The organism is Streptomyces sp. NBC_01089 (assembly GCF_045162975.1).
In the GTDB taxonomy this organism is placed as follows: domain Bacteria; phylum Actinomycetota; class Actinomycetes; order Streptomycetales; family Streptomycetaceae; genus Streptomyces.
The window spans coordinates 6,727,501-7,184,418 of sequence record NZ_CP108660.1 but is presented as its reverse complement, the minus strand read 5'-3'; the positions used below and the strand labels follow the sequence as shown (position 1 = coordinate 7,184,418).

The following is a 456,918-nucleotide window of genomic DNA, read 5'->3' as shown; positions in this document are numbered from 1 at the left end:
TCACCTGCGGCGCCGCGGCCTCCCGGTGCGCCGGGTCGCGTACCTCACCGACCAGCTTCTCCAGCACGTCCTCCAGTGCCACCAGACCGAGCACCTTGCCGGATCCGTCGGCGACCTGAGCCAGATGGGTGGCCGCGCGCCGCATCACGGTCAGCGCGTCGTCCAGCGGCAGCTCCGCGCGGAGCGTCGCCATCGGGCGCCAGACCTGCTGGGGGACGGCGCGTTCCCGGTCCTCCAGGTCGAGCACGTCCTTGACGTGCAGATAGCCCATGAAGGCGCCGCCGTCCGCGCAGACCGGGAATCGCGAGTACCCGGTGCGTACGGTCAGCTCCTCGATCGCCAGAGGTGTGACCGAGGGAGCGACCGTGATCAGGTCGGCGCGGGCGATCAGGACGTCCGCGATGGGCCTGCTGCCCAGCTCCAGGGCGTCCTCCAGGCGTTCCTGGGCCTCCGAGTCCAGCAGACCGGCCTGGCCCGAGTCCTCGACGAGCCGGTTGAGCTGCTCGCTGGTGAAGACCGCCTCCACCTCGTCCTTGGGCTCGACGCCGAAGAGCTTGAGCACCAGCCGGGCGCAGGCCCCGAGCGCGACGGTCACCGGGCGGCAGAGCCGGGCGAAGCCGACCAGGCCGGGGCTGAGCCAGAGCGCGGTCTTCTCGGGTGCGGCCATGGCGAGGTTCTTCGGCACCATCTCGCCGATGACGAGGTGCAGCGAGACCACGAGCGCGAGAGCGATCACGTATCCCAGCGGGTGGACCAGGCCGTCGGGCAGCCTGACGGCCTGGAAGACCGGTTCGAGCAGGTGGGCGACCGTCGGCTCGGCGACGGCGCCCAGTGTCAGCGAGCAGACGGTGATGCCGAACTGCGCGGCCGCCATCATCCGCGGCAGGTTCTCCAGGCCGTACAACACCTTGCGGGCCCGTGCGGAGCCCTCGGCGGCCAGGGGCTCGACCTGGCTGCGGCGTACGGAGACGAGCGCGAACTCGGCGCCGACGAAGAAGCCGTTGGCGAGCACCAGGGCGGCGGCGAAGAGCAGTTGGAGGAAGCTCATCGCACGCCCTCCATGACCGGCGCGTGCACATCGGCCGTACGCACCAGGCGTACCCGCTCGGCGCGGTAGCGCTCGACCCTGCGGACCGAGAGCCGCCAGCCGGGCAGTTCCGCCCGGTCGCCGGGAGCGGGGATGCGGCCCAGCAGATCGGCCACCAGGCCGGCGACGGTCTCGTACGGGCCTTCGGGGACTTCGAGCCCTATCCGCCGCAGGGTGAGGACCCGGCAGCTGCCGTCGGCCTCCCAGGCGGGGTTGCCGTCCTCGGCGGGGGCCGGTGACAGCTCGGGGCGGTCGGCGTCCGCGCCGTCGTGCTCGTCCCTGACCTCCCCGACCAGCTCCTCGATGATGTCTTCCAGGGTGACGACGCCGGCGGTGCCGCCGTACTCGTCCACCACCACGGCGATGGGCTGCTCGGTGCGCAGCCGCTCCAGGAGCTGCTGTACGGGCAGGGTCTCGGGCACGAGCAGCGGTGCGACGGCGACCCGCCCCACCGAGGTCCTGTGCCTGTCCTGCGCGGCCACGGCCAGGGCGTCCTTGAGGTGGACCATGCCGACGATCTCGTCGATGCGCTCCCGGTAGACGGGGAAGCGGGAGAGGCCGGTGGCGCGGGTGAGGTTCAGTACGTCGGCGGCCGTCGCCGACGACTGGAGTGCGCTGACCTTCACCCGTGGGGTCATGACGTGCTGGGCGGTGAGTCCGGCCAGCGACAGGGTCCGTACGAAGAGGTCGGCCGTGTCCTGCTCCAGCGTGCCGGCCCGGGCCGAGTGGCGGGCCAGCGAGACCAGTTCGCCGGGGGTGCGGGCCGAGGCCAGTTCGTCGGCGGGCTCGACGCCGAGCGCCAGGACCAGCCGGTTGGCGACGGTGTTGAGCAGGGCGATCACCGGCCGGAACGCGGTCGAGAACAGATGCTGGGGTCCGGCGACGAACCGGGCCACCTGGAGCGGCCTGGACACCGCCCAGTTCTTCGGGACCAGTTCGCCGAGCACCATCTGCACGGCGGCGGCGAGCATCATGCCGAGCACCACGCTGATCCCGGACACGGCCCCTTCGGGCAGTCCGGTGGCGCCGAGCGGTCCGTCGAGGAGCTGTGCCAGCGCGGGCTCGGCGAGCATGCCGACCACCAGCGAGGTGATGGTGATGCCGAGCTGGGTGCCGGAGAGCTGGAAGGAGAGTTCCCGCAGGGCCCGTACGACGGTGCCGGCCCGCCGGTCTCCGTCGGCGGCGGCGCGTTCGGCGTCCGGCCGCTCCACGGTGACGAGGCCGAATTCGGCCGCGACGAAGAATCCGTTGGCGAGAATCAGAAGGAATGCCGCTCCGAGGAGCAGCAGGGGAATGGTCATGCCGCCGTCTCCGGAAGAGGGGCGGCGCATGTACTACCGGATGATCCGTCCATTGCTGGAGGGAATCACTCCTCATGTCGCAGGGGTGCCCCGCGGACCACGGGGGTCACAGGGTGCGGGGCGGGGCGCACCTGGCGCCCCGCCCCAGAGTAATCAAACAGCGGCCCGATGCGTCAGGGGCTCAGCCGCCGCGGCTGTCCGGCGGGCGGGCCGCCGTCACTCCCCGGGAGTGCTCCGGCCGGTGTCGGCCGGGCCCCGTGAGTCCGCCAGCGCGCGCAGTGCGCGGGCGTCGCGGATGGCCTGAGCTTTGCCGATGCCGGGCTGGATGCCGAGGGCGGGGAGGCTGGTGCCGTCGCTGAGGTCGAGGAAGACCCAGGCGTCACCGGGGCGCAGGTTGACGTGCAGGATCTCCGGCCAGGCCAGCCGGCGCCTGGATGTGAGATTGACGACGGTGACGCCGTCCTCGTCCGCGACGACCTTGGGGCGGCTGAGCAGTGCCAGCACCCCGAAGAAGACCGCGGCGGTGAAGATGAACGAGACGCGCTCACCGGGCGTCAGGGTCTCCAGCATCAGGGAGACGACGGTGAGGACGACGAACATGACCGTCCCCACGGACAGCAGCACCACCCGGGTGCGGGTCGGCCTGAAGGTGACCGGGAGGGCGGGGAATTCGGGGGCGGTCATGTTCCGTGCGTCCTTCGTGCTGGTCAGGGATCAGAGACGGCAGGCGTGGATGGCCGTGGTCAGGATGGCGCGGGCCCCGAGCGCGTAGAGGTCGTCCATGATCCGCTGGGCCTCCTTCGCCGCGACCATGGAGCGGACGGCGACCCATCCCTCGTGGTGCAGCGGGGAGATGGTCGGCGACTCCAGGCCGGGGGTGAGGGCCACGGCCTGCTCCAGGAACTCGACCCGGCAGTCGTAGTCCATCATCACGTAGCTCCGGGCCACCAGGACGCCCTGGAGGCGGCGCAGGAACTGCTGCATCCTGGGCTCGTCGGCCGCGGCGCCGACCCGGCGGATGACGACGGCCTCGGACTGCATGATCGGCTCGCCGATCACTTCGAGTCCGGCGTTGCGCAGCGAGGTGCCGGTCTCCACGACGTCCGCGATGACCTGGGCGACACCCAGCTCGATGGCCGTCTCGACGGCGCCGTCCAGGTGGACGACGGACGCGTCGACGCCCTGGTCCGCGAGGGCCTTGGCGACGATTCCCTCGTACGAGGTGGCGATCGTCATGCCGCCGAAGTCCTCCGGGCCGTTCGCGGTGCCGGGCTTGGTGGCGTACCGGAAGGTCGAGCGGGCGAAGCCGAGCTGGAGGATCTCCTCGGCCTGGGCTCCGGAGTCCAGCAGCAGGTCGCGGCCGGTGATGCCGATGTCGAGCTTGCCGGAGCTGACGTAGATCGCGATGTCGCGCGGGCGGAGGTAGAAGAACTCGACCTGGTTCTCCGGGTCGACGAGGACGAGCTCCTTGGACTCCTTGCGCTGCTGGTAGCCGGCCTCATGGAGCATCGCCATCGCAGGCCCGGAGAGAGAACCCTTGTTGGGGACGGCGATGCGCAGCATGAGGTCGGCTTCCTTCGTGCGAGGTGGTGGATATCAGGATGTGCGGGGTGTGCGGGTGCTCAGAAGTGGATGCTCGGGGTGAGCGCTCAGGGGCGGGCGCTCGGGGGTGGCTGCTCAGAGATGGGCGTAGACGTCGTCGAGTGAGATCCCACGGGCGACCATCATCACCTGAACGTGGTACAGCAGCTGCGAGATCTCCTCGGCGGCGGCTTCCTTGCCCTCGTGCTCGGCTGCCATCCACACCTCGGCTGCCTCCTCGACGACCTTCTTGCCGATGGCATGCACGCCCTTGCCCACCAGTTCGGCGGTACGGGAGGTGGAGGGGTCGCCGTTGGCGGCCTTGAGCTGGAGCTCGGAGAAGAGCTCTTCGAAGGTTTTGTTCGCCATGATGCTGCTAAGAGTACGGGGTCCCCTTCCCCACTCAGCGCCAGGGTTCGCTGACCGTGCGCAGTGTGGTCGCGGTGGCGACGGCCGCGGTGACCGCTTCGTGCCCCTTGTCCTCGTTGGACCCTTCGAGGCCGGCCCGGTCCAGCGCCTGCTCCTCGGTGTCGCAGGTCAGCACGCCGAAGCCGATCGGGACGCCGGTCTCGACGGAGACCTGGGTGAGGCCGCCCGTGACGCCCTGGCAGACGTACTCGAAGTGCGGGGTGCCGCCCCTGATGACCACTCCGAGAGCGACGATCGCGTCGTAGCCCCGGCCCGCGAGGACCTTGGCCACCACCGGCAGTTCGAAGCTGCCCGGGACCCGCAGCAGGGTCGGTTCGTCGATGCCCAGCTCGCCCAGGGCGCGCAGCGCGCCGTCGACGAGGCCGTCCATGACCTTCTCGTGCCACTGGGCCGCGATGACGGCCACGCGCAGGTCACCGCAGTTCTTCACGGTGAGTTCGGGTGCGCCCTTGCCGCTCATGTCTGTCTCTCCCTTTTGCTTCTTACTGGTTGCCGCAGGCGGACGTGGTGTCCAGCCAGGGCAGATCGTGTCCCATCCGGTCCCGCTTGGTGCGCAGGTACCGGAGGTTGTGCTCGCCCGCCTGGACGGGCATGGCCTCCCGGCCGGTGACGTCCAGTCCGTGCCTGACCAGGGCGGCGGTCTTCTCGGGGTTGTTGGTCAGCAGCCGCAGGCTGTGCACCCCGAGGTCCGCCAGGATCTGGGCTCCGGCGCCGTAGTCGCGGGCGTCGGCGGGCAGCCCGAGTTCCAGGTTGGCGTCCAGGGTGTCTCGGCCGCGCTCCTGGAGCTCGTAGGCGCGCAGCTTGGACAGCAGTCCGATGCCGCGCCCCTCGTGGCCGCGCAGATAGACGACGACGCCGCGGCCCTCGGTGGTGATGCGCTCCATGGAGGCTTCCAGCTGGGGTCCGCAGTCGCAGCGCAGCGAGTGGAAGATGTCGCCGGTGAGGCACTCGGAGTGCACCCGTACCAGGACGTCGTCGCCGTCGCCGATCTCCCCGTGGACCAGGGCGACATGCTCGATGCCGTCGGCGATGGAGCGGTAGCCGTACGCGGTGAAATCGCCGTGCGCGGTGGGGAGGCGGACGGTCGCCTCGCGGCGGACCCTCGGTTCCGAGCTGCGGCGGTAGGCGATCAGGTCCTCGATGGAGATGATCGTGAGGCCGTGCTTGCGGGCGAACGGGACCAGTTCGGGCAGCCGCAGCATCACCCCGTCCTCGCCGGCGATCTCGACGATCGCGCCGGCCGGGCGCAGACCGGCGAGGCGGGCCAGGTCGACGGCGGCCTCGGTGTGCCCGTCGCGTACGAGCACCCCGCCGGGCTTGGCCCGCAGCGGGAAGACATGGCCGGGGCGTACGAAGTCCCCGGCGCCGGCCAGCCCGCCGGCGAGCAGCCGCAGGGTGGTCGCGCGGTCGGCGGCGGAGATGCCGGTGGTGACGCCGTGCGCCTTGCTCGCGTCGACGGAGACGGTGAAGGCCGTCTTCATGGACTCGGTGTTGTTCTCGACCATCTGCGGGAGGTCGAGCCTGGCCAGTTCGTCGCCCTCCATGGGCGCGCAGATCAGGCCACGGCACTCGCTCATCATGAACGCGACGATCTCGGGGGTCGCCTTCTCGGCCGCGATGACGAGGTCGCCCTCGTTCTCGCGGTCCTCGTCGTCGACGACCACCACGGGGCGGCCGGCCGCGATGTCGCGTACGGCCTGTTCCACGGGGTCGAGGGAGAGGTCCTCGGCGTTGTCGGTCGAGTACCAGACGGGCTCGGCAGTCATGCTGCTGCTCCTTCCAGGGCGGGCTTGACGCTCGTACGGGAGCGGAGCCACCAGTCGCGCAGGCCCCAGAGGACGAGCGCGAAATAGACCACGTAGACCAGGCCGGAGAAGGCCAGGCCGCTGTGGAAGGCGAGGGGGACGCCGACGAGGTCGACGAGCAGCCACGCGAACCAGAATTCGACGAGACCGCGTGCCTGGGCGACCATCGCGACGAGGGTGCCGACGAAGATGTAGGCGTCGGCCCACGGGCTCCAGGAGAGGGACGGGACGGCCAGGAAGAGACCGGCCACGGCGACCGTGCCGACGACGGCACCGGCCAGCAGCAGTCCGCGCTCGCGCCAACTGGCGAACCGCACCGCGATGCTGCCGTCCTGGGCCTGCTGCCTGCCCCGGGTCCAGGCCCGCCAGCCCCACAGGGCTATCCCGATGACCAGCAGCTGTTTGCCGACGCCGCCGCTGAGATGGGCGGACGAGTACGCGCCGACGAGGATGACGCCGGACAGGAACTGCGCGGGCCAGGTCAGCACCGAGCGGCGCCAGCCGAGGGCGAGCGCGATCAGGCCGATGGTGTTGCCGATCATGTCGGACCACAGGATGTGCTGGCCCAGTACGGTGAACGCCTCGGTGTTCAGCCAGGTCAGTGCGGTCACTTCAGCGGCCCTCCGGTCTCCGGTGTGGCCCGGGTGCCGTCGGCGCCGAGCAGCCGCTCGACGTACTTGGCGAGTACGTCCACTTCGAGGTTGACCGGGTCGCCCGGCTGCTTGATGCCGAGCGTGGTCAGGGCGAGGGTGGTGGGGATGAGGCTGATGGTGAAGTAGTCGGGTCCGGCGTCCACGACGGTGAGGCTGACCCCGTCGACGGTGATGGAGCCCTTCTCCACGACGTAACGGGAGAGGTCCGCCGGGAGCGCGATCTTCACGATCTCCCAGTGGTCGGACGGTTTGCGTTCGACGACCGTGCCGGTGCCGTCCACATGGCCCTGGACGAGGTGTCCGCCGAGGCGGCCGCCGAGCGCCATGGGGCGTTCGAGGTTGACCCGGGAGCCGGTGGCGAGGGCGCCGAGGCTGGAGCGGTCGAGTGTCTCGGCCATGACATCGGCGGTGAACTCGCCGCCGCCGGAGTCGACCACGGTGAGACAGACACCGTTGACGGCGATGGAGTCACCGTGCTTGGCGTCCTCGGTCACGACCGGGCCGCGCAGGCGGAAGCGGGAGGCGTCGCCGAGGTTCTCGACGGCGGTGACCTCACCCAGTTCTTCGACGATTCCGGTGAACACGGCGCTCAGCGCTCCTTCGGGGTGGCGGTGATCCGCAGATCGGGGCCGATGCGGACGGTCTCGGTGACGTCGAGTCGCAACGCGTCGGTGATGGTGGTGATTCCGGCGTCGGCGAGGGCCGCGGGGCCCGCGCCGAGGAGAACAGGGGCGAGATAGCCGATGACCCGGTCGACGGCGCCCGCGGCGACGAAGGAGCCGGCCAGCGTCGCACCGCCTTCGAGGAGTACGGAGCGGACACCGCGCGCGTGCAGCTCGGCGAGCAGGGCGTCGACGGCGATACCCGTGTCGTCGTACGGCAGCCGCACCAGGTCGGCGCTGCCGGTGGGCGGAGGTGCGGTGACGCCGTCGCCCACGACGACCAGCGTCGGGGCGGCGTCGTCCAGGACCCGGGCGTCGGGGCCGAGCGAGCGGGCGTGGGTGTCCAGCACGACCCGCAGTGGCTGGGTGGCGCCCTCGATGCCGCGGACGGCGAGGTGCGGGTCGTCGGCGCGCAGGGTTCCCGAGCCGACGAGGACCGCGTCGGACTCGGCGCGCAGCCGGTGGACGTCGGCGCGGGACTCGGCCGATGTGATCCAGCGGCTCGTCCCGTCGGCCGCGGCGGTGCGGCCGTCGAGTGTCGCCGCGTACTTCCACGTCACCCGGGGGCGGCCGAGGCGTACCGAGGTGAGCCAGGCGGCGTTGCCCGCTGCGGCCTCGTCGGCGAGTACACCGGCCGTCACCGCGATCCCGGCCGCGCGCAGGGCGTCGGCGCCGCCGGTGGCCTGTGGGGTGGGGTCTGCGACCGCGTACACCACGCGGGCCACACCGGCGTCGATGAGCGCCTGGGAGCAGGGGCCGGTGCGGCCGGTGTGGTTGCAGGGTTCGAGCGTGACGTACGCGGTGCCGCCGCGTGCTCGGTCGCCGGCCGCCGCGAGTGCGTCGACCTCGGCGTGCGGACCGCCGGCCCGCCGGTGGAAGCCCTCGCCGGCCGTCCGGCCCGACGCGTCGAGGATGACGCAGCCGACGACGGGGTTGGGGCTGGTGGATCCGAGTCCGCGCGCCGCGAGCGCGATGGCCCTGCGCATGGCGTCGAACGCCTGCGGTGATGGAGCGGCTGCGGTGGCCACCGGGTCCTCCTGCCTCTTCGGGCACGGACTCCGGGGCCTGTCGATGACGACAGAGAGCGGGAACACACGGGGACGCCGGGGCCGGAGGAGCGGCTGTGTTCCGAGGATCCAGAAGACACGCCACCGGCTACGACGTACCAATACGGCCCGCCGCGCACTGCCTCCCATCCGGACTTTCACCGTCGGTCCAGGAATTACACCTGGTCAACCGCCCGCTGGATGCGGACGGGTCGCGGACTATAACCGCCGGTTCGGAATTACACCGACCCCGGAGTGCGCTGCTGCTGGTACAGCACAAGTCTGCCACGTCCAGCCGTCGGCCATGCGGGCGACCTGATGTGGGCTGGCTCACAGACACAGCGACCGGCCGGTCACTGTCCGTGGCGCGGGCTGTGCTGCTGCCCGTGCAGCCGCCGCTGCCGGAGCCCATGCCGCCGCCGGTGCCGGAGTCCGTGCCGCCGCCCACGCTTGCGCACACCCTCAGGCGCTTGCGCGCTCTCAGCCGCCGAACAGATCGTCCTGCGCCGCGTCCCGCGCGGTGAGCAGCGCGCCGTGCAGCACGGCCGCGCCGCCCAGCTCCCCCGCCCGTACTTCGGTACGCAGCGGGGAGAGCGCGGCCAGCCGTCGCTCCACCCGGGCCGCGAGGTCCGCTCCCCCCGCGTGGCCGATCTCGCCGCCCAGCACCACACAGCCCGGGTCGACCACGGCGACGACGGCCGCGGCCCCGACCGCGATGTGGCCCGCCAACGCCTCCAGGAAGTCCTCGCCGCGCCGGCCGGCCGAAGGGGCAGCCCGTACGGCCGCGGCCGCCGCGGGCTCCTGCGGCTCCGGCTCCGCGGTGAGGTCGTACCGGTCGGCGAGTGCCCGGATCGCGGCGCTGCCGGCCAGGCCGTGGAACCCGTCACCGCAGTCGGTGGCCGACGGGAGTCCGTCGCCGGGCACCGGGAGGAAGCCGACCTCCCCCGCACCGCCCGACGCGCCCCGGCGCAGCTTCCCTTCGAGTACGAGGGCGGCTCCGACGCCGTGGCCGAGCCAGAGCAGGACGAAGGTGTCGAGGCCGCGGGCCGCACCGCTCCGCTGCTCGGCGAGCGCGGCGAGATTGGTCTCGTTCTCGACCAGGACCGTGGCGGGCAGCCGCTGCTGCAGCGCGCCGACCAGGCTGCGGTGCCAGGCGGGCAGGCCGCTGGTGTCGCGCAGTTCGCCGGTGGCCGGGTCGATGAGGCCGGGAGCGCCGATCCCGACGCTGTGCAGCCGCGCGGCACCGGCCTCGCGCACGGTGCGCTCCAGCAGGGCGGCCGCTTCCTCCACGGCGTCGGCGGGACCGGGCCCCGCACCGTGGCCGACGGGCAGGGTGGCCTCGGCCAGCACCGCGCCGACCAGGTCGGTGACGGCCACGGAGACGCTCCCGGTCCGTACATCGAGGGCCGCGAGGTGCGCCCGGTCGGCGACGATCCCGTACAGCCTGGCGTTCGGACCGCGGCGCTCAGCGCCCGCCTCGCCGACGACCCTGACCAGCCCGGCCGTCTGCAGCCGCTCGACGAGGTCGGCGACGCTCGGCCGGGAGAGACCGGTGAGCGTCTTGAGCTGTCCGGCCGTCAGCGGGCCCTGCCCCTGGAGCAGGTCGAGGGCGGTGCGGTCGTTGACGGCCCGGACGGTCATCGAGGATGCGGGCATGCCGGGATCCTTCCAGATCTATTTATCAGGCAGGTTGCCTGATAGTTTACGGCCCGGCCCCGCACCGCACCGGTACCGGGAGCCGTGGCAGGGGTAAGGACAGGACACCAGGCTCGGGAGGGCGCATGACCGGCGAGGCGGGCTTCGGCCTGCGGAGGGTGCGGCGGGCGCGGTATGCCCTGGCTGCCGTGTTCTGCGTCCATGGCGCGGTGACCGGCAGCTTCGCGACCCGTGTGCCATGGATCCAGGAGCACGCGGGGGTGAGCGCGGGTCAGCTCGGCCTCGCACTGGCTTTTCCGGCGATCGGGTCGTCGCTGCTGATGCCGGTGTCGGGTGCGATCACCCACCGGTTCGGGGCCCGCAACGCGCTGCGCGGACTGCTCGCGCTGTGGACGCTGGCGCTGGCTCTGCCTGCGTTCGCGCCGAACCTGGTCACGCTCTGCGCGGTGCTCTTCTTCTACGGGGCCGCCGCGGGCATGGCCGATGTGGCGATGAACGCGCTGGGGGTGGAGACCGAGACCAGGCTCGGCCGGTCCATCATGTCCGGGCTGCACGGCATGTGGAGCGCGGGCGCGCTGATCGGCTCGGCCGCCGGCACGCTCGCTGCCCAGCTGGGCAGCGACGCCAGGCTCCACCACTGCATCGCCGCAGCGGCCCTCACCGTGCTGGGACTCGCCGCCTGCCAGGGAGTGCTGGACCTGCGGAGCACCTCGGAGGAGACACCGCCGCCGCGCTTCGCGCTGCCGCCGAAATCCGCGCTGGTCATCGGCGCCGTCGGCTTCTGCGCGGTCTTCGCGGAGGGTGCGAGCCTCGACTGGTCGGCGGTCTTCCTGCGGGACACGCTGGACACATCGGCGGGCGTCGCGGCCGGTTCCACCACCGCCTTCTCGCTCACCATGGCGGTGGCCAGGCTCGCCGGGGACCGGGTGGTCGACCGGTTCGGCGCGGTACGGACGGTACGCAGCGGCGGGGTCCTGGCCACGCTGGGCGGGCTGCTGGTCGTGCTGGCACCCAACCCGTTGGCCGCGATGGGCGGTTTCGCGCTGATCGGGCTGGGGGTCGCGGTGGTCGTCCCGCTGGCGTTCGCGGCCGCCGGGCGGAGCGGACCCAATCCCAGCCAGGCCATCGCGGGCGTCGCGACCATCACGTACACATCGGGACTCATCGCGCCGTCGGCGATCGGCGGCATCGCCAACGCGACCTCGCTGGTGGGGTCGTTCATCCTGGTCACGGTGCTGGCGTTCGGTCTGGTGCTGGCGGCCGGTGTGCTGCGCCAGACACACCGGGTGGTGGCCGAGACCGGTGCGGCCGGCGCGGAGGCCGACGCCCCGCGGCCCTGAATGCCCGCTTCCATGCCATCGGCGCCGGCGAACCCCGTACCCGCTCCGCGCATCGCGCCACTCGTACGGGCGCACTTCAGCACGGCAGCGGCCAGCCTCCCGCCGGCTCCCCGGCCGGAGTGAATGATCGAGGCCGTCTGCCGCCGCGTGCGGCGCTCGCACCGGCCCGACCACAAGTGCCGCTGGAGGATGCCCGCATGGTCCGCTCGTTGCGTGCGGTACTGCCCTCGGTACCCGGCCCGGCGGACCACAGCGACGACGACACCGCCATTCATACGCCGTCCACCCGCAATGTCGTCTGGGCGACGGTGGCCACGACGGCGGTGGGGGTCGCCCTCGTCCTGCTGACCGGGGCCGCGGTCTTCCTTCTCGGGCTGCTGGTGTTCCTGCCGGCGTTCGCCGCGGCGCTGTGCACACCGCGCCAGACGGCACTGGTCTCCGCCTGGGTGACCGCCTTCGTCATCGTGCCGGTGTTCATCCGGTCCGAGGAGCATTTCGTCGACCGGGTGATCCTGGCGCTGTTCGCCATCGGCTTCGGCGCGCTGGCCGTCTACAGCTCCCGGATGCGCATCGCGCGCGAGGGGGCGCTGGTACGGCTGCGGTCGACCGCAGCCGCGATGCAGCGGCAGATCCTGCGGCCGCTGCCGGTGCTCACCGACGACGTTCTCGTGGACGGTGTCTACGAGCCACTGCAGCAGGACAAGCTCGTCGGGGGCGACATCTACGACGTGGCGGCCACCCCTTGGGGCACCCGGGTGCTGATCGGAGATGTCCAGGGGAAGGGGCTGCCCGCCATCGGCATGGCCATCGACATGGTGGGGGCCTTCCGCGAGGCCGCCCACCGCGAGCCGACGATGACCCTGCTCATCGACGCGCTCGAGGCGGCGGTCGTCCGCCACAACGACTACGCGGCCCAGCGCGGCGAGCCGGAACGGTTCGTCACCGCGCTCGTCCTGGGTGTGGGCGCGGGCACCGAGACCCAGGTCATCACCTGTGGCCACATCCCGCCCTACCTGGTCGAGGACGACGTCGTCACTGCCGTCGGCGCGGAGAACGAGCATGTGCCGCTCGGCCTGGCGAACCTGGTCGACGAACCGCGCACAGTGGAGTGGTTCTCGTTCCCTGCGGGGGCCACGCTGCTGCTGTGCACCGATGGTCTGACCGAGGCCCGTTCGCCCGACGGCACCTTCTACCCACTGGAGACGCGCCTTGCGGGCCGCGTCGACATCAGCGTCGGCCGGCTCATCGGTTCACTCGTCGACGACGTACGTGACTTCACCGCAGGGTCGCAGCAGGACGACTTGGCGGTCCTCACCGTCCGCCGCGCCCCGCACCAGGAGGCGTAGCGGCGGTACCCCCGGCTCGGCTCAGCCGCAGGCCACGTCCGCGATGGCGCTGAGCATGATTCCTCAGTATTGCCCCGTGCCTTCGGCTCCCCCCGATCACCGGCCGCTGCCCGGCGGTAAAGGGAGGCTCAGCGTCCGGATTAACATTGCTGTGGCCATTTCTGCCGCGAAGTGCACGAACAGCTGCCAGGCGAGACAGAGAATCAGCAGAGAACTGAACGAATGGGAGCGATCATGGGCGGCCTCGGCGTGCGCTGGACCTTGCACGGCGACGGGAGGACCCCCGCTCCGGGGGCTGTCGTACGCCCCGACGAACGGCTGACCTGGCCGCGTACCGCAGGACTCGGTGCGCAGCACGTCGTGGCGATGTTCGGCGCGTCGTTCGTGGCGCCCGTCCTGATGGGTCTCGACCCGAACCTCGCGATCATGATGTCCGGCGTCGCGACCATGATCTTCCTGCTCGCGACCCGCGGCCGGGTCCCCAGCTATCTGGGCTGTTCGCTCTCCTTCGTGGGCGTCGCGGCGACCATCCGCGCCGCCGGTGGCAGCAGCGCCACCGTCACGGGTGCGGTCTTCGTCGTCGGTGCGGTCCTCTTCGCGGCGGGTCTCGCCGTCCAGCGGTTCGGCGCGCGGATCATCCACGCGGCGATGCCGCCGGTGGTCACCGGCGCCGTCGTCATGCTGATCGGCTTCAACCTGGCACCGGTGACCGCGTCCACGTACTGGCCGCAGGACCAGTGGACGGGCCTTCTGGTAATGCTCTTCACCGGTCTTGCCGTCGTCTGTCTGCGCGGCTTCTGGTCGCGGATCGCGATCTTCCTGGGGCTGGTATTCGGATACGCCCTCTCCTGGCTCTCCGACCAGGTGTTCGGGAAGATCCACTCGGTCGACTCGGCCGGCAAGGTCACCGACCACTGGCGTCTCGACCTCTCCGGGGTGGGCCGGGCCGACTGGGTCGGACTGCCGTCCTTCCACGCCCCGAGTTTCCAGTGGTCGGCGATCCTCGTCGCGCTGCCCGTCATCATCGCGCTGATCGCCGAGAACGCCGGGCACGTCAAGGCCGTCGGAGAGATGACCGGCTCCAACCTGGACGACAAACTGGGCACCGCCATCGCGGCCGACGGTGTCGCCTCCATGCTCTCCACCGGTCTCGGCGGCCCCCCGAACACCACGTACTCCGAGAACATCGGCGTGATGGCGGCGACCCGGGTGTACTCCACCGCCGCTTACTGGGCCGCGGCCTGCTTCGCGCTGCTCTTCGGCCTCTGCCCCAAGTTCGGTGCCGTGGTGGCCGCGATCCCGGGCGGTGTGCTCGGCGGGATCACCGTGATCCTCTACGGGATGATCGGGCTGCTCGGCGCCCAGATCTGGATCAACGGCAAGGTGGATCTGCGCAATCCGCTGAATCTGGTACCGGCGGCCGCGGGCATCATCATCGGCGTCGGCGGTGTCTCACTGAAGATCACGGACAACTTCGAGCTGAGCGGGATCGCGCTCGGCACCATCGTGGTGATCACCGGCTACCACGCGCTGCGCGCCATGGCTCCGCCGCACCTCAAGTCCCAGACGCCGCTGCTGGACTCGGGCACCTCGTCGTACGAAGCGACCGAGCCCGGTACGGGACCCGAGCCGGGCGACGACGCCTGAGGGCTTCCCCTTTCGCCCGTTCTGAGGACGTACGGGCGTGATGCCGCCGTCCGGTTGCCCGCTGCTGCCAGGCTGCCCCCATGGCACAGACGGACATGGCACAGACACAACAGCGCGTGGCCCCGGCCGTCCCCGCCGGGCACTCGGTCGACGGTGTGGCGGCCAGGATGCGCGCCCTGCGGGCGTCGTGGCCGGCCACGGACGGGGTGGCGGTCTTCAACAACGTCTATCTGACGGTCACCGAGGAGGTCGGACAGCGCATCGAGGGACGGCAGTTCCCCGATCCGCGCGGCGCCACCACCCTCGATGTGGTGTTCGCCGAGCGCTATCTGGCCGCGGTCGACGCGGTGGCCGCGGGACACCGGCCGCCCGCGTGCTGGCGGCCGCTCTTCCAGTACCGCCACCATCCCGGCGTACGGCCGCTGCAGTTCGCGCTCGCGGGCATCAACGCACACATCGGTCACGATCTGGCGCTCGCCGTCACCGACTCCTGCCGTCTGCTCGGCTGTGAACCCGCCGCTCTCGAAGGCGACTTCCACCGGGTGGGCGCGATCCTGGAACGGCTGGAGGAACGGATCCGCGAGGACCTGATGCCGGGGCCCGACCTCCTGGAGATCGTCGACCCGCTCACCCATCTGATCGGCTCATGGAGTCTGGAGCGGGCCCGCGACGCCGCCTGGTCGGCCGCCCGGATTCTCTGGAGCCTGCGGGAACTACCGGCACTCGCCGAGGAGTTCACTGCGGGGATGGACGCGAATGCCGGCCTGGTCGGCCGGTATCTGCTCACTCCCCTGCACTGACCCACCCGTGACCCACCCGACGGCACCGGCGCACCCCCTGTGCCGACCACCCGTACGAAGGAGCACACCATGGCGATCCCGCTCGGTCTCGGTCTTCCCCAGATGAAGCAGTACTCCATCGGGCGCGACGTCCCGGCGGTGGCGCGGGCGGCCGATGAGACCGGTTTCGAGTCGCTGTGGGTCTTCGAGCGGATCCTCTTCCCGGAGCCGGCGACCCAGGGGCTGTACGGGGTTCCGGGGCTCCCCTGGCCCGATCAGTACCGCTCGGTGGCCGATCCGCTGGTGACCCTGACCCTGGCCGCGGCGGCGACCGGCCGGGCGCGGCTGGGCACCAGTGTGCTGGTGGCGCCACTGCATGTGCCCTTCCAGCTGGCCCGCTCCCTCGCCTCGCTCGACGCGGCGAGCGGCGGCCGGGTCGTGGCCGGGATCGGGACGGGCTGGTCGAGCGACGAGTACGCGGCGGCGGCCGTGGCCCCGTTCGAGAAGCGTGGCGCGTTCCTGGACGAACTGCTCGATGTCTTCGGGGCGGTGTGGGGCCCCGACCCGGTCGCGTACGAAGGGGAGTTCACCACGATCGCGCCCGCCGAGGTCGGCCCCAAACCGGCCCGCCCCATCCCGGTCCAGCTGCCCGCCGGCGGCCCGCGCGCGCTCCGGCGGCTGGTCGACCGGGCGGACGGCTGGATGCCGGTCGCCCTGGGCCCGGACGCCCTGGCCGATGAGTGGCGCAGGATCCAGGACCTGGCGGGCGAGCGGGGCCGCGAGCGGCCGCTGACCGTGACGGTCCGGGTCAACGCGACACACAGCGTCAAGCCGTACGAGGGCGGGGACCGCAGGCCGTTCCACGGCAGCACCGCGCAGATCGTCGAGGATCTGGCGGCCCATGCGGAGACCGGCGTGGCCACCGAGTTCCTGCTCGACCTCCAGAGCACGAAGCGCGACGCGCACGAACTGACGGACGTGGCGGCCGAGGTGTACGCGGCGGCCCGCGCGGCCGGGATCTGACCGGGCGGAAAACCTGCCGGGATCCGACCCAGCGGGACCCGTTCCCTGCGGGACCTGTCCGGGCAGAAGCCTGCGGGCGGCGGGCTTCGGCCCTCAGTCCTCGGGCAGTTCGACCGGCGCGATCTCGTCGTACAGGTCGCCCGGCCCCGGGTTGGACGCGTCGGTCGTACCGCCGAAGTGGTGCATGACGCCCCAGACCGCGTTGAGCGCGGTCTGCACGGCGCCCTCGGCCCAGCCCGCCGTCCAGGAGATGTCGTCGCCCGCGAGGAACAGCCCGCGCCGGTCCGCGGGGAGCCGGTCCTGCATGAAGTGGGTGAACAGCCGCCGCTGGTAGCGGTAGTGGCCGGGCAGGTTGGCCTTGAACGCGCCCATGAAGTAGGGCTCGTCCTCCCAGGAGACGGTCACCGGGTTGCCGATGATGTGCTTCCGGATGTCCACCTTCGGGTAGATCTCGCCGAGCGACTTCAGCATGACCTCCATCCGCTCGTGCGCGGAGAGCGGCAGCCACTTGAGGCTGTCGTCGCACCAGGTGTACGAGAGGCAGATGGTGGCGGGCTTGTCCGGGCCGTCGTCCAGCAGATAGGTGCCGCGTGTCATCCGGTCGGTGAGCGTCATCGACATGGTGTCGCGGCCGGTGGGATTCCCGTTGTCGTCCAGGGCCTCGTCGAGCCAGAACGGCCGGTCCACCGGGACGAACAGCTTGGACGACTCCATGTAGTGGGTCCGCTCCATCGCCGTCCAGTGGTCGATGGGGAAGAGCGCGTCATCGCAGTCGATCTTGGAGAGCAGCATCCAGGACTGCGCGGTGAAGACCGCGGCCGGGAAGGTGCGGATGTCCCCGGACGCGTCGGTGACGGTGATGCGGTTGCCCGCCGTGCGGTGCAGCCGGGTCACCGCCGGGCGGGGCTCCCCGCCGTGCAGCGATGCGAGGGAGGTACCGGAGGGCCAGTGGACGGTCTTCTGCGGTTCGCGTTCCCAGAGCCGCAGCGGCAGCTGCTGGGATCCCCCGACGATCCCCCGGTGGTGGTCGTCCGCCTCGGTGTAGACGACCCGGAGGATCTCCAGGATGGAGTTGGGGAAGTCGGTGTCCCAGCCGCCGGTACCGAAGCCGACCTGGCCGAAGATCTCCCGGTGCCGGAAGGAGGCGAACGCCTCGGACCCGCAGAGGAAGCCGTAGAACGTCTGGTCGTCGAGCCGCTCGACGAGCCGCGCCCAGATCTCCCGGATCCGCGGCACGTCACGTTCGCGCAGGGCGCGGTTCATGTCGGAGAAGTCCGCGCCCTCCTCCAGGCAGGTGTTCCAGGCGTGCATCACATCGCGGTAGACCTGCGGGAGGTCGTCCACGGATGTGGCGTAGTGCGACTCGCCCTTGAGGTCGACCACCGTCGAAGGGGTGCCGGGCGCCAGCGGGTTGGGGAAGGACCGGGTTTCGAGTCCCACCAGGTCGATGTAGTGCTGGAGCGCCGTGGAGGACGGCGGGAAGCGCATCGCGCCCAGCTCGGCGGTGAGCGAGGGGTCGCAGCCGTCGAAGCCCACGGTGCGCAGCCGCCCGCCGATCCGGTCCGCCTCGTAGACCACCGGCTTGAGGCCCATCTTCATCAGCTCGTACGCGGTGATGATCCCCGAGAGCCCGCCGCCGATCACGGCGACCTCGGCGCCGTGCTCGGTGGCCGGTATCTGGCCGAGCCCCGCCGGGTGAGCGAGGAAGTCGTCGTAGGCGTAGGGGAAATCCGGTCCGAACATGGTGATCGGCGGCTGACCGTCGGCGTGCTGGACAGCGGTGGTGGGCACCGTGGACGTCATGGGGTACGGGCTCCTTGCACGGAAAAGCCGCAGGAACGGCTGAGGTGAGCGGCTGAGGTGAGCGGCTGAGGCGGGCCGCAGAAGTCAGAAGTGGAGGCGGCGGGTGCGCGCGGGGCTCAGACCAGCGAGCGGTAGAGGGCCGGGCGGCGGTCGCGGAGGTACGGGTTGTTCTCGCGTGAGGCCCGCAGCAGTTCGGGGTCCGCGTCGCCGGTGACGAGCTCCGTGCCGCGTCCGGCGCGGGCTCGTACGGCGCCGTCCGGGCCGGCCAGGCAGCTGAGGCCGACGAACTCGAACTCGCCCTCGGGGCCGGTCCGGTTGACGTACGCGATGTACAGCTGGTTCTCGAAGGCCCGGACCGGCACCAGGGACTCGGCCACGAACTGGAAGGGGTGCATCTGCGCGGTGGGTACCAGGAGCAGATCGGTACCGGCGACGGCGTGCGCGCGGACGTTCTCCGGGAACTCCACGTCGTAGCAGATCATGATCCCGATCCGGAGCCCGGCCAGCTCGGCCTGGACGACCGGGGTGTCCCCCGGTGTGAACCACTGCTGCTCGAAGCAGCCGAAGAGGTGGGTCTTGCGGTAGTTGGCCAGGCGGCTGCCGTCGGCACCGATCAGCTGCGCCGCGTTGTGGAGCTGCTCGCCGTGGCGCTCGGGGTAGCCGTAGAGCACCGCGATGCCGTGGCGTACGGCGATGTCCGCGACGGCCCGCGCGCTCGCACCGTCGGCGGGCTCGGCCAGCCGGGGCACGTCGTCACCGATCGCGTACCCGGTCAGGAACAGTTCGGGGGCGACCAGCAGCCCCGCGCCGGAGGCCGCGGCGTCGGCCGCCGCCTCGTCCAGCGCGGTGAGATTCGCCGCGACGTCGCCGGGACGGCCGGAACTCTGGAGCAGGGCGGTGCGCAGCGGCGGCATGGCAGACCTCGGACGGTACAGAAGGGGATTCTGGGGACAGACCGACGGTACGGTCAGCTGCTCCATGGGGACAAGCCACGTCCATTGCGCATGTCCGCACGATTCGTTGCGTCTCGGAGCCCCCGGATGGTGATCCGTTGCGCGGATGGTGAATTGCGTGGGCGGGGGCCCGTCGCGTGCCGCCGGGTTCAGCGGAGCGACAGGGAGACGGCGCCGGCCTCCCGCACCTCGCCGAGGGTGCGGCGGGCGACGTCGCCGAACCCGTCGTCGCCGGTCATGCCGCTCCAGCGCTCGTAGGCGATCTTCGAGGCGAGCGCGGCCAGCTCCGCGGTGACGCGCGCGGCCAGCGCGGGGACGCCGCGGCGTTCGAGCGCATCGGCCATCGAAGCGGTGAGGCCGAGCCCTTTCAGCGCCTCGCGTTCCCGCAGTTCCGGGTTGGCGGCGATCACCGCGTACCGCCGGGCGGCGAACTCACGGCGCTCGGGTGTGAAGACGTCCCTCCCGACCGCGTCCAGGGCGTGGCCCACGGCTTCGATCGGGGTGGCGCCGTCCGGCGCGGCGGCGATCGCCCCGGCCAGCAGCGTGGCCATCCTGTCCCCGCCGAAGAGGACTTCCCGCTTGTCCTGGAAGTGCCGGAAGAAGGTGCTCTTGGTCAGCCCTGCCCGCTCCGCGATGTCGATCACCGTCGTGTTCTCGTAGCCCCGCTCCGCGAAGAGTTCGAGGGCGGCGAGCACGAGTCGCTCTGATGCGTTGGGTTGCCAGCGGGCCATGGGAACAGCGTACGGCACTTGGTCCCGTCACTCATGTAGGGTCGATGAGACCAAGTCCCATCACTCTGTCCGCAGGAGGTTTCCCATGAGCCGAGCTGTCATCCACGAGACGTTCGGAGGGCCCGAGGTACTGGAGTTGCGCGAGGTCCCCGAGCCGCACGCAGGACCTGGCGAGGTCCGGGTCCGGGTGGCGGCCGCCGCCCTGAACCCGATGGACTGGATCCTCGCCTCGCAGCCCGAGGCGGCCCAGCGGTTCGGCATCACCCTGCCGTCCGGCTTCGGGTACGACTTCGCCGGCGTCGTGGACGAGGTCGGCGAAGGTGCCACGGGCTTCGCGGTGGGCGACCGGGTCCACGGAGGCGCGCTGGGCCGGGCCGTGGCCGATTTCGTGGTGCTCAAAGCCCCCGCCGAATCGCCCGACGGGCTCTTCCGTACCCCGGACGGCATCAGCGACACGGTGGCGAGCACGCTCCCGGTGGCCGGTCTGGCCGCCGCGGCCGCCTTGGCCGCGATCGGCGTGCGGTCCGGCGACACCGTCCTGATCGGCGGCGCCGCCGGCGGCGTGGGCGTGTTCGCCGTACAGCTCGCGAGGCTCGCCGGTGCCCGGGTGATCGGGACCGCGTCGGAGAGCACGTTCGGCTTCCTGCGGGAGCTGGGCGCCGAACCCGTGGCATACGGGGCCGGGTTGGCCGACCGGGTACGGGCCCTGGCTCCGGACGGGGTGTCGGCGGCGACCGACCTGTTCGGTACCGAGACGGCCGAGAGCGCGCTCGCGCTCGGTGTGCCGCCCGAGCGGATCTCCACGATCGCCGCGGGGCCCAACCCGCCGGGCGGCGTGCGCGCGACCGGCGGGTTCGAGGCGGAGCCCGGCTCCCTGGAGCGGATCGCCGACGCGGTCCTCGCCGGTACGATCACCGTGCCGGTCGCCGCGACCTTCCCGGTCGAGCGGATGCGTGAGGCGGTGGCGCTGCAGGCCGGACGTCACGTCCACGGCAAGGTCGTGATCACCATGTGAGCGGGGCTCGCGGTCGCTCACCCGCCCGCGCCGTCCGCATGCTCACTCCGGGCCCCGCCGGACGCCTCCGATTCCGCTGGGGGCGAACCCGGGATTCTGGAGTGATGGACTGGCGCAGGCGGGGTAAGCGAGCGGGAGATGACTGAGGAGCCGCCCGTGGTTGTCATGGATTCGCCGTTGGCAGACAGCGCCACGGCCCGCGATGCCGCCAGCCGATTTCTGTCCCAGAACTGCCCCTGGGCCGATGTCGACGCTGTGCTGCTCGTGATCAGCGAACTCGTCGCCAACGCGGCCCGCCACACCGCGGGCTGGTGGCACCTGCGGCTGAGCGCCGAGCCCGGCGTGCTGGTGGTGGAGATGGACGACGACAGCCCGGCGCACCCCGTGGCCCGGGAGCCCGACTTCACCGGCGGCGGCGGCTTCGGGTGGCACATGGTGCTGCGTCTGGCCGGGCGGGTCGAGGTCAGCCCGCGCGCGTCCGGCAAGACGGTCCGGGCGATCTGGTCGCATCCGGCGGCGGAGCCTGCGGTCGGCTGAGGCCGCGGGCCCTGCCGCAGCATGACAGGCAGGCTGGTCTCACTCTTGTCCCCGCCCGGCCCCGGCACGCAGGCTCGTCTCAGTCCTGCCCCCCGTTATGTTTTTCGTGGTCCTGCAATGGGGCCGCTGGCCTCCGGGCTCGGCATGGCTGTGTCCCCCTGTCGAAGGTATGACCTGGGGGGTGGTGTTCACCGGGCCCGGGGGGTGTTCGTCGGAGACGCTGATCAGAGGTCCGGCCACCGTCCGGTCCGGCGCAATGCCGGACAGTTCGCGGGCGGCAGGTCTGCATAACGTGGATGCGCGAGCACGACACCCGAGCCGAGGCCGGCACCGTCAATACCCCGGAAAGGGAACGATGTTCGAGATCGGTGACGTGGGCGTGTTCCTCGGCCTGGACGTCGGTAAAACCGCTCACCACGGCCACGGACTGACCCCGGCCGGGAAGAAGGTCTTCGACAAGCCGCTGCCCAACAGCGAACCGAAACTGCGGGCCGTCTTCGACAGGCTGACCGTGAAGTTCGGCACTGTCCTGGTCATCGTGGACCAGCCCGCCTCCATCGGCGCCCTGCCACTGACCGTCGCCCGCGACGCCGGCTGCCAGGTCGCTTACCTGCCCGGCCTGGCCATGCGCCGGATCGCCGACCTCTACCCCGGCGAAGCCAAAACCGACGCCAAAGACGCAGCCGTCATCGCCGATGCCGCGCGGACCATGCCGCACACCCTGCGCTCGCTGGAACTGACCGACGAGATCACCGCCGAACTGACCGTGCTGACCGGCTTCGACCAGGACCTCGCCGCCGAGGCCACCCGCACCAGCAACCGGATACGCGGCCTGCTCACCCAGTTCCACCCCAGCCTCGAACGCGTCCTGGGACCGCGTCTGGACCACCAGGCCGTCACCTGGCTCCTGGAGCGCTACGGCTCCCCGGCCGCCCTGCGCAAGGCAGGCCGCCGCAGACTCGTGGAACTGATCCGCCCCAAAGCCCCCCGCATGGCACAGCGACTGATCGACGAGGTCTTCGACGCGCTCGACGAGCAGACCGTCGTCGTCCCCGGCACTGGCACCCTGGATATCGTCGTCCCTTCCCTGGCCGCTTCCCTGACCGCCGTGCACACCCAGCGCAGGGCGATGGAAGCCCAGATCAACGCCCTGCTGGAGGCCCACCCTCTTTCCCCGGTCCTGACCTCGATGCCGGGAGTCGGCGTCAGGACCGCCGCAGTCCTGCTGACCACCGTCGGCGACGGCACCAGCTTCCCCACAGCCGCCCACCTCGCCTCCTACGCAGGCCTCGCGCCGACGACGAAGTCATCAGGCACCTCGATCCACGGCGAACACGCACCCCGAGGCGGAAACCGGCAGCTCAAACGCGCGATGTTCCTCTCCGCCTTCGCCTGCATGAACGCCGACCCGGCTTCCCGCGCCTACTACGACAAGCAACGCGCCCGCGGCAAGACCCACACCCAGGCCCTCCTCCGCCTCGCCCGCCAACGCATCAGCGTCCTGTTCGCCATGCTCCGCGACGGCACCTTCTACGAATCGCGGACACCGAAGAACATCGAACTCGCCGCATAACCCCAGCAACCCTGAACCACCCCAAACCCGACAAGGGTGCCTTGACGAAAGACATAGAGGCACCCCCCCCCGCCCGGCACAACGGCTCGTCTCAGTCCTGTCCCGCCCGGCACACCGGCTTGTCCCGGTCTTGTCCGCCGCCCGGCACACCTGCTCGTCCCTGGCCTGCGGTCAGTTCCGCGATCGGTTCCGCGGTCACTCCTGGCCGAGCAGTCCCGTCCGCAGCTGCGCGGTGATCCGGGCCAGCAGCCGGGACACATGCATCTGGGAGATGCCCAGTTCGGCACCGATCTGCGACTGGGTCAGCTCGTCCCCGTACCGCATCCGCAGAATGCGCCGGTCCCTGACGCCGAGCCGGGCTATCAGCGGTTTCAGCACGGTGAGGTTCTCGACGAGGTCCAGACCGCTGTCGGCTTCGCCGAGCCGGTCGGCCAGTGTCCGGGCGCCGCTCTCGGCCCCGTCATCGACGGTGGAGTCGATGGAACCGGCGGTGTAGCCGTTGGCGGCGACCAGCCCCTCGATGACCTCCTCCTCGTCCAGCCCGATGTGCCGGGCCAGTTCGGCCGGGGTCGGGGAACGGTCCAGGGTCTGGAACAGTTCGTCGGACGCCTTGGCGAGGGTGATCCGCAGCTCCTGGAAGCGCCGGGGGACGTGGACGGACCAGCTGGTGTCGCGGAAGAAGCGCTTGATCTCGCCGAGGATGCACGGCATGGCGAACGTCGCGAACTCCACCTCGCGGGACAGCTCGAACCGGTCGATCGCCTTGATCAGCCCGATGGTGCCGACCTGGACGATGTCCTCCATCTGGTCAGAGCGGCTGCGGAAGCGGGTGGCCGCGAACCTGACGAGCGAGAGGTTCAGCTCGATCAGGGTGTTGCGCGCGTACTGATGCTCAGGTGTGCCCTCGTCCGCGGTGCCGAGGGTGGCGAAGAAGAGCCGGGAGAGTTCGCGTGCGTCGTACGGCGCGACCTTCGAGGGGTCCGGCACGTACGGGAGCCGCCCCGGAGCGCGGCCGGGCGGGTGGTCGGCGTACGGGGCGAGTCCGGTCGGGGCCATGGAACCGGTCGGGGCTGGGGATCCGGTCGGGGCTGTGGTCGCCAGGGGCACGGTGTACTCCCTCTCTCGTTCTCCGACAGCTTCCGCAGGTCCCGGCTACCCGTTGCGGACCGCTCCATACACCGGAATCCGGCCAAAGCGTCACCAGCCACGAGCCACCGCCCGCCGGCACTCGGGCGCCGGAAACGCGAGGAGCCGGCCCCCGCGTGGGCGGGGACCGGCTCGGTGTCGTCGTCGGTGCTGTCAGCCCCAGCTGGCGTGCAGCGGCTGGCCCTCGGCGTACCCGGCGGCGCTCTGCACCCCGACGATCGCCTTCTCGGCGAACTCGTCCAGGGAGCCGGCACCCGCGTAGGTGCAGGAGGAGCGGACGCCCGCGATGATCGAGTCGATCAGGTCCTCGACACCCGGGCGGGCCGGGTCGAGGAACATCCGCGAGGTGGAGATGCCCTCCTCGAACAGGCCCTTGCGGGCGCGGTCGTAGGCCGACTCCTCGCTCGTACGGTTGCGGACGGCGCGCGCGGACGCCATGCCGAACGACTCCTTGTACCAGCGGCCGTCGGCGGACTGCTGGAGGTCGCCCGGGGACTCGTACGTCCCGGCGAACCAGGAGCCGATCATGACGTTCGACGCACCGGCGGCCAGCGCCATCGCCACGTCACGCGGGTGCCTGACCCCGCCGTCGGCCCAGACGTGCTTGCCGAACTTCCGTGCCTCCGTGGCGCATTCGAGGACGGCGGAGAACTGCGGGCGGCCCACGCCCGTCATCATCCGGGTGGTGCACATGGCGCCGGGGCCCACCCCGACCTTGATGATGTCGGCGCCGGCCTCGATGAGGTCGCGTACGCCCTCGGCGGCCACGATGTTGCCCGCCACGATCGGCACCTGCGGGTCGAGCGCCCGCACCGCCTTCACCGCGGCGATCATCGACTCCTGGTGGCCGTGCGCGGTGTCCACGACGAGCGTGTCGGCACCGGCGTCGAGCAGTTGCTTGGCCTTGCCCGCGACATCGCCGTTGATACCGACGGCGGCGGCGATGCGCAGCCGGCCGTTCGCGTCGACGGCCGGGCTGTAGAGGGTGGCGCGCAGGGCGCCCGTGCGGGTCAGGATGCCGACCAGCCTGCCGTCCGCGTCGACGGCCGGGGCGTAGCGGCGGTTGGCGCCGTCGAGCCGGTTGAACGCCTCACGGGGGTCGATGTCCGCGTCGAGCAGCACCAGGTCCTTGGACGACATGACTTCGGACAGCTGGGTGAAACGGTCGACACCCGCCAGATCCTCGTCGGTCACGACACCGATGGGCCTGCCGTCCTCGTCCACGACGACGCCCGCGTTGTGCGCGCGCTTGGGCAGCAGGGACAGCGCGTCGGCGACGGTCTGCGTCGGCGCGAGCACGATGGGCGTGTCCAGGACGTGGTGACGTGTCTTCACCCAGGAGATGACGTCGGTGACGACCTCGATCGGAATGTCCTGCGGGATGACGACCAGGCCGCCGCGCCGGGCGACGGTCTCGGCCATCCGGCGGCCCGCGATGGCCGTCATGTTCGCGACGACGAGCGGGATGGTGGTGCCGGTGCCGTCGGGGGCGGACAGATCGACGCCCTGACGGGAGCCGACAGCGGAGCGGCTCGGCACCATGAACACATCGTCGTACGTCAGGTCGTACGGCGGCTTCAGGTCATTGAGGAAACGCATACTAACTCTCTCACCTGCGGTTATACAGAATGGGCGGGCGGGAAGTCAGCGCCGTCCGGCACAGGATCAGGCTGCGGCTCCTAGGCCATCATCGCCGATGGGGCCCCAGGTGGCGAATGCCCGCCCCCTCTTCTGTGGCTTCCACCAGGGAGGGGGCGGTCGGTCTCGTAGCTTCCGCCGAAGCCGCTGCTACGGCGGACGCGGGGCGCACCCCGGGCCTCACGCCGGGCCCCCACCACCGTCCTCGCCCTGTTGCTCACTCCGGTCCCCACCCCCGTCACTGCGGGCCGCCCCGGTCCGCGAGCACCTCGCGCGCCGCACGCGCCCCGGAGGCCAGCGCCCCCTGCACCGACCCGGTGGCGCGGTGGTCCCCGCACACATAGCGCCCCGGGGTCACCCGCGTCGTACGGCTCAGCGGCCACGGCGCGGTCATGGCGGGCAGGGCCCCCTCCACCGTGTACGGGGCGAGGAGTTCCCAGGACGAGGTGTCGGTCCGGTACACATCGGCCAGCGCGCCGCGCAGCCGCTCCTCCTCCCCCGGCCCCCCGGAGCCGAGGACCGAGGTGGAGATCAGGGAGCGGTCGGCCGGCGCGTAGGTGGGGGCGACCTCGCTCAGTACGCAGGTGTTGAGGAAGCGCCGCGCGCTGTCGACCACCAGGGTCGGCTCGTGCAGCGGCGGGTGCGGGGCCGCGTGGTAGTAGGTCGTGACCGTACGGGTCTCGGGGACCGCGAGTCCCGGCAGCAGCCGGGCCGCCGCCTCCGGCCCCGTCGCGACCACCACCCGGGGCGCCTGGAGCTCCGTACCGTCCGGCAGCCCGACCCCCGCGTCCGTGAGCGCGCGCACCGGGGTGCCGCGGTGCAGCACGCCGGGCGGCAGCGCGCCCGCGAGCTGGGCCGGTACCGCGCCGATCCCGGCGGCCGGCAGGCACTGGGTGCCGCGGAGCATGCTGCGCCAGACCAGATGGAAGAAGCGGGACGAGGTTTCGAGGCTGTCCTCCAGGAAGACACCGGACAGGAAGGGCCGGAAGAACACATCGACAAGCCGTTCGGAGATCCCCGCGTCGGCGAGCGCCGTGCGGGTCGTACGGTCCGCCGCGTGCTTCACCGCGCTCACCGGACCGAACAGATCACGAGCGGAGAGCAGCCCGAGCGTCAGGAGGTCACGGCGGCCGGCGACCGGCCGCAGCGACAGCAGGTCCACCGCCACGCCGGGCCGCCGGGTCGGGTCGCTGAACCGCAGCCGCCCCGAAGGGGTGTACACCAGGGCTCCCGGGGTGAAGGGGCGCAGCCGCAGTCCCCGGAGCCACATGCGCTCTTTGACCTGGGGGTACGACGTGTTGAACACCTGGAAGCCGCGGTCGAGGAGGAACCCCTCGTGCCGGTCCGTGCGCATCCTGCCGCCGGCTGTGTCCGACGCCTCCAGCAGGCTCACGGACAGGCCCTCCCGGCACAGATCCGCCGCGCAGGCCAGGCCGGCAAGACCCGCGCCGATCACGATGACGTCGCGGTGCGGGCCCCGGTGGTCGGTCATGGGGTGTCAGCCCTTCGCTCGTCCGGTCTTCAGTACACGTCCTCCCGACGCATTTCTCTCGCTGGTGGGGAAGCAGGAACGGGCCAGGACGTGAACGATGGGAGAACCGTCGCACGCCACAGGACCCGGAGGCTTCCATGAGCGAAGGTGAAGCGGCACCCGCACCCCGCACACCCGCACTGCACTGCCTGGTGACGGGCGCGACGGGCTACATCGGCGGCCGGCTGGTGCCCGAACTGCTCGACGCGGGTCACCGCGTCCGCTGTCTGGCCAGGACCCCGGAGAAACTGCGCGACCACCCCTGGGCCGGACGGGCGGAAGCCGTACGGGGAGATGTCACCGACGCCGGTTCGGTGGCCGCGGCCCTGCGCGGCATCGATGTGGCGTACTACCTGGTGCACGCGCTGAACACCGGCTCCGGCTTCGAGGAGACGGACCGCAGGGCGGCCAGGATCTTCGCGGAACAGGCGCGGGCCGCCGGGGTACGGCGGATCGTCTATCTGGGCGGCCTCACCCCCGACGGCGTACCGGAGCGCGAGCTCTCGCCGCATCTGCGCTCACGGGCCGAGGTGGCCCGCATCCTGCTCGAAGCGGGGGTGCCGGTCACCGTGCTCCGGGCCGCCGTCATCATCGGCTCCGGCTCCGCGTCCTTCGAGATGCTGCGGTACCTCACCGAGCGGCTGCCGGTCATGGTCACCCCGAGCTGGGTCTCCACCCGGATCCAGCCGATCGCCGTCCGGGACGTGCTGCGGTATCTGGTGGGCAGCGCGCTGATGCCGGACGATGTGCACCGCGCCTTCGACATCGGCGGCCCCGACATCATGACGTACCGCGACATGATGCGCGGGTTCGCCGAGGTCGCCGGCCTCCCGCACCGGCTCATCCTGCCGGTCCCGATGCTCACCCCGCGCCTGTCCAGCCACTGGATCGGGCTGGTCACCCCCGTCCCGCGCGCGCTGGCCAGGCCGCTGGCCGAGTCGCTGCGGTACGAAGTCGTATGCCGCGAACACGACATCGCGCGGTATGTGCCGGACGGGCCCGGCGTGCCGCTCACCTTCGGCAGGGCGCTCCAGCTGGCGCTGCAGCGGGTGCAGGACGCCGATGTCACCACCCGCTGGTCGTCGGCCTCGCTGCCCGGCGCCCCGAGCGATCCGCTGCCCACCGACCCCGACTGGGCGGGCGGCAGCCTCTACACGGACCGGCGCGGCCTCACCATGGACGCGTCCCCCGAGGCGCTCTGGCGGATCATCGAGGGCATCGGGGGCGAGAACGGCTGGTACTCCTTCCCGCTCGCCTGGGCGGTGCGCGGCTGGCTTGACCGGCTGGCCGGCGGGGTCGGGCTGCGCCGCGGGCGCAGGGACGCCGAGCGGCTCAGGGTCGGCGACTCGCTGGACTTCTGGCGGGTCGAGGCGATCGAGCCGGGGCGGCTGCTGCGGCTGCGGGCCGAGATGCGGCTGCCGGGACTCGCCTGGCTGGAGATGTCCGTGGACCGGGACGGGCAGGGGCGTACCCGCTACCGGCAGCGCGCCCTCTTCCACCCCCGGGGGCTGCTCGGACACGCGTACTGGTGGAGTGTCGCGCCGTTCCACTCCCTCGTCTTCGGCGGGATGGCCCGCAATATCGCCGGGGCGGCCGACCGCGCGAGCCGGGCAGGCCGGCAGCCTGCCGCCACCGGCCGCTGACATCCGCGGACGGAACCGGCGACGCACCCCATGACAGACCCGACGACGAACCCGACGACGAACCCGAGGAGTGGCGCATGACCGTGGCGGTCGCCCTGTTCACATCCGACCTCCGGCTGCACGACAATCCGCCGCTGCGCGCCGCGCTCGCGGCGGCGGACGAGGTGGTGCCGCTGTTCGTCCGTGACGAGGCCATCGAGTCGGCGGGCTTCGCCGCACCCAACCGGAGGGCGTTCCTGGCCGACTGCCTGGCCGACCTCGACGCGGGGCTGCGGGAGCGCGGCGGCCGGCTCGTCGTACGGTCGGGTGCCGTGACCGCCCAGGTCTGCCGGGTGGCCGCCGAGACGGGCGCCGCCGAGGTGCATATGGCGGCCGGGGTCAGCGGGTACGCCCAGCGCCGGGAGGAGCGGCTGCGTACGGCACTGGAGGCGGACGGGCGACGGCTGTGCGTCCATGACGCGGTGATCACCGCGGTGCCGCCGGGCGCGGTCTCCCCGGCCGCCTCGGACCACTTCGCGGTCTTCACCCCGTACTTCAGGCGCTGGTCGGACGAGCGGCTGCGCACCGTCCAGGGGGCGCCGCGCACCGTACGGGTGCCGGAGGCCGCCCGCTCGGAGCGGCTGCCGTCCCGCACCGCCGTCGCCGGGGTCTCGGAAGGGCTCGCCGCGGGCGGCGAGCGCGAGGGGCGGGCCCGCTGGTCGGCCTGGCGGCGGAACGGACTCGCCGGATACGAGGACCGCCACGACGATCTGCCGGGCGACCTGACGTCACGGCTCTCGCCGCATCTGCACTTCGGCACCCTCTCCCCCGTCGAGCTGGTGCGCGGTGCCACCCGCAGCGGCGGCGCGGGCGCCGAGGCGTTCGTACGGCAGCTGTGCTGGCGGGACTTCCACCACCAGGTGCTGACCGCGCGCCCGGCGGCCGCTTCCGCCGACTACCGCTCGCAGCACGACCGTTGGCGTTCCGAGCGGTCAGCCGCGGGCGACATCACCGCCTGGAAGGAGGGGCGCACCGGGTATCCGGTGGTCGACGCCGCGATGCGGCAGCTGCGGCACGAGGGCTGGATGCACAACCGGGGGCGCCTGCTCACCGCGAGTTTCCTCGCCAAGACCCTGTACGTGGACTGGCGGGTCGGCGCCCGGCACTTCCTGGAGCTGCTGGTGGACGGCGATATCGCCAACAACCAGCTCAACTGGCAGTGGGTGGCGGGCACCGGCACGGACAGCAGGCCGAACCGGGTGTTCAACCCGGTGACCCAGGGCAAGCGGTACGACCCGCAGGGGGATTACGTGCGCCGCTGGGTGCCCGAGCTGTCGGGTCTCGCCGGGGCGGCCGTCCATGAGCCGTGGAAGCTCGGGGGACCCGAGCGTGCCGCGTACGACTACCCCGGGCCCCTGCTCGAACTCTCCGAAGGGCTGGCCCGCTTCAAGCAGGCCCGCGGCCGGGACTGACCGCGGGTGCGGCGGGCCCGCCGGCCACGGCCGCCGTACCGGTTCGGACCCCGTCGCCGTGCCGGTTCAGACCCCGTCGGGGTCCGCGCGGTCCAGTGCGGGGCGCGGTCCTGGACCGGTCTCCGTCAGCAGGAAGTCGGCGGCCGCCGTGTCGGTGACCAGGCTGGTGACCAGGCCCGACTTCAGGACGGCGCCGATCGCGGCCGCCTTGCGCTGGCCGCCCGCGATGGCCACGACCTCCGGGATCCGGCGCAGCCGGTCGGCCTCGACGGTGATGCACCGCTCGCCCAGGTCGCGGCCGACCCGCCGCCCCTCGGCGTCGAAGAGGTGCGCGGACATCTCCGCTGCGACGCCCAGCGAGGCGTAGTGCGCACGCTCGGCGTCGCTGAGCATGTCGTGGACCGTCGAGATGCCCGGCTCCCAGGAGCCGATGGACACCGCGGCGACCGTCACCTTGTCGAAGTACTCGAAGGCGCGCGCGATACCGGTCTGGTTGCGCAGCGCTGCGGCGGTGGCCGGGTCGGGCAGCAGCATCGGCGCGTAGATCGGGTGCGCCTCTCCGCCGGACACCTGGGCGGCACGCCGTACCGCCTCGACGGAGCCGCGCTCGGCGGTCCCCGCGTCGTACACACCGGTCAGCTGGACCACCGTGCACGGCGGGAGCACATTGAGCGCCGCCGCCATGTGGATGGTGGAGCGCCCCCAGGCGAGGCCGAGCACATCGCCCTCGGTCACCAGCTCGCCGAGCAGGTCGGCGGCGACCTCGCCCAGGTTCTCCGGGTCGGGGGCGTCGTCCGCGGCGTCCGCCGGGGACTCCACGACGACCGCGTGGCGCAGCCCGTAGCGGGCGCGCAGCGCGTCGGAGCGCTCGGCGTCCAGCTCGGCCGGGACCCGGATCTCGATCCGTACGAGATCGCGCTCCAGGGCCGTCTCCAGGACGCGGGCGACCTTGAACCTGCTGACGCCGAACTCCTCGGCGATCTGGATCTTGGACTTTCCCTCCAGGTAGAAGCGACGGGCCATGGCCGCCGCTTGCACCAGCTCCGCGGGTCCCATCCGCAGGGCTGATCTGCCCGCCGACATTGCAGACACCGCGATCTCCTCACTACTGCTGTTCACTCCCGGACCCGCCATCCTGTCAGACCCGGCACCACTTGATCAGCCCCGTAAGGCTGCGTTCATTCCCCGGCCGCTCAGTGGCCGCAAGCCCATCCCGCCGACGCCGTGGTCTCCTGCGCCTGGTGGCGGAGCATACGGACCGCGGCGGCCGGGTCGTCGGCGCCGTACACAGCCGAGCCCGCGACGAAGACATCGGCGCCGGCCTCGGCGCACCGCTCGATGGTCGAGGCGGAGACGCCGCCGTCGACCTGGAGCCAGAGTTCGAGTCCGTGCTTGGAGATCAGCTCACGGGTGCGGCGGATCTTCGGCAGCATGATGTCCAGGAAGGACTGGCCGCCGAAGCCCGGCTCCACGGTCATGATCAGCAGCATGTCGAGCTCGGGGAGCAGGTCCTCGTAGGGCTCGATGGGCGTCGCGGGCTTCAGCGCCATGGAGGCGCGTGCGCCCTTGGCCCTGATCTCACGCGCGAGCCGGACGGGGGCGGCGGCGGCCTCCGCGTGGAAGGTCACGGAGCCCGCGCCGGCCTCGACGTACTGCGGAGCCCAGCGGTCCGCGTCCGCAATCATGAGGTGGCAGTCCAGCGGGGTCTCCGTGGCCCGGCTGAGCGCTTCCACCACGGGGACCCCGAGGGTCAGATTGGGTACGAAGTGGTTGTCCATCACGTCGACGTGGAGCCAGTCGGCACCTTCGACGGCCTTCGCCTCCTCCGCGAGTCGGGAGAAGTCGGCGGACAGGATGCTGGGGTTGATCTGCACGGCCATGCCCCAAGCCTGCCATGCCCCGGCCCAGTTGCCCGCCACGGCAGGGGGCGCGGGGGCCCGGGGATCCGCACACACCGCGCAAACCTCGCATACACCGGCCGGGTTCAGGCAGTGCGCCGCAGCAGCGCGAGGTACATCGCGTCGGTGCCGTGCAGATGCGGCCACAGCTGTACGTCGGGGCCCTCGCCCACCGCGGCGACGCCCGGCATCAGCGGCCTGACGTCGATCCACTCGGCCTCCACCGGCTGTCCGCCGCGGCCCTTCAGGACGTCCTCGACCACGATCCGGGTCTCGGCGAGGTGCGGCGAGCAGGTCGCGTATCCGACGACACCGCCGACCCGAACCGCGCTCAGCGCCTCCCGCAGCAGCCCGCGCTGCAGCGGCGCGAAGCCCTCCAGGTCGTCGGGGCGCCGCCGCCACCGCGCCTCGGGCCTGCGCCGCAGCGCGCCCAGCCCGGTGCACGGCACGTCCATCAGGACCCGGTCGAAGGAGCCGGGCCGCCAGGGCGGCCGGGTGCCATCGGCCGCGATCACCTGGTACGGGCCCGGGTTGCCCGCCAGGGTCCGCTCGACGAGGCGGGCCCGGTGCGGCTGCTTCTCGGCCGCGAGCAGCAGCGCGCCGCGCTGGGCGGCGAGCGCGGCCAGCAGGGCGGCCTTGCCGCCGGGGCCCGCGCAGCCGTCGAGCCAGCGCTCGTCACGGCCTGCGAGCGGCGCGTTCGCCAGGGCGGCGGCCACCAGCTGGCTGCCCTCGTCCTGGACCCCCGCCCGCCCGTCGCGCACCGCTTCGATCGCGCCGGGCTCGCCGCCCTCGGCGAGCCGCACGGCATACGGCGACCAGCGGCCGGGCAGCGCCGAGTCCTCGCCGACGGTCTCGGTCAGCTCGTCGGTGGTGGAGCGGCCCGGCCTCGCGACCAGGGTGACCTCGGGGCGTTCGTTGTCGGCTTCGAGGAGGTCCTCGATCCCGGCGCGGCCGCCGCCGAGCGAGTCCCACAGCGCGGAGACGATCCAGCGGGGGTGCGAGTGCACCACGGCCAGATGGGCCTCGGCGTCCTCGTCGTACGGCGGGGCGACCCGTTCCAGCCAGCCGTCGAGGTCGTCGGCCGCGACCTTGCGCAGCACCGCGTTGACGAACTTCGCCCGCCCGTCGCCGAGCACGACCCGGGCCAGTTCCACGCTCGCGGAGACCGCGGCGTGGGTGGGGATACGGGTGCCGAGCAGCTGGTGCGCGCCGAGCGCCAGCACATCGAGCACCGGCGGGTCGACCTGCCGCAGCGGACGGTCGATGCAGGCCGAGATGACCGCGTCGTACGTGCCCTGCCTGCGCAGCGTCCCGTACACCAGCTCGGTGGCGAGCGCCGCGTCCCGCCCGTCGAAGTCCGGGTTCTCGCGGGCCTTCTTGAGCAGCGGCGGCAGGACGAGGTTGGCGTACGCGTCCCGGTCGTCGACCGCCCGCAGCACTTCGAAGGCGAGGAGCCGCACCGGGTCCTTCTGCGGGCGGCGGTAGGGCTTCGACTGCTGATTCGGCTGCTGCCGTCGCGACTGCTGCGCGGGACGCCGGCGAGGCTGGTCGGTCACGTGAAAGGTGCTCCGCTGGTGGTGAGGGTGCTGGTGGTGAGGGTGACGAACCCTCCCAGCGTACGTCCGCCCCGGCGGGCCGTTCGCCCGGCCGCTACTCGCCGAGCAGTTCGCCCGCCACGATCCGCACCCCGCGCGCCCAGTCGGCCGCGCGCATCGGCTTCTTGCCCTGGGGCTGGACCCAGTGCAGCTCCACGGCGTGCGAGCCGGTGCCCACGTGCACGCTGTTCTTGGCGACGGCCAGCTCGGCGGGGGCCAGGTCGGTGCGGTCGGTGACCGGGGCGAGCGAGACCAGTTTCAGCCGCTCGTCCCGGAAGACGGTCCAGGCGCCGGGTGCGGGCGTGCAGCCGCGCACCAGACGGTCCACCCGCATCGCGGGCGCCGACCAGTCGACCCTGGCGTTCTCGACCGAGATCTTCGGGGCGAGCGAAACGCCTTCGGCCGGCTGCGGCACCGCGTGCAGGGTGCCGTCCTCGATCCCGTCCATCGTCGCCACCAGCAGGCCCGATCCGGCGAAGGCGAGCCGGGTGAGCAGGTCACCGCTGGTGTCGGTGGGGCGCACCTCCTCGGTGAGCACTCCGTAGACCGGGCCCGAGTCGAGCCCCTCCTCGATGAGGAAGGTCGATGCGCCGGTCACTTCGTCGCCCGCGATGATCGAGTGCTGCACGGGCGCCGCGCCGCGCCAGGCGGGCAGCAGCGAGAAGTGCAGATTGACCCAGCCGCGGGCCGGTACGTCGAGGGCGGTCTTGGGCAGCAGCGCCCCGTACGCCACGACCGGGCAGCAGTCCGGGCCGATCTCCCGCAGCCGCGCCAGGAAGTCCTCGTCCCGCGGCCTGGCCGGTTTCAGCACCTCGATGCCGGCCTCTTCGGCGCGCTGCGCGACGGGGCTCGCCACCAGTCGGCGGCCGCGCCCGGCGGGGGCGTCGGGGCGGGTCACCACGGCGGCCACCTCGTGCCGGCCGGATTCGATGAGGGCGTCCAGGGCGGGTACGGCGACCTCGGGGGTGCCTGCGAAGACGAGTTTCACTGGATGCCTCTCGGACCGACTGCGCACGACTACGAGCAGCGCACCAGTCTACGGGCCCGTTCCGAGGGGGCGTACGCACCGCCGCGCGCCCCTCGCATATGCCCATACGCCCCCGCAGCGTGACCACAACAGCAGGTGGAGCGTTGGTCAAGAGAGATTGACCGAAACGAAGTGGGCCGTATACGCGGCCCGATCCTTTTCAACGCCGGTTCGAGAGGCTTGTTCATGGCCGACCACGCAACCCACGACGCCCAAGCGCGGGCCAGCCTGCACCTGTTGGTCAGAGACATCGAGCGGGTCCGCCGTCAGGTGGACGCACTGCGCACCCTCACCGCTCAGCTGGGCAATGTCTACCGCCCGCGCCGCTCCGGCCCTTCCACGGGCTTCGTCGTCTACGGCAGGGCTCCCGCCCCGACCGTCCGCCTGGCCCAGGAACTCCGGGACAGCGTCGAGACCCTGGTGACGGCCGCGGTGGACTTCGACCGATCGCTGGGCTTCTCGTGGGACGCGGTGGGCTCGGCGCTCGGGGTCACCAAGCAGGCGGTGCACCGCAGATACGGCACCCGGCGGGCGTCGGCGGCCGCCGCTGCCGCCACGGCCACGGACACGGCCATGGAGACGGAGAGCCCGACGGCCGACGAGGGCAGCCGGCCGGCCCCTTCGCCGCACGACCTTCCGGTGTCACCGGCCCTGCCGTCGGTGCCCGCCGCGCGCTCGATGCCGCCCCAGCCGACGCCGAACGGCCACCCGCTGCGCGAGGACGCACGCCCGAGTGCCTTCCCTGGGCCGCGCAGCGGCTGACCCGGCGGGCACGGCTGACCAGCCGGGTCAGCCGATGTCCGGCGGGTCGATCCTGATCCGTACCGGGTCGCTGCCCCGCGTCAGCCGCGCCGCCTGGGCCGTCCTCAGCGCCGTGGCGAGCGCCGCGCCGCTTCCCGGCGGCACCCGGACCAGCGCCCGCTCCCAGTGCTCACCCGGTGGCGGATCGCCTGGCCTGCGCGGCCTGTTGGGGTCGGTGGGGATCATCGGCACCGGCCCCAGCACCTCGGCGTCGTCCGGAAGCCTGACCGCCGCGATGAACTCTTCGAGCGGCTGTGTACGCCCGGACACCGCGGCCATCCGGGAGACCGGCGGGAAGCCCAGCTCGGCCCGGTCGGCCAGTTCACGGACCGCGTGCCCGGCCGGGTCCCAGCGGACCAGCGCCTGTACGGGGCGGAGCGTCGGCTCGGCGACGACCACCACCGTGCCGCCCTCGCCCTGACTCCGTACCAGCGTGGCCGCGTCGATCCAGCGGCGCAGCGCCTCCTCGCCCGCGCGCAGGTCGGGCCGCCCGAGCATCGCCCAGCCGTCGAGCAGCAGCGCAGCCGCGTAGCCCCCTTCGGCGACCGGTTCGGCGCCTGGCGTACTCACCACCAGGGCGGGTCTGCCGTCCACGGTGTCCAGCACATGGTCGCGGCCCGATGTCCGTACCGGCACGGCGGGAAAGGCCCGGCCCAGTTCCTCCGCGGTGCGCCGGGCGCCCACGATCTGCGCGCGCAGTCTCGTATGACCGCACTCCAGGCAGTGCCAGCCGGTCGCGTCGCGTCCGCACCAGCCGCATGTCAGCGCCCGTTCGTCCGGTGCTTCCAGCGGGCCCGAGCAGTGCGCGCAGCGCGCGGGCGTACGGCAGCGCTCGCAGGAAAGCCGCGGCACATAGCCCCTGCGCGGCACCTGCACCAGGACAGGACCGGTCCTGAGACCGTCCCGCACGGCCTGCCAGGCGAGGCTGGGCAGCCTGGCCGCCCTGGCTCCCTCGTCCCGCGCCAGATCGTGGTCGCCCACCGTCCTCACGAGCGGAGCCGCGGCCCTGACCTGCTCCCGGTCCGCGACGAGGGGGGCGGCCCAGCCGGTCTCGACGAGCTGGGCGGCCTCCACCGTGCAGCTCGTACTGCCCAGCAGGAAGGCGCACTTGTCGTGTGCGGCGCGCAGCAGCAGGACCTCGCGGGCGTGCGGCAGCGGTGCGTGCGGCTCGCTGTGGCTCGAGTCCCCGTCCTCCCAGATGACGGCGAGGCCGAGGTCCCGGACGGGTGCGAACATCGCGGCTCTGGTGCCGACCACGGCCCGCACCGCGCCTCGCCGCACCGCGAGCCACTGCCGGTACCGCTTCTCGGGGCCCGCGTCGGCGGTGAGCAGCGCGTGGTGTCCCGGGCCGACGGCCGCCGTGAGCGCGGCGTCCACCCGGGCCGCGGACCGTCCGTCGGGCACCACGACGAGCGCGCCGCGCCCCGAGGCCAGCGCGGCGGCGACGGCGAGCGCGAGCTCCTGCGGCCAGTGCGGTCCCGGCAGCGCCGTCCATACGGCACGGGGCGCCCCGCCCGAGGCCAGGGCGCGCAGAAAGCCCGGCCCCTGGCCGTACCGCTCCCAGGTGCCGGGCTCCGGGGCGTGCGGCGGTTCCAGCGGCTCGGGGGACGGCTTGCCCTCGGCCCGTGCGTTCCGCGGGGGCACGGCCAGCTGCAGGACGTCGGCGAGGCTGCCCGCGTACCGGTCGGCGACCGCCCGGGCGAGCCCGAGCAGTTCGGGGCTGAGGACGGGCTCGGGCGACACCACCCCGGCCAGTGCGGCGAGCGGCCCCGAGTAGTCGGAGTCGGCCCTGCGCTCGACCAGGAATCCGTCGATCAGCCCGCCGCCCTCGCGGCGGCCGTCGCGCACATGGCGGCCGCCCGCCCCGAACCTGATACGCACCCGCACACCGGGCTGGGCCGCCTCGTCGAGCTCTTCCGGTACGGCGTAGTCGAAGAACTGGTCGAGGTGGAGCACGCCCTTGTTCACGACGACCCTCGCCACGGGCAGCTCCTTGGCGAGGGCGGCCCCGCGCCAGGTGCGCGGCTTGGCCCGGGGCACCTTGGTGCGCCGCACGGTCTCCCGGATGAGAGCAAGCTGCTCGGGGCCCTCGTCGCCGGGGGCCGCCGACTGCTCGTCGTCGCTGCTCACAGCCAAATTCCTACCAGACACCACTGACATCGGGCCTGCCGGGCGGACGGCCGCGGAGCCGGGCGCCCGACCGGCGCCCCGGTGGTGCGGCTCAGCGGCCCGGCGCGCTGTCCAGGGCCAGTACGGCGTACGTCGCCAGCCAGTGGTCGGAATTGAACTCGCCCGATGAGACGGCCGGGAGTCCCACCGCCAGATGGGCCGCGACCGAATTCTCCACGGCATCGCGCGCCGGCCCCGCGGGCAGCGCGGCGGCGATGGCACGGAGCCCCGCGGCCCGGCTCAGGGTGAGGCCGAGCAGATGCCCGATCTGCGGGTCGGAGTAGTCCGAGATCACCGGCGGAGTGAGCAGCGAGCAGGTGTCCCCGGTGGTCAGGGCCGGTACGAACCGGGCGAGCCAGCCGGGGAAGTCGGCGCCGGGAAGGACCCGCAGCATCGCGTGCGCCTCGGTCAGCGCGGGCGAGAGGAAGTCCTGGCCCGAGGGTTCCCAGTGCAGCGGTGCGTCGTGGTCGCCGGTGAACCAGTCGGTCAGCCGGGCTGCCGCCGCGTCGAGCACGGGACGGGCGAGACCCGCACGCTCGCCCGCGTCCAGGACGAGACCGAGGCCGAAGGCGCTGTTGTTGTGCACCCCGTGCCGGACCGGGTACGTCGCCTTGGCCAGCCATGCCCGCAGCAGATCGCCGACGGCGTCCACGGCGGGGGCGAGCGCGTCCGCCCACCGGTCGCCCGCCGCACCGCCCAGCGCCCGGCACTCGGCGGCGAGCGCGATCAGCCAGGCCCAGCCGTACGGGCGCTCGAACGACGGGCGGCGGCGCAGATAGGCGGCCTCGACGGCGATGTTGGCGGGGGTCAGATGGACGTCGAGCACCTCGGTGATCCGGCTCGCCGTGGTCGCGGGCAGCGCGTCCGCGCCGTTCAGGTCCCCGCCCGGCGCGGCCGGCCCGTAGCGGCGCAGCAGCCGTACGAGCAGCCAGTGCATGTGCACGGTCGAGTGCCAGTCGTACGACCCGTAGAACGCGGGGTGCAGCTCGCGCGGCGCGACGATCTCATCGGGCCCCGCGTACAGATGGGCCGGGGCGTTGGGGTACTCGCGCACCACGTTGTGGAGCGCCAGCTCCGCGAACGGACGCGCGTACTCACGGGGCAGTACGGAGGCCGGGACCGGCGGGGTGGGGGGCATGGCGGTACTCCTTGGGCGGGGCGGTACGGGGTCGGGGGTACGAGGCGGCAAGAGGATGAGGGGGGTACGAGCGGCTGGGTGCTGCGCTGTGGCCGGGGAGCGAACGGCGGGCTCAGAAGGCGAACAGCGCGAGGACGGCGATGTTGCAGACCAGCAGGGCCGCCGCGGTGGGCAGTTGGGCCTTGATGGGGCCGTACTGGTCGTCCAGTTCCAGCAGCGCGGCCGGGACCAGGTTGAAGTTGGCCGCCATGGGTGTGACCAGGGTGCCGCAGAAGCCGCAGAGCATGCCGATGGCGAGGATCGCCGGAATGCTGCCGTGCATCTGCTGGATCAGGACGGGCCAGCCGACCGCCGCCGTCATGACCGGGAAGGCCGCGAAGGCGTTGCCCATGACGATGGTGAACAGGACCATCCCGCAGCAGTAGACGAGCACCGCGATGAAGCGCTGTCCGTCCGGGAGGATGGATTCGGTGATCCGGCCCACCTGGTCCCCGACGCCCGCCGTCTGGAAGATCGACCCGAGCACCGCGAGCAGCTGGGGCAGCACGAGGGCCCACCCCATGGATTCGAGCATGTTGCGCCCGGCGTGCAGCGGGACCGAGATACGGCGCTCGCGCAGGACGACCATGCCGACCACCAGGGCGGCGATCGCCCCGATGCCGAGGCCGAGGATCGTCTCGTACGTCGGCTCCAGGACGGGCTCGCCGCCGATCCTCACCTTCTTGAGCAGCGTCGCGCAGAGCATCGCGACGACGGGGATGGTGAGGGCGGGCAGGAACAGCTTGTTGCCGAACCGCGCGGCCGAGGCGGCCCGCTCCTCGCGGGGCGGGGTGTGCGGGGTGCCTCTGCCGGTGAGGCCGAAGCCGCCGAGGACGATCAGCACCAGGACGGCGGCACCGAGCGGCTCGGCCGGAAGCGATTTGTCGACCACACCGGTCGAGTAGAAGAAGGACGCGCCCAGCAGGCCCCAGAAGGACGCCGAGCCGAAGCGCTTGGGGTTGGTGCGGTCGGCCGCCATCTGCGCCGCCATCACCAGGAAGACCGCGCCGACCAGCCAGAAGAAGTACTCGGACTTGATCACTTGAGGTCCTCGGGGCGGCGGGCGGTATGGGCGGCGAGTTCGTTCTCGGCGGCGACGACGGCCAGTTCGCGCTCCAGCACCCGGTCCAGGTGCAGCAGGCGCGCGCCATGGATGAGGAAGGCGCAGATCGCGGACGGGATCGCCCAGAGGGCGAGGCTGAGCGGTTCGAGGTGCTGGTTGTACGTCGAGTTGACGAAGCCGGTGATCAGCAGGATCGAGCCGATGGCTATGAAGCAGTCCTCGCCGAAGAACATGCCGATGGTGTCGGCGCCCGACGCGTGCGAGCGGATCTTCTCGCGCAGCCGCTTCGGCAGCGGCCCGCCCGCCCGGGTCTCGGCGGCGGCCTCGGCCATCGGGGCGATCAACGGGCGCACGCTCTGCGCCGGGCCGCCGATGCTGGTCAGCCCGACGGAGGCGGTCAGCTGGCGGATCAGCAGATAGAGCGCGAGGAAGCGGCCGGTGGTCAGCTTGCCGAGCCGTCCGATGAGGGTGCGGGCCTGCTCCTGGAGGCCGTAGCGCTCCAGGAGGCCGATGACCGGGAGGGTGATGACGAAGACGGTCACGGAACGGGAGGAGGCGAAACTGCTGCCGAACGCGGCCAGCACTTCCTGCGGCGACATCTTGCCCAGCAGTCCGGTCACGATGCCGGCCACGCCCACCACGAGGAGGGGGTTGCGGCGCGTGGCGAATCCGAGGATCACCACGAGCACGCCGAGGAGAACGATCACGCGTCGGCCTTCTTCCGCGCATGGGCCGGACGGCCCTGATCAGACGGGGATGCTGCGCGAGACCCTAGGCGATTGTTCAACAAACGCACAAGAGGTGTTCGCCACCCAGTACGTCACCCATCGCTTCACCCCGTACGCCGCCCTGTAGGTCACCCAGCACGTCGCCCCACAGGCCACCCGTTACAGGGCCGCCCATCCAGCACCGGGCCGCGCTCACTCCTCCGCGGCGAGGCGCATCGTGTACGCCTCGGCGAGCTGGCGGCGGGAGTCCTCCAGATAGAAGCCCAGCATCCGTTCGGCGCCCGCGGCGTCACCTGCGGCCAGCCGGTCCACGAGCTGTCTGTTCCGGGTGAGGTACGGCTCGTGGAAGCGCCGCGGGTCCGCCATCACATGGAAGGCGAGACGCAGCTCGGCCAGCACGTTGCGCATCAGCTCGTTCACCCGGGGGCTCCCGGCGAGCGCCGCGAGCGCCTGATGGAACCGGATGTTGGCGGTGGAGCAGGCCGCCCACTCGTCCACCGCCGCGGCCCGCTCCCCGGTGGCCACCGCGGCCTCCACGTCGTCCAGCCGGTACGGGGGCTCCCCCAGCGCACGCAGCGCCGAGCACTCGACCAGCAGCCTGACCTGGTAGATGTCGACCAGGTCCTCGACCGCAAGGACGCGGACGAAGACGCCCCTGTTCAGCCGGTGTTCCAGCAGCCGCTCATGGGTGAGCAGCCGGAACGCCTCCCGCAGTGTGTTGCGGGACACCGCGAGCGCCGCGCTGAGGGCCTCCTCGGACAGCCGGCTGCCGGGCGGGAAGTACCCCTCGGTGATCCGCTCCCGCAGGATCGCGGCCACCCGCTCCGCGGTACCGGCACCCGTGCCGACCGGAACGGCGCCGCCCGCCGTCAGCTCCGAGAGATCCGGAGAAGTCCGGCCCGCTGTCCCCGCCATGTCTCGACCCCTGTCCGTGAATTGTTCGCCGCTCCGCCTCGCGCCGGGCGGCACCGCCAAGGGGTCCTAAGTGAACCGCAGGGGCACGTCCGCGCCCAAGCCGACCCCGCACCGGCACCCGGCCGCCCACCCCACTGCCGCTCCCTCCCCCCTCCCCCACACCAACCCTTGTCAGATTGTTCAACAATTAGTTAGCGTACGCACGTGATGGATCTCAACGCGGACCTCGGTGAGGGCTTCGGCCGGTGGCAGCTCACCGATGACGACGCCCTGCTCTCCTGTGTGACCAGCGCCAACGTCGCCTGCGGTTTCCACGCGGGTGACGCGTCCGTGATGCGGCGGGTGTGCGACACGGCGGCGGTACGCGGGGTGCGCATCGGCGCCCATGTCTCGTACCGGGACCTGGCCGGTTTCGGCCGCCGCTCCATGGACGTGCCGGCCGGTGAACTGGCCGCCGAGGTCGCCTATCAGATCGGCGCGCTGCGGGTCTTCGCGGAGGCCGCCGGGCCTGGTGTGTCGTACGTCAAACCGCACGGCGCGCTCTACAACCGCACCGTCCGCGACGAGGAGCAGGCCGCGGCGGTCGTCGAAGGCATCCGCCTCGCGGGCGGCGGCCTCGCGGTACTGGGGCTGCCGGGCTCCCGGCTGCTCGCCGCGGCCCGGGCCGCCGGACTCCCCGCGGTCGATGAGGCGTTCGCCGACCGCGCGTACACCCCTCAAGGCACACTCGTTCCGCGCCGCGAGCCCGGCGCTGTGGTCGAGGACGCCGGAACGATCGTGCGCCGGTCCGTCGGGATGGCGGTCGACGGCGCGGTGACCGCCGTGGACGGCAGCCGCGTACCGGTCGGCGCCCGCTCCTTGTGCGTACACGGCGACACTCCGGGCGCCGCCGATGTCGCCCGCCGGATCAGGACGGCCCTCGAAGAGGCCGGTGTCACGGTCGGGTCGTTCGCGTGAACGAGCCGAGCAGCACGGGACGGACGGAACCCACCGGCACCACAGGCACCACAGGGACGACCGGCACCACCGGCACTGGCGACACCACCACCGGGTCGGCCGGCACCACCAGCGACCCCGGCGCCCGGGTGCTGCCCGCAGGCCGCGACGGCCTGCTCGTGGAGCTCCCCACAGGGGCGGCCGCCGAGGCGTTCCACGCCGAACTGCTGCGCCGCGGCGCCCTGGGCGAACTCCCCGCCGTACGCGAGATCGTTCCCGGCGCCGGTACCGTCCTGCTCGACGGCATATCCGACGGTGCGCCCGGCGCCCCGGCCCGTCTGGCCCGCTCACTCGTCTCCTGGCGGATACCGCCGCTGCCACGCGACGCGGGCCCGGTCGTCGAGGTCCCCGTGGTGTACGACGGCCCCGACCTCGCCGATGTGGCGGCCGCGTGGGGTGTCGGCCCCGGCGAGGTGGCGCGGATCCACAGCGGCATCGAATTCCGGGTGGCGTTCTCGGGGTTCGCCCCCGGTTTCGGCTATCTGACCGGTCTGCCCGAACGCTTCCGGGTGCCCCGCCGCGCCACCCCGCGCACCCGGGTCCCCGAAGGATCGCTGGCGCTCGCGGGCCCGTACACCGGCGTGTACCCGCGTGCGTCGCCCGGCGGCTGGCAGCTCATCGGCCGGACACCCGACCCGGACCTCCTCTGGGACCAGGACCGCGAGCCCGCCGCCCTGCTGACACCCGGCACCCGGGTCCGTTTCACGGAGAGCCCGGCCGGCCGCCGCGCCGCCGGACCGCGTACCGAGGAGGCAGGCCAGTGACGACAGCGGCGCCGGTGACGGCAGCCATGCTCCAGGTGGTCCGCGCGGGCGCCCTGACGACAGTGCAGGACGGCGGGCGTACCGGGTACGCCCATCTCGGCGTCCCGCGCGCGGGCGCCCTGGACTCCCCGGCCCGCCTCCTCGCCAACCGGCTGGCCGGCAACCAGGCGGACGCCGCCGTCCTGGAGACCACACTCACCGGCTGCGCGGTCCGCCCCACCCGGGCGGTGACCGCGGTCGTCGGCGGCGCCCCCTGCCGGGTCACCGTCGATGGCCGGCCGGCGCCGTGGGGCGCCCCCGTCCTGGTGCCCGCCGGCGCGGTGCTCGAGGCCCACGGGGCGCAGTACGGGGTCCGCAGCTATCTGGCCTTCCGGGGCGGCCTGTGCCCGGAGCCCGTACTGGGCAGCCGCTCGGCCGACCTCCTCTCGGGCCTCGGCCCGGCCCCCCTGCGCGACGGCGACAGCCTCCCGCTCGGCACCACCAGGAACCACACCCTGGCCCCGGGCGCGGACTGCGCCCCATGGCCCGGGATCCCCGCGACCCTGGTCCTGCCGGTGCTGCCCGGCCCACGGGACGACTGGTTCACCCCGGCCGCCCTGCGCACGCTGACGACAGCCGTCTACCGAGTGTCCCCGCACAGCAACCGCATCGGCCTGCGCACCGAAGGACCCGCCCTGGAACGGGCCCGCCAGGGCGAACTCCCCAGCGAGGGCGTCGTCCTGGGCTCGATCCAGGTCCCACCCGACGGCCGCCCGGTGATCTTCCTCAACGACCACCCGACGACGGGCGGCTACCCGGTGATCGGCGTCGTCCCGGAACAGACACTGTCCACAGCCGCCCAGGCAGCACCGGGAACGGAACTCCGCTTCACCTTGATCCGCTGAGCCCGCACCCCGCACCACTCCCCCTCCCCTGCGCCCCGCCGGTCACTCGCGTGGCTGAAATCGCCTTCTCGACATGACTGACCGGATCGGGTTCCCTCCAGAACCGGAAACGGGAAACCCGACCGGGTGCCTTGCTCGCCGCCACGAGCAGGGCCGAGTCTGGCTCACGGCGCCGGGCGGCGACACGCATCTCAGGGGGTTACGTGCTGGACCAACCGGATACCTTCGGCAGCGCCTTACGCAGGGCCCGCACCGGCGCGGGCCTGACACTCACCCAGTTGTCCTCGCTCATTCACTACAGCAAGGGCCAGCTCAGCAAGGTGGAGACGGGCAGGAAGCACCCGACACCGGAGCTGGCCAGGCTGTGCGACGGGCAGTTACGGCAGGGCGGTGCGCTGCTCGCCCTGGTCCCCGGCCGCAGTGCCGGGCGCAGGCCCCGTTCGCCGGACGGGACCGGGCCTCCGGCTCCGCAGACCCTCGCCCTGCCCGGCCGCCGCCAGGTCGTGGCCCTCGGGGCAGCCCCCTTGCTCGGGCTGCTGCCGGGCGCCGGCCCACCTGGCCCAGGAGCCGACCCGGCGGACGGAACCCTGCTCGACGTATCGCGTGCGTTGTTCGACCAATTCCGCCGGCTGGGGCAGACAGCCCCGGCGACGGCGGTGCTCCCCGCCCTGGCCGCACAGACACAGGCCCTTCAGATCCTGGCGGCCCGGTGCGGCCCCCGGACCGCGCGCGGACTTCTCGCCCTGAGTGCCTCCTACGCGGAGTTCGCCGGGTGGATGGCTCAGGAGTCGGGCGATGACAGCGGCGCCCTGAGCTGGACCGACCAAGCAGTGGCGCTGGCATCGGCATCCGGTGACCGGAATCTCGCGGCCTATGCGCTCGTACGGCGCGGACTCATCGCGTACTACAGCGGCGACGCGGCCCATACGGTCGCGCTGGCGCAACAAGTCCGCCGCTCCCACCCGGCGCCGCCACGGATCATGGGGCTCGCCGCCCAGCGGGAGGGGCAGGGGTACGCGCTCGCCGGCGAGTACGGCCCGGCCATGCGGGCGCTGGACCGGGCCCGGGACCTCCTCGCGGCCGACAGCGGTGACACGGGCGGCCCGGTGCTCGGCACCACCCATCTCACCGATCCGGTGGCGATGACCACCGCCTGGTCCCTGCTCGATCTCGGCAGGGCCGGGGAGTCCGCCGCGGCCCTGGACCGGGAGATGGCCAAGGTGCCGGCCGGCGCCCTGCGGACCCGCGCCAGATACGGCGTCCGGCAGGCGCTGGCACACGCTCTCGCAGGCGAGATCGACCATGCCTGCTTCCTGACGGGCGGGCTGCTGGGCGACGCCCACACCATCGGTTCGGCGACGGTCGGGCTCGATCTGCGCCGGCTGGCCCGGGTGCTCGGCCGCCATCCCGCCCGCCCCTCGGTACGCGAGCTGTCGCCCCGGCTCACGTCCGTCCTGGCTCCCGCACGACCGGATCAGTAACGAGAGAGGGACCACCATGCCCGATGTCTTCATCAACTACCGCACCGGCGACGGCGAGGAGACCGCCACCACTCTGGAGCGCGATCTCAGCAACCGCTTCGGCAGCCGTCGTATCTTCCGCGCCAGCAAGTCCATCGAGCCGGGTGCTCTCTTCGACGACGAGCTGCTCACAGCGGTCCGGCGCAGCAGCGTGCTGATCGCGGTCGTCGGAGGGCGGTGGGCCGCAGCACCGGAGCTGCGGGACCCCAAGGACTGGGTGCGCAGGGAAATCCTGGAAGCCTTCCGGTGCTCCCTCCATGTCGTACCGGTCCTCGTGGGCCGCCGCACCGAGCGGCTGCGCCCGGACGAGCTGCCCCGCGCGCTGGCGAAACTGGCGCGCTGTCAGTCCGTCCGGTACGACACCCAGGACGCCGATGCCGGTCTGCGACGCATCAGCGCGTTCCTGACCGACCGCGTACCGGAACTGGCCGAGGCGGAACGGGCCCTGACGCAGACGCGGTCGCGCCACCGGCCCGACTCCGTCGGGAACTGGGCGGAGAACGTCAGCGGCACCGTCATCCAGGCCGGGGACGTCTCCGGAGATGTCGGCGGCACGGTCATCAAGCACGTCAACGGTCCTGTACACACAGGTACCGGGCCCCAGCACCAGCCGCATCTCTCGGGGGACGGCGCGCAGTACATCGCGGGCGACAACCGTGAGGGGATCCACCAGTCGTTCGGCAGCAGGCACCGGCGTGAGGACGAGTCCCGGTGAGCGAATCGGCCTCCACGTTCATCGGGAGCAGCGATTCGGTCCACGCGGGCTCCGGTCCCCAGACCAACAACTACTACATGGGGCCGCCGCCTCCGAAGGACGCCCAGGAGAGGTCACCGCGCAAGCTCGCCGAGGACGAACTGAGGTGGCTGCACCGCCACTTCGTACCCCCCGACGGATTTCACCAGGCGTCCGACGTACTGGAGAAGCACCGCATGGTGCTCCTGGACGGCAGGCCGGGCAACGGCCGGGGCACAGCCGCCAGGATCCTGTTGCGCGGCATGTCGGGGCCCTCCCCCATCCAGGAACTCCCCCTGGAGAGGGAGGAGGAGGACTCGCGGTGCCTGCTGGATCCCGAGATGATCGCCCACGACGACCGGCTGCTGCTCGACCTGTCCACCGCGAAGGAACGTCTGTGGGCCGGAGTTCAGACCGAGCTGTCGCCCTTCCGGCAGGCCATCAGGGACAGAGCGGCGGGGCTGGTGATCATCCTGCCGACCGTTCTCTCCGGTTCGGGCGACGGGCTCGCCCCCGCACTGGGGGATCTGCGCCGCTTCATCAGCCGGGCGCCGGACATGGAGCTGGACATCGTCAAGCACCATATGCGGAGTTCAGGGCTGGATCCGACGATGACGGACCTGGCGCCGGCCAGGGTGACGGACTACCTCGCCCATGCGCCCTCCCTGTCCCGCGTCGCCACATTCGCCCAGTTCCTGTGTGAAGCGGCAGGCAGGGGCGGGGACTTCACGGACTGGTGCGAGGAGGCGCTGAGGGGTGCGCTGCGCACCCCGGAACAGGCGGCCCGCCAGTTCGGCACCTTGCGCAGGGGCGCCGACCGCGCTCTGCTGGTGACGACGGCCATGCTCCACGGAGCCAGGGCGGACGCCGTCCACCGGGCGACGGAGCTGCTGCTCGGCGAGGAGCCACCCGGCAGTGTGCGGACCCTGCTGCGCCGCCGCGCGCTGACCGAGCGGCTGGCCGGGATCGATGCGGAGATCACCGCGGGCGACCGGGTCCGCTTCACCGGGCTCGGTGTCGACGGCGCGGTGCGCACCCTCATCTGGCGGGACTTCCCCGACCTGCGGGAACCGCTGCGGGACTGGGCCGGGCAGGCGGTGGGCCTGCCCGGCCTGACGGACACGGACCGCGACCGGCTGGTCGAGCGGGTGGCGGAGCAGTGCCTGGTCACACAGCGCCCCGACGATCTGCTCGATCTCACGAAGCAGTGGGCCTCGGCCCCCCGTTCCGACGGGCCCGCCTTCCGCGCCGCCGCGCACGGCCTGCGACACGGTCTGCGGAGCGTGCGGTACGGCGGGAGGTTCCGTCATCAGATCTACGACCTGTCGACGAGTAATCAGCTCAGCGCGCCGCTGCGGCACGTCCTCATCGGTGTCTGCGCGGCCGAGATGTCCGTCTCGCACCCCTACGCGGCCCTGGTACGTCTGCACCATCTGGCCCGCAGGGAAGGTACCGGCTCGGAAGGCCGGGAGGCGCTGCTGAAGCTGGTCGGGGAGAACCACCATCTGCTGCGCCGGATGCTGGACCGTCTCGCGTCGAGCCCCTGGCGCGTCGACCCGGACATCTTCCTCTACGTGTCCGGGCCCGGACCACTGACCGATTCCGCGGGCCGGTCGCGCCCGCTCCTGGCCGAATCCGGGGTACGGACCCGCCTCGTCCGGTGCTGGTCGGCCGTGTTCCGCGACCGCACAGCAGCACAGTGGGCTCCGGCCGCAGCGGCGTGGCTGGCGGCGGTGTGCGCCGGCGCCCCGTACGCGGACCGTTTCCTCGATGTCCTCGTCGCCGGCTGCGAGCAGCGCGGCGACCGCTTCGGGCTCCTCTACCGCTTCGCCGGCGAGTGGGCCGCCGCCCGGCAAGGGCGCGATGAGGGCCCGACAGCGGACCGCACAGCAGCCGCCCTGCCGGCCAGGGTCCTTCAGAAGATCAGCGCAGCCCAGCATGAGTGGATCACCTCACCCCGGGAGTCGACAGCACCATGAGCTCCGGTCAGAAAACCGTCACCGTCTTTCTCACCCTGATCGGCGGACTTCTCCTCGTCATCATCGGCCTGTACGAGAGCTGGCCCCGCTGGGCGTGGCCGGCGGCAGCCGTTCCGCTGCTTGCGGCCCCGGTGCTGGTCATACGGTTCGCGGACCGCCGGGTGGATCCGTTCCCCGCCGAGTTCATGCCCGACCTGCCCGTACCACCGGTGGAACGGCGGGAACTGCGGATCAGCGACGTCGCTCTGCCGAGCGCGGCGGACGACTACGACTTCCTCTTCTCCGCGACGGTCCGCTGGTGTCCGGTGTCCGCCCCGCCGGGGTCGCCACCGGTCAATGCGAGCGGGCTCGCGGTCGACGCGCTGCTCGACCGGGCCCGGGCGATCACCGCGCTCCGCAGCCCCACCCGGAGCTCCCTCGTACAGCACGAGCTGAACGGTGTGCTGGGAACGATGCAGGAGGACGCATCGGGCCGGGTCCAGGCCATGGCGCTGGAAGTCGGCCTCACTCTCTCGGACCGGGACCAGGAGCGGCTGGCCGCCCTGGCCTCCGTCCGCAAGGACGAAGCGGTCTGGGAGCACGAGCGGAAGTTCGAGCAGAGCCGCAGGACCTACCTGGGCAAGGATGTGCTGCGGGACACCGGCAGCGCGGTGGTGTGGTGGCTGCACAGGAACGACGACCGCGTGGACCGGACGGTGAAGGACATCGGCCTGCTCGCCCAGCTCACGTCGGCCGCCAACAACCAGGACGTCGAGGAGAGGTTCCGGCATCTGGTGGACGGCCCGCCCGAGGAGGGGCCCGGGCTCGCGCCGGACGGGAACCCCGGGCCGTTTGCCGGGCCCGGCGGCTCCCCTGGAGCAGCTCCCGGGGAAGCGGTACCTGAGCCGGCGGGCACAGGTCTTGGCGACGCCTTCGCCCAGCTGGTGGACGCCACCGGGCTGGCGCCGGAGGACCCGGTGATCGCGCTGCTCGCCGACCAGGTCTACGGGACGCTGCGCTATCTCGACGGAGACCCCGCAGCCGAGATCCGCACCAGGTTCCACTCGGCCCCCGACCAGCCCCCGACCCATGTCAATGGGTCGGGGCCGGGACCCGCCGGCCCCCCGCCGCCCACGGAGTCGGTGCCCTTCTGACCCGGCCGAACCCCTACACAACACAGCACTGCCCGGCGCCTCCCCTGGGAGATGCCGGGCAGTGTGCTGAGCTGTGCTGTGTAGTGCTGTGCTGTGACCGGAGCGGGCGGCCCCTACAGCCCCGCGGCCTTCCGCAGGGCGTCCACCCGGTCGGTGCGCTCCCAGGTGAAGTCCGGCAGCTCGCGGCCGAAGTGGCCGTACGCCGCCGTCTCGGCGTAGATCGGGCGCAGCAGGTCCAGATCACGGATGATCGCGGCCGGGCGGAGGTCGAAGACCTCCGAGATGGCCTGCTCGATCTTCTCGACGTCCGTGGCAGCGGTGCCGAAGGTCTCCACGAACAGACCCACCGGCTCGGCCTTGCCGATCGCGTACGCGACCTGGACCTCGCAGCGGGTGGCGAGCCCTGCGGCCACCACGTTCTTGGCGACCCAGCGCATGGCGTACGCCGCCGAGCGGTCCACCTTCGACGGGTCCTTGCCCGAGAAGGCGCCGCCGCCGTGCCGGGCCATGCCGCCGTACGTGTCGATGATGATCTTGCGGCCGGTCAGCCCGGCGTCGCCCATCGGGCCGCCGATCTCGAAGCGGCCGGTCGGGTTCACCAGCAGCCGGTAGCCCTCGGTGTCCAGCTTGATGCCGTCGTCGATCAGCTGCTTCAGCACATGCTCGACGACGAACTCGCGGATGTCGGGGGCGAGCAGCGAGTCCAGGTCGATGTCGCTCGCGTGCTGCGAGGAGACCACGACCGTGTCGAGGCGGAGCGCCTTGTCGCCGTCGTACTCGATGGTGACCTGGGTCTTGCCGTCGGGGCGCAGGTACGGGATGGTCCCGTTCTTGCGGACCTCGGAGAGACGGCGCGAGAGCCGGTGTGCCAGGTGGATCGGCAGCGGCATCAGCTCGGGTGTCTCGTCGCAGGCGTAGCCGAACATCAGGCCCTGGTCGCCGGCACCCTGCTTGTCGAGGTCGTCCTCGGTACCGCCTGCGGCGGCCACCCGCTTCTCGTACGCGGTGTCGACGCCCTGGGCGATGTCCGGGGACTGCGCGCCGATGGACACCGACACGCCGCAGGAGGCGCCGTCGAAGCCCTTCTTCGACGAGTCGTAGCCGATCTCGAGGATCTTGTCGCGCACGAGCTGCGCGATCGGGGCGTACGCCTTGGTGGTGACCTCACCGGCCACGTGCACCTGGCCCGTGGTGATCAGGGTCTCCACGGCGACACGGGAGGCGGGGTCCTCGCGCAGAAGCGCGTCCAGAATCGTGTCGCTGATCTGGTCAGCGATCTTGTCGGGGTGGCCCTCGGTGACAGATTCCGAGGTGAACAGACGACGGGACACAACGCTCCCTGGGGTTGCAGCGGCTGCTGGCTGATCGCGGGTGGAGTGGCCGGGGGCTGCGCCCGGCTCATTCCGAGACCAGTTTATCGGTCGCCTCGGGTCAACGGGGCACGTGTCTCGCTCCGTGGGAGCCGTGTGACCCGAGGCACTGCACCGGCGGTACGGCCTTCGGACCGCCGAAATGGGATGGAAAGCGGCTTTCACCGGCTTCCCACGGCCCGGTGGATGTCACCAGATTTTCATCCGAACCGCGGTACCACCAGATCCCAGACGGTATCGGCGAGGGCTTCCTTGGAGCCGTACGGCACCGAGGTCTCGCCGCCGTCGGCCGCCAGGACCACCGCTTCGTTCTCCTCGGAGCCGAAGGTCTTGTGCTCCCCGACCTCGTTGACGACGAGCAGATCACAGCCCTTGCGGCGCAGTTTGTGCCGTCCGTTGGAGAGCACATCGTCCGTCTCGGCCGCGAATCCGACCACGACCTGTCCGGGCGTGGCGCGCTCCGCGGAGATCTCGGCGAGGATGTCCGGATTGCGGACCAGGTCGATCGGTGCGGGCTCCTGGCCGTCCCGCTTCTTGATCTTGCCCTGGGCGTAGGCGGCGGGGCGGAAGTCGGCCACCGCGGCCGCCATGACCACCGCGTCGGCGTCCGCCGCGGCCTTCAGGACCGCCTCCCGCAGCTGCACCGCCGTGCCCACGTGCACCACGTCGGCCCCGGCCGGTGCGGGCAGTCCGGTGTTGGCCTCGACCAGCGTCACCCTGGCGCCGCGGGCGACAGCCGTACGGGCGAAGGCGTACCCCTGTTTCCCCGACGAGCGGTTCCCCAGGTAACGGACCGGGTCCAGCGGTTCACGGGTGCCGCCCGCGCTGACCACCACATGGCGGCCCGCCAGGTCGGGCTCGGTGACACCACGGGCCAGCACCCGGCGGCAGGTCTCGAAGATCTCGCCCGGGTCGGGCAGCCGCCCCTTGCCGGTGTCCACGCCGGTGAGACGCCCGACAGCCGGCTCGATCACGACGGCGCCGCGGCGGCGCAGCGTCGCCACGTTCTCCCGGGTGGCCGGGTGCTCCCACATCTCGGTGTGCATCGCGGGGGCGAAGACCACCGGACACCGGGCGGTGAGCAGCGTATTGGTCAGCAGGTCGTCGGCGAGCCCGTGGGCGGCCTTCGCGAGCAGGTCGGCGGTGGCGGGGGCGACCAGCACCAGATCGGCGCCCTGCCCGGTCCGCACATGCGGGACCTCGTGGACGCCGGACCAGACCTCGGTGGACACGGGGTGCCCGGAGAGCGCCGACCAGGTCGCGGCGCCGACGAAGTGGAGCGCGGACTCGGTCGGCACGACCTGTACGTCGTGGCCGGACTCGGTCAGCCTGCGCAGCACCTCGCACACCTTGTACGCGGCGATGCCTCCGCTGACCCCCAGAACGACCTTCGGCTTCTCCGCCACGTCCATGTCTCCCCGGCTTCGGCTCCGCATTCGGATTCGTACACCCCCATGCTGCATCACCCGGGGGGCGGCGCTCCGGGGGACCCCGGGAAACACTCCGGGCCCGGCAGCTGTGCTGCCGGGCCCGGAGTGAAAGAACTCACTGTCTGCGTTACTGAACGGGGCCTTCGATGGCCTCGGAGGTCAGCAGACCCGCGTTGATCTCGCGGAGCGCGATCGAGAGGGGCTTCTCGTGGACGTGAGTGTCCACCAGCGGACCGACGTACTCCAGCAGACCTTCGCCCAGCTGTGAGTAGTACGCGTTGATCTGGCGCGCGCGCTTGGCGGCGTAGATCACGAGGCTGTACTTGGAGTCGGTTGCCTCGAGCAGCTCATCAATCGGCGGGTTGATGATGCCCTCGGGCGTGGTGATGGAAGAGGACACTCTCTGCCTTCCGATGGAGTGAAAATCAAAGAACCTTGACCAAGGCTAGCAGCTCGCGGGCCACGTCCTCGACGGAGGTATTGACAAGGGTCGTGTCGAACTCCGGCTCGGCGGCCAGTTCGATCTTCGCGGCCGCCAGCCTGCGCTCGATGACATCGGGCGGTTCGGTTCCACGTCCGGTGAGCCGGCGGACCAGCTCGTCCCAGCTGGGCGGTGCCAGGAAGACGAGCTGGGCCTCGGGCATCGAGTTCCGTACGAGCCGGGCGCCCTGGAGATCGATCTCCAGGAGCACCGGCTCCCCTGCCTCCAGGCGGTCGAGGACGGCACGGCGCGGGGTGCCGTACCGGTTGCCCGCGAACTCGGCCCATTCGAGCAGCTCACCGTTGGCGACGAGCTTGTCGAACTCCTCGTCGTCCACGAAGAAGTACTGGACGCCGTGGCGCTCCCCGGGGCGTGGCTTGCGGGTCGTCGCCGACACCGAGAGCCAGACCTCGGGATGAACCTTGCGCATATGGGCGACGACCGTGCTCTTGCCGACCCCGGAGGGGCCGGAGAGCACGGTCAACCGCGGATGGGGGTCCGGGGGTACGGGGGTCGTCCCCCGGGGTGTTGCAGCCATGCGGCGATTATTCCAGCTTCCCGGGGGTGCCCGGGACGTCAGGCAGAGCCGCCACCGAACTCGCGCTCCAAAGAGGCGATCTGATTGGAGCCGAGACCGCGCACTCGGCGGCTCTCGGAGATGCCGAGCCGCTCCATGATCTGCTTGGCGCGGACCTTGCCCACACCGGGCAGGGACTCAAGGAGAGCGGAGACCTTCATCTTCCCGATGACGCCATTCTCCTGGCCCTGCTTGATGACCTCGTGGAGGGAGGCGCCGGAGTGCTTGAGTCGATTCTTGACCTCGGCCCGCTCCCGGCGAGCCGCGGCGGCCTTTTCGAGCGCGGCTGCGCGCTGTTCAGGGGTAAGGGGCGGAAGAGCCACGCCTACGTCACCTCGGATGTCGAACTGTCGGATACGGACCGGTGAGGAACTGATCGCCCCACACCTGCGGAGCGACGAGCAACAGAATTGCGCGTCGGCTCTCGACGGAGACTAGCGGCCAAGGCCGCTCCAGTCAGCGAGAACAGACGAAAAGTCCTGGTCAGCCTTGGCCGGAGGGGATATTTAGGGCATAACCCCCCGGTTTTCGGCCTGCCGGACGTCAACTGGCTGATTCTGACCGTACGCCTCCGGGTTTCCGGCCCCGCCCGGCCCCGGACCTCGCTGATCGGCCCGGCACTCCTCAGCCGGCGACCGCCGTACGCACTTCGTCGGCGAAGCGGGCGGCCGAATCGCGCAGGGCCGCGCTGTCGGGACCGTGCCGCAGGACTCCCCGGCTGACGCTCGGCACCACATTGCCGACCGCCGAACCGAACACCCGGGGCAGATCCGCGGGCGTCGCGCCCTGGGCGCCGATCCCGGGGGCGAGGAGCGGACCGTTGATGTCCAGGCGTACGCCCGGGTCGCCGAGCGTCGCACCCACGACGGCGCCCACCGAGCCGAGCGGGTCGGCGCCCTCGTTCTCGGCGGCCATGTGGTCGAGCATCAGCCGGGCGAGCGGCCGGCCGTCGGGCGCCGTGGCCCGCTGGACCTCGGCGCCCTCCGGGTTGGAGGTCAGCGCGAGGACGAAGACACCCGCGCCGCCGAGCACCGCCGCGTCCAGGGCCGGGCGCAGCGAGCCGAAGCCGAGGTACGGCGAGAGCGTCACCGCGTCCGAGAAGAGCGGCGACCGCGGGTCCAGGTAGGTCGCCGCGTAGGCGCCCATGGTCGAGCCGATGTCGCCGCGCTTGGCGTCCATCAGCACCAGGGCCCCCGCCGAGCGCGCCTCGGCGACGGCCTTCTCCAGGACGGCGATGCCGCGCGAGCCGAACCGCTCGAAGAACGCGGACTGCGGCTTGAGCACGGCGACCCGGTCGGCCAGCGCCTCCACGACGGTGCGGGTGAAGCGCTCCAGACCCGCGATGTCGTCGCCGAGGCCCCAGGCCGTCAGCAGCGAGGCGTGCGGGTCGATGCCGACGCAGAGCGGGCCCCTGGTGTCCATGGCCCGGCGGAGCCGGGTGCCGAACGGTTCGAGCGGCTGCTGAGGGGTCATCGGGCGGCCTGCTTCCTGGTGTCGGCGCCGACGGCTTCGGCGAGGGTGGCGTACGGGCTGTCGCGCAGCCGGGCCGCGAGGCCCCGGTGAATCGCGCGGGCCCAGAACGGGCCCCGGTAGATGAAGGCGCTGTAGCCCTGGACGAGGGTGGCCCCGGCCAGGATCCGCTGCCAGGCGTCATCGGCGGTCTCGATGCCGCCGACCCCGACCAGGGTGAGGTCGCCGCCCACACGCGCGTGCAGCCGGCGCAGGACCTCCAGCGAGCGCTCCTTGAGCGGTGCGCCGGAGAGGCCGCCGGTCTCCGCGGTGAGCGCGGCGGCGGAGCGCAGGCCGAGAGTGTCGCGGGCGATGGTGGTGTTGGTGGCGATGATGCCGTCGAGGCCCAGTTCCACGGCCAGGTCGGCGACGGCGTCCACGTCCTCGTCGGCGAGGTCGGGGGCGATCTTCACCAGCAGCGGGACCCGCCGTCCGGTGACGGTGCGGTCGGCGGCCTCGCGCACCGCGGTCAGCAGCGGGCGCAGCGCTTCGGTCGCCTGGAGGCTCCGCAGGCCGGGTGTGTTCGGCGACGAGACGTTGACGACCAGGTAGTCGGCGTGGCGGGCCAGCCGCTCGGTCGAGGCCACGTAGTCGGCGACGGCTTCGTCCTCGGGGACGACCTTGGTCTTGCCGATGTTGACGCCGACGGTGGTCCTGAAGACGGGGTTACGGGCCGCCAGGCGGGCCGCCACGGCCGCGGAGCCCTCGTTGTTGAACCCCATGCGGTTGATGAGCGCGCGGTCCGCCACCAGGCGGAAGAGCCGCTTTCTCGGGTTGCCGGGCTGGGGCCGCGCGGTGACCGTGCCGATCTCGACGTGGTCGAAGCCGAGCATGGTCATGCCGTCGATGGCGACCGCGTTCTTGTCGAAGCCCGCCGCGAGACCGAACGGGCCGTGCATCCGCAGGCCGAACGCCTCCGTACGCAGTTCCTTGTGGCGCGGCGCGAGCACGGCCGCTCCGAACGTACGCAGCACCGGGATCCGCGCCGCGGTGCGGATCCAGCGGAAGGCCAGGTGGTGGGCGCGCTCGGGGTCCATCCGCTTGAAGACCAGGTCGAAGAAGAGTTTGTACATCCGGCTTTCCTCATGGCGAGCCCCCGGGCGGGAACTCATGAACGGGGGCTCATCACGAGGGGGACACCGTTTCCGGTGTCCCCCTCGTGGCTGCTAGACCTCGCGTGCGGCGGTCAGATGGCGTGCGTGTTCCTGGAGGGAGCGGACGCCGACATCGCCGCCGTTGAGCGCGTCGATGCCCTGGACGGCCGCGGCGAGTGCCTGGACCGTGGTAAGGCAGGGCACCGCGCGGGCCACGGCCGCGGTGCGGATCTCGTAGCCGTCGAGGCGGCCGCCGGTGCCGTACGGGGTGTTGACGATGAGGTCGACCTCGCCGTCGTGGATGAGCTGGACGATGGTGCGCTCACCGGCCGGGCCCTCGCCCTCGGAGAGCTTGCGGACCACGGTGGCGCCGATACCGTTGCGGCGCAGCACCTCGGCGGTGCCCGAGGTGGCGAGGAGCTCGAAGCCGTGCGCGACCAGCTCGCGGGCCGGGAAGATCATCGAGCGCTTGTCCCGGTTGGCGACCGAGATGAAGGCACGGCCCTTGGTGGGCAGCGGCCCGTACGCCCCGGCCTGGGACTTGGCGTACGCGGTGCCGAAGACCGAGTCGATGCCCATGACCTCGCCGGTGGAGCGCATCTCCGGGCCGAGGACGGTGTCGACGCCGCGGCCGTGCATGTCGCGGAAGCGCGACCACGGCATCACGGCCTCCTTCACGGAGATCGGCGCGTCCTGCGGCAGGGTGCCGCCGTCGCCGGTCGCCGGGAGCATGCCCTCGGCGCGCAGCTCGGCGACGGTCGCACCGAGCGAGATACGGGCCGCGGCCTTGGCCAGCGGGACCGCGGTGGCCTTCGAGGTGAAGGGGACCGTACGGGAGGCGCGCGGGTTGGCCTCCAGGACGTAGAGGATGTCGCCGGCCAGCGCGAACTGGATGTTGATCAGTCCGCGGACGCCGACCCCCTTGGCGATGGCCTCGGTGGAGATCCGCAGCCGCTTGATGTCGAAGCCGCCGAGGGTGATCGGGGGCAGCGCGCAGGCGGAGTCGCCGGAGTGGATCCCGGCCTCCTCGATGTGCTCCATGACGCCGCCGAGGTAGAGCTCGGTGCCGTCGTAGAGCGCGTCGACGTCGATCTCGATCGCGTCGTCGAGGAAGCGGTCGACCAGCACCGGGCGGGTGGGGCTGATCTCGGTGGACTCCTCGATGTACGCGGCGAGCCGGATCTCGTCGTACACGATCTCCATGCCGCGCCCGCCGAGCACGTACGAGGGGCGGACCAGGACCGGGTAGCCGATCTCGTCGGCGATGGCCTTGGCCTCGTCGAAGGTGGTCGCGGTGCCGTGCTTGGGGGCGGGCAGCCCGGCCTCGGCGAGTACCTGGCCGAACGCGCCGCGGTCCTCGGCGGCGTGGATCGCCTCCGGCGGGGTGCCGACGACCGGCACGCCGTTGTCCTTGAGCGCCTGTGCCAGGCCCAGCGGGGTCTGGCCGCCGAGCTGGACGATGACACCGGCGACGGGCCCGGCCAGCGTCTCGGCGTGCACGATCTCCAGGACGTCCTCCAGGGTGAGCGGCTCGAAGTAGAGCCGGTCGGAGGTGTCGTAGTCGGTGGAGACCGTCTCGGGGTTGCAGTTGACCATCACGGTCTCGTAGCCGGCGTCGCTGAGCGCGAAGGAGGCGTGGACACAGGAGTAGTCGAACTCGATGCCCTGGCCGATCCGGTTCGGGCCCGAGCCGAGGATGATCACGGCGGGCTTCTCGCGCGGTGCGACCTCGCTCTCCTCGTCGTACGAGGAGTAGAAGTACGGGGTCTTCGCGGCGAACTCGGCGGCGCAGGTGTCGACCGTCTTGTAGACGGGGCGCACCCCCAGCGCGTGCCGCACCTCACGGACGACGTCCTCGCGCAGGTCGCGGATCCCGGCGATCTGGGCGTCCGAGAAGCCGTGGCGCTTGGCGTCGGCGAGCAGCTGGGGGTCCAGCTTCTCGGCGGCGGCCAGCTCCTGTGCGTGCTCCAGGATCAGGAACAGCTGGTCGATGAACCACGGGTCGATCTTCGTCGCGTCGAAGACCTCTTCGGGGGTCGCGCCGGCCCGCATGGCCTGCATGACGGTGTTGATCCGGCCGTCGGTGGGGACCCCGGCGGTCTCCAGCAGCTCGGCCTTGTCACCGGGGTCGCCCACGAAGGTGAACTGCGAGCCCTTCTTCTCCATCGAGCGCAGCGCCTTGTTGAGCGCCTCGGTGAAGTTCCGGCCGATCGCCATGGCCTCGCCGACCGACTTCATGGTGGTGGTGAGGGTGGCATCGGCGGCCGGGAACTTCTCGAACGCGAACCGCGGCACCTTCACGACGACGTAGTCGAGCGTCGGCTCGAAGGACGCCGGGGTCTTCTCCGTGATGTCGTTGGGGATCTCGTCCAGCGTGTATCCGACAGCGAGCCGGGCCGCGATCTTCGCGATCGGGAATCCGGTCGCCTTGGACGCCAGTGCGGACGAACGCGAGACCCGCGGGTTCATCTCGATGACGATGATCCGGCCGTCCTCGGGATTGACGGCGAACTGGATGTTGCAGCCACCGGTGTCGACGCCCACCTCGCGGATGATCGCGATGCCGATGTCACGCAGCCGCTGGTACTCGCGGTCGGTGAGCGTCATCGCCGGGGCGACGGTGATCGAGTCACCGGTGTGCACGCCCATCGGGTCGAAGTTCTCGATGGAGCAGACCACCACGACGTTGTCGTTCTTGTCGCGCATCAGCTCCAGCTCGTACTCCTTCCAGCCGAGGATGGACTCCTCCAGGAGCACCTCGGTGGTCGGCGAGAGCATCAGGCCCTGACCGGCGATCCGGCGCAGCTCCTCCTCGTTGTGCGCGAAGCCGGAACCGGCGCCGCCCATCGTGAAGGAGGGGCGGACGACGACCGGATAGCCGCCCAGCTCGTCGACGCCGCCGATGATGTCGTCCATCGTGTGGCAGATGACCGAGCGGGCCGATTCGCCGTGGCCGATCTTCGTGCGTACGGCCTCGACGACGCCCTTGAAGAGGTCGCGGTCCTCGCCCTTGTTGATCGCCTCGACATTGGCGCCGATCAGCTCGACGCCGTACTTGTCCAGGATGCCGCCCTCGTGCATGGAGATGGCGGTGTTGAGCGCGGTCTGGCCGCCGAGGGTCGGCAGCAGGGCGTCCGGACGCTCCTTGGCGATGATCTTCTCGACGAACTCGGGGGTGATCGGCTCGACGTAGGTGGCGTCGGCGATCTCCGGGTCGGTCATGATCGTGGCCGGGTTGGAGTTGACCAGGATGACCCGCAGGCCCTCGGCCTTGAGGACCCGGCACGCCTGGGTGCCCGAGTAGTCGAACTCGGCGGCCTGGCCGATGACGATCGGCCCGGACCCGATGACCATGACGGACTGGATATCGGAGCGCTTAGGCACGCTGGGCCTCCATCGGGGCTGTGTTCATCAAAGACGTGAAGCGGTCGAAGAGGTACGCGGCGTCGTGCGGGCCCGCTGCCGCCTCGGGGTGGTACTGGACGCTGAAGGCCGGCTGGTCGAGCAGCTGGAGCCCTTCGACCACGTGGTCGTTGAGGCAGACGTGGGAGACCTCGGCCCGGCCGTAGGGCGTGTCGGAGACCTGGTCGAGCGGCGCGTCGACGGCGAAGCCGTGGTTGTGCGCGGTGACCTCGACCTTGCCGGTCGTACGGTCCTGCACGGGCTGGTTGATGCCGCGGTGGCCGTACTTGAGCTTGTAGGTGCCGAAGCCGAGCGAGCGGCCGAGCAGCTGGTTGCCGAAGCAGATGCCGAAGAGCGGGGTCTTGCGCTCCAGCACCGCCTTGATGACCGTCAGGTCGGCGGTGGCCGGGTCGCCGGGGCCGTTGGAGAGGAACACGCCGTCGGGGGCGACCGCGTACACGTCGTCGACGGTGGCGGTCGCGGGCAGGACGTGCACCTCGATGCCGCGCTCGGCCATCAGGTGCGGGGTCATGCCCTTGATGCCGAGGTCGATGGCGGCGACGGTGAACTTCTTCTCGCCGACCGCCGGGACCACGTACGTCTCGGCGGTGGCGACCTCGGCGGAGAGGTCGGCGCCGTTCATCTCGGGCGCCTGCCTGACCTTGGCGATGAGCACGCCGTCGTCGGCCAGGGCGTTGCCGGAGAAGATGCCGACGCGCATCGCGCCGCGCTCGCGCAGATGGCGGGTGAGGGCGCGGGTGTCGACGCCGCTGATGCCGACGACGCCCTGCCGCACCAGCTCGTCGTCGAGGGAGCGGCGGGAGCGCCAGTTCGACGGGATGCGGGCCGGGTCGCGTACGACATAGCCGGCGACCCAGATCTTCGCGGACTCGTCGTCCTCGTCGTTGACGCCGGTGTTGCCCACGTGCGGGGCGGTCATCACGACGACCTGGCGGTGGTAGGAGGGGTCGGTGAGGGTCTCCTGGTAGCCGGTCATGCCGGTGTTGAAGACCGCTTCACCGAAGGTCTCACCGGTGGCCCCGTAGGAGCGGCCGCGGAAGCACCGGCCGTCCTCCAGGACGAGTACGGCGGGGGCCGCCGCTTTCCTCTCCGAGGTTGTCCCCGGCCTTGAGGTCGTCATCGTGCGGTGCCTTCCGTCGTGATCGGGTGGTGCGTGCTGCTGGTGGTGGGGTGCGCGGGGGCGGCGTCCGCCGGGTGGCTCATGGCGTTGACGGCCTCGACCCAGGCGGCGTGTCCGGCGGCCCGGTCGGAGCGGAAGCCGGAGTCGATCAGCTTGTCGCCGTGCTGCCAGGTGATGATCAGCATTCCGCCCTCCGTGAGGACCTTGCCCGCGATGCCCTTGTCGAGCCGGGCCTCGCGGAGCCGCGCCGCCGGGATGAAGAAGTCGCTCGCCCCGGGGCGTACGACGTCGATGCCGGCGTCCGTGAGCGTCACCTCGGCCTTGCTGCGGGTGCCCAGGCCGTGTGCGACGATCCGGTCGAGCCACTGACCGGCCGTGGTCGAGCCGTGGTAGCGGCCGCTCATCTCCAGTCTGGCGGCGCCGGGGGCGTCCGGCACTGTGGGCAGTTCGGGCAGGTCGCTCTGGAGCGTTCCGCGCCACTTCCAGCCCTCGCGCATCAGCCAGTAGAGGAGCGCGACGAAGAGCAGCAGACCGACGATCCAGCCGATGCGGCCCGACCAGTCGGTGACGTCCGCCGACTTCTGCTCAGCTGCGAGGTGCAGATGTGCGGGGTGAAGATTGATGAGAGGTGTCACGCCAGCTTCCCGTCCACGACCGTTGCCCTGCCCCGCAGGAAGGTGTGGGTGACGCGTCCCGGCAGCTCACGGCCCTCGTACGGGGTGTTGCGGCTGCGGGAGGCGAAGCCCGCGGGGTCCACCTCACCACGGTAATCCGCGTCGACCAGGGTGAGGTTCGCGGGCTCACCGGCGGCGACGGGGCGGCCGTGGCCGGTGAGGCGGCCGATGGCCGCGGGGCGGAAGGACATCCGGTCGGCGATGGTCTCCCAGTCGACGAGTCCGGTGTCGACCATCGTCTGCTGGACGACGGAGAGCGCGGTCTCCAGGCCGACCATGCCCATGGCGGCCGCGGCCCACTCGCAGTCCTTGTCCTCGTGCGGGTGCGGGGCGTGGTCGGTGGCGACACAGTCGATCGTGCCGTCCGCGAGCGCCTCGCGCAGGGCCATCACATCGGCCTCGGTGCGCAGCGGCGGGTTGACCTTGTAGACGGGGTTGTACGTGCGGACCAGCTCGTCGGTGAGCAGGAGGTGGTGCGGGGTCACCTCGGCGGTGACGTTCCAGCCCTTGGACTTGGCCCAGCGGACGAGCTCGACGGAGCCGGCTGTCGACAGATGGCAGATGTGCACCCGGGAGCCGACATGGGCGGCGAGCAGCACATCGCGGGCGATGATCGACTCCTCGGCGACGGCGGGCCAGCCGCCGAGGCCCAGCTCGGAGGAGACGACGCCCTCGTTCATCTGGGCGCCTTCGGTGAGCCGGGGCTCCTGGGCGTGCTGGGCCACGACACCGTCGAACGCCTTCACGTACTCCAGGGCGCGGCGCATGATCACCGCGTCGTCCACACACTTGCCGTCGTCGGAGAAGACCCGGACGGCCGCGGCCGAGTCGTGCATCGCGCCGAGCTCGGCGAGCTGCTTGCCGGCCAGGCCGACGGTGACGGCGCCGATGGGCTGTACGTCGCAGTAGCCGGACTCCTTGCCCAGGCGCCAGACCTGCTCCACGACGCCGGCGGTGTCGGCGACGGGGAAGGTGTTCGCCATGGCGTGGACGGCGGTGAAGCCGCCGACTGCCGCGGCCTTGGTGCCGGTCAGCACGGTCTCGGAGTCCTCACGGCCCGGCTCGCGCAGATGGGTGTGCAGGTCGACGAGGCCGGGCAGCAGGATCCGGCCTGCCGCCTCGATGACATCGGCGCCGTCGGCGGAGAGGCCGGGGCCGACCGCCGCGATGGTCTCACCGTCGATCAGGACGTCCTGCGGCTCGCCGCCGAGGACCTTCGCACCACGGATCAGGGTCTTGCTCATGGTTACTTGCTCTCCTCGGTACGGGAAGTCGTGGCGGGCTGGGCGCCGCCCAGCAGCAGATAGAGGACGGCCATCCGGATCGAGACGCCGTTGGCGACCTGTTCCACGGCGGTGCAGCGGCCGGAGTCGGCGACGTCGGCGGTGATCTCCATGCCCCGGTTCATCGGTCCGGGGTGCATGACGATGGAGTCGCCCGGCATCCGCGCCATGCGGTCGCCGTCCAGGCCGTAGCGGCGCGAGTACTCGCGTTCGGTGGGGAAGAAGGCCGCGTTCATCCGCTCGCGCTGGACGCGCAGCATCATGACGGCGTCGGATTCGGGGAGCACCCGGTCGAGGTCGTACGAGACCTCGCAGGGCCAGTGCTCCACGCCGATGGGCACCAGGGTGGGCGGCGCGACCAGGGTGACCCGGGCGCCGAGTGTGTGCAGCAGATGGACGTTGGAGCGGGCGACCCTGCTGTGCAGGACGTCACCGACGATGGTGATGCGGCGGCCTTCGAGGTCGTGCCCGATGCCGGTGTCGGCGCCGACGAGCCTGCGGCGCATGGTGAACGCGTCGAGGAGCGCCTGGGTGGGGTGTTCGTGGGTGCCGTCGCCCGCGTTGACGACGGCGCCGTCGATCCAGCCCGATGTGGCGAGCCGGTAGGGGGCGCCCGACGAGCCGTGCCGGATGACGACGGCGTCGGCCCCCATCGCCTCCAGGGTCAGCGCGGTGTCCTTGAGGGACTCGCCCTTGGAGACCGACGAGCCCTTCGCGGAGAAGTTGATGACGTCGGCGGAGAGGCGCTTGGCCGCCGCCTCGAAGGAGATGCGGGTCCGGGTCGAGTCCTCGAAGAAGAGGTTGACGACGGTACGGCCGCGCAGGGTCGGAAGCTTCTTGACCGGCCGGTCGGCGACCCGGGCCATCTCCTCGGCGGTGTCGAGGATCAGGACGGCGTCGTCGCGGGTGAGATCGGCGGCCGAGATGAGGTGGCGCTTCATCTGGGTGTGCTCCATGTTCGCGGGGAGGGCGCGGAGGTCGCGGAGATTCGGGCAGGGCGAGCGGGCAGGCGCAGCTCTCGGCCCGGGGTCGCGGGCCGCAGGAAGGAGGAGCTAACGGCCGCCGGCCGGGACGGTCCGCTCGCTGCCGAGCAGGACGGTGTCGCGGCCGTCCTCCTCGGCGAGCTGGACCTTGACCGTCTCGCGCAGCGACGTGGGGAGGTTCTTGCCGACGTAGTCGGCGCGGATCGGGAGCTCGCGGTGGCCCCGGTCGACGAGGACCGCGAGCTGCACGGCGCGCGGGCGGCCGATGTCGCCCAGCGCGTCGAGCGCGGCGCGGATCGTACGGCCGGAGAAGAGCACGTCGTCGACGAGGACCACCAGGCGTCCGTCGACACCGTCCGCGGGGATGTCCGTACGTGCCAGCGCGCGGGCGGGCCGCATCCGCAGGTCGTCGCGGTACATGGTGATGTCCAGGGAGCCGACCGGGATCGTGCGGCCGGTGATCTCCTCCAGCTTCGCCGCGAGCCTGCGGGCCAGGAACACACCGCGGGTCGGGATGCCGAGGAGTACGACGTCTTCGGCGCCCTTGGCGCGTTCGACGATCTCGTGGGCGATACGGGTCAGTACCCGTGCGATGTCCGGGGCCTCGAGAACGGGGCGCGCACCGGATCCGGTGCCACCGCTCGCGCCGGCACCGTCTGAGCTTGCACTGCTGGTGTCCATAATGAAACGGACCTCCTTCTCCGCCTCACGGGACGGACCTTAAAGGACGTCGGATTTACAGAAGCCACCGTACCAGGCCGCACAAGGGGCGGTCCGGGGCGCTGCCACCCTGCTCCGGGGCGGTCCGGACCATTCGGCTTGACGCATCCAAGTAACGCTGCGTAACCTCACAGTGAGTTACCAGCCGCGCGGCGGAGCCGCAGGTCATCTCAGCGTCCGGGGAGCCATATGTCCAGCGAATACGCAAAACAGCTCGGGGCCAAGCTCCGTGCCATCCGCACCCAGCAGGGCCTTTCCCTCCACGGTGTCGAGGAGAAGTCCCAGGGCCGGTGGAAGGCCGTGGTGGTGGGTTCGTACGAGCGTGGTGACCGCGCCGTGACCGTCCAGCGCCTCGCCGAGCTGGCGGACTTCTACGGGGTTCCGGTGCAGGAGCTGCTGCCGGGGACGACGCCGGGCGGAGCGGCCGAGCCGCCGCCGAAGCTCGTCCTCGACCTGGAGCGCCTCGCCCACGTCCCGCCGGAGAAGGCCGGACCCCTCCAGCGTTACGCGGCGACGATCCAGAGCCAGCGCGGCGACTACAACGGCAAGGTGCTGTCGATCCGCCAAGACGACCTGCGCACACTCGCCGTCATCTACGACCAGTCCCCCTCGGTGCTCACCGAGCAGCTGATCAGCTGGGGCGTGCTGGACGCGGACGCGCGTCGCGCCGTCGCGCACGACGAGGGCTGAGCCGGCGTCGGATTGTTCAACAGAAGAAACGTCTCGTCCGAAGGGCGGCCCCGCATATGCCGGGGCCGCCCTTCGGGTTTCCGGCGACAGGACGGGCGCCTTCAGGCACCCGCCGTCAGTCCCCCGCCGACCGGTAGAGCCGGCCGACGAGTTCGGGCAGCAGCCGCTCGGCGAGCTTCGGCGGCAGCGCCTGGAGCACCGCGAGGACGGGCGCCATACGCTCGGGCAGCTCACCGCGCTCCCCCACCCCGGCGAAGGCCAGCGCCACCGCGGCCTCCTCGGGCGTGAGCGTCTGCGGGTCGAGCGCCGCGGCGGCGGCGATCACCGCGGGGTCGGCTTCGGCGGGCCCCGCCACCGCGGCTGCGGCGGCCGCCTCCGCCAGCGCGTCCAGCAGCTTCCGTACGGTCTCCTCTCCCGCCATCGCCGCCGTCACGGTGAGGTGCAGATTGGCGGGCGAACCCGCGAAGGCGGGCTGCGGCTGTACGTACCAGCCGAGGCGGCGCATCTCGTCCGCCACCACGAACGGGTCGACGCCCGGCCTCTCGGCCGCGATCGCCAGCAGCGAGGAGTCCGGGCTGCCGAGCACCCGGAGCCCGTCGATCTCCGCGACTCCGGCCGCGAGCGCGGTCACCGCGCGGTGGACACGCAACGACAGCGCGGTGTACCCGTCGGTGCCGATCCGCTCCAGCACCGCCCAGGCGGCGGCGAGCGGCCCGGCGGCCTTGGTGCCCTGGAGCGTGGCGTTGACCACCGGATAGCCGGGCCATGAGGCGTGCGCGAACCAGCCGTGCCTGCGCAGTTCGGCGTCCCGGAACAGCAGGACCGACGCGCCCTTGGCCGTGTAGCCGTACTTGTGGAGGTCGACCGAGAGCGAGGTGACGCCGGGTACGGCGAGGTCGAACGGCGGCAGCGCGGGCGCACCGGCACCGAGCCGCAGATGCCCCAGGTACCAGCCGCCGATGCACGCGTCGACGTGGCAGAGCACCCCGCGCCGGACCGCTTCGGCGGCGGCTTCCGTGACCGGGTCGATCACGCCGTGGGCGTACGAGGGGGCGGAGACCACCACCAGCGCGGTGCGGTCGGAGAGTGCGGCCGCCAGATCGGTGGCGCGCACCCGGTAGGTCTGCGGATCCACCGGGACCACGACGGTCCTGAGCCCGAAGAGCGCGGCGGCCTTGTGGAAGGCCGCGTGCGCGGTCTCCGGCAGCACCAGCTCGGGTTCGGTGACGCCACGGGTGCGCAGCGCGTGTTCGCGCGCGGTGAGGACGGCCAGCAGGCAACTCTCCGTACCGCCGCTGGTGAAGGTGCCCGCGGTCCCAGGGCCGCCGCCGAGCAGCCGGGCGGTGCGCGCCACGATGTCGTTCTCCAGGGCGACCACGCTGGGGAAGGCCGTCATGTCGAGGCCGTTGACACCCGCGAACGTGGCGGCCGCCGCCGATGCCAGCTCCTCGATGCCCGGCAGCCCCGAGTCGTAGACGTAGGCCATGGTGCGGCCGCCCCTGACGGGGAGGTCGGCCGCGCGCAGGGCGGTGAGCCGGGCGAGGATGCGCCGCTCGGCGGGGGCGTCCCGGCCGGTCTCGGCGGTTCCTGGCTCGCTGGTCCGTGCACCGGGGTCAGCCATGCGCGCAACCTAGGGCACGGCCCGTGGAACGCACCAGGCCCGGAGCAGAAGATTGTTCATCTTCCGCGCCGGGCCCGGGAAAGGACCTGGTGCGAGACCCTAGTCGCGGCGCAGGCTCGGCTTGAGGTCCTTGAACCGGCCGAGCAGGCCGTTGATGAAGGCCGGTGACTCGTCGGTGGAGAACTCCTTCGCGAGCTGCACCGCCTCGTCCATCACGACCGCGTCCGGCGTTCCGTCGACCCACACCAGCTCATAGGTGCTGAGCCTGATGATGTTGCGGTCGACGACCGGCATCCGGTCGAGGGTCCAGCCCACCGCGTAGGTGGCGATGAGGTCGTCGATACGGTCCGCGTGCTCCGCGTACCCCTCGACCAGCTCCATCGTGTACTCACTGACCGGTGGCTGCCGGTCGTCGGTCCGGGCGAGACGGATCCAGTCCGCGAGGACCGTCTGCACGGACGCCGCGCGCTGGTCGGCCTCGAAGAGGATCTGGAAGGCGCGCTTGCGCGCCGTGTTCCGGGCAGCCACGGTTAGCTGTTCACCCGGCCGAGATAATCACCGGAGCGTGTGTCGACCTTGATCTTCTCGCCGGTCGTGATGAACAGCGGGACACCGATCTCGTAACCGGTCTCCAGGGTGGCGGGCTTGGTGCCACCGGTGGAACGGTCGCCCTGGACGCCCGGGTCGGTGTGCTGGATCGTCAGCTCGACCGCGGCCGGGAGCTCGACGTAGAGCACCTCGCCCTCGTACTGGGCGACGGAGGCGGTGAAGCCCTCGATCAGGAAGTTGGCAGCGTCACCGACCGACTTGCGGTCGACCATCAGCTGATCGTACGTGTCCATGTCCATGAAGACGAAGTACTCGCCGTCCATGTACGAGAACTGCATGTCGCGTCGGTCAATGGTGGCCGTCTCGACCTTCACACCGGCGTTGAACGTCTTGTCGACGACCTTGCCGGACAGCACGTTCTTGAGCTTGGTGCGCACGAAAGCCGGGCCCTTGCCGGGCTTGACGTGCTGGAACTCGACGACGGACCAGAGCTGGCCCCCGTCGAGCTTGAGCACCAGGCCGTTCTTGAGGTCGTTCGTGGAAGCCACGGTTGAGGTTCTCCTGGACTGCAGCGTGTGTGGGACCGCGGGTGCACGCCACTAGAGGGCGAGCAGCTCCTTGGTCGTAATGGTGAGTAGCTCGGGTCCGCCGTCCGCCTCAGGGCGCACGACGAGCGTGTCATCGATCCGGACTCCGCCCCGGCCAGGGAGGTGGACCCCCGGTTCGACGGTGACCGGCACGCAAGCGTCCAGTTTACCCATGGCCGCAGGTGTCAGCTGCGGGTCCTCGTCGTTTTCGAGCCCCACACCGTGCCCGGTCGATGGACCGAGGGTCCCGCCGTGCCCCGCGGCCTCCAGCACATGGCGGGCCGCGAGGTCCACGTCCCGGCAGGCCGCACCGGGCACAAGTGCCTCCCGACCTGCCCGTTGTGCCGCGAAGACAAGGTCGTACAGCTCGATCTGCCAGTCGGCGGGCGCCGTCCCGATGACGAAGGTCCGGCCGATCTCACATCGGTATCCGTGGTAGACCGCACCGAGCCGTACGGAGAGCAGATCGCCCTCCTCGACCCGGCGGTCGGACGGCCGGTGGCCGCGCAGTCCGGCGTTCGGCCCGGTGGCCACCGAGGTCGGGAAGGACGGCCCGGCGGCGCCGTGGTCGACGAGACGGCGCTCGAGCTCCAGGGCGAGATGGCGCTCGGTGCGCCCGACGAGGATCGATTCGAGCAGCTCGCCGAGGGCGTGGTCGGTGATCTCCCCCGCGGTGCGCAGACAGGCGATCTCCTCCTCGTCCTTGATGACGCGCTGCTGCTCGACGGCGCGGGCGAGGTCGGCGAGCTGCAGCCGTGGTGCCACCGAGTGCAGGGCCCGGTGCCTGGCGACGGTCAGATGGTGTTCCTCCACGGCCAGCGACACCGCGCCCGCCGAGGAGAGCAGGTCCGCGGCCGCCACCGCGGGGTCGCCGCCCGTCGACGGGAGCACGGTGAGCCGCAGCTGCTCGTCGGGGCGGCCGTCCTGCGGGTCGGCGGCGGGCCCTGCCGGGCAGAGGAGGACATCGTCATCGGGGCCGAGCAGCAGGACCGCGCCCGCCGGGGCCGTACCCGCGAGATAACGGACGTTGGCCGGCCGGGAGACCAGCGCGGCGCCGCTGCCCGCTGCCAGGCACCGGTCGCGCAGTCTTGCCCGGCGGACCGCATACACCTCTGCCATGGTTTTCAGCCTAGGAGCGGCAGCGCTTTTCGGCCCGGTCAGCGCGTCCGACCGGGGGGCCTCACCAGGTGGGAGGGGACGCGATGGAGCGGGCGAGCACGTCGTCGAGCACCTGGGCGGTGGTGGCCACGTCGTAGGCCGAGTTGTCGATGATCGGCAGTCCTGAGCCGTACCAGCCGGCCATCCGGCCGTGGATCCGGGCGACCTCCTCGTCGCTGAGGCGGCGGTTTCCGCTGCGGGCCGCGTTGCGCTCCAGGACGACCTCCAGGCCCGGCAGGAGCACGACGGGCAGCAGTCCGGGGCCCACATGGCGCTTCCAGCCGCCGAGGCCGACGACCGGGCGGTCCGGGAAGACCGCGTCGTCGAGGATGCAGGAGATGCCGTTCGCCAGGAAGTTCCGCGCGGCGAAGCCGCAGGTGCGGCGGGCCAGGCGGTACTGCGCCTCGGAGTGGTCGTTCCAGCCGGTCTGGGGGTCGGCGAAGCCGGAGCAGACCCACTCGCGTACGTCGTCGAGGCTGATGTGCGACGTGGGCATCCGGCGGCTGCGCGCCCAGTGCCGGGCCACGGTCGTCTTGCCCGCGCCGGCGGGTCCTATGAGGAGCACGGCGAGCGTGGTGTTCCCGGTGTCGGCCGGGGCGCTGGCGGCGGGCGGCGCGGGCAGCGGGACCGGGCCGCCGGGCGGCAGCTGGATGTGGCCGGTCGTCTCCATGGAGGGCGGCGCGGGCGGCACCTGGGGCGGCGGCGGGGCGGCCGGGGCAGGGGGCCGGCCCGGTGCCACCCAGCCAGGCGGCCCGGCGGGGTGCTGGGCGTTCTGGCCCCAGCCCGCGGCGCCCGGCGGGGGCGGCGGCAGCGGAGCTCCCTCAGCGTGCTGCATCCGGTGCCACTCCGTCTCGCTCAGCCGACTGGTTCTCGTACCGAACGGTACCCTCCCCGGCCTGCACCGTGTGAACGGCCGGGGGCGGGCCAAAATGCCGCCTCAGCCGGTGAGTTCCCCGGCCAGCGCCCGCAGGGCCAGGCGGTAGGAGCCGATCCCGAAGCCCGCGACGGTGCCACTGGCGACCGCGGCGATGACGGAGTTGTGACGGAACTCCTCGCGCGCGTACGGATTCGAGATGTGCACCTCGATGAGCGGGGCGGTGCGCTGGGCCGCCGCGTCCCGCATCGCGTACGAGTAGTGCGTGAACGCACCGGGGTTGATCACGACGGGCAGCGCGCCGTCGGCCGCCTCGTGCAGCCAGCGGATCATCTCGCCCTCGTCGTTGGTCTCCCGCACCTCGACGTCGAAGCCGAGCTCCTTGCCCAGCAGCGTGCAGGCTTCGACGAGCCCCGCGTACGACGTCGCGCCGTAGACGTCGGGCTCACGGGAGCCCAGGCGGCCCAGGTTGGGGCCGTTGAGCACGAGGACGCGGGTGCTCACGCGGAGACCTCCCCGAACGCGGCGAGCAGGACGGCCGGATCCGGGCCCTCCAGGACCGTCGGCTTGGCGAGCCCGTCGAGGACGATGAACCGCAGGACGTTGCCCCGGGACTTCTTGTCGACCTTCATCGTCTCCAGGAGCTTGGGCCACTGGTCGCCCCGGTAGGTGAGCGGCAGCCCGACGGAGGCGAGTACGGCGCTGTGCCGGTCGGCGGTCGCGTCGTCGAGGCGGCCCGCGAGGCGGCCCAGTTCGGCGGCGAACACCATGCCGACCGAGACGGCCGCACCGTGCCGCCACTTGTAGCGCTCGTTCTTCTCGATCGCGTGGGCCAGGGTGTGCCCGTAGTTGAGGATCTCCCGCAGGCCCGACTCCTTGAGGTCGTTCGACACGACCTCGGCCTTGACGCGGATGGAGCGCTCGATCAGCTCGGCGGTGTGCGGTCCGGAGGGTGTACGGGCGCCCTCCGGGTCGGACTCCACCAGGTCGAGGATGGCCGGGTCGGCGATGAAACCGGCCTTGATGATCTCGGCCATCCCGGACACGTAGTCGTTGACCGGGAGCGAGTCCAGCGCGGCGAGGTCGCAGAGCACACCGGCGGGCGGGTGGAAGGCCCCCACCAGGTTCTTGCCCTCGGCGGTGTTGATGCCGGTCTTGCCGCCGACGGCCGCGTCCACCATGCCGAGCACGGTGGTGGGCACGGCGATCCAGCGCACTCCGCGCAGCCAGGTCGCCGCGACGAATCCGGCCACATCGGTGGTCGCGCCGCCGCCGACGCCGATGATGACGTCGGTACGGGTGAAGCCGGTCTGGCCCAGCGCCTTCCAGCAGTAGGCGGCGACCTCGACGGTCTTGGCCTCCTCCGCGTTGGGCAGCTGGACCGCGATGGCCTCGTACCCCTGGTCGGCGAGGTCCTGGCGGACCGCATCGCCGGTCTCGGCCAGTGCCTCGGGGTGCAGTACGGCGACCCGCCTGGTCTGCTCACCGATCAGCGCGGGCAGCTCGCCGAGCAGCCGACGGCCGACCAGCACCTCGTACGGATCGTGGCCGTCCGTGCCGCCGACCTGGATACGGATGGGGGCGTCCTGCGTCATACGGTCTTCTCCTGGCCGGGGGGCGGGGTGGTGTCCCCTGCGGGGAGCCGGAGCTCCAGGGCGTCGAGGACCGCGTCGGCGACCTCTTCGGGGATCCGGCCGTCGGTGGCGACGACGGCACGGGCTACTTCGGTGTACAGGGGCCTGCGCGCGTCCATCAGCTCGCGCCACTGCCGGCGCGGGTTGACGGCGAGCAGCGGGCGCGCGGTGTTGAGCCCGACGCGCTTGACCGCTTCGTCCACGTCCATGGAGAGGTAGACGACGGGGTGGCCCGCGAGGAGTTCGCGGGTGGCCGGGTCGAGGATCGCGCCGCCGCCGAGCGACAGGACGCCGGTGTGCCCGGCCACCGCCTCGCGCACCGCGGCGCGCTCCAGGGCGCGGAAGTGGTCCTCGCCGTCGTCGACGAAGATGTCCGCGATGGTGCGGCCCTCGGCCGCGACGATGTCGGCGTCGGTGTCGCGGTAGCCGGTACCGAGCCGCTCGGCGAGCAGTTCGCCGACGGTGGACTTGCCGACGCCCATCGGGCCGACGAGGACGACCAGCGGCCCGCTCATCGGATCTGCAGGTTGTCGAGGAACGACCGGACGTTCCTGCGGGTCTCGCCGACGCTGTCGCCGCCGAACTTCTCCGCGACCGCGTCCGCGAGGACCAGCGCGACCATGGCCTCGGCGACGATGCCCGCTGCGGGCACCGCGCAGACGTCCGAGCGCTGGTGGTGCGCGGCGGCGACCTCGCCGGTGGCCACGTCGATGGTGGCGAGCGCGCGGGGCACGGTCGCGATCGGCTTCATCGCGGCGCGCACCCGCAGCAGTTCACCGGTGGTCATGCCGCCCTCGGTGCCGCCGGAGCGGCCCGATGTGCGGCGTACACCGTCGGCGGTGGGCACGATCTCGTCGTGGGCCTGGGAGCCGGGCACCCGGGCCAGGTCGAAGCCGTCCCCGACCTCGACGCCCTTGATGGCCTGGATGCCCATCAGGGCGGCGGCAAGCCTGGCGTCGAGCCTGCGGTCCCAGTGGACGTGCGAGCCGAGGCCGACCGGTACGCCGTACGCGAGTACCTCGACCACACCGCCGAGGGTGTCGCCGTCCTTGTGGGCCTGGTCGATCTCGGCGACCATCGCCTTCGACGCGTCCGCGTCCAGGCAGCGCACCGGGTCCTCGTCGAGACGCGCCTCGTCGGCGGGGACCGGTACGACGCCGTACGGGGCCTTCGCGCCGGCCAGCTCCACGACGTGCGAGACCAGCTCGATGCCGGTCGTCTCCTTCAGGTAGGAGCGGGCCACCGTGCCCAGCGCGACACGGGCCGCCGTCTCGCGGGCGCTGGCGCGCTCCAGGATCGGCCGGGCCTCGTCCAGTGCGTACTTCTGCATGCCGGCGAGGTCCGCGTGGCCCGGGCGTGGCCGGGTCAGCGGGGCGTTACGGGCCAGCTGGGCCAGCTCGTCGGGGTCGACCGGGTCGGCCGACATGACCTTCTCCCACTTGGGCCACTCGGTGTTGCCGACCATCACGGCCACCGGGCCGCCCATGGTCAGCCCGTGCCGGACCCCGCCGAGGAACGTGACCTCGTCCTTCTCGAACTTCATCCGGGCGCCGCGGCCGTATCCGAGCCGCCGCCGGGCGAGTGCGTCCGCCACCATGTCCGTCGTCACGGGGACGCCGGCGGGAAGCCCCTCCAGCGTCGCCACCAGTGCGGGTCCGTGCGACTCCCCCGCGGTCAGCCAACGCAACCTGCTCAACGGTGCTCCTCATGCTCGCGCCTCGGTCTGCGACGGCGCGGCCGGGTGCGCGGCCCTGGCCCGCCTGATCCGATCCTCCCACGGCCGGGCCGCCGGACGGTCACGGGTCCAGCTGGCGGACGTCCCGCGGGTGTCCGTCCGGCGGGGCGGCCGCGGAGGGCCCGGCCTGCGGCGGCCCCTCAGCCGCGGGGCGGCGCCGTACTGCTGCGGACCACCAGACGGGTCGCGAGATCGACCCGGGTGGTGGCGGGCCGGCGCCCGCGGCCGAGGTCGATCACCAGCCGGGCGGCGGTCTCGGCCATCTCCGTGAGGGGCTGGCGCACGGTGGTGAGCGGCGGCCCCACCCACCGGCTGACCGGCAGGTCGTCGAACCCGACGACGCTGAGGTCGTCCGGGATCCGCAGCCCCTTCTCCCGGGCGGCCTCGAAGACCCCGAGCGCCTGGAGGTCGTTGCCGGTGAACAGCGCGGTCGGCGGGTCGGGCAGCCGCAGCAGATCCAGGCCCGCGGTGTAGCCGGCCTCGTGGTGGAAGTCCCCCTCGCGCACCAGCCTCGGGTCCACGGGCAGGCCGGCGGTCTCCAGCGCGGCGCGGTAGCCGTCGATGCGGGCGCGGCTGCACATCATGCCGGACGGGCCGCCGATGACGCCGATCCGCCGGTGCCCCAGCTCGATCAGGTGCCGGGTGGCGGCCAGCCCGCCCTGCCAGTTGGTGGTGCCGACCGACGGTACGTCGTCACCCGGGTCGCCCGCCGGGTCGACCACCACGAACGGAATGTCCCGGCTGGTCAGCTGGGCCCGCTGGGCCGCGGTCAGATCGGAGAGGACCAGGATCACCCCGACCGGACGGCGGGCCAGCACACCGTCCACCCAGGTCTGGCCGGGTGTCAGCCGGCCCGCGCTCTCGGAGAGCACCAGACTCAGCCCGTCCTGTCTGGCGACGTTCTCGACGCCCCGGATGACCTCCATCGCCCAGGCGCTCTCCAGCTCGTGGAAGACCAGGTCGATCAGCCGGGGCTGCTGGGAGACACCGCGCTTGCGCCGGTAGCCGTGCTGGAGCAGTAGCTCCTCCACCCGGGTGCGGGTCGCGGGTGCCACATCGGCGCGCCCGTTCAGGACTTTCGAAACTGTCGGAGCCGACACCCCGGCAGCACGGGCGATCTCCGCCAGGGTGGCGCCTCCTTCCGGCTGGTCTCCGGCAGGCGTCTTCTCCTGGTCGGGCTGGATGTTCGCAGCGCTCATGGAGCGATGGTAGCCCGCAGGACCGCCCGTTCACGCTTCGGTCCCCGGCCGGGACATGTCCCCGCCCGACCCCTTGACCGGGCTGGGGCACGCCCGTACGGTTCCGGCAACATTCGTAGCGAGAGCCGAAACATTCGACAGAGGTGCGGTCATGGGATCGGGCATTCTCAGTAGTGGCACACGTTTCGCCAGATGGACCTCGGCAGGTGCCGCCATGGTGATGGCCGCCGTGCTGGCCGGCTGTGGATCGACCGGGGGCGGCGGCGACAGCGGCACCATCACCGCCTACGTCTACGGCGACGACGCGGTGAAGATCCAGAAGGCCGCCGTGGACACGTTCAACAAGACCTCGCCGGTCAAGGTGAAACTGGTGTCGATCCCCGGCAGCGACTACGTCAACAAGCTCCGCAGCGCGATGGGTTCGCCCAGCGCCCCCGACGTCTTCTACAACTGGGGCGGCGGCTCCATCAAGCCGTACGTCGAGGCCGGACAGCTGGTCGACCTCACCTCGACCGTCAAGAACGACGCCACGCTGAAGCACGGCTTCCTGCCGTCCGTGGTGACCGCGGGCAGCCTCGACGGGAAGATCTACGGGGTGCCCATGCGCGGTATGCAGCCCGTGATCCTCTTCTACAACAAGACGCTCTTCGCCGATAACCACCTCGGGGCGCCCCGTACCTGGGACGACCTGCAGAAGGACATCACCGCCTTCAAGGCCAAGGGCATCACGCCCTTCGCGCTCGGCGGCTCCGACCAGTGGCCCGAACTGATGTGGCTGGAGTATCTGCTGGACCGGATCGGCGGTCCTGGGGTCTTCCGGAAGATCCAGGGAGGTGACGCGTCGGCGTGGGGCGACCCGGCCGTGCTCAAGGCCGCCAGGACCGTCGAACAGCTCGTGAAAGAGGGCGCGTTCGGCTCGCACTTCACCACGGTCGACTACGGGAACGGCGGCGCCCCCACCCTGCTCAACAAGGGCAAGGCCGCCATGCATCTGATGGGCTCGTGGGAGTACTCGACGCAGCTGGGCAAGGCGCCCGCCTTCGCCAAGAAGGACCTGGCCTGGACCGCCTTCCCGACGGTGTCCGGCGGTGTCGGTGACCCGGCCGACGTGGTGGGCAACCCCACCAACTACTGGTCGGTCAATTCGAGGACCAAGCACAAGGACACCGCGATCGCCTTCCTGAAGACCATGGCCTCGCAGGAGTACGCCAAGTCCCTGATCGACAACGGAGACGTCCCCACCACCTCCAACGCCGCCTCGCTGCTCGGCTCGTCACCCAGCCCGCAGTTCTCCACGTACCAGTACCAACTGGTCCAGAAGGCGCCCAGTTTCACGCTCTCCTGGGACCAGGCGCTGGAGTCGCGGATCGCCTCTCCGCTGCTCACCGAGATCAGCAAGCTGTTCGCGGGGAAGTCCACGCCCGAGCAGTTCGTCTCCGCCATGAAGGCCGTCAAGTAGCGATGTACGACCTGACCGGTCCCGACAGAACCAAGCCCGGCCCGGCCGAGCCCGATCCGGCTCAGCCCGATCCGGCCCGGCCCGACTCGGCGCAGCCTGCGAGGAAGTCCGGGCGCGCGGCGGTGGCGGGCAGTGACGCCGGCCGCCCGCACGTCGCCTGGGCCCTCCCCGGCATCGTCTTCTTCGCCCTCTTCGCGGTCGTCCCGCTGGCACTCGCCGTCGCTCTCTCCTTCTGCACGTGGAACGGCCTCGACTCGCCCACCCCGGCCGGCCTGGCCAACTGGACCCGGCTCTTCAAGGACCACGACTTCGGCCAGGCCGCACGGCTCAGCCTGCTGCTCACCACGATCAGCTGGGCCTTCCAGACCCCGGTGGCGCTGCTGCTGGGAGTCTGGGCCGCGGGCCGGCAGCGCAGCCGCGCGGTGCTCTCGGCCGTCTTCTTCGTGCCGCTGCTGCTCTCCACCACCGCCATCGCGATGCTCTTCCACGCCCTGCTCGACCCCAACTTCGGCGTGATCGAGGAGATCGGCCCCTGGATCGGGATCGACCCGGGTGTCCTCGGCTCCTCCACCGGCGCCCTGCTGACCGTGGCCTTCGTGGGCGGCTGGCAGTTCATGCCCTTCCACACCCTGATCTACCAGGGCGGCGCCCGGCAGATCCCCGAGGTCCTCTACCAGGCGGCGGCCATCGACGGCGCCGGAATGCTGCGGCAGTTCTTCCACATCACGCTGCCGCAGCTGCGGCACACCGTGACCACCTCGTCGGTGCTGATGATCGTGGGCTCGCTGACCTACTTCGACACCGTACTGATCATGACCAAGGGCGGACCGGGCACGGACACGACCATCCTGCCGTATCTGATGTACCGCACCGGATTCCAGACGTACGACCTCGGCTACGCCGCCGCCATCGCCACCGCGCTCGTCGTGGTCGCCACCGCTCTGTCGCTGGTCCTGGTCCGCTTCAGCGGCTTCGGGTCCATGCGCTCCACCCGGGAAGGTATGTGACGCGATGTCGTCCGACACCCGCCACGCGGCGCCGCCCCTGAAGCCCGCCTCCCCGCGGACAGCCACCGCCCCGCGCCGCGGGACACGTTCCAGGGCCAACCCCCTGGCCGGTCTGGGTTCGCTGGTCTGGCTGGTCGTCGTGGTCGTACCGCTCTACACCCTGGTGTCCTCGTCACTGATGCACCAGGACGAGGCGCTCAACGGCCACCCGCTCGCCTTCCCCGCCCACCCGACCCTCGCCAACTACAACACCGTGCTGCACAGCGGCTTCCTCACCCTGCTGGGCAACACCGCGATCGTGGCGGTGAGCACCGTCGCCATCGTGCTGGTGCTCTCCGTTCCGGTGGCGTACGTCGCGGTGCGCACCCGGAGCCGGCTCTCGTCGCTGGCGTTCCGGACGTTCCTGCTCGGTGTGGCGATCCCGGCGCAGGCCGTGATCGTGCCGCTGTACCTGCTGATCGGGAAGATGGGGCTCTACGACACCCTGCCCGCCGTCATCCTGCCCACCGCCGCCTTCGCGATGCCGGTGGCGGTGCTGGTACTCAGCGGGACCATGCGGGACGTGTCCGACGAGCTGTACGAGGCCATGGCGCTGGACGGCGCGTCCCCGCTGCGGATGCTGTGGCAGCTCGCGGTGCCGCTCTCCAGGGCGGGCATCAGCACGGTGGCGATCTACTCCGCGCTCCAGGCGTGGAACGGCTTCCTCTTCCCGCTGATCCTCACGCAGTCCCCGGAGAACCGGGTGCTGACCCTCGGTCTCTTCAACTTCATGTCCCAGTTCGGCGTCGACATCCCCGCCGTGCTCGCAGCGATCGTCCTCTCCGTTGTGCCCATCTTCGCGGTCTATCTGGTGGCCAGGCGCGCCCTGGTCAACGGCCTGATGGGGGTGGGCGGCAAGTAGCACACCGACGCCGCCCCGCATCCCCGCCCGTACCCCCGCCCCGATGAGAGGACCCCGCACGATGGCCGCCCGTCCCGCTCCGCACGTCCCCGCGCCCGCCCCGCTGCCCGCCGCCGACGGCCCCTGGCGCGATCCCGCCCTCCCCCCGGGCGAGCGGGTGGCCGACCTCATCGGCCGGATGACCCTGGAGGAGAAGACCGCTCAGCTGTACGGGATCTGGGTGGGCGCGGACGCCGACGGCGACGGGGTCGCCCCGCACCAGAACGACATGGTGGACCCGGTCGACTGGGAGGAGCTGACCACGCGTGGCCTCGGCCAGCTCACCCGCCCCTTCGGTACGGCGCCGGTCGACCCGGGAGTGGGCGCGCTCGCACTGGCCCGCGCCCAGCAGCGGATCGCCGGGGCGGGCCGGTTCGGTGTTCCCGCGCTCGCCCACGAGGAGTGCCTGGCCGGATTCACCGCTTGGGGGGCCACCGCCTATCCGGTCCCGCTGTCCTGGGGAGCGTCCTGGAACCCGGAGCTGGTGACCGAGATGGCCCACCGGATCGGCTGCGACATGCGGTCGGTCGGCGTCCACCAGGGCCTGGCCCCCGTCCTGGACGTGGTACGCGATCTGCGCTGGGGCCGCGTCGAGGAGACCATCGGCGAGGACCCCTACCTGGTGGCCACGGTCGGAACGGCGTACGTCCGCGGCCTGGAATCCGCGGGAGTCGTCGCCACGCTCAAACACTTCGCCGGCTACTCGGCGTCGGCCGGGGCCCGCAACCTCTCCCCCGTACGCGCCGGTGCGCGGGAGCTGGCCGATGTCATCCTGCCGCCCTTCGAACTGGCCGTACGGGAAGGCGGCGCCCGCTCGGTGATGCACTCCTACGCCGAGATCGACGGCGTACCGGCCGCGGCCGACCCCACCCTGCTCACCGGTCTGCTGCGCGACACCTGGGGGTTCGAGGGCACGGTGGTCGCCGACTACTTCGGCATCGGCTTCCTGGAGACCCTGCACCGCGTCGCCGCCGACCGCGCCGGTGCGGCGCGGCTCGCGCTCGGCGCCGGGGTCGATGTGGAGCTGCCCACCGTCCGCTCGTACGGGGATGTGCTGACCGGCGCCGTACGGGAAGGGGCGGTGCCGGAGGAACTGGTCGACCGGGCGCTGCGCCGGGTACTGCTCCAGAAGTGCGAACTGGGGCTCCTCGACCCCGGGTGGACGCCGTTGCCCACCGCGCTCGACGGGGTGGAGCCGGGGCGGGAACGCGGCCGGGTGGACCTCGATCCGCCGCGGAACCGGGCGCTGGCACGGCAGTTGGCCGAGCAGTCCTGTGTTCTGCTCGCCAACCCGGACGGTGTGCTGCCGCTGCGTGACGGCGGCAGGATCGCGGTGGTGGGGCCACGCGCCGACGACCCGCTGGCCATGCTCGGCTGCTACTCGTTCCCGAGCCATGTCGGGAGCGTCCACCCGGGAACGGCGCTGGGCATCACCATCCCCACGCTGCTGGAGTCGCTGGGCGCCGAACTCCCCGGCGCCGAACTCAGCCGCACACCGGGGTGCGAGGTGGACGGGACCGACACATCGGGCATCGCCGCCGCCACCGGACTCGCACGCGCGGCCGATGTGTGTGTCGCGGTGCTGGGCGACCGGGCCGGGCTGTTCGGGCGCGGGACGTCGGGCGAGGGCTGCGACGCCGCCGATCTGACCCTGCCCGGGGTGCAGAGCGAGCTGCTCGACGCGCTGCTCGCCACCGGAACACCCGTGGTCGTGGTGCTGCTGACGGGCCGCCCGTACGCGCTCGGCCGCTGGGCGGGCCGTCCCGCCGCCGTCGTGCAGGCGTTCTTCCCGGGCGAGGAGGGCGGCCCCGCGCTGGCCGGGGTGCTGTCCGGCCGGGTCAATCCGTCGGGCCGGCTCCCGGTCGGGGTGCCGTACGGGCCCGGTGGCCAGCCGTGGACGTATCTCCAGCCGCCGCTGGGCCTGGCGGGCGCTGTCAGCAATCTCGATCCGACACCGCTGTACCCGTTCGGGCACGGGCTCTCGTACACCTCGTTCGCCTGGGACCCGGTCGGTCCTGTCCCCGCCGAACTGCCCACGGACGGCTCGGCGGACATCGCGCTCACGGTGCGCAACACCGGGGACCGGGAGGGCGCCGAAGTGGTGCAGCTCTATCTGCACGACCCGGTCGCCCAGACCACCCGGCCCGACATGCGGCTCGTCGGATACGCCAGGGTGGCACTCGGAGCGGGAGAGTCCCGGCGTGTCCGCTTCCGCTTCCATGCCGATCTGGCCTCGTTCACCGGTGTCGGCGGACTGCGCATCGTCGAGCCCGGCGCACTGGACCTGCGGTTCGCGTCCTCCAGCGCGGCCCACGACATCCGGCACACGGTACGGCTGCTGCTCACCGGGCCCGAGCGCACGGTCGACCACCGTCGGCAACTGGTCTGCGAAACGGCCGTCGGCCCGGTGACGTGATCCTCGGCCCGGGTCGCATGTGCTGGAATGCGGGGGTGGCCGAGCCGCCCGGAGCGGTCGAGGGGAGAACAGTCGAGGGGAGAACAATGGAGTGGCAGTTCGACGGCGGCGTCGGCGCGACCCTGGCGACAGGGCGCGGGGACGTACGCCTCACCGCACGGTCCGCACCGGCGGACCCGGGGACCACACTGGTGTGTTCCCCCGTGCGGGCAAGGGAGTTGGCCGCCGCCCTGCTGCGCGCGGCCGATGAGGCGGAGCGCGCACAGCCGGTGGAACGGGTCAGCGTCGCGGCGCGGGAGCTGCGCCGCGGTGACGTCCGGGACAGCGACCGGTCGATGACGGTGGAGCGCGTCCGGGTCCAGGGCGACACCGTCCAGGTCACCTGGCGGTCGGACACCGGCCGCAGCTGGACCCAGGAGTACGCGGCAGGCACCGACATCGGCCTCCGGCGCCGCGCCTGAACCGCCCGCCCCTGGGCCTCACCTGGGACTTGGTCCTCACTCGGGCCTCACCGCGAGGCGAGCGCCCGCTCCCCGGCTTCCCGCATGGCGGCGAGCGGCGCGGGCGTAAGGCCGGTCATCTGCTCGACCTGGAGCACCGCCTGATGCACCAGCAGATCGAGGCCGCCCACGACGGCCCCGCCCTGGGCCCCCCAGGCGGTGGCGAGCGGGGTCGGCCACGGCTCGTACAGCACGTCGAAGAGCGTGCCGGGCGCACCGGGAACGGCGGCGGCGAGCGCGTCGGTGGTACCGGCCGGCGTGGTCGCGACGACCAGCGGCGCTTCGAACGCCCCGGCGGCGTCCGCCCAGTCGGCCGTACGGACATCGACGCCCAGCCGTTCGCCCCAGCCGCGCATCTCCTGGGCGCGAGCTTCACTGCGTACGTAGGCGGTGACCGGGCCCGTACAGATGAGGGAGAGCGCCGCCAGCGCGGACGAGGCGGTGGCCCCCGCGCCGAGCACGGCGGCCGACTCGACCTTCTCGACCCCGCGCTCACGCATCGCCGCGATCATCCCGGGGATGTCGGTGTTGTCGCCCACCCGGCGCCCGTCGGCGGTGAACACCACCGTGTTGACCGCCTCCACGGAGGCGGCCGTCGCGGTCACCTCGTCGAGCAGCGGGATGACGGCCCGTTTGAGCGGCATGGTGAGCGAGAGCCCGGCCCAGGACGCGTCGAGACCCTCGACGAACGCGGGCAGGGCCGCCTCGTCCACCTCGAAACGGTCGTACGACCAGGTGCCGAGACCGAGTTCCCGGTACGCGGCACGGTGCAGTACGGGGGAGAGCGAGTGCGCGATGGGCGAGCCCAGAACGGCCGCCCTGCGGGCCTCAGCCACCGTTCTGGTTGTCATTGAACTGCTGCTTCAATTTCATGAACTCCGCATACGTCTTGGTGAATCCGGTCTGGTGCCCGTCGACCGATACGAAGTAGAGATAGCCGTCCTTCGTCGGGTTCAGGGCCGCAGCGAGTGCCTGGGGGCCCGGACTTCCGATAGGCCCGGGCGGAAGGCCCTTCTGCGTATAGGTGTTGTACGGATCCATGTTCTTGTGGATTTCCGCTTCACCAATATTGATCTTGCTCTGCCGCTTCAGATAATTGTAGGTCGAGTCGAACTGGAGCAGCTGATTGGTCTGCGTATTCTCGGGCTTCAGCCGGTTATAGATGACCTCGGCCATTCGGCGGAAGTCGTCCTGGGTCTTGCCCTCGGCCTGTACGAGGCTCGCCACCGTGACGACCTGGAACGGGTCCTTGAGCCCCAGCCGGGTCGCGGCGGCTGCGAGGTTCTTGTCGCCGTAGTCCTTGTCCGCCTGGCCCACCATCTTCTTGAGCAGGTCCTCCGGCTTCATGCCCGTGGCGACGGGGTAACTCGCCGGGGCCAGGAAGCCCTCCAGCGGGTCCTTCAGGTTCTTGTGCCCCTTGGCCCAGCCGGGCAGCCCCAGCTTCCCGGCCTGCGACTTGGCGACGCCCGCGGTGGTCCCTGCCTTCAGTTCGAGCCGTTTGTCGATGGCCGCGTACACCGTGGCGTTCCGCCAGCCCGGCGGGATGATGAGCTGGTTCAGACTGTTCGGGTCGACCATCGCGGTGACCGCGTTCGCCGCCGACATCCGCTGGTTGAGGCTGTACACACCGGCCTGGAGCGACTTGCCCTTCGGGTTCTTCCCGGCCGCGGTGACGAACGCCTGGACGCTCTTGACGACGCCCTTCTCCTTCAGCAGCCGGCCGATCCCGCCGAGGCCCGTGCCCGTCGGGACCTCGACCTGGACGGGCGAGCTGCCGACGCCGGTGTAGTCCGGGGGCGGGGCGTAACGGGACTGGTAGTACTCGTAGCCCGCATAGCCGACGCCGCCCAGGCCGCCGACGAGGACCAGCGAGACCGCGAAGCAGGCACAGCCCTTGCGTCGCTTGGGCTTTCCGGTCTTGCCCCGGCGGTCACGGGTGCCGTCGCGTGTCTCGGCGGGGTCGTCGTCGTAGTCGTCGTCATCGCCACCGTCGAGAGGGCCGTCACCGCCGGTGAAGAAAGGATGCGTCTCCGGCTCGTGCGGGGGCTCCGGCTCCGCGTCGGCCGGCGGCTCCTGCTGCCATTCGTCCCGGCGGCCGGGGGGCCGGGGCGGCGGATAGGCGTCGGGCGTCCGGTAGAAGTCGGGGTTCTCGCCGTTGTGGTGCACCGGCTGCCCGGCGTACGGCGTATGCGGCTCGGCCCCGTACGCCACACCGGTCTGCTGCGCAGCGCCCTCCCAGCCGCCGTTCTGCTGCGGGTACGGATCCTGCGGGTAGGGGGGCTGCTGGTACGGGCTCTGCGCGTACTGCTGCTGGTACTGCTGGGCGTTCGAATTCTGCCCGTACGGCTGCTGGTTCTGGTCCTGGGGGTACGGCGGCTGATTCCGGCCGTACTGGTCCTGGCCGTACTGCCCCTGCCCGTACTGGTCCTGCTGAGCGCCGTACTGGTTCGGGTCCACGCCGTGCTGCTGCGGGTACTGGCCCTGCTGCTGCGGGTACTGCTGCTGGTACGGGTCCTGCGGCGTGCTGTACACCGGGTTTCCGTACTGGTCGTACTGGGGCGCACCGGCGTACTGCTGCGCCTGGCCGTCGTACGGCGTCTGACCGGAGGCGTCCTGCTGACCTCCCCATCCCTGGTCCCCGTACAACGGATCCTCGGGATGCCACGGTTCGGAGCCTGCGCCCCGGCCATACTCAGTCATCGGTCCCCTAGAGCCGCGAGGCCTCCGGACGGTCCGCCTCTAGTGCTGTGCGGCAGCTGTTCGAAACCGCCGCATCGCGCGGAACGCTACCGCATCGCGATCAGACAACCACTTCGACGCCCTCACCTGGAGCAACGCCTGACGCCCGTTCGGACTCCAGTGCATTCTGCAGGATGACGACGGCCGCCGCCTGGTCGATGACAGAACGACCCTTTCGGGACTTTACGCCTGAGGCCCGCAAACTCTGACTGGCGGTTACTGTGGTCATCCTCTCGTCGATCAATCGCACGGGAATGGGCGCAATGCCACGAGCGAGTTCCTGGGTGAATCCGCGCACTTTGACGGCAGCCGGGCCCTCTCCCCCATTCAGGGAACGGGGAAGGCCGACCAGGACCTCAATGGGTTCGTACTCGGCGACCAATTGCCTCAACCGCCGGTGGGCGGCCGGGACGTCACGTCCCGGCACGGTCTCCACCGGCGTGGCGAGGACCCCGTCGGGGTCGCACGAGGCGACCCCGATCCGGGCGTCCCCGACATCGATCGCGAGCCGGCGGCCACGTCGCATCAGGCGGTCTCTCCGACCAGGCGTTCGACGGCGGCCACGGCGTCACCGATGGCGTCCGGGTTCTGTCCGCCGCCCTGGGCGACGTCCGGCTTGCCGCCACCGCCGCCGCCGAGTGTCTTGGCGGCGGCCCTGACCAGCTCGCCCGCCTTGAGACCGCGGCCGCGGGCGGCCTCGTTGGTGGCGATGACCGTCAGCGGGCGGCCGTTGGCCGTGGTGAAGAGGGCCACCACCGCGGGACGGTCGCCCTGGATACGGCCCCGGACGTCGAGCACGAGCCTGCGCAGGTCGTCGGCGCCCGTGCCGTCGGGGACCTGGCCGGTCACCACGGCGACACCGCGGACGTCCTTGGCCCCGGCTGCGAGACCGGCGGCGGCCTGGAGGACCTTCTCCGCGCGGAACTTCTCGATCTCCTTCTCGGCGTCCCTGAGCTTCGAGAGCATCCCCGAGATCTTCTCGGGCAGCTCCTCGGAACGGCCCTTGACCAGCTCCTGGAGCTGGGCGACGACGGTGTGCTCCCTGGCGAGGAAGTTGTACGCGTCGACGCCGACCAGAGCCTCGATCCTGCGCACTCCGGAGCCGATCGAGGACTCACCGAGCAGCTTCACCAGCCCCAGCTGGGCGGTGTTGTGGACGTGCGTACCGCCGCACAGCTCCTTGGAGAAGTCGCCGATGGTGACGACCCGGACCCGCTCGCCGTACTTCTCGCCGAACTCGGCGATGGCGCCCTGCTTCTTGGCCTCGTCGATGGACATGACCTCGGCGTGGACGTCGAGTTCGTGCGAGAGGACGTCGTTGATCTTCTGCTCGACGTCGGTGAGGACCGTGCCGGGAACGGCGTTGGGCGAACCGAAGTCGAAGCGGAAGCGGCCCGGCGAGTTCTCCGAGCCGGCCTGCGCGGCCGTCGGGCCGAGGGCGTCGCGCAGCGCCTGGTGGGTGAGGTGGGTGGCGCTGTGGGCGCGGGCGATGGCCCGGCGGCGGCGCTGGTCGATGGCGGCGTAGGCGGCGGCGCCGACCGTCACCTCGCCCACCTGGACCGAGCCCTTGTGCACGGAGACCCCGGGGACCGGCTGCTGGACGTCGCGTACCTCCACGACGGCACCCGAGTCGAGCCTGATCCGGCCGGTGTCGGCGAGCTGGCCGCCGCCCTCGGCGTAGAACGGGGTCCGGTCGAGGACGATCTCGACCTCGTCGCCCTCGGTGGCTGCGGGCGACGGCACCCCGTCGACGAGCAGTCCGACGATGGTCGACTCGCCCTCGGTCGAGGTGTATCCGGTGAACTCGGTGGCGCCCGAGCTGTCGGCGACGGCGCGGTAGGCGGAGAGGTCGGCGTGGCCGGTCTTCTTGGACCTGGCGTCGGCCTTGGCGCGCTCGCGCTGTTCCTGCATCAGCCGCCGGAAGCCGTCCTCGTCCACCGAGACGCCCTGTTCGGCGGCCATCTCCAGCGTGAGGTCGATCGGGAAGCCCCAGGTGTCGTGGAGCAGGAACGCCTTGTCACCGGCGAGGATCCGACCGCCCGCGGCCTTGGTCTCGCTGACGGCGGTGTCGAGGATGTTGGTGCCGGCCTTCAGCGTCTTGACGAAGGCGGCCTCCTCGGCGAGGGCGACGGTCTCGATGCGCTTGCGGTCGGTGATGAGCTCCGGGTACTGGCGGCCCATGGTGTTGATCACCACGTCGACCAGGTCGGCGACGACCGGCCCTGTGGCGCCCAGGAGTCGCATGTTGCGGATGGCCCGGCGCATGATGCGGCGCAGGACATAGCCGCGGCCCTCGTTGCCCGGGGTCACACCGTCGCCGATGAGCATCACGGACGTACGCATGTGGTCGGTGACGACCCGCAGCGAGACGTCGGAGCCGGCGGCCTGGCCGTACCTGACACCGGTCAGCTCGGTGGCCTTGTCGATGACGACCTGCGAGGTGTCGATCTCGTACAGGTTCGGCACGTCCTGGAGGATCATCGCCAGACGTTCCAGGCCCAGACCGGTGTCGATGTTCCTGGACGGCAGGTCGCCGAGGATCGGGAAGTCCTCCTTCCCGTCTCCGGCGCCGCGCTCGTACTGCATGAAGACCAGGTTCCAGATCTCCACGTACCGCTCGTCGTTGACGGCGGGGCCGCCCTCGACGCCGAACTCAGGACCGCGGTCGTAGTTGATCTCGGAGCACGGTCCACAGGGGCCCGGGACGCCCATCGACCAGAAGTTGTCCTTCTTGCCCAGCCGCTGGATGCGCTCGGCCGGTACGCCGATCTTCTCGCGCCAGATCTGCTCGGCCTCGTCGTCGTCCAGGTAGACCGTGATCCAGAGCTTCTCCGGCTCAAGACCGTAGCCACCGTCAGCCACGGAGCTGGTGAGCAGCTCCCAGGCGTACGCGATGGCGCCTTCCTTGAAGTAGTCGCCGAAGGAGAAGTTCCCGCACATCTGGAAGAACGTGCCGTGCCGGGTGGTCTTGCCGACCTCTTCGATGTCCGGGGTACGCACGCACTTCTGCACGCTGGTGGCGCGCGGGGCGGGCGGCTTGGCCTCGCCGAGGAAGTACGGCTTGAACGGGACCATGCCCGCGGGCACGAGCAGCAGAGTCGGGTCGTCCGCGATGAGCGACGCCGAAGGGACGACGGTGTGCCCGCGCTCCTCGAAGAAGCTCAGCCAGCGGCGGCGAATTTCAGCCGACTCCATCAGTGGTCCTCATTCCGGTTGTGCGAATGCGTGATGTGTTCGATGGCGGCGAGACGCCGCCGCGCGGGTAGTTCGGCCGGTGCGGGCTGCGCGTCGATACCGAGCGCCTCCCCCAGCTCCGCCTCGCGCTGGACCATGCCGGCCCGCACGTCGACGGCGAAGTCCTTCAGCCGGTGGCCCGCGTCGACGGCCTTGTTCGCCGCCTGCGCCGCGAGGCTCTCGGGGCTCAGCTGCTTGATCTTGCGGTTGACCTTGGTGGTGGCCCACACACCGGCTGCGGCGCCGGTGGCGAACCAGAACGTACGGCGGAACATTGCAGCGTCAGCCCTTCCGCTTCCTACGCCGTGCGGCCGGCACCGTGCGGCCGACGATCACCGGGCGGCCGGCGCGCTCCGGCTCCCCTTCGGCCTTGCGGCCGAGCGCCCGGCGGACGCCGTAGCCGAAGGCCGCGACCTTCACCAGCGGTCCGCCGAAGGTCGATGCGACGGTCGTGGAGAGCGCCGACGCGTTGGAGGTGACCTCCTGGACGTCGGTCGCGATGGCGTCGACCCGCTCCAGCTGGGTCTGTGCCGACCTGACGGCCGTGGAGGCGTCGGCGAGCAGCGGCACGGCCTGGTCCGTCACGTCCGCCACCAGCTTGGTGGTCGTCCTGAGCGTCTGGGCCAGCCTCACCAGCACCACGGCGAGGAAGGAGACCAGGATCGCCCAGAAGACGGCCACCAGGATGCCGGCCACCTCTCCACCGGACACGTTGCACCGCTCTCTGGGTCGTCGGAAGTCACGTCGTTGGTCACGTCGATTGTGGTTTCCGAGCCTATCGCGCCGGGACTGCGCCCCTGTACCGGATATCCGCTGTGCGCGCCGGGGATTCCGGCAGCGGATTGTACGTAGTGCTCACCTCCACGTACTCTCCGTGTTCTATGCGACACGACTCGACCGGCCATCGGACCGCCCCCGGCAGCTTTCCCGCAGAGCTCAACCGGTTCGTGGGGCGCAGAACCGAGGCCGCCGAGCTGGGCAGACTCATCGGCTCGTCCCGGCTGGTCACCGTGGTCGGAGTCGGCGGTGTGGGGAAGACACGGCTGGCGACGCATGTGGCCGGGACTCTGCAGGAACGGTTCTGCGACGGAGTGCGGCTGGCCGAGCTGTCCGCCCTGCGCGACCCGGAGCTGATCGAGCACACCCTGGTCGAGGCCCTGGGGCTCACCGACCACACGAGCAGGCCGCCGCGCGAGGTGCTGACCCGCCATCTCGCCGGGCGTGAGCTGCTGTTCGTGGTGGACGGCTTCGAATTCCTGGTCGACGCGTGCGCCGAACTGCTCCTCGGGCTGCTGCGCGGCGCCCCGGGGCTGCGGGTGATCGCGGTGGGCAGGCGGCCCCTGGAGATCGAGGGCGAGCTGACCCTCCCGCTGGCGCCGATGCGGGACCGTGACGCCGTTCGGCTCTTCACCGACCGGGTCTCCGCGGTCCGGCCCGGAATGCGGTTCGCCCAGGAGGACGGGGCCCGGGTGGCGGAGGTGTGCCGGCGGCTGGACGGGATCCCGCTCGCGCTGGAGCTGGCGGCGGGACGGATGCGGGCCCTGTCGGTCGAGCAGCTGCTGGCCCGGCTCGACGACCGGTTCCGGCTGCTGACCGGGGGCGGCAGGGGGGTGCCGCCGCGCCACCGGACGCTCCGCACGGCGATCGGCTGGAGCCATGAACTGTGTACCCCTGAGCAGCGGTTGCTCTGGGCCCGGCTCTCGGTGTTCCCGGGGCAGTTCGACCTGGAGGCGGCCGAGTACATCTGCGGCGGCCCCGAGCTGCCGTCCGACAGCGTGCTCGAGGTGCTGGAGGAGTTGCTCGCGCAGTCCCTGCTGGTACGGGAGGACACCCCGGCAGGCGTCCGCTACCGGATGCTCGACACGATCCGGGACTACGGGGCACGGTGGCTGACCGCCACCGAGGACACCGAGCGGCTCAGACGGCGCCACCGCGACTGGTTCCTCGGACTGGCCACCTGGTGCGAGCTGGACTGGTTCAGCCCCAGACAGGCCGGGATCGCGGCCCGGGTGGACGGTGAACTGCCCAATCTGCGGGGCGCGTTGGAGTTCTCGCTCGAACACCCCGAGGACGTTCATCTGGCGCAGTACCTGGCGGGGACGCTGTGGTTCTACTGGGTGGGCTGCGGGCGCCTCGCCGAGGGGCGGCACTGGCTGGACCATGTGCTGCGGTCAGAGGGCGGGCACGACGGCGCACGGCTCAAGGCGCTCTGGGTGCTGGGATATGTGGCGGTGCTGCAGGGGGACTCGGTGGCCGCGGTGGCCGCCCTCCAGGAGTGCCACGAGGCGGCCCAGCACACCGGTGACGCGGTGGCGGCCGCGTACGCGCTGCACAGGACCGGCTGTCTGGCGCTGGTCACGGACGACATGCCGCGCGCGGAGGAACTGCTGCGCGAGGCGGTCGGGCAGTACCGGGACCTCGGTGAGCTGAACAGCAATGTCCTGATGGGGCAGGTCGAGCTGGCGATGGCGGTGTGCTTCCGGGGGCGGCTCGCGGAGGCGGCCGCCATCTGCCAGGACGTCGTGGCGGTCTGCGAGGACCACGGCGAGCTCTGGGCGCGGGCGTACGCGCTGTATGTGCTGGCTTTCGAAGCCTGGTCGGACGGCAGGCCGGCGCGCTCCCGCGAGCTGCTGTCGGACTGCCTGACCACCAGCCACGCCTTCCACGACCAGCTGGGCACCGTGCTCGCGCTGGAGCTGATGGCGCTGCTCACCCTGGAGCGCGGTGAGGCCACGGAGGCCGCGCTGCTGCAGGGAGCGGCCGGGCGGCTCTGGGCGTCGGTGGGGCTGCCGCTCTTCGGCTCGGCGTACTACAGCACGCCGCATCAGCGGTGCGAGGAGGGGGCCCGCCGAAAGCTGGGGCGCGAGGTCTACGAGAGCTTCCTGGCGCGGGGGGCGCGGCTGGGGCGGGACGCCGCCGTGGAGCGCGCGCTGCACGGCCCCGCGGCACGCGAAGACCCGCCGCCCCCTGCTCCGCGAGGAGCGAGGGAACGACGGGCCGAAGCGGTGAAGCGCGAGGTACGTCCGGATCAGCGGGCGTAGTACTCGACGACCAGCTGCTCGTCGCAGATGACCGGGATTTCCTTGCGGTTCGGGTCGCGGTCCAGGCGGAAGGCCAGGGCCTTCAGGTTCACCTGGAGGTAGCGCGGGGTCTCGCCCTCGGTGTCGTAGCCACCCTCACGGGCGACCTGGAAGGGGACCTTCTCGCGGCTGCGCTCGCGGACCATCACGACGTCGTCGGGACGGACGCGGAACGACGGCTTGTCGACCTTGCCGCCGTTGACCTGGATGTGGCCGTGGACGACCATCTGGCGGGCCTGGTAGATGGTCCGGGCGATGCCCGAACGCAGGACCAGGGCGTCGAGACGACGCTCGAGCTCGACGACGAGCGCCTCGCCCGTCTTGCCCTCGGCCTTCTTGGCGCGGTCGTAGGCGCGGGCCATCTGGCGCTCGCTGATGTCGTACTGGGCGCGCAGACGCTGCTTCTCGAGCAGACGGACCTTGTAGTCCGAGTTCTGCTTGCGGCCACGGCCGTGCTCGCCCGGCGGGTACGGACGGGCCTCGAAGTACTTGACAGCCTTCGGCGTCAGCGCGATACCGAGCGCGCGTGACTTCTTGACCTTGGGACGCGACTGGTTAGGCACGTTCTCCAAACCTCCATGGTTGGGTTAGGTTAGGCTCACCTTACTCAAGGAGATCGTATGTCTCGTCCGGGGAACACCAGTCACATCACGGACAGCACAAAGAAGGCCGACGCTCTGGGCGTCGACGCGACGGAGGTCCGATCAGATCGTGGTCAGCCGCGTCCCAGCGGACTTGAAACCGCCCGGATGCCGTCAGCAGCCGAGCGCACACGAACTCTCGTACAGAGTACCTGCTCCGCGGTACTGCTGGTGACCGGGGTCGAAGCGGCCCTCAGTGACCAGCTGGTCCCGCTCGCCCGCAGCACAGGACCCGACGGGGAGCTGTACCTGGTCTTCCCCGCCGCGTCACCGGCCGTCCGGGCGGCGACCCACGCCCAGGACGACGAGCTGGCCGCGGTGCTGGAGATCACGGACGTCGCCCCGGTCTCGGTGCCCCACCGTATCCGGGGGCGGGCCTGGGTCTCCGGCTGGCTCACCTCCGTACCCGGCATGGCGGCCCCGGGGCACATGATGCTGCGGCTGGAGGTCGGGGAGGTGTACGTGGACGACCTCTGGGGGTGCGGGAGCGCGGACCCCGAGGAGTTCACCGAAGCGGTGGCCGATCCGCTGGTCGGCCATGAGGCCGAGCTGCTCCAGCATCTGCACTCCGCCCACGGCGACCAGGTGAGCGGGCTGTCCGGGCTGCTCGGCGACCGGGTCCCGGACGGGACGGCGGCGGTGCCGCTGGCGCTGGACCGGTTCGGGCTCCGGGTGCGGTTCACCGGGACGCGCTGCTTCGACGCGCGCTTCGACTTCCCCGAGCCGGTGAGCGATGTGACCGGACTGCACCGGGCCATGCACACGCTCTTCGACGCGGCGGCCGAGTGAGACCGCCGGGAGACACAGGACACGCGGTCAGACTCGGGACGGACGGCGCCGGGTGCGCGCCCCGCGCCGTCCGTCACTGACAGCCGTCCGTCACGGACAGGCGTCCGTCACTGACGTCCGTCCGCGCCCTCGCCCGACAGCCGCTCCCGTACCTTCTCGACCACATCCGCGTAGCGCGCCTCCGCGCCGTACCGGGTGGGCTCGTAGTACCGCTTGCCCCGCACGGAGTCCGGGGCGTACTGCTGGGCGGCGATGGCGCCCGGGACATCGTGCGGATAGACATAGCCCTGGGCGTGGCCGAGCTTGGCCGCGCCCTTGTAGTGGCCGTCGCGCAGATGCGCCGGGACCGGCCCGACGAGGCCCGCGCGCACATCGGCACGGGCGGCGGAGATCGCGGTCGTCGCGGCGTTCGACTTCGGGGCCAGCGCCAGCGCGATCGTGGCGTGGCTGAGGGTGAGCGCGGCCTCCGGGAAACCGATCAGCGCGACCGCCTGGGCGGCGGCGACCGCCGTCGGCAGAGCCGTGGGGTCGGCGAGACCGATGTCCTCACTGGCCGAGATCATCAGCCGTCTGGCGATGAACCTCGGGTCCTCCCCCGCCTCGATCATGCGGGCCAGATAGTGCAGGGCCGCGTCCACGTCGGAGCCGCGGATCGACTTGATCAGGGCGCTCGCCACGTCGTAGTGCTGGTCGCCGTCGCGGTCGTAGGCCACCGCTGCGCGGTCGACCGTCTCCTCCAGCGTGCCGAGTGTGATCTGCGGCTCGGACTTGGCCATGGCCGCCCCGGCCGCCGCTTCGAGTGCGGTGAGAGCGCGGCGCGCGTCACCGCCGGCGATCCGCAGCAGATGCGCCTCGGCATCGGGCGCCAGCGTGACGGCGCCGCCGAGCCCGCGCTCCTCGGTGAGTGCCCGGTGCAGCAGCGACCGCAGGTCGTCGTCGGTGAGCGATTCGAGCGTGAGCAGCAGGGACCGGGAGAGCAGCGGCGAGATGATCGAGAAGTACGGATTCTCGGTGGTCGCGGCGACGAGCGTGACCCAGCGGTTCTCCACGGCGGGGAGCAGCGAGTCCTGCTGGGCCTTGCTGAAGCGGTGGATCTCGTCGAGGAAGAGGACGGTCTCCTTGCCGTATCCCCCCGAGGCCCTGCGCGCACCGTCGATGACGGCGCGCACCTCCTTGACGCCCGCCGTGATGGCGGAGAGCTCGACGAACCGCTTGCGGGTGGCCTGGCTCACGACATAGGCGAGCGTCGTCTTGCCGATGCCGGGCGGACCCCAGAGCAGCACGGACGAGGGCCCGGCAGGCCCGCCGCCGGACTCGCCGACGAGCCGGCGCAGCGGTGAGCCCTGCTTGAGCAGATGCTGCTGGCCCACCACCTCGTCCAGGGTGCGCGGGCGCATCCGTACAGCGAGCGGGCTGCTGGACGGGTCCTTCTCCTGGCGGTCTTCGGCCGCGGCGGTGAACAGATCGGGTTCCACGTACAAAACCCTATGTCACCCCACTGACAACGCCGCCGGGGCAGCTCGTGGGCGGACCGCTACCGGCCCGTCCGCGAGCTGCCCCGGCGGGGGACGATCAGTGCGCGCCGGTCCAGAAGTCCCACCAGCGGGTGAGGATCAGCATGCCGATGATGCCGATGTGCACGACGGGCAGCACCCAGGTGAACTCGCCGAAGAAGCTCCGCAGCCAGCCGGGGGCGGGCAGCAGACCGTGCCGGATGTTGTGCGAGGTGACGTACCAGAAGAGGGTGATCGTGCCCACCCAGGCCAGGCAGCACCAGAGGCAGAGCGAGTTGATGTTGTACAGGGACTGGTACTGGAGCCAGGTGACGAAGCCGACGCCGAAGAGGCAGCCGGCGTTGAACGTCAGCCAGTACCAGCGGCTGTGGCGTCCGCCCGCGATCAGGCTCATCCCGACGCCGATCACGACCGCGTAAGTGGCCAGCCCGAGCATCGGATTGGGGAAGCCGAAGACCGATGCCTGCGCGCTCTTCATCACGTTGCCGCAGGACACCACCGGGTTGAGGCTGCAGCCCGGGGTGAAGTTCGGGTCCTTCAGGAGCTTGAACTCGTCGAGCGTGATGAACCACGCCGCGACCAGCCCGGCGGCTCCGGTGATCACCAGAAGCCAGCCGAAGGCACGGCTCGCGCCGGTCTTCCCGTCCTGCTGCGCGGACACGTCGTCGTCAACCACTGTCGTCGTCATCATGCCGATCCATCGCTCCTGTGGCCTGTGGGCAGGCTCATTGTGCCGCACCGCAAGGGGTCCGCACTGTTCGATGGAGATAAGGATGTTCGAGCGCTCCGGTCGGCGCCCCGCCCGCCGGAGCGCCCAGCGGTCCGTCGGCGGTGCACGGCCGACGCGCCGGGCGGCGTCCGGGATACGGCGGTGCCGCCCTGGCGGACCCGCTGCGACCTGCGTATTCGGTGCGGCGAAGGCTGCGGCGACCGAGGGTGCGGAAGGGCCTGCGGGGGCCGGGCGGCGGGGAGGCCCGCAGCCGTCGCTTCCCGGGGCGCGGTGATCGCCGCCGGGTGCACGGCCCGTCCGGCCGTGGTGAACCGTACCCGGCGATCATGTGTCGCAATTATCCGTAAGGGCGAACTATGACCCGTCGGGTTGACACGTCTGTCCGACTTGTCAGGAATCGTCATCGCGACGATGCCGGGTGGCGGGCTGTACGTCTGTGGCCCGGACGGAGACTCTCCGTCCGGGCCACAGACCGGTTCACACAGACACCGCGTCAGCCGAGCCGGGTGCGGACCTCGGCGACCAGGTCGTCGAGCGGCACCGCGCCCTGCTCGCCCGACTCCATGTCCTTGAGCTGGACGACACCCTCGGCGAGGTCCCGCTCACCCGCGACCACGGTGAAGCGGGCCCCACTGCGGTTGGCGCTCTTCATCGCGCCCTTGAGACCGCGGCCGCCGAACGCGAAGTCCGTGGCGACCCCTGCCCTGCGCAGCTCGGTGACCAGACCGAAGAGCACCCGCCGGGCCTCCTCGCCGAGCGGCACGGCGAACACGCTTGTGGTGGTGGGCAGTTCCAGCTCGACGCCCTCCGCCTCAAGGGCCAGCACCGTACGGTCCACGCCGAGCGCCCAGCCCACCGACGGCAGCGCGGGGCCGCCGATCATCTCGGAGAGCCCGTCGTAACGGCCGCCGCCGCCCACCGCGGACTGCGAGCCGAGTCCGTCGTGGACGAACTCGAAGGTGGTACGCGTGTAGTAGTCCAGCCCGCGGACCAGTTTCACGTCGTCCTCGTACGCGACGCCCGCCGCGGTCAGCAGGGCGCGGACCTCCTCGTGGTACGCCTTGCACGCCTCGCACAGGTAGTCCCGCAGCAGCGGCGCACCCGCCAGCTGCTTCTGTACGTCGGGCCGCTTGTCGTCCAGCACCCGCAGCGGGTTGATCTCGGCCCGGCGCCGGGTGTCCTCGTCCAGGTCGAGCCCGCGCAGGAAGCCCTGGAGGGCGTCGCGGTACAGCGGCCGGCACTCCCGGTCCCCGAGCGAGTTGAGCAGGATCCGGAACTGCCGCAGGCCGAGCGAGCGGTACGCCTGGTCGGCGAGGATGATCATCTCGGCGTCGAGCGCGGGGTCCTCGGTGCCGACCGCTTCGGCGCCCACCTGTGAGAAGTGGCGGTAGCGGCCCTTCTGCGGGCGCTCGTAGCGGTAGTACGAGCCCGAGTACCAGAGCTTGACCGGCAGGTTCCCGGCCTTGTGCAGGTTGGCCTCAAGCGCGGCGCGCAGCACGGATGCGGTGCCCTCGGGGCGCAGCGCCAGCCGGTCGCCGCCGCGCGTCTCGAAGACGTACATCTCCTTGGAGACGATGTCGGTGGATTCGCCGACGCCGCGCGAGAACAGCTCGACGTTCTCGAAGCCGGGCGTCTCGATGTACTCGTAGCCGGAGTTCCGCAGCGGGGCCGCGAGCGCCTCACGTACCGCGAGGAACTTCGCGGAGGACGGCGGCAGAAGGTCGTACGTGCCCTTGGGGGCCTGGAAAGTACTCACGGAAAAGTCGTCACATTCCTCGTCGGGGAGCGGCCAGGCCCCGCAGATACGGGTTGGTGGCGCGCTCGCGGCCGATGGTCGTCTGCTCGTTGTGACCGGGCAGGACCACGGTCGAGTCGTCGAGCGGCAGGCACACACGGGCCAGCGACTCGAGGATCTCGGCGTGGTCGCCACCGGGCATGTCGGTGCGGCCGATGGAGCCGGCGAAGAGCAGGTCGCCCGAGAAGAGGATCTGCGGAATGTCCGCGGCCTCGGGCATCCTGAACGTCACCGACCCCTTGGTATGTCCGGGCGCATGCGAGACGGCGAACTCCAGACCCGCGAGGTTCAGCTCGCTCCCGTCGGCCAGCTCCTTGACGTCGTCCGGTTCGCCGACGGTCAGTTCGCCCATCAGCGGCATCCCGATGGAGCGGCCGATGCCCTTCTCCGGGTCGCTCATCATGAAGCGGTCGGCGGGGTGGATCCAGGCCGGCACGTCATGCGCCCCGCACACCGGGACGACCGATGCCACATGGTCGATGTGGCCATGGGTGAGAACGACCGCCACGGGCTTGAGCCGATGCTTCCTGAGCGCGTCCTCGACTCCGCTGGCGGCCTGGTGGCCGGGGTCGATGATCACGCACTCCTCACCGGCGGCGGGGGCGACCAGATAGCAGTTGGTCCCCCAGGCCCCGGCGGGGAACCCGGCAATGAGCACGATCGTCCTTAAATGTCGGTCCAGCGGGAGAATGCAGCAGATCAGAGCCTACCGGCGCCGCTCATCGCACAGCGAACCCATATACGGTACGGCCTAGCCCGGACAGGTATACGACACGCGCGGATCACGCATGCACACGGACGCATGCACGGCGCATGCAGACGGACGAGGGAGAACACCCGGTGGTCAACAGCGATCAGCGGCGGCGGCAGCTCGCCAGGGAAAAGTTCGAGCGGCAGCAGCAGCGCCGCATCACCGCCCGGCGCAACGCACGCCGCCGCAACGCGGTGATCGCGTCCGCGGTCGCCGTGGTGGTCGTGGCGGGCGGTATCGCCTGGGGAGCGGGAGCGTTCAAGGGCGACGACGGCAAGGCGTCCCCCGCCAAGGCCGCGGACCCGTCGCCATCGGCGAGCAGCAGCGGTCCGCCCGAGCCGGCGATGAAGATCGACAAGAAGGCGAAGTACACCTTCGCGCTCAAGACCAGTCAGGGTCCGGTCTCGCTGGTCATGGACGCCGCGAAGACCCCGCACACGGTGAACTCCTTCAAGTCGCTCGCGGACAAGGGCTTCTTCGACAAGACCAAGTGCCACCGCCTCACCACCAGCGGGATCTACGTGCTCCAGTGCGGCGACCCCAAGGGCGACGGCTCGGGCGGTCCCGGCTACACCATCCCGGACGAGAACCTGACGGCGCTCGGCAAGGCGGGCAGCGACGGTATGGTGACCTACCCGGCCGGCACGGTGGCGATGGCCAACACCGGTCAGCCGCACACCGGCGGCAGCCAGTTCTTCCTCGTCTACAAGGACAGCAAACTGGCCCCGACCTACACGCCGTTCGGGACGATGGACGCGGCGGGGCTGAAGACGGTGAAGGCGGTCGCCAAGGCCGGAGTGACCGGCGGCGGCCAGGACGGGGCGCCCAAGAAGGCCGTCACCATCTCCAAGGCCACCGTCACCAAGGACTGATCCGGCTCCCCTCGTGGGGATATGGGGATATTCGGATGGGCCGGATGCGGACAGCCGCCCCGCCGTTCGCCTATGTTGGCGGTGTGCGGGGCGCAGCCGGCCCGGCCGAAGAAACTGTGGACGATGTCCGGGGGCCCACAAGTCTCCGCAGGCATCATGTGGATGGAGGCGCTGTGAGCAGCGACCCGTGGGGCCGTGTCGACGAGACCGGCACCGTATACGTGCGTACGGCCGACGGCGAGAGGGTCGTCGGTTCTTGGCAGGCAGGCTCTCCCGAGGAGGCCCTGGCCTACTTCGAGCGCAAGTACGAGGGCCTGGTCGTCGAGATCGGCCTCCTCGAACGCCGGGTGAAGACCACCGATCTGTCGGCCAAGGACGCCCAGACCGCCATCGACCACCTGCGCGGACAGGTCGACGAGCACCATGCCGTCGGCGACCTGGACGCTCTGCGGGTGCGGCTGGACGGGCTGGTCTCGACGGTCGAGGCGCGCCGCGAGGAGCGCAAGGTCCAGAAGGCCAGGCAGACCGACGAGGCCAAGCACGCCAAGGAAGCCCTGGTCGTGGAGGCCGAGGAGCTGGCGCAGAGCGACCAGTGGCGGTCGGCGGGTGAGCGGCTGCGGGCGCTGGTGGACACCTGGAAGGGCCTTCCGCGGCTCGACCGGAAGTCCGACGACGAGCTGTGGCACCGCTTCTCGCACGCCAGGTCGGCGTTCTCCAAGCGGCGCAAGGCGCACTTCGCTTCGCTGGACGCCCAGCGCGAGGAGGCCCGCAAGGCCAAGGAGAAGCTGGTCGCCGAGGCGGAGTCGCTCTCGGGCTCGACCGACTGGGGTGCGACGGCGGCCCGTTACCGCGATCTGATGACCGAGTGGAAGGCCGCGGGCCGCGCCCAGCGCGAGTCCGAGGACGATCTGTGGAACCGTTTCCGCGGCGCGCAGGACGTCTTCTTCGCTGCCCGCAGCGAGGTCTTCGCCGAGCGGGACGCCGAGCAGTCCGAGAACCTCAAACTGAAGGAGGAGCTCGCGGTCGAGGCCGAGAAGCTGCTCCCGGTACGGGATCTCAAGTCGGCCAGGGCCGCGTTCCGGGGGCTCAACGAGCGCTGGGAGGCGATCGGCCACGTACCGCGTGACGCCCGGCCGAAGGTCGAGGGCCGGATGCACACGGTGGAGCGGGCGCTCCAGGAGGCCGAGGAGACCGAGTGGCGGCGGACCAACCCGGAGGCGCGTGCGCGTGCCGCGGGTCTGACCGGTCAGCTGCAGGACGCGGTCGACAAGCTGCGCAAGCAGATCGACACGGCGCGTGCGGCGGGCAACAACGCCAAGGCCGACAAGCTCGCCCGTGAGCTGGAGGGCCGGCAGGCGCTGCTCGACCAGGCGATGAAGGGCCTGGAGGAGTTCGGCGGCTGAGCCGAGCCGTCCGTACGGACAGCACGGGGGAAGGGCCCTCCGCCCGCGGAGGGCCCTTCCCCATGTCCTGGTGTCAGGAGCCCGGTGTCAGGGCCGGCGGGCCGATGTCACGCGGTAGACGTCGTAGACGCCCTCCACCCCCCGTACCGCCTTCAGGACGTGGCCGAGGTGCTTCGGGTCGCCCATCTCGAAGGTGAAGCGTGAGGTGGCCACCCGGTCGCGGGAGGTCTGGACCGCCGCCGACAGGATGTTGACGTGCTGGTCGGAGAGGACGCGGGTGACGTCCGAGAGCAGCCGGGAGCGGTCCAGGGCCTCGACCTGGATGGCGACCAGGAAGACCGAGGACTGGGTGGGGGCCCACTCGACTTCCAGGATCCGCTCGGGCTGCTGGGACAGCGAGTCGACGTTGACGCAGTCCGCGCGGTGCACGGAGACCCCGCTCCCCCGGGTGACGAACCCGATGATGGGGTCGCCGGGGACGGGCGTGCAGCAGCGGGCGAGCTTCACCCAGACGTCGTCGACGCCCTTGACGACCACACCCGGGTCCGCGTTGGCGCGGCGCTTGCTGCGGCCGTGGGACGGCGGGGTGGACTCGGCGATGTCCTCGTTGGCCGCTTCCTCGCCGCCGAGCGCCTGCACCAGCTTCTGTACGACGCCCTGCGCCGCGACGTGGCCCTCGCCGATCGCCGCGTACAGCGAGGAGATGTCCGGGTAGCGCATCTCGTGCGCCAGTGTGACGAGCGAGTCGCCGGTGAGGATGCGCTGGATCGGCAGGTTCTGCTTGCGCATGGCCCGCGCGATGGAGTCCTTGCCCTGCTCGATCGCCTCGTCGCGGCGCTCCTTGGAGAACCAGGCACGGATCTTGTTGCGCGCCCTGGGCGACTTGACGAAGCCGAGCCAGTCCCTGGAGGGGCCCGCTCCGGCGGCCTTGGAGGTGAAGACCTCCACCAGGTCACCGTTGTCGAGGGTCGATTCGAGCGGGACGAGCCGCCCGTTGACCCGGGCCCCTATCGTCCGGTGGCCGACCTCCGTGTGCACGGCGTACGCGAAGTCGACGGGGGTGGCCCCGGCGGGCAGCGCGATGACGTCGCCCTTCGGCGTGAACACGAAGACCTCGTTGCGCGACAGGTCGAAGCGCAGCGACTCCAGGAACTCGCTGGGGTCCTCGGTCTCCTTCTGCCAGTCCAGCAGCTGCCGCAGCCAGGCCATGTCGTTGACGGTGTCCTGCCGGGAGCCCTTGCCGGGGCTCTTCGGCGCGTCGGTGCGCACCTTGGAGGCGCCCGCGACGGCCTCCTGCTTGTACTTCCAGTGCGCGGCGATGCCGTACTCGGCGCGGCGGTGCATGTCGAACGTACGGATCTGCAGCTCGACGGGCTTGCCGCTGGGTCCGATCACCGTGGTGTGCAGCGACTGGTACATGTTGAACTTGGGCATCGCGATGTAGTCCTTGAACCGCCCCGGGACCGGATTCCACCGGGCGTGGACGGTGCCGAGCGCCGCGTAGCAGTCGCGGACGGTGTCGACGAGGATACGGATGCCCACCAGGTCGTAGATCTCCGCGAAGTCACGGCCGCGGACGATCATCTTCTGGTAGACGCTGTAGTAGTGCTTGGGGCGCCCGGTGACCGTGGCCTTGATACGGGCGGCGCGCAGATCGGACTGGACCTCGTCGGTCACTATGGCGAGGTACTCGTCGCGCTTGGGGGCACGCTCGGCGACCAGCCGCACGATCTCGTCGTACATCTTGGGGTAGAGGATCGCGAAGGCGAGGTCCTCCAGCTCCCACTTGATGGTGTTCATGCCCAGGCGGTGGGCGAGCGGGGCGTAGATCTCCAGGGTCTCGCGGGCCTTCTTCTCCTGCTTCTCCCGCTTGAGATACCGCATGGTGCGCATGTTGTGCAGCCGGTCGGCGAGCTTGATGACCAGGACGCGCGGGTCCTTGGCCATGGCGACGACCATCTTGCGTACGGTCTCGGCCTGCGCGGCCTCGCCGAACTTCACCTTGTCGAGCTTGGTGACACCGTCGACGAGCAGGGCGACCTGGTCGCCGAAGTCGCGGCGCAGGGTGTCCAGGCCGTACTCGGTGTCCTCGACGGTGTCGTGCAGCAGCCCCGCCATCAGAGTGGCCGGGTCCATGCCGAGCTCGGCGAGGATCGTCGTCACCGCGAGCGGGTGCGTGATGTACGGGTCGCCGCTCTTGCGCTTCTGCCCGCGGTGCCAGCGCTCGGCCACCTGGTAGGCGCGCTCGATCTGCCGCAGGGTCGCGGACTCAATCTTGGGGTCGTTGCCGCGGACGGCCCGCAGCAGCGGTTCGAGCACCGGGTTGTACGGCGAGGAGCGCTGCACGCCCAGCCGGGCGAGCCTGGCCCTGACGCGGTTGGACGAGCCGCCGGAGCGCGCCACCGGGCTCTGCGGGGCCGGGCGCGCGGTCGCGCCCTGGGTGGCGGGTCCGGGCGGCTGCACGGCGGGCTTGGGCGTCGACAGGGGGGCGGCGCCGCCGGGGCGCACCACGGGAGCCGAGGGCTTCGGCTGCCCGGCGGGCGGCTTCTCGGGCGTCGCTGGGGCCGCCGCGGCCTTCTGGCCGTGCTGGTCTGGCTGTGCGGCGGCTGCGGGCCGGTCCTCGTCTGGCAAGCGCACTCCTCTGGGGGTCCCCCCGGACGGAGCCTGGGGGAGGGTCCGGGTCCCCGTGTCAGGTCCGGAAGCCCATGGTAACGATCCCCGGCGATCCGCTCCCCCCGGGCCGGTGCCGGCACCGTACGCGAGAGGCGGGCCGCCCGGTATTCCGGGGGCCCGCCTCAGCGGTACGGCGTACGGGGCAAGACCGCCGTCAGACCGTGATCAGGGCCTCCAGCGGGGCACCGTGCAGGGCGGGCTCCAGCCGGGCACGGCCGTCGAGGAAGCCCAGCTCCAGCAGTACGGCCACCCCGATGACCTGGGCGCCCGCCCGCCGGATCAGGCCGAGCGACGCCTCGGCTGTGCCGCCGGTGGCGAGCACGTCGTCGATGACCATGACGCGGTCGTCGGCGCTGAGGTCCTCGGCGTGCACCTCGATCTCGGCGCTGCCGTACTCCAGGTCGTACGTCTGGGAGAGCGTCGCGCCCGGCAGCTTCCCGGCCTTGCGGACCGGGATGAAGCCGATGCCGGCGCGGACCGCGACCGGTGCGGCCAGGATGAAGCCGCGTGCCTCGAGGCCGACGATCTTCGTGGCGCCGTACCGCACGCACAGCTCGGCGAGCGCGTCGGTCAGCGCGGTGAACGCCTCGGGGTCCGCGAGGAGCGGGGTGATGTCCTTGAACACCACGCCCGGCTGCGGATAGTCCGGTACGTCCCTGATCCTGCTGAGCAGCAGGTCCTCGGTGCTCCTGGTGCTGGTCATCGGCGCTTCCCCGGGGTGCGTCCGCGGCCGCGGGGCGCGGGCGCACGACGGCCGCCGGCCGCGGCGCCGGCCGGGGCCGGGGTGCCGGGGACGCCGTCCTGCGGGTCGCGGGTGTCGTCCTGGTCGGCCGACTCGCCCTTCGCCGCGGCGGCGGCCCGCTTGGCGAGCACCCGCTTCTTGAGGGCCTTCATCGCCGGGTCGCGTTCCTTGAGGTCGGCGACGAGCGGGGTGGCGATGAAGATCGAGGAGTACGCACCGGCGGCCAGGCCGACGAAGAGCGCGAGCGAGATGTCGTTCAGCATGCCGGCGCCGAGGAAGCCGCCGCCGATGAAGAGCAGACCGGCCACCGGGAGCAGTGCGACGACCGTGGTGTTGATGGAACGCACCAGGGTGCCGTTGAGGCTGCGGTTGGCGATCTCGCTGTAGGTGAAGCGGGTCTGCTTCTTGAGGTCCTTCGACGCTTCCTTGAGACCGTCGAAGACGACGACGGTGTCGTAGAGCGAGTAACCGAGAATGGTCAGCAGACCGATCACGGTGCCTTCGGTGACCTCGAAGCCGACCAGCGCGTAGATCCCGACCGTGATGGTGAGGTCGTGGATCAGGGCCACCAGGGCGGCGAGTGCCATCCGCCACTCGAAGGCGATGCCCAGATAGACCACCACCAGGACCATGAAGATCGCCAGGCCCTCCCATGCCTTGTTGGCGATCGTCTCGCCCCAGCTGGGGCCGACCACATCGGCGGCGATCTTGTCGACCGGGAGGTTCAGGTCCTTGGCGAGCGAGCCGTGGATCTTGTCGGCCGTGTCGGTGTCGATCCCCGAGACCTGGATCCGCATGCCGCCGTTGCCGAGCTTCTGCACGGAGGCGTCATGTCCGGAGAGCTTCTCCGCCACGTCCTGGGCGTGCGTCACGGAGACGCTGCTGCTCTTGGTGGTGGTGAAGACCGCACCGCCCTGGAACTCGATGCCCAGGTTCAGACCCCGTACCGCCAGGCCGACGATGGCCGTGATGGTGATCAGGATGGAGATGCCGTACCAGATCCTGCGCTTGGCCACGAAGTCGTAGCCGACCTCGCCGCGGTACAGCCGGGCGCCCATGCTGCCGAGTCGCGACATCTCACGCCTCCTTCGGGTCGGTCGGGGCGGAGGAGGAGGCGGCGGTGGCACCGCCGCGCGAGCGTCGGAGCGGGGGTTTGGCGCCGAGCCGCTTCGGGTCGAGGCCGGACCACGGGTGGCCGCTGGAGAAGAACTTCTTGCGGGCGAGCAGCGTCATCACCGGCTTGGTGAAGAGGAAGACCACGACGACGTCGAGCAGCGTGGTCAGGCCCAGCGTGAACGCGAAGCCCTGCACCTTGCCGACCGTCACGATGTACAGCACGGCGGCGGCGAGGAACGAGACGAAGTCCGAGACCAGGATCGTGCGCCGGGCGCGCGGCCAGGCGCGCTCGACGGCGGGCCGCAGGGTGCGGCCCTCACGGATCTCGTCACGGATGCGTTCGAAGTAAACGATGAACGAGTCCGCGGTGATACCGATCGCAACGATCGCACCACACACCGCGGGCAGGTTGAGTGCGAAGCCGATGCCCTTGCCGAGCAGCGCCATCAGTGTGTACGTGAGGATCGCGGAGACCATCAGGCTGAGGATCGCGATGAACGAGAGGCCGCGGTAGTAGGCCACCAGGTAGATGATGACCAGCACGAGGCCGATCGCACCGGCGATGAGGCCCGCCTGGAGCTGCTCGCCGCCGAGCGCCGCGGTCACCGTGGTGACCGTCTCCTCCTTGAAGGAGAGCGGGAGCGCACCGTAGGACAGCACGTTGCCGAGGTCCTCGGCCGACTGCTGGGTGAAGCTGCCGGAGATCTGGGCGCTGCCGCTGAGCGTCTGGCTCACGGCGGGGGCCGAGACCACGGCGCCGTCCAGCGCGATGGCGAACTGGTTCTGCGGCTGCTGCTGCTTCGAGAGCTTGCTGGTGATCGCCTGGAACTTCTTCGAGCCCTTGCTCGTGAAGTCCATCTGGACGATCCACTGGCCCTGCTGCTGGTCGATGACGGCCTTGGCGCCGGAGACGTCGGTGCCGTCCACGGCCGCGGCGTCGAGGATGTACTTCGCGTCACCGTCCTGGCTGCACGCCACGGTCGGATCGGTCGGCTTGACGTTGTCACCACCGGCCTTGGCACGGCCGGCCTTGGTGGAGCAGTCGAGCGCCGCGAACTGCTTCTGCAGCTTGGCCGCGGCCGCGGTGTCGGCCGGCGACGGGGTGGCGCTGGACTGGGGAGGGGTCGACGGGTCGGGCGTGGGCCCGGCCTTGAGCGCGTCGGTGACCGCACGGCCCTGGGTGGAGGAGGACGGCGATGCGGTGTTCTTCGGCGCCACCGATGACGACGACTTGCCCTTGGCCTTGGACGAGGCGCTCGGGGAGGGCGTGGCGGAGGGCTTTCCGGCCGGCGTCGGCTTTCCGGCCGCGACCGTCACCACGGGGCGGAAGTACAGCTGGGCGGTGGTGCCGACCTGCTGCCTGGCCTGCTTCTCGTTCGTCCCCTTGGGGATGTTGACGAGGATCTGGTCCTTGCCCTGCGTCTGGACCTCGGCCTCGGAGACACCGAGTCCGTTGACACGGCGCTCGATGATGCTGACCGCGGTGTCCATGTTCTTCTGGTTGATCGCGTTGGGCTTGCCCGGCTGGGGCTTCGCCTGGAGCGTGATGCTCGTACCGCCCGCGAGGTCGATGCCGAGACGCGGCGTGACCTGCTTCGACCAGAACATCCCGCCGACGAGCGCAACCATGGCGATCAGGATCAGGGCCAGGGACCGCCCGGGCTTGCCCTGGGCTCCCGTCTGCCTTCGGCCCTTGTTCGGTGCTGCCACCTTGTCGATTCTCCCTGTCCTACCGCCCGCGCCGGGTATGCGCTGTGAGCGGCCACGAAGTGATGTGGGGGACCTGCTCCGCTGTAGCAGTGCACGGTCTCGGGGACCGCCGGTGCTGCAGCGGAGCAGCGCCGACGGTCCCCGGATGTGCTACTTCGCTTCGCCCTCGCCGTCGTTCTTCTTCTCGGCCTTGTCGCTCTTGTCGGCCTTGTCCTCGGACGCGGCGGGGGCCACGTCCTCGTCGGACTCGTCGGACTCCTCGGCCTCGCCGGGGGCGGCGTCGTCGGACGGGGCGTCGTGCTTGCCCAAGTCGACCTTGGCGTCGTCGAGCTCGGTCAGCGAGGAGGCGTCGTCGGGAACGATGGCGGTGTCGCCGTGGACGATGCGGTTGTACTCCGCGTCGTCGAGGACCGCGCCGATCGCGTTCTTGCCGTAGACGGCGTGCACGCCGGGCGCGATCTCCAGGAGGACCGAGTCTTCGTTGATCTCCTTGACGGTGGCGTACATCCCCCCGATCGTCCGGACGCCGGTGCCGGGCTGCATCTCATTGCGCATCGATGCGGCCGCCTGCTGCTTGCGCTTGGCGGACCGGGTCATCAGGAACATGGCCCCGATGAGCACGATGAAGGGGAGGAGGGTCACGAGACTCACGGGAGGGAACTTCCTTCGCACGACCGCGCTGGATCGCGGCCTGATCTTCGGGGGCGGGGCATGCCGTCCTGAGAAGGGCGGCATCGGCGGAGTCTAGGCGAGTCCGCATCAATGGAACAACGCCCAGCATGGCACCGGGGTTCCGCTGCGGGCACCCCTGCGCCTCCTCACGCCCCGAACAGACCCGCTTGTCCCTTTCCCGCAGCGCCTCCAGCGCCCCCCTGCGGGGGTACGAGTCCCAGATGCGCCCAGGCCGCCGGTGTGGCCACCCGGCCGCGCGGAGTGCGGGCCAGCAGTCCCTCACGGACCAGGAACGGCTCGGCGACCTCCTCGACCGTCTCCCGCTCCTCCCCCACGGCGACGGCGAGGGTGGAGAGCCCCACCGGTCCGCCGCCGAACAGCTTGAGCAGGGCCTGGAGCACCGCGCGGTCCAGCCGGTCGAGTCCGCGGGCGTCAACCTCGTACACCGCGAGCGCCGTACGGGCGATCTCCCGGGTGATCACACCGTCGGCCTCCACCTGGGCGTAGTCACGGACCCGGCGCAGCAGCCGGTTGGCGATCCGGGGGGTGCCGCGGGAGCGTCCGGCGATCTCGCCGGCGCCGTCCTCGCCGATCTCGACGTCGAGGAGCCGGGCGGAGCGGTGGATGACACGCTCCAGCTCGGCCGGTTCGTAGAACTCCATGTGTCCGGTGAAGCCGAAGCGGTCGCGCAGCGGCGGTGGCAGCAGCCCGGCCCTGGTGGTGGCGCCGACCAGGGTGAAGGGCGGCAGCTCCAGCGGGATGGCGGTGGCGCCAGGGCCCTTGCCGACGATGACGTCGACCCGGAAGTCCTCCATCGCCATGTAGAGCATTTCCTCGGCGGGCCTGGACATCCGGTGGATCTCGTCGAGGAAGAGCACCTCGCCCTCCTGGAGGGACGAGAGGATCGCGGCCAGATCGCCCGCGTGCTGGATCGCGGGTCCCGATGTGATCCGGATGGGGGCGCCCATCTCGGCCGCGATGATCATCGAAAGGGTGGTCTTGCCCAGGCCCGGGGCGCCGGAGAGCAGGACGTGGTCGGCGGTGGCACCGCGCTGCCTGGCCGCCCGCAGCACCAGGTCGAGCTGGAGTCTGACCTTCTCCTGGCCCACGAACTCGTCCAGGTCCTTGGGGCGCAGAGCGGCTTCGACGGCCTGGTCCTCACCGTCGGCGTCGGCTCCCACCAGGCGCTCTTCGGTGTCGGGGGCGGTGTCGTCCCACTCGTTCTGAGGAGGCAGCATGGCGGGTCTCTCGATCAGCGGGCGCGGTTGAGGGTCTGCAGGGCGGCCTTGAGGAGCGCGCCCACGTTGGGCTCGTCGGCGGCCTCCGCCTGCGGGGTGACGGCGGTGACGGCTTCCTCCGCGTCCCGCGGCGCGTATCCGAGGCCGACCAGCGCGGAGTGCAGCTGCTCGCTCCACGGCGCGGGCCCGGACGCGGTGCGCTGCGCCGCGAGGTGCGCGCCGCCGGTGCCGAGCGGGGCTCCGAGCCGGTCCTTGAGCTCCAGGAGGAGCTTCTGGGCGCCCTTCTTGCCGATGCCGGGGACGGCGGTCAGGGACTTCTCGTCCCCGGTGGAGACGGCGAGCCGCAGGGCGTCGGGCGAGTGCACCGCGAGCATGGCCTGGGCGAGCCTGGGGCCCACGCCGCTCGCGGTCTGGAGCAGCTCGAAGGTCTGGCGTTCGTCGTCGTCCGCGAAGCCGTAGAGCGTGAGGGAGTCCTCGCGCACCACGAGGGAGGTGGCGAGCTTGGCCTGCTGGCCGATGCGCAGGGCGGACAGGGTGTTGGGGGCGCACTGGACCGACATACCGATCCCGCCGACCTCGATGACGGCGGTGGTCGGGGCCAGCGCGGCCACCGGTCCGGAGACGAAGGCGATCATGCGGTAGGGCCTTTCAGCGTGCGGTGGGCGGCGACGGCCTGCTGGAGCCTGTTCTGGGCGGGGGCCCGCCAGATGTGGCAGATGGCGAGTGCCAGGGCGTCGGCGGCGTCGGCGGGGCGGGGCGGGGCGTCGAGCCGCAGCAGCCGGGTCACCATCGCCCCGACCTGGGCCTTGTCGGCCCTGCCGCTGCCGGAGACGGCGGCCTTGACCTCGCTGGGGGTGTGCAGGGCGACCGGGATGCCGCGGCGGGACGCACAGAGCATCGCGACCGCGCTGGCCTGTGCGGTGCCCATCACCGTACTGACGTTGTGCTGGCTGAACACCCGCTCCACGGCGACGACTTCGGGCCGGTGCTCGTCCAGCCACGCCTCGATGCCGCGCTCGATGGCGACCAGCCGCACCCCGAGCTCCGCGTCGGCCGGCGTGCGGACGACCCCGACGCCCAGCATGGTCAGCCGGCGGCCTGCCACGCCGTCGACGACGCCGACGCCGCAGCGCGTCAGCCCCGGGTCCACGCCGAGTACCCGCACGGTGCCCCCTCCCTCATGCCTTGCCGTTCGACCATGTGTTCCTGCGTTGTCGCAGGCTATCGGGTGGTACCGACAACACCGGGAACACGGACGGGCCGGCGGGGTGTGTCCCCGGCGGCCCGTCCGTCGCGTACCCGTGGTGCTGAGCGCCCGTCAGGCGTCGAGCTTCTCCATGACGTCGTCCGAGACGTCGAAGTTGGCGAAGACGTTCTGCACGTCGTCGCTGTCCTCCAGCGCGTCGATCAGCTTGAAGATCTTGCGTGCGCCCTCTTCGTCCAACTCGACCTGCATGGTCGGCATGAAGTTGGCCTCGGCCGAGTCGTAGTCGATGCCCGCTTCCTGGAGCGCGGTGCGGACCGCGACCATGTCGGTGGCCTCGGAGAGCACCTCGAAGGACTCGCCCAGGTCGTTGACCTCCTCGGCACCGGCGTCGAGCACCGCGCCCAGGACGTCGTCCTCGGAGAGCCCGGCCTTGGGGACGACCACGACGCCCTTGCGGTTGAACAGGTACGAGACGGAACCCGGGTCGGCCATGTTGCCGCCGTTGCGGGTCATCGCGACGCGTACGTCGGATGCGGCGCGGTTGCGGTTGTCGGTGAGGCACTCGATGAGCACCGCGACACCGTTCGGCCCGTAGCCCTCGTACATGATCGTCTCGTAGTCGGCGCCGCCGGCTTCGAGACCGGCACCACGCTTGACCGCGGAGTCGATGTTCTTGTTCGGCACCGAGCTCTTCTTGGCCTTCTGGATGGCGTCGAAGAGGGTCGGGTTGCCGGACACGTCGGCGCCGCCCGTGCGGGCCGCGACCTCGATGTTCTTGATCATCTTCGCGAAGAGCTTGCCGCGCTTGGCGTCAACCACGGCCTTCTTGTGCTTCGTCGTAGCCCATTTAGAGTGGCCGGACATCTGCCTGTCTCCTTCGCGTAACCATTTCCTGGACGAACGCCAGAGATCCTACCGGGCGCCGGTCACTGGGCGTCGCGCACCATGTCCGCGAAGTACCGGTGCACACGGTGGTCCCCGGTGAGCTCCGGATGGAACGACGTGGCCAGGACGCGCCCCTGGCGCACCGCGACGATGTGGCCGCCGTGCTCGGCGAGCACCTCGGCCCCCGCGCCCACCAACTCGACCCAGGGCGCCCGGATGAAGACGCCGTCGACGGGGCCGCCGGGGATGCCGGGCATCTCGACGGCCGCCTCGAAGGACTCGTTCTGGCGTCCGAAGGCGTTGCGCCGGACGATCATGTCGATCCCGCCGAAGGTCTCCTGGCCCGATCTGGGGTCGAGGATCTTGTCGGCGAGCATGATCATCCCGGCACAGGTCCCGTACACGGGCAGGCCGGAGCGGATGCGCTCGCGCAGCGGCTCCGCCATGCCGAACAGGACGGCCAGCTTGGACATGGTGGTGGACTCGCCGCCCGGCAGGACCAGGCCGTCGACGCCGTCGAGCTCCTCGGGGCGCCGGACCTGAGCGGCCCGGACGCCCGCCGCGTCCAGCGCGGCCAGGTGCTCCCGTACATCGCCCTGGAGAGCGAGGACACCGATGACGGGAGTGTCCATCACCAGCCCCGGTTCGCGTAACGCTCGTTCTCGGGCAGGGTGTCGCAGTTGATGCCGACCATGGCCTCGCCCAGGTTCCGGGAGGCGTCCGCGATGACCTTCGGGTCGTCGAAGAAGGTGGTGGCCCTGACGATGGCGGCGGCGCGCTTGGCCGGGTCACCCGACTTGAAGATGCCGGAGCCGACGAAGACGCCCTCGGCGCCGAGCTGGCGCATCAGCGCGGCGTCGGCCGGGGTGGCGACCCCACCGGCCGAGAAGAGGACGACGGGCAGCCTGCCGAGCCCGGCGACCTCCTTGACCAGCTCGTACGGGGCGCGCAGGTCCTTGGCGGCCGCGTACAGCTCGTTGTTGTCGTAGCCGCGCAGCCGGGCGATCTCGTTCTTGATCTGGCGCAGGTGACGGACGGCCTCGACGACGTTGCCGGTGCCGGCCTCGCCCTTGGAGCGGATCATGGCCGCGCCCTCGGCGATCCGGCGCAGGGCCTCACCCAGGTTGGTGGCGCCGCACACGAACGGCGTGGTGAAGGCGAACTTGTCGCTGTGGTTGACCTCGTCGGCCGGGGTCAGCACCTCGGACTCGTCGATGTAGTCGACGCCGAGCGACTGCAGCACCTGGGCCTCGACGAAGTGGCCGATACGCGACTTGGCCATGACCGGGATGGAGACCGCCGCGATGATCTCTTCGATCATGTTCGGGTCGGACATCCGGGCCACTCCGCCGTCCTTGCGGATGTCGGCGGGGACCCGCTCCAGAGCCATGACGGCGACGGCGCCCGCGTCCTCGGCGATCTTCGCCTGCGCGGCGTCGACCACATCCATGATCACGCCGCCCTTGAGCTGCTCGGCCATACCGCGCTTGACGCGTGCGGTGCCGGTCGCCGGGGTCTCGGCGGGGGAAGTGGTGGAGTGCGTACTGCTGGACACGGGCTACCTCGCTCGGGAAGAGGGTTCTTGCTCACCCGAGATAACCCCCGCCGACCAGGCCACTGCAAGGGCCAATGAACAGCCGGTGGATCGTTCTGGGAGCCCCTTCCCGACAGACCGGGGAGTGGAGAGCGTGGAAGCGGAGAGCCAGGGTGATGACGTACCCGGCAGAGCCCGGGTCGTTACGTACCCGGCCGGTCGGCCAGCGCCACCGGCGGCTCGTCGTCCATCTCGAACGCCAGCGGGAACGGCGCGTGCCCCGCGAGCCGGAACCAGCGGACCTTGCGGTGGGTACGCAGGGCGCGCGCGGCCCGCACCGCGTCGTTGTGGAAGCGCCTGGCCATCGGCACCCGCCGGACGGCCGCGGCCAGTTCGTCCGCCGCCTCCTCTCCCCCTGGCGCCGATCGCACGGCCCCGACCTGCGCCGTCTCACCGAAGACGGCCCGCAGCGCCTGGCTGAGCTCGCTCTCGGCCACCTCGCGGTGCTCCTCCTCGGACTGCCGGGCCGCGTGCGCCGCCTCGTAGAGGACGATCGAGGCCGCCGGGTCGAGGACGCCGGACGTGGCCAGCTCCTGGGCGACCGAGGCACGGCGCAGCAGCTGGGCGTCGAGGGCGGCGCGGGCGGCGTCGATCCGTGCGTGCAGCCGGTCGAGCCGCCCGGCGGTCCAGCTCAGATACAGGCCGACCGCGACGAACGCGAGGACGATCCAGATGATCAGGGATACGGTCACGGGCCGAAAGGCTACCGGTCCGCGGTATCAGTCTCTGGCCAGCCCGAACCGGGCCCGCAGGCTGACCCGTTCGTCGGTGTCGACCGACGCGGCTCCGTCGGTCACCGTCTCGTACACCGCCAGGATGTCCGCGCCGACCGTGGACCAGTCGAAGCGGCGTACATGCGCGCTGCCCCGCCGGCGCAGCCCCTCCCGGCGCTCGCTGTCGCCCAGCAGCCGGACCGCGGACGCGGCCAGCGCGTCCGCGTCCTCGTTGGCGAAGAGTTCGCCCGCCGCGCCCTGGTCCAGGACCTGGGCGAACGCGTCGAGGTCGCTCGCCAGCACCGGCGCACCGGCCGACATCGCCTCGACGAGGATGATCCCGAAGCTCTCGCCGCCGGTGTTGGGCGCGACGTAGACATCGACGCTGCGCAGCAGCCGCGCCTTGTCCTCGTCGCTGACCATGCCGAGGAACTCGACCCGCTGCCGCATCTCCTTCGGCAGTGAGGCGACCGCCTCCTTCTCGTCACCGCGTCCGGCGACCAGCAGCCGCGCCCGAGGGCACTCGGCGAGGATCTTCGGCAGCGCCCGCATCAGCACGGGCAGCCCCTTGCGCGGCTCGTCGATCCGCCCGATGAAGCCGATGGTGCCCCCCTGCCATTCGGGCTTCGGCTCGGCACGCTCGAAGAATCCGACGTCGACGCCGTTGGGGATGACGACCGCGTCGCCGCCCAGGTGTTCGACGAGGGTACGGCGCGCGTACTCGCTCACCGCGATCCGTGCCGAGATCTTCTCCAGCGCGGGCTGCAGGATCGGATACGCGGCGATCATCGCCCGGGAGCGCGGGTTCGAGGTGTGGAAGGTCGCCACGATCGGGCCCTGCGCGGCCCAGCAGGTGAGCAGCCCCAGCGAGGGCGAGGTGGGCTCGTGGATGTGGATCACGTCGAAGGTGCCGTCGTGCAGCCAGCGCCGTACCCGGGCCGCGGACAGGAAGCCGAAGTTGAGCCGGGCGACCGAGCCGTTGTACGGGACGGGGACGGCCCGGCCCGCGGAGACCACGTACGGCGGCAGCGGTGTCTCGTCGTCGGACGGGGCGAGCACGGACACCTGATGGCCCAGGCCGTTGAGGTGTTCCGCGAGGTCCCTGATGTGGAACTGGACCCCGCCCGGGACGTCCCAGGAGTACGGGCAGACGATGCCGATCTTCACGCGGGCTCCTGACGGGGCTCCAGGTCGGCGAGCCAGAGGCGCTGGAGCATGTGCCAGTCCTCGGGGTGCTCGGCGATTCCGGCGGCGAAGGCGTCGGCGAGCGCCTGCGCCATCACCGAGGTCTTCTCGGTACGGGTGCCCGAACCGGGTACGTCCACGGGCGGATGGACCCGGCCGCGCATGACCGGTGAACCGTCGTACCAGAGGGTGACGGGCAGCAGCAGCGCTCCGGTCTGCTGGGCGAGCAGCGCGGGCCCCGCGGGAATCCGGGTCGCCTCGCCGAAGAAGCTGACCTCGACGCCCGATGCGGAGAGGTCGCGGTCGGCGACCAGACAGACCAGGCCGCCGTCCCGCAGCCGCCTGGCCAGCGTGCCGAAGGCGGAACCGCCGGTGTGCGGCAAAACCTCCATGCCCAGGCCCTGGCGGTAGGCGACGAACCGGTCGTAGAGGGTCTCGGGCTTGAGCCGCTCGGCGACCGTGGTGAACGGCACGCCCAGCTTCGTGGTGACCCAGGCGCCCGCGAGGTCGTAATTGCCCATGTGCGGCAGGGCGAGTATCACGCCCTTCCCGGCGGCGAGCCCGTCCGTCAGATGGTGGAGGTCGTCGGGGACGAAGCCCTCACGGATCCGGTCGGCGCTCCACGCGGGCAGCCGGAAGGACTCCATCCAGTACCGCATGTACGAGCGCATCCCGGCCCCGGACAGCTCGGCGAGCCGCTCCGGCCCGGCGTCGGGCACCACCCGGGCCAGATTGGACTCCAGGCGCAGCACGCTCTTGCCGCGCCGCTTCCAGACCGTGTCGGCGATGCGCCGGCCGAGCCCGGTGGCGGCCGGCTCGGGCAGCTTCTTGACCGCGCCCCAGCCGAGCCCGTACAGGGCGTCCGTCAGCCGCTCCCTCATACCGCCTCGCCGCCGTGCGCGGAGGCTTCGGCGGCCGCGGCGGCGTCGGCCTCTGCGGACTCCCTGCGTACGGTGACGACCCGCTGCACCAGGGTGATCAGGCTGCCCACGGCGACGACCCACAGCGCGATCGGCAGCAGGATCTGGATGCCGGGCACCCCGAACTTGTGCAGCCCGGCGAAGCCGGCGGCGACGAGCGAGATGACGAGCCGCTCGGCCCGCTCGATCAGCCCGTTCACCGCGACCGGGAGCCCGATCGACTCGCCGCGCGCCTTGGTGTACGAGACGACCTGGCCGCTCGCGAGGCAGAAGAGGGCGACCGCGCACATCAGGTTGTTGTCACCGGTGCCCGCGTACCAGAGGGCGAAGCCGGAGAAGATCGCCCCGTCCGCGACCCGGTCGAGGGTCGAGTCGAGGAAGGCACCCCAGCGGCTCGAAATCCCGGCCTGGCGGGCCATGTTGCCGTCGACGAGGTCGGAGAAGACGAAGAGCGTGATGACGACCGTGCCCCAGAAGAACTCTCCCCTGGGGAAGAAGACCAGCGCACCCGCCATCACCCCGGCCGTACCGATCAGCGTCACCGCGTCGGGGCTGACCCCGATCCGGAGCAGAAATGAGGCGAACGGCGTGAGGACACGCGTAAAGAATGCACGCGCGTACTTGTTCAGCATGGCCTTCCCGGGGGGTCGGTGGGCCGCGCGGCCCCATTGGCCGCCCGGCGGGCCCATCGTAGCCAGGACCGCGGGCCTCCACCGCCGGGCCCTGTCCCACACGCGCGGCCGGGCGGGGGCCCGGGCGGACGCGGGGCCGTACGTATGGACGCGCGTCCGCCCGAGTGGAAAGCTCGAAGGGCGCGGGCGTCACCGGTGCCGCCACGCTTCCCGGCCCTGTGTCCGCCCACCCGTTTCTCACCGTGCAACGTCCCTCAGCACACGGGAGGCACACTCATGGGCGACAAGGCGAGCACACATCCCGGAGCCGCCGGCAGAGCGCCGACGGCCGGCCGGCGGCCCGCTTCCGTACGGAACGTGGTCCTGGTCGGCCACAGCGGATCCGGCAAGACCACCCTGGTCGAGGCCCTGGCGCTGACCGCGGGCGCGGTCACCAGGGCAGGCCGGGTCGAGGACGGCCAGACCGTCTCCGACTACGACGAGATCGAACAGCGCAGACAGCGGTCGGTACAGCTCTCGCTCGTCCCCGTCGAGTGGGACGGCATCAAGATCAATCTGCTGGACACCCCCGGCTACGCCGATTTCGTCGGCGAGCTGCGGGCCGGGCTGCGCGCGGCCGACGCGGCCCTTTTCGTCGTGTCGGCCGCCCAGGACGCGGACAGCGTCGACGGCGCGACGCGTGCGGTCTGGGAGGAGTGCGCGGCCGTCGGGATGCCGCGGGCCATCGTGGTCACGCACCTGGACACCGCCCGTACCGGGTACGCGGAGCTGACCCGGCTCTGCGGACGGATCTTCGGCGGCGACGACCCCGACGCCGTACTCCCGCTGTATCTGCCGCTGTACGGACCGCCGGGCCCCGACGGGCACGCCCCGGTGACGGGCCTCGCCGGGCTGCTGACCCGGCGGCTGTTCGGCTATACGTCGGGCGAGCGTACGGAGAGCGCGCCGGGCGAGGCCGAGCTGCCGTCGATGGACGAGGCCCGCGACCGGCTGATCGAGGGGATCATCGCGGAGAGCGAGGACGAGACCCTGATGGACCGCTATCTCGGCGGCGAGGAGATCGACGTCGGGACGGTCATCGCGGATCTGGAGCGTGCGGTGGCCCGCGGTGTCTTCCACCCGGTGCTCGCCGCGGCCCCCGCGGTGTCCGGTGGGCGGCAGGGGCTCGGCACGGTCGAGCTGCTCGAACTGATCACGCGCGGTTTCCCCGCCCCGCCGGAGCGCGAGGCCCCGGCGGTCACCACCCCGGAGGGCGCCCCGCACGCCGCGGCGGCCTGCGATCCGCGCGGCCCGCTGGTCGCCGAGGTGATCAAGACGGCGTCCGACCCGTATGTGGGCCGGCTCTCCCTGGTGCGGGTCTTCTCCGGGACCCTGCGGCCCGACGAGACGGTGCATGTGTCGGGGCACAGCCAGGAGGGCCACGGCCACGCCGGCCGGGACGGCGGCGCCGACCGCGACACGGACGAACGGATCGGGGCGCTCTCGGCCCCCTTCGGCCGGCGGCAGAGCCCGCTGGCCGAGTGCGCCGCCGGGGACATCGCGTGCGTCGCCGGGCTGAGCCGCGCGGAGACCGGCGACACGCTGTCCGGGAAGGACGACCCGCTGCTGATGGAGGCGTGGACACTGCCGGAGCCACTGCTTCCGCTCGCCGTCGCCGCCCATGGCAAGGCCGACGAGGACAAGCTCTCACAAGGGCTCACCCGGCTGGTCACCGAGGATCCGACCATGCGTGTCGAACAGAACCCGGACACCCGCCAGTTGGTGCTCTGGTGTCTCGGCGAGGCGCAGCGGGACGTGGCGCTGGAGCGGCTGCAGGGCAGATACGGGGTCCGGGTGGACGCCGAGCCGTACCGGGTCTCGCTGCGTGAGACGTTCGGCGGACCGGCCGAGGGGCGCGGCAGACACGTCAAACAGTCGGGCGGCCACGGCCAGTTCGCGATCTGCGCGATCGAGGTGGACCCGCTGCCCTCCGGTTCGGGGATCGAGTTCGTCGACCGGGTGGTGGGCGGTTCGGTGCCCCGGCAGTTCATCCCGTCCGTCGAGAAGGGCGTACGCGCGCAGGCGGCCAGGGGGCTGGCCACCGGGCACCCGCTCGTCGATGTCCGTATCACTCTCCGGGACGGCAAGGCCCACTCCGTGGACTCCTCGGACGCGGCGTTCCAGACGGCGGGCGCGCTGGCGCTCCGGGAGGCGGCGGACCGGGCGCCGATCCAACTCCTCGAACCCGTGATCTCCGTGCGGGTCCTGGTGCCCGACGACTACGTGGGCCCGGTGATGAGCGACCTCTCCGGGCGGCGCGGCCGGGTGGTGGGCACCGAGCAGACGGTGCCCGGCCGCACCCTGGTCAGGGCCGAGGTGCCGGAGATCGAGATCGGGCGGTACGCCGTCGATCTGCGGTCGCTGTCGCACGGCACCGGCCGGTTCACGCGCTCGTACGTCCGCCATGAGCCGATGCCGTCGCAGGTGGCCGACCGGGTACGCGAACAGGCCCACAGCGGCACGTAGTCGCTGCCGTCACCCGGCTCGCGCGCCCAGTCGCTGCGGTGACCGGTCCCGCGCACGTCGGCGTTGTCCGGCCCCGGGCCGCGGAGATCGGCGGAATCCGGCCCCCGGGGCCGCGGAGATCGGCCGGGCAGCGCCTTGCGCGCGGCCGCCTTCCGTCGTCCCGTGACGCGCGGGGAGCGGCACGGATACGCTGAGGTCACGGCCCGGACGGCAGGCGCGGGGCGGCCCGGTCCGGCACAGCAGGTGTGCGGGGCACGGTAGTTGGGAACAGCCGCAGCAGCGGTTGGGTGCGGCGATGGGGGCAGCGGTGGCGAACGACGGATTCGATTTCATTCCGGGGGCACAGGTTCCGCTCCAGGGATCAGCGGGCCAGACCGCCGCCACCCATGCCCTCGCGTCCGCGGCCTACCGGGACAGCCCGGTCGAGGACATACTCAAAGCCAACAGCGAGTGGCACAAGACCGAAGTGAAAAAGGGCAAGTTCTCGCTCTTCGAGCCGAATCTGGGCGAGTCCTTCTCCCGGGCCGTCCAGGTGCGGATGCTCGGAGGCACCCGTAAGGCGCTCATCCAGTCCTTCGGGACCGAGCCCCAGACGGTCGTCGAGCACTGCCTGGCCGCGACCCGTATCCGCAAGGAGCGCGACACCCGGCTGACCATCGTGATGGCCGTCTTCGGACTCGTGTTCCTGCCCGGGCTGCTGCTCTGGCTCGGTGTCTTCCAGCTGCGGCGCACCCTGTCGGGGGCCAAGAACCGCAGCATGGGGGCCCTGGGGACCGTGCTGCTCGTGGCTGTCGGCGGGCTCGTGGTGCTCTTCCTCGTCAAGCTGCCGTTCGGGGGCATCGGGGCGCTGTATCTGCGGGCCATGCTGGTCGCGCCGGTCATCGGCTGGGTGCTGGCCAAGCGGATCTGTGAGCGGACCGCGGTGGATCTGCGGTCCCGCTGGGAGAGCCTGCTGTCCGGCGGCGGCATCGGGCCGAAGATCCCCGAGGCCGTACCGCGCAACCCCACCGAGACCGCGGCCGAGCAGCTGCGCCAGTCGCTGGCCAGGCTGACCGCCGAGCAGCAGTCCAACTCGGTCTTCTACGCGGGCCCCAAGGGGATACTCGGCATGGGCACCCGCTGGGGCAGCTGGCAGCTCGCCGAGGAGCTGGTCCCGCGCGAGGCGGGCACCGAGATCCACGGTTTCCGCAGCTGGGACGTCATCCGGGCCATCCACGACCGGCTGCGGATGCTGGAGCGCGGCCCGCTGCACACCGGCGGCTTCCCCACCCCGTCCGTGAAGCACTGGATCGTGGCACCGGTGGGTGAGAACGCGGGCGAGGTGAGCCGGCCCGACGGCGAGGACGTGGAAGCCTTCCAGATCAAGGGCCACGAGATACAGCGGATCTGCAACGAGCAGCAGTTCGGCAGCGGCAACCGCCACTATCTGGGCGTGCAGTTCACTCTCTGGGACGGCCAGCTGGTGATCACCATGATGATCACGGTGACGGTGCTCCACGAGACGCTGCGGATCGAGGTCACCGGCCACGCCCTCGGTCCGGTCCACTCGCTCTTCACCACCAAGCCCGCGGCCAAGACCAAGCAGGTCAACAAGGCGGTCAGGTTCTGGGAGACGCGGGAGGTGAACCTGCCGCTGGTGGAGACCCCCGAGGTGGTGCGGCTGGCCGCCAGGGCCCCGCTCACCTGGTTCCCGCCGGTCCTCGACTTCTGCGGCGGGAAGATCACCCTGCCCGAGCCGTTCGGTATGCGGCACGCCTGGGCCGACAAGCCCTGGCGGCACCGCTTCATGGCGGACGACGCGATGCGGGCGGCCACCCCGGTGCTGCGCGCCGTGCACACGGCGGCGATGGGGGTACTCGACGAGCACGGTGTGAACACCGACTCGTTCACCAACCGCTCGATGGTCCTCAGCGGCCTTGTCCAGGACCCGACGCCGCGCCAGGCCGACGTCTACGACGCCTGACACCACGGACCGGCCCCGGCATCCACCGCCCGGGGCCGGTCCTTCGCGTACCCGGACCGGCGGCGCTCGGACCAGCGGCGCTCAGGCCGGCAGCGCTCGGACCGGCAGCGCTCAGACCGGCCAGGCCGCCGCCAGCATCGCCCGGGTGTCGGCCAGCAGCTGCGGCAGCACCTTGGTGTGCCCGACGACCGGCATGAAGTTGGTGTCACCGCCCCAGCGCGGCACCACGTGCTGGTGCAGATGCGCGGCGATCCCGGCGCCCGCCGACGCCCCCTGGTTCATACCGATGTTGAAGCCGTGCGCCCCGGACGCCGTACGCAGCGCCGTCATCGCGTGCTTGGTCAGCACGGCCAGCTCGGCCGTCTCGGCCGCGTCGAGCTCCGTGTAGTCGGCGACATGGCGGAACGGCACGACCATGAGATGCCCGCCGTTGTACGGGTAGAGGTTGAGCACCGCGTACACATGCGTGCCGCGCGCCACGACAAGGCCGTCCTCGTCGGACTTCGACGGGATCGTGCAGAACGGACAGTCGTCCCCCGAGCCCGGCCCGCTCGGCTTGTTCTCCCCCTGGATGTACGCCATCCGGTGGGGGGTCCACAGGCGCTGGAACGCGTCCTGCGTCCCCACTCCGATCTGCTGTTCCGGCTCACTCGTCATGCTGTGCAGCATATGACTTCCCCCGTTCGCAACGTGTCGCCGGGGCGCGGGCCGCGGCCCGCACGGCGATGCTGGGCCGATGGACGTCCTGAACCCCGGCGAGCGGCTGCGCCGCTGGGAGGAGCGCACGGAGATCCCGCTCTTCGCGGCCGCGCTGCTCTTCCTCGCCTGTTACGCGGTACGGGTGCTGGCGCGGGGCTCCGATCCCGTACTGCTGGACGCCGCGCTCGGGGTGGCCCTGGCGGTCTGGCTGGTCTTCGCGCTGGACTACGCGGCGCGGCTCGTCCTGAGCGGCGAGGGGACGCGCTTCCCGCGTACCCACCGGATGGACACCCTGGTGGTGATCCTGCCGCTGCTGCGGCTGCTGCGGATGGTGCAGCTCTACAACGCGGTGCAGCAGCGCAGGGCGCAGCCCCGGCTGAATCTGCACGCCCGGGTGATCGCGTACGCGGGGCTCTCCGCGCTGCTGCTCTCCTTCGCCGGCGCGCTCGCGGTCTACAGCTGCGAGCGGACCGCGCCGGGCGCCACCATCCGTACGTTCGGGGACGCCCTGTGGTGGGCCGCCGCCACCTTGTCGACGGTCGGTTACGGGGACGTGTCCCCGGTGACGCTGCTGGGGCGGCTGATCGCGGTGGCCATGATGGCGTGCGGGATCGCGCTGCTGGGAGCGGTGACGGGGTCCTTCTCGTCGTGGCTGCTGCAGACGCTCCGGCGGGACGACGAAAAGCCCCCGGAGAGCTAGCTGTCCGGCCGTTCTCCGGGGGCTTCGTGGCGTCCTGCGCCGGGCGGATCAGACCTGTACGCGGTCCGCGACGGCCTTCGCGATCTTGGCGATGGCCTCGTCCACCGGGATGCCGTTCTCCTGCGACCCGTCGCGGTACCGGAAGGAGACGGCGCCGTTGGCCATGTCCTCGTCGCCCGCGATGATCATGAAGGGCACCTTGGCGCGCTGCTGGTTGCGGATCTTCTTCTGCATCCGGTCCGACGAGGCGTCCACGTCGACCCGCAGCCCCTGCTTGCGCGCCGTGGCGGCGAACTCCTGGAGGTACGGGATGTGGGCGTCGCCGATCGGGATGCCGACCGCCTGGACGGGCGCAAGCCACACCGGGAACGCACCCGCGTAGTGCTCCAGGAGCACCGCGAAGAACCGCTCGATGGAGCCGAACAGCGCGCGGTGGATCATGACCGGGCGCTGCTTGGTGCCGTCCGGCCCGGTGTACTCCAGGTCGAAGCGCTCCGGCAGGTTGAAGTCGAGCTGGACAGTCGACATCTGCCAGGTACGCCCGATGGCGTCCTTGCACTGGACGGAGATCTTCGGCCCGTAGAACGCGGCGCCGCCCGGGTCCGGGACCAGCGGCAGGCCCTGCTTCTCGGCGACCTGGCGGAGCGTCTCGGTGGCCTCTTCCCACGCCTCGTCCGAGCCGACGAACTTCTCCGGGTCCTTGGTGGACAGCTCCAGATAGAAGTCGGTCAGACCGTAGTCGCGCAGCAGGTTCAGGACGAAGGTGAGCGTGGTGTCCAGCTCGTCCGCCATCTGCTCCCTGGTGCAGTAGATGTGCGCGTCGTCCTGGGTGAAGCCGCGCGAGCGGGTCAGGCCGTGCACCACACCGGACTTCTCGTACCGGTACACCGTGCCGAACTCGAAGAGCCGCAGCGGCAGTTCGCGGTAGGAACGGCCGCGCGCGTCGAAGATCAGGTTGTGCATGGGGCAGTTCATCGGCTTGAGGTAGTAGTCCACCCCGTCGTCGAGCTGCATGGGCGGGTACATGCCGTCCGCGTACCAGTCCAGGTGGCCCGACTTCTCGAAGAGCTTGCCCTTGGTGGCGTGCGGCGAGTAGACGAACTCGTAGCCCTCCTCCTCGTGCCGCTTGCGCGAGTAGTCCTCCATGGCGCGGCGGATGATGCCGCCCTTGGGGTGGAAGACCGCGAGGCCGGGGCCGATCTCGTCGGGGAAGGAGAAGAGGTCCAGCTCGTTGCCGAGCTTGCGGTGGTCGCGCTTGGCGGCCTCCTCCAGGAACTCCAGGTGCGCCTTCAGCTCGTCCTTGGTGGGCCAGGCGGTGCCGTAGATGCGCTGGAGCATCGGGTTCTTCTCGCTGCCGCGCCAGTACGCCGCCGCGTTGCGCATCAGCTTGAAAGCGGGGATGAACCGGGTGGTGGGCAGGTGCGGACCGCGGCAGAGGTCCTTCCAGCACAGGTCGCCGGTCTTCGGGTCGAGGTTGTCGTAGATGGTCAGCTCGCCGCCGCCCACTTCGACATCCGCGCCGTCGTCCGCCGAAGCGGCGGAGCCCTTGATCCCGATGAGCTCCAGCTTGTACGGCTCGGACGCCAGCTCGGCGCGGGCGTCGTCGTCGGTCACCACACGCCGCGAGAAGCGCTGCCCGCGCTTCTGGATTTCCTGCATCTTCTTCTCGATGGCCTTGAGGTCCTCGGGCGTGAACGGCCGCTCGACGTCGAAGTCGTAGTAGAAGCCGTCCTTGACCGGCGGTCCGATGCCGAGCTTCGCGTCGGGGAAGAGCTCCTGCACGGCCTGGGCCATCACATGCGCGGTCGAGTGGCGCAGGATGTTCAGTCCGTCATCGGACGAGATGAGGACGGGCTCGACCTCGTCGCCGTCGGCCAGGGCGTAGGCCAGGTCCTTCAGCTCACCGGCGACCCGGGCCGCGACGACGGTGCGCTCACCGGGGAAGAGCTCGGCTGCCGTAGTGCCCGTCGTCACCACGCGCTCTTCCCGCTCGGAATCGCGATGGATGACCACACGGACGTCTGACACCGGTCTCTCCTGACTCAGGGGGTGCGCCGCCGGAGCGCGGCGCGCCCTGAATCGTACCGAGACCTGGGACCGGTTGGCGAAACGGTTAGAGGTCCTCGCCCCGGGCCACTCCCCCGGCCCCGCCCGCGTCCTCGGCCCGCTCGCCCGCGCAGGCTTCCTCGAAGAAGTCGAGGTTCTCCTGGAGCGCCTTCATCAGACGGTCCCGCTCCGCCTCGTCGACCTGGACGGGGACGACCCCTTCGGCACCGGTCAGCCGGCGGAATCCGCTGCGGCTCTCCAGCCTGCCCTGCACCCGGACCGGCAGCCCGACCAGGTGGGCGTGGCCCGCGATCCGGTACGCCTCCTCGTCGAGCACCATCCGGACGTACGGGACCTCCGCCCCGGCCAGCACCCGCAGCCGCACCGTGCCGGGGCCGCCGGGCGCCGAGCGGCGCATCCGCACCACCGCGCCGGTGACCCGGACCGGCAGGGAGGGCTCCGACCGGACATAGCGTGCGCCGGCCGCACGCAGCGCGGGCAGGTCGCCGGGTGAGAACGCGACCGGTTCCGGCCTGGCCGCGCACCCCTCGGGCACCCCGGCGGCCGGCGCCCACGCCAGCGCGACCGACACCCCTTCGGTGCCCCGTACGAGCGCGACGACCGCCTCGGTCAGCTCGCGGCTCACCCCGGCGCGGACCGCGGCGTCGAACGCGTCCATCGAGCCGGTCGCCCGCTGGTAGTCCACCGCCTCCCGGGTGGCGTGGAGCGCGTGGTGCAGCCGGACCACAGCGGGCCGGCCCGGCTCCACCGGGACGAACGCGGTGAGCCCGCGCCCGTCCGGGGCCGGCCCCGCCAGCACCCCGTCCAGCACGGCGCCGGCCTGCCTGCCGTGGCGGGCGCCGTGGTATCCGGCAGTGCGGGCCGAGGCGAGGGCGCCCGCGGTGAGCATCTGGTGTGCGGCGGAGCGCAGTTGTTCCTGGACGGTCCAGGGGGCGACACCAGAGAGGTCGTCGGCCGTCTCCCTCGACCAGCGGACCTCGTCGCTCGGCACGGTCAGCGCGACCAGTACCTCGCGGGCCGACGGCGCGGCGCAGCGCGCGAGCGCGGTGAGCGCCTCGGCCAGCAGGTCGTCGCTGTCGGGGAAGGCGCGGGTGTCGGGGACGAGGACGCTCGTACCCCGTCCGGCGGGGCCGGGCGGCGTCCAGCGGGTGTAGCGGCCCGCGGCGCCACCGCGGCGCAGCCAGCCGTGCCGGCCGAGCAGCGCGCCGAGTACCGCGGGGTCGACGCGCGCGGGGTCCGGGCCCTCGCCACCGCCCCGGATCCCCGGCCCTTCGACCGGGTGCGGACGTACGGGTTCGTCGAGCGGGCGGTGCTGCATCAGGGTCTCCCTCCGGCCCCGACACGGGTCATGATCTCGCAGAGTGCTCGGTCGTCGAATATCCGCGAGGTCGGGATCCGCACGGTGGTCCTGTGCCGGCCCGTCACCGGGTGGCCTGCCAGGTTGGTCCAGTAACAGCAGTGCCGCAGATCGAGCCGGTCGGGACCGGCCCGCAGCCAGTCGTCCCGGGTCCGCGGCACCAGCATCACGACAAGGATCTTGTGCACCGAGACGGGTGTCCGGGCGAGCTTCACCAGATGGGCGTTGTCGAGCGTGAAGGAGAAGGCCGCGCCCGGCGGGTCGGGGGCGATCTGATAGGTGCATTTCAGCTGCACCTTGATGGTCACTTCGTCGTCCACGGTGTGGTCGGGGGCTCCGTGGCTCACATGCCAGTCGATCCCGTTGTCCGGGAAGGGCTGGGACAGCGAACATCCCGAAGCGGCCGCGACCGCGTGCAGATATCCCACCTGAAAGGTCTCCATACAGGCGGTGGTGGCGAGCGAACCGCGCAGCAGCGCGAGCCGCTCGGGCACCAGGGGGCCCCGTTCGGGCTGCGTGAGCGCCATGGCTGTGGTGTGCCTTCCGGACTGTGCCGATACCGGGCCGGTCCATTTCCGGCGACGGGCCGTCAATGTCCGCGCCCGTCACCTGTGTTGTCTCCGGTCGGCGTATGTCGCAAACAGCCGGGTATCACCGGATCGGGTGGATGTCACACACCATCTGCCAAGTGAGTGCGAGGAGTTGGGACATGCCGTGCTGGTTCGAAGGACCCCTGGCCGCTTTTGACACCGAGACGACGGGTGTGGACGTGGAGGAGGACCGCATCGTGTCCGCCGCGCTGGTCGTGCAGGACGCCGCGGGAGGGCGGCCGCGCACCACCCGCTGGCTGGTGAATCCGGGTATCCCGGTTCCCGCGGGTGCCACCGAGATCCATGGTCTGACCGATCTCCATCTGCAGCGCAACGGCCGCTGGCCGTCCCCGGTGGTGGCGGAGATAGCCAAGGCACTGGCCGAGCAGTGCGCGGCGGGCCGCCCCCTGGTGGTCATGAACGCGCCCTTCGACCTGACGCTGCTCGACCGGGAGTTGAGGCGCCACCGCGCCTCGTCGCTCGGCCGGTATCTCGGGGATTCACCGCTGCGGGTCCTGGACCCGCGCGTCCTGGACAAACACCTGGACCGCTACCGCAAGGGCCACCGCACCCTGACGGATCTCTGCGAGCAGTACGAGATCAGGCTGGACGGTGCCCATGACGCGGCCGCGGACGCGCTGGCCTCACTGGAACTCGTACGGTCGATAGGGCGCCGGTTCGCGGGGCGCCTGGAGCGGCTGACGCCCGGTGAACTGCACACGCTGCAGACGACCTGGCACGCGGCGCAGGCGCGCGGGCTGCAGGCGTGGTTCACCCGGCAGGGCACGCCGGAGGCCGTGGACCCGTCGTGGCCGCTGCGTCCCGAACTCTCCGCGGTGGCCTGACCGTACGCATGAGAAAGGCCGGTCCGCTGTGACGGACCGGCCTGCACCCGGTGGGCGATACTGGGTTCGAACCAGTGACCTCTTCGGTGTGAACGAAGCGCTCTCCCACTGAGCTAATCGCCCGGGAACGGACTGAACCATACAGGGCCCGCGGGCCCTGGTTCAAACTCTTACGGCGGCCCCGGCCGCCCGCCCCGAGCGCGCGGTTCACGGTGGAGCGGAGCCGGAATCCCCGCCCTGCGGTGAATCGTTTTAAGGCGGAACGGCCCCGGGCGACCCGATGCCGTCGCCGAACGTGGAACGCCGATGGCCCGGAGGCTGTGAAGCCTCCGGGCCATCGGAACCGGACGGTGGGCGATACTGGGTTCGAACCAGTGACCTCTTCGGTGTGAACGAAGCGCTCTCCCACTGAGCTAATCGCCCGGGCGCAGGGAAAACATTACCGCATGCCCCGGGCCGCTCAGGACCACCCCGGAGCCACTCGTGGATCTTGCCCACGGCCGCCCGGGACGAGCCATGCCGGGAACTCAGGACGAGCCCGGCCGGCAAGCCGGCAAGAGGCCCGCCAGCCGGCTCGGACCCGGCACCCAGCCCTCCGGACGGACACCGGGGCCCCCAGGGCCGGGACCTCACCCCGAGGGCGCACCCGCACCGCTCACGCCCGTCCCGCCCTGCCGCGTCATGCCTGTGCCGCCCTGCCGTGTCACGCCTGCCCCGCCCTGCCGCGCCTTTCCGCAACGCTCCGTCGACGAGCCCTCCACTCTCCGCACACGCACCTCCCGGCCCGCCGGACCGGACGGGACCGGAGTCGCCACTCCGGGCGTCACCCGTTTGCCGTAATCTCACAAACCCACACTCAGCCGTACAGGGGACCTTAAGAGCCACAAATCGGTCAGAGGGGTTTACAACGGCACCGTAGGTGGCATGTCGATTTCGCCGACGTGCGAATCCCCGAGCGCACACTGAGCGAAAGGCCCTGGCGCTTATGAACACCACGGTCAGCTGCGAGCTGCACCTGCGCCTCGTTGTGTCGAGCGAGTCATCACTGCCTGTACCCGCGGGCCTGCGGTATGACACGGCCGATCCGTATGCCGTGCATGCCACCTTCCACACCGGAGCCGAAGAGACCGTGGAGTGGGTCTTCGCCCGCGATCTCCTCGCAGAGGGTCTGCACAGGCCCACCGGCACCGGCGACGTCCGAGTCTGGCCGTCGCGCAGTCACGGTCAGGGCGTGGTCTGCATCGCCCTGAGTTCTCCGGAAGGAGAAGCACTGCTCGAAGCCCCTGCGAGGGCCCTGGAGTCGTTCCTCAAGCGGACCGACGCCGCCGTACCACCCGGTACGGAACACCGTCACTTCGACCTCGACACCGAGCTCTCGCACATTCTGGCCGAAAGCTGAGCCAGGCCGCGAGAGGCCCGGTGCCGTCCGACTCGGGGCGACGGCACCGCGCAGACAACGACATACGCCAGAAGCCGGGCGCCGTACCCGCGGAATCCACCGCGGGGGCGGCGCCCCGGTGCGTCCGGGGCCGGAACGGCGAGGCACTAGAGTCGGCGAGCATCGGCGGGCGCCGGCCCGCCGCAGGCCAGGGAGTGCATCGTGCTGATCCCCCACGACACCCGGATCGCCCTCGACGTGGTGGTCAGTCTGGTGAACACCGCGCCGGAAGGCGCGGACGCCGACCCGCTCGCCGACATCGAGGGGCTGTACGCCTTCGTGCGCGACTACGACCTGAGCGGCGTGGGACAGCTCGGCGAGGCCGACCGGCAGGCCGTCATCGGGGTGCGCAGGCAGTTCGCCGATGTGTTCGCCGCCCCCGGCCCGCACGCGGCGGCCGCGCTGGTCAACCGGCTCGTCGCAGCGGCGGGCACGACCCCGCAGCTCACGGACCACGACGGCTACGACTGGCATGTCCACTACTTCGCCCCGGGCGCCTCGGTCGCGGACCACCTCGCGGCCGACGGCGGTATGGCGCTCGCGTTCATCGTCGTCGCGGGCGAGCAGGAACGGCTGCGCCGCTGCGAGGCGCCGGACTGCGGACACGCCTTCGTCGATCTCTCGCGCAACCGCTCCCGCAGGTACTGCGACAGCCGCACCTGCGGCAACCGGCTGCATGTCGCCGCCTACCGCGCCAGACGGAAGGCCGCCGCGAGCTGACGCGCACGCTCACCGCCCTCACAGCAGGAACAGATCGTGCACGGCCGCCATGAGCAGCAGACAGCAGATCACCCCGAGGAAGATCATCAGGGGCGGCTGGGAGAGCGCGAAAAGACAGCCACGCGGCTCGGGGGCAGGGGTGGGGACGGCGGCATCGTCCCGGGGGGTATCCAGCATCTCGGGCCGATGATGACGTAGCGGGGCTGTTTTCACTGACCAACACGCATATGTATGCGGTCAGTTCGCCGGATCCCGTGACCATCCGTCCGGCCGTGCGTGCGGCGGCCGGACGTCAGTGCGGCAGAATGCTGGACGCCCGGACGACCAGCTCGGGCTGGAGCATGACTCCGCGGTGCAGATGCTCGCCGTCGCCCGCGTACCCGGCCTCCTCCAGGAGGAGTTCGGCCGCCATCCGCCCCATCAGCACCGCGGGCTGGCGTACCGAGGTCAGCGGCACCGCGGCGGCCGCGGCGAACTCGATGTCGTCGTAGCCGACGATGGCCATGTCCTGCGGCACCTTGACGCCCGCCGCGTACAGCGACTGGAGCACGCCCAGCGCCAGCAGGTCGTTCACGCAGAAGACCGCCGTCGGGCGCGGCGCAAGACCGACCAGCCGGGCTCCGGCGTCCCGGCCGGCCGCCACGTCGAGCCGCCCCGTGGAGATCTCCACCAGGGCATCGGGCGGGAGCCCCGCCTCGTCGAGCGCGGCCAGCGCGCCCTTCCTGCGGTCCTGGATCTGGCGCAGCTCAGGAGGCCCGGTGACGAAGGCGATCGAACGGTGCCCCGCGGCGACGAGATGGCGTACGGCGAGGGTGCCGCCGTGGACGTCGTCGACCGAGACCGCGCAGGAGGTGGCGCCGGACGCCACCCGGTCGACCAGCACCGAGGGGATGCCGTGCCGGCCGAAGTCCTCCAGGCTCTTCCCTGTCGGGTCGGCCGGGGTGACCAGCACCCCCAGCACCCGCTGTTCGGCGAAGAGCGAGAGATAGGCGGCTTCCTCCGCCGGGCTCTGGTCGCTGTTGCAGACCATGACGCCGAGTCCGGCACCGCGGGCGGCCCGCTCGGCCCCGCGCGCGATGTCCACGAAGAAGGGGTTGCCCATGTCGAGCACGAGCAGCGCAACGATCCTGCTGCTGCCGGCCCGTAGCTGCCTGGCCGACTCGCTCCGTACGTAACCGAGTTCGGCGATGGCCGCCTGTACCCGGGCGCGGGTCTCCGGTGAGACGGAGGCCGGCCGGTTGATGACGTTGGACACGGTGCCGACCGAGACGCCCGCACGTCTGGCCACGTCCTTGATGCCTGCCACGTCTGTCCCACCTGCTGTACCTGGCTGTGTCCGGGCCGGACCCGGATGACGCCCGGCCGCCCGCACGGAGTGCGCTCATCGTACGGTCGCGTCCCCGCTCGGGCGAGACGGGTGGACACCCCGGCCCGGCGAGCCGTTCCGCGCACGCCCGCGACGGCCGGTCCGCCGCGGACTGAATTGTTCCAACCGCACAGCTCCGGCCGCTGCCCCGGGGTGCGCCAAGGCTTGACGCGGCTGGATGCCGCTACTAGCTTCACCGCTCAATGAATCGATTCATTGAAGGGGTTGGGCATGCCTGAACTCTCGGCCGTGAAGGCCGCGCTGGCGTCACAGACCATCGAGACCCCGTCCTGGGGTTACGGGAACTCCGGCACCCGCTTCAAGGTGTTCGCGCAGCCAGGCGTGCCCCGCGACCCGTTCGAGAAGCTGGACGACGCCGCACAGGTTCATGCCTTCACCGGGGTGGCCCCCCGGGTCTCCCTGCACATCCCCTGGGACCGGGTCGACGACTACGCCGCTCTGGCCGCGTACGCCGAGGAGCGCGGGCTGACCCTGGGCGCGGTCAACTCCAACGTCTTCCAGGACGACGACTTCAAGCTGGGATCGGTCACGCACCCCGACCCGGCGGTGCGGCGCAAGGCGGTGGCTCATCTGCTGGAGTGCGTCGGCATCATGGAGGCCACCGGCTCGTCCGATCTGAAGCTGTGGTTCTCCGACGGCACCAACTACCCGGGCCAGGACGATGTGGCGGCCCGCCAGGACCGGCTCGCCGAGGCGCTCGCGACCGTGTACGAGCGGCTCGGCGAGGGGCGGCGGATGCTCCTGGAGTACAAGCTCTTCGAGCCCGCCTTCTACGCCACGGACGTGCCCGACTGGGGCACGGCGTACGCCCACTGTCTGAAGCTCGGCCCGAAGGCGAAGGTCGTCGTGGACACCGGGCACCACGCTCCCGGGACCAATATCGAGTTCATCGTCGCCGTGCTGCTGCGCGAAGGGAAGCTGGGGGCCTTCGACTTCAACTCCCGCTTCTACGCGGACGACGATCTGATGGCGGGCGCCGCCGACCCCTTCCAGCTCTTCCGGATCATGCACGAGGTCGTCAGGAACGGCGGCCTGGAACCGGCCGCCCAGGTCAATTTCATGCTCGACCAGTGCCACAACATCGAGGCGAAGATCCCGGCCGTCATCCGCTCGGTGATGAACGTCCAGGAGGCGACGGCGAAGGCGCTCATGGTCGACGCGGACGCGCTGAGGGCCGCGCAGCGCTCGGGGGACGTGCTCGGTGCGAACGCCGTGCTGATGGACGCGTACAACACCGATGTCAGGCCGCTGCTCGCCGGGATCCGCGAGGAGAGCGGGCTGCACCCCGATCCGGTCGCCGCCTATCTGGCCTCGGGCAGGCAGCAGCGGATCGCCACGGAGCGCGTGGGGGGCACCCAGGCCGGCTGGGGGGCCTGACCGGCAGGCCGGTGCCGACCGGCGGACGCGCACCGGCCGCCCGGCCGGATGCCGTACCTCTGCCTCCAGGCCGGAACGCCGTGCTTCTGCCCGCCAACCGGAACGCCGTGCTTCTGCCTCCCGACCGGATGCCCGCCGGTCAGATGCCGTGCTTCTTGAGGATCTCCTCGATGTCGGAGAAGTCCTCCGTGGGCGCGGCGGCCTTGGGCGCGGCCGCCTTGGCCTGCGGTGCGGGCCGCGCGGCAGCCTGCGGCTGGGCTCCCGTACGCCCCGGCAGTGCGGGCTCGGGGGCCGCGGGGGCCACCGCGCCGGGCTCGGCCGCCCTGGCGGCCGCCTTCCGTTCCTTGCGGGTGCCGCCGGAGCGGCGCTCGACGGCCCGGGTGGTGATGAACAGCAGCCAGGCGACCGCGAGCATCCCGAAGCCGAGCCAGACCGACGGCTTGAACACGATGTCGGCCACCCAGCCGACGACGCCCGTCAGTACCAGTCCCACCGGGACCAGCGAGTACGCGAAAATGCGGGTCGCCGACAGGAATCGCTTGCGGTACGCCGTGATCGCGGCGATGCCCAGCCCTGCCGCGGACACCGCGGAACAGACGGTCTCGGCAATCATCCGGTCTCCTCCAGCCATGGGTTCGCTTCCCTCCATCCTGCACCGGACAGGGGTGCGGAAGCCACGCCCCGGTCCGAGCCCGGGGACATCTCGGGGACATCTCCGGGGGCGGATCCTCCTCAGGTCCCGGTTGGGCCGTACCGCGTACGGCTGGGAGACTGGCGCCATGAGTGACTCCTCCGCCTCCCGCCGCGTCGTCCTGGACGTCTGGTGCGAGCTCCAGTGCCCCGACTGCCACAGCGCCCTGGACGACGTACGCGCACTGCGCGCCCGCTACGGCGACCGGCTCGACCTCCGGCTGCGCCACTTCCCGCTGGAGAAGCACCGGCACGCCTACGCGGCGGCCCAGGCGGCGGAGGAAGCCTTCGAGCAGGGGCAGGGCTGGCCGTACACCGAGGCCGTGCTCGCCCGCACCGGGGAGCTGGCCTCCCGGGGTGAGCCGGTGCTGCTGGAGACCGCGGGTGGCCTCGGCCTGGACACCGAGGAGTTCGACACCGCCCTGATCGACGGACGGCACATGCTGACCGTCGACGCCGACCAGGCGGAGGGCAAGGCGATCGGCGTCACCGGCACCCCGACCTATGTCATCGGCGGCGAACGGCTGGACGGCGGCAAGAGCCAGGACGGGCTGCGCGAGCGGATCGAGGCGATCGCCGACCGGCTGCTCGCCGCCGAGGACTGAGGCGTCTCCTGGCGGGCGAGCGCCGGGCAGCCGCCGGGTGGGTCTCAGAGCAGCGGCTTGGCGCAGAAGCGTTCGGCCTCGCGGTAGCCCAGTGACGCGTAGAGCCGGACCGCCGGGGTGTTCGCCGCGAGCACGTTCAGCTTGATCAGCCGCGCCCCGGCGGCCAGCGCCTCACGCTCCGCGAGGAGCATCAGGGAGCGGCCGTGGCCGCGGCCCCGGTGCTCCTCGGCGACCTCGACGTCGAAGACGAAGGCCCCGCGCCCGCCGGGGACCGCGTCGGTCCCGGCGATCCAGACATGTCCGACCACCTGGCCGTCCTCGACCAGGACGTCGATGACGGTGCCGGGGGTCGCCAGCCCTTCGGGGAGGTTGTGGCGGTGATCGGCCTCGGACTTGGCGCGGGCCCGGTCTTCCGGCATGCCCCGCTCGACCCAGGTCTGCGCGTACTCGGCGACGCCCCGCGCCTGCCACACCCGGAACTCGTCCTCGCGCATCGGGCGGGCCCCGACCCCGGCCGGCAGCTCAGGCGGCTGCGCGGGCAGCTCGTTGATCAGGTGGCTGTTGCGGAGCGTGTAGCCGAGTGCGTCGGCCATCCGCAGCGCGGCGGCCGCGTCGGCCGGTACGGCGATCCGCACCTGGTCGCAGCCCCAGCCGCGCAGCACTTCCTCGGCGGCGAGCGCGGCCACGGTGCCCCGGCCGCGCCCCCGGTCCTGCTCGTCGATCCGCAGCCCGCCGATCACTCCGCAGGCGGGCCCGAATGCGCTGTCCGTACGGAGGTCGACCGCACCCACCGGGCGGCTGTTCACACAGACCTCGTAGGAGCGTGCCTTGGCGCCGTCGGCGCCCTGCTGAAGCGGCCCGGTCGGCCGCAGGGTGGTGGTCATCAGGGGTGTTCTACCCGCCCTGCGGCCGCCCGTCATCCGCATTCCCGAAGTACGGCCCGGAGCACGGCGCGTTGAACTGCGGCGGTGCGGCGCGGGCCCGTTGCCCCCTCAGGGATCCAGCCGCTCCGCTGCCCGCTCCTCCCAGATCCGCATGGCCTTGGCGGTCACCGGGCCCGGCGCGTCGGCCAGTTGGCGTCCGTCGATGCGGTGGACGGCCTGCACATCGCGCAGTGTCGAGGTCAGGAAGATCTCGTCGGCCCGCTCCAGGACGTCCAGCGGCAGCTCGCTCTCCCGGGCTCCGGTCCACTCGACGGCCAGGGCACGGGTGATGCCCGCCAGACAGCCGGAGGAGAGCGGCGGGGTGTGCAGTTCCCCGTCGACCACGACGAAGACATTGGAGCCGGTTCCCTCGCAGAGCGCGCCCGTGGTGTTGGCGAACAGCGCCTCGGTCGCGCCCTGTTCGTGCGCCCGCGCGAGCGCGACGACGTTCTCCGCGTACGAGGTGGTCTTCAGCCCGGCCAGCGCGCCGCGTTCGTTGCGCGTCCATTCCACGGTGACCGCCGCGGTCGTGTCGGGGCGGCGCTTCACCTCACCGAGCGCGACGACCAGGGTGGGTCCGGCTGCGCCGCGGTCGGAGCCGAGCGGCGAGAGCCCGCCGGTGTACGTGATCCGCAGCCGCCCCAGCTCCATCGGGTTGGCTTCGACGACGGCCGCGCAGGCACGGCGCACCTCGTCCCGGTCGGGGTCGGGCAGCCCGAGCCCACGCGCCGAGCGGGCCAGCCGGTCCAGGTGCCGGGTGAGCGCGAAGGTGCGGCCGCCCGTCGCCTTGACCGTCTCGAAGATGCCGTCGCCCACGGTCAGCCCGTGGTCGAGGACCGAGACCAGCGCGGTGTCCGCGTCCCGCAGCCCGCCGTTGACCCAGATCTTCATGGAGTGGTCCTTCCGATCGTCTCGTTCGTCCCGGACGCTATCGCGAGCAGCCGGCCTGCCTTCAGTTCTGTCTCGTCCCACTCGCGTTCCGGGTCGGAGCCCCAGGTGATGCCGGCGCCGGTGCCGAAGCGCAGGACCGGACCGCGCTCGTGGGTGCGGTCGATCCAGAAGGTCCTGATGCCGACCGCGAGCTCGGCCGTGCCGCGGTCCGCGTCGACCCAGCCGATGCCTCCGCAGTACGGCCCGCGGGGTGCGGTCTCCAGCGCCTCGATGACGCGCAGCGCACTCGACTTGGGCGCCCCGGTCACCGAGCCGGGCGGGAAGGTGCCCGCGAGCAGCCGGCTCCAGCCGGCCCCGTCGGCCAGCTCGCCGCGGACCGTGGAGACGAGATGGACGAGACCGGGGTGCTGCTCGACCGCGCAGAGCTGCGGCACCCGGACCGAGCCGGTGGCGCAGACCCGGCCGAGATCGTTGCGGACGAGGTCCACGATCATCACGTTCTCCGCGTGGTCCTTCTCCAGCAGATCGGCCGCGGTGCGCCCGGTCCCCTTGATCGGTCCCGACTCGACGGTCCGTCCGGAGCGGCGCAGAAACAGCTCGGGGGACGCGGTCGCGATCTCCAGCCCGTGGGCGGGCAGCCGGATCGTCCCGGCGTACGGCGCCGGATTGCCCCGCGCGAGCAGAGCGGTCAGGGCGTCGACGTCGGCGGTCGCCGGATCGGGCAGCGGCGCGGTGAGGACCCGGCAGAGATTGGCCTGGTACACCTCGCCCGCCGCGATCCGCGCCCGGATGTGGCGGACCCCCGCCGTGTACGCGTCGTGGTCGAGCGAGGACGTCCAGTCACCGGCCGCGGGGCCCCGCCACCGCCCGGGGACGGCCGCGGGCACCGGCTCCTCACGTACGTCGCCGAAGCGGGCGCAGACGAGCCCGCCCTCGAAATCCGCGGCCACCGCCCAGAAGCCGGCCGAGTCCAGCGCTGCGGGATCGCTGGTGACATCGCGCAGGTCACGGGCGACACGGCCGCCGAAGCGGGCGAGAGGAGGGAGGCGGTGCACACCGGCGAGTCTAGGACGGGCCACCGGAAAGCCGCTCCGGTGCGAACGCACCGCAGCACGCTGCGGAAACGCGTTTTTGTGCTGGCCCGGGAATCCGCTAGAGTTCAACCTGTCGCCGGGGCGCGCAAGCGCCGCGGGAATGACAAGCGGACGTAGCTCAGTTGGTAGAGCGCAACCTTGCCAAGGTTGAGGTCGCCAGTTCGAACCTGGTCGTCCGCTCGTAGGACCGGGGGATCTTCCCGAACCCCCGCACTCCTGGTGGAGTGGCCGAGAGGCGAGGCAACGGCCTGCAAAGCCGTCTACACGGGTTCAAATCCCGTCTCCACCTCCAAGGACGATTAGCTCAGCGGGAGAGCGCTTCCCTGACACGGAAGAGGTCACTGGTTCAATCCCAGTATCGTCCACTGGATCCCTGCTTCGGCCGGGTTTCCGTCCCGCGCGATTAGCTCAGCGGGAGAGCGCTTCCCTGACACGGAAGAGGTCACTGGTTCAATCCCAGTATCGCGCACGCAGTACCGCCGTACATCTGTACCGCTGCACTCTTGTAAAGTTGAATGTCCCGCGCGATTAGCTCAGCGGGAGAGCGCTTCCCTGACACGGAAGAGGTCACTGGTTCAATCCCAGTATCGCGCACCGGAACAGGAACCCCCGGCCGTCTTCACGGCCGGGGGTTCTTCTGTTGTGCCCGGCTCCCGCCCTGTCAGGACGAGAACAGCATGTGGCCGAAGCCCCTGTTGTGATGGCCGTGATGGCCGCCGTGGTGATCGCCGTAGTGTCCGCCGTGCTGCTGCGGGGCGCCCCAGACCGGCGCCTGCGGCGGGGCCGGATACGCCTGTGGCGGCGGCTGCTGGCCCCACTGTGACTCGAGGCGGGTCAGCGATTCCAGCTCCCCGTAGTCGAGGAATATCCCCCGGCAGCCGCTGCACTGCTCGATCTGGACGCCATTGCGGTTGTATGTGTGCATCGGGGCATGGCACTTGGGGCACTGCATCGGCTCGACTCCTCGCCGTCGGATCTCAGGACGGCTCACCCTACGATGCCGCCCCGGGCGCCAACTCCGCCGGGACACCGGCGATTCGGGCACATGAATCGAGCATCATCCGCTCGGCGTCGTCGAGCGCTCGGCCGGCGGCCGCCGACTTGGCCAGCGCGAGTGCGGCGGTCTGGACGGTCAGCGCCCTTGCGGGTACGTCCAGTTCGGGCCAGGGGTCACCGGCAGGGCGGACGGCCGGACCGCCCGCCGCCCGGTACGCGGTGAGAAACCGTGCCCAGGTGCCGGGCGCGAGGAGCCCGGCCGCGTACCAGGCAGCGGGGCGGGCCAGATCCCAGGCGGGGTCGCCCCGGCCGATGTCGTCCACGTCGATCAGCTGCCAGGGGCCGCCGTCCGCCGGGTGCCGCACCAGCTGTCCGAGGTGCAGGTCGCCGTGGCAGAGGAAGGAGCCGCGGGGTGCCGGGGCCTCGTCGCGGGCCCAGCCCGGCAGTCCTTCCCAGGCACGCAGTACGGGCTCTGCAGCCCGGCCGGGGCGCGCCCGCCGCAGCCGGGCCAGCGCGCGGGCCGCCTTGGCAGGACCCCGCATCGGGGGCAGCGGTCCCGGCAGGGCGGCGGGCGGCACCGAGTGCAACCGGGCGAGGAGAGCCGCGGCCTCCTCCCACGGGGCCGCGCCGGGCTCCTCGGGGTCGACGGGGGTGCCGCAGGGCCACAGGGTGACGGCTCCCGCCGTGTCACCGGCCGGACCACCGAGCGGCGGCAGCAGGATGCCGGCCAGGAGGGGGTGTGCCGCGACCGCCACCCGTACGGCGAGCGCGGCCGGGTCCGTGTCGGCGGCGTGCGCCTTCGCCACGACGGCGCCGTGCCGGACGACGGCGCCGTCCGGACGGTCGGTGAGGACGGTGGGCCCGCGTCCGCAGTCGGGGCACGGCGCGGAGGGTGCGTGCCGGGCGAAGCCGGGGTGGGCGGCGCGTCCGGCTGCGGCGCCGAGCGCCCGTATCCGGGCGGATGCGGTCACGGTGTCTTACCCCGTCGTTCGGTGGTCCGGTGTGCGCCGGGAGCCTACGCGGTGCTCCGTCAGCGGCACCCCGCTCGGGCCCGGCCGGTGGAGGCGGGCCCGCTGTGGTGGATCGGTACGCCGGCGAAAACGCCCCGCCCGGCCAAGGGGCCACCGTGGCGAATCGGTACGCCCGACAAAGGCGCCGTGGCGAATCAGTAGGCCCGGCCAAAGCCACCGTGGCGCCCGCCGGAGCAGCGCCTGGCCCCGGACAGCGCGATGCCCGGTCAGCTCCCCAGCTGACCGGACAAACGCTGCCGTCCGCCGCACCCCCGTCCCCACGGGGTTGTTGGCCGGATGTCCCTGGCCCGGACCGCTCTCCCGGACCCGGGGCGCCGCTCAGCGCCCCAGCATCACGCCCACGGACGACGCCTGTGTGACCACTGCCTGCCAGCCTCCGAAGACGAACATCAGCAGTGCGGCGAGGGGAAGGACCATGGCGGTCGCCACCAGCGGGTGGCGGGTACCGGAGCTGCGGACGCCGAGCGCGGTGTACGCCCTGCGTCCCTGCGTGCGGAGAACTGTCCGCGCTGCGGTGTCGGCCATGGTCCGGGTCCCTCTCCTGTCGGTTCGACAAGCGGCGAGTGCTGACCTCGGGGGACGAGTGCTGCACCCGCCGCTTGACCTCAAATCTAGGGGCGGGAAGGATCCCGGTCGTCATGCCCGCGTACCGAATGCCGGGCCTCCAGGAGGATGAGCCTCCGCGCCCTGGTCTACTCCCCTGGGTGGAGAACCGGGCAGTACCCCTGCGGGTCTTCCCCGAGGGGGCACCTCCCCCGGTGACCCGGCCGCCGCGGCACACCGCCCGTCGCCGCGCCCCGCCGTCCGCCCCGCCCGCCGGACCGCCGCAGGGCTCTTCAGCAGGGCCCAGGGGCGCCGGGGCGGGTGACTTCACTCACTTCCGCGGCCTCTCCTGGCGGTGCCGTGGCCGCCCCCGGCCCTCCCCCGGCGGCCCCGGAGAGGCGGGTGCGGCCGGTGTCCGGTGTACCCGTCCCCCGTACCGGCCGAACACCTGGCGGTGGCTCAATATCCTTCCTGTGGAGGACCTTTGAGACAACGCTCCGGCCAAGGCGGCCGGATACGCCCCGAGCTGACCGGGCTTCACCACGAGGCGCCGCGGCGGGCAAACGATACGAGCGAGAGGGCGCGGCCTATGAGCACACCGGCCCGCGGGTACGTAAGCTGTGCCTCGTCAGACGGACCGGGCAGCGGGGATGGACATGACGATGATGCGGCTCCGGCGCGAGGATCCGCGTGTCGTCGGCTCGTTCAGGCTTCACCGGCGGCTCGGCGCGGGCGGCATGGGTGTCGTCTACCTCGGCTCCGACCGGCGGGGGCAGCGGGTGGCGCTCAAGGTGATCCGGCCGGATCTGGCCGAGGACCAGGAGTTCCGGTCGCGGTTCGCCCGTGAGGTGTCGGCCGCGCGGCGGATCAGGGGCGGGTGTACGGCCCGGCTGGTCGCCGCCGATCTGGAGGCCGACCGCCCGTGGTTCGCGACCCAGTACGTCCCCGGGCCTTCGCTGCACGACAAGGTGGCCGATGAGGGGCCGCTGTCCGCGGCCGAGGTGGCGTCCATCGGTGCGGCGCTCTCCGAGGGCCTGGTGGCGGTCCACGAGGCCGGTGTCGTGCACCGGGATCTGAAGCCGTCGAACATCCTGCTCTCGCCGAAGGGCCCGCGGATCATCGACTTCGGGATCGCCTGGGCGACCGGGGCGAGCACGCTCACCCATGTCGGTACGGCGGTCGGCTCACCCGGTTTCCTGGCGCCGGAGCAGGTGCGCGGCGCCACCGTCACCCCGGCGACGGACGTCTTCGCGCTGGGCGCCACGCTGGCGTACGCGGCGACGGCCGACTCGCCCTTCGGGCACGGCAGTTCCGAGGTGATGCTGTACCGGGTGGTGCACGAGGAGCCGCATCTGTACGACGTGCACGACGCCCTGGCGCCGCTGGTGCGGGCCTGTCTGGCGAAGGACCCCGAGGACCGTCCGTCCACTCTTCAACTCTCCATGCGGCTCAAGGAGATCGCCGCCCGGGAGGCGCAGGGGCTCTCGGAGGGCCGGACCCCGGCGCAGCGCCGCGCGCAGGAGGCGGACCGGCCGACGGGTCGCATCGCGGCCCCGGCGACCGAACAGCACGCGGCGCCGCCGCGCCGCGCGGAGGGCGCGCAGACTCCCAGGCCGCAGACGTCCAGGCCGCAGGCACCGCGTCCGTCGGCGGCCCCGCACAGTGGCGCGCGTCCCGGACCGCCGCGTAACACCACCCGGTCGGGCGGGCGTACGAACAGCCGCCCGGGGGCCAGGTCGGGCACCGGCAGGCCGACGTCGTCCGGCCGCAGGACCGGGCCGAGCCCGCGGATGATGCGGCAGCGGCTTATCGTCTTCGTCGTGGTGACGCTGATCGTCCTGCTGGGCATCGCGGCCGCTCAGAAGTTCTGAGCGGCCGCGGGCCGGGCCGGTCAGGGCGTCAGGTCTGCGGGCGGCCCGTCGCCACCGCGTAGAAGGCGACGGCGGCCGCCGCTCCGACGTTCAGCGAGTCCACGCCGTGCGCCATCGGGATCCGTACCCATTCGTCGGCGGCGACGAGGGCCTGTGTCGAGAGCCCTTCGCCCTCGGCGCCGAGCATCAGCGCGACCCGGTCGACGCGGTGCGGCGCCGCCTCGTTGATGTCGGACGCCTTCGCGTCGGGGGTGAGGGCGAGCAGCTTGAAGCCCGCTTCCCGTACGGTCTCCAGACCCTTGGGCCAGGATTCGAGACGGGCGTAGGGCACCGCGAACACCGCGCCCATGGAGACCTTGACGGAGCGCCGGTAGAGCGGGTCGGCGCAGTCGGGCGAGAGCAGCACCGCGTCCATGCCGAGCGCGGCGGCGCTGCGGAAGATCGCGCCGATGTTGGTGTGGTCGTTGACCGACTCCATGACCACGATCTTGCGGGTCCTGCCGAGGAGTTCGTCGGAGGTGGGGAGCGGCTTGCGCTGCATGGAGGCGAGGGCGCCGCGGTGCACGTGGTAGCCGGTCACCTGCTCGGCGAGCTCGGGGCTGACGGCGTACACCGGGGCCGGGACCTCGTCGATGACGTCGCGCATGACGTCGACCCACTTGGCGGACAGGAGCATCGACCGCATCTCGTACCCGGCGAGCCTGGCCCGGCGGATGACCTTCTCCCCCTCGGCGATGAAGAGGCCCTCGACGGGCTCGCGCCTGCGCCGGAGTTCGACATCGGTCAGGCCCGTGTAGTCACGCAGACGCGGGTCTTCGGGGTCATCGACAGTGATGAGATCAGCCACAGGGTGATACTGCCTTGTCCTGGATGAGGTGCCAACGGCTGGGCACGGAACGGTTCATGGGCGGCCGGACAGCGGTCCGACCCGGACGACGGGGCCGATGACGATGACGGCGGGCGGGCGTACCCCTTCGGACCTGGCCTTCTCACCCACCGTGGCGAGCGTCGCGTCGACCCGGCGCTGGGCCGCCGTGGTGCCTTCCTGGACGAGCGCCACGGGGGTGTCCGGGCTCTTTCCGTGCGCGATCAGGGCCTCGGCGATGGCGCCGATCTTGTCGACGCCCATCAGGACGACGAGGGTGCCGCGCAGCGTGGCCAGGGCGGCCCAGTCGACCAGGGACCGCTCGTCGTCGGGGGCGACATGGCCGCTGACGACGGTGAACTCATGGGCGACGCCGCGGTGGGTGACCGGGATTCCGGCGGCTCCCGGGACGCTGATGGAGCTGGAGATGCCCGGCACGACCGTGCACGCGATGCCCGCGGCGGCCAGCGCCTCGGCCTCCTCCATGCCCCGGCCGAAGACGAACGGGTCGCCGCCCTTGAGCCGGACGACGGCCTTGCCTGCCCTGGCGTGTTCGATGAGTGCGTTGTTGATGGCCTCCTGCGCCATGAACCTGCCGTACGGGATCTTCGCGGCGTCGATGACCTCGACGTGCGGGGGCAGTTCGTCGAGCAGGTCGCGCGGGCCGAGCCGGTCGGCGATGACGACGTCGGCCTCGGCGAGGAGGCGCCGGCCGCGCACCGTGATCAGGTCGGGGTCGCCGGGGCCGCCGCCGACCAGGGCGACACCGGGGGTGTGGACGCGGTTGCGGGGGGCGGCGAGCGTTCCGTCGCGCAGGCCCTCCACGACGGCGTCGCGCACGGCCGCCGAGCGGCGCGGGTCGTGGCCGGTGAGGACGGCCACGGTCACGCCCTCGCTGCGTCCGGTGGCGGGCGTCCAGGCGGTGGCGGCCGCGGCGTCGTCGCTCCGTACGCACCAGATCCGGTGGCGCTCGGCCTCGGCCGACGCCACTTCGTTGGCCGAGGTGTCGCCGGTCGCGATCAGTACGTACCAGGCGCCGGCCAGGTCGCCGTCCGCGTAGGGGCGCCGCTCCCAGCTGATCTCGCCCGCCGACACCATGGCCTCGACGGAGGGGGTGGCGGACGGTGAGATGAGCAGGATGTCGCCGCCTGCCGCGATGAGCGCGGGGAGGCGGCGCTGCGCGACCTGTCCGCCGCCGATGACGACGACGCGCCGGCCGGAGAGACGGAGTCCTACGGGGTAGGCGGGGTAATCGGCGTGCTCGGCCATGGCGTGGCTGGCTCCTCGCGCGGGGAGTGGGGCTGCGTACACACCGCTGCGACGGCGAAGCGGCTGGTGGGAGAGGGGTCGGCTCCCCGGGACACTGTACGGTCCGGGGGGTCCTGACGGAGGTGAGGGGCCGGGATCAGCGATCCCGGCCCCTCACCCGCGTTCACTGCGGCTACTTCTCCGTGACGCCCGCGGAGTCGAAGGTGGCCACTTCGTGCATGGCCCTGGCGGCGCTCTGGACGACGGGCAGCGCGAGCAGCGCGCCGGTGCCTTCGCCGAGACGGAGGTCCAGGTCGACCAGCGGGCGCAGGCCCAGCTTGTTGAGCGCGGCGACATGGCCGGGCTCGGCGCTGCGGTGGCCCGCGATGCAGGCGGCCAGGGCCTCGGGGGCGATGGCGCGGGCGACCAGTGCGGCGGCTCCGGCGCTCACCCCGTCCAGGATCACCGGCGTACGCAGCGAGGCGCCCCCGAGCAGGAAGCCGGCCAGCGCGGCGTGTTCGAGGCCGCCGACCGCAGCGAGGACGCCGATCGGGTCGGCCGGGTCGGGCTGGTGGAGTTCGAGGCCGCGCCGGACGACATCGACCTTGCGGGCGTGCATCTCGTCGTTGATCCCGGTGCCGCGGCCGGTGACCTCGCTGGGGTCCTGGCCGGTGTAGACGCAGATCAGTGCGGCGGAGACGGTGGTGTTGGCGATGCCCATCTCACCGGTGAGCAGCACCTTGTTGCCCGCCGCCACCAGATCGCGGGCGGTCTCGATGCCGACCTCGATGGCGGAGAGCACTTCTTCGCGGGTGAGGGCGGGGCCCGTGGTGAAGTCGCCGGTCCCGGCGCGGACCTTGCGCGGCAGCAGGCCCGGTGTGGCCGGGAGTTCACCGGCGACACCGACGTCCACGACGCAGACCTCGGCGCCGACCTGGTTGGCGAAGGCGTTGCAGACCGCGCCGCCGCCGAGGAAGTTGGCCACCATCTGGCAGGTCACTTCCTGGGGCCATGCGGTGACGCCCTGCGCGTACACCCCGTGGTCCCCGGCGAAGATCGCGACGGCCGCGGGCTCCGGGATCGGCGGCGGGCACATCCGGGAGAGTCCGCTGAGCTGGGCGGAGATGATCTCCAGCATGCCGAGGGCGCCGGCGGGCTTGGTCATCCGCTTCTGCCGGTCCCACGCCTCACCGAGCGCCTTGGCGTCCAGCGGCCGGATGTTGGTGATGGTCTCCTGGAGCAGGTCGTGCGGCTCCTCACCGGGCAGCGCGCGGCGGCCGTACGTCTCCTCGTGCACGACCCAGGACAGCGGGCGGCGCTTGGACCAGCCCGCCTGCATCAGCTCGGGCTCCTCGGGAAACTCGTCGACGTACCCCACACAGAGGTAGGCGACGACTTCGAGGTGCTCGGGCAGGCCGAGGGCGCGGACCATCTCGCGCTCGTCGAAGAAGCTGACCCAGCCGACGCCGAGGCCCTCGGCGCGGGCGGCGAGCCAGAGGTTCTCGACGGCGAGGGCCGAGGAGTAGGGCGCCATCTGCGGCTGGGTGTGCCGGCCGAGGGTGTGGCGGCCGCCCCGGGTCGGGTCGGCGGTGACGACGATGTTGACCGGGGTGTCGAGGATCGCCTCGATCTTCAGTTCCTTGAACTGCTTGGCGCGGCCCTTGGGAAGCGACTTGGCGTACGCCTCGCGCTGGCGCTGCGCCAGTTCGTGCATGGAACGGCGGGTCTCGGCGGAGCGGATGACCACGAAGTCCCAGGGCTGGGAGTGGCCGACGCTCGGCGCGGTGTGCGCGGCTTCGAGCACGCGCAGCAGCACCTCGTGCGGGATGGGGTCGCTGCGGAAGCCGTTACGGATGTCGCGGCGCTCACGCATGACCCGCAGGACGGCTTCGCGCTCGGCGTCCTCGTAGCCGGGGGCGGCGGTGGTCACGGGCTCGGCGTCGAAGCCGGCGTCAGCCGGGGAATCGGCGTCGGCGTCAGCCTGAGGCGCGGCATCGGCATCGGCATCGGCGGGCTGCTGCCCGGCGGTTGCGGTTTCGGTGGCTTCGCTGTCCCCTGCGGGCTGTTTCCCGGGCTGCTCCGGGGAGTGCTCCGTGGGGGCGGCCGGGGTGGGCTCGTGCTCAGCTGCGGGGTGCTCGGTGCCGGCCTGTTCCGCGCCGGGTGCTGTGCCGGGCTGGGTGTCCACGGGGTGTTCCGGGGTGGGGTGTTCGGGGGCGGGGTGTTCCGGAGCGGGTGCCACTTCCGCTGCGGCGTCCGCTTCGGCGGGCTGCTCCGTCACCGGCGCGGCTTCCGACTGCGCGTCGACGGGGAACGGCTGGGCTTCGGGAACCGGTACGGCCCCGGCGGCGCCATCTGCTTCGGGAGCAGGGGCGGGAGCGGTGGCGGCCTCGGCTGTGTTCTCCGCAGGGAGTTCGGCTGCGGGCGCCGCGGCCTCGGCGGGTGCTGCGGTCTGCGCGACCGCGGGGGCGGGGTGGGCGACCGGCTCGTCGGTGACGGCTCCGGGAAGCGCGTCGCCCGTGGCGTGGGCCTCGGCCGGTACGTCCGGTCCGGCCTGCGCTGCGGGCTCCGGCTGCGGCTCGGCCTCGGGGAGCTGCTGCTCCCCGGCTCCGCCGTGCCGGGGTGCGGGCACCTGGGCCACGGCCTGGGCGTGGGGAAGCCGCTCCCCGGCCTCTATGGGCACGGACGCGGCGGCGGGGGCGGCCACGGGCGCGCTCTGCGGCTCCACGGCCTCCGTTCCCTCGTCACCCACTGCTTCCGCTTCCGGCTCCGCGGCGACCGGCCGGTCCTGCGCCACCGGCTCCTGGGCAGGTACGGCGACGGCCTCCGGTGCTGATTCCGCCACCGGTTCCGGTACGGGCTCAGCCACCGGGCCGGGCGTCTGTGCTGCGGCCTGGTCCGCGACCGGCTCCACCGCTGCCGGGGATCCGGTCTCCACAGCGTCAACCGGAGGCTGTGCCGGTGCCTGGGCCTGTGCCTGTGCGGCAGCCGGCTCGGCCACGGCCGCTTCCGGCTGCGGGCCCGCGGTGTCCGGTGCGGTCATGACGCCGACCGGGGTCGGGGCCAGATGCGGCGCGGACGGCAGCGAGCCCTCGACCGGGACGAACCGGCCCATCGAGTCCTGCGGGGCGGCGGCACTCTGCGGGCCACCCGTGGCCTGCTCCGCCACCGGCACCGGAGCGGCCGGGGCCTGCGCTGCGGTCTGCGCCGGGGCCTGCTCGGGAGGAGTGACCGTTTCTGCCGCACCGCCCGGAGCCACCGGGAACTCCTGGGGCTCGGACTGCGGAAGCGGGTCCTGGGGGAACTGGTCCTGCGGGAACTGCTCCTGCGGAAGCTCAGGCTGCGCGGCCTGACCTGTCTGCGCGGGCGTCCCGGGCTGCGGCGTCCACGGAGCGGCCTGCGGCGGGATCTCCCCCAACTGCGGTCCGGGCAGGGCCTCCGCATCGTCACGCGGGAAGTCCAGATACTCGGGGCCGAGCGTCGGCGGTCCGCCGTCGGACACCGGGGCGGGCTGCGGCTGCGCGGTGGTCGGGCCGCGGTCGGCCAGCGACCGCACCACCCCACCGGTGGTGTCGGGCACCGGCGGGCCCATGTGCAGCGGCCTGCGCGGCGGCGGTGTCGGCTGGGCCGCGGCCTGGGCGCGCACGGCGCCCACGTCCACCGAGCCCGAGTCGCGTCCGCCGGTCTCGTGCGCACCCGGTTCGGGCAGCTGAGCGGCGGCCTGGGGCTGGAACTGCTGGCCCTGGATCTGCCCCTGGGTCTGCTGCTGCGGCTCGCTCCACGCGCCCTGCGCGCCGGGCATCAGCAGCAGATCGTCGTCGTCGGCGGGGCTCTCGGAGGGGTCGAGGAAGGTGTAGGCACCGGGGGCGGGGAGGCCCTGCTGCTCCACCATGCCTGCGTTCCCCGGCTGTCCCTCGCCCGGGATCTGGCCGGTGTCGGTCATGCGTACCCCTCGCCCATCCATAGTGCTCCTTCAGCCCTTTACCGGGTCGCCCGTACTGAGACAACGAGCGGGCACGCCGTGCGGTACGAATGGCCTGCGGACACTCAGTATTGTCACGGCCGTTCGACGCCGTGCAGGGGTTCCTGCCACGGTCCGCTGTGGGCTGCGCCACGTTGCGCGTCCCCCGGTGCCGCCGTACCACACCGGACCCAAAACGGTTCCTTTTTCCGGACATTGGCGAACGAACCGCCGAACCCCCAGCTGCGGTACAACAGTCGGCCAGCCTACCCCGCGCCGTCCCGGAGCAGGGTCAGGGGCCACTCTCCGGACGGCGCCCCGACACCAGGAAGACGACCGAGCGCTCACGCTCGGCCCAGGTGCGTGTGTCGAGGTCGACCGACTGCAGCAGCGCGCATTCCACCAGGTAGCCGCCGTCCGCCAGAGCCGCTCCGAGCGCCTCGGCCTCGTCGCGGGTGGCCGCGTGGGTGACGATGCGGCCGGGCCTGCGGTCGGCGCAGCCGGTGACAACTGCCACTCCCCCGCCGCCGATCCGGACCACGTCGGGCTCCGGCAGCCGCTCAAGGACCTGGGGTGCCTGGCCGTGGACGACCTGGAGCTGCACCCCGAAGCGGTGGGCGGCCGCGTCCGTACGGACACAGCTTCCGTGGTCGGCGTCGACGGCGATGACGGCGGCGCCGAACCTGGCCGCCTCGACGGCCAGCGCCCCGCTGCCCGAGCCGATGTCCCAGACCAGGTCGCCGGTGCGCGGGCCGAGTCGGGCCAGTTGGGCGGCGCGCAGTCCGGCGTGCTCGCCCTCGCTGAGCCCCTCGCCGTACTCGGCGGGCGGCAGGGCCCAGCCGCGGACCGCCGGGGCGTCCGCAGGGGCGCCGCCGCCGATGACGATGACGACGTTGGGGTCGCGCCAGGTGTGGTCGGCGGCCTTGTCGGAGGTGAGGACGGTGACCTGTTCGCGTGCGGTGCCCAGTTCCTCGCAGATGACGAAGGTGCGGTGGACGCCTTCGAGGAGGAGGGCCAGCTCGGCGGGGCCCGCGCCCGGCGAGGTGAGGACGGCGACCTTGGGGTGCGCGCGGCAGACGTTGACGGCGCGCCGGAGCGTACGCGGGTGGGCGACCACGACCTCGGCGTCGTCCCACGGCATCCCGGCGCGTGCGAAGGCGGCGGCGACGGACGAGACGGCGGGGACGACCTCGACCTCCAGGCCGTACTCCGGTGCGCGCAGGGTGCGGACGACCCCGTGGAAGCCGGGGTCGCCGTCGGCGAGCACCACGGCGCTGCCGCGGTGGCCGGCGATCCGGCGGGCGGCGAGGCTCACACTGCCGAGCCGGATCCGCTCGGCGCCGGCCGGCACTTCGGGGAGTACGAGGTGGTGGGCGGCCCCGGCCACCAGCGTGGCCGCGGAGAGAGCGGACCTGGCGGCTGCGGTCAGGGGCGAGCCGTCCCAGCCGATCACCGTGACCCGGTCGGCCATCGTCGTCAGTCTCCTGGTGTTGTCGCGCGGCGGGGTGCAAGCGTTCTGCGGGTGTCCTGGCGGCCGTTCCGCCCGGGTGGACACGGGGCGGGGGCGGTCCGGGGCCGCGGGGCGGAACAGCGAGCACCCGCGAGGTTACCCGCTGCGGCCGGTGGCCGACGAGCCGGTCAGTTCCAGTCGTTGAAGGTGCCGTACCCGTTGGCGTCGGCCAGCTGGTCGGCGACCCCTTCCAGGTCCTCGGGGAGCAGGCTCCAGACGATGAGGTCGGTGCGGATGTCGGTCCAGCCGCCGTCCGTACCGTTCTCGGTACGGGTGCGCGCTATCCAGGCGTTGCGCAGCACGCCCTCGCTGATGCAGCCGATCTTCTGCGCGACCTGCTGCGCGGCGGTGTTGTCGGCCGGGGTGCGCAGTTCGATGCGCTCGAACCGCAGGTCGCGGAAGAGCCACTGCGCGACGGCGAGCACCGCCTCGGTGGCGTATCCCTCACCGCGCGCCCAGGGGGCGGTGATGTAGCGGACTTCGGTGGCCATGGTGCGCCAGTCGGTGGCGCGCAGATGAACGGTGCCGACCAGCCGGTGGGTGAGGAACTCGGTGACGGCGAGGACGATCCCGCGCCCCGCGGTGCGCTCGGCCGGGGCGATCCTGCGGACCCAGCGCTCACCGTCGATGTGCTGGTAGGGGTGGGGCGCAGAGGTCCAGGCGGTGACCGCTTCGTCGTTCATCATGTCGGCCAGGGGCGGGATGTCCGCCTCCTCGAAGGGGCGCAGCACCAGCCGGTCCGTGCTGATGGAGATGTCCGGGAAGGTGGTCGTCATGCGCTGCTCCATGGCCAGGGACCGACGTAAAGCCACAGCATGCAGCATGGGGACCGGGCGCCGCATGGCCGGGTGGCCGCGGGAGGCCCCGCGTACCACGTGAGGGTACGCGGGGCCTCCGGCGGGCGGGCAGGGTGCGGGTGTCAGGGCTTGACGGTCCCGAACGCGGGGATGACCGCGCCCTTGTACTTGTCGTCGATGTACTTCTTCACCTGCGGGGAGTTGAGGAGCTTCGCGAGCTTCTCGACGCGCGGGTCCTTCTCGCTGCCCTTCTTGACGACGAGGAGGTTGGCGTACGGGTTGCCCGCCGCCTTCTCCAGGACGAGGGCGTCCTTGGCGGGGGTGAGCTTGGCGTCGATCGCGTAGTTGCCGTTGATGACGGCGGCGTCGACGTCGTTCAGGGCGCGGGGCAGCGTGGCCGCCTCCAGCTCCTTGAACTTCAGGCCCTTGCTGTCCTTGATGTCGGAGAGCGTGGCCTCGCTGCCCACCCCGCTCTTGAGGGTGATCAGCCCGTTGTCCGCGAGCAGCTTGAGCGCGCGGCCCTCGTTGGTGGTGTCGTTGGGGACGGCCACGGTCTGCCCGGACTTGACGTCCTTGAGGGACTTGTCCTTCTTGGAGTACAGACCCAGCGGCTCCAGGTGCACGCTGACGACGGGCACCAGGTCGGTGTGGTTCTTCTTGTTGAAGTCGTCCAGGTACGGCTTGTGCTGGAAGAAGTTGGCGTCGACCTGGCCGGTCTGGGTGGCCTTGTTGGGCAGGACGTAGTCCGTGAACTCCTTGACCTGGAGCTTGAGCCCGGCCTTGGCCGCCAGATGGGTCTTCACGTAGTTGAGGATGTCGGCGTGCGGGACGGGCGACGCGGCGACGACCAGCGGCTTGCTGGTGTCGGCCTTCGCGCCCTCGGGCTTGCTCGACGGGTCGGACGAGGTGCCGCAGGCGGTGAGACCGATGGCCAGGGCGGCGACGGCTGCTGCGGACGCGGATATCTTGCGGGAGTTACGCACGAAAAGTGCCTCTTTCCAGTGGTGCGGGATGTCGCCCGGACAAGGAGTGCGGGCTGTGAGCGGGATGAAGTTCTATGCGGAGGTACGCCCCCGGCGCGCCAGCAGCCGGACGACGCCGTCGCCGATCAGCTGGATGACGGTGACGATCACGACCAGCACGATCACGGTCGCGATCATGAAGCTGTTCTCGAAGCGCTGGTATCCGTAGGTGATGGCCTTGGAGCCCAGCCCCTCACCGCCGACGGCGCCGGCCATCGCCGAGTACCCGATGAGCACGATGACGGTGGTGGTGACGGCGGAGACCAGGGACGGCAGCGCCTGCGGCAGCAGCACCTTCCTGACGATGGCGGGCACGCTGCCGCCCATCGCCTGGACCGCCTCGACCAGTCCGTGGTCGACCTCGCGGACGGCCGTTTCGACGAGCCGGGCGAAGAAGGGGATGGCGCCGATCGCGAGCGGGACGATCATCGCGGTCGGGCCGATGAAGGTGCCGACGACGAAGGTGGTGAAGGGGATCAGCGCGATCAGCAGGATGATGAAGGGCAGCGAGCGCCCGATGTTCACGATCGCGCCGACGACCTTGTTCACCGGGCGGTTCTGGAGCAGCCCGCCCTTGTCGGTGAGGACCAGGAGCACCCCGAGCGGCAGTCCGACCAGGACCGTGACGAGGGTGGCCCACAGCACCATGTAGAGGGTGTCGGTGGTGCCCTGGGAGAGCAGCGGCTGCATCTCGGACCAGTTCACTTGGCGTCCTCCTTGGCCGGTACGGGGTGCTCGGTGGCTGCCGCTTCGGTGTCCGCCGCTTCGGTGTCCGCCACTTCGGTGTCCGCCACTTCGATCTGGAGGCCCTGCTCGCGGAGGAATCCGATCGGCACGACGTTCTCCTCGAAGGGGCCGGGCAGTTCGATGCGCATCCGGCCGATCTGGTGGCCGCCGACGGTGTCCATCGCGGCGCCCAGGATCGATATGTCGATGTTGTAGGTGCGGGAGAGCTGGGAGATCACGGGGCGGCCCGCGCTGTCCCCGTGGAAGGTGATGTCGATGACCGTACGGTCGGTGCCCGGCAGCGGGCCGCCCACCGGGAACAGTTCGCGGGCGAGTTCGGAGCCGGGCGTCGCGAGGAGTTCGCCGACGGTTCCCGATTCGACGACCCTGCCGCTCCTCATCAGCGCGGCCGAGTCGCAGACGGTCTTGACGACGTCCATCTCGTGCGTGATGAGCAGCACGGTGAGACCGAGCTGCTGGTTGAGGTCGCGCAGCAGGTGCAGGATCGACCGGGTGGTCTCGGGGTCGAGTGCGGAGGTCGCCTCGTCGGAGAGCAGCACCTTGGGGTCGCCCGCCAGAGCGCGGGCGATGCCGACGCGCTGCTTCTGACCGCCGGAGAGCTGCGCGGGGTAGGACTTGGCGCGGTCGGCGAGACCGACGAGGTCGAGCAGTTCGAGCGCCTTGCGGGTGCGGTCCCTGCCGGTGACGCCGAGGATCTCCAGCGGCAGTTCGACGTTGTCCCGCACGGTGCGCGACGACAGCAGGTTGAAGTGCTGGAAGACCATGCCGATGCGGCTGCGGGCCGCGCGCAGCTCCCGGCCGGCGCGGCCGCCGCGGCCGGCGAGCGCGGTGAGGTCGGTGCCGTCCACGGTCACGGTGCCGGACGTGGGGCGTTCGAGGAGGTTGACGCAGCGGATGAGCGAGGACTTGCCGGCGCCGCTCTGGCCGATGACGCCGAACACCTCTCCCTCGCGGACGTGCAGATCGACGCCGTCCAGGGCGGTGACCTCACGGCCGCGCGAGGCATAGACCTTCGTCAGGCCGGTGGTGGTGATCACAGAATTTCCGTCACTGTCGAGTGCGCGGCGCGGTGTCCGCCGGCACGGGGCATTCGTCTGGAAGCGCGGCACGGCCGTAACGGTGGAGACCGGAAGGCTTTCGTGCGCGTGGCCGGCCGGCTGCCCTGCCCGCGGGGGTGCGGGGGCGGACGGCCCGGCTCTCGGTCCCGCTTCGGGGCGCGGGCAGGGACCCTCAGAAGGCGCGCATTCGACACATACAACGAGCACCGGGCGTGCTGATCGCCTCGGTCGCAAGGGTGCGGCTGCTCGTCGTGGTCATGCGGCAAGTAAAGCAGAAGTGAGAACGCCCCGAGCACGCTTGTCCGTATAACGGACGGCCGTGGACACGCTCCGGGGCTCCAGGACATCACCCGTGAACCGGCTCCGACCTGCGGCGACGCCATACGGAGCGGAGTGCGGGCGAACTCGGCGCACCGGCGGCGGGCGGTCCGCGCTGTGGCCAAGGCCACGACCTTGATCGCGGCCGGGCGCCGGGGCCGCGCGCGGCGGGCCGTCCGCGCCGTAATACCCTCGGCTCCATGCTTGTCGCCCTGACGGTCGCGGTCACTGTGGCCGCGCTCGCCCTCGCCGCCTGGTGCGGTTACGCCGCCTACCGGGACCAGCCCACGAAGGACTGGCACTTCATCGGGATGGCCGTCGTCTCGGTCCTCGCCCTGGCGCAGCTGGTGATCGGCATCGTTCAGCTGGCCCGCGGGGAACGGCCCGAGCAGGGCAAGGCGATCTTCATCGCGTATCTGATCGGCGCCTTCGCCGCTGTGCCCGCCGCCGGGTTCCTCTCGCTGACCGAGCGGACCCGCTGGGGATCGGTGACGGTCGCAGCGGGCGCGGTGGTGCTGGCCGTGCTGGAAGTCCGGCTCTACGACATCTGGGGAAACTGACGATGACCACAGCTGAGGAGAAGCCCCGGTACGAGCTGGGCACCGGTCCCGGCCGGGTACTCGTCTGGTTCTACGGGGTGTTCACGGTCGCGGCGGCCTCCCGCTCCGTCGTCCAGATGATCATGGACTTCGGGAAGGCGCCGCTGGCCTACTCGCTCTCGGCCCTGGCGGCCCTGGTGTACGGCTTCATCACGTACTCGCTGGTGCGCGGGGGCGAGAAGGCCCGCCGGGCGGCGCTGGTGTGCTGCGCCGCCGAGCTGGTCTTCGTCCTCGTCGTCGGCACCTGGACGCTGGCGTCGCCCGGCTCGTTCCCGGACGCCACGGTCTGGTCGGACTACGGGATGGGCTACCTCTTCATCCCGGTGATCCTTCCGGTGCTCGGCATGCTCTGGCTGCGCAGGGCCGCCAGAAACTGACGGCCCCGCCCGACAGCGCCCGGCGCCTCAGGCGCTCTTCACGTACGAGCGCGTCCCGGCTTCCTTCTCCAGGGTCACCACCGTGACCGTGGAGCCCACCCGGTCGGTGGAGACCGGTACGTACCCATGGCTGCGGTACAGCCGCAGATTGCCCTCGCTCCGGTGGCCGGTGAACAGCTGGAAGCGCCTGGCGGCCGGATCCGCGGCGAACTTGGTCTCGATGGCGGTGAGCAGCCGGCCGCCGATGCCGTGCCGCTGCATCCTCGGGTGCACGATCAGTTTGGCTATCCGGGCCGTGCCCGAAGCGTCCACCCCGCCGCGTACCGACGCGATCACCTCGTCGCCCAGGCGTGCCACCAGCCCGTGGCCTCCGGCGAGTTCGGCCCGGAGCGCGTCGAGCGTCTGGGTGAGCGGCTCGATGGAGTAGTCACCGTAGAGCTCGGCCTCGCTCTGGTAACACAGGTACTGGAGTTTCAGAATCTGCTCGGCGTCCTGCGCGGTCGCCGCTGAGATGGTCACGCTCATGCCCATGTGCGCATGCCTCCCGCTCACCTGTTCACCGGATGTCTAACGCTCCTTTCCCCACCGGCCCCCGGCTGCAACCTCCGCCGTCAGGATTCTCCGCAGACATCCCAGACATCGGGAACGAACCGGGCCCAGGCTCCCCTGTGACATACCCAACTCCCCCGCGATCTCCCGGTAGGTGGGGTCGGCGGGCGACAGCAGCGCGGTGAGCAGCCGGGGGCAGCGCCCGGGTGTCCGGCGCACCGCGGCGCGCACCGCGCGGCGCCGCTCGGCCGCGAGCACGGCGCGCTCGGGGCGCGCTTCGGGGTCCGCGTGCGGCTCGACGGCGTACGGCTCGGCCGGGTAGGGCAGTTCGCGTTCGATCTGCCGCCGCGCCCGGTGCGCCTCGGCCCGTACGGCGGAGCCGACCCAGCGCCGAGGTTCGGCGGGGGCCTGTTCCAGCAGCCGCACCCATACGGCCTGTTCGAGGTCGGCGGGGTCCACCCCGGCCGCGGCGGCTTCGGCGGCCGCCTCGGCCGCGAGCAGCGGGCGCAGTTCGGTGACGAGATCCATGCCGGGCGGGACGCGGGCGCCGCCGGGCGCGGTTGCCCCGGCGGCGCCGGCTCACCCGTACGGGAAGAAAGGGACCGGCGGGCGGCGGTCTCAGCCGGTCGGACGGTCGGAACTCGGACGGTCGGAACTCGGGCGGTCGGCGCTCGGACGGCCGGCGCTCGGACGGCCGGAACCGGGGCGGTCGGCTGCCGCGTGGCCGGCGGCGCGGTGGTCGGCCGCCGCGAGCAGCGCGGTGTCCGCGTTGTCGGAGAAGACCCCGTCGATACCGGTCGCGAAGTACGCCCGGAACGCGCCGAACGCGTCGCCGTAGGCGTTCGGGTCCGTACCGCGCCGGAAGTCCGCGGGCAGGAAGGTGTTCTCGTTGCGCATCGTGTACGGGTGGAGGAGCAGGCCCTGCGCGTGGGCGTCCCGCACCAGGGTGGTCGGCTCGGTGAGCCGGCCGTCCGGGTCCTTCGGGATGACCGAGTCGAGGGTGGGTCCGATGCCCTGGGCGTAGGAGGCGATCCACCGGAGCCCCGCCGGGGTCTGCAGATCGGCGACCGTACGCGGGTCTCCCGACCGGACGAAGTCCCAGGGCCTGCTCGCCGGGTCGGAGAGCAGCACGATGCCCGGGGTGCCGGCGAGCCGGGCGAGGCGCTGGATGGACCCGGGCTCGAAGGACTGGACGAACTGCGGGGAACCGCGCCGGTCCCGGCCGTACTTGCGCAACAGCGCGACCAGCCGCTCTTCGAGGCCGAGGCCGAGGCCACGGAAGTAGGTGGGGTGCTTGGTCTCGGTGTAGAGCCAGACCGGCCTGCCGCGTCTGCGGCCCTCCTGCTCGGCCCAGCGCAGTACCTCTTCGAAGGTGGGGACCGGCCAGCGGCCGTCGTAGAGCGTGTTGTGCTGGCGGTTGGCCGGAATGCGCTCCTTGGCGCGGAGCGTCCTGAGTTCGGCGAGGGTGAAGTCCTCGGTGAACCAGCCGGTGATGGCGGTCCCGTCGACCGACTTCGTGGTCCTGCGGTCGGCGAACCGCGCGTGCGCGGAGACATCCGTCGTCGCGGTGATGTCGTTCTCGTGGCGGCAGACGAGGTGTCCGTCCCTGGTGGGCACCACGTCCTGCTCGATGATGTCCGCGCCGAGGTCGAGGGCGTGCTGGTACGAACCGAGTGTGTGCTCGGGACGGTAGCCGGCCGTGCCGCGGTGGCCGATGACCGTGGGCACCGGCAGGTCCCGGTACGAGCCGCTCCGGCCGGTGCCGGGCGCCGCGGCGTCGGCCGTACCGGGGATCGCGAGCGCGGCCGTGCCGAGCACCGCCGCGCCGAGCAGTGTGCGCCGTCCGGGTCCTGTCTGTCCGCCTTGCGACATGGGCACTCCTCGCTGTGATGTCCCGCACCTGTCAACGCTGAAGGGCCCGATGGTAGGGAGTTGCGCCTAACGTGGGGTGGAACCGCGCACAACACGGCTCGAACTCGCGGCAGAACCGCGCATCAATGGGGTGAACCCGATGTGCGCCGTGCCGCGGCGCGCGAGTACCGTACCGACCTGCACATACTTCACCGTGGCCGCCCGGCCCCGACTCCGGAGGAACCGTTGTCCCGACTCGCGCTCATCAAGGCAGTGCTCGGACCGATCATGCGTCTGATGTTCCGCCCGCGGGTGGAGGGCGCCGAGAACATCCCCGGGACGGGTCCGGTCATCCTCGCCGGTAACCACCTGACGTTCATCGACTCGATGATCATGCCGATCTGCCTCCAGCGGCAGGTCTTTTTCATCGGCAAGGACGAGTACGTCACGGGCAAGGGCCTGAAGGGCCGTCTGATGGCGTGGTTCTTCACCGGTGTCGGGATGATCCCGGTGGACCGCGACGGCGGACGCGGCGGTGTCGCGGCCCTGATGACCGGCCGCCAGGTGCTGGAGGACGGCAAGGCGTTCTCCATCTACCCGGAGGGCACCCGCTCCCCCGACGGCCGGCTGTACCGCGGCCGTACCGGCATCGCCCGGCTCACGCTGATGACGGGCGCGCCCGTGGTGCCGTTCGCGATGATCGGCACCGACAAGCTCCAGCCGAACGGCTCCGGCCTGCCGCGGCCCGGCAAGGTCGCCGTCCGCTTCGGTGAGCCGATGGAGTTCTCGCGCTACGAGGGCATGGACCGCGACCGCTATGTGCTGCGCGCGGTCACGGACTCGGTGATGGCCGAGGTCATGCGCCTCTCCGGCCAGGAGTACGTGGACATCTACGCGACGAAGGCGAAGGCCGCCTGACCCGGCGCGTTCCGTACGTACGGCGGAGGGCCACCCGGACTGTCCCGGGTGGCCCTCCGTCATGTGTACGGGGCGGCCCCGCTCCTGAGCGCACCGGGCGGTGTCTGCCGCGTCAGACGTCGAGCTTCTGCCCCCTGAGCAGGAACCACGACGTGACCGCTGTGGCGAACAGGACGACGGAGCCGACAGCGGCCGCCGCCTGGAACCCGTGCGTGAAGGCGTCCTTGGCCGAGGCGAGCAGCTCGGCGCCCTGGTCGTGCGGCAGGGTCTTCGCCGCCTCGACGGCGCCGCCGAGCGACTCATGGGCCGCTTCTGCCGCGTGGGCCGGGACCCCGTGCGGGATGGTGAAGCCCCGGTAGATCCCGGTGACCACCGAACCGAGCAGGGCGATCCCCAGCGCCGTACCCAGTTCGTACGCGGTCTCGGACACGGCCGACGCCGCGCCGGCCTGGTCCTTGGGGACGCTGGAGAGAAGGACGTCGGAGGTCACCGTGAACGCCAGGCCCGCCCCGAGACCACCGAAGAACAGGGCCAGGCCCAGGCCCACCACACCGGTCGACGCGCTCACCCACACACAGCCCGCGAGGGCCACCGCGACCGCCGCGAGACCACCGGCCACCGCGCTGCGGACCGAGGCCCGGCGCGCCACGAAGCCGGCCGCGAGACCGGTCGCGACCGCGCCCACCGCCGCGGGGAGTTCGATCAGCCCGGCGGCCAGCGGGGAGCGGCCCTGCACCAGCTGGAGGAACTGCGAGAGGAAGAAGACCAGTCCGGAGAGGCCGAGGATGGTCAGCAGATCGGCCAGCACCGCCCCCGAGAAACCGCGGTGGTGGAAGAGCCGCATGTCGAGCAGGGGCGATTCCAGCCTCCGCTGGCGCCGGGCGAAGCGGACCAGGGCCAGCACCCCGACGACAGCGGCCGCCAGGTTGTCCCAGTGGAAGCCGTTGGCCGCCGCCTCCTTCACCGCGTACACCACCCCCATCACACCGACCAGTGAGAGACCGACACTGATCAGGTCCCACGGGCCCGGGTGGGGGTCGCGGGACTCGGGCAGCACCTTGATGCCGACCAGGACGAGCACCAGCATCACCGGCAGGTTGATGAGGAAGACCGAGCCCCACCAGAAGTTCTCCAGGAGGAACCCGCCGACCACCGGGCCGACCGCGGTGCCCGCCGAAGCGGCCGCGCCCCAGATCCCGACGGCGAGGCTGCGCTCCTTCGGGTCGTGGAAGATGTTGCGGATCAGCGCGAGGGTGGACGGCATCAGCGTGGCACCCGCGACACCGAGCAGCGCCCTGGCGGCGATCATCATCTCCGGGCTGCCCGCATAGGCGTTCAGTACGGAGACCCCGCCGAAGGCGACCGCGCCGGTGAGCAGCAGCTTCTTGCGGCCGATCCGGTCGCCGAGGCTGCCCATCGAGACCAGCAGCCCCGCGATGACGAACGAGTAGATGTCGCCGATCCAGAGCAGCTGGGTGCCCGACGGCTTGAGGTCCTCGCTCAGGAAGGGCGTCGCCAGGCCGAGCACCGTCGCGTCGACGGCGACCAGCAGCACGGCGAGGACGAGCACGGCGAGGGCGAGCCAGCGGCCGGGGCCGCCGGTGGCCCCTGAGTCGTTCGTCCGCCGGGTGGTACCGGTCATTGCTCCACGCTCCGTTGTGCGCCGCCGAGCAGCAACTCGGCGATCATGTAAGAGAAATCCTTGGCGGCGACCCGGCCGTCCTGTATCGCCCAGGCGCAGGTACCGATGAGCCCGTAGAGCGCCTCGGTCAGCCAGGCGGGGGTGAGGTCGATCCGCAGCTCCCCGGCCTCCTGGCCGCGCCGGAAGAGGGCGGAGACCCGGGCGTCGAGCCGGGCCCAGCCCTCGTTCACCCCTTCGCCCTCGAAGAGTTCGTTCTCGGTGACCAGGAAGGCGAGCAGCCCGGCGGCGGGTTCGACTTCGGCGATGAAGCGCCGCAGCGCGTCGACGGCCGGTCCCTCGTCGGTCCTGGCCGCGTCGAGCGCCGCCTCGAACTCCGCGATGCCGAACTCCTCCAGCGCCCTGACCAGTGCGTCACGGCCCGCGAAGTGCCGGTGGAGGGTGGCCCTGCCGATCCCGGCGGCCCTGGCAACCTCGTCCATGGTGGCGGTCGCCTTACGGGTGAGCAGGGTCGCGGCGGTGCGCAGCACCTGGTCCCGGTCGACAGTCATGAGACAACCATAACCACAATGAGACAGTCACGTCTCATCGATATCGCCCAGTAGCATGAGCGCGATACGCCGGTTCGACGCGACTTCGACCCGAACGGCCGACCGGAACGACCGACCCGAACGACCGACCCGAACGACCGAACTTCGATGCCACCTCGACCAGCAAGGAGCGGTTCGTGCGAGACATCGCTGTGTTCAGCGGTAGCGCCCACCCCGAATTGGCCGAGGAGGTCACCGCGCATCTGGGTGTCCCCCTGAGCCCGGTGCGCGTCAACCGGTTCGCCAACGACTGCCTGGAGGTACAGCTCCAGGCCAACTGCCGCGAACGTGACGTCTTCCTGATCCAGCCCCTGGTGACCCCGGTGCAGGAGAACCTCGTCGAGCTGCTGCTGATGTGCGACGCGGCCCGCGGCGCCTCGGCCGGCCGGATCACGGTGGTGATGCCGCACTACGCGTACGCCCGCTCGGACAAGAAGGACGCGCCGCGGATCTCCATCGGGGGCCGGCTGGTGGCCGACCTGCTGGTGAACTCGGGGGCGAGCCGGGTCCTGGCGCTGACCCTGCACTCACCCCAGGTGCACGGCTTCTTCTCCGTCCCTGTCGACCATCTGCACGCGCTGCGCGAGCTGGCCGAGCACTTCCGCGGCTATGACGTCTCGCGCACCACGGTCGTCTCGCCCGACCTCGGCAACGCCAAGGAGGCCGCGGCCTTCGCACGGATGCTGGGCGTCCAGGTGGCGGCGGGTGCCAAACAGCGCTTCGCCGACGACCGGGTGGCCATCAGCTCCGTCATCGGCGAGGTCGCCGGCCGCGACATCATCGTGCTGGACGACGAGATCGCCAAGGGCAGCACCGTACTGGAACTCCTCGACCGGCTCCGCGAGTTGGGGGCCAGGTCGATCCGGGTGGCCTGTACGCACGGGCTCTTCGCCTCGGGGGCGCTCAAGCGGCTCTCGGACCAGCCCGACGTGCTGGAGATCGTCTGTACGAACACCGTGCCGATACCGCCGGCCGAGCAGACCGGCAAGCTCACGGTCCTCTCCATCGCCCCGGCGCTGGCCGAGGCGATGCGGCGGATCCACAACGGCGAATCGGTGAGCGCGCTCTTCGATCCCTCCTGAGCGCGCGTGGGCGGCTCAGTGCCAGGGCAGTTCGGCCCGTTGCCGCCAGTACGCGGCGGGCTCCTCGCGGAGGCCGGCCAGCCGCTCCAGCTGGTCGTCCCCGAGGTCGGCCACCGCCGCGTGCAGATTGGCGGACAGCTGTACGGCCGTCGCCGCCCCCGAGAGCACCACCGTCGCCCACGGGCGGCGCAGGATCGCGGCCAGGGCGACCGCGTCGGGTGTCGTGCCGGTCTCTTCTGCGATGTCGCGCAGCGGTGCGGGCGCGGCGCCGCCGGCGAGCCTGCCGTTGGCCACCGCCTCCTTGACGATCACGGAGAGCCCCGCATCGTGGGCCTCGGCCAGCGCCTCGCCCACGGAGGGGTCCAGCAGGTTGTAGGTGCTCTGCACCGTACGGAAGAGCGGTTCGCCGTCGACCGTGACGCCGAGCGCGGCCCGCACGGTGTCCGCCTGGGCGGGGCCGCTCGTGGAGAAGCCGACCGTCACCCCTTCCGCCGCGAGCGCCGCCAGCCTGGCGTGCAGTCCGGTGTCGGTCAGGGCCGGGCTTTCGGCGGTCAGGGAGTGGATCTGGTAGAGGTCGAGCCGCTCCCCCAGCAGGCCGCCGGTCTCGGCGCGCTGCCGGTCGAAGGTGTCGACGCTGTGGTCCTTGACCTCGTGGACCTCGGCGTCGGTCCGCCAGTCGGCGGTGTAGGTGTAGCCCCACTTGCTGCCGATCACGACGTCCTGGACGGCGGGCCTCGCGCTCAGCCAGTCGGCGAGGAACTCCTCGGCGCGGCCGTAGGAGCGTGCGACGTCGAAGTAGCGCACGCCCTGTGCGTAGGCGGCGTCCAGGAGTTCATGCGTACGGGCGAGCAGGGTCTCCGGGCTGCGGTCGGCCGGCAGGTCCTCGTCGCGGCCGAGGTTGATGTAGCCCGGCCTGCCTACGGCTGCCAGGCCGAGTCCGATATGGGCCGTGGGGGTGGTCGCTGCCGTGAGGCGGGCGAAGGGCATCGGGTGCTCCCTGCGCGGATCGGGGGATGCGGTCCCTGACACCCTTACCCACGATCGCGCGCGACAGCGCCCGGCACCCGGATGGAGGTGCCGGGCGCTGTCTGCCCGGTGGCGGCGCGCCGTCCGCCCGGTGGCTGCCCGAGGGGCCCGGCGGCGGCGCGGGCGGCTACTTCTTCGCCGCTGCCCAGGCGTGCTGGATGACCAGATTGGCCTTGACCTCGACGAGCTGCGTGGCGACCGCCGACGGCGCGGTGCCACCGCGGCCGCTGCGGGAGGCCAGGGCGCCGGGGACGTCGAGCACCGTACGGACCTCGGGGGTCAGATGCGCGGAGATCTTCGCGAACTGCTCGTCGCTGAGCTGGTCCAGCTCGATACCGTGCCGCTCGCACTCCTTGACGCACTCACCGGCGACCTCGTGTGCGACCCGGAACGGCACACCCTGCCGGACCAGCCACTCGGCGATGTCGGTGGCGAGCGAGAAGCCCGCGGGTGCCAGCTCCTCAAGACGCTCCCGGTGGACGGTCAGCGTCGCCATCATGCCGGTGAGGGCGGGGAGCAGGACCTCCAGCTGGTCGCAGGAGTCGAAGACCGGCTCCTTGTCCTCCTGGAGGTCGCGGTTGTACGCGAGGGGCAGCGCCTTGAGGGTGGCCAGCAGCCCCGTCAGATTGCCGATGAGCCGGCCGGACTTGCCCCGCGCCAGTTCGGCGATGTCCGGGTTCTTCTTCTGCGGCATGATCGACGAGCCGGTCGAGAAGGCGTCGTGGAGGGTGACGAAGGAGAACTCCTTCGTGTTCCAGATGATGATCTCCTCGGCGATCCGCGAGAGGTTGACGCCGATCATCGCCGTGATGAAGGCGAACTCGGCGGCGAAGTCACGCGAGGCGGTGCCGTCGATCGAGTTGCCCGCCGAGCCCCGCTCGAAGCCGAGGTCGGCCGCGACCGCTTCGGGGTCGAGCCCCAGCGACGACCCGGCCAGCGCCCCCGAGCCGTACGGCGAGACCGCGGTGCGCTCGTCCCACTGGCGCAGCCGCTCGGCGTCCCGGGCCAGCGACTGCGCGTGGGCCAGCACATGGTGGGCGAAGAGGACGGGCTGGGCGTGCTGGAGGTGGGTCCTGCCGGGCATCGCCACGTCCGGGTGCGCCTCGGCGAGGCCGACCAGCGCGTCCTGGAAGTCGGCGATCAGGCCGCCGATGGTCCGGGCGTGGTCGCGGAGGTACATCCGGAAGAGGGTCGCGATCTGGTCGTTGCGGGACCGCCCTGCCCGCAGCTTGCCGCCGAGGTCGGAGCCGACCCGCTCCAGGAGGCCGCGCTCCAGTGCGGTGTGGACGTCCTCGTCGGCGACGGTGCCGGTGAACGAGCCGTCGGCGACGTCCGCCGCGAGGCGGTCGAGACCGTCCTGCATCCGGGCCAGTTCGTCCACGGTGAGCAGTCCGGCGGTGTGCAGTGCGCGGGCGTGTGCGCGGGAGCCGGCGATGTCGTACGGCGCGAGCCGCCAGTCGAAGTGGACGGACGCGGACAGCTGGGCCAGCGCCTCGGCGGGGCCGTCGGCGAAACGGCCGCCCCAGAGCCGGACGTCACCGGTGTTGCTGCTCACTGAGTTGCTCCTCAAGGGGATCGGAATGCTCGGCCCGCCTGCCCGCCGCGGAGGATCGGGGAGACGGCCGTCGTACGGGGCGGATCCGGGGTCTTCCGTGCGGGCCAGGCGAACGGGTCAGGCGTTCGGTCAGGTCTACGGCCGGGTCGCGCTAGGCCAGGTCGCGCTTGGCCGCGATCTTGGCGGAGAGGCCGAAGATCTCGATGAAGCCCTGGGCCTTGGACTGGTCGAAGGTATCGCCCGAGTCATAGGTCGCCAGGTTGAAGTCGTACAGCGACTCGCCGGACTTGCGGCCGGTGACGGTGGCGCGGCCGCCGTGCAGCGTCATCCGGATATCGCCGGTGACATGCTCACTGGCCTCGTTGACGAAGCCGTCCAGGGCGCGCTTGAGCGGGGAGAACCACAGGCCGTCGTAGACCAGCTCGCCCCAGCGCTGCTCGACCTGCCGCTTGTAGCGGGCCAGTTCGCGCTCGACCGTGACGTTCTCCAGCTCCTGGTGGGCGGTGATCAGCGCGATGGCGCCGGGCGCCTCGTAGATCTCGCGGGACTTGATGCCGACGAGCCGGTCCTCGACCATGTCGATCCGGCCGATGCCCTGGGCGCCTGCCCGTTCATTGAGCTGCTGGATCGCCTGCAGGACGGTGACCGGCGCGCCGTCGATGGCGACCGGGACGCCCGCTTCGAAGGAGATGACGACCTCGTCGGCCTCGCGCGGTCCGGCCGGGTTCGCCGTGTACTCGTACACGTCCTCGATCGGCGCGTTCCAGATGTCCTCCAGGAACCCCGTCTCGACGGCGCGTCCGAAGACGTTCTGGTCGATGGAGTACGGGGACTTCTTGGAGGTCGCGATCGGGAGGTTCTTCGCCTCGCAGAAGGCGATGGCCTTGTCGCGGGTCATCGCGTAGTCGCGGACCGGCGCGATACACCTGAGGTCGGGACCGAGTGCGGTGATGCCGGCTTCGAAGCGGACCTGGTCGTTGCCCTTGCCGGTGCAGCCGTGGGCGACCGTCGTGGCACCGTGCTTCCTGGCGGCGGCCACGAGGTGCTTGACGATGGCCGGCCGCGACAGCGCGGAGACCAGCGGATAGCGGTCCATGTAGAGCGCGTTGGCCTTGATCGCCGGGAGGCAGTACTCGTCGGCGAACTCGTCCTTGGCGTCGGCCACCTCGGCCTCGACCGCACCGCAGGCGAGCGCTCGCTTGCGGATGACGTCCAGGTCCTCGCCGCCCTGGCCGACGTCCACGGCGACGGCGACGACCTCGGCGCCCGTCTCCTCGGCGATCCAGCCGATGACGACAGAGGTGTCAAGGCCCCCCGAGTAGGCGAGTACGACGCGCTCGGTCACGGGCTTCTCCTTACGGTGCGATCACTGATAGGCATAACTATGCAATGCTCCGTATGTTTTGTCAAAACCGGGCCGAACACCGCGCCGGCACCGGGACCGGCCGGCCCGCCCCCGGAGCGGAAACCCCTGCGCCCCCGGCCCCACCCGGCGGATAATCCCCGTATGGGACAGACGTACGCGTGCATAGACGGACGGCTGAGGACCTTCATCGAGGAACAGCGCATCTTCTTCACCGCGACCGCCCCGCTCGACGGCGACGGGACCGTCAACCTCTCCCCCAAAGGGATCAGCGGCTCGTTCGCGGTCATCGACGGGCTGACCGTGGCCTACCTGGACTTCGCCGGGAGCAACGCGGAGACCATCGCCCACCTGAGGGAGAACGGCCGCATCACCCTGATGTGGTGTGCCTTCCAGGGACCGCCCAACATCGTGCGGGTGCACGGCCACGGCGAGGCGGTCTTCCGCGACGACCCGCGGTTCACCGGGCTGCTCCAGCACTTCACCGGGCCCGACCACTCCCTGCACGGGCTGCGCGCGATCATCGTCGTGACCGCCGAACTGATCAGGGACACCTGCGGATTCGCGGTGCCCCACATGGCGTACGAGGACGACCGGACGCTGCACGCCCGGCGCTTCGAGCGCGAGGACGACAGCAGCCTCAGCGCGTACTTCGAGAAGAAGGAGCACGTCGCGACCAGCATCGACGGCCTTCCGGGGCTGCCGCTCCCGCTCCCGCCCCTGGCCGGCGCCGACCACGGGAACAGGCCGGAGTGACCGCGTAACCGACCGCGCAACCCGGGGGCCGGAGAGGGGCCCGCAAAAGTTTTCGCCGTGAACCATGGACTGGAGGGGCTTGCTCCGCTTACGTTCTAGACATGCCTGGACAGGTTCATAAGCATCACCGCATCTCACGCATCCTCGCCGAGGAGATCCGCGCGGGTGTCCACGCCGACGGCAGCAAACTGCCGGGCGAGCACACCCTGCGGGAGCGCTTCGGGGTCAGCCGCACCACCGTGCGGCAGGCGCTCACCGAACTCGGCGAGCAGGGGCTGATCGCCACACACGCCGGAATCGGCTCGTTCGTCACCTTCGACGGGACACCGCTGGACAACCGGCTCGGCTGGACTCAGGCGCTCGCCGACCAGGGCACCGAGCTGACCACCGAGGTGCTCAGGTTCGAGACCGTCACCGACCGGCCGCTCGCCGCCGCACTCGGCCTGGCGGCCGACGCGTTCATCGCACTCGACCGCGTCAGGCGGCTGCCCGACGGGCACGGCATCTCGCTGGAACGCAGCCGGGTGCCCGCCGTCGGCGCGCTCGCCGGACTGCCCGACCGCGGTCTGGAGGACGGCTCGCTGCACAAGGCGCTGGTCGCCGCCGGCCGTATCGCCGACTCCGGCGAGGCCCGGATCTCGGTCTCCGGCATCGGCGACGCCGACGCCGCCACGCTGCACCGCTCGCCCGGTGAGGCGTTCCTCCACCAGTCCCAGGTGTTCCGGGCGGCCGACGGCTCCGTCGTGGAGCAGGTCACCAGCCTGCTCGACCCGTCCAGGTTCCAGCTGCACGTCCGCACCACCGGCCGAGGAGGCCACGCATGACCGACCCGCACCAGCTCGACCGCGCCCTCGGCGCCTTCTACGGCCTCGCGCTCGGGGACGCCCTGGGGATGCCCACCCAGGTGATGTCCCGCGAGGACGTCGTACGGGTCTACGGCAGCATCACCGGCTTCGAACCCGCGCAGCACGACAACCCGGTCAGCGCCGGGATGCCCGCGGGCTCGGTCACCGACGACACCGATCAGGCGGTCATCGTGGGCCGGCTGCTCGTGGCGGGCGGCGGGCACATCGACCCGCTCCGCTTCGCCGCCGAGCTGCTCGCCTGGGAGAAGGAGATGAAGGCCAAGGGCTCCTTCGACCTGCTGGGCCCCTCCACCAAGGCGGCGCTCGACGCCGTGGCGGGCGGCGCGGACATCAAGGACGCGGGCAGGTACGGCACCACCAACGGCGCCGCCATGCGCGTCACGCCCGTCGGTATCGCGAACGCCGTGCGGCCGCTGCCCCGGTTCCTTGACCGGGTCGTGGAGTCCTGCCAGGTCACGCACGACACCAATGTGGGCATCGCGGGGGCCGCCGCGGTCGCGGCCGCGGTGAGCGCAGGAGTCGCCGGCGGTACGCTGGACGACGCCTTCGAGGCGGCGGTCGGCGCGGCCCGTGCGGGCGCCGCACGGGGCAACTGGATCGCCGGCGCGGACATCTCCGCCCGGATCGGCTGGGCCCGTGAGCTGGTGCGCGGACTGGACGAGGCCGAGGCCGTCGACCGTATCGTCGCGCTCATCGGCACCAGCGTGGCCAGCCAGGAGTCCGTCCCCGCGGCCTTCGCCGTCCTCGCCCTGACCGGTGGCGACCCCTGGCGCAGCACCCTGCTCGCCGCCAACCTCGGCGGCGACAGCGACACCATCGGGGCCATCGCGGGCGCCGTCGCCGGATCCGTGCACGGTCTGGCGGGGCTGCCCGCCGACGCCGTACGCACGCTCCGGGCCGTCAACGGCCTCGCACTGGAACCACTGACCGCCGAACTGCTCGCGCTCCGCTGAGCCGCGCTCCCTCTTCCCCCAGTCCGCAACGCACCGTGCAAGGAGGTTCCGTCATGGCCGCTTCAACGAAGAACGATCGCGTCGGCACCGTGGAGACCCGGGGGATCGAACCGGTCCCCGACAGTGAACGCCATGGCCACGCGAGCCAGATGTTCTGGACCTGGTTCGCCGCCAATATCTCGCTCCTCGGGCTGCCGCTCGGTGCGACGCTGGTCGCCTTCCGCGGCCTGAACATCTGGCAGGCGGCGCTGGTCGCCGTCATCGGTTCGTTCGGCTCGTTCGCGCTGGTCGGCGCGTTGAGCATCGCGGGCCAGAAGGGCGGAGCCCCCGCGCTCACGCTGTCCAGGGCGGTCTTCGGGCAGCGCGGCAACGCGGGCCCGACCCTGATCACCTGGCTGAGCCGGGTCGGCTGGGAGACCATCACGACGACCACCGCCGCGTACGCCCTGCTCGCGCTGCTCGGGGTGGCGTTCGGGGTGCACAAGAACACGGTCCTGACCGTGGTCTGTCTGCTGGTCTTCATCGCCTGCACCCTGCTGATCAGCGGACTCGGCCACGCCACCATCATGTGGATCAACAAGTGGGCCACGGTCCTCTTCGGTGTGCTGAACCTGATCGTCATGGGCTTCCTGGTGGCGACCGTCGACTGGTCCAAGGTGCTGCACACCCCCTCGGGACCCACCAGCGGAGTCATCGCGGGCATCGGCTTCATCGCGGCGGGCACCGGCATCGGCTGGGCCAACGCGGGCGCGGACTACGCCCGCTATCTGCCGCGCTCGGTGCCGGGCTCCCGGCTGATCAGCGCCTCCGCCTTCGGCGCCGGTATCCCGCTGGTGCTGCTGATCTCGCTGGGTTCGCTGCTCACCGCGGGCGATCCGACGCTGGCGACGGCGTCGGACCCGGTCGCCGCCATCAACGCGATGCTGCCGTCCTGGATGGCGATCCCGTATCTGATCGCGGCGTTCGGCGGGCTCCTGATGTCCAACCACCTGTCGACGTACTCGGCGGGCCTCACCATGATCACGCTGGGGCTGAAGGTGCCGCGGGCCGCGGCCGTGCTGGTCGACGTCGTCCTGATGTTCCTCGGCGGCATCTACTTCATGCTGATCGCCGGTGACTTCTACGGCCCCTTCTCCACCTTCCTGACCCTGCTGGCCGTGCCGATCTCGGCGTGGATCGGGGTGATCGCGGTGGACACGCTGCGCGGCCGTACGTACGACGAAGCGGCCCTGATGGACACCTCCCGCACCAGCCGCTACTGGTACACCGGCGGCTTCCGGCTGCCGGCCGTCCTCGCCTGGGTCGCCGCGATCGTGGCCGGGCTCCTCTTCACCGAGGCGTCCACCGGCAAGGACGACGTCTGGTTCTCCGGTCCGCTGGCCGGGAGCTGGTTCGGCACCAACGGCCTGGGCTGGGCCGTGTCCATGGTGGTCGGCGCGGCCGTGTACCTGCTGTCCGGCCGCCGCTCCGCGGTGACCGCCGCCCCCGAGCCCGCCCTTGAGGAGGCCGTCCGATGAACCCCCGTCTGGTACTCGCCGGAAACGTCATCGTGGATCTGGTGATCGAGATCCCCGCCCTGCCCGAACGGGGCGGCGACGTCATCGGCTCGCACGCGGCCAGGACGGCGGGCGGCGGCTTCAACACCCTGGTCGCGGCCGGCAGGCTGGGTACGGAAGCGGTGTACGCGGGGCTGCACGGCACGGGCCCGCACGGCGATCTCGTACGGGAGGCGCTGGCCGCGGAAGGCGTACGGACCGTGCTGCCGGTCCGCGAGGACGGCGACACCGGCTTCTGTGTGGCGCTGGTGGACTCCGGGGGCGAGCGGACGTTCGTGACCAGCTTCGGGGTCGACGCCCGGCTGACCGCGGCCGAGCTGGCCGTCGTGGCCGGGCGGCTCAGGGACGGCGACATGGTCCAGCTGTCCGGGTACGGCCTGGTCATGCCGGTGAACGGCCCGCTGCTCGCCCGCTTCACCGCCGGGCTGCCGGCCGGGGTCACGGTCTGCTTCGACCCGGGCCCGCTGGTCGCCGACATCCCCGGCGAGATCCTCGGCACGGTCCTGGCGCGCGCCGACTGGCTCAGCTGCAACGCGCGTGAGGGGCGGCTGCTGACCGGTCACGAGGACCCGCGCCGGGCCGCCGCCGCCCTGCGCGAGCGGCTCGCACCGGGGGCCGGGGTGCTGGTGCGCGCCGACAAGGACGGCTGCCTGCTGGCGGCGCCCGGGGCCGAGCACGGGACAGGGCCAGGGGCGGAGCCGGTCCATGTGCCGGGCTTCCCCGTGGCAGCCGTGGACAGCAACGGCGCGGGCGACGCCCATGTCGGGGCGTTCCTCGCCCTGCTCGGCCTGGGCCTCGACCCGCTGTCCGCCGCGCGCGGCGCCAACGCGTCGGCGGCCTCTGCGGTGACCAGGCGCGGACCCGCGACGGCGCCCGGCCTCGCGGAGCTGGTGGCGTTCCTGGGCGACGACCCGCTCGCGGAACGGCTGGCCGCACTGTCCACGCGGCCCGCGCCGTCCGCCTAGACCGCCGCACCGCCCGGCCCGCACAATCGATGTAAAGACCACATAACGAGACGGGATTGCGTCGGAGTGCGCGAGCAGCGTTGCATCACACAGGTGCAGAACGAACAGGTGACCCAGGAATCCGCCGGCCCCGCCGGTCAGACCGACTCCACCGACCGGGCGGCCCGCCGCGCGGTCACGGTGTTCCCGGTACTCGTCCTGGTGGCCGGGGCGATAGGTCTCGCGTCACCGGACACCTTCGCGGGGTGGAGCGTCTCCGTCCCGTATCTGCTGGGCGTGGTCATGTTCTGCATGGGGCTGACCATGACCAAGGTGGACTTCCAGGGGGTCGCGAAGCGGCCGTGGGCGGTGGGGCTCGGGCTGGTGGCGCACTATGTGATCATGCCGGGTCTCGGCTGGCTGATCGCCCATGTCCTCGGTCTCTCCCCGCAGTTGGCGGCGGGCGTCATCCTGGTCGGCTGCGCGCCGAGCGGTACGGCGTCCAATGTGGTCACCTATCTGGCGCGTGGCGACGTGGCCCTCTCGGTCTCGGTGGCCACCGTCTCGACGGTCCTCGCCCCCCTGGTCACACCGCCGCTGACCCTGCTGCTCGCGGGCGCCTATCTGCCGGTCGACGCGGGCTCGATGATGACCGACATCCTCAAGACGGTGCTGCTGCCGGTGCTCGCGGGGCTGACGGTGCGGTTCCTGGCCGGGCGTCATGTGGACCGGGTGCTGGGCGCGCTCCCCTGGCTCTCCGCGGTCACCGTGGCGGTGATCGTCGCGGTCGTGGTCGGCGGCAGCGCGTCGGCGATCAAGTCGGCCGCGGCGATGGTGCTGCTGGCCGTGGTCCTCCACAACGGTCTCGGGCTGCTCCTCGGGTACGGAGCGGGCAAGGCGGCCGGTCTCGGGAAGCCGGGGAGCCGGGCGATGGCCTTCGAGGTGGGCATGCAGAACTCGGGGCTCGCCGCTTCCCTGGCCACCGCCCACTTCAGCCCGCTGGCGGCGCTGCCCGCGGCGATCTTCTCGGTCTGGCACAACGTGTCGGGGGCGCTGGTCGCGGCCTGGATGTCGTACCGGTCGCGCAGGGCCGGGGCGGCCGCCGAGACGGTGCGGGGTCTGCCCCGTACGGAGTAACAGCCCGGGCGGTGCGTGCCGTGGCCGCGTACGGTCCGGAGCATGCGCAGATTCCTGGTGGCAGGTGCGGTTCTGCTGGCCGTCGCCGGTTCCCTGGCGGCCCGGCCGGCCGGTGACCGTCCCTTGCCGGAGCGGCTCGCCGACACCGGCGGCGGCTCCCAGCTGATCACCGCGGAGGCCCCGTCGCTGCACTCCACCACCGGCACCCTGACCTGGTGGGACCTGCGCGGCGGGCACTGGCAGAAGACCGGCTCGGCCGCGGCCCGCTTCGGGGCGAAGGGGCTGGCCGACGGCGCGACGCGCAAGCAGGGCACGGACACCACACCCACCGGCATCTACGGTCTGCCGTTCGCCTTCGGGATCAAGGCGGCCCCCGCCGGGACCCGTTACCCCTACCGGGCGGTGACGGCGAGTTCGTGGTGGTGCGAGGACAACGCGTCCACCGCGTACAACCGCTGGGTGGACCCGCTGCCCGCCGACTGCCGAGCCGGTGATGCGGAGCAGCTGAGCAGCTTCCCGACGCAGTACGCGCGGGCGCTCGTCATCGGCTTCAACTACGCGCGGCCGGTGCACGGCCGGGGCGGCGGGATCTTCCTGCATGTCAACGGCAGTGGCGCGACGGCCGGTTGTGTGTCCGTACCTGCGGCGTCGGTCGACCGGATCCTCACCTGGGCCGACCCGGCGCGCCGTCCGCACATCGCGATCGGCACCACCTCGGGGCCGACCGCGGTGACCAACTACTGACCGGAGCTGCGGGGAAACCGGGCGGGCTCTCAGCGCGGGTTCTGCGCCAGCCGCAGCAGATGGTCGGCGAGCGCCTGGCCGCCCGCCGGGTCCCGGCTGATCAGCATCAGGGTGTCGTCCCCGGCGATCGTGCCGAGGATGTCGTGCAGTTCGGCCTGGTCGATGGCCGACGCGAGGAACTGGGCGGCGCCGGGTGGCGTACGCAGCACCACCAGGTTGGCCGACGCCTCCGCCGAGATCAGCAGCTCGGACGAGAGCCTGCGCATCCGCTCCTCCTTGGCCGACTCGCCGAGCGGGGCGTGCGGTGTGCGGTAGCCGCCCTCGCTGGGCACGGCGTAGATCAGCTCACCACCGGTGTTGCGGATCTTCACCGCGCCCAGTTCGTCGAGGTCCCGGGAGAGCGTCGCCTGAGTGACGCTCAGCCCGTCGTCGGCGAGGAGTCTGGCGAGCTGGCTCTGCGAGCGCACCGGCTGCCGGTTGAGGATGTCCACGATCCGGCGGTGGCGGGCGGTCCTGGTCTGCGGTACGGACGGCCCGCCGTGCTCGGTGTCCTGCGCCTCGTGCTCGGTCTGCTGCGCCTCGGTCATCGTCGCCTCATTCTGCGGATCACTCTTCCCCGTTGGCCTGGTCGAGAACGCCGGGCAGCGCCTGGAGGAACGCGTCCACCTCGCGGTCGCCGATGATCAGCGGCGGCATCAGCCGTACGACATCGGGGCCGGTCACGTTCACCAGGAAGCCTGCGTCCTGAGCCGCCTGCTGCACCTGGTGCGCGCGGGACTCGGTGAGCACGATACCCAGCAGCAGTCCGGCACCGCGGACATGGCCGACCAGGGGGTGTCCCAGCGCCTCGATTCCGGTGCGCAGCTTCTCGCCCGTGCGCTTCACCCGGTCGAGGATGCCGTCCGTGCGGATCGTGTCGAGCACGGCGATTCCGGCGGCGCACGCCACCGGGTTGCCGCCGAAGGTCGAGCCGTGGTGACCGGGGTGCAGCAGCTCGGCGGCCGCGCCGAAGGCCACGGTCGCGCCGAGCGGGAGCCCGCCGCCGAGGCCCTTGGCGAGGGTGACGACATCGGGGTCGACGCCCTCGTGCGCCTGGTGCTCGAACCAGTGGCCGGTGCGCCCGATCCCGGTCTGCACCTCGTCGAGCACCAGCAGGGTGCCGGTGGCCCGGGTGATCTCCCGGGCGGCCCTGAGGTAGTCGGCGGGCGGTACGACGACACCGTTCTCGCCCTGGACGGGTTCGATGATGACGAACGCGGTGTTCTCCGTGACGACCGCGCGCAGCGCTTCCGCGTCGCCGTGCGGGACATGGGTGACCACGCCGGGCAGCGGCTCGAAGCCGTTCTGCTTGCCGGGCTGCCCGGTGAGCGAGAGCGCGCCCATCGTCCGGCCGTGGAAGGCGCCCTGGGTGGCGACCATGTGCGTACGCCCGGTGAGCCGGCCGATCTTGAAGGCCGCTTCGTTGGCCTCGGCGCCGGAGTTGGCGAAGTACACCCGGCCGGCGCGGCCGAACGCCTGGAGCAGCCGCTCGGCGAGCGCGACGGGCGGTTCGGCGATGAACAGGTTGGAGACATGGCCGAGCGAGGCGACCTGCCGCGAGACGGCCTCGACGACCGCGGGGTGGGCGTGGCCGAGCGCGTTGACCGCGATGCCGCCGACGAAGTCGGTGTACGCGGTGCCGTCGGCGTCCCACACGGTGGCGCCGTCGCCGCGCACCAGGGACAGCTTCGGCGTGCCGTAGTTGTCCATCAGAGCGCCCTGCCAGCGCTGTGCGAGTTCCTGGTTGCTCATGACTCCCCCTCGGTGGCGCCAGTGGTTTCTGTCGCGGTGTCCGGCACGACCATCGTGCCGATTCCCTCGTCGGTGAAGATCTCCAGCAGGATCGAGTGCTGGACCCGCCCGTCGATGACGCGGGCGGTGGTGACGCCGTTGCGTACGGCGAAGAGGCAGCCCTCCATCTTGGGGACCATGCCGCTCGCCAGCTCGGGGAGCAGCTTCTCCAGCTGCTTCGCGGTGAGCCTGCTGATGACGTCGTCGCTGTTCGGCCAGTCCTCGTAGAGGCCCTCGACATCGGTGAGGACCATCAGGGTCTCGGCGTTGAGCGCGGCGGCCAGTGCGGCGGCCGCGGTGTCGGCGTTGACGTTGAAGACATGGTGGTCGTCGGCGCTGCGGGCGATGGAGGAGACGACGGGGATACGGCCGTCCGCGAGGAGCGCCTCGATGGCGCCGATGTCGATCCCGGTGATCTCGCCGACCCGGCCGATGTCGACGGACTCGCCGTCGATCTGCGGGAAGTGCTGGACGGCGGTGATCGTGTTGGCGTCCTCACCGGTCATACCGACGGCGAACGGGCCGTGCTGGTTGAGCAGTCCGACCAGTTCGCGCTGGACCTGGCCCGCGAGGACCATCCGTACGACGTCCATCGCCTCGGGCGTGGTCACGCGCAGCCCGGCCTTGAACTCGCTGACCAGGCCGTGCCGGTCGAGCTGTGCGCTGATCTGCGGGCCGCCGCCGTGCACGACGACCGGCTTGAGTCCCGCGTGCCGCAGGAAGACGACGTCCTGGGCGAAGGCGGCCTTCAGCTCGTCGTCGACCATGGCGTTGCCGCCGAACTTGATGACGACGGTCTTGCCGTGGTGGCGCGTCAGCCAGGGCAGCGCCTCGATGAGGGTCTGCGCCTTGGGGAGCGCGGTGTGCTTACGGGTACTCATGAGCTGTACGCGCTGTTCTCGTGGACGTAGTCGGCGGTGAGGTCGTTGGCCCAGATCACGGCCGAATCGGCGCCCGCCGCGAGGTCCGCGGTGATGGTGACCTCGCGGTACCGCATGTCGACCGTGTCGCGGTCCTCGCCGACCGATCCCTTCTTGCAGACCCAGACGCCGTTGATGGCGACGTTGAGTTCGTCGGGCTCGAAGGCGGCGGACGTGGTGCCGATCGCGGAGAGCACCCGGCCCCAGTTGGGGTCCTCGCCGTGGATGGCGCACTTCAGCAGGTTGTTACGGGCGATGGAGCGGCCCACCTCGACGGCGTCGTCCTCGGTGGCCGCGTTGACCACCTCGATCCTGATGTCCTTGCTGGCGCCCTCGGCGTCGCCGATCAGCTGGCGGGCCAGGTCGGCGCAGACGGTGTGGACGGCCTCGGCGAACTCCGCCTCGCCGGGCACCACTTCGGAGGCGCCGGATGCCAGCAGCAGCACGGTGTCGTTGGTGGACATGCAGCCGTCGGAGTCGACCCGGTCGAAGGTCGTACGGGTGGCGGCGCGCAGCGCCCGGTCCAGCACGGGGCTGTCCAGGTCGGCGTCGGTGGTGAGCACGACGAGCATGGTGGCGAGGCCGGGGGCGAGCATGCCCGCGCCCTTGGCCATCCCGCCGACGCTCCAGCCGTCCCCGCCGGCGACGGCGGTCTTGTGGACGGTGTCGGTGGTCTTGATGGCGATGGCCGCCTTCTCGCCGCCGTGCGGGGAGAGTTCGGCGGCGGCCCGCTCGATACCGGGCAGCAGCTTGTCCATGGGCAGCGGCAGACCGATGAGGCCGGTCGACGCGACCGCGACCTCGCCCGCGTTGGAGCCGAGGATCTCGGCCGCCTTCTCGGCGGTGGCGTGGGTGTCCTGGAAGCCCTTGGGCCCGGTGCAGGCGTTGGCGCCACCGGAGTTGAGGACGACGGCCCCGACGGTGCCGCCCTTGAGGACCTGCTCGGACCAGAGGACCGGCGCGGCCTTGACGCGGTTGGAGGTGAAGACTCCGGCGGCGGCCAGCCGGGGCCCGGTGTTGACCACGAGGGCCAGGTCGGGGCCGCCGCTCTCCTTGATCCCGGCGGCGATGCCCGCCGCCGTGAATCCCTTCGCTGCCGTGACGCTCACTGCATCTCCTCGTTCGCCTCTGTCCGTACGTGCCGGGCCGCGGCCCCGCCGGCGCCGCTCACGGCGCCACTCCGATCGTGGAAAGCCCTCGGTCCTCGGGGAGTCCGAGGGCGATGTTCATGCTCTGCAGGGCGCCGCCAGCGGTGCCCTTGGTGAGGTTGTCGATGGCGCTGATGGCGACGATCCGGCCGGCGGCTGCGTCGTACGCGACCTGGATCTGCACGGCGTTGGAGCCGTACACGGCGCCGGTCGACGGCCACAGCCCCTCGGGGAGCAGCTCGGTGAACGGCTCGTCCGCGAGGGCCTTCTCGTACGCGGCGCGGACCGCTTCGGCGCTCACCCCGGGCCTGGCCTTCGCGGTGCAGGTGGCGAGGATGCCGCGGGGCATCGGCGCGAGGGTCGGCGTGAACGAGACGGTGACCTGCTCGCCGGCCGCCGCGCTGAGGTTCTGGATCATCTCGGGGGTGTGCCGGTGGCCCCCGCCGACGCCGTACGGCGACATCGAGCCCATCACCTCGGAGCCGAGCAGGTGCGGCTTGGCCGCCTTGCCCGCGCCCGAGGTGCCGGAGGCGGCGACGATCACCGCTTCGGGCTCGGCGAGACCGGCCGCGTACGCGGGGAAGAGCGCGAGGGACACCGCTGTCGGGTAGCAGCCGGGAACAGCGATCCGCTTGGACCCGGCGAGGGCGGCCCGCCCGCCGGGCAGCTCGGGCAGACCGTACGGCCAGGTCCCGGCGTGCGGGGAGCCGTAGAACCGCTCCCAGTCCCCGGCGTCCTTGAGCCGGAAGTCGGCGCCCATGTCGACGACCAGGACGTCGTCACCGAGCTGCTCGGCGACGGCGGCGGACTGCCCGTGCGGGAGCGCGAGGAACACCACGTCGTGGCCCGCGAGGACGTCGGCGGTGGTCGGCTGGAGCACCCGGCCGGCCAGCGGCCGCAGATGCGGCTGCAGGGCGCCGAGCGTCTGCCCCGCGTTGGAGTTGCCGGTGAGCGCACCGATCTCGACATCCGGGTGGCTCAGCAGCAGGCGGAGGAGTTCCCCGCCGGCGTATCCGCTTGCCCCTGCCACCGCTGCACGTACCGCCACCGAAACCTCCTCGTCGATGGCATGACTATACGCATCGCTGCACTTTTATGCAATGAGACCGCCGGGGCCGGGCACCGGCTGGTGTGACTGAGCGCGGTACTGCGGCATACCGATCCCGGATCGCGGCCGACAAGCCGCCTCGATCGCGTCGCGAAGGCGGGGCCCCGTCGTCGAGGCTGCCGACGAGACCGAGCGGCGAGCAGGATTGGGCAGAGTGCGGGGGGGTCCGGCAAGGCGTCGGATGAGTTGCAGCATTGCCGACCGGCTGCGGCGGGCATGAGCAGGGCCCCGACACCCGGAGCAAGGGCCCCAGGCGGTCAGGGGCGCATGCCCCACAGGAGGAAACGGTGCGTTCGCCCGGTGCGCCTCAGGCCGGGCGGGCGGCGGACCGGAGGCCGTCCATCAGGAGGTTCAGCAGTCGACCGGCCTTGGCTTCACGCTCGGGCCGGGGGGCCACGGTGAAGATGCCGATGAGAGCGGCGGCGATGTCGTCGGCGGTGACGTCGGAGCGGAGGTCGCCTGTCGCGCGGCCGGCGTCGAGAATCGTGGTGATGGCCGCCAGCAGCTCATCTCGGGTCTGCGTATGGGCGATCTCGCCCGACTCGATCATCGCGAGCAGCGTGTCGAGCATGCCGTTCTTGGTCGCGATCCAGTCCCCGAACAAGTCCATCCAGCGTCGCATTGCCGCAGCCGGGGGCAGCTGGCCGAGCAGCTCGCGGGCGCCGGTCGTCAGCCGCACGACCTGGTCCCGGTAGACCGCATCGACCAGCGACTCGCGGGTGGGGAAGTGCCGGTAGAGCGTGGCGATGCCGACCCCGGCCTCGCGGGCGATCGCACGCATCGACGGCTCGGCGTCAGCCGCCACGAACACGCGGGTCGCCACCGCGAGCAAGTGGTCGCGGTTACGGGTTGCGTCTGCCCGTGGTGCGCGTATCTCCGACTCAGCCAAAACGGATCACGCTCCGGTTCGTGTTACGGTCGCTCATGTAAACGGAGCATAGTCCGTTTCAGTCGAGGAGAAGGCACACATGCAAGAACAGAGCAATCAGCCGGCCGCGGAGAGCAGGGCGGTCCGGCTCGATTCATTCGGCGGCCCCGGAGTGCTGGACGTCCGTGAGATTCCCACTCCGCAGGCCGGTCCGGGGCAGGTTCGTGTGCGGGTCACTGCGGCCGGTCTGAACCCGATGGACTGGTTCATGACCGCCGACGCGGACACCGCCGCCCGGTTCGGCTTGAGCCTTCCGACCGGGTTCGGGACCGACTACGCGGGGGTAGTCGACCAGGTCGGTGAGGGGGTGACCGGCTTCGCACCTGGCGACCGGGTGTTCGGGGGCGCCCTGTCCCGCGCAGTCGCCGACTTTGTGGTGATCGACCCGGCCGGGGAGATCGCGGCGAACGAGACTCATCACACCCCCGACGGTGTCGACGACCGCACCGCCGCCACCCTCACGATCGCCGGCCGCACGGCATCCGCCGCTCTCGCTGTGGTCGACCCCGGCCCGGGCGACACGGTGCTGATCGGCGGCGCGGCGGGCGGGGTCGGGGTGTTCGCTGTCCAGCTGGCCCGGATCGCCGGGGCGCGCGTGATCGGAACGGGGTCGGCGACTTCGGCCGATTTCCTGCGCGATCTCGGAGCCGAGCCGGTCGCCTACGGCGACGGCCTGATCGACCGGGTCCGGGCCCTCGCTCCCGGCGGTGTCACCGCTGCCCTCGACCTGCACGGGACGGACACGGTGCACACCGCAAGGGAACTCGGAGTCCCGGACGGCCGCATCTGCACCATCGCCGGGCAGGTCGACGGCGTGCAGGCGGCCAACGGCGCGAACGCCGCTCCCGGCGCCCTGGAAGAGATCGCCCGCCTGGTCGCGGCGGGCGAACTCCGGGTGCCTATCGCGGCGAGCTTCCCGATCGAGCAGATCCGCCCCGCGGCCGAGCTCCAAGCCGGCCGGCACGTGAAGGGCAAGCTCGTCATCGACCTCTAGATCAAGGCCGTCGTGTGGATGAACGCGATGTCGTCACACGGGCAGGTCGCCCGGCTCGGCCCAGGGAAGCGTCGTGCACAGCCCCGACGCCGCCGGGCTTCGAAGCTGGTGACAGTTGGAGCGAAGACTGGGCGAAGGTGTCAGCAAAGAACGACCTTTTGGTGTCAAGCACAGCGAACAGACCGAGCCGAAGAACCAGCCCGGCCGCTCGCCGTTTCAGTTGGCCGGACGGGCCAAGTCGAGCGCTCAGTCACAGCTGGTAAGACTGAGTTTTTGAGCTGGCCCGTGAGCGCTTGAGTCGGCCCGGGTGAGCGTCGGGAGTGGCCCCGAGATCACTCGGCGAGCGGGTCCCCGCCGTCGATCTCCTGGGCCAGCTTGTCTGCGTACTCGGTGAGGAGTTGCCGCAGAGCGGCGTAAGGGGGGCCAGGATCAGGGCGTCAGGCGAGCTGGTACCAGGTGGTGGGGCGCTGGGCGGCCCATGTTGGTCGGATGTGTTCGGGCTGGGCCTGTTCGAGGGGTCGGGGTGCGAAGAGGTGTTCCCCGGCGGTGACATGGGCCCAGATGAAGGTGGAGGCGACCTGGCGTTTCCGGTCGTCGAGGACGGACGCTTCCCGGAGATTTCAGGGAGGCCGGCGGCCGGCTCCCTCCACGTCTCTTCGGGGAGCACCCCGTCGCTCAGGATGTCGCGACGCCGCTGGTAGTCGGGAAGCTGATCGGCGATCTCGTGCAGACGGGTGCCGAGCTGGCGCTCACGGGCCGGCTCAACAACTCAGTCTCAGACGAGGAGCGCTGCTGAGAGCCCGTCATGAGCCCGGACTTTCGCACAATGCAAGTCTCAGAAGGGGTCCGCCCCGCTTGTGAGTGAGAACGGTTTCTGAGAACGAATCCGGGATCGGCGGGGGTCCGGTGGCCCGTGATTGATCTTGCTCGCCCAAAGGACCGTTTGCGAGAACAGCAGTCAGGGCGATGCGTGCGGGACTTCCCGGTGGAGCACGGCTGCGGGCGCGGTCATGTCGAGCAGGAGCATGGCGTCGTGGTCGGGTGTGCCGGGTTCGGCGGTGTAGACGCCGATGCGCTGGCCGGGGGTTCCTTCCAGCTGCATGGACTGGGAGGTGAGCGTGAGGGTGCCGACCCGGGGGTGGTGGAAGGTCTTCTGTGCGGGCTTGCGTCCGTTGACTTCGTAGCGTTCCCACAGCCGGGCGAAGTCGGGGCTCTTGAGGAGGAGCTCGCCGACGAGGTTGGTCAGGTCTGGGGCGTCGGGGGCGGTGCCGGCGACGGCACGCAGGCGGGCGACGCAGGCGGTGATCTGGCGGTCCCAGTCGGTGAAGAGGTCGCGGGCTGCGGGGTGGAGGAAGAGGTAGCGGGCGAGGTTGCGGTGTTTGGCCGGCCAGTCCTCCAGTCCCGCGTGCAGGGCGAGGCCGCCGGTGTTCCAGGCCAGCATGTCCATGCTGCGGCTGATGACGTACGCCGGGTTCGGCCGCAGTGACTCCAGCACCAGTTTCAGGTGGGGGCGCACGGTGCCGCTCGGGGCCGGCGGCGGTTCGGAGACGCAGCGGGCGGCACGCGCGGCGAGCTCGCGCAGGTGCTGGTGTTCCTGGTCGTCCATGTGCAGGGCGCGGGCGAGCGAGTCGAGGACGGCGGGGCTGGGGCGGGTCTCCTTGCCGCGTTCCAGGCGCACGCAGTAGTCGATGCTGATGCCGGCGAGGGTGGCCAGCTCCTCGCGGCGCAGGCCGGGGGTGCGGCGGATACCGGCGCCGACGGTGAGACCGACGTGCTCGGGGCTGGTCTGGGTGCGGCGGGCGCGCAGGAACCGGCCCAGCTCGGCGCCCTCGCTGTACGTGCTCTGGGATGCCATGACTCCAGTTTCACCCGGTAGGCAGCCGCGCCGCAGGCAGCAGGGGGCCCTGCCGTTACCCCTGAAGAGCCCGCCCTGCCACACCCGAGCAATCCGGGCGAAGGTGAATGAGGAAGACGCCGGCCTCTTCGCTCCCGCCCGGACTTCGACGGGCACGGCCTGCCGGGCCGGGCAAGAGTGAGAGACCAGGCGACACCATGATCGGAAGAGGGGTGAGATGCGGTACATCAAGCTGCGTGACCTGGAGGTTTCCCGGATCGGGCTGGGCGCGATGGGCATGTCCCACGGCTACACCGGCTCCCGCACCGACGACGCGGAGTCGATCCGCACCGTGCACCGAGCCCTGGAGCTGGGCGTCACGCTGATCGACACCGCCGAGATCTACGGCCCCTACACCAACGAGGAACTGCTCGGGCGGGCACTGAAGGACCGCCGGGACAAGGTGGTGCTGGCCACCAAGTTCGGCCTGGTCTCGCACGGCGGCGACGGCGCGTGGAACCTGGACTCCAGCCCGGCCGACATCCGCACCCGCCGTCGAGGGCTCCCTCAAGCGCCTGGGCACCGACCACATCGACCTGTACTACCAGCACCGCGTCGACCCGAACACGCCGATCGAGGAGACCGCCGGCGCGGTGAAGGAGCTGATCGCCGAGGGCAAGGTCCGCGCCTTCGGGCTCTCCGAGGCCGGCCCGGACACCATCCGCCGGGCCCACGCCGTCCAGCCCGTCACCGCGGTCCAGCTGGACGGCACCATCACCCCCGGCCGCGTCTTCGACCAGGAATTCACCCTCGAACGAGCACCGGACGCCTACCGGGCCATGGCCGACCGACAGGTCCTCAAGTCCCTCGTCCGCCCCTGACCACCCGTACAGCGAAGGACATCCCGCTCATGCAGACTGTCACCCTCAACAACGGCGTCGAGATGCCGCTCCTCGGCTTCGGCGTCTACCAGATCCCCGCCGAGGACACCGAGCGCGCCGTCTCCGAGGCGCTGGCCGCCGGCTACCGCCTGCTGGACTCCGCCGCCGCCTACGGCAACGAAGAAGCCGTAGGCCGCGCCATCAAGGCCAGCGGCATCCCGCGCGAGGAACTGTTCGTCACCGCCAAGCTGTGGGTCCAGGACGCCCCCGCCGAGGACAACACCCGCCGCGCGTTCGAGACGTCCCTGACCAAGCTGGGCCTGGACCACCTAGACCTGTACCTGATGCATCAGCCCTTCGGCGACGTCTACGGCCAGTGGCGCGCCATGGAGGCCCTCAACCGCGAGGGCCTCGCGAAGTCGATCGGCATCGCCAACTTCTACCCCGACCGGCTGATCGACCTGATCCTCAACAACGAGATCACCCCGCAGGTCAACCAGATCGAGACCCACCCCTTCTTCCAGCGCGCCGACTACCAGGACCTCATGCGCGAGCACGGGGTGCAGATCCAGTCCTGGGGCGGCTTCGCCGAAGGCAGGAACGACCTGTTCACCAATCCGCTGCTTGCCGAGATCGGCAAGGAGTACGGCAAGTCCGTCGCCCAGGTCGTGCTGCGCTGGCTCACCCAGCGCGGCGTCATCGCCATCCCCAAGTCCGTACGTGCCGAGCGCATGGCCGAGAACATCGACGTCTTCGACTTCCAGCTCACCGACGAGCAGATGACCCAGATCACCACCCTCGACACAGGCAGCTCCCTGTTCTTCGACCACCACGACCCCGAGATGGTCACCTGGCTCGCCGGGCGCCGCCTGGACAGCTGAACGCCTCACCCACTGCCCCTCGCCGGCCGCGGGGCGCCCTCAAGCGAATGCCCCGGGCGCCCGCCCACCACGGTTCACCGGGAACCGCCCACCATGATCCCGCCACAGCACCACGGCGCCCTGCCGGGCCGGCGCACCGTTCTGCGCGGCGCCCTCCTGACCGCAACCGCCGCTTTGAGCGCCCCCTGGCAGGCTGCTCACCGTCCTCACCGCGGTCCGGCACCCCCAACCGCCTCCCAGTCCGCCACGACGACCGCAAGCAACGTGAAACGAGTCCTGCTGGCCATCGCGTCCAGGCCGCCGCCCCCACCCGCACGACTACGACACCATCCTCCTGGCCAGCCCCATCTGGACAGCCGGTTCATTGGCACCCGCGACAGGTTGACCCGGCCCAGCGCGAACGCGGAGATCTCCTCCACCCGCTCCATCGCGCGGACCATCGCCGTGCCCGTCGGCTTCACCGGCGGTGTGCGCAGCCGCTCCAGCTCCGAGACCCGCGTGCCCTCGGGCACCACCAACAGTTCGACCAAGGCCGACGCGGTCGAACAAGCCCTGAGCCGCCTGGATCCGCGCGACACCGACGAGCGCGACCCGCACACCGGACACATCACGGACGGGAGGGGCATGGGGCAGACGAAGGATCTGTTCCGTGGGAGCGAGCAACACCGTGGCGTGAATGGTCCGGCCCCTTGCTCGTGGGCCTGTCAGGGAAGGATCAAGCCGCGTAGCGCGGGGCGCAGTTCATCGATGTCGCTGCTGTGCTCGCAGGCGTTGACGGCTGCGGCGAGGGCTGCCAGGAACACCTCGACACGTATGCGCGCCTGGACGGCTTCGGTGCCCGGCGGGGCCAGGGCCTGCATGATCTCCACCCCGTGGGCATTGCTGTCGCCCAGGGTCTGCTCGCCGATCCGGGCGGCGGTGGCGGGCGAGCACAGGGCGATGACCTCTTTGTGGGCGAGGGCGAGGTCGATGAGTCGGTCGATCCGTTCCTCGACCGGCACGGGAGTCCCGATGATGTCGCGAAGCCCGTCGGCAACAGGGGCGAGAGCGCGCTGAACGAGCTCGTCCTTGGTGCGGAAGTGATGGTAGACGGCTGACTTACTGACGCCCACCCGTTGGGCTACCCGGAGCAGCGAGAGGGCGTCGAAGCCTTCTTCGCGGATCACTTCCAGCGCGGCGCGGGCCAGCGCATCTCTCGCGTCGAGTCCCGTACGTGTGCGAATTTGTGCCACCCCTCCATTGTGCGGCACGGACCGACCACGGCCGACGAAACTGACGACTGGCGACCAAACTGACTCATGGGTTAGTTTGGTCGTATGAGCAACGAGCGACCTTCTCTGCCGAGCACGATGCGGTCAGCGCAGTACCACTCCTATGGGGATCCGGACGTGCTGAGCGTCAATACGATCGCGATCCCGACGCCCGCCCCGGGCGAGGTCCTGGTGAGGGTGGTGGCCTCCGGTGTGAGCAACGGGGAGCTGAGACTCCGACAGGGCGGGATGCGGCTCCTCACGGGCCGGCGCTTCCCCAAGGGAGTGGGCGGGGACTTCGCCGGAACCGTCGCGGTTCTCGGCGACGGCGTCATGGGGTTCGAGGCGGACGACGCTGTGTGGGGACTGCTGCCTCGCAATGTGAGCCTGCGCGCACAGACCGCAACTGCAGCCGATTACGTGGTCGTGCCGGCGACCAGCATCTCCCGCATGCCCGAGCGGCTCACGTTCGCGGAAGCCGCCGCGCTCCCGGTGGTCGGCCAGACAGCCATGACCGCCGTGAAGGACACGACACACATCCGTGAGGGGGAGAGCGTCTTGGTGCGCGGTGCCACCGGTGGTGTCGGTCTAGCTGCGCTCCAGTTCGCCGTCGCCGCCGGCGGAATGGTCACCGCGCTCATCGGCCGGTCGGGCGACGACGTGGCGCGTGAGCTGGGCGCCTCGCACGTGCTGCGTCACCGCGATACACCGTTGGCGCGGCTTCCGAAGTTCGATGTCATCATCGACACGGTCGGCACCGAACTCCTGGCGCTCCGGCGTCATCTGAACACGAACGGACGCATGGCCGCGGTGACGGTCGAACCACCTCTGCGCGGCATGCTGGCCGTCGCCGTATCCCGCGTCCACGGCAGCCGGCGGATCCGCTTCTCCGCGCGCAACCCGGACACGGCCGTTCTGACCCGACTCGCAGGCGAAGTGCAGGCCGGACACCTCAAGCCCGTGATCGCGGACACCTACCCGCTGGAGCACATCGCCAACGCCCACCGTGACGCCGAACGCGGAACCGGAGCCACCGGCAAGCGCATCATCGTTCTCACCGATGACGCCACAACTGCCCCCACGCTCGAATAGGCGAAGCATCTCAATCCCGGCACGCAGGGGCCGCGGACTTCCTCGACCCGGGCGGTAGCCGAACTTCCTCCCGAAATCGCAGCGCCCGGCGCAGCGATCCGGCCCGGACTCCTGCGCGTGCTGCACAGTCTTGCGGACACCATGCCGGTCACCGTTCACGACGGGCGCCTGGACCTGCTGGCGTGCAACGCAGCTGCCACCGAACTCTTCGGGCCACCCCCGGAAGGCAGGCCGTTCGCGCGCAACATCGTCCACCAATGCTTCACAGCCCCCTCGTTCAGCGAGGTCCTGGGCGAACAAGGAGCCGCCGAGCACGCTCGTGTGGTCACGGCCGAATTCCGCTCGGCCCTCGGCCGATACCCGGAAGACGAATACCTCCATGCCCTGTTCAAGGAGCTGACAGCAACCAGTGCCGTATTCGGCGACTACTGGGAGTGCGGCGAGGTCGGAGCCCCGCGATCCGCCGCCGAACGCCTGCATCACACGACCCGAGGGTGGCTGGACTTCGACGTCGAAGTCCTGCACGACCCCGAAAGAGACCACTGGATCATGCTGTACGCCCCTGCAGCCCCGGGGGCCGGGTAGTGACCCTCGGTGTCACCTGCGGCATACGCCTTGCGCACTTCTCGCGGCAGCGCTCGTGACCGCTCCGTCACTCTTCCCGCCTTTCAGGTGCCGCTGCCGGCCCAGTCCGCGACCGTGGAGGGAGGACAGGCCGGTTCTGAGCATCAGAGTTGTCCATCCGGGCCAGTTGTCGTGCTCGGTCACACCTGGAACTGAACACGTGTCGCGGTGCGGACCAGGTCGGCGACGGCTCTGGACCGGCTGTGCGACGGCCAGGCGATCACGGTGGTGACCGTCGGCGCGTCCAGCACGGGCACGGCCGCGAGGTCACCGTGCAGTTGGGCTCGGCACGACTCCGGAGAGACCGCGCAGGCACGGCCGAGCGCGACGAGCTGCAGCAACTGCGCGTGATCGCGGACCTGCGGGCCCGGGCCCGGCGGGTAGATGCCGTCGGGATCGGGCCAGCGCGGCAGGGGAAGGCCGGGCAGCCCGGCGATATCGGCCATGTGCACTTGGGCCCGGGCGGTGAGCGGATGGGCGGACGGCAGGACCACGACCTGGCCCTCCGTGCCGAGGTCTTCCGTGTCGAACCCGGCCGTCGAGTCGAACGGCCGGTGCAGCAGCGCCACGTCGGCGCGGCCCTGGCGCAGCAGCCGCGCCTGCTCGGCCGGGCCGCACAGGATGACCTCGACCGGGACCGCGCCGGGTTCGGCGGCATAGGCGTCGAGCAGTTTCGCCAGCAGTTCGCTGGACGCGCTGGCCTTGGTGACCAGGACCAGGCCGGGGCTGCCGGCCGTCGCGGAAAGGGCGGCGCGGCGGGTCCGGCGCTCGGCCGCGTCGACCTGGTCGAGGGCCGCCCTGCCTTCGGTCAGCAGCACCCCGCCGGCCTCGGTGAGCGCGACGGTGCGGCTGGTCCGGTCCAGCAGCGCCGCCCCGAGCCGGCGTTCGAGCTGCTGGATCGCCCGCGACAGAGGCGGCTGCGCGATCCCGAGCCGCTGCGCGGCGCGCCCGAAGTGCAGCTCTTCAGCGACAGCGACGAAATAGCGCAGTTCCCGGGTCTCCATGGTCGCCACGGTAGCGCGGATCAATACCCTGACAGTATCGCTCCGCACTCCATCGGTCTTGGACCCCACCGGACTCCGGGAGCAGCATGGTCCTCATGAGCGAACGAACGATTGCGCTGGTCACCGGCGCGAACAAGGGAATCGGCTACGAGATCGCCGCGGGTCTGGGCGCCCTCGGCTGGAGCGTCGGCGTCGGCGCCCGCGACGAGCAGCGCCGTAAGGACGCGGTGGAGAGACTGCGCGCGGCCGGCGTCGACGCGTTCGGCGTACCGCTGGACGTGACGGACGACGCGAGCGCCACCGCCGCCGCACAGCTGATCGAGGAGCAGGCCGGACACCTCGACGTGCTCGTCAACAACGCCGGTATCACCGGCGGCATGCCGCAGGAGCCCACCCGGGTCGATCCCGCCGTCATCCGGACGGTCGTGGAGACCAACGTGATCGGCGTCATCCGCGTCACCAACGCGATGATGCCGCTGCTGCGCCGCTCCGCCTCGCCGCGGATCGTGAACATGTCCAGCAGCGTCGGCTCCCTCACCCGGCAGTCGGGGCCCGCCGCCGAGCAGACGACGGGTCCGGTGGCTGCGGCCTACGCACCGTCGAAAACGTTCCTGAACGCGGTCACCCTCCAGTACGCCCGGGAGCTGAGCGGCACGAACATCCTGATCAACGCCGGCTGCCCCGGCTACGTCGCGACCGACCTCAACGGCTTCCACGGCGTGCGCACCCCCGGACAGGGCGCGGCGATCGCCGTCAAACTCGCGACCCTGCCCGACGACGGCCCGACCGGCGCGTTCTTCGAGGACGCCGGCGCGGTGCCCTGGTGACGCGTACAGCAGCCATCCGGACCGGCCGGTCACAGCAGCGGGACCTCAGAGCCCGGGATCGAACGGCGCGACGGTGAAGCCTCCGTCCTGGACCGTTTCGATCGGCGCGGAACTCAAGCACGGGGCAACGTCCATCGTCGCGGGATCACCACCGGCGGCCCAGCTGTAGCCCAGGCGCTGCGGGTGCGTCCCGGCGTCGACGGTGAAGCCCACGCGCCGGCCCGCCCACCCGGAGATGTCGGTGCGGGTGATGACACCGGTCGCCACGGCGACAGTCCCACCGGAGAGCAGACAGTCGACGCGGCCGGTGGCGTAGCCGCCGCCCGCGCCGACGTTCCCGCCGTGGTGGCTGAAGCCGAACGTGCCGTGCGCCTTTCCCGCCAGGCCATGGGCGTCGAACGTGAAGCGGATGTCGTCACCGGCCTTGCGGTACAGCTTGGCCGCACCGGTCAGTCCCGGCTCGCGCGCTGTGTTCTGCGGCGCCTCGTCGGCCGCCGCCGTGACACCGCAGACGGCGGTGAGCACGATTCCTACGGTCAGCACACGGGTGAGGCGGCCTCGGTACATGAATCCCGGCATGAATCCCATGGGCATCATGTCGACCGCGCGAGCGGAGACCTTGAGCGATGCGGCTCGCTCCGTTACCGCTCGTCCGCTGCTCGCCTACTGCTCGTCGCGCGCGGCGAGCCGTTCGGCGATCTCCCTCCTGACCGTCTCGTGCAGCTCGTCCGACGTGAAGCCGAGGGAGCGCAGGATCCGTGCGGCCGGGCTCTCATCGGTACGGATCAGGCCCAGCAGGGTGTGCTCCGTGCCGACCCAGTCGTGGCCGAGATCGACCGACGCGCGGCGTGCCTGGTCGATGGCCTCCTTGCTCTCCGGACGGAACGCGATGTGGCCCCGCGGTGCCTTCTTCCCGGCCGGCGGCAGCGCCTCCCCGACCGCGTCGCGGATGCGCTGCTCAGGCCCTGCCTTCGCGATCAGCACCTCGTACGCCAGGCCACGCGGCTCACCGAGCAGGCCGAGCAGGATGTGTTCGGTGCCGATGAAGTCGTGCCTGTGCGTACGGGCGGCCTCCTGCGCCAGCACGATGCTGTGCCGGTTGAGGTTGGTGTACCGGTCGAACGCGGAAGGTGTGTGGCGCTGCTGGGCGGCCTGCTTGGTCACCCCGATGGCGTCGCCGATCTCGGTCCATGACGCGCCGGTCTGCTTGGCCTTGCTGACGTAGTGGTCGATGAGCTGGTCGCCGAGGTCGGACAGGGTCTGGGCGCGCAGCCGCGCCTCACTGATACGGGACAGTTCGTCGGCTCCGGGGAGCTCCTCGTCGAGACGGGCGATCAGGTCGGCGAGGCTGATGTCGAGTGGACTCATGCGTCAAGAGTAAGTTGACGCAAGGGGGTCGTCAACCTCTTCTTGACGATTGCCCGGTCACAGCAGGTCCCGCGCCCGGAGGTCCGCCACGTACTTGGTGATCAGGTCCTGCGACAGATGGGGGATGTCGTTCTCCTCGTTGAGACCGGCGGCCCGCACGGCCGCGCGGAACCGGTCCGCCGGCAGGGCCGAACCGGGCAGGGGCTCCTGCGGTCGTGCGAAGGCGTGCAGCAGGGGAAGGAGCGAGTGCTGCCGCCGGCGGTCGGGCAGGCCGCGCAGGGCGGTCTCGAAGCGGGCGAGCCACGCGTCGTAATCGCGGATGCGGGCCAGCGGGTGTCCTGCCGCCACCAGCCAGTCGACGCAGGTGTCGAGTGAGATCCCGTCCTCGTGCGGGTTCACCACGTTGAACGTCCGGTACCCCTCCCGCGCGTGGTCGCCGAGCGAGGCGACGGCCCGAGCTGTGAAGTCCACGGGAAGTGCGTCGTAGTGCCCGGCGCCGCCGCCACCTGTCCCTCCGGCGTAGAAACTGCCCGGGGCGATCCCTGTCGCCAGCAGACTCAGCAACAGACGGGTGAACACGTCCGGGATGTTCAGCTGACCCCGGTAGCGCGGGTGCGCCAGGATCAGGTTCGAGCGGAATACGGCGACCGGCAGCCCGAACGTGTCGTGCGCCTCGCGCAGCAGCACCTCGCCCGCCCATTTGCCGGCCGCGTAGCCGTTCGCGTAACCGCTGTCGAGGTCGCGCACCCCGCAGGCGGTACGGATGTCCGCCGTCTCGTCGGCCGCCGCCTCGGCCCCGAAGGCGACGGCGACCGTCGACAAGTAGGTGAACTGCTTGATCCGGGAGGTGACCGCGAGCCTGATCAGTTCGGCCGTACCCAGCACATTGGGGCCGAACAGCTGGTCGTACGGCAGGACATGGTTGACGAGCGCCGCCGGGTGAACGATCAGGTCCACGGTGTCGGCCAGCCGCTGCCAGGTCTCATCGCCGAGCCCGAGCCGGCTCTCCCCCACGTCACCGGCGACCACCTCCAGATGCCCGGCCGCCAAGTCGCGGTAGTGGCGCAGGAGTTCCGGGTCACCGCTGTCGAAAGCCGCGTCGAGCCGCGCCGCGGCCTGCTCGTCGGTGCTGCCGCGGACCACGCACACCAGCCTGCCGCCGCGCTCCGCGACGCGCTCCAGCCATTCGAGGCACAGGAAGCGGCCCAGGTAGCCGTTGGCGCCGGTCAGCAGGACCGTCCGCGCCTCGGGCAGTGGACCGGCCGGCCCGGCGGCCTTCGCCACCGTCTCCGTGCCGAGGAACGCGTCCAGCGACAGGTCGCCCGCCATGAGCCGTGTAGCGCCCGGCCCGTGGACGCTGTCGGCGGTCGGGCGGTGGTGTCCCGGCGCGAGCGCCTGCTCGATGTGCTCGGCCACCCGCTGGAGCGTGCCGACCGGGCTGATGACGACGTCGACGGGGACATCGACCTGGAAGATCTCCTTGAGCAGCTGGGAGAACGACAGCGCGGAGAGGCTGTCGCCGCCGAGTTCGACGAAGCGTGTGCCGGGCAGCACGTCGTCCTGCTCGTGTCCGAGCAGCGCGCGGGCGGCCCGGATCACCGTTTCCCGTACCGGGCCGGCCTGACCGGTACGGCGCAGTGCCTGGAGTTCGTCGCTCTCGCGCTGGGTCAGCTCGTCGTACAGCGCTTCCAGACGGTTGCCGTAGCGCTTCGTCAGCGCGGGGCGCAGCAGCTTGCGTACTCCGGAGAGCAGCCCGTTCTGTCCGCTGAACGGCTCGGTCTCGATGAGGAAGTCCCGGGGGATCTCGTACGAGTTGAGGCCCGCCCCGGTGGCGAGGCGTTGCAGGGATTCACGCAGGACCGCCCTGAGGCGCCGGGGGTCGTTCCCGGCGCGGTCGAGCGCGTCCTGGGTGGGAACGATGACCGCGAGCAGGTAGGCGCGTGCGCTGTTGCCGTACACGAAGACCTGCCGGACGACCGGACTGCCGGTGAAGAGGGCCTCCAGACGGGAAACGGCCACGAACTCGCCCTGTGACAGCTTGAGGACGTGGGAGCGGCGGTCGACGTACACCAGCTCGTCCGGGCCGACACGGGCCATGATGTCGCCGGTGTGGCAGAAACCGTCCTCGTCGAAGACCTGGGCGGTGGCGTCCGGCCGCCGGAAGTAGCCGGGGACGAGCCGGTCGGACCTGATCAGCAGTTCGCCTCTGGGGTGCGGCGAGTCGGTACGGAAATATCCCAGCTCGGGTACGTCCGCCAGTCTGTGGTCGGTCACCGGCGGGCGCAGCACCCGGCCGTCGAGCGAGACGATCCCGGCCTCCGTCGACCCGTAACCGTCGAGCATCTTGACGTGCAGGCAGCTCTCCACGAACGCCGTCATCTCCGCGCTCAGCGGGGCCGAGGCATTGACGGCCCACAGGAGACGCCCGCCCAGGGTCCTCTCCCGCAGCTCCTCCTTCGCACGCTCCGCCTGCCCGGCCGCGTCGCCTCTCCGCTCCCCGGCCTCGTTCCCTTCTTCCTTTCCTTCCTCGTCTACTGCCTCGCTCCGGCGGGTCAACTCGCCCTGGTACCGCTGGAAGAGCATGTCGCAGATGCGGGGCACCATGAGGAACTCGGTGGGGCGGGTCAGGGAGAGGTCGTCGAAGAGGGTCGACAGGTCGCTCGACGCGACGAAGTAGGCGGTGCCGCCCTTGGCGAGCGTGCTGAACAGCACACCCCGCCCCACCATGTGGCTCAGGGGCATGTAGTTGAGCACGATGGACGGACGCGGCTCCTGGCCGGGCACGAAGTCGGCCCAGAACCGCGTGACAAGACGCTCGGTGTACATGGCGCCCTTGGGCGTGCCCGTACTGCCCGAGGTGTAGATCAGCGTGCTGAGCGCGTCGGCCGTCCGCTCCCCGGACCTCCGAGCGGACGGCAGCGTCCTGCCCCGCTCGACGACCGATGCCAGCGTGTCCAGGGCCACGCCCCTGCCCCGCGCGGCGAGTTGGCCCCGCGCGGATTCCAGCGCCTCCCGGTGAGCGGTGGCCTCGGGGTGGACGCCGAATACGACGATCCTGCCCAGCGACGGGGCATCCGCCGCGACCTGGAGGGCGGCATCGAGGTGTGCCACGTCCACCGCGAGCAGCCGCGGCGCGGTCTGCGCGACGATGGGCGACAGATGTCCCGCAGCGGCACCCGCCTGGAGGGGGACGCACACCGCACCGGAGCGGACGCACGCCAGCTCCACGGTGGCGCAGTCCGCGCCCGTGTGGCCGAGGATCGCGACGAAGTCGCCGGGGCCCACTGCGTGGTCGGGGTGGTGGTGCCACTCGGAGACCACCGCGCCCGCCCGTTCCCACAGTTCGCCGTAGGTGAGCGTGTCGAACCGTTCCAGGAGGCGCAGCGTGGTGCGGCCCGTGTCCGGGTCGGTGACCGGCTCTGTGGCGCGTTCGCCCAGGGCGGGACGGTCGGCGTATCCCTCCATCACGGTGGCCACCAGGTCGGCGAGCGGCAGGCCAGGCTGCCGGATCGCCTCGGTGACGGTGTCGAGCGGTGCTGCGGCGCGGAACTGCGGATCTGTCGCGTGGAGGTGAGCGGCACGCCGGGCGGTACGTGCGCCGAGCTCGTCGGTCGAGGGCTGGGATGTCGAGGGCTTGGATGTCGAGGGCTGGGACGTCGACGGCCGGAATGTCGAGGGCTTGGAGGCAGTCATGGGGCATCTCCTTCGTGGCCTTGAAGGCAGGGAGAGGAAGGGAAAACCAGGGGAAGGCCGCAGGCCGTATCCACGGACGCTCAGCGGGCGGACCGGCCCACTTGGCGGTCGCGGCCCGCGCCGTATCCGGCACCGGCCATGGCGACACTGAGGACGACCAGGGCGACGAGCGGGAAGGTCCAGCTGTTCATGGTGTCGTGCAGGACGCCGAGCAGGAGGGGCCCCGCCGCCGCGACGAGGTAGCCGATGGACTGCGCCATGCCGGCCAGGGCGGCGGCTTCGCCTGAGCTGCCCGCGCGTTCGCTCTGGAAGGTCAGCGCGAGGACGAGGCACACACCGCCGCCCAGACCGAGCAGGGCACACGCCAGGAAGGACAGCGCGGGGACGGACACCAGCACGGCGAAGCCCGCGGCCACAAGGACCGAAGCCCCGGCCGCTGTCCAGCGCTGGTCGCGCCGGCCCCGGGTGAGCAGGGGCAGAAGGCTGCTCGCCGCCAGGGCGATCAGCTGGTAGAAGAAGAGCATCCACCCGGCCGCGGTGCTGGTCGTGCCACGGTGGATCAGAATGCTGGGCAGCCAGGCGACGGCGGTGTAGAAGGCCAGGGACTGCAGGCCCATGAATACGCTGACCTGCCAGGCGATCCGCGACCGCCACGGGACCTGACTGCGGGTCACACCGGTGGAGGCCAGAGGTCTGTCGCCCCGCGTGCGGGGCAGCCACGCGAGGAACGCCGCGACGGTGAAGGCGATTCCCCAGCCGAGTGCGGTGTGCCAGGAACCCGGCAAGGTGTGGGAAAGCGGCGCGGAGATCCCGGAGGAGACCGCGGCCGTGACGCCCATGACGGTGACGTAGAGGGCGCTGATGCCCTGAATGCGGTGGGCGGGGACGCTGCGCCTGATCAGCGCGGGCAGCAGCACATTGCCGAACGCGATGGCGGCGGAGAGGATCACGGTCCCGGTGAAGAGGCAGATCACCGAGGGCACCGACCGGATCGCGGTTCCGGCGGCCAGCGCCCCGAGGGCCGCCACCAGCAGCCGTGCGGTGCCGAACCGGTGCGAGGCTCTGGCCACCAGAGGGGATGTCGCGGCGAACGTCAGCAGCGGGAGGGTGCTCAGCAGCCCGCCCCAGCTCGATGTGAGGCCGCTGCCGTGCTCGATCGCCGGCAGGAGCGTACCGACACCCGTGAGACCGGTACGCAGGTTCGCCGCCACGAGGCAGATCGCGACGACGAGCCCGACCGGCACGGCGGGCCGGGTGATGTCGCCGGCCGGCGGCGCCGGTAAGGCGGGCCGGCCCGATCCCGATGTGCCGGGCCGGCCCGGTATCGGGGACGACTCCTTGTTCACCGCTCCTCCCCCGCTGGTGGTGTCTCCGCCTGGTGGTCGCCGGTGAGCCGCACGATCGCGGCTGCCGCACCACGGGCGCCGCTCTCGTCCCCGGCCTCGATCGCGTCGACGAGCCGCCGGTGCAGACCGGCGTGCTCCTCGGCGCGGGCGGCATCCCAGGGCAGACCGCCCAGCGACGCGGTGAGAGCCGTACCGAGGTAGTCGTACACCTCGACCAGGAGGTCGTTTCCGCTCGCCCGGACGACGGCCCGGTGGAACAGGGCGTCGACGCTCCTGGCCGCGGACGGGTCCGCTCCGGCGCAGGCCGCGTCGGCGTCGTCCAACAGCTCGTGCAGCTGGTGCAGTTGGTCCTCGCTGCGGCGCAGGGCGGCGGCGCCCGAGGCGTACTCCTCCAGGACGGTGCGGAGTTCGAGAACGTTGTCCCGCTGCGCGGAACTCGCCCGTCTGACCATGACCGACTGGAGCTCGCTCGACGCGCGGACGTACGTGCCGTCCCCGACGCGGGCCTCCAGCAGGCCCAGGTGGACAAGGGCGCCGATCGCCTCGCGCAGCGTGCTGCGCCCGACCCCGAGCTCCTCGATGAGGGCCTGCTCCGGCGGGATACGCGTACCCACCGGCCATCCGCCGGCCTCGATGTGCGAGCGGAGGCTGTCCACGAGCTGCGCGGACAGGCTTGCCGTCCTCCGCGGTGTGCTGATGCGCTTCATGACGGCAGACTACACAAACATCAGACATTTGAACATCACAGGAGAAGGGGCGGGGCGAGGCTGGGCCGGGCCCGGGGCGGCGAGCCGAACGACGGTTACGCGCAGCGGCGACCGGTCAGGGCTTTCGGGCGACCCATGTGGTGCGGGTGGTGCGGACCGTGAGGTCCTGGCGCCGCAGCACACCGAGCGGTCCGCCGCTGCCGATCACCGTGTCGAGCGCGGCCAGGTCGTCAGCGGGCAGCAGTGTTCCGGCGTGGGTCCGCAGTGTGCGCAGGCACACCTGGGCGTACCGGTTCGTCTCCGGCGGCAGCGGGGCGGTCAGGGCGATGGCGAAGGGCCGCGTGGCCACCGGCCTGAAGCCCGCCGCGGTGAGGTGGCCGCCCCAGTCGGCCGGGGGCCGGGTGTTCGTGGCGGTGTGCAGGCGGGCTTCGAGACCCGGCCGCCCGGCGCCCGCGTCGTCGGGCAGGAAGCGGGGGAAGAAGTCCATCTCCGTCACGGCCAGCAGACCGCCGGGGCGCAGCCCGGCGAACGCGCGGGCCAGGCCGTCGCCGGGGTCGCTGAGGTGGTGCAGGAATGCCGCCGCCCAGATGAGGTCGTAGGGGCCCGTACGCGGCCACTCCCGGTCGAGGTCCGCTCGCACGGTGCCGACCCGGTCCGACAGCCCCTCGGCCGCGGCCCGGCGGGTGAGCCGGTGCAGCATCTGCGGCGAGTTGTCCACCGCCGTCACGGTGGCGCCGGGGAAGCGGCGGGCGAGCGCGAAGCTGCCGGTGCCGGGACCGCTGCCGATGTCCAGGATGCGTGTGGGCGCACGGTCGGTGAGGCCGGCGAGCCAGCCGGTCAGCTCGGCGGTGTACGTGTGCAGCACTGCGGCGTCCAGCTCCAGGAGTTCCGCCATGGCGACGGCGTCCGGGGCTGCGCCCGTGTGGCCGGAGGCGTGGGAGGTGTGGTGGGAGGCATGGCCGGAGGGGGCGCGGTGCGGGTCGGTGCTCATACGCCGACGGTAGGCCGACCCTGCCGGACCGTCATACGCTCTTGCCCATGCAGCAAGAACCCGACTCCGCCCTGGACAGCACCGTCCGCCTGCGGATCCGCGGGCTGCGCCGGGCGCGCGGCTGGTCGCTCGACAATCTGGCCGAGCGCGCCGGCATCAGCCCTTCGCAGCTCAGCCGTATCGAGACGGGCCACCGCCGGATCAACCTCGATCAGCTGGCGGCCATCGCCCGCGCGCTCGGCACCTCCCTCGACCAGCTCGTGGAGCCCGTCGACGACGCGGACGTCGTCATCCGCCCCCAGCGGGACGAGCGGCGCGGGCTGACGACCTGGCTGCTCAGCCGCGACGACGGCCCCGGCGGGATGACCGTCGCCAAGATGCGTATCACCGCAGGGGGCGCCGGGCCCGTCGCCCCCGACGAGCTGGGTGTCCATCCCGGCAGGGACTGGTTCACCGTGCTCTCCGGCACCGTGGTTCTGCATCTGGGCGGGCGCGCCATCCGCGTGGAGGCCGGGCAGGCGGCCGAGTTCCCGACGATGGTCCCGCACGCGCTCCGCTGCCACGGCGGACCGGCCGAGATCCTCTGCATCCTCGATCACGAGGGCCGGCGGAGCCATCTCCACGCACGGAAGTGACCTGTCCCGGACGACGCGGGCCGCCCCCGTACAGCCACGCGCCGTCAGGCAGCCCCGCCGTCGGGCCGGCCCACGCCGTCAGGCACCCACATAGGCCGCGAGGTGCTCCCCCGTGAGGGTGGAGCGGTCGCCGACCAGGTCGGCCGGGGTGCCTTCGAAGACGATCCGGCCACCGTCGTGGCCCGCGCCGGGGCCGAGGTCGATGATCCAGTCGGCGTGCGCCATCACCGCCTGGTGGTGCTCCACGACGATGACCGACTTACCGGAGTCCACCAGCCGGTCGAGCAGGCCGAGCAGTTGCTCGACATCCGCGAGGTGGAGGCCGGCGGTCGGCTCGTCCAGTACGTAGACACCGCCCTTCTCGGCCATGTGGGTGGCCAGCTTGAGCCGCTGCCGCTCGCCGCCGGACAGCGTGGTGAGCGGCTGGCCGAGGCTGAGATACCCGAGCCCGACGTCGGCGAGCCTGCCGAGGATCGCGTGCGCGGCCGGAGTGCGCGCCTCGCCCTCGCCGAAGAACTCCGCCGCACGGTCCACCGACATCGCGAGCACCTCGCTGATGTCGCGGCCGCCGAGGTGGTGGTCGAGAACCGCGGCCTGGAACCGCTTCCCCTCGCACTCCTCGCACACACTGGCGACGCCGGCCATCATCGCCAGGTCGGTGAAGACGACGCCCGCGCCGTTGCAGTGGGGGCAGGCACCCTCCGAGTTGGCGCTGAACAGTGCGGGCTTCACACCGTTGGCCTTCGCGAACGCCTTGCGGATCGGGTCGAGCAGCCCGGTGTACGTCGCCGGGTTGCTCCGCCGTGAGCCGCGGATCGCCTCCTGGCCGATCGACACCACGCCGTCGTCGGCGTGGATCGACCCGTGCACCAGCGAGCTCTTGCCCGAGCCCGCGACACCGGTGACGACCGCGAGGACGCCGAGCGGGATGTCGACGTCGACATCGCGCAGATTGTGGGCCGTCGCCCCGCGGATCTCCAGCTTGCCGGTGGGGGTGCGCACCTTCTCCTTGAGCGCGGACCGGTCGTCGAAATGGCGGCCGGTGAGGGTGTCGCCGGCCCGCAGGCCCTCGACGGTGCCCTCGAAGCAGACGGTGCCGCCCTCCGTACCCGCGCCGGGACCGAGGTCGACCACGTGGTCCGCGATCGCGATCGTCTCCGGCTTGTGCTCCACGACGAGCACCGTGTTGCCGTTGTCCCGCAGCCGTAGCAGCAGGTCGTTCATCCGCTGGATGTCGTGCGGGTGCAGGCCGATGGTGGGCTCGTCGAAGACATAGGTGACATCGGTGAGCGAGGAGCCGAGATGGCGGATCAGCTTGACGCGCTGCGCCTCGCCGCCGGACAGCGAGCCCGACGGCCGGTCGAGCGAGAGGTAGCCGAGGCCGATCTCCACGAACGAGTCGAGGGTCTGGCGCAGTTTGTCGATGAGCGGTGCCACCGACGGGTCGTCGACGCTCCGGACCCACTCGGCCAGATCGCTGATCTGCATCGCGCACGCGTCGGCGATGCTGGTCCCGCCGATCCGTGAGGACCTGGCCGCCTCGGCGAGCCGGGTGCCGTCGCACTCGGGGCAGACGGTGAAGGTGACCGCCCGGTCCACGAACGCCCTGATGTGCGGCTGCATCGCCTCCCGGTCCTTGGAGAGCATCGACTTCTGGACCCGGGGGATCAGCCCCTCGTAGGTCATGTTGATGCCCTCGATCTTCATCCGGGTCGGCTCGCGGTGGAGGAAGTCGTGCAGCTCCTTCTTGGTGTACTTACGGATCGGCTTGTCCGGGTCGTAGAAGCCCGACCCGCTGTACAGCCGGTAGTTCCAGCCGCCCGCCTTGTAGCCGGGGACGGTGATCGCGCCGTCGGCGAGCGACTTGGAGTCGTCGTAGAGCTGAGTGAGGTCGATGTCGGTGACGGCGCCCCGGCCCTCACAGCGCGGGCACATACCGCCGGTGACGCTGAAGCTGCGCCGCTCCTTCACGGTCTTCCCGCCGCGCTCCATGGTGACCGCGCCCGCTCCGCTGACCGAGGCGACGTTGAAGGAGAACGCCTGCGGCGAGCCGATGTGCGGCTTGCCGAGGCGGCTGAAGAGGATCCGCAGCATCGCGTTGGCGTCGGTCGCGGTGCCGACCGTGGAGCGCGGGTCGGCGCCGATCCGCTGCTGGTCGACGACGATCGCGGTCGTCAGCCCCTCCAGTACGTCGACCTCGGGCCGTCCCAGCGCCGGCATGAAGCCCTGCACGAAGGCGCTGTAGGTCTCGTTGATCAGCCGCTGCGACTCGGCGGCGATCGTGCCGAAGACCAGGGAACTCTTGCCCGAGCCCGACACGCCGGTGAAGACCGTCAGCCGGCGCTTCGGGATCTCGACGCTGACGTCCTTGAGGTTGTTCACCCGCACACCGTGTACGCGGATCAGACCGTGGCTGTCGGCGATGTGCGACGCAGGCGACTGTTCGCCCGTCCTCCTGGCCATGCTTACCGTCTCTCCATCTGTCGGACCTCCGGGTCCCGCTGCCGGGTTCCCCGGCCTCTGCTACGGGCCTCTGTTGCGGGCCTCTGTTGCGGGCCTCTGCCGCTTGCCGCGGGCCTGCGTCTCGTGCCTGCGTCTCGGACAAGGGGTCTCGTGCCTGCGTCTCGGACAAGGGCCGGTCATCCTGTCACGGACAGGGCGGCCCCGGTCCTTCACTCGTCCGTCACCGGTCCTGGAGCAGGCCCAGGACGTTGCCGTCGGGGTCGGTGAACGTGGCCACCAGGCGGCCCCCGCCGACCTCGTGCGCGGGCTCCTTCAGCACGGCACCCGCGGCCGTCACCTCGGCCAGCTTCGCCTCGATGTCCGGCACCTCCCAGTAGGTGACCGGCCCTGTCATGCCCTGCTCCGCCCCGCCGGGCACAAGCCCAATGTGCTGGCCGCCGGCCTCGAAGCCGACGTAGTACGACTCGTCGGCCACCGGTGCCACGCCGAGCAGGGCCGTGTAGACCGACTTGGCCGCCGCCAGGTCGGAGACGGGGTGCAGCACGGTCTTGATTCCCTGGGCCGCCGGTCCGGTCATGATCGCTCCTGAAGTCGTGGGCCGCGGCACCCGGTGTGCGCGCCGGCCTCCGTGCACTTCACGCTAATGCGGCTCGCTCCCCCGTGCTTCTCGATTCCTGACCGGTCGGCGGCCGGCGCTGACACCGTTACTACCGACCGGTAGGGTCGGGGGCCCGAGGAACGGAGCCACCGTGGCCCGCACATTCTCAGTGTCCGGCAGCATCGACGTCGAAGCCGCACCGTCCGCGGTGTACGAGCAGGTCAGCAACCCCGCACTGATGGGGCGGTGGAGCCCGGAGAACCTCGGGGCGACACTGAGCGGGACCGACACCGCCGCCTTCGTCGGCATGACCTTCGACGGGCACAACAAGCGCGGGGCCTTCCGCTGGACGACGCGCTGCACGGTGACGGCGGCCGACCCCGGCGAGCGGTTCGCGTTCCGGGTGCACGCCATCGGGATCAGGCGGCCCCGGCTGCGGGGGCCCATCGCCACCTGGGAGTACCGCTTCGAGAGCACCGGTACGGGCACGAAGGTCACCGAGACCTGGACGGACGACCGGCGCACCTGGCCGGACTTCGCGGCCAACACCTTCGACCGGATCGCGACCCGCGGATACGTCTTCGCGGTGTTCCAGCAGAAGAACATCCGGACCACGCTGCGCAATCTCAAGGCGGCACTGGACCCGGCCTGACACCGCGCCCGCCGCCACGGCGCGTCAGCGCAGGGCCGCCGCGATCAGCCCCTGGATCTCCTCCCGCGGCACACCACCGCCGCCCACCAGCCGGTCGAAGATCAGCCCGTCCACGCAGGCCAGCAGTGTCAGGGTGCGCCCCTCGGCGTCGGCGACGCCCCGCGCGGCGAGGAAGGCGCGTACGGCGTCACGCGCCGCATTCTCGCGCGGTACGAGGATCTCCCGCAGCTCCGGGTGGCGTACGCCCTCGACGGCACAGGCGTACCGGGCGAGCGACCGGCGGCGCCCCTCACCGCCGAGCCGGCCTTCGGCGAACACGGCGATGGCTCCGGCCAGTTCACCGGCGTCCCGCGGCACCGGCGCCGTCTCCCCCGCCGCCTGGAGTTCCGCCTGGTCCAGCGCGACGAGCCGGCGGACCAGCGCCGTGAGCAGCGCCTTCCTGCTGCGGAAGTACGCCGATGTGGTGCCGGGCGGCAGACCGGCCGCCCGTTCCACCGCACGGTGGGTCAGGCCGCGCATTCCCTCGTCGGCGAGTACCCCGATGGCCGCGTCGGCGAGGACCGTGCGTCGATCTCCAGTCATGCCCCTCTTTCTACACCCGTTTCCGCACCCGCTTTCTACACCCGTAGAAACACCGTAGTACGCTCGCCCCACGGCTTCTTCTACAGCTGTAGAAGAAGAACTGGGCACACAGGCGCGGACGGCAGCCGGGCAGGGAAGGCCGGCGGCCCGGACCGAGGGAGAGACCGGCATGGGGAACAGCGCGGTGGTGATCGGCGGGGGTATCGGCGGGCTGGCGGCCGCGCTCGGCCTGCGGCGTATCGGCTGGGAGGTGACGGTCGTCGAGCGCGCCCCGGTCCTCGGCGACGCGGGCGCCGGGATCTCTCTCGCGGCCAACGGCATCCGCGCCCTGGACGCCCTGGGGGTGGGCGATGAGGTACGCGGCGCTGCCCGGCCGCAGTACACCGGCGGCACCCGCAGGCCGGACGGCAGATGGCTCGCCCGGATGGACGGCGCTGCCCTGGAGCGGGCGCTCGGCACCCCCATCGTCGGTATCCCCCGCGCCACGCTGCACCGGCTGCTGCGGGCCGCGCTGCCTCCCGGGTCCCTTGTCGTGGGCGCCGATGTGACCTCCGTCGACCGCTCCGATCCGGCCCGGGTGCTGGTACGCCACGGCGACACCGTGCTCGGCGCGGATCTGGTCGTGGCGGCGGACGGCATCGCCGGACGGGTGCGCGGCGGGCTGTTTCCGGAGCATCCGGGCCCCGTCCACTCCGGTTCGACCGTGCTGCGCGCCATCACGGAACACCCGGTCGGCCTGCGGTCGGACTTCGAACTCACCTGGGGGCGCGGCGCCGAGTTCGGTCATATCGCCTTCACCGACGGCCGGGCCGAGTGGCATGCGGTGGTCAACTCCCCGGCCGGAGTGCGGTATGCGGACCCGCTCGCCGAGGTACGGCGCAGGTTCGGCGGCTGGCACGACCCCATCCCCGCCCTGCTCGACGCGACCCGCCCGGACGCCGTCCTCCACCACGACGTCGGCGAACTCGTCACCCCGCTGCCCGCGTACGCCGTGGGCCGGGTCGCGCTGCTGGGCGATGCCGCGCACGCCATGACGCCCCATCTGGGCCAGGGTGCCTGCCAGGCACTGGAGGACGCGGTCACCCTGGCGGCCGCGCTCGCGGGTGCGAGCACGGTGGAGTCCGCGCTCCAGCGGTACGACGCCGAACGCCGGCCCTGCAGCCAGTCGGTGGCCCGGGCCGCCCGGCAGGCCGGCCGGATGGGACAGCAGCTCACCCACCCGCTCGCCGTGTCCCTGCGCAACACGGCGCTGCGGCTCGCCCCGTCACGTACCGCGGTACGGATGGTCCTGCGGCACGCCGACTGGACACCGCCCGCACTGCCCTGACGGGTCAGCGGGCGGCCGTCTCCAGGCGCAGGCTCCAGCGCCCCGGCAGGCCGGTCAGGGTCGCCGTCGAGAGGGGCGGCACATCGACGTTCCAGTACGTCGACGGCGGCGCCTTCAGCGCGTAGACCAGGGCGGCCCGGACGACGGAGGGTTCGGCGACCGCGACGATGGAGCCGTCGCACGCCGGGCGGGTCTCCAGCCAGTTGCCTATCCGGGAGATGAAGCCGAGGAGGGACTCACCGCCGTGCGGGGCGGAGCGCGGGTCGGAGAGCCAGACGTCGACCGCCGCGGGTTCGCGCGCCGTCACCTCCGCCAGGGTGAGCCCGCGCCACCGGCCCATGTCGCAGTCGCTCAAGGCGGGCTGGAGCAGTGGGGCGAAGCCGAGTGCGTCGCCGGTGGCGCGGCTGCGGGCGGTGGGCGAGCAGTAGCGCAGCTCGGCCGCGGCCAGCGGCACCAGGAAGCCGGCCGAGAGCTGCACCTCGTGCCAGCCCGCGTGGTCGAGGGGCCGGTCGTCGTCGAAGCGCTCGGCGAGCCGGGATGAACTGCGTGCGGCGGCGACCAGCGTGACGCGAACGCTCATGGCCGCGATCGTGCGACCGAATCCCGGACGGGTCAAGAGGCGGCGACGAACCGGCCCCCCGATCCGGCCCCGCCTGATCCGCCGCTGCCCGATCCGGCCCGCCCGATCCACCGCTGCCCGATCCGGCCCGCCTGGCCCCGCCCGATCCGCCACTGCCCAACCCGGCGGCCCCGCCCGATCCGCCCCCGCTTCGTCCACCCCGGCCGGTCCGGACGGAGCGCCCTCATCGGCGGTCCTGGCCGAGCACTTCGTCGTACGCCGTACGCAACCGCCGTACCCCTTCGGTGATTTCGCCCTGCCCGGCCACCCCGGCGAAACTGAGCCGCAGATGCGGAGCTGGCGGTTCGGCGGAGAAGTAGGGGCGGCCCGGGGCGACGGCGACGCCCGCGCGGAGCGCCGCCGAGACCACCGCCGCCTCGTCCGTGCCGTCGGGCAGCCGCAGCCACAGGTGGTAGCCGCCGCTGGGGACGTACGGGAGGTCCAGCTCGGGGAGGCTGCCGCGGAGCGCAGCGGTCAGGGTGTCCCTGCGGTCCCTCAACTGGCCGGACACAGAGCGCAGATGGCGGTTCCAGGCGGGCGAGCCGACCAGTTCCACGGTGGCCTCCTGGATCGGGCGGGGGACGAAGAAGCTGTCGACGACCTGGATCGAGCGCAGCCGTTCGTACACGGGCCCCCGGGCGGCCAGCACCCCCACCCGCAGGCTGGGCGATGTCGCCTTGGTGAGCGAGCAGACATGGACGACCACTCCGTCGTGGTCGTCGGTGGCCAGCGGCCTCGGCAGGGGCCCCGCGTCCTCGTGGACGAGCCTGCGGACGAAGTCGTCCTCGACGATGAACGCCCCCGCCTCGCGGGCGATCCGCAGGACCTCAGGGCGGCGGGCGTCGCTGAGGACCGCGCCGGTCGGGTTCTGGAAGAGCGGCTGGCAGACGAAGACCCGGGATCCGGTGGCGCGGAACGCGTCGGCGAGCAGCGCGGGGCGTACACCGTCGGAGTCCACCGGCACCGGCACGGGCCGCAGCCCCGCGGCCCGCGCGACGGCCAGCATGCCCGGATAGGTCGGGGACTCCACGAGTACGGAGGCGCCGGGCGGGGCGAGGGCGCGCAGGGCCGTACTGAGCGCGCTCTGGCCGCCGGCGGTGACCAGGACGTCGGCAGCGGTGACGAGTCCGCCGATCCCGCGTGCGAACCACTCGCGCAGCTCGGGGATCCCGTCGACGGGCGGCCTCCCCCAGGCGCCCGGCCTGCGGCCCGCCCTGGCGAGGGCGGCGGCCATGGCCTGTTCCGGCTGGAGCGAGGCGTGCAGATAGCCGCCGTTGAACTCGATGACGCCCGGTGGCGGCGCGGCCAGCGTGACCAGCACCCCGGAGGCGTCCACGGCGCGCGGGGCCGCGTCCGTCGCGCCGTCGGCGCTGAGCGCGATCTCCTGCCAGGAGGTGTCACCGGGGCGGGCGGTGTCCTTGCGGGGCCGCGCCCGGAACGCCCCGGCGCCGGGGCGGGTCACGACGAGCCCCTCGGCGGCGAGCTGGGCGAGGGCCCTGGAGACGGTCACCGGGCTGACCCGGTAGGACTCGACCATGGCCCGGCTCGACGGCAGCTTTCCATCGACCGGATAGCGGTGCAGCTCCGCTTTCAGCGATTTCACCAGTGCGGCCACACTGCTACTCTCGTACATGACAGTACAGAATAGCGCTACCGGCGATCCCTCGATAGCAGTCGGCGGCAGAGACGCGGGCACCGCGGGCGGGACCGGCCACGCGGGCCGCAACGGCACTCTGCTCGCCGGACTCGGTGTCGTCGCCTTCTCGCTGACGTTCCCCGCGACCGCCTGGGGCCTGGAGGGCTTCGGGCCCTGGTCGCTCGTCTCCGTACGCTGTGTGCTCGCCGCCCTGCTGGCGGGCGGCGCCCTGCTCGCCCTGCGCGCCCCGGTCCCCGAGCGGCGGCACTGGGCCGGTCTGGCCGTGGTGGCCGCCGGGGTGGTCCTGGGCTTCCCGCTGCTGACCACGCTCGCGCTGCAGACGTCCACGACCTCGCACGCCGCCGTGGTGGTGGGGCTGCTGCCGCTCACCACGGCCGCCTTCTCCGCGCTGCGGACCGGCGCACGGCCGTCCCGCGCCTTCTGGGCCGCCGCGCTGGCCGGAGCGGCCGTGGTGATCGCCTTCACCGTGCAGCAGTCGGGCGGAGCGGTGTCCACGGGTGACATGTATCTCTTCGGCGCGCTGCTGATCTGCGCCGCCGGTTACGCCGAGGGCGGCCGGCTGGCCCGCGAGATGCCCGGCTGGCGGGTGATCGGCTGGGCGCTGGTCCTCTGCCTGCCGCTGGCCGTACCGGCCACCGCCGTGGCACTGACCATCGAACCCGTCCACCTCACCGGCCACAGCGTCGCCGGGGTGCTCTGGGTGGCCGCGGGCTCCCAGTTCCTCGGACTTGTGGTCTGGTACCGGGGCATGGCGGAGATCGGGGTGGCCAGGGCCAGCCAGCTCCAGCTCGCCCAACCCTTGCTGACCCTGGTCTGGTCGGTCCTGCTGCTGGGCGAGCACCTCCCGGTGGCCGCTCCGGTCGCCGCCGTCGCGGTCCTCGTCTGTATCGCGGTCACTCAGCGTTCCAGGACGAGATAACAGTAAAAGTCCCGTTTTGAGCAGTGAGCGATGGTTAACCCGGCGCCCCGGCCACCCGCAGGTCAGGAGTAACGTCTGGGGGCCGGGCGGGCGCCGGAACCATACGGGGTACTCGCCCGCGACGATCTGCGAAAGGCTGGATGTGACCGACATCGAACGCGTCGGAGTGGTGGGCTGTGGCCAGATGGGCGCGGGGATCGCAGAGGTCTGCGCCCGCAGCGGCCTCGAGGTGATGGTCGCCGAGACCACTGGTGAGGCTCTGGAGATCGGCCGCACCCGGCTGCACAACTCTCTCTCGAAGGCCGCGGAGCGCGGCAAGATCACCGAGGAGGAGCGCGACGCGACGCTCGGCCGGCTGAGCTTCACGACCGACCTCGGGGAGTTCGCCGACCGCGACCTCGTCATCGAGGCCGTCGTGGAGAACGAGCAGGTGAAGACGGAGATCTTCCAGGTGCTCGACCAGGTGGTGACCCGCCAGGACGCGATCCTGGCCTCCAACACCTCCTCGATCCCGCTGGTGAAGCTGGCCGTCGCGACCTCCCGGCCCGACCAGGTCATGGGGATCCACTTCTTCAACCCGGCCCCCGTGCAGCAGCTCGTCGAACTGATCCCGGCGCTGACCACGTCCGAGGAGACGGTGACCCGCTCCGAGTCGCTGGTGCAGGACATACTCGGCAAGCACGCCATCCGCGCCCAGGACCGCTCGGGCTTCGTCGTCAACGCCCTGCTCATCCCGTATCTGCTCTCCGCGATCCGGATGTTCGAGTCGGGCATCGCGAGCCGCGAGGACATCGACAACGGCATGGAGATGGGCTGCGCCCACCCGATGGGCCCGCTGAAGCTCGCCGACCTGATCGGTCTCGACACGGTCGCCTCCGTCGCCGACTCGATGTACGCCGAGTTCAAGGAGCCGCTGTACGCCGCTCCCCCGCTGCTCCAGCGCATGGTCGACGCGGGACGGCTCGGCCGGAAGACCGGCTCGGGCTTCTACCCGTACACCTGATACGCACGGTCCCGCACGGGATACGCACGGTCCCGCACGGGACGTGACGGGTCACCGGGGCGGCGGCCCGGCGAGGGCGGCGGCCACCTCCGCCCGGCCGGGCTGTCCGGCCCTGGCTCCGACCCGGGTGCAGGACAGGCCGGCGGCGACGGACGCGAACCGGGCCGCGTCCAACGGCCGCGCACCGCGCTCCAGTTCGGCCAGATAGCAGCCCACGAAGCAGTCGCCGGCCCCGGTGGCGTCCCGGGCCCGCACCGGCAGCGCCGCCCCCGCACCGGTCTCGCCCCCCGGTGTGTGCAGCCGCCAGCCCCGGGCGCCGTCGGTCTCCACCACGTATGTGCCGTACGCCACCGCCGCGTCGGCCGGGTCCTGGCCGAGCAGCCGTCCGGCCTGGGCGCGGCCGAGCACCACATGCTCAGCCGCTGACAGCGCCGCGAGCGCCCCGTCGGTCCGTTCGCAGCCGTCCAGGTCGACCACCGTCCGGATGCCGGGCGCTCGCGCCAGCAGCGGGGCCGCCCAAGGGGAACCGGTAGCCGTCGAGGTACAGCCAGCCGCCCCCGGCGGCCCCGAGCCGCCGGACCGTCTCGGCCACATGCTCCTCGGCGAGGTCGTCGTCCTGGCTGATGACGGAGCGCTCGCCGTCCGGAGTGACCAGCAGGACCGCCGTGGTGAGGCGGCCGCTCCTGAAGGCCCAGTCGACCTTCACCCCCGCCGCGCCGAGCCCGTCGAGGAAAGCGCCGCTCAGCGCGTCGCCCCCCACCACTCCCGCGAACCGGGCGTCGGCCCCCACCCGGGCCGCGGCAGCGGCCGCGTTGGCGGCCATCCCTCCGTCGTGGCGCCTGATGTCCCGCGCCTGCACCCGGTCCCCGGCGCCGGGGAGCGCCGGCACGTTCACCGTCAGGTCGCTGTTGCCGTACCCGCAGAAGACAATCATGAAGAAGTAACCCATTCTCCGCCGGCCGCCGGGCGGCGGCGGTCTGACGGGACGTGACTTCGGCCGTCGCTCACCTGCTCAGGGGCGTACCGGATCGTTGAGGCTGGACCGTAGGGCGCGAACGGCGGAACCGTCAACGGGGCCGCACCCCGGCACGGCCCGCACACTCTCCGTCCGATCCCTTCACGCAAAGTTATGTGATCCGATCGGTTGACCAAACGTCATGACGTTCGCATGATTTGGGCATGGCTTGGGACGACGAAGACTTGATGGACGGCCCGGTGTCGAAGTGGCATCAGATCGCCGAGCGGCTCCGCTCGGCGCTCGCCAAGGGGGAGTTCGCCCCTGGTGATGCCCTGCCGTCCGAGACAGTGCTCACCCGGCGCTTCGGCATCAGCCGGACCACGGCGCGCAGCGCGCTGAACGAGCTGGAGAACGAACAGCTGGTGACCCGGCGCTCCGGGCAGGGCACCATCGTGCTCCCGCCGAAGGTCGAGCAGCCGCTGAACCTGCTGGCCTCGTTCGCGGACGACATGCGGGCGCGCGGTCTGCGCCCCGGATACCGGCTCAACGGCGTCACCGTCCAGCCCGCCCCCGCGGAGGTCGCCAGGGAACTGGGCGTCGAAGAGGGCGCCCGTACGGTCTGCGTGGACCGGGTGCTGCTGGCCGACGACGAGCCGATCGCCTCCAGCGTCTCCTGGCTGGCGGCCCGGATCGCCGACCCGGCAGCGCCCCCCGGCGAGGACGCGCTGCGGGACACCTCGCTGTACGAGTGGATCGAGCGGACCACCGGTACGCGGATCAGCTCGGGGCGCGAGTACATCGACGGCGGCGTCGCCGACGCTCAGCTGGCCAAGTCGCTGGAGATCGCCAAGGGCGCCCCGATCCTGATCGCTCGCAGGCGCGCGCTGTCGGCCGCCGGGGACCCGCTGGAGTATGTGACGATCACCTACCGCGCGGACCGCTACCGCTTCCGGATCGAGCTGGCCCGCCCATGAGCACCCTCACAGGTACGAAGGCAACTCCCTTGACCGGCACCGCCGATGGCCCCGCGCCGGGCCAACGCCTCGCCGGAACGGCACTGTTCGTCGGGGACACGGTGTTCGACACCACGGTACGGGTCGGCTCCCTTCCCGCGGCCGACGAGAAGGTGGTGAGCGCCGACCTCACGGACGCCCTCGGCGGCGTGGTGACCAACGCGGCCCTCGCCTGCTCCCTCACCGGGGCGCCGACGGCGCTGGTCAGCGCGGTCGGATCGGACCCGGCGGGCCGGGAGTGCGTCGCCAGGGCGGAGCGTGCCGGTATGGACTTCCGGCCCGAGGTGACGGACGGCCGTTCCAGCCGCGCCGTCATCACCATCGCCGCGGACGGCGAGAAGCACCTCGTCCTCGTGCCCGGCACGCGCATGTACCCGTCCGAAGAGGTGTGCCGCACCCTCCCGCTCGCCGGAACGGGGTGGCTGCACACGGCCGTCTACGACCCGGCCGCGGCCCGTACGCTCCTGGCGCGGTGCGCCGAGAGCGGGGTGCCCTGGTCGGTCGACCTGGAACCGGCGACGTTCGCCGACGGCATCGGGACACTCGCCGGCCATCTCGACGGCGCGGCCACGGTGTTCTGCAACACGCACGCCGCGCACGCCATCGGCCCGGCACCGGAACGGGTCCTCTTCGGTCTCGGCGCCCGCTCGGTGGTCTTCACCGACGGCGCACGCGGCGCCCGCTGGTGCACCCCGGGCGACCCGGACGATCCCGACGCCCCGGCCCACGTGGTCGCCGTCCCCGCGCCGGCCGACCCCCCGCCGGTGGTCGACACGACGGGCGCAGGTGACTGCCTCGCCGGTTCGTTCGTCGGGATGATGCTGGAGACCGGGGACCCGCTGGCCGCCCTGCGGTACGCGGTGACGGCCGCGTCCCATAGCTGCTCGGGGTTCGGGGCCGGTTCCTCCTACGCCACCCGCGCCGAAGTGCTGCGCCTGCACCGGCCTGCCGGTGCGCCGTCCGAAACGGGGGCCACCGCCTCATGACCCTGGTGAGCGAGGAGACGGACGTCTTCGAGGCCGCCCCGGGAGAGCGGTGCGCGGTGGTGTTCCTGGCCCGGTGGCGTACACCGCACCCGGCGGACCAGGACCGGATCGCGAGCGCCCTCGGGGAGGAGCTGGCTGCGCTGCGGGCCGAGGGCTGGCGGCTCTCGGTCGACCGCGTGCTGGCAGGCGGCCCGGACCAGGACCCGGACGCGCCCACGGTGTACGAGACCGGCTTCTCCCATGACGTCGACATCGTCGGCATGTTCGAGGCCCCGTCCCCGACGGCGGCGCTGGCCGGCACCGTACGGCTGGAGAGCGCCGGCTGGGGGCGCCTGCTGCGCACCGAATGGCTGCTCGGGCCACGGGAGTTCCTGCCCGTCGTCGGCGCCGCCTCGCGGCCGGAGCAGGACCAGTGGGCCTTCTTCGCGCTGTGGAAGTGGAACAGCGCCTGGCAGGCAGCGACCGCGCAGGAGCGGCGCGACTACGACCTGGAGTGCGATGTCGCGTTCGCGTCCGACGTACGCAACGGCGCGGCCATCGCCGGACGGCACCGTCTCGACGGCGCGAGCGAGTGGGACCACATCGGCGTCTGGCGGATCCCGGGCGTCGGGATGGCGGACGCGGCGATGCGCGAGCACGCGCGGGTGGCGGACTTCAAATTCACCACGTCCCGCCACTACATCGGTCGTCGCACCCGGCTCGACGACGCCCTTCGGCCGGGACACCTTCGAGAGGAAACGACGGAGGACAGGACATGAATGACGTCGTCTGGCTGCACCACTCCCTCCCGCGTACCAGCTGGTACGACCTCCCGCCCGGCCAACGAGCCCGGCACGAAAGGGACTTCCAGGAGCAGCGCACGGCATCCGAGCGGCACGGCGCCAGCATGAACGGCCGCTTCCACGTACGCGGGCAGAGCGACTACTCCCATGTGGAGATCTGGTCGTTCCCCAGCGCGGAGCACGCCTTCGACCACTGGTCCCGGCTGGTCGCCGCCGGATACACGGCCTGCTTCGAGTTCTCCAACCAGGTGGGCCTGGCCGACCCGGCCGACCCGCCCGCCTGAGCACCGCAAGCCCGTCACGAGACACCGCACGAGAGGAACCCATGAACACCCCTGCCCCCCGGACCGATGACCAGCGGCCGCTCGGCGTCTTCCCGCCCAAGGAGTCGGCGCTGGAGTCGATCTTCGGCACCGACCGTGCCGTCATCGGCGTCGTCCACTGCCCGCCGCTCCCGGGCAGCCCCCACTACCGCGGGCAGCCGATCGCCGAGCTGATCCAGTTCGCCGTGGAGGAGGCGACCGCGTACCGCGAGGGCGGCGTACACGGCCTGATCGTGGAGAACGCCTGGGACCTGCCCTTCCCCAAGCCTGAGGACCAGGGCTTCGAGACGGCGGCCACCCTGGCCGTGCTCGGCGACCACGTACGCGAGAAGGTCGGACTGCCCGTCGGCGTCAACGTCCTCGCGAACGGGGCGCACTGCTCGATAGCCACCGCTCAGGCGTCCCAGTCGTCCTTCGTACGCGTCAACCAGTGGGCGAACGCCTATGTCGCCAACGAGGGCTTCATGGAAGGGCTCGCTCCCTCCGCGACCCGCTACCGTGCGACGCTGCGCGCCGAACACCTGAAGGTCTTCGCCGACGTCCACGTCAAGCACGGCTCGCACTCCATCATCGCCGACCGCTCGCTGGCCGAACAGACCGAGGACGCCGAGTTCTTCGACGCGGACGTGCTCATCGCCACGGGCGGACGCACCGGTGACGAGGCCGCCGAGAGCGAGGTCCGGGGCATCCTGGACGCCACCCGGCTGCCGGTGATCATCGGCTCGGGCATGAACGACGGCAACGCCGAGCGGCTGCTGTCCCTGTGTCACGGGGCCATCGTGGCCTCCGCGCTGAAGGAGAACGGCCGCTGGTGGGGCCGGGTCGACCAGGCGAAGGTCCGGGCCTTCACCCGCCACGCCGAGAAGGCCGGCTACCAGCTCCCGTAACACGGCCTGCCTCGCGGGCCCGTCCGTCCCTTCCGACGGCCTGTCCGCCGTCGACCGACGCGCCCCGCCGAGCGATCCGCCCCTGTGACCGGCCGATGCGGCCGATGCGGCGCACCCGCGCCCCGCCGCGCGCCCGCGCCCCGCCGCGTACTTGTGCCCGCCGCCCGCGTGCCGCATCCGCCGGGTCCTCTTTCCCCACCCACCGCAGCACATGGCCCATGGCCCATGTGGAGGTACCCCCATGCCCGAACCAGCTTCCCCGCAGCACCCGAACCCGCCGGTACCGCCCGAACCGCCGCTGAGCGCACGGCTCATCAGCCGGAACACGGCGGACTGGGAGCAGGCGCTCGGGATGCGCTTCGTCCGCGAGGTCACGTCCGACACCGTCAGCGACGCCGTCTTCGCCCGGTATCTGCACTTCGAGCGGGAGTTCGTGGACACCGCGGCCCGGCTGGCGGGAGCCGCGGTACGCGAGGCCCCCACCCCCGCCGCCCTGGCCGGGCACGCCCGTACCCTGCACGCGCTGGTCACCGACCAGTACGCGTACTTCACCGAGGCACTGCGGACCACGGGCGTGCCGGAGACCGGCGAACGGGCCGGGGCACAGGCCGCCACCCTCACCGAAGAAGTACTCCGCGCTGCCGACTCCCTCGGCTATGCGGGGGTGGTGACCTGCATGTACGCGGCGGAGTCGCTGTACCGGCAGTGGTGCGCCACTGCCGTGCGCACGCCGTCGGCGCGCACCGAGGTCGCGGACTGGGTGCGCCTGCACACCGTCGCCCCCTTCACCACCCAGGTGCGCTTCCTGGCGGACGAGATCGACGCGCTGAACAGTACCCCGGCTGCCGAGGCCGAACTGGTCGCGGTCTTCGGCCGGGTCCTCGCCGCCGAGGTCCGCTTCCACGACGCCGCCTACATCGAATGACACCCCGTACCCGAACGACCCGTACTCCAACGCCCCGTACCCGAAGTACCCGTACAGCCCCGAACGAGACCGCCCCGCACTGCTGATCGCTCGTAGCTACCCGGAAGGTGGAGCGATGCCGGACCTCCGTACACCCAGGAATCTCCTCGAAAAGGCCGGCCTCCCCCGGCCTCTGGCGCTGGGATATCTGGCACTGGCGCTCTTCATGATCGGAGACGGCGTCGAACAGGGCTATCTGTCGGCGTTCCTGACCGATCAGGGCTTCGCCGCCCACCACATCGCGGTGATGTTCACTCTCTACGGCGTGACCGCGGGGATCTCCGCGTGGATGGCCGCCGCACTCTCCGACGTGTTCGGACCACGCCGTCTGATGCTGGCGGGCGCCGTGGTCTGGGTGATCTTCCACGCCCTGTTCGTGACGCTCGGCGTGATGGACCACTCGGGCGCACTGCTGCTGGTCTGCTACGGGCTCCGCGGGTTCGGATACCCGCTGTTCGCCTACGGGTTCCTCATGTGGATCGTCAAGACGGCGCAGCCCGCCCGGCTCGGCATGGCCGTCGGCTGGTTCTGGTTCGCCTACATCGCCGGCTTCTCGACCCTGAGCCCGCTGCTCGCCAAGGCGAGCATCGCCGTCATCGGCCCGCTGCCCACGCTCTGGGCGGGGCTGGTGGTGATCGCGGCCGGCACGGCGCTCGCACTGGCCGTGCGGGCACCCGGCGGGAACCGGCCGGTCTCGAAGCTCGACGAGAACCCGCTGCGCGGCCTGGTCAACGGCGTCTCTGTGCTGTGGCAGGAGCCGAAGGTCGCCGTGGCCGGTCTCGTCCGGGTCATCAACGGCGTCTCGCAGTTCGGCTTCCCGGTCTTCCTGCCCGTCTACTTCACCAAGTCCCTGGGGTTCCCGCTCGGGGACTGGCTCACCATCTACTCCGTGATGTACCTGGTGAATCTGGGCGCCAATCTGCTCGCAGGTTACTGGGGCGACCGCTACGGCATCACGCCCGTGCTGCGCTGGATGGGGTGCGCGGGCTGCGCCGTCACCACCGTCGCCTTCTACTACATCCCGACCGCCACGCACAGCTTCTGGCTGTCCCTGCTCACCGGCTCCCTCTTCTGCGCCTGCCTGGCCGGCTTCTCGCCCATGTCCGCGCTGATGCCGCAGATCGCGCCGCAGCGTACCGGCGCCGCCATGGCCGGGCTCAACCTCGGCGCCGGCCTCGGCACCGCGGCCGGGCCCGCGCTGGTGAGCCTGTGCCTCGGGCCGCTCGGTGTGGCGGGCGTCATGTGGGTGTTCGGCGCGTGCTACGCGCTCGGCGCCGTCCTGACCCTCTTCCTCAGGGTGTCGTCGCGCACCCCGGTCCCCGCCCCGGACAGCGGACTCCCCGTCTCCTGAGCACCCCGAACTACCCTCCACCGGCCTGGGCTTCCTCCGTACGGGCTTCCCCTCCGCCCGCCCGCCTCAGAGAGCGGACCGTGCCGTACTGACCGGATCCGGCCTGACACATGTCCTGCTGCGGTCGTTGCGCAGGACGAGCAGCGCCACATCGTCGGTGGTGCGGCCGCCGGTGTGCCGCAGCAGCGCCCGGTGCACCCGCTGGATCACCCGGGCAGGCGTGGGGGCACCGTCGGCCGCCGCAGCCGACAGCGCCTCCTCCAGGCGGAAGAACCGGCCCGCCGAGTCCCGCGCGTCCGTCGCCCCGTCGGTGTGCAGGAACAGCGCGTCACCCGGCAGCAGCCGGCCGCACCGGTCCGCCTCCACGGCCGGGGGCAGCGGGAACGCACCCAGCGGTGGCAACGGCTCGCCCCCGCTGAGCGGTTCCGCCGCCTTCCCCAGCCGGTAGGGCCACGGATGCCCGCAGTTGACCGCCGTCATCACCCCCTCGCCGTCGATCTCCAGGAGCAGGACGGTCACGAACTCCTCGGCCGACGGATGGCCGGGATCGGCGCCGCCCGCCGCCGGGTGCTCCTGCCGGGACCGCTCCCGCAGGTGCCGGTCCAGCGCCCGCTCCAGCTTCCTCGCCACGCCAGGCAGTTCGGGCTCGTCGTGCGCGGCCTCCCGGAAGCTTCCCAGGACCGCGGCCACCGCGCCGATGGCCGCCAGTCCGTGCCCGCGTACATCCCCGATCACCAGGCGCACCCCGTGCACCGTGGCCAGCGCCTCGTAGAGGTCCCCGCCGACCACCGCGCCCCGCGACGCGGAGAGCTGGCTCGCGGCGACGGCGAGACCGTCGATCCGCGCGGGCAGCGGCCTGAGCAGCACCCGCTGCGTGGCGTACGCGACGGCGCGCACCTGCCTCAACTCCCGTACCGGGCCCAGCCGGACCCCCGCGAGCACACAGCCGGCCAGGGAGAGCAGCGCGGAGCTGAAGGCCAGCCGGACGGTGATGCTGTCGTCGCCGAACGGCGAGCCGGCCAGCTCCCAGCCGACCAGGACGGCCAGCCCGACCGCGGGGAGGCCGAAGACGACCGCTCCCCGCCATCCTCCGGTTCGGATCATGCCGCCGCCCCTCATGTGCCGGTCGGTCTTATGATCGGGCGCGTCGATTCTGTCCGCGGTGTGCGTCCGTTGCCGTACTCAGCAGCGCTTCTCACCCGAACGAGTGAGGGGCGCGCCCGGAGATCCGGACACGCCCCTCAGTGGTTCCGCCGTACGCGGAACGGCGGTTACGCGCCGCGCAGCACCGCCCCGGTCCGCTCGGCTGCGAGCGCCACAGCGGCGTCCCTGGCCGCGGTCGCCTCGTCGACGGTCAGCGTGCGGTCGGCCGCGCGGAAGCGCAGCGCGTACGCCAGGGACTTCTTGCCCTCGCCGATCTGCTCACCGGTGAAGACGTCGAACAGCCGCAGCGATTCGAGGAGTTCACCGGCGCCCTCGTGCAGCGCCGCCTCGACGTCCACGGCCGGCACTCCGGCGGGAACGATGAGCGCGACATCCTGGGTCGCCACCGGGAAGGAGGAGATCCGGGGCGCGACGAGCGTCGTGGCGGCCCGCTCCAGCACATCGAGCTCCAGCTCCATGGCGCAGCTTCGCTCGGGGAGGTGGAACGCCTTGATGACGCGCGGGTGCAGCTCGCCCGCGTGCCCGGCGAGGACTTCGGCGCCGTCCACGACCACGTACAGCGCGGCGCAGCGGCCGGGGTGCCACGGTTCGTGCTGTGCGCCGCGGACGATCAGCTCGACACCGGCCTCGCGGCCGACGGTACGGGCCGACTCGACGGCGTCCGCCCAGTCGGCCGGGCGGCCCTTGCCCCACCAGCCGGCCTGCTCACGGGCACCGGCCAGGACGGCGGCGACGCGGCGCGGCTGGCGCGGCAGCGCGGCGGTGACCTCGGCGATCTCCTCGTCGGTCGGCCTGCGGTCGACGGGCAGCCGCGCGGGCACCCGCTCGTCGCCGGTCGGCCGGAAGACCAGGCCGGTCTCGAAGAGCGCGAGGTCGTGCGAGCCGCGTCCGGTGTTGCGCCGCAGCGCGCCGAGCAGCCCGGGCAGCAGCGTGGTGCGCAGCGCGGGCTCCTCGTCGGAGAGCGGGTTGACCAGCTTGACCGTGGTCCGGCGCGGGTCGTCGGCGGCCAGCCCGAGCTGGTCGAAGGCGGCGTCGCCGGTGAACGGGTAGTTCAGCGCCTCGACGAACCCGGCACCGGCCAGCGCGCGGCCGACCCTGCGGTGCAGCCGCTGCCGCTCGGTGAGCCCGCGGCCTGCCGGGGGCCTGGGCAGCGTCGACGGGAGGTTCTCGTACCCCTCCAGACGGATGACCTCTTCGGCCAGGTCGTTGGGGTAGGCGAGGTCGGGGCGCCAGGACGGCACGGTGACGATCAGCTCGTCCTGCCCGTAGACATCGCAGCCGACCTGCTGGAGACGGCGTACGACGGTCTCCCGCCCGTACGCGACGCCCGCCACCTTGTCCGGGTGGTCGGCGGGCATCCGGAGGGTGCGCGGCGCGGACGGCGCCACGACCTCGGTGACCCCGGCCTCGGCGGTGCCGCCCGCGAGCAGCACCAGGAGGTCGACGGTCCGCTGGGCGGCCGCCGAAGCGGCCTCCGGGTCGACGCCACGCTCGAAGCGCTTGGACGCCTCGGAGGCAAGCTTGTGGCGGCGTGCGGTACGGGAGACGGAGAGCGCGTCGAAGTGCGCGGCCTCGATGACGACGTCGGTGGTGCCGCTGAGCTGCCCGGTCTCCGGGTCGGCGGTGACGTCGGCGATCTCCGTGTTGGCCCCGCCCATCACACCGGCGAGCCCGATGGGGCCGCGGTCGTCCGTGATGACCAGGTCACCGGCGTCGAGTACGCGCGCGGTCCCGTCGAGGGTGGTGAACTTCTCGCCGGCCACGGCCCTGCGTACGCCGATCGGCCCGTCGATCCGGGTGCGGTCGTAGGCGTGCAGCGGCTGGCCGAGCTCCAGCATCACGTAGTTGGTGATGTCGACGGCGAGCGAGACCGGCCGCATACCGGCCTTCTGCAGCCGGCGCTGGAGCCAGATCGGCGTCCGGGCCTCGACGTCGATGCCGGTGACGGTACGGGCGGTGAAGCGGTCGCAGCCACGCGGGTCGGCGATCTTCACCGGGTAGCCGAACGCGTTGGGCGGCGCCACGTCGAGCAGCGCGGGGTCGCTCAGCGGCAGCCCGTAGGCGGTGGCGGTCTCGCGTGCGACACCGCGGATCGACAGGGCGTAGCCGCGGTCCGGAGTGACGGCGATGTCGAGCACCTCGTCGACCAGTTCGAGCAGCGCGATGGCGTCGGTGCCCGGCTCGTGGCCCGGCGGCAGCACGATGATGCCGTGCGTGCCGTCGTCGCCCATGCCCAGCTCGTCGCCGGAGCAGATCATGCCGTGCGAGGTCTTGCCGTACGTCTTGCGCGCGGCGATCGCGAAGTCGCCGGGCAGCACGGCGCCGGGCAGGACCACGACGACCTTGTCGCCGACGGAGAAGTTCCGGGCGCCGCAGACGATCTCCTGCGGGGCTCCGGTGCCGTTGGCGCTGCCGACGTCGACGGTGCAGAAGCGGATGGGCTTCTTGAAGCCCTCCAGCTCCTCGATGGTCAGTACCTCTCCGACGACCAGCGGACCCTTGAGGCCCGCGCCGGTCTGCTCGACGGTCTCGACCTCCAGGCCGACGCCGATCAGCTTGGCCTGTACGTCACGGCCGGTCTCGGTGGCGGGGAGATCGACGTACTCCCGCAGCCAGGAAAGCGGGACCCGCATCAGATCTCCATCCCGAACGGCCGGGTGAACCGGATGTCACCCTCGACCATGTCTCGCATGTCTTCGACGTTGTGGCGGAACATCAGCATCCGTTCGATGCCGAACCCGAAGGCGAATCCGCTGTACTTCTGGGGGTCCACACCGCAGGCGGTGAGCACCTTGGGGTTGACCATCCCGCAGCCGCCCAGCTCGATCCAGCCCTCGCTCGAGCAGGTGCGGCACGGGCGGTCGGGGTTGCCCACCGAAGCGCCGCGGCAGACGTAGCACTGCATGTCCATCTCGGCGGACGGCTCGGTGAACGGGAAGTAGTTCGGGCGCAGCCGGGTCGTCATGTCCTGGCCGAAGAGTGCCTGCACCATGTGGTCCAGGGTGCCCTTCAGGTCGGCCATGGTGAGGCCCTCGTCCACGGCGAGCAGCTCGATCTGGTGGAAGACCGGGGTGTGCGTGGCGTCCAGCTCGTCGGTGCGGTAGACCCGCCCCGGGCAGACGACGTAGACGGGGGGCTCCCGGTCGAGCAGGGTGCGGGCCTGGACGGGCGAGGTGTGCGTCCGCAGCACGACACCGGACTCGTCGCCCTCGGTGCCCTCGGGGCCCTGGACGAAGAAGGTGTCCTGCATCTGCCGGGCCGGGTGGTCGGGCGTGAAGTTCAGGGCGTCGAAGTTGAACCACTCCGCCTCGACCTCGGGGCCCTCGGCGACCTCGTAGCCCATGGCCACGAAGATGTCCGAGACCCGCTCCATGAAGGTGGTCAGCGGATGGCGGGCGCCGGCGGGGGTGCGGTCGTAGGGCAGGGTGACGTCCACCGCCTCCTCGACCAGGACCCGCTCGTCGCGCTCGGTCTCCAGCTCCGCCTGGCGGGCCGCGAGGGCCTTGTTCACGGCGCCGCGTGCCATGCCCACGCGCTTGCCCGCGTCGGCCTTGGCCTGCGGCGGCAGCGCGCCGATCTCACGGTTGGCGAGCGCCAGCGGCGAGGTACCGCCGGTGTGGGCCGTCTTCGCGTGCGCGAGCGCGTCGAGATCGCCCGCGGCGGCGAAGGCGGCGAGCGCCTCATCGCGCATCCGCTCGATCTCTTCCGGTTTCAGTGCCTCGACCTCAACAGGGTCGTACGACTTGTTCGGTGCCGACATCTCTTCCCGTACTTCCGATTTCTGGCTGAGGCGACCTGCTCGCCGACAGCGACGTCAAGGACGCAAACGTGCCAAAGGTCGATTCTAGAGGTCGCATGGGGTCGAAGAAGCCCGCAGGTCCTCAGGCCCACCCGTCGCCCGCCGCCACCCTTGCACGACGCTTCGCGAAAATTCCTATTTCAGGTACGCCGGAGCCCCTACGGGCAGAATAAATCGGAACTCCGCGCCGCCGTTCGCCCCGCGGCCGACGGTGATCGTCCCGCCGTGCGCCTCGACGATGCCCTTGACGATGTACAGGCCGAGCCCGGTGCCGCCGCGCTTGCTGCCCCGCCAGAAGCGGGTGAAGACGCGGCTCATCGACTCCTCGGGGATACCGGGGCCCTCGTCGGTCACTGTGACGCCCGTCCCCTTCTCGTCGTTCTTCGCGGCGGCTGCCGCCACCTCGATGGTGACGGTTCCCTCACCGTGGCGCACCGCATTTTCCAGCAGGTTGCCCAGGATCTGGTCGATCTTGTCCGGGTCGGCCCAGAGATCGGGCAGCGGCTGGTGGATCCGGACCAGGAACCGGTCGGGGTCCTGGCCGGACGCGGTGTGGGCCTGGATGTGCCGGCCGACGGCGGCGCCGATGTCGACGGGCTGGCGGCGCAGCTCCAGGCGGCCCGAGTCGATGCGCGAGATGTCGAGCAGTTCGGCGATCAGCCGGGTGACGCGGTTGGCGTCGGCGTCGACGGTCTCCAGCATGAGGCGCTTCTGCGCGTCGGTGAAGCGCTCCCATTTCGCGAGCAGGGTCGCGGTGAATCCTTTGACCGAGGTCAGCGGGGAGCGCAGCTCGTGCGCGACGGTGGCTATCAGCTCGGCGTGGCTGCGCTCGGTACGGCGGCGCGCCTCGGTGCCCCGGAGCGAGACGATCACCCGCAGGACGGGCCCGGTGGGGTGCTCCCGTATGTACCGCGCGGAGACCAGCACCTCACGCCCGCCGGGCAGCAGCAGATTGCGTTCGGGCTGGCCGTAGCGGATGGCGAGCCCGCCGTACGGGTCGGTCAGGGTCCACCAGCGGCGGCCCTTGAGGTCCTCCAGCGGCAGCGCCTGCTCCAGCGGGCGGCCGAGTGCGGCAGCCCGCGGTACGGCGGTGATCCGTACGGCGGCGGTGTTGAAGCAGACGATCCGGCCGTGCTCGTCGGCGATGACCAGTCCGTCGGGGAGCTCGTCGGGGTCGATCCCCGGTCCGGTGGCGCCGCCGGTGCCGCCGGACACACCCGCTCCGTTCAGCACCGGTCCGTTTCCGTGTGACGACGCACTGCCCGATGAGACGGCCATCCCCGTATCCCACCTCTCCGAATAGCGCAGTGGGCCCCCGAACTCGTCACCCTACTAGCTGGAGGTGACGGAGCGGCACCCTCCGGAAGCGCGCTGCGCACGTGCGGAAGCGTAGAGACAGACGGCGGCCGCCGTGGCGAGATTGAGACTCTCGGCCCGGCCGTGGATGGGGACGCGGACCACCGCGTCGGCGAGGGCCCGGGTCTCCTCGGGGAGCCCCCATGCCTCGTTGCCGAACACCCAGGCGCTCGGGCCGCCCATGGTGCCCGCGTCGAGTTCGGCGTCCAGGTCGTCGTCGCCCGCGCCGTCGGCGGCGAGGATCCGTACCCCGGCGGCCTGCAGCCCGGCGACGGCCCGCTCGACGGGGACACCGACCGCGACGGGCAGATGGAAGTGCGAACCGACCGAAGCGCGTACGGACTTGGGGTTGTACAGGTCGACGGACGCGTCGGTGAGGACGACGGCGTCGGCGCCCGCCGCGTCGGCGCAGCGCAGCACCGTGCCGGCGTTGCCGGGGTCACGGACATGCGCGAGCACGGCGACCAGCCGGGGGCGGGCGGCGAGGATCTCGTCGAAGGGCGAGTCCAGGAAGCGGCAGACACCGACGAGGCCCTGCGGGGTGATGGTCTGGGAGAGTTCGGCGAGTACGTCGTCGCCGGCCAGGTGGATCCGCGCCCCGGCGTCCCGTGCCGCGGCAACGATGGCCGCGTACCGCTCGGCGGCCTCCACGGTGGTGAACAGCTCCACGAGCGTCGGCTCGCCGCCGGTCCGGTGCCGCACCGCCTCACGCACGGCCTGCGGCCCCTCGGCGATGAACCGGCGTTCCTTGGTACGGAAGTTGCGCCGGGCGAGCCGCTTGGCGGCGGCGACGCGCGGGGAGCGCGGGGAGATCAGCTCGGCGGGGGTGCCCATGGTCGGCGTTTCACCTTATTCACGTACGGGAGGGGCGCGTGCGGGGCTCGACCGGTGCACGGAACACAGCGGACCCGCAGGCGGCTTCCGCCTGCGGGTCCTGCCGGCCGGGCTCCGGCTGAAGTGCGTGCCTGATCAGGCAGCGGTCTTCGGCGCGTTGACGTCGCTCGGGAGCGCCTTCTGCGCGACCTCGACCAGCGCGGCGAACGCGTTGGTGTCGTTGACGGCCAGCTCGGCGAGGATCTTGCGGTCCACCTCGATGTTGGCGGCCTTCAGACCCTGGATGAGGCGGTTGTACGTCATGCCGTTCTCGCGGGCAGCGGCGTTGATGCGCTGGATCCACAGCTGACGGAAGTCGCCCTTGCGCTTCTTGCGGTCGTTGTAGTTGTAGACCAGGGAGTGGGTGACCTGCTCCTTGGCCTTGCGGTACAGGCGCGAACGCTGACCGCGGTAGCCCTTGGCCGCCTCGAGAACTGCCCGGCGCTTCTTGTGGGCGTTGACTGCCCGCTTGACGCGTGCCACTTGTTGACTCCTTGTAGCGGGGCCGTGGGTGAACTCACACGGCCCGGAAACGAATTGGTCCCGGTCCCGACATCGCGCCCCCGGGGATCACCGGGGGCGGCGACATCACTTGCCGAGAAGCTTCTTGATCTTCTTGGCGTCGGCCGGGGCCACCACGACGGTGCCGGTCAGCGAACGCGTCTTCTTGGACGACTTGTGCTCCAGCAGGTGGCGCTTGCCGGCGCGCTCACGGAGCACCTTGCCGGAGCCGGTGATCTTGAAGCGCTTGCTGGAGCCGCTGTGCGTCTTGTTCTTCGGCATCGCGCCGTACTCTCCTCGTCAGTGGCGCTCCCCCGGTGCGGGCACCGGAGACCGGGAGCGTCAGATCATTGGTATGTGTTCCGGGCGGAACCCCGGGGCCGCCTGGCTGGTGGCCCTTACGGTCACGCGTCGGAGGTGGTCTCGGCCGGTGCTTCGGCCTCTGCCTCGGCGACCTCGTCCTCGGAACCCTCGGCCGCGGTGCCCTGGCGCTCCGCCTTGCGGGCGGCCTGGGCCTCACGCGCCTCGGCCATGGCCTCGGTCTTCTTCTTGTGCGGGCCAAGCACCATGATCATGTTTCGGCCGTCCTGCTTCGGGTTCGACTCGATGAACCCGAGGTCCTCGACGTCCGAAGCGAGGCGCTGCAGCAGCCGGAAGCCCAGTTCGGGGCGGGACTGCTCGCGACCGCGGAACATGATCGTGATCTTGACCTTGTCGCCCTGCTTGAGGAAGCGCACGACGTGACCCTTTTTGGTGTCGTAGTCGTGCGGGTCGATCTTCGGCCGGAGCTTCATCTCCTTGATGACCGTGTGCGCCTGGTTCTTGCGCGCCTCACGGGCCTTCATGGCCGACTCGTACTTGAACTTCCCGTAATCCATGAGCTTGCACACGGGCGGACGGGCGGTCGCCGCGACCTCGACCAGGTCGAGGTCGTACTCCTGTGCCAGCTCCAGGGCCTTCGCGAGCGGGACAATGCCCACCTGCTCACCACTGGGTCCGACAAGTCGCACCTCGGGAACGCGAATCCGGTCGTTGATGCGGGGCTCGGCGCTGATGGATCCTCCTCGGTAGCACCACACGGCTCTCTGGCAGACAGCCGCGTAACGTCTGTTTAGACAGACCAACCGCACCTGGAACATGAAAAACGCCCCGGACGGGACACAGGCGGGAGCTCCTCACATACCGGAGCACCGCCGCGTCGACCGCGGGGCGCACATCGGGTGGCTTCCATCGTCCGTACGGAACGATGGGCGCCGCCTGACCGGTGACCCGCCGTCCCGGAGGACAGTCAGGTGGGAGATCGGAGCCTCCACTTGTGGGCCGGGCACTCAGGTGTCCGGCCGGTCGTTACACAAGGTTAGCACCCCGGACGCGGTGCGGCGAACCGGTCCGCGGCGGCCTCCGCGCGGGGGCGGCAGGGCCACCGCATATCGTGTGCGTCATGAGCGACGCGACCCCCTCCCCCACCCCCGAAGAAGAAGCCCCCGGCTTCGACTCCATGACCCGTGACATCGCGGACGTCCCCGCGGTCGAGGTGATCACGACGGTCGCGGTTCATCTGATGAGCTCGGCCGCCGTCAACCTGGGCCTGGCCGAGGACGGCGAGAAGCACAAGGACCTGGACGAGGCCCGGAAGCTGATCCAGGCGCTCGCCGGACTGATCACGGCGAGCGCCACGGAGATCAGCTCCTTCCACGCGGCGCCGCTGCGCGACGGCCTGAAATCGCTCCAGCTGGCGTTCCGCGAGGCGTCCGCGGTGCCCGACGAGCCGGGTGAGGGCCCCGGCGAGAAGTACACCGGGCCGGTCTACGGCTGAGAACGGGGCCCGCGCCTGATCCACGAGGTTCCCCGCTGACCGGCCCTGGCGGCACCGCCCGGGGAGCCGGCCGCGGCAGAGCCGTCCTCCGCGGAGTCGGCCGGGGCTTCGCCGGCCGGCCCGCCGTTCAGCGGCCGCTCCCCGTGCCCGGTGAGGCCGGTGGGGTGGGTGAAGCGGTGCGCGTAGGCCGCGATCGCCCCGCCGATCAGCGGCGCCACGATGAACAGCCACAGCTGGGAGAGCGCGGCGCCGCCGGCGAAGAGGGCCGGGCCGAAGCTGCGCGCCGGGTTCACCGATGTACCGGTCAGCGGGATGCCGATCAGGTGGACCGTGGCGAGCGCCAGACCGATGGGCAGCCCGTCGAAGCCCACGACGGCCACCTTGTGGGTCACGGCCAGGACGACGAAGACGAAGACGAAGGTCAGCACCACTTCCACCAGGAAGGCGCCGCCCAGGTTGATGTGCACGGCCGAGCGGTTGTCGTAGCCGTTGCTGCCGAACAGGCCGTCGGTCTTGATCCCCGGCACCTGCTTGGTGAGCAGGAAGAGCAGGGCCGAACCGACGATGCTGCCGAGGAACTGCGCGATCCAGTACTCCACCGCCCTGCGCAGATCGATGCGCCCGGCCAGCAGCATGCCCAGGGTCACGGCCGGGTTGATGTGGCAGCCCGATATCGCGCCGAGCGAGTAGGCCAGCGCCAGCATGATGAAGCCGAACGTGAGCGCGATGCCGAAGGCACCGATGTACTCACTGGCGAGCACCACGGATCCCACCGCGACGAACACCAGCAGCAGAGTTCCCAGGAACTCCGCGGCTATCCTCCGCGTCTCCGTCGTCTCCATAGCTCCACCTCACGAAGATTGTCGGATTTCTCCGCAATTATTCGTCGGAAGAGCCTGGACTGCCTCTCGGGGCTTCGCCGCCCGGTGTCAGCGCGCGAAGAGCGGGGTGTTCGGAGCCGGCGCCCCGGCCGGCAGCAGCGCCAGATCGAGCCCCCGCACCAGCCGGGCCCTGAGCACCTCGTGCGCGGCCAGATCCGTGGCGACCGCGGTGGCCGCCGACTGCTCGGCACCGGGCGCGAGGACCAGGGCCAGGGTGCCGTCGGCCTTCCCCGGGCCGAGATGGGCGCGGAGCACGCAGGGGTGTGCGGCGACGACCTCCCGTACCGCCTCCACCACGGCCGGGTCGTCCAGCGGGTCCGCGCTGGTGCGTCCCTCCGCCAGCGCGAGCAGCGCGGCGCCCCTGAGCTCGTACGGGACGGGGCCCGCCAGATCGAGCACGAGCGTGTCGGCCCGCTCATGGGCTGCGGCCTGGAGCGCCTGGTGCAGCGGTACGGCGACCGGGCGGGCCTGCGGGTCCCAGCGGGCCAGTGAAGCGGTCGATGTGAAGGCCGGGAGTGCCCTGCGGTCCCCGGCCTGGAGCGTCGGGACCGCCATGTCGCTGGACTTCTCGCGGCGCAGCCCGTCATCGCCCGTCTCGGCCTCCCCGAGGATCGCGACGACCGGCACCAGGAGCCGGGCGTCCCGGAGGGCTTCGAGCACCTTCGGCTCGGCCGCCCTGTCCTGCGACCAGGCGGCGAGTGCCGCGGTCAGCCGGGGGTCGGCGGTGCCGTCGTCGTCGGAGAATCCGGAGTCCGGAATGTTCTTGAGCGCCACGGTCCTGAGCCTAGTGCCGCGGCCCCCGCCGCTGGTCGGCCGGGTCCGGCTGCGGGGCCGGGGTCCCGGCCGTATCGTCGGGCCGGCCGGGCGCGGGCGGCGGCCGGCGGCCGTACACACATACCCGGGGAGGTCCGAAGTGGATCCGGACGCGGCACTGGCCCGTGCGCTGCGGTCCGTGGCGGGCGACGCCTCGCTGTCGGTCGCGGTGCTCGACACGGCGAGCGGCGCCACCGCCGTTCACGGGAGCGGCAGTTACGACACGGCCAGCATCGTGAAGGTCGGCATCCTCGCGACGCTGCTGCTGCGCGCGCAGGACGCCGGACGCGGCCTCGGCGTCTCGGAACAGACGCTCGCCGAGGCGATGATCGTGCACAGCGACAACGCGTCGGCCACCGCGCTGTGGAACGCGATCGGCAGCGCACCCGGGTTCGACGCCGGTGTCCGGCGGCTCGGGCTCACCCGCACCCGGGGCGGCAGCAACGGCGAGTGGGGCCTGACCCGGACCACCGCCCGGGACCAACTGACGCTGCTGCGGGCGGTGTTCGGAGGCGATTCCGAGCTTTCCCTCTCCTCGCGCGGCTGTCTCACGGCGCTGATGACGAGGGTGGCGCCCGGTCAGGCGTGGGGCGTCTCCGCTGCAGGGCACGGCTGGGCGCTGAAGAACGGCTGGCTGCCGCGCGGGGACGCCGCCCGGTGGACCGTCCACAGCATCGGGCGGGTGACCGTGGGAAGCGGCACCCGGCTGATCGCCGTGCTCTCCGCGGGGCACACCACCCTGCCCGCGGGGATCGCGGTCACCGAGGCCGCGGCGCGTGCCGCCGTCACAGCGACCGGCGGAACCGGCTGAAACCGGCGCCGCGCGGGATGCTCCGGTACCGGCCGCCCCGCCACAGCACCAGGGCGCCGGCCAGCAGCAGCACGCCGGCGCCGCCCGTGAGCGGGACGACCCAGGCTCCGGGCCCCGTGCTCGGCTCCGCGTCGGGGCCCGGCCCGAAGTACTTCCTGCCGTAACCGGCGGCCTCCGTACGGATCTGCGCCGGGGCGAGCTTCGCCGCCGCCGCGAGCGCGGCCGCCGGGTCGACCATCCCGTACCCGAGGGAGTCGTCGCGGCCGCCCTGCGGGGCGTCGCGGGCGGTGTCCGTGAGCAGCTTCTTGATCTGTGCCGGGGTGAGGTCCGGGTACGCGGCCCTGACCAGCGCGACCGCGCCCGAGACGAAGGCGGAGGCCGCGCTGGTGCCCCAGCCCTCGTAGTACTTGCGGTCGGGGTCGGCGATCACGACGTCGACGCCCGGGGCGCTGACGGTGGCGTACCAGCGGCGGGTGGAGAAGGAGGCGTGGGTGCCGTACCGGTCGACGGCGGTCACCGCGATCACCCCGGGGTAGGCGGCCGGGTAGGAGATGTGGTCGCCGTCCTCGCCGCCGTTGCCCGCCGACGCCACGACGACGGAGCCCTTGGAGAGCGCGTACTGGACGGCGGCGTCCTGGCCGGGTTCCGGGCGGGCGGACGCGCTGTCGTCGCCGAGGGAGAGGTTGATGACGTCGGCGTGGTGGTCGGCCGCCCAGCGGATCCCGGTGGCGAGGGCGCCGCCGCGTGAGGCGCGGGCCTTCTTGATCGACGGGTCGCTGCCTTCGAGGATCACCCGGACCGGCAGGATGTGCGCCTCGGGCGCGATGCCGAGGACGCCGTCCGCGTGGCCTGGCCCGTGTCCGTGGCCGGCGATGATGCCCGCCATCGCGGTGCCGTGCCGGGCCCAGGACCGGTCGCCGCGCTTGGCTCCGAAGCCGATCAGGTCCTTGTCGGGCAGCACTTGTCCCGCGAGGTCGGGGTTGGCTGCGTCGACTCCGGTGTCGAGCACGGCGACCGTGACGCCACGCCCCTTGGTCGTACGCCATGCCTGCTGGGTGTGCATGGCGGTCAGTTCCCACTGCTGGGCGCGGATGGAGTCGGCGCCGGCGGGCACCGCGGGCAGCACGGTGAAGGCCGCGGCGGCCAGCACGCCGGTGAGTGCGGTCGGTCCTCGGCGTCTCATCGGTGCTCCTCCGTGCGGTTCAGGGCTTCGCCGTACGCTCCGGGCTCCGCCTGGTGGTTCACGGCTTCGCCGTGGCGGCGACGTTCTTGCGCAGCGCCCGCTCGACGCGCTCCTCGATGCCCTTGGCGTCGTGGCCGAGCCCCGCCTGGGCCGCGGCGGTCGTCTGTGACTCCTCCATGGCCACGGCGGCGGGCTGCGGGTCGGTGACCGTACGGCCGTCGGCGAACCCGGAGACCGCGTACACGACGACGGGTGCGTCCGTCAGGACGCTCACCGTCCAGCTCGCCCGCTGCCGGTCGCCGAACGAGGCGGCGGGTGTGGACTTCACCGGGTAGGCGCCGGGCATCAGATCGGTGCGCCGGTCGAGGCCCTCGGCCGTGAACCGTTGGTGCAGGGCGGTCATCGCCGCCGGGCCCGCCTCGGTGAAGACCATCCCGACCGTGGTCACACTGCTGCTGGTGGCATCGGTGTACGTCGCGCGCACCAGCCTGCTGCAGCCCACCGGCTGGAGCGCGCGCAGCAGCATGGGGTCGAGCCGGCCCGTACAGGTGCTGTCCGGTGCGACGCCCACCCTGGTCCAGGTGCGGTCGGCGCCGCCGGGGCCCGCGCCGGTGCCTTTGAGCGTCGTGGGGAAGAGGGTGTCGACCGGGGTGCTGTGCCAGAGGCCGCGCGCCGCGGTGAATCCGTCGCTGGGGCCTGCCGCGGCACTGTCACCGCTGAGCATGCTCCCGGCGGCCGCGCCACCGATCAGGCCGAGGCCCAGCACCACGCAGGCCGCGGCGGCCACGGCCCTGCCCGGGTGCCGGGCCGGAACGGGCCGCAGCCGGGTGGTGGTCTCGACCGGCGTCTCGGCGGCGGCCTGACGCGGCTCCTGACGGACCGCCGGGCCTCCCGCACCGGGCCGCGGGGTGAGGTCGACAGCGCCGACCGGCCTGCGGCGGGTGGGCGGCGGCGCGGAGGGCCGGGGCGGGAAGACGGGCGGTGCGGCGGCGGGCCTGGGCGGGACGCCGGACGGCGGCGCCGGCCTCCCGGCCGCGGAGGCCGCGGAGGCCGGGTAGGCCGGGGAACCGGCAGGCGGGCCGGTGGGCGACCCGGCCGGCGGGCCTGCGGGCGACCCGGCTCCCGGCTCCGAAGAGGCGGCGGACGCACGGGAGTCGGAGACGGCGGGGGAAGGCCCGGTCGCGGAGGCGTCAGCGGGCTCGGGAGTCTCGACGACGGGGCGCAGCCGTGTAGTGGTCTCCGTGGGGGCCTCGGCCGGGGGCTGCCCCGGGCCGGCCTGGGCGGGGGGCTGCGTGGGTGGCTGGGCGCACGGCGGTTCCTTCGGGCGGGGCGGGAAGGACGGGAAGGGGGCACGTCGCGCCTCGGTACTCATCCGCCCCCCTGTGCGTCCGCCCGAATTCGCCTTCCTGGCGGGTCCGTCGGTCACTCTACGGGCTGGCACGGGACCTGCGGGAACCGGACGGTACGCACGGGGCATCTGCCCAGAACATCCCCCTACCCTCCGGTAATCATGTCTGGCAGGCTTCGGCCATGACGCCCCGTGCTGCTGACCGGACCCGGTACGACCGGGCCACCGCCGCCCTCGATGCCCCGCTGGCGATCGTCGACCTCGAAGCCTTCGACGCCAACGCCGACGACCTGGTCCGCCGCGCGGCCGGCAAACCGATCCGGGTGGCGAGCAAGTCCGTACGCTGCCGGACGCTCCTGGAGCGGGTGCTGGAGCGCGACGGCTTCGCCGGGCTGATGTCGTTCACCCTGGCGGAGTCGCTGTGGCTGGCCAGGTCCGGGTTCGACGACGTACTCCTCGCCTATCCGTCGGCCGACCGCGCCGGATACGCCGAGCTGGCCGGCGACCCCAAGCTGGCCGCCGCCGTGACCGTGATGGTGGACGATCCGGCCCAGCTGGAGCTGATCGACGGCGCGCGGGACGGCGGCCGTGAGGAGATCCGCGTCTGCCTGGAGCTGGACACCTCGCTCCGGATGCTCGGCGGCCGGGTGCGCATCGGGGCGCTCAGGTCGCCGCTGCGCGATCCCGCCCAACTCGCCGAGCTGGCACGGTCGGTGGCGCGGCGCCCGGGTTTCCGGCTGGTGGGGCTGATGGCGTACGAGGGCCATATCGCGGGGGTGGGCGACTCCGTCGCCGGGCGGCCGCTGCGCTCGCGCGCGGTGCGGCTGATGCAGTCGGCGGCCCGCAGGGAGCTGGCCGTCCGGCGGGCCGCCGTGGTGCGGGCGGTCCGGTCGGTGGCACCGGACCTGGAGTTCGTCAACGGCGGCGGGACGGGCAGCGTGCAGCACACGGCGGCCGAGGACGCGGTGACCGAGATCGCGGCGGGTTCCGGCCTCTTCGTACCGCGGCTCTTCGACAACTACACCTCCTTCACCGGGCGTCCGGCGGCCCTCTTCGCGATGCCGGTGGTCCGCAGGCCGGGCGTGGGTGTGGTGACCGTGCTCGGCGGCGGCTATCCGGCGTCGGGCGCGGCCGGCCAGGACCGGCTGCCCGTCCCGTACCTCCCTGAGGGGCTGCGCTACGACCCGCAGGAGGGGCCCGGCGAGGTCCAGACCCCGCTGCTCGGCTCCCCCGCCGACGATCTGCTGCTCGGTGACAAGGTGTGGTTCCGGCACGCCAAGTCGGGTGAGCTGTGCGAGCGGTTCGACGCGCTCCAGCTGATCGAGGGCGACCGGGTGACGGGGACCGCGCCGACATACCGCGGCGAGGGCCACACCTTCCTGTAAGCCCCCCGTGCCTTCCCTGCGCTCCCGGTGGCGGGTCAGGGGGCGATGCTGCTGCCCACACCGCCGCTTGTGGCATCGCCGATGGGGCGGATCCCGCTGGTGATGGTGTCCATGACGTGGAGCGGCGGCCCGTCGGGCCCGGCGTCGAAGGCGAGGCGCACCACGACCATCGACTCGGAGCCGAGGGACGACGGGAAGGCGACGGTCTGGACGTAACCCCCGGGGCCCGCGCCGGTTCTGACCCGCCAGCGCACCAGATAGCCGGTGCGGCCCGCGACGGTCACCGACCGGGACTCGGTCCGGGTGTGCGAGGTGATGCCGTCGTAGTTGAGGTCGCCGACGAGGTCCTTGTCGTACGAGCTGTCGGCGGCGTCCTTGATATCCGCCTTGGCCACCGCCTCGGCCGATGAGACGTCGCTCTGGTCGGCGGTACGTGAGGTGACCGTGCCGTGGTAGCAGAACGAGGCCGAGTCGCCGGGGCAGGTGTAGGAGTGGCTGGTCCGCATGGTCGTGACGTCCTCGACCGTGCTGGTCGGCTTCTCCCAGCCGTCCGGGACGGGCAGGGTGATGCCGTTCAGCTGGTCGACGAGCAGAGCCGGGTCGGCGGTCGGCGGTGCGCCGGTGCCCGAAGTGTGTGTCCCGGCGGCTGTGGCCGGGGGCGAAGCGGGTGCGCTGGTGGCTGCCGGGGAGTGCGCCGCCTTGCCGTCGCCGCCACCGCTGTTGACCACGGTGACCGCCACCGTCACCGCGACGGCGACCACGGCCACCGCGCCGATGGCGAGCGGCACCACGCGCGGCACACCACCGCGCCCGCGCCGGCCCGCGGGTATGGGCACGGGTGTGGCCGCCGACGGCGGACCGAAGCCGTACGGCGCCGCGGGCAGGCTCTGCTGAGGTCCTGGCAGGCCGGGCTGTTGCGGTACGGCGTCGACGAGGGGGCGGGTGTGCGCGGTCCAGGCCGTGCCGTCCCACCACCGCTCGGTGGCGGGCAGGCCGGTGTCCGGGTACCAGCCGGGCGGGGTCGCGTGGGTCATCCCGTCACTCTAGAGTCCGGCGTCGCTCGAGTCCGGCGTCACCTGGAGTCCGGTGCCCGGTACGGGCCGGGACCGGACGGGAGGGGACGGCAGTATCTAACGCTGTGGGTCGGCCGTCGCGTCGACGTGTTCGGCGACCGCGACGACGACGATCCGGGTCTCGGGCACCGTGGCACGCCAGCGGTGCCGCACTCCCCCGGAGAGGAACAGGCTGTCACCGCGCGCCAGCCGGTACGCCCGGCCCTCGGCCTCCACCTCGGCAGCGCCCTCGGCGACGTACAGCACCTCGTCGTTGCGGTGCTGGAACTCGCGCCCGGTCTCCTGCTCACCCGTGAACTCCATGGCGTGCAGCTGGTGGTGGCCGCGCACCAGGTCCCGGATCTGCGGCTCGGGGTCGGGGACGGCGCCGTCGGCGGTCACCGCGCGGACCACGTCGACCGTACGCCCCGCGTCGGACACCGCGAGCAGTTCGACGGCCGTGGTCTCCAGCGCGTCGGCGACCCGCTGGAGCGAGCGCTCGCTCGGCCGGGCCCGCTCGTTCTCGATCTGGCTGAGGAAGGGTACGGACAGCCCGCTGCGCGCGGACACCTTCGCGAGGGTGAGTCCCAGTGTGCGGCGGCGCCTGCGGACGGCGGCACCCACCCGGAACGCCTCCTTCTCGTTAGCGTCCATCGGTTCCCCTCCCTTTGCCCTGTCGCCCGGTCGTGTCTGCTAGCACCTTACGCAGCTTCGGACCACGGGAGGGCCGTCCTGTCACACCCGCGTCGCACAACCTTTCCGCCGCACAGCCGCACGGCCGCCCCGGCCGACTGCCCTCAAGTGCCGACCGGCGGACCGAAGTTGACCCAAGGGTGCCCGGAACGCCGTAAGGGGCGGGCAACGCCGGTGGCGTTGCCCGCCCCTTACGGGAGAGCCTTCCGCGGAAGATCCCCGCGGGAGAGTCGGATCAGCTGCCGACAGGCGCCAGCTTGTCCTCAAGGCCCGGGTTCGCGTCGAGCCACTTGCGGGCGGACTGCTTCTCCTTGCCCGCACCGCCGTCCTGGATCGCGACCTCGAGCGAGTTGAGCTTGTCCTCGCTGAGCTTGAACTTCTTCAGCCAGCCGTTCAGCTCGGGCAGATCCTTGCCGAAGTCCTTGCGGGCGACGGTGTGGATCGAGTCGCTCTTGCCCCAGGCACCCTTCGGGTCCTTGAGCTTCGTCAGGTCGTACTTGCCATAGGCCCAGTGCGGCGACCACAGCACCACGATCACCGGCTCCTTCTTCTTGATGGAGCGGTCCAGCTGAGCCAGCATCGACGACGTACTCGACGACACCACCTGGTACTCACCCTGCAGCCCGTAAGCCTTCAGGACCTTCTTGTTCAGCAGACCCATCTCACCGGCACTCGACTCAATACCGATGATCTTGCCGTTGAACTCCTTGCCCTTGCCCTTCAGATCCGCCAGGGACTTCACACCCTTGACATACGAAGGCACGGACAGCTCCAGCGATGTGGGCCCGTACCAGGAGCCGACATCGGTGAGTTTGCTCTTGTATCTGTCCCAGTACTGCTTGTGCGTCGTCGGCAGCCAGGAGTCGAACTGCACATCCTCCTGGCCCTGGGCGAGCGCGGTGTACAGCGGTCCCGGGTCGAGCTGCTTGACGTTGGGCTTGTAGCCGCGGTCCTCCAGGATGTTCTGCCAGAGGTACGTCGAGGCGATGGCCTCGTCCCACGGGAAGAAGCCCAGGTTGACGCTCTTGCCCGCGTCCTTGCCCTTCTGCGGGGCGCCGGCGCCCTTCGCGACGGGCGCGAGCTTGTTCACCATGCTCGGGTTCTTCTTCAGCCAGGCGCGCACGCCGTCCTGCTCATGACCCTCACCGGCGCTCTGGACGGAGTTCTCCAGGCTGGTCAGCTGGTCCTCGGTGAGCTTGAAGTCCTTCAGCCACTCCGCGACCGTCGGGTCCTTCTTGTCGAAGCCCTTGTGCGCGACGGTGTGGATCGAGTCGCTCTTGCCCCAGGCACCCTTCGGGTCCTTGAGCTTCGTCAGGTCGTACTTGCCGTACGCCCAGTGCGGCGACCACAGCACCACGACGACCGGCTCCTTCTTCTTGATGGAGCGGTCCAGCTGAGCCAGCATCGACGACGTACTCGACGACACCACCTGGTACTCACCCTGCAGCCCGTAAGCCTTCAGGACCTTCTTGTTCAGCAGACCCATCTCACCGGCACTCGACTCAATACCGATGATCTTGCCGTTGAACTCCTTGCCCTTGCCCTTCAGATCCGCCAGGGACTTCACACCCTTGACGTAGGAGGGCACGGTCAGTTCGAGGGACGTCGGGCCGTACCACTGGCCCATGTCCTCGAGCTGGGACTTGTACTTGTTCCAGTAGTCCTTGTGGGTCGTCGGCAGCCAGGAGTCGGTCTGGAAGTCGACGTCGCCGCGGGCCACACCGGAGTAGAGCGGGCCGGCGTCGAGCTGCTTGACGTCGGTCGTGTAGCCGCGCTGCTCCAGCAGCTCCTTCCACAGGTACGTGGAGGCGATGCCCTCGTCCCAGGGGATGTACCCCATCTTGATCTGCTTGCCGTGGCCGACGTCCGAGCCCGCCTGCGACGAGCCCTTGCTGTCGGAGGCCGAGCCGAGGTTCATGCCGCCCGCGACCAGCCCGAGGATCACGACGCCGATCACGGCGACGCTGGTGCCGGGACGGTAGTGCGTGAAGCTCCACTTCTGGGCCATGGAGGCCGCCTTCGCGGCGGCGCGCCGGCCCAGCGGGGAGACACGCTGGTTGAGGGCGCCGGTCATCCGGTCCAGGTAGATGGCCAGGATGACCACGGCCACACCGCTCTCGGCGGCGAGACCGACCTGGAGCTGTGTGATGGCCGCGTAGACCTTCTCGCCGAGACCGCCCGCACCGGCCATACCGCCGATGACGACCATGGAGAGCGCGAGCATGATGACCTGGTTGACACCGGCCATGATCGTCGGCAGTGCCAGGGGCAGCTGCACCCGGCGCAGGATGTTGCGCGGGGAGGTGCCGAACGCCTCGGCGGCCTCGACCAGTTCGCCGTCCACCTGCCGGATGCCCAGCTCGGTCATCCGGACGCCCGGGGGCATCGCGAAGACGATCGTGGCGATCACGCCGGGGGTCACCCCGACGCCGAAGAACATGACGCCCGGGATCAGATAGACGAAGGCGGGCATCGTCTGCATCACGTCGAGCACCGGGCGGACCGCGGCACCGACCTTGGCGCTGCGCGCCGCCCAGATGCCCAGTGGCACCGCGATCACGATCGTGATGACCGCCGCGACAATCACCAGCGACAGCGTGTCCATGCCCTCGTCCCAGAGGGCGAGCGCGTCGATCAGGGCGAAGCCGACGAAGGTCAGCACCGCTGGTACCAGACCGCGCAGCCAGAAGGCGAGGACGGCGAAGATGCCCGCCATCAGCAGCGGTTCACCGCCGCCGAGTACCGCGTCGACACCGTTGTACATGTGCGTGAGCACGCTGTTGATCGCGTCGAACAGCCAGCCGACGTGGTCCTGGAGCCACTTGACGATGTTTTCGACCCAGTCGCCGAAATGGAACCTAGGCACTGGCGACCGCCTTGTTCTTGGGCGCCGCGTCACAGACCAGGGGGGCCTCGGCGTACTCGCCGAGGAATCCTACGAGACGGGACTGCTCGACGACACCGACCAGCTTGCCCTGGGCGTTCTTTACGGCCACCGGGTGCGGGACACGCGCGCTCACGCCGCACAGGTCGGCGAAGGTGGTGTCGGGGGTGACGGTCTCGCAGCCGCAGTCGCCCGCGTCGGGACGGTGTGCGTCGGTCATCATCGCCGCGGCGGTGAGGACGCGCGTGCGGTCCACGTCCTTGGTGAAGGAGGCGACATAGTCGTTGGCCGGCGTGATGAGGATGTCCTCGGCTGTGCCGAGCTGGACTATCTCCCCGTCGCGCATGACCGCGATGCTGTCGCCGAGGCGCATGGCCTCGTTGAGGTCGTGGGTAATGAAGACGATCGTCTTCTTCAGCCGCTTCTGCAGTTCGAGCAGCTGGTCCTGCATGTCACGGCGGATCAGCGGGTCGAGCGCGCTGAAGGACTCGTCCATCAGCAGCAGGTCCGCGTCGGTCGCGAGCGCGCGGGCGAGGCCCACCCGCTGCTGCATACCGCCGGACAGCTCGTCGGGCCAGGAGGTCTCCCAGCCGGCGAGTCCCGTCATCTCCAGGGCCTCGGCCGCCCGCTTCTCGCGCTCGGCGCGGGGCACGCCCTGGACCTCGAGGCCGTAGCCCGCGTTCTCCAGGACGCTGCGGTGGGGGAAGAGCGCGAAGTGCTGGAAGACCATGCTGATCTTCTTCGAACGCACCTCGCGCAGCTCGCTGTCGCTGAGCGCGGTCAGATCCTGGCCGTCGAAGAGCACCCGGCCCGACGTCGGCTCGAGGAGCCCGTTGAGCATGCGCAGCAGCGTGGACTTGCCGGATCCCGAGAGACCCATGACCACGAAGATGTTGCCGGGCTCGACGGTGAAGGATGCGTCGATGACCGCAGCAGTCGTGCCCTCACCGCGCAGCTCATCGCGGCCGGTGCCGTTCTCGAGTTTCTGCACGGCTTCATCGGGTCGTCTGCCGAACACTTTGTACAAGCGGTCGGCTTGCAGCCTGGACACATATACCTCACGCGTTGAGACGAAGACGACCTGTCACCCCCGTGTCGACGGGTCGTGGAGCGGCACGGGATCGGTCCGCTTCACCCTCGCAATACTTGAATCTGCTACTGGTTCCGCTCCGTGGCGGCGCCTGCCCACCTTTATCCGCCCCAAACAGAAGAGTGACCCAGCTCACTTTCGGGTGAGTGTCGGTGGTGTACGGCATGATCGGAGCGTGACCCGACGCCTGATGCTCCTCGACACCGCTTCCCTCTACTACCGGGCCTATTTCGGGGTCCCCGATACGGTACGGGCCCCGGACGGCACTCCGGTCAACGCCGTGCGCGGGCTGCTCGACTTCATCGCCAGACTGGTGCAGGACCACCGGCCCGACGCGCTGGTCGCGTGCATGGACGCGGACTGGCGTCCCCAGTGGCGGGTCGACCTCATCCCCTCGTACAAGGCGCACCGGGTGGCCGTGGAGACCGAGCAGGGCCCGGACGAGGAGGACACCCCCGACACGCTGGCTCCGCAGGTCCCGGTGATCGAGCAGGTGCTGGACGCGCTCGGTATCGCCCGGGTGGGTGTCGACGGTTACGAGGCGGACGACGTGATCGGCACCCTGGCCGGCGCGGCCACCGGTCCGGTCGACATCGTCACCGGGGACCGCGACCTCTACCAGCTGGTGGACGACGCCCGTGGCGCGCGGGTGCTGTATCCACTGAAGGGCGTGGGGAACCTCCAGCTCACCGATGAGGCGCTGCTGCGCGAGAAGTACGGAGTGACCGGTCAGGGGTATGTGGACCTGGCGCTGCTGCGGGGGGACCCGAGCGACGGCCTGCCCGGCGTGCCGGGGATCGGCGAGAAGACGGCGGCGAAACTGCTCGACGCGTTCGGCGATCTGGCCGGGATCATGGCCGCGGTCGACGATCCGGCGTCCGGGCTCACCCCTTCGCAGCGCCGCAAGCTGGACGAGGCGCGCGCCTATGTGGCGGTGGCTCCGAAGGTGGTGCGGGTGGCTTCGGACGTACCGCTGCCGCCGTTCGACCCGGCGCTGCCCACCGCACCGCGCGACCCGGCCGCCCTGGAACTACTGGGCACCCGGTGGGGTCTGGGCGGATCGCTCCAGCGCCTGCTCTCCACTCTCCAGGACTGAAGTGCTAACTTAGGTGAGCCTAACTATATCGATCTGGGGAGCTGTCCGTGGCGGAAGCACCGGCCCGTAAGACACCGCAGGCCCACGAGGCGCAGGTGATCCGTACCGAACGGATCACCCCGCACATGGTCCGTCTGGTCCTCGGCGGTGAGGGGCTGGACGCGTTCGACGCATCGGAGTTCACCGACCACTACATCAAGGTGCTCTTCCCGCCCGATGGCGTCAGCTATCCGGAGCCGTTCGACATGGCCCGGATCCGCGAGGAGCTCCCCCGCGAACAGTGGCCCGTCACCCGGACGTACACGGTGCGGTCCTGGGACCCGGCGCTGCGTGAGCTCGTGGTCGACTTCGTCGTGCACGGCACCGAAGGGCTGGCAGGACCCTGGGCGGCGGCCGCCCGCCCCGGCGACACGATGCGCTTCCTCGGCCCCGGCGGCGGGTACGCGCCGGACCCGGCCGCCGGCTGGCACCTGCTGGCGGGCGACGAGAGCGCGCTGCCCGCCATCGCGGCCGCGGTGGAGGCGATGCCCGCGGGCGCCGTGGTCCACGCGTTCGTGGAGGTGTCGGGCCCCGACGAGGAGCAGAAGATCGCGGCGCCGGACGGCGTCGAAGTACGGTGGCTGCACCGCGGCGCACGCCCGGCGGGCGAGGCGCTGACCGAGGCGGTACAGACACTCGACTTCCCGGCGGGCGAGGTCAGCGCCTTCGTGCACGGCGAGGCGGGCTGTGTGAAGGAGCTGCGGCGCCATCTGCGGCTGGACCGCGGGATCCCCCGCGAGCGGCTGTCCATCTCGGGCTACTGGCGGCTGGGCCAGGACGACGAGACCTGGCGCGCGGCGAAGCGCGAGTGGAACGCCCAGGTGGAGGCCGAGCAGGAACAGGCGGGCTGACCGCCTCGGTACCGGCGGAGGGAAGAGCCCCCGGGGGTGAGCGTGCGCTCGCCACCGGGGGCTCTCCGCTGTGCCCGGCGGCCGTACACCGCGGCGCGTGTTCTGCTGGGAGACGGCCTACGCGGGACGGGCGGCGCGGGACGGCCGACGGGACGGGCGGCGCGGAAGATTTCGTACGCCTGACCAATCCAGCGCCGCGCTCGCTCCGAATACCCGCCGAGAACTCGTATACCGCCTGTCCGCCTGTGGAGGAACGCCGCGTGAAAGAAGCCGTGCACATCAGCGGAGCCGCTTCGGCGGGGCCTGATCTGCAGCAATTGCTCGCCCTGGTCGCCCGCGGCGACCAAGACGCCTTCTCGCGTCTGTACGACTCCGTGTGCGGCCCCGTTCTCGGACTGGTACGCGCGGTGCTGCGCGATCCCGCGCAGTCGGAGGAGGTGGCCCAGGAGGTGCTTCTGGAGGTGTGGCGCGGCGCGGCACGTTTCCAGCCCGACCGCGGCTCCGCGATGAACTGGGTCCTGATGCTCGCCCACCGCCGGGCGGTGGACCGGGTGCGTTCGGCCCAGGCCGCTTCGGACCGTGAGCAGCGGGCCGCCCTGCTCGACCGGACACCGGCGTTCGACGAGGTCGTCGAACAGGTCGAGTCCCGGCTGGAGCGGGAGCAGGTGCGCCGCTGTCTGAGTTCTCTGACAGAGGTGCAGCGCGAGTCGGTGACACTCGCGTACTACCGGGGCCTGGCCTACCGGGAAGTGGCCGAGCTGCTCTCCGTACCGCTCGGCACCATCAAGACTCGACTGCGCGACGGACTCATCCGGATGCGCGACTGCCTGGGGGTCAGCGCATGATGACAGCGGATCTGCACACACTGACCGGCGCCTACGCGCTGCATGCCCTGGAGCCCGAGGAGCGCGCCGAGTTCGAGCAGCATCTCCAGGTGTGCCCCGCCTGCACCCAGGAGGTACGTGAGCTGGTGGCGACAGCGGGCAGGCTGGCCCTCGCGGTCACGGTGACCCCGCCGCCCGCGCTCAAGCAGGAGGTGCTGCGCCGGATCGCCACCGAACGCCAGGAGGCCCCGCTGCTGCCGCAGCAGCACCGCGGCGGTGGCGGCGGCGCACGCGGAGGCCGTGCGCTCTCCCGGTTCGCGCTCGCGGCCTGTCTCGCCGCGGCCGTCGGTCTCGGCGGGGTCGCGGTGTGGCAGCACCAGGAGGCCGGTGACGCCAGGAACTCCGCCGCGCAGTCGCAGCAGCAGGCGCGTGCGCTGGCCGCGGTGCTCGCCGCTCCGGACGCCAAGATCACGACGGGGAAGCTGAAGGACGGGGCGAACGGCACGGTCGTCGTCTCGCACACCAGGAACCGGGCGGCGTTCCTCACCTCGGGACTGCCGAAGCCGCCGAGCGGCAAGGTCTACCAGCTCTGGTTCAACGACAACGGGACGATGCGCTCCGCGGGTCTGCTGAATCCTTCATCCTCCTCGGAGAGCGTGCTCATGGCAGGCGCGGTGAACTCCGCGGCCGGGATGGGCATCACGGTCGAACCGGCCGGCGGCTCGAAGGCGCCGACGACGGCCCCGCTGGCACTGATGAATTTCCCGGCCTGACCCGGCCGGAGGAATGAATGTGAGGGACTGAATGTGAAGGGCCGAACGTGAAGGGCTGAACGTGAAGGGGGAGCCCGGCCGGGCTCCCCCTTCACGTTGCGCCGCGTCTCCCCCGGCTCAGCCCCGCTTCGGCGGCCACGGGAAGAAACCGCTGGTCCGCGCGGCGTACGCGGCGAAGCCCGGCCGGTCGGCCATGTGCCGCTCCAGCAGCCGCTTCCCGCTGCCGCCGATCAGCAGGAAACTCATCACGAGCGGGCTGACGACGGTCGCGGCCGCGACCACCGGATCGTCGCAGACGAGCAGGAACAGCCCCCACCAGACACAGAAGTCGCCGAAGTAGTTCGGGTGCCTGGTCCAGGACCACAGGCCGCGGTCCATGATCTGCCCGCGGTGGGCGGGGTCCGCCTTGAAGCGGGCCAGCTGCCGGTCGCCCACGCCCTCGAAGACCAGCCCCACCAGCCATACGGCACAGCCGATGTATCCGGCCGGCCCCATCGTGCCCGGCAGGTACTGCGCCGCCTGGACCGGCAGCGAGACGAGCAGGACCAGGGCGCCCTGGAGCAGATAGACCTTGCGCAGCGCGTACAGGTTCCGGCTGCCCGGGGCCCTGGCGAGCATCGCCTCGTAACGGGCGTCCTCGCCGTGGCCGCGTCCGCGCAGCGCGATGTGGACGGCGAGCCGCAGCCCCCAGACCACCGTCAGCGCGGTGACCACGAGACGGCGTACCCCGTCGCCGCCCTCCCCCGCCGACACGGCGTACGAGACGAGCGCGACCGCGGCGAACGCCGCGCCCCAGGCGATGTCGACGATCCGGTGCAGCCCCCTGGCCACCGCGACGGCGAAGGTGAGCAGCATGACGGCGAGCGCCGCCGCGGCCGCCGCGCCCACCCCCTGGCCGAAGGCACCCCACGGGTATCCGCTCACCGCCGGACGTCCCCGGCGTACCAGTCGTGCGGGGTGGCGGGCATCTCGCTCCGGCCGCTGTCGTCGGGGCGTACGGCGAGAATCTGGTCCACGCCCATCCGCCGCTCCTCGAACGCGAGGCGTCCGCCCACCAGATAGAGCCGCCAGACCCGCGCGGTCTCCTCGCCGGCCAGGGCGCGGAACTCCTCCCAGCGCTCCTCCAGCGTCCGCTCCCAGGCGGCGACGGTCCGGGAGTAGTGCTCGCGGATCGACTCCACGGCCCGTACCTCAAGACCCGCGCCCTCAAGAAGCGAGACGGTCTCACCCAGCGGGCGCATATGCATGTCGGGGGCGATGTACGCCTCGATGAAGGCGCCGCCGCCCGGGGCGACCGTGCCGCGGGACATCTGCTGGACCAGCACCCGGCCGGCCGGCCGGACCATGCCGAACAGCATGGCGGTGAAGCCGGGGTACTGGGCGTCGCCGACGTGTTCGCCCATCTCGATGGTGGACACCGCGTCGTAGTCGCCGCCCGTGATGTCGCGGTAGTCGGCGAGCCTGACCTCCACCAGGTCGTCAAGCCCGCGCTCCGCCACCTGGTTCCTGACGTACTCCGCCTGCTCGGCGGCGAGGGTGACCGCGGTGACCTTGGCCTTGTACTCCTGCGCCGCGTAGAGGGTGAGCGATCCCCAGCCGCAGCCGATGTCGAGCAGCCGGGCGCCGGGGGTCAGCGCGAGCTTGCGGCAGATCAGTTCCAGCTTGTCGCGCTGGGCGTCGGCCTGCCCGTACTCCGGGTCCTCGCTGGTCCAGTAGCCGCAGGAGTACGCCATCGTCTCGTCGAGCAGCAGCGCGTAGAAGTCGTTGGAGAGGTCGTAGTGGTGGCTGATCGCGGCCCGGTCGCGGGCCTTGCTGTGCAGGGCGCCGCGCAGCCTGGCCTGGGAGGCAGGCGGTGCGGGGCGCGGGCCGACCGCGCCGAGGCGCAGCGCGGTGCGCACCGCGCGGGCCCGCTCGGCGACCGTGAGCTGCGGCGGCCGCAGCCCGCGGGCCCTGACGGCGCTCCACACGGTGCGCAGACCGTCCGCGAGGTCGCCCTCGATGTCCAGCTCGCCGGTGATGTACGCCTGGGCCAGGCCGAGTTCGTCGGGCTGCCAGAGCAGCCGGCGCAGTGCGCGGCGGGAGCGCAGGACCACCACGGGTGCGCCGTCGGGGCCGGCGGTGGAGCCGTCCCAGGCCCGCAGGCGCAGCGGGAGGCGGCCGCCGAGGAACTGTTCGACCAGCGGGAACAGCTGCTGGGCGGCGCCGGTCCTGCTCTGAGGGCGCTTCATCGGGAGGTCTCCTCCTTGGTGAGCAGCAGTTGCTGCACATCGAGATAGCCGGAGCGGAAACCCGCTTCGGAGTAGGCGAGATAGAAGGTCCACAGCCGTCGGAAGGTCCGGTCGAAGCCGAGTGCCCCGACGGCGTCGGCCTGTTCCTCGAACCGTTCGCGCCAGAGCCTGAGGGTCTCGGCGTAGTGCGGTCCGAACTCCTCGCGCCTGCGCACGCGCAGCGCCGTGCGCTCGGCGGTGATCTGCTCGATCGCCTCGGCCGACGGCAGCAGGCCGCCGGGGAAGATGTACTTCTGGATCCAGGTGAAGGTGTCCTTGCTGGCGAGCATCCGCTCGTGCGGCATGGTGATCGCCTGGAGTGCGATCCGGCCGCCGGGTGCCAGCAGCCGGTCCAGCGTCATGAAGTACTCGGGCCAGAACTCGGCGCCGACGGCCTCGATCATCTCGACGCTGACGATGGCGTCGTAACTGCCTTCCACCCGGCGGTAGTCGAGGATCTCCACCGAGACGCTGTCCTGGTGCCCGGCGGCACGGATGCGCTCGACGGCCAGCTCGCGCTGTTCCCGGGAGAGCGTCACGGTGCGCACCCGGGCGCCGCGCGCGGCGGCCCGTACGGCCAGCTCGCCCCAGCCGGTGCCGATTTCGAGGAGGCGGGTGCCGGGTCCGACCCCGGCCTCGTCGAGCAGCCGGTCGATCTTGCGGTGCTGGGCGGCGGCCAGCAGCGACCGGTCGGCGGGGAAGCCGCGGAAGAGCGCCGACGAGTACGAGAGCGTCTCGTCGAGGAAGAGGGCGAAGAGGTCGTTGGAGAGGTCGTAGTGGTGGCTGATGTTGTCGCGCGAGCCCTCGGGCGTGTTGCGCTGGGCCGCCGGCTGCTTCCTGGCCCAGACGGCGCGCAGCTTCTGCAGCGGCGCGGGGATCAGGCTCGCGGCCCGTTCGGCGAGCACGGTCAGGACCCCGACCAGGTCGGCGGCCGCCCATTCGCCCGCCATCCAGGACTCGCCGAAGCCGATCAGGCCGCCCGCGCCGATGCGGCGGAAGAACGCTGCGGGGTCGTGCACATCGAGCAGCGGCCCGCCGAGCCCGAGCGTCTCGGCGCCGGCGAGCCTGACCCGCAGCGGAAGTCCGGCGAGCGCCTTGCGGACGACGCGTTCCGCGACGGCGGTACGCAGCCAGGACGCGTCCGGCAGCCGGGCGACGTCCGGCCAGCGCTCGGCGTCGACCTCGGTACGGGGCAGTGCTGTCGCAGGGGTGGCGGACCCGGGAGATCCAGCGGATCCGGGAGACGCCGGGGACACGGACACACTCACTTCACGCCCTCCTGGGGCAGATGACGGGGACGGGGCTGGACGGGCAGCCCGCGCAGATACAGCCAGATGCCATGTACCCGGATCCCGAAGGAGACGGCCATGGTCGACCACGGATGGCGGAGCACCGTCCGCAGCAGAACGGCCGGGGTGGCGGCCCGCCGTTCCCCCCGTACGGTCGCGGTGAACGGGCGAGCGCCGCCGCGTTCCAGATGCACCGCGAGGCTCAGCCGCTCGCCCGGTTCGGGCAGCCGCATCCGGTAGTCGCCGTCCACGGGGAAGAACGGCGATACGTAGAACTCCTTGGGTACGACGTCCCGGCCCGCCAGGTCCGGGTGCAGCAGATAGCAGTGCCGCTCGCCGTACGTGTTGTGCACCTCGGCGACGACGCACAGCGGACGCCCGTCGGCGCCGTGGCACCAGTAGACGGTCAGCGGGTTGAAGACATGGCCGAACACCCGCGCGTTGGTGAGCATCAGCACGCTGCCGCCGCCCAGGTCGACCCCACGGGCGGACAGGAACTTCTCCAGCCCCGCGCGGATGGTCCGCTCTCCCCCGCCGAAGTGGTCGCGGGCGTCGAACCGGGCGAGCGGGCGCAGCGGGCGCGGCAGCAGGGGCGGCGCGTCGGGGTCGATCAGCCACAGATAGGTGTGGTGGTGGATGGTGTGGCGCTTCGGAGCGGTCCTCACATGGGTGACCGTGGACGGGTAGACGGCGTTCACCAGCTCACCCCCAGCGCCTGTGCGGCGGCGGCGCCCGAACGGCAGCCGTCCTCGTGGAATCCCGAGCCGTGGTAGGCGCCCGCGTAGGCGGTGACCGGGTTGTTCAGCCCGGGCAGCCGCCGCTGCGCGGCCACCGCCGCGACGTCGAGTACGGGGTGCTCGTACACCATGCGGTCGAGCACCCGGTCGGGGGCGATCCGGTCCGCGCCGTTCAGGGTGACGACGTAGGTCTCCGGCGCGTCGAGGCGCTGGAGGCGGTTCATGTCATAGCTGACCTGCACCCGGTCGGCCCCGGCGGCGCACCGCGGCATCAGGTAGTTCCAGGAGGCCCGGGCCCGTGGGCTGCGCGGCAGGATCGTGGTGTCGGTGTGCAGCACGGTGGGGTTGCGCGAGTACCGGAAGGCGCCCAGGACGCTGCTCTCCTGCTCGGTCGGGTCGGTCAGCAGGGCGAGCGCCTGGTCGGGGTGGACGGCGATGACCACCGAGTCGTACCGCTCGGCCGTGCCGTCGTCCGTGGTGATCTCGACACCGCCCGCGCCGGCGGCACCGCCACCGACGCGCCGGATGCCGCGGACCGGGGTCGAGGTGTGCAGCGCGGTGAGTTCCTTGCCGACCCGGTCGACGTACGTACGGGAACCGCCGGTCACCGTGCGCCAGGTCGGGGAGCCGGTCACCGAGAGCAGGCCGTGGTGTTCCAGGAAGCGGAAGAGCGGCACCGCGGGGTGGCCCAGCGCGGTCACCGGATCGCAGGACCACACCGCTGAGACCAGCGGTGTCATGAAGTGCGCGGTGAAGTACGGGGAGAAGCCGCCGCGGCCGAGGAACTCACCCAGGGTGAGCGCCTGGACACCGGAGTCGGCGGCGAGCAGCTTCCGGGCGAGGCGGTGGAAGCGCGGGACCTCGGCGAGCATCCTCAGATAGCGGCCGCGGAACGCGTTGCGCGGCTGGGCGACGAGGCCGGACAGGCCGCGCGCACCGGCGTATTCGAGGCCGCACCCCTCGCACCGTACCGACATGCTCATCTCCGACTCCTGCGTCTCGACGCCCAGTTCGGCGAAGAGCCGCAGCAACTGCGGATAGGTGCGCTGGTTGTGGACGATGAACCCGGAGTCGACGGCGTGCACCCGGCCGTCGGCCGACGGTATGTCGTGGGTGTGCGCGTGGCCGCCGAGCCGGTCGTCCGCCTCGTACAGCGAGACCTCGTGTGCGCGCTGCAGTACATGCGCGGCGGTCAGCCCCGCGATCCCGCTTCCCACCACTGCCGTCCGTCGCCTCTGGTCCGCCATGCCGCTCCTTCCGCCGAGCCGTGTCGGGCACCGCCCTCACCAGGCATTCGCAGCCGGAGTCCACCTGGATTGGTCCATCACCCGATCGAATGACAGACCAATCCGGAAGCGCACCGGGCCCGAATAGCCGACGTGAGTGCACTTCGGAGAGACGCGGCCGCACCGGGGTTCGGACAGAACACCCGCTGCGCGAAGCGCTGTGCGGCGGCGCCTCACTCCGCTTGTGCCCCATCCCATACAGACCTGTTGAGTCCCCCTTTCCACGAGGAGAACCCCATGCGCACCACTCGCTTCCCCCGCATCACGCTCGCCGTCGTCGGCGCGGTCGCCCTTCCGCTGGCGCTCTCGGCCTGTTCGTCGAACGACTCGAAGAAGGACGACTCGAAGGCCGGCGCGGACAAGCCGTCGGCCGCGGCCACCAAGTCGAACGCCATGGACACCAGCAAGCCGTTCGGCCCCGGCTGTGCCACGGTCCCGAAGAACGGCGCGGGCAGCTTCAACGGCATGGCCAAGGACCCGGTCGCCACCGCCGCCTCGAACAACCCGGCGCTGTCCACCCTGGTGACGGCCGTCAAGAAGGCCGGCCTGGTCGACACCCTCAACAACGCCCAGAACATCACCGTGTTCGCCCCGACCAACGACGCCTTCAACAAGATCCCGAAGGCTCAGCTGGACAAGGTCCTCAACGACAAGGCGATGCTCACCAAGATCCTCACGTACCACGTCGTCGGCAAGAAGCTCACGCCGAAGATGCTGGAGAACGGCAGCTACCCGACGCTGGAGAAGAGCAAGCTCACCACCGCGGGCTCCGGTGTCTCGTACAAGGTCAACAACGCCTCGAACGTGGTGTGCGGAAACGTCCCGACGGCCAACGCCACGGTGTACATCGTCGACTCGGTGCTGATGCCGAAGTAAGCACGGCCGGAGTAAGCACGGTGAAGTAAGCACCGCCGGAGCAGGCGCAGCCGGAGCGGGCGCGGGCGTGGCGGCCTGTTCCGTACGAGCGGGGGCAGGGCGGGTGCGTCCGCCCTGCCCCCGCTCGTACTCTTGAGCCACCATGAGACGCAGGACTTCCCGGCTCCCGGGCCCGCTGCCCCAGCGCGAGGGCATCGACGCCGTACGGCTGCGGCTGCCCGTGGACGGTGCGTGGGCCACCGTCCGGGAGCATCTGGCCGAGCGGCTGCCCGGTGGCGCCGCCGAGGTCGACGCGATGCTGCAAAGAGGCGCTTTCGTCGGGGCGGACGGGCCGGTCCTGGCCAACACGCCCTATACGCCGGGCGGCTCGGTCTGGTTCCACCGGGACTTCCCCGACGAGGTGCCCGTTCCGTTCCCCATCGAGGTGCGCTACCGCGACGAGCACATCGTCGTCGCCGACAAACCGCACTTCCTGGCCACCACACCCCGGGGCCGGCACATCACCCAGACCGCGCTGGCACGCCTCCGCAAGGATCTCGGGCTGCCCGCGCTGAGCCCCGCCCACCGGCTGGACCGGCTGACTGCGGGGCTTGTGCTGTTCTCCGTACGGCCCGGGGAGCGCGGCGCGTACCAGACGCTGTTCCGGGACCGGAAGGTGCACAAGGAGTACGAGGGCGTCGCCCCCTATCTGCCGGGCCTCGCACTGCCGCACGTCTCGCGCAGCCGTATCGAGAAAGTGCCGGGAATCGTCGCGGCCTTCGAGACACCCGGCGAGCCGAACAGCGAGACCCGCATCGAGCTGACCGGACGCACGGGCGATCTCGCCCGCTACCGGCTGACCCCGGTCACCGGCCGTACCCACCAGCTGCGCGTCCATATGAACGCGCTGGGTGTCCCGCTGCTCGGCGATCCCTTCTTCCCCGTCGTCACGGACCCGGCCCCGGACGACTTCCGCAGGCCGCTGCAACTGCTGGCCCGGGTACTGGAGTTCACCGATCCGGTGACCGGCGCCGAGCACCGCTTCGAGAGCGGCCGTTCGCTGCTGGCCTGGACGGCGTACGACGCGTGGGCGGCCGGCCGCTGAAACGGCCGCGGCCCCCGGCAGGACTGCTCCCACCGGGGGCTCCACGACGGCACGCTCCACGACGGCGCTCCACAGCACGCGGCCGGGATGCGGCCGGGGTACGGGCCCGTAATACGGCCGGGGGTGCCGGTCAGCCCACCGAGCTGTACGCCACCACACCCCGCCGGACCGCGTCGACCGCCTTACGGGCGTTGCGCGAGACCGTGCTGTTCTCGCCGGGTGCGGCGGCCGCGATCTGGCCCAGGACGTCGATGACCTGCTTGCACCAGCGGACGAAGTCACCCGCCGGCATGTCGGCGTCGCGCAGCACCTCGTCCAGGTCCCGGCCGGACGCCCACTGGTAGGCCGCCCAGGCGAAGCCGAGGTCGGGCTCGCGCTGGCCCACGCCCTCCGTCTGGTTGATCTTGAAGTCCTCCTCCAGGGCGTCGAGCCTGCCCCAGATGTGGACCATCGCGCCCAGCGCGGTCTTCACCGCCCCCGACGGCACCTTGGGTGCGACGGCGTCGTCGGCCTGGCGCGCCTCGAAGACCAGCGCCGACGCGCACGCGGCCAGCTCGGCGGGGTTGAGCCCTTCCCAGACGCCCTCCCGCAGACACTCCGACGCCAGCAGGTCCAGCTCGCCGTAGAGCCGGGCGAGGCGCTTGCCGTGCACGGTCGACTCGTCGCCCCGGAGGTAGTCCAGCTCGGTCAGCAGGGCGTAGATCCGGTCGAAGGTGCGGGCGATGGTATTGGTGCGGCCCTCGATCCGGCGCTCCAGCTGCCGGGTGTCGCGCTGCAGCCGGTGGTAGCGCTCGGCCCAGCGGGCGTGGTCCTCGCGCTCGTCGCAGCCGTGGCAGGGGTGGGCGCGCAGCTCGGTGCGCAGCCGGGCGATCTCCCGGTCGTCGGCGGCGGCGGCCCGCGGTTTGCGGTGCCGTTCGGGCACGATGTGACCGGCCTTGCTGCGCAGCGCGGACGCCAGATCACGCCTGGACTGGGGCGACTTCGCGTTGAACGACTTGGGGATCCGCATCCGGTCCAGGGCCTCGACCGGCACCGGGAAGTCGATCGAGGCGAGCCGCTTGACCTGGCGTTCGGCGGTCAGCACCAGCGGGCGAGGCCCGTCGTACGCCTCGAAGCCCCGGTGCCCGTTGGCCCGGCCGGCCGGCAGTCCCGGGTCGATGACCAGCGCGAGCCCGGCGAACTTGCCGGTCGGCACATGGATGACATCGCCCGGCCTGAGCTTCTCCAGCGCGTCGGCGGCGGCGGCCCGCCGCTGCACGGCCCCCTGCTTGGCCAGCTCGGTCTCACGGTCCTTGAGATCGCGGCGCAGCCGGGCGTACTCCTCGAAGTCCCCGAGGTGGCAGGTCATGCCCTCGCGGTAGCCCGCGATGCCCTCCTCGTTCTTCTGCACCTGCTTGGAGATCCCGACGACCGACTTGTCGGCCTGGAACTGCGCGAAGGACGTTTCGAGCAGCTCCCGCGAGCGGTGCCGCCCGAACTGCTGCACCAGATTGACGGCCATGTTGTACGAGGGCCGGAAGCTGGAGCGCAGCGGATAGGTACGGGTACCGGCGAGGCCGGCGAGCGCGCCGGGGTCCATGGCGCGCTGCCAGAGCACCACGGCATGGCCCTCGACATCGATACCGCGCCGCCCGGCGCGGCCGGTCAGCTGGGTGTACTCGCCGGGGGTGATGTCGGCGTGCTGCTCGCCGTTCCACTTGACGAGCTTCTCCAGGACGACCGAGCGGGCGGGCATGTTGATGCCGAGCGCCAGGGTCTCCGTGGCGAACACGGCCTTCACGAGCCCGCGTACGAACAGCTCCTCGACGACCTCCTTGAAGGTCGGCAGCATCCCGGCGTGGTGCGCGGCGATGCCCCGCTCCAGACCTTCCAGCCACTCGTAGTAACCGAGGACATGGAGGTCCTCGCGCGGGATGGCGGCGGTGCGCTCCTCGACGAGCTCGCGGACGGTGTTGCGGGCCTCTTCGGGGTTGAGCCGCAGCCCCGCGTGGAGGCACTGCTGGACGGCGGCCTCACAGCCGGCCCTGCTGAAGATGAAGGTGATGGCGGGCAGCAGCCCCTCGGCGTCGAGGCGGGCGACGACCTCGGCCCTGCTGGGGGTCCAGATCCGGCTGCGGGAGCGCCGCTCGCGCTCGCGGTCCGCCTCGCGCACCATCTTGCCGCGCCGCCGGTCGCGCGGGTTGTACGTGCGCTGGTTCTCCTGCCGTGCCATCCGCAGCAGGTCCGGGTTGACCTCGCGCTTGGCGCCGCCCCGGCCGCCGTGGTCCGTCGACTCCTCGAACAGGTCGTACATCCGGCGCCCGGCGAGGACGTGCTGCCAGAGCGGGACCGGACGGTGCTCGGAGACGATCACCTCGGTGTCGCCGCGTACGGTGTCCAGCCAGTCGCCGAACTCCTCCGCGTTGGACACGGTCGCGGAGAGCGAGACCAGGGTCACCGATTCCGGCAGGTGGATGATCACCTCTTCCCAGACGGCCCCGCGGAAGCGGTCGGAGAGGTAGTGCACCTCGTCCATCACCACATAGCCGAGGCCCAGGAGCGCCTGCGAGCTCGCGTACAGCATGTTCCGCAGGACCTCGGTGGTCATGACGACCACCGGGGCGTCGGCGTTCACACTGTTGTCACCGGTGAGCAGGCCGACCTTGTCCGCCCCGTACCGCTTGGCGAGGTCCGCGTACTTCTGGTTGGACAGCGCCTTGATCGGGGTGGTGTAGAAGCATTTGCGGCCCTGCTCCAGGGCCAGGTGCACGGCGAACTCGCCGACGATCGTCTTGCCCGAGCCGGTGGGTGCCGCGACGAGCACACCCTTGCCCGCCTCCAGGGCACGGCACGCCTCGATCTGGAACGGATCGAGGTCGAAGTCGTACATCCGCCGGAAGGGGGCCAGCGCGGTGGCCTCTTCGACAGCGCGGACGCGGGCAGCTGCATAACGCTCAGCGGGCGAAAGGTCCTCGGTCATCTTGTCATCGAGCCTACCCGCCGCCTCGGACAGTCAGCGCGATCTTTATTTGAGCATTTCAACTGCCGATGGCATTTCAGCCGCCGATGACCCGGACCGCCTGCGGTACGCACTCAGCGGTCAGCGGCAGCGCGCCCAGCGGCTCGCCGTCCGCGTACCCGGTGATCCCGGCGGCCCGCAGTTCGATCCGGCGCGCCCGGTACGAGGTGACGGCGGGGTGCCCGAGGTGGGTGCCCCGGTAGACCTTCGGGAAGACCCTGACCAGCGTGGTGCGGGAGCAGGCGCCGACCACCGTGACGTCGAAGAGGCCGTCGTCCAGCTCCGCACCGGCACAGATCCGCATGCCACCGCCGTACGACGGTCCGTTGCCGACGGCGACGAGCGTCGCCTCGATCTCCAGGGCCGGTCCCCCGTCCAGCACCAGCCGGTAGGGCACCGGCCGGAAGGCGGCCAGCTCGGCGATCATCGCCAGGTCGTACTTCAGCCGGCCGGCCGGCCAGCGCATCCGGTTCCCGCGGTCGTTGACCCGGGAGTCGAACCCGGCGGCGAGCACACTCCCGAACCAGCGCCCGCCGTCCCGCCCGGGCCCGGCGCCGCCCGGATCCGTACCGTCAGCCGGATCCGCACCGCCGCCCGGGGCGACCCGGCCGAGGTCGATCTCCCTGATGTTCCCGCCCTTGAGCGCATCGGCCACCGAGCGGGCGGCGGCCGCCGGGTCCCGTACCGGCAGCCCCAGCCCGCGGGCGAAGTCGTTGCCGGTGCCGACGGCCACCACGCCCAGCGGGGTGCGGGTACCGGCGACGGCCTGGAGGGCGAGGCTGATCATGCCGTCCCCGCCGACGGCTATGAGCGCGCCGGTCCCGCCCCGCACGGCCTCATGTGCCCGGCGCAGCGCGTCGGGCGCGTCGCTGCCGAGCACCGTACGTACGGAGAAGCCGGCGTCCCGCAACGCGGAAGCGGCCGGCTGCGCGGCGTGCGCGCCCCGGCCGCGTCCTGCGGTGGGATTGACGAAGAGGGTGATCTCGCTGGTCACCCGCCGGACCCTACAAGGTCAGGTCACGTCGTCGTAACCGCCCAGACCACTGGAGCTGGAACCGTCGGTCTCGCCGCCGGCCTGCCCCGGGACCCGCGACGCGGGCACGGTCTCGACCTCGTCTATGGCCTCGGGAGTGAGGTCGAGCTCGGACGCCTCGTCGTCGTCCGGGCCCGCCGCGGCGCGCTGCGCCTTCCTGCGGTCGTTCAGCACGGCGATGATCGTGGCGACGCCGTACAGCACCCAGATGGGTCCGGCCAGCGCCAGCATCGTCAGCGGGTCGGTGCTGGGCGTGGCGACCGCGGCGAAGACCGTGATCCCCATGATCATGCCGCGCCACCAGCCGGCCATCCGCTTACCGGTGATGATCCCGACGAAGTTCAGCATGACGAGCAGCAGCGGCAGCTCGAAGGAGAGCCCGAAGACGACCACCATCCGGGTGATCAGGTCGAGCAGATCGTCGAGGGGCAGCTGGTTGTCGAGGCCCGCCGGCGAGAAGTCCAGCAGGACTTTCGCCATCGTGGGGAGGGTCTTGTACGCGAAGAAGCCACCGGCGAGGAAGAGCGGGAAGCCCGCCGCCACGAAGCCGATGGTGTACTTGCGCTCGTGCTTGTGCAGCCCCGGCGCCACGAAGGCCCACAGCTGGTAGAGCCAGATCGGCGAGGACAGCACCACACCGGCCATCAGGGAGACCTTGAGGGCCAGCGTGAACGGTGTGAGCAGACCGTTCAGAACGATCCGTGCGCAGGTCCCGTCCCGCTGGTGCGAGAGTTCCGTGAAGCTCGAATGGCAGCCCACGGCATGCAGCACCGGGTTGGTGAAGAATTCAATGATGTCCCTGTAGAAGAAGGCAGCGACGATCGTGACGACGACGATCCCCAGCAGCCCTTTCGCCAGCCGGTTGCGCAGCTCACGCAGGTGCTCCACGAGGGGCATGCGCCCGTCGGGATCCCTCTCCACTTTGCGGGCAGACACGAGCAACCCACGTCCTCATCTGTGCGGCGGGCAGCCGCTCACCGCGGTGCCCGCTCCGGCCCGGTTGTCAGCGCTTGGTCGAGTCCGAAGGCTCGGTCACGGGACGGGCGCTGGTCACGTCTCCCGGAGCGGCCTGGATCGTACGCGGGACGTCGGCCTGGGGGTCCTGCGGGGGGTCGGCCGGAGCGGTCTGCTGACCCTCCGACTTCATCGCCTTGGCCTCGCTCTTGAGGATGCGGGCGGACTTGCCCAGCGAACGGGCCATGTCCGGAAGCTTCTTCGCACCGAACAGCAGGACGATGACGACGAGGATCAGGATGATCTCGGGGGCGCCGAGCCTTCCGAACATAAGCTGTACCTTCTCACCGAGGCGGCTGGGGTGGGACTGCCCGACCGATCGGACAGGCGTCCGGTCGTCGTGCTGGCAGCGATCGTAACCCGCGGGGGTAAACGCAGGGCAATGCCTGTGCAGACTCGCGCCTGCGGCCCGCGCCTCGCTCCCGGGCCCGCGACCAGTAGCGTACCGCTCGAAACGGCCCGGCAGCAGAGCCCGGCGCCTCTATCGCAAACTTTCACCGCTCCGCGCGAGCCCGGTGGCCGCCCGCTCCAGGCCGTCGGCGGCCTGACCGATCTGCTGTGTGGCGCGCGCCACTTGGCTGCCGAGGCGCTGGGCCTCGACGAAAACCCTGATGGCGAGCACACCCAGCACAGCGATTCCGAGGAACCCCAGGACGATCGCGGTCATCGGCCAGAACATGTGCACGCCCTAGAGAGTGGAGTGGAGGCGCAGCGTCCGTACGCCCCCGCCGGTGAGGAGTTCGACGATCCGCTCACCGGCCGGTTTACGGACCGAGGAACCGCAGTCCGGGCAGGTGAAGGAGTAGAAGGTGGTGCGCCTGCTGGCACCGATCGCGAGCCGGAGCGCGCCCGCCGCCAGCTCGAACCGGCTGCGGCAGTCCGGGCAGGCGGCCCGGAAGATGACCGGGCCCACCTGTGCCGAGAATCCAGGCATAACCGACATATCCCTCAACTCCTCTCCTCCTGCCCGTCATAGGCGGCGAGCGCCTCACGGGCCGCGAGCCGCGCGCTGGCCGCCAGGTCCGCCGGCGAGACGATGCGCCCGTCCCGGCCGAGCCGCAGGGCGAGCCTGCGCAGCGAGGCGGGGTCGGGGGTGCGCAGGGTGATGCGCAGCCCGCCGTCGGCGAGCTCATCCGCGCTGTCGTGCGGGTAGTACTCGGCGACCCAGCGGCCACCGGGGCCGACCTCGACCACGACCTCGGGGTCCTCGGCCGCGGGCTGGACCAGCCCGGCCGACAGATCACGCAGCTCCAGCTCGGGCGGGGCGGACGGCTCGTCGAGCAGCCGGATCTCGGCGACCCGGTCGAGCCGGAAGGTGCGCCGGGCCTCGGAGAGGTAGCACCACGCCTCCATGTACGTATGGCCGACCGCGAACAGCCTGATCGGGTCGACCTCACGCTCGGTCAGTTCGTCGCGCGCCGGTGAGTAGTACCGCAGCCAGAGCCTGCGCCGCTCCGAGATGGCCCGGTCGACGTCGGCGAACACCCCGCCCTCGGACTCGAAGGTCACCGAGAGCCGGGAGCTGGCGCCCGCCGCCTCGCCCGCGGCGGCCTCCAGCTTGGCGGTGGCCCGCAGCAGCGCCTGCCGGTCGCCCTCGCGGAGCCCCGGGAGTGTCGCCACGGCGCGCGCGGCCACCAGCAGGGCCGTGGCCTCGTCGGCGGCGAGCCGCAGCGGGGCCGCCACGTCGTCGGCGTTGTGCCACCAGATGGACTCGCCGTCGGTGTCGATGTCGAGCAGGTCGCCGCCGCGGAAGCTCGTCCCGCACATGGGCAGCACGTCCAGGTCCGAGATCAGCTCGTCCTCGGTGATGCCGAAGGCGCGCGCGACGTCCCCGACACGGGCGCCGGGACGCTCGCGCAGATAGGTCACCAGGGACAGCATCCGGCGGGTCTGGTCGATCGCGTTCGTAGCCATGTGCCCCTCAGTCCTTGGCCACGGCGCGCAGCCGGTCCACCACATCGGCCCGCAGGTCAGCGGGGTCCAGCACGATCACATCGGGGCCGAACTCCACCAGCCAGGCGTCCAGGCCGTGTCCGTACGGAATCTCCAACTCGTCCCAGCCGTCGCCGAGTTCCCGGACGGCGGTGGCGCGGGAGCGCAGCGGGTATCCCGCGCCCGAGCGCAGCCGGATCCGCGCGCCGCGCGTCGCGGTCTCACCGGCCCAGGTCTCCACGGTCTCGCGCACCGTCACCACGTCCGGCACCGGGGCCGTGAACACACCTGGCCTGGCACGGACTTTGCCGGTGATGCGGGAGAGCCGGAAGACCCGCTCGGCGCCGCGCTCACGGTCCCAGCCCGCGAGATACCAGTGGCCGCGCCAGCACTCCAGTGTCCAGGGTTCGACCTGACGGGCCTCGGGGCGGGCCGCGTTGGCCTTGCGGTAGTCGAAGACGACGGGGCGGCGGTCGCGGCAGGCCAGCATCAGCGGCTCGAACGCGGCCTCGTGCACCGGGATACGGGGTTCGAGGGCGCCGTGCTGCACGGCGTACGGGTCATCGGCCTCGGGCATACCGGCGGCGCGCAGCTTCTGCAGCGCGCCGCTGGCCGCGCCGGCCAGCCGGGCCTGCTGCCAGACCTTGGCGGCCAGCCCGAGCGCCGCGGCCTCCTCGGCGTCGAGCGCCACCGGCGGAAGCCTGTTGCTGTCGCGGCGGGCCAGATAACCGGCGTCCCCGTCCAGGCTGTCGACCGTCTCGATGACCAGGCCGAGTTCACGGAGATCGTCCTTGTCCCGCTCGAACATCCGGTTGAAGGATTCGTCCGATCCCGCTTCCAGATACGCCTCGATGGACCCCCGCAGTTCACGCTTGCTGAGGGGGCGCCTGGTTCCGAGCAGGCACAGTGCCAGATTCATGAGCCGCTCGGCCTTGGCAATCGCCATCGACGCCCTCTCTGGAAGTCCGGGTGTGTCCGCCGGGGCGCTTCCCCGGGAAGAACGCAGCACGTGGAACACGGCACGTTCCACGACCGCCGACCGTACCGCTCCGCGGTGCCGGGTCAAAAGCCGAGGGTCCATGCCGGCAGGCATGGACCCTCGGAAACGATCACTTCCGGTCAGACAGCGACCAGGTCACAGACGAAGATCAGCGTCTCGCCCGGCTTGATACGGCCACCGGCGCCGCGGTCGCCGTACGCGAGGTGCGCGGGGATGGTCAGCTGGCGACGGCCGCCGACCTTCATGCCCTGGACACCCTGGTCCCAGCCGGAGATGACCTGGCCGACACCGAGCTGGAACTCCAGCGGCGTGCCACGGTTCCAGCTCGCGTCGAACTCCTCACCGGTGGAGAAGGCCACGCCCACGTAGTGGACCTTGACCTTGTCCCCGGCCTTGGCGACGGCGCCGTCGCCCTCCCAGATCTCCTTGATCTCCAGGTCGGCCGGCGGCTCGCCGCCCGGGAAGTCGACCTCGGGCTTCTCGATGCTCACGTAAGTGCTCCTACTTCTTGGTACTGGGCAACCGGGACAGTCTTACACTGCCGCCAGAATGTCGACGACGAAGACCAGCGTCGACTTGGCCGGCAGGGTGGAGCCCTGGGCCTTGTCGCCGTACGCCAGGTCCGGCGGGATCACCAGCAGGACCCGGCTGCCGACCTTCTTGCCGACGATGCCCTGGTCCCAGCCCTTGATGACCGCGCCCTCACCGATGGCGGTCTGGAACGGCGTGCCGGTCTTCCAGGACGAGTCGAAGAGGGTCGCGGACGCCTTGCCCTCATTGGGCTTCCAGGCGGCACCGCTGTACTGCATGTAGACGGTCTGGCCCTTCTTGACCGTGGCGCCCTTGCCCTGGATCAGCTCCTTGTCGACCAGCTTCTTCGGCGGGTCGCTCTTGGGTACGGAGATGGTGGCGGGCGCTTCCTTGTCCGCCTTGACCTGGGGCAGGTCCGACGAGGTGGGCGCCTGGGTGCCCTCGACCTTCTTCGGGATCACCTTCTTGATGTCCAGCGCGAAGACCAGGGTGTCCTTGCCGGTGACCCCGAGCTGCTGCTGGCCCTGGCTGCCGAAGGCCGCGTTGGGCGGCGCGACGACCAGGACCCGGCTGCCGATCTTCTTGCCGGTGACGGCGTCGGCGAAGGCCGGGATGATCGTCTTGGAACCGGCGGTGATGAGCTGCGGGGCGCCGCCCTTGTCGAACGAGCTGCCGATGTCCTTGCCGCTCTTCCAGACCTTGCCGGTGAAGTCGGCCATCACCAGGTCGTTCTTCTTGACCACGGCACCACTGCCCTCGGAGAGGGTGTGGATGACGAACTTGCCGCTCGGGTCCTTCTTGGGGACCGTGATGGTCGCCTTCTTGCCGGCCGCGCCCGAGACCGTCGGCAGCGGGGACGCCGAATCGACAGGCTTGGGCACGGCCGTCGACGCGGCGGCCTTGTCGGGCGGTGAGGACGAGTCGTCCTTCTTCTTGGAGTCCTCACCTCCGCAGGCGGTCAGCACCAGGGCCGGCACGATGAGCAAGGCAGCAAAACGGCGTCGCACAGTGGTCCTCGGGGTAGTGGGGGTGTCAGTGGCCGCCACTCTACGACTCCTTGTCCCCCATGTGGGCTCACGGCATGCGCGAGGGCCCCGCGCACTGAATGTGTGCGGGGCCCTCGCGCGACCGGGGTGAGGACGGTCACATCCCGGCGATCAGCTTCTCCACCCGGTCGTCGACCGACCTGAAGGGGTCCTTGCAGAGCACGGTGCGCTGCGCCTGGTCGTTGAGCTTGAGGTGGACCCAGTCGACGGTGAAGTCCCTGCGCTGCTCCTGGGCCCGGCGGATGAAGTCGCCGCGCAGCCGCGCCCTGGTGGTCTGCGGGGGCACCGACTTGCCCTCGAAGATCTTCAGGTCCTCGCAGATGCGTGCGGCCTGTCCGCGCTTCTCCAGCAGGTAGTACAGCCCGCGCTGCCGGTGGATGTCGTGGTAGGCGAGGTCTATCTGGGCGACCCGCGGATTCGACATGGTCATGTTGTGCTTGTCCCGGTACCGCTCGATGAGCTTGTACTTCATCACCCAGTCGATCTCGGTGCCGATCCGGTCGAGGTCCTCCTCCTCGATCGCGTCGAGCGTGCGGCCCCACAGCTCAAGGACCTGCGCGACCTGGCCCGTACGGATGCCGCGGCGGTCCACGAAGTCCACGGCCTTCTCGTAGTACTCGCGCTGCACTTCCAGGGCCGATGCCTCCCGCCCGCTGGCGAGGCGCACCTTGCGCTGGCCCGTGATGTCGTGGCTGACCTCCCGGATGGCCCTGATCGGGTTCTCCAGCGTCAGATCACGCATCACCGTGCCCGCCTCGATCATGCGCAGGACGAGGTCGGTCGCGCCGACCTTGAGCAGCATGGTCGTCTCGGACATGTTCGAGTCGCCGACGATGACGTGCAGCCTGCGGTAGCGCTCGGCGTCCGCGTGCGGCTCGTCGCGGGTATTGATGATGGGACGGGAGCGGGTGGTCGCGGAACTGACGCCCTCCCAGATGTGCTCGGCCCGCTGGCTCACGCAGAAGACCGCTCCGCGCGGGGTCTGCAGCACTTTGCCCGCGCCGCAGAGCAATTGGCGGGTGACGAGGAAGGGGATGAGAATGTCCGCGAGCCGCGAGAACTCTCCGTGGCGGGCGACGAGATAGTTCTCGTGGCAGCCGTAGGAGTTTCCCGCCGAGTCGGTGTTGTTCTTGAAGAGATAGACGTCGCCCGCGATTCCCTCCTCGTGCAGGCGGCGTTCGGCGTCGACGAGCAGACCTTCCAGAATGCGCTCGCCCGCCTTGTCGTGCGTGACCAGTTCAGCCACGTTGTCGCACTCGGGAGTTGCGTATTCCGGATGCGATCCCACGTCGAGGTAGAGGCGGGCGCCGTTCCGCAGAAAGACGTTGCTGCTGCGGCCCCATGACACAACACGGCGGAAGAGGTAGCGCGCCACTTCGTCAGGTGACAGTCGGCGCTGTCCCCTGAATGTGCACGTGACGCCGTACTCGTTCTCCAGCCCGAAAATGCGGCGGTCCATGACTGAACATTACGCCTGATGGCCTGTCCTGAAACCGGGTTCGACGGCCCCGTTTCGATCATTTTCGGAACCGGCCACGACGGAGCCGGTACGGCCGGGAGCTGCGAGGACCCGCTGAGTGGCCAGCAGGACGAGCAGCGCGGCGATCCCCCCGCCTCCAGCGGCGGCGAACCCGGCGGGCGCCCCGCCCGCCTCGACGGCCGGTCCCGCGACGGCCGTGCCCAGCGCGGCGCCGACCCCGAAGGTCGTCACCAGCCAGGAGAACGCCTCGGTGACCGTGCCGCGCGGGGCGTGCCGGTCGACGACGATGAAGGCGCAGGCGATGGCCGGGGCGAGGAAGACGCCGGCCACGGTCATCAGTACGGACATCGCGGTCACCCCTGGCACCAGCATCAGCGGCAGATAGCAGAGCGCCAGCGCGCCGACGATGACGCGCAGCCGCTTCTCCGCGGCGCCCGGCCACTGCCGCGCGCCGTACAGCAGCCCGCCGACGAGGGCGCCGAGGCCGATCGCGGCCATCAGCACGCCGTACGTCCCGTCGCCGCCGTGACCGTCGGAGTACGCGATCGCGGCGACCGTGATCGAGCCGAGCGCCAGGCCCACGAAGAAGAACGCCCCGAGGAGCGCGAGCAGTCCGGGCGAGCGCAGCGCGCCCAGCCAGTGGGCCTCACGGGGTGCGGACCGCCAGCCGCGGGAGGGCTCCGAGACGACGACGGAGAGCGCGCCGAGCACCCCGAGTACGTTGACGGCCACCAGGGCGGTGGCCGCCGACCACAGCGAGACCGCCAGGGTGATCAGCAGCGGGCCGACCGTGAACATGACTTCCTGGGCCACCGCGTCCATCGCGTACGCGGCGTGCACCCGGTCCTCGCGCTTCAGGACGCTGGGCCACAGGGCGCGCAGCCCGCCCTCCAGGGGCGGTGTGAAGAGCCCCGCGATCAGCATGGCGGCGACCGCGAGCGGCAGCGGATCGGTGCCCGCGACCGCGAACAGCACCATGCCGAGGGCGGACACCAGCGCCGCCGGCAGCATCACGCGGAGCTGCCCGAAGAGGTCGACGGCGCGGCCGAGCAGCGGCTGACCGACCGCTGTGGCCACTCCGTAGACGGCGGAGAGCGCCCCGGCGAGCGAGTAGCTGCCGCCTTCGGCGCGGACGAAGAGCACGATGGCGATGGCGGCCGTCGCGTTCGGCAGCCGGCCGACGAGGGTGCCGGTGAGCAGCCGCGTCACATGCCTGGTGCCGAAGAGTTCCGCGTATCCCGCGGCCATGTCCGCCCCTTGTCCTGTGTCGTCTTGTCTTCCGGTGCAGCGGCGTCCGGTGCTGCGGCTTCCGGCCGAGCAGTCCTGCGGTCCTGCGGTCCTGCGGTCCTGCGGTCCTGAAAGGAGTGTTACGTATAACGTCCGGGGTCATACGTACCATGTGCGCAGACCGCGAGTCCAGATGGCCGCGGTCGGGAACAGGCCGGACGGAGGCCCGAGTGGACGCCCGAGCGACGAGCCCGGAACCAGTGGTTCCGGCCCGCCCCACCAGCCGTGACGTGGCTCGCGCCGCAGGCGTCTCCCAGGCCACCGTCTCGCTGGTGCTGGGCGGCAAATGGCGCGGACGGGTCTCGGAGCGCACCGCCGGCCTGGTCCGTGACGCCGCTCGGCGGCTCGGTTACCGGCCGAATCTCGCCGCCCGGGATCTGCGCCTGGGCAGGACCCGGACCGTGCTGCTCGTGGTGCCCGCGCTGACCACCGAGTTCTTCGCCCGCGTCTACACGGGCGCCGCCGCCGAGGCGGCCGAGCACGGCTTCGGGGTGGTGCTCTACCCCTCCCCCGACGGCGTGGGCCCGGCCCGCGATCCCTTCGGCTCGGCACGGACCGCGCTGGACGGGGTCATCGCCTCGTCGATGGCCGTCGGCGCGCTCGCCGCGATCCAGGAGTCCGGTCTGCCGCTGGTGATGCTGGACAGCGATCCGGACCAGCCGGGGGCCGCGGCCCATGTGAACCTCGACATCGCTGACGGAATGCGCCAGGTGACGGGCCATCTGCTCGCGCTGGGGCACCGCGCATTCCTCCATCTCGCCCCGGCGGTCGACTCCTGGACCTTCGACGTACGGGCCACCGCGCTGCGGTCGGCGCTGCGGGGCGCGGAAGTCCGCACCGTCACCGCCCCGTTGTCCGTGGACGCCGCGCGGCAGGCGGTGGAGGAGGCGCTCGGCGGCCCCGGCCCCAGGCCGACCGCGGTGATCTGTGACGACGACATCCTGGCCGCTGGGGCCTGCAAGGCGGCGCGCCGGCTGGAGCTGCGGGTGCCCGAGGACCTCTCCGTCACCGGTTTCGACGATCTGGCCCTCGCGACCGCGATCGAGCCCGAGCTGACGACGGTGGCCCTGCCGGCCGAGCAGATCGGGCAGCGCGGCATGGCGGCGCTGCTCGCCGTTCTCGACGGCCGCCCGGCCGAAGGCGGGGACCTCCCGGTGAATCTTCTCGTACGCGGCTCAACGGCCCCGGCTCCGGTGCCGGGCTGCGACTGACGGCTCCGGCCCTGCCCCGCACTCACAGCCCCCGCCGGAGGCTGCCGGGCGGCACCACATGCGCGTGCCCCGGACCGCAGGCGGACCGGGGCACGGACGGAGCCGGGTGCCGACCTGGCTACTCGTCCTCGTCCGACGGCGCGTCCGTCTCGGCGGTCGACGCGTCGTCCGCGTCGAGCAGCCTGGCCAGCTGGCGGCCGACGATCCGCTTGAACTTGCGCTGCTGCGGCCTGGTCCGGTCGAGCACCGCCACTTCGAGACGCTCGGCGGGGATCTCCCGTTCGCCTCCGTTGGTGTCGCGGGACAGCGCCTGCACGGCCAGCTTCAGCGCCTCGGCGAGCGTCATTCCCTCGCGGTGCTGCTGGTCCAGGAAGGTGCTGATCGTCTCGGCGTTGCCGCCGACCGCGACCGAACCGTGCTCGTCGACGATCGATCCGTCGTGCGGCAGCCGGTAGATCTGGTCGCCGTCGGGCTCGGACCCGACCTCGGCGACGACAAGCTCCACCTCGTACGGCTTCTCGGCCGCGCTGGAGAAGATCGTGCCCAGCGTCTGCGCGTAGACGTTCGCCAGACCACGGGCCGTCACATCGTCGCGGTCGTAGGTGTAGCCGCGCAGATCCGCGTAGCGCACACCGCCGATCCGCAGGTTCTCGTACTCGTTGTACTTGCCGGCGGCCGCGAAGCCGATCCGGTCGTAGATCTCGCTGAACTTGTGCAGCGCGCGGGACGGGTTCTCGCCGACGAAGACGATGCCGTCGGCGTACTGCAGCACGACCAGGCTGCGACCACGGGCGATGCCCTTCCGGGCGTATTCCGCCCGGTCGGCCATGGCCTGCTGAGGTGAGACATAGAACGGGGTCGACACCGGCTATCCGTCCCTTTCTGTCAGTGACGAGTGCATCGGAAGGGCCTCAGAGCAGCTCGGCGCGCGGGCCGTCGGGCTGTTCGAGACGGCGCGCCAGGATCGAACGGGCGAGCTCGGAGCCCTCCTCATCGGTCAGCCGGCGGCAGCCCTCGTCCGTGATGACGGTGACGATCGGGTAGATCCGCCGCGCCACATCGGGCCCGCCGGTCGCCGAGTCGTCGTCGGCCGCGTCGTACAGCGCCTGTACGACCAGGGTGGTGGCCTGCTGCTCCGTCAGGTCATCGCGGTAGAGCTTCTTCATCGAGCCGCGGGCGAAGATCGAGCCGGAGCCGGTGGAGGCGTACCCGTGCTCCTCGGAGCGGCCGCCCGTGACGTCGTAGGAGAAGATCCGGCCCTTCTCACGGTCGACGTCGTACCCCGCGAAGAGCGGGACCACGGCGAGGCCCTGCATGGCCATGGAGAGATTGCCGCGGATCATCGTGGAGAGCCGGTTGGCCTTGCCCTCCAGGGAGAGGGTGGCGCCCTCGACCTTCTCGAAATGCTCCAGTTCGAGCTGGAAGAGCTTGACCATCTCGACGGCGAGCCCGGCCGTGCCCGCGATCCCGACCGCCGAGTACTCATCGGCCGGGAAGACCTTTTCGATGTCGCGCTGCGCGATCATGTTTCCCATGGTCGCGCGCCGGTCTCCGGCGAGCACGACCCCGCCGGGGAAGGTCGCGGCCACGATGGTCGTCCCGTGCGGCGCCTCGACCGGGCCCTGGGTGGGCGGCAACGGCCGCCTGCCCGGCAGGATTTCCGGTGAGTGGTCGGACAGGAAGTCCATGAACGAGGAGGACCCCGGCGTCAGGAAAGCGGCCGGCAGACGCCCGGTGCTACGAGGGTTGGCTTCCACGCGTTTCCTTCCGGATGGGCGGCGGCCCCGCCTTCTGGAGGCCGGACCGATCTTGCGGACTGTGAACGGACCTTACCCGTGCCCGCGCCGGTCATCCGTCCCGGTGCGGTCGGCTTCCGCCGGCCGCACCGGCCACGGACAACAGGGGCTACTCGCCACCCTTTTGAACAAATGACCGAACGAAGTCCTCGGCGTTCTCCTCGAGCACGTCGTCGATCTCGTCCAGAACGGAGTCGACGTCGTCCGAGAGCTTCTCCTGGCGCTCCTTGAGGTCCTCGGAGCCCTGCGCCTCAGGCGCCTGCTCCTCGGTCTCCTCGGTGGAGCGCGTCGCCTTCTGCTGCCCGCCGCCGGTGTCCTTGGTCGCCATCTACCTCACCCCGCTCGGTTCGATGTAGTTGAAGTTGCAACAGGTTGCAACAGACTGAGCTGCTGGAACGGACCGACCCGGCCAGAACCAGATCGGACCCGCTTGATCAGACACTACAAGCGGGGTCCGACATTGGCCCCGCACTTTCCTCAACGTCCGGGACCTACCCTGATGATTCCCACCGGCGGGGCTTTTCAGCCGCCCTGCAACACTCGGACCAGGTCTTCCGCCGTCCGGCACCGGTCGAGGAGCTCCTTGACGTGGCTGCGGGTCCCGCGCAGCGGCTCCAGTGTGGGCACCCGCTGCAGTGAGTCGTAGCCCGGCAGATCGAAGATCACGGAGTCCCAGGAGGCCGCGGCGACATCGTCCGCGTACTGTTCCAGACAGCGGCCGCGGAAATAGGCCCTGGTGTCCTCGGGCGGGTTCGCCGCGGCCCGTACGACGTCCGGCTCGTCCAGCAGGCGCTTCATCTTCCCGCGGGCCACCAGACGGTTGTACAGGCCCTTCTCGGGCCGCACATCCGCGTACTGCAGATCCACCAGATGGAGCCTTGCCGCGTCCCAGTCGACACCGTCCCGGCGGCGGTAGCCCTCCAGGATCTCCTGCTTCGTGATCCAGTCGAGCTCCCCCGACAGACTCATCGGGTTGTTCTCCAGCCGGTTCAGCACGTCCTCCCAGCGGCCCAGGATGTCGCTGGTCTGCTCATCGGCGTCCGCCCCATACCGCTCCTCCACGTACTTCCTCGCCAGCTCGAAGTACTCCATCTGGAGCTGTACGGCGGTGAGGGTGCGGCCGCTGCGCAGGGTGACCAGCTGCTGGAGCGTGGGGTCGTGCGAGACCTCGTGCAGGGTGCGCACCGGCTGGTCGACGGCGAGGTCCACCTTGATGAACCCGTCCTCGATCATCGCGAGCACCAGGGATGTCGTGCCCAGCTTGAGGTAGGTGGAGATCTCCGAGAGGTTCGCGTCGCCGATGATCACATGCAGCCGGCGGTACTTCTCGGCGTCCGAGTGGGGTTCGTCGCGGGTGTTGATGATCGGCCGCTTGAGCGTGGTCTCGAGGCCGACCTCGACCTCGAAGTAGTCCGCGCGCTGGCTGATCTGGAAGCCGTGCTCGTGGCCGTCCTGGCCGATCCCGACGCGGCCGGCCCCGGTGACCACCTGGCGGGAGACGAAGAAGGGGGTCAGATGGCGCACGATGTCCGAGAAGGGGGTCTCCCGCTTCATCAGGTAGTTCTCGTGCGTGCCGTACGAGGCGCCCTTGTTGTCGGTGTTGTTCTTGTACAGATGGATCGGCTGCGCGCCCGGGATCTCGGCGGCCCGCTCGGCGGCCTCCGCCATGATCCGCTCGCCCGCCTTGTCCCAGAGGACGGCGTCACGCGGATTGGTGATCTCCGGGGAGCTGTACTCCGGGTGGGCGTGGTCGACGTAGAGGCGTGCCCCATTGGTGAGGATCACATTGGCCAGGCCGATGTCCTCGTCGGTCAGCTGGCTGGTGTCCGCGGTCTCCCGGGCGAGGTCGAAGCCTCGCGCGTCCCGCAGCGGGTTCTCCTCCTCGAAGTCCCAGCGGGCGCGGCGCGCCCGGTGCATCGCCGCCGCGTAGGCGTTGACGATCTGGGACGAGGTGAGCATGGCATTGGCGTTCGGGTGGCCCGGAACGGAGATGCCGTACTCCGTCTCGATGCCCATTACCCGCCGTACGGTCATGCGGCCCTCCTTGCCCGGCAGCGCCCCTCGCGGGAACGTCGCTCAAGTACCGCTGCTTCTCCGGTGCGTGCGCGGTCGCCCTTCCCCGCACTGCGCGACTCGGTGATACCGAAGAGCGTAGAACGCCGTGGCGCCGCTGGGGAGATCATTACAGGCATTGCTGTCCTTGCGGCCGAAGGCCGGAAAACACGGCGGCTGCGGGTACCCGCCGGGGGACCCGCAGCCGCCCTGCCTTTTACAGGTACTGACCGGTGTTCGCCACCGTGTCGATGGATCGCCCGGTGTCCGCGCCCTGCTTTCCGGTGACAAGGGTGCGGATGAATACGATCCGCTCGCCCTTCTTGCCGGAGATACGGGCCCAGTCGTCGGGGTTCGTGGTGTTCGGCAGGTCCTCGTTCTCCTTGAACTCATCCACGCATGCCTGGAGGAGGTGGGAGACCCGCAGACCCTTCTGTCCCTGGTCGAGGAACGCCTTGATGGCCATCTTCTTGGCCCGGTCGACGATGTTCTGGATCATCGCACCGGAGTTGAAGTCCTTGAAGTACAGGACTTCCTTGTCGCCGTTGGCGTACGTGACTTCGAGGAAGCGGTTCTCCTCGGACTCGGTGTACATCCGCTCCACGACCGACTGGATCATGGCGCTGACCGCGGCGTCGGGGTTCTCCCGGTGCTCGGCCAGGTCGTCCGTGTGCAGCGGCAGCGACGACCGCAGGTACTTGGCGAAGATGTCCTTGGCCGCCTCCGCGTCCGGACGCTCGATCTTGATCTTGACGTCGAGCCGGCCCGGCCGGAGGATCGCCGGGTCGATCATGTCCTCGCGGTTGGAGGCGCCGATGACGATGACGTTCTCCAGGCCCTCCACACCGTCGATCTCGGCGAGCAGCTGCGGGACGATGGTGTTCTCCACGTCCGAGCTGACGCCTGATCCACGGGTGCGGAAGAGGGATTCCATCTCGTCGAAGAAGACGATGACAGGGGTGCCCTCGCTCGCCTTCTCCCGGGCACGCTGGAAGACCAGGCGGATGTGCCGCTCGGTCTCACCGACGTACTTGTTGAGGAGCTCGGGGCCCTTGATGTTGAGGAAGTAGCTCTTCCCCGCGGGCTGCCCGGTGACCTCGGCGACTTTCTTGGCAAGGGAGTTGGCGACGGCCTTGGCAATGAGGGTCTTGCCGCAGCCGGGCGGACCGTAGAGCAGGATGCCCTTCGGCGGCCGCAGCTCGTGCTCCTTGAAGAGGTCGGGGTGGAGGTACGGAAGCTCGACCGCGTCGCGGATCAGCTCGATCTGGTCGCCCAGACCGCCGATCTTGTCGTAGTCGATGTCCGGGACCTCTTCGAGGACGAGCTCCTCGACCTCGCTCTTCGGCACCACTTCATAGACGTAACCGGACCTGGAGTCGAGCAGCAGGGCGTCGCCGGGGCGGATGGTGATGTCCAGCAGTGGCTCGGCGAGCCGCACCACCCGCTCCTCGTCGGTGTGCCCGATCACCAGGGCGCGCTCGCCGTCCTCAAGGATCTCCTTGAGGGTGACGATGTCCCCGGCGCGCTCGAACTCCATGGCCTCGACCACGTTGAGCGCTTCATTGAGCATGACTTCCTGGCCGCGCCTGAGCTCTTCGAGCTCGACGCTGGGACTCACGTTCACCCGGAGCTTGCGGCCCCCGGTGAAAATGTCGCAGGTCCCGTCCTCATTGGCCTGCAGGAAGACACCGAAGCCGGCCGGCGGCTGTGCGAGCCGGTCGACCTCCTCCTTGAGGGCCACGATCTGGTCGCGGGCCTCACGGAGTGTATTGGCGAGCCGCTCGTTCTGCGCGGACACGCCTGCCAGGTTGGTCTGCAGCTCGACGATCCGCTCTTCGAGAATCCTCGTATGACGCGGAGAGTCGGCGAGCTTGCGGCGCAGGACGGCGATTTCCTGCTCGAGATAGGCAACCTGGCCGGCGGGGTCCTCGGACCCTCGCGCGGGCCGGGTGCCGCGGTTGATGTCGTCGTCGTGGGCTGCCACGGTCCTCACCTCCTCCAAGGGGAGCTGGACGCTTCCTGACCCTACCTGGGCGGCTGGTGATTGAAACCCCTAGATCACAAAGACCGTCGGGGTGTGTCTGATCTTCACCCTTGCGTACTCCCTCACTCCTGGGGAATACCCACCCAACAACATCGGAAAGCGGCCGGTTGTATCGTCGAAGTGTTCAACACCCGTCAGGGCTGGCTTCAATTGGTTCAACCGCGCAGGAACGGCAGGAGAAATGACCGTGCAGGACGAGGCTCCCACCAGCGACGGCGCCCAGGCGCTCGAGGTCTGGATCGACCAGGACCTCTGTACCGGGGACGGCATCTGCGCCCAGTACGCGCCCGAGGTGTTCGAGCTGGACATCGACGGGCTGGCATACGTGAAGAGCGCCGACGACGAGCTGCTCCAGTCGGTCGGCGCCACAACGCCCGTGCCGCTTCCGCTCCTCCAGGACGTGGTGGACTCGGCGAAGGAGTGTCCGGGCGACTGCATTCACGTCCGGCGTGTTTCGGACAGTGTCGAGGTCTACGGCCCCGCCGCCGAGTAGCCCGTCATACGCTCGGCGCCGTCACACGCTCCGCGCCTGTGAGGGCACCGAGCGTATGAACTTGCCACCCTGCCAGCGCCACTTGGCCTGCTGGCGCACGTCCGGGTTCCAGCGCGGCACATCGGGCGACGAGTAGCCGAGGAGCGTCGCGGTCACCGCGCCGTCGTGCACGCCGATGGCGCCCACGCTCTGCTGCTCCGCCGGGCTGATCAGGGTCGCGACGATCCTGGGCGGGCCGTCACCCGTGCTGGGCCGGGTGAGTACGTAGATCCCGCTGGGCGGTGTGCCGGATCCGGCGTCGCAGCGCACCGCGGCCACCGTCTCGGGGCTGCCGTCACCGTCGAGGTCGCCCGACGCCTTCTTGGTGACGGTGGTGCCCGCCGTTCCGCATTTCAGCGGGAAGGTCACGGCCGCCGGGTCCGGGGCCGCCGCCGCGGGGCGGGCCGGTCTGCCGCCGCCCTGGGACGCCGTGGCCGGGTCGGGCGTGAGGACGCCCGCCAGCACGACGACGCCGGCCATCGCGGTGGCCGTGGCCAGCCAGTGGAGCGGGCTGGTCCTGTTGTGCGCGAGGTCCGGGAGTACGAGGTCCGGGAGCGCGGAGGGCTGCACGCGAGAGGTCTCCTGTGGGGCAGTGCCGGAGGGGGTGGCGAGAATAGTGCCACACGTCACAGGGGATCGGAACGCCGGGGTCCGTAAGACCAACGTAAAGAAGCCGTCGTGGAGTTCCCCGGTGTGCTGGGGGAACTCCACGACGGCGTCCGTGCGTTGTGGGGTCAGGTCATACGGTCAGAGGTTCTCGCCGGAGTCGCTCTCGGCCTCGGCACTGGGCTCCTTCGGCTGGGCCGCGCTCTTCCCCGGGCCGCTGTAGTCCTCGCCGTACGCGCCCTTGGACGGCCTGCGGCGGCGCAGCGGCGCCTCCACACCGTCGGCGAGGCGGCGGGCGGTGACGAGGAAGCCGGTGTGGCCGATCATCCGGTGGTCGGGGCGGACGGCCAGGCCCTCGACGTGCCAGTTGCGGACCATGGACTCCCAGGGCTGCGGCTCGGCGAAGCAGCCGATCTCCCTGATCGACTCGACGGTGCGCGAGAGCTGGGTGGTGGTGGCCACGTAGCAGCAGAGGATGCCGCCGGGCACGAGGGCCTTGGAGACGGCGTCCAGGCACTCCCAGGGGGCGAGCATGTCCAGGACCACACGGTCGACGTCCGTGTCGGAGAGGTTGTCCTGGAGGTCGCCGACGGTGAGCTGCCAGGCGGGGTGCGGGCCGCCGAAGTAGCGCTCCACGTTCTGGGTGGCGATCTCGGCGAAGTCCTCGCGGCGCTCGTAGGAGTGCAGCATGCCCTGCTCACCGATGGCGCGCAGCAGGAAGCTGCTGAGCGCGCCCGACCCCACACCTGCCTCGACGACCCGCGCGCCGGGGAAGATGTCCCCGAAGGCCAGGATCTGGCCCGCGTCCTTGGGGTAGACCACGGCGGCGCCGCGGGGCATGGACAGGACGAAATCGGGGAGCAGGGGGCGCAGCGCGAGGTAGGCGACGTTTCCCGTGGTACGGACAACACTGCCCTCGGGAGCACCGATCAGCTCGTCGTGCGGGAAAGAACCCTTGTGGGTGTGGAAGTTCTTCCCGGCTTCGAGCGTGAAGGTGTAGTGGCGTCCCTTGGGGTCGGTGAGCTGGACCTGGTCCCCGACTTTGAAGGGCCCACGTCGGCGGGCGGCACCGGTCGGTTCGGACATACGAGCAGACTACCGGCCTCAGGAACCGGGTCGCGCCATCGCCTGGACGAAGGCCCGCTCGACGTCGGCGGTGGAGAGGACTCCGTAGATCGCGCCGCTCTCCTCGACCACCAGGTACTCGGTGGCCGGGCTGGCCCGCAGTCTGTCGAGCAGCGCCTCACCCGCCAGCTCGGCAGGCACCCGCATCCCGTCGGTGAGGTCCTGGGCGAGCCCGCTGACCGCGACCCAGGGGCGCCGGTGCTCCGGCACCCCGACGATGGCCGCTTCCCTGACCAGGGCTGTCGGGTCGCCCTGGCTGTCCACGACGACCAGCGCCCGCGCGCCGGCGTCGTTGGCCCTGCGCAGCGCCTCGGAGAGCGGTGTGCCCGTCTCGACGGGGACGGCGCGCCTGGTGAGCGTACGGGCGCGGAGCTCGGGGAGGTGTTCGCGCAGCCTGGCCATCCGGAGGCTGTTGCCCGCGCCGGTCCAGATGATCGCGGCGAGGATCGCGGCGAGCAGCGCGTCCATGACCGTCTCCATGCCGCCGACGTCGGCGTCGGAGCCGGTGTGGGTGAGCAGCGGGAGTCCGATCAGGACCGAGACGGCGAGCGCCCTGCCGAACCAGGCGGCGGCGATGGTGCCGCTCATCGGCTTGCCGGTGATCTTCCAGACGACCGCGCGGAGCATCCGGCCGCCGTCCAGGGGCAGCCCGGGAAGCAGGTTGAAGACCGCCACGATCAGGTTGGAGATCATCAGGCCGGCCAGCAGCACCCCGGGGACGGTGCCGGGCTCCACCGCCTTCATACCGAGGTAGAAGACGCCGGAGAGGATCAGGGAGAGCAGCGGGCCGACGAAGGCCAGGATGAACTCACGCCCCGGGGTCTCGGACTCCTTCTCGATCTCCGACACGCCGCCGAAGAACTGCAGCTGGATCCGGCGCACCGGGAGCTTGAACCGCAGCGCGGCCACGGTGTGGGCCAGCTCGTGGACCAGCACCGAGGCGTAGAAGGCGACCGCGAAGAAGAGGGAGACCAGATACCGGGCGTTGCCCAGCTCGGGCAGGATGCGGTCGAGCTGGCCACCGAAGACCCAGGTGATGAGCGCCGCCACCAGGAACCAGCTGGGGGCGACGTACACCGGCACACCGAAGGGGCGGCCCATCAGGATGCCGCCGCCCGGTGAGTCCCGGCGCCGCGGCTTGCCGCCATCGGGCGCGGGGCCGGGGCCTGACCCGTCCGCGCCGGGCTGCGGGCGCCCGCTGTCGCCGCTCTCGTCCACGGTGTCCCTTCGTATCGTCATGGTGCGTCCCGTACCACCGCTGTTCTGTCACCGCGTTCCCGCGATGTCCTGATCATGCAGTGTGAGGAGGTCTGCCGTCGATGGTATGCGGCTCGGTGTCAGTGGCGGGTCGTAGGGTCTGGGACATGACTACCGCCCAGCAGCCCACTTCACTCTCGCCGTCGCGGGCGAGCGACTTCATGCAGTGTCCCCTGCTGTACAGGTTCCGGGTGATCGACAAGCTGCCGGAGAAGCCGAGTCCGGCGGCGACACGCGGCACCCTGGTGCATGCGGTGCTGGAGCGGATGTTTGACGACCCGGCGGCGGAGCGGACGGTTCCGCGGGCCAGGGCGATGGTCCCGGGCCAGTGGGACCGGCTGTTGTCGGCCAAGCCGGAGCTGGGCGAGCTGTTCGCCGAGGACCCCGGGGGCGAGCAGCTGGCGAAGTGGCTGTCGGAGGCCGAATCGCTGGTCGAGCGGTGGTTCACACTGGAGGATCCGACGCGTCTCGAGCCCGCCGAGCGGGAGCTGTTCATCGAGACGGAGCTGGAGTCGGGGCTGCGGCTGCGCGGGATCATCGACCGGGTCGATGTGGCGCCGACCGGCGAGGTCCGGATCGTCGACTACAAGACCGGCAAGGCGCCGAGGCCGCAGTTCGCGGAGGGCGCGCTCTTCCAGATGAAGTTCTACGCGCTGGTGGTGTGGCGGCTGAAGGGGATCGTGCCGCGCCGGCTCCAGCTGGTGTATCTGGGGAGCGGCGAGGTCGTGACGTACGACCCGGTCGAGGGCGATCTGGAGCGGGTCGAGCGCAAGCTGCTCGCGCTGTGGGACGCCATCAGGAAGGCCACGGAGAGCGGGGACTGGCAGCCGAGGCCGACGAAGCTCTGCGGCTGGTGCGACCACCAGGCGGTCTGTCCGGAATTCGGCGGCACGCCGCCGGTCTACCCCCTGGAAGTGGTGCGCTGTGACTGATCCGTCCGGGACTCCCCCGGTACGCCCCGCGCCGTCCCGGTGGGCCGGTCAGGGCAGAATGGGGCCGGTCTAGCGAAGGAGTTCCCGTGGCGATCCGCGTCCTACTGGTCGACGACCAGCCGCTGCTGCGCACCGGTTTCCGGATGATTCTGGAGGCCGAGCAGGACCTCGCGGTGGTCGGTGAGGCCGGGGACGGCCTCCAGGCCCTCGACCAGGTCCGCGCGCTGCAGCCCGATGTGGTGCTGATGGACATCAGGATGCCCCGGATGGACGGGGTCGAGGCCACCCGCCAGATCACCGGCCCCGGCCGGGACGGTCCGGCGAAGGTCCTGGTGCTGACCACCTTCGACCTGGACGAGTACGTCGTGGAGGCCCTGCGGGCCGGTGCGAGCGGCTTTCTGCTCAAGGACGCGCCCGCCAATGAGCTGGTCCAGGCGATCCGGGTGGTGGCGGGCGGCGAGGCGATGCTGGCCCCGAGCATCACCCGCCGTCTCCTCGACAAGTACGCGGACCATCTGCCGTCCGGCGAGGACCCCGTTCCTGACACGCTGCACACCCTGACCGAGCGCGAGGTGGAAGTGCTCAAGCTGGTCGCGCGGGGCCTGTCGAACGCGGAGATCGCCGCCGACCTGTTCGTCAGTGAGACGACGGTCAAGACCCATGTGGGCCATGTACTGACCAAGCTGGGGCTGCGCGACCGGGTCCAGGCCGCGGTCTACGCGTACGAGAGCGGACTCGTACGGCCGGGGGCCCAGCAGTAGGTCCGGGGCCGCCGGACCGTTCCTGGGCACCTCGGAACGGTCCGGCGGCCCCACGCCTCACCAGCAGCAGGGCAGCGCACCGGCCGGTCGCCCGGGGTGCGCTGCCTCCGGCCGGTCAGCTGACGCCGCGGCCGAGCTCCCAGATCTGCAGGGCGGACGAGTTGCTCAGCGCCCACTCCACACCGGTCAGGTCGTCCCCGGCCGCCACATACTGCTTGCCCTGCCAGAGCGGCAGCACGGGGACGTCGTCCGCGACGATGTCCTGGATCTTCTGGAGCGGTGCCACCGCGGTGGTGCGGTCGGCGGCCTTGCGCGAGTCCGGGATGTACTTGTCGCGGATGGCGGTGTTCGCATAGGGCAATTTGAGGAAGTTGCCCTTGCTGAGGAACGGCGAGATGAAGTTGTCCGCGTCGGGGAAGTCCGGGAACCAGCCCATGCCGTAGACCGCGTAGTCGCCCTTCAGCTCCTCGGGACGGAACTGCGCCCACTTGTGGCCCTGGATCGACACATCGAAGAGCCCCGAGGCGTTCAGCTGCTTCTTGAGCAGCGCGAACTCCTTCGCCGTGCCGGGCCCGTAGTGGTCGCTGGTGTAATGCAGCGTCAGCCGGACCTTGTCGGTGATCCCCGCGGAGTGCAGGATCTGGGCGGCCTCGGACTTGTTCGGATCGCCGTACTTGTTGAAGAACGAATTCGAGTGTCCGCCGATGCCGGAGGGGATCAGCGAGTAGAGCGGCTCGGAGGTCGCGCCGTACACCTGGCTGGCGATCTGGCCGCGGTCGACGAGCGCGGCCATCGCCTGGCGGACGGCCTTGTTCTTCACCGACGGGTCGTTGGTGTTGAAGCCCAGGTAGCGGATCTCGAGGCCGGGGCTCTCGACGAAGTTGATGTTCTGCGAGGACCCCTTCGAGAACTGGTCGATCTGCTCGGGCGACATGGTGCGGGCCATCATGTCGATCTTCTTCGACTTCAGCGCGGCGCCCATCGCGGCGGCGTCGGTGAAGGAATCGATCTCGACCTTGTCGTTCTGCAGCTTCAGGGCCCCCTTGTAGTGGGGGTTCTTGGTGAAGACCGCCTTCTGCAGCCGGTTGTTGCTGACCTCGGCCTTGAAGGTGTACGGCCCGGAGCCGTCGATCACGAAGCCCTTGCGCAGCTTGTTCGGCGCGTACGTGCTCTTCTCCACGATGCCCGCGGCCGGGGTCGCCAGCTTGTACGGGAAGGTGGCGTCGGGCGTCTTGAGATGGAAGACCAGCTCGTGACTGCTCACGGGCTCGATGGTGTCGATGTTCTCCAGCAGACCGGCAGGCCCGTTCGGGTCGTTGATACGGCTGACGCGTTCCAGGGAGTACTTCACATCGGTCGCCGTGAGGGGATCGCCGTTGGCGAACGTCAGCCCGCTGCGGAGCTTGCAGCGGTAGCTCTCGTTCTGGGTGTCCGTGAAATGGCAGTCGCTCGCGGCGTCCGGCACCGGCAGGCCGCCACCACGCGGCATCTGCATCAGCGACTGGAGGGTGGGGCGCAGGAAGTTCCAGACACCGGTGTCATAGGTGTACGCGGGGTCGAGAGGAGCCGGAGCCTTCTCGCCGGACTCGATGAAGTCCGTCGTGCCCACGACGATGGCTTTGCCGCCGTCGTCGCCGCTGCCTGTGCCGCCGCACGCGGCGAGTACCGGAGCGAGCAGGCACGCTATCGCCGGCAGCACCAGAGTCTTGCGGTTCATTCTGGACGTTCTCCTCATCCGGCACTGGGATACAGCGATGTACAGACACTCCGCCGCTGCCGCCCGATCGGGGCGGGGCGATCGGGCCGGGTACAGAGCGATCAGTCCAGTGATCCCGGCCGCTTGGTGGGCGCCGGGGGCACAGAAGTGTACGGCGAAGTTCTCGCCATGAGATTAGTGGGGAACGTCAGGAAACCTGGACCGGGGGCGACTTGGGTGGGATCCACATCATCTTCACGAATAGCGGAGCGTCAATATCCGACCACCGAAATGATTCGTACACCGCTTCACCAATCGGGACACATGGGCATGTGCGGAGCGGTGGTTCACCGCTCGCAGCACGCAAATGCCCCCGTGTCGACGCTTGGTCAGGTGATGAACGTCACTCCAACCTCGCCTTTCGTAAAGCGCGAAGCCCTCTTCATGCTCACGTAAATACTTGTGGCCGGCGGGCGCCGATTCCCGTCAGAACGAAAGCAACACGGTCAGTATCCGGCTCAGTGCATTCCGTTGACCAGTGCCCTGAGAAAGCCCAGATCGACTTCTTCGAGAGATCCGACGACTACGCGTCCGTCGGCGGCGGCGATGGGCGCCACGGACGGCACGGCCACCACCCGGCACCCCGCGGCCTCCGCCGCCGCCACCCCCGTCGCAGTGTCCTCGATGACCGCGCAGCGCGACGGATCGGCCTCCAGGCCCGCGGCGGCGGCGAGATAGGGCTCGGGGTGCGGCTTCGTCCGCGCCACCTCGTCACCCGCGACGGTCAGCGCGAAGTTGTCGGGGCCGAGCGACTTCAGGACCTGGTCGATGATCCGCCGGTGCGAGGCGGAGACCAGGGCGGTGGGGACGCCGTGCGCGGCCAGTTCGGTGAGCAGCCGCAGCGCCCCCGGCATCAGCGGCACCCCGCCCGAGATCCGCGCCTCGAACCGGTCGTTGAGCAGCGTGGTCAGCTCGGGCAGTGCGATGTCCGCGCCGGTCACCTCGATGAGGTACCCGGCGCTGCGGGTCATGGGCCCGCCCACCACGGTGTCCCGCCAGCGTTCGTCGAGCCGGTGGCCGAGGGCGGCGAACACGTCCACCTCGGCGTCCCACCAGATGCCCTCGGTGTCCACCAGCGTGCCGTCCATGTCGAGCAGGACGGCCTGCAGGGCTGCGCCTTCGGCCATACGGGTGTTGAGCGCGGCGACCGTACTGGTCATACGGGGACACCTCCTGGAGGGACACGAAGGCCGGTCACTCACCCTGCTGGGTGGCAACCGGCCCGCACCGGACCGACCAGTGTACGTCGGAGCGCTCCGGTCCGCGCTGTGATGCGGTGCACGCACCGGCGGACGGGTGACCGGCCGCCGGTGCGTGCTGATCCACCGGGTTACCTGGCGTTGAAGTACTTGGCCTCGGGGTGGTGGATGACGATCGCGTCGGTGGACTGCTCGGGGTGGAGCTGGAACTCCTCCGAGAGGTGGACCCCGATCCGCTCCGGCTGGAGCAGTTCGGCGATCTTCGCCCGGTCCTCCAGATCGGGGCAGGCACCGTAGCCGAGGGAGAAACGCGCGCCGCGGTACTTGAGGGCGAACATGTCCTGGACGTCGGAGGGGTCCTCCCCCGCGTAGCCGAGCTCGGAGCGGACGCGGGCGTGCCAGTACTCGGCGAGGGCTTCGGCCAACTGGACGGACAGGCCGTGCAGTTCGAGGTAGTCGCGGTAGGAGTTGGCCGCGAACAGCTCGGCGGTGGCCTCACCGATCCGGGAACCGACGGTGACGACCTGAAGGCCGATCACGTCCGTTTCGCCCGACTCCTCGGGGCGGAAGAAGTCGGCGAGGCAGAGCCGCCGGCCGCGCCGCTGCCGGGGGAAGGTGAAGCGGGTGCGCTCGGAGCCGTCGTCGTTGAGGAGGATGAGGTCTTCGCCCTTGGACACGCAGGGGAAGTAGCCGTAGACGACGGCCGCTTCCAGCATGTTCTTGGTGTGCAGCTGGTCCAGCCAGCCCCGCAGATGCGGCCGGCCCTCCGTCTCGACCAGCTCCTCATAAGTGGGCCCCTCGCCCTTGCGGGCCTCCTTGAGCCCCCACTGCCCCTTGAAGAGAGCGCCCTCGTCCAGCCAGGACGCGTACTCCTTGAGCTGGATGCCCTTGACCACCCGGGTGCCCCAGAACGGCGGCTCCGGCACCGGATTGTCCGTGGCGACATCCGAACGTACGGAACCCTCCGGCTCGTCCACCTCAAGCACGGCCGCCGTCTCCCGCTTCGGCACCCGGCGCTGCTTCAGCTCGGGCAGCACCGCTCCGGGCACCCCACGCTTGACGCCGATCAGGGCGTCCATGAGGCGCAGGCCCTCGAACGCGTCGCGGGCGTAGCGGACTTCGCCCTCGTAGATCTCGTGCAGGTCCTGCTCCACGTAGGCGCGGGTCAGGGCGGCGCCGCCGAGGATGACGGGGAAGTCGGCCGCCATCTCGCGCTGGTTGAGCTCCTGCAGGTTCTCCTTCATGATCACCGTGGACTTGACCAGGAGGCCGGACATGCCGATGACGTCGGCCTTGTGCTCCTCGGCGGCTTCCAGGATCGCGGAGACGGGCTGCTTGATGCCCAGGTTCACGACGTTGTAGCCGTTGTTCGTCAGGATGATGTCGACGAGGTTCTTGCCGATGTCATGGACGTCACCGCGCACCGTGGCAAGCACGATGGTGCCCTTGCCGTCGTCGTCCGTCTTCTCCATATGCGGTTCGAGATGGGCCACCGCGCTCTTCATGACCTCGGCGGACTGCAGCACGAACGGCAGCTGCATCTGGCCGGAGCCGAACAGCTCGCCGACGACCTTCATGCCTTCGAGCAGCGTGTCGTTGACGATCTCCAGCGCGGGGCGCGTCGTGAGTGCCTCGTCCAGATCGGCTTCCAGGCCGTTCTTCTCGCCGTCGATGATCCGCCGCTGCAACCGCTCGTCCAGCGGCAGGGCCATGAGCTCCTCGGCCCGGCCGGCCTTCATGGACTTCATGTTGACGCCCTCGAACAGCTCCATGAGCTTCTGCAAGGGGTCGTAGCCCTCGGCGCGCCGGTCGTAGATCAGGTCGAGGGCGACCTTGACCTGCTCCTCCTCCAGCCGCGCGATCGGCAGGATCTTCGACGCGTGCACAATCGCCGAATCCAGCCCCGCCTTCACACACTCGTCCAGGAACACCGAGTTCAACACCACGCGGGCGGCCGGATTCAGACCGAAGGAGATGTTGGACAGACCCAGCGTGGTCTGAACGTCGGGGTGGCGGCGCTTCAGCTCGCGGATCGCCTCGATCGTTGCGACACCGTCACCGCGCGACTCCTCCTGGCCGGTGCAGATGGTGAACGTCAGGCAGTCGATCAGGATGTCCGACTCATGGACCCCCCAATTACCCGTGAGATCCGCAATCAGCCGCTCGGCGACGGCAACCTTGTGCTCGACCGTCCGGGCCTGGCCCTCCTCGTCGATGGTCAGCGCGATCAGCGCCGCACCATGCTCGACAGCCAGCTCCGTGACCCTCGCGAAACGCGACTCCGGCCCGTCACCGTCCTCGTAGTTCACCGAGTTCAGGACCGCACGCCCACCCAGCTTCTCCAACCCAGCCCGCAGAACGGGGAGTTCAGTGGAGTCCAGAACGATCGGCAGGGTGGATGCGGTCGCGAAGCGGCCGGCCAGTTCCGCCATGTCGGCCACCCCGTCACGGCCCACATAGTCGACACACAAGTCCAGCATGTGCGCGCCCTCACGGATCTGGTCGCGGGCCATCTCCACACAGTCGTCCCACCGGGCGTCCAGCATCGCCTCACGGAACTTCTTCGACCCGTTGGCATTCGTCCGCTCACCGATCGCCATATACGCCGTGTCCTGCCGGAACGGCACACTCTGATACAGCGACGCGGCACCCGGCTCGGGACGCGGCTCACGGACAGCCGGAGTGAGCGCACGGGCCCGCTCGACCACCTGGCGCAGATGCTCGGGCGTCGTGCCGCAGCACCCGCCGATCAGCGACAGCCCGTAGTCGGTCACAAAGGTCTCCTGCGCGTCCGCCAGCCCCTCGGGGTCCAGCGGGAAGTGCGCACCGTCCTTGGTCAGAACCGGCAGGCCCGCGTTCGGCATGCACATCAGCGGCGTACGCGAGTGGCGTGCCAGATACCGCAGGTGCTCGCTCATCTCCGCCGGGCCCGTCGAGCAGTTCAGCCCGATCAGGTCGATCCCCAGCGGCTCCAGCGCGGTCAGCGCGGCACCGATCTCGGAGCCGAGCAGCATGACACCGGTCGTCTCGAAAGCCAGCGAGCAGATCAGCGGCACACTCACCCCCAGGGCGTCCAGCGCCCGGCGCGCACCGATGAGACTCGACTTGGTCTGCAGCAGGTCCTGCGTGGTCTCCACGATCAGGGCGTCGGCGCCACCGGCCAGCAGGCCCTCGGCGTTCTGCTGATAGCCGTCCCGCAGGACGTCGTACGTGGTGTGGCCGAGCGACGGCAGCTTGGTACCGGGGCCGATCGAGCCCAGGACCCAGCGCTGGCGGCCGTCCCTGGCACCGAACTCGTCGGCGACCTCCCGGGCGATCCGGGCACCCGCCTCGGACAGCTCGACGATCCGGTCGGAGATCTCGTACTCGTTCGCCGCCGAATGATTCGCACCGAAAGTGTTCGTCTCCACACAGTCCACACCGACAGCGAAGTACTCCTCATGGACGGAACGCACGATGTCCGGCCTGGTCACATTGAGGATCTCGTTGCAGCCCTCCAGCTGCTGGAAATCCTCAAGAGTGGGATCCTGCGCCTGCAGCATCGTGCCCATCGCACCATCGGCCACCACCACACGGGTGGCGAGTGCCTCACGGAGGGCGTCAGCTCGGGTCCGGCTGTCAGCGGAAGGGGTCGGCGACGAGGCCATGGAATGTACTCCCTGGGATGCGACGGCTGTCGGCTTTGCGCCTTCCGGCAGGATGGCGCACCTGGCCAGGGTAGCGGGGACGGTGCCGATCGGGGTCGGCGTCCCAGGAGGCGGACGCCCCGGTCGCCACGGGCCGGGGGGAGACGCCCGGTACCGCCCGGCCGCACTCCGCGTGACACTGGGTCGACATGGACCGATAGTGTTCAGCATTGCCGAACAGTGTGGAGGGTGGCCCAGCAATGGCGAAGAACATTCAGTCCCTGGAGCGGGCGGCTGCGATGCTGAGGCTGCTCGCGGGCGGCGAGCGGCGGCTCGGCCTGTCCGACATCGCCTCCTCCCTCGACCTGGCCAAGGGCACCGCCCACGGCATCCTGCGCACCCTCCAGCAGGAGGGTTTCGTGGAGCAGGATCCGGCCTCCGGGCGCTATCAGCTGGGGGCCGAGCTGCTGCGCCTGGGCAACAGCTATCTGGACGTCCACGAACTGCGGGCGCGTGCCCTCGTCTGGACCGACGACCTGGCCCGCTCCAGCGGTGAGAGCGTCTATCTGGGCGTCCTGCACCAGCGGGGCGTACTGATCGTCCACCATGTCTTCCGCCCGGACGACAGCCGCCAGGTGCTGGAGGTCGGGGCCATGCAGCCGCTGCACTCCAGCGCGCTGGGCAAGGTGCTCTCGGCGTACGACCCAGTGGCGCACAGCGAGGCACTGGAGACCGAGCGGGAGAGTTTCACGCCCCGCACGGTCAGCGACCTGGAGCAGTTCGAGACCGTACTGAATCTCACCAGGGCGCGCGGCTGGGGCTCCGACATCGAGGAGACCTGGGAGGGCGTGGCGTCGGTGGCCGCTCCCATCCACGACCGGCGCAGGATGCCGCTGGGCGCGATCGCCGTGACCGGCGCGGTCGAGCGGGTGTGTGTGGACGGGGAGCTGCGCCCCGAGCTGGTGGCCGCGGTGCGCGACTGCGCCCGTTCCGTCTCCCGCGATCTGGGCGCCGGCCGCTTCTGAGGCGCTTCGGCGGCCCCGCTTCCGGAGTTTCTCCCGGTACCGGCGGGAACCCCGACCGAGTTTCGCGTCACAGGCTCTTGACGTTTACCGACCGCAGGACAAAACTGCCGTTCATCGGTCGGCATTGTCGAACACTTAACGGAAATACGCGTTAAGGTGTGACAGTGCCAAAGGGCCGGCAACGCCCTCACCTGAGGGCGCGGACGACCGGAGGAAACCGGTGTCCGGCTTCCCCTGGACGAAGGACAAAGGAGTCGCGGGTGTCCAGCTCCGACATCTTCATCGGCGAGACCATCGGTACCGCCGTACTCGTACTGCTCGGCGCCGGTGTGTGCGCCGCCGTAACCCTCAAGCGCTCCAAGGCCAAGGACGCAGGCTGGCTGGCCGTCACGTTCGGCTGGGGCTTCGCCGTACTGACCGCCGCCTACATCTCCACCGGCGTGTCGGGCGCGCACCTGAACCCGGCGGTGACCATAGGACTGGCCGTCAAGGGCGACACCCCGTGGAGCGACGTGCCGCTGTATCTCGGCTCGCAGCTGCTCGGCGCCATGATCGGCGCTGCGCTCGTCTGGGTCGCGTACTACGGTCATTTCCAGGCCCACCTCAAGGACCCGGAGATCGTGGCACTGGACAAGAGCCCCGCGAAGAACGAGCCAGGCCCCGGCCCGGTGGGCGGTGTCTTCTTCACCGCGCCCGAAATCCGCAACGTCGCGCAGAACCTGGCCACCGAGATCATCGGCACCCTGGTCCTCGTCCTGGCGATCCTGACCCAGGGGCTGAGCGCCGACGGCAAGGGCCTGAGCATCCTCGGCGCGCTGATCACCTCGCTGGTCGTCGTCTCCATCGGGCTGTCGCTCGGCGGTCCGACCGGGTACGCCATCAACCCGGTCCGCGACCTCGGCCCCCGTATCGTCCACTCCCTGCTGCGCCTCCCCCACAAGGGCAGCTCGGACTGGAGCTACGCGTGGATACCGGTGGCGGGCCCGCTCATAGGCGGCGCTCTCGCAGGCGGTCTGTACAACCTCGCCTTCGCGTGAGCCACCCGGCATCCGGACACCCGGCAACGACGACACCCCTTCAGACTTTCGGAGCACACCGTGACCACTGACGCTCACACCACCGGGCCGTTCATCGCGGCCATCGACCAGGGCACCACCTCCAGCCGCTGCATCGTCTTCGACCGGGACGGCCGGATCGTCTCGGTCGACCAGAAGGAACACGAGCAGATCTTCCCGAAGCCGGGCTGGGTCGAGCACGACGCCGCCGAGATCTGGACCAACGTCCAGGAAGTCGTGGCGAGCGCGGTCCGCAAGGCCGGCATCACATCGGACGACGTCAAGGCCATCGGCATCACCAATCAGCGCGAGACCACGCTGATGTGGGACAAGAACACCGGTGAGCCCGTCCACAACGCCATCGTCTGGCAGGACACCCGCACCGACGCGCTCTGTCGCGAGCTGGGCCGCAACGTCGGCCAGGACCGGTTCCGCCGCGAGACCGGTCTGCCGCTGGCGTCGTACTTCGCCGGGCCGAAGATCCGCTGGCTGCTGGACAACGTCGAGGGCCTGCGCGAGCGCGCCGAGGCCGGCGACATCCTCTTCGGCACCATGGACTCCTGGGTCATCTGGAACCTCACGGGCGGGGTGAACGGCGGCGTCCACGTCACGGACGTCACCAACGCCTCCCGCACCCTGCTGATGAACCTGCACAAGATGGAGTGGGACCCGAAGATCCTCGCCTCCATCGGCATCCCGGCGGCCGTGCTGCCGGAGATCCGCTCGTCCGCCGAGGTGTACGGCACGTCCAGCGAGGGCGTGCTGGCCGGTGTCCCCGTCGCCTCCGCGCTCGGCGACCAGCAGGCGGCGCTGTTCGGCCAGACCTGCTTCTCCGAGGGCGAGGCCAAGTCGACGTACGGCACCGGCACGTTCATGCTGATGAACACCGGTGACACGCCCGTCAACTCGTACAACGGGCTGCTGACCACCGTCGGGTACCAGATCGGCGACCAGAAGCCGGTGTACGCCCTCGAGGGGTCGATCGCCGTCACCGGTTCGCTCGTCCAGTGGCTGCGTGACCAGATGGGCATGATCAACAGTGCCGCCGAGGTCGAGACCCTGGCCTCGTCGGTGGACGACAACGGCGGCGCGTACTTCGTCCCGGCCTTCTCCGGTCTGTTCGCCCCGTACTGGCGTCCCGACGCGCGCGGTGTGATCGCCGGTCTGACCCGCTACGTCACCAAGGCGCACATCGCCCGTGCCGTGCTCGAGGCCACCGCCTGGCAGACGCGCGAGATCAGCGACGCCATGACCAAGGACTCCGGCGTCGAGTTGACCGCGCTCAAGGTCGACGGCGGTATGACCTCCAACAACCTGCTGATGCAGACCCTCTCCGACTTCCTGGACGCGCCGGTGGTGCGCCCGATGGTGGCCGAGACGACCTGCCTCGGCGCTGCCTACGCCGCCGGTCTCGCCGTCGGCTTCTGGCCGGACACCGACGCGCTGCGCGCCAACTGGCGCAGGGCCGCCGAGTGGACACCCCGGATGGACGCGGCCGTCCGTGACCGCGAGTACAAGAACTGGCTCAAGGCCGTACAGCGGACCATGGGCTGGCTCGAAGACGAGGAGTAACCAATATGACCACCCTGCAGAGCGTCCCGGCCCTCGGGACGCACCCGGCCTCCGGCTCCCTTCCGAGCCGCGCCGAGACTCGGGAGCAGCTTTCCAAGGCGACGTACGACCTCCTGGTGATCGGCGGCGGAATCCTGGGCATCTCGACCGCCTGGCACGCCGCGCAGTCCGGGCTGCGGGTGGCCCTGGTGGACGCCGGCGACTTCGCCGGCGCCACCTCGTCCGCGTCATCCAAGCTCCTGCACGGCGGCCTCCGCTACCTCCAGACGGGGGCTGTGAAGCTGGTCGCCGAGAACCACTTCGAGCGGCGCGCCGTCTCCCGTGACGTGGCCCCGCACCTGGCGAACCCGCTGACGTTCTATCTGCCGGTGTACAAGGGCGGCCCGCACGGCGCGGCCAAGCTCGGTGCGGGCGTCTTCGCCTACTCCGCGCTCTCCGCCTTCGGCGACGGCGTCGGCCATGTCATCTCCCCGGCGAAGGCGCAGCGCGATGTGCCCGAGCTGCGGACCGACAACCTCAAGGCCGTCGCGGTCTACGGCGACGACCAGATGAACGACTCCCGGATGGCCCTGATGACGGTGCGCGCCGCCGTCGAGTCCGGGGCCACCGTGCTCAACCACGCCGAGGTCACCGGGCTGCGCTTCACCCGGGGCCGGGTGACCGGTGCGGAGCTCAAGGACCGGCTCGACGGCAGCGAGTTCGGCGTCAGCGCCCGGCTCGTGCTGAACGCCACCGGGCCCTGGGTCGACCACCTGCGCAAGCTGGAGGACCCGAACGCGGCGCCCTCCATCCGGCTCTCCAAGGGCGCGCACCTGGTGCTCAGGCGGACCGCCCCGTGGCGTGCCGCGCTGGCGACGCCGATCGACAAGTACCGCATCACGTTCGCCCTGCCGTGGGAGGACCAACTGCTGCTCGGCACGACCGACGAGGAGTACGAGGGCGACCCGGCCGATGTGTCGGTCACCGAGAAGGACATCGCCCAGATCCTGGACGAGGCCGCCTTCTCCGTGCGGGACCAGCAGCTCTCGCGCGATCTGATCACGTACTCCTTCGCCGGGCTCCGGGTGCTGCCCGGCGGCCCCGGTGACACATCGAAGGCCAAGCGCGAGACGGTCGTCACCGAGGGAAGCGGCGGGATGCTGTCGGTGGCGGGCGGCAAGTGGACGACCTTCCGGCACATCGGCCGTACGGTCATGAACAAGCTGGCCGCGCTGCCCGGCCACCCGCTCGGCGACGACATGGAGCCGATCTCGCACCTGCCGAAGAAGCAGCCGCTGCCCGGCATAGCCAACCCGCACGCGGTCGCGCACCGGCTGCTGGTGGACGGCGGGACGCAGGGGCCCGGCATGGGGGCGGACACCGCCCGCCACCTGGCCACCCACTACGGTTCGCTCTCCTTCGACATCGCGCGGCTCGCGAACGAGGACCCGGCGCTGGCCGAACGCGTCCACCCGGACGCCCCGGAGATCTGGGCGCAGGTCGTCTACGCGCGCGACCACGAGTGGGCCGAGACGGCCGACGACGTGCTGCGCCGCCGTACGACGCTGACCATCCGGGGCCTGGCCACGGACGACGTCCGGGCGAAGGTCGAGGACGTACTCGGCAAGAAGTAGCCGCACGGCGGTGAGGTGAGGGGCGGTCCTGCGGGGCCGCCCCTCATTCGTGCCACACGGCTGCCACAGTGCCGCAATGTCCGGCGCCCAGAGTTGGACCATGAAGTTTCAAGTGCTCTCCCTCATCAGCCACGCCCCGCACCCGCTGACCGGTGAACTTCCCTCCGCTGCCGACCGGTTGGCGGAGGTCGTCGACACCGGCGTGGCGGCCGAGCGGCTCGGGTTCGACGGGTACGCGGTCGGCGAGCGGCACGCGGGCCCCTTCCTGTCGTCGAGCCCGACGGTGGTGCTGGGCGCCATCGCGGCGCGTACCTCCACGATCAGGCTGCTGACCGGCGTCACGGTCGTGGCGATCCTCGACCCGGTCCGGGTCGCCGAGGACTACGCGACCCTCGACCAGCTGTCGCGCGGCCGTATCGAGCTGGTCGTCGGCAAGGGTGCGGAGGCCGGTCACTTCGACCTCTTCGGGCTCGACGAGGAGCGGCAGTGGGATCTGCAGCGGGAGAAGTACGAGCTGCTGCGCCGGCTGTGGAGCGAGGAGGAGGTCGACTGGGAGGGCGAGTTCAGGCCCGCCCTGCGCGGGGTGACGACCCTCCCGCGGCCCTACCGGGGGCTCCCGCGGATCTGGCACGGCTCGGCGACCAGCCTCAACTCCCCCGAGCTGGCGGCCCGCCACGGTGACCCGCTCTTCACGGCCAACGCCATCCAGCCGCGCGAGGCGTACGCGGAGCTGATCGCCCACTACCGGGAGCAGTTCGCGGAGTACGGTCACGACCCGGCGCGGGCCCATGTGGCCGCCGGGTCGGGCGGGCTGCTGATCGCGGACAGCTCGCAGCAGGCGGTGGAGCGCTTCAAGGAGCTGTACGAGGCGAAGGTGGCGCAGAACTTCAAGCCGCAGCTGGCGGGCCGGGCCGGATACAACACCCCTTTCCGCACCATCGAGGACGCCATGGGCGGCGGACCCCAGCTCATCGGGTCCCCGCAGCAGATCATCGACAAGATCCTCGGATACCACGAGGTCTACCGGCACGATCTCCAGTCCATCAGCGTCGACGGGTTCGGGCTCGCGCGCGGGGAACAGCTGGAGACCCTGCAGCGGTTCGCGGAGGAGATCGCCCCTGTGGTGCGCAAGGAGGCGCCGTCGGCCCTCTGGGAGTGAGGCGAGGCCACCTCACCCGGCCGGCCCGCCCCGGCCTTTCCCGGCCCGGGAGGGGCGCTCAGGGCGAGACCTCCTCCAGGCGCCGCCCCGCGGTCTCCTCGGCGCCGAGCACCGCGACGGCGGCGCCCGCCAGTGCCACCGCTCCCAGCACCACGAACACCGGCGGGACATGCCCTCCGGCGTACACCATGCCGACGACGATGGGGCCGAGGATCACCCCGAGCCGGTTCATCGCTCCGCCCATGCTGCTGCCGAGGGCGCGCATCCGGGTCGGGAAGAGTTCCGGTGTGTAGAGGTAGAGGCAGATGTTGGAGCCGAAGAAGAAGACCGCGGCGAGCGAGGTCCACACCAGCACCTGGGCCGGTGTCCTGGCGCCGAGGTACGCGAGGACGAAGAGCATCACGGCGGCTCCGGAGAGGCAGACGGTGATGACGCGCCTGCGTCCGGCGCTGTCCACGGTGAGCGCGGCGGCCAGACAGCCCGCGAGCCCGGCGCAGGCGGTCACGGTCGAGTAGAGGAGCGCGTCGGAGAGCGAGAGGCCGTAGCGGTTCTGGTAGATCGTCGGCAGCCAGGAGGTGATGCCGTAGTTGACGAAGTACCCGGTGAACCAGAGGGCGCCGATCACCAGGGTGCGGCGGCGGTAGCGGCCGGTGAACAGCCCGCGCAGACCGTCGGCCCCGGCTTCCGGGACCGCCTCAGGGGCCGCTCCGGCCGCCGTGCCCGCCGCGTCCGCCGCCGGGTCGGTGACGGGTGGCAGCGGCCGGCCGGTGGCGCGCTGGACCTCGGTCTCGATCCTGGTCATCACATCGGCCGCCTCCTGGACCCTGCCGTGTTCGGCGAGCCAGCGCGGTGACTCGGGTACGGCGCGCTGCACCAGGACGCACAGCACCCCCGGTACGGCCGCCAGCACATACATCCAGCGCCAGCCGAGCAGCGGCACCACCCAGGCGGCGACCAGCGCGCCCACGGTGAGTCCGGCCGGGAAGACCAGCTCGTAGAGCAGGACGAACCGCCCGCGCCGGTGGCTGCGGGTGATCTCCGCGATGAAGGTGGCGGCCACCGGGACCTCGCCGCCGATGGCCAGCCCCTGGACGAAGCGCACCGCCATGAAGGAGCCGGAGGACTGGGTCGCGGCCAGGGCCAGGTTGGCGACGCTGGAGACGGCCACGCACAGGGCGATGACCTTGACCCGGCCGATCCGGTCGGCGAGCCGGCCGGAGAGCACCGCGCCGATCAGCATCCCGACCGAGCCGACGGTGAGCAGCCAGGTGGACGCGGAGTCGGTGAGATGCCACTCCTGGCGCAGCTGGGGCATGGCGTACGCGATCAGGAGCTGGTCGAACGCCTCGAAGAAGGTGACGGCGCCCACGATGAGCCGGACGGTGACATGCCAGCGGCTCATCGGGAGCCGTTCGAAGCGGGCGGCGACAGCCGCCCGGACCGCTCGGTCCGCTGAAGCGTCGATCGTCATATGCAGGGTCCTCCGACTCCACGGCTGAGGGGCGAGGGCGAGGCGAGAAGAACGCGGTGTCCCACGGGGGTTGTCCGCAGCCCGGGTTACGAAGCGCGTTAGGCCAAAGTTTCTTAGCGCTTAAGTTGTATCGCTTGCCCACCGGACGACGTCAAGGGTCTGCACAGGTAAATCACCAAACAATTGGGGGTTGCGCCGAGATATCTAAGCCCTTAGATTTCTAGCCCTCAGCCACATCGGCTCCCACCCAACCCTGTTCAGCCAGGAGGCTCCCGTATGCCCCGGTCCCCTGCTGCCGAAGTACCCGACGAGGCGCTGGTCGCCGGAGTGTGGCGCCGCGGCGCCGGTGCCCCGGCCGAGACCGTCGACCCGGCCACCGGCCGGGTGCTCGCCACCGTGCACGCCGTGACCGTGGCGGAGGTCGACGAGGCCGCCGAAGGCGCGGCCCGCGCCGCCGCCGACCCGGTCTGGCGCGCACTGCTCCCCCATCAGCGCGCCCGGCTGCTGCACCGGATCGCCGAACTCACCGAGGACGCCGCCGGACACCTCGCCGCGCTCCAGACCGCCGACACGGGCAAGGCGCTCACCGAGACCCGCGCCCTGGTGGCCAGCGCGGCCGGGACCTTCCGGTACACGGCCGCCGCGCTGGAGACCGCCGAGGAGGCAGTCACCCCGGCGCGCGGCGACTACCTCACGATGAGCACCTACGAGCCGATCGGCGTCGTCGGCGCGATCAACCCCTGGAACTCCCCGGTGGCCAGCGACGCGCAGAAGCTCGCGCCCGCACTCGCCGGCGGCAACGCGGTCCTGCTGAAGCCCGCCGAGTGGACCCCGCTGGTCTCGCTCGCGCTGGGCCGGCTGATCACCCGCGCGCTGGATGAACTCTCGCTCCCCGCAGGGCTGCTGTCGGTGCTCCCCGGGCGCGGCAGTGTCGTGGGGGACGCCATCGTGCGCCATCCCCGCACCGGGAAGGTGAGTTTCACCGGCGGCACGGACACCGGCCGGACGATCGCGCACGCCGCCGCCGAGAAGATCATGCCCGTCTCACTGGAGCTCGGCGGCAAGTCGCCGACGATCGTGCTCGCCGACGCCGACATCGAACAGGCCCTGGCCGGTGTCATGTTCGGCGTCTTCTCGTCCAGCGGCCAGTCCTGCATCGCCGGTTCGCGGCTCTTCGTGGCGCGGGACATCTACGACTCCTTCGTCGGGGAACTCGTCGAGCGCACCCGGAAACTGCGGGTCGGCCCAGGCACCGCGCCGGACACCCAGGTCGGCCCGCTGGTGCACCACAGGCACCGGGACTCGGTGGCGGCCCGCGTCGACCTGGCGCGCGCCGAGGGGGCCCGGGTGCTCTGCGGCGGCTCCGCGCCGCAGGGCGAGGCGTACCGGGACGGGGCCTACTATCTGCCGACCGTCCTGGACGGCCTGGACAACTCATCACGCACCTGCCAGGAGGAGATCTTCGGGCCGGTGCTCGCCGCGCTGCCCTTCGACGACGAGGACGACCTCGTACGGCGGGCCAACGACTCGGTGTACGGGCTGGCCTGCGGCATCTGGACCCGGGACCACCGGGCCGCCTGGCGGATCGCCCGCCGGGTCGACGCGGGCACCGTCTGGATCAACACGTACAAGCAGTTCAGCATCGCCACCCCCTTCGGCGGCCTCAAGGACAGCGGTCTCGGGCGGGAGAAGAGCCGCGACGGCATCCGCGCCTACCAGCGCCAGAAGTCCTTGTACTGGGGCACTTCGGACGCCCCGCTCCCCTGGGCCGCCCTGTAGACCGCCGCCCGTAGACCGCCGCCCCTAGAACGCCGCTTCCCGCAGACCGCCGCCCGTAGGCCACCGCCCGGCGGGCCGCCCCGTAGGCCACCGCCCGGTGGGCCGCCCCGTAGGCCACCGCCCGGTGGGCCCCCACTAGGTGGACCACCGCCGCACCGGCCCTGTCCGCGAAGTCGCTCCTGGATCAGTCCGTCTGGAGACAGTCATGCCCCAACCCCCCATCGCCCGGCTGCGGTCGCTGCGCAGCGTCGAGCTGTTCACCCCCGCCTTCACCGAGACCGCCGACTTCTACCAGGAGGTCTGGGGCCTGGAGACCGTCGAGTCGGGCCCCGCCGCACGCTGGCTGCGCGGCACCGGCGCCGAGCACCACGTCCTGCAGCTCACCCGCGCCGACCGCACCGGCCTCGGCCGGCTCGCCTTCGCGGTGGCGACACCGGCCGATGTCGACGAGGCGGCCCGGCGGCTGCTCGCCCGCGGGATCACTCCGGCCACCGGACCCGGACCGCTCGACCAGGTGGGCGGTGGCTACGGACTGCGCTTCACCGACCCCGAGCAGCGGCTGATCGAGATCAGTGCCGAGGTCCACGCGGTCGCACCGCGCGGCCGGGACGGCTCGGTACCGGTGGGTGTCACCCACACCGTGCTCAACACCGCCGACATCGACGCGTCCGTCGCCTTCTACCGCGACGTGCTCGGCCTGCGGGTCTCCGACTGGTCCGAGCATCAGATGGCGTTCCTGCGGTGCAACGCCGACCACCACTGCATCGCCTTCAACCAGGCCGAGTGGGCGTCGCTCAACCACGTGGCGTACGAGATGAGTTCGGTCGACCACTTCATGCGCGGGCTCGGGCGCCTGCGCCACCACGGCATCGTCCCGCAGTGGGGCCCCGGCCGGCACGGTCCTGGCAACAACACCTTCTCGTACTTCACCGACCCGGCCGGGCTGGTCTGCGAGTACACGTCGGACGTCGCGCAGATCGTCGAGGACGCCTGGATCGCCCGGGTCTGGCGGCGCACCCCCGAGCTGTCCGACCTCTGGGGGACGGCGGGCCCGCCGTCGGCGGAGATCCGCAGCCGGATGGCCGGCACCCCCGACCCGGGCCCGCTCGCCGCCGCGGCAGGCCCGGCAGCAACTCACCACGACACCGCGGAGGTTCCGGCATGACCCGCAGCGTAGGACTGGTCGGCTGGGGCGCCATCGGCCGCACGGTGGGCACCGCGCTCGCCGCCGGCGCCGTCGAAGGGGCCGAACTGGTCTGTGTGGTCGACAACCGCGCGATCGGCGACGCGCCCGCCCCGCAGCTGTCCTTCGACGAGGCCCTGGAGCGCTGCGATCTGATCGTGGAGGCCGCGGGCCAGGGCGTCGTACGGGAGTGGGCCGAGCGCATCCTGCGGTCCGGGACCGATCTGCTGATCGCGTCGGCCGGGGCGCTCACCGACGAGGAGCTGACGAAGCGGCTGCTGGCCGCGGGCCCTGGCCGGGTGTACGTCACATCGGGCGCCGTCGGCGGACTCGACCTGCTCCAGGCGGCCCGTGGCCTCGGCCCCCTCCACGACGTGCGGCTGACCACCACCAAGCTTCCCTCGACGCTGGAACAGCCCTGGATGGACGAGGAACTGCTGACCCGGATGCGGACGGCGACCGGTCCTGTCGAGGTCATGTCGGGCACCGCACGCGACATCCCGGTGAAGTTCCCCAAGTCGACCAATGTGGCCGCTTCGGTGGCCCTCGCCGTGGGTGACATGGACGCGGTGCGGGTGAGGGTCATCGCCGACCCGGGCGCCGACCGCACCCGTCATCTGATCGAGGCCCAGGGCCCGTCGGGCGCGTACCGCTTCGAGGTCGCGCACCTGCCCGACCCGGACAACCCTGCCACCAGCCGGATCGTGCCGTACGCGGTGCTGCGCAGTATCGCGGCCGTCGCCGGGCGTTCGGGGCAGATCCTGTGACGGCCGCACCGGTGGCGGAAGCGCGGGTGACGGAGGCAGGGACGGAGGGTCCGCTGCTGCTCTGTCTGCACGGCATCGGCTCGTCGTCCGCCGCCTTCGCCCCGCAGCTCGCCGAACTCTCCGCCTATGTACGGGTGGTGGCCTGGGACGCCCCCGGCTACGCGGCGTCGCCCGACCCGCCCGGCCCGCTGACGCTCGACGGCTACGCGGACGCGGCGGCGGCGCTCATCGAGGAGCGCGGCGGCAGCGCCCATGTGCTGGGCGTCTCCTGGGGCGGGGTCATCGCGCTGCGGCTGGCCGCCCGCCACCCAGGGCTCGTCGCCTCACTCGTCGTCGCCGACTCCAGCGCGGGGTCGGGCACCGATCCCGCGAAGGCGGCCGCGATGCGCGGACGGGCGGCCGAGCTGGCCGACGCCGGGCCGCGCGCCTTCGCCGAGCAGCGCGGACCGCGGCTCGTCTCCCCCGCGGCGCCCCCCGACCTGGTGCGCCGGGTCGTCGACACCATGGCCGCCGCCGTACGGCTGCCCGGTTACGGCTACGCGGCCGAGGCGATGGCGGCGGCCGACCTCCGTACCGAACTCGCCGGGATCACCGCTCCCGCCCTGGTCATCTGCGGCGACCAGGACCGTGTCACCGGCGTCGACGCGAGCCAGCTCATCGCCGGCTCCCTCCACAAGTCCGCCTACGTGATCGTCAAGAACGCCGGTCACCTGGCCAACCAGGAGCAGCCCGGGGCCTTCAACGCCTGGGTCCTCTCCCACCTCCGTATCACCGCGCGGATCCCCGAATGACCCGCCCGAGCAGCACCCCCACCGAGAAGGAGCACGTCATGCCCGTCACCACCACCGCGTACGACAACGGCGGCGACCTCGCCGACTACACGGACTCGCTGATCGCCACGAAGGACTCCCGGGAGCCCGACTGGGACACCCTGGCGTTCCAGGCCAAGGCCGGTGAGCAGTACCGCCGCGCGCAGATCCGCTACGTCGGCTCCGGCGCCACCGGCAACCACGACGGCGACAACAGGATCCTGCCGTCCGGCGGCTTCACCTTCTCCAACATGCTGCTGCCGCCGGGCGCCGAGGGCCCCGAGCACACCCACCACGACGTCGAGGAGGCGTTCTTCGTCCTGGAGGGCAAGGTCCGCGTCGGGATCCACCGCGGCGGCGACGAGTCGGAGTACCGCACGCTCGGCTACCGCGACATGATCGTGGTCCCGGCGGGTGTGGCGCGTTCGCTGAAGAACGAGGGCGACACCGACGCGCTGTTCTGCGTCGTCATCGGCACGCAGAAGCCGCAGGTCCCGACCTACCCCGAGCACTCGCCGATGCACGGCGTGACGCGCGACTGATGCGCACCGTCGTCATCACCGGCGCGGGCCGTGGCCTCGGACTGGCCATGGCCCGCCGGGCGGGGCAGGACGGCTTCCGCACCGTGCTCGCCGAACTGGACCCGGAGCGCGGGGAACCGGCGGCCAGGACACTGCGCGACGAGGGCCTCGACGCCCACTTCGTCCCGTGCGACGTGGCGGACCCCGCGTCGGTCGACGCCCTCGCTTCGGCGGTCGCCGCGCTGGGCCCGCTGCACGGGCTCGTCAACAACGCGGCGCTCGCCAACGGGGTGGGCGGCAAGGAGTTCCAGGACATCACCGTCGCGGAGTGGGACCGGCTGATGGCCGTCAACGCCCGCTCCCCCTGGCTGGTCTCCCGCGCGCTGCTGCCTCAGCTGCTCGCGCACGGCGACGGCGGGCGCATCGTCCACCTCGCGTCCGACGCGGCGCTGTACGGCTCGGTGCGGCTCGCCCACTACGTCACCTCCAAGGGCGCGGTGATCGCGCTCACCCGGGCGATGGCCCGGGAGCTCGGCGACCGGGGCATCACCGTGAACGCGGTGGCGCCCGGCATCACCGAGGGTGAGGCCACCGAGTCCGTACCGGCCGAGCGCCATGAGCTGTACCGCGCCAACCGGGCCATCTCGCGCCCGCAGCGCCCCGACGACCTGCTGGGGCTCGTCTCGTTCCTGCTGGGCGCCGAGTCCCGCTATCTCACCGGACAGGTGATCGCCGTCAACGGCGGCTTCACCATGAACTGACCCTCGGAGCAACTGATATGGATCTGGGCCTCGCCGACCGCACCGTACTGGTCACCGGCGGCAGCTCGGGCGTCGGCCTGGCCACGGTCCGCGCCCTGCTCGACGAAGGCGCCAACGTCGCCACCTGCGGCCGCGACGCGGACCGGCTCGCCGCGGCGGCCGCGGGTCTCGGCGCGGACGGCGCCCGGCTGCTCACCGGAGTGTGCGACGTCCGGGACGCCGAGGCGGTCCGCCGCTTCACCGAGCGCACCGCGGAGCACTTCGGCGCACTGGACGGGCTCGTGAACAACGCCGGCCAGTCACGGATGAAGAACCTCGCCGAGAGCACCGCGGACGACTGGCGGGACGAACTGGAGCTGAAGTTCGCCGGCGTACTCAACCCGCTCCAGGCGGGGCTCGCCCTGCTGCGCGCCTCACCGGCCGCGTCCGTCGTCAACATCAACGCCGTACTCGCCAAGCAGCCCGAACCCCGGCTCATCACCACCAGCGCGGCCCGCGCCGGGATCCTCAACCTCTCCAAGTCCCTCTCGCAGGAGCTGGCCCCGGACGGCATCCGGGTCAACTCGGTGTGCCTGGGGCTGGTCGACACCGGGCAGTGGACCCGCCGCCACGCGGCGTCCGGCACCTCGCAGCCGTACGAGCAGTGGCAGGCGGAGCTGGCCGCCGACCGCGGCGTCTCGCTCGGCCGGCTGGGCCGCGCCGACGAGGTCGCCTACGCGGTCCTCGCCCTGCTCTCGCCGCGCGCCTCGTACATCACCGGCACCGCCGTCGACGTCTGCGGCGGCGTCGGCCGCTCCATCCTCTGAGGAGACCACCATGCGATACACCACCGGAGGCGATCTCCTCGTCGCCGTCCTGCGCGAACTCGGTATCGACACCGTCTTCGGCATCGTCAGCGTGCACAATCTGCCGCTGGTCGAGGCCGTCGACCGGGAGCTGCGCTTCGTACCCGTACGGCACGAGGCCACCGCCGTCAGCGCGGCCGACGCCTACGGCAGGGCCCGCGGCTCCATCGGCTGCGCGCTCACCTCGACCGGCACCGGCGCGGGCAACGCCGCCGGCTCGCTCATCGAGTCGCTCAGCGCGGGCACCGCGGTCCTGCATGTCACCGGGCAGATCGACAGCGCCTATCTGGGCGGCGGGCGCGGCTTCATCCACGAGACCAAGGACCAGCTCGCGATGTTGCGCGCGGTCTCCGCGTACGCCGCGACGGTCACATCGGCCGACGACGCGGGCCGGCTGCTGCGCGAGGCGGCCCAGGCCGCGCTCACCGCCCCCGGCGGGCCGGGCAGCGTCGAGTGGCCGGTGGATCTGCAGTACGCGGCGCAGACCGACACCGGCGAAGCGCCCGCCGGGAGCCCGCACCCGGTGCCCGACCCGGCCGAACTCGCCTCCGCGGCCGCGCTGCTGGGCTCCGCGAGGCGCCCGCTGATCTGGGCGGGCGGCGGTGCGACCGGGGCCGGGCCCGAGCTCACCGCACTGCTGGCCGCGACCGGCGCGGGCCTGCTGACGTCCAACTCGGGGCGGGGAGCGGTGCCGGAGGACCACCCGGCGGTCATCGGCAACTTCGCCACCACGCCGGCGGCGCGCGCCCTGCTCGCCGACGCCGACGTGCTGCTCACCGTCGGCACCCACTTCCGCTCCAACGAGACCGCCGACTACACCCTCACCCTGCCCGCGGCCCACATCCAGGTCGATGTCGACCCGGCCGCACCGGGCCGCGTCTACCCGGCACGCCACGCCCTGCACGGGCGCGCGGCCGATGTACTGGAGTCCCTGCTGCCGTACGCGCGCCGGGCGGAGCCGGACTGGACGGCGCGGGTCACCGGCGTACGCGAGGAGGTACGGGCGCTGCTGCACGACTCCATAGGCCCGCAGGCCGCGGTCTGCGACGCGCTGCGCGCCGTGCTGCCGCGCGATTCGGTCGTCGCCCGCGATGTCACCATCGCCTCCAGCAGCTGGGGCAACCGGCTCCTGGAGATGTACGACCCCCGGTCCAACGTCTTCCCGCGTGGCGGCGGTATCGGGCAGGGGCTCGGCATGGGCATCGGGGCGGCGCTCGCCCGCCCCGGCTCCCCCACCGTGGTGCTGGCCGGCGACGGCGGCCTCGCCGTCCACCTCGGCGAACTGCTCACGCTCGCCCAGGAGCGGCCGCCGCTGACGCTGGTCGTCTTCAACGACGGCGGCTACGGGGTCCTCCGCAATATGCAGGACCGCTACAGCGAGCGGCGCTCCGGGGTCGATCTGACCACCCCCGACTTCGAACAGCTGGCCCACGCCTGCGGGCTGCCGTACGCCAGGATCGCGGCCGCCGAGCACGCGCACCCGGTGCTCGACCACGCGGTGGCGTCCGGCGGCCCTGTCCTCGTCGAGGTCGATCTGGCCGCACTCGGCCCGATGAAGAACCCGTTCACTCCGCCCGTCACGATCCCCACGGCGTAGGGAGGCCACCATGGACGCGCCCAGCGAGCCCCGGCTCGAACTCCTTGTCCGCACCATGACCCTGGAGGCCGACGGAGTCCTCTCGGTCGGTCTCGTCCACCCGGACGGCAAGCCGCTGCCGGCCTGGGAGCCCGGCGCCCATCTCGATCTGGAGATCGGCGGGCTGACCCGGCAGTACTCGCTCTGCGGGGACCCGCACGACCTGTCCTGCTACCGCATCGGCGTACTCGACGAGCCGTCGTCGCGCGGCGGTTCACGGTATGTGCACACCCGGCTGCGCCCCGGCCAGCGGGTCACGGCCACCGGCCCGCGGAACCACTTCGCGCTGGACGGCGCGGAGCGTTACGTGTTCATCGCGGGCGGCATCGGCATCACCCCGATCCTGCCGATGGCCCGCGAGGCCGAGCGGCGGTCGGTCCCGTACACCCTGGTGCACGGCGGCCGGACCCGGGCCTCGATGGCCTTCGGCGCGGAGCTGGCGGTGCTCGGCGGCGATGTGCTCCGGCATCCGCAGGACGAGCTGGGGCACATCGACCTGGCGGCGGCGCTGGACGGCGTGGGGCCGGGCACGCTGGTCTACTGCTGCGGGCCCGAGCCGCTGCTCGCCGCCGTGGAGGCGGCCTGTCCCGCCGGGCTGCTGCGGGTGGAGCGGTTCGCCGCACCGGCCGTCGAACCGTCCGGGGACGACACCGCCTTCGACGTGGAGTGCCGGGCGTCCGGCGTCACCGTCACGGTCGGCGGCGACACCTCGGTCCTGGCGGCCGTCGAGGCCGCGGGCATCCCCGTCGGCAGCTCCTGCCGGGACGGCATCTGCGGGACCTGCGAGACCCGGGTGCTCCAAGGCACCCCCGACCACCGGGACTTCGTACTCAGCGACACCGAGCACGCGTCGAACGCGACCATGATGATCTGCGTGTCGCGCTGTGCGTCGGGCCCTCTCGTACTCGACTTGTGAACCCCCGACCCCCTTCTGGAGGCACCGCGATGACCACCGACTGGCCCTACCTGGACGTGCACCAGTCACGCACCCATGAGCCCACCCCCTACGAGTACCGGCTGGCCTCGGCACTGGAGGAGGTCTTCACCCGCGAGGGCCACGAACTGGCCGACGTCGTGAGGGGGCTCAACGCCCGCCAGGTGCACTCCCCCGACGGCACCCCGTGGACCGAGCAGTCCTTCCGCGCCGAGATCAACCGACTGGGAGCGTGACATGACCACCCTGACCGCCGACCACATCTACGCGACCGGGCTGCGCAACCAGTGGCACCCCGTCGTACCGTCCCGCTTCGTGGCACCGGGCGCCATGCGCAAGGTCACCGTGCTGGGTGAGCAGTGGCTGCTGTTCCGCCGCTCCGACTCGACGCTGAGCATGCTCGCCGACCGCTGTCCGCACCGCGGCGCACCGCTCTCCCTGGGCAAACACCTGGGCGACCGGGTGGCCTGCTGGTACCACGGCCTGGAGATCGAGACCGACGGCACCGTCTCGTCGGTGCCCGGGCTGCCCGGCTGCAATCTGGAGGGCAAGAAGCTCGTCAGGAGCCTGCCGGTCCGTGAGGTGGGCGGGGCGGTGCTCGCGTACTTCGGCGACGACGAACACCCGGAACCCGCGCCGCTGACCCTGCCGGAGCCGCTCACCGACCCGGAAACCGACTCGTTCCTCTGCTACGCGGAGTGGAACGGGCCCTGGCGGTACGCGGTGGAGAATCTGCTCGACCCGATGCACGGCGCGTTCCTCCACCACGAGTCGCACACGATGTTCGACGGGGACACCACGGCCAAGTTCCGCATCCGCGAGACGGACCGCGGCTACTTCTTCGAGAAGACCGACCAGCGCGGCGTCAACTTCGACTGGGTGGAGCTGTGCAGGACCGGCGTCGACTGGGTCGACCTGTCGATCCCCTATCCGCCGTCGGCGGGCCCCGGCGGGCCGTTCGGCATCGTCGGGATGGTCTGCCCGGTCGACGAGAACCGTACCGGTGTCTTCTTCTGGCGCTACCGCAAGGTCGAGGGCTGGCAGCGGGACAGCTGGCGCTTCCTCTACCGGACCCTGATCGAGAAACGCCACTGGGAAGTGCTGGAGCAGGACCGGGAGATGCTGGAGGCCATGCCGGCCGACGCCGACCAGCGGGAGAACCTGTACCAGCACGACCTGGGGGTGGTCAGGCTCCGCCGGATGTACCGGGCGGAGGCCGAGGCGCAGGCCGCGCCGAGGTGATCACCCGCCGCTGGCTGGGCGTTCTGAGCCTCCTGGTCATCGTGCTGATCTCGTACATCGACCGGGTCAATGTGTCGGTGCTGATCACCGACCGGGCCTTCACCGGTCATTTCGGGATCACCGGCGACCGGGTGGCGCAGGGCGCCCTGATGACCGCCTTCCTCGTGGGGTACGGGCTGGCCGCGTTCTTCCTCACCCCGCTGTACGAGTCCGTCCTGGGGGTGCGGCGCGGCCTCCTGCTGAGCGTCGCCCTCTGGTCGGTGCTCACCCTGGTCTCGCCCTACGCGCTGGGCGCGGTCGTGCTGGTCGTGCTGCGCGCCCTGCTCGGCACGGCGGAGGGACCGCTGTTCTCGCTCAAGACGATGTACGTGAGCGAGCACTTCGCGCCCGGCGCCGTGGGCAAGCCCAACGCGGTGACCTCGATGGGGGTCTCGCTGGGGACCGCGGTGGGGCTGCCGCTGATCACGTATCTGGTCGACCGTTTCGACTGGCACAGCTCGTTCCTGCTGCTCGCCGCCCTGAACGCGGTGGTGGGGCTGCCGCTGGTCGCGCTCTTCGTCCGGGGACGGGGCACCCGGCACACGGCGGGGACGACCGGGGCGAAGGGGGCGAAGGGGGCGACGGGGCCGACAGGTGCGCCGGGCACGACGAGCGCGAGCGCGACAGGGACAGGCGGGACGGCGGCGCGCCGGTCGTTCGGGGCGACGCTCCGGCAGGCCCTGCGCACACCGCGGCTCGTGGTCATCCTGCTGATAGAGATCGCCACGCTCGCGTATCTCTGGGGCAGCAGCGCCTGGCTGCCGTCGTACCTGCTCCAGGAGCGCCACTTCTCCCTTGCCGCGATGGGGGCGGTGGCGTCCCTGCCGTTCCTGCTGAGCCTCGCCTCCGGCTTTCTGGGCGGCTGGCTGCTTGACCGGCTGCCGCCGCGCCGTCTCCCGCTGCTGTTCGTCGTGGGCAGCATCGGGACCGGGGGCTGCGTCCTGCTGGTCATCGGAGCGGACTCCGCCTGGCTCGCCGCCACCGGGCTTGTACTCGCCAACGGCTTCTGGGGGCTGCAGGGTCCGGCGATCCCGACGCTGGTGCAGCAGGCCGCGCCCGCCGGCGCGGTCGGCAGTGCCTACGGGGTGGTGAACGGGATCGGCAACCTCGTCTCGGCCTTCATGCCGATGGCGATGGGCGCCGTGATGGGCCTGCTCGGCGGCCGGGGGTTCGCGGCCGGCTACGCGCTGCTGGCCGCCACCCAGTTGGTGACGCTGGTGTGCGGCGCCCGGCTGCTCCTCCGGCCGGTCGCTCAGCCCGGCGCGGAGCCCGGCTCCGCCCCGTCGACGTCCGATTCGGTGATGGACCGCTCCAGCCTGGACAGCAACCGGGCCAGCTGACGGCACTCCGCCGGGGTGAGGCCGCCGAGCATCCGTCGTTCGTTGTCGAGATGCTCGGCGAACACCTCGTCCACCCTGGCGAGCCCGGCGTCCGTCAGACGTGAGTAGACGACCCGGCGGTCCTCGGCGTCGCGTTCCCTGACGATCAGGCCGTCCTTCTCCAGCCGGTCGATCCGCAGCGTCACCCCCGCCGACGAGACCAGCCCCGAGTCGGCGAGCTGGCCCGCCGTCAGCCGGTAGGGCGCGCCGGCCCTGCGCAGCGCGGTCAGTACGTCGAAGCCCGCGACCGAGAGCCCGTGCCGGTCGATCGCGGTGGTGAGCCTGGTGCTGTACCGGAGGAAGGTGCGGTGCAGCCTCGCCAGGACCTCCAGGGGCGCGGTGTCCAGCTCCGGGCGCTCCCTCGCCCAGTCCGCCACAATGGACGCGACAGCATCGTGATGTGCCCCCGCCGCCTTCTTCCCGGCCATGCGCCGCAGCCTCCCTGTCACCGCTCACAACGTCATACAAGGATGAAATCTTAGCCCTGAAATATGTCGGCCCGCACAGGGGCCACGGCCCGATCCGGCCGCAATACCCGGACCCGCGTGCGCGAGGGGCCCCGGAGGAGCCATAATCAGCAGATACATCGGATGTCTGTTGAGGCGAGGTTCCCATGGCTGTGACCGACGAGGCCATCGAGAAGATCAAGGAAATGATCGTCTCGGGCGCACTGCGGCCAGGCGACCGGCTGCCCAAGGAGAGCGAACTCGCCGCCGAACTCGGCCTCTCGCGCAACTCGCTGCGCGAGGCGGTGCGCGCGCTGTCGCTGATCCGCATCCTCGACGTGCGCCAGGGCGACGGCACCTACGTCACGAGCCTCGATCCGCAGCTGCTGCTCGAAGCCATGAGCTTCGTCGTGGACTTCCACCGGGACGACACCGTGCTGGAGTTCCTGGCCGTACGCCGCATCCTGGAGCCGGCCGCCACGGCGATGGCCGCGCACCGGATCGGCGAGGAGGAGCTGGAGACGCTCAGCGCCCAGCTGGACGCGCTCGGCCCGCAGCCGTCCGTGGAGGAGCTGGTGGCCTGCGACCTGGAGTTCCACCGGGGCATCGTGCAGAGCTCGGGGAACTCGGTGCTCTGCTCCCTGCTCGACAGTCTCTCCGGACCCACCACCCGCGCGCGGGTGTGGCGCGGGCTGACCCAGGAGGACGCGGTGAGCCGTACCCTCCACGAGCACCGCGCCATCCTGACAGCGCTCAGGGACCGGGACGCCGAAGCGGCCAGGTCCTGGGCGACGGTGCACATCGCCAGCGTCGAGCAGTGGCTGCGCTCGACCCTGTGAGCCTGCGCCCGTGAGTACGGCGCTCCGCGGAGCGAGTACGGCGCAGGGCGGGGCGGGGACGCTCCGGCGTCCCCGCCCCGCCGAGCGCCCGGGTCAGTCCTGCTCCTCGCCGCTCGCGAAGCGGGAGGCGATCAGCGCGATGATGATGATCGCGCCGTTGAGGAACGTCTCCCACTGGCCGGGCACCCCGGCCAGCGTCATCACATTGACCACCAGCTGAAGCGCGAGGACACCGGTGAGCGCCCCGAAGATGGTGCCGCGGCCGCCCTTCAGACCGATGCCGCCGATGACCGCGGCCGCCATGACCTGGAAGATCATGTCCTTGCCCTGGGCCGCGCCGACCGAACCGTAGTGGCCGGTGTAGAGGATTCCCGCGAAGGCCGCGAGCAGCCCGCCGATCGCCAGCACGATCCAGGTGACCCGGTCCACCCGGATACCGGCCGCACGGGCCGCCTCCGGGTTGCCGCCGATCGCGTACAGCGACCGGCCGTGCCGGGTCCAGGCCAGCGCCGCCCCGCCGACGGCGAACAGCGCGAGGCAGATCCAGACCGCGGCGGGCGCACCGAGCCAGGAGGCCCGGCCCAGGTAGCTGAACGAGGACGGGACCTCGATGATCGACTTGCCCTCGGTGATCCCGATGTGCAGCCCGCGGAGCATCATCAGCATGCCGAGCGTCGCGATGAAGCCGTTGACGCGCAGCTTCAGCATCAGGAAACCGTTGAACGCGCCGATCGCCAGACCCGCGAGCAGGCAGAGCGGGATAGCCATCCAGGTGGGCAGCAGCCCGAGGCCGGTGAACCGGTCGCCCGACGAGGGCAGCACCAGCCACAGCGCGATGACCGGCGCGATACCGATCGTCGACTCCAGCGACAGGTCCATCCGCCCGCAGATCAGGATGAACGCCTGGGCGAGCACCAGCAGGCTGAGTTCGGACGACTGCTGGATGACGTTGATCAGGTTCTGGGACGTCAGGAACACCGGAGAGACGATGAACCCGATCACCATCAGCACCAGGATCACCGGCACCAGCGAGAAGTCGCTCCAGCGGACCAGCGCCAGCCTGGCGCGCACCGGGCTCAGCTGACCCCCGGTCTCCTCGGCCGCTGCCGGCCGGATCGTGTCGGTCATGCCCGCTCCCCCACACCTTCCATGGCGGCGACCAGTTCCCCGTCCGTCCACCCACTGTCGTATTCGGCGACCACCCGCCCGTGGAAGAGCGCGACCACCCGGTCGCACACGCGCAGGTCGTCGAGTTCATCGGAGATGATCACGGCGGCGTTGCCCTCGTCGGCGACCCGCCGCACCACGCCGAGGAGCGAGTCCTTGGACTTGATGTCCACACCGGCTGTCGGCCGTACCGCCACCAGCGTGCTGGGGTTGCGCGCCAGCGCGCGGGCGACCACCACCTTCTGCTGGTTGCCCCCGGAGAGCCCCGAGACCTTCTGGTCGGGTCCGGTGGTCTTGATGTCCAGCGAGGCGATCATGCCGCTCGCGAACTCCCTGGTACGGGAGGGGAGTACGGTCCCCCACGGCCCCAGCTGGTCGGCGACCGTCAGCGTGGCGTTCTCGGCCACGCTCCGCTCCAGGACCAGGCCCTGGCGGTGCCGGTCCTCCGGGATGTAGCCGATCCCCGCGTTCAGGGCGTGCGGCACACTTCCGGGCCGGACGGCGCGGCCGCGGACCGAGACCCGCCCCGCGGTGGCCTTGCGCATCCCGACGAGCGTCTCGCCCAGCGCGGTGTTGCCGCTGGCCGCCGCGCCCGCGATACCGAGGACCTCACCGGGGTGCACCGCGATGTCGAGTGGCTCGAACTCACCCTCGACGGCGAGCCCTTCGGTCCGCAGCACAGGACCGGCCCCTCCGGCCTTCGCGTCCTGCTTCCCGCCGGACGCCGCGTGCCAGGCGACCTTCGCGGCAGCCGCCTCACCGGTCATCGCCGCGACCAGATCGGCCTTGCCCAGTTCGGCGACGGGCGCCGTCAGGACGTGCCGGGCGTCGCGGTAGACCGTCACCGCGGTGCACAGCTCGTACACCTCCTGGAGGTGGTGCGAGATGAAGAGGAACGCGACCCCCTGGCTCTGGAGGTCCCTGAGCTTGCTGAACAGGCTCTGGATCCCCCGCGCGTCGAGCTGCGCGGTCGGTTCGTCCAGGATGATCAGCCGGGCGCCGAAGGAGAGCGCGCGGGCGATCTCCACGAACTGCACCTGCTCGACGGAGAGGTCCTTCGCCCGGGTGTTGGGGTCGACGTTCACCCCGTATTCGCCGAGCAGCGCCGCGGCCCGCTTGCGCAGCCCCGGCCAGCTGATCCAGCGGCCTCCCTGCGCACCGCGGCCGGTGCCGAAGTTGTTCAGGAAGAGGTTCTCGGCGACGGTGAGATCGGGGACGGCCATGGACTTCTGGTAGACGCAGGCGACCTTCGACTGCCAGGCCATGGTGTCGCCGAAGGCGGGCGCGGGCTCACCGCTGAAGGTGACCGTGCCCGCGTCCGGCTTGTGGAGTCCGGTGATGACGCTGACGAGGGTGGACTTCCCGGCGCCGTTGCGCCCGACCAGGGCGTGCGACTCACCGGGCTTGACTGTCAGGCGGACATCGTCGAGCGCGACGGTGGGACCGAAGCGCTTGACGATGCCCTGCGCATGAACCGCGGGTGCATCGGACATGGTCAGTTCTTCTTCCCCAGCTGGTTGGCCCACAGCTTCGGGTCGTTCACATTGGCCTTGGTCACGAGCGGCGCGGGGAGCTGGTCCTCGAAGCCGTTCGGGATCTTGATGATGTGGGAGTCGTGGTCGGTCGCGCCCACCTTGAAGGTCTTGCCGTCGACGGCCGCCTTGGCGTAGTACAGCGCGTACTTCGCGTACAGGTCGGCGGGCTGGGAGATGGTCGCGTCGATCTTCCCGGCCTTGATCGCGTCGAACTCCTCCGGGATGCCGTCGTTGGAGATGATCGTGATGTGGCCCTTGGTGCCGGCCGGCTTCAGCAGCTTCTTCTGCTCCAGGAGCGCGAGCGTGGGCTGCAGGAAGACACCGCCCGCCTGCATGTAGATCCCGTTGATGTCGGGGTTGGCGGCCAGGGTGGACTGGAGCTTGGCCGACGCGACGTCGCCCTTCCAGTCGGTGGCCAGCTCGAAGACCTTGATCTTGGGGAAGTTCTTGGTCATGCACGACTTGAAGGCCACGGAGCGGTCCCGGCCGTTGATCGACGACAGGTCGCCCTGGAACTCGACGACCTTGCCCTTGCCCTTCAGCTGCTGGCCGAGGTACTTGCAGGCGTTCTCGCCGTACGCGCGGTTGTCGGCGCGCACCACCATGTAGACGTCGCCCTTGTCGGGGCGGGTGTCGACGCTGATGACGGGGATCTTCTTCTTGTTGAGGCTCTGCAGGGTCGACGCGATGGCCCCGGTGTCCTGCGGCGCCATCACCACCGCCTTGGCTCCCTGGTCGCTGAACGTCTGGACGTTGGCGACGAGCTTGCCGATGTCGTTCTGCGAGTTGGTCAGCGGGAGCGCCTTGACCTCACCGGCCGCGACGCCCTTCTTGATGTACTGCTGGTAGGAGTTCCAGAAGTCGCTGTCGCTGCGCGGCAGGTCGATGCCGACCTTCTTGTCGTCCGAGCCGCTGCCGGAGTCGCGATTGCAGCCCGCGAGCGCGGTCACGGCCAGCAGTACGGCGCAGGCCGCCGCACTCGTTGTACGCACCTTCATTGGTGTCCCGTCCCTGGATAGTGGCGCTTGATGTATCAGTGCGTGTGCTCAGCCGGCGGCGGGGCGCAGGCGCAGTCCCTGCATTCCGCCGTCGACCGCGAGTGCCGTCCCGGTCACGGCGGCGGCCACGGGGCTCGCGAGGTAGAGGACGGCCGCCGCCACCTCTTCGGCGGTGACCAGCCGGCCGGTGGGCTGGCGGGCGTTGAGCGCCGCGCGCTCGGCGGCCGGGTCGTCGGCCTGGCCGAGCAGCCGGCCGACCCACGGGGTGTCCGCGGTGCCGGGGTTGACGCAGTTGACCCGGATGCCTTCCCTGACGTGGTCGGCCGCCATCGCCAGGGTCAGCGAGAGGACCGCGCCCTTGCTGGCGCTGTACAGGGCGCGCTGCGGCAGTCCGGCGGTCGCGGCGATCGAGCAGGTGTGGGTGAGCGAGACACAGCCCGGCCGGGCGGCGGCCGAGCGGCGCAGGTGCGGCAGCGCGTGGCGGGCGGTGCGGACCATGCCCAGTACGTTGATGTCCAGGACCCGCTGCCACTCGTCGTCGGGGTTGTCGGCGACGGTGCCGACGGCTCCGATGCCCGCGTTGGACACCACCGTGTGCAGCGCGCCGAATTCGGCGGCGGCCGCGTCGACAGCCTCCCGTACCGCGCCGTCGTCGGTGACGTCCGCCTCGATCGCGAGGGTGCCGTCCGGTGCGCCCTCGGTCTCGCGGTCGAGTACGGCGACCCGGGCGCCGCGGGCCAGCAGTTCGGTGGCGATGGCGGCTCCGATACCGGAAGCTCCGCCGGTGACCAGGGCGCCGAGCCCTTCGAAGTCGCGTGCAGTGGTCACGAGTTGACCTCCTCGGTGGTGCGGCGGGCCTGCCAGACGGGCCCGTCGGGATAGCGGTGCGCGGCGAGTGATGCGGGGTGCATCCGGGCGGAGAAGCCCGGCGCGCGGGGCGCCAGGTAGCGTCCGCCCTCGATCACCGCGGGGTCGGTGAAGTGTTCGTGCAGATGGTCGACGTACTCGATGACGCGGTCGTCCTGACTGCCCGATACGGCGACGTAGTCGAACATCGCCAGGTGCTGGACCAGCTCGCACAGCCCGACGCCGCCCGCGTGCGGGCAGACCGGGACGCCGAACTTGGCCGCGAGCAGCAGGATCGCGAGGTTCTCGTTGACACCGGCGACCCGGGCCGCGTCGATCTGGACGAAGTCGACCGCGCCCGCCTGGAGCAGCTGTTTGAAGACGACCCGGTTGGCGACGTGCTCACCGGTGGCGACCTTCACGGGCTGCCCGGATCTGACCGCGGCGTGGCCGAGGATGTCGTCGGGGCTGGTCGGCTCCTCGATCCAGTGCGGGTCGTACGGGGCGAGGGCGCCCATCCACCGCAGCGCGTCGGCCACGTCCCAGCGCTGGTTGGCGTCCACGGCGACCCGGATGCCGGGGCCGACGGTCGCGCGGGCCAGCTTCATCCTGCGGACGTCGTCGTCCAGGTCGGCGCCGACCTTCAGCTTGATCTGCCCGAAGCCGGCGTCGACCGCCTCCCGGGCGAGCCGTACCAGCTTGTCGTCGGAGTAACCGAGCCAGCCGGGCGACGTGGTGTACGCGGGGTAGCCGTCGGCACGCAGCAGGGCGGCCCGTTCGGCGCGGCCGGGCTCGGCGGCGCGCAGGATGGCGAGGGCCTCGTCGGGGGTGAGCGCGTCGGTCAGATAGCGGAAGTCCACGAGGGAGACCAGCTCCTCCGGTGTCATCCCGGCCAGGAACTCCCAGACCGGCTTGCCCGCCGCGGTGGCCGCCAGGTCCCAGGCGGCGTTGATGACCGCGCCCGCCGCCATGTGCATCACCCCCTTCTCGGGGCCGAGCCAGCGCAGTTGCGAGTCATGGGTGAGGTCGTGGTGCAGCGCGGCGAGCCCGGCGGCGGTGAGCGGCGCAGGCCGCCCCTCGACGTACGGCCGAAGTGCTTCGATGGCAGCGGCGATGACGTCGTTGCCCCGCCCGATGGTGAAACAGAAGCCATGTCCCGCGACACCGCCCGGCGCATCGGTGCTGAGCACCACATAGGCCGCGGAGTAGTCGGGGTCCGGGTTCATGGCGTCCGAGCCGTCGAGCTGTTCCGAGGTGGGGAATCGGATGTCGTGGACCTCGAACCCCGTGACGGTCGGACTCATCCACACTCCCTTGGTAAGAACCGTTAAGAACATCGGACCTTTAATTTGTCATCCGATGTATAGCCCTGCACATGCCACACCGTCCAGGGGTGGGACGAAATTTGCCGGTACAGCTCGGATGAATCGGTTCGATTTGGGCAGGATCTCGGAATGGCTCGTCCAGGCTGCCGGGCGGACACCGGCGTGAACAGGGGTGTGCGGCGGGCTGTGCACAAGGGCTGCGTCCGGGTACCCGGGAAGCCGTAAGGTTGATGCGTAAGAGAAGAACTTCGGAGGGAGGCACTGGGTGATCGAGCTCGAGGGGGTTCCCGAGCTGATCGACCCGGTCATGGTGGCCGCGTTCGAGGGCTGGAACGACGCCGGCGACGCAGCCTCCACCGCGGTCGCCCACCTGGACCGGGAGTGGAAGGGCGAGGTGTTCGCGGCGCTCGACGCCGAGGACTACTACGACTTCCAGGTCAACCGGCCCACGGTGTGGCTGGACGGCGGGGTACGCAAGGTCACTTGGCCGACGACCCGGCTCTCGGTGATCCGGGTGACCGGCGACAAGCCACGCGATCTGGTACTGGTCCGCGGGATCGAGCCGTCCATGCGCTGGCGCTCGTTCTGCAACGAGATCCTGGGCTTCGCCCATGAGCTGGGCGTCGAGATGGTGGTGATCCTGGGCGCGCTGCTCGGCGACACCCCGCACACCAGGCCCGTACCGGTCAGCGGGGTCACGTCGGACGCGGATCTGGCCAGGACGATGGACCTGGAGGAGACGCGGTACGAGGGCCCGACCGGCATCGTCGGCATCCTCCAGGAGGCGTGCACCCACGCCGGTGTACCGGCGGTGAGCCTGTGGGCAGCCGTCCCGCACTATGTGTCACAGCCGCCCAATCCGAAGGCGACGCTCGCCCTGCTGAACCGGCTGGAGGACCTGATCGATCTGCGGATCCCGCTGGGCGAACTGCCCGAGGACGCACGGGCCTGGCAGGTCGGCGTGGACCAACTGGCCGCGGAGGACAGCGAGGTGGCGGAGTACGTCCAGACGCTGGAGGAGGCACGCGACACCGCGGAGCTCCCCGAGGCGTCCGGCGAGGCCATCGCCAGGGAGTTCGAACGGTATCTGCGGCGCCGTGATGGCGGGCCTGGTCCCGGTCAGGCCGGCGGCCGTGCCACGGACGGCGGCGAGGCCGGCAGCTATCTGCGGGACAGCTCGGGCCCCGGCAGCCGCTCCCGGCCCCCGAAGCCGCAGCGGCCGGACGCGGGGACGAGCAGGCCCGCGGACGGCAGGCCCGCCGACGGCAGCCCCTCGGACCACAGGCCCACGGACGGCAAGCCATCGGACGAATCGGACGGCACATCCCGGGGCGGCGCGTCCTCGGATGACCCCTCCCCGGACGGCACATCCACGGACGGCACATCCACGGGCGATGAGAACGGCCCGGAGGATTCCTCCGAGGAGTGACCCCTCCCGGAAAACGGTGACCCGTCCGGGACATCGAGAGCATCCCGGCGGAACGGATATCGCCCCCGGACTCCACTGCTGGAGTCCGGGGGCGATGTCGTAGCGGTACGCGTCCTCGCGCTACGGGCCCACGGGGCTACAGGGCGACCCCGAGCAGGGCGTCCACGGTGCGCGACACCAGACCGGGCGCCCCCTCGTCCGTACCGCCGCCGGACTGCTGAAGAGCGGCCCAGCGGTCGACGGCGCGCAGCGCGGCCGGTGCGTCGAGGTCGTCGGCGAGTGCCTGCCTGATCTCATCGACCAGGGCGTCGGCCGACGGCCCGTCGGGCCGGGAGACGGCGGCGCGCCAGCGGCCGAGCCGCTCCACGGCGTCCGCCAGGACCTGGTCCGTCCACTCCCAGTCCGAGCGGTAGTGGTGGGCCAGCAGGGCGAGGCGGATCGCGGCCGGGTCCACACCGTCGTGGCGCAGCTTCGACACGAAGACCAGATTGCCCTTGGACTTGGACATCTTCTCGCCGTCGAGCGCGACCATGCCCGCGTGCACATAGGCGCGGGCGAACGGGTGCTCGCCGGTCAGTACCTGGGCGTGCGAGGCGCCCATCTCGTGGTGCGGGAAGGCGAGGTCGGAGCCGCCGCCCTGGACGTCGAAGCCCATCCCGAGGTGGTCGAGGGCGATGGCCACACACTCGATGTGCCAGCCGGGCCTGCCGCGGCCCAGGGAGCCGCCGTCCCAGCTCGGCTCGCCCTCGCGGGCGCCCAGCCAGAGCATCGGGTCGAGCGGGTTCTTCTTGCCGGGCCGCTCGGGGTCGCCGCCGCGCTCGGCCGAGAGCAGCCGCATCGCCTCCGCGTCCAGGTTCGACACCTCGCCGAAGTGCGCGTCGCTCTCGACGGAGAAGTAGACGTCGCCGTCGAGTTCGTAGGCGGCGCCGATGTCCCGCAGCCGTTCGACGAGCGGCACGATGCCCGGTATGGCCTCGACCGCTCCGATGTAGTGCTTCGGCGGGAGCATGCGCAGCGCGGTCATGTCCTCGCGGAAGAGTGCCGTCTCGCGCTCCGCGAGCTCGGTCCAGTCCTCACCGTCGCGCACGGCCCGCTCCAGCAGCGGATCGTCCACGTCGGTCACGTTCTGCACGTAGTGGACCTGCCGCTTGGTGTCGAGCCACACGCGCTGAACGAGGTCGAACGCGTTGTAGGTCGCCGCATGACCGATGTGGGTCGCGTCGTACGGAGTGATGCCGCAGACGTAGATGCGGGCGACGGGGCCGGGGTCGAGGGTGACTCGTCCGCCGGTCGCGGTGGAGTGGATCTGGAGGTCGGCGCCCTTGCCGGGCAGGGCGGGAACCTCAGAAGCGGGCCAGGCATACATGACACGAGCGTAACCGGACGTCAGTTCCGAGAACGAACCGGAGTACTGACGTTGGCCGAATCGGCACTCTTGCGCGAGTGCGGTGGGTACGTGCTAAGGCGCGGCTGCGATCCGGCCTGATCCCAACGAAAGGGAATGGCTCTAGACGGGCGGCCAGGGGGTCGCCGGCCAGTCACCGCTCGGGACGGGGTGCCGTCCGGCCTCCCTGAGCGCCTCCACGCGCCCCCGCAGCGCTTCCAGCTCCGCCCCGGTGATAAGCCCCGCCAGGCGCTCCGCGAGCCCTGTGCCGGGCGCCAGCTCCCCCGCGAGCTTGTCCAGTACCCGGGCCGTCTCCGGAGTCAGCGGTTCGCCCGCCCACCCCCACAGCAGGGTCCGCAGTTTGTCGTCGGCGTTGAAGGTGACCCCGTGGTCGATGCCGTAGAGCCGGCCCTCGCCGGTCGGCAGCAGATGGCCGCCCTTACGGTCGCCGTTGTTGATCACCGCGTCCAGCACCGAGAGCCGCCGCAGCCGCTCGTCGTCGGCGTGCACCAGCAGCGCCGTCCGCCCCTCGCCCACGTCGGCGAAGCCGATGGCCTTCCAGCCCTCGGCGGGCTCGTCGTCCTCGACGAGTGCCAGCAGCGACGGCTCCGACTCGGACTCGATCCACAGCTGGCACATGCCGTCGCCGTACGGCCCGTCGCGCAGCACCGTCGGCGGGACGAACCCCCACCCGGTCGCCTCGGAGACCTCGTACGCCGCCACCTCGCGCTGGGCGAGCGTCCCGTCGGGGAAGTCCCACAGCGGCCGTTCACCGGCGACCGGCTTGTACACACAGGCCGCTTCCCGGCCCTCGTACGCGACCGTGCAGTACAGCACCGCGTTCGATGCCTCGCGCACCTGGCCGCGTACCGTCAGTTCCCCCTCCAGGAGGAGCCGGGTGGCCGTCACGCCTCCCTGCGGTATCCGTTCTGGCGCGGGCATACGTGTCCCTCCGGGTCGAGCGGCAGGCTGCACAGGGGGCACGGCGGCCGCCCCGCGTTCACTACGTCGAGCGCGCGCTTGGCGAAGGCCCTGGCCTGCGCGCCGGTCAGCCGGACGCGGAGCATCGGCGGGCCGTTCTCGTCGTCCTGGAGGAGCCGCTCCTCGGCCTCCGCGAGGTCTTCATCGGTGTCGGCGTCGAGCTCGACGAGTGCCTGCGCCTCGATGATCATGCGCTGTTCGTCGCCGTCCCAGGCCAGCGCCATGGTGCCGACGCGGAACTCCTCCTCGACCGGTGCGTCCAGCGGGGCGGTGTCACCGGCCTCGGAAGGGGCGACCGCCGGCACCGGGGAGTTCCCCCCGGTCCTGCGCACTACTTCGTCGAGCAGCTCGTCGATGCGCTCGGCGAGCGCGGCCACCTGGGTCTTCTCCAGCGCCACGCTGGTGGTGCGGGACCCGGACGACGCCTGCAGAAAGAACGTACGGCGCCCAGGCAGCCCGACCGTACCGGCAACGAAGCGGTCCGGTGGGTCGTAGAAGTACACCTGACGGGACACGTCCTGATCTCCATGGGGGTTCGGCTGCGGGGGTGATCCGGTTTACGGCCCGCCCACCCTACTGCGCGGATCGATCACGGCGCGCCCGCGCCACCACCGACAGCCGCGTCCGATCCCGAACCGCTCTCGCGCGGCGCCAGCGAGCCGAACTCACCGGTGTCGCCGAGGCGCAGGACGAAGGGCCGCACCGCGGTGTAGCGGATCGCCGTGAGGGAGCAGGGGTCGACGTGGATCCGCTGGAAGAGGTCGAGATGCATACCGAGGGCGTCGGCGATCACCGACTTGATGATGTCGCCGTGCGAACACATCGCGTACACCGCGTCCTCGCCGTGTTCGGCGTCGGTCCTGGCGTTCCAGTCCCGTACGGCGTCGACGGCGCGCGCCTGCATCGCGCGCATCGACTCACCGCCGGGGAACGCGGCGGACGAGGGGTGCTGCTGCACGGTCTTCATCAGCGGCTCGTCGCCGAGTTCGGCGAGTTTGCGCCCCGACCAGTCGCCGTAGTCGCACTCGCTGATGCGGTCATCGGTGTGCAAGGTCAGCTCCGGCCGTGCGGCCAGCAGCGGCGCGACGGTCTCGCGGCAACGCTGCAGCGGGCTGGTGACGACGGCGGTGAGCGGCAGCCCGGCCAGCCGGTCCGGCAGCGCGGCCGCCTGGGAGACACCCCGCTCGTCGAGGGAGACTCCGGGCATGCGGCCCGCGAGCACCCCGGAGGTGTTGGCGGTGGAGCGTCCGTGCCGTACAAGAATCAGCGTGGCCATGGCGGCCAGCCTAGAGCGTACGGACGGGCTTGTGGTGGCCGGTACGGCGGGGACCGGCCGGGATACGGCCCCCGCGCGTGCACGGGCGGCGCGGTCAGGGAAGAATGCGCGCCGTGATTGTCGATTGCGCCATCTACCGGGACGGACGCCGTATCGAGGGGCCTGCGGATCTCTCCGACGCCCTCGCCGAGGCACGCGCGGACGGGAACGCCTTTCTCTGGGTCGGGCTGCATGAGCCGACGCAGCAGGAATTCGACCTGGTCAGAAGCGAGTTCAAGCTGCACCAGCTGGCCGTGGAGGATGCCCTGCGGGCCCATCAGCGGCCCAAGCTGGAGGTCTACGACGAGACTCTCTTCCTGGTGCTGAAGCCGGTGATGTACGACGCGGAGAGCGACGCCGTGACCACCGACGAGCTGATGGTCTTCCTCGGCGACTCGTTCGTGGTGACGGTGCGGCACGGTGCGGGCGCCCCGCTCGCCGCCGTACGCAAGCGTCTCGAGCAGGAGCACGATGTGCTCAAGCACGGCCCCACGGCCATCATGTACGCGGTGAGCGACACGGTCGTCGACCACTACATCGATGTGGCGGCCGAGCTCCAGACCGACCTGGAGGAGCTGGAGGCGGAGGTCTTCGCGCCCAATGGCGGCGACTCGAAGAACGTCGCGTCGCGGATCTACACCTTCAAGCGGCAGGTGCTCGAATTCCGCCGTGCCTCCGGGCCGCTGGCGGCCCCCATGGCCCGGCTCGCGGGGGCGGGGGTGCCGTTCGTGCACGAGCACTCGCAGCCGTTCTTCCGGGATGTGGGCGACCATCTGACCCGCGCCAACGAGCAGGTGGAGGGGCTGGACCGGCTGCTGTCCGACATCCTCTCCGCGCATCTGGCACAGATGGGCGTACGGCAGAACGACGACATGCGGAAGATCTCCGCGTGGGCGGCGATGGCGGCGGTGCCGACCATGGTCGCCGGTATCTACGGCATGAACTTCGAGCACATGCCGGAGCTGAAGTGGACCTGGGCCTATCCGGCGGTGATCGCGCTGATGGTCGCGGTCGTCTTCGCCCTGCACCGGCAGTTCAAGCGGCGCGGCTGGCTCTGAGGCGGCTCAGGCGGCGCGGCCGGCTCAGCGGCGCGGCCGGCTCAAGGGCAACGGGCAGGACAACGCGGGCCGGGGCCCGGGGTCCGGGGTCCGGGGTCCGGCTCAGGCGAACTCCGCCGCGTGCGGTGCGGGCGGTCCGCCGAGCGCGTCGCGCCGCTCGGGCATGGCGAGACTGACCGACCGGCGCCAGCCGCCCGCACGCTCGAACCCGTACAGCCCCCGGACGCCCGCTGCCAGCACGGCCGACTTGGCGCCCGGCCAGCCGAGGAGTGCGCCCATCCGCTCCATCACGGCCAGCCCCACCTCCCGGTAGACCCGGATCTCCTCCAGCGCGCTCTCCCGCAGCACGGCGTGGATGGTGCGGGCGTGGCCCTGTGCGGCCAGGCGCAGCAGTTCCTCGTGGCAGTAGGCGAGGTGGTTGTCCTCGTCCCGGCAGATCATGCGGACGGCCCGGCCGATGTCCGGCTGGTCGCCCAGATACCGCACCAGCGTGTTCATCTGCTCCGAAGCGCGCTGTTCGGTGACCCTGCTGTGTGCGAGGTAGACGATGATGTCCCGCTCGGTGAGCCGCTCGCTGCCGTGCAGCGTCCGGTGGCTCAGGCCGACGCCGCGGCGTTCGAGCAGCATCGTGTAGTCGGCCTCGGCGGGCACCTCGACCGGGTCGAGGCCGCGCTTCTTGAGCAGGGCGTGGAAGATCCGGCCGTGTTTGTCCTCGTCGGCACCGTGCCGGGCGATCTTCGGCGCGAGCGCGCTCATGCTCTCCGGGGCGAGCTCGGCGATCCGGCCGTTCTCCCAGCCGCCCTGGGCCTCGCCGCCGGCCGCGATGGAGCAGAAGAGCCTGAAGGCGTCATCGCTGTCGACGATCTCCTGGAAAATGCTCCGCGCCGAAAGCACCACGCCACCTCCATGCCGATACCTGACGGTCCGAGTCAAATGCGATATCGGCGGCCCGGCAATGCGAGCCCCCGGCCGTTCGGCCGAAAGGTGGTGCGCGCGCCTGTCGCCCGGAGGCGTAACCCAGCGGCCCCTGAGGCGTTGTTCAGCGCGACGGCCGTGGCGGGGAAGACCCCCCGAGCCCCCACCACGGCCGCGGACTTCCTCCGGCGCCCCCAGCCGTTCCGCAGCGGCCCCGCCGCTGTTCCGCTTACGCGAGTGCGGCCCGCTTGTTCCGCTTACGCGAGTCCGGCCCGCTCCAGCGCCTCCGTACCGGCGCGCAGCCCCGCCACCCGCTCGTCGAGCGTGAACCCGGCGGGGGCCAGCGTCAGCGTGGTCACCCCGGCCGCGGCATAAGCCTGCATCCGGTCGGCGATCCGCTCGACGGACCCGAGCAGCGTCGTCCGGTCGATCAGCTCGTGCGGTACGGCGGCGGCTGCGCCGTTCTTGTCGCCGCCCAGATACTTCTCCTGGATATCGGCGGCCTCCTTCTCGTACCCCATGCGCTGCGCGAGCTTGTTGTAGAAGTTCTGCTTACGGCTGCCCATACCGCCCACGTACAGGGCGGTGTACGGGCGGAACGTGTCGGCCAGCGCCTCTACGTCGTCGCCCACCGCGAGCGGCAGGGTCGGGCAGACGTCGAAGCCCTCCATCGTCAGCCCGGCCTTCTCCCGGCCGGCCCGCAGCGGGCTGATCGCGGTGGACTCCAGGTGCTCGGCCGAGGGGAAGATCAGCAGGGCGCCGTCGGCGATCTCACCGGTCTGCTCCAGGTTCTTGGGGCCGATCGCCGCGATGTAGAGGGGGATGTGCTCGCGCTGCGGGTGGACGGTGAGCTTGATGGGCTTGCCGGGGCCTCCGGGCAGCGGCAGCGTCCAGTGCTCGCCCTCGTACGACAGGCGCTCGCGCGACATCGCCTTGCGGACGATCTCCACGTACTCCCGGGTGCGCGAGAGCGGCTTGTCGAACTTGACGCCGTACCAGCCCTCGGAGACCTGCGGCCCCGAGACGCCGAGTCCGAGCCGGAAGCGGCCGCCGGAGAGCGAGTCCAGGGTGGCCGCGGTCATCGCCGTCATCGCGGGCGCCCTGGCCGGGATCTGGAAGATCGCGGAGCCCACGTCGATCCGCTCCGTCTTGGCGGCGACCCAGGAGAGCACGGTCGGCCCGTCCGAGCCGTACGCCTCGGCCGCCCAGCAGACGTCGTAGCCGAGCCGGTCGGCCTCCTGAGCCACGGCGAGATTGTCGCCGTCCATCCCGGCGCCCCAGTAGCCGAGGTTGATTCCGAGCCGCATGACCGCTCCCTTACCAATGAGTAACGTCCCTGTCGCGGGGACTCTAGCGCGCGTCGGCGGCATCCGTCAGGGGGCGGTTGTCCACAGCCCTCCACCGGGCCGCCCCGCGGCCAGTACTCTCAGCGCCCATGGAGCAGAGGCATCTCGGCCGCACGGGCCTGCGCGTATCCCGGATCGGGCTCGGCACCCTCACCTGGGGGCGGAGTACCGACGAGCATGACGCCGCCGACCTGTTGAAGGCGTTCTGGGAGGCCGGCGGCACCCTCGTCGACACGGCCGATGTGTACGGCGACGGGGACGCCGAGTATCTGCTCGGCCGGCTCTGCGAACGGCTGATACCCCGCAGAGATCTCGTGATCGCCACCAAGGCGGGCAGCGTGCCCGACCCCTACCGCAGGTTCGACGGCTCGCGGGGGCATCTGCTGGCGGCGCTCGACGCCTCGCTGGAGCGGCTGGGGACCGATTACGTGGATCTGTGGCAGGTGCACGCCTTCGACCCGGAGACGCCGCTGGACGAGACGCTCCAGGCGCTGGACATCGCGGTCGCCAGCGGGCGGGCGCGCTATGCGGGGCTGTCCAACTTCTCCGGCTGGCAGCTGGCCAAGGCCGCCACCTGGCAGCTCGCGGCGCCGGGGGTCAGGTCCCGGCTCGCCAGTACGCAGATGGAGTACTCGCTGCTCCAGCGCGGGGTGGAGCGCGAGGTGCTGCCCGCCGCGGTGGACCTGGGTGTCGGACTGCTGCCCTCGTCGCCGCTCGGCCGCGGGGTCCTCACCGGCAAGTACCGCCATGCGACTCCGGCGGACTCGCGCGGGGCATCGGAGCAGCTGGCGCCCTTCGTCGCGCCGTATCTGGACGACGCCGCGAGCAGGATCGTCGACGCGGTCGCCACGGCGGCCGACGGCCTCGCCACCTCGCCGCTGGAGGTCGCGCTCGCCTGGGTCCGCGACCGGCCGGGAGTGGTCGCCCCGATCATCGGCGCACGCAACGCGCAGCAGCTCGCGGCGGCATTGTCAGTGGAGACGCTTAGTCTTCCTGACGAGATCTGCCGGGCACTCGACGACGTGTCGGAGCCCGTTCACCGTTATCCCGACCAGGACTGGACCGAGCTGTGAGTACGGATCGCCTCGACACCGAGGCCAGCACCGAGGCCGAGGCCACTCCCGGCGCCGAAGCCGCGCCGGACACGGAACCGGAGACGGAACCGGAGACGGGGGCGGACGCGGAACCGGACGCGGAGGCCGGGCCGGTAGCGGAGCCCGGGAACGCGGGGACGGCGGAGGAGGCAGCTCCGGCGCCCGGAGAGGCTGCGGCAGGGGAGACCGGGGAAACGGCGGCCGAAGAGTCAGCGGCCGGGGAAGCGGCGCCCGGGGAGGCAGTGGCCGAGGAGGCTGCGGCTGAAGGCTCGGCGGCAGGGGAAGGGACACCCGGGGAGGCGACGGCCGAGGAACCAGCAGCCGAAGACCCTGCGGCCGGAAAGTCGGCGCCCGGGGCATCAGCGGCCGGGGAAGCGACAGCGGCGGAAGCAGCAGCGCCCGGGGAAGCAGCCGCCGAGGTGCCCGCCCTGTCGGAGGCCGAGGCCGAGTTGGCGGCCCAGCGTGAGCTGCGGGCCAGAATCGAGCAGCGCAAGGCCGAGAAGGACGGGCCCATCCAGGCCGGCGCCAAGCTGAGCGGCCGGGCCGCCGATCTGCTCGCCGCAGTCAGGGCAGTGGAGGGCGGCGAGCAGCCGTCCACGCCCTTCCCACCGCCGGCACCCGAGCCGCGCCGCCCCGCCCCCACCGCGCCCCCGGAGCCGCGCCCGGCCGTGCGCCCGGCGGCGCCCACCGGCGCCGCGCCGGAGACCGTGTCGTCGGTCCGGGCGGTCCTGGCCGCGGGAGGCGCCCCCGAAGCACTGGCGGTACGGGCCTCCGAGACGCTCGGCGACCAGGCGGGCGAAGCCCTGCGCGCCGACCCCTGGCAGTTGCTGTCCGTTCCGGGGGTGCGGCCCGAACAGGCGGACGGTTTCGCCCGTGCGCTGCTCGGCGCGGAGTGCGGCCCCGGCGACGAGCGGCGGGCCGCCGCACTGGTCGGCTGGCTGCTCGAACGGGCCGCGCTGCAGGGGCACACCGCGCTGGAGTCGGACGCGGTCCGCGCGGCCCTCGCCGAGCGGTCGGTGCCTGACCCCGACGAGGCGCTGCAGAGCGCCGTGGCGGACGGCGCCGTGCTGGTCTTCCAGGACGCGCTGGACGCGCCCCCCGGCGCACCCGCCGCCGCGCAGGAAGCGGGCCAGGAGGACTCCGGGGACGAGGACTCCGGGGACGAGGACGGTGGGGACGAGGACGGTGCACCGCCGCAGCCGGTGCGGGTGCTGCTCGGCCTCGACCGGTACGCACTGGCCGAGGAAAGCCTGGCGGACGGCCTCGCCCGGCTGGTGAACGCGGGCGCGGTCCCGCCCGGCGGCGAACAGACCGACTGGGAGCGGGCCGCGGCCGAAGCGCCCTCCCCCTCAGCCGCCGAGCTGATCCGGACGGTCGCACGCCACGGCCTGGTCGCCCACACCGGCGGCGAAGCAGCCCGCGCCGAGCCCGCAGCGGTGGTCACGGCGGCGCGCGCGCTGGGGCTGCGGGCGTACGCGGCCGCCCACACCCCTGACGGGATGCGGCGGCTGGCCGCCTCCCTGGGCGACCCCGCGGCGGCCGTCACCGTCTCCGGGCTCCTCACCGGTACGGAGGGTCCGGGCCGGGACGGCGAGGGCGCTCTGGCGCTCGATCTGCTGGCCGTCGTGGACGCCCCGCAGCTGGACGTCGAGAGCGGGGCCGTGCTGGCCGAGTCGCTGGCCGACGGCAGCCGACTGGTCCTCAGCGGGGACCCGGGGGTGCTCGGTTCGGCCGGCGCGGGCCAGGTGTTCGCCGATGTCCTGGCGGCCCGTGCCTGCCCGCAGTTGGCTTCCCGCACCCCCGATCCCGGCCCCATCGGCGAGCTGGTCTCGGGGATCGGGATCGGCGAGCTGAACCAGGTCGCGGCGCCCGGCAAGGAAGTCGTGATCGTCCCCGTGCGGGACGCGGGTGAGGCGGTGCACCGCACCGTGCAGCTCGTCGCCGACTCCGTACCCCGCGCCATCGGCGTGCCGGTGCCCGACATCCAGGTCATCACCCCAGGGCACGGTGGCCTCGCCGGTACCCGCGCGCTCAACGCCGCGCTCAAGGAGCGTCTCAACCCCGGCCCGGGCCGCTTCGGCGGCTTCGATCCGGGGGACAGGGCCGCCTACGCTCCGGAGCCCGGCAGGACGGTGCCGGGCACCGTGGTCTCGGCGGACGCCGACGGGCTGCATCTGGACTGCGCCGGCACGCCCGTCGTCGTACCGAAGGACCGGGTCGAGGCATCGGTGCGGCACGGCTGGGCACTCACCGCGCACCAGGCGGCCGCGCTGCGGTGGCCCGCGGTGGTCGTGGTGCTGCCGGGCGACGCCGCCGGCGGGCTGAACAGGCCGTGGATCTACACCGCGTTCGGCCGGGGCGAGCGGCACCTCTCGGTGGTGCACGGAGTCGACCAGGCGCTGCCGCACGCGGTGGCCGCAGTCCCCGGCCCGCAGCGCACCACCCGGCTGCGTACGCTGCTGCGCCCGGCGGCGGTCCGGGACGACACGCCGTAGCTCCCTCCGTACGGGTGACGGCCGGGGCCGAAGCCCCGGCCGCCACCTGTGCCGGACACCGGACGTCACCGCCCGGACGGATCAGACCCTCTCGTCCTCAGAGTCCCCGTCCGCTGCGGCTCCGTCGGTGACGTCGTCCTCATCGTCCACGCCGTCACCCTCATCGTCGTCGTCACCGTCATCGAGCAGTTCGTCGTCGAAGACGGAACTGACGTCGAACCGGCACACGATCTGCTGCGGGTCCGCCTGGTCGAACGGCGTGCTCAGCCACTCCCCCGGCTCGGGCAGGTCGTCCGCGGCCGAGACCCAGAGCGTGGAGTCGCCCTCCTCCAGGCCGAACTCCTTGTGCCGCGAGGCGACCTCGTCCGGTTCGTACTCACCGAACAGCACCCCCAGCGCGGCGTGCACGCTGTTGCCCACGACCGCCCCCGCACCCGGCCCGCCCTCCGTCTCCGGGTCGAGATCCACGATGCGCTGTGCCTGTGCGAGCAGCCGCTGCGGCTGGGCCACCGCGTAGTCACGGCGGATGAGCACCGTGAGCGCGTGCGGGTCGTCGGGGCCCGCGTACGGCGGCAGGGAGTCGTCCGCAGCGGGAATCTCGAAGGGGGTGACCTCGTCGTACCGGTCGTAGAGCCTCTCGTCGTACGCCTCGGCGGCCGCCGCGAGCGCGTTGAAGGCGCTGTAGACGGCCGGGTCGTCCTCTCCCGTACGGGCTTCGACCGCGTCGAGGTGACGGTCCAGCGCGGCTTTGACCGCCTCGGCGGCGGCGCGTACCTCGGCAGCCGTGGGCTGCGCAGCATCAGACATAGGGCAGACGCTATCCGTACCGGGCCTCTGCCCGCACAATAGATGCGATGCCGGAATACGAATTTGTCGACGTGTACGTCCCGCGCGGGGTCTCCCGCACGGACACCACACGCCTGCTCACCGACCACGCCGAGTACGGACACTGGGAGTTGGACCGACTGGCTCTGCACCGGGACGGCAGCCGCCGAGTGCGGCTGCGCCGGCGCATCATCCGCCAGGTGCGCGCCACCTGGTGAGGGTGCGAACCCGTCCAGCGCAGAGGGAGCGGGCCCCGCGACCGCGGGACCCGCTCCCTCTCATGCGTACGCGCAGGGCTCAGCGGCCCCTTACGCGGCTGCCCTGGACCGCCTGTACAGGATGATCCCCCCGAGCACCATGCCGGCGCTCGCCGGAATGATCAGCCCGAGCGGCGCGGAGGAGCCGGTGTGCGCGAGCTGCTCGGTCCCCGCGGGTGCCGAGACGGTCTGCGTGACCGGGGCGTGCGGCGCCGCGGGCTTCGGCGGCGTGTGGGCGCGCGGCGTTCCGGGCTTCTCCGGGTGGCCGGGCTGGACCGGGTGGTGCGGGACGTGAGCCGGCGGCGGGGTGCTCTCGTCGTTGGCGCAGTTGTTGCCGAAGACCGGGTTGAGCAGGCCGACGACATCGACGCTGTTGCCGCAGGCGTTCACGGGCACGTCGAGCGGCAGCTTGACGCTGTTGCCCGAGAGCACGCCGGGCGAGCCGGTCGTGTCGCCCTCCGCCGTCGCTCCCCCGCCGCTGTGGCTGCCGGTGCCGGCGTGGCTTCCGCCGCCGTCGTTGCCGGGAGCGCGGTGGCGGCCACCGGTCTGGCCCTGCTGTCCGGTGCGGGACGTACCGGATCCGGGCTTGGCCGATGAGGCGTTGCCGCACTTGTTGCCGAACGCGGGGTTCAGCAGTCCCACCACATCCACGGTGTTGCCGCAGACATTCACCGGCACGTGGACCGGCGCCTGGACCGAATTGCCGGAGAGCACTCCGGGCGAATTGGCCGCGGTCCCGTCGGCTGATGAGTCCGCGTACGCGTAGCCACCGCTCAGAGCGAGCACGCCGCCCGCGGCCGCTACGGTGATCAGGCCTTTCTTCGTGACCTGTCGCATAGGTTCGTTTCCTGCCTTCTACCTTCCGGAAAAGCCCGCGGACATCATTGCCCATGGGCCGAATGCCTCTCCGGCCCCGGAGCGCATGGCGCGCGCTCCGGGGCCGGCAAGGCTCAGACCCTTGCGGGTCGGAGGTACAACGTCACTGGTTGACGCAGGTGTTGCCGAAGGCGGGGTTGAGCAGCCCGATCACGGAGACCGTGTTGCCGCACACGTTCACCGGGACGTGAACGGGCACCTGAACAACGTTGCCCGAGATCACGCCGGGAGAGTGCACGGCGGCACCCTGCGCGCCCGAGTCGGCGACGGCCATGCCCGCACCCGCGAGCACGAGACCACCGGTGACTGCCGCAGCAGCGACGACCTTCTTGATCATTAGTTCCTCCTAGTCGGCAAATACGGTCCAGACTGCGGACCGCACCACCTGTAACGAGGAGAACCCGGCGGGGCTACGAACCAATCGCGCTATTCACTCTTTCCGGTCGCATACGCACGTACAGCCGATTAGTTGGAAAGTCTTTTCAGCACTTGTCCTGTCGCTTGCCCTGTCAGCACTGGTCCAGGAAGCGGTCGAGCACGCGGACACCGAACTTCAGACCGTCGACCGGCACCCGCTCGTCGACCCCGTGGAACATCCCGGCGAAGTCCAGCTCGGGCGGCAGCTTCAGCGGCGCGAACCCGAAGCAGCGGATCCCGAGGTCGTCGAAGGACTTGGCGTCCGTACCGCCCGAGAGCATGTACGGCACCGCCCGCGCGATCGGGTCCTCGGCCTTCAGAGCCACCTGCATGGCGTCCACCAGGTCTCCGTCGAAGCCGGTCTCCAGCGCCTTGTCGCCGTGCACGTCCTCGCGCTTGACCCGGGGGCCGAGGAGCTTGTCGAGGTCGGTCAGAAACTCCTCCTCGTAGCCGGGCAGGAAGCGGCCGTCGACGTGGGCCGTCGCCTGTCCGGGGATGACGTTCACCTTGTAGCCGGCGCCGAGCATGGTGGGCGCGGCCGAGTTACGCAGGGTCGCGCCCACCATCTTCGCGATACCGCCGAGCTTGGCGAGGGTCGCCTCCATGTCCTCGGGGTCCAGCGGCGTGCCCAGCGCGTCGGACAGCTCGTCGAGGAAGGAGCGCACGGTCTTGGTGACCCGCACCGGCCACTGGTGCCGTCCGAGGCGTCCCACCGCCTCGCAGAGCTCGGTGATGGCGTTGTCGGTGTTGGTCATGGAGCCGTGGCCCGCGGTGCCGTCCACGGTGAGGCGCATCCAGTGCATGCCCTTCTGCGCCGTCTCCACGAGATACAGCCGCAGATTCTCGTTGACGGTGAACGAGAAGCCGCCGACCTCGCCGATCGCCTCCGTGACGCCCTCGAAGAGGTCCGGGTGGTTGTCCACGAGGTGGCGTGCGCCGTAGGTGCCGCCCGCCTCCTCGTCGGCGAGGAAGGCGAGGACGATGTCACGCGGGGGCTTGCGGCCGCTGCGCAGCCTGTCCCGTACGACCGCGAGGGTCATCGCGTCCATGTCCTTCATGTCGACCGCGCCGCGGCCCCACACGCAGTCGTCCACGATCTCCCCGGCGAAGGGGTGGTGCGTCCAGTCGTCGGCGTTGGCCGGGACGACGTCCGTGTGGCCGTGGATGAGGAGCGCGGGCCTCGACCGGTCCTCGCCCTCGATCCGGGCCACCGTGGAGGCGCGCCCCGGGTGGGACTCGAAGATCTGCGGTTCGAGACCGACCTCGGCCAGTTTCTCCGCCACGTACTCGGCGGCGGCGCGCTCACCCGGCCCCGAGTGGTCGCCGTAGTTGCTGGTGTCGATCCGGATCAGGTCACGACAGAGGTCCACGACCTCGTCCTGACCGGAGACGGCCCGTTCGGTGCCTGTCCTGCTGGACTCACTCACGCTGTTTCCTCCCGCTGTCGCTGCTGGTGGTCCCCTGCCCCATACTCGCCCGCACCACCCCTGGGACCCAAGCGCGGGGACCGGCCGTCATACACGGTTCACAGACACCGGCGCGTGATCGAGCACCTCCCAATGTTTGCTATGGTTTTCCACGTCGGAACGGCCCAGGGCCGCGAGACAGACACCTTGTCCGGGTGGCGGAATGGCAGACGCGCTAGCTTGAGGTGCTAGTGCCCTTTATCGGGCGTGGGGGTTCAAGTCCCCCCTCGGACACCAGCTGAGACCCCCACTTCGCGTGGGGTTTTCTGCGTTTCTGGGATGGTGGCGTGATCAGCCGCCGTCTCGCCCCTTGCCGGTGCTCCGTGTGTAGCGTCCCGGGGCGATGCCCACATGGCGGGTGAAGTGCCGGTTCAGGTGGGCTTGGTCGTGGAATCCGACGGTCGTGGCGACCTCGGCGGGCCGGAGGCCATCGAGGACCGGCTTGCCCACCGCACCGTCGGCCGATCGCCGCGGCAGCGCGTACAAGACCGGCGGTGAACCCGGGCGGCAGGCTCGTGACATCGGCCGGAGAGCGGGAGGCAGAAGCCTCCGGAAATCGCCGGTCCTGAGGGAGGAATGCCGCATGCCCGCAGTGCCTGTTCCCGTCAACCTCGCCGACAGGCTCGCGCAGTTCAGCGAGCTGTGGTCGCAGAAGAAGGTGGCAGAGCTCAACGATTACGAGGTCAAGCTGGCCAAGCTGAAAGGGGAATTCGTCCGGCACAGCCACGAGAACACCGATGAGCTGTTCCTGGTCATCAGCGGGCGGCTCACCATCCAGCTCAGGGAGCGCGATGTGGCGCTGGGGCCCGGCGAGTTGTTCGTCGTTCCCCGTGGGGTCGAGCACTGTCCGCTGGCCGAGGAGGAAACCGCCATCCTGCTGTTCGAACCCGCGGGAACGCTGAACACCGGTGACGCAGGAGGGCCGATGACCAAAGCGGCCGAGACCTTGGAGCAGGCCCTGCCCGGCAGCCCGGCCGGAAGCTGGGCCAGAAGCCGAGCCAGGGGTCCGAAGGTTCGAGATACATCGGATGTCGCCGCACCACCGGGCCTCAACCAAGCGTGAAAACCGCCCAGAACGTTGACAGTCTCCAGCAGACATCGTACGTTTCCGTCGCTTCCTGAGGTGTCGTTCTGGCACACCACGTCGAAGGGACCGGTAGATGACCCATGCCCCGGAACACCCCGCACCGTCGCGTCGAAGCGTTCTGGGGGCAGCGGGCGGCACCCTCGCCGCGGGCCTCGCGCTCGGGGGGCTGCGTCCCTTCACCGCCGCCGCTGCCGGGCCGCGCACCGGAGGAAACGGGGCGCGGCTCGTCCCCGCTTCGGCGGCCACCGAGCTGCACTACCCGAAGCCCGCGAGCGAGAGCCTCATCATCCAGCAGGGGCTGCCGGTCGGGAACGGGCGCATGGGCGCCCTGCTGGCCGGGGGCCCCGCGCACGACGTGCTCTACCTCACCGATGCCACCCTGTGGACCGGCGGCCTCAACGACACGCTCCAGAGCGACGGTCAGTTCCCTTACGGAGCGGACGACTTCGGCAGTTTCACGCTTCTGGCCAAGGTATCCATCGACCTGCCGGGCCATGAGCTGTCCGCCGTCACCGGCTACCGCCGCACCCTCGACCTCAGCAACGGGCTCAGTACGGTCACCTACCGGCTGGGCGGGGTCACCTACCGGCGTGAGGTGTACGCGAGCCACCCCGACGAGGTCGTCGTCGTCCGCCTCACCCAGAGCGGCGGCGGCACCTGCACCGGTTCGCTCTCCCTCGCCGGATGGCACGGTGAGAAGGCCACGGCCGACAGGGCCACCCGTACGGCCTCGTTCACCGGCTCCTTCCCCAACGGGCTGACGTACGCGGCTGCCGCCGGTGTCACCAGCGGTACCGGCACCGTGGCCGTCGACGGCGCCGGCATCACCTTCACCGGATGCTCCGATGTGCTGATCGTCATCGCCGGCGGCACGAACTACGCGCAGGACCCCGCGACCGGCTACCGGAACCCCGGCGCCGATCCGCACGCCATCGCGGCCGGCCGGCTGCGCGCCGCGGCGAGGGCGGGCGGGCCCGCGCTGCTCAGCACCCATCTCGCCGACTACCAGCCGCTGTACAACCGGATGACGGTCGACCTGGGCACGTCGACCGAAGCGCAGCGCTCGCTCGACACCTGGTCCAGGCTCACCGCGCTGGGCGCCGCCGGCGCACCGCCGGACCCGGAACTGGAGGCGGCTTACCTCCAGTTCGGCCGCTATCTGATGATCAGCGGCTCGCGCGACAGTGTGCCGCTCAACCTCCAGGGCCTGTGGATCGACCGTACGGATCCCGACTGGATGGGCGACTACCACACGGACATCAACGTCCAGATGAACTACTGGCTGGCCGACCGGGCCGGGCTCTCCGACTGCTTCGGGGCGTTCCTCGACTACTGCCTCGCCCAGGTGCCGTCCTGGACACGTACCACCGCCAGGACGTTCAACGACCCGCGCAACGGCTTCCGCAACTCCAGCGGGAAGGTCGCGGGCTGGACGACCGCCATCTCGGCCAACATCCACGGCGGGCTTGGCTGGTGGTGGCACCCGGCCGGCAACGCCTGGCTCTGCAACTCGCTCTGGCAGCACTACGAGTACACCCAGGACCGCACCGAGCTGAAGAAGATCTACCCGCTGCTCAAGGGCGCCTGCGAGTTCTGGGAGGCGCGGCTGGTCACCACGACCGTCACCGACCCCGCCACCGGCGCGTCCCGGCAGGTCCTGATCGACGACAGCGACTGGTCGCCCGAGCAGGGGCCGACGGACGCGAAGGGCATCACCTACGCCCAGGAACTCGTCCGGGACCTCTTCGTCTCGTACCGGACGGCGGCCGCCCTGCTGAACAGGGACGCCGGTTACGCGAAGACCGTCGCCGGGCTCCAGGCCCGTCTCTACCTCCCCCGGGTCAGCCCGGAGACCGGCTGGCTGGAGGAGTGGATGACTCCGGAGAATCTGGGCGAGACCACGCACCGGCATCTGTCACCGCTGATCGGCCTCTTCCCCGGCGACCGGATCACCCCCGAGGACAGCCCGGCCGAACTGGTCACCGGCGCCCGCAATCTGCTCACCGCGCGCGGTATGTCGAGCTTCGGCTGGGGCTGCGCCTGGCGCGCGGCGAGCTGGGCCCGGCTCAAGGACGCCGACAAGGCGTACCAGTTGGTCCGTACGGTCATGGCGCCGTCCACGGGCGCCAGCAACGGCACGTCGCAGAACCTCTTCGACATGTACGACCTGGGGTCGCGCGCCACACTGCAGATCGACGCGAACTTCGGCACGCCGACGGCGATGATCGAGATGCTGGTCTACTCCAGGCCGGGCGTCATCGAGCTGCTGCCCGCGCTGCCGGGCGCCTGGGCCGCGGCGGGCCGGATCACGGGCGTCGGCGCGCGCGGCGGGATCACCGTCGATCTGGAGTGGCGGGCCGGGAAGGTGACCGGCGCGGTGCTGCGTTCCACGGTGAGTACGACGACCGAGGTGCGGGCCGGGAAGTGGCGCCGTACGGTGCGGCTGCGGCCCGGCCGGCCGGTCACGCTCCGGCCGTAGCGCCTGGCCGCCGGCCCGACGGCCGGCATTCGGCCCGGCCGTCGGCATTCGTTGCGCTCAGGCCCCAACCGGCTCTGCTCAGGCCCACTCCGGCACTTCGCCCATGAGCTGGCACACCATCAGGTAGAGCGGGATCGGCGGGGTGTAGGGCAGCGAGTCCTGCGGCCAGTGGAGCAGCCGGGGGCGGGCCGCCGGCACATAGGCGCCGGGCGCGTACCGCACCCGGTCCGGCCAGGCGAGTTCGTGGTCGGAGCCCGAAGGGACGATCCACCACCACCAGTCGTCGTCCGCGAAGACACAGCCGGGCTTGGGCAGTCTGGCCAGCAGCCGGAATCCGTGGTGTTCCGGCACCCCCACCGCGTCGCAGCCGAGCGGTGTCGAGAGAGTAGGGACGCGCGCCAGCGCATTCCTCAGCACGGCCGCCCCGCGTGACACTCCAGCTCCGCCCAGACCAGCCGTCCTGGCCCGTGTGTCGCGTCCCGCACGCCCCAGGCGCGGCTGACGGCGTCGACGAGCAGCAGTCCGCGGCCGTGCTCCCCCTGCGGGGAGCGGCAGAGCTGCGGGCCCGCGGCGGCGTGCCCCTGGTCCTGTATCGCGATGCGCAGCTGGCCCCTGTCGTCGCGCAGTTCGCAGGCGATGTGGTCACCCGCCGTGTGGACGACCGCGTTGGTGACCAGTTCGGAGACGATGAGCAGCGCGGTGTCGCTGGCTTCCTCGGGGAAGTCCCAGCAGGCGAGCCGGTTCCGGGTCAGGCGGCGGGCGCGGGCCACGGAATCGGTGCGTGCCGGTAATTCGAACGCGTACCGCCGTACGTCGCTGCCGGGGCACTGGTCGATGAGCTGGGGGATGAGCGCGGTGCCTGGAGCCACAGCCGAAATCCTCACGGTTGGGTACAGCGACTGCCGCACCATCCCCCATGGGTATGCGCCAGTCGCGTGAACTGGTTCACCCGTCTACTGTCCTCCGTAACGGACACCTTGGCAAGAGGCACTTTGTAAAGTTCAGAGTGGCGTTTCACCGATGGGGCGGACATGGCACACTGCTGGACAACTGCCCAAGTGGAGGTCTCAGTTGAGTGAGCCGCGGTCCGCCCCGACCGTTGGCCAGGTTGTGCTCGGAAAGCGCTTGCAGGAATTGCGCGAGCGAGCCGGTCTGAGTCGCGAACAGGCTGCCAAGGTACTCAGGGTCGCCCAGGCCACCATCCGCCGGATGGAGACCGCCGAGGTGGCGCTGAAGATCCCCTATGTGCAGTTACTGCTGAAGGCATACGGGATCCCCGAGGCCGAGAACGACGCCTTCGTCGAACTCGCCGAGGAGGCCAACCAGCCCGGCTGGTGGCAGCGGTTCCACGGGATCCTGCCCGACTGGTTCAGTATGTACGTCAGTCTGGAGGGCGCCGCCTCCCTCATCAGGCAGTACGAGCCGCACTTCGTGCCCGGCGTGCTGCAGACCGAGGAGTATGCGCGCGCGATCATGCTGAGCGGTGCTGTCGGTGAGACGAGCCCCGAGGACATCGAGCGGCATGTCGCGCTGCGGATGGAGCGGCAGTCCCTGCTGACACGGCCCGACGCGCCGACGCTCTGGGTCGTGATGGACGAGACCGTCCTGCGGCGGCACGCGGGCGGCCGCGATGTCATGCGCGGCCAGATCGACCGGCTGCTGCGCGCGGCCGAACTCCCGCATGTCACGCTGCAGATCGCCGAGTTCTCCAGCGGCCACCACCCGGGGACCTACGGTCCTTTCGTCCTGTTCCGTTTCGCGATGCCCGAACTCCCCGACATGGTCTACAGCGAGTACCTGACAGGCGCCGTCTATCTGGACGCGCGTCCCGAGGTGGCTGCCCACCTCGAGGTCATGGACCGCATGGCGGCTCAGGCCGCAACTGCACAACGCACGAAGGAGATCCTCAAGGATTTCCGCAAGGAGCTGTAATGGATCGCATATACAACGGCATGCCTGCCGCGGACCTCGGCGCCGATGGCTGGCACAAGCCGTGGAGCGGCGGCAACGGCGGCAACTGCATCGAGGCCATGAAGCTGGCCGACGGCAGGGTCGCCGTACGCCAGTCCGCAGACCCTGACGGCCCCGCACTCATCTACTCCACCGGCGAGATCGCCGCCTTCATCCAGGGAGCCAAGTCCGGCCAGGCCGACTTCCTCCTCACCTGACCAGCGCCACGGCCGTTGTCGATATCGTTGTCCGAGCCGACCTTCCACCAACTGGAGCGTCCCATGACCGGATTAGACCCCGCACCCGTCCAGATCGACACCAGCAAGCCGCATCCGGCCCGGATGTACGACTGGTTCCTGGGCGGCAAGGACAACTATCCGGTCGACCAGGAGATGGCCGAGCAACTGCTCGCCCTGGACTCGCGGGGCAAGGAGATGGCGCGGGTCAACCGCGCCTTCATGCACCGCGCGACCCGCTGTCTCGCGGAGCACGGCATCCGGCAGTTCCTGGACGTCGGCACGGGCATACCGACCGAACCCAATCTGCACCAGATCGCCCAGCAAGCGGCGCCGGACTCCCGTGTCGTCTACTGCGACAACGACCCGATCGTGCTGGCGCACGCGGCGGCCCTGCTGCGCTCGACGCCGGAGGGCGCGACCGACTACATCCAGGCGGACGCGCGGGAGCCCGCCACCATCCTGGAGGCGGCCGGCAAGCTGCTGGACTTCGGCCGGCCGGTCGCGCTCTCGCTGGTGGCCCTGCTGCACTTCGTCGCCGACGAGGACGCGTACGAGCTGGTGAACCGGCTGATGGAGCCGCTGGCGCCGGGCAGTTGCCTCGTTCTCTCGCATGTCACGGGAGATTTCGACCCGGAGGGGTCGGCGAAGGCGGTCGAGATGTACCGGGCACGCGGGCTGACGCTGCGGCCCCGTTCGCGTACGGAGACGGCGCGGTTCTTCGACGGCTTCGAGTTCTTCGAGCCCGGGGTCTCGCTGGCCGCCGAGTGGCACCCGGAGCTGGGTGAGCGGGTGCCGGTCGCCGGCGACGAACCGATCCCCGGCTGGGTGGGCGTGGCCCGTAAGTCATGACCCCGCGGTGCTCCGGAAGGGCGCCCGACCGGCTTCCCTCCGGAGCACTCGCCGTGGTGTCAGCTGTCCTGGGCGAGCCACTCCGGCAGTCCCGGGGCCTCCGCGCCGATGGTGGTGGAGTCACCGTGTCCGGTACGCACCACGGTCTGCGGGTCCAGTGTCAGGAGCCGGTCCCGGATGGACGCGACGATCGTCGGGTGGTCCGAGAACGACCGCCCGGTCGCACCGGGCCCGCCCTGGAACAGGGTGTCCCCGGTGAAGACCGTGTCCAGGCCGGGGGCGTGCAGACAGACGGCGCCCGGCGCGTGGCCCGGGGTGTGCAGCACCGTCAGCGTGGTCCCACCGACCTGGAGCGTCTGACCGTCCTTGAGCTCGCCGTCGGGAAGGCGGTCCGGGTGGGTCATCCGCCACAGCGGCAGATCGTCCGGGTGCAGCAGGACGGGCGCCTCGGTGGCCGCGGCCAGGGCGGGCGCCGCGTCGATGTGGTCGTTGTGCGCGTGGGTGCAGACGATGGCGCGCAGCGTGCGGCCGCCCAGGGCGGCCTCGATCGCGGCGGCGTCATGGGCGGCGTCGATGACGATCGCCTCGCTGTCGTCGCCCACGATCCAGACGTTGTTGTCGACGTCCCAGGTGCCGCCGTCGAGCGAGAACGTGCCGGAGGTGACGAGGTGGTCGATACGGGCCGCCATCAGAACTCCACCACCGAGCGCAGCACATCGCCGTCGTGCATCCGCTCGAAGGCTTTCTCGATCTCGTCGAGGCCGATGGTCTCGGTGACGAAGGCGGCGAGGTCGATCCGGCCCTGCTGGTGCAGGTCGACGAGCATCGGGAAGTCGCGGGACGGCAGGCAGTCCCCGTACCAGGAGGACTTGAGCGCGCCACCGCGGCCGAAGACGTCAAGGAGCGGGAGTTCCAGCTTCATGTCGGGGGTCGGGACGCCGACCAGGACAACCGTTCCCGCGAGATCACGGGCGTAGAAAGCCTGCTGGTACGTCTCGGGGCGGCCGACCGCCTCGATCACCACGTCGGCGCCGAAGCCGCCGGTGAGCTCGCGGATGGCCTCGACGGGGTCCGAGGTACGCGAGTTGACCGTGTGGGTGGCGCCCATCCGGCGGGCGGTCGCGAGCTTCTTGTCGTCGATGTCGACGGCGATGATCTTCGCGGCCCCGGCGAGCCGGGCCCCGACGACGGCGGCGTCACCGACGCCGCCGCAGCCGATCACCGCGACGGAGTCGCCGCGGCCGACCTGTCCGGTGTTGATCGCGGCGCCGATGCCCGCCATCACTCCGCAGCCGAGCAGACCGGCGACGGCCGGGGAGACCGAAGGGTCGACCTTGGTGCACTGGCCGGAGGCGACCAGGGTCTTCTCGGCGAAGGCGCCGATACCCAGGGCCGGGGACAGCTCCGTGCCATCGGTCAGGGTCATCTTCTGCTTGGCGTTGTGCGTGTCGAAGCAGTACTGCGGCCTGCCGCGCAGACAGGCACGGCACTGGCCGCACACGGCCCGCCAGTTGAGGATCACGAAGTCGCCGGGGGCGACATCGGTGACGCCCGCGCCCACCGACTCCACGGTGCCCGCGGCCTCGTGGCCGAGCAGGAACGGGAAGTCGTCGTTGATCCCGCCCTGCTTGTAGTGGAGGTCGGTGTGGCAGACCCCGCACGCCTGGATCTTCACCACGGCCTCGCCGGGGCCCGGGTCCGGGACCAGGATCGTCTCCACACGGACGGGTTGGTTCTTGCCGGGGGCCACGACCCCTTGCACCTGCTGCGTCATGCCGTCGACAGCCTTCCGTATCACCGAGCGGTTGGTGGCCTCAGTCTTCCAGGCCCTGACGCTCGGCGGCGACGGATGCGACGCGGCCGCGTACCAGGAACCATCCGCCGACGAGCGCGGCGGCGATCAGCGGCAGGCACTCCACGGTGGTGCGGCCCACTCCCCCGCCCCACCACATCAGGAACGCGACGGCGACCAGGAAGCAGAGGGTGACGATCTGGGTGTACGGCGCCCACGGCAGCCGGTAGGCGGGCCGGGTGACCCGGCCCTCCTTCGACCGCTGCCAGAAGAGCAGCGAGCAGAGCATGACCATGCCCCAGGTGCCGAGGATGCCGATGGAGGCGAAGTTGAGGACGATCTCGAACGCCTTGCCGGGGACCAGGTAGTTGAGCACGACACCCAGCACGCCGAAGCCCGCGGTGAGCAGGATGCCGCCGTAGGGCACCTGGCCCTTGTTCATCCGGCCGGTGAAGCGCGGCGCGGACCCGGCGAGCGCCATCGAGCGCAGGATGCGGCCGGTCGAGTACAGGCCGGAGTTGAGGCTGGAGAGCGCGGCGGTCAGGACGACCAGGTTCATCACGCCGGCCGCGCCGGGGACGCCGATCTTCGACAGCACCGTGACGAAGGGGCTCTCGCCGTCCGAGTACGCGGTGTACGGGAGGAGCAGCGCGAGCAGCACCACGGAGCCGACGTAGAAGATGCCGACCCGCCACATGATCGAGTTGATGGCCTTCGGGATGATCTTCCCGGGGTTCTCGGTCTCGCCCGCCGCGACACCGCACAGCTCGACCGAGGCGTACGCGAAGACGACACCCTGGATGACCAGCAGCATGGGCATCACGCCCTTGGGGAAGAGGCCCCCGCTGTCACCGATGGTGCCGAATCCGGGGGTGTGCCCGTCGACCGAGTGCTGGGTGACCACCAGATAGATGCCGATGCACATGAAGACGACGAGTGCGGCGACCTTGATGATCGAGAACCAGAACTCCGTCTCGCCGAAGTACTTGACCGAGATCAGGTTGGCGGTGAGGACGACAGCCAGGGCGACGAGCGCGCAGACCCACTGCGGGACCGAGCTGAACATCGACCAGAAGTGGGCGTAGGTGGCGGCGGCCGTGATGTCGGCGACCGCGGTGGTCGACCAGTTGAGGAAGTACAGCCAGCCTGCCGTGTAGGCGCCCTTCTCCCCCATGAACTCACGGGCGTAGCTGACGAAGGCGCCGGACGACGGGCGGTAGAGGACGAGTTCGCCCAGCGCCCGTACGACGAAGAAGGCGAAGGCGCCGCAGACCGCGTAGGCGATGGCGAGTGAGGGGCCCGCTCCCGCCATCCGGCCGCCGGCACCGAGGAAGAGGCCGGTGCCGATGGCCCCGCCGATCGCGATCATGTTGATGTGGCGGGACTTCAGATCTTTGCTGTAGCCCTCGTCACCGGCATCGACGTGCTGCGGAGAGGGTTCTGCCGCGGTGAGGGTGCGGTCACTCATGGGGTGCGTCGCCTTACGTGGGGGAGGTGGCGGCTGATCAAGGCGTCAGCGTAAAGGGGGCGTGTCGGGCCGGAGAACCGAATGAAATCTTTGTCACAAAACGTTTGAAACGGCACCGGTCAGGGCGCCAGGACGTCCAGCTCCTTCAGTGCGCCGACCGCGATCTCTCTGGTCAGCTCCTCCGCCCGCTCGGCATTGCCTTCCCGTACGGCCTCTGCGACCTGCACATGCAAGGTCACGGCGGCGGGGTCGGGGTCGTCGAACATCACCTGGTGTTCGGTGCGGCCCGCGAGCACCTCGGCGACGACGTCGCCGAGCCGGGCGAACATCTCGTTGCCGGAGCCCCGCAGCACCAGGCGGTGGAAGGCGATGTCGTGCACCAGGTAGCCGGCGAGCTGGTGGCCGCGGGACGTGGCGACCATGCCGAGCGCCTGCTCGGTGAGGGCCGCGCACTGCTCGGCGGTGGCGTGCCGGGCCGCGAGCCCGGCCGCGACCGGCTCCACCGAGTACCGCAGGACGGTCAGCGAGCGGAGCTGGCGGGACCGGTCGGCCCCGGCCAGCCGCCACCGGATGACCTGGGGGTCGTAGACGTTCCACTCGTCGGCGGGCCGTACGGTCACGCCGACCCGGCGCCGCGACTCCACCAGCCGCATCGACTCCAGGACACGGACGGCCTCGCGGATCACGGTGCGGGACACGTCGAAGCGCTGGGCGAGTTCGTCGGTGCGCAGCACGCTGCCCGGCGGGTACTCCCCCGAGGTGATCGAGGGACCGAGGTTTTCCAGCACGTGGGCGTGCAGCCCCGGGCCCTGAGTGGTCATGGCCTCACCCTACGGGGCGTACACCGGACCCATTAAGTATGACTTTTAAGTCACAGCCTCTTGAATAAGTCGTACCTAATGGGTTTCAGTAGCGCGACGGATCCATGTCCGCCTCCGTCGAAGTCATGTCGAAGAAGACAGCGAGGCACCACCGATGACCACCCCCCGAGTCGTAGTCCTGATGGGCGTGGCAGGGACCAGCAAGACCACGATCGGTCCGCTGCTCTCCGCCGCACTGGGCGTTCCGTACGCCGAGGGGGACGACTTCCACCCCGCCGCGAACATCGCCAAGATGTCGGCCGGCACGCCTCTCGAGGACGCCGACCGGTGGCCGTGGCTCGACGCGATCGGCCGGTGGGCGCACGAGCGCGCCGACCGGGGCGGCGTGGTCAGCTGCTCCGCGCTCAAGCGCTCCTACCGCGACCGGCTGCGGGCCGAGGCGCCCGGCGTCGTCTTCCTGCACCTGACCGGGGACCGTGAGCTGATCGAGCGGCGGATGGCGGAGCGCAAGGGGCACTTCATGCCGACCGCGCTCCTCGACTCGCAGTTCGCCGCGCTCCAGCCGCTGGGCCGGGACGAGGCGGGCGCCGCCGTCGACATCTCCGGGACCCCCGAGGACATCACCGGGCGGGCCGTCGCCGCACTGCGCGGCCTCGGCGGCTGACCGCGAGGTCGTAGGACCGCCACCACTCACTTCCTCACGAACCGAAGGAAACCACCGTGTCCAGTCTCAGCGTCGAGATGTTGGCAGCGGACCCAGCGCCGATATCGTCGGCCGGCCACGCCCAGCTGGGGATCGCCGTCCTCGCGGGCATCGCCGTCATCGTCCTGCTCATCACGAAGACCAAGCTCCACGCGTTCCTTTCGCTGACCATCGGGTCGCTCGTCCTGGGAGCGGTCGCGGGCGCACCGCTCGACAAGGTCATCACCAGCTTCACTTCGGGGCTCGGTGACACCACGGCGAGCGTGGGTGTCCTGATCGCGCTGGGTGCCATCCTCGGCAAGCTCCTCGCGGACTCCGGCGGCGCCGACCAGATCGTCGACACCATCCTCGCGAAGGCGAGCCGGCGCAGTATGCCGTGGGCGATGGTGCTGATCGCGGCGATCGTCGGGCTGCCGCTCTTCTTCGAGATCGGCATCGTGCTGCTGATCCCGGTGGTGCTGCTGGTCGCCAAGCGCGGCAACTTCTCGCTGATGCGGATCGGTATCCCCGCGCTGGCCGGCCTGTCCGTGATGCACGGTCTGATCCCGCCGCACCCCGGGCCGCTGGTGGCCATCGCCGCCGTGCACGCCAATCTCGGCGTGACGCTCGCGCTGGGTGTGCTGGTGGCCATCCCGACCGTCGTCATCGCCGGTCCTGTCTTCTCCCGTTACGCGGCCCGCTGGGTCGACATCCAGGCGCCCGACCGCATGGTGCCCGAGCGGCCGTCGGAGGACCTGGAGAAGCGGCCCGGATTCGGTGCCACCGTGGCCACCGTGCTGCTGCCCGTCGTGCTGATGCTGGCCAAGGCCCTCGTCGACATCGTGATCGACAACCCCGCGGACACCGTCCAGCGCGCGTTCGACGTCATCGGCTCGCCGCTGATCGCCCTGCTGGCCGCGGTCATCGTCGCCATGTTCACGCTGGGCCGGGCCGCCGGCTTCAGCAAGGGCCGGATGTCGGCGACCGTCGAGAAGTCCCTCGCCCCGATCGCGAGTGTGCTGCTGATCGTCGGCGCCGGCGGCGGCTTCAAGCAGACCCTGATCGACTCCGGTGTGGGTCAGATGGTGCTGGACATCTCCAAGGACTGGTCGATCCCGGCGCTCCTGCTGGCCTGGCTGATCGCCGTGGTGATGCGGCTGGCCACCGGCTCCGCCACGGTGGCGACCGTCTCCGCCGCCGGCCTCGTCGCGCCGCTCGCCGCTGACATGTCGACGGCGCACGTGGCACTGCTGGTGCTCGCGATCGGCGCGGGCTCGCTCTTCTTCAGCCATGTGAACGACGCGGGGTTCTGGCTGGTGAAGGAGTACTTCGGGATGGACGTCGGTCAGACGATCAAGACCTGGTCGGTGATGGAGACCATCATCTCGGTGGTCTCGCTGATCTTCATCCTGCTGCTCTCGCTCGTTCTCTAGTGCCTGCCGCGGCACTAGCCACCGCCACGCTCCGGTCACGGAGAGGAACGGACCCCTCATGGCACATCCACTGTTCGAGATCGCCGGCCGTACGGCGCTGGTCACCGGCGCCGGCAGGGGCATCGGGCACGCCCTCGCCCGCGGTCTGCTGGAGGCGGGCTGCACGGTCGTCATCAACGGCCGCGACGAGGACCGGCTGAAGGCCGCGGCCGCCGCGCTCGAAGACACCGGGGGCACGGTGTTCACCGCCGCCTTCGACGTCACCGACGGGCCCTCGGTCGCCGCCGGGATCGCCGCGGCCGAGGAGCAGGCGGGCCCGCTGGACATCCTGGTCAACAACGCCGGGATGCAACTGCGCGCCCCGCTGCTCGACTTCACCGACGCCGACTGGCACCGCATCGTCGACACCAATCTCACCAGCGCCTTCCTGGTGGGCCGCGAGGCCGCCCGGCGGATGTCCCCCCGCGGCCACGGGAAGATCATCAACATCTGTTCGCTGCAGAGCGAGGTGGTGCGCCCCGGCATCGCCCCGTACGCGGCCACCAAGGGCGCCCTGAAGATGCTCACCAAGGGCATGTGCGCCGACTGGGGCCAGTACGGTATCCAGGTCAACGGCCTGGGCCCCGGCTATATCGAGACCGAGCTGACCCGGCCGCTGGTGGAGGACGAGGAGTTCAGCTCCTGGGTGCGCGGCCGTACGCCGGCCGGACGCTGGGGGCGCACCGACGACCTGGTGGGCGGGGTGCTCTATCTCGCCTCGCCGGCCGCGGACTTCGTGAGCGGCCAGATCCTGTACGTCGACGGCGGAATGACGAGTGTGCTGTGATGCGCGGATGTGTGATCCACGGGGCGGACGACCTGCGGGTCGAGGAGCTGCCCGAGCCGGTGGCCGGTCCCGGTCTTGCCGTCGTCGCGGTGCGGTACGGCGGCGTGTGCGGCTCGGATCTGCACTACTGGCGGCACGGCGGGGTCGGTGACTTCCTGCTCCAGGAGCCGATGCTGCTGGGCCACGAGGTCGTCGGGACCGTCGTCGCTTACGGCGAAGGGGCGGAAGGCCCCGCGCCCGGCACCCCGGTGGCCGTGCACCCGGCGACGCCGTGCGGCGTCTGCCCCGAGTGCCTGGACGGGCGGGCCAACGTCTGCCGGGACACCCGCTATCTGGGCAGCGCGGCCCGTACACCGCATGTGCAGGGCGGGTTCGCCACCCGGATCGCGGTGCCGGCCGGCCAGCTGAGGGCGCTCCCCGCGGGTCTCGGGCTGCGCAGGGCGGCACTGGCCGAGCCGCTGGCGGTGGCGCTGCACGCGGTGCGCAGGGCCGGTCCCGTCGAGGGCAGGCACGTCCTGGTCACGGGTGCGGGGCCGATCGGCGCGCTGGTGGTGGCGGCGCTGCGGGCCGCGGGCGCCGCGGCCGTCACGGTCACCGATCTGCTGCCGAAGGCGCTGGAGTTCGCGGCCGCCGCGGGCGCGACGACGCTCGTACGGGCCGGCGACCCGGCCGATCCTGGCCTGCCCGACGAGGTGGACACGGCGATCGAGGCGTCCGGTTCGGCGGCAGGGCTCGACACCTGTCTGCGGTCGGTGCGGCGGGGCGGGGCCGTCGTACAGCTGGGGATGCTGCCGCCGGGGATGAGCCCGTTCGCCGGGAATCTGGTGGTGAGCCGGGAGATCGAGCTGCGCGGGGCGCTCCGCTTCGACGTGGAGTTCGACGCCGCGATCGAGCTGCTGGCCCGCGAGGAGTCCTTCGACGCGCTGGTCAGCGCGGTGGTGCCGGTGGAGCGGGCCGCGGAGGCGTTCGCTCTCGCCGCGGACCGGTCGCGGTCCTGCAAGGTGCTGCTGGAATTCGGCGAGTAGGGCCGGGGCGAGCTGGGCAGGCGGCGGGTAAGGCTGCCGGGCGCCGCCCGGCCGGGGGGATGACCGCGACGCCCTCACTCCTCGTCCGGCCACCGCGGGTGTTCCCGCCGCGCCCACCCGCGCCCGACCCACCCCGTCCGCATCCCCCGCCGGGCCTCAGGGTCGCCCACCGCCATCCCGATGTGCCCGGCGACCACGATGCCGACGGCCAGCGCCAGCCAGTCGTGGATGAAGGTGGCGCTGGTGCGCCAGACCAGCGGTGCGAGGTGGGTGAACCACATCAGCAGCCCGGTGCCGAGCATCACCAGCGCCGCACCCGCGATCCACCCGGCGTAGATCTTCTGGCCGCCGTTGAACTTGCCCGCCGTACGCGGCGATCCGTCCCTGCGCAGCGCCGACCGCAGCCAGGCGCGGTCGTACGGGGCGAAGCGGTTGAGGCGGCCCAGATCCGCCCGCAGCGCGCGGGAGGCGAGGCCGAGCAGGACCGGTGCGGGCAGCAGCACCCCCGACCATTCGTGCACGGTGACCACGAGATAGCGGCGGCCGACGAGCTCCGCGAGCTGCGGGACGTACAGGCAGGCCGCCGACGCGATGCACACCAGCATCAGGGCCGACGTCGTACGGTGCGCCCAGCGCACCGGGCGGGTGAAGCGGAGCAGCTCAGACCGTGGGGTGGTCGTCGCGTCCGTTGGACTTGCCGACCCAGGCGTCGATGTCATAGCCGCGCTCCTCCCAGTAACCTCGCCGCACGTCACGGGTGACCGTGATCCCGGACAGCCATTTCGCGGACTTGTAGAAGTACATGGGCGCGACGTAGAGGCGCACGGGACCGCCGTGGTTGTGGCTCACCGGCTCGTCCTGCATCCGCAGCGCGACCAGGACGTCCGCACGGCGTGCCTGGTCCAGGGTGAGGCTCTCGCTGTACGCCCCGTCGAAGCAGGTGAAGCGGACCGCACCGGCGCCGGGCCGTACCCCGGCCGCGTCCAGCAGCCGGGAGAGCCGCACCCCTTCGAAGGGGGTCCCCGGCACCCGCCAGCCGGTGACGCACTGCACATCGCGCACCAGCCGGGTCTGCGGGAGCCGGCGCAGCGAGCCGAGGGTGTACGTGGTGGGCCGCTCGACCATGCCGTCCACGGTGAGCCGGTAGTTCCCGGCGTCCTTGGTGGGCACCGACGAGGTGACCGAGTAGTAGCGGAACCCGCCGCCGTTGGGCAGCAGACCGGTCAGCCCGGTGGGGTCCTTGCCCGAGACGGCGCCGAGCGCCGCGTCGACCCCGCGCTGGATGTAGGGCGCGGTGACAAGCCCCGCCGCGCCCAGGCCCAGCATGCCGAGGACGAGACGGCGGCCGACCGGTGCGCCGTCGTGGCCGGAAGTCTCAGGGCCGGATGCGTCCTGGCCCGAAGCGTCCTGGCCTGATGTCCCATGCCCGGATGCCTCATGGCCGGATGGTTCTGGTTTCACCCGACGATTCGAGCACTCACGGGCGCCGGAAGCCAGCGGCCCCCGGTGCCCGTCAGCATTCCGTCATATGTCCGCGGCGGCTCCGGCCTGCGCCGCGGCGGCCTTGTCGAGCTGGAACGCCTCGTTGCCGAGCCCGATCCTGGCATGCACATCCGGCCTGCCCGAGCGCAGCACGAGCCCGTAGACCAGGCCGCCGACCAGCGCGAGGCCGATGATGCCGGGCAGCAGCCAGCTCAGTACGGAGCCGGGGCCCGCGCCGACCAGCACGTCGAAGTCCTTGACCGTCATGAAGGCGATGGTGAGCAGGGCGAGGCAGGCGAGGCCCGACGCGGTCAGCCGCCAGATCTGCGCACGGGCCGCGCCGCGCTGTACGAAGAAGGCGATGACGGCGACCGAAGCGGCGGCCATCAGCAGGATGATGCCGAGGGCGCCGATGTTGCCCATCCAGGTGAAGAGGTGCAGCACGGGCGCCGTCGGGTCGCCGTGCGGCTTGCTGTCGGTCACCGCGAAGGCGATGACGACGACGAGCGAGATCACGGTCTGGAGCAGCGAGCCGATACCGGGCGCGCCGCTGGACTTGTTCGTACGTCCGAAGGCGGCGGGCAGCAGTCCCTCGCGGCCCATCGCGAAGGCGTAGCGGGCGACCACGTTGTGGAAGCTGAGCATCGCGGCGAACATGCCGGTGACGAAGAGGACGTGGAGCACATCGGTGAAGGACTTGCCCAGTACGCCCTCGCTGAGGCCGAAGAGCAGTCCAGGGCCGAGTTTGCCGGCCTGGGCGCTGATCGCCGACGGCCCGGCGGCCACGGTCAGCGCCCAGGAGCTGACGGCGAAGAACAGCGCGACGAAACCGACGGCGAGGAACATCACCCGGCGGACGACCACCTGCGGCCTGCTGGTCTCCTCGGCGTACACGGGGGCCTGCTCGAAGCCGACGAACGCGGCGATGCAGAAGCAGAGCGCGGTGCCGAAGCCCGCGCCGGTGAGGGTGTCGGGGTTGAAGGCGTGCAGCGAGAGCCCTTCCTTGGCGGGGCTCGCGACCGAGGCGATGTCGAAGATCACCACGAGGGCGCACTCGATGAGCAGCAGCACACCGAGGACCTTGGCATTGAGGTCGATCTTCAGCCAGGACAGCACCCCGACGACGGCGACGGCCGCCAGCGCCGGTATCCACCAGGCCAGTTCGGTACTGAGATAGGTGTCGAAGAGGCCGGAGACCTCGAACCCGAAGATGCCGTAGATGCCGACCTGCATGGCGCTGTAGGCGACCAGCGCGACGAAGGAGGCGCCCGCCCCCGCGGTGGCGCCGAGGCCGCGGGCGATGTAGGCGTAGAAGGCACCGGCGTTGTGGACGTGCCGGCTCATCTCGGCGTAACCGACGCTGAACAGCGCCAGGACGACCGCCAGGATGACGTAGAGGATCGGCTGTCCCACGATCCCCATCAGGCCGAAGATCGTGGGCATGACACCCGCGACGACCATCAGGGGAGCGCTGGCCGCGAGCACGGAGAGCAGCAGCCCCGCCGTCCCCAGACGGCCGGCGCGCAGCGCCTGGTCCTGGCCCTTGAACGTGCTGATCTCGTTGATCTCGCTCGTGCTCGAACTGCCCGGCGGCATGGCGGGTCGGTCCCTTCGGTGAGGAGTTAGACGGAGCCGAGCGCGGCACCGCGCGCGGCCATGAACGCCTGGTACGGGTCCCGGTCGGGGTACGCCCAGGGGGCTGGCGTGATGTGCTCTCCAATGCGGTGGAACAGTGCGGCGGCCTCCGCGGGCCGGCCCTCGCAGAACTTCGCGTGGGCCAGGAAGTTGAGGTCGATGCGGTTGCGCGGGTGGTCCTCGCGCTCCCACTCCAGCCACCAGTCGAAGGCGGCCTTCATCACCTGGCGGGCCCGCCGCCCCGTCCAGTGTCCGGAGCTCGCGGGATCGGCCGGTTCGCTGCCCGCCGTGGCGAGCACCCGGTAGCGCTCCGCGTGGGCCACCACGGGCAGCACCGCGAGCGGCGAGTCCGCGGGCGCCTGTTCGGCCGCCCAGGCCGCGAAGTCGTACACCTCGTGCAGCGGGTCCTGGCCGGCCTCCGGGTGGCGCTCGGCGAGCCGCGCCGCCATCAGATGGTGCGCGTGGTGGTGCTCGGGGTGGCGTGAGCGCACTTCGTCGAAGAGGCGGCTGACCTCGTCCTCGGTGCCGCGGCTGCGGGCCAGGATCAGCAGACCGAGCCAGGGCGTGGGGTCCGACGGCGCCATCCGGGCGGCGGCACGGCAAGCCTCCCGCGCGGCGTCCTGGTCGGCCTTGGCCGCCGTACCCGCCCTGCCCTTGCCGTCCTTGCCGCGCAGCGACCGCAGGACGGACGCGCACGCCAGCAGCGCGGCGGCGTCCGCGCTCTCCGGCTCGGCGAGCAGCCAGTCCTCGGCCCAGGCCACCGATCCCGCCCCCTCGGCGAGTACGACGAGACGGTGTCCGCGGCGGTCCCAGTCGTCGGCGGTCGCGGTGAGCAGGGAGCTGACTCTGCCCCAGCGGCCCTGGGCCAACTGGGTACGCACTTCGGCGAGTTCGACGTCGTCGAGCGCCGGGTCGGCGAGCTGGCCGGTCCGTCTTCGGGAGCGGCCGAGGAGTGGGGGCATCCGCGGGGTTCCTCAAGGGCGCCAGGGGCAATGATCACGCACAGCAAAGCGGTAGTAATGGCTCCACGTCAAGGCCGTACGGGCGCCACCCCCTCCTCAACTCCCCTTGCACCGCATTGCTTTACCCGGGTGCGTACGCTGGTGCCATGACCGGTCCCGAGGCTCTCAAGCCCCTGCTGCTCGCTTTCCCCGGCCCGCTCCGTGACCGGCTCGTCGATGCCGTGCTGAGCGGCGAGAAGGTCTCGACCAGCGGGCTGCTCGCCGAGTACGAGGCGGAGCAGGAGGAACTGCCGCCCGCCGGCGAGCGCTCGGCCCTGATCGACTCGGCCGGCCGCGAGGTCGCGGTGGTCGAGCTGACCGGGGTACGGGTGCTGCGCCTCGGCGACGTCGGCCTCCAGCACGCGCTGGACGAGGGCGAGGGATACACGTCGGTCGCCGAGTGGCGCGCGGCGCACGAGCGGTTCTGGCACGGGGACGAGATGCGGGAGGCGCTGCGCGACCCGGAGTTCACCGTGGACGACGACACGATGGTCGTGGCCGAGAGGTTCCGGGTGGTGGAACGGCTGTAGCCCGGCGCCCCCGCGGCCTGTTCCCGGAGCGGCCCGCGCGGCCTGTTCCCGGAGCGGTCCGCGTGGCCTGTCCCCCGGGGGAGCCCCCGGAGCGCCCGCCCGGCTTCCGGTCCGCCCGGCCGCCCAGCCGCCCGACCGCCCCGGCCCCGCTCCCCGCGCCGCCTACCCGACCGCCCGGGCCGCCGCCCGTCCCGCGACCCGGCCCGAGTAGATGCAGCCGCCCAGGAACGTGCCCTCCAGCGAGCGGTAGCCGTGCACCCCGCCGCCGCCGAACCCGGCCGCCTCCCCCGCCGCGTACAGGCCGGGCACGGGCTCGCCGCGGCCAGGGCCGCCGCCGGCCGGCTCGGCGAGCACCCGCGACGAGAGGTCGGTCTCGAGCCCGCCCAGCGACTTACGGGTCAGGATGTGCAGCTTCACCGCGATCAGCGGCCCCGCCGCCGGGTCCAGGATCCGGTGCGGCGCGGCCGTACGGATGAGTTTGTCGCCCAGATAGTTCCGGGCACCGCGGACGGCCATCACCTGGAGGTCCTTGGTGAACGGGTTGCTGATCTCGCGGTCGCGGGCGACGATCTCCCGGCGCAGCCCGGCCTCGTCGATCAGCGGCTCGTCGGTGAGCGCGTTCATCCCGCGCACCAGCGACGCCAGGTCCTTCTCCACGACGAAGTCCGCGCCGTTGTCCATGAACGCCCGCACCGGTCCCGGTACGTCCGCCCGCGCCCGGCCGATGACGTCACGGACGGACTTACCCGTCAGGTCCGGGTTCTGCTCCGAGCCGGAGAGCGCGAACTCCTTGCCGATGATGCGCTGGTCGAGAACGAACCAGGTGTAGTCGTGGCCCGACTTCATGATGTGGTCGAGCGTGCCCAGGGTGTCGAAGCCGGGGAAGAGCGGCACCGGCAGCCGTTTGCCGCGCGCGTCGAACCAGAGCGAGGACGGGCCCGGCAGGATCCGGATGCCGTGCTTGGCCCAGATCGGGTTCCAGTTCTGGATGCCCTCCGTGTAGTGCCACATCCGGTCCCGGTTGATCTGGCTGCCGCCCGCGCCCTCCGCGATGCCCAGCATCAGCCCGTCCACATGCGCGGGCACCCCCGACAGCATGTGCGCCGGCGGGGTGCCGAGCCGCTCGGGCCACTGCGCCCGTACCAGGTCGTGGTTGCCGCCGATCCCGCCGGAGGTGACGATGACCGCCTGCGCCCGGTAGCTGAATGCGCCGGTGACCGCCCGGCTGCTCGCGGTGCCCCGTTCCGCACCGCTCGCCTCCAGCACCTCACCGGTGACCGTGTCCAGCGCGCCCGCGCTGCGGGCGAGGCCGGTGACCCGGTGGCGGAACTTCAGCTGCACCAGGCCGCGCGCCACGCCCGCCCGCACCCGGCGCTCGAAGGGCGCCACGACGCCGGGCCCGGTCCCCCAGGTGATGTGGAAGCGCGGTACGGAGTTGCCGTGCCCGGTCGCGTCGTACCCGCCGCGCTCCGCCCAGCCGACGACCGGGAAAAAACGCATGCCCTGGGCGTGCAGCCAGGCCCGCTTCTCACCGGAGGCGAAGTCCACGTACGCCTCGGCCCACTGCCGCGGCCAGTGGTCCTCGGGCCGGTCGAAGCCGGCGGTGCCCAGCCAGTCCTGCATCGCCAGCTCACGACTGTCCTTGATCCGGAAGCGCCGCTGTTCGGGCGAGTCGACGAAGAAGAGACCGCCGAAGGACCAGTGCGCCTGTCCGCCGGCCGACTGCTCGGGCTCCTGGTCGAGCAGGATCACCTTCTTCCCCGCGTCGACCAGTTCGGCGGTGGCCACCAGACCGGCGAGACCGGCCCCGATCACGATCACATCAGCGTCGTCCGCCATGAGCCCCATCCCTGCCAGGTTACTTGTCGGTCACATCTTCAGTTCGTCCCAAGGCTGCGTCAACAGTCCCGTTCGGGGCACACAACGGGTGCAGGTGCCTTTCCAGGCGCTATCGTCGCCAGGACCCCGCCCCTTCTGGCCGGTCTTGAGGTTGATCACGTGTCGGTACTCGTCCTCGCGCTCTCCGTGGGTGCGGCCTGCTGTCTCGGCTTCGGTTTCGTGCTCCAGCAGAGAGCGGCCCGGCATGCCCCGATGAAGGACTTCCTCTCCTTCAGGCTGCTGCTCGACCTGGTGCGGGTGCCGGTCTGGCTGGGCGGCATCGGGCTGATGGTCTGCGGCATGGTGCTGGGCGCCCTGGCGCTCGGCCAGGGCGAGATCTCCCTGGTCGAGCCACTGCTCGCGACGAATCTGCTCTTCGCCATGGCGCTCTCCCGCCGTATGACGGGGCAGCCGCTGGGGCGGCAGGGCTGGGGCGGTCTCGCGCTGCTGGCCGGCGGGGTCGCGGTCTTCATCCTGGCGGGCCAGCCGAAGGCCGGTGCCGCGTCGGTGGACGAGCTGCGGCACTGGCTGATCATCGGCGTGGTGGCCGGTACGGCGCTGGTCCTGGCGGTCTGCGCCAAACGGACCCGGCTGACCGTGGGCCCCGCGCTCCTCGCGCTCGGCGCGGGTCTGCTGTACGGGCTCCAGGACGCCCTGACCCGGGTCAGCGGGCAGCATCTGGAGCACGGCGGCTGGGCGGGGCTGGTGACGGGCTGGGAGCCGTACGCGGTGATCGCGCTGGGGGTGACCGGCCTGGTCCTGGTGCAGAGCGCCTTCGAGGCCGCGCCGCTGCGCAGTTCGCTGCCCGCGCTCACCGCCGCGCAGCCGCTCGCGGGGATCGCCTGCGGCGTGGGATTCCTCGGCGACCGGCTGCGCACCGACACCGGGGCGCTGGCCTGGGAGTCGGCCGGGCTCGCGGCGATCGTCGTGGGGATCATCCTGCTGGGACGGCATCCGGCGATGCCCCCGGGGTCGGCCAGGGCGCCGCGCGAGAAGATGGCCGCATGACCCCTGAGAACCCCGTGCCCCCTGTGTCCCCGGCGTCCCCGGCGTCCCCGGCGTCCCCGGCCGACGAGATCCTCGATGTGGTCGACGCGTCCGACCAGGTGACCGGGCAGGCGCCACGCGGTGAGGTGTACGCGAAGGGGCTGCTGCACCGCTGTGTCTTCGTGCTCGCGCGCGACGCCGACGACCGGATCTTCGTCCACCGGCGGACCCCGGTGAAGCTGGTCTTCCCCTCGCTGTACGACATGTTCGTCGGCGGGGTGGTCGGGGCGGGCGAGTCCTACGACGCGGCGGCGCTGCGGGAGGCCGAGGAGGAGCTGGGCGTCTCGGGGCTGCCCGCGCCCGTACCGCTCTTCAAGTTCCTCTACGAGGGCCCGGGGCAGGGCTGGTGGTCCTGGGTGTACGAGGTGCGCTGCACGCTTCCGGTGCGTCCGCAGGTGGAGGAGGTCGCCTGGCACGGCTTCCTCACCGACGAGGAGCTGGCGCAGCGGATCGACACCTGGGAGTGGGTCCCGGACGGCCTCGCCGCGTACCGCCGTCTGGGCGCGCTGCGGCCACGGTGACGGCGGTACGGGAGCGGGCGGTACGGCCACGGTGACGGCGGTACGGAAACGGGCGGTACGGGCACAGTGACGGCGGTACGGAAACGGGCGGTACGGGGGCGGGCTGCGGTTCAGGCCGCGCCTCAGGCGGCCGCCGCGTCCCAGTCGACCGTGACGACGATCTTGCCGCGGGTGTGGCCCTCCGTGTTGAGCCGCTGCGCCTCCGCCGCCTGCTCCAGCGGGAGGACCCGGTCCACGTGGACGGAGATCTCCCCCTGGTCGGCCAGTTCACCCAGGACGTGCAGATCGAGGGCGTCGGGCCGTACGAAGACATAGCGGCCGCCGAACTCGGCCACGTCGCCGTCGACGATGGACGCGAGCCGGCCCTCCGGGGCGAGCAGGTTCGCCGAGAGTCTCAGGGTGTCGCCGCCGACCGTGTCGAGGACCGCGTCCACACCGTCCGGGGCCAGCGCACGCACCCGGTCGGCGAGCCCGTCGCCGTAGGCCACCGGTTCCGCGCCCAGCGTGCGCAGATGGTCGTGGTTGTGGGCGCTCGCGGTGCCGATGACACGGGCGCCCGAGTGCAGGGCGAGCTGGACGGCCATCGAGCCGACGCCGCCCGCCGCCGCGTGGACGAGGACGGTGTCGTCGGAGCGGATTTCCAGCGCGCGCAGCGCCTGGTAGGCGGTGAGCCCGGTCAGCGGCAGCCCGGCGGCCTCCTCGAAACTGAGCCCCAGCGGCTTGCGGGCGAGCGTGCGCACCGGGGCCGCCACATACTCGGCGAAGGTGCCGCGCGAGAGGAAGTCCTCCCGTACGTACCCCATCACCTCGTCGCCGACGGCGAACTCGGTCACGGCCGCTCCCGGCTGCACCACGACACCCGAGACGTCCCAGCCCGGTACGACCGGGAAGACGGCGTCGAGCCGCGCGTCGAGGTGCCCCTCGCGGGCGTGCACATCGACCGGGTTGACGGCTGCCGCGCGTACTTTCACCAGTACGGAGTCGGGCCCGACCTTGGGCTCGGGGCGCTCGCCGTACTCCAGGACCTCGGGGCCGCCGTAACGGCTGTAGCTGATCGCCTTCATGCCTACGAGCCTCTGGTCAGGCCCGGACTCGCGCAACCGGACCCCGTGCAAACGAGACAGCCTCTTCGCCCCCATGTCCCCGGTTCCGCTCCCGTTCCTCTCCCGTTGCTCTCCCGTTGCTCTCCGGTTGCTCTCCGGCGGGGGGAACCGGATGCGGCCGGGCGGTGTATCAGAGATGTGACGACCGCGCACCGGCTGCCGGAATCGGGCCGGGGGTGGACGGCATACCGACTGGTCGGCATGATGGGCGCAGACGGTTACCACGAGCATGCCCGCAGACACCGGCGCGACGGTCCACCCGGACGGTCCGCCCCTAGTACACGGAGGTGCGCCATGAGCGCAGTCCACCCACCGGGAATCGACCCCGAGGCACTGCGCGGTCACCTCGACCGGGTGCGGCCCGGCCTGGTGCGCGGACCGCTCAGCGCCCGGCTGATCGAGGGCGGCCGGTCCAATCTGACGTACACCGTCAGCGACGGGACCGGACGGTGGGTCGTGCGCCGGCCCCCGCTCGGCCATGTCCTGGCCACCGCACACGACATGAAGCGCGAGCACCGGGTGATCAGCGCACTGCACCCGACGGGGGTCCCGGTGCCCGCACCGGTGCTCCTCTGCGAGGACGAGTCGGTCATCGGATCGCCGTTCTACGTCATGGAGTTCGTCGAGGGCACCCCCTATCGCACGGCCGCCCAGCTGGCGCCCATCGGCGCCGAGCGGACCAGGGCCGCGGTGCTCGGGCTGGTCGACACACTCGTCGATCTGCATGCCGTCGACCCGGAGGCGGTCGGGCTGGCCGACTTCGGGCGCCCCGACGGCTTCCTCGAACGGCAGCTGCGCCGCTGGGGCAAGCAGCTGGACGCCTCACGCAACCGCGAACTGGCCGGTATCGACGAGCTGCACGCCACGCTCGGCCGTGACCTGCCCCGCTCCCCCGCCCCCACCGTGGTGCACGGCGACTACCGCCTGGACAACGTCCTGCTGGGTGACGACGACAGGATCAACGCGATCCTGGACTGGGAGATGTCGACCCTCGGCGACCCGCTCACCGACCTGGGGCTGCTCGTGATGTACAGCTCCGATCTGGGCCTTCCCGAGTCGCCCGTCTCGACCACGAGCGGTGCGGCGGGCCACCCCTCGCCCGCCGAACTGGTCGAGCGGTACGCGGCCCGCTCGGGCCGGGACACCTCCGCCATCGCCTGGTACACGGCGTTCGCCTGGTTCAAGCTCGCCGTGATCCTCGAAGGAATCCACTACCGCTACACCCTCGGCCAGACCGTCGGCGCCGGTTTCGACCGGATCGGCTCGCTGGTTCCCGTCTTCATCGAGCACGGTCTCACCACCCTCCAGGAAGGCTGAACACCCCATGGACTTCGCATTCGACGCGCGCACCGAAGAGCTGCGCGGCAAGCTCCTCGCCTTCATGGACGAGCATGTCCTGCCCGCCGAGGCCGTCGCCCACGAGCAGCGCGCGCTGCTCGCCTCCCCCTGGGAGACCCCGGCCGTCGTCGACGAGCTGAAGGCTGAGGCGCGCCGCCAGGGTCTGTGGAACCTCTTCCTGCCGGACGCGGAGTACGGTGCGGGGCTGACCAACCTGCAGTACGCGCCGCTGGCCGAAATCACCGGGCGCTCACCGCAGTTGGCACCCACCGCGCTGAACTGCGCGGCCCCCGACACGGGCAATATGGAGGTGCTGTTCCAGTTCGCCACCGAGCAGCAGAAGAAGCAGTGGCTGGAGCCGCTGCTCGCCGGTGAGATCAGGTCGGCCTTCGCCATGACGGAGCCCGAGGTCGCCTCGTCCGACGCGACGAACATCGAGACCCGTATCGCGCGCGACGGCGACGAGTACGTCATCAACGGCCGCAAGTGGTACATCTCCGGGGCGATGAACCCGGACTGCAAGATCTTCATCGTGATGGGGAAGACCGACCCGGACGGCGCGGACGTCCGCCGCCAGCAGTCGATGATCCTGGTCCCGCGCGACACCCCGGGGCTCGAAGTCCGCCGCGCCATGCAGGTGTACGGCTATGAGGACCACTACCACGGCGGTCACGCCGAGGTGGTCCTCGACAACGTCCGGGTGCCCGTGTCGAACCTCGTCGGTGAGGAGGGCGGCGGCTTCGCCATCGCCCAGGCCAGGCTCGGCCCCGGCCGGATCCACCACTGCATGAGGCTGATCGGGATGGCGGAGCGCGCCATCGAGCTGATGTGCAGGCGGGCGGTGTCGCGTACGGCGTTCGGGAAGCAGCTGGCCCAGCAGGGCGTCGTACAGAACTGGATCGCGGACGCCCGGGTCACCGTGGAGCAGCTGCGGCTGCTGGTGCTCAAGACGGCCTGGCTGATGGACACGGTGGGCAACCGCGGCGCGCACACGGAGATCCAGGCCATCAAGATCGCGACACCGCGCGCGGTGATCGACATCATCGACAAGGCGGTGCAGCTGTACGGCGCGGGCGGGGTGAGCCAGGACTTCCCGCTGGCCGAACTCTGGGCGGGGGCACGGACGCTGAGGCTGGCCGACGGGCCGGACGAGGTGCACCAGCGGTCCCTGGCCCGGCGCGAGCTGAAGAAGTACCTGTAGGGGACGGGCGGTTGCCTGGTCACACCGCCGGTGTGACCAGGGCCGCTACGGCCGCAGTGCCCGCAGCAGCAGATCCGCCAGCTGCTCGGCCAGTTCGCGCGGGGTCAGCGGGCCGTCCGGGCGGTACCAGGTGGACAGATGGTGCACCGAGCCGAAGTGGTAGTCGACCACCAGATCCGCCGATGTGGCCGTCGAGAACACCCCGGTGCGCTGTCCCTCCTCCACCAGGGCCCGGAAGCGCTCGTGGTAGCGGCGCCGCTCCAGCCGTACCTGCTTGTTCTTCTCGGGGCTCAGATGGTGCATGGAGCGGAAGAAGATCGACGCGTCGTCCAGGTTGTCGATGGTCGTGACGACGACGTCCGCCGCGGCCTCGCGCAGCCGCTCCTCGACGGGCGCGTCGGCGTCCGCGAACGCGTCGAGCCGCTCCTGCTGGAGCCTCAGCACCCGGGAGTAGACCTCCTGGAGCAGGTCCTCCTTGGAGCCGAAGTAGTGGTAGAGGGCGCCCTTGGTGACCCCCGCCGCTTCGACGATCTCCTGGACGGAGGTCCGGTCGTAGCCGCGCTCGGCGAAGAGCCGGGTGGCGGCGGCCAGCAGCCTCTGCGGGACGGGGACGCCGTTCCCGTCGGTCGTTCTGGCTGCCATCGCCGCCACCTTCCGTCCGTTCATGTGCTCGTCACTGCGGGGAACGCAGTTCCCGCCTCAGGATCTTCCCACTGGTGGTCTTCGGCAGCTCGGGCAGGATCTCGACCTCGCGCGGGTACTTGTACGCCGCGAGCCGCTCCTTGCAGTAGGCGGCCAGCTCCGCCGGTGTCACCGCGGCCCCGGACGGGCCCGCGCCTGACGCCGGGGTCCGCAGGCTCACGTACGCCTTGACCGACTCGCCGCGGTAGGGGTCGGGGACGCCGACCACGGCCGCCTCCCGTACGGCGGGATGGGTGTAGAGGACGTCCTCGACCTCACGCGGCCACACCTTGAAACCGGAGGCGTTGATCATGTCCTTCATCCGGTCCACGACATAGAGCCAGCCGTACCGGTCCATGAAGCCGATGTCCCCGGTGCGCAGTTCCCCGCCGGGGAACGCTTCGGCGGTGGCGTCCGGGCGGTCCCAGTAGCCCGAGACCACCTGCGGCCCGCTCACCACGATCTCGCCCTGCTCCCCGAAGGGCACCTCGGCGCCCGCGGCGTCCAGGATCCGCACCACGGTGTCGGGGCCCGGCACACCCACCGAGAGCGTGCCCGACACCGGGTCGACCGGGGCCTCACGCTCGGGCGGTACGGAGGCACACGGAGCGGTGCACTCGGTGAGCCCGTAGCCGTTGCGGATGTACGGGCCGAAGCGCTCGCGGAAGCCCTCCACCAGTGCGGGCGGCAGCGGCGCGCCGCCCGACGAGATCACCTTGAAGGAGGCGAAGTGGTCCGGGGTGACCGACGGGTCGGCCGCCAGCGCCATGAAGGCGGTGGAGGGGCCGACGGTGTACGCGGGACGGTGCTCGGTGAACGCGTCGAGGACCACTCCGGGGTGGAACCGGTAGGCGAGGACGAGGGTGCCGGCGTTGGCGACACACGCGGCGAGTTCGCAGACCATCCCGGTGATGTGGAAGAGGGGCGCCAGCGCGAAGTACGCCGAGCCCTCCTCGACCGGGTGGCCGGTGCGCTGGCGCTCGGCGTTCACCATGATGTTGGCGTGCGCGTTCATCGCGCCCTTGGGGGTCCCGCTGGTGCCCGACGTGTAGCTGATCAGCGCCACATCGGTGGCGCGCGGGTCGCGGTCCGCGGGGGCCGGGAGTCCCAGCCGGGCGACCGCGATCAGATCGTCGGTGTCGGCCGGGCACGGCAGCCGCTCGAAGCCGAGGACCCGTGCGTCGTCGCGGCTCTGCAGATCACGTTCGCAGGCGGTGAGCGCGAACCGCAGCCCGGAGCCGGCCGCGGTCTCCCGCAGATACGACTCCCAGGCCCGGTCGGAGCAGACCAGCGCCGTGACGCCCGCGTCCCGCAGCGCGTGGCCGACCTCCGCCGACTTGTACATCGGGTTGAGCGGTACGACCGTGGCGCCGGCCTTCCAGGCGCCGAGCAGCGCCAGCACGAAGTGCGGCGAGTTCTGCAGCATGACCGCGACCCGGTCGCCGCGGCCCACGCCCCTGGCGGCGAGATGACCGGCGACCGAGTCGGAGAGTGTGTCGGTCTCGCGGTAGGTCAGCCGCCCGTCGAAGTAGGCGAGGGCGGGGTGTTCCGGTGCGCGGGCCACGGCGTCGCGGAAGGCGTGCACCACGCTCGTCTGCGGGTGCACCGGGCGGCGCTGGGCCTCACTGAGCAGCCCGAGCCACGGTTTCGCCGCGTAGACCGAGGTGCTCACCGCCCGGCCTCCCACTTCTGCTGGAGGTGGTTCATCCCGCCGATCCACCGGTCGGGCTCGGTGGCCCTCGCCCGGTAGTAATCGGCGACCTCCGGGTGCGGCAGCACCAGGAACCGCTCTTCGGCGATGGCGGCGAAGAGCGCGTCGGCGACGTCGTCCGGCTCGATCGCCGTCGGCGCGAGCACCAGTTCGCCCGCGGACCCCGCCGATGTGAGCATGTCGGTCCTGACGCCCTGCGGGCAGATCGCGTGGACCTTCAGACCGCGGTGGCGGTAGGTGAGCGAGAGCCACTCGGCGAAGGCCAGCGCGCCGTGCTTGGTGACGCTGTACGGGGCCGCGCCGATCATGGTGAGCAGCCCGGCTGCCGACACGGTGGAGACGAACCGGCCGTCGCCGCGCTCCAGCCAGTCGGGCAGCAGCGCACGGGCCGCGCGGACATGGGCCATCACATTGACGTCCCAGGCTGAGGCCCAGACTGCCTCGTCGGCGAAGGGGTCGCCCGGTGAGCCGAGACCGGCGTTCGCACAGTAGACGTCGACCCGGCCGTCCAGCGCCTCACGGGCGGCGTCCACGATCGCCGAGGCGTCGCCCGGCAGCGCGGTCGCACCGATCTCGGCGGCCACCGCCTCCGCCTTCGCGCCGTCCAGATCGTTGACCACGACACGGGCGCCCTCCGCGGCGAACCTCCGCGCCAGCGCCGCGCCGATACCGCCGCCCGCCCCTGTGACCACTACACCCGCGCCGTCGACCGTACCCATCAGGACCTGCCTCTCCATTGAATGCACCAGCAGACTAACCAGTCGGTATGTGGCAGGGGAAGGGGTGAGGGTTAGCCTGCGTGGCCATGACAGTCGGCGAGATCATGGAGGTAGCCCGATGAACCTTTCCAGGCGGGGACTGCTGGCCGCGAGCGGCGCCATGGGTGCGCTGGGGGCGGTGGGCGCCGCGGCGGTGCCGGCCGCCGCGCACGGGCCGCGCGCCCGGGTGCGGACCGGATTCGACCGGCTGGCAGCCGACGGCTACGGCCTGCTCCACGGGGACCGCGTCGGCATCGTCACCAACCCGACCGGGGTCACCCAGGACGTCCGGCACATCGTCGATGTCATGCACGCCGACAAGAACGTGAACCTCACCGCCGTCTTCGGCCCCGAGCACGGCTTCCGCGGCACGGCGCAGGCCGGCGGTTCGGAGGGCCGGTACGACGATCCGGCGACCGGGCTCCCGGTCTACGACACGTACACCAAGAGCGGGCAGCCCCTCGCGGACATCTTCACCGCGTCCGGTGTGGACACGGTGGTCTTCGACATCCAGGACGCGGGCGCCCGCTTCTACACGTACATCTGGACGCTGTACGACTGCATGGAGGCGGCGGCCATGGCGGGGCTGCGCTTCGTGGTGCTCGACCGGCCGAACCCGGTGACCGGGCAGGCCGCGCTCGGCCCGGTGCTGCACAAGGAGTTCGCGACGTTCGTCGGACGGCAGCCGATCGCGCAGGCGCACGGGATGACGGTCACGGAGCTCGCCCGGCTCTTCAACGGCGAATTCCTGCCGCAGCGGGTCGAGTTGGAGACGGTCCTGATGTCCGGCTGGCGGCGCGGCGACTTCTTCGACGCGACGGGGCTGCCGTGGGTGCCGCCGAGCCCGAACATGCCGACGCCCGACACCGCCCTGGTCTACTCGGGTACCTGTCTGTTCGAGGGGACCAACCTCTCCGAGGGGCGGGGCACCACCAGGCCGTTCGAGCTGCTGGGGGCCGAGGGCATCGACCGGCGGTGGGCCGAGGCCGCCAACGCGCTGGAGCTGCCGGGTGTCGCCTTCCGCGAGGCGTACTTCGCGCCGACGTTCTCCAAGTTCGAGGGGAAGACCGCGGGCGGGGTGCAGCTCCATGTCCAGGACCGTGCGGCGTTCGACCCGGTACGGACCGCGATCGGTCTGCTGGTGACGGCGAAGAAGGTCTGGTCCGGCTTCGCCTGGCGTTCGGACGACTGGATCGACAAACTGACCGGTTCCGCACAGGTCCGTACGGCGATCGACAAGGGCGCGGACACCGATGACGTGGTGGCGGCCTGGCAGGGGGAACTCGCCGCCTTCCGGTCCGTCCGCGAGCGCTATCTGACGTACCGCTGAGCCAGGGGCGAACACCGCGGGCCGGAACGGAGTCACCCGTTCCGGCCCGCGGCCCTTATCCCCTGACCCGGCTAGCGGTGCGAGGGGAACTCCACGACCTGCTGGTACGTGGGCCGGTTCTGCCACTGGATGGGCCAGAACTGCAGCCCGCCCAGCGGACGGTGGATGATCGCGTCCGAGCACCACTGGTCACCGGCGGCGCAGCTGTCGTCGCCGGGGTAGACCTGCGCCGGGGTCTTGGCGGCGGCCTGGCCCAGGGTGGTGAGCAGCGCGTCACGGCAGGCGCTCAGGTCGCCCCCGCCGCAGTACGTCTTGCCCAGCTTGCCCTGCACCGGGCGCCCCAGGACCGTACGGATGTCCTTGTCGACATAGCTCCACCAGCCGTACTGGAAGGCGGATCCGGCGTGCGCCCCGGTGGGTCCGTGGCCCGCCGACGGTGACTCGTCGATGGTGAGGTTGGCGGTGAGCGCCGAGTAGAGGTCGTCACCGAGCCCCGGCTTGAACTCGGCCTCCACCAGGAGTGGCCACCAGGCGTCCATGATCCGCACGGCGTCCGGGTGACTGTAGACGTGCGAGCTCTGGGCGTTCTCCTTGCGCTGGGCGCCGTCGGACACCCATGCCTCCAGCTGCTCGACCGCCTTGGCCTCGGCCGGGTCGGTGACCGGCTTGCTCCGTACGACGTCGAGCAGTTCGGGCAGGACGTCCTCGCCGCGCAGATCGGTGACGGCCGCCTCGGCCATGGCGCGGGTCAGCGCGGCACGGGTGACGCCGCCCTTGGCGACGAGTTTCGCCACCCGGTCGCCGAGCAGGTCGACCCGGTGCACCGAGCCGTTGCCGAACCCGGCCGACGCGTAGTCCTTGGCCTGTTTGTTGTTCCAGGAGACGTAGTAGTCCTGGCCGACGGACTGCGGATGCTGGGTGGCCGGGGTCACGTCGGTGGTGTGGTGGTCGGGGTCGAAGCCCTTCCACTCGTAGGCCGGTTCGGCCTTGACGGGCAGCGAGGCGTCCACCCCGGCCGCGCGGACCGGGTTCATACCGCTGTTGAAGTAGGCGGCCTGGCGGGAGTCGGCGTAGAACCAGTTGAAGGTGTAGCCGATGTGCGAGGCGGCCTGCTGGAAGGTCTTGGCGTCCTTCACGTACCCCGGGTCGTTCATCATCTCGAAGCCCACTATCGAGTCGGCCTCATGCCCGTAGGTGCTGCGCAGCGAGGTGTAGGCGACGGGTTTCCCGTCGACGGTCGCCCGGTGGGTCACGATGCCGTACTTGGTCCGGTAGACCTGCATCCGGTAGGAGCCGGCCGCCGTGGAGTCGGCGACGGTGGGTTTCCAGGAGTTGGTCCGCTCCATCTTCTCCATCGGGGTGCACACGCCCCGGAAGAGATAGTGGGTGTCGTCCTGGCAGAGTTCCACCGCGTAGGTGTCGGTGATGTCCTGGCCCGCCGATGTGGCGCTCCAGGCGTAGTCCTGGCCGCGGCCCAGCTGGATGTACATGCCGACGCCGGCGAAGGAGACACCGCGGGCGCTGATGCCCGGCCCCTGGAGTTCCTGGAGCATCAGCAGCTGGGGCAGGAAGTACCCGGTCTGCGGGCCGAACACGGCGACGGGGTTTCCGCTCGCGGTGTGCTGCCCGGACACGACGAGGGCGTTGGACATGCCCTTCTTGCTGCTGAACAGGTCGGCCGGGAGCACGCCGTTGTCGTACATGCCCTGGACGGGCTTGAGTTTCTTCGACGCCTTGACCGGGGTCTTCGCCGCGGTCTTGGCCCCGCCGGTCCGGTCGTACACCAGCGGTTCGGCCTTCACCGAGCCCGGATCGGGCATCGCGGTGCCCTTCGGGTCGGCCGGTTTGTCCGCGTAGGGGAAGCTGGTGCCGTCGTGGACAGTGAGGGTGGCCTCCGGGTCGTTGCGCTCCCGGAAGGACTCCCAGACCTTGCTGCCCTCGGTGACGCCGTACTTCTGCTGGGCCGAGAGCAGCGAGAGCGCGGCCTGCACCTCGCCGCCACCGCCGCCGCCGAAGAGGCCGCCGACGACCGAGGCGAGCGCGATCATGTCGGTGATCTTGAACGGCTCGATCTCACCGGCGTTGGTGATCGCGTTGATCTTCCCGGTGAGCACGTACTCGCCGGGGAAGTAGCGCCCGTCCTTCGACTTCTGCCGGTAGGCGTTGATGCCGTCGACGTACGCCTGGGCGTCCGCCATGGCCTGCTTGCCGCGTGCGCCCTGGGCGGCGATCCGGTCGGCCTGGTCCTGGAGGTCCTGCTCGGTGTACGGGGCCTGCGGCCAGAACTCCTGCTCCAGGCCCTGGTTGGCGAGTGCGCCGCCGGCGAAGGAGGTGAGCTCACCGCGGCCGATGTGCCGGAAGAGGTCCATCAGCCAGAGCCGGTCCTGGCCCGCAGCGAATCCGGCGCCGAACTCGGTTCCGTAGCGTGTCGTGCCCTTGATGTGGGGGACGCCGGTCTTCTTGTCCCGCGTGATGCTGACGTCGTCGCGCGGCTTGGTCACCGAGGCGACCTGGTCGTCGGGGACACCGAACGACGAGTCGTTGAAGAAGTTGTTCAGCGTGGAGTCGGTGAGCGTGGGGGCCCCTGCGGGCAGCGCGTCGTACGGTCCGAGCTGGTCGGCGCTGTGCTCGGGACGGGTGCCCAGTGCACGGTGGGCGAGGATCTGGGCGAGGGTGGCGTTGCCGTTCTCACCCGGCGGCATGATGTCGTTGCACTGGCTCTCGCAGTAGTCGGTGACGGGATCCGAGGCCGCGGCGGTCGCCTGCGGCAGCGGTGTCATCAGGCCGGCGCCGAGTGCGAACACGGCTATGGCGATGGCAGTTCTGAGCTTTCCGGTGCGTCGTCGCATGAATGCTCCTGAGGGGGAAGCCGATGAGACGGACGTTACTGGCGAGGTGACCCGTCAGTAAGGTGAACATGCGTCACCTTTTCCGAATCACCACACAGGTGCGGGAGCGGTCGCATCGGTGATGGCAGCCATCGGGAATTCGATGGAGCCGAATCGGGTAGCCGTACGTCCATTCACTGACGCAGGAGTATTCAGCGACGGAGGTGGCAGCGCGATGGCCGGTTTCCGGAGTCTCGCGAGACAGGTGCGCGATCCCCACCACGACCTTGCCCTGCGGCGGTATTCGCTGCGCAAGTGTCTGGAGAGGTTTGCCCCGTACGGACACAGGGCGACCTGGGATCATCTGTGTGCCAGGCATCACATCGGGCCCGAGGACCGGGCCCCCGATCCGGCGCGGCTGGTGGCCGCGCTCGACGAACTGGAAGAGGCGCGGACCGTCTGGCTCGCCTACGAGGCGGAGTTCGCCGAGCGGCGCAAGCGCGAGAAGCACGACGGGATACGGCGTCCCGGCGCCTTCGACGACTGGCACCGGCGCACCTGGGGCGGCTGCGGTGTGGCCTGGTGCGGGGACCCCGCGGTCCACCCGAACCGGCCCCTGGCGGAGGTTCTGCGGCGGCTGATTTCCGCCCTCAGGGCCGATCCGGCCGGCGCCTGCCCGGTGTGCACGGAGAAGACGATCACCTGGACCTCGCGGGGCGGCCGTGAGCCGTGGTCGGGGCCGGTGTGCAGCCGCTGCGGGATCCTCGTACCGCAGCCCGTCCTCACCGCCGGCGCGCTGGCCCGCGCGCGCGGCGCCCATCACTCACCACTGGCTTCGGCTGCCTGAGAATCCCGCTACGACGGCTACGACGGCTACGACGGCTACGACGGCTACGACGGCTACAACGACGACGGCTACGACGGTCGGCGGCAACAGCGGCCCCGGCGACCGGAGTGCGGCGCCGCCGTCAGCCGGTCCCGTCCTCCGGAGCCGGGCCGGGGAGCAGCCTCGAACCGGTCATCCGGTCACCGAACACGTCGTCCGGGTTGGACAGGACGCAGTTCTCCAGCGACAGACAGCCGCAGCCGATGCAGTCGGTGAGGTGGTCGCGCAGGGCGCCGAGCTGGGCGATGCGCCGGTCGAGCTCGGAGCGCCAGGCGGCGGAGAGGCGCGCCCAGTCCTCGCGGTTGGGTGTGCGCTCGTCGGGCAGTTCGGCCAGCGCGTCCCGGATCGTGGCGAGCGGGATGCCGACCCGCTGCGCCGCGCGGACGAAGGCGACGCGGCGCAGCGCGTCCCTGGTGTAGCGGCGCTGGTTGCCGCTCGTCCTGCGGCTGGTGATCAGCCCCTTGCTCTCGTAGAAGTGCAGGGCGGAGACGGCCGCGCCACTCCGTGCGGAGAGCTGGCCGACCGTGAGCTCATGGATCTTCTCTGGAATGTGCGGCACTCCGCGAAGCCTACTGCCCCGCCCGCCCGCCGCCCCGGCTGCCGTCCCGGCCCCTGTCAACCGGCCCGTCCCTGTCAACGACCGGCTGTGCGGCCGGTCGTTGACAGGGACGGGCCGGTTGACGATGCTGAGCGAGAAAGCTGAGCAAGCGCTTGGACACTGCGCTTGGGCACCGCACTGGGCCGCCGGAGCGCCGCCGGCCGCCGGGACCGTTGGGAAAGGCAGGATCACGCATGGCAGAGCCGAGGATCTTCACATCCGCCGATGAGCTGCGCGCCGGGATCGGTGAGCAGCTGGGGCCGAGCGACTGGCTGGAGATCGACCAGAAGCGGATCGATCTCTTCGCGGACGCCACGGGTGACCACCAGTGGATCCATGTCGACCCGGCCAAGGCCGCCGACGGCCCGTTCGGCACGACCATCGCGCACGGCTATCTGACCCTGTCGCTGCTGCCCACGCTCGTCCCGCAGATCATGCGGGTCGAGGGGATGAAGATGGGCATCAACTACGGCACCAACAAGGTGCGCTTCCCCGCGACGGTGCCGGTCGGCTCACGGCTGCGGGCCACGGCCGTCCTGACGGACGTGTCCGAGGCGGGCGGGGGCGTGCAGGTGACGGCCGCCGTCACGGTGGAGCGCGAGGGCGGCGACAAGCCGGTGTGCGTGGCGGAGTCGGTCTCCCGCTACTACTTCTGAACTGCTGCTGAGCGGGTACGACTGATCGGCCCGTACTTCCGAGCCGGCTCCGGGCTCCGGCTCCGGGTCCCGCTACGTCCGGGCGGAGACCATCCGCAGGACGAGGTCGGCGTAGAACACGCCGACCTCGTCGGGCGTGCGGCGGCCCTCCACGTTGAACCAGCGCGCCACGTCGATGCAGAGCGACAGCACGGCCAGCGCGGTCCCGGCGACGTACGGGACGTCGAACTCCCCCGTCTGCACACCGTCGTCGATGATGCGCCGCACGGCGTCGTCGCTGCGCCTGCGGAGTTCCACGATCTCGGTACGGTGATCGTCGCCGAGCGCGTCGAGTTCGTACTGGACGACCCGCGCCGTCGTGTGGTGCCCGGCGTGCCAGCGGACGAAGGAGCGGACGGCCGCCGCGAGCCGTTCCGCCGCGGTGCCCGGGCCGTCCGCCGCCGTCTCCAGGATCTCCAGCGCCTTCTCGTGGCCGATCCGGCTGATCCGGTGGAGCAGCTCTTCCTTGGTCTTGTAGTGGATGTAGAGCGCGGCCGGGCTCATCCCGGCGCGGCCGGCGATGTCGCGGGTGGTCGTCGCGTGGTAGCCGCGTTCGGCGAAAGCCTCGACCGCGGCGACGAGCAGCCGCCTGGCGGCCTCGGGGCCGACCTCCGCCCACGGCTCCTCGCCGCCCGCCGTCTCCTCAGCCGTGCCCATCGCTCGCCCCTTCCGCCCATGACGCAGCGCCGCCGCTGCAGGACGCACACCATACCCCGAAGGTGAGCAAGCGCTTAGGACCCCTCGGGGCACTGGCGGAGGCGTGGCCGTCAGAGCTTCTGGAACGGGTCGTGCTCGGCGAGGAGCTTCTCCAGCCGGGCCTGGTCGACCCGGGTCACGATCTGGCCGGCCTCCTGGCGGTCCCTGATGACCTTGGCGAGGGTGAAGGCGGATGTCGTGAGGTAGAGGAGCCCGAGACCGAGGAAGGCACGCACCCAGACGTCGACGTCCAGGTTGAGGATGCCCAGGGCCATGGCCGCCAGGGCGACCGCGAAGGACGCGACGGCCTGGCCGTAGTACGCGGCGGTGTTCTGCTGTCTGACCGGTGTGTCACTCATGGGGACAGCATCGTGCGGATGTGGCACCCGCCACATCCGCACGGCTACTCAGCGCGGGTACTCACCCGGCGCGGCCCGGAAGACGGCTCAGAGGCGGATCGGAGTCGGCTCAAAGGCGGCTCAGAAGGCGGAGACCCCGGTGAGCGCACGGCCGATGACCAGCTTCTGGATCTGGCTGGTGCCCTCGTACAGCGTCATGACCCGGGCGTCGCGCAGCAGCTTCCCCGCCGGGTACTCGTCGATGTACCCGTAGCCGCCGAAGACCTGGAGGGCGTTGTTCGCGGCCCGTACGGCGGCCTCCGAAGCGAACAGCTTCGCCTTGGAGGACTCGGTGGCGAAGGGCTCGCCGCGGTCGATCAGATCGGCGACCCGCCAGGTGAGCAGCCGGGCGGCGTCCACGTCCACCGAGATGTCGGTGATCAGTTCCTGGATGAGCTGGTGGTGGGCGATCGTCCGGCCGAACTGCTCGCGTTCGGTGGCGTACTTCACCGCGCAGTCGAGCGCGGCCTGCGCGATGCCCACACAGCCGGCGGCGACCGACATCCGGCCCTTGGCCAGCGCCGACATGGCGACCGAGAAGCCCTTGCCCTCGGGTGCCAGCATCGCCGACGCCGGGACCCGTACATCGTCGAGGACCAGCTCGGCCGTCGCCTGGCCGCGCAGCCCGAGCTTGCCGTGGACGGTGCGGCGGCTGAGGCCGGGGGTGTCGGTGGGGACCAGGAACGCCGAGATGCCCCGGTGGCCCGGGGCGTCGGTGGAGCGGGCGAAGAGCAGCACCACATCGGCCCAGGTGCCGTTGGTGATGAACATCTTGGAGCCGTTGATGACGTAGTCGCCGGAGCCGGTGTCCCGGACCGCCCTCGTCGTGAGGTTGCCCGCGTCGGAGCCGGTGCCCGGCTCGGTGAGGCCGAAGCAGCCGATCAGCTCGCCGGATGTGAGGCCGGGCAGCCAGCGCCGCTTCTGCTCCTCGTCGCCCCAGTGCGCGATGGTCTTGGCCACCAGACCCAGCGAGACCGAGACGATGCCGCGCACCGACGAGTCACCGCGGCCCAGCTCCTCGGTGACCAGGCAGTACGAGAGGTGGTCGCCGCCGGAGCCGCCGTACTCCTCGGGCACGGTCAGCCCGAGGAAGCCCAGCGCGCCGAGCTTGCCCACCACGGAGCGGTCGACGCTCTCGGCGCGGTCCCACTCCACGACGTGCGGCGTGATCTCCCGGGCGACGAAGTCCTCGGCGAGCCGCCGTACCGCGGACTGCTCCTCACTGAGCTCCAGGTTCATCGGGCACCTCATTTAAATTAGCGCTGCTAGTTTCTCGGTGGCAGCCCTACTATGTGCGCCATGGCCCGCCCACGCAAGCCCCTCCTCAGCAGGGAGCGCATCGTCACCGCCGCGAGCGCGCTCGTGGACTCCGAGGGGCTCGCCGCCGTCTCCACCCGGCGGCTCGCGGCCGAGCTGGGGGTCAGCGGGCCCTCGCTCTACAACCACTTCGCCACCAAGGACGAGATCCTGGAAGCGGTCGCCGACGCCGTCTCCGCGCAGGTCGATCTGTCGATGTTCGACGAGAGCGACGAACGCGACTGGCGCACCGCGCTGCACGACTGGGCCGTCTCCTACCGGGCGGCGCTCAGCGACCACCCCAACATCGTCCCGGTGCTGGCCGGCGGCCCCGGACGGCGCCCGGCGGGGCTGCGGGTGGCCGACGCGGTCTTCGGCGCGATGGTCCGCGCGGGGTGGCCGCCCGCCCAGGCGACGTACATCGGGGCGCTGATGCGGTACTTCGTGACCGGCTCGGCGCTCGGCTCGTTCGCACGCGGATTCGTCGACGACGAGACGGCCTACGACCCCGCCGACTATCCGCACCTCGGCCAGGCGCATCTGCTCGCCGAGCACCGGCAGAAGGTCGACAACGGCGCCTTCGAGACCGGGCTCAGGGCGCTGGTGGACGGTCTGGCCCTGCAGTTCACCGCCGTCAGGCCGGTACGGGACAAGGGCTGACGCGTACGGCGCGGGCGCCCCGCCGTCAGGAGTCCTGGCCGAAGACCACCAGCGCCCGGCCGCCCTTGCCCGCCAGCATGTTCTCGAACGCGCCGGGGATTCCCTCCAGGCCGATCCGCTCCGTCACCATCGCCCCGACGTCGAGCCGCCCCGCCCTGATGTGCCCGGCGAGCACCGGCAGATCCTGTGCAGGGTCGGAGTTGCCGTAGACGCAGCCCGACAGCGTACGGCCCCAGTGGAAGAGCTCCAGGGCGTTGAACGTGACCTGCTGGTCCTTGCCGCCGATGCCGACCACCGTCGTACGGCCGCCGCGCCGCGTCGACTCCCAGGCCGTACGGATCGTCTCCGCGCGGCCCACGCACTCGACCGCTGCGTCCACGCCGTGGCCGCCCGTCAGCCGGCGGATGTCCTTGGCCGTCGTGCCGGAGGCCACCACGAAATCGGTGGCCCCGGCGGCCCGCGCCAGCTCCTCCTTCGCCGGCGAGACATCCACCGCGACGATCGCCGACGCCCCCGCGATCCGCGCGGACTGCAGCGTCGCGAGGCCGACACCGCCCACGCCGAAGACCGCGACCGTCTCCCCCGCGCGGACCCGCGCCGAGTGGTGGACAGCGCCGTACCCGGTGAGGACCGCGCAGCCGAGCAGCGCCGCGTCGGTGAGCGGGATGCCGTCGGGCACCGGCAGGACGCAGTCCGCGGCGACGACGGTCTCCTCGGCGAACGCCGCGACGTTCAGGCCAGGATGGAGATCCGTTCCGTCGGCGGTACGGGCGTGGATACGGCCCGCCCCCGACAGCGCTTCGGCGCAGAGCCACACCTCCCCGAGCGAGCAGGCGTGGCATGTCCCGCAGGACGGCGCCCAGTTGAGGACGACACCGTCGCCGGGGGCGACATGGGTGACACCGTCCCCCACCGAGACGACGGTGCCCGCGCCCTCGTGGCCGAGGACCGCGGGGACCGGCACCCGCATGGTGCCGTTGGCCAGCGAGAGGTCGGAGTGGCAGACCCCGGCGGCGGCGAGGCGGACCCGGACCTGGCCGGGGCCGGGCTCGGGCAGTTCGATGCCGGTGATCTCCAGGGGGGACCCGACGGCGGACAGGACGGCTGCGCGGACCATGAGCGGTGCTCCCGGGCTCAGAACTGCAGGGACTTGGTCTGGAGGTACTCGGCGAGGCCGTGCGAGCCGAGCTCGCGGCCGACGCCCGACTGCTTGTAACCGCCGAACGGTGCCAGCGGGTTGAAGCGCCCGCCGTTGATGTCGACCTGGCCGGTGTCCATCCGCCGGGCGAAGGCCACCGCCTCGCTCTCCTCACCGGCCCAGACCGCGCCCGCGAGGCCGTAGACGGTGCCGTTGGCGATACGCAGGGCGTCCTCCTCGTCCTCGTAGGCGATGACCGAGACGACCGGGCCGAAGATCTCCTCCTGCGCGATGGTCATGTCGGGGGTGACATCGGCGAAGACGGTCGGGCTGACGTAGTACCCCCGCTCCAGCGGCGGTTCGGCGCCGCCCGCGACGAGCCTGGCACCCTCCGCCACGCCCTTCTCGATGTAGCCGCGGACACGGTCCAGCTGCTTGGCGTTGACCAGCGGGCCCAGCCGCTCGCCAGGGACGTACTTGGCGGCAGCGGTCGCCGCGAGGGCGACCGCCTCGTCGTACTGATCGCGGTGGACCAGCATCCGGGTCCAGGCGCTGCACGTCTGGCCGGAGTTGCCCATGACGTTGGCGACGCCGACGCCCACCGCCTTGGCCAGGTCGGCGCTGGGCAGGATGACATTGGCGGACTTGCCGCCCAGTTCCAGGGCGACGCGTTTGACGGCCGCGCCCGCGACCGCGCCGATCTGGCGGCCGACCGCGGTGGAGCCGGTGAAGGAGACCAGGTCCACGCCGTCGTGCCCGGCCAGGGCCTGGCCCGCGACCGTCCCGACCCCGGTGACCAGGTTGAACACTCCGGCGGGCAGCCCCGCTTCCGCGGTCGCCTCGGCGAACAGCTGCGCCGTCAGCGGGGTGTCCTCGGCCGGCTTCAGGACGACGGTGCAGCCCGCGGCGAGCGCCGGGGCCACCTTGGCGACGATCTGGTGCAGCGGGTAGTTCCAGGGGGTGATCGCGCCGACGACACCGACCGGCTCGGACAGGACGGTGGAGTTGCCGACCCTCTCGTCGAAGGGGTGCGTGGCGGCCAGTTCCGCGTACGAACCGGCGACCAGCGCGGGCACCCCGGCGTGCACGAGCTGGGAGAACTGCAGGGGTGCGCCCAGCTCGGCGGTGACGGTCTCCGCGATCTCGTCCCGGCGAGCGACCAGCACATCGCGCAGGGCGCCGATCCTGGCGGCGCGTTCGGCGGGCGCGGTCGCGGCCCAGCCGGGGAAGGCCGCACGGGCCGCCCGTACCGCCGCGTCGACGTCCTCCGGGGTACCGGCCGGGACGTGGCCGATGACCTGCTCGTCGGCGGGGTTCACCACCGCGATCGTGTCCCGGCCCGCGGCGGGCCGCCACTCGCCGCCGATGTACATGCCGTCGTGGGCCTTCATCGCACTCCTCCAGAGCCTGCCGGTGTCTGTGCCGTACCGACACGGCGCCGTGGGGGTGCCGAGCGGTGACCGTCACCGCACAAACTAGCGATGTTAGTTTCCCGGCGCCAGGCACCGGGTGCCGGCACCGGCCGTCAGAGCGGCCCCTGGTCCAGGCCGGGCTGGTCCCCCGGCGCGGGGCAGATCCGGCGCCCGTGGTGGTCGAAGACGTACAGATGGGCCAGATCGACGAGGAGCGGCACCTGCGCGCCCGTCCGGACCCGCAGGTCGGGGCTGGTGCGGACGACCAGATCGCCCGAGCCGAGCGTGGGGCGCCCGGAGTCGTACGCCGCCGGGCGGGACGGCGGCGCCGGCGCGTCGAGCACCCCCACCCGGCCGGGGCCGCGCTGTCCCGCGCGCCCCCTGATCCGGGTCAGCACCCCGGGCGCCGGTCCGCTTCTGCGGCGGCGCGGCGCCGGGGCGGTGCGGGGCGACTCCAGCTCCGGTACGACGGCGGGCCGCGAGCCGGTGTTGAGGTGGACGAGCGCCTCGTGGCCCTGGTACTCCATGTGCTCGACCAGGCCGCTGATCGCCACCTCGCCGGGGCGCGCCTGGCTGGGCGCCGCGATCCGTACGGCCTCCGAGCGCAGCCCCACGAAGAGCTGCCTGCCCTGCTGGATCCGCAGCAGCTGGTGGTCGGTGGAGAGCGGTTCGGACAGCCGCAGCCGCTGTCTGCCCAGGTCGATCGACATCGCGCCGTCCAGCGGCGCGTGCACCACGGCCTGCAGCAGGTTGATGTGCGGGGTGCCGATGAACGCGGCGACGAAGACGTTCTCCGGCAGCCCGTAGGCGTCCCGGGGGCTGCTGACCTGCTGGAGCACCCCGCCGCGCAGTACGGCGACCCGGTCGCCCAGCGACATCGCCTCGGACTGGTCGTGCGTGACGTAGATGGTCGTCACGCCCAACTCGCGGGTGAGGTGCGCGATTTCGGCCCGCAGATGGTTGCGCAGCTTGGCGTCGAGGTTCGACAGCGGCTCGTCCATCAGGAAGACCGAAGGACGGCGCGAGATGGCCCGTCCCATCGCCACGCGCTGCCGCTCACCGCCGGAGAGCTGGCCCGGGTAGCGGTCGAGGAGGTCCTCGATCCCGAGCATCCTGGCGGTCGCCTCGACCCGGGGGCCGCTGTCCTCGCCCGGCGCCTCGAAGCGCAGCGGGAACCCGATGTTGTCGCGGCTCGTCATGCTCGGGTAGAGCGCGAAGTTCTGGAAGACCATGGCCATCCCGCGCCGGCCGGGCGGCAGATGGTTGGCGTACTCGCCGTCCAGGAGCAGATCGCCGTCGGAGATGTCCTCGAGTCCCGCCACCATGCGCAGGACCGTCGACTTCCCGCACCCGGAGGGCCCGAGCAGTACGAGGAACTCGCCGGGCGCGACATCGAGGGAGACCCGGTCGACGGCGCGCACGCCACGGTCGTACGTCTTGGAGATGCTGTGCAGGGAGATGGCTCGCGACATGGCATTCCGTCCGGGGCGGTCAGCGCGACGGCTGCTGTGGCCAGAAGTGACCACTGGGGCGAAAAACTATCCGGTCGCCGACGGGTTGGGAATGGCTCGAACCGACCAATCCGCACGCTCAGCTCATCACCGGTGTACGGAGCGCCGCCGGGCGCGCGCCAGAGGCTCTACCCCTGGTACGAGAGGCTGTGTGCTCCTAGTCGAGTACCGGCCCGAGATACGCGTGCAGCAGCTCCCTCACCTCGGCGATCAGCCCGGCGTCCCCCGACGGCTCGGCGCGGAAGGCGAGTTGGAGCAGTGCGTCGGTCGCCTCGACACCGACGAGCACCTTGCGGCGCAGTCTGCTGTCGGCGGCCCTGCCGAGGTGGGACGCGAGCAGTTCGCTGAGGCGGTCGGCGACCTTCGGGTTGGGTTCGTCCAGCGGCGCCGGGCCGCCGAAGTCGACGAAGGCGAAGCCGGGCACCGTCCGCCGCATGGCCAGGTACTCGTCCAGTACGGCGTCGATCACCCCGCGCCAGTCGGCCGCGGGGAGCGTGGTGAGCCGCTCGGTGATCCGGGCCGCGTAGCCGTCCAGATTGCGCTGGGCCAGGGCGTCCGCCATCGCGCGCTTGTTTCCGAAGAAGCGGTAGACGGAGCCGATGGGCACGGCCGCCCGCGCGGCGACGGCACGGGTGGTGAGCTGCTCGTAGCCGTCCTCGTCGAGGATTTCCGCGCAGGCGTCGAGTATCCGGGCCAGCCGCTCGGCACTGCGTTGCTGTACGGGGACGCGCCGGAGCGCGTGCGGATCGGACATGCGCTCCATCATGCCCCGGCGCGCTGTCGCCGCCGGTTTCTCCCCGTTGACGGACGGTAAGCGCAATCCTACTGTTGAGCATAGGATTCTTTCGGCACCGGGAGCGAGCGATGACGACCACCGAGCAGGCCAGAGAGATCGAGCGGGCCGAAGAGATCGAGCGGGCCAGGGAGACGGCCGACGCCTTGGTGTACGCCCCGGGTTTCGGCAACGAGCACAGCACGGAGGCGGTGCCCGGCGCCCTGCCCCATGGCCGGAACTCGCCGCAGCGCGCGCCCCTCGGGCTCTACGCGGAGCAGCTCAGCGGCTCCGCGTTCACCGAGCCCCGCGCGCACAACCGGCGCTCCTGGCTCTACCGGATCAGGCCGTCCGCCGCCCACCCGCCCTTCGTACGGATCGACAACGGCACGGTGCGCGGCGCGCCGTTCACCGAGACGGTGCCCGACCCCAACCGGCTGCGCTGGGACCCGCTTCCCGAGCCGGCGCCCGGCACGGACTTCCTGGCCGGCCTGTGGACCCTGGGCGGCAACGGCGACGCGAGCAGGCGCTCCGGGATGGCCGTGCACCTCTACCACGCCAACTCCCCCATGACCGGGCGGGTGTTCAGCGACTCCGACGGTGAGCTGCTGATCGTCCCGGAGAGCGGCGGACTCCTCATCCGTACGGAGCTGGGGCTGCTGGGCGTGCGGCCCGGCCAGATCGCGCTGATCCCGCGCGGGGTGCGGTTCCGCGTCGAGCTGTTGGACGGGACGGTCCGCGGCTACGTCTGCGAGAACTACGGCCGCCCCTTCCAGCTCCCCGACCTCGGCCCGATCGGCGCCAACGGCCTGGCGAACGCACGGGACTTCCTGGCCCCGGTGGCCGCCTACGAGGACGACGGCGGCGCCGGGCGCCCGGTCCAGGTGGTCAACAAGTACTGCGGCAATCTCTGGGCAGCCGAGTACGACCACTCACCGCTGGACGTGGTGGCCTGGCACGGCAGCCATGTGCCGTACGTCTACGACCTGCACCGGTTCAATGTGCTGGGCTCCATCAGCTACGACCACCCGGACCCGTCGATCTTCACGGTGCTGACGTCCCCGTCCGACACCCAGGGGCTCGCCGGTGTCGACTTCGTGGTCTTCGCACCGCGCTGGCTGGTCGGCGAGGACACCTTCCGGCCGCCGTACTTCCACCGCAATGTGATGAGCGAGTACATGGGGCTGATCGAGGGCGCCTACGACGCGAAGACGGCGGGCAAGGGCGGTTTCGTACCGGGCGGCGGCTCCCTGCACAACATGATGTCCGCGCACGGGCCGGACCGGGAGACCTTCGAGCGGGCGTCCGCCGCCGAGCTCCGGCCGCAGAAGATCGACGACGGGCTGGCCTTCATGTTCGAGACGCGCTGGCCGGTGACGGCGACCGCGCAGGCGGCGGGGGCCGGTCATCTGCAGACCGGTTACGACCAGGTGTGGCAGGGACTGGCCAGGCACTGGGAAGGCTGAACGGCACTCGGACACCGCGGTGCTCGGACACCTCGGCACTCGAACACCGCGGTACTCGGACACTGCGGTACTCGGACACTGCGGTACTCGGACACTGCGGTACTCGGACACACGGTACGGTCGAAGATCACCGGCCGCCCGGTGCCGGCACGGCCGACCTTCCGTACGTACGGAGACCCACGTGACCGCCTTCGCGCCCGACTCGCTGGTCCTGAACCGCCGCCTGCCCCTCTGGTACCAGGTCTCGCAGTCGCTGCGGGCGTCGATACTGGGCCGCCGTCCGCAGGATCCGCTGCGGCTGCCCACCGAGGAGCAGCTGGCCGGGCACTACCGCGTCAGTGTGCTCACCATGCGCCAGGCCCTCAAGGAGCTGGAGACCGAGGGCCTGATCACCCGGCACAGGCGGCGCGGGACCTTCATCGACCCCGGCGCACGGCCGAGCGCTCCGCGCCGTCTGCTGGGGTCGATCGACGCGATCGTCGCCCAGCAGTCGGGCGAGCGGACGACCGTGCTCGGCCACGGCCCGGCCCCGGTGCCCGGCGAGTTCACCGAGCACTTCCCCGGTCTCGACGAGATAGTCGACTACACCCGGCTGCGCTGCGACGGCGAGAGCGGCGAGCCGACCAACTGGGCGCAGAACGCGCTCCGTCCGGAGATCGCCGCCGCCGTCCGGATCAGCGATCTGGAGCGCTGGCCGATGACCAAGGTCCTGCGCGACGAGGTGGGGGTACGGATCAGCCGGATCACCGACACGATCGAGGCCCGGCTGGCGGACCCGGTGACGGCCGAACTTCTCCAGGTTCCGCTGCTCTCGCCGATCCTGCACTACACGGGGGTGACGTACGACGAGGCGGGCCAGGTCGTGGATGTGGCCCGGATCCGGTACCGGGGCGACAAGTTCTCCTTCTCGGTGACGGTGGAAGCACCTTGAATTCGCCGTGACGGTGGGGGCACCCCGAACCCTCCGTTCCGGTGGAGGCACCCCCGGACCGCGGCTCAGCGGCGGCCCGGAAAGGGCTGGTGGCGGCGGCCTGTGGACGGCCTCGACCAGGTGTCCGAGCCGGTTGCTATCGTTCCCAGGCGTGTCAGGAGAGGCGTGCGAACGAGAGCGGGGGAGGTTCCATGGGGCTGTTCGACAGCATCCGCGGGGAATTCATTGACATCGTCGAGTGGACCGACGACAGCCGGGACACCATCGTGTGGCGCTTCCCGCGTCATGACAACGAGATCAAGATGGGCGCCAGGCTCGTCGTGCGCGAGTCGCAGACGGCGGTCTTCGTCAACGAGGGCCGGATCGCGGACGTCTTCCAGCCCGGCACCTACACACTGCAGACGCAGAACCTGCCGTTGCTCTCCACGCTGAAGGGCTGGAAGTACGGGTTCGACTCGCCGTTCAAGGCCGAGGTCTACTTCGTCACCACGCGTCAGTTCACCGACATGAAGTGGGGCACGCAGAACCCGGTCATCGTCCGCGACCCCGAGTTCGGCATGGTGCGGCTCCGGGCCTTCGGCGCCTTCGCCGCCCGGGTCGTGGATCCGGCGGCGCTGCTGCGCGAGCTGGCGGGCACCGACCCGCAGTTCCGCACCGAGGAGGTGCAGGAGTACCTGCGCCAGCTGATCGTCGGCAAGCTGGGCAGCGCGCTGGCCAACTCGGGCGTGCCGATGCTGGATCTGGCGACCCAGCAGGAGGCCATCGGCGTCAAGCTGGCGGGTGTGCTCACCCAGGAGCTGACACCGGTCGGTATCGCCGTTCCCAAGTTCATCATCGAGAACATCTCGCTGCCGCCCGAGGTGGAGCAGGCGATCGACACCCGCTCCCGGATGGGCATCGCGGGCAACCTCGACCAGTACACCCAGTTCCAGGCGGCCGACGCACTGGGCGCCGGTGCGCGGACCCCCGGCAGCGGTGTCGGTGAGGGCATGGGGCTCGGCCTGGGGATGGCCGCCGGTCAGCGGATGGCCGCGGGGCTCGCCCCGCAGCAACAGCAGCAGGCGGCGCCCGCACCGGCCGCCGCACCCGCGGCCCCCGCTCCGGCGGCGGGCCCGCCGCCGCTGCCGGCGCAGGACCAGTGGTTCATCGGGGTCAACGGCGCCCAGCAGGGGCCGTACGACGGCGCCGCGCTGAGCGGCCTGGTCGGCGCGGGCACGCTGACGCGCGAGACGCTCGTCTGGAAGGACGGGATGGCGGGCTGGCTCGCCGCCGACCAGGTGCCCGGGATCAGCGGACTCTTCGGGTCCGTTCCGCCGCCGCTCCCGCCGCAGGGCTGAGGCCGGGCGACGATGACGACCGACGATCAGTACACCGACGGCCCCACAGGACCCGGCGCCGACCAGGGCGCCGCAGCCGCGGCTCCCGCGTCCGCTTCCCTCTCCTACCCGTGCCAGGCGTGCGGCGCCACCGTGGAGTTCGCGCCGGGCTCCGGCGCACTGCGCTGCCCGTACTGCGGCCAGGAGCAGGCGGTCGCCGAGGTGCCCCGCCAGGTGCGCGAGCACAGCTGGGACGAGCTGGCCGCGCTGCCCGCCAAGCCGCGGGGCACCGCGCCCGCCGGTGTGCGGACCTATGTCTGCCCCGGCTGCGCCGCGCACACCGAGACCGACGACCTCTCCGCCCGCTGCCAGTTCTGTGCGACCGCGCTGATCGCGGAGCCGGACGCCACCGAGCGGGTGGCACCGGAGGCGGTGGTGCCCTTCGGTCTGGACCGCAACAACGCCCGTGAGGCGCTGCGCAAGTGGACGTCGTCCCGCTGGTTCGCCCCCTCGAGCCTCAAGAAGGTCAGCGAGGCGGAGACGTTCAAGGGCAGCTATCTGCCGCACTGGACGTATGACGCGGGGACGGTCTCGCACTACCGGGGCCAGCGCGGTCAGTACTACTACGTGACCGAGACGTACACCACGGAGGAGAACGGCCAGACCGTCACCAAGACCCGCCAGGTGCGCCGCACCCGCTGGTTCGCGGCCTCCGGGACGGTCAGCCGTGACTTCGACGATGTGCTGGTCGCGGGGACCAGTCATGTGGCAGAGAAGCAGCTGGACAAGCTGACGCCCTGGCCGCTGGAGGAGGCGAAGCCCTTCCAGCCGGAGTACCTGGCCGGTTTCCAGACCGTGCGGTACGACGTGGAGCCCGAGGACGGGCTGGTGACGGCCAAGGAGCGGATGGCCGACGTCATCACCCGCGACTGCAAGTCCGACATCGGCGGGGACGAGCAGCGGGTGCACTCGGTGGACACCCAGTACTCCGGGCTCACCTTCAAGCTGATGCTGCTGCCCGTGTGGTTCCTGACGTATCTCTACGCGGGCAAGAGCTGGCAGGTCATGGTCAACGCGCGGACCGCCGAGGTCATCGGCGAACGCCCGTACAGCAAGGGCAAGATCGCCGCCGCGGTGGTGGCGGCACTGATCGTCATCGCGGTGATCGTCCTGCTGGTGGTCAGAAAGTAGAGTCCTGCCCGATCAGAACGGAAAGCCCTGGGGCCTGTCGTCAAAGTGCCGTCGTTGCCCGGAGGCAGGCGGCACTTTGACGACAGGCCCTAGCATGCGGAGCGTGACCGATGACGCTCCGCTGCTCGACGATCTGATGCCCTGGTCGGTGGAGTCCCCCCGGCTGGGGCGCGACTGGGTGGTGGCGCCCGACGCGCGTTCGCTCAAGGCGCGCTGGGACGCCCTGCTCCGGGCCGACGGGCCCGGACGGGAGCGGCTCTTCCGTCCCACCAGGGCGCGGACGCCGGAGAGTTCCGTACCGGCGCTGCCGGGACAGCCCAGCGGGACGGGCCGCCTCAACCGTGAGTCGGGCCCGTGTCCCGCACCGGTACGGCTCGGGTGCGGCCCGTTCGACGAGCAGTGGCTGATCCCGGACCACCGGCTGCTGGACGCCGCACGCCCGGAGCTGTGGCGGGTCGCCGACCAGCACCAGCTGTTCGCCGTCGGACAGGCGGGTGCCCCGGAGGACCCGGGTCCCGCGCTGCTGGTCTCCGCCGTGCTCCCGGACGGCCGCTCCCCCGCGGGCCGTACGGGCCGGATCAGGCCGCTGTACCGCAGGCCGGGCGGCGCCGAGCCGAACATCGCGCCGGGGCTGACGGATCTGCTCACCGTCCGGTACGGGCAGGAGGCCACCGCCGAGCAGATACTCGCCTGGGCGGTGGCCGCGGCCGTTCCCGCGCCGGGCGGGTGCACCGTACCGCTGACCGCCGACCCCGAGCTGTGGTCGTCAGGGGCCGAACTGGGGCGGGAGCTGCTGCGGATCCAGCTGCGCGGGGCGCGCGGCGGTGACCGGCCCCGGCTGCCGGGCGGCCGCCGCCCCTATGTGCGGGCCGCCGTCCCGCCCCGGCCGGAGACCCTCACGTACGACCCCGACGAGGAGGCCCTGCTGCTCGGCACCGGGCGCATCTCACCGGTGCCCGCCGGGGCATGGGACTTCACGGTGGGCGGTGTCCGGGTGCTCGACCTCTGGTTCGGGCGCAGAACCGCTCCGGCGGAGCCCGGCACGCTGGAGGCGCTGCGGCCGGCCGGCTGGCCCCCGGAGTGGAACTCCGAGCTGCTCGAGCTGATCACCGTGCTGGCTCTGCTGGCCGGACTGCGTCCCGCGCTGCGGGAGTTGCACCGGAAACTGGCGGCGGGCCCGTGTATCGGGCGGGCCGAACTGGAGGCGGCGGGTGTCCTGCCGGTGTCCGCGGCGGCCCGCCGCCCCGCTTCGGTGCTCGACCACCACGAGGAGGGGCCCGAGGGCCAGTTCGCTCTGGTGTGAGCGGGGCGTGGGCGGTGTGCCGCGTACTGAGATGCCGTACGGAAATGGCCGGTACGGAAATGCCTCGTACGGAAGTGACTGGTCACGAGAGGTGGCGGGGCCGGGTCGCCCGGAGCCGGCGAACACACCGACGCGCCACCGTACGCCCCGGGAATGACGGGCGGGACGTGAGCAGCGCCGCACCGGGACGGTGTGGTCGCCCGATCGTGGATCGGTTGTCTCGGTTGTTCCGGTTCGGAAGCTTCAGCCGCGGCTGCCGAAAAGCGAGCGGCGCAGCCGTCGCAGCGGGGCGAAGAGCTTCACCCGCGCGCCCCTGCCCGTCCTGGAGTGTGCGACGTCGCGCGAGGTGAGCTCACGCATCAGGGACGTCGCCTCTGCCGACTCGCGCTGCGGGACGACAGGGCCGCCGAGCACCGAGAGATGGCGGTCGAGGCGCGAACTGGTCGCACCGCTTCCGCACGTAATCGCAGGCACTCGTGGCCTGCTGCGCACTGTTATCTGTTCCATGTCACTCCCCACCCGTACGAGGGCACCCGGCCCGGGGCACAGTAACCCTATCGCCCCCGGGAGGCACCCGTGTATCCCGGGCGCCGGATTCACCTCTGCCATACGGAGGTTGACGGTAACTCTCCGAATATATCTGGTTCCAGGGAGAGTTGGCCGGTTCGGTTCCGCCCGGACGGGGCCGGAACCGAACCGGACGGAGTCCCTGGTACAGGGCCTCCTCCCCTCCTGCGACGGGTGTCAGTCCTGTGCGGTGAGCACGGGCAGATAGCCGCCGGACTGGCCGACTGCCGTGGGGTGGTAGGACTCGGTCAGATCGAGGATGTTCACGCTGTGCAGCCAGCTGTCGGACGAGCAGATCTCGTGTCCGGAGAAGGCGGAGGTGACATCACCGAAGGCGAAGCCGTGGTCGGCGGCGCGCTTGGCGGTCACCGCGTTGAGATGGTCGGACGCCGAGTTGATCGCGGCACGCTCGGTCTCGCTCAGCCCGGCGACGCAGCTGCCGTTGAGCTGGTAGAAGCGCGGATAGCCGAGCACGACCACATGCGCGGACGGGGACTTGGCGGTGATCGCCGAGTAGACCTTGTCCAGCAGGCCGGGCAGCGTCGAGTCGATATAGGTGTTGGCTGTCGCGAGGGCCGCGAGACAGGTCGCCTCGGACTTCAGCACACAGGTGGTCATGGTGTCGGCGAAGCCCGCGTCGTTGCCCCCGATGGTGAGGGAGACCAGGCCGGTCGAGGAGCTCAGCGCGGAGAGCTGGCTGGAGAGAACGTCACCCGTACGAGCGCCCGAGCAGGCGACGAAGGCGAACGACGAGGGCGAGTGGGCGGCCGCCCACAGTTTCGGGTACGCGAGGGTGCTGCGTTTGCAGTCCCCGCTGGAGCTGTCGTAACTGCCGGATCCGACACCGGCCGAGTACGAGTCGCCGAGGGCCACATAGCCGGTGGATGCGGCCGGTTGGGCGGCCTGAGCCGCGCCCGCCCCGGTGAGGGCGAGTCCGACGGCGAGCAGAACAGAGGATGAGAAAGTCGCAAATCTGGACAATTTCATGGAACCTCCTTGAGCGGGATTTCCGCCACGTCTGTCGTACCAGCTCACAGCCACATTCTGGAAGTGTGCATGCCAAGCATTCGGCGCATCGACGGCCTTCGGTCATCTGACGGCCAGTGAAGCCCGGCGTCCGGCCCTACGGGGTGCGAACAGCCCTGATTCACCCCATCGGTGACGTGACGTCAGTCGGCCGGACGGGCGTACGCCGGTACCACCCGGGGAGAACAGGTGACAGATCCGGGGAGAACGCGTGACAGAAAGGGCGTGCGCGGGCCGCCCCCGTGCCGGATCATGGGCGCATGTCCGCAAACCCTGAGGCAGCCCTGCCGATCCGGCTCAACGTCGACGACAGCGATTCGCCGTCCGATGTCGTGGACGCCCTGTTCCTCGGCCGATTCGCCACGGGCGAGCAGCCGTACTCGCACAGTTCGTCGATCGACCGCGTCAAGAAGGGGCTCACGCTGCTGCCTCCCGGTGCGACCGTGCTGCGGGCGGCCCGGGACGACGACCGCAGCGCGACGCTCGCCGAGGGCGAGGGATGGACGCTGCTCGTCTCGCGCTGGAACCGCGGCGCCGATGTCACGGTCACCGCGGTCAGCGAGGAGCTGGCGGCGAAGGTGCTCAAGCAGTCGACGGACGACGCGCAGGACGAGCCCGAACCGCAGCCCGAGAACGTCGCCATGGGGTTCTGGTACGTCTCCCCGCGCCGCGGTCCGCACCGCACCACCCGGCAGATCGCGGCCGGCACCTGGGAAGAGGTGCGGGCCAACTACACGGCGCCGGTGGCCGATGCGCTGGACGGCCTGATGAAGGTGACCCCGGACGACATCTCGGGCCGGCTGCTCCTGCTGCACGGCCCACCGGGCACCGGGAAGACATCGGCGCTGCGCACCCTGGCGAGGTCCTGGCGCGACTGGTGCCAGGTGGACTGCGTACTCGACCCGGAGCGGCTGTTCAACGACGTCGGGTATCTGATGGACATCGCCATCGGCGAGGACGACGGTTCGGCGAAGGGCCGCTGGCGGCTGCTGTTGCTGGAGGACTGCGACGAGCTGATCCGCGGCGAGGCCAAGCACACCGCGGGTCAGGCGCTGTCGCGGCTGCTGAACCTCACGGACGGACTGCTGGGCCAGGGCCGCAATGTCCTGGTGGGCGTCACCACCAATGAGGACCTGGAACGGCTGCACCCCGCGGTGGTGCGCCCGGGCCGCTGCCTGGCCCGGATCGAGGTCGGCCCGCTGACCCGCACCGAATCGACGGCGTGGCTGGGCAGCGACGAGGGCATCGGCCGGGACGGCACGACGCTCGCGGAGCTGTACGCACTCCGGCGCGGCGCGGGACCGGCGTCCGTCCCGGCACAGGAACGGGGCGTGGACGCGGGCCTGTACCTGTAGGGGCGGCAGGGCGGTTTCAGGGGCACTGGTCGCAGGGCCGGCGGCTACAGGGCAGCAGTGCCTGCGAAACATTTGCAGGGGCGGCAGCGGTAAGGGCAGGGGCGGCACGGGCTGCGCCCCTCCGCACACCGCCCAGCCACACCACCCAGCCACACGGGCCTGCCACAGGCCACCGCTGCCGGACTCGCCGCGGCCCGGGGCCTACTTCCCGTAGACCGCCCTCAGCGCGTCATCGACCGCGGTGCGGGCGGCGTCCGGAGCGAGACCCAGCCGGAGGGCGCGCTCGGCGAAGGCCAGCGCCGCCTCCGCGGCCTCCCGTTCCGCCGCGTCACCGGCGGCCGCCACGAAGGTGCCGTTGCGCCCACGCGTCTCGATCACCCCGTCCGCCTCCAGCGCCCGGTACGACTTGGCGACCGTGTTGGCGGCGAGACCGAGCTCCTCGGCCAGCCCCCGCACGGTCGGCAGCCGGTACCCGGCAGGAAGCTTCCCCGACCGCGCCTGCCCGGCGATCTGGGCCCGCAACTGCTCGTAGGGGGCGGTGGCGGCATCGGCATCAATGGCGATCTTCAGAGTCACCCTCCGATTCTCCCCCACACCCGACCACCGCCCCGCCCCCGCTCCTCACCCGGCTGCCTCTCCGTCAGGTCAGCGCCACCAGGACGTACCGCTCGTCGTCGACCTCCTTGCCCCAGAGTGCGGGGTCCGCCGAGAGCAGTTCGTGGTGTACGGACTCGGTGAGCGGGTCGAGGGCCGCCATCAGCTGGCCCGCGGAGAGGCCCACGCCGCCCCAGACGCCCTCCACCAGCACCAGTCGGCCGCCGGGGTTGAGCAGTGAGCACCAGTGCTTGAGGGCCGCCTCGAAATCGGGGAGCAGCCACACCACATGGCGGGCCAGCACCACGTCGAAGGTGCGCTCGCCCACGGGTGGCTGCGCCGCGTCGCCCACCAGGACCTCGGCGTCCTGGCCGGCCAGCTTGGTCCGTGCCCGGTCGGCCATCCGGGGGGAGAGGTCGACCGCGGTGACCCGGTGCCCCTGCCCGGCGGCGAGCAGGGCGAGGCTGCCGGTGCCGCAGCCGACGTCCAGGACCTCGGCCCGCTCCCCCGGCAGCCATCTCCTCAGCCGTGCCGCCCATGCGTCGCGCACCCCGGGGTCACGCAGGCCGTGGTCGGCCTCATCGTCGAAGGTGTCGGCGGCGGCATCCCAGTTGATCGTCATGGATCCGATGCTCTCAGCTCCCACTGACAATCCGGCTGATCACATGCCCGGTGAAACACACGTGTATCTCCGAGCGGCCTACGGGCAGTTCACGGCCGTACCGCGGGCGCGGCGCCCGGCCGTACCGCCCCGGCGCGTCCGTATACAACCCGTTCCGGCCATTCCCCGGCCATTCCCCGGCCGTCGCCCGGTGGTCCCTCACTCCCTCACTCCCTCCGTCCGAGGCGGGAGTGAGGGAGGCCCGTCTAACCGACCGCGGAGGCGCAGGTGGTGGGGGTGGCGTGCGCGGGGTCGAGGGCGTTGGCGACCTCGTGGTACGCGATCTTGTCGGTCAGGCCGATGGTGACGTGTTCGGAGAGGTCGGCGGCGCACTTGTCCTGGATCAGTACGTTGTTGACGTCGGATCCGCTGAGGAACTGCGTCTTGTAGGGGGTGACCACCTCGTCGTACTTGGTGGCGATGACCGTGTAGCGCACTCCCGGCACGGTGTCGGGCAGCGAGTTGAGCTTGTTGATGAACGGTGAGCCGGCCACCTGGTCGGTGAGGCCCGGTGCGCCCTTCTGCAGGATGTCGGCCGCGCCGGGGAAGTACGGCAGGAGCTTGGTGAGCCCGGAGAGGGTGGTGCCGTGGTTGTCGGGGGCGATGCCGGTCATCGAGTTCACCTTGGCCGCCCCGCCGAGGAACTTGATGTAGTAGTTCGGCATCATGCCGCCCTGCGAGTGGCCGACGATGTCGGCCTTCGCGGTACCGGTCGCGGCGAGCACCTTGTCGACGAAGGCGGAGAGCTGGCCGGCCGACTGGTCGATCGGGGCGAGCCCGTCGAAGAGTGTCTCGCCCGGCAGCTGCCCGTAGTCGAGGGAGAAGACGCAGTATCCGCGGTTGACCAGGTACGGGGCGAGCACCAGCCAGTTGTCGGTCGAGTTCCCCAGGGTCCCGGGGACGAGGACGACCGGCCGGGGGTGGGCCGCCGACGGTTTGCAGGAGTAGTCGTTCCATCCGCTGCTGGGGGCGGCGGCCTGCGCCGTCGTTGCAGCGGGGACCGCGGCGGCGGTGACCGCCAGAGCCAGCGCGGGGAGTGCTCCGAGCGCGCGCTTCCAGGGCATCATCGAGTGATCTCCTTGCGACTCAAGGGAGTGACGACGGATGTGCGCCCTGCGGCCCGGACCACAAGAGTGTTCTGCTGACGCCAACTTACGCACGAGTAAGGTAGCGGGGGAAGTTACGCGTCAGTAAAGAACTGATGGAAGATCAGAGAACGATCTTCGCGGTCACGGTACAGCGGCCCGCCGCACCGGCCGGCCCGCGCGGCGCGTGTGTCGCCGGTCCTGCGCCGCGAGCGTCCCCGGCACGACCGCCCCGGGTCCGAACCGTGCCCGTGCCCGGTCGGCGACCTCCTCGATCCGGCGCGCCTTGTCGTCGGTGGGGTCGAACATCAGCTGATGGGCTGCGTGCTCGGCCGGTGTCAGCCCCTCGGCCCGCAGCGCGATCCCGCGCACCCTGGCGCGCTGCAGCCCGAGCGAGTCATGGATCGCGTACGCGGCGGCGGTGAGCGCCGCCGAGTGCGCGGTCCGCTCGTGCAGGGTGCGGCCGCGGACGGTGGTGGACCGGTCGGCGTACCGCACGGTGAGCGTCAGCGAGCCGCACACCTGCCCTTCGCGGCGCATCCGGGCCCCCAGTTCATCGGTGAGCGAGAGCAGCGCCCCGCGCTGCCGGTCGCGGTCCAGTTCGTCGCGCGGGAAGGACCGTTCGGACGAGGTCGAGCGGGCTGCGGCGTTCGGCACGACCCGCGTACGGTCGATGCCGCGCGCCCTCTCCTGGAGTTCGCGCCCGGCGCGCGCTCCGGCGATCCGCTGGAGCGTGGCGAGGGGCGCGGCGGCGATCCTGCCGATGGAGTCGAGTCCGTACGAGCAGAGGGTGCGGGCCAGCTTCGGCCCGACCCCCTGGAGCGCGGCCGCGGGTTTGTCCGCGAGGAACGTCCGGGCGTCACCTGCCACCAGGGTCGTTCCCGGCCGGGCCTCCCGTGCGGCCATCCGGGCCAGCAGCGGATTGGCGCCCACCCCGATCGCGCAGTCGAGGCCGTGGTGGGCGAGCGCCCGCACCCGCAGCAGCGCGGCGAGTTCGGTGGCGCCGCACCCGAAGTACCGCTGTGCGCCGCGCACATCGATGAGCGCGGCGTCGGGCGGGAACGCCTGGACGAGGGGGGTGAGGTCCTCGATCAGGCCGAGCGGCAGCGCCTCGGGCGTGAACCGTACGGAGAGGATCATCCCGCGCTCCCCTGGCTGGAGTGCCAGAGCTTGCGCCCGGTGGCGTTCGGGTCACCGGCGGGCCTGAGGTCCGCCCAGGGGTTCATCTCGTAGCCGGTGGGCAGCTGGATACGGCGCCCGCCGCCCGGCTGCTCCGTGTCCCCGGCACTGTCCGGTGCGGGCGCGGCCAGCGCGGCGGCGACGGCTTCGAGGCCGCCGGTGCGCCGCAGCTCCACCAGGTCGGCCAGGTTCCAGGCCGCCGAGCCGACCACGCTGAGGCTGCGCGGCCCGCGCCGCTGCACCACTCCGCGCACCAGCAGCAGCCAGGAGTGGAAGACGGTGTACGCGCACGCGGCGTGGCTGTCGTCGAAGAAGGCGAGGTCGACCAGGCCCGTGCCGTCGTCCAGGGTCGTGAAGACGACCCGGCGCCCGGAGCGTATCGGCGGGGTCTGGGTGGCGGCCTTGGCCCCGGCGACCAGGACGCTCTGCCCGTGCTCGGCGGAGCGCAGCCGCCGGGCGGAGAGTGCGCCCAGTTCCTTCAGGAAGGCGTAGTGGTCCTCCATCAGATGGCGCGACGAGTCCATGCCGAGGATGCCGAGTTCGGCGCTGAGCCGCTCGGTGTCGCTGAGGTCGGGCAGCCCGGCCGGAGCCGTCCGCCGCCCTTCGCCCAGGGCGAGTTGGCCGCTGTGCGCGGATCCGCCACGGCCCTGGCGCGGCCCGGTGTGCAGTTCGGAGATGTGCAGCAGCAGATCCCGGCGGTTCGCGCCGAACGCGTCCAGCGCGCCGACCTGCGCGAGCCGCTGCGCGACCGGCTTGCCCGGCCTGGCGCGCTGCCAGAAGTCCAGCAGCGAGGAGTACGGCTGCCCGGCCTCGATCCGTCCGGCCTCGGCCTCGCTGATGCCGTGGACGTCGGACAGCGCGAGCCGGACACCCAAAGTACCGGACACCAGTTCGATACGGTGGGCGACCGCCGACCGGTTCACATCCAGCGGCAGCACCGGGACCCCGCGCCGCCGCGCGTCCGCCAGCAGCAGCCGCTTCGGGTACATCCCGGGGTCATGGGTGAGCAGCCCCGCGTAGAAGGCCGCGGGGTGGTGTGCCTTGAGCCAGGCGGACTGGTACGTCGGCACGGCGAAGGCCACCGCGTGCGCCTTGCAGAAGCCGTACGCGCCGAACGCCTCGACGATCTCCCAGGTGCGGGCGATGACATCGGGCGCATAGCCCCGCTCCGCCGTCGCCCCCGCGAACCAGGCACGGATCCGCCCCTGCCACTCCGGGTCGGAGAGCCTGCGGCGCGCCTGGTCCGCCTCGTCCCGGCCGCAGCCCGTCATGATCCGCAGGATCTCGATGATCTGCTCGTGGAAGACGACGACCCCGTAGGTGGCGCTCAGCGCCTCCGCCAGGTCGGGGTGCGGACAGCTCACCGGCGCGCGGCCGTGCCGGGCTTCGATGAAGGGCCGCACCATGTCGGCGGCGACCGGCCCCGGCCTGAAGAGCGAGATGTCGACGACCAGGTCGTCGAAGGTCTCGGGCTGCAGCCGCCCCACCAGGTCGCGCTGGCCGGGCGACTCGATCTGGAAGCAGCCCAGCGTCTCGGTGGAGCGGATGAGCCCGTACGTCGCGGGGTCGTCGGCGGGCACCTGCGCGGGGTCGTCCAGGTCGAGATGTTCGCCCGTGGCCCGGCCGATCTCGGCGACGGCGTGGGCCATCGCGGACTGCATCCGCACCCCCAGCACATCGAGCTTGAGCAGCCCCAGGTCCTCCACGTCCTCCTTGTCGAACTGGGACATCGGAAAGCCCTCGCCGCTGGTCGGCATCACCGGCGTACGCCGCAGCAGGGACGCGTCCGAGAGCAGCACCCCGCACGGGTGCATGGCGATCCCGCGGGGCAGTGCGTCGAGCCCCTCGACCAGATCCCACAGCCGTCCGTACTTCCCGCCGTCCCGCTTCGACTCCTCGGCCACGCCGCGCAGTTCGGGAAGCTCCGCCATCGCGGCACGTGCGTCGCGGGCGCGGATGTGCGGGAACGCCTTGGCGAGTCTGTCGGTCTCCGCCGGGTCCATCGAGAGGGCCGCGCCCACGTCCCGTATCGCATGGCGCACCCGGTAGGTCTCCGGCATGGCCACGGTGGCGACCCGCTCGGCGCCGAAGCGGCCGATGATCGCCCGGTAGACGTCGAGCCTGCGGGCCGACTCGACGTCGATGTCGATGTCGGGCAGCGCGAGCCTGCGCCGGGACAGGAAGCGCTCCATCAGCAGCCCGTGCTCGACGGGGTCCGCGTTGGCGATGCCCAGCAGATGGTTGACCAGGGAGCCCGCGCCGGAGCCGCGGGCCGCGACCCGGATACCCATCTCCTTCACGTCGTCCACGACCCGGGCGACGGTCAGGAAGTACGAGGCGTGGCCGTGGAAGGCGATGATGTCCAGCTCGTGGTGCATCCGCTCCCAGTACTCGCGTCTGCGGTCGTAGCCGCGCAGCACCATGCCGGCGGCGCTGCGGGAGGCGAGCACCCGCTGGGCGGTGCGGTGCGCGGCGCCGACGAGCCGCGGTTCGGGGAAGTGGACGGTGCCCATGCCGAGGTCGTCCTCGGCGTCGACGGCGCACGAGGCGGCCAGGGCCTGGGTCTCGTCGATCAGCCGGTGCGCGGTGTCCCGCCGGAAGCCCGCCGCCTCGGCGATCCGCTCGGCGGTACGGAACATCTCACCGGCGTCCTTGAGCCAGCGCTCCCCGCTGTCGAGGCCCTTGCGCGGGTCGACGGGCACCAGTCTGCGGGCGGCGTCGAGGACGTCGGCGACCGGGCCCTGCCCCTGGTCGGCGTAGCGGACGGCGTTGGTCAGCACGGGCCGTACGCCCTGCTCGGCGGCGAAGCCGAGCGTGCGGGCGGCGAGCCTGAGCGAGCCGGGTCCTGTGCCGCTCAGCCCGTGGTGGACCGCTTCGAGCCGCAGCGCGTCGCCGTACACCTCCCGCCAGGGGCCGAGCAGCCCGGCGGCCCGGTCCGGGCGGCCCGCGGCGAGCGCCCGGCCGACGTCCGAGTCCGGGCCGAGCAGGACGGCGAGGCCGTCCCCGTGATTCTCGTCCCAGGGCAGCAGCGGCCGCTCCCCGGCCGCGTGGGCGGCGGTGACCAGCCGGCACAGGGCCGCCCAGCCCTCGGCCCCGTCCCTGGCGATGAAGGTCGCGCGGGGCACGGACTCGTCGATGAACGCCCCACCGCGCACGGGGGCGCGCGTCCGGTGCGTGGGCCCATCGGCGCGCGCCCGGCCGCCGATCGCGAGCCGCGTCCCGAACAGGGGCCGCACCCCGGCCTCCGCGCACGCCTTGGCGAAGCGGACGGTGCCCGCGAGGGTGTCCCGGTCGGTCAGCGCGATGGCGTCCATACCCCGCTCGACGGCCCGCTCGGCGAGCCGCTCCGGGTGGGAGGCCCCGTACCGCAGGGAGAACCCCGAGACGGCGTGGAGATGCGTGAAACCGGGCATCCGCCGCACCTCCTGCTCCGATGATCAAGTCCGTTCCTGGCTCCCTTCTCCACCATAGACCACTTTCGAATACCTGTGCGATTAACGGTGCGTCAGCCATTCGGCCCGCCCCACCTGCGCAAACGCCCGCTCTACCGGACCGTGGGGCCATGACTTTCCTGGACGAGATGAAGACCGCCGTCACTCCCCGCGCGGCACTGCTCGTCATCGGCACCCTGGTGCTGCAGCTGCTGTTCATCGCGTCCTATGTGGGGGCTCTGCACAATCCCAGACCCAAGGACGTCCCCTTCGGGGTCGTCGCGCCCGCACAGGCCGGCCCGCGGCTGGTCGGCGAGCTCAAGGGGCTCTCCGGCCACCCGCTGGACCCGCGTACGGTCTCCAGCGCCGCCGAAGCCCGCAAGAAGATCCTCGACCGTGATCTGGACGGCGCCCTGATCGTCAGCCCCCGCGGCTCGAAGGACACCCTGCTGGTCGCGTCCGGCGGCGGGACCGTGCTGTCCTCGTCGCTGGACCGGATCGCCAACGCCGTGGAGAAGACACAGCGGCGCACTGTGCGGACCGTCGATGTGGCGCCGGCGTCGGCCCGGGACTTCGACGGGCTCTCCGCGTTCTACCTGGTCGTCGGCTGGTGCGTGGGCGGCTATCTCTGCGCGTCGATCCTGGCGATCAGCGCGGGCTCACGGGCCGCCAACGGGCGGCGCGCCGTGCTCAGGCTCGCCACCATGGCGCTCTACTCGGTCCTCGGCGGCCTGGGCGGCGCGGTCATCGTCGGCCCGGTGCTCGGCGCGCTGCCCGGCAGCGTCCTGGGGCTGTGGGGTCTCGGCGCGCTGGTCGTCTTCGGGGTCGGCGCGATCACCCTCGCCCTGCAGGCGCTCACCGGCATCGTGGGGATCGGCCTGGCCGTCCTGCTGGTCGTGATCGCGGGCAACCCGAGCGCGGGCGGCGCCTTCCCGCTGCCGATGCTGCCGCCGTTCTGGCACGCGATCGGCCCCTGGCTGCCCCCGGGCGCGGGGACCTGGGTGGCGCGCTCCATCGCGTACTTCAGGGGCAACTCCGTCACCGGCCCGCTGCTGGTGCTCTCCGGCTGGGCGGTGGTGGGCACGGTGATCACGATCGCCATGTCCACGTTCCGCGGAAGGCCCGCCACCGCCCCGGCGGCGGCGCGGGAGACACCCGGGGCCTGAGGGCGGACGGCAGAGGCCCGGCCCGTCACGAGGACGGGCCGGGCCCTGATGCTGTTACGGGAGTGCCACTACGGGAGCGTCAGCCGATCGTCGCCCCGAAGGCAGCCAGCGCCGCGGGCACCGGCTGGAAGAACGTCTCGCCGCCGGCGGAGCAGTCACCGCTGCCGCCCGAGGTGAGACCGATCGCACTGTCGCCCGAGAAGAGCGCGCCGCCGCTGTCACCGGGCTCGGCGCAGACATCGGTCTGGATCAGACCGTTGACGACGTCGCCGTTGCCGTAGTTGACGGTGGCGTCGAGCCCCTTCACCGTGCCGCCGTGCACCTGCGAGGTGGAACCGCTGCGCTGGACGGCCATGCCGACCGTCGCGTCGGCCGCCTTGGTGATCGGCTGCGTCTTGCCGTTGTAGAGGTCGACCTCACTCGGGTGCGGAGTGTCCGCCGTGTACTTCACCAGGCCGTAGTCGTGGCCGGGGAAGTCGGAGGCCGCGTTGGTGCCGATCTCCGAGCCGCCCTGCGAGTCCGACCAGCTGGTGACGGCCTCGGTGCAGTGCCCGGCGGTGATGAAGTACGGCTGGCCGTCCTTGACCACGTTGAAGCCGAGCGAGCAGCGGGCGCTGGAGCCCCAGATGGCGTCGCCGCCCGCGATGAGGGGCTTGAACTCCCCCGCGCTGTGCTTGAGTTCGGCCTTGGAGCCGAGCCCCTTGACGACGCTGTTCAGCTTCGAGAGCTTCGCGCCGGAGACGGTGCGGTCGGCGGTGACCACGATCTTGTTGCTGACCGGGTCGACCGCCCATGAGGTGCCGGGCAGCGATGCCTTGTCGGCCAGGGTCTTGCGTGCGCCGGTCAGTTCGGCCATCGAGTGCTGGACGACTCTCGCCCGGCCGCCCGCCTTGCGCACACCTTGGGCCGCCGCCTCGTCGACGACGTTCACCACCAGGTTCTTGCTCTTGGCGTCGTAGTACGAGCCTGCCGCGTCGGCGCCCAGCTTGTGGGTCAGCGTCGATGCCAGGTTCCCGGCCGCGGTCACGGACAGCGTCTTCACCGGGGATGCCGGTGCTGCCTCACTGGCGTTGGCCGTCTGGAAGGTGACGCCGGCGGCGATCAGCGCGGCGGCGCCGGTCGCTGCCGCGATCACTCGGCGCTTGGGTATGCGTCGGTGCTTCAACTTCGACCTCCTGTGGGGGCCGCTTCCGGTCATGTGGGGTGACCGGAAGCGGAGGATGGAGCCGCCCACTATTCCGACAGTCACAGCTCGCACACAAGGTCGACTCAAGGACGGGCACACGACACCAACAAGGCACCCGCACTCCTTTCACGAATGGGGAGTTCTCCGGGGGGACATAAGCGGATTCAAGCTGCCCCGAGGGGCAAATCGCCACCGCGCCCGACGGCCCGCCGTCCGCTATCCACCGCCGGGAGCCCGGATTGCGGCGTACTCCCGGCCGTATCCGCACTTTCCCACCAACTCCTCACCCCACAGAGCGCCCTGATGGGTAATCATCGGAATGAAGGGGGATGCCAGTGCACACGATGCATGCATACGGCACAGAGGGACCGGGGCTGCGCGGGCGGGTCCGCGCGCCGGACGGACGTCATCTGACAGTGGAGCGCCTCGGTGATCCGCACGGCAGGCCGGTGTTCCTGCTGCACGGCACACCGGGCAGCAGACTGGGGCCCGCCCCGCGCGGCATGGTGCTCTACCAGCGCAGAATGCAGCTCATCGCCTTCGACCGCCCGGGATACGGAGGCAGCGACCGGCTGCCGGGGCGCAGCGTCGCCGATGTCGCCCAGGACGTCGGGGCGATCGCCGACGCACTGGGGATCGAGAGGTTCGCCGTCGCGGGCCGGTCGGGCGGCGCGCCCCACGCGCTCGCCTGCGCCGCCCTGCTGCCGGGCCGGGTCACCAGAGCCGCCGCCCTGGTCACGCTCGCCCCCAGGGACGCCGTAGGGCTCGACTGGTTCGACGGCATGGCGGCGTCCAACGTCCGGGAGTACACCAGCGCGTCCGACGACCCCGACGGTCTGGCGGCCCGGCTCATCCCGCGCTCGGCGGAGATCAGGAAGAACCCGGTCCGCCTGCTCGACCAGCTGTTCAGCGACCTCACCGACTCCGACCGCAGAGTCGTCAACGACGCGGGCGTACGGGCCATGCTGCTGCGCAACTACCAGGAGGCGCTGCGCACTTCACCGTACGGCTGGATCGACGACGCGCTCGCCTTCTCCCGCCCCTGGGGCTTCGACCCCGCCGACATCCGCAGCCCGATCATGCTGTGGCACGGGGTGAAGGACGTCTTCTCGCCCGTCGGCCACTCCCGCTGGCTCGCCCGGCGCATTCCCGGCGCGACGGCCGTACTGGAACCGGCCGCCGCGCACTTCGACGCGCTGCACGCGCTCCCCCGCGTCCTCAACTGGCTGCTGGACGAGTGAGGACCGGGGCGCGCGGGAACGTCCCGGCGGTCACACCACGAGCGGCTCCAGGTCCCGGCTGAACCGCCGGGCGTCGCCCGCGATCCCCACGTAGTCGTGGTCGTCACCGAGCTGGCGCTGCAGCTCGGTGACGGTCTCCGCCCTCAGCAGCTGCGCCTCCTCCTTGCGGCCGAGCGCGTCCAGCGTCACCGACATGTTGGACGCACAGGCCAGCGTCTCCGGATGGTGGGCGCCGACGACCTCGCGCAGCGCCGCGACCACCCGGCGCTCGATCTCCAGGGCCTTGGGCAGGTCGCCGAGATCGGCCGTGACATTGGCGAGGTTGACGGTCGCGAACAGCACATGCGGATGGCGGGGGTTCAGTACGTCGCTCATCGCCCTGATCGTGGAGGCGAGCACCGACTCGGCGGTGTCGAGCGCCCCGCAGGCCCCCTGGTAGATACCGAGGTTGTTCATGGCGGTCAGGGTGTACGGGTGCCGCTCCCCCGGCATCTTCATGTACTGGTCGACCACCGCCTGCGCGGTGTCGCGCGCCCCCACCGCGTCCCCGGCGGCGAACAGGTCGGCCGCGAAGTTCAGGTCGCAGGCCAGCCAGTCCGGGTTGGCCACCGTGTACTTGATGCGGTACCGGTCCCGGGTGGCCGAGGTCAGCCGCCTGGCGTCTTCGAGACTGCCCGCCCTGCGCAGCGAGACGGCCAGGCTCTTGGCGGCCGCGAGCGTACCGGGGAAGGCCCGCCCCAGCTGCTCCTTGAAGATCTGGTACGTCCGCGAGAGCAGCGCGACCGAGTCCTCGTACCGGCCGACCTCGCGCAGGTCGCGGGCGAGGTTCTGCGCCGACGAGAGGGTGTACGGATGCTCGGGGCCGAGCACCTCGGTGCGCCGGTCGTAGACGTCCTGGTCCATCTCGCGCGCGCGGGCGTACTGGCCGGAGATGCGCAGGTTCAGCGCCAGGTTGTTGGCCGCGGCCAGGGTCCTCGGATGCGACTCGTCGAAGATCTCCTTGAACCCCTCGTACGCCTCGGTGGCCAGCGTCATGGCCCTGCTGTACTCACCGACCGCGCCGAGGTCCATGGCGAGGGCGCTGGTGGTCATATAGGTGTGCGGATGCGAGGGGCCCAGTTCCGGGAGCTGCTCGCGCTGGCGCCGCAGGGTCTCCTCGTCCAGCTCCATGGCCTCCACGTAACGGCCGCGTGAGCGCAGGATGTTGGAGAGGTGGAAGCGGAGGTAGAGGTACTGCAGGTCGTTGTTGCCGAGGCGTTCGCGCCACACCTCGCGCAGCTCGCCCGCGAGGGCGGCGGCCGTGACGAAGTCGCCGCGCTTCCAGAGGTAGCGCACCCGGTCGATCATCAGCCTGCGGGTCTCCGGCTCCTTGCAGAGCCTGGCCTCCGACGGGCCGAGGTGCGGCCAGATGGGAGCGAAGTCGGGCCAGGTACCGGGGTTGTCTATGGGCTCGTCACCGTCGGGCCTGGCACCGGCGAGGATCATATGGACGGCGTGCCGTGCGTCGTCCCGCTCCGCGTGGCTGAGCTGCGCCTTGATCACGGCCTGCACCAGCCGGTGCACCTGGATCGAGCCGCCCACCGGGTCCACCTTGGCGAGCGCGAAGCGGCCGATCTCCCGGATGACCCGGCCCAGCACCAGCTTCTCCTGGAGCGTCGCGTCGTACGGCTTGAGCGCGTCGATCATCTCCCGGCTGTAGAGGAGCTTCGCCGAGATCGGCTCGGGTGCGAAGAAGGCGCAGAGCTGGAGCAGCCGGACCGCGGCGGGCGAGCGCTCCTTGAGGCGGGCGATCGACACGTTCCAGGTGGCGGCCACCGGTTCGGGGTAGCCGGCGGGCTGGTTGAGCCCGAGGACGCTCTCGGCCTCCTGGGCCAGCTGTTCCAGATAGGTGTCGACCGGGGTGGCGGTCTCGGCGATCCAGGCGGCCGCCTGCTCGACAGCGAGCGGCAGGTCGCCCACCGCCTCGGCGACCCGCGCCGCGTCCTCGCCGGAGAGTCCGGGCGCCCGGCGCTGGATGTGCTCGACGGACTCCTCCCGCATGAAGACGTCGACGGGCAGCGCGTCCCCGTACTGCGACCAGGTCTGGTTCCGTGAGGTCACCAGCACATGGCCGGGGCCGCCCGGCGGGAAGAAGCGCTTCACCTGCTCGGGGTCGTCCGCGTTGTCGAAGACCAGCAGCCACCGCGGGGTCGGCACCCCGCGGCGCAGCAGGTCGATGGCCTCCTGGGACGCGGACGCCATGTCGTCGGCGCCCTGGGTGCCGAGGCGGACGGCGAGTTCGGCGAGGCCGGCGATCACGTCGTCGGTCTGTTCCGCGGAGATCCACCAGACCAGGTCGTAGTCGGCCATGAAGCGGTGTACGTACTCCAGGGCCACCTGCGTCTTGCCGACGCCGCCGAGCCCGTACAGCGTCTGGGGCTGCGGCAGGACCACGGCCATGCCGCCGCCGAGCTGGTCCCGCATCCGCTCGAGGACCAGGGAGCGGCCGGTGAAGCCGGAGTTGCGGGCCGGCGCGTTCCAGATCTTCGGGACGGTCCCCGGGAACCGCGGCCCCGGCGCCACCCCGTCGACCGCCTGGCCCGGCCGGTCCACCGCCCGCAGCAGCGCCGCGGTGGCGTGCACTTCGTCCAGCCGGAACAGGTCGACCGGGTTCCGGTCGATGTACGGCGTGGTCAGCCGTACGTCACCGACGCGCAGCGGCAGCAGATGTCTGCGGGTCCCTGAGGGGTCCTCGGCCGCCGAGCGCTGCCAGACCTCCACCGCGCGGGCCGACTTGAGATAGGCGCTGGACAGGACGACGACGGTACGGACAGCGCCGTCGGCCGCCGTCACCTCCGCGCCGGACGGCGGCGCCTCGGCCGAGACGTCGCGCGGCACCACCCGGAAGCCCGCGCGGGTGAGCACCGACTCGATCCAGTCGGCCCACATCCGGTTCTCCGCCACATAGCTGAGCAGCAGATCGGCGGGGAGCGCGGGGCGGCGGCGGGTGAAGGCGTCCCTGATGCGCAGCCTGACCTCTTCGGGGATCTGCGGCATCGAGGTGATCCGCCGGTCCGTGACGACGGCGGCGAGCCGTTCGAAGGCGGACAGCAGCGAGTTGGTGAGCCCGGCCTCGTCGCCGAAGGTGGCCAGGGTCTCCTCGTACGCGTAGTAGGGGCGGTACGGGATCTCGACGGCTCCCCAGTAGGCGGTGAGCTCCTCGCCGGTGAGCCCGCGCGGCAGCCCGTCGAACCGGAGCCGGGCCAGGGCCCGTCCGGCGTCCGCCTTCTCCTTCTCGCCCTCGTCGATCCGCATCGGGACGGGCAGGATCTGGATGCCACGGCCGCCGTCGTGCTTGTCGATCTGGCGGGCCACAGCGGCGGCGCCGTCGATGGACTGGTCGCTGAGCGTGAAGCAGTCGACGAGCATGTCGGGCAGATGGACGGTGCAGATGTCGGCGATGTCGCTGAGGCCGGTCCTGCTGTCGATGAGGACGTAGTCGTAGTTGGCCTTCATGTCGTCGCGCAGCGCGTCGAAGAAGTGGCCGCCGCCGAGCCGGTCGTAGAAGTTGTCCCAGTCGAAGGTGGAGACGGTCGCGGAGTACTCGCGGTTCTGCCGGCCGGCGGACACGAAGTCGAGGGTGCCGCCGTCGGGGAACTCCCAGCCCAGCGTCTCCGGTGTCAGCGAGACCGCGTGCTGCTGGATACGGGCGTAGTCCCGGTGCCAGTCGTCGGGGCGCGGGACGGGGCTGGTGGCCGCCCAGGCGTACTCGGTGATCAGGTCGATGATCCCGGTGGTGGCGCCGAGCGTGGACGGGTCGAGGAAGGGGTGGAAGAAGCGGTAGAGGCCCGGTGCCTCCAGGTCCCAGTCGACCGCGAGGACGCTTTTGCCGTTGGCGGCCAGGATCCAGGCGGTGTTGGCCAGCGCCATGGTCCGGCCGGTACCTCCCTTGTACGAATAGAAGGTGACGATGCGTCCGTCACGCCCTGCCGTCATCCGTGTCCTCCGCATCGAGCGCGAGATCCTGTGTAGCCGGTATGTAGCGGGTGGTGGCCTGTTCGGTCGTCATCGGGCCGATGAGCCGGGGACGTTCGTGGTGGCCGCCGCCGCCCGGCGGGTAGACGACGGCGTGCTTCAGATACTGCTGGGCGGCGGCCTCCACCACCTGGGGCAGGATCCGGCCGAACGCCTCCATGCTCGGGACGCCCTTGGCCGCGGCTCTGGACGCGGCGCGCCCCTCCCGCATCTTCGACGGCATGGTGTCCTCCAGACGGCCGGTGAGCTCGGCCTCGGAGGCTCTGCTCTGGTGGTCGTCGCGGTTCCAGGGGACGACCACGCTCACCCAGGGGCGGTGCTCCGAGTCGAAGGCGGCGAGCCTTCGGCGCCGTTCCTCGTCGTGCAGGGCCCAGCGGTCGACGAGCAGCACCTCGGGGCGCGACGGCGGCTGCTTCCCGTCGAGATGGAGGACCTCCTCGTCGAACGAGGTGACGGTGGCCTGGTAGTTGAGCGAGCGCACCAGATCCTCGGCGAGCCGGGACAGCGGCTGCGCGGAGACGGGGTGGTAGGGGTTCCAGTCCAGCGGGGTGTCCCCGTAGTACTCGGCGTGCCGGCCGTCGGGCAGATCGTGGCGGGTGGGCGCGGCGACAGTCAGTTTCATCGGGCGCGGGCCCGCGCTCGGCGGCCCGAAGGCGCTGGGTATGGCGCGGTAGTCGACGGGGCGGCAGGGGCCGATGTCCGACGAGTCGGCGACGCTCACAATGCGTTTGGCGAGTTCGTAGACGGCCCGCTCGTACTCCTCGGCGAATATCCGCAGCTTGACGAGTCCGTAGAGTCCGTCGGACACATAGCGCTCGCCGAAGACCCGGTGGTTGAACTGCAACCGCGCTGCCGGGCCCGGCAGTTGGTGCGGCGGTACGGGGACCCAGAGGGCGGGGACTATCGCGTCGGCGGGGCGGTTGCTGCGGGCCTGCTGCTGAATGGCGCGCTGGGCGAAGGCGTACCACTCCTTGCCGCACATCTCGCTGCCGAAATAGCGGGGCGAGAAGAGCGGTACGAAGACCCGGCAGGTGGCCAGGACTTCACCGAGCCGCTCCGACCAGCCCTCCCCCGTCCGCAGCTCCCGGTCGATGAAGCCGGCGGGTGCCCCCGCGGGCAGGTTGGTCATGGCCATCACATGGGCGCAGAGATCGCGGAAGAGCCGCTCGACCCACATGTCAGGGTCGGGCCCGACGGCTCCGTGTTTCGGAGTGTGCGCATAGCTGAGAAAAAAATACGGCCTGTGGTTCGCCGCTCTCGGCTCTTCCGATGCTGCCAACTCGGCCCCCCGTCGTCCATGAAGACATCATTCCGGAGCGAAGAGTCTCCACCCCGTCGACGTTCGGTCAATCAACGCCGCTTTTCGGTCATCCATTTCCTCGCGTGCCGCACGGCTTCCTTGATCGGAAACAGCATGGCGGCCGCGTTACCCAGCTTCCCCTCCCGCAGGCTCGTATGGGGGAAATCGGCTCCGATCAGTTCGAAATCGCTGTCGTCGAGTTCGATGTCCCGGTATTCGAACCACGCACGCCGTCCGCCCCTGCTCACCACACACCGGTACAGCCGCGTCGGGGTATCCGGAATACGGTATTCAGCGAGATGGAAGGAGGTGCACACACCGAATCCCACATTGATCATCAATTCCTCCGCACCGGCGGCCGCGAGCCTGCCGAGCGGGGAATCCTCACCGAGATGGCAGTCGGCCCTGTGGTCCTTTACCAGCTCATCGGCGCGCGCGCCCAGCGCGGCGAACGAGGTCTGCGGATGGCCGCTGCGTACCGCGCCCGGGGAGCGCCGTACGCATTCAGCCAGCCGGCCCATGCCGGGGCAGGGCGTACGGGCCGGATCGAAGGCGGGCATCGTGGCGAGGAACCGGGCCCTGGCGTCCGCGGTGAGCCCGGCGGTCTGCCGCAGATGGGCGCTCGATGTCGTCGAGTTCTCCGGGGTGAAGGCCGGGACCACCAGCGTCCCGTCCCTGCCCAGTACCTCGACGAGCGCGTCGCGCAGCGCGGGCGCGCCCAGTCCGGTGCCGCCGAGCGCGGCGTGCACCAGCAGCGTCGCGCCCTCCCGCACACCGAGCGCGCGCAGCTCGGCGGCCGTCCCCGCGCCCTCAGCCACGGGCCGTCTCCTCCCACTCGTCCCACAGGGCCGCGGCCAGGCTCCTGCCGCTGACGGTCAGTTCGGCCGCACCCTCCAGAGCTTCCAGCGCCTGCCGGGTGTGCGCCAGGGTGCGTGGGCGGTCCGCTCCCCCGTACGCGGCGAGCGCCACGCCCTCGTAGGCGCCGGCCAGCACCTCGGAGACCGGCACCGGCTCCGGCCGCCAGGCCACCCGGTGCTGCCAGGAGCCGTCCTGGGCGTAGAGGTCGGTGACGTCCAGGAGCGCGCGCAGCTTCGCCCGGCGTGCCGCGCGCAGCAGACCGTCGGGGGTGAGGCCGGACAGGGACACACCGATGGCCCCGTGGCCGTGCCTGCCGACGGCGGGCACGCCCGCGGTCAGCGGGGTCACCGTGGTGAGGCGGCCCGCGGCGTCCTCGGCGTGCGCGGGGACCGCCGTACGCAGCACGGCCCAGGCGTGCGCGAAGCGACGGCTCCAGTCGGCGGCGCCGGCCAGGGTGAGGCGCCCGGCGACGGGCGTACCGAAGCAGTCGCGGTACGGATCGAGGTCGTCGAGCGCGAGATCGGGGGCCCCGTCGCAGTCGATCCGGCGCACCGGCTGCCAGCTGTCGGTGGCCTCGTCGGGGCGCGGCACGCGCAGTTCGGCGCCCCCGGCCCCGACCAGGAAGCCCTTCTCGGCACGGCGGACCTCGGCGTGGCCGCTCGGGGCGGCTCCGGTGAGGCGTAACGCGCCGTAGGTCGGCAGATGCAGCAGACCACCGGTGTACGGGACGGTGACGGGCAGGTCGAGCCCGCCGCGCAGGGCCCCGGCCGCCACCAGGGCGGCGAGTCCGCCGGGGGCACCGGTGGACTCGCGGCCCTGGTGCAGGGCGTCCAGGCAACTGAGCAGCCAGCTGCGGGCGTAGGGGTGGGCGAGCACGGTGTCGAGCCCGTCTGAGCGCTGCTCGACCGCGCCCGCCAGCTCCCAGGCCCGCGCCCACTCATCGCCGCCGCGGCCGGCCAGCTCCGTGTGCAGCGCGGCGAGCAGAGTGCGGGTCAGTTCCTGCTGTCCGGCGTCCAGCTCGCGCGGATCGGTGAGCGCGGGCGCCGTGGTGGCCGCGGCGGTGCGGGTCTCGATACCGCGGACCAGCGCCTCCAGGTCCGCGCAGTAGACGCTCTCCTGGCCGAAGGAGCCCGCACGGTAGCGGTGGGTGTAGAGGCCGCCCCCGCAGGACCGTACGACGGGGCACTGCCGGCACTTCTCGCCGACCCCGGCGAGGCCGAGCTGGCGGGCGCGGACCCCCGGGTGCGCGGCGACCTCGTCGAAGGCGTGGCCGAAGACGTCGAATCCGGTGAACGCGGCGCCCTCGTAGGCGCTCTTGAGGGAGTCGACCTGCTCCAGCGTGCCGTCGGTCTCCACGACCACCAGGTCGGTGGGGGCCAGCCCGAGCGACTCGGTGAGGCTCGGACCGCCGTTGAGGGTGGAGATGACCGACTCGAAGAGCCGCACGGGGATCCGCCGCCCCTGTGCGTCCCAGCGGTCGAAGACCGTCAGGATCCAGTCGGCGTAGGCGGTCGGCGCTCCGGCGGGCCGGTGCGGGGGGTCGTCCCAGGTGGCGTGCGGCAGCAGGAAGTCGATGCGCGGCGGGTCGAGGTCGGTGAGCGCGTCGTATACGGCGACGGGGTCGTTCAGGACGTCGATGGTGCAGAGCAGGCCCAGGTCGAGATGGGCGTACCGGTCCTGGTGGAGCAGTTCGACGGCTCTGAGGACCAGCGGATGACTGGTGCGGCCGTCGGCGAAACGGCGGTGGCGGTCGTTGGCCGCGCGGTCACCGTCGAGGGAGATACCCACCCGGACGTGGAACTCGTCGAAGAGGTCGAGGTACCGGGGGCTGAGCTGGAGGCCGTTGGTATGGATCCGGAGGTCGAGCTCGGTGGTCCCCCGCAGGGCCCCGGTGAGCTCCTCACAGACGCGGCGCAGCCGTTCGGGACCTGCGAGCAGTGGCTCCCCTCCGTGCAGGATCACTGACACGGAGGGCAGGTCATGGGTCCTGGCGTGCTCCGCGAGTCGCAGAGCCGTCCAGTGGATCGCCCGATCGGAGATGGCTCTGGGCCTGGAGCGCCAGCTCTGGTCGGCGTGTTCGTAGACATAGCAGTGGTCACAGGCAAGATCGCATCTGCTGTGGACCTTGAGGACGATCTCGCGGAATGGGACCAGGGGTCCAGTCATTCCGCCAGTCTAGAGCGCCGAATTGAAGGTCGATGCCCTCATGGAGCGGCCGGCCGGGACGGAGAGAACACGGCCGAGCTGCTTGATGGCCTCGGTACCGCGCACATCGATCTCGGCGAGCGGGACACGCGGCTTCTTGACAGCGGCGGAAGAGGCTGAAGTTACGGACATGGTGAGGCCGCCTTGAGGGATGTTTTCTGGACAGGGACAGGAATGCCGATACCTGCACCGTTGCAGTGTCCGGCGGGTCGACTTTACCCTCAACCAGACTGCTGGCAACTGAGCGCGACCGGAGCGCAACAAGAACGTCGCACGGAGTCTGCTCCAGAATTCCGGAACACGCCATTCCATCTAAAGAGTGAAGACTGACGTCGCAGACGGGGGTTCATGTGTCCGTGTTTCCCGGTCCTGAGCGGAACCCGGAACGCAGCATGGTCTTCCGGAACGCCGATCTGCCCGCGCTGTTCCACCGGGCCGACGCCCACGCCATCGCCAGACAGGGCGAGGCCGTGGGCTCCACCCGGGCCCAGCTGGTGCTTCTCGTGGTGGGCGCGGCGACGGCTTCGCTGCCCTGGCGGGCGGAGCTGGGGGGCGGCTTCCAGGCCATCGGCGTCCTGAGCACACTGGCCTACGCGGGCGTGCTGCTGCTGACCTTCAGCACCTCCCGCCGCAAGGCCAAGGCGCAGTGGCAACTCAACCGGTCTGCGGCCGACTTCATCAAGTCCATGTGCTGGCGCTACGCGGTCCACGGCGCTCCGTTCGACGCCGGACCGGCCGATGTGGACGCGCTGTTCACCTCTCGCGTCGGGGCGCAGCTGGAGGAGCTGCGCACGGTGGGCTGGGACCAGGAGCCGCCGGGGCCCGACCTGATCACCCCTCAGATGCGGGCGCTGCGGGCCAGGTCGTTCGAGGTCCGCAAGGAGACCTACGTACGGGACAGGCTGATCGAGCAGCGCAACTGGTACCGGCGCAAACAGGAGGTCTCCCGGGGGGCCACCCTCCTGTGGTCCAGCGCCTTCGCCCTGCTCACCCTGGTCGCCCTGGTCTTCGGGGTGCTGCGCGCGCTCTCGGTCACCGAGAACACCGAGGTCGCCGCCGTGGTGTCGGCCGCGGCCGCGTCCGGGGTGGCATGGAGCGAGTTCCGCCGGCACCAGCCGCTGATCTCGGCACACGCGCTGGTCGAGGAGAAGCTCAGGGCGCTGCATCTGGAGATGGAGAGCCCGCTCACCGAGAAGCAGTGGGCGGCGGCGGTCTACGAGACCGAGCGCGTCGTGTCGCCGCAGTACACCGAATGGCTTGCCAGACACGGCAGTTGACGTGGCATCAGACGCATTCCCGGGCAGCGGTTTTCAGTCACGTTCCACGCCCTCGCGCCAGATGACCGTCACCGGTTTGCCCGCCTTCCTGGCGTAGCTGACGATGTCGCCCGTACCGCCGAGACCGCGCGCGGGCAGGCCGTCCCAGACGGCCACCAGGCGGTCGCAGTTGTCGGCGATATAGGCGCCGGCCGCGTAGTACGCCTCGTCCGTGGAGTGCGGGAAGTCCATCCGCACCTCCTGGGCCGCCCGCCCTCTGAGCCTGCGGTAGCCGGCCAGCTCGCCGGCGTCGCAGAAGCCCAGTTCGTAGTCGCCGCTGGGGATGACCGCGGTCAGCTCGGCGCCGCATTCCAGTGCGATGACCGCGAAGAGCTGGTCGGCGCCCGCGGCCAGGCTGGAGAGGACCTCGATGGGCCCCGGCTGGCCGCCGAGCAGGGCGCGCAGGGCGTCCTGCACATGAGCGATGACGTCGGGCGGAATACGGCGGTGCCCGGTGACTCCGATGCGCTTCATACGCCCCCGCCTCCCGTGAACTCCCCGCTCCCCCCGACATCCTCTCAAAAGTACGCAAGAGCCCCCGCCCGGAATCCCGGGCGGGGGCTGGTGCGCTGTGCCGTGCGGGCGGGGACGGCGGCTGCTGCCGCCCGGGCCCGGCCTTCGTCCAGTGGACGCTCTCAGTAGACGCTGACCCCGTAGGCGCTCAGCGCCTCGGTGACGGGCTGGAAGAAGGTCGTACCGCCCGATGTGCAGTCGCCGCTGCCGCCCGATGTGAGGCCCAGGGCCTTGGAGCCGGCGTAGAGCGGGCCGCCGCTGTCGCCGGGCTCGGCGCAGACCGTCGTCTGGATGAGTCCGGAGACGACGTCACCGCCGCCGTAGTTGACCGTGGCGTTCAGCGCGGTCACCTTGCCGCTGTGGGTGCCGCTGGTGGAGCCGGTCCTGGTCACGGTCTGGCCCACCGTGGGGTCGCCCGCGCTGGTGATGTCCTGGCTGCCGACGGTGCCGTCGTGCGCCACCGCGGAGTTGGTGTACTTGACGATGCCGTAGTCATTGCCAGGGAAGCTGGTGCCGGCCGTCGGGCCGATGCTCGTGGTGTCTGACGAGTTGGTGTACCAGGCGGGAGAACCCTCGGTGCAGTGCCCCGCGGTGAGGAAGTAATAGGTCGAGCCGCTGCGTACGTTGAAGCCGACGGAGCAGCGCCACTGCGAGGTGTAGATGGCGTCACCGCCCTTGAGGAGCTTGCTGAAGGTGCCGGATGTGCGCTCGACGCGGATGGCGCCCGCGTTGGCTCCGCTCCGCTGTTCGATCCGGTTGATGTCCGCGGACGAGACCGAGCTGTCCGCGGTGACGACGAGGGTGCCGGTCGCCTTGTCGACGTACCAGGCCGTGCCCGCCACATTCGCGCTCTGCACCGCGTTGCTCGCGGCGGTCAGCTGCTGGGGGCTGTACGCCTTGGCCTGGTCGGCGTGGGCGGTGGGGACGGTGAGTGCGGCAGCGACCAGCAGGCCGGACGCCACGGCGATGAGCCGGCCGCGTCTCGCGGGGCCGCTGTGGGGGGTGGTGCGCTTGATCCTCATATCAGTTCCTCCGGAAGAGAATCCGCGGGTCCTTCGGTGGGGGGACCCATGAGGCGCAGGCCGGAGCACGGCGGAGAATTTCCGCCGTGTCCCTGACAACGCGCTGACCGGAGTACAACGCGACCCGGCCGTCCGGCGCAAGAGGGCCTTCCGGCCGGGCGCGTCCACCATGTGGTCCCGGATCAGTGGGTGCGCACGGTGCGTTCGCCCGCCGCGACCGCGAACGGGAGGGTGTTGCCCGGCGGCGGGAAAGGGCAGATGAAGTGCTCGGCGAAGGCGCAGGGCGGCAGCAGCGTGCGGTTGAAGTCCACGAGGACGCTGCCGTCGGCCGCGGGCGCGGAGGGCCGCAGGAAGCGGAACCGGTAGCTGCTCGTTCCGCTGGTGGCGTCCGCGAGGACCGCCCACAGCGAGCCGTCCTCCTCCTCGGCGACCTGGAGGGTGTGCTCCTCACCCGCCAGGCGGAAGGCGAGTTCACCGGAGAGGCCCAGTCCGCGGTCGCGGCCGTCGGCGTTCGGCACCTGGACGGTGCGGCTCTCGGCGTACGGCCGGTACTGCCCGGGGAGCGCCCACCCCGCGTCGTACGGCGTGGCCTCGATCGCCGCGAAGGCCCGCCGGTTCGCGGAGTCCGGGTCCCAGACCCGGACCGCCCACAGCCCCTCCCTGCGCACCACGGCCAGCCGCCGCTCGCCCTGGGCGAGGCGCGCCCGCGCGGGCGGCGCGTGGTCGGCGGTGAGCGCGGCCCGGCCGGTGAACGGCTTCCCGTCGAGTACCAGCCCGTCCTCATCGGTGGCCGTCAGCACCAGTTCGTCGCCGGCCGCCGCCCAGTGGCCCGCGACGCCCGGGATCCGGCCTTCCGGCGCGTCGTCGAGCCAGTGGGTGCCGGTGAGGGCCAGCGGGCCGTAGGGCGCGGAGACCGTCGCCGTCCGCTCCTCGTGCCACTCCCGCCAGCTGTCCGCTCCTGCCGCCCCCGCGTCCGAGGCGGCGGCGGCGTGGCCGCTGGTGCCTCCGGTGCTTCCCGTTCCTTCTGTCATGTGATCAACCCTTCCATACCGGCTCGGCGAGACCGAGGTGGGAGCGGAGCGTCGCGCCCGTGTACTCGGTACGGAACACCCCGCGCTCCTGGAGCAGCGGCACGACCCGGTCGACGAAGTCGTCGAGTCCGCCCGGGGTGAGGTGCGGCACGAGGATGAACCCGTCGGCGGCGTCGGCCCGGACGAATTCGTGGAGTTCGGCGGCGACCGCGTCCGGGGTGCCGATGAAGGACTGACGCCCGGTGGTCTCGATGACCGTCTGCCGGATGGACAGCCCCTTCTCCTGCGAGAGCGCCCGCCACTTCGCGGCGACGGCGAGCGGGTCGGCGACCTTGACCCGCCCCTGCACGAGGTCCGATCCGGGGTCGGGGTCGATGTCGGGCAGCGGCCCGTCCGGGTCGTACGCGGAGAGGTCCCGGCCCCAGATCTGTTCCAGCGCGAGGATCGCGTTCTGCGGGGACACCTGCTGCTCGCGGATGACCGCCGCCCGTTCCGCCGCGTCGGCGGCGGTGTCGCCCAGGACATAGCTGACCCCCGGCATGATCTTCAGCGCCGACGGCTCACGGCCGTACTTCGCCAGCCGCCGCTTGGTGTCGGCGTAGAAGGCGCGGCCCGCTTCCAGCGTGCCGTGCCGGGTGAAGATCACGTCGGCGGACGAGGCGGCGAACTCCCGGCCCTCGTCCGAGTCACCGGCCTGGATGACGACGGGATGGCCCTGCGGGGAGCGCGGCACGGTGAACTCACCGGCGATGTCGAAGTGCCGGCCCTGGTGCGCGAAGGGCCGCGACCTGCCGTCGGGGCTCCAGGAGTCCCACAGTTCACGCGCCGTCGCGACGAACTCGGCGGCCCTGGTGTACCGGTCGGCCCGGTCGAGATAGCCGCCGCGCCGGAAGTTCTCCCCGGTGAAGGCGTCGGACGAGGTGACCACGTTCCAGGCGGCCCGGCCGCCGCTGAGGTGGTCGAGGGTGGCGAGCCTGCGCGCGAGTTCGTACGGCTCGTTGAAGGTGGCGTTCACGGTCGCGGCGAGTCCGAGCCGGTCGGTGACGGCCGCCAGCGCGTTGAGCAGGGTGACCGACTCGGGCCTGCCGACGACGTCCAGGTCGTGGATCCGCCCCTGGTACTCGCGCAGCCGCAGCCCCTCGGCGAGGAAGAAGAAGTCGAACCTGCCGCGCTCGGCGGTCCGGGCGAGATGCTCGAAGGAGGAGAACTCGATCTGGCTCCGCGAGCGCGGGTCGGTCCAGACCGTGGTGCTGTTGACGCCGGGGAAGTGGGCGGCGAGATGGAGCTGCTTCTGCGGTGCGGTCACGTCCGTCCCCCGGGGATCGCGTCCTTGGTGTGCGGTGTCCGCACGGTCTCTTCCCGCGGATGCGGTGGCTGCGGGGTGCTGCCCGAGGGCCGCCGGCTCCGCGCGTACCGGCCCGCGGGACGGGTCAGCCCCAGATGCTCGCGGAGTGTCGCGCCCGGATAGAAACGGCGCAGCAGACAGTGGTGCTGGAGCACCGGGACCGTCCCGTCGACGATCAGCGGGAGGTCGCGCTCGACGTCGGTGGGGCGCAGATGGAAGCCGTCGGCCGCGCCCTGCCCGTACCAGTCGGCGATGAGCCGGGCGAGCCCCACCGCGTCGGCGCTGGTGTGCAGTTCGACCGGGAGCGAGACCAGGACGCGCAGCTGGTCGGGGCTGCGGCCGTGGGCGGCCACCCGGTTCCTGATCTCCTCGCGGAACGTGCGGGCGGTGAGCGGGTCGTCGGCGCGTACGAGTACGACATCGGCGTGGCGGACGGCCGCCTCGCGGGCCGCCGCACCGGTTCCGTCGATCACCGTGACGGGGTGGCCCTGCGGCGGTCTGGGCACGATGGCGGGTCCACGGACGGAGAACGTGCTGCCGGTGAAGTCGGTGTAGTGCAGCCGGTCGCGGTCGATGAAGCGGCCGGTGGCCACATCACGGATCTCGGCGTCGTCCTCCCAGCTGTCCCACAGCCGGGCAGCCACGTCGGCCACTTCGCCCGCCTCGTGCCAGAGCGCGTCGCCGGGCGCTGCGTCGCGCCGGCCGAACAGGGCGGCCTCGGCGGCGGTCGCCGATACGGCGGTGCTCCAGCCGGCCCGGCCGCGGCTGACCCAGTCCAGGGTCGCGATCGCCGACGAGACATGGAAGGGCTCGGTGTGGGTGGTGGTGACGGCCGGTACGAGACCGATCCGCCGGGTGCCGGGTGCGACGCGGGCGAGTACGGCCGGCGCGTCGGGTCCCGGCCGGGCGAAGGAGTCGTCGAGGGTGATGAAGTCCAGGGTGCCGCGCTCGGCGAGGAGCGCGAGGCCCGTGTAGTGGCGGGCGTCGAACCGCGGCCGGCCGCCGATCTCGGCGGCGAGGTGGAGGGGGCGGGGCACTGGCATGGTCAGGAGTCCTTTCACAGGACCTTGGAGAGGAAGGCGCGGGTGCGCTCGTGCTCCGGGTGGTCGAGTACGGCGGCGGGCGGGCCCTGCTCCACGATCCGGCCCTCGTCCATGAAGACCATCGTGTCGGCGGCCTCCCGGGCGAAGCCGATCTCATGGGTGACGACGATCATCGTGGTGCCCTGGGCGGCCAAGTCCTTGATGACGTCCAGGACTTCGCCGACGAGTTCCGGGTCGAGAGCCGATGTGGGCTCGTCGAAGAGGAGCAGGCTCGGCTCCAGGGCGAGCGCGCGGGCGATGGCCACCCGCTGCTGCTGACCGCCGGAGAGCCTGCCCGGGTAGGCGGCCGCCTTGTCGGCGAGTCCGACCCGGGCCAGCAGCTCGGCCGCGGCCGCCTCCGCCTGTTTCCTGGGTTTCCCGAGGGCGGCCACCGGGGCTTCGGTGATGTTCTCCAGCACGGTCAGGTGCGGGAAGAGATGGAAGTTCTGGAAGACGAAACCGATCCGGGTGCGCTGCTTGAGCACCTCGCGCTCGGGCAGTTCGAAGAGGCGGTCGCCCGAGCGGCGGTAGCCGATCAGCGAGCCGTCCACGCTGATCCAGCCGCGGTCCACCTTCTCCAGATGGTTGATGGTCCGCAGCAGGGTGGACTTCCCCGAACCCGACGGGCCGAGGACGACGGTGACCTCACCGGTGCGGACCGTCAGATCGATACCCCGCAGCACTTCGAGAGCGCCGAAGCTCTTGTGCACGGACTTGATCTCGACCATGGCGGGGGCCTGGTCCCGCGCGTCCGTGGCGGGGGTCCGGTCCCGCTCGTCCGTGGCTTCGGCGTCCTTGGGCACGGTCGCGGTCGGGCCGGGTTTCGTCGGGCTCGCTGTCATCGGTCGGACTCCTTGAGCACAGTGAGGGCGGCGCGCGCGGTGGCGTCGTTCTGCCGGAAGGCGGGGGCGTTCGTGTGCGGCCTGGCGAAGGCGCCGGCCGAGCGGGCCGTGGTGTGCGGGCCGAGCGCGAACCGGCGCGGGTGCGGCCCCGCGCCGCGCTCCACGACCCGCCCGTCCGCGGGGTCCACGACGAGCAGCCCGGCCGTACTGGACCGGGCCCCGTCCTCGTACAGCGCGTTCAGCAAGGTGCTGCGGGTGCGCGCCGGCGAGGGCGCGGGCAGCCTCGCCTCGACCAGGGCGCGGGCCTCGACGCGCTCCCCCGGCACGCTCGCGCTGCCCGCGCTGAACACCCCGCGGTTCTCGTCGGCTTCGACGGTGATGTCCGCGCCGACGAACCGCACCACACCCGCGCGGGACAGCGCGAGGAGCCGCCGCAGCCGCGGCCCCGGCGGGCCGGACGCCAGATAGCTGAAGAAGCCGTGCCAGCGGGCGCCGCCCTCCCCGGTGTCGCCGAGCCGGGTCAACTGCCCGTAGACCGACAGCAGTCCGAGGAAGACCGCCAGGTCCGGGCTGTACTCCGGGTCGTGGCGGCGGGCGAGGTCGGCCTCGATGTAGCCGCGCAGGCCCTCCTGGAGCGCGTCCATGGAGTCATGGCGTACGCCGTCCAGCGGCCGGTCGAGCGCCGCGGGGTCGAAGCGGTCGGCGGGGTCGGGCACGGCGTCCTCGGCCAGCGCGGCCAGCTCGGGTCCGGCGGCGGCCGCGGCGTACTTCTCCTCGAAGACCGGCCAGTCGACGGTGGTGCGCCCGGGGTGCACGGTGAAGAGCCGGTGGTAGTGGGCGTATCCGAGCTCCCGGTCGATGAGCGGCCGTACGTCGCGCTCGAAGTCGACCGGGCCAGGCCCGGCCAGCAACGCGTCCACCTGCTCGGGTCCGAAGAAGCGCGGCAGCGGCGGGCGTTCGCCGGTCCAGGTGTAGCCGATCTTGGAGTGGTACGGCACACCGCGCCGCGATCCCACGTACAGGACCGGCTCCCGCCCGGAGGGCAGATACTCGCCCCGCGCGTCGTACCGGCCGCCGCGGCCCTCGGTGAGGAGCACCATCAGGTCGACGAAGGCGAGGCCGAAGCCGCGGACGATGACCGGTTCGCCGGCGCCGAGCACCGACAGATCGCTGTCCGCGGTGAAGGCGGGCGGCAGATGGACGAGCCCGTGCCGCTGGGCGAACCGGGCCAGTTCCCGCTGCTCCTCGTCCGGGTCGGCGTCCAGGTGGCCGATGGTGAGCACCACCAGCTCGGCGACGACCGGCTCGGCCTCCCCTTCAAGCCACACCTGCTGGCGGCCGTCGCGCGGGCCGCTGATCCGTACCGCGCGGGTGCGGTGCTCGCGCACCGTGGAGCCCGGCGGCAGCGCGGCCACGGCCTCCTCGTACACCCAGCGCAGATAGCCGCCCTGCGCCTGTCTGCTGGGGAAGGACTGCGGGTCGGCCCCCGCCCACCGGGCGAAGTCGGGCCCCGGGCGTACGGGCCCGTCCAAAGGCTGCGCGGAGTCGTCGGTGAACATGGTGACGTCGGACGCCATGGAGTTCATCCAGAGCAGCGGGGACTGGTCCCGCCGCCATATCCGTCCGCCGCCCGGCGGGTACGGGTCGATCAGATGGATGTCCAGCGGCCGGTTCCCGTACAGCTCAGGGGCGTTGGCGGCGAGCCGCTCCAGGAATCCGGTGCCGCGCGGTCCTGCTCCGACCACCGCCACGGACGCCCTCACCGGGCACCGCGCGCGTAGTACCGCTCGATGTAGTGCTGGCCCGCGCTGAGCACCGAGGTGACGAGCGCGTACCAGATGGTGGCGACGAGCAGCAGCGGGATGACCTGGTAGGTGCGGTGGTAGACGAGCTGCACGGAGTAGAGCAGGTCCTGGACGGCGATGACGGAGACGATCGATGTGCCCTTGAGCGTGCCGATGAGCATGTTCCCGGCGGGCGGCACGATCGAGCGCATGGCCTGCGGCAGGACGATCCGCCACAGCCTGCGCCACCGGCCGAGCCCGAGCGATTCGGCGGCCTCGATCTGGCCGCGTCCGACGGAGAGGATGCCGCCGCGTACGACCTCGGCCGCGTACGCCGCCTCGTGCAGGGTCAGCCCGACGATGGCGACGGTGACCGGGCCGAGGAGGTTGACGGTCTTGACGCCGAGGATCTGCGGATAGAGCGCTCCGATGTTGAACCAGAACAGCAGCTGCACCAGGATCGGCGTCGACCTGAAGAGCCAGATGTATCCCCAGCCGACCGCGCGCAGCACGGGGTTGGCGGACATCCGCATGACGGCGAGCAGGGTGCCGAGGGCGAACCCGAGCACCATGACGGCGGCGGTGAGCCAGAGGGTCAGGCCGAGTCCGCGCAGGACGGCGGTGGTGGCGAAGTAGTCACCGACGACGCCCCACTGGAAGGCGTCGTTGCGGACGACGGAGGTGAGGGCGCCGGCGAGCAGCACCAGTACCACCGCGGCCGCCGCCCACTGGCCGGTGCGGCGGACCGGCACGATGCGCGGTACCGGGTCGTCGTCCGCGGGCGGTGCCAGGGAGAGCTGAGGAAGGGTGTCTGACGAAGCGGACATGAGAAGGCTCCGTGGATGCTGAGATCGAACACGGTGATGCCTTCACGCGGTGCAGCGCGGACCGAGCCCCTCAGCACGGTCCGTTGCTGAGATTACGGCGCTGGTTCTGTGCGCTGTCAAGGGTGTCCACACTGTGGGCGCTACGTCTTACGGCAGTTGACGGGGAAACGGATGCCTGTTCCACTTGGGCCATGCATCCGCAGCAGTGGCTGGTCACACGCTCCCACATCGACTTCGGTCGAGTGTGGTCCTCTTCCTGTTGAGCTGACCCCCGCGCCTTCTCGCTGCGCGTTCTTCCGCTGCGCGTCTCTTCGCGTATCGCCCCCGCTCTCGCTCCAGTGCCCCGTTCTCCGGGCCCCTTGTCACGCGATCCCGTCCGGCGCCCGCGCCGCGGTGTCGCGCTGATCACTCACGTCTTCACCCGCGCAGCGCCTTCCTCACCCCTCCCCTCGCCTTTCCCCGCTCCCCCTCTCCGTCACCTCTCTGTTCCTTCGCTGCCCCCGTTTCCCGTGGGCTCTTCTGGAGTGTCCGACGCCATGAGCAAGACCCGAAGAGGCGCTGCCTCAGCCCTGATCACCGCGGCCGCCCTGGCCCTGACGGCCTGCGGCTCGGGCGACCCGGCGACCACGGGCAGCGGTGCGAAGTCCGTGGCGAAGCCGGCCGCGCTCCCGACCCGCGACGTGGTGTCGGACATCCGCCCCGACCCGGCGGCCGTCGCGCTGCTCCCCGCAGCCGTACGGAAGGGGGGCACGCTGACCCTGGCCACCGCGGTCGGCGGGGCGCCGCCCGGCACCAGTTATCTGCCCGACGGCAAGACCATGGTGGGCCAGGACATCGACTTCGCGGACGCCGCCGCGAAGACGCTCGGCCTGAAGCTCAAGCGCGAGGCCGCCGGATTCGAGACGATTCTGCCCGCGCTCGACAGCGGCAAATTCGACCTGGGCGTGGGCAACTTCGGGGTGACGGACGAGCGCCGCAAGGTGATCGACTTCGTCACGTACATCAACGACGGCCAGGGCTTCGCCGTACGCCAGGACAGCAAGCTGGGCAAGGTCACCGATCTGAAGCAGCTGTGCGGCCTGAATGTGGCGACCGGCGCCGGCACCACGTTCGAGGCGACGCTCGCCGCCGCGAAGAAGGAGTGCGCTGCGGCGGGAAAGAAGGACTACAAGGTCCAGACGTACGCGGACAGCGCCGCACTCTGGGGCTCCCTCCAGCAGGGCCGCAGCGATGTGGTGATGTCGACGATCAACGGTCTGCGCTTCGCAGTCCGCCAGCAGCCGGGGCTGCGGTTCCTCAACGAGTTCCACCGCCTCGACGTGGGGTTCGCCTTCAAGAAGGGCACCCCGCTGGCCCGCGCCTTCCAGGCCGCGGTGAACCGGCTGATCAAGGACGGTACGTACGAGCGCATCCTGAAGAAGTGGGGCACCGTGCCGTCCGGGCTCAAGGAGTCGCGGATCTCACCGCCGGAGATCAAGTAGCGCGCGGCAGAGGTCAGCAGCCGTCACAGGGGCAGCAGCAGTCGCACCCGCCGCAGTCGCAGCCGGAATCGCAGCAGTCACCGCAGTCGCAGTCGTTGCAGCAGCCCTCGCGTTTACGGCCCGACCAGGGGCCCTCGAACTCGGAGGCGCAGCAGGCCCGGCAGGTGCAGCAGAGCCCGACGGCGACCGCACAGCCCGCCAGGAAGCCCCGCTTCGGGTGCCGCCCCGGCCCGCCGTGGTCGGCATGACCGTCCCGTCCGTCGCGGTCGTCCCGTCCGTCACCGTCGTCGCGGGCCGGGGCCTCGGGGTCGAATCCCGGGGGCGGCGGGCCGAAGGGTCCGGGCGCCCCGTGGCCGCAGCTCCCGCCGAACGCCCGGTCGACCGAGCGCCTGAGTTCATGGGCGAGCAGCGCATGGGCCAGCCGGCCGTCCGCGAATTCGGCGTCGCGCAGCGCGAGCCGGATCCCGTGCAGTGCGTCGTCGCAGAGCCGGCGGGCCTCGTCCAGGGAGGTACCGGTCGCGGCCAGCGGGTTCCAGGCACCCGACGCGGCGTCAGCTTCCCTGTCCTCCACGGCGTCCAGCAGATGGGCCAGCCGTCCGAAGAGCCGGCCGGCCTCGGCGAGCGGCGGCGCGTTCCCGGGCCGTCCCGCGAGCACCGCGGTGTGCGCGAAGGCCGCGGCGGTGGCGGTCTCGGTCGGCTCGGTGACGGTCAGCAGGGGCGTGCCGGGCCCGGCGAGCGCCTCGATCGCGGTCTGCCGGCCGACGGCGTCGAGCAGGAGCGCGGTGTCGAACCCGAGCTCGGCACCGCTCCGCGCACCGGCGCGGTCCCAGCGGGTGGCGACGCGGCGGGCGGCCGCGGCGACCGGCCTGCGCGCCAGGAGCCCGTCCCGGTCGGCGACATGGTCGCGCATCTTCGCGGAGGCCAGCACCAGGGAGACGGTGGCGGCGAGCCGGGCGCCCTCGCCGCGCGCGACGGGCGCGGTGCGCATCCCGCGCAGCGGACAGGGACCGGCGGTGCGCCACCGGCCGCTGGAGCGCTCCGTCTGAGCCTCCGTCAACACCGAGACGATCAGGCCGTCGTAGTTGGTGGCGATCCGCGCGAACTGGCCGTGATCGCCCCGCAGCGCCAGACAGAGCCCGCAGAGATGCGCCGTCCACTGGGCCCGCAGCCCGTCGGAGAGGCGGTGCGTGCAGGGCCTGACGATTCCGAACACAGTGCTCCCCCGAGCTTCGTCACCGGTGCCGGACGGTGTCTTCCGGCGCCGCCCGCATCGTATCGAGCGGCCCATTCACCCGTACGACCCCTCCGTCACCCATACGGCTGGAGACTTCCTATTTTCATTCTGTCAGCAGTCGTACGTAGGAAGAAACCTGACGAACCGCCACAACTTCTGCACCAGTACCGTCACGAATGCCCTGCGCGCCGTCTATCCACTTGGCGCACGATCCACATCATGGACGACGATAGGGGGGCGGAACGCAGAAGGACCGCGGCGAAAGGAGGCGTCCATGGGATCGGTACGCAAGGCGAGTGCCTGGCTGGGGCTCGTCGAGGACAACGACGACGACCGCTACTACGACGACGATTACACGGAGGGCGCCGAGCAGGCCCCGGCCTCGGCCGAGGCGTGGGTGACCGACCCCAGGGTCAGGGTCGCCTCCGAAGCGGCACAGGCGAAGAGCCGCCGGATCGCGACGATCACGCCCGACAGCTTCCGGGACGCCCGCAGCATCGGCGAGATGTTCCGGGACGGTGTCCCGGTGATCGTCAACCTCACGTCCATGGAGCCCGCCGACGCCAAGCGCGTGGTGGACTTCGCCGCCGGGCTGATCTTCGGCCTGCGCGGCTCGATCGACCGGGTGGCCAACCGGGTCTTCCTGCTGACCCCGTCCGACACGAAGATCGTGAGCGGGGAGGCCGCCGGCCGGCCCAGTGACGGCGGGTTCTTCAACCAGAGCTGAGCCGGGGCCGGACCCGGCGGCGCTCCGGGGGCATCCCCGGAGCCCGGCGCGCCCGGCCCGGCTCGGCACGGCCGGACCCACCGGTCAGGCCGGCCCCGCCCGCTCTACCGGAACGCGTCGAGACCGGTGAGCGCCTTGCCCAGCACCAGCTGGTGCATCTCGACGGTGCCCTCGTACGTCAGCACCGACTCCAGGTTGGTGGCGTGCCGCATCACCGGGTACTCCAGGGAGATCCCGTTGGCGCCGAGGATCGTCCGCGAGGTGCGGCAGATCTCGATCGCCTCCCGCACGTTGTTGAGCTTCCCGAAGCTGACCTGTTCCGGACGGAGCCTGCCGGCGTCCATCCGGCGCCCGATGTGGTGCGCGAGCAGGATGCCCTTGTGCAGTTCGACCGCCATGTCGGCGAGCTTGGCCTGGGTGAGCTGGAAGCCGCCGATCGGCCTGCCGAACTGCTCCCGCGTCCTGGAGTAGTCGAGCGCGGCCTCGAAGCTGGCGCGGGCCGCGCCCATCGCGCCCCAGACGATCCCGTACCTGGCGTGGCTCAGACAGCTGAGCGGGCCCTTGAGCCCGGTGACCCCGGGCAGCACCGCGTCGGCCGGCAGCCGGACCTCGTCGAGGACGAGCTCACTGGTGACCGAGGCGCGCAGCGACCACTTGTGCTTGATCTCCGGGGCCGAGAACCCGGCCGTGTCCGTGGGGACGACGAAACCGCGGACACCCTCGTCCGTCTGCGCCCACACGACGGCGACGCCCGCCACCGAGCCATTGGTGATCCACATCTTGCGGCCGGTCAGCACCCAGTCGGTGCCGCTGCGCTTGGCGTACGTCAGCATCCCCGCCGGGTCCGAGCCGTGGTCGGGCTCGGTGAGCCCGAAGCAGCCGATGATCTCACCGGCCGCCATACCGGGCAGCCACCGCTGCCTCTGCTCCTCCGAGCCGAAGCGGTGGATCGCGTACATCGCGAGTGAGCCCTGTACGGAGACCAGTGAGCGGATGCCGGAGTCGGCCGCCTCCAGCTCCAGGCAGGCCAGTCCGTACTGGACGGCGGTGGCGCCCGCGCAGCCGTACCCCTGCAGGGACATGCCGAGCGCGCCGATGGAGCCCAGCTCGCGGGCCAGCTCACGGATGCCGGGCAGCTCGCCCTGCTCGTACCACTGCGCGATGTGCGGCAGGACCCGGTCGGCGGCCCAGGCGCGGACGGTGCCGCGGATCGCGAGATCCTCGTCGCCGAGCAGGTCGTCCAGGCCGATGGGGTCGGCGGGATCGAAGGGCGGCAGCTTGGACGGTGCGGACATGGGGGTGCCTCCGGCGGCTCGCACGGACAACGACGACAACAGATGAAACTAGCAGTGATAGTTACAGGGTTCCGCCGACGTTACGGCTCAGTGTCGCGCGCGTCCAGACCCGGCCGCGTCCGCCGGCACCGGGCGCGCCAGAGCGGGCGCGGCCGCCCTCGGCAGGGCCTCGCGGGCCCGCCCGTCCGCCGGCTGCCCGACGGCCGCCCGGTCGCCGTCCGGCTGTTCCGCCAGGGGTCCGCCGGTGCGCTCCCGCTCCCCGGGCGGGGCCGCGCACTCCATCACCCGGGGCAGCCGCAGCGCGGCGACGGCGCCGAGCAGCAGCAGCCCGGCGCTGACCAGCAGGGTGACGTGCAGTCCGTGGACGAAGGCGTCCCTGGCCGCGCTGCGCAGCGCGGCCCCGGCGGGGCCGCCGAGCCGGGCGGACACCTCGTACGCCTCCCCCAGCGAGTTGGCCGCCTGGTGGCTCGCCGTCGCCGGGACCCCGTGCACCGAGCGGAGCGACGGGCCGTAGGCGGCGTTCATGACACTGCCGAGGAGCGCTATGCCCATCCCCGCGCCCAGCTGGTACGAGGTCTCGCCGATCGCCGCGGCGCCGCCCGCCCGGTCGGCGGGCGCCTCGCTGAGCATCGACTCGTACGCACCGAAGAGCGTGGCCTGGAGCCCGAAGCCGAGCAGCACGAAGGAGACGGTCAGCAGCGGCGGATCGTCGTGCGCCCCCATCCTGACCAGGCAGAGCACGGCGACCGCGGTCAGCACGAACCCGGAGCCGACCATCCGGCGCGGTCCGACACGGCGCAGGACGGAGGAGCCCATCGCCCCCGCGGTGATGGCGGCGAAGGTGAGCGGGAGCAGCCGCAGACCGGTCGCCAGCGGGCTGAGGCCGAGCACCAGCTGGAGGTACTGGACGGCGATCAGCTCCAGGCCGACCAGCGCCAGCATGGCCAGGACGATGCAGCCGACCGCCGTGGTGAAGGTGGGCCGGGAGAACATCCGGATGTCGATGAGCGGATGCTCCCGGCTCCGCTGCCGCCGCACGAAGAGCACCAGCAGCACGGCTCCGGCCACCAGCGGTACGAGCGTGGCGGGGCCGAGGGCCCCTTCGCCGCCGCCGATGCGCTTCACACCGAGGACCACGCCGAGCACCCCGGCGGCTGCCATCAGCGCGCCGAGCACGTCCCACGGACCGTCCGCGCTGCCGCGCGACTCGGGCAGCACCCAGCGGGAGAGCGGCAGCAGCACCGCCATCAGCGGGAGGTTGATCAGGAAGACCGAGCCCCACCAGAAGTGCTCCACGAGGAATCCGCCGAGGACCGGGCCGATGGCGGCGCCGACCGCGGCGACCGCGGTCCAGACGCCGATGGCGACGGCGCGTTCACGGCGGTCGGGGAAGACGGCCCGCAGGACCGACAGGGTCGCCGGCATGATCATGGCGCCGCCGACCCCGAGCAGGGCGCGGGCGGCGATCAGGAGCTCGGGGGTGGGGGCGAAGGCCGCGACGGCCGATGCCACCCCGAACAGGGCGTAACCGATCAGCAGGATGCGGCGGCGGCCCACCCGGTCGCCGAGTGTGCCGAAGAGGATCAGCAGCGAGGCACAGACCAGCGGATAGGCGTCGACGATCCAGAGCAGCTGGATCGCGCCGGGGCGCAGGTCCTCGGTGACCGCGGGGACCGCGACATGCAGGACGGTCGCGTCCAGCGCGACCAGCAGCAGGCTGACGCACAGGACGACGAGCACGACCCAGCGGTTGGCGCCGGCTGCGACGGCCGGGCGCCTGCCGGTCGCGGACGTCCCTGACATGCGCGTACCTCCCACTGCGGTGTGTCCCTCGCGCTCGGTGGACCCGCGGGGAACCGATGGCCCTCCGGGCCCGGCTTCGACGGGCGAGTGAGCCGTCAGAGTACGCGAGACCTCGCGACTGTCACGTGGCCCATCTCACCTCCCCGGGCTCGGGCCCGCGCCGTGGAGCCACCCACACAAACGATCTTGTGCGGCGTGCGGTGCGGCTGCGACGGCCGGGAGGAAATACCGAGTGCATACCTCGAATGTCTTTACCAGAGGGCCGATAACACGAGCGTAAGGGCCTTCTTGCATATAACGAGACCCACGAACCGCTATTCGACATTCCGTTGGAATAAACAAGCCGCTGAGACATAGTCCACATCACATCGTCATCACAAAGAGACCGGATCGGCCGGCCTTGTCACTCACCCGCTGTAACGTCGATTGAGTGCGTATCGACCGAATCTTTGCCCGCCTGGACCGGGAGCCGGAACCGCCGAAGCTAGAGATCCCGCGGATGAGCCGGACCCGGGTCGCCCTGCTCGGCTCGACGCTGGCCTTCTACCTGGCCATCGTCGTCGCCGTGCTGTCGACGTCCTGGCTCGTGGAGCTGGACTGGAAGGTCATGCTCTTCCGGCCGTACCAGCAGTGGCCGCAGCTGCATGCCTTCCTCGACTACTTCGTGGTGCTCGGCCAGCGCGGCCCCACCGCGGTGATGGTCGCGGCGTGGCTCGGCTGGCGCTCCTGGCGGCAGCACACCCTCAGACCCCTGCTGACCCTCGGCGCGGCCCTGCTGCTGCTGAACATCACGGTGGGCGCGGTCAAGCTCGGCCTCGGCCGGCTCGGCCCGCACTACGCCACCCAGATCGGATCGGCCGAGCTCTTCGCCGGCGGCGATATATTTCCTTCGGGACACACCGCCAACGCGGTCGTGACCTGGGGAATCCTCGCCTATCTGGCGACCACCCCGCTGGCCAGGCGCTGGCTGTCGGTGGGCTCGTCCGCGCTGGCCCTTGGGGTCGGAGCCACCACGGTCTACCTCGGTACGCACTGGCTGAGCGATGTGCTGCTCGGCTGGGCCGCCGGGCTGCTGGTCCTGCTCGCCCTGCCCTGGTTCGAGCCGCTGATCGGCCGTACCGAGACCGCGGTCTTCGCGGTGCGCGAGAGGCTGCGCGACGCCCGCCGCAGGTCCGCCGCACCGGCACCCGTACCGGTCGACGTCCAGCCGGTGCTGTTCCCGCACGGCCACCCGCGCGCCGAGGGTTCCGACGAGGAGAGCCAGCCGCTGGAGCCGGTGGGGATCGCCGGGCGCTCCGCCGCCGCCCCCAGGAGCAGCACCCACCCCACCTCGCTCCAGCGGGCGCACGGTCCGCGTTCGGAGCGCACCCCGGTCACACCGGCCGGCAGCCGTCGCCCCCCGCACGCCGACCGCACCCCGCGCACCGGGCAGACCCGCCCGGTCACGGGCGGCTCCACCTGACTCCACGCCCCACCCGACCACGGAGGCGGTACGCGCAGACTTCCCCCGCAGCACGAAGGCCCCGGCCAGGGATCACTCCCCGGCCGGGGCCTTCGTACGTACCGCGTACCGCGGGTCCGGGGCCTGCAGCAGGCCCGCGGACACCGGATCAGCCCGGCCAGCAGCGGACGACCTTCCCGCCGTCGACCTCGAAGTTGAGCCGGCCCGACCGGAACTCCATGGTGATGACCGTGCCCGTGGGCAGCGCCCGCACGGTGGACCAGCCACGTTCCCTGGCCAGCCGCCCTGCTTGCTCCTCGTCGAGGCCCACATAGCTGTCGGGGGCGTCGTCGGGCTGTACGGGAGGGGTCGGAATGGGTGCCATGACACCCACCGTAGGCCCCGGGCCGGGGCGACGGAAGGCCGGAGGTACCGGTGCCGGGACCGCGCCGGCAACTGTGCGTTGTCACACTTCTGTCACAGCACCACGACACCTGTTCGGCCGCGCTCCGTCACCCGAAGGGGTGTTCCGCCCATGTCGAATCGGCATTGTACGGAAGGTGAACTGCGGGGTAATTGCCGCCCCGGAATTACCCCGGTGCCCGGCCGCCCGCGGGCGCCCGAATTTCCCGGTGAATAGAGCGGGAGAAAAATAGCAGGAACGCGGCTGGTTCACGAATTCCCTACAGAATCCGCACCGCGCGGATGCCCCGCTCCTCAGCCCTTCGGCGGGTCCAGTCGCACGCTGAGGTCGTTGTCCACGGTGTAGTACGGCGTGGCTGTGACGGGCCGCTCCGCGCCGTCGCCGCACGGCGAACCGGGATAGACGAAGACGGACTTGCGGTCGGCGATGTCGTCGAGGATCCGGCTGATCCGGGCCGCGGGACCGCCCCCGGCCGCGCCCCCTGGCAGCAGCCAGAGGTCCCAGATCCGGGCCGCTCCCCCGGCTCCCTCCGCTCCGCCGGCCAGCGCCCGGCAGGGCAGCGTGCAGCTGAACGCCCCGTCGCCGCCGGTCCGCACGGGCTCCCTGTGCACCTCTCCCGGTGCGCCGCGCAGCCTCGCCTCGACCACCGCGTCCGGGCCGGGCTCAGCGCCGTACAGCCGCCCGTCGACGGTCAGCCCGCCGCCCCGCACCGTGAGCGCACCGGCTTCCGCGTGCGGTGCGCGGGACCAGCTGCGGACGGCGAGCAGGCCGTCGGCCGTGCGGTACGGGATCCGGGCGGCAACCGTCGTGGCCGCGGGATCCGGTGTGCGGTCGATCAGCTCCCGCAGGTCCCTGAGTCCCGGCTCGGCCCGCCGCTCGCCGTCCGGGCCCTCCGTGAAGACGTCCCAGCGCCCCTCGCGGAGCCCGGCGGCCGCGTCCAGCACCGCGCCCGGCAGCCCGTCAGGTGACGGGGTGAGCGCCAGCCGGACCCGGTCGCCTGACTTGCGCCGCTTCAGTACGAGCCCGGCCGGGCCGGCCGCCGTGACGGTGAAGGCGAGGGCGCCGTCGGCGCGGGCCGTGCAGTCAACCGCGTACGGCAGCCCGTCCTCGCTGGTCCCCGTCAAGCGGCCCTCCCCCTTCATGCGGCCCTCCTCCTTCACCTTCATCCGGCCCGCCTCCTTCGCACCGCACCGGAGATCCGGTGCCGCAGTCCGTACGCCTTGCTCCCGGCCGTGCCACGGGCGCGCAGCAGCCCTTCGCCCAGCGCGCTCCGGGGCGGTCCGCCGCCGTGCCGGGCGGCCAGTTCCGTGAAGAGCGCTTCGTGGCGTGCGGCGACCGGAGCGGGGTCGAAGCGCGCCGCGTTCTCGCGCGCGGCCTTTCCCATCCTGGCGCGCCGGGTGTCGTCCTCGATCAGTTCGAGCAGCGCCGACGCGATGGCCCCGGTGTCGCCGACGGGCACCAGCAGTCCGTCCGTGCCGTCCGTGATGATTTCGCGGGGCCCGTGCGGGCAGTCGGTGGAGACGGCCGGCAGACCCGAACGCATCGCCTCGACGAGGGACATACCGAAGGACTCCAGACGCGAGGTGACCGCGGCGACCGAGCCCTTCACCCACTCCGCCTCGATAGGGTTGGCCGGGCCCATCAGGAACACATGGTTGTAGAGCCCCAGTTCGTCGATCAGGGCCCGCAGCGCGCCCTTCTCGTTGCCGCTGGCGTCGCCCGCGCCGTAGATCCGCAGCCGCCAGTCCGGGCGGACCGCCACCACCTGCCCGAAGGCCCGGATCAGCAGGTCGAACCGCTTCGTCTCGGTCAGCCGGCCCGCGGCCACGACCCACTTCGCCGTGGTGTCCGAGGCCGGGAGACGCGGCTCGGGCACGCTGTTGGGGATGGCCTCGATCCGCAGTCCCGGCAGGGCGAGCCCGGTGCGGTAGGCGTGTGCGTCGGCCTCGGAGACGGTGGTGACCGCGTCCAGCAGGCCGTAGTGGTGACCGATCTCGCGGCGCAGCAGGGCCTTGTGGCTGTCGAGCGTGAGGTGTTCCTGGCCGACCCTGACCGGGCCGCGCCGCGCCTGCCGGGCGATCTGCACATTGAGCCCCGGACGGGTGCCGACGATCACGTCGGCCTCCAGGGACTTCAGATATCCGGCGATCCGGGTGTCCGTGAGCCGGCTGTACTGGCGGTGGCGGTGGTCACCCCGGGGGAAGACGGTGGCAGGCCGCGCATGGTCCGGATCGTTCCCGGCGAAGCCCTCGCTGTCCTTGCGCATGTCGACGAGGTGGCTCATCCGTACGTTGCCGGGTGCCCCGAGCGTCGGGCGGTCGAGGTGGCGGAAGACGGAGACGATCTCCACATCGTGCTGCTCGGCCAGCGTGCCGGCCAGCGTGAAGGTGGTCCGTATCGTGCCGCCGATGCCGTAGGCGTTGTGGAGCATGAAAGTGATGTGCATGTAGCCGTCGTGTCCCCCGCGTCGCCGCCTGTGCCCGGGGCCGTGGCCCTCCGGCACCCCCGGTGTCCCGGATCCCCCCGTGACTGCCGTGCGAAGGGACTCTACTCGGCGGCCGCGGGCAGCTCAGGCGGTGCCCCGGGCCGTGGCCGGAAGCGTGAGCCGGGTGCCGACGGCGAGCTTGTCGGGGTGCGCCCCGACGGCACCGGCGTTGGTCCGGTAGAGCGCGGACCACCCGCCCTTGACCCGGTAGCGCCTGGCGACTGAGCTGAGGGTCTCGCCCGGCGCCACGACATGGACCCGGTCCGCGGACTCGCCGAAGCCGTACCGCTTGGAGCAGACCGGCCACGCCTGCCAGCCCTGGGTGGCGAGAATCCGCTCCGCGACGGTGATCTGCTGCTCGCGGGTGGCCAGGTCGGCCCGCGGGGCGTAGGAGAGGCCGCCGTTCTCGACCCAGGTCGACTGGAGGATCTGGAGCCCGCCGTAGAAGGAGTTGCCGGTGTTGGCGTCCCAGTGGCCGCCGCTCTCGCACTCGGCGATGCACCCCCACGGCCGCTGGTCGCCGGTGCAGGGCAGCGGCTCGGAGCCGGAGGTCCCGGCGCGGGCCGCGGCGGCGGGAGACGGCGGCGCGGCCTGCGCTCCGGACGGCGCCAGGGCGATCAGCAGGGCCAGCAGAGCGGCGGGCCACATACGCGGGGTCGGCATCCGGCCACGCTAGACAGAGCGGATCAGCTGATGATCGTGCCGCGCGGCGGACGGCGGCCGCCCCACCCGGTCGGCGGACCGCGCCTTCTCCCCGGCCACGCCGTCCCCTTCGGTATCCCGGTGTCAGGACGGTTCGGCACCGCAGCGCGCCGGACCGCGTCCATTTCTGTCCGCCTTTACGCGTGACCCCGGAAGCCGGTCTCCCGTTGTTCTCTTGTTGGCCGGGAACTGCCCGGCGCACGCACCGAGTTCGAGGAGCCATCCGTGCCGCGCATGCTCGACGTCAGCCAGGACGTACGTGCCGAGATCGGCGACGAAGAAGCCGATCTCCTGCTCGCCGGGGACAACGCCCCGGGCAGCTACGACTGCACCTCCTGCCGCACCCCCGGGGACTCCGAGCAGGAGCGCACCAGCACGGTGCTGTTCGTCGGCGACGAGACCGCCGTGCTCGCCTTCGCCCACGCCACCTGTATCCCCTCACAGGTCGTCAAGGTCTCCGAGACGCAGCTCCAGGGCGCCGTACGGAGCATCACGGGCGAGGGCGCCGACGCACAGCAGGCCCCGCCGGTCCCCCCGGTCGCGGCGGCCCCCGAGCAGGCCGTGCTCGGCATCACCAGCGGACTCGTGCTGATCCAGGGCGACCTCCACCCGGCGCTGGTCGTCGAACCGACCGCCCCGGTGGTCCGCCCCGGCTCCACCGGCACCGGCGACGACTTCCTGCAGCTGCTGACCGAGCAGGGGTTCCTGCCCGTCACCGATCTGGAGCAGGTGCCCAGCGCGCTGCCGGGCTGGTCGGTACTGCTCGCCATGGGACAGCTGCACGCCATCCTGCAGCCGGGTACGGGGGGCGGCAGCCCGGTCTCCTGGTGGCAGGCGCACCAGCCGCTGCACGTCACGGACGGCTGGCGTACGGCGGCCAACAAGTCGCACACGGTGCTGGTCTGCGCGGCCCCCGCGGGGTCGATCGGCCAGCAGGGCCGCGAGGACCTGCTGCGGGACGCCCTGGAGCGGGCGGCGATGCGGGGCGCGCTGGTGGCCGCCGCTCTGCCGCTGGCCGGCACCTGAGCGAACCGGACGCCGGACGCCGATACCCCCCAGACCCTGTCCGGTCCGGGGGGTATCAGCATGTATGCACGGAAAAATCCACACTTAGCGCCCGCATCCGATGGGCCCGGGGGTCGTTGACCTTGTGTGCACCCCTATGAGCCGAGCCGCCAGCCGTACCAGACTCCGATCCCCGCGATGCGCCCGTCGCAGGACCCGTCGGGGAACCGTTCCGCCACCCCGATCTACGACGCGCTCTACTCCGAGTACCGCAGATCGTTCCGTACGCTCCCCGGCGACCGGAACAACGAGGAGCACACGGGCTTCACGGCGTTCGGCACCGGTCTGCACGGAACGGGACCGCACGGTCCGGGGGCGCATGGCACCGGACCGCACGGCGGCGGCATGCACGGGAACGGGATGCACACGGGCGGCGGCGCGCAGCGCCCGCCGGAGAACCCCGGGGGCTGGCAGCGCCAGCACAACGGCGGCCACGCACGGCCCGCGCTGCCGCCGGGCCCGCGCAGGGGTCTGTGACAGCCGCGGGCCGTCGTGCGGGCCGGGTCCCGGCCCGCACGACGGCTACTTCTTGCGGCCGCGCTTCTCGCGCACCCGGACCGAGATGTGGATCGGTGTGCCGTCGAAGCCGAACTCCTCACGGAGCCTGCGCTCGATGAAGCGCCGGTAACCGGCCTCCAGGAAGCCGGAAGCGAAGAGCACGAAGCGCGGCGGCATCGTGCCGGCCTGCGTACCGAAGAGAATGCGCGGCTGCTTGCCGCCGCGGACCGGGTGCGGGTGCGCGGCGACGATCTCACCGAGGAAGGCGTTGAGCCGGCCGGTCGGGATCCGGGTCTCCCAGCCCTTGATGGCCGTCTCGATCGCGGGGACCAGCTTCTCCATGTGGCGCCCGGTGCGGGCGGAGACGTTCACCCGGGGCGCCCACGCGACCTGGCCGAGCTCGGTCTCGATCTCCCGCTCCAGGTAGTAGCGGCGCTCCTCGTCGAGGTTGTCCCACTTGTTGAACGCGATGACCATCGCCCGGCCCGCCTCGACGGCCATGGTGATGATGCGCTGGTCCTGGACGCTGATGGACTCGGTGGCGTCGATCAGGACGACCGCGACCTCGGCCTTCTCCACGGCGGCCGCGGTACGCAGCGACGCGTAGTAGTCCGCGCCCTCCTGGAGGTGCACCCGGCGGCGGATGCCCGCCGTGTCGATGAACTTCCAGACGATGCCGCCGAGCTTGATCAGCTCGTCGACCGGGTCGCGGGTGGTGCCCGCCATCTCGTTGACGACGACACGGTCCTCGTTCGCGACCTTGTTGAGCAGCGAGGACTTGCCGACGTTCGGGCGGCCGATGAGCGCGATCCTGCGCGGGCCGCCGACCGTGTTCCCGAAGGTCTGCGACGGCGCCTCGGGAAGCGCTTCGAGCACGGCGTCCAGCATGTCGCCGGTGCCGCGGCCGTGCAGCGAGGAGACGGGGTGCGGCTCGCCGAGCCCGAGCGACCAGAGCGTGCTGGCGTCGGCCTCGCCGCTCTGCCCGTCGACCTTGTTGGCGCAGAGCACCACGGGCTTGCCCGACCGGCGCAGCAGCTTCACGACGGCCTCGTCGGTGTCGGTCGCGCCGACCGTCGAGTCCACCACGAAGACCACGGCGTCCGACGCCTCGATGGCGTACTCGGCCTGGGCGGCGACCGAGGCGTCGAGGCCCAGGACGTCCTGCTCCCAGCCGCCGGTGTCGACGACCTTGAAGCGGCGTCCCGCCCACTCCGCCTCGTAGGTCACACGGTCGCGGGTGACACCCGGCTTGTCCTGGACGACCGCCTCACGGCGGCCGATGATGCGGTTCACCAGGGTCGACTTGCCGACATTCGGCCGGCCGACGACGGCGAGGACGGGCAGGGGGCCGTGTGCGGCCTCCTCAAGAGCGCCTTCGACGTCTTCGGCGTCGAAGCCCTCTTCCGCGGCGAGCTCCATGAACTCCGCGTACTCGGCGTCGCCGAGTGCTCCGTGGTCGTGCTGGTCGTTCATGAAGTCCGTTCCTCTGTTGCGTCATCGATGGACCGCGGTTGCGCGGTCCACTACTCAAGTCTCACTCAGCGCCCGGTGAGGCGCCTGGCACTTTCCAGGTGGGCGGTGAGCCGCTGCTGGATCCTCGCGGTGGCCTCGTCCAGCGCCTTGCGCGTACGCCGTCCGCTGCCGTCTCCCGCGTCGAAGGGGCCGCCGAACACCACGTCGACCCTGCTGCGCAGCGGCGGCAGTGCCCTGACGAGGCGTCCGCCGCGTCCGGTACTGCCCAGGACCGCCACCGGGACGATCGGCGCCCCCGCCCGCAGCGCGAAGTACGCGAGTCCCGCGCGCAGCGAGGCGAAGTCGCCCTCGCCCCTGGTGCCCTCGGGGAATATCCCGAGGACTCCCCCGCCGGACAGCACCCCGAGCGCATCGGTGACCGCTGCCCTGTCGGCGATCGCACGGTCCACTTTCAACTGCCCGATTCCGCGCAGGAACGGGTCGAGCGGACCGGCGAACGCCTCTTTCTTGATCAGGAAGTGCACCGGCCGCGGCGCGGTTCCCATCAGCATGGGTCCGTCGATGTTGTGCGAGTGGTTCACGGCCAGGATGACCGGGCCGCTCGCCGGGACCCGCCACGCGCCGAGGACGCGGGGCCGCCACAGGCCGTACATCAGCCCGATGCCGATGCCACGCCCGACCGCGGCGCCGCGTGGCCCGGGTGGGGTCACCTGGCGGCCCGCTTCTCCTCGACGAGGGTGACGACGCACTCGATGACCTGCTGAAGGGTCAGTTCCGTGGTGTCCACCTCGACCGCGTCGGCCGCCTTGGCGAGGGGCGACGTCTTACGGCTGGAGTCGGCCGCGTCCCGCTTGACGAGGGCGTCCCTGGTGGCGGCGAGGCCGGCGGCCTGGCTGCCCTTGAGCTCGCCGCTGCGCCGGGCGGCCCGGGCCTCGGGGGAAGCGGTCAGGAAGACCTTGAGGTCCGCGTCAGGGAGGACGGTCGTCCCTATGTCGCGGCCCTCGACGACGATGCCGCCCTCGGCCGCGGCCGCGATGTCCCGCTGGAGCTCCGTGATCCGGGTCCGCACCTCGGGGACCGCGCTCACCGCGCTGACCTTGGCGGTGACCTCCTGGGTGCGGATGGGGCCCGACGCGTCGGCGCCGTCGACCGTGATGGTCGGGGCGGCCGGGTCGGTGCCCGAGACGATGGAGGGCTTGGCCGACGCGTTCGCGACGGCGGCCGGGTCCTGTACGTCGACGCCGTTGGCGATCATCCACCAGGTGATCGCCCGGTACTGGGCGCCGGTGTCGAGGTAGCTCAGCCCGAGCTTGGCGGCGACCGCCTTCGACGTGCTGGACTTGCCCGTGCCGGAGGGGCCGTCGATGGCGACAATCACTGCTGCCGGGGTGTTCCGGGCGGCGGTTTCCACGGTGACGGGCACCTTCCTGCTTCACGGGCGGTATGTGCGGGACGCCGGTGCGCCCCGCACAAGGTTACTGGCTGGGGCGACCGTCCCGTTACGCCGTCCGGCGGCGGCTCCCGGCCCCGCCCACGGGCGCGGGCGCCCGCGCCCGTGGGCGGGGCCGTCACTGGCGCAGCGACCAGCCGTGCTCCTGGAGCGACGCGGCCAGTACGGGGGCCGCGCTGGGCTCCACCATCAGCTGGACCAGGCCGGCCTGCTGTCCCGTCGCGTGTTCGATCCGTACGTCCTCGATGTTGACCCCGGCCCGGCCGGCGTCCGCGAAGATCCTGGCCAGCTCGCCCGGCTGGTCGCTGATGAGCACCGCCACGATCTCGTAGGCGGCCGGTGCGGCGCCGTGCTTGCCCGGCACCCGGATCCGGCCCGCGTTGCCCCGCTTCAGTACGTCCTCGATGCCCGCGACCCCGGTGTGCCGCTTCTCCTCGTCGGCCGACTGCAGGGCGCGCAGCGCCCGTACCGTCTCGTCCAGGTCCTCGGCGACCCCGGTCAGGACGTCCGCCACAGGACCGGGGTTGGCGGAGAGGATCTCCACCCACATCCGGGGGTCCGACGCGGCGATCCTGGTGACGTCCCTGATGCCCTGGCCGCAGAGCCGTACGACCGTCTCGTCCGCCTGCTCCAGGCGGGCCGCGACCATCGAGGAGATCAGCTGCGGGGTGTGCGAGACCATGGCCACGGCCCGGTCGTGCGCCTCGGCGTCCATCACCACGGGCACCGCCCGGCAGAGCGCCACCAGCTCAAGGGCCAGGTTGAGCACCTCGGTCTCGGTGTCCCGGGTCGGGGTGAGCACCCAGGGGCGACCCTCGAAGAGGTCGGCGGTCGCGGCCAGCGGGCCCGAGCGTTCCTTGCCCGCCATCGGGTGCGTACCGATGTACGGGGCCAGGTCGCAGCCCATCGCCTCCAGCTCGCCGCGCGGCCCGCTCTTCACGCTGGCCACGTCGAGGTAGGCGCGGGCGACGCCGCGGCGCATCGCGTCGGCCAGGGTGGCGGCCACATGGGCGGGCGGTACGGCGATGATCGCGAGGTCGGCCCGGCCTTCGAGCGGTTCGTCGGTCCCGGCGCCGAGCGCGGCGGCCGTACGGGCCTGGGCCTCGTCGCGGTCGACCAGGTGGACGTCGACGCCCCGGCCGGCGAGGGCGAGGGCCGCCGATGTGCCGACCAGGCCGGTTCCGATGACGACGGCGGTTCTCACTGGGCGATGTCCTTGCGCAGGGCGCCCGCGGCACCGAGGTAGACGTGGGTGATCTCGGGCTTGGGCAGTTCGCTCTCGATGTGCGCGAGGATCCGCACGACGCGCGGCATGGCCCCGGCGATGTCCAGTTCCTGGGCGCAGATCAGCGGGACGTCCACGATGCCGAGGCCGCGCGCGGCGGCCGCCGGGAAGGCGCTGTGCAGGTCCGGGGTGGCGGTGAACCAGATGCTGATCAGGTCGTCGGCGGTGAGGCCGTTGCGCTCCAGGATGGCCGTGAGGAGGGCGGCGACCTGCTCCTCCAGGTGTCCGGCCTCGTCCCGCTCCAGCTGGACGGCTCCCCTGACCGCTCGTACCGCCACGTCCTGCTCCTCGCCCTTGTGAAACGTCCGCCGCGCGTCTGCCGCGGCGGCTCCGACCAGAGTAGTCAGCCGTACCGGCATCCGTCCCTCCGCGCCCGTCCTGCGAGACGGGACGGGCGCGGAGGGACGGCGAGGCAGGCGGGGGTGTGGGCAGAGGGGGGCGGGACGGGCCGCGCCGGCGGTCCGCCGCGCGCCTGGCGTAGCCTCGCGGCATGCGGCTCACCCCCGGCGATCTGGTCCGCGACCACACCGTCTACTCCTGTGTGACGGGCTCACGCGCCTTCGGTCTGGCCACCGGCGCGAGCGACACCGACCGGCGCGGGATCTTCCTCGCGCCGACCCCGCTGTTCTGGGGCTTCGGGAAGCCGCCGACGCATGTGGAGGGCCCGGCGGACGAGCAGTTCTCCTGGGAGCTGGAGCGCTTCTGCGAGCTGGCCCTGCGCGCCAACCCCAACATCCTGGAGTGTCTGCACTCCCCGATCGTCGAGCACATCGACGCCACGGGCCGTGAACTCCTGTCCCTGCGTGCCGCGTTCCTCTCCCGAGCCGTCCACCGCACCTTCACCCGGTACGCGATGGGCCAGCACAGGAAGCTGGCGGCGGACGTACGGCAGTACGGCGCCCCGCGCTGGAAGCACGCCATGCATCTGCTGCGGCTGCTGGCCTCCTGCCGCGATCTGCTGCGTACCGGCGAGCTGGTGACCGATGTCGGCGATGCCAGGGAACCGCTGCTCGCCGTCCGGCGGGGCGAGGTGGGCTGGCCGGAGGTGGAGCGGTGGATGTCCCGCCTGGCCGATGAGGCGGCGGAGGCCGCCGCCCGCACCCCGCTGCCGCCGGAACCGGACACCGCCCGGGTGGAGGACTTCCTCTTCAGGACCCGCCGGGAGTCGGCGCTCCGGCCGGAGGGGCCCGCCGTACGGTGACCGCCCGGGCGGCACACGCCGTGAAGAACCGGAACGCTCCGGCGCCGTGATGACTCGGACCGCTCCCGCGCCGTGACCACCCGACCCGCTCCCGCGCGACCGCGCCCCGGTCGCTCAGGCGTCCCAGAGCGCGCCGAGCGCCAGCAGCTCGCCGTGGTGCTCGATCCGCTCCGCCCACTCCCGCGGCCAGGCGCCGGGGCCGATACGGGCACCGGCGAAGGCGCCCGCCAGGCAAGCGATCGAGTCCGAGTCGCCCTTGGTGCAGGCGGCCCTGCGCAGCGCCAGGACCGGTTCGTCCGGGAAGAGCAGGAAGCACAGCAGCCCGGTGGCGAGGGCCTCCTCGGCGATCCACCCCTCGCCCGTGGCCAGGCAGGGGTCCGTCTCGGGCGAGGGTGCGCGGAGCGCGTCGACGAGCCGGTCCAGGGCGGCGAGGCAGTCGTCCCAGCCGCGCGCCATGAAGCGGGCGGGGTCCGTGTCCCCCGCGTCCCTCCCGTACGTCCAGAGGTCGCCGAGCCACCGCTCGTGGTAGCGCGTGCGGTTCTCGATGGCGTACGAGCGCAGCTGTCCCGCGAGGCCCGTCGGCTCGGCCCCCTGCGCCAGCAGGAACACCGCGTGCGCGGTCAGGTCGCTCGCGGCCAGCGCCGTGGGGTGGCCGTGGGTGAGCGCCGACTGCAACTGGGCGGCGCCCGCCCGCTGTTCGGTGCTCAGCCCCGGTACGAGACCGAGCGGCGCGACCCGCATATTGGCCCCGCACCCCTTGGAGTGGAGCCGGCTGGCCTGCTGCCAGCGGCGGTCGCTGTCGAGGAGCCGGCAGGCGGTCAGACAGGTGTTGCCGGGCGCGCGGTTGTTCTCCGGTGAGTGGTACCAGTCGATGAACTCCCGCCGGACCGCGGGCTCCATCGCCGACGGTTCGAGCACCCCGCGGTCCATGACGGTCCGCAGGGCCCGTCCCAGCGCGAGCGTCATCTGGGTGTCGTCGGTGACGAGCGCGGGGCGGGGCAGCTCCATCTCCCGCCACGGCCCGTACCTGGCGAGGATGGACGGGACGTCGTGGAACTCGGTGGGGTAGCCGAGTGCGTCCCCGATGGCGAGTCCGACGAGGGCGCCGGTGGCGGCCTGACCGGTGGTGGTGTTCGTACGGCTGACGGGGCTGGCGGGGCTCATTCGGGTCGTCCTTCCGGGCGCAGCAGAGGTGGGTGCAGGGCGGTGGCGGGGCCCGCCCGGTAGAGGGCGGCCGGTTTGCCCCGGCCGCCCGTCAGACGCGCGGCCCCCGGCACCGGTTCGACGAAACCCGGGCTGGCGAGGACCTTGCGGCGGAAGTTGGGGCGGTCGAGCGCGGTGCCCCAGACCGTCTCGTACACCTGCTGGAGCTCGCCGAGGGTGAACTCGGGCGGGCAGAACGAGGTGGCGAGGCAGCTGTACTCGATCCTGGCGCCGATACGGCGGTGGGCGTCGGCCAGGATCCGGGTGTGATCGAAGGCGAGCGCGCGCCCGGGGCCGGCGGGCATCCACTGGGCGTGGGCCGCGTCACCGCCGCGCCGCGGCTCCGGCAGGTCGGGGACGAGCGCGGCGTACGCGACGGAGACGACCCGCATCCTGGGGTCGCGGTCCGGTTCGCTGTACGTCCGCAGCTGCTCCAGGTGGAGCGCGGCTGCGGTCTCCCCTGACAGCCCGGTCTCCTCGGCCAGTTCGCGTCTGGCGGCCTCCTCGGCCGACTCGTCCGGCAGGACGAACCCGCCGGGGAGCGCCCAGGCGCCGAGGTACGGCGGCCCGCCGCGGCGGATCAGCAGGACGTGCAGCCCGCCCTCCCTGACCGTGAAGACGGCCAGGTCGACGGCGACGGCGAACGGCGTGAAGGCGTAGGGGTCGTACGGCGCACCGGGCTTGCCCTGCTCCATGTGCGGCCCCCTCCGGCACTGACGGTGCGCGGCCTCCCGGGATGCGGTCCACCCCCGTGGGCCCGGTTCGCCGGGCGGCCACGCACCCGCCTTCTTTATGGTCACTATGACTATAAAGCAGGGAGCGGACCGGGGACAAGGCGGAGAGCGGACCGGGGACAGGACAGAACCCGGCCCCCGCACGGAGCGGGGACCGGGTTCGACGTGCTCTGCGGCCGTGGTTACAGGCCGACTTCCTTCATCAGCATGCCGACCTCGGTGTTGGTGAGGCGGCGCAGCCAGCCGGACTTCTGGTCGCCCAGCGGGATCGGGCCGAAGCTGACCCGGACCAGCTTCTCGACCGGGAAGCCGGCCTCGGCCAGCATCCGGCGGACGATGTGCTTGCGGCCCTCGTGGAGGGTCACCTCGACCAGGTAGTTCTTGCCGGTGTTCTCGACGACGCGGAAGTGGTCGGCGCGCGCGTAGCCGTCCTCCAGCTCGATGCCGTCCTTGAGCCGCTTGCCGAGGTCGCGCGGCAACGGGCCCTGGATGGCGGCGAGATAGGTCTTCTTCACGCCGTACCTGGGGTGGGTCAGCCGGTGGGCCAGCTCACCGTGGTTGGTGAGCAGGATGATGCCCTCGGTCTCCGTGTCCAGACGGCCCACGTGGAACAGCCGCGTCTCACGGTTGTTGACGTAGTCGCCGAGGTTCTGGCGGCCGTCCGGGTCCTCCATCGAGGAGACGACACCGGCCGGCTTGTTCAGCGCGAAGAAGAGGTACGACTGGGTGGCGACCGTCAGGCCGTCGACCTTGATCTCGTCCTTCGGCAGGACCCGGCGGCCCTGCTCCATGACGATCTCGCCGTTGATCTCGACCCTGGCCTGGTCGATCAGCTCCTCGCAGGCGCGACGCGAGCCCATCCCGGCCCTGGCCAGCACCTTCTGCAGGCGCTCGCCCTCCTCCTCGGCGCCCGGGAAGGTCTTGGGGGTCTTCACCTGCGGCTTGCTGTGCCGCTCCCTGTTGCGCTCCTCGATCCTCGCGTCCAGCTCACGCGGCCGCGACGTCTCACGCTGGCCGTGCGGGCCGCGGCGCGGGGGCTGGCCCTGCGGGCTCTTCTTCGGGCCGCCCTTGGCGCCACCGCGCGCTGCCGCGCCCCGGCTGCCCGAGGTCTTGCCGCCGGGCTTGCCGCCGGTGGCGGGACCACCACGGCCGCCGCCCGCCGGCTTGCGGCCCTGGTCGTCGGAGGAACCCGTGCCGACGTCGTAACGCCGCTCCTCGGGGCGGGGCCGGCGCGGGCGCTCCTCCTGCTTGTCGCCGCGCCCCTGGCCGGCACCGCCGGCACCCCCGGACGTCCGACGGGGCGGCTTCCCGCCCGCACCCCGGTTGTCCCGGTTGCCGGTTCCGCTGTTCCTGCCGTTGCTTCGCATCAAAGTTCCGTCTTGTCGTCTGCGTCGGTGTCCGGACCGTACGGTGCATCCGGATCGAACGACGGCACACCTTCTTGTGTCTCGGCCTCGATCGCATCCGCCTCCGGAAGGAAGGGCGCGAGCTCCGGGAGCTCGTCCAGGCCCCGCAGGCCCATCCGCTCCAGAAAGTAGTTCGTCGTCCTGTACAGGATCGCACCTGTTTCGGGTTCCGCGCCCGCCTCTTCCACCAGACCCCTCTGCAGGAGGGTCCGCATGACCCCGTCGCAGTTGACTCCGCGGACCGCGGAGACCCGGGACCTGCTGACCGGCTGACGGTAGGCGACCACCGCGAGGGTCTCCAGGGCGGCCTGGGTGAGCCTGGCCTGCTGGCCGTCCAGGACGAAGCTCTCGACCGCCCCGGCGTACTCGGGGCGGGTGTAGAACCGCCAGCCGCCCGCGACGAGCCGCAGGTCGAAACCGCGGCCCTGGACGGTGTACTCGTCGGAGAGCTCCCGCAGGGCGTCGGCGATCTCCCGCCGGGACCTGTCCAGGACCTTGGCCAGGTGTTCTTCGGTGGCCGGTTCGTCGACGACCATCAGAACCGCTTCGAGTCCGGGCTTGAGATCACTCATGCCGTCTCCTCCACCACTTGATCGAATTCGTCGGTCACGACGGGCTCAGCGCCGTCACCGCCGGTCCAGCGCACCAGCAGCTCGCCGAGCGCCTCCGGCTGGTCGAGGGCGACCGCCTTCTCGCGGTAGAGCTCCAGCAGGGCGAGGAAGCGGGCGACGACAGTGAGGGTGTCCGCGGCGTCCTCGGTGAGAGTGTGGAAACTCACCTCACCCCGGGAGCGCAGCCGGGCCACCACGATCTCGGCCTGCTCCTGTACGGAGACCAGCGGGGCGTGGATGTGGTCGACGTAGATCTGCGGTCTGGCCTTCGGCTGCATCGCCTTCACGGCGAGCTTCGCGAAGCCGTCGGCGCCGATGCTGATGACGACATCGGGCAGCAGCGCCGCGTGGTGCGGCTCCAGGCCCACGGTCCGCGGATACCGCTTGCCCTCGGCCTCGAACCGGTCGCTGAAGATGTCGGCGATCTGCTTGTACGCGCGGTACTGGAGCAGCCGGGCGAAGAGCAGGTCCCGCGCTTCGAGCAGGGCCAGATCGGCCTCGTCCTCGATCTCGGCGGCGGGCAGCAGACGCGCCGCCTTGAGGTCGAGGAGGGTCGCGGCGACCACGAGGAACTCCGTGGTCTGGTCCAGGTCCCACTCGGCGCCCATGGCCCTGATGTGCGCCATGAACTCGTCGGTGACCTTCGACAGGGCGATCTCGGTGATGTCGAGCTTGTGCTTGGAGATCAGCTGGAGGAGGAGGTCGAAGGGCCCCTCGAAGTTGGTGAGCCGCACGGTGAACCGGCCGTCGCCCGGCTCGGCCGGCTCGCCCGGATCAGCGGCTCCGGCCGGATCAACGGCTCCGGACGGGGCGGAATCCGGACCTGGCTCCCGTTCCGGTACGGACACCGGCTCCGGTTCCCGTTCCGGTGCGGACACCAGCTCCGGTTCCTGCACAGGCGCGGGTCCCGGCTCCGTTACGAGCGCCGACTCCGGCTCCGGTACGGGCACCGGCTCCCGCTCCGGTACGGGCATCTCGGCGGGTCCTGGAAGCCGAGGGCCCTCCCCCGTGTCCGGAAGCTCCGGGACGCTCCGCGCCTCGGCCTCCGCGGGCGTGACGCCGGGCTCCGGCGCCCCTCGCCCTCCGGCCGTCGCCCCGGGGCCGCGCCCCAGGGCGCGGCGGCGGGTCGGGGCGGATTCGTCGGCAGGCATTGCGGTCCAGGGTACGGAAGTACGAGCGCGGGAAGGCCACGGCGCGCAGCCGCTCAGCGCCCGCGCAGCCGCCGTACGAGAATGCTGGCGTCGCCGCGCGACTCCAGATCGGCGAGCACCACGGCGACCGCCTCCCGGACGATGCGCCCGCGGTCCACGGCGAGGCCGTGTTCCCCGCGCAGCACCAGACGCGCGTGTTCGAGGTCCATCAGCTCCTCGGCCGAGACATAGACCGTGATCTTCTCGTCGTGCCGCTCACGCCCGGTGGGGCGCCGGTTGGCACCCCTGCCGCCGCCCCTGCGGCGCTGCTGTCCGGCCGGTGCGGCCGGTGCACCCATGGGGCGTGCCTCCTGCGGTCTGCGGCCCGCGGCCGCCTCCGCGTCGGCGGTCCTGCTGCGGGGCTCCGTGGTCTCGGCCCCTGCCGTGGCATGCTCCGCCGCGCTTGACCCGTCCCGCTCGGCGGGCGGCGCGGCGGGTGCGGCCGGGTCGCTCTCGCCCGCGGGTCCGGGGATCCGTGCCTCGCCGTTGACCGGCCGCCGCGGGGACGACGACTGGAGCGCCGTTCCCCCGGTCGTACGGAACAGTTCGTCGGCCCCCGGCAGACTCACTCGGCGTGACACCGGGCGAGCACCTCCCTGGCGAGCTGGCGGTAGGCGGCCGCGCCCACCGAGTTGGAGGCGTACGTCGTGATGGGCTCACCGGCGACCGTGGTCTCCGGGAAGCGCACGGTCCGGCCGATGACTGTGTGGTACACGTGGTTGTCGAAGGCTTCGACCACTCGGGCCAGCACCTCACGGCTGTGCACCGTACGGGAGTCGTACATCGTGGCCAGGATCCCGTCGAGCTCCAGGTCGGGGTTGAGCCGCTCCTGGACCTTCTCGATGGTCTCGGTCAGCAGGGCCACGCCACGCAGCGCGAAGAACTCGCACTCCAGCGGCACGATGACCTTGTGCGCGGCCGTCAGCGCGTTCACGGTCAGCAGACCGAGCGACGGCTGGCAGTCGATCACGATGTAGTCGTAGTCCTGCATCAGCGGCTTGAGCGCGCGCTGGAGCGTGGACTCCCGGGCGACCTCACTGACGAGCTGCACTTCGGCGGCCGACAGGTCGATGTTGCTCGGCAGCAGGTCCATGTTGGGCACCGCTGTCTTGAGCAGGACCTCGTCCGCCGCCATGCCCCGCTCCATGAGCAGGTTGTAGACGGTGAGGTCGAGCTCCATCGGGTTCACACCGAGACCGACGGAGAGCGCGCCCTGCGGGTCGAAGTCGACCAGCAGCACCCGCCGTCCGTACTCCGCGAGGGCCGCGCCCAGGTTGATGGTCGACGTGGTCTTGCCCACGCCGCCCTTCTGGTTGCACATCGCGATGATCTTGGCGGGACCGTGGTCGGTCAGCGGTCCCGGGATCGGGAAGTACGGCAGCGGCCGCCCGGTCGGGCCGATCCGCTCGCGGCGCTGGCGGGCAGCGTCCGGGGCGAGCGTGGCCGCGTACTCCGGGTCCGGCTCGTACTCGGCGTCGGGGTCGTAGAAGTGACCCTCGGGTACCTCGTTGTAGACGGCGAGGTGGGTGGTCGAATCGCCACTCCGGTCGCCGGCCCTGGCGTTCACGTGTAGGCCGTCCATACTCTGGTGGGCTGTCGTCATGTGCGGGTGGGTCTGATGGCTCGCGGAGGCGCGGACAGCGACGGAGCCGACAGCCTCGCGCCCCGCAGGGCCGTGGCCCCGAGCAGGCGTTCCCGATCGACCACCCCCGGGAGTAAATGTCGACTCATTCACAAGTCGTCTTACCTCCTTGGACGTGACCAGGAAACTTTATCGATAGGTCAGCGTGGCACCATGCCGACGATGGGCGACTCTATGGCGTGTCACCGGTCCTCAGCAACACAATCCGCCGGACCCGGCCCGATGTGTCGGCAACGGAACACCCCGGTGTCAAGGGCGTACAGGGATCACTCGGCAGGTTTCCCGGGTGTACGAAACGGCTAAAGGGTTACGTTCACGGCGAGTTGAACGAGGGGCGCAAAGGGGGCAGACGCGCAACCGGCCGGACCTCGGCGAGCAAGGTCCGGCCGGTTGCGTGAGATTGACGACGCGTGTTGACGGGTCAGCCGAGCAAGGTGCTCAGTTCGGTGTGCGGAAGACCGAGGTCCTCGGCGACCGAGCGGTAAACGACCTGCCCGTCATGCGTGTTGAGGCCGAGCGCCAGTGCGGGGTCGCGGCGCAGCGCCTCCTCCCAGCCCCGGTTCGCGAGCTCCACGATGTACGGGAGCGTGGCGTTGGTGAGGGCATAAGTCGACGTACGCGGCACTGCGCCCGGCATATTCGCGACACAGTAGAAGACCGAGTTGTGGACCTGGAAGGTCGGCTCGGCGTGCGTGGTCGGACGCGAGTCCTCGAAGCAGCCGCCCTGATCAATCGCAATGTCGACAAGTACACTTCCGGGCTTCATCTTGGCGACGAGCGCGTTGGTGACGAGCTTCGGCGCCTTGGCGCCGGGGATGAGCACGGCACCGATGACGAGGTCCGCGGCGACGACGGCCTTCTCCAGCTCGAACGCGTTCGAGACGATCGTCTGCACCTTGGTGCCGAAGATCCGGTCCGCCTCGCGGAGCTTGTTGATGTCCTTGTCCAGCAGGGTGACGTGGAAGCCCATGCCGATGGCGATCTGGGTGGCGTTCCAGCCGGAGACACCGCCGCCGATGACGACGGCCTCACCCGCCGCCGTACCGGGCACACCGCCGGGCAGCACACCGCGGCCGCCCGCGGAGCGCATCAGGTGGTACGCGCCGACCTGCGGGGCGAGCCGGCCGGCCACCTCCGACATCGGGGCGAGCAGCGGCAGCTGGCGGTTCGCGGTCTCGACCGTCTCGTACGCGATGGCCGTGGTGCCGGACTCCAGCAGGGCGTCCGTGCACGCGCGGGATGCGGCGAGGTGCAGGTAGGTGAAGAGCGTCTGGTCCTTGCGGAGCCGGTGGTACTCCTCGGCGATCGGCTCCTTGACCTTGAGCAGCAGATCGGCGGTGGCCCACACCTCGTCGGCCGTGGGGAGGATGCGCGCGCCGGCGGCCACGTACTCCTCGTCGGTGATCGCGGAGCCGACACCCGCGCTCTGCTCGATGACGACCTGATGCCCATGGCGCACCAGCTCGTGCACGCCTGCCGGGGTGATGGCCACCCGGAACTCGTTGTTCTTGACCTCGCGGGGGATGCCGACCAGCACGTCGATCACGGTCCTTGAATCTGGGGGGTGATGTTCTGGATATGACGCACATATCCGGCTATGCACAGCAGCGCTGAAGACATCCCGGATGGACGCGACGAAAACCAGTGTTAATGAAGGACTACGTGCTGTCTAGCCTTTCAAAGCATCAATCTTCAGTCGACCGACCACGGATTTCGTAGGCAAATCGCTAATCAGCCAGCAATCTCTCAGCCGAACCGCGGTGCAGATGTGCGGCCGCCGAGTCGCCCAGCCGCTCCAGGGTGTCCGCGAGCCGCAGATGCAGCGCCGCCTGAAGCCGCACGTCATCGGCGCGCCGCGCCCACTCCACCGCCTCCGTGCAGGTACGCAGCGACTCCTCGGGGCGCCCCGCGTACTCCTGCACCCGGGCCACCTCACTGAGCGCCCGCGCCTGGGCCGGCAGGTCCCCGGCCCGCCGGTATCCGGCCACCGCGGCCCGCCAGTTGCGCAGCGCGTCGGTGTAGTGCCCGGCGTAGGTGTGCACGGTCCCGAGCCGTCCGTAGAGCCGGGACTCGTCCGCGAGCTCTCCCCGCGCCTGCCGCTGGGAGAGCGCCCGGCCGTACCAGTCGCAGGCCCGCTGCCAGTCCCCCAGCTCCTGGTAGGCGCCGCCGACGGATTCCGTCGCCCGGCCGGTCGCGTACGGGTCGTTCGCCGCGCGTCCCGCGTCCAGCGCCGCCCGGTAGCGGTCCAGGGCGTCGCGGGTGCGGCCGGTCCGTGCGTCGAGATCGGCGAGGTTCAGCAGCGCCGCCGCCTGCTCACGGTGGAGTCCGCGCCGCTCGGCGACGCCGAGGACCAGCTGGTGGAGGCCGTACAGCTCGGCAGCGGCGGCCTCGGCGCCGCGGTGCGTGGTCAGGGCCCGTACGAACGCGGCGACCAGCCGTCTGGCCAGCGTGTCGAGCTCGCCGTCCGCGACGGCCAGCCGGGCGCTCGCGAACAGCACCGGCTCGCGCAGCCGGAGCCACTCGGCGGCGGCCGGGGCGTTCGCGAAGCGCAGCGTACGGGGCAGTCCGGCCAGCTTTCTGCGGGCCGGCGAGCCGTCCGGGTCGGTCACCGCGCGGCAGGACTGGAGCAGCCGCACGGTCCGCTCCAGCAGCCGCGCCCTGGCCAGCTGCACCTCGCCCGGCCGGTCCTGGGCCTCCAGCAGCGCGCGGAGCAGCGGGGCGAGACAGCCCGGCACCTCGAACTGTCCGTCCGGGCAGGGGCGCAGCAGCCCGAGCCCGGCGAAGTCCTCCAGCGTGGAGCGGGCCGCGGAGACCGAGCAGCCGGCCAGTGCGGACGCGGTGTGCGCGTCGGCCAGGCCGGCCGGGGCGAGTGCGAGCAGCCGCAGTATCCGGGCGGCCGGCTGCGGCAGTGAGCCGTACACGAAGCGGAAGGCACGGGCCAGCGGCCGGGCGGCCGCGGGCTCGTCGGCCTCGTCGGGCAGGTTCCGGAACTGCTGGGCGACGTCCGCGACCGACAGCTTGGGCCGGGCGGCGAGCCAGCCGCCGAGCAGCACCAGGGCGGCCGGCTGCCCGCCGCACTCCTCGGACAGCGCCTCGGCGGTCCTGGGATCCACGGTGATACGGACCGCGCCGGCGAAGTGACCCAGCAGCTCGACCGCGGAGCCGGTGTCGAGACCGCCGAGCGTGCAGGGCCTGACGTCGGGGATGCCGGTCAGCGGTCCGGTGGAGACGGCCACGACCAGTGAGCGCGAGACATCGGGAAGGAACGGATCGACCTGGGCCGCGTCGGCCGCGTCGTCCAGGACGAGCAGCACCCGGCGCCCGGCCAGCGCCTCGCGCACCAGCTCGGTGAGATCGTCCTCGGCGGCGCCCGCCGGAGCCGGCACCCCGAGGGCGCCGAGCAGCTGACGGGCGGTCTCTCCTGCGGGCACCGGGTCGCCGCCTGGCGTGCTGAGCCGGGCGTTCAGGACCCCGTCGGGGTAGTCGGCGGTGAGCTCTCCGGCCAGTTCGGCGGCGAGCGCGCTGCGCCCCGATCCCGGCTTCCCCGCGATGAGCAGCACCCGGGGTCGGGAGCCCTTACGGCCGGCCATGGTGTCCAGACCGGCCCGTTCGATGTCGGCGCGCAGCGCCTTCAACTCCCGCTGCCTGCCGAAGAGATGACCGGCCGTCCGGCCGGCGTCCGATGTCGTGACCCGGTCGACCGCGTCCACCGCCTGATCCGTCACGGGCTCGCTCCGTCCGCCTGCGCACCGGCCCGCCGGGGGCCCGGACGGGACGGTGCCGAGCGTAGTTCACGTATCCAGACGAACCAGGCGGGGCGGGGCTGGCGCAGTAGGCATGTCCCTCAATCGGATCAACCGATCATCGGATCAGCATCCGGAAGGGGTGGGCTCGCAGCGCCCTGCCGGGTACCGGTGTGCCGCTGTTACGCCTCGAAGGGGCGGGCAGGCCACGGCGCGTCGGCCGGACGCAGCGCGTCGAGGCCGTCGCCGTTGAGCGCGGCGGTGAGCGCCAGGACTCCCACCACCAGGCAGGTGTTGTGCAGCTCTCCGGCGAGTGCGCCGCGGACGAGCTCCGCGGGCTCGACCCGGGCGTGCTCCATGTCCGCCTCCTCCTCGGAGACCTCGAAGCGCGCGCCCTCGGACTCGGAGACCTCACGGGCGAGGAAGATCCGTACGGCTTCGTCGCAGCCGCCCGGCGTCGGGTAGACATCGGCGAGCACCCGCCAGTCCTCGGCCTTGACGTGCGCCTCCTCGTAGAGTTCGCGCTGCGCCGCGTGCAGCGGGTTCTCGCCGGGGATGTCGAGCAGCCCCGCCGGGATCTCCCAGAGCTTCTGGCGTACGGGGTGGCGGTACTGGCGCAGGACGATGACCTTGCCCTCGTCGTCCAGGGCGAGGACGGCCACCGAGCCGGGGTGGACCTGGTAGTCGCGGTGCACGACGGTCCCGTCCGGCATCACCACGTCGTCGGTGCGGACGCTGGTCTTGTTCCCGGTGAAGGGGGTGGTGGTCGCAGTGACCTGCCACTCCTCGGCGGTGTCCCTGATGGCCATGGAAGCGTCCTCTCAAAAGCGGAAACCGGGGCGGGGGCTCATGAGAACCCCGCCCCGGTCAACGGTAACGCCCGTGTCCGCGTGCTACTTGCCGGTCTTGCGGGCCACCGCCGCCTTGACCAGGCCGGCGAAGAGCGGGTGCGGCCGGGTGGGCCGGGAGCGCAGTTCCGGGTGGGCCTGGGTGGCCACCAGATAGGGGTGGACCTCGCGGGGATACTCGACGTACTCGACGAGCTTGTTGTCGGGGCTGGTTCCGGAGAACACCAGTGCGGCCTTGGTCTCCAGCTCGGCCCGGTAGGAGTTGTTCACCTCGTAACGGTGGCGGTGACGCTCCTCGACGTACGGCTGGTCCTCGTACGCCTCACGCACCAGCGAACCCTCCGCCAGCTTCGCCGGATACAAGCCCAGACGCATCGTGCCGCCCAGGTCACCAGCACCCTCGACGTACGCCAGCTGCTCCTCCATCGTGGAGATCACCGGATGCGCGGTACCCGCGTCGAACTCCGTGGAATTGGCATCCGGGATACCCGCGACATTCCGCGCCGCCTCGATCACGATGCACTGCAACCCCAGACAGAGACCGAGCAGCGGGATCCGGTTCTCGCGGGCGTACTGGATGGCACCGACCTTGCCGTCGACCCCGCGCTCACCGAACCCGCCCGGGATGCAGACCGCGTCGACGTCCCCGAGCTGCTTCTTCGCACCCGCCTGCGTGCGGCAGTCGTCGGACGTGACCCACTTGACCTTGACCCGCGCCCGGTTGGCGAACCCACCCGCCCGGATCGCCTCGGTCACCGACAGATACGCGTCCGGCAGATCGATGTACTTCCCCACCAGGGCCACGGTGACCTCGTGGTCGGGGTTGTGGACCCGGTCCAGCAGATCGTCCCAGGTCGACCACTCCACATCACGGAACGGCAGATCCAGCTTGCGCACCACATACGCGTCGAGGCCCTCGGTGTGCAGCACCTTCGGAATGTCATAGATCGACTTGGCGTCGACGCAGGCCACCACCGCGTCCTCGTCGACATCGCACATCAGCGAGATCTTGCGCTTGATGGCCGTCGGTACCTCACGGTCGGCGCGCAGCACGATCGCGTCCGGCTGGATCCCGATGTTCCGCAGCGCGGCCACCGAGTGCTGGGTGGGCTTGGTCTTCAGCTCGCCCGAAGGGCCGATGTAGGGCAGCAGCGAGATGTGCACCACGAACACATTGTCCCGGCCCACCTCATGACGCACCTGGCGCACCGTCTCCAGGAACGGCAGCGACTCGATGTCACCGACCGTCCCGCCGACCTCCGTGATCACCACATCGACATCATCCGTCGCCATCCGCCGGATCCGGTGCTTGATCTCATTGGTGATGTGCGGAATGACCTGCACCGTGTCACCGAGATACTCACCCCGCCGCTCCTTCGCGATGACCGTCGAGTACACCTGCCCCGTCGTGACATTGGCCGAACCATCGAGATCCACGTCCAGGAAACGCTCGTAGTGCCCGATGTCCAGGTCGGTCTCGGCACCGTCGTTCGTGACGAACACCTCACCGTGCTGGAACGGGTTCATCGTCCCCGGGTCGACATTCAGATACGGGTCGAGCTTCTGCATCGTGACCCGCAGGCCGCGGGCCTTGAGCAGCGCACCAAGACTGGACGCGGTCAGACCCTTGCCCAGGGAAGAAGCGACACCCCCGGTGACGAAGATGTGCTTGGTCGTCGCGGATGCTGAGTTGCGGGCCTGCATGGCCAAGAGGGGGCTCCCGTGGTCGCGATCTGGAGTGCGTACCGGCACGAGCCCCGGAGACTTCCGGAGGTGCCGTCGCTGCGGTTCGGGGCGTATTGACCACCGGTCCACGGGCCACCAGGGTATCAGCGACCGCGGGCGACTGCTTCCGGCCACGCACAGCACCGTCTCCGCCACGCACAGCTCAGCCTTCACCGGAAGGTCGCAACCCGGTCACCCAACACTCACCCGTTCGGACCAGCCACGTTGCCGGGCAGGTCATGCGGATCACCTGGGTGCGTCGTATCCTGCTCGGACACTCGCTGCCGAGACGGCCGGAAGCCGGCACCACCCCCGCCCGTTCTCCGGAACACGCGCCCGCCGGCACTCGTCAGCTAATTCAAAGAGCCCTTGACTGCAACACAAGCGCCCCGAGGGGCGACGTGGCCGTTCGACTGGAGATTGCACGTGGCCGGGCGCATCGAGGATTACGCACTCATCGGAGACATGCAGACCGCTGCCCTGGTCTGCCGGGACGGGACGGCCGACTGGCTGTGCTTGCCCCGCTTCGACTCGCACGCCGTCTTTGCCGGACTCCTGGGAACCGAGGAAAACGGTTTCTGGCGGCTGGGACCCGCACATGCCCCATCGGCATGCCCGCCGGTCGCCGACCGGCGCCGCTACCGCGGGGATTCACTGATCCTCGAATCGGAGTGGGACACGCCACGCGGCACCGTCCGTGTGACGGATTTCATGCCGCCCCGTGACGGCGCCCCCCAGCTGATCCGCATCGTGGAAGGGGTGAGCGGGCGTGTCCCGATGCGCTCCACCCTCCGGATGCGGTTCAGCTACGGGCGGGTGACGCCCTGGGTCCACAAGGTGGACGGGCGTACGGTCGCGGTCGCCGGACCGGACTCGGTCTGGCTGGACACCTCGGCCGACACCTACGGCGAGGACCTCACGACGTACTCCGACTTCACCGTCGGACCTGGCGACAGGATCGCCTTCACCATCAGCTGGGAGCCCTCGCACAAGGCCCCGCCCGCGCTCCCCGAGCCCGAGAACTCGCTGGCGGCGACGGAGGACTTCTGGCGCGACTGGGTCGACCAGTGCACGTACCACGGCCCCTACCGCGAGGCCGTGGTCCGCTCGCTGATCACGCTCAAGGCGCTCACCTACGCGCCGACCGGCGGCATCGTCGCCGCGCCGACGACCTCGCTGCCCGAGGACATCGGCGGCTCCCGCAACTGGGACTACCGCTACACCTGGCTCCGCGACGCGGCCATCACGCTGTCGTCGCTGCTGCGCACCGGCTACCGCGAGGAGGCCCGCGCCTGGCGCGAGTGGCTGCTGCGGGCGGTCGCGGGCGACCCGGAGAACCTGCAGATCATGTACGGGATCGCCGGCGAGCGCGAGCTCGGCGAGGCGGAACTCGACTGGCTGCCGGGCTACGAGAACTCGGGCCCGGTCCGGGTGGGCAACGGCGCGGCCGGACAGCTCCAGCTGGATGTGTACGGCGAAGTCACCGAGGCCCTGCACCTCGCCCATATGACGGGTCTCGCCCGCAGCGACTACGCGTCCCTGCTCCAGCTCAAGCTGATCCGGTATCTGGAGGACCACTGGGACCAGCCCGACGAGGGCATCTGGGAGGTGCGCGGGCCGCGCCGCCACTTCGTGCACTCCAAGGTGATGGCCTGGGTCGCCGTCGACCGGACCATCAAGCTGATCGAGTCCGGGGACGCCGACGGGCCCATCGAGCGCTGGCGCGAGCTGCGCGACGACATCCACCGCGATGTCTGCGAGCGGGGCTACGACAAGGAACGCAACACGTTCACGCAGTCGTACGGCTCGAAGGAGCTGGACGCCTCCCTGCTGCTCATTCCGCAGATGGGCTTCCTGCCGCCGGACGACAAGCGGGTCATCGGCACCGTCGAGGCCATCCAGCGCGAGCTGTCCACACCGGACGGCTTCGTCCTGCGCTATCCGACGACGGGCGGCTCCGCGGGCGTCGACGGCCTGGAGGGCGACGAGGGTGCCTTCCTCGCCTGCTCGTTCTGGCTCGCCGACGACCTGGCGATGATCGGACGGGTCGACGAGGCCCGCAAGCTCTTCGAGAAGCTGCTCGGGCTCCGCAACGACCTCGGTCTGCTGGCCGAGGAGTGGGACCCCAGGCTCCAGCGCCAGGTGGGCAACTTCCCGCAGGCGTTCAGCCATGTGCCACTGATCGACACCGCCCTGCGGCTCACGGCATCGGGGGCCTACGGGGGGTGACCCTTGTGGGATCCCGTTCCCCGTGTCATTTTCCGCGCGGGAATGTCGTAGCCATGTCGTCTACGACACGTCAACGGGATTCAAGCCTATCCGGCCGGGGCATGCCAGCAGCGTTCTGGCGAGTGATCCAGTCGCCTCAGAGAGCGCGAGGTTGGAGGTCTGATGACCAAGACTGAGCTGGATGCCCCGGTACGGGTGAGTGTTCGACAGGCCGATGAATTGGTGGCGGAGGACCTGGAGTGGGGATCTGTGCCGCTCGATCTCCTGCGCGATGCCCAGCCGTGGCGGACTTTCCGCTGGTTCAAGGGACAGCGGCACTACTCGGGGACGTACTGGTCCTCGACGGTACGCGACCATGTGATCTACGAGTCGCGGCTGGAGTTGGCACGGCTACTGTTCGCGGACTTCGCTCGGGACGTCCGGCATGTCGTGGCTCAGCCATTTCTGCTCAAGGCCGAGGTCGAGGGCCAACTGCGGCGCCACATCCCAGATTTCCTTCTGATGACCGATGGCGGTCCCGTAGTCGTGGACGTCAAGCCACGGCACCGGCTGGAGCGCGAAGGTCGCTTTCTCATTCGCGTGGACTCGTGCAGCGGTTACTTCGCGCGGGTGGCGTTACGAGGTCTGGAGCGAGCCGGATCCTCATGAATTGGAGAACGTCCGCTTCCTGGCCGGCTACCGCAGGGACTGGTTGTTCAATCCGGAACTCCTGGATGGCCTGCGGGCCTGTGAGCTGGAGGGGCGGTCGCTCGGAGAGGCTTTCCGGCTGCTGCCCGACTACCCCCGGCCGCTGGTTAAGTCGGCGGTGCTGCATCTGCTGTGGTCAGGGCATGTGGCAACTGAGATGGACCGGCCGCTCAGCCCGGCACACGTCTTGGGGAGGGTGGCATGAACGGGGCAGGGACACGCTTGGGTGTCGGCACGTGTTTCCGGCTCGACGGCGAGACGGTCGAGTTTGTGGAGTTCGCGAGCCTGGCCACCGGCATGGAGGTCATCCTCAAGGACGCCCGCGACCGGCTGATACGGATGTCCGTACGCGAACTGCTTACCTCGGGCCGGGCTGAGGTGATCGTCGAGGATCCTGAACCGGCCACCGACGACGGCGAGTTGGCCGCTGTAGTGCTGTCCCGGCTGACCAAAGAAGAGCGAAAGGACGTTCTGGAGCGCGCTGGGCATGTTCGAGAGGTGCTGACGGGTTACCGCTCAGGATCCGAGGAGTTGTCACAGCCGGGTGAGCCACGGGCCCAGTACGCTCCAGGCCATTCGTTGAAACAGCGGTACGCGGCGAAGGCGTCCGAACTGGGCGTGACCGCGCGGTCGGTTCAGCGCTGGGTCAGTGCCTTCCAGGAAAGCGGCGAGGTGGGGCTCGTCTCGAAGAGGGCCCAGGCAGAAGGCGGGCTGGCTCACGCCGATCCTCGCTGGGTGGAGGTGGCCGAGGAGGTTCTGGACGAGTACACGGAGGAGTCCCGGCCTTCCGTCAAGCTCGTGTTGGATCGGGTGCAGGCCCGGTTGGAGGAGCGTTTCGGACCGGGCACGGTGCCGCTGCCGAAACGGACTGCCGGGTATCGGTGGATGCACGAGTTCGAACGGCGTCATCCGCTGTTCCGGCGCGTTGGAAGCCGCCGCTCGGACGCGGACGAGCACCTCGTCCGGACCCGGGCGTGGTGGCTCGAACTCAGCGAGCCGCATCACCTCCGGGCCGCCGTAGCGGTCGTATTGAAGGCGCTTCACGAGGCGTATTCGTTCGAGATCTCGGTGGCGTAGTTCTTCCAGAGCGGTTGCATGGTCTCGGCGTTGACCGGCTGCCCGGAATCGATCATGGCCTTGAAGTCGCGGAAGTACTGCACATACAGGTCCGGCGTGAAGGTGTTCAGCATGACCGCGTTCTCGTCGCCGACGTTGGCGAACGTGTGCGGCGCCCCGGTCGGCACGATGACCCAGGTGCCGGGCCCGGCGTCGTATTGGTCCTCGCCGACGGTGAACCGGAAAGTTCCCGCCAACACGTAGAAGCCCTCGTCATGCTGGGCGTGGCGATGCTGCAACGGGCTCGGGGTGCCCGGCGGAATGGTGACCTCGGCGAACCCCAGCCGGTGGTCGGTGTGCTCGCCGTTCTCCAGGATGCGGATCTGCTGCGCCCCGCTGCCGAGGATCTCGCCCTCACCGGGGCGGACGATGTTTACCTTCGCCACGACTTCTCCTATTGCTATTGCCTGCCTTGGTCACCACCATCCTTGTCCGGGCCGGCTGTGCGCGTCTTGGTCGTCTGTGCACGGTTGCTGGTTACCAGTGCACGGGCGTTGTAGCCGTACGTCGCCTTGAAGAGCTTGCTGAAATGGGTGGGATCGGAGAATCCCCACCGGGCGGCCACGGCGGTGACCGTACGTCCGCTTCCGGTCAGCTCGGCCCGGCAGCGCTCCAGGCGGCGACGGCGGATCAGGGCCGCGACGGTGAGCGGCTGGTCCTCGAACAGCTTGTGCAGCCGGCGTACGGATATGTTGTGGGTGGCGGCGATGCCAGGCGGGGACAGATCGGGATCGGCCAGCCGGGTCTCGATGTAGCCGGCGATCCGGCTCCGCAGCCACTCGTCCGGGGCCGGTTGTTCGTCGCCGAGCCGGGCCTCCAGTGCGACCGCGATCAGCTCGACGACGGCCGCCGCCGACCGCAGCGCCTCCGCCTCGCGGAACTCGGTCGCCGACCACGCCGACTGCCGGGCCAGCACGGAGACGAGAGCGCCCGGGCCGTGGCTGCCGTCGATGCGTACGCCGATGAGCCGGTCGATCTGCGCGGGCCGGATACGGAGCTCCCGGCGCGGAACCAGGATGGTGACGTGCGCCGCGGCGGTGCTCTCGAACCGGAGCGTACGCGTGGGATCGAGCAGTACCAGGTCGGTCGGCCCGAGTTCGGCGTCGCCGCGCCCTTGCTCGATCCGCGTCCGGCCCCGGATCATCACCTTGACCGCCAGGTTCTCGCCGTCGGAGGCGTCGCGCTCCCGCCCGATGCAGGCGCTCTCGGGCGTGTCGAGGGAGACCAGCCGCAGCGGCCCGAGGTCACGGGTGGCGATCCCGCCCCGGAAGCCGGCCCCGGCCAGCTTGTTGATCAGCGGCGGAAACCCGCTGGCGGCCAGCTCGTCCTGGAACGACTCAAGGTTGCCGATCACCGGTCAATGATAACGGCGAAACTTCTGCTCAGGCACGGTGTTCAGCGGGGGGGTACAGCGGCGCCGGCCCGCATCTGCTCTACCAGGCTCTGGTGCACGCGGTGGACGGCTCAGTCGCGCCGGCGACCGACGACCGAACGGTGAGCGCAGCACCGATATCGGAATCGGTGGTAGCCGCCGCGATTGACTTGTAGATGTGTTCACGCTCGTTGGTGATCAACTGGAGTCCGCTGGTGGACGCGGCTGTGACGGCCGGCCTGCCGACACCCATAACCGCCGGCCGGGTACCGGGTTGCGAAGCCCCGTCGTCTTGAGCGCCGGCCGGTAACGTCTGGTGAGCACCACCACGGTCACCGCCGCAAAGAACGCGGCAGCGAGGATCGCGCGTGGTTTTCGTGATCGCATGAATGAGTGTCTCTTTTGCCGGTCAGCCTAGCGTTATGCGCGCACGACGCTGGGAAGCCGGGAATGGGAACGGCACCGACGCTCGGACCGGTCGGACCTGCCGATCTGCGGTCGGCGGCATCGTTTCGACGTTCGAGGCCGGTCACTCGGTGTAACCCCGCGCGGTCTGGCGAGGTGGGTGAAATCGGGACTCTGTTCAAACGGCGTGGATGTCGATCAGCGGAGCGCCTCAATGGGGCCTGGACCCAGCGCTACGAACACGGCGTTCCCGTCAGTGACCTTGAACCCGTCGAGGTCGATGGCACGACCGGGACGCCGGCCCATTTCAAGCCGGACGAGTCGCTGGGTTCGGTGCCCCTGCCGGAGGATGCCGATCTTTCGCGCCTGGCCACAGCCTGGCCTCATCTAGAGGTTCAGATCAATGACCAGCGGCTGCGGCGTCACGGGCCGAGGTCCGCCGACTGGAGCCGCCATCAGTGAGCGGCCGTTGGCTCTTCCGTTCGCTGAGGAAAATGACACGAAAGCGGGACTGTGTCACTGACACGACCGCGGAATCCGGCCTGAAAGTGCAGGTCACTGCAGCTCCAGAGGACACGGCTCGCCGGAACCTACAACCCGTGTGGGATCCCGGATCCGTGTTTCCCACGGGACCGCCCCGGCCGGCGTCTGTGTGCGCGGCCGGGGCGGCAGGACTCCGGAATCGGGATTGCGCTATCCGCCAGGTGCCGGAAGCTCGGTCGCCAGAGCTTTCTCGCCGGCCGCCCACGACGCCAGCAGGGCCAGATTGTCAGCGGCCGGCCCCTCCGCGGGTGCGGTGTAGACATTCACATGCAGGCCGGGTTCGGTGGGCAGTTCCATGGACTCGAAGTCCAAGTCGAGCCGGCCCACCACCGGATGGTTCACACGCTTGCTCCCGTATCCGTGCAGCCGCACGTCCTGAGATGCCCACTGCTGCCGGAACAGCTCACTGCCCGTGGACAATTCGCCGACAAGGGCGACGAGCTCCTCGTCGTGCGGATCCCGGCCGACTTCCATACGCAGCGTCGCGGCCACATTTCGAGTGACCTGGTCGTAGTCGACGAAGAACGCCTTGGCCGCGCCGGGATTCAGGTACACGAACCGCGCGGTGTTGGCGGGGCGTCGGGGGTCTGCCAGCACCGGTGCGTACAGGGCTCGGCCGAGTCGGTTCATGGCGAGCACATCGTGGCGGCCGTTGCGGATCCACGCCGGTGCGTCGGTGATGGCGTCGAGCACTTGCTGCAGCGCCGGACGCACCGTCGCCACGGGCTCACGGCGGCGACGGCTGCCGGGTGCCCCGGACCGGCGCGCGAGGCGGAACAGGTGATCGCGCTCCGCGTCGTCGAGTTGCAGGACCGAGGCCAACGCGTCGAGCACGCCCTCGGAGGTACCGGCCAGGGCGCCGCGCTCCATCCGCACGTAGTAATCGACCGACACTCCCGCGAGTAGCGCTACTTCCTCGCGACGCAGGCCCTTGACCCGGCGATGGCCGCCGTAGACGGGCAGACCTGCTTGATCGGGCGTGATGCGGGAGCGGCGTGACCTCAGAAACTCCCGGATCTCGGTGCGCAGATCGATCGTGCCGGCCATCCCCTGATCGTAGTGCCCGGGCGGCCTACGCGGTTGTGGCGATGCCGCCGTCGACGGGGATCACGGCGCCCGTCAGGTATGCGCCTGCCCGGCTGGCGAGGAACACGGCGACACCCGCCATGTCGTCGTCCCGGCCGATCCGGCGCAGCGGGGCCGACGCCGCGATCGCGTCGCCCAGCTCGTCGAGGGTGGCGGCCATCATCGCCGACGGGAACGGTCCCGGCGCCACGGCGTTCACGGTGACGTGCTGCGGTCCCAGTTCCCTGGCGAGGACTCTGGTGAGTTGATGCAGGGCGGCCTTGCTGCTGGAGTACGAGTAGTTGGGCCGATGGGGGATGTGGATGGCGGCGATGCTGCCAATGTTGATGATCCGCGCGGGATCGTCGGCGGTGCCCGTCCTGCGAAGTGCCGGCAGCAGCGCCTGGACCAGCCAGAACGGCGACTTCAGGTTGAGGTCGACGACCGTGTCCCAGGCCGCGTCCGGGAACGTCGCCAGCGGCTCGTCCCACATGGCGCCCGCGTTGTTGACAAGGATGTCGAGAGGCTCCGAGTCGGCGGTGACGAGGTCGGACAGGCGCCGGCACTCGTCGTGACGGGACAGGTCGGCGGGGATGGCCCGCACCTCACCGAATGTGGACAGCTGTTCCTGCGCCTGGGCGCACGCTTCGGCGTTACGTGAGCTGATGACCACGCGGACGCCCGCCTGGAGAAGGCCACGCGCGATCATCATCCCGATGCCTCTGGTGCCACCGGTGACGAGCGCACGCTTTCCACGCAGATCGAAAAGTTCTGCATGCGTTGTGAATTGGTCGTCCATCACTTGCAGGTTGTCCATCACTTGCCGCTACTCCTGTTTATGGCTGAGAACCTCCACAGCAAGTTAGGCGGGCTTCCAGGCGGCAGGGAGACCCTTGTGATACAGGTACTGCCGGAGCCCCCCTCCGAGCGCGGTGAAACAGCACAGCGCGCTTCACGGCACGGCTCGTGGGAACCCGTACGGAAGGGTTCGGGTAGCGTCCCGCCTCATGGAGAACCAGGGCGGAATCACAGTGCAGCGGGCGCTTGAGCTGCCGGGGCTGCGCGGGGGGCTGCCCGAGGTCGTCGCGGGCGCCGACCGGCTCAGCCGTACCGTCCGGTGGGTGCACGCGGGTGAGGTGCCGAACATGGCCTCGCTGCTCAAGGGCGGCGAGCTGCTGCTCACCACGGGGCTCGGGCTCGGCACCCGCCCCGCCGAGCAGCGGGCGTTCGTGCGCCGGCTCGCCGACCGCGGTATCGCCGCCTTGGTGGTGGAGCTCGGACCGCGTTTCTCGCAGTTGCCGACGATCCTCGTGGAGACCGCGCGGGCGGCGGGGCTGCCGCTGGTCCAGCTGCACCGCGAGGTGCCCTTCGTCTCGGTGACCGAGGAGGTCCACACCGAGATCGTCAACGGTCACTACGCGCTGGTGCAGCGCGCCGACGAGGTGCACCGGCGGTGCACACAGGCGCTGCTCGGCGGTGGCGGGGTGCCGCAGGTGCTGTCGATCCTCGCCGAGTTCACCGCCAACCCGGTCTTCCTGGAGACCCCCGACGGTCAGCTGCTGTACGCCGCGGGCGAGGGCGAGCCGCTCCAGGTGTGGGAGGGGCTGCGCGGACACCGGCCCGCCGGCGCGGTCCTGGTGGATGTGCCGGGCGGCGGCTCGGGCACCGGTTCGGTGCGGGCCAGGCTGGCGCTCCTCCCGGTGTCGGCGCCGCTGGCCCAGGTGCACCGGATGGCCGCCGAGCGGACCGCCGGGATCCTCGCCGTCGTGCTGATGCAGGCCAGGCAGGAGGAGGAGCTGGCCGCACGCGGACGCGGTGACTTCCTGACCGATCTCGCCGAGGGACGGGTATCCGCGCACGACGCGCCCGCGCAGGCCCGGGTCCTCGGTTTCCGGCCGGGTGACGGGCCGCTGCTGCCCGTGGTGATGCGGCTGGCGGCCGAACTGTCGCCGTCGGGCAACTGGGCGGTGCTGGCCCGCGCCGTCCTGGAGGAGCTGACCTCCGTCGGGGCGCCGGTGCTCCTGGGCGTACGCCCCGTGGAGGGCCGGGTCCCGCTGCTCCTCGCTCTGCGTACGGAGTCGGAGCGCACCGCCGTGGCCGACCGGGTGGCCGTCGCACTGCGGGCCGGTGTGGCGCGTGCGGGTCTGGAGCGGGCCGGCGCCCACGCGCCGATCGTCGTGGTGGGGGTGGCGGGCGGCTGGGCGGCGGCATCGGCCGGGCTGCGGCACGCCGCCGAGACGGCGACCGCCGCACAGGGGCTGCCCGACCGCCCCTGGTACGACGCGCGGCGCCTGGACATCGACCTGCTGCTGTGGCGGCTGCGCGACCAGCCGGACCTGGCGGCCTTCGTGGACCGGGCGATCGGCCCGCTGCGCGAGCACGACCGTACGTCGCGGCCCGCCCTGCTGCCTACCCTGGAGACCTATCTCGCGCACGCGGGCCGCAAGGCCGAGACGGCACGCGAGCTGCACCTCAACCGCCAGACGCTCTACAACCGGCTGGCGCGGATAGCCGAACTCCTCGGCACGGACCTCGACGACCCGCAGACGGTACTCGCCCTGAGCCTGGCCCTGCGGGCCCGCAGGCACACCCCGTGACGCCCTGAGGTCCGCACGCTCCCCCGGGCTCAGCGGCCGACGGCGGACTCCGTCAACTCGTCGTAGACACTGAGCACTTGCGCCACCGTCTCGTCCTCCGTCGGCCAGGTCGCGGCCTGGGCCAGGCCCGCGGCGGCGAGTCCGGCCCGGCGCGCCGGGTCGGCCAGGAGTCCGGTCACCCGTGCGGCCAGCGCCCGCGGATCGCCGTACGGGACGAGTTCGGCCGCGTCGCCCACCAGCTCGGGCACCCCGCCGACCGCCGTGGCGACCAGCGGCACCCCCAGCCGCAGCGCCTCCTGCGCCAGCAGGGACCTCGCCTCCCAGCGGCTGGACAGCACGGCGACATCGGCGGCGGCGAGCAGCTCGGTCACGTCATCGCGGCTGCCGATGAGGCGGACCGCGAGCGCGTCGGCCGTGATCCGGCTCTGCAGCGCGGCGCGCTCCGCGCCCTCACCCGCGATCACCAGCAGCGGCACCGGGTCCAGGTGCTGCCAGAGCCGGGCCGCGTCCAGCAGCGTCCCGTAGCCGCGGTGTGCGACCAGGCTGCCCACGGTCATCACCAACGGCCGGTCGACCGCGCCCAGTTCCGCCCGCGCCTTGCTCTCGGGGCCTTTCTCGGCGATCCGGGGTGCGGGGACAGCGACCGGCGCGAGCCGCGCGTCGCGTGCCCCCCGGCTGCGCGCCCTGTCGACCAGCTCGGACGACGTACCGAAGACAACTGCCGCCGCCCTGACGGCCCTTCGCTCCAGCAGCCGCAGCAGACGGCTCCGTGCGCCTTCGGCGTGCGGGCGGGTGTGCCAGGTGACCACGAGCGGCCGCCGCAGGCCGCTGAGCGCGAGCGACGTCCGTACGGCGGCGTTCAGACCGTGCGCGTGGACGATGTCGGCCCGCAGACAGGCGGCGCGCAGCGCGGCGACGGACGCCGGATCACTGCGCCGGGGTACGGGCACGAAGTGCGCGCCCGCCTCCGCGAAGCCGTACGCCCGCTCGAGTTCGGCGGGGGCGCACACCGTGACGTGCACGCCCCGCTCGACCAGGCCGCCGGTGATCGACCGGACATGTGCGCTGCTGCCGGCGCTGCCGCCGCCCAGCACCTGCACGGCGCAGAGAGGTGAACGGCCGTACGGCGGGACCTGGGTGCTGCTCACTGACCGGAGCTCCTGAGTCGGCGTCGGACGGATGTGTGCGCCCCAGGATGCCAGCCCGCGCACGGGTTGCGGCACTCTCCGGGGGACCGAGCCCCTGTGCGGTCGCGTCAACGCGCCGGAGCTGTCACCCGCATGGGTGAGCTACGGCTCAACAGGCTGCCGCGCGGCTCACCTTGTCACCGTACGCGGCGGCGGCGACCACCGCTGCCGCGTGCGCCGCGAGTCCGGGCCGCCCGTTCCCCGCGACGATCGCCACACCGAGGGCGGCGCCGAGCGCGTGCGCCCCCGCGTCGCCCAGCATGGTCTGTTCGGCCAGGTCGTCGATGACGACAGCGGCCGCGGCCCCGAGCGGTGCGGCGGCGAGCGCCCCGGCCGGACCGCGCCGCAGCAGACCGGGCGCCGCGAGGCCGAGCACCGCGACGGCTGCGCGTCCCGGGCGCACATCCACCAGGTTGACGAGGTGGGCGCTGCCCGCGACGACGACAGCGGCCAGCAGCCGGTCCGCCGGGCGGTCCTTGAGCAGCACGCCCGCGGCCAGACCCGCCGCGCCGATACCCAGGAGCTTCACCGTGCCGCTGGTGACCTCGCCGTGGCGCAGCGCACCGAGATGGGCCCGGAACCCGCGACGCTGGTCGCCCGCGCCCGCGGTGTCGTCGTACGCCCCGCAGGCCCCGGCGGTGAGCACGGCCAGGGCGGCCGCCCCGCGTGCCCGGGGCGGCAGGGCGCCGGCGACAGCGCCGAGCGCCGCTCCGACGGTGGTGGCGGGACCGGCGCACAGATCGACCGTGCGCCCGGCGTAGTTGGTGCGCTGCCAGCGCTCAGCGCCTCCGGGAAACCGGCGGCGCAGCCCCGTCGCGGCAGCGCGGGTCGCACCGAACGAGGCGAGAAGTGCGGTGGTGCGGGCGCCGTGTCTGGTCATGCGCCCCACCCTAGAGCGGCGCCGGAGCTGCACCTGGTCCGGGGGCGGCCGGACCGGGTGGCCGGAGCGGGACAGCCGAACCAGGGCAGCCGGACCAGGGCAGCAGGTCCGGGACAGCCGACCGGGCGCAGCACAGCGGACGCCCGCACGCACCACGCCCGCCCACCCGCCCGTACACAGGGCCACCTGCGGGCACCTCGCCCGCACAGACCCGGCGGCACGCACCCGCACGCACCACACCCGCACGCACCGCACCCGCCGCCCGTCCGCTCAGCCGTCCGCCCGTGCCGTGGCCAGCAGTTCCTCGGCGTGTGCCCGGGCCGTCTCCGAGTCCTCCTGGCCCGCGAGCATCCGGGACAGCTCCCGTACCCGGTCCTCGCCCTCCAGGACGGTGACGCCGCTGCTCGTCACCGAGCCGTCGTTGGTCTTCTCGACGAGCAGCTGCCGGTCGGCGAAGGCGGCCACCTGCGGCAGATGGGTCACGACCACCACCTGCGCCGACCTGGCGAGCCTGGCGAGCCTGCGGCCCACCTCAACGGCGGCCTTGCCGCCGACCCCGGCGTCGACCTCGTCGAAGAGATACGTCGGTACGGGATCGGACCCCGCGAAGACGACCTCGACCGCGAGCATCACCCGGGACAGCTCACCGCCCGACGCCCCCTTGGAGATGGGGCGTGCGGCGGCACCGGGGTGCGGGGCGAGCAGCAGCTCCACCTCGTCGGCGCCGAGCGGGCCGTAGGCGACGGTCCGCCCGCCGACCTCCACCCCATCGGGGTCATCGGTCTGCCGGATGTCGATCGTCACCCGTGCGTGCGGCATGGCCAGCGAGGCGAGTTCGGCGGTGACGGCGCCCGCGAAACGTTCGGCCGCCTCCGTACGCGCGTCGGTGAGCGTCTGCGCCAGGCCGGACAGCTCCGAGCGCAGCGCCTCGTGCTCCGCCGTCAGTTCGCCGATCCGGTCGTCGTCGCCCTCCAGCTCGGTGAGGCGCGCCGCGCTCTCCTCGGCCCAGGCGAGTACGGCCGCGATGTCCTCACCGTACTTGCGGGTCAGCTGGGTCAGGGCCGCCCGGCGCTCCTCCACGGCGGCGAGCCGCAGCGGATCGGCGTCGAGGTTGTCCGCGTAACCGGCCAGCTCCCCCGACACATCGGCGAGCAGGATGCCGATCTCACCGATCCGTTCGGCGAGCGCGGCCAGCGCCGGGTCATGGGTGCGTACGGCGTCCAGCGCCCGTCCCGCACCGCCGACCAGCGTTGTCGCGTCGACGCCCTCGGGGTCCTCCGGGTTGCCGACCAGCGCGGTGTGCGCGGCGGAAGCGGCGGACGCCAGCGCTTCGGCGTGCCCCAGACGCTCGGCCTCGGCGGCGAGTTCGGTGTCCTCGCCGGGCAGCGGCTCGACCGCGGCGATCTCGTCGAGCCCGAAGCGGAGCAGGTCGGCCTCCTGGGCCCGTTCCCTGGCCCGGGTGGTCAGTTCCTCCAGCTCGGCGGCGACGGCACGCAGCCGTCTGTACGCGGCGGCGTACTTGGTGTGCGGCCCCGCCACGGCCTCGCCCGCGTACCGGTCGAGGGCCTGGCGCTGTCTCGCCGGGCGCAGCAGCCCCTGCTGGTCGGTCTGACCGTGCACCGCGACCAGTTCGTCGGCGATCTCGGCGAGCAGCCCGACCGGTACGGACCGTCCGCCGATGTGCGCCCGTGAGCGCCCTTCGGCGGAGACCGTCCGGCTGATGAGCAGGGCACCTTCGTCGAGTTCGGCGCCCGCGTCCTCGGCCCGTACCGCGGCGGGCGCGCCCGCGGGCAGCACGATCCGTCCTTCCACCACTGCCGACTTGGCACCGAGCCGCACCAGGGCGGCGTCGGCGCGCCCGCCGAGCAGCAGCCCGAGGCTGGTCACGACCATGGTCTTGCCCGCGCCGGTCTCACCGGTCACCGCGGTGAAACCGGGTGAAAGCTCCACCACAGCGTCGTCGATGACTCCGAGCGACCGTATCCGCATCTCCTCCAACACGCACATGACCATACGAGGTTTCCCGGGTCCCGTGCGACGTGGCCCGTTCGGAGTGACCGCCGGCCGGCCCGTGCCGGACACCCGGCGCGGGTATCGGGCGATCAGTGCGGAGCGCCGCGCCAGCCCGCCACGGGCAGCGCGAACTTGGCCACCAGACGGTCGGTGAACGACGCGTGGTGCAGCCGTGCGAGCCGTACGGGCACCGCGCCCCTGCGCACCTCGACCCTGGCCCCGGAGGGCAGCTCCACCGACCGGCGCCCGTCGCACCACAGGACGCCCTGCGGGGTGTGCGGCTGCACCTCGACCGCGAGGACGGAGGCCGGTGAGGTCACCAGCGGCTTGGCGAACAGCGCGTGGGCGCCGATGGGCACCATCAGCAGTGCCTCCACCTCGGGCCAGATCACCGGCCCGCCGGCCGAGAAGGCGTACGCGGTCGAACCGGTCGGGGTGGCGCAGACGACGCCGTCGCAGCCGAAGCCGGTGACGGGACGGCCGTCGATCTCCAGGACGACCTCCAGCATCCGCTCGGGCGCGGTCTTCTGCACGGCCGCCTCGTTGAGCGCCCAGTCCCGGTGCACGATGTCACCGTTGTTGTGCACGAGGACGTCGACGGTCATCCGCTCCTCGACCTCGTACGAACGTGAGACCACCCGGTTGACGACCTTGTCGAGGTCGTCGCGCTCGGCCTCGGCGAGGAAGCCGACCCGGCCGAGGTTGACGCCGAGCATCGGCACCCCGGAGGCGCGGGCGAACTCCGCGCCGCGCAGCAGCGTCCCGTCCCCGCCGAGCACGATCAGCAGCTCGCAGCCGTCCAGGCAGGCGGGTGTCGCCTCGGCCACGAGTTCGACCGATGGCGGCACCGGCAGGTCGGCCGCTTCGGCCGCCAGGACCCGTACCCGCAGCCCGTTCTTCAGCAGCCCCTCCACCACGCGCTCGGCGCTGCGGATGGCGGCGGGCCGCCCGGTGTGGGCGAGCAGGAAGACCGTACGGTCCGGGAGCGGCGCCGCCGGTTCGGCCGGCCCTTCCACCGCGGGCCCCGCCGCCACGGGGGGTGCCACGGGCCGTACCCCGGATCCCCGTACTCCCGGGTCGGCTGCCGATGGTGATGCTGCTTCGGTCACTGCGGCCCCTCCGCCACTGCACGCTCCACATCCGCCGGATCGAGCGCGGGCGCGTCGGCCCGCAGCCACAGAAAGTACTCGACGTTCCCCGAAGGTCCCGGCAGCGGGCTGGCGGTGACGCCCCGCACGCCGAGTCCGAGGCCGGCCGCCTGTCCGGCCACCGTCCGCACCGTCTCCGCCCGCAGCCCGGGGCTGCGGACCACGCCTCCGCTGCCCAGCCGGTCCTTGCCGATCTCGAACTGCGGTTTGACCATCAGCACCAGATCGGCGTCCGGCCCCGCGCACCGCACGAGAGCGGGCAGCACCAGCCCCAGCGCGATGAACGAGAGGTCGCCCACGATGAGGTCCACGGGCGTTCCGCCGATGTCGTCGAGCGTCAACTCGCGAACGTTCGTACGGTCCTTGACGGTGACGCGGTCGTCGCTCTGCAGCGACCAGGCGAGCTGCCCGTACCCGACGTCCACCGCGACGACCTGCGCGGCGCCCGCCCGCAGCAGGACATCGGTGAAGCCGCCGGTCGACGCGCCCGCGTCCAGCGCCCGCCGCCCCCCGACCCGCAGGCCGAGCGGGGTGAAGGCCGCGAAGGCGCCCGCGAGCTTGTGCCCGCCGCGCGAGACGTAGTCCGGGTCGGTGACGTCCTCGCGGACGACGACGGCGGCGCTCGTCTCGACCTGGGTGGCCGGCTTGGTCGCTGTGGCGCCCGCGACGGTCACCCGCCCGGCCGCGATCAGCTGGCTCGCGTGCTCGCGTGAGCGGGCGAGACTCCGGCGGACCAGCTCGGCGTCGAGACGTCGGCGTGCCACTCCTGCCACGTTCGGTTCAGCTCCTGCTGTTGTGAGGGACGTTGTGCGGGAGGGGGCCGCGGGCCGGGACCGGTGGTCCGGGCGGCGTGTCCAGCGCGTCCAGCGCCTCACGCAGCCCCCGGTGTACATCTTCGTACACCTCGACATGTCCGTCGGCGGCGAGGTGGTCGGCGTCGGCCAGCCGGTCGAGCACCCGGTCCACGGCGCCGTTCCCGGTGGGTGTGCGGACCACACCCAGCGGCGCCGGGGCCTGCTCAGCGGTGTCCCGGCGGTCCTGGCCGCCCTGGCCGCCCTGGCCGTCCTGGCTCCCGGCCTGCGCCGCCGAGGGCTCCGGCATCACGTCACTCATGCCCAGACGCTACCCCGAAGCGCTGCGGTACGGTCGATCACGATGGCGACGACAGAAGAGTGCCGCAGCGCCCTCGACAGGCTCTCGGACAACATGACAGAGGCGAACAGCCAGGTACGCAGCGCCGCGGCGCTGGACCGCTCGCTGAGCTGCCACATCACCGACCTCGACGTCACGTTCACCGGGCGTCTGGTGGACGGCCGTATCCAGGTGCTCGACACCGTCGAAGGACGGCCGCCCGAGAAGGCGGAGATCCGGCTGGCGATGAAGGGCGACGACCTGGTCGCCCTGGTCGCCGGTGAGCTGAACTTCGCCAGGGCCTGGGGCTCGGGCCGGGTGCGGCTCGAAGCGGGCTTCCGCGACCTGCTGCGCCTCAGGACACTGCTCTAGCCACGCCGCACGGGCCCTCTTGTGGCCGGTGTTCCAGCCCCCGCCTCAGATCACCGCTTCAGCCGCGCCTCAGGACACCGCCGAGGCCGTCCCCGCGGTACGCGCCCGGCGCCCGGCGGGCACCACCAGCGGTGTCCCCGTCTCGGGGTCGTCGATGATCTGGCAGCGCAGCCCGAACACCTTCTCCACCAGCGCGGCCGTGACGACCTCCGCCGGCGGCCCCTCGGCGACGATCTCGCCGCCGCGCATGGCGATCAAGTGGGTCGCGTAGCGTGCGGCGTGGTTGAGGTCGTGCAGTACGGCCACCAGGGTGCGCCCCTGTGTCTCGTGCAGTTCGGCGCAGAGGTCGAGCACGTCGATCTGGTGCTGGATGTCGAGGAAGGTCGTCGGCTCGTCGAGGAGCAGCAGCGGGGTCTGCTGGGCGAGCGCCATGGCGATCCACACCCGCTGGCGCTGACCGCCGGACAGCTCGTCCACATAGCGGTCGCCCAGCTCTCCGATCCGGGTGGCCGCCATGGCCTCGTCGACGATGCGCTCGTCGTCGGGCGACCACTGGCGCAGCAGTCCCTGGTGCGGGTAGCGGCCGCGGGCCACCAGGTCGGCGACCGTGATGCCGTCGGGGGCGATCGAGGACTGCGGGAGCAGCCCGAGCGTCCTGGCCACCTTCTTGGCGGGCATCGAGCCGATCGCCTGGCCGTCGAGGAGCACCCGCCCCTGCGAGGGCTTCAGCATGCGCGACAGGGCGCGCAGCAGGGTCGACTTGCCGCAGGCGTTGGGACCGACGATGACGGTGAAGGAGTTGTCGGGGATCTCGACGGAGAGGTTCTCGGCGATGACCCGCTGCTCGTAGCCGAGGGTGACCGATTCGGCGGTGAGTCGCTGCATGGTGGTACTCCTGGTTGTCATCAGATCCGTCCTGCCTTGCGTTCGGAGACCAGCAGCCACAGCAGATAGCAGCCGCCGAGCACCCCCGTCACCACTCCCACCGGCAGCTGCCGGTCCCCGAAGGCCCGCTGCGCGATCCAGTCGGCGACCACCAGCAGGGCCGCGCCCATGAAGGCCGACGGCAGGAGGTTGGCGCCCGGTGAGCGGGTCAGCCGGCGGGCGAGCTGGGGCGCGCTGAGCGCCACGAAGGCGATCGGCCCCGCGGCCGCGGTGGCGACCGCCGTGAGCAGCACGGCGGCCAGCATCAGCACCAGCCTGGTCCGCTCGACCCGTACGCCCAGGGCGTACGCCGCGTCGTCGCCCATCTCCAGCATCCTGAGGTTGCGTCCGTACGCCAGGACCAGCGGCATCAGGACCACGCAGGCGATCAGCAGCGGCCAGACCTGCGACCAGTCGCGGCCGTCGAGCGAGCCGGTCATCCAGACCACGGCGCGGGTCGCGTCGACCAGATTGGCCTTGGTGAGCAGATAGCTGTTGCAGGCGGTGAGCATCGCGGCGGCGCCGATCCCGACGAGGACCAGCCGGTAGCCGTGCACACCGCGCTTCCACGCCAGCGTGTACACGGCGACACCGGTGGCCAGACCACCGACGATCGCGCCGCCTGCCACCGCGGTGGCCCCGCCGTGGAAGAGCACGATCACGGCGAGCGCGCCGACGCTGGCGCCCTGCCCGAAGCCGATCACGTCAGGACTGCCCAGCGGATTACGGGAGATCGACTGGAAGACCGCTCCGCCGACGCCCAGCGCCGCCCCCACGAGAAGGCCGACGAGCGCTCTGGGCAGCCGCAGGTCGTTGACGATGAACTCCTGGGCGGTGGTGCCGCTGCCCAGCAGCGTCCGGATCACATCCGCGGGCGCCATCGGGTAGTCGCCGCTCCCGATGAGTACGACGGCGGCCGCCAGGGCGACCACGGCCAGCAGTACGACGACGATCGCCGCCCTGACCTCGACCCGCAGGGAGAGCCCGCCCGGGGTCCGTATCGCGTGGATCGCTTTCACAGCTGAGTCATCCTCCGGCGGCGTACGAGAAAGATGAAGATGGGACCGCCGATGAGCGCGGTCACGATACCGACCTGGAGTTCCGCGGGCCGGGCGACCATCCTGCCGACGACATCGGCGCCCAGCAGCAGGACGGGCGAGAGGACCGCCGCGTACGGCAGCGTCCACCGCATGTCGGGTCCGGTGATGGCCCGGACGATGTGCGGAACCATCAGCCCGATGAAGACGATCGGCCCGCAGGCGGCGGTCGCCGAACCGCAGAGCAGGGTCACGGCGAGCATCGCGAGGACCCGGGTGCGCGTCAGATGCGCGCCGAGCGACCTGGCGGTGTCGTCGCCCAGGGCCATGGCGTTGAGCGGGCGGCCGAGCAGCAGCGCCACCAGCAGTCCGGCGGCGACGAAGGGCCACACCTGCGAGACCGTCCCGGATGTCGCGGTGGCCAGCGAACCGACCGTCCAGAAGCGCATCTTGTCCAGCGCCGCCGAGTCCAGCAGCTCCACGGCGTTGACGTATCCGAACATCGCGTACGTGGCGGCCGTACCGGCGAGCGCGAGCCGTACCGGGGTCGCCCCGCGGCTCCCGCTCAGTACGTACACCAGCACCGAGACCACGGCGGCTCCGGCGAAGGCGAACCACACATAACCGGTGAAGGAACTGACGCCGAGAAAGCTCATCGCGGAGACGACGGCGGCGGACGCGCCCGCGTTGACGCCGAGGATGCCGGGCTCGGCGAGCGGGTTGCGGGTCAGTGCCTGCATGACCGCCCCCGCGACCCCGAGCGCGGCGCCGACGAGGACCCCCAGCAGGGTGCGCGGTATTCGCACGTCCCTGATCAGGATGTCGTTGCCGGTGCCCGAGCTGTGCGCCAGACCGTGCCACACATCGCCGAGCGGTACCGCCTTGGCGCCGATCGCGATGCTCGCGACGACGACCAGCAGGAGCACGGCGAGAGACAGCAGGAGCCCGGCGGCGCGCGCCGCGTTGTGCTTGGGGGGCGCGGGGGCTTGCTCCGCGCTCTGCCTGGAGGGACTGTCGACCAACACGTGGTTAGGTTAGCCTACCCTGGCAGTACTGCGGGCGGGAGGCGGCCGGGAGATCACACCGCTCAGAGGCCGACGCGGGAGATCACCTCGCCCGCGTCCAGACCGTACGTACCGTCGCCCGCGTGTGTCCAGGCCGCTGCACACAGCGCCCGCAGCCCGTCCAGCGCGCCCCCTTCACCGTCGACGGCCAGCTTCCCGTCCCGTACCGAAGCGGTCCAGCCGCCGCAGCGGAACGCGCCGTCCGCACCACTCACTTCGGGCTGACCGGTGAGCAGTCCGCGGAGATCCGCGTCCACATAGGTCGGCCGGTGCTCGGGCGGAGCCGCCAGCAGCTGCGCCGCGTCCGTCACCCCGGTCAGTACGAGCAGCGAGTCCACGCCGCCGTTGAAGGCACCCTCGATGTCGGTGTCCAGCCGGTCGCCGACGACCAGCGGCCGCTCGGCACCGGTCCGCAGCACGGTCTCCCGGTGCATCGGCGGCAGCGGCTTCCCCGCCACCTGCGGCTCGGCGCCGGTGGCGATCCGGACCACCTCGACCGCGGCGCCGTTCCCCGGAGCGATCCCGCGCGCGCTGGGAATGGTCAGATCCGTATTCGAAACGAACCATGGCAGACCGCTGTTGATCGCGTAACCGGCCTCGGCGAACCGCGCCCAGGTCATGTCGGGCCCCCCGTACCCCTGGGCCACCGCGACCGGTGAGTCGTCAGCGGAGTCCACCGGTTCCAGGCCGCGTTCACGCAGCGCGACCCGCAGCCCCTCACCGCCGATGACCAGCACCCTGGCCCCTCGCGGCACCTGATCGGCGATCAGCCGGGACACCGCCTGCGCCGATGTGATGACGTCGGCGGCCTCGGCGGGCACCCCCAGCTCGGTGAGGTGGTCCGCCACCGCCCCGGGCGTACGCAGCGCGTTGTTGGTGACGTACGCGAGGTGCATCCCGCCGTCCCGCGCGGTCCCGAGTGAGGCGACGGCGTGGACGATCGCCGAACCGCCCGCGTACACCACCCCGTCCAGATCGAGCAGGGCTGTGTCGTACGTCTCACTCAGCGCTGTCTTCATGCCGTCCGGGCTGGTCCTGATCTGGCGGGTCATCGCACTCCTCGTTGGCTGTTCTTCTCCCGATCATCCCGTATGACGGATCCCCACATACCATGCACCAATGACTTCAAGTGGTCGGCATGCGGACAACGGACTGCGACTTTTCCCTTTCCGCGGGGTGCGCTACGTGCCCGAACGCGTGGGCAGCCTCGCAGCCGTGACGTCCCCGCCCTACGACGTCGTGGTCAGGCCGGACGGGCTGCTGCACCTGGAGTCCGCCGATCCGCACAACATCGTGCGGCTGATCCTGCCGCAGGCCGACACCCCGGCCGCCCGCAACGAGCAGGCCGCCACGACCCTCGCGGAGTGGCTCAGGGACGGCATCCTGGCCGCCGACCCGAAGGCCGCCCTGTACGTGTACGAACAGCGCGACGGCGACGTGCTCCAGCGCGGTCTCATCGGCGCCCTGGCCCTCTCCACCCCGGAGGAGGGCGTGGTCCTCCCGCACGAGGACGTGATGGCGGACATCGTCGCGGACCGGGCGGCACTGATGCGGACCACAGCCGTCAACTTCGAACCACTGCTCCTGACCTACCGCAGCAGCGACGAGGGCGGCGGTGACGGGGGTGACGGCGGTGCTGGCGTTCCGGAGGCCGGGAACCAGTCGGGTGCCGCGGCTGTCATCGAGCGGACGACAACCGGCCGTCCGCTGCTCGCGACGACCACCGAGGACGGCTTCAGCCACCGGCTGTGGGCCGTCACCGACCCGGCGGGTATCGCGGAGGCACAGGCGGATCTGGCCGACCGCCAGGCCCTGATCGCCGACGGCCACCACCGCTGGGCGACCTACCTCCGGCTGCGCGACGAACACCCGGGGCCGGGCCCGTGGGAGTACGGCCTGGTGCTCCTCATCGACACGGTCCGCTATCCGCTCCAGGTACGGGCCATCCACCGGGTGCTGCACCGGCTGCCCGTCGCCGAGGCGCTGACAGGACTCGACGGCGCCTTCCGGGTCCGCACGATCGACACGCTCCCGGAGGCGCTGGCCGCCCTCGCCGATGCGGCGGCCGCGGGCAACGCCTTCCTGCTCGCCGGGGACGGCCGGTTCCATCTCGCCGACCGTCCCGCGCGGGACCTGCTGGAGCGCACGGTCCCCACGGATCACCCCGCGGCCTGGCGGACACTCGACGCCACCGTCCTGCACCACACACTCCTGGACAAGGTCTGGTCGGTCCCGGACGCGCCCGAGCACATCGCGTACATCCACGCCACGGACGCGGCGGTCGAACAGGCGGAACGGCACGGCGGTACGGCGGTCCTGATGCATCCGGTACGCGAGGAGGTCGTCCGGGAACTGGCCCGCCAGGGTGTGACGATGCCCCGCAAGTCGACGTCGTTCGGCCCGAAACCGGCGACCGGGCTGGTGCTGCGCAGCCTCACCATCGACTGAGACGGGGCGGGGGCGCGGCTGGGGCGGTGCCGGGACCGGTGTTCCGTACCCCGCACCACGCGAGAAGGGCCGCACCCGGCTTCCCGGGGTGCGGCCCTTCTCACTGCTTCACCGGCTCGGCCGGCCGGGCTCAGTCCCGGTCGCGGTCAGCGGTGTCGTGGTCCGTGCCGTCGTGGTCGGGGCCGTCGGCCAGGGGCGCGTCGGACTCGTCGTCCGACTCGTCCTCTCCCGACTCGTCCTCGACGTCGACGAACTCGACACCCTCCAGCTCGGCGAGCCGGTCCGACGCGTCCGTCGAGCCGTCCTTGTCGGACTCGATGGTCTTGGCGAACCACTCGCGCGCCTCGTCCTCACGGCCCGCCGCGAGCAGCGCGTCGGCGTACGCGTAGCGCAGCCGAGCGGTCCACGGCTGTACGGAGTTGGACGCCAGCTCGGGGCTCTGCAGCGTGACGATCGCCGCGTCGATCTGCCCCATGTCGCGGCGGGCACCGGCGGCGACCAGACGCATCTCGACCTGTCCGGCCTTGTCGAGCTTCTGGACCTCGGGCTCCCCGGCCATCGCCATCGCCCGCTCGGGCCGGCCAAGACCGCGCTCGCAGTCGGCCATGACGGGCCAGAGGTCCACCGTCCCGGTCATCCGCTTCGTGGCACGGAACTCGGCAAGCGCCTCCGTGTACTTCTGTGTCGCGTACGCGGCGAACCCTGCCGCCTCACGCACAGCGGCGACCCGGGAGGCCAGCCGGAGCGCGATACGGGAGTACTCGTACGCCTCGTCGGGGTCCTCGTCGATCAGCCGGGCGACCATCACGAGGTTCTTGGCGACGTCCTCGGCGAGGGTCTTGGGCAGGCTCATCAGCTCCTGCCGCACATCCTTGTCGATCTCCTGGCCGGTGACGTCCTCGGGGATCGGCAGCCGCTTGACCGGCTCGCGGTCCCGGTCACGCTCGTCCCGCTGGAAACCGCCGCCACGCTCGTCACGCTGGCCGCCGCGGTACCCACCACGGTCCCGGTCGTCGCGCTGACCGCCACGGAATCCACCACGGTCACCGCCGCCGGAGGGCCGGCCACCGCGGTCGCCGCCCCGGTCGTCGCGACGGCCGTAGCCACCACCGCTGGGACGGTCGTCGCGGCGGAAGCCCCCACCACGCTCATCGTCGCGGCGCGGAGCGCCAGCGGGACGGTCATCACGACGCGGGGCACCGGAGGAACGGTCGTCACGACCGCCACGGAACCCACCACGGTCACCGCCGAACGAACGGCCACCGCGGTCGCCACCGCGATCATCGCGCCGCTCATCACGGCGGTCGTCGCGACGGTCGTCACGGCGGTCGTCACGGCGCTCGAAGCCGCCGCCACCGCTCGGGCGCCCACCACGGCTGTCATCACGACGGAACGACGGACGGTCATCACGACGGGCGAACCCACCGCCACCGCCACTGCCACCGGGACGTCCGCCACGGTCGTCGTCACGGCGCGGACCACCGGACGGACGGTCATCACGACCACCCCGGAACCCACCACGGTCTCCGCCCCGGTCGTCGCGACGGCCGTAACCACCACCACTGGGACGGTCATCGCGGCGGAAACCCCCACCACGCTCATCATCACGACGCGGGGCACCGGAGGAACGGTCGTCACGACCACCCCTGAACCCACCACGGTCGCCACCCGACGGACGGCCACGCCGGTCATCGCGGCGGTCGTCACGACGCTCGAAGCCGCCACCACCGCCCGGACGCCCACCACGGCTGTCATCACGACGGAACGACGGACGGTCATCACGACGGGCGAACCCACCGCCGCCACCACTGCCGCTGCCGCCCGGCCGCCCACCGCGGTCGCCACCGGACGGGCGGCCGCCGCGGTCATCACGCTGACCACCGCGGTATCCGCCGCCACCACTGCCACCGGGACGTCCACCACGGTCGTCGTCACGGCGCGGGCCGCCGGACGGACGGTCATCACGACCACCGCGGAAGCCACCACCGGCACCCGCCGGACGCCCACCGCGGTCGTCACGGCCCGGGCCGCTGGACGAGCGGTCGTCACGACCGCCACGGAACCCACCGCCGGTGCCGCCGCCGGTACCGCGATTACCTCCGCGGTTGTCGTCACGGCGGAAGCCGCCACGGTCGTTGTCCCGACTCGGGCCGCTGGATCGATTGTCACGACCACCGCGGAATCCGCCCTGGTCACCGCCGTCCCGGCGACGCGGCTCGCGCTCCGGTCGGTCGTCGGGAGAGTTGGTGGACATGGGTGGGGCTCCTGTCTTCGGGTACCGCAGTCATTCTCACGCAGTCGGCGATCCGACGCGCTCCGGGAAATAAAAAAAGGACCTTTGGTCCCAGCGCTGAACGCTGGGACCAAAGGTCCTTCAAAGATTGTTCGGCGGCGTCCTACTCTCCCACAGGGTCCCCCCTGCAGTACCATCGGCGCTGAAAGGCTTAGCTTCCGGGTTCGGAATGTAACCGGGCGTTTCCCTAACGCTATGACCACCGAAACCCTAATTGGGCTCTAGCGAACAAGCACACTCTTCAGTTAAGTAGTGAAACAAGTTCCGCCGGCACGATAGTTCGTGGTCTGGGAACAACACAGTGGACGCGAGCAACTGAGGACAAGCCCTCGGCCTATTAGTACCAGTCAGCTCCACCCGTTACCGGGCTTCCACATCTGGCCTATCAACCCAGTCGTCTACTGGGAGCCTTAACCCCTCAAAGGGGGAGGGAACACTCATCTCGAAGCAGGCTTCCCGCTTAGATGCTTTCAGCGGTTATCCTTTCCGAACGTAGCCAACCAGCCATGCCCTTGGCAGGACAACTGGCACACCAGAGGTTCGTCCGTCCCGGTCCTCTCGTACTAGGGACAGCCCTTCTCAATATTCCTACGCGCGCAGAGGATAGGGACCGAACTGTCTCACGACGTTCTAAACCCAGCTCGCGTACCGCTTTAATGGGCGAACAGCCCAACCCTTGGGACCGACTCCAGCCCCAGGATGCGACGAGCCGACATCGAGGTGCCAAACCATCCCGTCGATATGGACTCTTGGGGAAGATCAGCCTGTTATCCCCGGGGTACCTTTTATCCGTTGAGCGACAGCGCTTCCACAAGCCACTGCCGGATCACTAGTCCCGACTTTCGTCCCTGCTCGACCCGTCGGTCTCACAGTCAAGCTCCCTTGTGCACTTACACTCAACACCTGATTGCCAACCAGGCTGAGGGAACCTTTGGGCGCCTCCGTTACTCTTTAGGAGGCAACCGCCCCAGTTAAACTACCCATCAGACACTGTCCCTGATCCGGATCACGGACCGAGGTTAGACATCCAGCACGACCAGAGTGGTATTTCAACGACGACTCCACAACCACTGGCGTGGCCGCTTCACAGTCTCCCACCTATCCTACACAAGCCGAACCGAACACCAATATCAAACTGTAGTAAAGGTCCCGGGGTCTTTCCGTCCTTCTGCGCGAAACGAGCATCTTTACTCGTAGTGCAATTTCACCGGGCCTATGGTTGAGACAGTCGAGAAGTCGTTACGCCATTCGTGCAGGTCGGAACTTACCCGACAAGGAATTTCGCTACCTTAGGATGGTTATAGTTACCACCGCCGTTTACTGGCGCTTAAGTTCTCAGCTTCGCCACACCGAAATGTGACTAACCGGTCCCCTTAACGTTCCAGCACCGGGCAGGCGTCAGTCCGTATACATCGCCTTACGGCTTCGCACGGACCTGTGTTTTTAGTAAACAGTCGCTTCTCGCTGGTCTCTGCGGCCACCCCCAGCTCACACCGTAAAGATGATCACCAGGAATGGCCCCCCTTCTCCCGAAGTTACGGGGGCATTTTGCCGAGTTCCTTAACCATAGTTCACCCGAACGCCTCGGTATTCTCTACCTGACCACCTGAGTCGGTTTAGGGTACGGGCCGCCATGAAACTCGCTAGAGGCTTTTCTCGACAGCATAGGATCATCCACTTCACCACAATCGGCTCGGCATCAGGTCTCACCCACATGTCATCCGGATTTACCTGGACAACGGGCTACACCCTTACCCCGGGACAACCACCGCCCGGGCTGGACTACCTTCCTGCGTCACCCCATCGCTTACCTACTACCACCTTGGTTCAGCGGCTCCACCACTCCCCTTTCCCCGAAGGGTCCAGGACGGCTTCACGGCCTTAGCATCAATGGGCTCAGTACTGGGCGTTTCAAAGCGGGTACCGGAATATCAACCGGTTGTCCATCGACTACGCCTGTCGGCCTCGCCTTAGGTCCCGACTTACCCTGGGCAGATCAGCTTGACCCAGGAACCCTTAGTCAATCGGCGCACACGTTTCTCACGTGTGTATCGCTACTCATGCCTGCATTCTCACTCGTGAACCGTCCACAACTCGCTTCCGCGGCTGCTTCACCCGGCACACGACGCTCCCCTACCCATCCATACAGGCGTTAGCCCTATGTGTATGAATGACACGACTTCGGCGGTACGCTTGAGCCCCGCTACATTGTCGGCGCGGAATCACTTGACCAGTGAGCTATTACGCACTCTTTCAAGGATGGCTGCTTCTAAGCCAACCTCCTGGTTGTCTCTGCGACTCCACATCCTTTTCCACTTAGCGTACGCTTAGGGGCCTTAGTCGATGCTCTGGGCTGTTTCCCTCTCGACCATGGAGCTTATCCCCCACAGTCTCACTGCCGCGCTCTCACTTACCGGCATTCGGAGTTTGGCTAAGGTCAGTAACCCGGTAGGGCCCATCGCCTATCCAGTGCTCTACCTCCGGCAAGAAACACACGACGCTGCACCTAAATGCATTTCGGGGAGAACCAGCTATCACGGAGTTTGATTGGCCTTTCACCCCTAACCACAGGTCATCCCCCAGGTTTTCAACCCTGGTGGGTTCGGTCCTCCACGACCTCTTACAGCCGCTTCAACCTGCCCATGGCTAGATCACTCCGCTTCGGGTCTAGAGCGTGCAACTCAAACGCCCTATTAGGACTCGCTTTCGCTACGGCTTCCCCACACGGGTTAACCTCGCTACACACCGCTAACTCGCAGGCTCATTCTTCAAAAGGCACGCAGTCACGACTGACCGTACAAGTACGACCAGCGACGCTCCCACGGCTTGTAGGCACACGGTTTCAGGTACTATTTCACTCCGCTCCCGCGGTACTTTTCACCATTCCCTCACGGTACTATCCGCTATCGGTCACCAGGGAATATTTAGGCTTAGCGGGTGGTCCCGCCAGATTCACACGGGATTTCTCGGGCCCCGTGCTACTTGGGAATCACACAAGCAAGCCGTTGATGTTTCAGCTACGGGGGTCTTACCCTCTACGCCGGACCTTTCGCATGTCCTTCGCCTACACCAACGGTTTCTAACTCGCCCAACAGCCGGCAGACTATTGAAGTGCAACCCCACAACCCCGCATGCGCAACCCCTGCCGGGTATCACACACATACGGTTTGGCCTCATCCGGTTTCGCTCGCCACTACTCCCGGAATCACGGTTGTTTTCTCTTCCTGAGGGTACTGAGATGTTTCACTTCCCCTCGTTCCCTC

410 protein-coding genes, 8 tRNA genes, 2 rRNA genes, 4 pseudogenes and 1 riboswitch (2 of these 425 cut by a window edge) are annotated in these 456,918 nt (G+C 71.2%); of the genes and pseudogenes, 148 read left to right on the top strand and 276 right to left on the bottom strand.

What is annotated here, in order from left to right; all coding sequences use genetic code 11:
- The 11 genes from OG510_RS32355 to OG510_RS32305 form a co-directional block, all read right to left on the bottom strand.
- Positions 1-1,048, bottom strand: the 5' portion of a protein-coding gene (locus OG510_RS32355; protein ID WP_406141437.1) for a hemolysin family protein. 53 nt of this gene lie to the left of the window's left edge; the window shows 1,048 of its 1,101 coding nt (coding positions 1-1,048); its start codon is at positions 1,046-1,048; its stop codon lies off the left edge, out of view.
- The gene (locus OG510_RS32350) at positions 1,045-2,388 is read right to left on the bottom strand and encodes a hemolysin family protein (protein ID WP_406141435.1); all 1,344 of its coding nucleotides are present in this window, start codon (positions 2,386-2,388) and stop codon (positions 1,045-1,047) included. Before OG510_RS32350 ends, OG510_RS32355 begins: the two co-directional genes overlap by 4 nt.
- Before the next feature lie 216 nt (positions 2,389-2,604).
- Complete coding sequence (locus tag OG510_RS32345) at positions 2,605-3,072, bottom strand: PH domain-containing protein (RefSeq protein ID WP_406141434.1); 468 nt, start codon at positions 3,070-3,072, stop codon at positions 2,605-2,607.
- A 30-nt stretch (positions 3,073-3,102) separates the two neighbouring features.
- Positions 3,103-3,951, bottom strand: a complete 849-nt coding sequence (gene hisG, locus OG510_RS32340) for an ATP phosphoribosyltransferase (RefSeq protein ID WP_406141432.1) — start codon at positions 3,949-3,951, stop codon at positions 3,103-3,105.
- Between the two features lie 114 nt (positions 3,952-4,065).
- Positions 4,066-4,338, bottom strand: a complete 273-nt coding sequence (locus OG510_RS32335; protein ID WP_164266345.1) for a phosphoribosyl-ATP diphosphatase — start codon at positions 4,336-4,338, stop codon at positions 4,066-4,068.
- A gap of 34 nt (positions 4,339-4,372) precedes the next feature.
- Positions 4,373-4,858, bottom strand: coding sequence for a 6,7-dimethyl-8-ribityllumazine synthase (ribH, locus tag OG510_RS32330; protein WP_164266344.1), 486 nt, complete (start codon positions 4,856-4,858; stop codon positions 4,373-4,375).
- A gap of 22 nt (positions 4,859-4,880) precedes the next feature.
- A complete protein-coding gene (locus OG510_RS32325) occupies positions 4,881-6,164 on the bottom strand; it encodes a bifunctional 3,4-dihydroxy-2-butanone-4-phosphate synthase/GTP cyclohydrolase II (RefSeq protein ID WP_406141430.1) in 1,284 nt (427 codons plus the stop codon).
- Positions 6,161-6,814 (bottom strand): nicotinamide riboside transporter PnuC, encoded by a 654-nt coding sequence (locus OG510_RS32320; RefSeq protein WP_406141428.1) that lies wholly within the window; start codon positions 6,812-6,814, stop codon positions 6,161-6,163. The genes OG510_RS32325 and OG510_RS32320 overlap by 4 nt, the downstream gene beginning before the upstream one ends.
- The gene (locus tag OG510_RS32315) at positions 6,811-7,440 is read right to left on the bottom strand and encodes a riboflavin synthase (RefSeq protein WP_406141427.1); all 630 of its coding nucleotides are present in this window, start codon (positions 7,438-7,440) and stop codon (positions 6,811-6,813) included. Before OG510_RS32315 ends, OG510_RS32320 begins: the two co-directional genes overlap by 4 nt.
- Positions 7,441-7,445: 5 nt before the next feature.
- A complete protein-coding gene (gene ribD, locus OG510_RS32310) occupies positions 7,446-8,504 on the bottom strand; it encodes a bifunctional diaminohydroxyphosphoribosylaminopyrimidine deaminase/5-amino-6-(5-phosphoribosylamino)uracil reductase RibD (RefSeq protein WP_406142674.1) in 1,059 nt (352 codons plus the stop codon).
- 192 nt (positions 8,505-8,696) lie between these two features.
- Positions 8,697-8,827: riboswitch (FMN riboswitch) on the bottom strand.
- Positions 8,828-9,044: 217 nt separating this feature from the next.
- Positions 9,045-10,220 carry an ROK family transcriptional regulator gene (locus tag OG510_RS32305; protein ID WP_406141425.1) on the bottom strand — a complete coding sequence of 392 codons (1,176 nt, stop codon included), beginning with the start codon at positions 10,218-10,220 and terminating at the stop codon, positions 9,045-9,047.
- A 125-nt stretch (positions 10,221-10,345) separates the two neighbouring features.
- Between OG510_RS32305 and OG510_RS32300 the strand changes: the two genes are divergently transcribed.
- The 5 genes from OG510_RS32300 (at position 10,346) to OG510_RS32280 (ending at position 16,355) form a co-directional block, all read left to right on the top strand.
- Positions 10,346-11,560: an MFS transporter gene (locus OG510_RS32300; protein WP_406141423.1), complete on the top strand. Its 1,215-nt coding sequence runs from the start codon at positions 10,346-10,348 to the stop codon at positions 11,558-11,560.
- A 197-nt stretch (positions 11,561-11,757) separates the two neighbouring features.
- Complete coding sequence (locus OG510_RS32295; protein WP_406141422.1) at positions 11,758-12,906, top strand: PP2C family protein-serine/threonine phosphatase; 1,149 nt, start codon at positions 11,758-11,760, stop codon at positions 12,904-12,906.
- 222 nt (positions 12,907-13,128) lie between these two features.
- A complete protein-coding gene (locus OG510_RS32290; RefSeq protein WP_406141421.1) occupies positions 13,129-14,553 on the top strand; it encodes a uracil-xanthine permease family protein in 1,425 nt (474 codons plus the stop codon).
- A 95-nt stretch (positions 14,554-14,648) separates the two neighbouring features.
- A complete protein-coding gene (locus OG510_RS32285; protein WP_406142672.1) occupies positions 14,649-15,353 on the top strand; it encodes a DUF5995 family protein in 705 nt (234 codons plus the stop codon).
- A 69-nt stretch (positions 15,354-15,422) separates the two neighbouring features.
- Positions 15,423-16,355: an LLM class F420-dependent oxidoreductase gene (locus OG510_RS32280; protein ID WP_406141419.1), complete on the top strand. Its 933-nt coding sequence runs from the start codon at positions 15,423-15,425 to the stop codon at positions 16,353-16,355.
- A gap of 93 nt (positions 16,356-16,448) precedes the next feature.
- Here the strand turns inward: OG510_RS32280 and OG510_RS32275 are convergent, their stop codons facing one another.
- The 3 genes from OG510_RS32275 to OG510_RS32265 form a co-directional block, all read right to left on the bottom strand.
- On the bottom strand, positions 16,449-18,158 hold the full coding sequence (locus OG510_RS32275) for a flavin monoamine oxidase family protein (RefSeq protein ID WP_406141418.1): 1,710 nt from the start codon (positions 18,156-18,158) through the stop codon (positions 16,449-16,451).
- Between the two features lie 116 nt (positions 18,159-18,274).
- The gene (locus OG510_RS32270; protein WP_406141416.1) at positions 18,275-19,072 is read right to left on the bottom strand and encodes a carbon-nitrogen hydrolase family protein; all 798 of its coding nucleotides are present in this window, start codon (positions 19,070-19,072) and stop codon (positions 18,275-18,277) included.
- Between the two features lie 188 nt (positions 19,073-19,260).
- The gene (locus tag OG510_RS32265) at positions 19,261-19,842 is read right to left on the bottom strand and encodes a TetR/AcrR family transcriptional regulator (protein WP_406141414.1); all 582 of its coding nucleotides are present in this window, start codon (positions 19,840-19,842) and stop codon (positions 19,261-19,263) included.
- 85 nt (positions 19,843-19,927) lie between these two features.
- On the opposite strand from OG510_RS32265, the gene OG510_RS32260 reads away from it, so the two are divergent.
- From OG510_RS32260 to OG510_RS32250, 3 genes are all read left to right on the top strand, one after another.
- Positions 19,928-20,857: an NADP-dependent oxidoreductase gene (locus tag OG510_RS32260; RefSeq protein WP_406141412.1), complete on the top strand. Its 930-nt coding sequence runs from the start codon at positions 19,928-19,930 to the stop codon at positions 20,855-20,857.
- Positions 20,858-21,022: 165 nt separating this feature from the next.
- Positions 21,023-21,394 (top strand): ATP-binding protein, encoded by a 372-nt coding sequence (locus OG510_RS32255; RefSeq protein WP_406142671.1) that lies wholly within the window; start codon positions 21,023-21,025, stop codon positions 21,392-21,394.
- Between the two features lie 355 nt (positions 21,395-21,749).
- A complete protein-coding gene (locus tag OG510_RS32250; RefSeq protein WP_406134985.1) occupies positions 21,750-22,967 on the top strand; it encodes an IS110 family transposase in 1,218 nt (405 codons plus the stop codon).
- Between the two features lie 195 nt (positions 22,968-23,162).
- On the opposite strand, the gene OG510_RS32245 is transcribed toward OG510_RS32250, so the two are convergent.
- The 3 genes from OG510_RS32245 to OG510_RS32235 form a co-directional block, all read right to left on the bottom strand.
- Complete coding sequence (locus OG510_RS32245; RefSeq protein WP_406142669.1) at positions 23,163-24,023, bottom strand: RNA polymerase sigma factor SigF; 861 nt, start codon at positions 24,021-24,023, stop codon at positions 23,163-23,165.
- A 243-nt stretch (positions 24,024-24,266) separates the two neighbouring features.
- Positions 24,267-25,712: a GuaB1 family IMP dehydrogenase-related protein gene (locus OG510_RS32240; protein WP_406141411.1), complete on the bottom strand. Its 1,446-nt coding sequence runs from the start codon at positions 25,710-25,712 to the stop codon at positions 24,267-24,269.
- A 277-nt stretch (positions 25,713-25,989) separates the two neighbouring features.
- Positions 25,990-27,243, bottom strand: a complete 1,254-nt coding sequence (locus OG510_RS32235; RefSeq protein WP_406141409.1) for an NAD(P)/FAD-dependent oxidoreductase — start codon at positions 27,241-27,243, stop codon at positions 25,990-25,992.
- 137 nt (positions 27,244-27,380) lie between these two features.
- On the opposite strand from OG510_RS32235, the gene OG510_RS32230 reads away from it, so the two are divergent.
- The gene (locus OG510_RS32230) at positions 27,381-28,925 is read left to right on the top strand and encodes an SDR family oxidoreductase (protein WP_406141408.1); all 1,545 of its coding nucleotides are present in this window, start codon (positions 27,381-27,383) and stop codon (positions 28,923-28,925) included.
- Between the two features lie 77 nt (positions 28,926-29,002).
- Complete coding sequence (locus OG510_RS32225; protein ID WP_406141406.1) at positions 29,003-30,376, top strand: cryptochrome/photolyase family protein; 1,374 nt, start codon at positions 29,003-29,005, stop codon at positions 30,374-30,376.
- 66 nt (positions 30,377-30,442) lie between these two features.
- Here OG510_RS32225 and OG510_RS32220 read toward each other — a convergent pair whose 3' ends face one another.
- The 4 genes from OG510_RS32220 to fmt all read right to left on the bottom strand — a co-directional run bounded on the left by OG510_RS32220 (position 30,443) and on the right by fmt (position 34,857).
- A complete protein-coding gene (locus OG510_RS32220; protein ID WP_164267829.1) occupies positions 30,443-31,459 on the bottom strand; it encodes a sugar-binding transcriptional regulator in 1,017 nt (338 codons plus the stop codon).
- 110 nt (positions 31,460-31,569) lie between these two features.
- A complete protein-coding gene (rpe, locus tag OG510_RS32215; RefSeq protein ID WP_406141405.1) occupies positions 31,570-32,256 on the bottom strand; it encodes a ribulose-phosphate 3-epimerase in 687 nt (228 codons plus the stop codon).
- Positions 32,257-32,360: 104 nt separating this feature from the next.
- Complete coding sequence (locus tag OG510_RS32210) at positions 32,361-33,830, bottom strand: RsmB/NOP family class I SAM-dependent RNA methyltransferase (RefSeq protein ID WP_406141404.1); 1,470 nt, start codon at positions 33,828-33,830, stop codon at positions 32,361-32,363.
- 94 nt (positions 33,831-33,924) lie between these two features.
- Complete coding sequence (fmt, locus tag OG510_RS32205) at positions 33,925-34,857, bottom strand: methionyl-tRNA formyltransferase (protein WP_406141403.1); 933 nt, start codon at positions 34,855-34,857, stop codon at positions 33,925-33,927.
- Between the two features lie 225 nt (positions 34,858-35,082).
- Between fmt and OG510_RS32200 the strand changes: the two genes are divergently transcribed.
- A complete protein-coding gene (locus tag OG510_RS32200) occupies positions 35,083-35,658 on the top strand; it encodes a hypothetical protein (RefSeq protein WP_406141401.1) in 576 nt (191 codons plus the stop codon).
- Between the two features lie 27 nt (positions 35,659-35,685).
- On the opposite strand, the gene OG510_RS32195 is transcribed toward OG510_RS32200, so the two are convergent.
- The 5 genes from OG510_RS32195 to OG510_RS32175 all read right to left on the bottom strand — a co-directional run bounded on the left by OG510_RS32195 (position 35,686) and on the right by OG510_RS32175 (position 41,749).
- Complete coding sequence (locus tag OG510_RS32195) at positions 35,686-37,827, bottom strand: primosomal protein N' (protein ID WP_406141400.1); 2,142 nt, start codon at positions 37,825-37,827, stop codon at positions 35,686-35,688.
- 91 nt (positions 37,828-37,918) lie between these two features.
- Positions 37,919-39,004, bottom strand: a complete 1,086-nt coding sequence (locus tag OG510_RS32190; protein WP_406141398.1) for a DUF2891 domain-containing protein — start codon at positions 39,002-39,004, stop codon at positions 37,919-37,921.
- A gap of 112 nt (positions 39,005-39,116) precedes the next feature.
- Entirely contained in the window at positions 39,117-40,085 is a 969-nt protein-coding gene (locus OG510_RS32185) for a DUF979 domain-containing protein (protein WP_406141396.1), read from the bottom strand.
- Entirely contained in the window at positions 40,082-40,813 is a 732-nt protein-coding gene (locus OG510_RS32180) for a DUF969 domain-containing protein (protein ID WP_406141395.1), read from the bottom strand. Before OG510_RS32180 ends, OG510_RS32185 begins: the two co-directional genes overlap by 4 nt.
- Positions 40,814-41,026: 213 nt before the next feature.
- Complete coding sequence (locus OG510_RS32175; RefSeq protein WP_406141394.1) at positions 41,027-41,749, bottom strand: GntR family transcriptional regulator; 723 nt, start codon at positions 41,747-41,749, stop codon at positions 41,027-41,029.
- Positions 41,750-41,956: 207 nt separating this feature from the next.
- On the opposite strand from OG510_RS32175, the gene OG510_RS32170 reads away from it, so the two are divergent.
- The 7 genes from OG510_RS32170 (at position 41,957) to OG510_RS32140 (ending at position 49,758) form a co-directional block, all read left to right on the top strand.
- A complete protein-coding gene (locus OG510_RS32170) occupies positions 41,957-42,706 on the top strand; it encodes a LamB/YcsF family protein (RefSeq protein ID WP_406142667.1) in 750 nt (249 codons plus the stop codon).
- A gap of 128 nt (positions 42,707-42,834) precedes the next feature.
- Positions 42,835-43,509 (top strand): allophanate hydrolase subunit 1, encoded by a 675-nt coding sequence (locus OG510_RS32165; RefSeq protein ID WP_406142665.1) that lies wholly within the window; start codon positions 42,835-42,837, stop codon positions 43,507-43,509.
- Between the two features lie 26 nt (positions 43,510-43,535).
- A complete protein-coding gene (locus tag OG510_RS32160; protein ID WP_406142664.1) occupies positions 43,536-44,393 on the top strand; it encodes a biotin-dependent carboxyltransferase family protein in 858 nt (285 codons plus the stop codon).
- Positions 44,394-44,596: 203 nt separating this feature from the next.
- Positions 44,597-45,874 (top strand): helix-turn-helix domain-containing protein, encoded by a 1,278-nt coding sequence (locus tag OG510_RS32155; RefSeq protein WP_406141393.1) that lies wholly within the window; start codon positions 44,597-44,599, stop codon positions 45,872-45,874.
- A 16-nt stretch (positions 45,875-45,890) separates the two neighbouring features.
- A complete protein-coding gene (locus OG510_RS32150) occupies positions 45,891-46,628 on the top strand; it encodes a toll/interleukin-1 receptor domain-containing protein (RefSeq protein WP_406141392.1) in 738 nt (245 codons plus the stop codon).
- On the top strand, positions 46,625-48,625 hold the full coding sequence (locus OG510_RS32145) for a hypothetical protein (RefSeq protein ID WP_406141391.1): 2,001 nt from the start codon (positions 46,625-46,627) through the stop codon (positions 48,623-48,625). Before OG510_RS32150 ends, OG510_RS32145 begins: the two co-directional genes overlap by 4 nt.
- Positions 48,622-49,758 carry a hypothetical protein gene (locus tag OG510_RS32140; RefSeq protein WP_406141390.1) on the top strand — a complete coding sequence of 379 codons (1,137 nt, stop codon included), beginning with the start codon at positions 48,622-48,624 and terminating at the stop codon, positions 49,756-49,758. The genes OG510_RS32145 and OG510_RS32140 overlap by 4 nt, the downstream gene beginning before the upstream one ends.
- 113 nt (positions 49,759-49,871) lie before the next feature.
- On the opposite strand, the gene metK is transcribed toward OG510_RS32140, so the two are convergent.
- The 13 genes from metK to pyrR form a co-directional block, all read right to left on the bottom strand.
- Positions 49,872-51,089 (bottom strand): methionine adenosyltransferase, encoded by a 1,218-nt coding sequence (gene metK, locus OG510_RS32135; protein WP_164264571.1) that lies wholly within the window; start codon positions 51,087-51,089, stop codon positions 49,872-49,874.
- A gap of 239 nt (positions 51,090-51,328) precedes the next feature.
- On the bottom strand, positions 51,329-52,540 hold the full coding sequence (gene coaBC, locus OG510_RS32130; RefSeq protein ID WP_406141389.1) for a bifunctional phosphopantothenoylcysteine decarboxylase/phosphopantothenate--cysteine ligase CoaBC: 1,212 nt from the start codon (positions 52,538-52,540) through the stop codon (positions 51,329-51,331).
- Positions 52,541-52,685: 145 nt separating this feature from the next.
- Complete coding sequence (rpoZ, locus tag OG510_RS32125) at positions 52,686-52,958, bottom strand: DNA-directed RNA polymerase subunit omega (RefSeq protein WP_164264569.1); 273 nt, start codon at positions 52,956-52,958, stop codon at positions 52,686-52,688.
- Positions 52,959-52,983: 25 nt separating this feature from the next.
- Positions 52,984-53,577: a guanylate kinase gene (gmk, locus tag OG510_RS32120; protein WP_164264568.1), complete on the bottom strand. Its 594-nt coding sequence runs from the start codon at positions 53,575-53,577 to the stop codon at positions 52,984-52,986.
- 38 nt (positions 53,578-53,615) lie between these two features.
- A complete protein-coding gene (locus tag OG510_RS32115; protein WP_164264567.1) occupies positions 53,616-53,939 on the bottom strand; it encodes an integration host factor in 324 nt (107 codons plus the stop codon).
- Positions 53,940-54,240: 301 nt separating this feature from the next.
- A complete protein-coding gene (gene pyrF, locus OG510_RS32110; RefSeq protein ID WP_406141387.1) occupies positions 54,241-55,089 on the bottom strand; it encodes an orotidine-5'-phosphate decarboxylase in 849 nt (282 codons plus the stop codon).
- Positions 55,086-56,198, bottom strand: a complete 1,113-nt coding sequence (locus OG510_RS32105; RefSeq protein ID WP_406141386.1) for a quinone-dependent dihydroorotate dehydrogenase — start codon at positions 56,196-56,198, stop codon at positions 55,086-55,088. Before OG510_RS32105 ends, pyrF begins: the two co-directional genes overlap by 4 nt.
- Positions 56,199-56,291: 93 nt before the next feature.
- Complete coding sequence (carB, locus tag OG510_RS32100) at positions 56,292-59,603, bottom strand: carbamoyl-phosphate synthase large subunit (protein ID WP_406141385.1); 3,312 nt, start codon at positions 59,601-59,603, stop codon at positions 56,292-56,294.
- A complete protein-coding gene (gene carA / locus OG510_RS32095) occupies positions 59,596-60,762 on the bottom strand; it encodes a glutamine-hydrolyzing carbamoyl-phosphate synthase small subunit (RefSeq protein ID WP_406141383.1) in 1,167 nt (388 codons plus the stop codon). Before carA ends, carB begins: the two co-directional genes overlap by 8 nt.
- On the bottom strand, positions 60,759-61,364 hold the full coding sequence (locus OG510_RS32090) for a hypothetical protein (RefSeq protein ID WP_406142662.1): 606 nt from the start codon (positions 61,362-61,364) through the stop codon (positions 60,759-60,761). Before OG510_RS32090 ends, carA begins: the two co-directional genes overlap by 4 nt.
- A gap of 29 nt (positions 61,365-61,393) precedes the next feature.
- On the bottom strand, positions 61,394-62,680 hold the full coding sequence (locus OG510_RS32085; protein ID WP_164264562.1) for a dihydroorotase: 1,287 nt from the start codon (positions 62,678-62,680) through the stop codon (positions 61,394-61,396).
- A gap of 2 nt (positions 62,681-62,682) precedes the next feature.
- Positions 62,683-63,660: an aspartate carbamoyltransferase catalytic subunit gene (locus OG510_RS32080; RefSeq protein ID WP_406141381.1), complete on the bottom strand. Its 978-nt coding sequence runs from the start codon at positions 63,658-63,660 to the stop codon at positions 62,683-62,685.
- Between the two features lie 111 nt (positions 63,661-63,771).
- Complete coding sequence (gene pyrR, locus OG510_RS32075) at positions 63,772-64,383, bottom strand: bifunctional pyr operon transcriptional regulator/uracil phosphoribosyltransferase PyrR (protein WP_406141380.1); 612 nt, start codon at positions 64,381-64,383, stop codon at positions 63,772-63,774.
- Positions 64,384-64,611: 228 nt separating this feature from the next.
- Here pyrR and bldD point away from each other — a divergent pair, with 228 nt between their 5' ends.
- Positions 64,612-65,112, top strand: coding sequence for a transcriptional regulator BldD (gene bldD, locus OG510_RS32070; protein WP_014157378.1), 501 nt, complete (start codon positions 64,612-64,614; stop codon positions 65,110-65,112).
- A gap of 115 nt (positions 65,113-65,227) precedes the next feature.
- Here bldD and OG510_RS32065 read toward each other — a convergent pair whose 3' ends face one another.
- The 10 genes from OG510_RS32065 to OG510_RS32020 form a co-directional block, all read right to left on the bottom strand.
- Positions 65,228-66,733 carry a pyridoxal phosphate-dependent decarboxylase family protein gene (locus tag OG510_RS32065; protein ID WP_406141377.1) on the bottom strand — a complete coding sequence of 502 codons (1,506 nt, stop codon included), beginning with the start codon at positions 66,731-66,733 and terminating at the stop codon, positions 65,228-65,230.
- A 99-nt stretch (positions 66,734-66,832) separates the two neighbouring features.
- The gene (gene nusB, locus OG510_RS32060) at positions 66,833-67,261 is read right to left on the bottom strand and encodes a transcription antitermination factor NusB (protein WP_164264559.1); all 429 of its coding nucleotides are present in this window, start codon (positions 67,259-67,261) and stop codon (positions 66,833-66,835) included.
- A gap of 2 nt (positions 67,262-67,263) precedes the next feature.
- Entirely contained in the window at positions 67,264-67,830 is a 567-nt protein-coding gene (gene efp / locus OG510_RS32055; protein WP_164264558.1) for an elongation factor P, read from the bottom strand.
- Positions 67,831-67,881: 51 nt separating this feature from the next.
- On the bottom strand, positions 67,882-68,988 hold the full coding sequence (locus OG510_RS32050) for an aminopeptidase P family protein (RefSeq protein WP_406141375.1): 1,107 nt from the start codon (positions 68,986-68,988) through the stop codon (positions 67,882-67,884).
- Positions 68,989-69,049: 61 nt separating this feature from the next.
- Positions 69,050-69,862, bottom strand: coding sequence for an AAA family ATPase (locus OG510_RS32045; RefSeq protein ID WP_406141374.1), 813 nt, complete (start codon positions 69,860-69,862; stop codon positions 69,050-69,052).
- A 102-nt stretch (positions 69,863-69,964) separates the two neighbouring features.
- On the bottom strand, positions 69,965-70,405 hold the full coding sequence (gene aroQ / locus OG510_RS32040) for a type II 3-dehydroquinate dehydratase (RefSeq protein WP_164267762.1): 441 nt from the start codon (positions 70,403-70,405) through the stop codon (positions 69,965-69,967).
- A complete protein-coding gene (gene aroB / locus OG510_RS32035; protein WP_406141373.1) occupies positions 70,402-71,496 on the bottom strand; it encodes a 3-dehydroquinate synthase in 1,095 nt (364 codons plus the stop codon). The genes aroQ and aroB overlap by 4 nt, the downstream gene beginning before the upstream one ends.
- Positions 71,493-72,050, bottom strand: coding sequence for a shikimate kinase (locus OG510_RS32030; RefSeq protein WP_406141371.1), 558 nt, complete (start codon positions 72,048-72,050; stop codon positions 71,493-71,495). Before OG510_RS32030 ends, aroB begins: the two co-directional genes overlap by 4 nt.
- Positions 72,047-73,231 carry a chorismate synthase gene (gene aroC / locus OG510_RS32025; protein WP_406141370.1) on the bottom strand — a complete coding sequence of 395 codons (1,185 nt, stop codon included), beginning with the start codon at positions 73,229-73,231 and terminating at the stop codon, positions 72,047-72,049. Before aroC ends, OG510_RS32030 begins: the two co-directional genes overlap by 4 nt.
- 179 nt (positions 73,232-73,410) lie before the next feature.
- Positions 73,411-74,469 (bottom strand): LacI family DNA-binding transcriptional regulator, encoded by a 1,059-nt coding sequence (locus OG510_RS32020; RefSeq protein ID WP_406141369.1) that lies wholly within the window; start codon positions 74,467-74,469, stop codon positions 73,411-73,413.
- A gap of 214 nt (positions 74,470-74,683) precedes the next feature.
- Between OG510_RS32020 and OG510_RS32015 the strand changes: the two genes are divergently transcribed.
- The 5 genes from OG510_RS32015 (at position 74,684) to OG510_RS31995 (ending at position 80,752) form a co-directional block, all read left to right on the top strand.
- Entirely contained in the window at positions 74,684-75,928 is a 1,245-nt protein-coding gene (locus OG510_RS32015) for an extracellular solute-binding protein (RefSeq protein WP_406141368.1), read from the top strand.
- 11 nt (positions 75,929-75,939) lie between these two features.
- Positions 75,940-76,935 carry a carbohydrate ABC transporter permease gene (locus OG510_RS32010; RefSeq protein ID WP_406142659.1) on the top strand — a complete coding sequence of 332 codons (996 nt, stop codon included), beginning with the start codon at positions 75,940-75,942 and terminating at the stop codon, positions 76,933-76,935.
- A 4-nt stretch (positions 76,936-76,939) separates the two neighbouring features.
- Entirely contained in the window at positions 76,940-77,836 is an 897-nt protein-coding gene (locus OG510_RS32005; RefSeq protein WP_406141367.1) for a carbohydrate ABC transporter permease, read from the top strand.
- Positions 77,837-77,897: 61 nt separating this feature from the next.
- Entirely contained in the window at positions 77,898-80,291 is a 2,394-nt protein-coding gene (locus OG510_RS32000) for a glycoside hydrolase family 3 N-terminal domain-containing protein (RefSeq protein ID WP_406141366.1), read from the top strand.
- A gap of 86 nt (positions 80,292-80,377) precedes the next feature.
- Positions 80,378-80,752 carry a hypothetical protein gene (locus OG510_RS31995; protein ID WP_406141364.1) on the top strand — a complete coding sequence of 125 codons (375 nt, stop codon included), beginning with the start codon at positions 80,378-80,380 and terminating at the stop codon, positions 80,750-80,752.
- A 47-nt stretch (positions 80,753-80,799) separates the two neighbouring features.
- Here OG510_RS31995 and OG510_RS31990 read toward each other — a convergent pair whose 3' ends face one another.
- The 6 genes from OG510_RS31990 to OG510_RS31965 form a co-directional block, all read right to left on the bottom strand.
- The gene (locus tag OG510_RS31990; RefSeq protein ID WP_406141363.1) at positions 80,800-81,642 is read right to left on the bottom strand and encodes a shikimate dehydrogenase; all 843 of its coding nucleotides are present in this window, start codon (positions 81,640-81,642) and stop codon (positions 80,800-80,802) included.
- Positions 81,620-83,491, bottom strand: a complete 1,872-nt coding sequence (gene mltG / locus OG510_RS31985) for an endolytic transglycosylase MltG (protein WP_406141361.1) — start codon at positions 83,489-83,491, stop codon at positions 81,620-81,622. The genes OG510_RS31990 and mltG overlap by 23 nt, the downstream gene beginning before the upstream one ends.
- Before the next feature lie 100 nt (positions 83,492-83,591).
- A complete protein-coding gene (gene ruvX / locus OG510_RS31980; protein ID WP_164265375.1) occupies positions 83,592-84,056 on the bottom strand; it encodes a Holliday junction resolvase RuvX in 465 nt (154 codons plus the stop codon).
- Entirely contained in the window at positions 84,056-86,725 is a 2,670-nt protein-coding gene (alaS, locus tag OG510_RS31975) for an alanine--tRNA ligase (RefSeq protein ID WP_406141360.1), read from the bottom strand. Before alaS ends, ruvX begins: the two co-directional genes overlap by 1 nt.
- Positions 86,725-87,039: a hypothetical protein gene (locus tag OG510_RS31970; protein WP_164265377.1), complete on the bottom strand. Its 315-nt coding sequence runs from the start codon at positions 87,037-87,039 to the stop codon at positions 86,725-86,727. The genes alaS and OG510_RS31970 overlap by 1 nt, the downstream gene beginning before the upstream one ends.
- A gap of 7 nt (positions 87,040-87,046) precedes the next feature.
- On the bottom strand, positions 87,047-87,475 hold the full coding sequence (locus OG510_RS31965; RefSeq protein ID WP_164265378.1) for a DUF948 domain-containing protein: 429 nt from the start codon (positions 87,473-87,475) through the stop codon (positions 87,047-87,049).
- Positions 87,476-87,645: 170 nt separating this feature from the next.
- Between OG510_RS31965 and OG510_RS31960 the strand changes: the two genes are divergently transcribed.
- Positions 87,646-89,805: an ATP-binding protein gene (locus tag OG510_RS31960; protein WP_406141358.1), complete on the top strand. Its 2,160-nt coding sequence runs from the start codon at positions 87,646-87,648 to the stop codon at positions 89,803-89,805.
- On the opposite strand, the gene rpsD is transcribed toward OG510_RS31960, so the two are convergent.
- Entirely contained in the window at positions 89,793-90,407 is a 615-nt protein-coding gene (rpsD, locus tag OG510_RS31955; RefSeq protein WP_164265384.1) for a 30S ribosomal protein S4, read from the bottom strand. The genes OG510_RS31960 and rpsD overlap by 13 nt on opposite strands.
- 186 nt (positions 90,408-90,593) lie before the next feature.
- Here rpsD and OG510_RS31950 point away from each other — a divergent pair, with 186 nt between their 5' ends.
- Entirely contained in the window at positions 90,594-91,274 is a 681-nt protein-coding gene (locus tag OG510_RS31950; RefSeq protein ID WP_406141356.1) for a DUF2470 domain-containing protein, read from the top strand.
- A gap of 107 nt (positions 91,275-91,381) precedes the next feature.
- Here the strand turns inward: OG510_RS31950 and OG510_RS31945 are convergent, their stop codons facing one another.
- From OG510_RS31945 to OG510_RS31930, 4 genes are all read right to left on the bottom strand, one after another.
- Positions 91,382-92,749 (bottom strand): replication-associated recombination protein A, encoded by a 1,368-nt coding sequence (locus tag OG510_RS31945; protein ID WP_164265381.1) that lies wholly within the window; start codon positions 92,747-92,749, stop codon positions 91,382-91,384.
- Between the two features lie 97 nt (positions 92,750-92,846).
- Positions 92,847-93,479: a vitamin K epoxide reductase family protein gene (locus tag OG510_RS31940; protein ID WP_406141354.1), complete on the bottom strand. Its 633-nt coding sequence runs from the start codon at positions 93,477-93,479 to the stop codon at positions 92,847-92,849.
- 532 nt (positions 93,480-94,011) lie between these two features.
- On the bottom strand, positions 94,012-95,274 hold the full coding sequence (gene hisS, locus OG510_RS31935) for a histidine--tRNA ligase (RefSeq protein ID WP_164267353.1): 1,263 nt from the start codon (positions 95,272-95,274) through the stop codon (positions 94,012-94,014).
- Positions 95,275-95,284: 10 nt separating this feature from the next.
- Positions 95,285-95,971, bottom strand: a complete 687-nt coding sequence (locus OG510_RS31930) for an MBL fold metallo-hydrolase (protein ID WP_406141351.1) — start codon at positions 95,969-95,971, stop codon at positions 95,285-95,287.
- Positions 95,972-96,153: 182 nt separating this feature from the next.
- Between OG510_RS31930 and OG510_RS31925 the strand changes: the two genes are divergently transcribed.
- Together OG510_RS31925 and OG510_RS31920 are read left to right on the top strand one after the other, a co-directional pair.
- A complete protein-coding gene (locus OG510_RS31925) occupies positions 96,154-96,936 on the top strand; it encodes a peptidylprolyl isomerase (RefSeq protein WP_406142658.1) in 783 nt (260 codons plus the stop codon).
- A 173-nt stretch (positions 96,937-97,109) separates the two neighbouring features.
- Positions 97,110-98,339: a DUF349 domain-containing protein gene (locus OG510_RS31920; protein WP_406141350.1), complete on the top strand. Its 1,230-nt coding sequence runs from the start codon at positions 97,110-97,112 to the stop codon at positions 98,337-98,339.
- Between the two features lie 87 nt (positions 98,340-98,426).
- Here the strand turns inward: OG510_RS31920 and OG510_RS31915 are convergent, their stop codons facing one another.
- The 15 genes from OG510_RS31915 to pgsA form a co-directional block, all read right to left on the bottom strand.
- On the bottom strand, positions 98,427-100,970 hold the full coding sequence (locus OG510_RS31915; RefSeq protein WP_406141348.1) for a RelA/SpoT family protein: 2,544 nt from the start codon (positions 100,968-100,970) through the stop codon (positions 98,427-98,429).
- A gap of 196 nt (positions 100,971-101,166) precedes the next feature.
- The gene (locus OG510_RS31910) at positions 101,167-101,715 is read right to left on the bottom strand and encodes an adenine phosphoribosyltransferase (RefSeq protein WP_406141347.1); all 549 of its coding nucleotides are present in this window, start codon (positions 101,713-101,715) and stop codon (positions 101,167-101,169) included.
- Positions 101,712-102,830, bottom strand: a complete 1,119-nt coding sequence (gene secF, locus OG510_RS31905; protein WP_406141345.1) for a protein translocase subunit SecF — start codon at positions 102,828-102,830, stop codon at positions 101,712-101,714. Before secF ends, OG510_RS31910 begins: the two co-directional genes overlap by 4 nt.
- 1 nt (position 102,831) lies before the next feature.
- A complete protein-coding gene (gene secD / locus OG510_RS31900; RefSeq protein WP_406141344.1) occupies positions 102,832-104,580 on the bottom strand; it encodes a protein translocase subunit SecD in 1,749 nt (582 codons plus the stop codon).
- A gap of 150 nt (positions 104,581-104,730) precedes the next feature.
- Complete coding sequence (yajC, locus tag OG510_RS31895) at positions 104,731-105,231, bottom strand: preprotein translocase subunit YajC (protein ID WP_406141343.1); 501 nt, start codon at positions 105,229-105,231, stop codon at positions 104,731-104,733.
- A 167-nt stretch (positions 105,232-105,398) separates the two neighbouring features.
- Positions 105,399-106,490, bottom strand: coding sequence for a Holliday junction branch migration DNA helicase RuvB (gene ruvB / locus OG510_RS31890; protein ID WP_164265388.1), 1,092 nt, complete (start codon positions 106,488-106,490; stop codon positions 105,399-105,401).
- Positions 106,491-106,504: 14 nt separating this feature from the next.
- Positions 106,505-107,125: a Holliday junction branch migration protein RuvA gene (gene ruvA / locus OG510_RS31885; protein ID WP_164265389.1), complete on the bottom strand. Its 621-nt coding sequence runs from the start codon at positions 107,123-107,125 to the stop codon at positions 106,505-106,507.
- Positions 107,122-107,655 (bottom strand): crossover junction endodeoxyribonuclease RuvC, encoded by a 534-nt coding sequence (gene ruvC / locus OG510_RS31880; protein ID WP_406141341.1) that lies wholly within the window; start codon positions 107,653-107,655, stop codon positions 107,122-107,124. Before ruvC ends, ruvA begins: the two co-directional genes overlap by 4 nt.
- Before the next feature lie 153 nt (positions 107,656-107,808).
- Entirely contained in the window at positions 107,809-108,561 is a 753-nt protein-coding gene (locus OG510_RS31875) for a YebC/PmpR family DNA-binding transcriptional regulator (protein WP_164265391.1), read from the bottom strand.
- A 62-nt stretch (positions 108,562-108,623) separates the two neighbouring features.
- Positions 108,624-109,214 carry a pyridoxal 5'-phosphate synthase glutaminase subunit PdxT gene (pdxT, locus tag OG510_RS31870; RefSeq protein WP_406141340.1) on the bottom strand — a complete coding sequence of 197 codons (591 nt, stop codon included), beginning with the start codon at positions 109,212-109,214 and terminating at the stop codon, positions 108,624-108,626.
- The gene (gene pdxS, locus OG510_RS31865; protein WP_406141339.1) at positions 109,214-110,137 is read right to left on the bottom strand and encodes a pyridoxal 5'-phosphate synthase lyase subunit PdxS; all 924 of its coding nucleotides are present in this window, start codon (positions 110,135-110,137) and stop codon (positions 109,214-109,216) included. The genes pdxT and pdxS overlap by 1 nt, the downstream gene beginning before the upstream one ends.
- 182 nt (positions 110,138-110,319) lie before the next feature.
- Positions 110,320-110,868, bottom strand: coding sequence for a hypothetical protein (locus OG510_RS31860; RefSeq protein WP_164265394.1), 549 nt, complete (start codon positions 110,866-110,868; stop codon positions 110,320-110,322).
- Positions 110,869-110,895: 27 nt separating this feature from the next.
- On the bottom strand, positions 110,896-112,056 hold the full coding sequence (locus tag OG510_RS31855; RefSeq protein WP_406141337.1) for a glycosyltransferase family 4 protein: 1,161 nt from the start codon (positions 112,054-112,056) through the stop codon (positions 110,896-110,898).
- Positions 112,053-112,955, bottom strand: coding sequence for a phosphatidylinositol mannoside acyltransferase (locus OG510_RS31850; RefSeq protein ID WP_406141335.1), 903 nt, complete (start codon positions 112,953-112,955; stop codon positions 112,053-112,055). The genes OG510_RS31855 and OG510_RS31850 overlap by 4 nt, the downstream gene beginning before the upstream one ends.
- A complete protein-coding gene (pgsA, locus tag OG510_RS31845; RefSeq protein ID WP_406141333.1) occupies positions 112,952-113,626 on the bottom strand; it encodes a phosphatidylinositol phosphate synthase in 675 nt (224 codons plus the stop codon). The genes OG510_RS31850 and pgsA overlap by 4 nt, the downstream gene beginning before the upstream one ends.
- A gap of 276 nt (positions 113,627-113,902) precedes the next feature.
- Between pgsA and OG510_RS31840 the strand changes: the two genes are divergently transcribed.
- Complete coding sequence (locus OG510_RS31840; protein ID WP_406141331.1) at positions 113,903-116,131, top strand: elongation factor G-like protein EF-G2; 2,229 nt, start codon at positions 113,903-113,905, stop codon at positions 116,129-116,131.
- Between the two features lie 307 nt (positions 116,132-116,438).
- Positions 116,439-118,094 carry a hypothetical protein gene (locus tag OG510_RS31835; RefSeq protein WP_406141329.1) on the top strand — a complete coding sequence of 552 codons (1,656 nt, stop codon included), beginning with the start codon at positions 116,439-116,441 and terminating at the stop codon, positions 118,092-118,094.
- A gap of 111 nt (positions 118,095-118,205) precedes the next feature.
- Here OG510_RS31835 and OG510_RS31830 read toward each other — a convergent pair whose 3' ends face one another.
- The gene (locus OG510_RS31830) at positions 118,206-118,763 is read right to left on the bottom strand and encodes an HIT family protein (protein ID WP_406141327.1); all 558 of its coding nucleotides are present in this window, start codon (positions 118,761-118,763) and stop codon (positions 118,206-118,208) included.
- 67 nt (positions 118,764-118,830) lie between these two features.
- Here OG510_RS31830 and OG510_RS31825 point away from each other — a divergent pair, with 67 nt between their 5' ends.
- The gene (locus OG510_RS31825) at positions 118,831-119,493 is read left to right on the top strand and encodes a potassium channel family protein (RefSeq protein WP_406141326.1); all 663 of its coding nucleotides are present in this window, start codon (positions 118,831-118,833) and stop codon (positions 119,491-119,493) included.
- Between the two features lie 48 nt (positions 119,494-119,541).
- Here the strand turns inward: OG510_RS31825 and thrS are convergent, their stop codons facing one another.
- The 3 genes from thrS to OG510_RS31810 all read right to left on the bottom strand — a co-directional run bounded on the left by thrS (position 119,542) and on the right by OG510_RS31810 (position 123,444).
- Complete coding sequence (thrS, locus tag OG510_RS31820; protein WP_406141324.1) at positions 119,542-121,521, bottom strand: threonine--tRNA ligase; 1,980 nt, start codon at positions 121,519-121,521, stop codon at positions 119,542-119,544.
- An 85-nt stretch (positions 121,522-121,606) separates the two neighbouring features.
- The gene (locus tag OG510_RS31815; RefSeq protein WP_406141322.1) at positions 121,607-122,878 is read right to left on the bottom strand and encodes a hypothetical protein; all 1,272 of its coding nucleotides are present in this window, start codon (positions 122,876-122,878) and stop codon (positions 121,607-121,609) included.
- The gene (locus OG510_RS31810) at positions 122,878-123,444 is read right to left on the bottom strand and encodes a DUF4365 domain-containing protein (RefSeq protein WP_164267432.1); all 567 of its coding nucleotides are present in this window, start codon (positions 123,442-123,444) and stop codon (positions 122,878-122,880) included. Before OG510_RS31810 ends, OG510_RS31815 begins: the two co-directional genes overlap by 1 nt.
- A 182-nt stretch (positions 123,445-123,626) precedes the next feature.
- Between OG510_RS31810 and OG510_RS31805 the strand changes: the two genes are divergently transcribed.
- Positions 123,627-124,352 (top strand): 3'-5' exonuclease, encoded by a 726-nt coding sequence (locus OG510_RS31805; protein ID WP_406142657.1) that lies wholly within the window; start codon positions 123,627-123,629, stop codon positions 124,350-124,352.
- 51 nt (positions 124,353-124,403) lie between these two features.
- Here the strand turns inward: OG510_RS31805 and OG510_RS31800 are convergent.
- Both OG510_RS31800 and OG510_RS31795 read right to left on the bottom strand, forming a co-directional pair.
- Positions 124,404-124,475 (bottom strand) — tRNA-Val (locus tag OG510_RS31800).
- A 228-nt stretch (positions 124,476-124,703) separates the two neighbouring features.
- Positions 124,704-124,775 (bottom strand) — tRNA-Val (locus OG510_RS31795).
- Positions 124,776-125,337: 562 nt separating this feature from the next.
- On the opposite strand from OG510_RS31795, the gene OG510_RS31790 reads away from it, so the two are divergent.
- Complete coding sequence (locus OG510_RS31790; RefSeq protein ID WP_003959770.1) at positions 125,338-125,751, top strand: SsgA family sporulation/cell division regulator; 414 nt, start codon at positions 125,338-125,340, stop codon at positions 125,749-125,751.
- Positions 125,752-125,952: 201 nt separating this feature from the next.
- Positions 125,953-126,510 (top strand): CGNR zinc finger domain-containing protein, encoded by a 558-nt coding sequence (locus OG510_RS31785; RefSeq protein WP_406141320.1) that lies wholly within the window; start codon positions 125,953-125,955, stop codon positions 126,508-126,510.
- Between the two features lie 18 nt (positions 126,511-126,528).
- Here the strand turns inward: OG510_RS31785 and OG510_RS31780 are convergent, their stop codons facing one another.
- Together OG510_RS31780 and OG510_RS31775 are read right to left on the bottom strand one after the other, a co-directional pair.
- Positions 126,529-126,687 carry a hypothetical protein gene (locus OG510_RS31780; RefSeq protein WP_203600874.1) on the bottom strand — a complete coding sequence of 53 codons (159 nt, stop codon included), beginning with the start codon at positions 126,685-126,687 and terminating at the stop codon, positions 126,529-126,531.
- A 115-nt stretch (positions 126,688-126,802) separates the two neighbouring features.
- On the bottom strand, positions 126,803-127,816 hold the full coding sequence (locus OG510_RS31775) for a LacI family DNA-binding transcriptional regulator (RefSeq protein WP_406141319.1): 1,014 nt from the start codon (positions 127,814-127,816) through the stop codon (positions 126,803-126,805).
- Positions 127,817-128,107: 291 nt separating this feature from the next.
- Here OG510_RS31775 and rhaI point away from each other — a divergent pair, with 291 nt between their 5' ends.
- Positions 128,108-129,274, top strand: coding sequence for an L-rhamnose isomerase (rhaI, locus tag OG510_RS31770; protein WP_406141317.1), 1,167 nt, complete (start codon positions 128,108-128,110; stop codon positions 129,272-129,274).
- A 139-nt stretch (positions 129,275-129,413) separates the two neighbouring features.
- On the opposite strand, the gene OG510_RS31765 is transcribed toward rhaI, so the two are convergent.
- Positions 129,414-129,887, bottom strand: a complete 474-nt coding sequence (locus OG510_RS31765; RefSeq protein ID WP_406141315.1) for a hypothetical protein — start codon at positions 129,885-129,887, stop codon at positions 129,414-129,416.
- Positions 129,888-130,053: 166 nt separating this feature from the next.
- On the opposite strand from OG510_RS31765, the gene OG510_RS31760 reads away from it, so the two are divergent.
- On the top strand, positions 130,054-130,569 hold the full coding sequence (locus OG510_RS31760; protein ID WP_406141313.1) for a DsbA family protein: 516 nt from the start codon (positions 130,054-130,056) through the stop codon (positions 130,567-130,569).
- A 44-nt stretch (positions 130,570-130,613) separates the two neighbouring features.
- Here the strand turns inward: OG510_RS31760 and OG510_RS31755 are convergent, their stop codons facing one another.
- From OG510_RS31755 to OG510_RS31745, 3 genes are all read right to left on the bottom strand, one after another.
- Entirely contained in the window at positions 130,614-131,453 is an 840-nt protein-coding gene (locus tag OG510_RS31755) for a GNAT family N-acetyltransferase (protein WP_406141311.1), read from the bottom strand.
- 108 nt (positions 131,454-131,561) lie between these two features.
- Positions 131,562-132,383 carry an aminotransferase class IV gene (locus OG510_RS31750; protein WP_406141310.1) on the bottom strand — a complete coding sequence of 274 codons (822 nt, stop codon included), beginning with the start codon at positions 132,381-132,383 and terminating at the stop codon, positions 131,562-131,564.
- Positions 132,380-133,438 carry a chorismate-binding protein gene (locus OG510_RS31745; RefSeq protein ID WP_406141308.1) on the bottom strand — a complete coding sequence of 353 codons (1,059 nt, stop codon included), beginning with the start codon at positions 133,436-133,438 and terminating at the stop codon, positions 132,380-132,382. The genes OG510_RS31750 and OG510_RS31745 overlap by 4 nt, the downstream gene beginning before the upstream one ends.
- A 146-nt stretch (positions 133,439-133,584) precedes the next feature.
- Here OG510_RS31745 and OG510_RS31740 point away from each other — a divergent pair.
- The 5 genes from OG510_RS31740 (at position 133,585) to OG510_RS31720 (ending at position 134,071) form a co-directional block, all read left to right on the top strand.
- Positions 133,585-133,657 (top strand) — tRNA-Gly (locus tag OG510_RS31740).
- Between the two features lie 38 nt (positions 133,658-133,695).
- Positions 133,696-133,769, top strand: a tRNA-Cys gene (locus OG510_RS31735).
- 1 nt (position 133,770) lies between these two features.
- A tRNA-Val gene (locus OG510_RS31730) sits at positions 133,771-133,842 on the top strand.
- A 32-nt stretch (positions 133,843-133,874) separates the two neighbouring features.
- A tRNA-Val gene (locus tag OG510_RS31725) sits at positions 133,875-133,946 on the top strand.
- A 53-nt stretch (positions 133,947-133,999) separates the two neighbouring features.
- Positions 134,000-134,071, top strand: a tRNA-Val gene (locus OG510_RS31720).
- A gap of 67 nt (positions 134,072-134,138) precedes the next feature.
- On the opposite strand, the gene OG510_RS31715 is transcribed toward OG510_RS31720, so the two are convergent.
- The 3 genes from OG510_RS31715 to OG510_RS31705 form a co-directional block, all read right to left on the bottom strand.
- Complete coding sequence (locus tag OG510_RS31715; RefSeq protein ID WP_164267569.1) at positions 134,139-134,429, bottom strand: zf-TFIIB domain-containing protein; 291 nt, start codon at positions 134,427-134,429, stop codon at positions 134,139-134,141.
- 40 nt (positions 134,430-134,469) lie between these two features.
- Positions 134,470-135,444: a phosphotransferase family protein gene (locus OG510_RS31710; RefSeq protein ID WP_406141306.1), complete on the bottom strand. Its 975-nt coding sequence runs from the start codon at positions 135,442-135,444 to the stop codon at positions 134,470-134,472.
- Positions 135,445-135,822: 378 nt separating this feature from the next.
- Positions 135,823-136,029, bottom strand: a complete 207-nt coding sequence (locus OG510_RS31705) for a hypothetical protein (protein ID WP_164267889.1) — start codon at positions 136,027-136,029, stop codon at positions 135,823-135,825.
- 674 nt (positions 136,030-136,703) lie between these two features.
- On the opposite strand from OG510_RS31705, the gene OG510_RS31700 reads away from it, so the two are divergent.
- Complete coding sequence (locus OG510_RS31700) at positions 136,704-137,918, top strand: protein kinase domain-containing protein (RefSeq protein ID WP_406142655.1); 1,215 nt, start codon at positions 136,704-136,706, stop codon at positions 137,916-137,918.
- A 28-nt stretch (positions 137,919-137,946) separates the two neighbouring features.
- Here OG510_RS31700 and OG510_RS31695 read toward each other — a convergent pair whose 3' ends face one another.
- From OG510_RS31695 to OG510_RS31660, 8 genes are all read right to left on the bottom strand, one after another.
- Entirely contained in the window at positions 137,947-138,765 is an 819-nt protein-coding gene (locus OG510_RS31695) for a TrmH family RNA methyltransferase (protein ID WP_406141304.1), read from the bottom strand.
- A 54-nt stretch (positions 138,766-138,819) separates the two neighbouring features.
- Entirely contained in the window at positions 138,820-140,052 is a 1,233-nt protein-coding gene (gene cobA / locus OG510_RS31690; RefSeq protein ID WP_406141303.1) for a uroporphyrinogen-III C-methyltransferase, read from the bottom strand.
- A gap of 172 nt (positions 140,053-140,224) precedes the next feature.
- Positions 140,225-143,971 carry a nicotinate-nucleotide--dimethylbenzimidazole phosphoribosyltransferase gene (gene cobT, locus OG510_RS31685; RefSeq protein ID WP_406141301.1) on the bottom strand — a complete coding sequence of 1,249 codons (3,747 nt, stop codon included), beginning with the start codon at positions 143,969-143,971 and terminating at the stop codon, positions 140,225-140,227.
- A 310-nt stretch (positions 143,972-144,281) separates the two neighbouring features.
- On the bottom strand, positions 144,282-145,460 hold the full coding sequence (gene cbiE / locus OG510_RS31680; protein WP_406141299.1) for a precorrin-6y C5,15-methyltransferase (decarboxylating) subunit CbiE: 1,179 nt from the start codon (positions 145,458-145,460) through the stop codon (positions 144,282-144,284).
- A gap of 167 nt (positions 145,461-145,627) precedes the next feature.
- Positions 145,628-146,275: a GNAT family N-acetyltransferase gene (locus OG510_RS31675; RefSeq protein WP_406141297.1), complete on the bottom strand. Its 648-nt coding sequence runs from the start codon at positions 146,273-146,275 to the stop codon at positions 145,628-145,630.
- Between the two features lie 143 nt (positions 146,276-146,418).
- Entirely contained in the window at positions 146,419-147,279 is an 861-nt protein-coding gene (locus OG510_RS31670) for a MetQ/NlpA family ABC transporter substrate-binding protein (RefSeq protein WP_406141296.1), read from the bottom strand.
- A 72-nt stretch (positions 147,280-147,351) separates the two neighbouring features.
- Positions 147,352-148,023, bottom strand: coding sequence for a methionine ABC transporter permease (locus tag OG510_RS31665; RefSeq protein ID WP_406141294.1), 672 nt, complete (start codon positions 148,021-148,023; stop codon positions 147,352-147,354).
- Positions 148,020-149,102 (bottom strand): methionine ABC transporter ATP-binding protein, encoded by a 1,083-nt coding sequence (locus tag OG510_RS31660; protein WP_406141293.1) that lies wholly within the window; start codon positions 149,100-149,102, stop codon positions 148,020-148,022. The genes OG510_RS31665 and OG510_RS31660 overlap by 4 nt, the downstream gene beginning before the upstream one ends.
- Positions 149,103-149,641: 539 nt before the next feature.
- On the opposite strand from OG510_RS31660, the gene OG510_RS31655 reads away from it, so the two are divergent.
- Complete coding sequence (locus OG510_RS31655; RefSeq protein ID WP_164267495.1) at positions 149,642-150,001, top strand: hypothetical protein; 360 nt, start codon at positions 149,642-149,644, stop codon at positions 149,999-150,001.
- Between the two features lie 2 nt (positions 150,002-150,003).
- Positions 150,004-150,417, top strand: a complete 414-nt coding sequence (locus OG510_RS31650; protein ID WP_164267496.1) for a hypothetical protein — start codon at positions 150,004-150,006, stop codon at positions 150,415-150,417.
- Positions 150,418-150,444: 27 nt separating this feature from the next.
- On the opposite strand, the gene OG510_RS31645 is transcribed toward OG510_RS31650, so the two are convergent.
- The 3 genes from OG510_RS31645 to OG510_RS31635 form a co-directional block, all read right to left on the bottom strand.
- Positions 150,445-150,948, bottom strand: a complete 504-nt coding sequence (locus tag OG510_RS31645) for a GNAT family N-acetyltransferase (protein ID WP_406142654.1) — start codon at positions 150,946-150,948, stop codon at positions 150,445-150,447.
- A 36-nt stretch (positions 150,949-150,984) separates the two neighbouring features.
- Positions 150,985-151,494, bottom strand: coding sequence for a sigma-70 family RNA polymerase sigma factor (locus OG510_RS31640; protein WP_406141291.1), 510 nt, complete (start codon positions 151,492-151,494; stop codon positions 150,985-150,987).
- A gap of 90 nt (positions 151,495-151,584) precedes the next feature.
- On the bottom strand, positions 151,585-152,838 hold the full coding sequence (locus tag OG510_RS31635) for a glycerophosphodiester phosphodiesterase (RefSeq protein ID WP_406141289.1): 1,254 nt from the start codon (positions 152,836-152,838) through the stop codon (positions 151,585-151,587).
- Between the two features lie 225 nt (positions 152,839-153,063).
- On the opposite strand from OG510_RS31635, the gene OG510_RS31630 reads away from it, so the two are divergent.
- Complete coding sequence (locus OG510_RS31630; protein WP_406141287.1) at positions 153,064-153,735, top strand: lysophospholipid acyltransferase family protein; 672 nt, start codon at positions 153,064-153,066, stop codon at positions 153,733-153,735.
- Positions 153,736-153,847: 112 nt separating this feature from the next.
- Here OG510_RS31630 and OG510_RS31625 read toward each other — a convergent pair whose 3' ends face one another.
- Both OG510_RS31625 and OG510_RS31620 read right to left on the bottom strand, forming a co-directional pair.
- Positions 153,848-155,377 carry an MFS transporter gene (locus OG510_RS31625; protein WP_406141286.1) on the bottom strand — a complete coding sequence of 510 codons (1,530 nt, stop codon included), beginning with the start codon at positions 155,375-155,377 and terminating at the stop codon, positions 153,848-153,850.
- Positions 155,374-155,925, bottom strand: coding sequence for a TetR/AcrR family transcriptional regulator (locus OG510_RS31620; protein ID WP_406141284.1), 552 nt, complete (start codon positions 155,923-155,925; stop codon positions 155,374-155,376). The genes OG510_RS31625 and OG510_RS31620 overlap by 4 nt, the downstream gene beginning before the upstream one ends.
- A gap of 176 nt (positions 155,926-156,101) precedes the next feature.
- Here OG510_RS31620 and OG510_RS31615 point away from each other — a divergent pair, with 176 nt between their 5' ends.
- Positions 156,102-157,046 (top strand): ribose-phosphate pyrophosphokinase, encoded by a 945-nt coding sequence (locus OG510_RS31615; protein ID WP_164266299.1) that lies wholly within the window; start codon positions 156,102-156,104, stop codon positions 157,044-157,046.
- A gap of 15 nt (positions 157,047-157,061) precedes the next feature.
- Here the strand turns inward: OG510_RS31615 and OG510_RS31610 are convergent, their stop codons facing one another.
- The 3 genes from OG510_RS31610 to OG510_RS31600 form a co-directional block, all read right to left on the bottom strand.
- Positions 157,062-158,033 carry an aldo/keto reductase gene (locus OG510_RS31610; RefSeq protein ID WP_406141283.1) on the bottom strand — a complete coding sequence of 324 codons (972 nt, stop codon included), beginning with the start codon at positions 158,031-158,033 and terminating at the stop codon, positions 157,062-157,064.
- A gap of 166 nt (positions 158,034-158,199) precedes the next feature.
- Entirely contained in the window at positions 158,200-159,627 is a 1,428-nt protein-coding gene (argH, locus tag OG510_RS31605) for an argininosuccinate lyase (RefSeq protein WP_406141282.1), read from the bottom strand.
- A 151-nt stretch (positions 159,628-159,778) separates the two neighbouring features.
- Positions 159,779-160,972: an argininosuccinate synthase gene (locus tag OG510_RS31600; RefSeq protein WP_406141280.1), complete on the bottom strand. Its 1,194-nt coding sequence runs from the start codon at positions 160,970-160,972 to the stop codon at positions 159,779-159,781.
- Between the two features lie 162 nt (positions 160,973-161,134).
- Here OG510_RS31600 and OG510_RS31595 point away from each other — a divergent pair, with 162 nt between their 5' ends.
- From OG510_RS31595 to OG510_RS31565, 7 genes are all read left to right on the top strand, one after another.
- The gene (locus tag OG510_RS31595; protein ID WP_406141279.1) at positions 161,135-161,746 is read left to right on the top strand and encodes a pyridoxamine 5'-phosphate oxidase family protein; all 612 of its coding nucleotides are present in this window, start codon (positions 161,135-161,137) and stop codon (positions 161,744-161,746) included.
- Between the two features lie 101 nt (positions 161,747-161,847).
- Complete coding sequence (locus tag OG510_RS31590) at positions 161,848-162,570, top strand: GntR family transcriptional regulator (RefSeq protein ID WP_406141277.1); 723 nt, start codon at positions 161,848-161,850, stop codon at positions 162,568-162,570.
- Positions 162,567-163,565, top strand: a complete 999-nt coding sequence (locus OG510_RS31585; RefSeq protein WP_406141276.1) for an ADP-ribosylglycohydrolase family protein — start codon at positions 162,567-162,569, stop codon at positions 163,563-163,565. The genes OG510_RS31590 and OG510_RS31585 overlap by 4 nt, the downstream gene beginning before the upstream one ends.
- A gap of 53 nt (positions 163,566-163,618) precedes the next feature.
- The gene (locus OG510_RS31580) at positions 163,619-165,082 is read left to right on the top strand and encodes a purine-cytosine permease family protein (RefSeq protein ID WP_406141274.1); all 1,464 of its coding nucleotides are present in this window, start codon (positions 163,619-163,621) and stop codon (positions 165,080-165,082) included.
- On the top strand, positions 165,079-166,086 hold the full coding sequence (locus OG510_RS31575; protein WP_406141273.1) for a PfkB family carbohydrate kinase: 1,008 nt from the start codon (positions 165,079-165,081) through the stop codon (positions 166,084-166,086). Before OG510_RS31580 ends, OG510_RS31575 begins: the two co-directional genes overlap by 4 nt.
- A gap of 93 nt (positions 166,087-166,179) precedes the next feature.
- The gene (locus OG510_RS31570; protein ID WP_406141272.1) at positions 166,180-167,202 is read left to right on the top strand and encodes a bile acid:sodium symporter family protein; all 1,023 of its coding nucleotides are present in this window, start codon (positions 166,180-166,182) and stop codon (positions 167,200-167,202) included.
- Between the two features lie 42 nt (positions 167,203-167,244).
- On the top strand, positions 167,245-167,946 hold the full coding sequence (locus tag OG510_RS31565) for a L,D-transpeptidase (protein WP_406141271.1): 702 nt from the start codon (positions 167,245-167,247) through the stop codon (positions 167,944-167,946).
- Positions 167,947-167,975: 29 nt separating this feature from the next.
- On the opposite strand, the gene OG510_RS31560 is transcribed toward OG510_RS31565, so the two are convergent.
- The 6 genes from OG510_RS31560 to OG510_RS31535 form a co-directional block, all read right to left on the bottom strand.
- Complete coding sequence (locus OG510_RS31560) at positions 167,976-168,533, bottom strand: arginine repressor (RefSeq protein WP_266858807.1); 558 nt, start codon at positions 168,531-168,533, stop codon at positions 167,976-167,978.
- A gap of 19 nt (positions 168,534-168,552) precedes the next feature.
- Positions 168,553-169,737 (bottom strand): acetylornithine transaminase, encoded by a 1,185-nt coding sequence (locus tag OG510_RS31555; protein ID WP_406141269.1) that lies wholly within the window; start codon positions 169,735-169,737, stop codon positions 168,553-168,555.
- Positions 169,734-170,657, bottom strand: a complete 924-nt coding sequence (argB, locus tag OG510_RS31550) for an acetylglutamate kinase (protein ID WP_164264686.1) — start codon at positions 170,655-170,657, stop codon at positions 169,734-169,736. The genes OG510_RS31555 and argB overlap by 4 nt, the downstream gene beginning before the upstream one ends.
- Positions 170,654-171,805 carry a bifunctional glutamate N-acetyltransferase/amino-acid acetyltransferase ArgJ gene (gene argJ / locus OG510_RS31545; protein ID WP_406141268.1) on the bottom strand — a complete coding sequence of 384 codons (1,152 nt, stop codon included), beginning with the start codon at positions 171,803-171,805 and terminating at the stop codon, positions 170,654-170,656. Before argJ ends, argB begins: the two co-directional genes overlap by 4 nt.
- Before the next feature lie 58 nt (positions 171,806-171,863).
- Positions 171,864-172,892, bottom strand: a complete 1,029-nt coding sequence (argC, locus tag OG510_RS31540) for an N-acetyl-gamma-glutamyl-phosphate reductase (RefSeq protein ID WP_406141267.1) — start codon at positions 172,890-172,892, stop codon at positions 171,864-171,866.
- Positions 172,893-173,259: 367 nt separating this feature from the next.
- Positions 173,260-173,826, bottom strand: coding sequence for a TetR/AcrR family transcriptional regulator (locus OG510_RS31535; RefSeq protein WP_406142652.1), 567 nt, complete (start codon positions 173,824-173,826; stop codon positions 173,260-173,262).
- Positions 173,827-173,920: 94 nt separating this feature from the next.
- Between OG510_RS31535 and OG510_RS31530 the strand changes: the two genes are divergently transcribed.
- Positions 173,921-174,874, top strand: coding sequence for an NADP-dependent oxidoreductase (locus OG510_RS31530; RefSeq protein WP_406141265.1), 954 nt, complete (start codon positions 173,921-173,923; stop codon positions 174,872-174,874).
- Positions 174,875-175,832: 958 nt separating this feature from the next.
- Here the strand turns inward: OG510_RS31530 and OG510_RS31525 are convergent.
- The gene (locus OG510_RS31525; RefSeq protein WP_406141263.1) at positions 175,833-176,729 is read right to left on the bottom strand and encodes a helix-turn-helix transcriptional regulator; all 897 of its coding nucleotides are present in this window, start codon (positions 176,727-176,729) and stop codon (positions 175,833-175,835) included.
- A 217-nt stretch (positions 176,730-176,946) separates the two neighbouring features.
- Here OG510_RS31525 and OG510_RS31520 point away from each other — a divergent pair.
- Together OG510_RS31520 and OG510_RS31515 are read left to right on the top strand one after the other, a co-directional pair.
- Positions 176,947-177,469: pseudogene (locus OG510_RS31520) on the top strand (aldo/keto reductase); the annotation flags it as partial.
- Between the two features lie 149 nt (positions 177,470-177,618).
- Complete coding sequence (locus tag OG510_RS31515; protein ID WP_406141261.1) at positions 177,619-178,470, top strand: aldo/keto reductase; 852 nt, start codon at positions 177,619-177,621, stop codon at positions 178,468-178,470.
- 350 nt (positions 178,471-178,820) lie between these two features.
- Here the strand turns inward: OG510_RS31515 and OG510_RS31510 are convergent.
- Both OG510_RS31510 and OG510_RS31505 read right to left on the bottom strand, forming a co-directional pair.
- A pseudogene (locus OG510_RS31510) lies at positions 178,821-179,000 on the bottom strand (hypothetical protein); the annotation flags it as partial.
- A 174-nt stretch (positions 179,001-179,174) separates the two neighbouring features.
- Entirely contained in the window at positions 179,175-179,702 is a 528-nt protein-coding gene (locus OG510_RS31505; RefSeq protein ID WP_406141260.1) for a TetR/AcrR family transcriptional regulator, read from the bottom strand.
- Between the two features lie 84 nt (positions 179,703-179,786).
- On the opposite strand from OG510_RS31505, the gene OG510_RS31500 reads away from it, so the two are divergent.
- Positions 179,787-180,812 carry an NAD(P)-dependent alcohol dehydrogenase gene (locus tag OG510_RS31500; protein ID WP_406141259.1) on the top strand — a complete coding sequence of 342 codons (1,026 nt, stop codon included), beginning with the start codon at positions 179,787-179,789 and terminating at the stop codon, positions 180,810-180,812.
- Between the two features lie 75 nt (positions 180,813-180,887).
- A complete protein-coding gene (locus OG510_RS31495; protein ID WP_406142650.1) occupies positions 180,888-181,397 on the top strand; it encodes a hypothetical protein in 510 nt (169 codons plus the stop codon).
- A 179-nt stretch (positions 181,398-181,576) separates the two neighbouring features.
- On the opposite strand, the gene OG510_RS31490 is transcribed toward OG510_RS31495, so the two are convergent.
- The gene (locus OG510_RS31490) at positions 181,577-182,440 is read right to left on the bottom strand and encodes a LysR family transcriptional regulator (protein ID WP_406141257.1); all 864 of its coding nucleotides are present in this window, start codon (positions 182,438-182,440) and stop codon (positions 181,577-181,579) included.
- A 95-nt stretch (positions 182,441-182,535) separates the two neighbouring features.
- Here OG510_RS31490 and OG510_RS31485 point away from each other — a divergent pair, with 95 nt between their 5' ends.
- Positions 182,536-183,267 (top strand): SDR family NAD(P)-dependent oxidoreductase, encoded by a 732-nt coding sequence (locus OG510_RS31485; protein ID WP_406141256.1) that lies wholly within the window; start codon positions 182,536-182,538, stop codon positions 183,265-183,267.
- 45 nt (positions 183,268-183,312) lie between these two features.
- Here OG510_RS31485 and OG510_RS31480 read toward each other — a convergent pair whose 3' ends face one another.
- The 6 genes from OG510_RS31480 to OG510_RS31455 all read right to left on the bottom strand — a co-directional run bounded on the left by OG510_RS31480 (position 183,313) and on the right by OG510_RS31455 (position 191,372).
- Positions 183,313-183,810, bottom strand: coding sequence for a Repetin (locus OG510_RS31480; RefSeq protein ID WP_406141254.1), 498 nt, complete (start codon positions 183,808-183,810; stop codon positions 183,313-183,315).
- A gap of 120 nt (positions 183,811-183,930) precedes the next feature.
- On the bottom strand, positions 183,931-184,635 hold the full coding sequence (locus tag OG510_RS31475; protein ID WP_406141252.1) for a Clp protease N-terminal domain-containing protein: 705 nt from the start codon (positions 184,633-184,635) through the stop codon (positions 183,931-183,933).
- Positions 184,636-184,692: 57 nt separating this feature from the next.
- Positions 184,693-188,328 carry a carboxylic acid reductase gene (gene car / locus OG510_RS31470; protein ID WP_406141251.1) on the bottom strand — a complete coding sequence of 1,212 codons (3,636 nt, stop codon included), beginning with the start codon at positions 188,326-188,328 and terminating at the stop codon, positions 184,693-184,695.
- Positions 188,329-188,408: 80 nt separating this feature from the next.
- Entirely contained in the window at positions 188,409-189,674 is a 1,266-nt protein-coding gene (locus OG510_RS31465; protein WP_406141249.1) for a CynX/NimT family MFS transporter, read from the bottom strand.
- Positions 189,671-190,381 (bottom strand): FadR/GntR family transcriptional regulator, encoded by a 711-nt coding sequence (locus OG510_RS31460; protein ID WP_406141247.1) that lies wholly within the window; start codon positions 190,379-190,381, stop codon positions 189,671-189,673. Before OG510_RS31460 ends, OG510_RS31465 begins: the two co-directional genes overlap by 4 nt.
- A gap of 115 nt (positions 190,382-190,496) precedes the next feature.
- Positions 190,497-191,372, bottom strand: a complete 876-nt coding sequence (locus OG510_RS31455; protein ID WP_406141246.1) for a class I SAM-dependent methyltransferase — start codon at positions 191,370-191,372, stop codon at positions 190,497-190,499.
- 47 nt (positions 191,373-191,419) lie between these two features.
- On the opposite strand from OG510_RS31455, the gene OG510_RS31450 reads away from it, so the two are divergent.
- Entirely contained in the window at positions 191,420-192,007 is a 588-nt protein-coding gene (locus tag OG510_RS31450) for a helix-turn-helix domain-containing protein (RefSeq protein WP_406141244.1), read from the top strand.
- A 78-nt stretch (positions 192,008-192,085) separates the two neighbouring features.
- On the opposite strand, the gene OG510_RS31445 is transcribed toward OG510_RS31450, so the two are convergent.
- Positions 192,086-194,470: an ATP-binding cassette domain-containing protein gene (locus tag OG510_RS31445; protein ID WP_406141243.1), complete on the bottom strand. Its 2,385-nt coding sequence runs from the start codon at positions 194,468-194,470 to the stop codon at positions 192,086-192,088.
- 220 nt (positions 194,471-194,690) lie between these two features.
- Complete coding sequence (locus tag OG510_RS31440; protein ID WP_406141241.1) at positions 194,691-195,047, bottom strand: VOC family protein; 357 nt, start codon at positions 195,045-195,047, stop codon at positions 194,691-194,693.
- Between the two features lie 172 nt (positions 195,048-195,219).
- On the opposite strand from OG510_RS31440, the gene OG510_RS31435 reads away from it, so the two are divergent.
- The gene (locus OG510_RS31435) at positions 195,220-195,720 is read left to right on the top strand and encodes an SRPBCC family protein (protein ID WP_406141240.1); all 501 of its coding nucleotides are present in this window, start codon (positions 195,220-195,222) and stop codon (positions 195,718-195,720) included.
- 24 nt (positions 195,721-195,744) lie between these two features.
- Here OG510_RS31435 and OG510_RS31430 read toward each other — a convergent pair whose 3' ends face one another.
- Positions 195,745-196,302, bottom strand: a complete 558-nt coding sequence (locus tag OG510_RS31430) for a TetR/AcrR family transcriptional regulator (protein WP_406141239.1) — start codon at positions 196,300-196,302, stop codon at positions 195,745-195,747.
- Between the two features lie 169 nt (positions 196,303-196,471).
- On the opposite strand from OG510_RS31430, the gene OG510_RS31425 reads away from it, so the two are divergent.
- Entirely contained in the window at positions 196,472-197,629 is a 1,158-nt protein-coding gene (locus OG510_RS31425) for an FAD-dependent monooxygenase (RefSeq protein WP_406141238.1), read from the top strand.
- Positions 197,630-197,633: 4 nt separating this feature from the next.
- Here OG510_RS31425 and OG510_RS31420 read toward each other — a convergent pair whose 3' ends face one another.
- Positions 197,634-198,209, bottom strand: coding sequence for a histidine phosphatase family protein (locus OG510_RS31420; protein ID WP_406141237.1), 576 nt, complete (start codon positions 198,207-198,209; stop codon positions 197,634-197,636).
- 223 nt (positions 198,210-198,432) lie between these two features.
- Positions 198,433-199,881: a PLP-dependent aminotransferase family protein gene (locus tag OG510_RS31415; protein ID WP_406141235.1), complete on the bottom strand. Its 1,449-nt coding sequence runs from the start codon at positions 199,879-199,881 to the stop codon at positions 198,433-198,435.
- Between OG510_RS31415 and OG510_RS31410 the strand changes: the two genes are divergently transcribed.
- Together OG510_RS31410 and OG510_RS31405 are read left to right on the top strand one after the other, a co-directional pair.
- The gene (locus OG510_RS31410) at positions 199,880-200,824 is read left to right on the top strand and encodes a DMT family transporter (RefSeq protein WP_406141234.1); all 945 of its coding nucleotides are present in this window, start codon (positions 199,880-199,882) and stop codon (positions 200,822-200,824) included. The two genes, OG510_RS31415 and OG510_RS31410, sit on opposite strands and share 2 nt — an antisense overlap.
- Positions 200,825-200,966: 142 nt before the next feature.
- Positions 200,967-201,827, top strand: a complete 861-nt coding sequence (locus OG510_RS31405; protein ID WP_164264670.1) for a 3-hydroxybutyryl-CoA dehydrogenase — start codon at positions 200,967-200,969, stop codon at positions 201,825-201,827.
- A gap of 51 nt (positions 201,828-201,878) precedes the next feature.
- On the opposite strand, the gene OG510_RS31400 is transcribed toward OG510_RS31405, so the two are convergent.
- The gene (locus OG510_RS31400) at positions 201,879-202,304 is read right to left on the bottom strand and encodes a carbohydrate kinase family protein (protein ID WP_406141231.1); all 426 of its coding nucleotides are present in this window, start codon (positions 202,302-202,304) and stop codon (positions 201,879-201,881) included.
- Positions 202,243-202,761, bottom strand: coding sequence for a PfkB family carbohydrate kinase (locus tag OG510_RS31395; RefSeq protein WP_406141230.1), 519 nt, complete (start codon positions 202,759-202,761; stop codon positions 202,243-202,245). The genes OG510_RS31400 and OG510_RS31395 overlap by 62 nt, the downstream gene beginning before the upstream one ends.
- 245 nt (positions 202,762-203,006) lie before the next feature.
- Between OG510_RS31395 and OG510_RS31390 the strand changes: the two genes are divergently transcribed.
- The 7 genes from OG510_RS31390 to OG510_RS31360 all read left to right on the top strand — a co-directional run bounded on the left by OG510_RS31390 (position 203,007) and on the right by OG510_RS31360 (position 209,091).
- On the top strand, positions 203,007-203,759 hold the full coding sequence (locus tag OG510_RS31390; protein ID WP_406141229.1) for a GntR family transcriptional regulator: 753 nt from the start codon (positions 203,007-203,009) through the stop codon (positions 203,757-203,759).
- Entirely contained in the window at positions 203,756-204,784 is a 1,029-nt protein-coding gene (locus OG510_RS31385) for a carbohydrate kinase family protein (protein WP_406141228.1), read from the top strand. Before OG510_RS31390 ends, OG510_RS31385 begins: the two co-directional genes overlap by 4 nt.
- Positions 204,781-205,542, top strand: a complete 762-nt coding sequence (locus OG510_RS31380) for a hypothetical protein (RefSeq protein ID WP_406141226.1) — start codon at positions 204,781-204,783, stop codon at positions 205,540-205,542. The genes OG510_RS31385 and OG510_RS31380 overlap by 4 nt, the downstream gene beginning before the upstream one ends.
- A complete protein-coding gene (locus OG510_RS31375) occupies positions 205,539-205,850 on the top strand; it encodes a hypothetical protein (RefSeq protein WP_406141224.1) in 312 nt (103 codons plus the stop codon). The genes OG510_RS31380 and OG510_RS31375 overlap by 4 nt, the downstream gene beginning before the upstream one ends.
- Before the next feature lie 41 nt (positions 205,851-205,891).
- Positions 205,892-206,776 (top strand): BtpA/SgcQ family protein, encoded by an 885-nt coding sequence (locus tag OG510_RS31370; protein ID WP_406141223.1) that lies wholly within the window; start codon positions 205,892-205,894, stop codon positions 206,774-206,776.
- A 241-nt stretch (positions 206,777-207,017) separates the two neighbouring features.
- The gene (locus tag OG510_RS31365; protein ID WP_406141221.1) at positions 207,018-207,701 is read left to right on the top strand and encodes a TenA family protein; all 684 of its coding nucleotides are present in this window, start codon (positions 207,018-207,020) and stop codon (positions 207,699-207,701) included.
- A 115-nt stretch (positions 207,702-207,816) separates the two neighbouring features.
- Positions 207,817-209,091, top strand: a complete 1,275-nt coding sequence (locus OG510_RS31360; RefSeq protein WP_406141220.1) for an MFS transporter — start codon at positions 207,817-207,819, stop codon at positions 209,089-209,091.
- 66 nt (positions 209,092-209,157) lie between these two features.
- Here OG510_RS31360 and OG510_RS31355 read toward each other — a convergent pair whose 3' ends face one another.
- The 8 genes from OG510_RS31355 to infC all read right to left on the bottom strand — a co-directional run bounded on the left by OG510_RS31355 (position 209,158) and on the right by infC (position 217,863).
- The gene (locus tag OG510_RS31355) at positions 209,158-210,195 is read right to left on the bottom strand and encodes a PP2C family protein-serine/threonine phosphatase (protein ID WP_406141218.1); all 1,038 of its coding nucleotides are present in this window, start codon (positions 210,193-210,195) and stop codon (positions 209,158-209,160) included.
- A gap of 167 nt (positions 210,196-210,362) precedes the next feature.
- Complete coding sequence (gene pheT / locus OG510_RS31350) at positions 210,363-212,888, bottom strand: phenylalanine--tRNA ligase subunit beta (protein ID WP_406141216.1); 2,526 nt, start codon at positions 212,886-212,888, stop codon at positions 210,363-210,365.
- A complete protein-coding gene (gene pheS, locus OG510_RS31345) occupies positions 212,888-214,015 on the bottom strand; it encodes a phenylalanine--tRNA ligase subunit alpha (protein WP_406141215.1) in 1,128 nt (375 codons plus the stop codon). Before pheS ends, pheT begins: the two co-directional genes overlap by 1 nt.
- A gap of 174 nt (positions 214,016-214,189) precedes the next feature.
- Positions 214,190-215,332, bottom strand: a complete 1,143-nt coding sequence (locus OG510_RS31340; protein ID WP_406141213.1) for an ATP-binding protein — start codon at positions 215,330-215,332, stop codon at positions 214,190-214,192.
- Between the two features lie 54 nt (positions 215,333-215,386).
- The gene (locus OG510_RS31335) at positions 215,387-216,244 is read right to left on the bottom strand and encodes a TrmH family RNA methyltransferase (RefSeq protein ID WP_406141212.1); all 858 of its coding nucleotides are present in this window, start codon (positions 216,242-216,244) and stop codon (positions 215,387-215,389) included.
- Positions 216,245-216,379: 135 nt separating this feature from the next.
- The gene (gene rplT / locus OG510_RS31330; RefSeq protein WP_164266673.1) at positions 216,380-216,766 is read right to left on the bottom strand and encodes a 50S ribosomal protein L20; all 387 of its coding nucleotides are present in this window, start codon (positions 216,764-216,766) and stop codon (positions 216,380-216,382) included.
- Between the two features lie 105 nt (positions 216,767-216,871).
- The gene (rpmI, locus tag OG510_RS31325) at positions 216,872-217,066 is read right to left on the bottom strand and encodes a 50S ribosomal protein L35 (protein WP_164266672.1); all 195 of its coding nucleotides are present in this window, start codon (positions 217,064-217,066) and stop codon (positions 216,872-216,874) included.
- Between the two features lie 122 nt (positions 217,067-217,188).
- The gene (infC, locus tag OG510_RS31320; protein WP_406141211.1) at positions 217,189-217,863 is read right to left on the bottom strand and encodes a translation initiation factor IF-3; all 675 of its coding nucleotides are present in this window, start codon (positions 217,861-217,863) and stop codon (positions 217,189-217,191) included.
- Positions 217,864-218,225: 362 nt separating this feature from the next.
- Between infC and OG510_RS31315 the strand changes: the two genes are divergently transcribed.
- Complete coding sequence (locus OG510_RS31315) at positions 218,226-218,600, top strand: DUF1844 domain-containing protein (RefSeq protein WP_164266670.1); 375 nt, start codon at positions 218,226-218,228, stop codon at positions 218,598-218,600.
- Here OG510_RS31315 and OG510_RS31310 read toward each other — a convergent pair.
- The gene (locus tag OG510_RS31310) at positions 218,591-219,442 is read right to left on the bottom strand and encodes an MIP family channel protein (protein WP_406141209.1); all 852 of its coding nucleotides are present in this window, start codon (positions 219,440-219,442) and stop codon (positions 218,591-218,593) included. The genes OG510_RS31315 and OG510_RS31310 overlap by 10 nt on opposite strands.
- 87 nt (positions 219,443-219,529) lie before the next feature.
- A complete protein-coding gene (locus tag OG510_RS31305; protein ID WP_406141207.1) occupies positions 219,530-220,255 on the bottom strand; it encodes an SseB family protein in 726 nt (241 codons plus the stop codon).
- 139 nt (positions 220,256-220,394) lie between these two features.
- Between OG510_RS31305 and OG510_RS31300 the strand changes: the two genes are divergently transcribed.
- Positions 220,395-221,105, top strand: a complete 711-nt coding sequence (locus tag OG510_RS31300) for a serine hydrolase (RefSeq protein WP_406141206.1) — start codon at positions 220,395-220,397, stop codon at positions 221,103-221,105.
- On the opposite strand, the gene mycP is transcribed toward OG510_RS31300, so the two are convergent.
- Complete coding sequence (gene mycP, locus OG510_RS31295; RefSeq protein WP_406141204.1) at positions 221,080-222,288, bottom strand: type VII secretion-associated serine protease mycosin; 1,209 nt, start codon at positions 222,286-222,288, stop codon at positions 221,080-221,082. The two genes, OG510_RS31300 and mycP, sit on opposite strands and share 26 nt — an antisense overlap.
- A gap of 58 nt (positions 222,289-222,346) precedes the next feature.
- Positions 222,347-223,660: a hypothetical protein gene (locus OG510_RS31290; protein WP_406141202.1), complete on the bottom strand. Its 1,314-nt coding sequence runs from the start codon at positions 223,658-223,660 to the stop codon at positions 222,347-222,349.
- A gap of 158 nt (positions 223,661-223,818) precedes the next feature.
- On the opposite strand from OG510_RS31290, the gene OG510_RS31285 reads away from it, so the two are divergent.
- The gene (locus tag OG510_RS31285; RefSeq protein WP_406141201.1) at positions 223,819-225,021 is read left to right on the top strand and encodes an amino acid deaminase/aldolase; all 1,203 of its coding nucleotides are present in this window, start codon (positions 223,819-223,821) and stop codon (positions 225,019-225,021) included.
- A gap of 35 nt (positions 225,022-225,056) precedes the next feature.
- Here the strand turns inward: OG510_RS31285 and OG510_RS31280 are convergent, their stop codons facing one another.
- The 4 genes from OG510_RS31280 to OG510_RS31265 form a co-directional block, all read right to left on the bottom strand.
- Entirely contained in the window at positions 225,057-226,055 is a 999-nt protein-coding gene (locus OG510_RS31280; RefSeq protein ID WP_406141199.1) for a DUF2510 domain-containing protein, read from the bottom strand.
- Between the two features lie 96 nt (positions 226,056-226,151).
- Entirely contained in the window at positions 226,152-226,727 is a 576-nt protein-coding gene (locus OG510_RS31275) for a cupin domain-containing protein (protein ID WP_406141198.1), read from the bottom strand.
- A gap of 274 nt (positions 226,728-227,001) precedes the next feature.
- Positions 227,002-229,632: an ABC transporter permease/substrate binding protein gene (locus OG510_RS31270; RefSeq protein WP_406141197.1), complete on the bottom strand. Its 2,631-nt coding sequence runs from the start codon at positions 229,630-229,632 to the stop codon at positions 227,002-227,004.
- On the bottom strand, positions 229,625-230,701 hold the full coding sequence (locus OG510_RS31265; protein ID WP_164266571.1) for a betaine/proline/choline family ABC transporter ATP-binding protein: 1,077 nt from the start codon (positions 230,699-230,701) through the stop codon (positions 229,625-229,627). Before OG510_RS31265 ends, OG510_RS31270 begins: the two co-directional genes overlap by 8 nt.
- A 229-nt stretch (positions 230,702-230,930) precedes the next feature.
- On the opposite strand from OG510_RS31265, the gene OG510_RS31260 reads away from it, so the two are divergent.
- The 4 genes from OG510_RS31260 to OG510_RS31245 all read left to right on the top strand — a co-directional run bounded on the left by OG510_RS31260 (position 230,931) and on the right by OG510_RS31245 (position 234,323).
- Positions 230,931-231,836, top strand: coding sequence for a 5'-3' exonuclease H3TH domain-containing protein (locus OG510_RS31260; protein ID WP_406142648.1), 906 nt, complete (start codon positions 230,931-230,933; stop codon positions 231,834-231,836).
- A gap of 47 nt (positions 231,837-231,883) precedes the next feature.
- On the top strand, positions 231,884-232,726 hold the full coding sequence (locus OG510_RS31255; protein WP_406141196.1) for a siderophore-interacting protein: 843 nt from the start codon (positions 231,884-231,886) through the stop codon (positions 232,724-232,726).
- Between the two features lie 260 nt (positions 232,727-232,986).
- A complete protein-coding gene (locus OG510_RS31250; protein WP_164266573.1) occupies positions 232,987-233,571 on the top strand; it encodes a sigma-70 family RNA polymerase sigma factor in 585 nt (194 codons plus the stop codon).
- A complete protein-coding gene (locus OG510_RS31245; RefSeq protein ID WP_406141195.1) occupies positions 233,568-234,323 on the top strand; it encodes an anti-sigma factor domain-containing protein in 756 nt (251 codons plus the stop codon). Before OG510_RS31250 ends, OG510_RS31245 begins: the two co-directional genes overlap by 4 nt.
- A gap of 117 nt (positions 234,324-234,440) precedes the next feature.
- On the opposite strand, the gene OG510_RS31240 is transcribed toward OG510_RS31245, so the two are convergent.
- The 5 genes from OG510_RS31240 to OG510_RS31220 all read right to left on the bottom strand — a co-directional run bounded on the left by OG510_RS31240 (position 234,441) and on the right by OG510_RS31220 (position 239,863).
- Entirely contained in the window at positions 234,441-235,247 is an 807-nt protein-coding gene (locus OG510_RS31240; RefSeq protein WP_406141194.1) for a DUF1295 domain-containing protein, read from the bottom strand.
- Positions 235,244-236,551, bottom strand: a complete 1,308-nt coding sequence (locus tag OG510_RS31235) for a class I SAM-dependent methyltransferase (protein ID WP_406141193.1) — start codon at positions 236,549-236,551, stop codon at positions 235,244-235,246. The genes OG510_RS31240 and OG510_RS31235 overlap by 4 nt, the downstream gene beginning before the upstream one ends.
- Positions 236,548-237,786, bottom strand: coding sequence for a class I SAM-dependent methyltransferase (locus OG510_RS31230; protein WP_406142646.1), 1,239 nt, complete (start codon positions 237,784-237,786; stop codon positions 236,548-236,550). Before OG510_RS31230 ends, OG510_RS31235 begins: the two co-directional genes overlap by 4 nt.
- 68 nt (positions 237,787-237,854) lie before the next feature.
- The gene (locus OG510_RS31225; RefSeq protein WP_406141191.1) at positions 237,855-238,577 is read right to left on the bottom strand and encodes a DUF1365 domain-containing protein; all 723 of its coding nucleotides are present in this window, start codon (positions 238,575-238,577) and stop codon (positions 237,855-237,857) included.
- Positions 238,574-239,863 carry an NAD(P)/FAD-dependent oxidoreductase gene (locus OG510_RS31220; protein ID WP_406141190.1) on the bottom strand — a complete coding sequence of 430 codons (1,290 nt, stop codon included), beginning with the start codon at positions 239,861-239,863 and terminating at the stop codon, positions 238,574-238,576. Before OG510_RS31220 ends, OG510_RS31225 begins: the two co-directional genes overlap by 4 nt.
- Positions 239,864-240,139: 276 nt before the next feature.
- Between OG510_RS31220 and OG510_RS31215 the strand changes: the two genes are divergently transcribed.
- Positions 240,140-240,778 (top strand): fasciclin domain-containing protein, encoded by a 639-nt coding sequence (locus OG510_RS31215; RefSeq protein ID WP_164263868.1) that lies wholly within the window; start codon positions 240,140-240,142, stop codon positions 240,776-240,778.
- A gap of 142 nt (positions 240,779-240,920) precedes the next feature.
- Entirely contained in the window at positions 240,921-241,862 is a 942-nt protein-coding gene (locus tag OG510_RS31210) for an RluA family pseudouridine synthase (RefSeq protein ID WP_406141189.1), read from the top strand.
- A 130-nt stretch (positions 241,863-241,992) separates the two neighbouring features.
- Here the strand turns inward: OG510_RS31210 and OG510_RS31205 are convergent, their stop codons facing one another.
- The 12 genes from OG510_RS31205 to OG510_RS31150 all read right to left on the bottom strand — a co-directional run bounded on the left by OG510_RS31205 (position 241,993) and on the right by OG510_RS31150 (position 254,144).
- Positions 241,993-244,821 carry a DEAD/DEAH box helicase gene (locus tag OG510_RS31205; RefSeq protein WP_406141188.1) on the bottom strand — a complete coding sequence of 943 codons (2,829 nt, stop codon included), beginning with the start codon at positions 244,819-244,821 and terminating at the stop codon, positions 241,993-241,995.
- A gap of 76 nt (positions 244,822-244,897) precedes the next feature.
- Complete coding sequence (locus tag OG510_RS31200) at positions 244,898-245,854, bottom strand: diacylglycerol kinase (protein ID WP_406141187.1); 957 nt, start codon at positions 245,852-245,854, stop codon at positions 244,898-244,900.
- An 18-nt stretch (positions 245,855-245,872) separates the two neighbouring features.
- On the bottom strand, positions 245,873-246,835 hold the full coding sequence (tatC, locus tag OG510_RS31195) for a twin-arginine translocase subunit TatC (protein WP_164263876.1): 963 nt from the start codon (positions 246,833-246,835) through the stop codon (positions 245,873-245,875).
- A 61-nt stretch (positions 246,836-246,896) separates the two neighbouring features.
- A complete protein-coding gene (gene tatA, locus OG510_RS31190; RefSeq protein ID WP_164263878.1) occupies positions 246,897-247,178 on the bottom strand; it encodes a Sec-independent protein translocase subunit TatA in 282 nt (93 codons plus the stop codon).
- A gap of 210 nt (positions 247,179-247,388) precedes the next feature.
- Complete coding sequence (locus OG510_RS31185) at positions 247,389-247,586, bottom strand: hypothetical protein (RefSeq protein ID WP_164263922.1); 198 nt, start codon at positions 247,584-247,586, stop codon at positions 247,389-247,391.
- A 9-nt stretch (positions 247,587-247,595) separates the two neighbouring features.
- The gene (locus tag OG510_RS31180; protein ID WP_406142644.1) at positions 247,596-247,841 is read right to left on the bottom strand and encodes a hypothetical protein; all 246 of its coding nucleotides are present in this window, start codon (positions 247,839-247,841) and stop codon (positions 247,596-247,598) included.
- Positions 247,842-247,855: 14 nt separating this feature from the next.
- On the bottom strand, positions 247,856-248,821 hold the full coding sequence (locus tag OG510_RS31175) for a helix-turn-helix transcriptional regulator (RefSeq protein WP_406141185.1): 966 nt from the start codon (positions 248,819-248,821) through the stop codon (positions 247,856-247,858).
- Between the two features lie 7 nt (positions 248,822-248,828).
- Positions 248,829-249,785, bottom strand: coding sequence for a YafY family protein (locus tag OG510_RS31170; RefSeq protein ID WP_164263884.1), 957 nt, complete (start codon positions 249,783-249,785; stop codon positions 248,829-248,831).
- A gap of 173 nt (positions 249,786-249,958) precedes the next feature.
- Positions 249,959-250,330, bottom strand: a complete 372-nt coding sequence (locus OG510_RS31165) for an FKBP-type peptidyl-prolyl cis-trans isomerase (RefSeq protein WP_406141184.1) — start codon at positions 250,328-250,330, stop codon at positions 249,959-249,961.
- 42 nt (positions 250,331-250,372) lie between these two features.
- Positions 250,373-251,377, bottom strand: coding sequence for an FKBP-type peptidyl-prolyl cis-trans isomerase (locus OG510_RS31160; protein WP_164263924.1), 1,005 nt, complete (start codon positions 251,375-251,377; stop codon positions 250,373-250,375).
- Between the two features lie 136 nt (positions 251,378-251,513).
- A complete protein-coding gene (gene pafA, locus OG510_RS31155) occupies positions 251,514-252,875 on the bottom strand; it encodes a Pup--protein ligase (RefSeq protein WP_164263889.1) in 1,362 nt (453 codons plus the stop codon).
- Positions 252,876-252,884: 9 nt separating this feature from the next.
- Positions 252,885-254,144, bottom strand: a complete 1,260-nt coding sequence (locus tag OG510_RS31150; RefSeq protein ID WP_406141183.1) for an MFS transporter — start codon at positions 254,142-254,144, stop codon at positions 252,885-252,887.
- A gap of 149 nt (positions 254,145-254,293) precedes the next feature.
- Between OG510_RS31150 and OG510_RS31145 the strand changes: the two genes are divergently transcribed.
- Complete coding sequence (locus tag OG510_RS31145; protein WP_406141181.1) at positions 254,294-255,394, top strand: LacI family DNA-binding transcriptional regulator; 1,101 nt, start codon at positions 254,294-254,296, stop codon at positions 255,392-255,394.
- A 118-nt stretch (positions 255,395-255,512) separates the two neighbouring features.
- On the opposite strand, the gene prcA is transcribed toward OG510_RS31145, so the two are convergent.
- The 5 genes from prcA to arc form a co-directional block, all read right to left on the bottom strand.
- On the bottom strand, positions 255,513-256,259 hold the full coding sequence (prcA, locus tag OG510_RS31140; protein ID WP_164263894.1) for a proteasome subunit alpha: 747 nt from the start codon (positions 256,257-256,259) through the stop codon (positions 255,513-255,515).
- Positions 256,260-256,305: 46 nt separating this feature from the next.
- The gene (gene prcB, locus OG510_RS31135; protein ID WP_164263896.1) at positions 256,306-257,151 is read right to left on the bottom strand and encodes a proteasome subunit beta; all 846 of its coding nucleotides are present in this window, start codon (positions 257,149-257,151) and stop codon (positions 256,306-256,308) included.
- A 148-nt stretch (positions 257,152-257,299) separates the two neighbouring features.
- A complete protein-coding gene (locus OG510_RS31130) occupies positions 257,300-257,518 on the bottom strand; it encodes a ubiquitin-like protein Pup (protein ID WP_164263898.1) in 219 nt (72 codons plus the stop codon).
- Positions 257,519-257,712: 194 nt separating this feature from the next.
- Positions 257,713-259,224: a depupylase/deamidase Dop gene (gene dop / locus OG510_RS31125; RefSeq protein ID WP_406141178.1), complete on the bottom strand. Its 1,512-nt coding sequence runs from the start codon at positions 259,222-259,224 to the stop codon at positions 257,713-257,715.
- A gap of 235 nt (positions 259,225-259,459) precedes the next feature.
- Positions 259,460-261,226, bottom strand: a complete 1,767-nt coding sequence (gene arc, locus OG510_RS31120; RefSeq protein WP_164263902.1) for a proteasome ATPase — start codon at positions 261,224-261,226, stop codon at positions 259,460-259,462.
- Positions 261,227-261,467: 241 nt separating this feature from the next.
- Here arc and OG510_RS31115 point away from each other — a divergent pair, with 241 nt between their 5' ends.
- A complete protein-coding gene (locus tag OG510_RS31115) occupies positions 261,468-261,779 on the top strand; it encodes a ferredoxin (RefSeq protein ID WP_164263904.1) in 312 nt (103 codons plus the stop codon).
- 21 nt (positions 261,780-261,800) lie between these two features.
- Here OG510_RS31115 and OG510_RS31110 read toward each other — a convergent pair whose 3' ends face one another.
- From OG510_RS31110 to OG510_RS31100, 3 genes are all read right to left on the bottom strand, one after another.
- Entirely contained in the window at positions 261,801-262,388 is a 588-nt protein-coding gene (locus tag OG510_RS31110; protein WP_406141176.1) for a hypothetical protein, read from the bottom strand.
- Between the two features lie 177 nt (positions 262,389-262,565).
- Positions 262,566-263,510 (bottom strand): tRNA (adenine-N1)-methyltransferase, encoded by a 945-nt coding sequence (locus OG510_RS31105; protein ID WP_406141175.1) that lies wholly within the window; start codon positions 263,508-263,510, stop codon positions 262,566-262,568.
- Between the two features lie 18 nt (positions 263,511-263,528).
- Positions 263,529-264,767 (bottom strand): site-2 protease family protein, encoded by a 1,239-nt coding sequence (locus OG510_RS31100; RefSeq protein ID WP_406142642.1) that lies wholly within the window; start codon positions 264,765-264,767, stop codon positions 263,529-263,531.
- Between the two features lie 101 nt (positions 264,768-264,868).
- Between OG510_RS31100 and OG510_RS31095 the strand changes: the two genes are divergently transcribed.
- Positions 264,869-265,738 carry a RecB family exonuclease gene (locus OG510_RS31095; protein ID WP_406141174.1) on the top strand — a complete coding sequence of 290 codons (870 nt, stop codon included), beginning with the start codon at positions 264,869-264,871 and terminating at the stop codon, positions 265,736-265,738.
- A gap of 86 nt (positions 265,739-265,824) precedes the next feature.
- Positions 265,825-266,499 (top strand): response regulator transcription factor, encoded by a 675-nt coding sequence (locus OG510_RS31090; RefSeq protein WP_164263912.1) that lies wholly within the window; start codon positions 265,825-265,827, stop codon positions 266,497-266,499.
- 115 nt (positions 266,500-266,614) lie between these two features.
- On the opposite strand, the gene OG510_RS31085 is transcribed toward OG510_RS31090, so the two are convergent.
- From OG510_RS31085 to metH, 3 genes are all read right to left on the bottom strand, one after another.
- The gene (locus tag OG510_RS31085; protein ID WP_406141172.1) at positions 266,615-268,216 is read right to left on the bottom strand and encodes an ABC transporter substrate-binding protein; all 1,602 of its coding nucleotides are present in this window, start codon (positions 268,214-268,216) and stop codon (positions 266,615-266,617) included.
- Positions 268,217-268,713: 497 nt separating this feature from the next.
- Positions 268,714-269,415, bottom strand: a complete 702-nt coding sequence (locus OG510_RS31080; protein WP_406141171.1) for an HAD family hydrolase — start codon at positions 269,413-269,415, stop codon at positions 268,714-268,716.
- A 170-nt stretch (positions 269,416-269,585) separates the two neighbouring features.
- The gene (gene metH / locus OG510_RS31075; RefSeq protein ID WP_406141169.1) at positions 269,586-273,101 is read right to left on the bottom strand and encodes a methionine synthase; all 3,516 of its coding nucleotides are present in this window, start codon (positions 273,099-273,101) and stop codon (positions 269,586-269,588) included.
- Between the two features lie 239 nt (positions 273,102-273,340).
- Here metH and OG510_RS31070 point away from each other — a divergent pair, with 239 nt between their 5' ends.
- From OG510_RS31070 to OG510_RS31050, 5 genes are all read left to right on the top strand, one after another.
- The gene (locus OG510_RS31070) at positions 273,341-274,105 is read left to right on the top strand and encodes an IclR family transcriptional regulator (protein WP_406141167.1); all 765 of its coding nucleotides are present in this window, start codon (positions 273,341-273,343) and stop codon (positions 274,103-274,105) included.
- A 260-nt stretch (positions 274,106-274,365) separates the two neighbouring features.
- Positions 274,366-275,142 (top strand): MIP/aquaporin family protein, encoded by a 777-nt coding sequence (locus tag OG510_RS31065; RefSeq protein ID WP_164266161.1) that lies wholly within the window; start codon positions 274,366-274,368, stop codon positions 275,140-275,142.
- Between the two features lie 60 nt (positions 275,143-275,202).
- Positions 275,203-276,732 carry a glycerol kinase GlpK gene (glpK, locus tag OG510_RS31060; protein ID WP_406141165.1) on the top strand — a complete coding sequence of 510 codons (1,530 nt, stop codon included), beginning with the start codon at positions 275,203-275,205 and terminating at the stop codon, positions 276,730-276,732.
- Between the two features lie 5 nt (positions 276,733-276,737).
- The gene (locus tag OG510_RS31055) at positions 276,738-278,345 is read left to right on the top strand and encodes a glycerol-3-phosphate dehydrogenase/oxidase (protein ID WP_164266159.1); all 1,608 of its coding nucleotides are present in this window, start codon (positions 276,738-276,740) and stop codon (positions 278,343-278,345) included.
- 100 nt (positions 278,346-278,445) lie between these two features.
- Positions 278,446-279,504: an LLM class flavin-dependent oxidoreductase gene (locus tag OG510_RS31050; RefSeq protein ID WP_406141163.1), complete on the top strand. Its 1,059-nt coding sequence runs from the start codon at positions 278,446-278,448 to the stop codon at positions 279,502-279,504.
- Between the two features lie 58 nt (positions 279,505-279,562).
- On the opposite strand, the gene OG510_RS31045 is transcribed toward OG510_RS31050, so the two are convergent.
- The gene (locus tag OG510_RS31045) at positions 279,563-280,975 is read right to left on the bottom strand and encodes an MFS transporter (protein ID WP_406141162.1); all 1,413 of its coding nucleotides are present in this window, start codon (positions 280,973-280,975) and stop codon (positions 279,563-279,565) included.
- Between the two features lie 276 nt (positions 280,976-281,251).
- Between OG510_RS31045 and OG510_RS31040 the strand changes: the two genes are divergently transcribed.
- The 12 genes from OG510_RS31040 to OG510_RS30985 all read left to right on the top strand — a co-directional run bounded on the left by OG510_RS31040 (position 281,252) and on the right by OG510_RS30985 (position 292,831).
- Positions 281,252-282,754: an aldehyde dehydrogenase gene (locus OG510_RS31040; RefSeq protein ID WP_406141160.1), complete on the top strand. Its 1,503-nt coding sequence runs from the start codon at positions 281,252-281,254 to the stop codon at positions 282,752-282,754.
- A 205-nt stretch (positions 282,755-282,959) separates the two neighbouring features.
- Positions 282,960-283,919 carry a VOC family protein gene (locus OG510_RS31035; protein WP_406141159.1) on the top strand — a complete coding sequence of 320 codons (960 nt, stop codon included), beginning with the start codon at positions 282,960-282,962 and terminating at the stop codon, positions 283,917-283,919.
- Positions 283,916-284,704, top strand: coding sequence for an aspartate dehydrogenase domain-containing protein (locus OG510_RS31030; RefSeq protein ID WP_406141158.1), 789 nt, complete (start codon positions 283,916-283,918; stop codon positions 284,702-284,704). The genes OG510_RS31035 and OG510_RS31030 overlap by 4 nt, the downstream gene beginning before the upstream one ends.
- Positions 284,701-285,495 (top strand): alpha/beta fold hydrolase, encoded by a 795-nt coding sequence (locus OG510_RS31025; protein ID WP_406141157.1) that lies wholly within the window; start codon positions 284,701-284,703, stop codon positions 285,493-285,495. Before OG510_RS31030 ends, OG510_RS31025 begins: the two co-directional genes overlap by 4 nt.
- Before the next feature lie 38 nt (positions 285,496-285,533).
- Complete coding sequence (locus OG510_RS31020) at positions 285,534-286,055, top strand: cupin domain-containing protein (protein WP_406141156.1); 522 nt, start codon at positions 285,534-285,536, stop codon at positions 286,053-286,055.
- Positions 286,055-286,795 (top strand): SDR family oxidoreductase, encoded by a 741-nt coding sequence (locus tag OG510_RS31015; RefSeq protein WP_406141155.1) that lies wholly within the window; start codon positions 286,055-286,057, stop codon positions 286,793-286,795. The genes OG510_RS31020 and OG510_RS31015 overlap by 1 nt, the downstream gene beginning before the upstream one ends.
- Positions 286,796-286,812: 17 nt before the next feature.
- Complete coding sequence (locus OG510_RS31010; protein WP_406141153.1) at positions 286,813-287,601, top strand: SDR family oxidoreductase; 789 nt, start codon at positions 286,813-286,815, stop codon at positions 287,599-287,601.
- Between the two features lie 10 nt (positions 287,602-287,611).
- Positions 287,612-289,237 carry a thiamine pyrophosphate-binding protein gene (locus OG510_RS31005; RefSeq protein ID WP_406141152.1) on the top strand — a complete coding sequence of 542 codons (1,626 nt, stop codon included), beginning with the start codon at positions 287,612-287,614 and terminating at the stop codon, positions 289,235-289,237.
- Positions 289,238-289,247: 10 nt separating this feature from the next.
- A complete protein-coding gene (locus OG510_RS31000) occupies positions 289,248-290,192 on the top strand; it encodes a PDR/VanB family oxidoreductase (protein ID WP_406141150.1) in 945 nt (314 codons plus the stop codon).
- Between the two features lie 29 nt (positions 290,193-290,221).
- Positions 290,222-290,446 (top strand): recombinase-like helix-turn-helix domain-containing protein, encoded by a 225-nt coding sequence (locus OG510_RS30995; RefSeq protein WP_164265744.1) that lies wholly within the window; start codon positions 290,222-290,224, stop codon positions 290,444-290,446.
- 1 nt (position 290,447) lies between these two features.
- On the top strand, positions 290,448-291,452 hold the full coding sequence (locus tag OG510_RS30990) for a Rieske 2Fe-2S domain-containing protein (RefSeq protein WP_406141148.1): 1,005 nt from the start codon (positions 290,448-290,450) through the stop codon (positions 291,450-291,452).
- Positions 291,449-292,831, top strand: a complete 1,383-nt coding sequence (locus OG510_RS30985) for an MFS transporter (protein WP_406141147.1) — start codon at positions 291,449-291,451, stop codon at positions 292,829-292,831. Before OG510_RS30990 ends, OG510_RS30985 begins: the two co-directional genes overlap by 4 nt.
- Here the strand turns inward: OG510_RS30985 and OG510_RS30980 are convergent.
- Positions 292,744-293,298, bottom strand: a complete 555-nt coding sequence (locus tag OG510_RS30980) for a MarR family winged helix-turn-helix transcriptional regulator (RefSeq protein ID WP_406141146.1) — start codon at positions 293,296-293,298, stop codon at positions 292,744-292,746. The two genes, OG510_RS30985 and OG510_RS30980, sit on opposite strands and share 88 nt — an antisense overlap.
- Before the next feature lie 185 nt (positions 293,299-293,483).
- Between OG510_RS30980 and OG510_RS30975 the strand changes: the two genes are divergently transcribed.
- The gene (locus OG510_RS30975; protein WP_164265741.1) at positions 293,484-294,155 is read left to right on the top strand and encodes a FadR/GntR family transcriptional regulator; all 672 of its coding nucleotides are present in this window, start codon (positions 293,484-293,486) and stop codon (positions 294,153-294,155) included.
- A 93-nt stretch (positions 294,156-294,248) separates the two neighbouring features.
- On the opposite strand, the gene OG510_RS30970 is transcribed toward OG510_RS30975, so the two are convergent.
- Genes OG510_RS30970 through OG510_RS30950 form a run of 5 tightly spaced genes read right to left on the bottom strand, consistent with a single transcriptional unit; the run spans position 294,249 to position 300,005 of the window.
- Positions 294,249-295,283: an ABC transporter permease gene (locus OG510_RS30970; RefSeq protein ID WP_406141144.1), complete on the bottom strand. Its 1,035-nt coding sequence runs from the start codon at positions 295,281-295,283 to the stop codon at positions 294,249-294,251.
- Positions 295,280-296,815: a sugar ABC transporter ATP-binding protein gene (locus OG510_RS30965; RefSeq protein ID WP_406141142.1), complete on the bottom strand. Its 1,536-nt coding sequence runs from the start codon at positions 296,813-296,815 to the stop codon at positions 295,280-295,282. Before OG510_RS30965 ends, OG510_RS30970 begins: the two co-directional genes overlap by 4 nt.
- Before the next feature lie 2 nt (positions 296,816-296,817).
- The gene (locus OG510_RS30960; protein ID WP_406141141.1) at positions 296,818-297,855 is read right to left on the bottom strand and encodes a sugar ABC transporter substrate-binding protein; all 1,038 of its coding nucleotides are present in this window, start codon (positions 297,853-297,855) and stop codon (positions 296,818-296,820) included.
- 48 nt (positions 297,856-297,903) lie between these two features.
- A complete protein-coding gene (locus OG510_RS30955; protein WP_406141139.1) occupies positions 297,904-298,683 on the bottom strand; it encodes an SDR family NAD(P)-dependent oxidoreductase in 780 nt (259 codons plus the stop codon).
- On the bottom strand, positions 298,680-300,005 hold the full coding sequence (locus OG510_RS30950) for an enolase C-terminal domain-like protein (protein ID WP_406141137.1): 1,326 nt from the start codon (positions 300,003-300,005) through the stop codon (positions 298,680-298,682). Before OG510_RS30950 ends, OG510_RS30955 begins: the two co-directional genes overlap by 4 nt.
- A 286-nt stretch (positions 300,006-300,291) precedes the next feature.
- On the opposite strand from OG510_RS30950, the gene OG510_RS30945 reads away from it, so the two are divergent.
- Positions 300,292-301,455, top strand: coding sequence for a PAC2 family protein (locus OG510_RS30945; RefSeq protein ID WP_406141136.1), 1,164 nt, complete (start codon positions 300,292-300,294; stop codon positions 301,453-301,455).
- Between the two features lie 136 nt (positions 301,456-301,591).
- On the opposite strand, the gene mshC is transcribed toward OG510_RS30945, so the two are convergent.
- The 4 genes from mshC to OG510_RS30925 form a co-directional block, all read right to left on the bottom strand.
- Positions 301,592-302,821 (bottom strand): cysteine--1-D-myo-inosityl 2-amino-2-deoxy-alpha-D-glucopyranoside ligase, encoded by a 1,230-nt coding sequence (gene mshC / locus OG510_RS30940; protein ID WP_406141134.1) that lies wholly within the window; start codon positions 302,819-302,821, stop codon positions 301,592-301,594.
- A gap of 141 nt (positions 302,822-302,962) precedes the next feature.
- On the bottom strand, positions 302,963-303,781 hold the full coding sequence (locus OG510_RS30935) for an SCO1664 family protein (protein ID WP_406141132.1): 819 nt from the start codon (positions 303,779-303,781) through the stop codon (positions 302,963-302,965).
- Positions 303,745-304,335 carry a DUF3090 domain-containing protein gene (locus OG510_RS30930; protein WP_164265732.1) on the bottom strand — a complete coding sequence of 197 codons (591 nt, stop codon included), beginning with the start codon at positions 304,333-304,335 and terminating at the stop codon, positions 303,745-303,747. Before OG510_RS30930 ends, OG510_RS30935 begins: the two co-directional genes overlap by 37 nt.
- A gap of 74 nt (positions 304,336-304,409) precedes the next feature.
- Positions 304,410-305,096: a histidine phosphatase family protein gene (locus tag OG510_RS30925; RefSeq protein ID WP_406141131.1), complete on the bottom strand. Its 687-nt coding sequence runs from the start codon at positions 305,094-305,096 to the stop codon at positions 304,410-304,412.
- A gap of 104 nt (positions 305,097-305,200) precedes the next feature.
- Between OG510_RS30925 and corA the strand changes: the two genes are divergently transcribed.
- Positions 305,201-306,193 carry a magnesium/cobalt transporter CorA gene (gene corA, locus OG510_RS30920; protein WP_406141129.1) on the top strand — a complete coding sequence of 331 codons (993 nt, stop codon included), beginning with the start codon at positions 305,201-305,203 and terminating at the stop codon, positions 306,191-306,193.
- A gap of 102 nt (positions 306,194-306,295) precedes the next feature.
- Here corA and OG510_RS30915 read toward each other — a convergent pair whose 3' ends face one another.
- Together OG510_RS30915 and OG510_RS30910 are read right to left on the bottom strand one after the other, a co-directional pair.
- Positions 306,296-307,087 (bottom strand): ferritin-like domain-containing protein, encoded by a 792-nt coding sequence (locus tag OG510_RS30915; RefSeq protein WP_406142641.1) that lies wholly within the window; start codon positions 307,085-307,087, stop codon positions 306,296-306,298.
- 278 nt (positions 307,088-307,365) lie between these two features.
- Positions 307,366-308,415, bottom strand: a complete 1,050-nt coding sequence (locus tag OG510_RS30910) for an LLM class F420-dependent oxidoreductase (RefSeq protein WP_406141127.1) — start codon at positions 308,413-308,415, stop codon at positions 307,366-307,368.
- 128 nt (positions 308,416-308,543) lie between these two features.
- On the opposite strand from OG510_RS30910, the gene OG510_RS30905 reads away from it, so the two are divergent.
- Positions 308,544-309,527, top strand: coding sequence for an aldo/keto reductase (locus OG510_RS30905; protein ID WP_406141126.1), 984 nt, complete (start codon positions 308,544-308,546; stop codon positions 309,525-309,527).
- Positions 309,524-312,043, top strand: a complete 2,520-nt coding sequence (locus OG510_RS30900) for a helix-hairpin-helix domain-containing protein (protein WP_406141124.1) — start codon at positions 309,524-309,526, stop codon at positions 312,041-312,043. The genes OG510_RS30905 and OG510_RS30900 overlap by 4 nt, the downstream gene beginning before the upstream one ends.
- Positions 312,044-312,124: 81 nt before the next feature.
- Here the strand turns inward: OG510_RS30900 and OG510_RS30895 are convergent, their stop codons facing one another.
- Positions 312,125-312,850, bottom strand: coding sequence for a hypothetical protein (locus OG510_RS30895; RefSeq protein WP_406141123.1), 726 nt, complete (start codon positions 312,848-312,850; stop codon positions 312,125-312,127).
- Between the two features lie 47 nt (positions 312,851-312,897).
- Between OG510_RS30895 and OG510_RS30890 the strand changes: the two genes are divergently transcribed.
- Positions 312,898-313,086 (top strand): DUF5703 family protein, encoded by a 189-nt coding sequence (locus tag OG510_RS30890; RefSeq protein ID WP_406141121.1) that lies wholly within the window; start codon positions 312,898-312,900, stop codon positions 313,084-313,086.
- A 90-nt stretch (positions 313,087-313,176) separates the two neighbouring features.
- Here the strand turns inward: OG510_RS30890 and OG510_RS30885 are convergent, their stop codons facing one another.
- The 3 genes from OG510_RS30885 to OG510_RS30875 form a co-directional block, all read right to left on the bottom strand.
- The gene (locus tag OG510_RS30885; protein WP_406141120.1) at positions 313,177-313,962 is read right to left on the bottom strand and encodes a chaplin; all 786 of its coding nucleotides are present in this window, start codon (positions 313,960-313,962) and stop codon (positions 313,177-313,179) included.
- A 142-nt stretch (positions 313,963-314,104) separates the two neighbouring features.
- Positions 314,105-314,338 (bottom strand): chaplin ChpH, encoded by a 234-nt coding sequence (chpH, locus tag OG510_RS30880; RefSeq protein WP_164265514.1) that lies wholly within the window; start codon positions 314,336-314,338, stop codon positions 314,105-314,107.
- A 172-nt stretch (positions 314,339-314,510) separates the two neighbouring features.
- Positions 314,511-315,845, bottom strand: a complete 1,335-nt coding sequence (locus OG510_RS30875; protein ID WP_164265513.1) for a M20/M25/M40 family metallo-hydrolase — start codon at positions 315,843-315,845, stop codon at positions 314,511-314,513.
- 188 nt (positions 315,846-316,033) lie between these two features.
- Here OG510_RS30875 and OG510_RS30870 point away from each other — a divergent pair.
- The 3 genes from OG510_RS30870 to OG510_RS30860 all read left to right on the top strand — a co-directional run bounded on the left by OG510_RS30870 (position 316,034) and on the right by OG510_RS30860 (position 319,450).
- A tRNA-Leu gene (locus OG510_RS30870) sits at positions 316,034-316,121 on the top strand.
- 346 nt (positions 316,122-316,467) lie between these two features.
- A complete protein-coding gene (locus OG510_RS30865) occupies positions 316,468-316,947 on the top strand; it encodes a cupin domain-containing protein (RefSeq protein ID WP_406141119.1) in 480 nt (159 codons plus the stop codon).
- Between the two features lie 97 nt (positions 316,948-317,044).
- Complete coding sequence (locus OG510_RS30860; RefSeq protein ID WP_406141117.1) at positions 317,045-319,450, top strand: glycosyl hydrolase family 95 catalytic domain-containing protein; 2,406 nt, start codon at positions 317,045-317,047, stop codon at positions 319,448-319,450.
- A 78-nt stretch (positions 319,451-319,528) separates the two neighbouring features.
- Here OG510_RS30860 and OG510_RS30855 read toward each other — a convergent pair whose 3' ends face one another.
- Positions 319,529-319,885 (bottom strand): hypothetical protein, encoded by a 357-nt coding sequence (locus OG510_RS30855; protein WP_406141116.1) that lies wholly within the window; start codon positions 319,883-319,885, stop codon positions 319,529-319,531.
- Positions 319,861-320,319 (bottom strand): ATP-binding protein, encoded by a 459-nt coding sequence (locus OG510_RS30850; protein WP_406141114.1) that lies wholly within the window; start codon positions 320,317-320,319, stop codon positions 319,861-319,863. The genes OG510_RS30855 and OG510_RS30850 overlap by 25 nt, the downstream gene beginning before the upstream one ends.
- A 202-nt stretch (positions 320,320-320,521) precedes the next feature.
- Here OG510_RS30850 and OG510_RS30845 point away from each other — a divergent pair, with 202 nt between their 5' ends.
- The 3 genes from OG510_RS30845 (at position 320,522) to OG510_RS30835 (ending at position 322,488) form a co-directional block, all read left to right on the top strand.
- Positions 320,522-321,382: a helix-turn-helix transcriptional regulator gene (locus OG510_RS30845; protein ID WP_164265509.1), complete on the top strand. Its 861-nt coding sequence runs from the start codon at positions 320,522-320,524 to the stop codon at positions 321,380-321,382.
- Positions 321,382-321,618 (top strand): DUF397 domain-containing protein, encoded by a 237-nt coding sequence (locus OG510_RS30840; protein WP_164265508.1) that lies wholly within the window; start codon positions 321,382-321,384, stop codon positions 321,616-321,618. The genes OG510_RS30845 and OG510_RS30840 overlap by 1 nt, the downstream gene beginning before the upstream one ends.
- 63 nt (positions 321,619-321,681) lie before the next feature.
- Positions 321,682-322,488: an SAM-dependent methyltransferase gene (locus tag OG510_RS30835; RefSeq protein ID WP_406141112.1), complete on the top strand. Its 807-nt coding sequence runs from the start codon at positions 321,682-321,684 to the stop codon at positions 322,486-322,488.
- A 59-nt stretch (positions 322,489-322,547) separates the two neighbouring features.
- Here OG510_RS30835 and OG510_RS30830 read toward each other — a convergent pair whose 3' ends face one another.
- The 4 genes from OG510_RS30830 to OG510_RS30815 form a co-directional block, all read right to left on the bottom strand.
- Complete coding sequence (locus OG510_RS30830; protein ID WP_406141111.1) at positions 322,548-323,177, bottom strand: MBL fold metallo-hydrolase; 630 nt, start codon at positions 323,175-323,177, stop codon at positions 322,548-322,550.
- Positions 323,177-324,262: an S-(hydroxymethyl)mycothiol dehydrogenase gene (locus OG510_RS30825; protein WP_406141109.1), complete on the bottom strand. Its 1,086-nt coding sequence runs from the start codon at positions 324,260-324,262 to the stop codon at positions 323,177-323,179. The genes OG510_RS30830 and OG510_RS30825 overlap by 1 nt, the downstream gene beginning before the upstream one ends.
- Positions 324,263-324,302: 40 nt before the next feature.
- Positions 324,303-325,748 carry an amino acid permease gene (locus tag OG510_RS30820; protein ID WP_406141107.1) on the bottom strand — a complete coding sequence of 482 codons (1,446 nt, stop codon included), beginning with the start codon at positions 325,746-325,748 and terminating at the stop codon, positions 324,303-324,305.
- A gap of 119 nt (positions 325,749-325,867) precedes the next feature.
- The gene (locus OG510_RS30815; protein WP_164265503.1) at positions 325,868-326,569 is read right to left on the bottom strand and encodes a FadR/GntR family transcriptional regulator; all 702 of its coding nucleotides are present in this window, start codon (positions 326,567-326,569) and stop codon (positions 325,868-325,870) included.
- A 154-nt stretch (positions 326,570-326,723) separates the two neighbouring features.
- Here OG510_RS30815 and OG510_RS30810 point away from each other — a divergent pair, with 154 nt between their 5' ends.
- From OG510_RS30810 to OG510_RS30795, 4 genes are read left to right on the top strand one after another with little or no spacing between them, the layout of a single operon-like run.
- Positions 326,724-327,233 (top strand): gluconokinase, encoded by a 510-nt coding sequence (locus tag OG510_RS30810; protein WP_406141106.1) that lies wholly within the window; start codon positions 326,724-326,726, stop codon positions 327,231-327,233.
- 56 nt (positions 327,234-327,289) lie between these two features.
- Entirely contained in the window at positions 327,290-328,684 is a 1,395-nt protein-coding gene (locus OG510_RS30805) for a GntP family permease (protein ID WP_406141104.1), read from the top strand.
- Between the two features lie 58 nt (positions 328,685-328,742).
- Positions 328,743-329,510, top strand: a complete 768-nt coding sequence (locus tag OG510_RS30800) for an SDR family oxidoreductase (RefSeq protein ID WP_406141103.1) — start codon at positions 328,743-328,745, stop codon at positions 329,508-329,510.
- Positions 329,510-330,535, top strand: coding sequence for an L-idonate 5-dehydrogenase (locus tag OG510_RS30795; protein WP_406141101.1), 1,026 nt, complete (start codon positions 329,510-329,512; stop codon positions 330,533-330,535). Before OG510_RS30800 ends, OG510_RS30795 begins: the two co-directional genes overlap by 1 nt.
- 74 nt (positions 330,536-330,609) lie before the next feature.
- Here the strand turns inward: OG510_RS30795 and OG510_RS30790 are convergent, their stop codons facing one another.
- From OG510_RS30790 to OG510_RS30775, 4 genes are all read right to left on the bottom strand, one after another.
- Complete coding sequence (locus OG510_RS30790) at positions 330,610-331,254, bottom strand: cytochrome b/b6 domain-containing protein (RefSeq protein ID WP_406141100.1); 645 nt, start codon at positions 331,252-331,254, stop codon at positions 330,610-330,612.
- Positions 331,196-331,996, bottom strand: coding sequence for a molybdopterin-dependent oxidoreductase (locus OG510_RS30785; RefSeq protein WP_406141099.1), 801 nt, complete (start codon positions 331,994-331,996; stop codon positions 331,196-331,198). The genes OG510_RS30790 and OG510_RS30785 overlap by 59 nt, the downstream gene beginning before the upstream one ends.
- 63 nt (positions 331,997-332,059) lie before the next feature.
- A complete protein-coding gene (locus OG510_RS30780) occupies positions 332,060-333,613 on the bottom strand; it encodes an APC family permease (RefSeq protein WP_406141097.1) in 1,554 nt (517 codons plus the stop codon).
- A 26-nt stretch (positions 333,614-333,639) separates the two neighbouring features.
- Positions 333,640-334,614, bottom strand: coding sequence for a hypothetical protein (locus tag OG510_RS30775; protein WP_406141096.1), 975 nt, complete (start codon positions 334,612-334,614; stop codon positions 333,640-333,642).
- Between the two features lie 146 nt (positions 334,615-334,760).
- Here OG510_RS30775 and OG510_RS30770 point away from each other — a divergent pair, with 146 nt between their 5' ends.
- Entirely contained in the window at positions 334,761-335,183 is a 423-nt protein-coding gene (locus tag OG510_RS30770) for an ASCH domain-containing protein (RefSeq protein WP_406141095.1), read from the top strand.
- Positions 335,184-335,345: 162 nt separating this feature from the next.
- Here OG510_RS30770 and OG510_RS30765 read toward each other — a convergent pair whose 3' ends face one another.
- Positions 335,346-337,022 (bottom strand): FAD-binding dehydrogenase, encoded by a 1,677-nt coding sequence (locus OG510_RS30765; protein ID WP_406141094.1) that lies wholly within the window; start codon positions 337,020-337,022, stop codon positions 335,346-335,348.
- A 159-nt stretch (positions 337,023-337,181) separates the two neighbouring features.
- Here OG510_RS30765 and OG510_RS30760 point away from each other — a divergent pair, with 159 nt between their 5' ends.
- Complete coding sequence (locus OG510_RS30760) at positions 337,182-338,069, top strand: DMT family transporter (RefSeq protein WP_406141092.1); 888 nt, start codon at positions 337,182-337,184, stop codon at positions 338,067-338,069.
- Entirely contained in the window at positions 338,066-338,629 is a 564-nt protein-coding gene (locus tag OG510_RS30755) for an NUDIX domain-containing protein (protein ID WP_406141091.1), read from the top strand. Before OG510_RS30760 ends, OG510_RS30755 begins: the two co-directional genes overlap by 4 nt.
- A 122-nt stretch (positions 338,630-338,751) precedes the next feature.
- Here the strand turns inward: OG510_RS30755 and OG510_RS30750 are convergent, their stop codons facing one another.
- Positions 338,752-339,693 (bottom strand): NADP-dependent oxidoreductase, encoded by a 942-nt coding sequence (locus tag OG510_RS30750; RefSeq protein ID WP_406141089.1) that lies wholly within the window; start codon positions 339,691-339,693, stop codon positions 338,752-338,754.
- A gap of 333 nt (positions 339,694-340,026) precedes the next feature.
- Here OG510_RS30750 and OG510_RS30745 point away from each other — a divergent pair, with 333 nt between their 5' ends.
- Entirely contained in the window at positions 340,027-341,049 is a 1,023-nt protein-coding gene (locus OG510_RS30745) for a phosphotransferase family protein (protein ID WP_406141087.1), read from the top strand.
- 7 nt (positions 341,050-341,056) lie between these two features.
- The gene (locus OG510_RS30740; RefSeq protein ID WP_406141085.1) at positions 341,057-342,271 is read left to right on the top strand and encodes an acyl-CoA dehydrogenase family protein; all 1,215 of its coding nucleotides are present in this window, start codon (positions 341,057-341,059) and stop codon (positions 342,269-342,271) included.
- Between the two features lie 45 nt (positions 342,272-342,316).
- Here the strand turns inward: OG510_RS30740 and OG510_RS30735 are convergent, their stop codons facing one another.
- From OG510_RS30735 to OG510_RS30725, 3 genes are read right to left on the bottom strand one after another with little or no spacing between them, the layout of a single operon-like run.
- Positions 342,317-342,913 (bottom strand): TetR/AcrR family transcriptional regulator, encoded by a 597-nt coding sequence (locus tag OG510_RS30735; protein WP_164264033.1) that lies wholly within the window; start codon positions 342,911-342,913, stop codon positions 342,317-342,319.
- A gap of 31 nt (positions 342,914-342,944) precedes the next feature.
- Positions 342,945-344,624 carry a class I adenylate-forming enzyme family protein gene (locus tag OG510_RS30730; protein WP_406141084.1) on the bottom strand — a complete coding sequence of 560 codons (1,680 nt, stop codon included), beginning with the start codon at positions 344,622-344,624 and terminating at the stop codon, positions 342,945-342,947.
- Positions 344,621-345,382 carry an SDR family oxidoreductase gene (locus tag OG510_RS30725; protein WP_406142639.1) on the bottom strand — a complete coding sequence of 254 codons (762 nt, stop codon included), beginning with the start codon at positions 345,380-345,382 and terminating at the stop codon, positions 344,621-344,623. The genes OG510_RS30730 and OG510_RS30725 overlap by 4 nt, the downstream gene beginning before the upstream one ends.
- A gap of 118 nt (positions 345,383-345,500) precedes the next feature.
- On the opposite strand from OG510_RS30725, the gene OG510_RS30720 reads away from it, so the two are divergent.
- Complete coding sequence (locus OG510_RS30720; RefSeq protein WP_406141083.1) at positions 345,501-346,751, top strand: exo-beta-N-acetylmuramidase NamZ domain-containing protein; 1,251 nt, start codon at positions 345,501-345,503, stop codon at positions 346,749-346,751.
- Between the two features lie 71 nt (positions 346,752-346,822).
- Here the strand turns inward: OG510_RS30720 and OG510_RS30715 are convergent, their stop codons facing one another.
- Positions 346,823-349,600, bottom strand: coding sequence for a penicillin acylase family protein (locus OG510_RS30715; protein WP_406141082.1), 2,778 nt, complete (start codon positions 349,598-349,600; stop codon positions 346,823-346,825).
- Positions 349,601-349,814: 214 nt separating this feature from the next.
- Between OG510_RS30715 and OG510_RS30710 the strand changes: the two genes are divergently transcribed.
- Entirely contained in the window at positions 349,815-350,426 is a 612-nt protein-coding gene (locus tag OG510_RS30710) for a hypothetical protein (RefSeq protein ID WP_406141081.1), read from the top strand.
- A 121-nt stretch (positions 350,427-350,547) separates the two neighbouring features.
- On the opposite strand, the gene soxR is transcribed toward OG510_RS30710, so the two are convergent.
- Positions 350,548-351,024 carry a redox-sensitive transcriptional activator SoxR gene (soxR, locus tag OG510_RS30705; protein WP_406141079.1) on the bottom strand — a complete coding sequence of 159 codons (477 nt, stop codon included), beginning with the start codon at positions 351,022-351,024 and terminating at the stop codon, positions 350,548-350,550.
- A 233-nt stretch (positions 351,025-351,257) separates the two neighbouring features.
- Between soxR and OG510_RS30700 the strand changes: the two genes are divergently transcribed.
- A complete protein-coding gene (locus tag OG510_RS30700) occupies positions 351,258-351,719 on the top strand; it encodes a MaoC family dehydratase (RefSeq protein ID WP_164264039.1) in 462 nt (153 codons plus the stop codon).
- Positions 351,720-351,791: 72 nt separating this feature from the next.
- On the opposite strand, the gene OG510_RS30695 is transcribed toward OG510_RS30700, so the two are convergent.
- From OG510_RS30695 to OG510_RS30685, 3 genes are all read right to left on the bottom strand, one after another.
- Positions 351,792-352,415, bottom strand: a complete 624-nt coding sequence (locus OG510_RS30695; protein WP_406141078.1) for a TetR/AcrR family transcriptional regulator — start codon at positions 352,413-352,415, stop codon at positions 351,792-351,794.
- A gap of 110 nt (positions 352,416-352,525) precedes the next feature.
- A complete protein-coding gene (locus OG510_RS30690) occupies positions 352,526-352,813 on the bottom strand; it encodes a YiaA/YiaB family inner membrane protein (RefSeq protein ID WP_164264041.1) in 288 nt (95 codons plus the stop codon).
- A gap of 120 nt (positions 352,814-352,933) precedes the next feature.
- Positions 352,934-354,091, bottom strand: a complete 1,158-nt coding sequence (locus tag OG510_RS30685) for an acyl-CoA dehydrogenase family protein (RefSeq protein ID WP_406141077.1) — start codon at positions 354,089-354,091, stop codon at positions 352,934-352,936.
- Positions 354,092-354,151: 60 nt separating this feature from the next.
- On the opposite strand from OG510_RS30685, the gene OG510_RS30680 reads away from it, so the two are divergent.
- Positions 354,152-354,808 (top strand): TetR/AcrR family transcriptional regulator, encoded by a 657-nt coding sequence (locus tag OG510_RS30680; RefSeq protein ID WP_406141075.1) that lies wholly within the window; start codon positions 354,152-354,154, stop codon positions 354,806-354,808.
- Between the two features lie 25 nt (positions 354,809-354,833).
- Here the strand turns inward: OG510_RS30680 and OG510_RS30675 are convergent, their stop codons facing one another.
- From OG510_RS30675 to OG510_RS30660, 4 genes are all read right to left on the bottom strand, one after another.
- A complete protein-coding gene (locus OG510_RS30675; RefSeq protein WP_406141073.1) occupies positions 354,834-355,925 on the bottom strand; it encodes a Zn-dependent alcohol dehydrogenase in 1,092 nt (363 codons plus the stop codon).
- A 17-nt stretch (positions 355,926-355,942) separates the two neighbouring features.
- Entirely contained in the window at positions 355,943-357,337 is a 1,395-nt protein-coding gene (locus tag OG510_RS30670; RefSeq protein ID WP_406141071.1) for an aldehyde dehydrogenase family protein, read from the bottom strand.
- A 134-nt stretch (positions 357,338-357,471) separates the two neighbouring features.
- A complete protein-coding gene (locus tag OG510_RS30665) occupies positions 357,472-358,830 on the bottom strand; it encodes an ABC transporter ATP-binding protein (RefSeq protein ID WP_406141069.1) in 1,359 nt (452 codons plus the stop codon).
- Between the two features lie 196 nt (positions 358,831-359,026).
- Entirely contained in the window at positions 359,027-359,632 is a 606-nt protein-coding gene (locus OG510_RS30660) for a TetR family transcriptional regulator (RefSeq protein ID WP_406142638.1), read from the bottom strand.
- Positions 359,633-359,733: 101 nt separating this feature from the next.
- On the opposite strand from OG510_RS30660, the gene hmgA reads away from it, so the two are divergent.
- The 5 genes from hmgA (at position 359,734) to OG510_RS30635 (ending at position 365,848) form a co-directional block, all read left to right on the top strand.
- A complete protein-coding gene (hmgA, locus tag OG510_RS30655) occupies positions 359,734-361,107 on the top strand; it encodes a homogentisate 1,2-dioxygenase (RefSeq protein ID WP_406141068.1) in 1,374 nt (457 codons plus the stop codon).
- A 181-nt stretch (positions 361,108-361,288) separates the two neighbouring features.
- A complete protein-coding gene (locus OG510_RS30650; protein WP_406141066.1) occupies positions 361,289-362,038 on the top strand; it encodes a GntR family transcriptional regulator in 750 nt (249 codons plus the stop codon).
- Positions 362,039-362,229: 191 nt separating this feature from the next.
- Positions 362,230-363,375: an SPFH domain-containing protein gene (locus OG510_RS30645; RefSeq protein ID WP_406141065.1), complete on the top strand. Its 1,146-nt coding sequence runs from the start codon at positions 362,230-362,232 to the stop codon at positions 363,373-363,375.
- Positions 363,376-363,387: 12 nt separating this feature from the next.
- Positions 363,388-364,545 (top strand): hypothetical protein, encoded by a 1,158-nt coding sequence (locus tag OG510_RS30640; RefSeq protein ID WP_406141064.1) that lies wholly within the window; start codon positions 363,388-363,390, stop codon positions 364,543-364,545.
- Between the two features lie 94 nt (positions 364,546-364,639).
- Positions 364,640-365,848 (top strand): type ISP restriction/modification enzyme, encoded by a 1,209-nt coding sequence (locus OG510_RS30635; RefSeq protein WP_406141063.1) that lies wholly within the window; start codon positions 364,640-364,642, stop codon positions 365,846-365,848.
- A 243-nt stretch (positions 365,849-366,091) separates the two neighbouring features.
- Here the strand turns inward: OG510_RS30635 and OG510_RS30630 are convergent, their stop codons facing one another.
- Both OG510_RS30630 and OG510_RS30625 read right to left on the bottom strand, forming a co-directional pair.
- Positions 366,092-366,355: a hypothetical protein gene (locus OG510_RS30630; RefSeq protein ID WP_164267539.1), complete on the bottom strand. Its 264-nt coding sequence runs from the start codon at positions 366,353-366,355 to the stop codon at positions 366,092-366,094.
- A 237-nt stretch (positions 366,356-366,592) separates the two neighbouring features.
- Positions 366,593-367,402, bottom strand: a complete 810-nt coding sequence (locus tag OG510_RS30625; RefSeq protein ID WP_406141061.1) for an SGNH/GDSL hydrolase family protein — start codon at positions 367,400-367,402, stop codon at positions 366,593-366,595.
- Between the two features lie 299 nt (positions 367,403-367,701).
- Between OG510_RS30625 and OG510_RS30620 the strand changes: the two genes are divergently transcribed.
- A complete protein-coding gene (locus OG510_RS30620; RefSeq protein ID WP_406141059.1) occupies positions 367,702-368,796 on the top strand; it encodes a DUF5925 domain-containing protein in 1,095 nt (364 codons plus the stop codon).
- Between the two features lie 201 nt (positions 368,797-368,997).
- On the opposite strand, the gene OG510_RS30615 is transcribed toward OG510_RS30620, so the two are convergent.
- The 5 genes and pseudogenes from OG510_RS30615 to OG510_RS30595 form a co-directional block, all read right to left on the bottom strand.
- Positions 368,998-369,372 (bottom strand): GntR family transcriptional regulator, encoded by a 375-nt coding sequence (locus OG510_RS30615; RefSeq protein ID WP_406141058.1) that lies wholly within the window; start codon positions 369,370-369,372, stop codon positions 368,998-369,000.
- A 73-nt stretch (positions 369,373-369,445) separates the two neighbouring features.
- Positions 369,446-370,012 (bottom strand): annotated as a pseudogene (locus tag OG510_RS30610) (class I SAM-dependent methyltransferase); the annotation flags it as partial.
- A 245-nt stretch (positions 370,013-370,257) separates the two neighbouring features.
- A complete protein-coding gene (locus OG510_RS30605; RefSeq protein ID WP_406141057.1) occupies positions 370,258-371,118 on the bottom strand; it encodes an esterase/lipase family protein in 861 nt (286 codons plus the stop codon).
- Between the two features lie 162 nt (positions 371,119-371,280).
- Positions 371,281-372,276 (bottom strand): hypothetical protein, encoded by a 996-nt coding sequence (locus tag OG510_RS30600; RefSeq protein WP_406141056.1) that lies wholly within the window; start codon positions 372,274-372,276, stop codon positions 371,281-371,283.
- Complete coding sequence (locus OG510_RS30595) at positions 372,273-375,728, bottom strand: DNA polymerase III subunit alpha (RefSeq protein WP_406141054.1); 3,456 nt, start codon at positions 375,726-375,728, stop codon at positions 372,273-372,275. The genes OG510_RS30600 and OG510_RS30595 overlap by 4 nt, the downstream gene beginning before the upstream one ends.
- 149 nt (positions 375,729-375,877) lie before the next feature.
- On the opposite strand from OG510_RS30595, the gene OG510_RS30590 reads away from it, so the two are divergent.
- Positions 375,878-376,912, top strand: coding sequence for a DUF3533 domain-containing protein (locus tag OG510_RS30590; protein ID WP_406141052.1), 1,035 nt, complete (start codon positions 375,878-375,880; stop codon positions 376,910-376,912).
- A 79-nt stretch (positions 376,913-376,991) separates the two neighbouring features.
- On the opposite strand, the gene OG510_RS30585 is transcribed toward OG510_RS30590, so the two are convergent.
- Positions 376,992-378,077: a S1 family peptidase gene (locus OG510_RS30585; RefSeq protein ID WP_406141051.1), complete on the bottom strand. Its 1,086-nt coding sequence runs from the start codon at positions 378,075-378,077 to the stop codon at positions 376,992-376,994.
- Between the two features lie 365 nt (positions 378,078-378,442).
- On the opposite strand from OG510_RS30585, the gene OG510_RS30580 reads away from it, so the two are divergent.
- Positions 378,443-379,339, top strand: coding sequence for an alpha/beta fold hydrolase (locus OG510_RS30580; protein WP_406142636.1), 897 nt, complete (start codon positions 378,443-378,445; stop codon positions 379,337-379,339).
- Between the two features lie 30 nt (positions 379,340-379,369).
- Here the strand turns inward: OG510_RS30580 and fxsT are convergent, their stop codons facing one another.
- The 5 genes from fxsT to OG510_RS30555 all read right to left on the bottom strand — a co-directional run bounded on the left by fxsT (position 379,370) and on the right by OG510_RS30555 (position 387,848).
- Positions 379,370-383,314: an FxSxx-COOH system tetratricopeptide repeat protein gene (gene fxsT / locus OG510_RS30575; RefSeq protein WP_406141050.1), complete on the bottom strand. Its 3,945-nt coding sequence runs from the start codon at positions 383,312-383,314 to the stop codon at positions 379,370-379,372.
- Positions 383,298-384,632, bottom strand: a complete 1,335-nt coding sequence (fsxC, locus tag OG510_RS30570; RefSeq protein ID WP_406141048.1) for an FxsC protein — start codon at positions 384,630-384,632, stop codon at positions 383,298-383,300. The genes fxsT and fsxC overlap by 17 nt, the downstream gene beginning before the upstream one ends.
- 71 nt (positions 384,633-384,703) lie before the next feature.
- Positions 384,704-385,471 carry an aminoglycoside N(3)-acetyltransferase gene (locus OG510_RS30565; RefSeq protein ID WP_406141046.1) on the bottom strand — a complete coding sequence of 256 codons (768 nt, stop codon included), beginning with the start codon at positions 385,469-385,471 and terminating at the stop codon, positions 384,704-384,706.
- Positions 385,464-387,677 carry a radical SAM/SPASM protein FxsBH, inactivated beta-hydroxylase extension form gene (fxsBH, locus tag OG510_RS30560; RefSeq protein WP_406141044.1) on the bottom strand — a complete coding sequence of 738 codons (2,214 nt, stop codon included), beginning with the start codon at positions 387,675-387,677 and terminating at the stop codon, positions 385,464-385,466. Before fxsBH ends, OG510_RS30565 begins: the two co-directional genes overlap by 8 nt.
- Before the next feature lie 9 nt (positions 387,678-387,686).
- A complete protein-coding gene (locus OG510_RS30555) occupies positions 387,687-387,848 on the bottom strand; it encodes an FXSXX-COOH protein (protein ID WP_406141043.1) in 162 nt (53 codons plus the stop codon).
- Between the two features lie 260 nt (positions 387,849-388,108).
- On the opposite strand from OG510_RS30555, the gene OG510_RS30550 reads away from it, so the two are divergent.
- Positions 388,109-388,993: a DUF4231 domain-containing protein gene (locus OG510_RS30550; RefSeq protein ID WP_406141041.1), complete on the top strand. Its 885-nt coding sequence runs from the start codon at positions 388,109-388,111 to the stop codon at positions 388,991-388,993.
- A 33-nt stretch (positions 388,994-389,026) separates the two neighbouring features.
- Here OG510_RS30550 and OG510_RS30545 read toward each other — a convergent pair whose 3' ends face one another.
- The 8 genes from OG510_RS30545 to OG510_RS30510 all read right to left on the bottom strand — a co-directional run bounded on the left by OG510_RS30545 (position 389,027) and on the right by OG510_RS30510 (position 397,478).
- Entirely contained in the window at positions 389,027-389,506 is a 480-nt protein-coding gene (locus OG510_RS30545; protein ID WP_406141039.1) for a hypothetical protein, read from the bottom strand.
- A gap of 161 nt (positions 389,507-389,667) precedes the next feature.
- On the bottom strand, positions 389,668-390,567 hold the full coding sequence (locus OG510_RS30540; RefSeq protein WP_406141038.1) for a S1 family peptidase: 900 nt from the start codon (positions 390,565-390,567) through the stop codon (positions 389,668-389,670).
- A 182-nt stretch (positions 390,568-390,749) separates the two neighbouring features.
- Positions 390,750-391,598 (bottom strand): DUF1684 domain-containing protein, encoded by an 849-nt coding sequence (locus OG510_RS30535; RefSeq protein WP_406141036.1) that lies wholly within the window; start codon positions 391,596-391,598, stop codon positions 390,750-390,752.
- A gap of 4 nt (positions 391,599-391,602) precedes the next feature.
- Positions 391,603-392,904 (bottom strand): NtaA/DmoA family FMN-dependent monooxygenase, encoded by a 1,302-nt coding sequence (locus OG510_RS30530; RefSeq protein WP_406141034.1) that lies wholly within the window; start codon positions 392,902-392,904, stop codon positions 391,603-391,605.
- A complete protein-coding gene (locus OG510_RS30525; RefSeq protein ID WP_406141032.1) occupies positions 392,901-393,986 on the bottom strand; it encodes an LLM class flavin-dependent oxidoreductase in 1,086 nt (361 codons plus the stop codon). The genes OG510_RS30530 and OG510_RS30525 overlap by 4 nt, the downstream gene beginning before the upstream one ends.
- Positions 393,987-394,000: 14 nt before the next feature.
- A complete protein-coding gene (locus OG510_RS30520; protein WP_406142634.1) occupies positions 394,001-394,753 on the bottom strand; it encodes an amino acid ABC transporter ATP-binding protein in 753 nt (250 codons plus the stop codon).
- A gap of 110 nt (positions 394,754-394,863) precedes the next feature.
- Entirely contained in the window at positions 394,864-396,618 is a 1,755-nt protein-coding gene (locus tag OG510_RS30515) for an FAD/NAD(P)-binding protein (protein ID WP_406141030.1), read from the bottom strand.
- 8 nt (positions 396,619-396,626) lie between these two features.
- Complete coding sequence (locus tag OG510_RS30510; protein ID WP_406141029.1) at positions 396,627-397,478, bottom strand: amino acid ABC transporter permease; 852 nt, start codon at positions 397,476-397,478, stop codon at positions 396,627-396,629.
- A gap of 536 nt (positions 397,479-398,014) precedes the next feature.
- Between OG510_RS30510 and OG510_RS30505 the strand changes: the two genes are divergently transcribed.
- Complete coding sequence (locus tag OG510_RS30505) at positions 398,015-398,959, top strand: ABC transporter substrate-binding protein (protein WP_406141027.1); 945 nt, start codon at positions 398,015-398,017, stop codon at positions 398,957-398,959.
- A gap of 13 nt (positions 398,960-398,972) precedes the next feature.
- On the opposite strand, the gene OG510_RS30500 is transcribed toward OG510_RS30505, so the two are convergent.
- A complete protein-coding gene (locus OG510_RS30500) occupies positions 398,973-400,172 on the bottom strand; it encodes a DUF5685 family protein (protein ID WP_406141026.1) in 1,200 nt (399 codons plus the stop codon).
- A 295-nt stretch (positions 400,173-400,467) separates the two neighbouring features.
- On the opposite strand from OG510_RS30500, the gene OG510_RS30495 reads away from it, so the two are divergent.
- Positions 400,468-400,920: a cell division protein SepF gene (locus OG510_RS30495; RefSeq protein WP_164267883.1), complete on the top strand. Its 453-nt coding sequence runs from the start codon at positions 400,468-400,470 to the stop codon at positions 400,918-400,920.
- 104 nt (positions 400,921-401,024) lie between these two features.
- Here OG510_RS30495 and OG510_RS30490 read toward each other — a convergent pair whose 3' ends face one another.
- Both OG510_RS30490 and OG510_RS30485 read right to left on the bottom strand, forming a co-directional pair.
- On the bottom strand, positions 401,025-402,215 hold the full coding sequence (locus OG510_RS30490; RefSeq protein ID WP_406141024.1) for an acyl-CoA dehydrogenase family protein: 1,191 nt from the start codon (positions 402,213-402,215) through the stop codon (positions 401,025-401,027).
- Positions 402,216-402,302: 87 nt separating this feature from the next.
- A complete protein-coding gene (locus OG510_RS30485; RefSeq protein ID WP_406141022.1) occupies positions 402,303-404,018 on the bottom strand; it encodes an MFS transporter in 1,716 nt (571 codons plus the stop codon).
- A 430-nt stretch (positions 404,019-404,448) separates the two neighbouring features.
- Between OG510_RS30485 and OG510_RS30480 the strand changes: the two genes are divergently transcribed.
- Entirely contained in the window at positions 404,449-405,480 is a 1,032-nt protein-coding gene (locus OG510_RS30480) for a phosphatase PAP2 family protein (protein WP_406141020.1), read from the top strand.
- A gap of 148 nt (positions 405,481-405,628) precedes the next feature.
- Here OG510_RS30480 and OG510_RS30475 read toward each other — a convergent pair whose 3' ends face one another.
- The 4 genes from OG510_RS30475 to OG510_RS30460 all read right to left on the bottom strand — a co-directional run bounded on the left by OG510_RS30475 (position 405,629) and on the right by OG510_RS30460 (position 409,031).
- Positions 405,629-405,844 (bottom strand): I78 family peptidase inhibitor, encoded by a 216-nt coding sequence (locus OG510_RS30475; RefSeq protein WP_406141018.1) that lies wholly within the window; start codon positions 405,842-405,844, stop codon positions 405,629-405,631.
- A 332-nt stretch (positions 405,845-406,176) separates the two neighbouring features.
- Entirely contained in the window at positions 406,177-407,049 is an 873-nt protein-coding gene (locus tag OG510_RS30470) for a transferase (RefSeq protein WP_406141017.1), read from the bottom strand.
- Positions 407,046-408,329: a glycosyltransferase family 4 protein gene (locus OG510_RS30465; RefSeq protein WP_406141015.1), complete on the bottom strand. Its 1,284-nt coding sequence runs from the start codon at positions 408,327-408,329 to the stop codon at positions 407,046-407,048. The genes OG510_RS30470 and OG510_RS30465 overlap by 4 nt, the downstream gene beginning before the upstream one ends.
- 123 nt (positions 408,330-408,452) lie before the next feature.
- Positions 408,453-409,031, bottom strand: a complete 579-nt coding sequence (locus OG510_RS30460) for a transglycosylase family protein (protein WP_406141013.1) — start codon at positions 409,029-409,031, stop codon at positions 408,453-408,455.
- 264 nt (positions 409,032-409,295) lie between these two features.
- On the opposite strand from OG510_RS30460, the gene OG510_RS30455 reads away from it, so the two are divergent.
- Both OG510_RS30455 and OG510_RS30450 read left to right on the top strand, forming a co-directional pair.
- Entirely contained in the window at positions 409,296-410,096 is an 801-nt protein-coding gene (locus OG510_RS30455) for a hypothetical protein (RefSeq protein ID WP_406141011.1), read from the top strand.
- 177 nt (positions 410,097-410,273) lie between these two features.
- A complete protein-coding gene (locus OG510_RS30450) occupies positions 410,274-410,612 on the top strand; it encodes a hypothetical protein (protein ID WP_406141010.1) in 339 nt (112 codons plus the stop codon).
- A 45-nt stretch (positions 410,613-410,657) separates the two neighbouring features.
- Here OG510_RS30450 and der read toward each other — a convergent pair whose 3' ends face one another.
- The 5 genes from der to aroH form a co-directional block, all read right to left on the bottom strand.
- Complete coding sequence (gene der, locus OG510_RS30445) at positions 410,658-412,106, bottom strand: ribosome biogenesis GTPase Der (protein ID WP_406141008.1); 1,449 nt, start codon at positions 412,104-412,106, stop codon at positions 410,658-410,660.
- Between the two features lie 65 nt (positions 412,107-412,171).
- A complete protein-coding gene (locus tag OG510_RS30440; protein WP_406142633.1) occupies positions 412,172-412,759 on the bottom strand; it encodes a lysophospholipid acyltransferase family protein in 588 nt (195 codons plus the stop codon).
- A 53-nt stretch (positions 412,760-412,812) separates the two neighbouring features.
- Positions 412,813-413,529, bottom strand: coding sequence for a (d)CMP kinase (gene cmk, locus OG510_RS30435; RefSeq protein WP_406141006.1), 717 nt, complete (start codon positions 413,527-413,529; stop codon positions 412,813-412,815).
- A gap of 145 nt (positions 413,530-413,674) precedes the next feature.
- Positions 413,675-414,760 carry a prephenate dehydrogenase gene (locus tag OG510_RS30430; RefSeq protein ID WP_406141004.1) on the bottom strand — a complete coding sequence of 362 codons (1,086 nt, stop codon included), beginning with the start codon at positions 414,758-414,760 and terminating at the stop codon, positions 413,675-413,677.
- Positions 414,757-415,119, bottom strand: coding sequence for a chorismate mutase (aroH, locus tag OG510_RS30425; protein ID WP_164265980.1), 363 nt, complete (start codon positions 415,117-415,119; stop codon positions 414,757-414,759). The genes OG510_RS30430 and aroH overlap by 4 nt, the downstream gene beginning before the upstream one ends.
- Before the next feature lie 212 nt (positions 415,120-415,331).
- Between aroH and OG510_RS30420 the strand changes: the two genes are divergently transcribed.
- Positions 415,332-416,042 carry a DNA polymerase beta superfamily protein gene (locus OG510_RS30420; protein ID WP_406141003.1) on the top strand — a complete coding sequence of 237 codons (711 nt, stop codon included), beginning with the start codon at positions 415,332-415,334 and terminating at the stop codon, positions 416,040-416,042.
- Between the two features lie 114 nt (positions 416,043-416,156).
- On the opposite strand, the gene OG510_RS30415 is transcribed toward OG510_RS30420, so the two are convergent.
- From OG510_RS30415 to OG510_RS30365, 11 genes are all read right to left on the bottom strand, one after another.
- On the bottom strand, positions 416,157-417,206 hold the full coding sequence (locus OG510_RS30415; RefSeq protein WP_406141001.1) for an ADP-ribosylglycohydrolase family protein: 1,050 nt from the start codon (positions 417,204-417,206) through the stop codon (positions 416,157-416,159).
- Positions 417,203-417,940 (bottom strand): NUDIX hydrolase, encoded by a 738-nt coding sequence (locus OG510_RS30410; RefSeq protein ID WP_406140999.1) that lies wholly within the window; start codon positions 417,938-417,940, stop codon positions 417,203-417,205. The genes OG510_RS30415 and OG510_RS30410 overlap by 4 nt, the downstream gene beginning before the upstream one ends.
- A 221-nt stretch (positions 417,941-418,161) precedes the next feature.
- Positions 418,162-419,346, bottom strand: coding sequence for a pseudouridine synthase (locus OG510_RS30405; protein WP_406140997.1), 1,185 nt, complete (start codon positions 419,344-419,346; stop codon positions 418,162-418,164).
- Positions 419,346-419,957 carry an SMC-Scp complex subunit ScpB gene (scpB, locus tag OG510_RS30400; protein ID WP_406140995.1) on the bottom strand — a complete coding sequence of 204 codons (612 nt, stop codon included), beginning with the start codon at positions 419,955-419,957 and terminating at the stop codon, positions 419,346-419,348. Before scpB ends, OG510_RS30405 begins: the two co-directional genes overlap by 1 nt.
- Positions 419,954-421,147 (bottom strand): segregation/condensation protein A, encoded by a 1,194-nt coding sequence (locus OG510_RS30395; RefSeq protein WP_406140992.1) that lies wholly within the window; start codon positions 421,145-421,147, stop codon positions 419,954-419,956. Before OG510_RS30395 ends, scpB begins: the two co-directional genes overlap by 4 nt.
- Positions 421,148-421,200: 53 nt before the next feature.
- Complete coding sequence (locus OG510_RS30390; RefSeq protein ID WP_406140991.1) at positions 421,201-421,767, bottom strand: hypothetical protein; 567 nt, start codon at positions 421,765-421,767, stop codon at positions 421,201-421,203.
- On the bottom strand, positions 421,752-422,921 hold the full coding sequence (locus tag OG510_RS30385; protein WP_164267747.1) for a ParA family protein: 1,170 nt from the start codon (positions 422,919-422,921) through the stop codon (positions 421,752-421,754). Before OG510_RS30385 ends, OG510_RS30390 begins: the two co-directional genes overlap by 16 nt.
- A gap of 328 nt (positions 422,922-423,249) precedes the next feature.
- Positions 423,250-424,365, bottom strand: a complete 1,116-nt coding sequence (gene ald / locus OG510_RS30380; RefSeq protein WP_406142631.1) for an alanine dehydrogenase — start codon at positions 424,363-424,365, stop codon at positions 423,250-423,252.
- Between the two features lie 190 nt (positions 424,366-424,555).
- Complete coding sequence (locus OG510_RS30375; protein WP_406140990.1) at positions 424,556-426,553, bottom strand: tetratricopeptide repeat protein; 1,998 nt, start codon at positions 426,551-426,553, stop codon at positions 424,556-424,558.
- A gap of 200 nt (positions 426,554-426,753) precedes the next feature.
- Positions 426,754-427,380, bottom strand: a complete 627-nt coding sequence (locus OG510_RS30370) for an NUDIX domain-containing protein (RefSeq protein ID WP_406140989.1) — start codon at positions 427,378-427,380, stop codon at positions 426,754-426,756.
- Between the two features lie 84 nt (positions 427,381-427,464).
- Positions 427,465-429,123: a CTP synthase gene (locus OG510_RS30365; protein WP_406142629.1), complete on the bottom strand. Its 1,659-nt coding sequence runs from the start codon at positions 429,121-429,123 to the stop codon at positions 427,465-427,467.
- Between the two features lie 447 nt (positions 429,124-429,570).
- Between OG510_RS30365 and OG510_RS30360 the strand changes: the two genes are divergently transcribed.
- The 4 genes from OG510_RS30360 to OG510_RS30345 all read left to right on the top strand — a co-directional run bounded on the left by OG510_RS30360 (position 429,571) and on the right by OG510_RS30345 (position 433,137).
- Positions 429,571-431,373, top strand: a complete 1,803-nt coding sequence (locus OG510_RS30360; RefSeq protein ID WP_406140987.1) for a glycoside hydrolase family 15 protein — start codon at positions 429,571-429,573, stop codon at positions 431,371-431,373.
- 162 nt (positions 431,374-431,535) lie between these two features.
- Positions 431,536-432,021 carry a TnsA-like heteromeric transposase endonuclease subunit gene (locus OG510_RS30355; protein WP_406140985.1) on the top strand — a complete coding sequence of 162 codons (486 nt, stop codon included), beginning with the start codon at positions 431,536-431,538 and terminating at the stop codon, positions 432,019-432,021.
- 1 nt (position 432,022) lies between these two features.
- Positions 432,023-432,265, top strand: a complete 243-nt coding sequence (locus OG510_RS30350; RefSeq protein WP_406140984.1) for a hypothetical protein — start codon at positions 432,023-432,025, stop codon at positions 432,263-432,265.
- Positions 432,262-433,137 carry a hypothetical protein gene (locus OG510_RS30345; protein WP_406140982.1) on the top strand — a complete coding sequence of 292 codons (876 nt, stop codon included), beginning with the start codon at positions 432,262-432,264 and terminating at the stop codon, positions 433,135-433,137. Before OG510_RS30350 ends, OG510_RS30345 begins: the two co-directional genes overlap by 4 nt.
- Here the strand turns inward: OG510_RS30345 and OG510_RS30340 are convergent.
- The 4 genes from OG510_RS30340 to OG510_RS30325 form a co-directional block, all read right to left on the bottom strand.
- Positions 433,101-433,562, bottom strand: a complete 462-nt coding sequence (locus tag OG510_RS30340) for a cupin domain-containing protein (protein ID WP_024494953.1) — start codon at positions 433,560-433,562, stop codon at positions 433,101-433,103. The two genes, OG510_RS30345 and OG510_RS30340, sit on opposite strands and share 37 nt — an antisense overlap.
- 14 nt (positions 433,563-433,576) lie before the next feature.
- On the bottom strand, positions 433,577-434,530 hold the full coding sequence (locus tag OG510_RS30335; RefSeq protein ID WP_406140980.1) for a helix-turn-helix domain-containing protein: 954 nt from the start codon (positions 434,528-434,530) through the stop codon (positions 433,577-433,579).
- Between the two features lie 1,116 nt (positions 434,531-435,646).
- Positions 435,647-436,543: a helix-turn-helix transcriptional regulator gene (locus OG510_RS30330; RefSeq protein ID WP_406140979.1), complete on the bottom strand. Its 897-nt coding sequence runs from the start codon at positions 436,541-436,543 to the stop codon at positions 435,647-435,649.
- A 25-nt stretch (positions 436,544-436,568) separates the two neighbouring features.
- Positions 436,569-437,363, bottom strand: coding sequence for an SDR family oxidoreductase (locus OG510_RS30325; RefSeq protein ID WP_406142628.1), 795 nt, complete (start codon positions 437,361-437,363; stop codon positions 436,569-436,571).
- Positions 437,364-437,568: 205 nt separating this feature from the next.
- Between OG510_RS30325 and OG510_RS30320 the strand changes: the two genes are divergently transcribed.
- Positions 437,569-439,158, top strand: a complete 1,590-nt coding sequence (locus OG510_RS30320; protein WP_406140978.1) for a PucR family transcriptional regulator — start codon at positions 437,569-437,571, stop codon at positions 439,156-439,158.
- 29 nt (positions 439,159-439,187) lie between these two features.
- On the opposite strand, the gene OG510_RS30315 is transcribed toward OG510_RS30320, so the two are convergent.
- The 6 genes from OG510_RS30315 to OG510_RS30290 form a co-directional block, all read right to left on the bottom strand.
- On the bottom strand, positions 439,188-440,306 hold the full coding sequence (locus OG510_RS30315) for a glycosyltransferase family 4 protein (protein ID WP_406140977.1): 1,119 nt from the start codon (positions 440,304-440,306) through the stop codon (positions 439,188-439,190).
- Positions 440,307-440,454: 148 nt separating this feature from the next.
- Positions 440,455-441,225 (bottom strand): hypothetical protein, encoded by a 771-nt coding sequence (locus tag OG510_RS30310; RefSeq protein WP_406140975.1) that lies wholly within the window; start codon positions 441,223-441,225, stop codon positions 440,455-440,457.
- 270 nt (positions 441,226-441,495) lie between these two features.
- The gene (recN, locus tag OG510_RS30305) at positions 441,496-443,238 is read right to left on the bottom strand and encodes a DNA repair protein RecN (protein WP_406140974.1); all 1,743 of its coding nucleotides are present in this window, start codon (positions 443,236-443,238) and stop codon (positions 441,496-441,498) included.
- An 89-nt stretch (positions 443,239-443,327) separates the two neighbouring features.
- Positions 443,328-444,254 carry an NAD kinase gene (locus OG510_RS30300; RefSeq protein WP_406142626.1) on the bottom strand — a complete coding sequence of 309 codons (927 nt, stop codon included), beginning with the start codon at positions 444,252-444,254 and terminating at the stop codon, positions 443,328-443,330.
- Positions 444,255-444,343: 89 nt separating this feature from the next.
- Positions 444,344-445,159 (bottom strand): TlyA family RNA methyltransferase, encoded by an 816-nt coding sequence (locus OG510_RS30295; protein WP_406140973.1) that lies wholly within the window; start codon positions 445,157-445,159, stop codon positions 444,344-444,346.
- A gap of 7 nt (positions 445,160-445,166) precedes the next feature.
- A complete protein-coding gene (locus OG510_RS30290) occupies positions 445,167-445,499 on the bottom strand; it encodes a hypothetical protein (RefSeq protein WP_406140971.1) in 333 nt (110 codons plus the stop codon).
- A 42-nt stretch (positions 445,500-445,541) separates the two neighbouring features.
- Here OG510_RS30290 and OG510_RS30285 point away from each other — a divergent pair, with 42 nt between their 5' ends.
- Positions 445,542-445,889 carry an SCP2 sterol-binding domain-containing protein gene (locus OG510_RS30285; protein WP_406140970.1) on the top strand — a complete coding sequence of 116 codons (348 nt, stop codon included), beginning with the start codon at positions 445,542-445,544 and terminating at the stop codon, positions 445,887-445,889.
- Between the two features lie 69 nt (positions 445,890-445,958).
- On the opposite strand, the gene OG510_RS30280 is transcribed toward OG510_RS30285, so the two are convergent.
- The 4 genes from OG510_RS30280 to OG510_RS30265 all read right to left on the bottom strand — a co-directional run bounded on the left by OG510_RS30280 (position 445,959) and on the right by OG510_RS30265 (position 449,966).
- Positions 445,959-446,774 carry an ABC transporter ATP-binding protein gene (locus OG510_RS30280; RefSeq protein WP_406140969.1) on the bottom strand — a complete coding sequence of 272 codons (816 nt, stop codon included), beginning with the start codon at positions 446,772-446,774 and terminating at the stop codon, positions 445,959-445,961.
- A 20-nt stretch (positions 446,775-446,794) separates the two neighbouring features.
- Entirely contained in the window at positions 446,795-447,832 is a 1,038-nt protein-coding gene (locus OG510_RS30275) for a FecCD family ABC transporter permease (protein WP_406140967.1), read from the bottom strand.
- Positions 447,829-448,872 (bottom strand): FecCD family ABC transporter permease, encoded by a 1,044-nt coding sequence (locus tag OG510_RS30270; protein WP_406142624.1) that lies wholly within the window; start codon positions 448,870-448,872, stop codon positions 447,829-447,831. Before OG510_RS30270 ends, OG510_RS30275 begins: the two co-directional genes overlap by 4 nt.
- A gap of 65 nt (positions 448,873-448,937) precedes the next feature.
- Positions 448,938-449,966, bottom strand: coding sequence for an HAD hydrolase-like protein (locus OG510_RS30265; RefSeq protein WP_406140965.1), 1,029 nt, complete (start codon positions 449,964-449,966; stop codon positions 448,938-448,940).
- Positions 449,967-450,033: 67 nt separating this feature from the next.
- Between OG510_RS30265 and OG510_RS30260 the strand changes: the two genes are divergently transcribed.
- Positions 450,034-451,362 carry a DUF1015 family protein gene (locus OG510_RS30260; protein ID WP_406140964.1) on the top strand — a complete coding sequence of 443 codons (1,329 nt, stop codon included), beginning with the start codon at positions 450,034-450,036 and terminating at the stop codon, positions 451,360-451,362.
- Positions 451,363-451,492: 130 nt separating this feature from the next.
- Here OG510_RS30260 and OG510_RS30255 read toward each other — a convergent pair whose 3' ends face one another.
- From OG510_RS30255 to OG510_RS30240, 4 genes and pseudogenes are all read right to left on the bottom strand, one after another.
- Positions 451,493-452,230: a hypothetical protein gene (locus tag OG510_RS30255; protein ID WP_406142622.1), complete on the bottom strand. Its 738-nt coding sequence runs from the start codon at positions 452,228-452,230 to the stop codon at positions 451,493-451,495.
- Positions 452,231-452,347: 117 nt separating this feature from the next.
- A pseudogene (locus OG510_RS30250) lies at positions 452,348-453,148 on the bottom strand (hypothetical protein); the annotation flags it as partial.
- A gap of 597 nt (positions 453,149-453,745) precedes the next feature.
- Positions 453,746-453,862 (bottom strand): 5S ribosomal RNA (rrf, locus tag OG510_RS30245).
- A gap of 110 nt (positions 453,863-453,972) precedes the next feature.
- Positions 453,973-456,918: ribosomal RNA gene (locus tag OG510_RS30240) — 23S ribosomal RNA — on the bottom strand; it runs 178 nt beyond the window's last position.

What these genes read in the sequence shown, in the direction of transcription:
- OG510_RS31515 (WP_406141261.1), top strand. Translation starts at nt 177,619, where the DNA reads ATGCAGACTGTCACCCTCAACAACGGCGTCGAGATGCCGCTCCTCGGC.
- OG510_RS30680 (WP_406141075.1), top strand. Translation starts at nt 354,152, where the DNA reads ATGGCCCGCCCACGCAAGCCCCTCCTCAGCAGGGAGCGCATCGTCACC.
- OG510_RS31490 (WP_406141257.1), bottom strand. Translation starts at nt 182,440, where the DNA reads ATGGAGACCCGGGAACTGCGCTATTTCGTCGCTGTCGCTGAAGAGCTG.
- OG510_RS31375 (WP_406141224.1), top strand. Translation starts at nt 205,539, where the DNA reads ATGAATGACGTCGTCTGGCTGCACCACTCCCTCCCGCGTACCAGCTGG.
- OG510_RS31040 (WP_406141160.1), top strand. Translation starts at nt 281,252, where the DNA reads ATGCCCCGGTCCCCTGCTGCCGAAGTACCCGACGAGGCGCTGGTCGCC.
- rhaI (WP_406141317.1), top strand. Translation starts at nt 128,108, where the DNA reads ATGCCTGAACTCTCGGCCGTGAAGGCCGCGCTGGCGTCACAGACCATC.
- ribH (WP_164266344.1), bottom strand. Translation starts at nt 4,858, where the DNA reads ATGAGCGGCAAGGGCGCACCCGAACTCACCGTGAAGAACTGCGGTGAC.
- OG510_RS30725 (WP_406142639.1), bottom strand. Translation starts at nt 345,382, where the DNA reads ATGGGTACGGTCGACGGCGCGGGTGTAGTGGTCACAGGGGCGGGCGGC.
- OG510_RS31560 (WP_266858807.1), bottom strand. Translation starts at nt 168,533, where the DNA reads ATGACCGAGGCGCAGCAGACCGAGCACGAGGCGCAGGACACCGAGCAC.
- OG510_RS31415 (WP_406141235.1), bottom strand. Translation starts at nt 199,881, where the DNA reads ATGTACGAGAGTAGCAGTGTGGCCGCACTGGTGAAATCGCTGAAAGCG.
- OG510_RS30280 (WP_406140969.1), bottom strand. Translation starts at nt 446,774, where the DNA reads ATGCAGCGACTCACCGCCGAATCGGTCACCCTCGGCTACGAGCAGCGG.
- OG510_RS32230 (WP_406141408.1), top strand. Translation starts at nt 27,381, where the DNA reads ATGAGCGAAGGTGAAGCGGCACCCGCACCCCGCACACCCGCACTGCAC.
- OG510_RS31430 (WP_406141239.1), bottom strand. Translation starts at nt 196,302, where the DNA reads ATGACTGGAGATCGACGCACGGTCCTCGCCGACGCGGCCATCGGGGTA.
- OG510_RS31970 (WP_164265377.1), bottom strand. Translation starts at nt 87,039, where the DNA reads ATGTTCCGCCGTACGTTCTGGTTCGCCACCGGCGCCGCAGCCGGTGTG.
- OG510_RS30960 (WP_406141141.1), bottom strand. Translation starts at nt 297,855, where the DNA reads ATGAAGGTGCGTACAACGAGTGCGGCGGCCTGCGCCGTACTGCTGGCC.
- OG510_RS31380 (WP_406141226.1), top strand. Translation starts at nt 204,781, where the DNA reads ATGACCCTGGTGAGCGAGGAGACGGACGTCTTCGAGGCCGCCCCGGGA.
- OG510_RS31650 (WP_164267496.1), top strand. Translation starts at nt 150,004, where the DNA reads ATGACCACAGCTGAGGAGAAGCCCCGGTACGAGCTGGGCACCGGTCCC.
- OG510_RS31285 (WP_406141201.1), top strand. Translation starts at nt 223,819, where the DNA reads ATGACGCCCCGTGCTGCTGACCGGACCCGGTACGACCGGGCCACCGCC.
- OG510_RS30990 (WP_406141148.1), top strand. Translation starts at nt 290,448, where the DNA reads ATGACCACCCTGACCGCCGACCACATCTACGCGACCGGGCTGCGCAAC.
- OG510_RS31530 (WP_406141265.1), top strand. Translation starts at nt 173,921, where the DNA reads ATGCAAGAACAGAGCAATCAGCCGGCCGCGGAGAGCAGGGCGGTCCGG.
- OG510_RS32280 (WP_406141419.1), top strand. Translation starts at nt 15,423, where the DNA reads ATGGCGATCCCGCTCGGTCTCGGTCTTCCCCAGATGAAGCAGTACTCC.
- OG510_RS31580 (WP_406141274.1), top strand. Translation starts at nt 163,619, where the DNA reads ATGGCCGCTTCAACGAAGAACGATCGCGTCGGCACCGTGGAGACCCGG.
- OG510_RS31365 (WP_406141221.1), top strand. Translation starts at nt 207,018, where the DNA reads ATGCCCGAACCAGCTTCCCCGCAGCACCCGAACCCGCCGGTACCGCCC.
- OG510_RS32240 (WP_406141411.1), bottom strand. Translation starts at nt 25,712, where the DNA reads ATGCGTTTCCTCAATGACCTGAAGCCGCCGTACGACCTGACGTACGAC.
- OG510_RS32245 (WP_406142669.1), bottom strand. Translation starts at nt 24,023, where the DNA reads ATGGCCCCGACCGGACTCGCCCCGTACGCCGACCACCCGCCCGGCCGC.
- OG510_RS30660 (WP_406142638.1), bottom strand. Translation starts at nt 359,632, where the DNA reads ATGGAGCGCATGTCCGATCCGCACGCGCTCCGGCGCGTCCCCGTACAG.
- OG510_RS31590 (WP_406141277.1), top strand. Translation starts at nt 161,848, where the DNA reads ATGCCTGGACAGGTTCATAAGCATCACCGCATCTCACGCATCCTCGCC.
- OG510_RS31020 (WP_406141156.1), top strand. Translation starts at nt 285,534, where the DNA reads ATGCCCGTCACCACCACCGCGTACGACAACGGCGGCGACCTCGCCGAC.
- OG510_RS31235 (WP_406141193.1), bottom strand. Translation starts at nt 236,551, where the DNA reads ATGAAGCGCCCTCAGAGCAGGACCGGCGCCGCCCAGCAGCTGTTCCCG.
- OG510_RS30975 (WP_164265741.1), top strand. Translation starts at nt 293,484, where the DNA reads ATGGCTGTGACCGACGAGGCCATCGAGAAGATCAAGGAAATGATCGTC.
- OG510_RS30260 (WP_406140964.1), top strand. Translation starts at nt 450,034, where the DNA reads ATGACTTCAAGTGGTCGGCATGCGGACAACGGACTGCGACTTTTCCCT.
- OG510_RS32045 (WP_406141374.1), bottom strand. Translation starts at nt 69,862, where the DNA reads ATGCAGCACGCTGAGGGAGCTCCGCTGCCGCCGCCCCCGCCGGGCGCC.
- OG510_RS32335 (WP_164266345.1), bottom strand. Translation starts at nt 4,338, where the DNA reads ATGGCGAACAAAACCTTCGAAGAGCTCTTCTCCGAGCTCCAGCTCAAG.
- OG510_RS32295 (WP_406141422.1), top strand. Translation starts at nt 11,758, where the DNA reads ATGGTCCGCTCGTTGCGTGCGGTACTGCCCTCGGTACCCGGCCCGGCG.
- OG510_RS30745 (WP_406141087.1), top strand. Translation starts at nt 340,027, where the DNA reads ATGAGCGCAGTCCACCCACCGGGAATCGACCCCGAGGCACTGCGCGGT.
- OG510_RS31410 (WP_406141234.1), top strand. Translation starts at nt 199,880, where the DNA reads ATGACAGTACAGAATAGCGCTACCGGCGATCCCTCGATAGCAGTCGGC.
- mycP (WP_406141204.1), bottom strand. Translation starts at nt 222,288, where the DNA reads ATGAGACGCCGAGGACCGACCGCACTCACCGGCGTGCTGGCCGCCGCG.
- OG510_RS31805 (WP_406142657.1), top strand. Translation starts at nt 123,627, where the DNA reads ATGCCGTGCTGGTTCGAAGGACCCCTGGCCGCTTTTGACACCGAGACG.
- OG510_RS30980 (WP_406141146.1), bottom strand. Translation starts at nt 293,298, where the DNA reads ATGGCCGGGAAGAAGGCGGCGGGGGCACATCACGATGCTGTCGCGTCC.
- OG510_RS30605 (WP_406141057.1), bottom strand. Translation starts at nt 371,118, where the DNA reads ATGATGCCCTGGAAGCGCGCGCTCGGAGCACTCCCCGCGCTGGCTCTG.
- OG510_RS30470 (WP_406141017.1), bottom strand. Translation starts at nt 407,049, where the DNA reads ATGAAGGTGAAGGAGGAGGGCCGCATGAAGGGGGAGGGCCGCTTGACG.
- OG510_RS31390 (WP_406141229.1), top strand. Translation starts at nt 203,007, where the DNA reads ATGGCTTGGGACGACGAAGACTTGATGGACGGCCCGGTGTCGAAGTGG.
- OG510_RS30370 (WP_406140989.1), bottom strand. Translation starts at nt 427,380, where the DNA reads ATGGCCATCAGGGACACCGCCGAGGAGTGGCAGGTCACTGCGACCACC.
- OG510_RS31850 (WP_406141335.1), bottom strand. Translation starts at nt 112,955, where the DNA reads ATGAGGGAGCGGCTGACGGACGCCCTGTACGGGCTCGGCTGGGGCGCG.
- OG510_RS30670 (WP_406141071.1), bottom strand. Translation starts at nt 357,337, where the DNA reads ATGAAGGCCCACGACGGCATGTACATCGGCGGCGAGTGGCGGCCCGCC.
- OG510_RS30415 (WP_406141001.1), bottom strand. Translation starts at nt 417,206, where the DNA reads ATGAGCCCCGCCAGCCCCGTCAGCCGTACGAACACCACCACCGGTCAG.
- OG510_RS30780 (WP_406141097.1), bottom strand. Translation starts at nt 333,613, where the DNA reads ATGCCGCCGGGCAGTTCGAGCACGAGCGAGATCAACGAGATCAGCACG.
- OG510_RS30695 (WP_406141078.1), bottom strand. Translation starts at nt 352,415, where the DNA reads ATGGGCACGGCTGAGGAGACGGCGGGCGGCGAGGAGCCGTGGGCGGAG.
- pyrR (WP_406141380.1), bottom strand. Translation starts at nt 64,383, where the DNA reads ATGGACACCAGCAGTGCAAGCTCAGACGGTGCCGGCGCGAGCGGTGGC.
- OG510_RS31825 (WP_406141326.1), top strand. Translation starts at nt 118,831, where the DNA reads ATGGACGTCCTGAACCCCGGCGAGCGGCTGCGCCGCTGGGAGGAGCGC.
- OG510_RS31960 (WP_406141358.1), top strand. Translation starts at nt 87,646, where the DNA reads ATGCGACACGACTCGACCGGCCATCGGACCGCCCCCGGCAGCTTTCCC.
- OG510_RS30600 (WP_406141056.1), bottom strand. Translation starts at nt 372,276, where the DNA reads ATGATCCTCTCCGTACGGTTCACGCCCGAGGCGCTGCCGCTCGGCCTG.
- OG510_RS31370 (WP_406141223.1), top strand. Translation starts at nt 205,892, where the DNA reads ATGAACACCCCTGCCCCCCGGACCGATGACCAGCGGCCGCTCGGCGTC.
- OG510_RS31995 (WP_406141364.1), top strand. Translation starts at nt 80,378, where the DNA reads ATGGAGTGGCAGTTCGACGGCGGCGTCGGCGCGACCCTGGCGACAGGG.
- OG510_RS31360 (WP_406141220.1), top strand. Translation starts at nt 207,817, where the DNA reads ATGCCGGACCTCCGTACACCCAGGAATCTCCTCGAAAAGGCCGGCCTC.
- OG510_RS30310 (WP_406140975.1), bottom strand. Translation starts at nt 441,225, where the DNA reads ATGACCAGACACGGCGCCCGCACCACCGCACTTCTCGCCTCGTTCGGT.
- OG510_RS30545 (WP_406141039.1), bottom strand. Translation starts at nt 389,506, where the DNA reads ATGAAGCGCATCGGAGTCACCGGGCACCGCCGTATTCCGCCCGACGTC.
- OG510_RS30950 (WP_406141137.1), bottom strand. Translation starts at nt 300,005, where the DNA reads ATGAGTCCGACCGTCACGGGGTTCGAGGTCCACGACATCCGATTCCCC.
- OG510_RS31555 (WP_406141269.1), bottom strand. Translation starts at nt 169,737, where the DNA reads ATGAGCAACCAGGAACTCGCACAGCGCTGGCAGGGCGCTCTGATGGAC.
- OG510_RS31105 (WP_406141175.1), bottom strand. Translation starts at nt 263,510, where the DNA reads ATGTCCGAACCGACCGGTGCCGCCCGCCGACGTGGGCCCTTCAAAGTC.
- OG510_RS31095 (WP_406141174.1), top strand. Translation starts at nt 264,869, where the DNA reads ATGGTATGCGGCTCGGTGTCAGTGGCGGGTCGTAGGGTCTGGGACATG.
- OG510_RS31760 (WP_406141313.1), top strand. Translation starts at nt 130,054, where the DNA reads ATGAGTGACTCCTCCGCCTCCCGCCGCGTCGTCCTGGACGTCTGGTGC.
- OG510_RS31585 (WP_406141276.1), top strand. Translation starts at nt 162,567, where the DNA reads ATGACCGACCCGCACCAGCTCGACCGCGCCCTCGGCGCCTTCTACGGC.
- OG510_RS32265 (WP_406141414.1), bottom strand. Translation starts at nt 19,842, where the DNA reads ATGGCCCGCTGGCAACCCAACGCATCAGAGCGACTCGTGCTCGCCGCC.
- OG510_RS30700 (WP_164264039.1), top strand. Translation starts at nt 351,258, where the DNA reads ATGGCAGAGCCGAGGATCTTCACATCCGCCGATGAGCTGCGCGCCGGG.
- OG510_RS32150 (WP_406141392.1), top strand. Translation starts at nt 45,891, where the DNA reads ATGCCCGATGTCTTCATCAACTACCGCACCGGCGACGGCGAGGAGACC.
- chpH (WP_164265514.1), bottom strand. Translation starts at nt 314,338, where the DNA reads ATGATCAAGAAGGTCGTCGCTGCTGCGGCAGTCACCGGTGGTCTCGTG.
- OG510_RS31080 (WP_406141171.1), bottom strand. Translation starts at nt 269,415, where the DNA reads ATGACCAGTACGGTCGCCGCGCTCAACACCCGTATGGCCGAAGGCGCA.
- OG510_RS31485 (WP_406141256.1), top strand. Translation starts at nt 182,536, where the DNA reads ATGAGCGAACGAACGATTGCGCTGGTCACCGGCGCGAACAAGGGAATC.
- OG510_RS30405 (WP_406140997.1), bottom strand. Translation starts at nt 419,346, where the DNA reads ATGCGAAGCAACGGCAGGAACAGCGGAACCGGCAACCGGGACAACCGG.
- OG510_RS30770 (WP_406141095.1), top strand. Translation starts at nt 334,761, where the DNA reads ATGACCGGTCCCGAGGCTCTCAAGCCCCTGCTGCTCGCTTTCCCCGGC.
- OG510_RS30715 (WP_406141082.1), bottom strand. Translation starts at nt 349,600, where the DNA reads ATGCGACGACGCACCGGAAAGCTCAGAACTGCCATCGCCATAGCCGTG.
- OG510_RS30475 (WP_406141018.1), bottom strand. Translation starts at nt 405,844, where the DNA reads ATGGCACCCATTCCGACCCCTCCCGTACAGCCCGACGACGCCCCCGAC.
- OG510_RS31875 (WP_164265391.1), bottom strand. Translation starts at nt 108,561, where the DNA reads ATGTCCGGCCACTCTAAATGGGCTACGACGAAGCACAAGAAGGCCGTG.
- OG510_RS31070 (WP_406141167.1), top strand. Translation starts at nt 273,341, where the DNA reads ATGGCGAAGAACATTCAGTCCCTGGAGCGGGCGGCTGCGATGCTGAGG.
- OG510_RS30550 (WP_406141041.1), top strand. Translation starts at nt 388,109, where the DNA reads ATGGTCTTCCGGAACGCCGATCTGCCCGCGCTGTTCCACCGGGCCGAC.
- OG510_RS30815 (WP_164265503.1), bottom strand. Translation starts at nt 326,569, where the DNA reads ATGACCACTCAGGGCCCGGGGCTGCACGCCCACGTGCTGGAAAACCTC.
- OG510_RS31620 (WP_406141284.1), bottom strand. Translation starts at nt 155,925, where the DNA reads ATGACTGTCGACCGGGACCAGGTGCTGCGCACCGCCGCGACCCTGCTC.
- OG510_RS31150 (WP_406141183.1), bottom strand. Translation starts at nt 254,144, where the DNA reads ATGGCCGCGGGATACGCGGAACTCTTCGGCACCAGGCATGTGACGCGG.
- OG510_RS32325 (WP_406141430.1), bottom strand. Translation starts at nt 6,164, where the DNA reads ATGACTGCCGAGCCCGTCTGGTACTCGACCGACAACGCCGAGGACCTC.
- aroB (WP_406141373.1), bottom strand. Translation starts at nt 71,496, where the DNA reads ATGACGCAGGACGCCCCCATCCGTATCCAGGTCGGCGGCACGGACGGC.
- OG510_RS30675 (WP_406141073.1), bottom strand. Translation starts at nt 355,925, where the DNA reads ATGGTCCGCGCAGCCGTCCTGTCCGCCGTCGGGTCCCCCCTGGAGATC.
- OG510_RS32160 (WP_406142664.1), top strand. Translation starts at nt 43,536, where the DNA reads ATGCTCCAGGTGGTCCGCGCGGGCGCCCTGACGACAGTGCAGGACGGC.
- OG510_RS31450 (WP_406141244.1), top strand. Translation starts at nt 191,420, where the DNA reads ATGCAGCAAGAACCCGACTCCGCCCTGGACAGCACCGTCCGCCTGCGG.
- OG510_RS31010 (WP_406141153.1), top strand. Translation starts at nt 286,813, where the DNA reads ATGGATCTGGGCCTCGCCGACCGCACCGTACTGGTCACCGGCGGCAGC.
- OG510_RS31035 (WP_406141159.1), top strand. Translation starts at nt 282,960, where the DNA reads ATGCCCCAACCCCCCATCGCCCGGCTGCGGTCGCTGCGCAGCGTCGAG.
- OG510_RS30630 (WP_164267539.1), bottom strand. Translation starts at nt 366,355, where the DNA reads ATGGAACAGATAACAGTGCGCAGCAGGCCACGAGTGCCTGCGATTACG.
- ruvA (WP_164265389.1), bottom strand. Translation starts at nt 107,125, where the DNA reads ATGATCGCCTTCGTCTCCGGACCGGTGGCCGCGCTGGCCCCGACCACC.
- secF (WP_406141345.1), bottom strand. Translation starts at nt 102,830, where the DNA reads ATGTCGCGACTCGGCAGCATGGGCGCCCGGCTGTACCGCGGCGAGGTC.
- OG510_RS30645 (WP_406141065.1), top strand. Translation starts at nt 362,230, where the DNA reads ATGGGGCTGTTCGACAGCATCCGCGGGGAATTCATTGACATCGTCGAG.
- OG510_RS31990 (WP_406141363.1), bottom strand. Translation starts at nt 81,642, where the DNA reads ATGACAACCAGAACGGTGGCTGAGGCCCGCAGGGCGGCCGTTCTGGGC.
- OG510_RS31280 (WP_406141199.1), bottom strand. Translation starts at nt 226,055, where the DNA reads ATGACCCACGCGACCCCGCCCGGCTGGTACCCGGACACCGGCCTGCCC.
- dop (WP_406141178.1), bottom strand. Translation starts at nt 259,224, where the DNA reads ATGACCGTACGGCGGGTAATGGGCATCGAGACGGAGTACGGCATCTCC.
- OG510_RS32105 (WP_406141386.1), bottom strand. Translation starts at nt 56,198, where the DNA reads ATGTACAAACTCTTCTTCGACCTGGTCTTCAAGCGGATGGACCCCGAG.
- OG510_RS32300 (WP_406141423.1), top strand. Translation starts at nt 10,346, where the DNA reads ATGACCGGCGAGGCGGGCTTCGGCCTGCGGAGGGTGCGGCGGGCGCGG.
- OG510_RS31705 (WP_164267889.1), bottom strand. Translation starts at nt 136,029, where the DNA reads ATGGCCGACACCGCAGCGCGGACAGTTCTCCGCACGCAGGGACGCAGG.
- OG510_RS30285 (WP_406140970.1), top strand. Translation starts at nt 445,542, where the DNA reads ATGGCGACGACAGAAGAGTGCCGCAGCGCCCTCGACAGGCTCTCGGAC.
- OG510_RS31245 (WP_406141195.1), top strand. Translation starts at nt 233,568, where the DNA reads ATGATGACAGCGGATCTGCACACACTGACCGGCGCCTACGCGCTGCAT.
- OG510_RS31050 (WP_406141163.1), top strand. Translation starts at nt 278,446, where the DNA reads ATGAAGTTTCAAGTGCTCTCCCTCATCAGCCACGCCCCGCACCCGCTG.
- OG510_RS31675 (WP_406141297.1), bottom strand. Translation starts at nt 146,275, where the DNA reads ATGACGACCACCTTCCCGGACATCTCCATCAGCACGGACCGGCTGGTG.
- OG510_RS31335 (WP_406141212.1), bottom strand. Translation starts at nt 216,244, where the DNA reads ATGGGCACCCCCGCCGAGCTGATCTCCCCGCGCTCCCCGCGCGTCGCC.
- OG510_RS32225 (WP_406141406.1), top strand. Translation starts at nt 29,003, where the DNA reads ATGACCGTGGCGGTCGCCCTGTTCACATCCGACCTCCGGCTGCACGAC.
- pdxT (WP_406141340.1), bottom strand. Translation starts at nt 109,214, where the DNA reads ATGGACACTCCCGTCATCGGTGTCCTCGCTCTCCAGGGCGATGTACGG.
- OG510_RS31220 (WP_406141190.1), bottom strand. Translation starts at nt 239,863, where the DNA reads ATGGCGGACCAGAGGCGACGGACGGCAGTGGTGGGAAGCGGGATCGCG.
- OG510_RS31525 (WP_406141263.1), bottom strand. Translation starts at nt 176,729, where the DNA reads ATGGCATCCCAGAGCACGTACAGCGAGGGCGCCGAGCTGGGCCGGTTC.
- OG510_RS30465 (WP_406141015.1), bottom strand. Translation starts at nt 408,329, where the DNA reads ATGCACATCACTTTCATGCTCCACAACGCCTACGGCATCGGCGGCACG.
- OG510_RS30290 (WP_406140971.1), bottom strand. Translation starts at nt 445,499, where the DNA reads ATGAGTGACGTGATGCCGGAGCCCTCGGCGGCGCAGGCCGGGAGCCAG.
- OG510_RS32020 (WP_406141369.1), bottom strand. Translation starts at nt 74,469, where the DNA reads ATGAGCGCTGCGAACATCCAGCCCGACCAGGAGAAGACGCCTGCCGGA.
- ruvB (WP_164265388.1), bottom strand. Translation starts at nt 106,490, where the DNA reads ATGCTGCCTCCTCAGAACGAGTGGGACGACACCGCCCCCGACACCGAA.
- OG510_RS30625 (WP_406141061.1), bottom strand. Translation starts at nt 367,402, where the DNA reads ATGAAATTGTCCAGATTTGCGACTTTCTCATCCTCTGTTCTGCTCGCC.
- OG510_RS31180 (WP_406142644.1), bottom strand. Translation starts at nt 247,841, where the DNA reads ATGCCTGGATTCTCGGCACAGGTGGGCCCGGTCATCTTCCGGGCCGCC.
- argB (WP_164264686.1), bottom strand. Translation starts at nt 170,657, where the DNA reads ATGAGTACCCGTAAGCACACCGCGCTCCCCAAGGCGCAGACCCTCATC.
- OG510_RS30755 (WP_406141091.1), top strand. Translation starts at nt 338,066, where the DNA reads ATGACCCCTGAGAACCCCGTGCCCCCTGTGTCCCCGGCGTCCCCGGCG.
- OG510_RS30735 (WP_164264033.1), bottom strand. Translation starts at nt 342,913, where the DNA reads ATGGCAGCCAGAACGACCGACGGGAACGGCGTCCCCGTCCCGCAGAGG.
- OG510_RS30665 (WP_406141069.1), bottom strand. Translation starts at nt 358,830, where the DNA reads ATGTCGCGAGCCATCTCCCTGCACAGCATCTCCAAGACGTACGACCGT.
- OG510_RS31455 (WP_406141246.1), bottom strand. Translation starts at nt 191,372, where the DNA reads ATGAGCACCGACCCGCACCGCGCCCCCTCCGGCCATGCCTCCCACCAC.
- OG510_RS30790 (WP_406141100.1), bottom strand. Translation starts at nt 331,254, where the DNA reads ATGACATCGACGCCTGGGTCGGCAAGTCCAACGGACGCGACGACCACC.
- OG510_RS30320 (WP_406140978.1), top strand. Translation starts at nt 437,569, where the DNA reads ATGGAGAACCAGGGCGGAATCACAGTGCAGCGGGCGCTTGAGCTGCCG.
- car (WP_406141251.1), bottom strand. Translation starts at nt 188,328, where the DNA reads ATGACTGCCTCCAAGCCCTCGACATTCCGGCCGTCGACGTCCCAGCCC.
- der (WP_406141008.1), bottom strand. Translation starts at nt 412,106, where the DNA reads ATGAACGACCAGCACGACCACGGAGCACTCGGCGACGCCGAGTACGCG.
- OG510_RS30720 (WP_406141083.1), top strand. Translation starts at nt 345,501, where the DNA reads ATGAACCTTTCCAGGCGGGGACTGCTGGCCGCGAGCGGCGCCATGGGT.
- OG510_RS30775 (WP_406141096.1), bottom strand. Translation starts at nt 334,614, where the DNA reads ATGCCCCCACTCCTCGGCCGCTCCCGAAGACGGACCGGCCAGCTCGCC.
- OG510_RS30540 (WP_406141038.1), bottom strand. Translation starts at nt 390,567, where the DNA reads ATGAGGATCAAGCGCACCACCCCCCACAGCGGCCCCGCGAGACGCGGC.
- OG510_RS30410 (WP_406140999.1), bottom strand. Translation starts at nt 417,940, where the DNA reads ATGGAGCAGGGCAAGCCCGGTGCGCCGTACGACCCCTACGCCTTCACG.
- OG510_RS32080 (WP_406141381.1), bottom strand. Translation starts at nt 63,660, where the DNA reads ATGAAGCGCCACCTCATCTCGGCCGCCGATCTCACCCGCGACGACGCC.
- OG510_RS30525 (WP_406141032.1), bottom strand. Translation starts at nt 393,986, where the DNA reads ATGCCAGTGCCCCGCCCCCTCCACCTCGCCGCCGAGATCGGCGGCCGG.
- OG510_RS30795 (WP_406141101.1), top strand. Translation starts at nt 329,510, where the DNA reads ATGCGCGGATGTGTGATCCACGGGGCGGACGACCTGCGGGTCGAGGAG.
- OG510_RS31750 (WP_406141310.1), bottom strand. Translation starts at nt 132,383, where the DNA reads ATGAAGATCTGGGTCAACGGCGGGCTGCGGGACGCGGACACCGCGCTG.
- hmgA (WP_406141068.1), top strand. Translation starts at nt 359,734, where the DNA reads ATGACGACCACCGAGCAGGCCAGAGAGATCGAGCGGGCCGAAGAGATC.
- OG510_RS32285 (WP_406142672.1), top strand. Translation starts at nt 14,649, where the DNA reads ATGGCACAGACACAACAGCGCGTGGCCCCGGCCGTCCCCGCCGGGCAC.
- OG510_RS30510 (WP_406141029.1), bottom strand. Translation starts at nt 397,478, where the DNA reads ATGTCCGCTTCGTCAGACACCCTTCCTCAGCTCTCCCTGGCACCGCCC.
- OG510_RS31130 (WP_164263898.1), bottom strand. Translation starts at nt 257,518, where the DNA reads ATGGCGACCAAGGACACCGGCGGCGGGCAGCAGAAGGCGACGCGCTCC.
- OG510_RS31210 (WP_406141189.1), top strand. Translation starts at nt 240,921, where the DNA reads ATGAGACGCAGGACTTCCCGGCTCCCGGGCCCGCTGCCCCAGCGCGAG.
- pgsA (WP_406141333.1), bottom strand. Translation starts at nt 113,626, where the DNA reads ATGCTGAACAAGTACGCGCGTGCATTCTTTACGCGTGTCCTCACGCCG.
- OG510_RS30640 (WP_406141064.1), top strand. Translation starts at nt 363,388, where the DNA reads ATGACGACCGACGATCAGTACACCGACGGCCCCACAGGACCCGGCGCC.
- pafA (WP_164263889.1), bottom strand. Translation starts at nt 252,875, where the DNA reads ATGGACCGCCGCATTTTCGGGCTGGAGAACGAGTACGGCGTCACGTGC.
- OG510_RS31205 (WP_406141188.1), bottom strand. Translation starts at nt 244,821, where the DNA reads ATGACCGAGGACCTTTCGCCCGCTGAGCGTTATGCAGCTGCCCGCGTC.
- OG510_RS31355 (WP_406141218.1), bottom strand. Translation starts at nt 210,195, where the DNA reads ATGATCCGAACCGGAGGATGGCGGGGAGCGGTCGTCTTCGGCCTCCCC.
- OG510_RS32275 (WP_406141418.1), bottom strand. Translation starts at nt 18,158, where the DNA reads ATGACGTCCACGGTGCCCACCACCGCTGTCCAGCACGCCGACGGTCAG.
- OG510_RS30740 (WP_406141085.1), top strand. Translation starts at nt 341,057, where the DNA reads ATGGACTTCGCATTCGACGCGCGCACCGAAGAGCTGCGCGGCAAGCTC.
- OG510_RS30535 (WP_406141036.1), bottom strand. Translation starts at nt 391,598, where the DNA reads ATGACAGAAGGAACGGGAAGCACCGGAGGCACCAGCGGCCACGCCGCC.
- OG510_RS32140 (WP_406141390.1), top strand. Translation starts at nt 48,622, where the DNA reads ATGAGCTCCGGTCAGAAAACCGTCACCGTCTTTCTCACCCTGATCGGC.
- bldD (WP_014157378.1), top strand. Translation starts at nt 64,612, where the DNA reads ATGTCCAGCGAATACGCAAAACAGCTCGGGGCCAAGCTCCGTGCCATC.
- OG510_RS32345 (WP_406141434.1), bottom strand. Translation starts at nt 3,072, where the DNA reads ATGACCGCCCCCGAATTCCCCGCCCTCCCGGTCACCTTCAGGCCGACC.
- OG510_RS31185 (WP_164263922.1), bottom strand. Translation starts at nt 247,586, where the DNA reads ATGTTCTGGCCGATGACCGCGATCGTCCTGGGGTTCCTCGGAATCGCT.
- rpmI (WP_164266672.1), bottom strand. Translation starts at nt 217,066, where the DNA reads ATGCCGAAGAACAAGACGCACAGCGGCTCCAGCAAGCGCTTCAAGATC.
- OG510_RS31055 (WP_164266159.1), top strand. Translation starts at nt 276,738, where the DNA reads ATGACCACCCTGCAGAGCGTCCCGGCCCTCGGGACGCACCCGGCCTCC.
- OG510_RS30910 (WP_406141127.1), bottom strand. Translation starts at nt 308,415, where the DNA reads ATGCGGCTCGGAATCAACCTCGGCTACTGGGGCGCCGGGATGGACGGC.
- OG510_RS31175 (WP_406141185.1), bottom strand. Translation starts at nt 248,821, where the DNA reads ATGGCTACGAACGCGATCGACCAGACCCGCCGGATGCTGTCCCTGGTG.
- OG510_RS30505 (WP_406141027.1), top strand. Translation starts at nt 398,015, where the DNA reads ATGAGCAAGACCCGAAGAGGCGCTGCCTCAGCCCTGATCACCGCGGCC.
- OG510_RS31260 (WP_406142648.1), top strand. Translation starts at nt 230,931, where the DNA reads ATGCTCCTCGACACCGCTTCCCTCTACTACCGGGCCTATTTCGGGGTC.
- OG510_RS31575 (WP_406141273.1), top strand. Translation starts at nt 165,079, where the DNA reads ATGAACCCCCGTCTGGTACTCGCCGGAAACGTCATCGTGGATCTGGTG.
- mltG (WP_406141361.1), bottom strand. Translation starts at nt 83,491, where the DNA reads ATGACTGAGTATGGCCGGGGCGCAGGCTCCGAACCGTGGCATCCCGAG.
- OG510_RS30450 (WP_406141010.1), top strand. Translation starts at nt 410,274, where the DNA reads ATGCGCCCGTCGCAGGACCCGTCGGGGAACCGTTCCGCCACCCCGATC.
- OG510_RS30905 (WP_406141126.1), top strand. Translation starts at nt 308,544, where the DNA reads ATGGAGCAGAGGCATCTCGGCCGCACGGGCCTGCGCGTATCCCGGATC.
- OG510_RS30580 (WP_406142636.1), top strand. Translation starts at nt 378,443, where the DNA reads ATGCATGCATACGGCACAGAGGGACCGGGGCTGCGCGGGCGGGTCCGC.
- pheT (WP_406141216.1), bottom strand. Translation starts at nt 212,888, where the DNA reads ATGCGGGTCCCGCTTTCCTGGCTGCGGGAGTACGTCGATCTCCCCGCC.
- OG510_RS30995 (WP_164265744.1), top strand. Translation starts at nt 290,222, where the DNA reads ATGACCACCGACTGGCCCTACCTGGACGTGCACCAGTCACGCACCCAT.
- OG510_RS30595 (WP_406141054.1), bottom strand. Translation starts at nt 375,728, where the DNA reads ATGCCCGGTTTCACGCATCTCCACGCCGTCTCGGGGTTCTCCCTGCGG.
- OG510_RS30495 (WP_164267883.1), top strand. Translation starts at nt 400,468, where the DNA reads ATGGGATCGGTACGCAAGGCGAGTGCCTGGCTGGGGCTCGTCGAGGAC.
- OG510_RS32005 (WP_406141367.1), top strand. Translation starts at nt 76,940, where the DNA reads ATGTCGTCCGACACCCGCCACGCGGCGCCGCCCCTGAAGCCCGCCTCC.
- OG510_RS31500 (WP_406141259.1), top strand. Translation starts at nt 179,787, where the DNA reads ATGAGCAACGAGCGACCTTCTCTGCCGAGCACGATGCGGTCAGCGCAG.
- OG510_RS30420 (WP_406141003.1), top strand. Translation starts at nt 415,332, where the DNA reads ATGCGGCTCACCCCCGGCGATCTGGTCCGCGACCACACCGTCTACTCC.
- coaBC (WP_406141389.1), bottom strand. Translation starts at nt 52,540, where the DNA reads ATGGACGTGGCGGAGAAGCCGAAGGTCGTTCTGGGGGTCAGCGGAGGC.
- OG510_RS30840 (WP_164265508.1), top strand. Translation starts at nt 321,382, where the DNA reads ATGGATCGCATATACAACGGCATGCCTGCCGCGGACCTCGGCGCCGAT.
- OG510_RS31085 (WP_406141172.1), bottom strand. Translation starts at nt 268,216, where the DNA reads ATGAACCGCAAGACTCTGGTGCTGCCGGCGATAGCGTGCCTGCTCGCT.
- gmk (WP_164264568.1), bottom strand. Translation starts at nt 53,577, where the DNA reads ATGGCTGCAACACCCCGGGGGACGACCCCCGTACCCCCGGACCCCCAT.
- OG510_RS31655 (WP_164267495.1), top strand. Translation starts at nt 149,642, where the DNA reads ATGCTTGTCGCCCTGACGGTCGCGGTCACTGTGGCCGCGCTCGCCCTC.
- OG510_RS31645 (WP_406142654.1), bottom strand. Translation starts at nt 150,948, where the DNA reads ATGGGCATGAGCGTGACCATCTCAGCGGCGACCGCGCAGGACGCCGAG.
- OG510_RS30925 (WP_406141131.1), bottom strand. Translation starts at nt 305,096, where the DNA reads ATGGCCACGCTGATTCTTGTACGGCACGGACGCTCCACCGCCAACACC.
- tatA (WP_164263878.1), bottom strand. Translation starts at nt 247,178, where the DNA reads ATGTTCGGAAGGCTCGGCGCCCCCGAGATCATCCTGATCCTCGTCGTC.
- OG510_RS30835 (WP_406141112.1), top strand. Translation starts at nt 321,682, where the DNA reads ATGACCGGATTAGACCCCGCACCCGTCCAGATCGACACCAGCAAGCCG.
- OG510_RS30485 (WP_406141022.1), bottom strand. Translation starts at nt 404,018, where the DNA reads ATGTCAGGGACGTCCGCGACCGGCAGGCGCCCGGCCGTCGCAGCCGGC.
- OG510_RS31815 (WP_406141322.1), bottom strand. Translation starts at nt 122,878, where the DNA reads ATGCAGCACCGCCCGCTCGACGAACCCGTACGTCCGCACCCGGTCGAA.
- OG510_RS31790 (WP_003959770.1), top strand. Translation starts at nt 125,338, where the DNA reads ATGAACACCACGGTCAGCTGCGAGCTGCACCTGCGCCTCGTTGTGTCG.
- OG510_RS31595 (WP_406141279.1), top strand. Translation starts at nt 161,135, where the DNA reads ATGGGACAGACGTACGCGTGCATAGACGGACGGCTGAGGACCTTCATC.
- alaS (WP_406141360.1), bottom strand. Translation starts at nt 86,725, where the DNA reads ATGGAGTCGGCTGAAATTCGCCGCCGCTGGCTGAGCTTCTTCGAGGAG.
- OG510_RS31395 (WP_406141230.1), bottom strand. Translation starts at nt 202,761, where the DNA reads ATGATTGTCTTCTGCGGGTACGGCAACAGCGACCTGACGGTGAACGTG.
- OG510_RS30690 (WP_164264041.1), bottom strand. Translation starts at nt 352,813, where the DNA reads ATGAGTGACACACCGGTCAGACAGCAGAACACCGCCGCGTACTACGGC.
- cbiE (WP_406141299.1), bottom strand. Translation starts at nt 145,460, where the DNA reads ATGGCCGACCGGGTCACGGTGATCGGCTGGGACGGCTCGCCCCTGACC.
- pyrF (WP_406141387.1), bottom strand. Translation starts at nt 55,089, where the DNA reads ATGACCCCTCAGCAGCCGCTCGAACCGTTCGGCACCCGGCTCCGCCGG.
- OG510_RS31340 (WP_406141213.1), bottom strand. Translation starts at nt 215,332, where the DNA reads ATGGCCGTCTCATCGGGCAGTGCGTCGTCACACGGAAACGGACCGGTG.
- OG510_RS31840 (WP_406141331.1), top strand. Translation starts at nt 113,903, where the DNA reads ATGGGCGACAAGGCGAGCACACATCCCGGAGCCGCCGGCAGAGCGCCG.
- OG510_RS32190 (WP_406141398.1), bottom strand. Translation starts at nt 39,004, where the DNA reads ATGCCCCCCACCCCGCCGGTCCCGGCCTCCGTACTGCCCCGTGAGTAC.
- OG510_RS31940 (WP_406141354.1), bottom strand. Translation starts at nt 93,479, where the DNA reads ATGATGACGACGACAGTGGTTGACGACGACGTGTCCGCGCAGCAGGAC.
- OG510_RS32250 (WP_406134985.1), top strand. Translation starts at nt 21,750, where the DNA reads ATGTTCGAGATCGGTGACGTGGGCGTGTTCCTCGGCCTGGACGTCGGT.
- OG510_RS30810 (WP_406141106.1), top strand. Translation starts at nt 326,724, where the DNA reads ATGACCACCCCCCGAGTCGTAGTCCTGATGGGCGTGGCAGGGACCAGC.
- OG510_RS30635 (WP_406141063.1), top strand. Translation starts at nt 364,640, where the DNA reads ATGCGGAGCGTGACCGATGACGCTCCGCTGCTCGACGATCTGATGCCC.
- OG510_RS32350 (WP_406141435.1), bottom strand. Translation starts at nt 2,388, where the DNA reads ATGACCATTCCCCTGCTGCTCCTCGGAGCGGCATTCCTTCTGATTCTC.
- OG510_RS31780 (WP_203600874.1), bottom strand. Translation starts at nt 126,687, where the DNA reads ATGCTGGATACCCCCCGGGACGATGCCGCCGTCCCCACCCCTGCCCCC.
- OG510_RS32255 (WP_406142671.1), top strand. Translation starts at nt 21,023, where the DNA reads ATGGATTCGCCGTTGGCAGACAGCGCCACGGCCCGCGATGCCGCCAGC.
- OG510_RS30820 (WP_406141107.1), bottom strand. Translation starts at nt 325,748, where the DNA reads ATGAGTGACCGCACCCTCACCGCGGCAGAACCCTCTCCGCAGCACGTC.
- OG510_RS31910 (WP_406141347.1), bottom strand. Translation starts at nt 101,715, where the DNA reads ATGACCAGCACCAGGAGCACCGAGGACCTGCTGCTCAGCAGGATCAGG.
- OG510_RS31275 (WP_406141198.1), bottom strand. Translation starts at nt 226,727, where the DNA reads ATGGACGCTAACGAGAAGGAGGCGTTCCGGGTGGGTGCCGCCGTCCGC.
- OG510_RS31635 (WP_406141289.1), bottom strand. Translation starts at nt 152,838, where the DNA reads ATGTCGCAAGGCGGACAGACAGGACCCGGACGGCGCACACTGCTCGGC.
- OG510_RS32085 (WP_164264562.1), bottom strand. Translation starts at nt 62,680, where the DNA reads ATGAGCAAGACCCTGATCCGTGGTGCGAAGGTCCTCGGCGGCGAGCCG.
- mshC (WP_406141134.1), bottom strand. Translation starts at nt 302,821, where the DNA reads ATGTATGCCTGGCCCGCTTCTGAGGTTCCCGCCCTGCCCGGCAAGGGC.
- OG510_RS31610 (WP_406141283.1), bottom strand. Translation starts at nt 158,033, where the DNA reads ATGCCCTTCGCCCGCCTCACGGCAGCGACCACCCCCACGGCCCATATC.
- OG510_RS30620 (WP_406141059.1), top strand. Translation starts at nt 367,702, where the DNA reads ATGTCCGCAAACCCTGAGGCAGCCCTGCCGATCCGGCTCAACGTCGAC.
- OG510_RS31005 (WP_406141152.1), top strand. Translation starts at nt 287,612, where the DNA reads ATGCGATACACCACCGGAGGCGATCTCCTCGTCGCCGTCCTGCGCGAA.
- OG510_RS31030 (WP_406141158.1), top strand. Translation starts at nt 283,916, where the DNA reads ATGACCCGCAGCGTAGGACTGGTCGGCTGGGGCGCCATCGGCCGCACG.
- OG510_RS31625 (WP_406141286.1), bottom strand. Translation starts at nt 155,377, where the DNA reads ATGACCGGTACCACCCGGCGGACGAACGACTCAGGGGCCACCGGCGGC.
- OG510_RS30555 (WP_406141043.1), bottom strand. Translation starts at nt 387,848, where the DNA reads ATGTCCGTAACTTCAGCCTCTTCCGCCGCTGTCAAGAAGCCGCGTGTC.
- OG510_RS31765 (WP_406141315.1), bottom strand. Translation starts at nt 129,887, where the DNA reads ATGATTGCCGAGACCGTCTGTTCCGCGGTGTCCGCGGCAGGGCTGGGC.
- OG510_RS31000 (WP_406141150.1), top strand. Translation starts at nt 289,248, where the DNA reads ATGGACGCGCCCAGCGAGCCCCGGCTCGAACTCCTTGTCCGCACCATG.
- OG510_RS30365 (WP_406142629.1), bottom strand. Translation starts at nt 429,123, where the DNA reads ATGCAGGCCCGCAACTCAGCATCCGCGACGACCAAGCACATCTTCGTC.
- OG510_RS30935 (WP_406141132.1), bottom strand. Translation starts at nt 303,781, where the DNA reads ATGCCCGCGCCAGAACGGATACCGCAGGGAGGCGTGACGGCCACCCGG.
- OG510_RS31385 (WP_406141228.1), top strand. Translation starts at nt 203,756, where the DNA reads ATGAGCACCCTCACAGGTACGAAGGCAACTCCCTTGACCGGCACCGCC.
- OG510_RS32220 (WP_164267829.1), bottom strand. Translation starts at nt 31,459, where the DNA reads ATGTCGGCGGGCAGATCAGCCCTGCGGATGGGACCCGCGGAGCTGGTG.
- OG510_RS30520 (WP_406142634.1), bottom strand. Translation starts at nt 394,753, where the DNA reads ATGGTCGAGATCAAGTCCGTGCACAAGAGCTTCGGCGCTCTCGAAGTG.
- OG510_RS30825 (WP_406141109.1), bottom strand. Translation starts at nt 324,262, where the DNA reads ATGACGCAGCAGGTGCAAGGGGTCGTGGCCCCCGGCAAGAACCAACCC.
- rpe (WP_406141405.1), bottom strand. Translation starts at nt 32,256, where the DNA reads ATGGCCGTGCAGATCAACCCCAGCATCCTGTCCGCCGACTTCTCCCGA.
- OG510_RS32170 (WP_406142667.1), top strand. Translation starts at nt 41,957, where the DNA reads ATGGATCTCAACGCGGACCTCGGTGAGGGCTTCGGCCGGTGGCAGCTC.
- scpB (WP_406140995.1), bottom strand. Translation starts at nt 419,957, where the DNA reads ATGAGTGATCTCAAGCCCGGACTCGAAGCGGTTCTGATGGTCGTCGAC.
- OG510_RS30710 (WP_406141081.1), top strand. Translation starts at nt 349,815, where the DNA reads ATGGCCGGTTTCCGGAGTCTCGCGAGACAGGTGCGCGATCCCCACCAC.
- OG510_RS31715 (WP_164267569.1), bottom strand. Translation starts at nt 134,429, where the DNA reads ATGCAGTGCCCCAAGTGCCATGCCCCGATGCACACATACAACCGCAAT.
- OG510_RS30800 (WP_406141103.1), top strand. Translation starts at nt 328,743, where the DNA reads ATGGCACATCCACTGTTCGAGATCGCCGGCCGTACGGCGCTGGTCACC.
- OG510_RS30970 (WP_406141144.1), bottom strand. Translation starts at nt 295,283, where the DNA reads ATGACCGACACGATCCGGCCGGCAGCGGCCGAGGAGACCGGGGGTCAG.
- OG510_RS32015 (WP_406141368.1), top strand. Translation starts at nt 74,684, where the DNA reads ATGGTGATGGCCGCCGTGCTGGCCGGCTGTGGATCGACCGGGGGCGGC.
- OG510_RS32270 (WP_406141416.1), bottom strand. Translation starts at nt 19,072, where the DNA reads ATGCCGCCGCTGCGCACCGCCCTGCTCCAGAGTTCCGGCCGTCCCGGC.
- cobT (WP_406141301.1), bottom strand. Translation starts at nt 143,971, where the DNA reads ATGACCGACACCGGCCAGATCCCGGGCGAGGGACAGCCGGGGAACGCA.
- cobA (WP_406141303.1), bottom strand. Translation starts at nt 140,052, where the DNA reads ATGGCCGAGCACGCCGATTACCCCGCCTACCCCGTAGGACTCCGTCTC.
- OG510_RS30685 (WP_406141077.1), bottom strand. Translation starts at nt 354,091, where the DNA reads ATGAACCTGGAGCTCAGTGAGGAGCAGTCCGCGGTACGGCGGCTCGCC.
- OG510_RS30865 (WP_406141119.1), top strand. Translation starts at nt 316,468, where the DNA reads ATGCCCGCAGTGCCTGTTCCCGTCAACCTCGCCGACAGGCTCGCGCAG.
- hisG (WP_406141432.1), bottom strand. Translation starts at nt 3,951, where the DNA reads ATGCTGCGCATCGCCGTCCCCAACAAGGGTTCTCTCTCCGGGCCTGCG.
- OG510_RS32260 (WP_406141412.1), top strand. Translation starts at nt 19,928, where the DNA reads ATGAGCCGAGCTGTCATCCACGAGACGTTCGGAGGGCCCGAGGTACTG.
- OG510_RS30765 (WP_406141094.1), bottom strand. Translation starts at nt 337,022, where the DNA reads ATGGCGGACGACGCTGATGTGATCGTGATCGGGGCCGGTCTCGCCGGT.
- OG510_RS30750 (WP_406141089.1), bottom strand. Translation starts at nt 339,693, where the DNA reads ATGAAGGCGATCAGCTACAGCCGTTACGGCGGCCCCGAGGTCCTGGAG.
- carA (WP_406141383.1), bottom strand. Translation starts at nt 60,762, where the DNA reads ATGACGACCTCAAGGCCGGGGACAACCTCGGAGAGGAAAGCGGCGGCC.
- OG510_RS32000 (WP_406141366.1), top strand. Translation starts at nt 77,898, where the DNA reads ATGGCCGCCCGTCCCGCTCCGCACGTCCCCGCGCCCGCCCCGCTGCCC.
- OG510_RS30965 (WP_406141142.1), bottom strand. Translation starts at nt 296,815, where the DNA reads ATGTCCGATGCACCCGCGGTTCATGCGCAGGGCATCGTCAAGCGCTTC.
- OG510_RS31810 (WP_164267432.1), bottom strand. Translation starts at nt 123,444, where the DNA reads ATGGCGCTCACGCAGCCCGAACGGGGCCCCCTGGTGCCCGAGCGGCTC.
- OG510_RS31460 (WP_406141247.1), bottom strand. Translation starts at nt 190,381, where the DNA reads ATGAAGCGCATCAGCACACCGCGGAGGACGGCAAGCCTGTCCGCGCAG.
- OG510_RS31700 (WP_406142655.1), top strand. Translation starts at nt 136,704, where the DNA reads ATGACGATGATGCGGCTCCGGCGCGAGGATCCGCGTGTCGTCGGCTCG.
- OG510_RS31830 (WP_406141327.1), bottom strand. Translation starts at nt 118,763, where the DNA reads ATGCTGCACAGCATGACGAGTGAGCCGGAACAGCAGATCGGAGTGGGG.
- OG510_RS31950 (WP_406141356.1), top strand. Translation starts at nt 90,594, where the DNA reads ATGCCGTCAGCAGCCGAGCGCACACGAACTCTCGTACAGAGTACCTGC.
- fxsT (WP_406141050.1), bottom strand. Translation starts at nt 383,314, where the DNA reads ATGACGGCAGGGCGTGACGGACGCATCGTCACCTTCTATTCGTACAAG.
- OG510_RS31420 (WP_406141237.1), bottom strand. Translation starts at nt 198,209, where the DNA reads ATGAGCGTTCGCGTCACGCTGGTCGCCGCCGCACGCAGTTCATCCCGG.
- OG510_RS32030 (WP_406141371.1), bottom strand. Translation starts at nt 72,050, where the DNA reads ATGAGCGGGCCGCTGGTCGTCCTCGTCGGCCCGATGGGCGTCGGCAAG.
- OG510_RS31440 (WP_406141241.1), bottom strand. Translation starts at nt 195,047, where the DNA reads ATGACCGGACCGGCGGCCCAGGGAATCAAGACCGTGCTGCACCCCGTC.
- pheS (WP_406141215.1), bottom strand. Translation starts at nt 214,015, where the DNA reads ATGTCGGCACCGAACAAGTCGTACGACCCTGTTGAGGTCGAGGCACTG.
- OG510_RS31015 (WP_406141155.1), top strand. Translation starts at nt 286,055, where the DNA reads ATGCGCACCGTCGTCATCACCGGCGCGGGCCGTGGCCTCGGACTGGCC.
- OG510_RS31445 (WP_406141243.1), bottom strand. Translation starts at nt 194,470, where the DNA reads ATGGCCAGGAGGACGGGCGAACAGTCGCCTGCGTCGCACATCGCCGAC.
- OG510_RS32305 (WP_406141425.1), bottom strand. Translation starts at nt 10,220, where the DNA reads ATGCCCGCATCCTCGATGACCGTCCGGGCCGTCAACGACCGCACCGCC.
- OG510_RS31315 (WP_164266670.1), top strand. Translation starts at nt 218,226, where the DNA reads ATGAGCGACGCGACCCCCTCCCCCACCCCCGAAGAAGAAGCCCCCGGC.
- ruvX (WP_164265375.1), bottom strand. Translation starts at nt 84,056, where the DNA reads ATGCGACGTGGCCGCCGGCTCGCGATCGATGTCGGGGACGCCCGGATC.
- OG510_RS31640 (WP_406141291.1), bottom strand. Translation starts at nt 151,494, where the DNA reads ATGGATCTCGTCACCGAACTGCGCCCGCTGCTCGCGGCCGAGGCGGCC.
- OG510_RS31145 (WP_406141181.1), top strand. Translation starts at nt 254,294, where the DNA reads ATGTGCGCAGACCGCGAGTCCAGATGGCCGCGGTCGGGAACAGGCCGG.
- OG510_RS30890 (WP_406141121.1), top strand. Translation starts at nt 312,898, where the DNA reads ATGCCGGAATACGAATTTGTCGACGTGTACGTCCCGCGCGGGGTCTCC.
- OG510_RS31755 (WP_406141311.1), bottom strand. Translation starts at nt 131,453, where the DNA reads ATGACCACCACCCTGCGGCCGACCGGGCCGCTTCAGCAGGGCGCCGAC.
- OG510_RS30885 (WP_406141120.1), bottom strand. Translation starts at nt 313,962, where the DNA reads ATGCGACAGGTCACGAAGAAAGGCCTGATCACCGTAGCGGCCGCGGGC.
- OG510_RS30590 (WP_406141052.1), top strand. Translation starts at nt 375,878, where the DNA reads ATGACTTTCCTGGACGAGATGAAGACCGCCGTCACTCCCCGCGCGGCA.
- OG510_RS30460 (WP_406141013.1), bottom strand. Translation starts at nt 409,031, where the DNA reads ATGCCGACCCCGCGTATGTGGCCCGCCGCTCTGCTGGCCCTGCTGATC.
- OG510_RS32065 (WP_406141377.1), bottom strand. Translation starts at nt 66,733, where the DNA reads ATGGCTGACCCCGGTGCACGGACCAGCGAGCCAGGAACCGCCGAGACC.
- OG510_RS30490 (WP_406141024.1), bottom strand. Translation starts at nt 402,215, where the DNA reads ATGTCCGCACCGTCCAAGCTGCCGCCCTTCGATCCCGCCGACCCCATC.
- OG510_RS30440 (WP_406142633.1), bottom strand. Translation starts at nt 412,759, where the DNA reads ATGTACGGCCTGTGGCGGCCCCGCGTCCTCGGCGCGTGGCGGGTCCCG.
- fxsBH (WP_406141044.1), bottom strand. Translation starts at nt 387,677, where the DNA reads ATGACTGGACCCCTGGTCCCATTCCGCGAGATCGTCCTCAAGGTCCAC.
- OG510_RS32290 (WP_406141421.1), top strand. Translation starts at nt 13,129, where the DNA reads ATGGGAGCGATCATGGGCGGCCTCGGCGTGCGCTGGACCTTGCACGGC.
- metH (WP_406141169.1), bottom strand. Translation starts at nt 273,101, where the DNA reads ATGGCCTCGTCGCCGACCCCTTCCGCTGACAGCCGGACCCGAGCTGAC.
- OG510_RS32175 (WP_406141394.1), bottom strand. Translation starts at nt 41,749, where the DNA reads ATGGCGGGGACAGCGGGCCGGACTTCTCCGGATCTCTCGGAGCTGACG.
- OG510_RS32050 (WP_406141375.1), bottom strand. Translation starts at nt 68,988, where the DNA reads ATGGCAGAGGTGTATGCGGTCCGCCGGGCAAGACTGCGCGACCGGTGC.
- corA (WP_406141129.1), top strand. Translation starts at nt 305,201, where the DNA reads ATGCGCGCCGTGATTGTCGATTGCGCCATCTACCGGGACGGACGCCGT.
- OG510_RS30860 (WP_406141117.1), top strand. Translation starts at nt 317,045, where the DNA reads ATGACCCATGCCCCGGAACACCCCGCACCGTCGCGTCGAAGCGTTCTG.
- ribD (WP_406142674.1), bottom strand. Translation starts at nt 8,504, where the DNA reads ATGCGCAGGGCCATCGCGCTCGCGGCGCGCGGACTCGGATCCACCAGC.
- OG510_RS31045 (WP_406141162.1), bottom strand. Translation starts at nt 280,975, where the DNA reads ATGACGATCGACGCTTCAGCGGACCGAGCGGTCCGGGCGGCTGTCGCC.
- OG510_RS31565 (WP_406141271.1), top strand. Translation starts at nt 167,245, where the DNA reads ATGCGCAGATTCCTGGTGGCAGGTGCGGTTCTGCTGGCCGTCGCCGGT.
- OG510_RS30395 (WP_406140992.1), bottom strand. Translation starts at nt 421,147, where the DNA reads ATGCCTGCCGACGAATCCGCCCCGACCCGCCGCCGCGCCCTGGGGCGC.
- OG510_RS31290 (WP_406141202.1), bottom strand. Translation starts at nt 223,660, where the DNA reads ATGAGTACCGAGGCGCGACGTGCCCCCTTCCCGTCCTTCCCGCCCCGC.
- OG510_RS31170 (WP_164263884.1), bottom strand. Translation starts at nt 249,785, where the DNA reads ATGGCGATTGCCAAGGCCGAGCGGCTCATGAATCTGGCACTGTGCCTG.
- OG510_RS30355 (WP_406140985.1), top strand. Translation starts at nt 431,536, where the DNA reads ATGACCAAGACTGAGCTGGATGCCCCGGTACGGGTGAGTGTTCGACAG.
- OG510_RS30895 (WP_406141123.1), bottom strand. Translation starts at nt 312,850, where the DNA reads ATGTCTGATGCTGCGCAGCCCACGGCTGCCGAGGTACGCGCCGCCGCC.
- OG510_RS31115 (WP_164263904.1), top strand. Translation starts at nt 261,468, where the DNA reads ATGACCGTGCAGGACGAGGCTCCCACCAGCGACGGCGCCCAGGCGCTC.
- OG510_RS30265 (WP_406140965.1), bottom strand. Translation starts at nt 449,966, where the DNA reads ATGACCCGCCAGATCAGGACCAGCCCGGACGGCATGAAGACAGCGCTG.
- OG510_RS30345 (WP_406140982.1), top strand. Translation starts at nt 432,262, where the DNA reads ATGAACGGGGCAGGGACACGCTTGGGTGTCGGCACGTGTTTCCGGCTC.
- OG510_RS30830 (WP_406141111.1), bottom strand. Translation starts at nt 323,177, where the DNA reads ATGGCGGCCCGTATCGACCACCTCGTCACCTCCGGCACGTTCTCGCTC.
- OG510_RS31215 (WP_164263868.1), top strand. Translation starts at nt 240,140, where the DNA reads ATGCGCACCACTCGCTTCCCCCGCATCACGCTCGCCGTCGTCGGCGCG.
- OG510_RS32200 (WP_406141401.1), top strand. Translation starts at nt 35,083, where the DNA reads ATGGCCGACCACGCAACCCACGACGCCCAAGCGCGGGCCAGCCTGCAC.
- recN (WP_406140974.1), bottom strand. Translation starts at nt 443,238, where the DNA reads ATGGTCATGTGCGTGTTGGAGGAGATGCGGATACGGTCGCTCGGAGTC.
- OG510_RS30330 (WP_406140979.1), bottom strand. Translation starts at nt 436,543, where the DNA reads ATGGCCGGCACGATCGATCTGCGCACCGAGATCCGGGAGTTTCTGAGG.
- OG510_RS31425 (WP_406141238.1), top strand. Translation starts at nt 196,472, where the DNA reads ATGGGGAACAGCGCGGTGGTGATCGGCGGGGGTATCGGCGGGCTGGCG.
- OG510_RS32235 (WP_406141409.1), bottom strand. Translation starts at nt 27,243, where the DNA reads ATGACCGACCACCGGGGCCCGCACCGCGACGTCATCGTGATCGGCGCG.
- OG510_RS31310 (WP_406141209.1), bottom strand. Translation starts at nt 219,442, where the DNA reads ATGGAGACGACGGAGACGCGGAGGATAGCCGCGGAGTTCCTGGGAACT.
- OG510_RS31475 (WP_406141252.1), bottom strand. Translation starts at nt 184,635, where the DNA reads ATGAGTCCACTCGACATCAGCCTCGCCGACCTGATCGCCCGTCTCGAC.